Below are 446418 nucleotides of genomic sequence, written 5' to 3' on the forward strand. Positions count from 1 at the left end.
ACTTCGCCCTGGGAGGGCTTTTCCTTGGCAGTGTCGGGAATGATGATGCCGCCAGCGGTCTTCTCTTCTGCGTCGATGCGCTTGACCACGACGCGGTCGTGAAGCGGACGGAATTTCATGCAGTCCTCCTAAGCAATTGCACGAGTTGAGGATTTTTAGATGGTTAGCAGTCGTTGCCCGCGAGTGCTAGCACGAGCGAGGCAGAAATAGGACGGGAATTTTGCGGGGGCAAGGGCTTCTAGCAGAAAAATTAGCACCCGGAAGCGCGGACTGCCAGAATCTCTTTTCCATCGTTAACGGCGCGCCGGGCCCGTATTAGCACGGAGCCGCGTCTGCTGCTAACGCATTGAATTTCAACAGCTTGTTAAACTTTTGGGCTTGAGATGAATTGTCAGTTTGCGTCACATTTCTCTCATGTGAGCGCATCAGTACCGGGTGGCTCGTCAAGCACACACCGACCAGGCCGCCCCCTTCAATGCGCTCCTGCAAAGGAGGTTGGCATGGGACTGCGGAGTGGGGGCGTTTCCGAGGATTTCCGGAAACAGATGCTGGGTTACGGGCTGACGACGGCGCAAATTCTCTATCGGATGCCGGATCATCCCTCGCTGCTCCAGACTTACGTCTGGCAGAACTACGACATGTTTCCGAAATTTCCGGCGCTGAAGGATTTCCTCGCCTTCTGGCAGGAAAAGCTCGACGGGCCCTTGTTCTCGGTGACGGTGGCGCATTCCAAGCTGATCAAGCCGGCCGAGCTGCGCGCCGTAGATGGCGTGTTCCGGCTGCATTGAGGAGAGATCAGACGCCGCCGTTGCAATAGCTTTTCCACATCGCGCGATAGGCCTCGTCCACCGCTCGCGCGTATGAGGCAGGATTGCCGGCGGCAGCAGCGTCGATCTGTCCGGGCAGTTCGCGGCGCAGCTTGTCGAGGTCGCCGATCTGCGCCGCACCGCTAGCTGCGATTTCGATATAGGCCTCATTGCCATCCGCGACCCAGTTCGGCAGGCCAAGCGCGGTGAGGATGGCGCCGCCGGCACGGCTGGGCAGACTGGTCCCGAGCTTCGCCACCACTGGCACCCCCATCTGCAAGGCTTCCAGTGTGCTGACGCCGCCATTCTGTGGGAAGGTGTCGAGCGCAATGTCGACGCGATTGAACGATGCCAGATGTTCGCTTCGCAAGGTGGCTCCGAGCAGATCGACGCGTTCGGCCGGCAATCGGCAAGCCGCAAACCGCGCCAGCAGATTGTCGCGGACCAGTTGATCGTCCAGCGCAACATCCTTGATCAGAAGTCGCGAACCCGGCACCCGCTCGAGAATCCTGGACCAGACTTCCACCGCCTCGTCCGAAATCTTGCTGATGCGGTTGAAGACACCGAATGTGACGAAGCCGTTCGAGAGCGCCGGCGCCTCCGCCCGAGCAATCCCAGCCGGCAGTGGCGCCAGCGTCACGAAGCACGGCAGGTCGACAACGGTCTCCGCAAACAGATGCCGAACCGCGAAAGGAATCGCGACGGGGTCCGAGAACAGATAATCGATCGTTGGCAGCCCCGTGCCAGTGCCGTGGCCCCAACCATGCACCTGGATCGGTGCCGGCTTGCGCGCGAACACGCCGAGCCGGTTTCCTCTGGTATGGCCGGACAGATCGATCAGGATATCGACGCCATCGGCGCGGATCTGAGCGGCGAGGCGATCGTCGGTCCATTGCGAGGCGTCGCGCCAGCGATCGGCGAACCCTTGAAATTCGCCGGTCGTCGCATCCACTTTTGACGAACAAGAGTAGCACACGATCTCGAACTGCGCCCGGTCATGGTGTTGCAGGACTGGCTTGAAAACGAACGCGGCCGAATGCGCGTTAAAATCCGACGAGACATAGCCAAGCACCAGACGGCGATCCAGATCGCGGCCATTGTCATGCGGTCCCGCCGCTTCTGAAGCGATTTTCGCGCCGATCTGCTCCCACCATACTCGCCGCGCTTGCTGATGCTGCTCGACGCTGGCGTTCGGCACAAAATCGAGCGTGAATATCTTGTTGGAGATCGCGCTCTGGAGGTCAGGCTGGATGTCAAGGGCTCTGTCGAAACTGGCGAGGGCTTCCTCGACCCGGCCTAGCCCGGCGAGACAAAGGCCGAGCACCGAGTGAGCTTGAATGGAATTGGGAGCGATCGCGAGGGCCTTCTCGCAATCGTGCGATGCCTGGGCAATTTGCTGGATCTGGAGCAGGACACCGGCCCGCGCGAGCCACCCATTCGCGTCGTCGGGTGCCAGCGCGATTGCCCGATCGCCGTCTGCCAGGGCTTCGTCAAATCGCTGAAGTTCTCGCAACGCGATGGCGCGGTTCGCGAGCGCTGAGGCATAGTCAGGCTTGATCGACAGCGCGCGGTTCAGGCTTGCGACGGCCTCGTCATAGTTGCGCTGACGGCAGAGCGCCCAACCCCGACCGTTGTGGGCTTCGGCAAGGTTGGCGTTAATCGCGAGCGCCTTGTCGTAGCTCTCGAGCGCTTCTTGGACGAGATCAAGGGCCACGCTCGCGTTGCCGAGATTGGACAGGGCCAGGGCGTAGTTGGGTCGCAAGGCGAGGGCCTTTCGATAGCTCTCGCGTGCCTCATCGTGACGTCGTAGCCCGTTTCGCGCGACGCCTAGGCTCATATGAGCTTCGGCAGATCGCGGATCCACGGCAACCGCTCGGTTCAGCAGAATTTCGGCTTGCTGGTAGTTTTTGGCATCGGACTCCAAAGTGCCGAGCATATGCAGCGCGATGAATTGGTTGGGTGCGAGCTGCAGGAGTTGGCGATAGGCAGTCTGGGCCTCGGGGAGAAGCCCCATCTTGTGCAGCTGGAGTGCGTGCCCGAGCAATGGCAACACTTCGGCCTTCTGCCGTTTCTGAAGCCGGGCATTTTGAAATGCACGCTGACCTACGCTATTGCCCATGAATCAATTCCCCCAGAATCTCCCGGCGAGATTAATTCAGCGTGAGAACGAATACGAGACGATGGCCGCTCGCCACGACAGCTTGGGACAAGCTACGACCGATTGGGTCGTCGAGTGACTGGCCTTAAGCCCGGCAATTGCTGCTTGGTCCAAGACTGGATAATCTGCCTTCGGGTTGTACCCGTCCGGCGGGGCGCGGCTCAGATCAGGGAGGCAGACAATGGCCAAGCAAAAGGCATCAAAACCCGCAACGAAGACCGCGGTGAAGAAGCGGAGCGGCGCCAAGGCGGCGGCGCGATCCTCGGCACGCAAGGCGGTGAAGGCGAAGGCCCGCACTGCCGCACCCAAGAAGCTCGCACGTGCTAAGCAGCGCATCGCGATCAGCCATCACCGGGAGGAAGACTTCAAAGCCGACGGCCTGCGCGCCTACGCAAAATACCGCGACCTTGGCATCGCAGAGGCGACCCACGGCCTCGCGCAAGCGCATGTGATCCGCCTGCAAGGCCCCTGCAATCCGGCCGAGGTGTCGAAGCTGCACTATCACGACGTCGACTTCCAGATGGTCTACGTGCTCAAGGGCTGGGTGAAGACCTACATGGACGGCCAGGGCGAGACCTTGATGAAGGAAGGCAGTGCCTGGACCCAGCCGCCGAAGATCAAGCACATGATTCTGGATTATTCGGACGACGTGGAATTGCTTGAGGTGATCCTGCCGGCGGAGTTCAAGACGGTGGAGTTGAAGGCGTAGGCGCTATCAGGAACAGCGCACAACTCTCTCCACTCGTCATTGCGAGGAGCTCTTGCGACGAAGCAATCCAGACTATCTCCGCGGACACATTTCTGGATTGCTTCGCTTCGCTCGCAATGACGGGCAGAGAGCCTACGCCAGCACCCCCACAACCGCTCCCATCAGGCACGTCGTCAGCGTGCCCGACACGACCGACTTCAATCCGAGCGCGTTGATCTCCTCACGTCGCTCCGGCGCCATGACGCCGAGGCCGCCGATCATGATGCCGAGGCTGGCAAAATTGGCGAAGCCGCACATCGCGTAGAGCATGATCAGGCGCGAGCGCGGATCGAGCGTATCGGGTGGCAGCTTCGAGAAGTCGACATAGGCGATCAGCTCGTTGAGCACGGTTTTGGTGCCCATCAGGCTGCCGGCGGTGACCGCCTGGTCCCATGGCAGCCCCATCAGCCAGCATACCGGCGCCATCACCAGACCCAGCAGCCGTTGCAGCGAGATTGGGGCGCCGCCGATATCAGGCAGCAGGCTGAGGATTGCGTTGACGAGATAGACCAGCGCCACCAGCACCAGCAGCATCGCAACGATGTTGATCAGCAGCTCGATCCCCGCACTCGTCCCTTTCACGATCGCGTCCATCGTGCCGGAGACCTCCATCTCGGGATTTTCCAGCGCGCCGCCGGTGCGCCTGTCTGAGGTCTCGGGCACCATGATCAGGCTGACGAGGATCGCGGCCGGGGCGCCCAGCACGGAGGCGATGACGAAATGCGCGGCCGCATCGGGGATGAGGGGAGCAAGGAGCATCGCATAGAGCACCAGCACCGTGCCGGCGATACCGGCCATGCCGCCCGTCATCACCAGGAACAATTCGCTGCGCGTCATCTGCTTCAGATACGGCCGCACGAACAGCGGCGCCTCGACCATGCCGAGGAAGATGTTGGCGGCGGTGGACAGCCCGACCGCGCCGCCGACCCCTAAGGTGCGCTCCAGCAGCCAGGCCATGCCCCGCACGATCGGCGGCAGCACCCGCCAATAGAACAGCAGCGTCGTCAGCACGCTCATCACCAGCACGATCGGGAGCGCCTGGAACGCCAGGATGAAATCGGCACCCGGCACCTTCACGTCAAAGGGCAGGGGGCCACCACCGACATAGCCGAACACGAACGAGGAGCCGGCGCGCGAGGCCGCGGAGATCGCACCGACCGCGTCGTTGATGGCGCCGAAGGCGCGCGCGACGATCGGCAGCTTCAGGAGGACGATGGCGGTCGCGAAAGTGGTGACGAGGCCGATCGCCGCCTGTCGCAGCGAGACGGCGCGCCGATTCTCCGCCAACGCGAAGGCGATCAGCAGCAATGCGAAAATGCCGAGTGCCGATTGCAAGCGCAGCATGATGTCCCCAAAGCCCCAATGATTATGGCCGCGCCTGCGGTGCAAAGGCAATGCCGGCACATGCGGGAGGCGTCCCGCTGTTGACAAGCCGGTCCGCCTCAGTCACGCGAGGCACGTCGAGAACCAGGGGGCGGACGGTCCGAGGGTGACCCAAGAGACGATCCAAGAGGCGATGCCAGAGCAGCCAATAGCCGGAAATCCTCCGGTCAGTGCCCGCGAGCTCCTCGCCCACCGCGCCTTCCTGTTCTTCTTGGTCTCGCGCAGCCTGTCGCGCTTTTCCAGCCAGATTGCGGCGGTCGCGATCGGCTGGCAGATCTACGATCTCACCGGCTCGGCCTTCGATCTCGGCATGGTCGGCCTCGTCCAGTTCCTGCCGACCGCGCTGCTCGTGTTCGTCGCTGGACACGCCGCCGACCGCTACGAGCGCAAGCGCGTCGTCCAGCTCTGCCAGCTCGTGGAAGCGGCGACCGCGCTCTATCTTGCCCTTATCACCTATCTTGGCGCCGTCGGCGAGGTGCAGATCTTCGTCGCGACCTTCGTGCTCGGCATCGCCGGCGCCTTCGAGAGCCCGACCACGGCGGCGCTGCTGCCGCTGATCGCACCGCAAGGTTCGCTCCAGCGCGCCACCGCGGTCTCCAGCGGCGCGGCGCAGGTTGCGACCATCACGGGGCCGGCGCTCGGCGGATTCGCCTATGCGGTCGCGCCGCATCTGGCCTATGCCGTGATGGTGCTGTTCTGGGTTTTGGGGATGATTTTGACCGGCTTCATCCGCCCGCGCCCGCAAGCGATCGCAAAGGAGGGGACGAACTCGGACAACATCTTTGCCGGTGTTCGCTTCATCCGTGGCAATCCGGCGATCCTCGGCACCATCTCGCTCGATCTGTTCGCGGTGCTGTTCGGCGGCGTCACCGCGCTGTTGCCGATCTATGCCCGCGACATCCTCCAGACCGGCCCGGTCGGGCTCGGCGTGCTGCGTGCGGCACCTGCGGTTGGCGCGCTCTTGATGACCATGGTGCTGGCGCGTCACGCCATTTCGCGGCATGTGGGCCTGCGCATGTTTCAGGCCGTGATCGTGTTCGGTGTCGCCACGATCGTGTTCGCGCTGTCGTCCTGGATGTGGCTGTCGGTGCTCGCGCTCGCCGTCTTGGGCGCGGCCGACACGATCAGCGTCGTGATCCGCTTCTCGCTGGTGCAGCTGTCGACGCCCGACGAGATGCGCGGCCGGGTCGGCGCGGTGAACTTCCTGTTCATCAACGCCTCGAACCAACTCGGCCAGTTCGAGAGCGGGCTCACCGCCGCCCTGTTCGGCGCCATGCCCGCCGCCGTGCTCGGCGGCGTCTGCACGGTCGCAGTGGCGCTCTTGTGGATGAAGCTGTTCCCCAGCCTGCGTCGGGTGGAGAGTTTGGAGTAGGGGGGCTCCGCTCTCTCCACGTCATTGCGAGGAGCCCTTGCGACGAAGCAATCCAGAATCTCACCGCGGGGGCAGTCTGGATTGCTTCGCTGCGCTCGCAATGACGATAGTGGAGGCGCCGCGTTCTTTAATTACCCCCGCCCGACGAACGGCATCTTGGTCGCCATCACCGTCATGGTCAGCACGTTGGCGTCGAGCGGCAGGCTTGCCATGTAGGCGACGGCATCGCCGACCGCTTTCGCATCCATGCGCGGCTCGTGCTTGGTGGTGCCGTCGGGCTGGAGCACGCCGGGGCCGTTGACCATGCGGTCGGTCATCGGCGTCGCCGCGTTGCCGATATCGACCTGGCCGACCGCGATGTCATACATGCGGCCGTCGAGATTGGACGCCTTGGTGAGGCCCGTGATGGCGTGCTTGGTCGAGGTGTAGGCGGCCGAGAACGGTCGCGGCGCGTGCGCCGAGATCGAGCCGTTATTGATGATGCGGCCGCCGCGCGGGGTCTGGTCCTTCATGATGCGGAAGGCGTGCTGCGTGCACAGGAACGGGCCGGTGAGGTTGGTGTTCACCACCGCCTGCCACTGCTCGAGGCTGAGATCCTCGAAGTTCACGGCCGGCGCGCCCATGCCGGCATTGTTGAAGAGCACGTCGAGGCGGCCATAGGTGGCCTTCACCTTGTCGAACAGCGCGGCGATCGAATCCGGCTTGGTCATGTCGGCGGTGACGCACAGGCTCTTTCCCGCGGGGCCGAGCTTCGCGGTCTCCTCGAGCATGTCGAGCCGGCGCCCTGTGAGCACCACGGTGAAGCCGGCGTTCATCAGCGCCAGCGACGCCGCACGTCCGACACCGGTGCCGGCGCCCGTCACCACTGCGATCTTCTTTGTTTCACTCATTGTTTCCTGCCTTTTCTTTCGCTGTCAGGTTTTGGGTTCTTTTTCGTTCTTGTAGGGCGGGCGCGGAATGTTCTGATGCGCGGCGCGCAGCGCCGCCGACCAGCGCGAGCGCAGATCGTGGAAATAGGGCTCGCCCGCCTCGATGCGGTGATTGAGATCGGCTTCGCAGGCGTCGTTGCGCACCACCAGCACGTCGATCGGCAGGCCGACGCCGAGATTGGAGCGCATGGTGGAGTCCATCGAGATCAGGCCGGTCTTCAGCGCCTCGTAGAGCTCGACGTCGTAATGCATGGCGCGGTCGAGCACCGGCTTACCGTATTTGTGCTCGCCGATCTGCAAGTACGGCGTGTCGGTGGTGCACTCGATGAAATTGCCGGCGGTGTAGATCATGAACAGGCGCATCCGGGAGCCCTTGATCTGGCCGCCGAACAGGAAGGAGACGTCGAACGAGACATCCTCGGATTTCAGCGCCGGTCCTTCGGTCGCGTGCACCGCCCGGATCGCCCGGCCGATGCGCTGGGCCGCCTGGAACATGGTCGGCGCGTTCATCAAGGTCTCGACCTCGCCCGTGTCGGGATCCTCCAGGCCTTCGGTCAGCGTCGACAGCACCGACTGGCTGATGGCGAGGTTGCCGGCGCTGGCGATCGCCATGATGCGTTCGCCGGGCTTGGAGAAGATGTGCAGCTTGCGGAAGGTCGAGACGTTGTCGAGGCCGGCATTGGTGCGGGTATCGGCGATCATCACCAGACCGTCCCGAACCAGGATTCCGCAACAATAGGTCATTTCCAGTCCCCGAACGCGTTTGCGCGGAATTACTAGCCAATTTCGGGGGCCGCTCCAACCCCCGATTCCCCAGGGACACGTCATTCCGGGGCACGCCCAGCGCGAACCCGGAATCCATTTATCCACTAGCTCTGTGGCCCGATGGATTCTCAGGTGCGCAATTGCGTACCGTAGCTCGCGACGTTGTCGCGCCCCGGAATGACAGCTAACTCTGCCACTGTGATTGCGATTGCCCGCCGCGGCCGGCCTGCTCGACCTTGACCGCCACCGTCAGCGTCTCCGTGCCACCGCCATAGCGGGTGCCGCGCACGGGGGCTGCGCCGAGATAGTCGAGCCCGATCGCGACGCGGACATGGGCGTCGGTGGCGCAGATGCTGTTGGCGGGATCGAAGCCAACCCAGCCGAGATCGGGCACGTAGGCCTCCGCCCAGGCGTGGCCGGCCTCCTGGTGCACGGTGCCGTCGGAGCGCAGGAAGTGTCCGGAGACGAAACGCGCCGGTACGCCGCCGCTGCGCGCGCAGGCGATGAAGATATGCGCGTAGTCCTGGCACACGCCGCGCTTGAGCGCGAAGGCTTCGGCCGCCGAGGTGCCGCTGTTGGTCGGGTCCTCGTCGAAGGTCATGTGATCACTGATTTGCGTCATCAAGGTGTGCAGGAAGCCGAGCGTGTCGCTCTCGGCCTCGCTGCGCAACTGGCGCGCAACCGCCATCATCGCCGGATTGACGGTGGTGAGGTCGGTCGCGCGCAGAAACATGCCGGCCGGAAAGCGCTCGTCCGTGCCGCGCAGCACGCCGCCGGTGTCGTGGGTCTCGATCAGGCCCTCGGCGGTGATTTTGATGTCACTGAGGGGTCCGCAGGACAGCACATGGGTGACGTTGCCGAACGCGTCCTCGTGGGTGTCGAGCTTGGTGTCGGTCGAGACGTCGATCTGCCATTCCGCCACATATTGCCCGTCATGGCTGCCGGGCGTCATGCGCAGGATCTGGATCACGCTGCTGGCCGGCGGCTCGTAGCGATAGGTCGTGGTGTGCTGGATTCGCAGGCGCATGGTGGACCGTGTCGTTAGTGGTTTGGGCCCGACTGCCGCCGCAAAGAAGCTCGTCATGCCCGGGCTTGTCCCGGGCATCCACGTTCTTCTTCGTCGCGCGAAAGCAAGAACGTGGATGGCCGGGACGTCTAGCGCGAAGACGCGCTTCGCGCTGTTGCCCGGCCATGACGTTATCCCATTTCGTCAGTCGGCGGACATCAGATCAAATACTGCTTCGTGATGATTTCGCCCAGCCTGGAATTGTCCGCGATGAATTCCTGAATGAATTCATGCACGCCGTGCTGGAAAATGTCGTTCATGTTGCTGTGTTCCAGCCGGTTGCGGATGCCGCGGGCGTGGCGCTGTGCCGGGCCCTGGCGGCCATAGGCGACGCCGATCTGGTCGAGGTTGCGCACGAGATTGCCGTAGCAGCTTGCCAGCGAGCGCGGCAGCGTGTCGTTGAGGATGAGCAGGTCTGCAATCAGCCAGGGTTTCAGCGTCTCGCGGTAGACCCAATGATAGGCCGTCAGCGCCGAGACCGAGCGCAGGATCGAGCTCCACTGATAGAAGTCGAGGGGACCGCCGACATGCTCCTCCTCGGGCAACAGCACGTGATACTTCACATCGAGGATGCGCGCGGTGTTGTCGGCGCGTTCGAGATGCACGCCCATCCGCGAGAACCAGTAGGCATCGTTGCGGAGCATGGTCCGATAGGCCGAGCCATCGAAGCGCAGCGAGGTCTCCTGCACGAAGCGCAGGAATTTGGCGAGGTCCTCGCGCGTCGAGGTGCCCTTGCTCCAGACCGCCTGAAGCTCGATCCAGGCCGAGTTGATGGTGTCCCACATCTCGCTGGTCAGCGCCGTGCGCACCGAGCGCGAGTTCAGCCGCGCCGCCTCGATGCAGTTCCGGATCGAGGACGGGTTGTCCGCCGAGAACGAGAGATAGTCGACGACGTTGTACTCGTTGGCTTCCTCATATTGCTGATAGAAGCTGGCGGCGACGCCTGCGGTGAGCAGCGCAGAATCCCATTCATTGGTCTTGCCGATATAGGCGGCGGGAAGCGCAGTGACGCGCAAGGTCGCATCGATGGTGCGCGCGAGATACTCGGCCCGTTCGACGTAGCGGGCGAGCCAGTAGAGGTTTTCGGCGGTACGCGACAGCATCTCTCTACTCGTCCAAAATCCAGGTGTCTTTGGTGCCGCCGCCCTGGCTCGAATTCACCACCAGGGAGCCTTCCTTCAGTGCGACGCGTGTCAGCCCGCCCGGCACGATCGTGGTGCGCTTGCTGCCGGTGAGCACGAACGGCCGCAGATCGACATGGCGTGGGGCGAGGCCTGACGCCGTGCAGGTCGGGCAGGTCGAGAGCGCCAGCGTCGGCTGCGCGATAAAGCCTTCCGGCTCGCGCTTGAGCTTCTCGCGGAAGGCTTCGATCGTGGCCTTGGTCGCGGCGGGGCCGATCAGCATGCCGTAGCCGCCGGAGCCATGGACTTCCTTGACGACGAGCTCGCCGAGATTGTCCAGCACATAGGCGAGATCCTTCGGCTCGCGGCAGCGCCAGGTCGGCACGTTCTTCAGGATAGGCTCCTCGCCGAGATAGAACTTTACGATATCGGGCATGTAGGAGTAGATCGCCTTGTCGTCGGCGATGCCGGTACCGACCGCATTGGCGAGCGTGATGTTGCCGGCCGCATAGGCCGACATCAGGCCGGGCACGCCGAGCACGGAATCGGGGCGGAAGGTGAGGGGATCGAGGAAGTCGTCATCGACGCGGCGATAGATTACGTCGACCCGCTTCAATCCTTCCGTGGTCCGCATGAACACTTCGTTGTTCTTGACGATGAGGTCGCGCCCCTCGACCAGCTCGATACCGAGCTTGTCGGCCAGGAACGAGTGCTCGTAATAGGCCGAGTTGTAGACGCCGGGCGTGAGCAGCGCGACTGTTGGCTCGCCCGAGGCGCTCTGCGGCGCGACCGAGCGCAGCGCGGCGAGCAGCTCGTCCGGATAGCGTTCGACCGGCGCCACCTTGTGGCGGGCGAACAGATCCGGAAACAGCCGCATCATGATCTCGCGGTTTTCGAGCATGTAGGACACGCCCGAGGGCGTCCGCGCATTGTCCTCCAGCACGATGAAATCCTCGGCGTCGACCCGGACGATGTCGATGCCGGCGATGTGCACGTAGACGTCGTGCGGCACCTGCTGGCCGTTCATCTCGGGACGGAACACCGGGTTCTGGAAGATCAGATCGTCGGCACGATCTCGGCGCGAAGAATGTCGCGGCCGTGATAGATGTCGCGCAGAAACATGTCGAGCGCGCGCACGCGCTGCTTCAGGCCCTTCTCCAGCAGCGCCCATTCCTTGCCGGACATGATCCGCGGGATCACGTCGAACGGGATGAGACGCTCGGTCGCCTCGGCTTCGCCATAGACCGCAAAGGTGATGCCGATGCGGCGGAACAGGAGCTCCGCCTCCTGGCGGCGATATTCGAGCGCCTCGGGAGGCGTCTCCTTGAGCCAGCGCGCCAGCTCCTGATAGGCAGGGCGAAGGTCCCCGCCGGGAATATTCATTTCATCAAACGCGATTGCCATAGATCCCGATTTGTTTCCGTGGCCATGCGGCAAGAGTGCATGACTTTCATGTGGTAGCAAGGGGCGGGCCAGCGCGATAAGCATGGAGGATGGGCATTTGCCGGGGATGCCCGGCGGCTTGCCTGAAAAAATGGCTGAGGACTGCTTATTTCGGCAGCAAAACCGCGTGACTTGAACGCGTTACCTCGGCAAAGTCGGCGCCACAGGTGAGGGACAGTTTTATGAGCGAGATCGTCACGGCGGGCATTCTGGTCATTGGGGACGAAATCCTGTCCGGCCGGACCAAGGACAAGAACATCGGCTTCATCGCCGAATATCTGACCAATATCGGCATCGACCTGAAGGAAGTGCGGATCGTCTCCGACGAGGAGGACGACATCATCGCCGCGTTGAATGCACTGCGGCAACGCTACACCTATGTCTTCACCACTGGCGGCATCGGCCCGACCCATGACGACATCACTGCCGACAGCGTCGCCAAGGCCTTTGGCGTCGGCATCGACCATCACCCGGAGGTGGTCGCCCGCTTCCGCGAGCGATGGAGCGAGCAGGATCTCAACGAGGCCCGCTTGCGCATGGCCCGCATCCCTGATGGTGCCGAGCTGATCCAGAGCGCCACCATCCTCGCCCCCGGCTTCAAGATCGGCAATGTCATCGTGATGGCCGGCGTGCCCTCGATCATGCAGGCGATGATGGACATCGTCTCGCCCAAGCTGAAATCCGGCGTGCGCATGCTTTCCGAATCGGTCCGCGCCAATGCGCGGGAGGGCGACATCGGCAGTCCGCTGCGGGCCATTGCCGCCGCTCACCCCGACACCATCATCGGCAGCTATCCCTTCATGGACGAAGAGCAGAGGCCCAACACCAATCTCGTGGTGCGCTCGCGCGATGCGGAGAAGCTCGCGGCGGCGATGGCGGCGGTGAAGGAAATGCTGGCGGGATTGAACATCACTCGCTAAAGCGCCCAGCTTACTGGACGCTTTACGAAGCAGGAGACGACAATGGTTGGTGAAGCACCGGAACTGAGCGCGCAGGAGCGGGCGGGCAAGGCCTTCCCGGTCTCGTGGGACCAGTTCCACCGCGATTGCCGGGCGCTGACCTGGCGGCTGAACGAGGTCGGCCCGTTCCATGCGGTGATCGCGATCACCCGCGGCGGCCTGGTGCCGGCCGCGATCGTGGCGCGCGAGCTTGGCGTGCGCGTCATCGATACGGTCTGCATCGCCAGCTACGATCACAACAAGCAGGGCGAGCTCCAGGTCCTCAAGGGTATTTCCGAGGCGGCGATGAAGCTCGGCGGCGGCACCGGCAAAGGGCTGTTGATCGTCGACGACCTCGTCGACACCGGCAAGACCGGCAAGCTGGTGCGCGAGATGCTGCCCGATGCGCACTTCGCCACGGTTTACGCCAAGCCGATGGGCCGTCCGCTGGTCGATACCTTCATCACGGAGGTGTCGCAGGACACCTGGATCTTCTTCCCCTGGGACACCGCGCTGTCCTATCACCCGCCGCTGCGAGATGGGGCGGCGTGAGTTTTCTCCACCTCGCCCCGCTTGCGGGAGAGGTCGCGCCGAAGGCGCGGGTGAGGGGGACCCTCCGCGAGTCCTACTGTCACCGAATTTGCGGAAGCAGCCCCTCACCCCGACCCTCTCAGCGCGAGCGAAGCTCGTCGCGGCCCCGTAAGAACGGGGAGAGGGAGTGGACCCGCACTATGCCCCTGCAAAACCGCGTCACGCCGACAGGCGACATCATCGCCACCCCGCATCGCGGCCTGTTCACCGGCAACCGCGGCATCATCCATGATCCCGCGACTAAGACGCTGCTGAAGAAGCGCTGGTCGTCGCCGGCCTGGCTCACCTGCACTTGCGAATTCCGCGGCCGGCGCCGCGAGGTGATGGCACAGCGCAGCTGGACCGAGCTGTTCTTCCTGGACGAGGCCACTGCGCTCGCCGCCGGCCATCGCCCCTGCTTCTATTGCCGCCGCGACGATGCCAATCGCTTCCGAGCCGCATGGAGAAGGGCAATCGCGTGCACGGCGTCCGTATGCACGACATCGACACGGTGCTGCATCACGAGCGGCTCGATCACGGCAGGAAGCGGCTGCACGCACTGCTGGTGCCGCTGGACCAGCTTCCCGAAGGTGCGATGGTTCAGCAAGGCGAAGAGAGTTTTCTGGTGACGCAGGGCAGGGCCCTGTTGTGGTCGCCGGCGGGCTATAGCGCGGTCGAGCGTCAGCTTGGCGAGGCAGCGTTGCTGACGCCGCCCTCAACGCTGCGCACATTGAACGCCGGCTACGCGCCAGTGTTGCATCCGACGGCGCTGCCTTAGCGCAGCGCCCGGCCTTGCCACTACCCGAGTTTCTCGCGCGCCAGCGCAGCACCGGCTCCGAGTGCCATCAGTTTGGCTTCCGCGATCTCCCGCCGCATCGGCGCCATGCCACAATTGGTGGTGGCGATAATGTTGCTCTTGGGGACGAATTTCGATACCGCCTCGATCACCTTCACGACGTCCTCGGCGGTCTCCACCGTGTCGCTGGCGACGTCGATCACGCCGGCCTGCACGATCTTGGTCTTGAGCAGCGCCAGCAGGTCGAGCGGCACCTTCGAATTGCGACACTCGATCGCGACCTGCTGGATCGGGCTGGCGTCGATCGCCGGGAAGATCTGCTCATACTGCCGCCATTGGCTGCCGAGCGTCTCCTTCCAGTCGGTGTTGGCCTTGATGCCGTAGCCGTAGCAGATGTGCACGGCGGTGGCGCAGGAGAGGCCCTGCGCCGCGCGCTCCAGCGCCTTGATGCCCCAGTCGTTGACCTCGTCCATATAGACGTTGAAGGCGGGCTCGTCGAACTGCACGAGATCGACGCCGTCGGCCTGTAGCGCCTTGGCCTCCTCGTTTAGCAGCTCGGCGAAGGCGAACGCCATCTTGACGCGGTCGCCGTAATAGCGGTCCGCAATCGTGTCGATGATGGTCATCGGCCCGGGCAGGGTGAATTTCAGCTTCTTCTTCGTGTGCGAGCGCGCAACGCGCGCCTCGTCGGCATGAACGCGGCCCTTGAGCCGGAGCGGGGCGACCACCTGCGGCACCATCGCCTTGTAGCGGTCCTTGCGGATACCCATCTCGACCTTGTGGGCGAAGTCGATGCCTTCGAACTTCTCCAGGAAGCCGTGCACGAAATGCTGGCGGGCCTGCTCGCCCTCGGTGACGATGTCGATGCCAGCGTCCTCCTGGATCTTCAGCCAGATCAGTGTCGCGTCGCGCTTGGCGCGCAAGAGCTCTTCGCCCTGCGACTTCCAGGGCGCCCAGAGCATGTTGGGCTCGGCGAGCCATTCCGGCTTCGGCAAGGAGCCGGCGATCGTGGTTGGAAACAGCATGGCGGCCTCCCGGCGGGTTGTGTTGCGCCCCTTCCTGCCATGTCTTAACGTCGAGGTACAGAACGACAAAAGTCGTCAAACCCGCGACGCCGGACCGGAAACGCCATGATCGAATTCTTCTTCGACTGTTCCAGCCCCTGGACCTATCTCGCCTTCCACAACATCCAGCCGCTGGCGAAAGAGCTCGGCGCGGAGATCATCTGGCGGCCGATCCTGGTGGGCGGCATCTTCAACACCGTCAACCCGAGTGTCTATGCGCAGCGTGAGAAGCCGGTGCCGCTGAAGGCGCGCTACATGAAAAAGGACCTCGCCGACTGGGCCCGCTCGGCAGGTCTTTCGATCAAGATGCCGCCGACGGTGTTTCCGGTGAACAGCGTCAAGGCGATGCGCGGCTGCGTCTGGCTCGCCAACGACATGGTGCCGTTCGCCACCGCCGTGTTCGAGGCCTATTGGGGCGAGGACAAGGACATCTCGCAGGACGCGGTGCTGGCCGAGATCTGCAAGAAGGTGGGTATCGACGAACAGAAATTCTTCGCCGGCATCGCAGAGCAGGGCATCAAGGACCAGCTCAAGGCGAATACGGAGGAGGTCGTCGCGCGTGGCGGTTTCGGCTCGCCGACCATCTTCGTCGGCAAGACCGACATGTATTTCGGCAACGACCGTCTGCCGCTGATCCGCGAGGCGCTGCAGCGTCAAAGGGCGAGTGCGGCCTGATGGTGCGCGCTGTCATTTGCCGCGAACTTGGGCCGCCCGAGACGTTGCGGCTGGAGGAGTTTCCTTCGCCGCCGCTTGGGCACGGCGAGGTGCGCGTCGCGATCCGCGCTGCCGGTCTGAACTTTCCCGACGTGCTGATGGCGGCGGGCGAATATCAGCTCAAGCCGGAGCTGCCGTTCACGCCCGGCATGGAAGCTGCCGGGGATGTCATCGAAGTGGGGGCGGAGGCGAGGGGCGTTGCCGTCGGGGACAAGGTCATCGTGAAGATGCGCCACGGCGCCTTCACGGATGAGGCGGTGGTGACGCCGTCGCAGCTCACCCCCAAGCCGTCCACGTTCGACTATGCGGAGGCTGCGACCTATCTCGCCGGCCACGGCACGGCCTATCATGCACTGATCGATCGCGGCCGGGTCGCGCCGGGCGAGGTGCTGCTGGTGCACGGCGCCGGCGGTGGCGTCGGCCTTGCCGCCGTCGAGATCGGCAAGATGCTGGGCGCGACCGTGATCGCGACCGCCTCCAGCGACGAGAAGCTTGCGATCGCAAAGGCGCGCGGCGCCGATCATCTCGTCCGCTATGATCGCGAGCCGTTTCGCGATGCCGTCAAGCGCATCACCGACGATCGCGGCGCGGATGTCGTGTTCGATCCCGTCGGCGGCCAGGTTTTCGAGGATTCGATGCGCTGCATCGCCTGGGGCGCGCGGCTTCTGGTGATCGGCTTCACCGGCGGCATCGGTTCGGCAAAGACCAATCTGCTGCTGATCAAGGGCGCCAGCGTGTTAGGGGTGCGCGCCGGCGAGGCGGTTCGAAGGAACCCCGCACTCGGCGAAGTGCGCCTGAAGGCGCTGCTGCAATGGGCGGAGGAAGGCAAGCTGCGCCCGAACGTCTCGCACCGCCTGCCGCTGGAAGACTATGCGAAGGCGATGCGGCTCTTGATCGAGCGCAAGGCGATCGGGCGCGTCGCGCTGGTGATGAACTGACGGTGTTGATGGTGGGCACGGCGCAAGAGCGGCTTTGCCCACCCTACGAGAGCCTCACTTGTACTCCCGCTCGGTCCACCACGGGAAATAGTCCGGCATATCGCTGGACACCTTGTTCTTGAACTGGGCCGGACGCTTCTCCAGGAACGACACCACGCCTTCCTTCACGTCCTCCGAGCGGCCGCGGGCATAGATGCCGCGGCTGTCGACCCTATGGGCCTCCATCGGATCGTCTGCGCCCATCATGCGCCACATCATCTGGCGGATCAGGGCGATCGAGACCGGCGCGGTTTTGGCGGCAAATTCCTTGGCAAGTGCGCGTGCGGTTGGCAGGAGATCATCCGGGGCGACGACCTTGCTGACGAGACGGCCGGCGAGCGCCTCTTGCGCCGGGAAGACGCGGCCCGAATAGCACCATTCCAGCGCCTGCGAGATGCCGACGATGCGCGGCAGGAACCAGCTCGAGGCGGCCTCCGGCACGATGCCGCGCTGGGAGAACACGAATCCGAAGCGCGCGGCATCCGAGGCGATGCGGATGTCCATCGCCAGCTGCATGGTGACGCCAATGCCGACCGCGGGGCCGTTCACGGCGGCAATCACCGGCTTCAGGCATTTGAAGATGCGTAGCGTGACCTGGCCGCCGCCGTCGCGCACCTGCGGATCGCTGTAATCGACCTTGCCGTCGGCGAAGCGCTTCACCGGCCCGCGGCGCGCGTCGCGGTCGAAGGTGTCAGCGCCGGACGAAAGATCGGCGCCCGCGCAAAAGCCGCGGCCCGCGCCGGTGACGATGATGGCGCGGACATTGTCGTCCTTGTCGGCGGCGTCGAACGCGTCGATCAGCTCTGCTTGCATCTGCGCGTTGAAGGCGTTGAGCTTGTCGGGCCGGTTCAGCGTAATGGTGAGGATCTGCTCGGCGACCTCGTATTTGATCGTCTCATACGCCATGGTGGTTTCCTTCCGTTGTTCTTTTCGCTGCGCAGATGGCAGAGGGCTTGAGTTTCTTACCCTCCCCTGGAGGGGGAGGGTCGATCGCGCGTAGCGCGAGCGGGGTGGGGTGATCTCTCCTCTCGGGCACTGCCGGACGCAGAGAGACCGTCACCCCACCCCGTCTCACATGTCGCTTCGCTCAATGTGAGCCGACCCTCCCCCTCCAGGGGAGGGTAAGCAAGAGAGGCTCCGCATGCTGCCCGTCCCAAGTCATTCGGGCTTGCGCCTAATGGGCGCGCTTCCCGGGATGAGAAGAGCGTCTTACCGCCCCGGCGGTTTCGGCCAGGGCCGCTGCGGGCCGCGCAGACCTTCGAAGGCCTTGGCCATGCCGAGCACGCCAATATCGTCGAAGCGGCGGCCGACGATCTGCACGCCGATGGGAAAACCCTTGGCATTGAAGCCGCCGTTGACGGAGATCGCAGGGTTCTCCGACATATTCCACGGCACGGTATAGGCGATGTGCTCGAACGGCTTCATGGGATCGTTGGTCGGCGAGGCCCATTCCACCGGATAGTTCACGTTCGGGGCGGTCGGCGAGATCACATAATCGAGCTCGCAGAACAGTTTTCCTGCGGCCGCGCGGATCGCCATGGTCTGGTTGAAGCCGCGGATGACGTCGACGCCCGACAGCTTGGCGCCGGACTCGCCCCACTTGAAGATGTAGGGCAGCACCTTGGCCTGCTCGGCCGGCGTCAGCTTGGCCAGATCGTCCCACATCCGCGCGCGCCAGAAATTGTCGAGGCCGTCGAGCATCTCGCGGGTGAGGATGCCGTCGACCTCGGTGACGACGGCGCCGGCGGATTCGAACGCCTTGGCCGCTTTCACGGCGACCTCGCGCACCGGCTTGTCCAGCGGCATGCCGACACCGGGATCGAGCATCAAGCCGATGCGCAGTTTGCGCGGAGACTTCTCCAGCCCCTTCCAGTTGAGCGGCTCGGCCGGCAGGCTCATGCCGTCGCGCCGGTCGGGCTTTGCAATCGCGCTCATCATCAGCGCGCAATCATCGACCGTGCGGGTCATCGGTCCGGCAACGCGGCCGACATAGGTGGGGTCGATCGGCACGCGGCCGAAGCTCGGCTTCAGCCCGACAAGGCCACACCAGCCCGCGGGCAGGCGCACCGAGCCGCCGATATCGGTGCCGAGATGCAAGGGACCATAGCCGGCCGCCGCGGCAGCACCGGCGCCCGCGCTCGAGCCGCCGGGGTTCTTGGAGAGGTCCCAGGGATTGCGCGCGAGCGCGTGGAAGCTGGAGAGACCGGAGGACAGCATGCCGTAATCGGGCATGGTGGTCTTGGCGAAGATGATCGCACCGGCCTCGCGCAGCCGCGCGGCGGGAGGCGCGTCCTTCTCGGCCGGCACCAGCTTGACGCTGGCAGCGCCCAGCGGCACCGGCACGCCCTTGGTCGCGATATTGTCCTTCACCGTGACAGGCACGCCGTCGAGCGCGCCGGACGGCTCGCCGCCGGTCCAGCGCGCGGTCGAGGCCTTCGCGGCCTCGCGCGCGGCCTCGGGGTCGAATGCATAGAGCGCTTTCAGATGCGGTTCCCACGCCGCGACGTGCGCAAGCACGTCCTCCAGCACCTCGCTTGGCGAGAACTGCTTGGCGCGATAGCCCGCGATCAGATCGACCGCGGACAGATCATGCAGCGAGGTGACCGTCTCTTCGGCGCTCTTTTTATGCATGGCTACCCACCGGCATGCGGGTCTCGATGATGCGGGCGAACATGCTGGCGCCGATCGGCAGGATCTTGTCGTCGAGCACGAAGCCGGGATCGTGCACGGGCACCGAGCCGTCGTGGCCAACCCAGAAATAGGCGCCGGGAATGGTCTGCAGCATGTCGGCAAAATCCTCGCTGCCCATCTTCGGCTGGGCGCGGGTGATCACGTTGGCGGGATCGACCACCGTGCGCGCGACCTCCTCGACCACCTTGGACTGCTCGACCTGGTTGATCAGGACGCCAAAAGTGTCGCGGATGTCGGCTTCGATCGTGCACTGGAACGCAGCTGCGATGCCGGCACAGATCGTGCGGATGCGCTCGCTGATCAGGGCGCGAACTTCATCCGAGAAGGTGCGGATGGTGCCGCAGAGATGCGCTTCGCCGGGGATGACGTTGTAGGCGGAGCCGGCATGGATCTGGGTGATCGAAATGACGGCGGACTGCAGCGGCTCGACGTTGCGGCTGACGATGGTCTGGATCGCCTGCGCCAGCGTGGTCGCGATGATCACCGCGTCCTTGGAGCGCTCGGGCATCGCGCCATGCGCGCCGTAGCCGGTGATGCGGAGGTCGAAGAAGTCGGCGCTGGCCATCGCCGGGCCCGGCAGGATCGCGATCTCGCCATGGTTGAGATCGGGCGCGTTGTGTAGGCCGTAGAGCTCGTCGCAGGGGAATTTCTCGAACAGGCCGTCCTTGATCATCGCGCGGGCGCCGCCGAGGCCTTCCTCGGCCGGCTGGAAGATCAGGTGCACGGTGCCGTCGAAATTCCTGGTCTCGGCGAGGTACCGCGCGGTGCCGAGCAGCATGGTGGTGTGGCCGTCATGACCGCAGCCGTGGAAGCGGCCGGGAATCTTCGAGCTCCATTTCAGATTGGTGTTCTCCTCCATCGGCAGCGCGTCCATGTCGGCGCGCAGGCCGATGCGCTTGCCGCTCGTCCCCTTGCCCTTGATGACGCCGATCACGCCGGTGCCGCCGAGACCGCGATGCACCTCGATGCCCCAGCTCTTCAGCTTGTCGGCGACGATGCCGGAGGTGCGCACTTCCTCGAACCCGATCTCGGGATGGGCGTGGAGGTCGCGCCTGATAGCAGTGAGTTCGTCGGCATAGCCGTCGATGCGGTCGATCGTGGGCATGTGTCCTGTCCGGTTAGCGTGATGGGGGATGGAAGGCGGGGCCGTTCGGCTTGATGCGGATGCCCGGCCGCAGGCGCGTCCACGGCAGGGAGGCGGTGTCGGCCGGCATCGCGCCGGGCGCGGCGCAGATCAGCAGCTTTTCCGCGATCGGCTCGAAATCGGCGCGGAAGTGCACCGAGCTCTTGTTGACCAGGATCTTCTGCGCGGTCGGCTCGATGCCGACATAGCGGTACATCGCCTGGTCGGCGAGTTGCGCCTTGTGCGAGGAGACGACGACGCGGACGTCACCGATGCGCAAGGCTGCGGAGGGGCCCATCTCCATCTCGCGGCCGCCATAATAAGGACCGGGCGCGATGAAGCGGCCGTCGGAGAGCTTTTCGACGACGAAGGTCTCGCGATAGGGCTCGTCGCCGGGGATGCCGGATTTGCCGCCGAGCGACAGCGTCACGGTAGCGCCGACGCCGGCTGCATGCGCGGCCCTGGCCGAGACCGGATCGTAGATCGCCCCCGTCGCGGCACTCGCGTTGTTGCGCACCAGCGCGCGCAGCATGCCTGTCGTGTCGGAATCCCCGCCGGCGCCCGGATTGTCCTGGGTGTCGGCGATGATGATCGGCTTGCTCGCGCTCCTGGAAAGCTCCATCGCGTGGCGCACGCATTCGTCGGGTGACCAGATCTTGCCGTCGAAATCGTCCTCGTGGCTTTCGATCAGCTTGAGAAGCGCATCCGCCGCGCGATCGGCGTCGGCTGGCGTCTTGCCATAGGCAAACACGCTCGGTCCGCAATCGCGGAAATCGGCTGCGGGGAAGCCCGGCGCGAAGGACAGCGTCGGAACCGCATCGCTTTCCAGCGCGGCGAGCTTTTCGTAGATGCCTTGGGTGGGCTGGTCGTTGGTGCACTGCCAGCTGATCGGGATCAGGAACGGCAATTGCCGGAACGCCTTTGCGAAGCGCTGCTTCGACTTCAGCAGCAGCGCGAGATGCCTTGAGCAGGCGCGCCCGGTCGCGGCCATGTCGACGTGGGGATAGGTGCGGTAGGCGATCAGCGCGTCGGCATGCTCGATCATCTCGGGCGTGACATTGGCGTGGAGGTCGAGGCTCGCGACCAGCGGAACATCCTTGCCGATGACGCGGCGCACGCGCGCCAAAATCTCGCCTTCGCCGTCGTCGAGGTGCTCGGTCACCATCGCCCCGTGCAGGTCGAGATAAACGGCATCGAGCGGACCGGCGGCTGCGATGCCGTCGACCATCACCTTCACGATGCGCTCGAAAGCATCCTTGGTGACATGCGCCGACGGGCTCGCACCGCAGGCGATCGTTGGAATGAGTTCCCAATCGTTCACTTCAGCGCTATCGACGAAGCCGGCGAGACCGACATTGATGCGCCGCATCACCTTCAGCACGTCGGCGCCTTGCGTCATCGCCGGCCAGCCGCCGCCGTGCTGGAAGTCCGCGAACGTCGCCTTCGTCGGAGCGAAGGTGTTGGTCTCGTGCAGGAAGCCGCCGACGGCGATACGTGTCATCAATTCCAGTCCAGTCGATCAGGAGTGCGCGACGTTAGCCTTGGCTTTGCGAGGAGAGCAAGGCGGGAAGCAATCGCGCCGTGCATAGGGTCAAGACGTTTTGGGAATGCTACTACGCTGTCATTCCGGGGCGCGCCACTTGGCGCGAGCCCGGAATCCATTGCGCTGCGGAGTCTGCCGTTGGATCGGATTCCGGGCTCATCGCTTCGCGATGCCCCGGAATGACAGCGGGCAGACTACACGGTGGCCGCCACACCCTCTGCCACCGGCCGGAAGTTCGCAAAGTCCCAGTCGCGCCCCGGAGCCGCATCCAGCAGCGCCTTGGTGTAGGCCTCCTTCGGATGCGTCAGCACTTCGGCGGCGGGGCCCTGTTCGACGACGCGGCCGTGCTGCATCACCACGACCTCGTCGCAGATTTGCGCGGCGACGCGCAAATCATGGGTGATGAACAGGATGGCAATGCCGAGCCGCTTCTGGATCTCGTCGAGCAGTTCCAGCACCTGCGCCTGCACGGAGACGTCGAGGGCGGAGACCGCCTCGTCCGCGACCAGCACGTCCGGATCGAGCGCGAGCGCACGGGCAATGGCGATGCGCTGGCGCTGGCCGCCGGAGAACTGGTGCGGATAGCGCGACACCGCATCGGCGGGCAGGCCGACCAGCTCGAGCAGCTCGCGCGCTCGCTTCATGGCATCGGCGTGTGCGACACCGTAATTGATCGGGCCTTCCGCGATGCTCTCGCCGACGGTGACGCGCGGATTGAGCGAGCGATAGGGATCCTGGAACACGATCTGGATCTTCTGCCGGTGCGGCTGGAGCAGGCGGCGCGAGATGTCGGCGATCTCGCGGCCGGCGAGGCGCACGCCGCCGGAGGTCGGATCGATCAGGCGGACGATGCAGCGCGCGACCGTCGACTTGCCCGAGCCGCTCTCGCCGACGATGCCGAGCGTGCGGCCCTTGCGCAGCGTCAGCGTCACCTTGTCGGCGGCGACGACCTCGCGGCCTTTGCCGAAGAAGGCGCGCTCCTTGTAGACCTTGCTGAGGTCGTTGGCCTCCAGCACCACCGGCTCACGGGTCTCCTCGCGGGGCGACCGCGGCACCAGGCTCGGCACCGAGGCGAGCAGGTTCCGGGTGTACTCCATGGTTGGATTGCGCAGCACGGTCTCGAGCGGACCGGTCTCGACCAGGCGGCCCTGCCGCATCACCGCGACGCGGTCGGCGATCTCCGCGACCACGCCCATGTCGTGAGTGATGAACAGCACCGCCGTGCCGTGATCGCGCTGGAGATCGCGGATCAGGGTCAAAATCTGCTTCTGCGTGGTGACGTCGAGCGCGGTGGTCGGCTCGTCCGCGATCAGGAGCTTTGGTTCGAGCACCAGGGCCATCGCTATCATGATGCGCTGGCGCTGGCCGCCGGAGAGGCGGTGCGGGTAGGAGGCGAAGATGCGCTCGACCTGCGGCAGGCGCACCTGCTCCATCATATCGAGGATGCGCTTCTTCCGTGTTTTGGCGTCGAGATTGGTATGGGCGCGCAGGACTTCGTCGATCTGGCGGCCGACCGGCACGACCGGATTGAGCGCGGTCATCGGCTCCTGGAAGATCATCGCCATCTGCGTGGCGCGGAGCTGGCGCAGGCGGCGGTCGGTCGCGGTGAGCAGCTCCTCGCCGACCAGCTTGACGCTGCCGCCGGTCGGCACCAGCGTGCCCTTGGGCAACAGGCCCATCGTGGTGAGGGAGGTCACCGACTTGCCCGAGCCGCTTTCGCCGACGAGGCACAGCGTCTCGCGCTCGCGCACCTGGATCGAGATGCCGTCAATGATCTTCGGCCCGCCCGGCTTCTTGCCGACGGAGACGACGAGGTTGTTGATGTCGAGGATGGTGTTGGTCATGCAGGGGCTTTCGTCATTCCGTGGCGCGCGCAGCGCGAACTACGGTGCGCAATTGCGCACCTGAAATCCATCGGGCGTCAGTCCAAGCGGTGAAATGGATTCCGGGCTCGCGCCAAAAGGCGCGCCCCGGAATGACCGTGGTACTCGCATCACTTCCCCTCCCGCTGCTTCATGCGCGGATCGAGGGCGTCGCGGGCGGCATCGCCGATCAAATTGATGCTGAGGATGGCGATCGAGAGCAGCAGGCCCGGCCAGAAGATCAGCGACGGCTTGAGCTGGAAGTACTGGCGGCCCTCGGCCATGATGTTGCCCCAGGTCGGCGTCTCCGGCGAGATGCCGGCGCCGAGGAAGGAGAGAATGGCCTCGGTCAGGATCGCGGAGGCGCAGACATAGGTGCCCTGGACGATCAGCGGCGCGATCGTGTTCGGCATCAGGTGCCGCCACATGATCTTCGGCAGGCTGGAGCCGACCGAGATCGCAGCCTCGACGTAAGGCTCCTCGCGCGCCGACAGCACCACCGAGCGCACCAGGCGTGCCACGCGCGGGATCTCCGGAATGGTAATCGCGATCAGCACGGTCCAGAGGCTCGCACCGGAAAGCGACACCACGGCGATCGCGAGCAGGATGCTCGGCATCGCCATCAGGCCGTCCATGATCCGCATCATCACGGCATCGACCAGCTTGAAGAAGCCGGAGACGAGACCGATGGCAAGGCCAATGGCGACGGAGAGAATCGCCGAACCGATGCCGATCAGGAGCGAGATGCGGCCGCCATAGATGACACGCGACAAGAGATCGCGTCCGTAGGCGTCGGTGCCGAGCAGGAACTGCGCCGACGACGGCTTGAGCCGCTGCGACGGCGCGAGCTGGATCGGATCATGCGGCGCGATCAGCGGCGCCACGATCGAGATCACCACGACCAGCGCGAGGCAGACCGTGGCCGTCGCGATGATCGGCGTCGAGGTGAGGAATCCGAACCGCGGCCGCAGCGGCGACGTGATCGGAATGGACGACTGGGGGAGGCTATCGACCGACATTCTTGTTCTTACCCTTGCCTCAGTACCGGATCCGGGGATCGAGCAGCGTATAGGCGACGTCGATCAGGAGATTGACGACGACATAGATCAGCGACGTCAGCAGGATCATCGCCTGGATCACCGGATAGTCGCGCGCCAGCACCGCGTCCACGGTGAGGCGGCCGATGCCGGGAATGTTGAACACGCTCTCGGTGACGACGACGCCGGAGATCAGCAGCGCAAATCCGGTGCCGATGACGGTGATCACGGGCACCGCCGCGTTGCGCAGCGCATGCCGCATCATCACGGCGACCTCGTTGATGCCCTTAGCGCGTGCGGTGCGGACGTAATCTTCGCCGAGCACGTCGAGCATCGCCGCGCGCGTCATGCGCGCGATCAGCGCGATGTAGATGAAGGAGAGCGCGCAGGTCGGCAGGATGATGCGCTCGAAGAACGGGCCGAAACCATTCGAGATGCTCTTGAAGCCCTGCACCGGCACCCAGCGCAAATCGATCGCGAAGATTTCGATCAGGACATAGCCGACCACGAACACCGGCACGGAGAAGCCGAGCACCGACAGGCCCATCACGAAGCGGTCGATCCAGGTCCCGTGCTTCCACGCCGCGATCACGCCGAGCGGGACGGCGACGATGACGGCGAGGATGATCGTCGACAGCGCAATCGAGATCGACGGCTCGAACGCGCTGGCCGATCATCTTCATCACCGGCAGGTTGGAGATCAGCGAGGTCCCGAGGTCGCCGTGCAGCAGCTTGTTCACCCAGGTGACGAACTGCACGATCAGCGGCTCGTTGAGGCCGAGCGAGGTGCGGATGCGCTCCAGCCGTTCCGGCGTCGCATTGTCGCCGGCGAGAATGGCGGCGGGATCGCCGGGGGTGAGGCGAAGCAGCAGGAAGACGAACAGCGCGACGACGCCCATCACGGGCACGGCGGCGAAGATTCGGCGAACGAGATATCCGAGCAAGTTGGATCCGTCAGATTAGAGTCAAATCGTGGCAGGGTCTTTGACAAGCCTGCCATCAACCTAACATTTCAGCAATTCCCGTGCCATCCGGGCCACAGGTTTTGCAGTGCGGCCAGTCGTTTCGAGCGCCCCTTTCACCTCAGGCGTCATTCCTGGTTCGGTCCTTTGGACCGCCCCGGAATGACGGGCTCAAAAATCACTCCAGCGTTGCCAGCAGCCCCGCCATCAGCCGGCCGCGTTCGGCCAGGCTTTCGACCTCGATATACTCTTCGAGCGTGTGGCCGTTGCCACCACGCACGCCTAGGCCGTCGAGAGTCGGGATCCCCATTGCGCCGGTGAAGTTGCCGTCGGAGCCGCCGCCGGCACTCGCATGCGGCAGTTCGGCGCCGAGCGACTTGGCGATGCCGCGGGCCTTTTCATATAACGCCATGGTGCCGGCGTCCGGTTCCCACACCGGGCGCGTCACGCCGCGGGTGACCTTGAAGGTGACATCATTGGTTGTGCCTGACAGCGCCAGCATCCTCTCGACGCCGCGATCGAGATCGGCCTGGCGCTTGGCCATCGACAGCGCCTCGCCTGTGGTGGTCGTGGCGACGCAATTGACCCATTGTCCGCCATGCACGACGCCGACCGAGAAGGTGCAGTCCTCCGTGGTCATCGCGTCGATCGCGAGGATCTGCCGGGCCATCTCGCGGATCGCCGAGCGTCCCGCCGACAGCGTCGCGCCGGCGTGGCTCGGCCGTCCCGTCGCCTCGAGATTGAAACGCGCGATTGCGTAACGTCCGGTGGTGACGCCATTGTCGGCGCGGCCGGGCTCGGGCACCAGTACGTATTTGTTGCGCGCGGCCTCCGCCTCGATGATGTCGCGGGTCGAGGGCGTGCCGACTTCCTCGTCGGGCGTGAACAGCACCGTGATCGGCAGCGGCGTTGTGAAGGCGGCGCGCGCCAGCTGCCGGATCGCTTCCAGCGAGAGGTAGTTGCCGCCCTTCATGTCGTAGATGCCGGGGCCGTAGCACTTGTTGCCCTCGCGCCGCCATTTCAGCTTCTCGATGGTGCCGACCGGATGGACGGTGTCCATGTGCCCGGCGATCAGGATGCCGGGCTCGCCCTGCTTCGGATGGGGAAAGCGCGCGCGGATCACGTCGCCAAAGCCCTGGCGGCCGGCGATGCGTTCGATGGTCGCACCCATGATCGCCATATCCCGCGCTGCGAAATCGAGCATGCGATTCACGGCGCCCGCGTCCCAGGTCGGACTCTCGCATTCCACCCAGCCGCGCAGGCCCTGGAGCATCGCCTCGGAATCGAAGGGAAGATTGGCTGGATTCATCTCAATGTCTCTCAAGCTTCGAAAGATGGAACGCGCATTGCATCGGCGCGGGGCGGGACAGGCAGAGAGTGTTGTAGAGCCAAACCGATCCTTGTGGAGCCCGTGCACACGCCGCAAGGGCTTGCAGCGAAACCGGATTGACGCGCTCGGCACGGTCTGCAAGTCTCGAAAAGATAAAGGCATTGCATGAGGTTAGTTCGCCCAAAGAACGAACCGGATGCTCAACCAATAATCTGCCTTTGAACAGTTTCACGTCAGGAGAAACTTTCCATGTTCAACTTCATGCGCCGGGGGTCTCGCGCGTTTGCCTCCAAACTTGCGCTGTCGGTCGTCGCGCTGTCCACGGCGATGGCCTCGCCGGTGTTTGCCGCCGGCAAGACCATCACGGCGGTGATGCATTCGGATCTGCGTATCATCGACCCGATCTTCACCACGGCCTACATCACGCGTGACCATGGCTACATCGTCTACGACACGCTGGTGGCCACCGATTCGAACTTCAAGATCCAGCCGCAGATGGCGGACTGGAAGATCTCCGACGACAAGCTCACCTACACCTTCACGCTGCGCGACGGCCTGAAGTGGCATGACGGTGCGCCGGTTACGGCGGAGGATTGCGTCGCCTCGCTGAAGCGTTGGGCCGCGGTCGACGGCATGGGCCAGAAGCTCATGGACTTCACCGCGAGCATCGAGGCGACGGACGCCAAGACCATCACGTTGAAGCTGAAGGAGCCCTACGGCCTCGTGCTCGATTCGATCGGCAAGCCGTCCTCGCGCGTCGCCTTCATGATGCCGAAGCGCCTCGCCGAAACGCCGCCGGACAAGCAGATCCCCGAGCAGATCGGCTCGGGTCCCTTCAAGTTCGTGCAGTCGGAATTCCAGCCGGGCGTGAAGGCGGTCTACGTCAAGAACACCGATTACGTGCCGCGCAAGGAGCCGGCGAGCTGGACCTCCGGCGGCAAGGTGGTGAAGGTCGACCGTGTCGAATGGATCACCATGCCGGACTCGCAGACCGCGGTGAACGCGTTGCAGTCGGGCGACATCGATTTCATGGAAAATCTGCCCTACGACATGCTGCCGATACTGGAGGCGAACAAGGAGCTCACGCTCGAGGTCTCGAACAAGTTCGGCTTTCAGACGCTCGGCCGGATGAACTTCCTTCATCCGCCGTTCGATAACGTGAAGGTGCGCCGGGCTGCTTTGCTGGCGATAAACCAGAAGGACGTGCTCGACGCGCTGGTCGGAAACCCGAAGTACCAGAAGATCTGTGGCGCTTTCTTCGTGTGCGATACGCCGCTCGCGACCGAGGTCGGCGGCGAAACCCTGGTGAAGGGCAATGGCATGGCGGAAGCCAAGAAGGCGCTCGCCGAGTCCGGCTATGACGGTACCCCGGTCGTGATCATGGCCCCTGGCGATGTCACGACGCTGAAGGCGCAGCCGATCGTTGCGGCCCAGCTGCTGCGCGAGGCCGGCTTCAAGGTCGACCTGCAAGCGACCGACTGGCAGACCGTGGTGAGCCGTCGCGCCAGCCAGAAGCCGCCGAAGGAGGGCGGCTGGAACATGTTCTTCACCAACTGGGTCGCGGCCGACGTCTCCAACCCGATCGCCAATCTCTCGATCGGCGGCCAGGGCAAGAAGGGCGGCTGGTTCGGCTGGGCGGAAGACGCCAAGATCGAGCAGCTCAAGGACGCCTTCGTCCGCGCGTCCTCGATCGACGAGCAGAAGAAGATCGCCGCCGACATCCAGAAGGAAGCCTATGAGCAGGTGATCTACATTCCGCTGGGGCAGTATCTGCTGCCGAGCGGCTGGCGCAAATCGCTGAGCGGCGTGCTCGACGGCCCCGCGACGCCGCTGTTCTGGAACATTGACAAGTCGGAGTAGGGGCAGGCCAGACCACGCGCCTTTCCTCCCCTTCACCACGCGGCGCCGCTGTCATCAGCGGCGCCGTTGCCTTTTGTCGACCTTGCGTTGGCTGAGAGTCCGGAGCTTTTTAACCGTTCCAGTTTTCAATTGTTGCTATTTGTTTCTGTCCTGAAATAGATGTGTCGTCCTCGCGCATCGCTTTTCCTTCTTTCATTTGATTCCCGTGCCGCTCGATTTTGCATTCCAGGCGATGGCCGAACGGTCCGATCGTGCGCCGGCGCGATGGCGCCGGCCTTTCCTGCACTGGCTGGACGCGGTCGAGACAGGCTGGGCCGTGCCGCTTCTCATCGCCTGCTTTGTCGCGATCTGGACGCTTTATCTCGTCATCGCGTACGCCGGCGGCGGCCTGCATCCCGATACGCTCGAAGCGTGGACCCTGGGTCGGCATTTCGCCTGGGGTTATCACAAGCATCCGCCATTGACCGGCTGGGTTGCCGCTAGCTGGACCTTCGTCTTCCCGCTCAGCGACTGGTCGCTGCAATTGATGGCGATGGCCAACGCCGGGCTTGCGCTGTATTTCGTGGACCTCATCGCGCGGCAATTCGTAAGCGGGCACAAGCGCGTCCTGGTGCTGCTGCTCCTGATGCTGACGCCGGCCTATCAATTCCATGCCCAGCGCTTCAATGCCAATGCCGTGCTGCTCGCGGTCTGGCCGCTGGCGACCTGGTGCTTCCTGCGCGCGTTCGAGACGCGCTCCGCGTCGTGGGCGGTCGCGGTGGGGTGCACGACGGCGCTAGCAATGCTCGGCAAATATTATTCGATCTTTCTCGTCGCGAGCTTCGCGTTTGCCGCGCTGGCGCACCCGGCGCGGCGCGCCTATTTCACCTCCGCTTCGCCCTGGATCTCGGCGGTGGTCGGGCTCGCGGCGCTGTCGCCGCACGTCGTGTGGCTCGCGGCCACGGGGGCGTCGACTTTCACCTATGCGCTGGCCCATGCCAACGGCAATGCCTTAAGCTCGCTCGGCGAGGCCAGGAATTTCCTGCTCGGGCTGGCGGCGGCCATGAGCGTGTCGGCCGTGCTATGGGTCTTGATCGCGGGCACGCGGCTGAAGCAATTTCCGGCCGACTTCGCTGCAATGAGCCCGGGTCTGCGGCTCCTGTTCTACGTTGCCATGGGCACGATCACGTTGCCGGTGCTGACATCGCTCGTGATGGGCACTGATCTGCCGTCGCTGTGGGCATTGCAGGGGCTGTTCCTGTTCGCCGTCCTCGTGGTTTGCGGCGCGCGCTATCCGATCGAGCGCTTCTACACCGTCAACCTCACCGTGACCGTGGCTGGCGTCGCGCTCGTTGCGGTCATGGTCGTAGCGCCGATCCATGCCGTCTATCGCAACGATCACGGTTATGAAGAAGGCCGGAATTTCTATGCGCAGGTGGCCGGCGAATTGACGCGCGAATGGCGCGAGTTGGCCGGCACGCCGCTCAGCGCAGTGAGCGGTGATGATTCGCTGGCCTTCGCGACGGCGTTCTACAGCCCCGACCATCCGCATTGTGCACGGCCGTTCGAGCATCAAAACTCCTGGAGCTGGCCGCGCAAGGCGACGCTGGACCGCGGCTGGGCCGCGCTCTGTTTTCGTGGCCAGGACTATTGTGGCAGGTGGATGGAATGGGTGTCCTCGAAAGCCGGACACGTCGTCAGGCGCGAGTTCACCGTGCAGGCAACTCTGTGGGGGCGGCCCGGCCTGTCGCGGCAGGTGGTCGTGCTGATGGTGCCGCCGCGAGGAAGCGGGGCGGCGCCCGAGAGCGCTGCTGAGGATTTCAGCGCCAGCAGGCGGGCGGCCGAATAGATTTCGTGATCAGCAATGGGTGTCGCGTACCTGCTCGAGCCCCTCGCTCGCCAAAGGCGTCGTGAACGTGGTCTGCTCAGCGTCCGGCTCCGAACGCTCCTGTTTCTGCCGTTTCGCCTCGCGGTTTTCGCGGTGTTCCAGTTCCATTAACGTGGCCTCTCGAATTGCTGCAGGACAACATCGAGAGGAACGGGAAGTTCCTCACGCGATGGGACGATGATGCGGCTTGAACAGCCGTCCCTTTTCCACCGCCAGCACGATTCGCGAGCGCTGCGAGCGTCGACAGGAAGAAGCCGACCGAGAACGGCAGCAGCGTGCCGTCGAAGCTTCGCCCGATCAGGGAGTCATGCATGCAAGCGAGGTACTTTTTGCGCCGTGGGGAATGACCAACGATTGACCTTCAATTGCTTTCGCGAAGGCAATCGCAAGAGCTGCAACGGCTGCACCAGCGAAGATGTCCACAAAGTAGTGTCCACCCCACAAGGGCGTTGCTGCCAGCATTGCAACGCACATCATTAAAGCCCATGGACGCATCCACCACACGCCCCACCACGCCCACAGCGCGAGCAGAGCCGCAGCAGCATGGAAGCTGGGAAAGGTCACGATGCCGCCGATCTGCGAGATGTTCAGAACCTGTAGGCTGCTGCTTCTCACCACGGGCAGGCGATCGAGCTGGATGAGATAGCCGCTAGCCTTGAAGGTCGCGAACTCGGTTGGCAAATTGTATTGCTGATAGGTGCCGATGGCCGGTATCAGCGCAGAAATCAAAGCCACCGCACAAAGGGTGAGCAACGTCGCCATCGTGAACTGTTGCAATCGAACGTGGTTGTTCGTCAGTCCGAGAACGATGGGAACCGCGATCGGCGGCAAACCGATTGCACCATAGGACAAGCATGCATACGGCAGCAGCGCAGGCCAGGCTGTCATGAGCCGGTAATAGACAGTCCAATCCAGTCCGAAGAATTTGTCCCAGGAGTTGAGCATGGCATCCTGCAATGGCAAATTTGCAGATGCTGCGACGTAGGTCAGGACGGCCCCGAGCATGGACACAAGGCCTAACTGGGCGATGGAAATAAGAACGTACGCAATGCGCACGGCGCGTACTCGCGACAACAAGACGTGACCCGCCGCCGTGAGGCCTGCAACCGTCGCCATGCCTCCCAACAACTCGCCTTCGAGGGCCATCGAGAGTTTCAGCAAGGCAAGGGACACACCGACGAATAGTGCCAGAATTGTAATAGTGATCCAGTTCAGCAGGTAGAGACCACAGGCTTCCACTGCTTCTGAACTCGTTTGCGCTCCGGCGGATTGGGCGGCACTGTTTCTCACGTAAGCACGAACGGTCATGCGCCGCCATTTCCTGCATTTTCCGGGAAATATATGGCAACACAACCTTTAATATATCAACAACCTGCCGGCGTCGTTAGGCGATGGAACAACCCTCATTCCTAATCAAATCTCTACGAGAGCAGGATCCATTCCGGCAAAATTGAAATAAAGACATCGCATAATCTCAAGATTAGAGATGTCTGCACGAGCGACGACTTCTACTAGGAAGGCGTCAGGGTGCTCTTGTGGCACCGACCGTTACGTTAAAGTGTAGAGCGGCGATCGATAGAGGGCGCTCAGCAGAGCGCGCCCGACCCGAACGTCCAAGCGAGCTTCCTCACGCGATGGGGCGATGATGCGGCTTGAACAGCCGCCCTTTCTCCACCACGAGCACGATCGCGAGCGCTGCGAGCGTCGACAGGAAGAAGCCGATCGAGAACGGCAGCAGCGTGCCGTCGAAGCTTTGGCCGATCGCCATGCCGACCACGATTCCGATCAATGTCGTGATCGAGCCATAGAGCGAGGAGGCGGTGCCGGCGATGTGGCCCTGCGGCTCCATCGCGAGCGCTGTGAAATTGGCGACCATCATGCCGAACGAGAACATCATCAGGGCGGAGAGCACCATGAACAAGGATAGCGGCAGCACGCCGAGGCTTTCGGTCAGCAGCATCACGCCGGCCACTGCGGTGTACAGCGTCAGTGCCCCGTGCGAGATCACGCGCATGCCGAGCCGGCCGACCAGCCTCGCGTTGAGGAAGCCGGCGATGGCGGTGCCGGCCGCGATCGCCGCGAAGGCGAGCGGGAAATAACGGCCGAGGTGATAGATGCCGGTGAAGACCTGCTGGGCGCAGAAGACGTAGGCAAACAATGCGCCGATGACGCTGCCGGCGGCCGTGGCGTAGCCGATGGTCTGGCGATGGGTCACGGTCTGCCGGAAGGCCGAGAGCACGTCGGCGGGTGCCAGCGACCTGCGCTCGGACTCGGGAAGGGTTTCGGGCAGCCGCAGCACGCACCATGCGAGCGCGAGCAGGCCGTACAGCATCAGCACCACGAAGATGCCGCGCCATGCCGTCACCAGCAGCACCGCCTGTCCGAACGAGGGAGCGATCACGGGCACCGCGATGAACACCATCATCGCGAGCGACATCACGCTCGCCATGCGGCGGCCGACATAGCAGTCGCGCACGATCGAGGTCGCGATCACGCGCGTCGCCGAAGTGCCGAGCCCTTGCAGTGCGCGCGCCAGCAGCAGCGTCTCGAACGAGGGCGCGGCGACCGCCAGCACGCTCGCCACCGCATAGACCGCCATGCCGCCGAGCAGCACCGGGCGGCGGCCGAAGCGGTCCGACAACGGGCCCATGACGAACTGGCCGGCGCCGAAGCCGACCAGGAAGATCGACAGCACCAGTTGAAGATGGTTGGCGACGGGAATCTCGAAGGCGGTGCCGATGTTGGGCAGGGCTGGCAGCATCATGTCCATCGCAAGCGGATTCAGCGCCATGATGGACGCGATCACGATGACGAATTCGGGAAAACCCATGGGACGGTGTCCGGAGGACACCCAATCGTCGGCATTGACGTCGGACAAGGAAGCTCACCTCTGAAATTGAGGGCGTTATCCATTCCGATGCTGCGTTGCACAACCCCCGTTTCGGGATGGCTGTCAGGCAGGGCCGGCGAGGACAAGAATTGGTGAGGAGCCGCCTTTCCTTGCCTGCCGGACTCTCCAGATCGCGCAACCCCCGGTGGCCGGAAACCACTGATTTACCATCCCTTCCTAAAGATCGGCATCCGGCGCGGCCCCGCCCGTCGGGCAGGATGAAACCGAAACGCATTCTGCCCACAGTGCGGCCGAGATGAGGAGGCGCCGCAGCGGCGCCCAGAGAAACAAGCCAAACAAAGGTATCCGCCTGTGTCCGAGATGTCCGGTGCAGCACGATGGTTGGAGCCCGCAGCCGACGCGGCTGCGAGGCGGAACGTCTGGCTTGCCTGCCTGATCGCGCTGACTGCGCTGCTGGTGCTCGGCAATCTCGCCAACGACGCCAGGCTCGATGTGAAATATGGCTGGGACGTCCGAGTCAATTGCGCGGCGGTCGATGCGCATGCCGACGGGCTCGATCCCTACTTCGTCAAGAACCTGAAGGGCACCAAGCTCTCTTATCCCTATCTGCCGGTGACGCTGGACGTCTTCCGCCCCCTGTGTGCGGGCGGCTTTCTGGTCGATCATTACAGAAGCATCTTTATCGTCCTCGCCGTGCTCTGCGGCCTCCTCTTGCCCGGGCTCGGCCGAACGGGCACGAGCGCGCGCGATGCTGCGCTCAGGGTGCTGTGCGCGCTCGGCGCGTTCGTCGGTTTCGAGTGGGTGCAGGCGTCGGGGAATTTCGCAATTCTAAGCGGCCTGCTGACCGCGATCGCACTGTCGCTCCTGCTTCGCCTGCCTCCCTCTGGAGAAGACACGACCTTTTCCTTGCGCCTTGCCGGCGCTGCACTGCTCGGCCTCGTGACCTCGTTCAAGCTGGTGTTCTGTCCCGTGCTGGCTGCGCTCTATTTCCTGCCGCTGCCGCGCAGTCGCAAGCTGGCGCTGATCGCGATGGCGGCGTTCGGCTTCGCATTGCCGGTCCTGATGTCGAGGCTGCTGTATCCCGATCTGTTCGCGAGCTGGCTGCTTGCGATTGCGGGTCAGATCCCGAACCAGCATGCCGTCGATCTCGTGGAGATCAATCCGTCGCTGCTGCTGCTGGCGCGGGACCTGATGGACCATGCCGGCCTCGGTGACAGCAAGCCGGTGATGTTCGCGACCTATGCGCTCGCAGCACTCGCGCTCGTGCTGGTGCCGTTCGCCCTGTCCGTCCTGCGCGTGGCCGCGAGCCAGCCGGCGCGGGAAGGGGGATCGCTTCTGACGCGGCTGGATCGCTGGCTGATGGACCATCCCCGCACGGCCATGCGCGTCACGGTGCTTGCCATGTTCGCGCTCTGATCTCAGCTCGCCACGCCTCAAGGAATATGCCTTCTTCGAGCTCGCGCTCTATGCCGCCATCCTCATCGTCGATCTTCCGGCCATGGCGCTCGCCGGATGTCTCTCGGTCGGTCTGCTCATTCCGGCACTGATCTCGCTTCTGGAGCAGCATTCGAGGGCAGCTTCATTCTCCTCACGGTCGCGCTGATGTGCTTCTGGATCCTGCTGCTCGACTTCCGTGCCGAGCCGAAACGCCTCGAGGCGCGAACAGTGGATTCACGTTGAAGGGCTCACGATCGCGCTGAATAGCTTCTGCGCGAATCCGGGGATCCGACCTCGATCTCGTATTCATGCATTGTCGGAACTGGATCGGGCCCAAAGGTCGGCCGTCGATCTCGACCAAGACTGCTGCGGTTGAGCAGATAAACGGCGCCTAAGCAAAGTGCGCAAGATCAACCCCGCGGTATCCGCGTTAACGATCTCGCGGATGCTGGTCGCGTTCCGAACGCCGCCAAGACCGCAATTAGTCGTCGAAGCGGGGGCGCGGAGAGAATTTTGCCAAAGGCGCAAAGGATCGCGCCCGTTTCGACAGAGGTTGTGCTGATCAAATCTACACGCGCTCGTTGTCAAACTATTAAAGGTTGTATTGCCATACATGTCTCCGGAATTGCTGGGAATGACAAATGGCGGTTCAGGCATGCTCGGTCGGCGGTCTTCCTCGTTCGACAGGTACTCTATCAACCCCAGGGGCAAGAGCGGAACTCGCGGTTTGCCTTAATCTTTTTCAGCTCAACTGGGTTCTCATCGCGGCCACGCTGGCCGTCTTCATCGTTGGGATGCGTCTAGCCGGTTTTCAATTGCGGGTAAGCAGCTATCTGCTCTATTTCGGAATTGCCGGTGTGTACGGAGTGGTCGGTTATCTAAATCTGAAATCAAAACTCAGACGGAGCCCCCGCGTCTACACCGTCCTGTTCTTCATTGCTCAAATCCTTCTTCAGCTTCTTCTTCTGGTGTCGATCGGCTATCTCGCGGCGACAGCCAACTTTCCAATGCAGGACACGAATTTGCTGGCCATGGATCGGGCGCTAGGCCTGGATTTTCGCGCTTATCTGGCGTTGGTCAACCGGCCCGGTCTGATCGATGCTCTTGCAGTGACCTACGACTTCCATTCAAATGCAACTGGTTCTGATCGTGGTTGTCGTTCCACTGCTCGGTCACTACAGGCGCGCTGCGGAGTTCTCGCTCGGATTTGGCCTGACGTTGGCTATCACGACCCTCATCTCCACGCTGTTCCCAGCGACCGGCGTCTATGAAACCGTAGGACTGCACTCAGCGGACCATCCCAATTTCGAACCCTCCGTCTACAACGCGACGCTGCGCGAGCTCCCCCTGGTGCGCGACGGCACAGTGAGGCTGCTCGATGCGTTTCAACTGGGGCCGCTTCTGACTTTTCCAAGCTTTCACGCGGTCTCGGCAGTCTTGTACATGTGGGCGCTCTGGCCGATCCGCTGGGTCCGGGGCATCGGCCTGCTCTGGAACGCGGTCATGCTGGCCGCGACCCCGATCGGGGGAGGACATTATTTTGTCGACGTGTTCGCCGGGGTGGCCGTCGCCATCGCATCGATCTGGGTCATCAAACGCATCGGCGCACGTCTTGCGCCCGAGCAGGATCGGGAGAGATCCGTCTCGCAGCTTTCTACCGTCAAGCCATTGGCGATGGTCGTGCCCGACGGAGATCTGAGCCCGCAATCGTCGTAGTGCTGCGTTGGAAAGATGGTTCGGCTTGAAGGCGCGCATGAGCGGGCGTTGGCCAAGCTGAAATCCATCTGGTTGCTGCCTTCATTTTTATGCGGCGTTAATTGCCGCCGCGTAGAAATGAATGTCCTGATCGTGCCGCTTCTGCCGCTCGACGGCAGGCTACTACCGGGCTTTGCAGCCGGTGCAGAGATGATCAGCATGACATTTGCCGCAGGTTAACTTGGACAGTTGACTTCGTATGCGGTGATCGCCGGCGATGGAAGGAGAGCTCGGATGCCGAAGCCTGGATCCCACAACCTCGCTCTGAAGTTTCAGCAGGTTGTTGATTCTTCGCCAGCGGCCGCAGCCCTGCTTTGCCAAGGTCAGTGTTATGATTTTCGGACGCTGAATGCGTTGGCGAACCGTTTCGCCCGGTGGCTTGCAGCACAAGGGGTGACCCAGGGCAACATCGTATGCCTCGAGCTGCCGAAGCTGGTCGAAACTTATGCGCTGGCGGTGGCCTGTCTGAAGATCGGCGCACCCTATAGCTTCCTCGATCCGGCGGCGCCAATCGACCGGGCACGGTTGATGATCAACCGGTGCCAACCCATGATCATCATCAGCTCGCGTGATGGTGCGGGAAATCGCGTCGTCCTCGCCAGCGACGCTGATCGCCAAAATCTCCTGGAGGCAATCGAGGCGTTCGATGACGCCAACTTGCGGGAAACCGAGCAGATCACCGGAGCCGATCCCGCCTATGTCATGTTCACGTCCGGATCGACCGGAGAGCCCAAGGGCGCGGTGATCCCCCATCAAGGCGTACTTCATCTGGTCGAATGGGCGGCCAACGATCTGGGCATCGGTCCTGGGGATCGCCTGACCAACGTCAATCCGATTTTCTTCGACAATTCGGTGTTCGATATCTATGCGTCGCTGCTCAATGGTGCCTCGGTGGTTGCGCTCGACGCTCTGAAAGGACGCCCACCAGCCGAACTGATCGCCGAAATCACGGCAAGCGAGTGCACGTTCTTCTTCGCCGTGCCGACACTCTTCATGTTCCTTGATTCCATGAACTTGCTGCGGCCCGACAAGCTGCCAAGCGTGCGCCGGTTCATGTTCGGCGGTGAGGGCTTTCCGCTCGCCAGGCTTCGCCGTTTTCACGAGACCTTTTCGGGAAGAGCGGAGCTCATCAACTGCTACGGTCCGACCGAGGCGAGTTGCATTTGCAGCAGCCTGGTGATCACCGGCTCGACGCTGGAGACCGCCGAAGGCTTCGTTTCGCTCGGGCGGCTCAATCCCGGATTCAGTCACCGGGTTCTGAACGAAGATCTGCAACCTGTCGCAATCGGCGACGTCGGCGAGTTGTGGCTCGGCGGACCATGTGTCGGGCTTGGCTATCTCAACAATCCCGAAGAGACGACACGGCGGTTCCGCCAGGATCCGCTCGTCAAAGGCTACCGATCTACGCTTTATCGCACCGGCGACCTCGTGGTGCAGGATCCGCGCACCGGTCAGTTTCGATTTCGCGGCAGGGCCGACAATCAGGTCAAGCTGCGCGGATATCGCGTCGAGCTCGAGGAGATCGACCACGCCTTAGAGTCGATGCCGGGCGTGGTGCGTGCGCTGGCCGTCGTGATTCATGACGCCAACGGCTCGAGCCGCCTGCTCGCGGCATACGCGGGCAGCAGACTTGAAGACGCCGATTTGCTGGCGCACTGCAATAGGCATCTTCCAGCCTACATGGTGCCAGGCCGGTTCGTGTGGCTGGACAACATCCCCACGAACGCTAACGGCAAGGCAGACCGGCGCGCGGTTGCGGCCTTGGTCGAACAATCCCAGACAATGGCCCGCTCCCCTCGGTCCGCGGGTAAGCCTGCGGCGGCCTAGACGCATTAAATCGTTGATCGGACGACGCGGATGATAAAGACCGACAGTGGCGCTTCGCTCGGTATGACGCAGGGATACACGACCGCCGTCGATCGTCATCTTGCTTTGCTGTACGCGCCGTCCGCGAAGAGCGCATGGCGGCTCATTCCGCAGATTGATAAGCATCCAGGGCTGGTCGCCTACGTGCAGGGCTTACGAGGGCGCCTCGTTCTGCTTGCCGTCGTTGCAGCACTTGCCGCGCCAGCCGGCCTGTTCGGGATCGACCTTACGGTGGCGCCGCTGGCGATGGTCTGCGGTTACGCGCAAAAGCTTCGCCGCTATCTCATTCCATTGGCGACGCTGCTGGTGCTCTGCCGGAACGGCTTCTGGATCGACCGCGATCTTGTGCAGCGTGTCGCAGAGCAGGAAGGGCTTGGCGATCACGTCACCGTGTCGCTGTTGTGCCTCGCGTCACTGGTGCTGGTTATCATCCTGTGCTCTTGCCTGCTGCTGTTTTGGCAGAGAGTTGTCGCCATTCAGCTGTTTCGCCGTTCAACGCTGTGCCTGATCTCGGGCTTCATTGGCCTCGTGGTCGTGGCGGAGTCCTCCATGATCGCAGGCATGCCGCGGATCCTGCTCTGGTCGTTCCTCATGGCCTTGCATCCGTATCTCTGGTTTCTGGCGTATGCCCTTGCCGATGCAGCCGCGCCGGGTCGGGCGCCGTTCTGGCATATCTCGGCGTCTTCCATCCGTTTTGGGGATCGACTCTCACGCCGTTCGGCAAGGGTCTATCTTATCTCGCAAAATTCGAAGCGAAGACATCCGAGGAACTCGCCGTAACCCAGCTCAAGGGGCTGAAGCTCGCGGTTTGGACGCTGCTGCTCGCCGTCTGCTTGAATGGTCTGCGGACGCTGGTCCATGGCCAGCTCGGGCTGCCATCGTTCGACGAGACGTTCCTTGCACATGTCGGCGGGTCGAGACTATCCGCGATATCTCTGCTGGGCAAGCCTCGTGACATACTTCTTCGAGGACGTGCTCGTGATGACGACGTGGGGAGGGGCCATCATCGCTTGCGCGCGGATGGCGGGCTTTCGCCTGTTGCGCAACACCTACCGGCCGCTAGAGGCGACGACGCTCGTCGAGTTCTGGAACAGGTACTATTTCTATTACAAGGAATTGCTGGTCGATCATTTCTTCTATCCGGTTTTTCTGCGGTACTTTCGCACGAACCGAAAGCTGCGGATGTTCTTTGCGACCTTCATGGCGGCATGTCTGGGCAACCTGCTGTTTCATTTCATACGGGATATCAGGTTCGTCGTGGAGCTCGGCTGGTGGAAGGCCCTGACCGGCGAAGCGTCACATGCGTTTTATACCCTTCTTCTCGCCGTGGGCGTCGGTGTGTCGCAGATGCAAACCCAGGGACGCGCGCGAGCCGACCACGGACGGTCAGCCCGCGCATTGGGAATGATTTGGGTCATCCTCTTCTTCTGTCTGCTGCATGTCTTCGACGCTCCACTCGACCGTGTCCACACGATCTGGCAGCGCGCTGATTTTCTCGCATACCTCTTGGGAGTTGACACATGGATCTGAACGTCCGCTCGAAAATGCGCGACTATGTCGTCCAGCGGCTCAGCCTGCGCGGAGATCATTCTCCGGTCGAGGACGATGAGCTCTTGTTCACCAGCGGCCGGCTCGATTCGCTGGATGCGGTCGAAATCATCATGTCGCTTGAGATGGACTACGGGATCGATTTTGCGCGGATCAATTTCGATCTGACGCAGCTGGATTCGATCAACGCCATCTGCGATCTGGTGGATGCGGTCAACGCGTGACCAGTCCAAATGGCTCTTTAGCCATTCGTCCGTGTGAGATGTCACGGACGCTTCGCACGATCTTCTCATTTGGTGCGGGCGGCCGGACTCGAACCGGCACAGGCCTTGCGGCCCCACGGATTTTCATACCACTTCGGCTTTCGCCGCCGCCCTTTCGGCGTTCGTGGTCTGGACTATCCCTTCACCCTGGCGCTTGTCCGCTGTAGGTGCTGCCCGTCTAGTCTCTACACCTTCCCCCTGGCGGGGGCTTGGCTCGGGATTGCCAGTGAAGGTTTCCCCGACTTTGAGCAGTTCTGCTCCTGAAGTTTCCTCCAGGGCACTCAATGGCTTAAGTCCGATGCGTCTACCAATTCCGCCACGCCCGCATCGGCCCATCTATACGGCGCAATTGCCCGACGGGCAAAGAGAATACAGCGGCCGATTCCGCGCACGATTTGAGCCGCTTACCTCAGGGGCTCCAGCTCGGATTCGGTCACGTCCTCGGCCCTCTGGCATTGCTGCTTTGTTGGCTCTATAGGCGGTTCTTCCTTCAGCAAGGCGGGCGCGCAAGGCAAAGCCTCAATCCGGACATTTGTTGTTGCTTTAGGCATTCTCAATCCACGGGGACTATTCATCCGGCATGGCTGCTTCGTTTTCCTCTTCCCTGCGCTCCTGCAGCGGGCTTCTCGTGCTGCTCGCGGCGGGCGTCGCGCTGTCCGGTTGTGCCGGCATGAGTGAGACGGTCGCGCCGGCCTTCGCCGATCCCGGCAAATACGAATTGTATGACTGCAAGCAGCTCGAGACCGAGCGCAAGGCGCTCGCCAATCGCACTGCCGATTTGCAGAAGCTGATGGACAAGGCCCAGACCGGCGCTGGTGGCGCGGTGGTGTCCGAGCTTGCCTATCGGAACGACTACATCGCGGTGCGGGGCCAGGCGCAACTTGCCGATGAGGCCTGGCGCCGCAACAGGTGCCGGGAGACACCGCCCGAGCCGACACCGCCCGCCGCGCCGCCGTCATCCGCGGCCGCTGCCAAGCCGGCGTCGAAATCCGGAAAAGCGATCCGCTGAGGCACTGGCGGCGCCTCGCATCAGGGCCGCCAATTGTAGATCCAGTCCTGTCGCGCCAGCATGCGGTCCGGGCCGAGCGCGCGGATCGCAAGATCGCGCGCAATCGCGAGCGGCCCGCTGAAATGATAGATGCGGCCCTGCTGCCGCGCCGTCCGCTGCACCCGCCGCACGCGTGCCTGGCGCGCGCGGCCATATTGCGTCAGCGCAGCCGTGATGCCCGCGGTACTCTCGGCCGCCTCGACGCTCAGATGCCGGGCGAGCACGGCGGCATCCTCGATCGCCATACCGGCGCCTTGGGCTGCGAACGGCAGCATCGCATGCACGGCATCGCCGAGCAGCCCGACCGGGCCTTTGCTCCAGGGGCAGCCGTCAGGCACCCCGAACAGCGCCCATTTCCGCCAGGCGTCGACCGGGGCGAGCATCATCCGCGCCGACGGCGGCCAGCGCGGCGCGGCGAAAGCCTCCATCACCTCGTGGGGATCGCCGGGCGTACTCCAGCCCGGCCTGTTCCAGGTGCCCGGCAACACCGCGACCACGTTGATCTGGCGTCCGCCCGCGATCGGATAGGCCACGAGATGGGCGTTCGGGCCCATCCAGAGCTGCACCCGGCGCGCGGTGTAGTCCTTCGGCAGTTGCGTCGCATCGAGCGTGCCGCGCCAGGCGATCAGGCCGGAAAAGCGCGGCTGCACTTCGGGAAACAGGTGCTGGCGGACCGTCGACCAGATGCCGTCGGCGCCGATCAATGCGCTGGCGAGATCGCTGCGGCGGATCGTGCCGCTGCGATGGACCACCGTCAGCCCCTTGGCGTGAGGTGCGACGTCCTCGAAGGTCGCGCCCAGCTTCAGGTCGATGTCAGGATGGTCTGCGACAGCGCTCGCCAGCGCCGATTGCAGATCGGCGCGGTGCACCACCCAATAGGGGGCGCCGGCGCGCGCAGAAGCTGCCTCGCCGAGCGGCATGCGCAGCAGCTCGCCGCCGGCCCGCGCGCTCATGATCGAGACCGCTTCCGGGGTCACGGCGCGCAGCTTGAGGCGTTCGGTGAGGCCGAGCTCGACCAGCACGCGGCTGGCATTGGGGGAGAGTTGCAGGCCGGCGCCGACTTCCTCGAGGCGCTCGGCCTTTTCCAGCACGACGATGCGGAAGCCGCGGGCCGCGAGCGCAAGCGCGGCCGTCAGTCCACCGATGCCGGCACCGGCAATGACAATCGTTCGGGAGAGCGCCACCCCTGACCGATGGGACCGGTCAGGCCACCTTGTCCTTCAGCACGCATTCCGGCGGACGGGCTTCGCCCGCCTTCAGGTCGGCCGCGAAGCGGTACAGCGTCGAGCAGTAGGGGCAGATGATCTCGTTGTCGTTGCCGAGGTCGAGGAAGACGTGCGGATGATCGAACGGAGGGTTGGCGCCCACGCACATGAACTCTTGCGAGCCGATCTCGATGACGGGAACACCGGCATCGTTATGGAAGTGCGGGACGACATGGTCGGACATCGTAGTTCATCCTGGAGTGGCAATGGCGACAGGTACAATCGAAAACTGACGCGGCATCTTTAAGGCGCCGGGACCATACTGGTGGGTTCAGATGATTGCTAGTCCAGCGGAACCAAAAGGTTCGCAATTGCCCCATGCTCATTTGCTCATGCAAATTCGACACAATCTTGAGGCCTGAGAGAAGCCCTTCTTTCGTCGGTGGCGTTGTGTCGCAATTTTGGCATACTATGTCTGTCGACGAGCATAATTGCGACGAAAGACGAATCGTCAGGCGTCAGCGATTTTAGGACCGTCCAGGCTTTCCGTATGAAATGGCTGCGAATCAGCACAGCGTTGACCGGTGTCGCGGCATGCAGCTTCATGCTCGCGCAGGTAGCACCGCAGGCCCGCGAGGCCGGCGCGGTCCTTGCCGCCCAGGACGATCCCGCCGTGCTCTCCGAGCTCAAGCTCGATGCGCTGCTGCGGCAGAACGAGCGCCTGGTTCAGGACAACATCGAGGCTGCGCTCGCCGCGGGCGATGCCGATCTCGCCGACAGTTTCGTCGCGCTCGCGCGTGACCGCAACATTGCGCTGCCGGACGACCTCCTGAGCCGCGTCAACGATGCGGTCAAAGCCGAGAATTCCACCTCCCATTTTGCCAAACGATTTGCCACCGGTCTCGTCACCGGCAATGCCGACGACGTCGCGAGCCTGTCGGGAACGGTGGCCGGCGATCTCTTCGTGATCGGCGACATCAGGGACGTCGTCCGGGAAGGCAAGCACCTCGCCATGGGCGAGGACACCGACCGGCTCGTGCTGGGGCTCGCGGCGGCTGGCCTTGCGGTGACGGCGGCAACCTACGTCTCCGTCGGTGGTGCCGCGCCGGTGCGCGCCGGGCTGACGCTGGTGAAGGACGCGCGCAAGGTGGGGCGGCTCGGTGAGGGGCTTGCCGCATGGGCCGGCCGGTCGGCGCGCGAGATCGTCGACACGCCGATGCTTCAGAACGCGGTCGCCAAGGGCTCGGTGCTGCGGCCGGGGGCGACCATGAGCGCGATCAAGGCCGCGTTCCGAGCCGAAAAGGCCGGCGCGCTGGTTCGGCTCGGCAAGGACGTGACGCGCGTCGCCGAAAAGACCGGCACGCGCGGGGCGATGGACACGTTGCGGATCGCCGACGGCCCGAAGGATGTTGCGCGCGCGGCGCGGCTTGCGGAAGCGCAGGGCGGCAAGACCCGCGCCATCATGAAACTGCTTGGCCGCGGTGCGCTGCTCCTCATCGGCGGTGCGTTCGATCTGACGCTCTGGCTGTTCGGCGCGGCACTGACGCTGTTTGGGCTGTTGTCCTCGATCAAGGCGACCACGGAGCGCCTGACCCAGGCTTGGTGCGATCGCAAGCGCGCGCGGCGGCTCCGCCGGGCGCAGATGGCCGCCGAGGCCGCTCTGGCGGATGCAGCCCTCAGGGCCTAAAGCGCGATGAGATTGAGGTAATTCGTAGCCGCGCTTGAGGCTATTGTTTGAGCATGATCTCCGCGCAAACGCGTTCCGCGTTTGCGGAGCGGAAAAACCGCTGCACACTTGTCCGGATCGTGCTCTAAGATCGAGTTTTCCCCCTCCAGACCTGCGGAACTGATGATGCCGAGCTTCCACAACGGCGCCGTTGAAATTGCCTATCTCGACGAAGGCGAGGGCGACCCGATCATTCTCCTGCACGGCTTTGCCTCGAGCAAGAACGTGAACTGGGTCTATCCGACCTGGGTCTCGGAACTGCGCAAGAACGGCCGCCGTGTGGTCGCGCTGGACAATCGCGGCCACGGCGAGAGTGCGAAGCTCTACGAGCCTGCGCAGTACTCGATCCCGGTCATGGCCGGCGACGTGCTGGCGTTGATGGATCATCTCGCCATCCCGCAGGCCGACATCATGGGCTATTCGATGGGCGGACGGATGGCGGCGTGGCTCGCGCTCAACGAGCCGCAGCGCCTGCGCTCGGCGATCCTCGGCGGCATCGGCATCGGCGGCCTGATCGAGGGCACCGGCCCCGGCGAGAACGTCGCGAAGGCGCTGGAGGCACCCTCGCTCGACGACGTCACCGATCCCGTGGGTCGCACCTTCCGCGCCTTTGCCGATCAGACCCGCTCGGACCGCCGTGCGCTCGCCGCCTGCCTGCGCGGCACGCGGGAGCTCATGACGAGAGCGCAAGCCGCGCGCATCGAGGTGTCCGTGCTGATTGCGGTCGGCACCGCCGACGACGTCGCGGGCTCTGCCGGCGCACTCGGCGCGATCATTCCGGGCGCGCAAGTGCTCGACATCCCGGGCCGCGATCACATGCGGGCGGTCGGCGACAAGGTCTACAAGACCGGCGTGCTCGATTTCCTCTCACGCCGCAGCTGAGGTCTCGTCCGCCGGCGCCTCGTCGCCGAACGCGCGAAACAGCGCCGTCAGCACCACGAAGGTCGCAATCCACACCATCCGCGCGCCATAACGGTCGTGCGGACCGGAGATCACGCCGCAGATGAAGGCGTTGCCGAGCAGCGCCAGTGTCACGGTCGCTGCCAGCAGCGTCAGATCGTTCGAGCCGGCGCCTCATGAGCGCATGCACGAGCAGCCCGACCAGCGCCGCCATCGAGGCCAGTGCGACGGGGATATGCAGCCAGTTGACGTCGTCGAAATTGACGGCCCAGTGCTGCTGCCGCGCCGCGCGCATCGGCGCGACTTGCGCGGGTATGTAGCGCTCGATGATGCCGTAGGTGTGCGGAATCCAGCCGTTGGTGCCTTCGCCGGTTGCGACATGCAGCAATTGTTGCCCCATCGCCCGCAGCGCCGCGCCGGCCTGCCAGGCTGGATAGTCCGCGAGCGAATGCACGACGATGTAGCCCATCTCCTCATTCAGGCCTTCGAACCGGCCGAGCGTGTTGAACATGCTCTTGCCCCACAGAAACTCGTCGGCGGTCGCCGGCAGCTCGTTGCGATAGGGGCAGAGCTTGTAGCGTTCGCGCGGGCAATGATCGTTGAGATAGCGCGCAACGATGCCGTCCTGCATCATGCGGCCGAAGGCGACGCCATAGCCGCCGGGCGTCCAGGCCCATTTGCCCGACAGCGCATAATTCGCCGACATCAGCATCAGGCCGCCCGCGACGATGGTAAGGCTCGCCAGCGCCAATCCCGCAAGTGGAAGGCGGGGTCTGAGGAGCGGCCGCGCCATCCAGCCGGCGACGCACAGACCGAGCAGCACGCCGAGCGTTGCGCTGTGGGTCGCTGCGGCAAAGGCGGTGAAGACGAACAGCGCGATTTTTTCGAGCACCGAAGTGCGGTGTGCTCCGATGACCAGCAGGAACAGCGACAGCACCGACAGCCCTGCAAAGATGTCGGTGAGCAGCATGCTCGCCAGCCAGGGCAGGGCGGTCGACAGGATCAGGAGCAGGCTGATCGCGACGAAGCGGAAGGTCTGCATCAGCCCGAGCACGCGCAAGCTGAGCTGCAACAGCCACAGCGTCGCCAGCGACTGGACCGCGACGTTGATCCAGAAACCAAAACTCTCGCCATAGTGCAGATAGAGGCCGAATACGGTGGAGCGGCTCGGAACGAGATAGCCCTCGTACCAGCGCGCCAGATAGCCGCCGGTATCCCATTGAAACAACGGATAGCCGTTCCAAAACGCCGGCGCGATCATCAGCAGGGGCAGGGCCATTGCGGCCAGCCGCAGCCATAACGAGCCCGCGGCGCGCGCGCGCAATTGGTCGGTGGTGATGCTCAAAACTGTTCCGTCCTCGGGTCGACCATGCCCGCAATAACGGTTGGGGGAGAATTCACCAATAGTTTGATGCGGCCCGGCTTGAATTTGGCAAAACTCTGACCACTTTGAGCCAACCTTGCCGCCTGGGGGCGTCAGAAGAAAGTCTTGTGTTTCAATGTCTTGGCGCGCTTTCGCAAGGCAAGGCACTGTTCACTCTCAGGCAAGCCGGTCAGGACTTTGTCGCCTACACTGTGCTATAGAGCCAACAAAACCAGCCCATTCGAAAGAGCAATTCCCATGGCAGTGCATCAGGTCAATCCGGGAGGAAAGCTCGCATCGCTCGATCCGATCTGGGACCGGATCCGGAGCGAGGCGGAGGACATCGTCCATCGCGAGCCCGAGCTTGCGACCTTCATCTATTCGACGGTGCTGCATCACAGCCGTCTCGAAAATTCCGTGATTCACCGTCTCGCCGACCGGCTCGATCACTCCGCGCTGTCGGGCGATCTCGTGCGCCAGACCTATGACGAGGCGCTGCGCGACGATCCCGATCTCGGCAACGCCTTTCGCGCCGATCTCGTCGCCGTCTACGACCGCGATCCCGCGACCTCGCGCTTCATCGATCCCTTGCTCTACTTCAAGGGCTTTCATGCGATCCAGACCCATCGCCTGGCACACTGGCTCTATCTGAAGGGCCGCAAGGATTTCGCGTACTACCTCCAGAGCCGTTCGTCCGCGGTGTTCCAGACCGACATCAACCCCGCCGCGCGCATCGGCCGCGGCATCTTCCTCGACCACGCCACCGGCTTCGTCTGCGGTGAGACGGCGGTGATCGAGGACGACGTCTCGATCCTGCACGGCGTCACGCTCGGCGGCACCGGCAAGGAGAACGAGGACCGTCATCCGAAGATCCGCCATGGCGTGCTGATCGGTGCCGGCGCAAAGATCCTCGGCAACATCGAGATCGGCCATTGCGCGCGCATTGCCGCCGGCTCGGTCGTGGTCAAGCCGGTGCCGCACAACGTCACGGTTGCGGGCGTGCCCGCCAAGATCGTCGGCGAAGCCGGCTGCGCCGAGCCGTCGCGCACCATGGATCAGATGATCAACGCGATGGGACTTTGATCTCCGTTTGATTGGAACGGGGCCGGATTTTCCGGCCCTTTCCGTCCCGAAATTCTTTGGCAATTCATGCTGGCGGTTCGTCGCGTCTCGTCGTAAACCCCGCCAACCAGATTTCGATTGGAGACTTGCCGTGGACGTCAAGGAAGTGAGAAAGCTCGACGCGTATCTGAAGCGCGTATTCGGCAATCCCAAGATTCGCGTCGTGCCGCGGCCGAAGAAGGACGATTCCGCCGAGGTCTATATCGGCGAGGAGTTCATCGGCGTGCTCTTCGTCGACGACGAGGACGACGACCGCTCGTTCCAGTTCCAGATGGCGATCCTCGAGGACGATCTCGTCGATCAGGAGTAGGCGTAGCGCCTCGGAGTCACGCATCCACCGCGGCGAGCATCTCGGGGATCGTGACAAACTTCTCCCGGGGCTTGCCGAGCGCGGCTCCCCGGCGTTTCTCGGCCGCGTCGATCGTGCCCCAATCCGGATAGCTCACGATGCGTGCGACGCGGCCGGTCAGGCGCGCAAGCAGTGCGTCAGGCGTATCCGAGCGCGGCCGTCGATGGGCGATATCCGCCAGGACGGCCTCTGCGGTGGCAATCCCGCAGCCGCGATTGGTGCCGATCGTCCCGTTCGGCCCGCGCTTACTCCATCCGCAGACATAGAGGCCCTCGATCACCGAACCGTCGACTGCGACACGTCCGCCGACGTTCGCATGCACGCCGCGATGCGCGTCATAGGGAACCCCGGCCACAGGCGTGGTCTTCCGGCCGACGCTGCTGAACGAGAGGCCGCATGCGATGTCCTCGATAGCGCCCGATCCTTGCTTGAACGCGATGGCCTCCAGGCGGCCTCGTCCTCGGAGCGCGACGGGAGACAGACCAAATCGAAAAACGCAGCGCCGCGGCTTCGTCACGGCCGCCCGTGAGAACGCGCGCAGCAACGTCAATTTCTCGGTCAGCTCCGGATCGTCGGGACGCCGCGGCTCGAATTCATCGGAGGTGACGTTGCGCATGTCGACGCATGTGTCGCATGTGCCGAGTTCGAGAAAGTCACGTAATTCCTTCGCGGTGAACCTGGCCTGCGCCGGTCCGCCGCGGCCGACGACGTGGATTTCGCGGATCCGGCTTTCTGCCAGGACGTCGAGCGCGTGGCGCGCGATGTCGGTCCGGCGCAGCTCGTCCGCGGTCTTGGCGAGGATGCGCGCCACGTCGAGAGCGACGTTGCCATGGCCGATGACGATCGCGGTCTCATGATGAAGATCGAGCCGCAGATCCGCAAACTGCGGATGCCCGTTGTACCACGCGACGAAATCGCCCGCCGTGTGGCTGCCCGGCAGTGCTTCGCCGGGGATGTCGAGCGCCCGGCTCAGGTCCGCGCCTGTCGCGAGCACAACGGCGTCATAGGCCTCGCGCAGCTCGTCGATCGTGAGGTCGTCTCCGATCGTGACGCCGCCGATGAAGCGAAACCCGGGCATGGCGGCGATCCGGTCGAAGGCCGTTGTGACCTGCTTGAGCTTCGGATGGTCGGGGGCAACGCCGAACCGTACCAGGCCGTACGGCACGGGGAGCCGTTCGAACATGTCGACAGTCACGGGCGCGCCCGAGCGCAACAGGGCCTCGGTGGTGTAGAAGCCGCTCGGTCCGCTGCCGACGACGGCGATGCGAACTTCGTTTGCAGCGGACCCGTCATCGGCCCAGCGCCTGCCTGCGTTCATCGGCCCCCGGCAGAGCCGGCAGGCGCGCACTGATGACGGGAGTTTCAGTCGCGCGCTTGCGGTTGACGTCGATCCAGTACTTCTTGTCCGCGGCGAGGCGATAGTCGGGCTCGATCGCGCCGACCGGGCATGCCGGCGCGCAGCCACCGCAATCGATGCAGTTTTCCGGATCGATGTAGGTCATGGTATCGTCGACGTGGAAGCACTCCACGGGACAGACGGTAACGCATTCGGTGTATCGGCAGCCGCGGCAATTGTCGGTGACCACATATGTCATCGTCAGGCCCCGCTGACCTGAACGAGGATGTCCGAGAATGTCGGGGCACGGCCGAGGTCGGCGAAGGCGGGAGGCGTCAGCACGTGAACCGTCGCGCCCTTGCGATTGGACCGCTGCCAGTAGCCGGACGGCGCCACCACCACACCCGGCATGACGTCGGCCGAAACGGTCGCGAAGGCCTCGAACGCGCCACGGTCGTTGAACACGCGAATGGGCGCGCCCGCGACGATGCCACGCTGTGCCGCATCGTCCGGATTGAGGAGTACCGCCTGTTCCTCACCCGCTTGCGCGGTCTGCGCCGGCAGGTTGCCGTAGTTCGAATTCAGGAAGGCGTGGCTCTTCGGCGAGATCAGGCTGAGCGGATAGCGCGTTGCGAGCATGGGCGCCGTGCGCGGGTTCTCGTTCGGCGGGATGTAGTGGGGCAGGGGATCGACCGGCGCGGCGTCCTGATCGCCATTGTAGCCCTGACGGAACAGCGGCACCACGAAGTTGCCGCCGCCGGCGATGGTCGAGCTGAACTCGCACTTCCCCGATGCGGTCGGAAAATTGCCCTCGCGGTGCGGCGCCCAGTCGGCCGGCGCGGGCATGTCGAGGCGGGCATAGCCCTTGGACTTGACGTCATCGAGCGTGATCCCGGCGAGCACCGGACTGCTCCAGTCGAGGGAGGCTTCGATGATCTCGTCGTCGCTCCGGAAGAAGGCCGGATCGGTGATGCCCATCGCGCGCGCGAGCCGGCGGAACAGCTCGGTGTTGGACACGGCTTCGCAGAGCGGCTCGATCGCCTGGTTGTTGTAGGACAGATAGAGGTGCCCCCAGGAGAACATGATGTCCTTCTGCTCGAGCTGCGTGGTCGCGGGCAAAACGATGTCGGCGTATTTGGCGGTGTCGGTCAGGAAGTGCTCGCTGACGACGGTGAAGAGATCCTCGCGCTCTAATCCCTTTTCGAGCTTGCTCTGTTCGGTCACCATCGCCATTGGATTGGCGTTGTAGACGAACAGCGCCTTGATCGGCGGATCGAAGCCGAGCTCGCCCGTCAGCGCAGCTCCAAGGCGCCAGGAATTGAGCACGCGCATCTTCGCCGGCTGGAGATCGGGACGCATCAGCACGTCCCATCTGACCGGGAACGCCCAGATCGGGAGCTGGAGCAGCCCACCGCCGACATGCTTCCAGGCGCCGATCAGCCCCGGAAGACAGGCGATCGCGCGCACGGTCTGACCGCCGCCGGCATGCCGCTCGACCGCGACGCCAATGCGCACGACGGCCGGTGGTGTCGTCGCATATTCCCGCGCCAGCTTGACGATGTCGTCGACGGGAATGCCGGTTTCCTGCGAGGCGAATTCAGGTGTGTAGCTGGACGCCCGCTCGGCCAGCTCGTCGTAGCCCACGGTGTATTTGTCGACATAGTCGCGATCGATCAGATTCTCCTTGATGATGACGTGGATCATCGCGAGCGCCAGCGCAGCATCGGTGCCGGGACGGATCGGAATATGCCAGTCGGCGAGGCGGGCGGTGCGGGTGCGGACGGGATCGATCACCACGAGTTTGGCACCGGCCTTCTTCGCCTGCTCGATGAACGGCCAGTGATGCGAGTTCGTGCTCAGTGTGTTGCAGGCCCACAGGATGATGTACTTCGAGTGCACGAAGCTTTCGGGATCGACGCCCGGCGTGTGCCCGATCGTCATCATGTACGCGGTGCAAGAGGCGGAATCGCAGAAGGTGCGCTCCAGAACCGTCGCGCCGAGCTTGTTGAAGAGGGGATCGCCGACGTTCAGCCCGTTGATGATGCCCTGCGTGCCCAGATAGCTGTAGGGCAGGATCGCCTGCGCACCATGCTCGGCAATGACGGATGTCCAGCGCGAGGCGATGGTCGCGAGCGCTTCCTCCCAGGAGATTCGCTGGAACTGCTTGCTGCCCTTCGGGCCGACGCGCTTGAGCGGATACAGGACGCGCTTGTCGCTGTAGACGCGCTCCTCATAGTTGTTGACCTTCACGCAGAGCCGCCCGCGCGTGAAGGGGTGATCGGGATTGCCCCGGACGGCGATGGCCTTGCCATCCTCGACCGTGGTCAGGATGGAGCAGGTGTCCGGGCAGTCGTGGGGGCACGCGCCTATTACCGTGGTCCGGGCCATGGGTCTCTCCGCTTCCCGATTCAAGTCGGTCAAGGATGCGGCCGGCGGGCGCGGCCTGGCTTTTCAAAATGTGCGGTCTTGTTGTCCCGGACTGCTCTCGGCCCGTGGACGGCCGGCCGGATGTCTGGCATGCTAATTGCTGGACCCGGCAATACCTTTCTACCCACACATCGCGTGATCTGGCGGAGATTTCCGATGGGTATGCTTGGCAATTCTGTCGATAAATATGTGACCGGCAGAATGCTTCAGACGTCCAATGACCGGCGGTGGGGACACCTCTTGGCCGAGCGATGGAGCCATGAGCCAGGCGATCTTCCCCCGCAATTGCCGCGCGACACCGAGATCGCAATCCTGCCGCGAGGCAGCTCGGTCGTGGATCGCGAAGGCGCCGGCATGCGGCAGCGCACTTTCGGCCGAAAGGGCACCGTCTGGCTCTGCCCGGCCGGCATCCGCGAAGATTTCATCCGTGTTGAGAACCAGATGCAGGAATGCCTGCATCTCTTTCTCCCCGGCAAGCCGTTCGACGACACCATGCTCCGGGATCTGGACATCGATCCCTCGGGTATCTCGATCCGCTACGAGACCATCGATCAGGACATGTTCATCGAGCACGTTGCTGACCGGATCCTGAAGGAGCTCGAACAGGAGACCTCCACCGGCCGGCTCCTGATCGAAAGTCTCGGGCGCGCGTTGTCAGCCCATCTCGTGCATACCTACTCGGCAACTGCAGTCCGGCTCCGGCAAATCAACGCCGGTCAGCGGCCACTCGACGCCAAGCGGCTGTCGCGTGTGACGGAGTTCATCGAGGCGTCCGTCGAACGCGAGTTCACGGTCAAGGATTTGGCATCGGTGGCGTGCATGAGCCCGGCGCATTTCTCCCGCAGCTTCAAGGCGGCGACAGGTAGCGCGCCGCATGAATATGTCAGCCGGCAGCGTCTCGATCTGGCCAAGCGGCTGCTGTCCACCAGCGATCGCCCGCTGGTCGACATCGCCTATGCCGCGGGATTTTCATCGCAGGCCAATTTCAACCGCGCCTTCCGCAAGGCGGTCGGGACGACGCCGAGCCTGTATCGGGCGCAGAAGGGGCGCGACTGAGGCTTCCGTCAGGGGAGGCAGATCTCGCCGTCGCTAGAGCTATGCCTTGTCGAAAATGCGGAGCCGCGCAGTCGCCTCCGCGACCGTCACCTCATGCACATCAAGAGCTCCTCGCGTGATCGGCCCTGGAAGCGGATCAGAGTGATCCGGCCGGTCTCCTCAAACCCCAACCACTCGCGCCTAAGCAATTGGGTACCCGGAGATGTGTGGCCGCCACCATTCAATCGGTGACCCATCATGGCATCATGCCCCTGTTTTGCCCGACGGGTCAAGTGAGATTCGCAAAATACGAAATCGTGCCAATGCTTGGCTACTGTGCATGGGGTTGTTTTCGCAGTTTTTGTTTTGGAGGCTCAGCCGCACGGCCGCGCTCACCCCTTCGGCCCGCGCAGTTGCGCGGTCAACTTCTCCATCGCCTCTGCCACGTCACGCCACTGCGACAGCCAGCTCCGCGGAAAGCGGAAGGTGAGGTCGGCGCCGCCGACGCGGCGTTCGGAGAGGCACATGCCGGGCGTGGCCGCATCGCGGGTGCAGCGCGCCGTCAGCGCGGGGCTTGCGGCGGAATAGAGGTCCTCGCTGCCGTAAGGGGTGTCAGCGCGGAACATCCGCATCGTCAGACCCTCTTCGGGCATCGTCGCGGCCTGGTCGAGATAGCGCGGATAGATCGTGGCTGTTCGCTGCTCGGGCGCGAGCGCATCGTGATGGGCCGCGATCGACAGGAAGATGCGGTCGATCGATTGCACCGTCGCCTCCACCGTGTCGGCGGTGACGTGCTTCGGTGCGCCGGGCGGTTCCAACGAGGGATAGAGGAAGTCGAGATCGATGCGCTCCTGCGGCCCGGTGTGGCGCTGGATCTTCATGCGGATCGCCGAGGTCGGCAGGTTGAACAGCGTGTCGCCGACGCTCACCGGCAGCTTGTCCGGGGCGTTCGCACCGCGCGTGCCCCAGGTCGGCCACAGCAAATAGGCGACCAGCGCCACCGCGCATGCCGCAGCCGCGCCGCTGAGCACGATCGGGACGACGTGCGCGCGGGTGGGCGTGCGGGGAGAGCGAGAAGAGGCTGCCGAAAACAACGTCATGAATTGCGCAGGGTAAGCCGAAGTCGGCCGCTGGCCGACGAATCAGCGGCGAATATGCCATGTGGCGGCGATTTCGCGCAGCGTCCCCGGCTGCGGGAAAGGGGGAGAGCCCTGCGCCGGACGGCGGGCGGCGTTAACCTTCTCTTAAGGATAATGTAGCGTTAACCAGCACTATTTGTCACAGGAAGACGCTGGCGTTGCGTAAGGGCGGACCGTTCCGATGACACCTGAAGCTCTCAATACCTTCTTCTCGATCTGCATCGGTTTCGCGCTCGCGGGCGCGCTCGTGAACGGATACCAGGCGGTCGCGCAGCGTCCTGCCGGCTTCGGCCTGTTGCAGGATGGCGTGGCGCCGAAGACCTTCGCGGCGGTGCCGTTCCTGGTCTTCGCGGCGCCCTTCATCATCATGCGCAACACGCTGCGCGGCATGCGCGTGGAAAGCCGCCGCGCCGAATTCGTGATGATGGCCACCCTCATCGCCGGCTTCTGGAGCATGATGAGCGGCACCTTCTTCCTGATGACGCTGCGCGCGGCCGGCGTGCTGGGCTGACGCCTCCGACTTTCCCTGCGTTCCCTGGGACGCCCTGCGTTTCCAGGCTGCTGTCGCGGCCCTTTGCGTCAAGGCCGCCGTTTCGCTATGCCAGGATCATCCTGACAGGAGACCTCCATGGCGATCTACGAGCTCGACGGGCAGGCGCCCGACCTTCCCGCCGACGGCAATTATTTCATCGCGGAGACCGCCACCGTGATCGGCCGGGTGCGTCTGAAGCCGGGCGCGAGCGTCTGGTTCGGCGCGGTGCTGCGCGGCGACAATGAGTGGATCGAGATCGGCGAGGGCGCCAACGTCCAGGACGGCTCGACCTGCCACACCGATCTCGGCTTTCCGCTTGTCATCGGCAGGAACTGCACGGTCGGCCACAATGTCATCCTGCACGGCTGCACCATCGAGGAGGGCGCGCTCGTCGGCATGGGCGCGATCGTGATGAACGGCGCGAAGATCGGCCGCAACAGCATCGTCGGCGCCGGCTCCGTCATCACCGAGGGCAAGGAGTTCCCCGAGCGCTCGCTGATCGTCGGCTCGCCGGCGCGCGTGATCCGCACGCTCGATGACGCCCAGGTCCAGAAGATGGGAAGTGCCGCCAGGTTCTACGTGGCCAACGGTCCGCGGTTCAAGAAGGGCTTGAAGCGGATCGGCTGAGATGCCCGCCGGCTGTGCCTGGCCCCACGGCAATGGTTCCGTACCGTAAAAATACAGGCGGGTCGTTTAATCCTCCGCTAAGGCCTGTTTACAGTCGCTAGTTTGCGAGGAAAGCCGCGACGAGATTGAGGAGGCCGGCAAAGCAGGCGTCTGTCTTTTCGTAGCGAGTTGCGATGCGGCGGAATGCCTTGAGCTGGCAGAAGAAGTTCTCGACCAGGTGGCGCCATTTGTACATTTCGGCGTCGTGCGGGATGCGCCCGGCGCGGTCGGCCTTGGACGGGATGACCGCTGCGGCGCCGCGTTGGTTCAGATTGGCGCGCAGCCAGTTATTATCGAAGGCCTTGTCGCCGATCAGCGCTTCAAAATCGAGGCCAGTGATCAAAGGCTCGACGCCAATGCTGTCGTGACGCTGGCCGGGCAGCAGGGTGAAGCGAATGAGATTGCCGAGTGCGTCGACCAGAGCCATGATTTTGGTAGTCAGGCCACCACGCGAGCGGCCTATGGCCTGATTTTGAGTCCCTTTTGCCCGGTGCCATGTTGGTGGACCCGGACGAGTGTGCCGTCGATCAGGACATATTCGAAATCGGGATCGTCACAGAGAGCTTTGAAGACCCGCTCCCAGACCCCCTTCTGCGCCCAGCGCCAGAAGCGCGTATACACTGTGAACCACTTGCCGAACGCTTCCGGCAGATCTCGCCACGGCGAGCCCGTGCGCGCAATCCAAAGAACTGCTTCGATAAAGAGCCGGTTGTTACGCCCGGTGCCGCCGGGATCACCGGCTTTGCCAGACAATTCCGGCGCAATCCGCTCCCACTGCGCATCGCTCAACATCAATCGAATCAAGGCTGATCTCCAATTTTCAGCCTTGAATCAATTTTCTACTGATTTGGGAATCCTGTCTGTAAACAGGCCTTAGCGCGATCACGCTTATCGTTGAGCGTTTTCAACCAGGAGGAGCGGCGCCATGGACGCGACGGCGCTGGGATCCGGCTTCGGAGCCGGAACCAAATTTCTGAAGAAAGTCGTTCGTTTTGTTCGCGGCGCCAACACGCTGACGGTCGCGGAGAAGGTTTACAGCATCGCCGGCTTCCTGGCGATCGTCACCACCTTCCTGCTCGTGATGTCGATCCAGTCGGTGCGCTTGCAGACGACCTATCGTCACATGCATGCGTCCTCGGCCGCGGCAGCGATCAACGTCGGTCGCATCAATGCGCTGATCTATGCGATCGTCATGGAGTCGCGCGGCATCTACATGACGGCCGATCACGGCAAGATGAAGCAGTTCGCGGACGGCCTCTTGCGGCGCAACCATGAGCTTGCCGAGGCCGTGAAGAGCATGGAGAAGGACGTCGGCGACGACGATGCCGAATTGTTCGCGAGCTTCCGGCAGCGGATCACGCAGTTCATCGACTTCCGTCAGGAGCTGGTGCGGCGCGGAGTGGAGATCAGCTCGGCCGCGGCGCGCGAATGGGGCGACAACGACGCCAACCGGACAGTGCGCAGTAAGCTCAACAGCGATATCGAGGCGCTCGAGCGCATCTACCATCAGCGCGCCCGCGAGGCGGACGACCTCGCCAACGAGAACCGCTATGCGGCCGCCTATCTGTTCGCGCTCGGGCTGGCGGCGCTCATTCTCAGCGGGACTGAACGTGATCGTCATGCGCAGTTCGATCGTCGGCGCGCTGGCCGAGATCACGCAGGCGACCGACCAGATCGCGCAGGGCGACGTCAAGAGCGAAGTGCCGCATCTGCGCCGTCACGACGAGATCGGGCACCTTGCGCGCGCAGTGCAGAATTTCCGCGACGCGGTGGCGCGCATCTTCGAGCTCGAGGAGCTCGAGCTCGGCACCGCCCAGGCGCGCGACGCGGCCATGACCGAGCGCGACAAGTTCAACGACAAGTACCAGGCCAAGAAGTGGCAGCTCTCCGCCGCGATCAACAGTATGCCGCAGGGCCTGATCATGCTGGACGGCAAGGCCAACGTGGTGGCGATGAACGCCAACTACCGGCGGATCTACAATCTGCCTGAGACGATCCAGCCCGGATCGACGCTCGAGGAAATCCTCCAGCACCGAGTCAAGAGCGGACTGTTCAGCGGCGACGTCACGAAATATGTCGGGGCGGTGCGCGACCGGATCGCCAGGCGGGAGCCGACGGCCTACGAGATCTCCCTCAACGACGGCCGCATCATCAAGATCTACGAGCGGCCGATGGACGGCGGCGGTTGGGTGTCGGTGCAGGAGGACGTCACCGAGCAGCGCCAGCGCCAGCGTATCCTGGAGCGGATGGAGCGCTTCCTCGCGACCATCATCGAGAACGTGGCCGAGGGCATCATCGCCAAGGATGCGCGCAATCTGCGCTACGTCTTCGTCAACAAAGCCGCCGAGAAGATGATCGGCATGTCGCGCGGCGAGATCATCGGCAAGACGGCGCGGGAATTGTTCTCAGTGGAGGCGGCCGAACTGATCGAGCGGCGCGACCAGCAGCTGCTGGCGCAGAAGCAGCAGCTCGAGCCGATCGTCGATACCATCGACAATCCCGCGCGCGGCCGCCGTGTGATCTCCGCCCGCCGCGTTCAGATCGGCGGCGCCGACGAAGAGTCCCACATGTTCGTGACCATGGTCGAAGACCGGACCGAGAGCATGGTGGCGGCCGCATAGTGACCGGCTCGCGCCATCCAGAGGGGGCGTCAGCGTCCCTCGGATCCGCGCGCTTCGGTCGCGCCCGCCACCTTCTCGTGGCCGGCGGCCCATAGCGCATGCTCGTCGCTGCCGTCCGAATAGGGATTGGCTTCGGCGGGGATGCTTTCGCGCGCGGCGCGCTCGCCTTCAGCAAAAGGATCGCGATCGGTCATCGTGATTTGGCCTCCTCGCCTTCAAGCTGACGTGACGGCATTTGTTCCGGAACAGGTATTCGCCGCAGCGGTTGACCGGCAAAGGGAGAATTTCCGATGTCTGCCAGATCGTCCGCAACCAAGACCATGATGGTGATCCTCGCACTCGCGGCGATGCCGGCCACCTCGTTCGCGCAGGCAACCGGCGGCTCTGCCGGATCAACCGGAGGCTCTGCGGGTTCGACCGGAAGCTCTGCGGGACCGACAGGGGGCGTCGCCAACTCGCCTGCTCCGCCGCCCGGGACCAACAGCCTGGGGACGGCTCGATCATCCGGCCCGGGCTCCGGAGCCACCATCGGCACCGGTTCGGGCGCCGCGGACGCCACCGTCAATGCCGAGAACCGGCTGCTCGACAAGAAGATGAAGAGCATCTGCCGCGGCTGCTGATGCTCGCGCGGAATTGAGACAGCGTGGCTGTCAGGAATGCCCAAGTGACATTAGCTTGGTCCTGCTTTGAAGCGTGGAGCGTGTCCACGCGAAGGATCGAGTGATGTTACGCAAGATGATCATGACGACGCTGGCCGTCGCGGCGGTCGGGCTGTCGGCGCCGCAAGTGGCCCAGGCGCGCGGTTTCGGCCACGGTGGCTGGGGCGGTGGCGGATGGAGCCATGGCGGGCACGGCCATTGGCATGGCGGCGGCTTCTGGCCGGGCGTTGCGATCGGCGCGGGCCTTGCCGGCGCCGGCTACTACGGCGCTTATTATGGTTATGGCTATCCCTTTTACGGCAGCCCCTATTATTATGGCGCCGGCTACGACGACGGTTATGGCGGCTGCTACGTCGTTCGGAAGCGGATCATGACGCCAGCTGGATGGCGATACCGCCGCGTGGATGTCTGCGAATAGCATCCTTGGCGAATAGCTGGGCCCATCAAAGAACAAGGCCGTTGACGCAGTATACCGTCAACGACCTTGCCAGCCCCGGACATTGAAATCGGCTCACGCCATCCGGTAATGGCGAGCATGGCGCGGAATCATACGGGAGAATGTGATCCAGTTCACAAGTGGCGAAAATAAAGTTCCAATCGCGCTGGGGGATCGGCTCAGCCGCGCGAACGCTTGCGCGCGCTGGCGTGGACGCGTTGCCGCGCCGGTTTCCTGCGGGTAACCGAGGGTGTTTCAGCCTCGGTGGCCCGGGCGCTGGCAAAAGACTGCCGCAAGCCATCGACGAACTCGTTCAGCGTCGCGACCTGCTCGGACAGGCGCTTGGTGTCGGCCTGCTGCGCCGCCATCAGCCGCTTCATGGTCTGGAGCTGGTCCTGCACGACCTGGAGCTGGTCGATCAATTCCTGCTGAGTCGCCTCCAGCCCCTTGGTCTTCTCGACCAGCTGCTCGGACACCTGTGCCGTGCGGGCCTGGAGCAGCCGCGATGCCACCACCCGATCGGTTTCCGGTGCCGCGCCGGTATAGGCGCGCCAGACCGCAATCGAGGTCACGCCGGCGATGAGCAGGAGAAGGGCGGCGGCGGTCAGCGCGATCGGTTGGCCACCGAGGCGAAGCAGGGGGTTGGACGGTGTGTCCTGTGCGAGATCGATCATCGCGAACAAAGCCCAAACTGAAACTTGGTGCGTGGCGAAGGCCGGCAACCAGAGGTCGCCGGGGCGTCCCGAAAGCCTTACGTTTCGGCAAGGAATGGGACCGAAAAGAGGCTAAGGACAAAAAAACCAGCAATCAGGGGACCTTAGGGCCTCCGAAGGCCTCTCAGGGGCACGGATCAGGGCTGAAACGGCGAAAACGTCCCGGAATAGGTCTTCGACCGAGGCCTCGCATAGGGGCCGAGCCGGGACGTCGTCAGTCCCAGCCGCACCACTGATTCCGCCAGCGTCACGGCGGCGGCGACGCCGTCGACGACGGGCAGGCCGTGCGTGGCGGCGAGCTCGCTGGCGAGATCGGCCATGCCGGCGCAGCCGAGCACGATCGCCTCCGCGCGGTCGTCGCGGATCGCGGCCGAGATCTCGGCGGAGATCTTGCCGATGGCATCGGCGTTGCGCTCCTCCAGTGCGAGCACGGGGACCTCGGCGGCGCGGACGCCGGCGCAGCGCTCGGCGAGGCCGTATTTCCGCAAGTTGTGTTCGATCGGCACGATGGAGACACCGAGGGTCGTCACCACGGCAAAACGCGCCGCGATCAGGCTCGCCATGTGGAAGCCGGCTTCGCCGATGCCGACCACCGGTGCCTTGGCGGCGGCACGCGCTGCGTCGAGGCCGGTGTCGTCGAAGCAGGCGATGATGTGCGCATCCGCGCCGTCGCGATCAGCCTCGCGGATGCAGCCGAGCACGCCGGGCACGGCGAAGGCCTCGTCGTAAAAACCCTCGATCGAGACCGGGCCCATCGCCGGCTGGCGCGCATCGATCGCGGTGCCGGGCAGGGCGATGCTGCGCGCCGCAGCGGCGATCTTCGCCGTCATCGTCACAGTGGTATTGGGATTGACGACGTGAAGGCGCATCGGATCAGACAAGTCCCTTGCCGGCGTCCGAGCCCTTGGCCGCCTGCCGCTTGTTGAGCATGTGGATGGTGCCGAGCGCAAGCGTGATCACCGCGAACGATACCGCTGAGATCACCGTGCCGAGCGCATGAATGTCCGGTTTCGTCACTGTGGTGGTGAGGCCCTGTAGATCCAGCGGCAGTGTGTTCACCGGACCGATGGCCTGGCTGGAGCGGGCGAGCTCGTCCCAGGACAGCGTGAAGCCGAACAGGCCGATGCCGATCACCGACGGCAGGATGATCGGCAGCACGACATGACGGAACGTCTGCCACGGCGTCGCGCCGAGATCGCGCGCGGCTTCCTCGAGGCGCGGATCGAAGCGGTTGAAGATCGCGAACATGATGAGCAAGCCGAACGGCAGCGTCCAGGTCAGGTGCGCACCTAAGCCCGAAGTGAGCAGGCCCATCGAGGTCTCGAAGTTCTCGTTCCAATGCGCCTTGATCAGGTCGTCGATGATGCGGAATTCAAGCGAGATGCCGAGCGAGGTGATGATCGAAGGCACGATCAGGCTCGCGATCGCCGAGTAGAACAGGATGCTCTGCGCCCTGAACTTCCTGCGGAAAGCCATGCCGGCCGCGACCGACAACACGACGGTGACGGCCATCACCACGCCGCCGAGCAGCAGCGAGCGGCGGAAAGCGGCGCCGAGATCGACGATGCCGGTGCCCTCGAACAACTTGGCCAGCCAGAAGGTCGAGACCCCGTTCATCGGGAAGGTGAGGCCGCCCTGCGGTCCCTGGAACGACAGCACGTAGATCGCGATCATCGGGCCGTAGAGGAAGAGCACATAGGCTGCGAAGAAGATTGCGAGCACGTAGAAAGAGCGCGGGCGTCCTTCCTTCATCACAGCTCCTTCCGGATGTCGACGATGCGCGACATCATGGTGATGATCAGGAAGGTGATCGCGAGCAGGATCACGGCGTTGGCGGCGGCGGCGGGGAATTGCAGCGCGTTCGAGCCGGGTCTCGATGATCTTGCCGGCGGCGGCGATCTGCTGGCCGCCCATCACGCCGATGGTGATGAAGTCGCCCATCACGATGGTGATGACGAAGATCGAACCGATCACGATGCCGGGTTTTGCCAGCGGGATGATCACGTTGACGAGTGTCTGGAAGCCGCTCGCGCCGGCGTCATAGGCGGCCTCGATCAGCGACTTGTCGATGCGCACCATCGAATTGAAGATCGGCACCACCATGAAAAAGGTGAAGAGGTGGACCAGCGCCAGCACCACGGAGAATTCGGAGAACAGCAGCCATTCCAGCGGCTGGTTGATCAGGCCCGTCTTGATCAAGCCTGAGTTCACCAGGCCGTTGCGTCCCAGCAGTGGAATCCAGGCGATCATGCGGATCACGTTGGAGGTCCAGAACGGGATCGTGCACAGCAGCGACAATCCCATCTGCCAGGTCTTTGATTTCACGTGGAAGGCGAGGAAGTAGGCGACCCAGAAACCGATGAAGAGCGTGATGGCCCAGACCATGAAGCAGAGCTTCAGCGTCTTCACATAGGTCTTGCCGATGGTGCAGAGATCGGGGAGCTGCGCGACGCAGCCTTCGAACGTATCGGTGTAGCCGCGGCCGGAGAAGGCCGGCAGCAGTTGGTATTCGTTGTAATCCCAGAACGAGACGATGACGACGAACACCAGCGGAATCAGGAAGAAGGCGAGAAACACCAGCATCATCGGCCCGGCCTGCAGCCAGGAGATGAAGGACGGCGACAGGCGCGTCGCTTTCGCGGCGCGCGCTGTGCCCGACCCCGGGATCAAACCCGGGGATGCCTGTTGCAGGACTTCTTCCGACATATCCATTACGCCGCGATGAACTCATTCCACTTGCGGACCATGTAGTCGTTCTCGTCCATCACGGCGTTCCAGCAGGCGACGCCGCCCATGCGGTCCTCATAGGAGCCGCCGTCGCGCACGGCGCCGGCCTTCTCGAGCAACGAACCGTCGGGCGCCTTGATGTCCTTCTCGGCCGGCTTGCCTTCCATCCAGTACGCCCACTCGTAGGGCTCCATGTGCGCCTTCGCGGTGGAGAGCACGGCCGAGTAATAGCCCTGGCGGTTGAGATAGGCGCCGGCATAGCCGGACAGGAACCAGTTCACGAACTCATAGGCCCAGTCGAGCTTGGGACCCGAGACGCCCTTGGAGACGCAGAAGCCCGAGGCCCAGGAGCGGTAGCCTTCCTTGAGCGGCTGGAAAGTGCAGGCAATCCCCATGGAGCGCACCTTGGTCACCGCCGGCGACCACATCGACTGGATCACGGTTTCCCCTGAAGCCATCAGGTTGACGCTCTCGTTGAAGTCTTTCCAGAAGGCGCGGAATTGGCCGGCCTTCTTGGCTTCGGTCATCACCTTCATGGTGAGGTCGATCTCTTCCTTGGTCATGTTGCCCTTGTCGGCATATTTGTACTTGCCGGAGGCCTCCACGACCATCGCGGCATCCATGATGCCGATCGAGGGGATGTTGAGGATCGAAGCCTTGCCCTTGAATTCGGGATTGAGCAGCTCGGACCACGAGCTGATCGGCCGCTTGATCAGGTCGGGACGGATGCCGAGCGTGTCGGCGTTGTAGACGGTCGGGATCAGCGTCACGAATTCGGTCGCCGACGTCGCAAACTTCTTGGAGTCCTTGCCTTCGAGATAGAGCACCTTCCAGGGCGCGGTGCCCTGGCCTCCGATCTTCTTGCCGCCGGGCGTCTCGCCCTTGGTGAAGACGGGCGTGATGTTGTCGAATTCCTTGATCTTCTTGGCGTCGAGGGCAAGGATGTTGCCCGACGGCACGATCTTCTTCAGCGAGAAATATTCGGTGTCCAGCACGTCGAAGGAGTTCGGCTGGGTCATCACGCGCTTGGTGACGTCGTCGGTGGTTGCGGTGATGTATTCGATCTTGATGCCGGTATCCTTCAGGCACTGTTTGGAGATGTCATCGCCCTCGTTCACGGCAGTGCCGAGATAGCGCAGCACCTTCGCATCAGCCGATTTCACATAGGGAAAGCCGGTAATGGCGCCGGAGCCGGCGGCAAGGCCGGCGAGACCCGCGGTGCCCTTGAGCAGCGTGCGGCGGCTGACGCCCTTTGTCCTGGTGGTCTCGGTCATATCAGTCACTCCTCTGTTGCGCATTCCAGTGATCGATCGGCGCTATTGCAGGCGTTGCGCCTTGGCGGGATCCCAGGTGGCCAGCACGCGATCGCCCGGACGGAACGGGTGGACGTCGAAGCTGGCTTCGGGAATGTGGGAGAACAGGGCGGTGCCGTCGTCGAGCGTGAGCGAGACGGCGACGTAGGAGCCCTGGTACTCGGTCTGGGTCAGCAGCGCCGGCGCGCCGAAGGCGCCGTCGGTGAACGGGACGATGCCGAGTTGATCGGCGCGCACGGCGATGAGGTTGCCGGCGTCGCTGAGCACGTTGTGGCCGCCGATGAAGCGCGCCACGAATTCGGTGCGGGGATGGTGGAAGATGTCGCGCGCCGTGCCCTGCTGCTCGATCCGGCCGTGGTTCATCACCACGATGTGGTCGGCGAGCGCCATTGCCTCTTCCTGGCCATGGGTGACCTGGATGAAGCTGATGCCGAGCTCGCGCTGCAGCCGCTTCAGTTCGCCCCGCATCTTCACCCGCAGGAAGGGATCGAGCGCTGAGAGCGGTTCGTCAAGCAGCAGGATCTGCGGCTCGGTGATCAGCGCGCGGGCAAGCGCGACGCGCTGCTGCTGGCCGCCGGAGAGTTGCGCGGGCAGGCGCCCCGCATAGGGGCTCATCGCCACCAGTTCGAGCAATTCGCCGGCGCGCATGTGGCGTGTCGGCTTGTCGATGCCGCGCATCTTCAGTGCGAAAGCGACGTTGTCGATGACGCTGAGATGCGGAAACAGCGCATAGGACTGAAACATCATCGCCGTGCCGCGCTTGGCGGGCTCGAGGTCGGTGACGTTCTGCGCGCCTAGGATGATATCGCCCTCGCTGACCGCCTCATGACCCGCGATCATGCGCAATGTCGAAGTCTTGCCGCAGCCGGAGGGGCCGAGCAGGCAGCAATAGGTGCCGGCCGGGATCTTCAGGTTGACATTGTCGACCGCCAGCGTCGTGTCGTAGCGCTTGGTGACGGCAACCAGTTCGAGAGCGGCGGGAGTGGCCATGGCGTGTCCGACAGGAGGGCGATGCTTCCGCCTCTCTCCGCAAGGTCCGTGCCAACGGCTCTCGGCCGGTCAATTTTTCAAAACTGTGCAGCGGAGTCAGATCGTTAGATCGAATCTGGCGCATCCAGGCTGCCTGCCGCATGCGCAGCCATCTGCACACAAAACGGGCGAAGATTGTATAAAGTTTCGCCTGTGATTGGATACAGCTCGTCGACTAACATTCGCAGCCGAACGTTGTCGATCGAGCCTTACAACCATGGCCGCCAAGACCCGCCCGAAATCCGACGCGCCGGACGCGAGCGATCGCGTCAGCCGTATCCGGGAGGGCGTGACCGCGGCCATCCTCGAGCACCGCCTGTTGCCCGGCACGAAGCTCGGCGAGGACGAGATCGGCGACATCTACGGCGCCAGCCGAACGTTGGTCCGCACCGCGCTCCAGCAGCTCGCGCATGAGGGCATCGTCAATATCGAGAAGAACCGCGGCGCCTTCGTCGCGCGCCCGACACCCGCCGATGCCCGCGAAGTGTTCGAGGCGCGCCGCCTGATCGAGCCCACCATCGTCGATCACGCCATCGATGCGGCATCGCCGGCCTGGCTCGATCGCCTCCAGCGCCATCTCGCTGAAGAGCGCGAGGCCGAGCTGCGTGGCGATGCGCGCGCCTCGGTCCGCCTCTCCGGCGAGTTTCACCGCCTCGTCGCCGAGATGAGTGGCCACAGCATCTATCTCGGCTTCCTGAAGGAGCTGATCGCGCGCTCCTCGCTCATCATCCTGCTCTACCGCCGCCATGACACGCCGGCCTGCGGCACCGATCACCACGCTGGCATCGTCGCCGCGATCCGCAAGCGCGACAGAGAGGCGGCGCGCGCGCAGATGCTGTCGCATCTGACCGAGATCGAGGCCGAGCTGTTCTTGAAGGATCCCGCCGCCGACGAACTTCGGCTGGTCGATGTGCTCGGCGCCTGACCGGCACGGATCGCAAAGCCTGTAGGAGAAGTTGCGGCCGGACCAGCCGGACCGAATCAGCGGCTGAGCTCGCTCTCGGCGGCAAGCTGCCCGTCAGGCGTGATCTCGTATTCGCCGTCGTGCTTGGTCATCCATCCTGACCTGACCATCTCTCGTGCAAGCTGTATCGAGCAGATCGGATGATTGCCTCCTGGGTAATACAGCCTGTCATTCCGGACGAGCAGATGTCCGTACAATTGAGCCTGACGTAACGCCCTGCGCATTCCGGGTGATGGATTTTTCATGTCGTTTCAAGCGCGAGCGCGATGAAGGTTCCTAATGATCGCGGTGTCTCAATGCGATTTCCGCTCGCCGGCCGCCGAGGAACCCTGTTCCTGCCGCCTCGTTTTTTCTTTCGAGGAGTACACTGTCATGAATGTACGGGACGAGCACACCCGATCGCTCTGGATGGATGTTTCGGTTGCCGACGCGCCGGCGCTATCCGGTACGGTGGGCACGGATGTCGTCGTTGTCGGTTCTGGAATTGCCGGGCTGTCGGTCGCCTATGAGCTTGCCAGCCATGGACGCTCGGTCGTGGTGCTGGATCGCGGCGGTATCGGCAGCGGGATGACGGCGCGCACCACCGCTCATCTGGCGACGGCGCTCGACGACGGCTACGACGAGTTGGTGAGGGTGCGCGGCCCTGACCGTGCGCGGCACTACTATCAGAGCGTCGCTGCCGCGATCGATCGCGCCGAGGTCATCCAGCTTGCCGAGCATATCGATTGCGATTTTCAACGCGTCGACGGCTACTGGGTGCTGGCGCCCGAAACGCCCGCATCCGAGCTTGACGAGGAATTGGTTTGCTGTCGCAAGCTCGGAATTCCGGTCGAAAACCGCCTCGAGCCAACCCCGTTCCATGCCGAGGGCCAGGTGCGTTCGCTGCGCTTTGCCCGGCAGGCGCGCCTGCACCCGACCAAATACCTCGCGGGCCTGGCGAGCGCACTCGAGCGCCGCGGGGGCGGCTCTATGCCGACACCTGTGTTGAGAGCATCCGTCAGCAGCATGGCGACATGGTCGTGACGACCACCTCAGGCCACGAGGTCCACGCCGCCGACGTAGTGGTCGCGACGAACTCGCCCGTCAATCTGCAGGTGGCGATCCACACCAAACAGGCGCCTTATCGCACCTATGCGCTCGCCGCGAAGATTGCGGCCGGCGCGCTGGAGGATGCGCTCTATTGGGATACGCTCGATCCCTATCATTATGTCCGACTCCAGCCGTTCTCTGCCGACGAGGATATCGTGATCATCGGCGGGGAAGATCATAAATCGGGCGAAGCGAACGACGGCGTACAGCGCCTTGACGCGCTCGAGCGCTGGGCACGCGATCGCTTGACGGGTTTGCGCGAGGTTACTCATCGCTGGTCCGGCCAGGTGCTGGAGCCGGTCGATTTCACCGGCTTCATTGGCCGCAGCCCCGGCGAGGAGCATCTCTTCATCGTCAGCGGCGATTCCGGGCAGGGGATCACGAACGGGCTCGTCGCCGGCCTGTTGGTGAGGGATCTGATCACGACGGGCGCGAGCCCTTGGGAAGAGGTCTACGCTCCGTCACGGAAGATTCAGAAGAACATCGGCGAGTTCATCAGCGAGAACATCACGCCGCTGAAGAATTTTGCGGAATATCTTGCGGCGAGCGAGATGGCGAGCGTCGAACGGCTGCGGCCGGGCGAGGGGCGCCTGGTCCGCAGCGGCCTGAAGAAGATTGCCGCATGCCGGGATCGCAACGGACGTCTGCATCTGCACTCGGCAAGCTGTACCCATCTCGGCTGCGTCGTGCACTGGAATGCGCTGGAGCAGTGCTGGGATTGTCCGTGTCACGGCTCACAATTCGCGCCCGACGGCACCGCACTCAATGGCCCCGCTGTGTCGCCGCTCGCGAGCGCGGAGAAGCCGGCCAATCTTGAAGCCGCGGAGTGAGCGGCAATCCCTCAAAAAGCTGCGGGCAGGCCTTTAAGAACCCCGCCGCTGAGCCGTGGCTCGCGGATGCGCTGAGTCCGTGCGAGCGCTGAGCGCCGCGATGCGACCGCTCAAATGTATTTCTACTTCTGACGGTCGGGAACCGGTTCTTTGCGCCGCGAATCAGAGGGAGTCGCATCCGGCGGAGGGCTTGTCGCAATCTCCGGCCTGTCATCGCGCGCGTGACTTCTAAGTGTCTCCAGAACCAGAAAGAATTTCTCGGCTAGCATGAACCAAGCTCGTTTGACGGGTTCATCTCTGTTTCGGAAACTCCGAGACCTCATCAATACGATCACTTACTGTACGCGGCGCCAACTTAATTCGTCACGGCGAGCCGAATTGTGACAGTCCTCGTCGATATTTGCGCTCGGAATGTCGCATGTGGACGATGATGCGTTGCGACGTAACCTGACTGTTCCTCGCGGGGCTTGCCGGCTATATGCTCGCGCTCTGTCATCGAACTGTCATGTACCCCAAAATGCTGAAGTCAGACTCAACACCGGCCCGCAAGACTCCGGGCGCGCCAGATGGGAATCCTGCTCCGAAGGACAACAAGAGAACGCAAGTCGTCGCCGGCTTCCTCAGGCAGATTGAACCCGCCGGGCCAGGCGCAGAACCTCGGATCGAGGACGCCGTGAGTGATCAGACGTCATGGCAAGAGACGACGCCTGATCCGAAACCAGTTCCGTCAAGCGTTGGCGCGCGTCCGGCCGGTGAAATCGAACTCAAGCTTCTCGTCGATGCCGATCGCATGGCGCATTTCAACGCTGCGCCGGTCATCACGGCGAACGCGCGCAATAAGGGCACGCGTAAGCATCTCAAGTCCGTCTGATCATGACACGCCCGAGCGCACGCTTCGGCGTGGCGGCCTGAGCTTGCGCGTACGCCAGAGCGGCGCGCGCTTCGTGCAGACCGTGAAGACCGACGCCGCGGACGATCCGCTGCGCCGCGGCGAGTGGGAGGCGAGCGTGCCCTCGCTTGCGCCCGATCTCGCTCTGGCGATGCCTTTCATTCCGGAGAAGCTTCGCTGCCACCTCGAAGCACGGCCGCTCGAAGCCGTCTTCACCGCCGACGTCCATCGTCATGCACGGATGCTCGATCTGCCGTCCGGCACGGTCGAAGTCGCCTTCGACCAGGGCGAGCTGACGGCCGGCGACGGTTCGCTGCCGGTGAGCGAGATCGAGCTGGAGCTCAAGAGCGGCAGCGCAAGCGCAATCTATGAGGTCGCGCTGCGGCTTGCGGAATACGGGGCGGTGAAGCCGTCCATCCGCACCAAGTCGGCGCGTGGCTTCGACCTTGCCGCCGGCAAGCCGCCCTCGGCACGGCGCCCGCGAAAACTTCACCTCGATCCGTCGGTGACCCTTGACGAGGCCTTCGCGACGATCCTGCGCTCCTGCTTCCATCATCTGCTTCAGTCGCTGCCCGCCGCCGAGGACGGCCGCAATCCGGAAGGCGTCCATCAGCTTCGCGTTGCGCTGCGCCGGTTGCGATCGGCGCTGGACCTGATGCGATCGGTCGGCGCGCTCAGCAATCTCGATGCGCTGCGCTCGGAGGCGCGCTGGCTGGCGCAAGATCTCTCCGCCGCGCGTGACTGGGATGTGTTCCAGCTCGAGACATTGCCGACAATCGCAAAAGCCTGTCCTTCGATCGCCGGCTTCGACGCGCTCGGCCGGGCCGCGGCCGAGCGTCAGACTGACGCCTATCGCAAGGCGCATGATGCGCTCGCCGACCGCCGCTGTGCCGTGTTCCTGATCGGCCTCGGCGGCTGGATCGAAACACGGGGCTGGCGCAACGACGTCGCCGCCGAAGATCTCGGCCAACTCGCCGAGCCCGCCGTCAACTTCGCGCAGCGCATCTTGTCGGAGCAGTACGCCAAGGTGCTCAAGCGCGGCCGCCGCTTCAAGTCGCTCACGATCGAACAGCTGCACCGGGTGCGGCTCGCGACGAAGCGGCTGCGCTATCTCAGCGAGTTCCTGCTGCCGCTGTTTGCCGATCGGAAGTCTGCGAGAAAATTTGCCCGCAGGCTCGCCGGTTTGCAGGAGGAGCTCGGCGCCTTCAACGATATGGCAGTGACGGCATCGTTGCTGGATCGGCTCGATGCCGAGCCCGACAGCGCCATCGCCACGGCGGCGATCGCCGGTTGGCAGGCGTGCGCGTCGGTTGGCGTGCAGCCCGCCTTGCAAAGCGCGTGGCGCGATTTCACGGCCGCGCGGGTGCCGTGGTCTCGCCGGACCGCACAGGACTGATCGCGCCTTCGCAAAAAGTTGCGGCCAGGCTTTGGGGGAAGCCTGGCCGCGCGCGAACCGGTCTGGGACGGGGAGGGGTGGGGATGTGACCGGGTCGCGTAACTCGTTGTCTCGTTCCTAATCTCGCGCGCTGGCGGTGGAGACCGCCGGCTTGGTATCGCCGAGCGAGACCCAGACGTTGGGATCGCTCTGCGACTGGCGCTTGACGAAGCGGTATCCTGTCTCCGTCCAGGCAACGACGCTCTCGTTCTGATTGTCGAGAACGAACTCGCCCTTGTCGGTCTTCACCGTCAGCACCGCGTGGCCTTCGCCCTTCTTGTCGCGCACGACCGTGATGAGCAGGGCCTCGCGCGGCCATCCGGCATCGATCAGCATCTTGCGCTTCAACAGCACGTAGTCTTCACAGTCGCCGTAACCGTCCGTCGGCAGCGACCACTTCTCGATCACGCCCCAGTGCTCCTGGTCGGTCAAAGGCTTCACGGTCTCGTTGACCCAGCGATTGACCTTGACGAGGTCGCGCCATGCAGCCTGCGACATCACGATGTCGCGTGCCTGCGTCGGCCCGCCCTGGCACTGAGCGGCGTTGTCCGCACAGAACTCGACCCAGCCGATCGGCGCACGCGTGGTGTCGCCGAGGCTCGCGTAGAGCAGACGGCCTTCGCCGGCCTGCGCTGTCGCGCTGATCCCGAAGAGCATGGCGGCCAGCGCCAGCCCTTTCCCCTGTCCCCTAAAGTCAAACATTGCGGCCCCCGTTTCTTGTTGGGACCACATTTCGCACGGAGCTTTTGAGTTGCCGCTAAGTCAGCCAAGTCAAGTCTAGACGAATGCAGGTAAAAGGCGCGGCGAATTCGATCTATACTTGAATCGAATTCTCGTAAAATTTGAAATGACTGCAATTGATTCAAATTTTATCTATTAACGCGCAAACGCTGCCGGAGCCGTTGTTTGCGCGCACGTGCACCCCTCGCGTTAACTCGCGTAGAGCGGGTCGCAACGCACGAAAAAGGCGGCGTCCGCATCGCGGAGGCCGCCTTCGAGGCTGGAAATGCAGTGGTTTTGACGCCGTTGCGCTTTACCGCGCGGTAACGCTCTCTTCGAGTGTCTCGGCCGGCTGCTCGTGCATGAACTCGAGGGCGAAGCCGTCTTCGAGGTTTCGGACCACGCGGCCCTGGACCCGGCCGAGCAGAACCGTCGATTTCAGCGGCGGGCGGTTCTCCGCGGCAATCGCGGCGCCCGACAGCGACAGGTCGATGATGCGGCAGGTCATCTTGGTGCCGTCCTCGAGCGTCAGCACCGCGATCGGGTTGCGCGGTACGATACGGTCGTGACGGCGGTCCTCCGGCAGGTTGAGGATGTCGCGGTTGGCGAGCCAGGTCAGCTGTGCCGCGAGCTTGTCGCGCTTCCTCGGCGTTGCCCCGATCGTCATGGCAAAGCCATTGTCTATGATCCGGGTGATCTTGCCCTCGACCCGGCCGATATGGTCGAGATAGGCGACGACGCGGTCGCCGACATTGCCGATGCCGGGGGCCAGCAGCGCGAGGCCGCCCGGCGACATGTTGATCACCTGGCAGGGGAATTCACGGCGGTCCGGCAGCATGTAACGGCCGAGCAGGTGCACTTTCACCCGCTGGAAACGCCGACGCTCCTCGGCGGCCGGAAGAAATTTTCTGTTCGCTAACGCCATTTCCAACACCCGACCCCCCGCCGGGCGGAGTCCGGCACGACCCTAAGGTGCATAGGGTTAATGCCGCGTTAGGATCGGTAGCGCCGGTAACGGACAGACACAATGCGCTCGAAAAACCACATCGAGGGCGGGCAGGCGAGGCCCCCCGGGCGGGACCGGTCAAGCCGTTCGCAGGCGCCGCCGATATAGAAGACCCAGCAGCGCCAGCAGCACTACCGCCGAGAGCCCGAGCGACCAGTGAATGCCGATCGCGGCGCCTGATAGCCCGACGGTGATGCCGCTGAAGGCCCGCATGCCGAGTCCGGCCATGTTGTAGAGTCCGACGACGCGGCCGCGGATGTCGGATGGTGCATTCAGCTGCACCAGCGCCTGCGCCATGGTGTTGAACGACAGCTCGAAGAAGCCCGCGCAGAACAAGAGCACGATCGCGACCGGATAGATCCGCACGGAGGCGAAGCCGAAGAGCGCCACGCTCCAGAGCATCGCCAGCATGATTGCGGTGCGCGGCGTGCCCTTGAGACGTCCCCAGGATTCCAGCGCGATGCCGGCGAGCAGGGCACCGGCCGCATCAGCCGCGAGGAGCACGCTGTAGGAGACGCCGGGATCGCCATGGCCGAGATCGCCGGCAAAGCCCGGCATCTGGGCGTGATAGGCGTTGCCGATCATGAAAGAGGTGAGGCCGGCGAGCCACGTCATCGCTAACAGCACCGGCTGCGTGCCGATGGCGCGCATCGTCAGCACGATGTCGGCAAGGCCGCGCACCGCGAAACGCCCGACGGCGACGCTCTTGTCGCGCAGCGGCGCCCAAAACAGCCACAGCAGCATCGGCAGATAGAACAGCGTGTTGAAGATGATGCCGTGCGAAGTGCCGAGCGTGAGCATGATGATTCCGCCGACGGCGGGGCCGACCAGGATGCCGAGATAGCGCGCCATCGCATTCAGCCGCACCGCGCTCGGAAGATCGGCAGGGCCGACGAGGTCGTAGAGCAGCAGCTGATTCGGCGTTTGCCACAACACGCCGGCGCAGCCGTGGATCACCAGCAGCAGCATCGCGTGCCACATCTGGATCGTATCGGTGAGGAAGAAGAAGCCCCATCCGGCCGAGGCGACGATAAACAGCACCATGCCGCACTGGATGATGCGGCGCGGATCGAACCGGTCGGCGAGCCCGCCGACCGCAACCGAGAACAAGAGGAATGGCAGCCAGTGCGACAGCACGGCAAAGCCCGCCAGCGCCGGCGAATGGAATTTCTGGAACACCACCCAATAGCTGATCACGTGCTCGATGTTGTCGGCCATCATCGCCAGCACGTAAGCTGTGAACTGGAGGCGGTAGGGCACCGACTTCATGGCCGCGAACGAGCCGGACGCGACCATGGGATTTTGAGGGAGGGGGTTCAAGCGAGCACCAAGGTAGGACTTGGGCCGCCTTACACGTTCGGCATCAATGGCTCAAGACACTTGGGTGTGTGAGTCATGAGCCCGTAGCCCGGCTATGACCCTGCTGCTAATCCAGCCGTTTCACGTAGACCGCATAAGGCACGCCAGAGATATCCGGCGCCTCGTGCACCTTCGCGAATCCCATCCGCAGATACATCGGCAGCGCAACCGTCATGATCGTCGTCGTATGCAGCGCGATGACCGGCGACTGGTCGCGCTCGGCGCGGCGAACGCATTCTTCCGTCAGTTGCCGGCCAATACCCTTGCCGCGCGCCGAGGGATCGACCACCAGCATGCGGATGATCGGCCAGGCCGGATCGAAGAACGCGGCCTTTGGCTGCCGTAGACCGATATAAGCCACGGCGCCGACGATCTCGCCACCGTCTTCAGCGACGACGATCTCGCCTGTCCTGGAAAGCTCCGTGATCTTGGCGACATTGGCAGTAAACGTCGGCCAATCGGAATAGTCCTGCTCGAATTGCGCGAAGGCAGCGAGAGCGACGCGCCTGACCGCGTCCGCATCCGCTGGCTGATAGTCACGTAGCATCGGCGGTTATCCTTCGTAGCCCGGATGGAGCGGACGCGTAATCCGGGGCCGCCGGTCCCGCATTCCGCTTTGCTCCATGCGGGCTACGAGACTGCCCGCTTGGCACCAGCCTGCATCTCACATACGCTTCGCTTCAGCCCGCACCAATCAATCATAACAGACGGGCATCGAGGAAACAGCCATGGAATCCATCCGCGTCTGCACCCATGCAGGGCCGGGCAGCGAGCCCGTCATCCGCACCGTGCCATGGCCGAAGGTCGGCCGTAAGGCCGCGCTGATCAAGGTCGGCGCCTGCGGGGTCTGTGGTACCGATTTGCATATTCTCAAAGGACATTGGCCGAAGCCGCTGCCCTGGCCGTTCACGCTCGGCCACGAGCTCGGCGGCATCATCGTCGAATGCGGCGACGAGTTCACTGAGGACTTCATGAGCAAGCCGCTTGCAGTCGGCTCGAAGGTGATGATCCCGCCGCTGATGCCTTGCGGACGCTGCTATTACTGCATCCACTATCCGCAGACAGCCAACAAGTGCCTGACGCCGGTCTATTACGGCCGCTATCTCGGTTTCGACAAGGCACCTCACATGTGGGGCGGCTGGGCCGAATATGTCTATGTCGATCTCGACATGCTGCCGGGCACCAAGATCTACAAGCTGCCCGACAACATGTCGCTGCGGCTGGGTGCGCTGTCCGAGCCGCTGACGTCCTGCATCCGCGCCTTCAACCGCGCCAGCCGCGCCGGCGGTTTCAGCTGGGGCGACACGGTGGTGATCCAGGGCTCGGGGCCGATCGGCATTCTGGCGGTCGCGGCCGCGCAGGAGATGGGGGCAGGGCGGGTGATCTGCGTCGGTGCGCCGGAGGAGCCGCGGCTTCGCCTCGCGCGCGAGTTCGGCGCGGAGGCGACTGTCAACATCGAGGAGATCAAATCGCCGCAGGAGCGCATTGCCCGGGTGCGCGAGATCGTCGGCGGCTTCGGTGCCGATCTGGTGATGGATTGTTCGGGACACCCTTCAGCCGGCCCTGAAGGCATCGAGATGCTGCGCGACGGCGGCACCTATGTCGAGATGGGCCAGTTCACCGACGCTGGCTCGATCGAGACCTCCTGGCACCGCATCTGCACCAAGGACCTCAACGTGCTCGGCTCCTGGGGTTTTACCGGCAACGATCTGCCGCTCGGCGTCGACATGCTTTACCGCACGCGCGACAAGTATCCGTGGCTGAATATGCAGACCATCTATCCGTTCACCGAAGCGGGCGTCGCGCAGGCGGTCAAGGACGCGATGGCGATGAAGACGGTGAAGTCGACCATCGTGCCGTGGCCGGAGCTGGTCGAGTAGGTCATGTCCTCCGCCCCCCACGATCTCGCTGCGTTTCTGGTCGAGGCCAGGCGGCGGACCTATGCCGGGCTGGACGACGACGCGACAGTTGCCGTCCCGCTGCTCGCGGGCTCCAAACAGCTCGAGCACCGCGCGCCGCCTTATCCTCGCCTTTCCGCTGTTGCGCGAGCTTTCGTCGAACTGGATCGAGTATGGCCTCGGCAGCAACACGCTGGCGCTGGCAAGGCCGGCCGGACCGCGGCAGATGCGCCGACGCCGACGGGGAGCGCTTCGCTGCAACTGGCCTTCAAGGTGTCGGCAAGTGAAGTCGATGCATGCGCCGACGAACTCGTGCGGCAGGGCGTGGCGCTGTTGTCGCCGCCGACGAACCAGGCGTTCGGTCATCGCACGCCGTTCTTCCGCGACCCCGACGGAAATCTGCTGGAGGTCTATGCGGAGATCTGAACAGCCCAAAAAGTTCCATCGGGAATCCGCGAACTCTTCACGCCGCGGTGAAACTTCGGCCCAAGTTCCGGATTTCAGTTCACGGGAGAGGTGCCGTGAAGCGAATTCTGAAACCCGTCACTTACGTCCTGGCCGCCGTCTACTTCCTGGTGGACGCGATTTTCATGGCCGTGGCGCGGCCCATCGCGCTCTGGCTTGGGCGGCACTTCCAATTCGAGCGATTGCGGGCCTGGATCAGGTCGCTGCCGCCTTATCCTTCGCTGGCCTTGTTTTCCGTGCCAGTCATCATTCTGGAGCCGATCAAGCCCCTGGCCGCCTACCTTGCCGCAACTGGCCAGGTCCTCAGCGGCGCGGCCACGTTCATCGTCGGCGAGCTGCTCAAGCTCGTGCTGGTCGAGCGCCTGTTTCACCTCACGCGGGACAAGCTGATGCGGATTCCGGCATTCGCCTGGACGTACGGGAAGTTCGCCGAAGTGAAGGCGTGGCTGCAGGCAACCGAAGCCTGGCGCGCCATCCGCGCCCTGAGCTTTGCAGCGAGAGACACTGTTGCGAAGCTGGTCGGGAGCTTCAGCAAGCTGGCGACCTCCAGGGATTAAATCCGAGCCAGGCGCCCCTTCGAACGACAGGAAAATCGTCGGTATCGTCGTGCTTGGGCACGCACTAGCCGCGGCCGAGCTCACTCTCCTTCACCTCTGTCGCACTCACCACCTTCGTGCCTTCCAGCTCGCGCACGATTCGTTCGTCGGGGCCGACAATTCCAAGATCGAACTCGCGATCCGGCGTGACCAGGATCATGCGCTGGCCGATGATCACGACCACCGTCATGTCGTTGGTTTCGCCTTCGACCGCCCATGCATGGATGTCTCCGGCATAGGGCTCCTTGCGCCAGGCGTTGGGCGAGCCTGGGTCGCATCGGATTTCGACGCCGTCCTCCGACGTCGTCACGACGAGCTTCGAGCGGCTCGGCTTCCAGCACTCGTCGAGGAGATCATTGACGAGCCACAGGCAGGCGAAGTCCTCGCATTCGGTGGGCCGCGCAGCGTAGATCGCGCAGCCGCGGCCGGGCTGACAATGCGAGCACCAGGCATTAACCGGCTTGGCCAGTGCCTCGATGGCCATCACCTTGCAGCAAAGCGTGCAATCGCCGCAGCTGCGTTTGGCGGAGGACGTCACGCGGTCATTCCCTTGGGATCCGGTTGTGATTCAGGTTAATCGAGGTGGCCGCAAAAATCCGCTGCAACCTTCAGGCGCGGCTCTCTGCGTGAAGCCATGCATCACAGGCATGGTGATTTCTGAGCGCTTGGCGTAAAGAGCGCCCAGATCAAATCCAGCGTGCGGTCGGGCCGTTTGCCGCGCATGCAGCTCAGGTCCGCCGGTCGACCGTTTGCGCGCCTGAATCAACCAAGGTTCTCCATCTCGTGTCTTTTCCGGCCCTGACCCCGCCGCTCGCCCGAGCTTTGGCCGAGCGGAACTATGATTCCCCGACTCCCGTTCAGCTCGCCGTGCTCACGGACGAAGCCTCTGATCGCGACCTCCTGGTTTCAGCCCAGACCGGCTCCGGCAAGACCCTGGCTTATGGCCTTGCCATGGCCAAGGGGTTGCTGGGCGAGGCCGAGGGGTTCGACGAGGCCGGCGCGCCGCTCGCCCTGATCGTGGCGCCGACCCGCGAGCTCGCCCTGCAGGTTCAGCGCGAGCTGGCCTGGCTGTATGGGCATGCCGGCGGGCGCGTCGTCTCCTGTGTCGGCGGCATGGATCCGCGGCGCGAGCAGCGCGAGCTGGCGGCCGGCGCGCACATCGTCGTCGGTACGCCCGGCCGGCTGTGCGATCATTTGCGCCGCGGCCGTCTCGACATCTCCGAATTGAAGGCGGTCGTGCTCGACGAGGCCGACGAGATGCTCAATCTCGGCTTTCGCGAGGATATGGAATTCATCCTCGAGACCACGCCTGAGGCGCGCCGCACCCTGCTATTCTCGGCGACGTTTCCGCGCGGCATCGTCGCGCTTGCCAGGCAATATCAGCGCGACGCGTTCCGGATCGAGGTCGCGGGCGACGAAGGCGGCCACGCCGATATCGAGTATCGCGCGATCCGGATCGCGTCTGCCGACGTCGAGCACGCGGTCGTCAATGTGCTGCGCTTCTACGAGGCGCCCAGCGCGCTGGTGTTCTGCAGCACGCGCGATGCCGTCAGGCATTTGCAGGCAGCGCTGCTGGAGCGCGGCTTCTCCGTGGTCGCTCTGTCAGGCGAATTGACGCAGAACGAACGCACCATGGCGCTGCAGTCGCTCCGGGACGGACGCTCCCGCGTCTGCGTCGCGACCGACGTCGCCGCCCGCGGCATCGATTTGCCGAGCCTCGACCTCGTCATCCATGCCGATCTGCCCAATGACGCCGAGGTCATGCAGCATCGCTCCGGCCGCACCGGCCGCGCCGGACGAAAGGGCACGAGCGTCCTGTTGGTGCCGCCGGCACGACGCCGGCGCGCGGAATTGCTGCTCAATCTCTCGGGCATCGAGGCGGCCTGGGGCACGGCGCCGCAGGCGGAGGACATCCGCAAGCTCGATCACGCGCGCATGAAAGACGTGCTGTTCACCGAGGACACCACCGCCAACGATCTGGTGCTGGCGCAGGCATTGCTGGCCGAGCGCTCGCCCGAAGATATCGCCGCTGCGCTCGCGCGGCTCTATCGGGCCCGGCTGCCGTCGCCCGAGGACATCATCGATCCCGGCGAGCGCAGCGGCAGGCCGCGCGATCGCGGTCGTGACAGGTTTGAAGGCGAAGGCGGCGGCGATCGTCCCGGCAAGCCGCGATCGAAATCCGGGAAGTCATCGTCGAAACACGGCATGGCGGAGGCCAGCGTCTGGTTCCGCGCCGCCATCGGCCGGCGTAAGAATGCGGAGGCGCGCTGGCTGCTGCCGATGATCTGCCGCCGCGGCGGCATCGACAAGCGCGACATCGGCGCCATCAAGATCATGGATACCACCACCGAGTTCGAGATCTCCGAGCGGGTCGCGGATTCCTTCGCCGCGAAGATCAAGCGCCCGGACAAGGAAGACAGCATCCGCATCGAGCCGATGGCGGACGCACTGCCGCGGCAGGCGGCTTCGGAGCAGCGGTCATATGCGCCTCGGCGTGAGGCCGCTGACGATGATCACCGTGAGCGTCAGAGCGATCGCGCGCGCGAGGCAGGTGCATTCAAGCCGCGCAGCAAGTCTCACGGCGAGCGTGGCCCGAAATTCGGCGAGGCTCCTTCCTTCGGGAAGAAAAAGAAGCATAAGAACAAGCAGGGCTACGCGGAGCCTTCGGTCACGCCGTGGCCGGTGAAGGCCGCGCCGGGAAAGAAGGCGAAGAAGAAACGGCGAGGCTGAGCGTCCGCCGTTCAGCTCAGACGGCAATGATGCCGCCGGATTGCACCGGCGACATCATCCGAAGAGAGAGGCGTGAGTTCAGCGGCCACCGCCACCGCCACCACCTCCGCCGCCACCGCCGCCGGCATCACGCATCGCGGAGCTGTAGCGAGGATCGGTCTGCTTCATGTAAGTCGGCGAGGTGTCGCGATGGCTGACCGTGCGTCGTCCGCCCTGGCTCGGCATCTCGATCAGGCCGCTGCAGCCCTCGAAGAAGGCGAACTCGCATCCGTAGGTCCGGTACTGCGCGGCGTTGGCACTGGTCGCGGTGAATGCGGTCGCCGCAACGAAGGCAATCAAAGCAACTTTCGGCAACGTGAGTCTCATGGACATTCTCCAGTCTCGGTTCGGCGAGACCGGAACGGCCCGCACGGTTCTTCGACGGAGGCTGGCTGAACCCGGTTCGAACTGGTGGCTTCACGCCCGCGTGAGCCGCGGCCGGGAAGGGGTCTCACGTCGCAGCGAGATCGCGCAGCATGTAGGTCGCGCCTTCACCGTAACATGCGAGCTTTGTGCGCAACTCCGCATCCGTCGTGACCGGCCGAAAGCCGAAACGTTCCCATAGCGGCCGCGTGGCATAGACCGAGACCAGCGCGAGAGCCGCAATGCCCATTGAGCGTGCGAGTTGCTCGATCGCCGCGATATAGTCGCGCGCGACACCACCACGGGCATCGGGCAGCACGGCGACGTCGTGCACGTAAGTCCGCATCGTCGGGCAACCTTGCGAGGAAGCCGTCGAGCGGCGGGATCTGATGCTGCTTCCAGGGATGGGCGAGCCCGTAGCCGACGATCCCATCGTCCGCCGCGAGCACGCGGCAGCCATCGGGACAAAGCCGCATCTTCTCCGCGAACACATCAGGGCGCTCGGAAAGATCAGGATGGATGCGCGCCGCGATCGCGCTGATGGCAGCAAGGTCGGCCGTGCGCGCGGGACGCCAATGCGGCTTGCTTATGTCGATCCGTTCCAATTTATTCCGCCGCTAAGAGTGAGATCAATCCAGCTTCGGATATTCGAGCTGCATCGCCACGAAGTCGGCCGTGCGCGATCCGTAGCGCGCCTCGATCGCACGCAGCGTTTCATCCAGCGCCTGTGCCGGCGGGGAGGTGCCGGCTCCCGGCAGCGCCTGCTGCGCAGGCCAATCGTCCGCGATCCGGTCCGGCAGGATGCCGAGGCCTCCGCGGCTCGTGCGCGCCTGCGCCGTGGCGGCGAAGGTGAGGGCGCGCGAGCGATAGGTCCGCGACCATGCATCGGCGATCAGTGCGAGCGAGACCTCGTCGACATCAGGCCTCAATGCGATTCCGAGTTGCTCGCGGTTCCAGAAGGCGAGCGTGTTCGCGATCGCCGTCAGCGCGAAGGAGCGCGTGAAGCGGAACGCGTCGCTGCGGTGGCGCGCATCCCACGCCGCAAGGCCGATGTCGCGGGCGACCGCCTCGGCCTTGGCCCGTCCGGCGATGGCCTCGATCAGGGTGAGGGCCATCGGCATGGATGCGCTGATTCCGGTGGTCGTCGCGACGCCCTGGTCGACGACCAGTCTGCGGTCCGCCGTATAGCGGATCGTCGAGTGCTTCTGTAGATCGCGCACGGAATACCAATGCGTCGTGGCCCGCTTGCCGTCGAGCAGCCCGGTGTTGGCAACGACCGTAGCGCCGACGCAGACGCCGATGACGATCGCGCCCTTGCCGGCCTGGCTCCTGATCCACTGCAGGGCGACTGCGTCGTCGTCGCGGCTCATCGCGGGCACGATGACGTAGTCGGCGCCGTCGGGGTGCGCGGCGTCGAACTCGGCGATGGTCGCATGCGGCTGTACCCTCAGTGCGGGATAGAGCGTGACGGGTCCCGGCTGCGTCGCCAGGGTGAGGACGTCGGCGACGTCAGCCCGCGCGAGGATGCCGTAGGGCATCAGATAGTCGGTGGTCTCGCTCATGTCGTTGATGCCGACGATGGCGATCAGGGGGCGCTTTCGTTTCGGCGGTTTCAGCGCGGCCAGCGTCGCCTCGGTTTCGTCTCTGGAGATCGCGGGCGCGGTTCCCGATGCCGGCGCGCCCGGCAGCAGGAGCAGCCAGGTTCCGCCGATCGCCACCAGCAATGCCATGCCGCCGAGGGCGGTCCACCCCAGAATGCGCCAGCTCATGATGTCACCCGCTCGTCGTCTCACGCGGCGCGGAAGCTATCCGGTCGCAACGATTTCAGGAATGACGCAAATCCGGCAAAATCGGTCATGGCGCGCGACGATCCATCGCACGATCACCGCCTGCGCGCAGGAGCTTTCGAAATCTACCGCAGCCCCTCATACACCATCAGCCCGCGTGCGATCTGCAATTTGCGGATCGCGCGCGGCAGCAGTTTTTCCGGCTGATGCAAATAGCGCCAGGAGGTGAGGGTGAAAGGGCCGAGCGCGCCGCATTCGTCGCCGAACGGTGCGAGCACGCCGGTCACGCTGACGGGCGTATGCGGACGGGCATTGAAGGGGAGCAGCAGCAGCTCGAGATGCGCCTTGCTGCCGTTCTCGCGTGCGGCCGTGACGCCGGCGATCGCACCCAACGTCTCGTCGGCGACGATCGTGGTGATCTCCTCGATCTCGCCGCGGCTGGCTTGTGTGAACAGCGCCGTAAAGCTCCGGTCCTTGAGATCGCCTCCGGCGAGCGCGCAGACGCGCGTGCCGGCGACGCGGAACGGGAAGCCGAGGTGCTGCTCGCAGGAGAGCACGAAGATGTCGCCGAGCAGGTCACGGACGGCGGCCGGATCGATGTCGGCCCTGTCGGGGGCCCGCGCCATGCCGCGCTTGTCGTCCCAATACGCGAAGAACTCGCGGCTCGACGGATGTTTCATGACTGAACGCTTACCCCGGGGCGCATCCTCACGGCACAAACCTGTCCCGCTTCAGTGCACCCGCGATCCCTTTCGTTGTTGTGCAGGAGGAGATCTGCAGCGTCCATGCCGCGAGGGTGTTTTAGGCCCCATCTAGGCCGCCTTTGCGCTGTTAACGTTAAATTAACTATGCGCTTTGCGCCGGCGGCCCGCCTGCTATGGTGATCGCGGTCGCAAGTCTCGCCGGTTTTTCCAGGTTCTCGGCGAGGCCTGTACTTTGGGCGTCAAACAGTTTGGTCACGGGACCGCGGGGAGGGGTGGGGATACACCTTATTCCCAGGGGTACCGGAAGTCCGACACGGACAGGCAGGGCTTTCCCAGGGCCCTGCCTTTTCCTTTTGTGCACTTGCGCAACGCCGGCAAAGGCGACTATCTCCAAGTGGATCGCTCCGATCGCGCCTGAAAGCGAAGCTGCCTTGGATTCCCCGCAAAATTCTCCGCCGCAGGATTCTCCGGATCTGCCGGCCGTCCAGGAGGCCCCGCGCGAGCCGATCCTGACGCTGCCCGTGGCGCTGACCGCCTATATCGCCCTGCTGGCGCTGATCCATCTGCGGGTGCTGCTGCCGCCGGAGATCGAGAACTGGACCATCGACGTCTTCGGCTTCATCCCGAAGCGCTACGATTCCTCGCTGCTCAATTTGCAGATCCCGGGCGGGGCGGGTGCGAAGGTCTGGACCTTCGTCACCTATTCGCTGTTGCACGCCAACCTGACTCATCTCGGCTTCAACGTGCTGTGGCTGCCGCCGTTCGGCAGCGCGCTGGCGCGGCGCTTCGGCGCCATCGAGATCTTCGTGTTCATGGCGGTGACGGCGGCGGCCGGCGCGCTCGCCCATCTCGTCACCCATGAGCATGCGGTGGCGCCGATGATCGGCGCCTCGGCCTCGGTGTCGGGGGCGATGGCGGCGGCGATCCGCTTCGCGTTCGCCCGCGGCAGCTTCCTGTCGTTCAGCCGTTCGGACGCCGATACCGCCGCAAAGGTTCCGGCGCTGCCGCTGTCGCGCGCGCTGCGCGACGGACGGGTGGTCGGCTTCCTCAGTGTTTGGTTCGGCCTCAACATCATCTTCGGTGTCGCCGCGATCGGCGTCGATGCCGAAACCACGAGCGTGGCCTGGCAAGCGCATATCGGCGGCTTCTTCGCAGGGCTCCTGCTGTTCGCGCTGTTCGATCCAGTGCCGCGCGTGCGAAGCGATGCCGCGGATGCGTCATCACAGGACGTTTCAGACCGAATTTGAAGCGGCGCTTGCGGCGCGGCCCGAATTCATCCATCATTCCCGAGAAGAATGTTCCGAAAGCGAAGCAATGCTTCGCAAAGCGCACGAGCGTGAACCGGCGCTGAAACTGTTAGTTGAAGACTCGCGAACAAGTTCCGAACCACCAAATGGCGGACGGCTCCGATTCAGGGAGGCGACAATGACGGTACGTTCCATTCTCAACACCAAGGGCCATCAGATCATGAGCGTCGAGCCCGACGTCAAGCTGTCGGCCGCGATCAAGCTGCTCGTTGAGAAGAAGATCGGTGCGGTGCTGGTGATGAACCAGAGCCGGCTCGAAGGCATCCTGTCCGAGCGCGACATCGTGCGCGTGCTCGGTGAGCGCGGCGCCGGCGTCCTGGAGGAGCCGGTCGCAGAGGTCATGACCCGCAAGGTCGTCACCTGCAAGGAGACCGATACGGTCGCCGAGCTCATGGAGATGATGACGACAGGCAAGTTCCGCCATCTGCCCGTGATCGAGAATGGCAAGGTGGTTGGCCTGATCTCGATCGGCGACATCGTCAAGCGCCGCGTCCAGGAATACGAGGCCGAGCAGGAAGCCCTGCGCGACTATATCAAGACCGCCTGAGCGGACTTCACTCGTGTACTGTCGGCGCTGCGCCTTCAGGCGGCGGCGCCAGCACGTGGATCGCTTCCTGAATCGAGTCCAACGCGCGCTCAGCGGCGCGCACGCCGTGCGCGATCAGATCCTCGGCGCGGTGGAAGTCGAACCAGCCGAATTGGCCGACCCGTGGCGTGATCAGCATGTCGGGCGGATCGCCGGCGAGACGGGCGCGGGTGATGCGGTCCTGCATGATGTTGAACGCATCCACCATCACCGAGGAGATGCCGGGGCGTCCGCCACCGCCAAAGAACTCGCGCTTCATGGTCTTCTCGGGCGAGAACAGCCGGGGGAAGCGCCGTTTGGTCGTCGTCTCCTCGGCCACCGGCGCCACCGGAGTGGGCATCGCGCCGTGCGAATAGATCGTCGTGGAATGGGTGAAGATGTCGCTGGAAAGATTTGCGGCGATGACGATTTCGGCGCCGAGCGCGCGGGCGGCCGAGACCGGCACCGGATTGACCAGCGCGCCGTCGACCAGCCAGCGGTCGCCGATCAGCACGGGCGAGAAGATGCCCGGCAGCGCATAGGAGGCGCGCATCGCATCGACCACGCGGCCGCGCGTCAGCCAGATCTCGTGGCCGGTGCGCACCTCGGTCGCCACGCTGGCGAATTTGGCTGAGAGGTCCTCGATCAGGGTCTGGCCGACGGCTTCCTCGAGCCGGGTCGCCAGCTTCTCGCCACCGATCAGGCCGGAGCCATTGAGGCGGATGTCGAGATAGCCGAGGATGTTGCGCATGCCCTGCAGGCTGCGCCCCATTCTTCCAGCGTATCGAGCTGGCCGGCAGCATAGGCGCCGCCGACCACGGCGCCGATCGAGGTGCCGACCACGACGTCAGGCACGATGCCATTGGCGAGCAGGGTCCTGATGATGCCGATATGGGCGAAGCCGCGCGCCGCGCCGCCCCCGAGGGCAAGGCCGATGACCGGCCGGCGGATGCTGCCCAAGCCAACTTTCTCGCCAACTTTCTCGCCGTTTGAGCCGTTCGCGCCCCGACCCTTCAAGATGTCCAGCACTGAAAAACTCCCCTACGCCGGGGCCAGGCCCGTATCACCAGACTAGGCGCCACACTGGCGCTCCGCCAGAACCGCGGCGAAGCATGGTTTATGCCGCTTTGGGAAGCGCACAGGGCAGGAGTATGGCGATGGACGGTTGCTTCGGGACTAATCACGCAGGCGTCAACCGGGTTCCAATGACCGTATTCGATCGGGTTCCTGAGGCTTGAATTTGCCGCGTTTTCGGTGAAAAGCAGGGGCATGACTCGCGGGGGTGACGGCATCATCGGATGGCGGCGCAGCGTTCGGCTGCTGCCGGCGCTGATCCTTGCCGCGTGCCTCGTGTCCCTCGGCCCGGTTTTCCTTGGCCAAAACGCCGCGCAGGCGCAGCTTTCTCCGATCGGCCGCCGCCGGTGCCCCCTGCATCGGTGCCGGATCCCGGCGGCGCCATCAATCTGGCACCGCCATCCGGGCCGGGCGCCGGCGCCCGAGCCTGCCGCCGACCCTGGCGCAGCCGGTTACGCCCAGCATGCCGCCGCCCGCGGTCACCACCGTGCCGCCGGCCGCGCCGCTCAACGCGGCGGCGCCCGGTCAGGGCGTGCTGTCGCTGACCGCGAAATACGGCAAGGATTCTCCCGCGATCACCAGCGGCTTGGTCTGGCGCGTATTCGCCGATCGTCCCGACGAGAACGGCACCTTCAAGCTGATCCGCGAGGAGCGCAACGCCACGCCCAACATCGTGCTGCCGCCGGGCACTTACGTCGTGCACGTCGCCTTCGGGCTCGTCAGTGCAGTGCGTACCGTCAGCCTGAAGGCCGAGACCGACCGCGAATCCTTTGTGCTGCCGGCCGGCGGCCTGCGCATCGAAGGCCGGGTCGGCACCAGCCGCATCCCGCAGAACCAGATCTCGTTCGCGATCTACAAGGGCAGCCAGTTCGAATCCGGCGAGCGCGCCTCCCTGGTGCCGAACGTCGCCGCCGGCGACGTCGTGCTGATACCGGAGGGCACCTACTACATCGTCTCCAACTATGGCGATGCCAATTCGGTGGTGCGCTCGGACATCCGCGTCCAGGCCGGCAAACTCACCGACGTCACCATCACCCACCGCGCTGCCGTCATCACGCTCAAGCTCGTCAGCGACAGGGGCGGAGAGGCGCTCGCCAACACCGCCTGGTCGGTGCTGACCCCGGGCGGCGACGTCATCAAGGAATCGATCGGCGCCTTTCCGCGCGTCGTGCTCTCTGAAGGCGAATACCGCGCCATCGCCAAGAACGAGGGCAAGGTCTACGAGCGCGGCTTCAACGTCGTGAACGGCGTCGACGGCGAAGTCGAGGTCGTCGCGCGGTGATGCCTCGGCGGCGATGCCGCCCGGTGGTGGTCTGGTCCGGATGCTGGGCTTCGTGCCTCGGGATCCTCCGCTTCTCACATGGCGCACAAGCACACCATCTCCTGTTACCTCTGCGACAGCGCCCAAGCCGCGTCTCAAGGCGCGAAGAAACCCGCCATCGGCGCCTTATCCCGGAAAACCACGTGAGTTCACCACGCCGGTGGACGATGCCCGATTCCGATCATCAATTTTATTCTCTTTCCATCCCGCTGGGTTATATGTCGCATCGGTCCAGGTGAGCCGGATGCGCAGACCATCGACGGCTGCGCCAGCGGCAATGAGCAGGGGGCCCAGCCGGTCGGGATGTTCGAAGTGGTCCTAACGAGGCGCAAGCGGTTTGGCTGGCGATGGCAGGTGTGCGACCAGTCCGGCAAGATATTTGCGGACGGGTTCGAGCGCACGCGCCCGTCCGCCAAATATCACGGCGAGCGCGCGCTGTTCTTCCTGCTGTCGCAGGCCCATCTGAACGACCGCTCCGCCGCCTCGAGCGAGGATTAGCGGCGGGTGAGCCGCTTGCTCTGAATTCGTAGCGCGGATTACGCTGCGCTCCATTCGGGCTACAAGACCTTGCGTTGCCTGTCGGGCGAGGATACGCGGGTGTGTCTGCGATGAAGATGTGCGTTAGACGAGCGACGTTGCCATCCACATATTCCGTCATTGCGAGGAGCTCGCGACAAAATTGCAAAGCAATTTTGCGCTGATGCGACGAAGCAATCCGGACTTGCCTCCTCGGAGGGATTCTGGATTGCTTCGCTGCGCTCGCAATGACGACGTTGATGCAGCTGTGCGCGCCAACACCACGTCTCGTGCCCCGGACGCAGCGCTTCTTCAGCGGTGGGCTGCAGAGCCGGGGCCTATGCATCAGCGAATGCTTGGCTTGCTGGGTCCCGGCTCTGCGCAGCAACGCTCGCGCGTTGCAGTGCGTCCGGGACACGAGAGAGTCTCTCGCTATCGCCACACACTCCGTCATTGCGAGGAGCCCTTGCGACGAAGCAATCCAGACTGCCTCCGCGGAAAGATTCTGGATTGCTTCGCTGCGCTCGCAATGACGACGTTGATGCAGTTGCGCCGACGCCGTTGCCAACTCACAGCACGCTTCGAAAACACAACCGTCATAGTCTCTAACGCCGACTAACCAACATCTGACTTAAAACTGTCATAATCACCGAACGGGCCCTGCGCCTGTGCGCTCTTTACACGCCGTTAAGCGCAGCTGCATTGGATGCGCCGGGATAGTGCGTTGGGGACTGCCATGAGTGCCGCGAAGAAAGTGTCGGGAAAACCGGCCGCCGAAATGTTCGATGACATCCCGGTGCTTCAACGCAAATGGCGTGCCGCGTTGAAGCCGGGCGAACGGCTGCCGCGCTATGAGGACGTGATGCTCGGCAGCCTCGGACGGCTCGCCGATCACATCGCGCTGCTCAGGGGTGACGGCGCGCTCGAACTGTCGCGCAGCGGACGTTATGTGCAGAAATGGCTCGGCGAGGAGCGCTGGGACATTGCCGTCGCAGAGCTGTCGCCCGATTGCGCCACGGCGCTGACGGAAGCGGCGGCGATCGCGCTCGCAACGGGGCAGCCGCATCACGCCAGCGCGCATTGCGTGCGCGACGGCATGGTCAGGACCTACGACGTGCTGGCGCTGCCGACCGCCTCGCGCTGGGGCGCGACGCTGGTCGGCGCCTACATCAACGAGCGCGGCACGCAATATAATCTTCTGGATGCGATTTTCTCCGCGACCGACGACGCCGTGGTGTCGCTGGCAACGCTGCGCGACGCAAGCAGCAAGCCGTTCGATCTCCAGATCGTGCACCACAACAAGAGCGCAGGCGCGCTGCTGAAGGCCGCGACCGGGAGCCTGCTGTGGCGGAGGGTCGGTGAGGGGAGCACGCTGCTGGCCGCACCCGAGATCATGGATTTCCTGCTCAAGGCCGTCTCGGGCGGCCGCGGCGAGCAGCTCGAGATCGAGTGCGACGGACAACACCTCCGCCTCGGCGCCACCGCCTTCGCCGACGTGGTCTCGCTCACGATCTCCGACGTCACCGCGTTGAAGCGGCGTGACGCCTCGTTCCGCCTGCTGTTCGACAATAACCCGATGCCGATGTGGGTGTTCGATGCCGAGACCAAGCAGTTCCTCAGCGTCAACGACGCCGCGGTCCAGCATTACGGTTACAGCCGCGCCACCTTCCTGCGCATGAAGCTGCACGAGATCTGGCCCGAGGACGAGTGGGAGAGCCACGCCGAGGCGCTCGAACGCGTCGGCGATGCCTATCATTCCTCGCGCAACTGGCGGCACTTACGCGCCGACGGCAGCGAAATCGAGGTGCTCACCTTCGGCCGCCGCGTCGCCTTCGACGATCGCGACGGTTATCTGGTCGCGGTGGTCGACATCACCGAGCGACGCAAGGCCGAGGCGCGGATCGCCCACATGGCCCATCATGACGGGCTCACCGACCTGACGAACCGCGAATATTTCCAGCAGCGGCTGAAGCAGGCGCTCGAGCAGGCCGGCGGAAAGCGGGTCGGCGTGCTCTACATCGATCTCGACCTGTTCAAGAACATCAACGATTCCTTCGGGCATCCGGCGGGCGACCGCCTGCTCAAGCAAGTCGCCGAACGCCTGACCACCGCCGTTCGCGGTGCCAATCTCGCGGCCCGGCTCGGCGGCGACGAGTTCGCCGTTATCCTGGCGGCCGACGTCTCGCCGAACGAGGCCAGCGCTTGCGCGACTTTGCTGATCGACATGTTGAAGGCGCGCTATGAGATCGACGGCCAGGAGATGGTGATCGGCGCAAGCATCGGCATCGCGCTGTCACCGGGTGACGGCACGACGTCCGAGGAGTTGATGCGCAACGCCGACATGGCGCTGTACCGGGCCAAGTCCGACGGCGGCGGTGTGCACCATTTCTTCGAGCGCGAGATGGACCTCCAGGCGCAGAGGCGCCGCGACATGGAGCTCGACCTGCGCCGCGCCTTTGCCAATGGCGAGTTCGAGCTGCACTACCAACCGCTGGTGTCGATCGCCTCCGACCGCATCTCCGGATTCGAATCGCTCTTGCGCTGGCGGCACCCGGACAAGGGCATGATCTCGCCCGCCGAGTTCATTCCGGTCGCCGAGGACATCGGTCTGATCTCGCAGCTCGGCGAATGGGTGCTGCGCGAGGCCTGCGCCGAGGCCGTGAAATGGCCTGTCGACATCAAGGTCGCGGTCAATCTGTCGCCGGCGCAATTCCGCAGCCGCAACCTGCTTCAGGTCGTGATATCGGCCCTGGCGCAGTCCGGCCTGTCGCCGAGGCGGCTCGAGCTCGAGATCACCGAGTCGATCTTCCTGGCGGAGACCGAATCCAATCTCGCCACGCTGCATCAGTTGCGCGAACTCGGCGTCGGCATCTCCATGGATGATTTCGGCACCGGCTATTCCAGCCTGAGCTACTTGCGCAGCTTCCCCTTTGACAAGATCAAGATCGACCGTTCCTTCGTCAAGGATCTGGCGCAGCGGCCCGATTGCAGCGCGATCGTGCGCGCGATCTCCGGTCTCGGCCGCAGCCTCAACATCACCACCACGGCGGAAGGCGTCGAGACCGAGGATCAGCTCGACTGGCTGCGCGCCGAAGGCTGCAACGAGGTGCAAGGCTTCCTGTTCAGCGCGGCGCGGCCCGCCGCCGAGATCGGAAAGCTGCTCGCCGATTTCGGCCAGCGCGCCTCACGGGCGGCGTAGCGGAGGCGGGTAGCAATCGTAGACCAGTGCTTTGAACGCCGGCGTGATGCGGCCGCGCTCACTCTGAGTCTGTTGCATCATGAGGTAGACCATGTCGAGCTTGGGATCGACGCCGAAATAGGTGCCGCTGCCGCTGTCCCATTTCAACTCGCCGATCGAGCCAGGCGGCGGCGGTTTCGCGTTGCCGGGATCGGTGCGCACCGCAAGGCCGTAGCCATAGCCAAAACCGTCGCCGGGGAAATAGAAATAGTCGCGTCCAACGCCGGATCCGGGTCCGATGTGATCGGTGGTCATGGCCTTGAACGCAGCAGGGCTCAGATAACGCTTGCCCGCGAACTCGCCGCCGTTGAGCAGCATCTGCGCGAAGCGCTGATAATCGGTGATGGTCGAGAGCAGCCCGCCGCCGCCCGACTGCCATTCGGGATGGTCGAGGCGCTCGCGTTCGGCGGCGAGCAGGATGAAATCGTTCGGCAATGGCCGCGCCATCCGCGCCAGCTCGTCCTCCGTCGCCAGCGCGAATTTGGTGCTGCTCATGCCGAGCGGATCCAAGATGCGTGCTTTCAGGAATTGGTACAGCGTCTGGCCCGAGATGATCTCGATGATGCTGCCGAGCACGTCGGTGGAATGACCGTAGCGCCACAACGTTCCCGGCTGCCGCGCCAGCGGCAATTTCGCGATACGATCGGCGAATTCCCTGTTGTTGAATTGACCCTCGAAAATATCGGCAGCCTTGTAGGCCTGCTCGACCCATTTGCCGCCGATGTAATCGTAGCTGATGCCCGAGGTGTGCCGCAGCAGATCCTCGATGCTGACGGGACGGACCGGCGGCACGAGATCGAGCTCCAGCTTGCCGTCCGGCTTAGTGATCTCGAGGCCTACCTTGGTGTCGGCAAAGAGCGGGACGTATTTCGACACGGGGTCAGCAAGTGCGAGCTTGCCCTCGTCGATCAGCATCATCGCGCCGAGGCACGTGATCGGCTTGGTCATCGAGTGGATGGCGAAGATCGTGTCCGGCGTCATGGCAAGGCCGGTCGTGACGTCGCGCACGCCGAACGTCTTGAGGTAGACCGGCTTGCCGTGCTGCTGGACCAGGATGACGGCGCCCGGCAGGCGGCCGCTCGTCACCTCGTTGTCGAAGAATGCCGTGATGCGGTCGAGGCCATCGGGCGTTGGAGCGGGAATGTCGGCGGAGCGGCCTCGCGCCATGGTGCTGGCCAGCAGCGTAGCCCCGACCAGAAATTCACGGCGTCTCATCCGGGCTTCCTCCCTGGGCGGGATGAAAGCCGGAAGACGCTGAAGGCGTCAACAAAACATCGCTTAAAAACGCGTCACGATTTCCGAAAGGAACGGTCGCGGACGGTCTTCGCTCGGCTTGGTCGGCGTACCGATGTGGACGAAGCCGGCGAGCTTTTCGTCCGGCTTGAGGCCGAGGCCGTCAAGCACGTCGCGATCGAAGGCGAACCAGCCGGTCAGCCAGCAGGCGCCGTAGCCGAGGGCGGTGGCGGCCGTGACGATGTTCATGGCGCTGGCGCCGGCCGACAATTCCTGCTCGAAGGCCGGCACCTTCGGATGCGGCTTGGTGAAGCTGACGATGCCGATCACGAGCGGCGCGTCGGTGAGGCGCTTGCGCTCGGTCTCGACGTCGGCGGCAGGCGCGCCTGGGTTCTTCCGGGCGAAGACTTTTGCGATCACCTCGCCGGCGCGCTGGCGGGCATCGCCCTCGAAAATGATGAAGCGCCAGGGCGTCAGCTTGCCATGGTCCGGCACGCGCGCACCGATGGTGAGGATGGTCTCGAGCTCGGCTGCGGAGGGGCCGGGTCCGGTCATCTCGCGCGGCTTGACCGAGCGGCGGGTTTTCAGGAGTTCGATGGCATCTGGCACTGCGATATCCTCTTCAACTGGTCGGCGGACGTACAGACCCGAGATAGGTATGCACGCCCGCATCCGGAAGCGAATTTAGATCGATTTCAGGGCTCAGACGGCGCCACGCGCCCGCTGCACGTCCGGCGGGGTCGCCTCGTCGAGGAGGGCGGCGATCGCCTCCTGCGTCGTCATCACCTTCTGGCCGTCGCTGCCGAGCCGGCGGACCGAGACCGAATGCGTCTCGGCTTCCTTCTTGCCGACCACGAGCAGAGCCGGGATCTTGGCCAGCGAGTGCTCGCGGACCTTGTAGTTGATCTTTTCGTTCCGCAGGTCGATCTCGACCCGAAGGCCTGCGCGCCGCGCCTGCTCGACGACCTGCTTGGCGTATTCGTCGGCCTCCGAGGTGATGGTGGTGACCACCACCTGCACCGGCGAGAGCCAGAGCGGGAAGTTGCCGGCATAGTGCTCGATCAGGATGCCGATATAGCGCTCCATCGAGCCACAGATCGCGCGGTGCACCATCACCGGCGGTTTCTTGCCGCCGTCATGGTCGATGTAGAACGCGCCGAAACGCTCCGGCAGGTTGAAGTCGACCTGCGTGGTGCCGCACTGCCAGTCGCGGCCGATGGCGTCGCGCAGCACATATTCGAACTTCGGGCCGTAGAAGGCGCCTTCGCCCGGATTGATCTCGGTCTTGATGTGATTGTTCTGCGACTGGATCTCGCGCAGCACAGTCGCCATCACCCGCTCGGCATGATCCCACATCGCATCGGTGCCGACGCGTTTCTCCGGCCGGGTCGACAGCTTGACGGTAAGATCGCCGGTGAAGCCGAAATCGGCGTAAGTCGACAGGATCAGGTCGTTGATCTTCAGGCATTCCTCGGCGAGCTGGTCCTCGGTGCAGAAGATGTGCGCGTCGTCCTGGGTGAAGCCGCGCACGCGCATCAACCCGTGCATGGCGCCCGACGGCTCATAGCGATGCACCACGCCGAACTCGGCGAGGCGCAATGGCAGGTCGCGATAGCTCTTCAGGCCGTGCTTGAAGATCTGTACGTGACCGGGGCAATTCATGGGCTTGAGCGCAAACCAGCGCTTGTCCTCGGCCTCGTCACCGGCGGACTGCGCCGCGAACATGTTTTCGCGATACCAGCCCCAATGGCCCGAGGTCTCCCACAGCACCTTGTCGAGGATCTGCGGCGCGTTGACCTCGCTGTAGTCGCCGGTCAGGCGGCGCCGCATATAGGCAATCAGCTGCTGGAAGATGGTCCAACCCTTCGGATGCCAGAACACGACACCCGGACCTTCCTCCTGGAAATGGAAGAGGTCGAGCTCGCGTCCGAGCTTGCGGTGGTCGCGCTTCTCGGCTTCCTCGATCTGCTTGAGGTAGGCGTCGAGGTCCTCCTGCTTGGCGAAGGCGGTGCCGTAGATGCGGGTCAGCATCGGGTTGTTGCTGTCGCCGCGCCAATAGGCGCCGGCCACCTTCATCAGCTTGAAGGCATTGCCGACCTTGCCGGTCGAGGTCATGTGCGGGCCGCGGCAGAGATCGAACCAGTCGCCCTGGTAGTAGATCTTGATCGGCTCGTTGCCGGGAATGGCGTCGACCAACTCGACCTTGAAGGCTTCGCCCTTGTCGCGGAACACCTGTTTGGTCTTCTCGCGATCCCAAACCTCTTTGGTGAAAGGTTTGTCGCGCGCGATGATCTCGCGCATCTTTTTCTCGATCGCGGCAAAATCTTCCGGGGTGAACGGCTCGTTGCGGAAGAAGTCGTAGTAGAAGCCGTTCTCGATCACCGGGCCGATGGTGACCTGGGTGCCCGGCCACAGCGATTGCACGGCTTCGGCCAGCACGTGCGCGCAGTCGTGGCGGATCAGCTCGAGCGCGCGGGGATCCTCGCGGTTGACGAGCTCGATCTTCGCGTCGGCCTCGATCGGGTCATTGAGATCGGCAAGCGCGCCGTCGAGCGCCATCGCGACCGTGCGTTTGGCGAGCGACGGCGAGATGCCCTTGGCGATATCGAGGCCGGTGATGCCCTTGTCGAACTGGCGCTGGGCGCCGTCTGGGAAGGTGAGGGTGACCTTGGGGGCGGGAGACACGGGCTTCAGATTGGAGAGGCTGTACTGGAATCCGGATTCGGATTTTGGCTGGTCGGTCATGCTTTTCTCCTGAGGCTCACTCCTGCGAACGAGCGCAGGTAAGCGGGAACGAGCGATATATCAGGCGATTCGGCCTGCGCAATCCGGCAATTCCAAGAAAGTGGCGCGCAAAAGCTGGGACGGTGCACCAACTATTTCAGAGCGCGCCCTTTAATCGACCGCAGCTCTGCTCTACATGCACTTGCATGGAAAGATCGCCTGCTGCCCGCCGCTTCGCGCCAACCGCCCTGATGCTCGGCAATATCGTCACCGGCTGCTCGGTGCTGGCGCCGGCGGGTATGTTGCCGGAATTGGCAACCGGGCTCGACGTCAGCATCCATGCGGCCGGGCTCCTGATCACCTTTGGCGCGATCACGCTGTGCATCGGCTCGCCGCTGACGGCCTGGCTCACCAGCCGCATCGAACGGCGGACGCTGCTCACGATCACGCTGGCCGTGCTCGCCGTCGGCAATCTCGCCTCGGCATTTGTGCCCGACTATGCGAGCCTCCTTGCCATCCGTCTGGTGATGCTCGCGGTCGGCGGGCTCTATACGCCGCAGGCCGCCGGCACCGCGGCGCTGATCGTGCCGGCGGAACGGCGCGGCAGCACCATCGCCTACATCTTCCTCGGCTGGTCGCTCGCTGCCGCCGTCGGCCTGCCGCTGATCACCTTCATCGCCAGCCGCTATGGCTGGCGCGCTGCCTATGGCGAGATCGGCGCGCTCGGCTGCATCAGCTTCCTGTTGCTGCCTGCTGCGCCTGCCGGCAGGCCTGAAGGGCGCGCCAGTGGATATCAGGACCTGGGCCGAGGTCGGCCGCAGCAAGACAATTCTGCTCCTGCTTGCGGTCACCATGCTGCAAATGTCCGGGCAGTTCGTGGTGTTCACCTTCATGGGCCCGCTGCTCAACAAGCTCACCGGCGCCGGACCCGATGCCATCGGCATGGTGTTCGCGCTCTACGGCGTCTGCGGCTTCCTCGGCGTCGCCATCGCGACCCGCATCGTCGACACCTCGGGCCCTTATCGCACCTCGGTGCTGTTCACCTGCCTGCTGCTTGCGGGCATCACCGGCTGGGCGCTTGGCGCCGGCACGTTCGCATTGATGGCGGGCGCGGTCGCGGTCTGGGGCCTTGGCTTTGCCTCGACCAATTCGATGCAGCAGGTCCGGCTGGTCGCGGCCGCGCCGTCGCTGGCATCGGCGACCGTCGCGCTCAACACGTCCGTGCTCTATATCGGTCAGGCGGTTGGCTCGGCCATCGGCGGATTGCTGTTCGCCCGCGAGCTCCTGCACACGCTCGGCTTCGTCGCGGTCGGTTTCGTCGTGTTGGCGCTGCTCCTGGTGCTGTTGACCCGCCCCAGGTCGGCTGCCGCCGTGATGGCCTGAATCCCGCGGCTTCCGTGCGCAAGATGCTTGGCAAACCGCGCGGGAGAGCGCTAGAACGCCCATCATGGGGACCAGAGAGAGTTGACTGAGATGAGGATGATTTTGGCGGTTGCCGCGGTGCTCTATCAGCCTCCGCGTTCGCGCAAGCCGACAAGCCACCGATGGTGGGGGACAAGCCGCTGGTGCAGGTCAAGCCCAAAGCGACGAAGGAGGCGGCGGCAAAGCCCGCCGCGGCGGCGAAGGGCAAGCCGCAATCGATCGCGGCGCGGCTCCAGGCCTGCCTCGAAATCGATGACGGCACCAAGGACCGTCTCAACTGCTACGACGCCGTGATCCCGCCGGCGCCGAAGCCGAAGCCGGCGAAGGCCAAGGGTTACGCAGACTGCCGTTTCTTCAAGGAAGAGGACGAGCGGCTGGCCTGCTTCAACGGCTTTGCCGAGAGCATTCCGAAGCTGCCGAAAACCTAAGCGATAGACCGGGCCCTCAGCGCGCCACGGTCACGTCCGTTTAACGGCTCGATGCGGATGGATTGGTGGAGGCGACGCGCATCAGCGCAAGCGCGGGCGTCGCCGACATCTTCACCAGGACGTCCTTGAGCGGATCCCGCGTCCAGGCCCTCGTCACGTAATCGCGATGAGTGATGCCCTCGCCAGTCTCGACGAACACCACGCTGCCGGGCCGCAATGGCCCGTCCATGTCTTCCGAGACGCTGATGCCCTTCTGCCTCAGCATGCTCATCAGCTCGCGGTCGCGCCGCGCGGTGTAGCGGGTGTAGGCACTGACGAAGAAGCCGGAACGGTGGCTCTCGATCCAGGACGCGAACTTGTCCATTTCGCCATAGACCGCGTCGAGCAGCACGACGCCGCGGACGCGGTCGCTGATGCCGCCGACCTCCAGGCTCCAGGCCGTCGGCAGGAAGCCGCCGCTGTAGCCGACGATCACGATCGGCATGTTGGCGAAGGCCCGCGCGCTGTTGGGATCGCCGGTCAGGCGGGCGAGGTGGTTGGCCGATTCCTCCATGAAGCGCTTGAGGCCGCCCGCCTGCCAGAACTTGCCGGCGCTGGAATCGGCGGCATCAACCGCCATCTGCGGCGCAAGCAGGATGGCGTTGGCGCCGGAATCGGTGATCTGTTTCGGTACCAGCTGGCGGTCGCGCACGTCACGCTCGAGCGTGGCGCCATTGCCATGGAAGAACACCACGATCACACCCGGCTTGCGGACGTCGAAATGCTCGGGGACGTGCACCAGCACGCGGCTGTCGCTGTAGGTTTCGTCCTGCCAGTAGACGCGCCCCGAATAGCTGCGGTGGCCGCGGCGGTCGCCTTTGGAGATGTTGAGGAAGGGCGCGTCGGAGGCGGGGTTGTTGCCGAAATAGGGAAAGGCCGACGACTTCATGCTGACGAGCGTCGTCAGATCCTCGCGGGGCGGACGCTTGTAGGGGATCTGCGGTTCGAGCGAAGCGACCTTGTAGGGCGCCTGCTCAGGTTGCGGCTGCTGGACGGCGCGCTTGGGCGAGAAGTCCGACATCTGCCGTTGCAGGAAACTCTCGCTCGCCGACGGGAAGCGCTCCGTGAACTGCGGGGCAGGGAAGCGATCCTCGAACGTGTCGCCGCTTGCCACCTGCGTATTTGTCTTGGCGACCACCTGCACGTTGGCCTGCGAGTTCGCCGCGAGCGCCGCCGGATTGGGCGCCTTGCCGCATTGAACCAGCGTCAGCGACATCGGTACCAAGGCTGAGATCAGGCCGACCCGGAGCACGCGACCGCGCGCGCCGGACATCGTCCGGTCTGCACGAGTGTCAGCTCTCAATTTCGGAACGGCCCCGACCATCCACCCATGACCCCAAGTCACGTCCATCAAGTCACGTCCACCGGCAATCTTGAAACAATTGAGCCGACTGGCGTTTAGGCCACGTTAAGCGTCCGGTGAAACTTCCCCACATCCGGAACGCTCAAAGGGACCATGCAATCGTGTCGTGATTGTGGGGGATGAGAACGGGATTGTCCGGGGTTTGCGCTGGTTTATTGCCCAGAACCATGCATAAGCGGTGTCAAGATACCCCGGTTCGCCTGCCTCATTTAACCCTTGTTAACCCTGCTTGAATTGACTGACCAATCTGCACGATGCTCCCCATGGGGCGAGACGCCTGAGGCTTGAGGACCCGATGACAGCATCAGATGCGGGTACCGCGCCCTGGACTGGCCGGCTGACCGGAGGCGGGTCGGGTATCTCCGTCCTGGTCGCAACCGCCATTGTCGTTGCCGACATGATCGGGGTTGGCGTCTTCACCAGCCTCGGCTTCCAGGTCAAGGACATCCCGTCCGGCTTCTCGATCCTGCTGCTCTGGACGATCGGCGGCATCGTCGCGCTGTGCGGGGTGTTCTCCTACAGCGAATTGGGCGCGATGTTTCCGCGCTCGAGCGGCGAGTACAATTTCCTCGGCCGCGCCTATCATCCCGCCTTCGGCTTTCTCGCCGGCTGGGTCTCGGCGACGGTGGGATTTGCAGCGCCGGTCGCGCTCGCCGCAATGGCGTTCGGCGAATATGCCAAATCGGTCGTGCCCGAGCTGCCGCCGATCCCGCTTGCCATCGGCGTGGTGTGGCTGGTTTCGCTCGTGCAACTGACCGGCGTCAGGCACTCCTCGACCTTCCAGTTGATCTCGACGATTCTGAAGGTCGTGTTGATCGTCGCCTTCCTGGTGGCCGGCTTCGTCATCGGCGTGCCACAGCAGATCACCTTCATGCCGCAGCCGGGCGATCTCGCCCACATCGTCAGCGCGCCGTTCGCGATCGGGCTCGTCTTCGTGATGTACTCGTTCTCGGGCTGGAATGCCGCGACCTACATCATCGGCGAGATGAACACGCCGCAGCGAAGCCTGCCGCGCGCGTTGCTCGCGGGCACGCTGATCGTGCTCGTGCTCTACGTCGCGCTGAACGCGGTGTTCCTCTACTCGACGCCGGTCAACGCGCTGGCCGGCCAGCTCGACGTCGCCAGCGTCGCCGGCAGCGCCATCTTCGGCGGCCTCGGTGGCCGGATCGTCGGCGCGATGATCTGTGTCGGTCTGATCTCCTCGATCAGCGCGATGATGTGGATCGGCCCGCGCGTGATGATGACGATGGGCGAGGACATTCCGGCGCTGCGCGTGTTCTCGCAGAGGTCGGCGAACGGTGCGCCGGCCTATGCCATCCTGTTCCAGCTCGCTGTCGCCAATCTGCTGCTGTTCACGCGCAGCTTCGAGGCGGTGCTCGACTTCATCCAGTTCGCGCTGCTGTTCTGCTCCTTCTTCACCGTCGCCGGCGTGATCAAGCTTCGCATCACCGATCCCGATTTGCCGCGGCCCTTTCGCGCCTGGGGATACCCGTTCACGCCACTGGTTTTCCTGCTCGTGACCGCGTTCATGATGTACTACCTGTTGACCGAGCGGCCGGTGCAGTCGCTGTCGGGGATGCTCGTCATGCTCTCGGGCCTGCTGATTTATGTTGCTTTCCGCAGGCGGCCGGTCGCCGCTGGCAATTCATCACATCGCGAATAGACATGCTTCGATCCGTGAAAATTGCAGCCATCGCTCTTGCCTTGCTGGCTGCGGCCGTCTCGTCCGCACGTGCCGCCGAGGTCACCTTCGACGACACCGCGCGCTTCCTTGCAGGCATGCAGCCTTCGGCGGACTCGCCGCTGGTGCCGCTCACGAAGGATCCGGGCTGGCAGCGTCATGCGAAATTCTTCGACGGCGCCTTCGCCCAGCTCGAGCAGCGGCAGCTCTCCAAGATTCGCACATGGGCTGATGTCAATCTCGCCGCGCCCCGCCCAACCATGTTCTACATGTTCAGTGGCCCGGATTTCCTCTACGCCAACGCCTTCTATGCCAAGGCCAGTACCTACGTGCTCGGCGCGCTCGAACCGGTGGGGGCGGTGCCCGACCTGACGCGGCTGCCGCGCAGTTCGGTCGGCGCTGCGCTCTACAACGTCGAGCGCTCGCTCGGCTCGATCCTGAGCTTTTCGTTCTTCATCACCAAGCAGATGAAGGTCGACCTGCACGCCAATCAGGTCAACGGCACGCTGCCGATCCTCTATGTCTTCCTAGCGCGCTCCGGCAAGACCATCCGCAACGTCGAGATGATCGCGCTCGACGATAAGGGCGGGGTGCATACGGCCGGCGACAATCCGGGACCGAACGCGACGCGCGGCGTCCGCATCACCTTCGCCGGCAGCGATGGGGAAGCGCGCACGCTGTATTATTTCTCGACTGATCTTTCCAATTCGGGTGCACGCGCGACCGGCTTCCTGAAATTCTGCGAGACGCTCGGCCCCGGCAACAGCCTGCTCAAGAGCGCATCCTATCTGCTGCATTCCGGCAATTTCACCGTCGTGCGCGATTGGCTCCTCGCCAACAGTGCCACCATCATCCAGGACGATTCCGGCATTCCGCTCGCGAACTACAGCGCGCGGCAATGGCGGTTCTTCCCGTTCGGCCGTTATCTCGGTCCGATCGATGAATTCGCAGGCCGCTACCAGGAGCGCTACGCCGAACTGTTCACGCGCGCCCAACCGATCGATTTCGGCATGGGCTATCGCTGGCGGACGCACGAGTCGAACCTGCTGCTGTCGGTGAAGGTGCCAGGCAGCGAGACCACGCCGGCGGAGACCACTTCGTCCGCCGAGCCGGCGCCAAAGCCGCCACGGCCGAAGCGGCTACGTCCGCCGGAGTCGATCCCGCCGCAGTCCGGACGCTTTTTCTGGTTCCGCTAGCTACCAGTGCACGGTCTGGCTCGGCACGATGAACGCCGTCGTGCTTGGCGGCGTTGCGAGGCTCGTCGCCAGGTACCAGCCGGAGCCGAGCACGAGCGCCAGCAGGGCGACGATTGCGAGCAGATCCATGGTTCTGGAGTCGTGGTGCCGCCTGGAGCCAGGACTTGGCTTAAGCCTGAACGGAAAATGAGGGCTGATTTTCCAGCGCATTGTTGTTTCCTCCCCTATGGGAGCATCACATCAACGCGAGCTGAGAGTTCCGGTTCCAGTCAAGACAGCGATGCGCAAAGCACCGCAGCAGCTTAGGACGCGTTGACCCCGCGCCAACGGCCGTAGCGCCAGGGCAGGTACCAGCGCGCGCCTTGCGGTGCGGTGAGCGGTACGTTGTCGATACCTGAGGTGCCGAAGGGATTGCAGCGCAATAGGCGCGCAAGCGTCATCCAGCCGCCGGCCCAGAGTCCGAACCGTTCGATCGCTTCGTCACCATAGACGGAGCAGGTCGGCAGGTGCCGGCAATTGTAACCGACCAGCGGCGAGAGCGTATGGCGGTAGAGCCAGATCAGAGCGCGGCCGAATCTGCGCGGGAGCCGGAGCGCGCCCGCGACGGGATTGGAACAGTGCTCGCAGGCTGAATGCTTCATGTGCGCTTTGCTGCAATGTTAAGCGACGGATTGCTCGGTTCCAACGCAGGGAACAGTAAGCTGTTGTTTGCGCGCCATATTTTGCCTGCTTTCTGGGAGCAGTGCAGCAAGTATCTGTGGACGAGCTGTATTCGCCCGGATACCATTTTTATGACGCCCGTGTGTAGAAACATACGCCTGTATGATGGACTCAGAGGGCGCTACCGGGGATTGTTTGGGGACCTTTGGGGCTTGGGGAAGGAACCAGATTGAAACTTCTGAACTCCCTTAATCTTCGCGGCTGGTTGCTAGTGGGAACCGCCGTCTGTGGAGTCGCGTTGGCTGGCGCCGTCGCGACATTCGGGTCGTCAGCGCGAGCCGGTGCTGCGCTCGAAGAGCGCAAGCTGCCGATGAAGTTCAGCTGGGTGGCCTGTGAGCCGAACTGCCGCGGCTGGGTCAGCGCAGTCGGCATCATCACCGCCGATACGCCAAAGGATTTCGAGGAATTTTCTCGTGGACGCCAGCTCGGCGGCGCCACCGTGGTGCTCGATTCCAGCGGCGGTTCGGTCAACGATGCGATCACGCTCGGCCGGCGCTTCCGTAATCTCGGACTTCTGACCACGGTCGGCATCAGCCTTCAGAACCGCGGCGGGCAAGGCGCCCGTCCGGCGGTCGCGTCCGGGGCCTATTGCGAATCCATGTGCGTGTTCCTGCTGCTGGCCGGCAAGAAGCGCTACGTGCCGGAAGCCGCCCATGTCCGCGTTCATCAGATCTGGATGGGCGATCGCGCCGACGATGCGAAGGCCGCCAGCTACAGCGCGCAGGACCTGATGATCGTGGAACGCGACATCGGCCGGCTGGCCAAATACACCTTCGACATGGGCGGCGCCGGCGATCTGCTGTCGCTCGCGCTCAGCGTGCCGCCGTGGGAAGATTTGCACGAGCTCGACGCCGGTGAGCTTAAGCTCACCAATCTCGTGACGACGGACCTCGTGGCCGACGTGCTACCGCATGTGGACATCTCTGCACCGGCGATGGCGGAGCTTGCACCGAAGACGCAGGCCAGGTTTGGCACGGAACCGCAGCAGCCTGCCAAGTCGACCAAGACCGCGGAAGCCTTGGCGCCGACCGCCGGCGGCGTGGCCACACCAGCCGCGGCGGCGACGCAGAAGTAAGCGACATATTTTGATGGGTTATTCCGGGGCGCGCGTCAGCGCGAACCCGGAAGCTCGATCGGCAATCTCTGGATCTCGGGTTCGATGCGGAAGCTGTCGTCGGGCCGGACAATAGCCCGGACCCGGTGGCATTGTCCCGGGATGACGGAGAGGGTTCAGCCCTGCGCCGCTGCCGGCTGCTTCGCCTTGGCCTCGATCTGGCCGATGGCATCGACCACCGCATCGAAGGTCAGGAGCGTCGAGGCATGCCGCGCCTTGTAGTCGCGGACCGGCTCGAGGAACTTGATCTCTTCCCATTTGCCTTGAGGAGGCGCACCGTTCTCCTTCAGCATCTTGCGAACGGTTTCGCGTAACTCACGGAGTTCGCTCGCAGTCGAGCCGACCACGTGACTTGCCATGATGGATGAAGAGGCTTGTCCGAGGGCACAGGCCTTCACGTCATGGGCGAAGTCCGTGACAGTATCCCCGTTCATCTTGAGGTCGACCTTCACGGTCGAGCCACACAGCTTGGAGTGGGCAGTGGCGGAGGCATCGGGGTCCGACAGCCGCCCGAGGCGCGGAATATTCCCGGCCAGTTCGATGATCCGCTTGTTGTAGATGTCGTTCAGCATGTGATGGAGTCCAACACTTCCGCACCGGATCGGCCTTGGCGCGCGCCGTCCACGGTCCTATATAGGGGCGGAACCGGCGGAAAAATAGTCCAGCGGGGTGGCCCAGACCATGCGGCCGACGTTGGTGGAGAGGATCTTTTCCACCAGGTTCAATTATTCTGTTCAGGCGTCCGGCGGCTTGCCGCCCCGTCTGCCGGTGACACTCCGGCCGCAAGGCCGTCGAACGGAGTCGATATGGACGCCACGATCAAATCCATCCGCCCCAACAAGCCTTCCGATCGGCAGCCCGAGAGCCGCCCTGCCGAGCTTGATCCTGCCGAATTCCTCGCGGTCGCCGTCCGCGCCGACCAGCCGCGCCCGGCGCGCGCCGAGGCGGAAGCGGCGGTGAAGACGCTGCTCGCCTATATCGGCGAGAACACTGAGCGCGAAGGCCTGCTCGACACCCCGCGCCGCGTGGTCGAGGCCTTCGACGAGCTCTATCAGGGCTATCACCAGTGCCCGGCCGAGGTGCTCGACCGCACCTTTGGCGAGACGGCGGGCTATGATGATTTCGTCCTGGTCCGCGACATCGAATTCACCTCGCAATGCGAGCATCACATGATGCCGTTCTATGGCAAGGCGCACATCGCCTATACGCCGGTGGAACGCGTGGTCGGCCTGTCCAAGCTCGCGCGCCTGACTGATATCTTCGCCCGCCGGCTCCAGACCCAGGAGCATCTGACGGCCCAGATCGCGGCCGCCATCGACGAGATTCTCAAGCCGCGCGGCGTTGCGGTGCTGATCGAGGCCGAGCATACCTGTATGTCGGTGCGCGGCGTCGCCAAGCATGGTGCTTCCACCTTCACCAGCCGCTTCACCGGCATGTTCCGCGACAATCCCGCGGAGCAGGCCCGTTTCCTGTCCCTGGTGCGAGGCACGACGCGCTGACCTCGCAAGGCCTTATTTTTTTGAGCATGATCTTTTCGGAAAACCGCTTCACACTTTTCCGGATCATGCTCGAGCGAGGGTCCCGTGTCCGCTCACTCCCATGAGATCGAGGAAGGTCTCGCCTTCCTGCCCAAGTTCGACGCGAGCGGTCTCGTGACCTGCGTCGCGACCGATGTTGCCACGGGCGATGTGCTCATGGTCGCGCACATGAATGAGGAGGCGCTGCGCAAGACGATCGCGACCGGCGAGGCTTGGTACTTCAGCCGCTCGCGCAATGCCTTGTGGCGAAAAGGTGAGACATCGGGTCAGACCCAGCGCGTTGTCGAGATGCGCACCGATTGCGACCAGGACGCGATTTGGATCCGCGTCGAGCAGATCGGCGCGGCGTGCCACACCGGGCGCAGGTCCTGCTTCTATCGCAAGGTGGAGGGAGAGGACGGCGGCGCCAAGCTCGTCTTCGTCGATGCGGAGCGGCTGTTCGATCCGGACGCGGTCTATAAGAAATAGCAAGCTGTCATTCCGGGGCGCGCGTAGCGCGAGCCCGGAATCCATCGTACGGCATAACGCGCGGTGGAATCGATTCCGGGCTCGCACCTGCGGTGCGCTCCGGAATGACTCGGGGAAGGGGCGACCCCAGAATTAACCCGGCATTAACCATACCTGTCCCACGGTGAGACGACAGGGCGCCGAATTGCCGGCGTCGCTCAACGCCGCGCGGGGCGGGCACTTCATCATGTCGGTCGACAATTTCAGTGCGACGCAGACGGCCGGTCTCGATCCGTCGCGGGCGCGCGTTGCCGGCGCGATCAAGCAGGCCTCCAATATCTCCGGCGTCAGCTTCCAGTACATGTTGACCACTGCCAAGATGGAATCGGATTTCGATCCGACGGCCGGCGCCACCACCTCGTCCGCGCACGGGCTCTACCAATTCATCGACCAGACCTGGCTTGGCACCGTGAAGGAGGCCGGCACCCAACTAGGCTATGGCAGCTATGCCGACGCCATCACCAGGACCTCGTCGGGCACCTACACCGTCGATGATCCCGTGATGAAGCGGTCGATCATGAAGCTGCGCGACGATCCGGACGCTGCTTCCGGCATGGCCGCGGCGCTGACGCAGTCGAACAGCTTCAAGCTCACCGGCTTGCTCGGGCGCAGGCCGAGCGACAGCGAACTCTACATGGCCCATTTCATGGGCGTCGGCGGCGCCGCGAAACTGATCGCCAATGCCGAGGACAATCCGCAAGCGGTCGGCGCCCGGCTGTTTCCCAATGCGGCCGCCGCCAACCGCTCGATTTTCTACGCCAAAGACGGCCGCGCCCGCAGCGTCTCCGAAGTCTATTCGGTGCTCGACGCGCGCTATGCCAGCGCGGCCAATTCGAAAGTGACCCGCAGCGCGATTGCGATGTATGGCGATACGCCCTCGACAACGCAGGTCGCGAGCGCGAATGGCGTGCAGCCCGCTGCGCCGGTCATCGACAACGCCGCTTATCTCCAGACCTTCCCGAATACTCGCGCCGTGACGCCCGTCAGTGCGACGTCGCCAACGACGCTCGCGGACAATGCGCCGAGCACGCCGGTGTTTCGTTCGATCTATCAGCCCGGCGACGTCACGCAGCCGGTCTCGACCACCGTGCAGAAATTGTGGGGCAACAACGCCTCACTCACCTCGGTCGCATCCGCGATGCCGGACGTGCGGCCGCCGCAGCCGCTCGATCTCTTCAGCGATCGCAGCGGCACCTTCTCGAGCTAACTCACTGATCGAAGAATAAATCGCTCGCGTCCCGGACGCGCCGCGCTGCGTCCGTGCACGAAATCCAGATCTTTGTGCGCAACTGCGTCAACACCGTCATTGCGAGCGCAGCGAAGCAATCCAGAATCTCACCGTGGATACATTTCTGGATTGCTTCGCTGCGCTCGCAATGACGGAGCGTGGGCGAGGGCTAGCGCTCTCTCGCGTCCCGGACGCCGCGGCCTTTGTTCCCTTAACAAAACGTCAATAAAACCAGCCAGTTATGGTGAACGCTTTGTTAAGCGTCGTGGTTTATTTTGTGTTGCAGGTGACAAGCCGTCACCATTTTTCGTTTTCGTTGCGTAAGCCGGAAGCACCATGATTGTTCGGCAGTTCATTAATTGGATCAGGACGGCGTCCGCCGGCGAGCGGGCCGAGGCGACGCGGGCGTTGGCCCGGGCCTGGCTGATCTCGGACCTTTCTCATGACGATCGCGTCGCCGCCGAAGGCGCGCTCTTGATGTTGCTCGACGATCCCTCGCCGCTGGTGCGGCAGGCGATGGCCGAGGCCTTTGCGCGCAGCACCGAGGCGCCGGCCGCGATCGTGCGGGCGCTGTCGGCGGATCAGCCGACGGTTGCGCTGTCCGTGCTCGAACATTCTCCGCTGCTGATCGATGCCGATCTCGTCGACATCGTCGCCACCGGCAATGACGAGGTGCAATGCGCGGTCGCCCGCCGTATCGCGCTGCCGGTCTCGGTCTGCGCCGCCATCGCCGAGGTCGGCTGCGCGGCTGCGGCGCTGGAGCTGATCGAAAATCCCCATGCCGAGCTCGCGCCGTTCTCCTGGAATCGCATCGTCGAGCGCCACGGCCATCTCGCCGCGATCCGCGAGGCGATGCTGGTGCTGGAGGATCTGCCGGCCGCAACGCGCGCGGCGCTGGTGACCAAGCTTTCCGAGACCCTTGCGCAGTTCGTCGTGGCCCGGAACTGGCTGAGTGCCGACCGTGCCGAGCGCATCACGATCGAGGCGCGCGATCGCTCCACCATGAACATCGCGGCGCGCTCGCGTGGCGAGGACATGCAGGGCCTGGTGCGGCACCTGCGCATCACCGGCCAGCTCACCGCGGGTCTGATTCTGCGGGCGCTGCTGTCGAGCAATCTCGACCTGTTCGATGCGGCGCTCGCTGAACTCGCCGATCTGCCGTTGGCGCGCGTCTCGGCGCTGCTGCACGACCGTGGCGGCAACAGCCTGCACGCGCTGCTCCGCCGCGCGGGGCTGCCCGAGGCGACATTCGCGGCATTCCAGGTCGCGCTCGATGCCTGCCACGAGCAGGGCTTCGTCGACAGTGATGATGGTGCGGCGCGGCTGCGCCGGCGCATGGTCGAGCGCGTGCTCACTCATTGCGAGACGGACCGCGGCGCCACCGAACCGCTGATGGTCCTGCTCCGCCGCTTCGCCACCGAGTCCGCGCGCGAAGAGGCACGACTGTTCTGCGACGAGCTCGTCGCGGATGATATGATCGATCCGGTGTACGACGATCTGATCGCGGCGTAACGAGACGCCGTAGGGTGGGCAAAGGCGCACAGCGCCGTGCCCACCATTTATCTGCGCAGTTGATGTTAGATTGGTGGGCACGCTCCGCTTTGCCCACCCTACGATTCTGATCGTGTCGATAGAGCGGAGTCGAAGCCCCAAACTCCGTCATTGCGAGACGAAGGAGCTGAGCCCTTACTCCGTCGGCGCGATGCTTGGCGCCAGGATCACCTCGAGGTGCTCGGGGCGGTCGCGGTTGACGTGGGCGAGATATTCGTCGGCGACCTTGCGCAGGCGCCGGCTGAGCTCGGCGGAGACGCTGATGCTGTCGAGCCTGGTGTTCTCGTGCAGGATGGCGAGGATCGCGTTGATGTGGTGCGTGAACAGCTCGGCCGGCACCTTCGAAAGATCCGGCGCATGCTCGATGACGCGGCACAGGCTCTCGGCGATTCCCGCTGCCGAAGGAAAGCCGAACGTCGCCGCATCGCCCTTGATGTCGTGCGCGGCGTGGAACAGCTCGTCGCGCAGCTTCTTGGTGAAGCCATCCCGCTGCACGGCGGTCCAGGCGGCGGACAGTCTCTGGACCTCGATCGTCATCCAGTTCCTGAATTCGCCGGACAGGCCCGCCAGCGCCTGCTCGGCGCGGGCGACCGGATCGTCCATGTCCTTTTCTTCGACCCGGCGCAGCACCTTTCGCAAGGGATTGGGCTGCCTGATGACGTGATGCGTGGCGAAGGCCGTGACCTCGATGTCCTTTGCGCTGTTCTTCGCCATGATGCCTGCCTCGTGTGCGCTAGATGGAGGAGCGGGCCTTGTCGAGCAACGAGGGCTGCTGGAGCACCTCGTGCTTTTCGCCGACGCGGCGTTCCGGGCCCATATAGGCGGAGTTGGTGTTGCGGCGCCGGTCCGGGCCGAAGTAGGTCTTGGTCTTGATGAAGGGGCGGGGATTGGCGACCACGTTGAGGATGCGCTGATAGAGCCCCTTGGCCGAGATCGGCTTGGCCAGGAATTCGGTGACGCCGGCATCGCGCGCGACCGTGACGCGACGCTTCTCGGAATGGCCGGTCAGCATGATGATCGGCGCGTAGGGATTACCCTTCGAACTCCGGCTGGCGGATCATCTGCGCGAGCTCGAGCCCGTCGAAGATCGGCATCGCCCAGTCGGTGATGACGATGTCGGGCACGTAATGGCTGTACATTTCCAGCGCCGTGGCGCCGTCCTCGGCCTCGTAGACTTCGCGTGCGCCGAACGAATGCAGCAGCGTCCGCAGGATGCGGCGCATGTGCGGATTGTCGTCGCAGACGAGGAAGCGCAGCTTGTTGAAGTCGATACGGAACATGACGCCCGGGCCAAAGCGGTCAACCTTCGTTAACCATATCGTGGCGGGGGTTAATGAAGGGTTGCGATCGGCTCTCCGGACGGGGCTGGCCGGCGCGGCTCAGTAGCCGAACTGTTCGCGCAGAATCCGCTCTTCCAGGCTGTGACCGGGGTCGAACAGCATCCGCATCGAGATGGTCTTGTCGGAGAGGACCTCGACCCGGAGGACGTCGCGCACCTCGTCGTGGTCGGCGACCGCCGCGACGGGCGCTTGTCGCCCTCGAGCACCTCGATCACGACATAGGCGGTGTTGGGCAGCAGCGCGCCGCGCCAGCGGCGCGGGCGGAAGGCGCTGATCGGCGTCAGCGCCAGCATCGCGGCGTTGATCGGCAGGATCGGCCCCTGGGCGGACAGGTTGTAGGCCGTCGATCCCGCCGGCGTCGCCACCAAGATGCCGTCAGCGATCAGCTCGGACATGCGCTCACGCTCGTCGATCAGGATCCTTAAGCGTGCCGCCTGATAGGTCTGCCGGAACAGGGCGACCTCGTTGATGGCGTGATGCAGGTGGACGCGGTCGTTGACGTCGGTCGCGCGCATCAGGAGCGGATTGATCTCGGATTCATGCGCCGCCTCGAGCCGCCTGCGCAGATCGTGCGTCGAGTATTCGTTCATCAGGAAGCCGACCGTGCCGCGGTGCATGCCGTAGATCGGCTTTCCCGTGTGCATGTTCTGGTGCAGAGTCTGGAGCATCAAGCCGTCGCCGCCGAGCGCGACGACGACATCGGCTTCCCTGGGGTCGCAATTGCCATAGTCCCGGGTGAGCTGGGCGAAGGCGGACTGCGCCTCGCTGCTCGGGCTGGCGACGAAGGCGATCCGGTCGTATCGCGAGGTCTTGGTCATGGCTTCCCGGGCAGGTGCCGCTGGCTCGAGTAAGTTCCGCCCGGCTCGTCTATACGACCTGGGCCTCGATTGTCGAGGAGGACCGCCTTTCAAGGCAAACGGGCGACCGCCGGGTTCAGGACAAAACAGGGTCGTTTCAAGCCCGGTCGGCCTCCTCCAGCTGCCGCCGGACCGATGGTCCCCCAAACCGACGCAATTTTGCGCTAGCCTTTCGGCACGCACCGGCTTTCAGAGCCGGGCACGGAGAACGATCATGGTTTTGAGTTTGCCGGTGCTCCGCCACGCGATGCTGGTGCTGGCGGTTTCGGCTTTCGGGTTCGCGGGATTGGCGCGCGCGGATGATCCGCCGCAGCCCCGCTCCGAGGCGGCGTCGCCAGCCGGACAGAAGGGCGGGCGTGGCGGTGGCGCGCAAAGCACTGCGCCGGCTTCGCCGTCGGCGGCCGAGTTGCACCGCCTGCCGCCGGATTCGACCACGAGGCAGACGCTCGAACTGCCTGGCCGGACGCTCAACTTCGCCGCGACCGCCGGCTCGATCCGGGTGTTCGACGGCAAAGGCGAGCCGCTGGCCGACATCGCTTATACGTCCTACGAGCTTGATGGTGCCGACCGCGCGACGCGCCCCGTGACCTTCCTGTTCAACGGCGGGCCCGGCGCGTCTTCGGCGTGGCTTCAGTTCGGCGCCGCGGGGCCGTGGCGGCTGCCGCTCGACGGCGAAGCCCTGTCGCCGTCGGCCTCGCCCGAGGTGAAGCCGAACGCGGAGACCTGGCTCGACTTCACCGATCTCGTCTTCATCGACCCTATCAGCACCGGCTACAGCCGCTTCGTTGTGAGCGGCGAGGACGCGCGCAAGTCGTTCTATTCAGTCGACGGCGACGTCAATTCGATCGCGCTCGTGATCCGTCGCTGGCTGGAGAAGCACGACCGGCTGACCTCGCCGAAATACGTCGCGGGCGAGAGCTATGGCGGCATTCGCGGACCGAAGGTGGTGCGCCAGTTGCAGCTCCAGCATGGCGTCGGCGTCAGGGGATTGATCCTGGTCTCGCCGCTGTTCGACTTCCGCGAGTTCGCCGGCACGAGCCTGCTGCAATATGTCGCGACACTGCCGAGCTATGTCGCGGTCGCGCGCGAGGCCAAGGGACCGGTCACGCGCGCCGATCTCGCCGACGTCGAGGCTTATGCGCGCGGCGAATTCCTGGCCGATCTCGTCAAGGGCGAGGCGGACAGGGAGGCGACCAACCGGCTCGCCGACAAGGTCGCCGAGCTCACCGGTATCGACCAGGCGGTGAGCCGCAGGCTCGCCGGCCGGTTCGACGTCGGTGAATTCCGCCGCGAGTTCGATCGCAAGAACGGCAAGGTGACGGGACGCTACGACGGCTCCGTGCGCGGCTTCGATCCCTATCCGGATTCCGGCAGCTCGCGCTTTGGCGACCCCTCCGGCGATGCACTGCAGGCGCCGCTCACGAGTGCCGCGGTCGAACGTGCTGACACGCAAGCTCAACTGGCGGCCGGACGGGTCCTACGAAGTCCTGAACGGCAGCGTCGAGGGGCACTGGGATTTCGGCCGCGGCCTCAACCCGCCGCAATCAGTGTCGGAGCTGCGCCAGATTCTCGCCACCGACGCGAAGCTGAACGTGTTAGTCGCGCACGGCCTGTTCGATCTCGCCACGCCCTATTTCGGATCGAAGCGAGTGCTCGACCAGTTGCCGGCCTTCGTCACGCAACGCGTGAAATTCGTCGTCTATCCCGGCGGCCACATGTTCTATTCGCGCGACGGTTCGCGGCAGTCGATGCGGAGTGAGGTCGAGACGTTGATCAGGGAATAGAGCATGATCCGGAAAAGTGCGTAGCGGTTTTCCGATAGGATCATGCTCCGACTGAAATAGGCCGGCGCTTGCGCGGCTGATATCGACGGCCGATCTCGCGGGCGACGACTTTTTCCGGCTTGACGTTGGCGCCGGCGATCCAGATGTCGCTCACCTTGCCGCGCTTGTCGCGGACGCGGCGGACAGGCTCGCCATGGCTGGAGTAACCGGCGGCCCAGGCGAGCTTGCCGGTGTCGCGGCCGGCGACCTCGATCTCGGCGGCATCCATGAATGGGTTATTGAACTGCGGATTGGCGACGAGCACGCGGTTGCCCGCGGGCACGAGATCAGTGGCTCCCCAGATCGTCCACCAGCGGCCGGTCCAGTCGCGCACGCGCCGGTCCGGCGCGCCGCGCGTCTTGAACACGCGCAGGATCTGCAGCGCGCCGTCCATCCAGAACGGCGCGGCGCCGTCGATGGAGTTGCTGAGGATGCTGATCGCGAGCTCGCAATCAGGAATGGAGCAGGTCCGGGAGATGTAGCCCTGGAAACCGCCACCATGGCCGAACCAGTCCCAGCCGTCGGTTTTGCCGGCGTTGACGCCGAGCCCGTAATAGCCCTCGAAGCTCTGCGGGATGCGCCAATGGTGTCGCGTCATCTCGCGGCGGCTCGCGACCGAGAGCACGCTCTTTTTCGCATTGGGTGCGAGCTGCGCGAAGAAGCGGGCGGTGTCGCCGGCAGTCGCGACGAAGCCTGCGGCGGAGGCCATCGCGTGCGCGGGATTGTCGCCGGGGATCACGCAGCGCTCGCCGAACGGCACTTTTCGCGTGTGGCCGCACGCGAATGGCTTGCCTTTGGCAAGGGGGGCATTCGGTTCGGTCTCACGTAAGCCGGCCGGCTCGACGATCTCGCGCTTGATCCAGGCTGGGTAAGGCTCCTTCGTCACGGCCTCGATGACGAGACCGAGCAGGCCAAAACCATGGTTGGAATATTTGAAGCGCGTGCCGGGTTCGACCGCGGTCGGCAGCTTCGATTCCGCGAGCAGCTCGTTCGCGTTGAGATAGGGGCGGGTGTCGATGAACTGGCCGGAATCGGCGCCGTCGCGCGTCAGCCCCGCGCTGTGCGAGAGCAGTTGCGCGATCGTCGTCTCGGCGACGCGCGGATGCAGGCCGCCGACATATTGGCCCACGGGATCGTCGAGCCGGAGCTTGCGCTGCTCGCGCAGCTTCATGATGCCGGCTGAGGTGAAGCTCTTCGAGTGCGAGGCGATGCGGAAGCGATGGCGCGGGGTGAGCTTGTCGCCGGTGTCGAGATTGGCAAGGCCGAATGCGTGCTCGGCGACGACCTCGCCGCGATGGGCGAACGCGACGATGACGCCGGGCTGTTGGACGGTCCTCAGCTGGAATTCGATCCAGGAGCTAATGTAATCGATCGCGGATCGCAGCCACGGGTCCATTGCGCACCAATTTGCGAGGGAAAGATTTGGTGCGGGAAGCTAGCCGAGAAAGTAGAACGGGCACAACCCCAAGGTTGTGCCCGTTCAATTCATTCAAAGATGCGAGGTCTCAGTAGACCGACGGCTCAGTAGACCAGCGTCGCGCCGGTCGGCTTATCGAGCGCGGACGCGAGCGAGCGATATTCGGAGCTGTCGGTGCCGGCGAGCGAGGCGATCTTGTTGAGGTGATACTGCGCCTGTTCGCGGTTGCCCTGCTCGAGCTGCCAGAGGCCGTAATACTGCCAGGTGCGGACGTGGTTCGGATCATCCTTCAGCGCCAGCTCGTAATAGGCCTTCGACGACTGGTAATCGCCGAAGCTTGCGATAGGAGTAGCCGATTAGGTTTGCGACATCGGCGACGTCGTCGCGCTTGAGCGATTTCAGCTGGTCGATCGCACCCGTGTAGTCGTGGCGGTCGTAGATCGCAGTATAGGCGGTGCGATAGGCCGCCAGGAATTTGGGATCGCTGACGGAAGAGCTCTTCTTCTTGCCCTTTTTGGACGAGCTGTCCGACTTCGGCGGCGAGGAGGGCTCGTCGCTGCCCGCGGCGTAGGCGCTGGACAGCACCGGCGCAGCCGCCAGCGTCATGGCGACAAGTCCCGGCACAACAAGCATTGAGAGTTTGCGCATCTAAGTTCTCCGGTATGGAACGTGGCGATCCTACACGATTGCCCGAAGACCGGAACACCCATGGGGCGAAAACATTCCCGCTTCGCACGATCTATTCGTCCTGCCGCAGATGACAAACTTGTCATCGAGATGAACGGAAGCCTGCAGCGGCCTTCAGACCGGGTTCAGTGCGCGGCCCCTAGGCTCCCACCTACGATCGAAGAGGTGACGAGAGGGCGCCGCCTCAAGATCCTTCCAAGAGGAGACCACCATGTTGAAGACCATTTCCGCAGCCTTGCTCGCCGCTTCCGTGATCGCAGCCCCGGCCTTCGCCGCTGAGGCCGGCAAGACCACCACGACCGCGCCGGTGATCAAGGCGGATCAGAGTCAGACCAAGGCAGCGAACACTGCCGTCAAACCGGATGCGGGCGTCAAGGCCGACACGAAGGCTTCCGACGTCAAGGCGGACGCCAAGGTGGACACCAAGTCGAAGGCGATGAACGCCAACGCTGCCGTCACCCCCGCCGAGCACAAGTCCGTGCGCAAGCATCGCCATCACCACAAGCAGGTCACGGCCAAGGAGTCGCTGAAGGCGCAGCCGGACGTGACCAAGCCGGCGACATCGGACAAGCGCAACTGACGACTGATCTCCCGCGCGGCGGCATCCCTGGCATTGCCCCGCCGCCGCGTGCGGAATTCAGGCCCGGTCCGTTCGCCGTGCCTCGTGCGAAAGCTCGAGGTGTCGGCGGCGGGCCGGTGCGTCGTTGCGCCGCTGCAGGCGAGCTCCCTTCATGCAGGGTTGGGATCGTGCGGGCTTGGGTTCGTAGAAGCTTGGGGCTAGAACATCTCCGAATCTGATCGAGCGGAGAGCGGGGCCTGTGGGGCGATTGGCGAGATGTGCGGTGATCTTGGCGTTGCCGTTGGCGCTTGCGGCATGTTTCGGCAGCGACGGTGACCGTCCAACACTGTTGGGTGGGACCCAGGCCGGAGGGCCGCAGCCGTTTCCCGACAATTTCCGCGGCAACACGCTGGCCTTGATGCGCAGCTATCTGAACAATCCGGTCGGAGTGCGCGACGCCAGCATGGCTGATCCGGTGCAGCGCGAGGTTGGTGGGCGCCAATTCTATGTGAGCTGCCTGCACTTCACCCCGCGCGAGACTGATGGCAGCTATAAGGGCATGCGCGAACGCGCCGTGATTTTCGTCAACGGGCGGAGCGACCGCGTCGTCGATCGGACGAGCGAGCTCTGTGCCGGTGCGGTTTACGCACCCTTTCCGGAACTGGAAAAGATGACGCGGTAGCGCAAAGCCCGCCTTCATCGCCTCGTGATAGGACAGTCCGCGCCGGAGCCGCTGGATCACGTTTTGGCGAGCTTTGAACGGGGCGGTTTCGTCTCGCGACAAACCCTCACGGCAGGCCCTGCGCAGGCGACGAGAGCAGCCAGCGCAAGGCGACGTGACGGAACAAAATCGCGCTGTTGCCACCCGTCACAGTAACGAACGATCAACGTTCCGGCATCGTCGCGAAGCAACCAAATTCACGCCACGTTGTTTGCTGAGGGTCGAATTTGAAAGCACGGGGATGATCATGAAGAGGTTTTTGCTCGGAGCAGTCGCGCTGCTGGCGCTGGCCGCGCCGGCCGCTGCTGCCGATATGCAGCCGCGTACCTACACCAAGGCGCCGGCCTATACGCCGCCGCAGGTGATCTACAATTGGACCGGTTTCTACATCGGTGGCCATGTCGGCGGCGCCTTCGCTGGCGACAACAGCTTCCAGTCGAGCGACGCCCGCTTCCTCGGCGGCGTGCAGGGTGGCTTCGACTACCAGTTCGCGCCCAATTGGGTGGTGGGTATCGAGGCCCAGTATTCCTGGCTGCCGACCAACAACAACGGCGTCACGTTCCCGCTGGGCACGCAGGTGACGTCCAACACCGACCAGCTCGGGTCGGTGACCGGTCGCATTGGCTACACCTGGGGACCGACGCTGCTCTACGCCAAGGGCGGTTATGCCTGGCGCAATAACGGTCTTGGCGTGAACATCGCCGGGGTGCCGCAGACCTTCACCACCACCGGCAACAGCAAGGACGGCTACACCGTCGGCGCCGGCCTCGAATACATGTTCGCGCCGAGCTGGTCGGCCAAGGCCGAGTACCAGTATTACAACTTTGGCAGCACCACCTTCACCTCCGGCCCGGCCGACATCGTCGGCGTTCGTGGCCGGGAGGACGAACATACCGTCAAGGTCGGTGTGAACTACCGGTTCGGCTGGGGCGGGCCGGCGGCCGCGCGCTACTGACCTACCGCCCACGACCAGGATCTGACAAAGGCCGGCTCCCGCCGGCCTTTCGTTTGTCAGGATCCTGATTGCCGGCCTTCCGTTTGCTTTGCGTGAACCATCTGGCGCGTCATTTGCTTGCAAACAGTGCGGGCGCGCCTTCTCACGCGCGTCATGGGGCCGGGGTAAAGCAAAAATAATTTTTGCGATTTACGGAACTCGCGCTCCTCAACGCGTTATATGAGAATTATCGGGCTGGTGGGACGACGGACATGCGTATCTTTGTGTCGGCAGTGGTGCTCTCGTGCTTCACCTGCCTGCCGTGCTCTGCACAGACAATCCTCAAATCCGAACCTCTGATGCTGGCGCCCTATGAGGTCGCCTTCGTCAAGGACGCTTCCTGTCCGTCGGGCAAGGTGCTGAAGGTCACCGGCGCGATCCGGGGGCTGCATCGCCGGAAGGCCTGCGTGGCCCTGGCGGGCGAGCAGGCATCTCTCGCGACCGCGACCCCCTGACTCAAGATAACAGCTCGAGCTCCATCCTCGACTGCTGGTCGGCCTCGGCCTTGTTCTTGGCGGGGTCCTCGCCCTGGGCTGCCTGGCAGGGCGCAATCTCGTAGTCGTTGTCGAGCACCCGGCGCGGTCCCCGCTGCTTGTCGTCCGCGATCACGTCGACGACGAGGCCACTTCGCTGCGCGAGCTTCCAGACGTCGGACTCACTCGGGTAGGCCTTGCTGATCTGGGCCTCGTTGCAGAACAGGGCGTAGGGCATTCTTCCCACTCCAGGAAAGCCCGTTAACGACTTTGCGGGTGAGGGGTTCCGGCCGGCGGCCGATCACGGCGCCGTGATCAGGGGCGGTAGGGCCCTGAGTCCTTAATCAGTTCCTGAATCCCAAAAAGAATCCCTGGGACTCTCCGGCCGGAATCAGCGGATGTTTTCGGCCATGACGAGCGACCTGAAAACCTCCTGCGGGCACATGCTCCTGCCCCTGACGCTGGCGCTGTTTGGCGCCTGCGCGGCCAATCTCTGGCTGGTGTGGTCCTGGCTGTAGCCCCCGACTGGAGAGCCGGCCCTACTTTTCGGCCGGTGGACCGGGGGAGGGATCGCGGATGGCGGCGCGCAATTTGGTCAGGGTGGCCGCGCAATACTCCTCGCGCTCGCGCTCGAACCGCTCCTGATGCTTGCGGAAATTGGCAATCCGGGCCTGCATCTCGCTGCGGAAATCGCCGCTTGCCCGCGCCGGCGGGAGCTTGACGGGCTGAGGCTGCGGAGGGGGCTGGGGTGGCTCGATCTCGGCCGTGACGGCCTCGACGGCGACGATCTCGACGGTCGCCGCCGGCGAATCCGACGGCGCGCCCGGCTGAAGGACGTCATCCCTCTTGCCGGTCACCGATTGAACGAAGGCCAGTGTCTGCGCGATCAGTGCGTCGCGTTCCCTGATCCACTTCATGATCCACCTCAGCCGCACCCCCATTCCAACAAAGCGGTCGCGCCGAATCAAGGGTCCGTTTGTAAAGGGGATTGCATATTTTTCCCGATCGCCCGACAGTGGTCGAATGAATGCCGAAGACAAACGGATGGACGAAGCGGAGGGCTTGAGGCTCGTCCGCGCGTTCCTGTCGCTGCCGCCCGACAAGCGGGCGGAGGTGATCGCGTTCGTCGAGGAATTGGCGCGTGCCCACGGCCGGCCCGAAAAGGGCAAGGAGATATCGCCGCAGTGATGGCTAGCGCTGGCGCGGATTGACGTTGGGCTCGAACGGCGCGCCGACCACTCGAACCGGTGTCTTCTGAGCGCTGACGTCGGTCGCCATCCGCTGGGCCACCTGCTTTGCCGGATCAGGTGACGGCGCCGGTTCGAACAGCGCAACTGTGCCGGCCACGGCGCCACAGCACAGCGTCACCGTTGCCAGCAAAAACATGTTTCGGTTTTCTTCCCTGATCCGCATGGATCGAGAACCAACGACGCACGGCTTTGGTTCCTGTCCGGCCCTATCGGACCGGCCATCTCCGAAACGATTGGATCGGATGGCACGCGGCGATGACGGGCGCGGCGGATCGCCTGTACACTGGGCTCGCGACTTGATTTGAGCCTAGTCCGATGATCTCCAATCGTCCTCCCGTGCTCGCCCAGGAACGTTTCATCGCCGACCGCGAGAATTTCGCCGGCCTCGATCTCGCCACCTCGGTGTCGGGCCTCGGCTCGGAGGACCCCGCGACCGCCGCGATCCGGGAGACGCTTGCTGCACTGCTGCAACGGCTCGGCGCGCGCTCGCTGCTCGATGCGCCCTGCGGCGATGCCGGATGGATCGGCCGCCTGAAGCTCGATGTCGATTACACCGGCATCGACATCGTGCCGTCGCTGATCGAGGCCAACCGCCGGCGTGTGGCAGGCGGTGGGTCGTCGGGCCGGTTTCTCGTTGCCGACATCACGCGCGATGCACTGCCGCGTGCGGATGTCATTCTCTGCCGGGACTGTCTGGTGCATCTGAGCTTTGCGAATATCGATCGCGCCCTCGCGCGATTCCGGGAGAGCGGCGCGCGCTTCCTGCTGGCCACCACCTTTCCGGAATGGGATGCAAATCGCGATTGCGAGGACGGCGACTGGCGGGCGCTGAACATGGAGAAGCCGCCGTTCGACTGGCCGGCGCCGCACGCGCTGATCAACGAGCGTTGCGAGGAGGGCGGTGGCGGCTGGCGCGACAAGAGCCTCGGGCTCTGGCGGCTGGAGGATGTCCGATGATCGATGCCAGATGCAGTTGCGGTGCTGTTTCACTTTCGCTCCCGGGACCGACCAGGCTGGTCGCGGCCTGTCATTGCATCGACTGCCAGCGGCGAACCGGAGCGCCGTTCGGCGTCGGTGCGTTCTACCCTGTCGAAGACGTCACGATCTCCGGCGCGCCGAAGCAGTACGCTCGCGCCGCCGCAAGCGGCGGCGAGGTCCGCTTCTTTTTCTGCGCCGACTGCGGCTCGACGGTCTGCTGGAAGGCTGACAATCTGCCTGACATGATCGGCGTTGCCGTCGGCGCCATCGCGGATCCGGATTTTCCGGCGCCCGTCAGATCGGTGTTCGAGCAATCGAAACATGCCTGGGTCGAGATCGGTGGCGCCGGCGTCGCGCACTTCGAACAGGGCAGTGCGCGCAAGAGTTCAAGCTGAGGCACAGGCAGGTGCCGGCGCGGCCGGTGTTCGGTCAAGGACGCTGCCGATGACTTGCGTTGGACGACGCTCCTGACGTCTGTATCGGTTCACCGGGAGCACGGTCCAGTGGCGGGTGAGGCCTGGCGAGTCCTACCGTTCCGGGAGGTGCGTCGTTGCTGGCGGTACGGGTATTGACGCGCTCTAACGTGACTGTCGATGCAACCACAATGGCGATGGCCAAGGCGACAGCGGATAGGGCTAAGGCTACCCGATCATTCGGGTCCATCGCTAGACCTCCGCGAGACGGCTCTATAGCTCAAGGATAACGGCAAACCGATGGTTTAGTTCTTGCGGTGGTCGCCGATGAATAAGGAGCCGTGGCAATTGACAGGCTTCGATCCGCGGTCGCGGAGGGCGGTGGAAGCTTTGCCGCCCGGGTCGATTGCAGGTTCGACATAGCACGTCAGGCCACGACGCGGTGTCGGCTAAACCAATGGTGCCGGCTGAGGGGATTGAACCCCCGACCTTCGGTTTACAAAACCGCTGCTCTACCGCTGAGCTAAGCCGGCGACGCCTGAGAAAGCGGGCAGGGCCGGCACATGCCGGGGCCGTCCACCCGGCCGTCCACCCTTGCGCGCCGCAATATCAGACTTGGTCGGAAAGTGCCAGAACCGCGATCGTCGTCGCAAGACATGAATCAGGCGGCCTTGCGGGCCGCCTGATGGGTCGCGTTCAATGTGAGCCGCTTACTGGCAGATGTGCCGGCGGCCGTCGTCGCCCTTGAACCAGGTGCCGGGCGTGCAGACGAAGCCGTTACGCTGGGCATAGGTGCGGGTGTCCCAGCCGCGATTGTCCCACGAACGATCGTAGGCGTAGGAATTGTCCCAGGCGCGGAACGGAGCGGTTGCGATCGCGCCCGCGGTGCCGATCGCAGCACCGGCTACGCCCGCCGCGACATCGGTCGGCCAGAAGCCGGTGCGGCTCCTGTTCCAATCGTTATTCCAGTCGCCGCTGTTGGTCTGCCGATAGGACATGCGGCGATGGCGATAACCCCTGTCGGTGTACGGGTTTCCCGGTCCGAGGTTCTGGCAGTTGGCATTCGGGAACTGGGCCGAGCAGCGGGCAGGATTGTTGACCACCGCCTGTGCCATCGCGGGGCCCGCGAGAGTGGTGGTCGCGATCGCGACGGCGCCGAGGAGTTTGATGTTCATGATTGTTGGCTCCCGTTGTGGTTGAACGGGGGCTAAATGCCGAGCGCGCCGGACGTTCCGGTGAAACCGGTCGATTTTCGCAGCTGGACGGTCAAACGGATGTGAGCATACGGGTGGTTCCGGTCGGTGCGCTCGATGCCGTTAACGCTTCGCTAGTGCGCTTTGCAGCATTTGAGCAGCGCGCAATCCTTGCACATTAGGCTTACCGGAAATTGGTGAGCGGGCCTTAACCCTCTCTGCGTCGCTATCGGATAGGTTGTCGCCGGATAACCGGGGGCCTCTCATGCGCGCTGCGGCGCTCGCTGCCTTTTTGATCGGACTGCCTGCGACGGCGCTTGCCGACGGCGGCTTCGATATCGTCGTTCCCGGCCGTCCCGGCGTGCCGATCATCATCAACAACATCGACGCGTCCTATAGCGTCGTCGAGGGCGTCTGGGGCCTCGGCAAGAACCAGCAGGTGCAGCCGACGATCTATGGCGGGCGCTATATCGCCGAGCGGCAGCCCGACGACGTCGGCCACTATTATCCGACGCTGGGCCTGCGGCCCGGCTACGGCCGGCTCGAGGTCGAGCCGCCCGCGAACCGCAAATTGCCGAAGCCAGCCGAGAGCTACCACCAGAGCTGGGGCGCGTCGTCCGCGCCGCTGCCGCCGCAGATGGACGTGCCCGTCGATCCGCCGCCGGTGATCCTCGCGCCCGAGATCAACGACCATCCTCGGCGCCCTCGGCCACGGCCGCATACAGAGATCCCCGGCAAGCCGCCGGGTTAGCAAACGTGAAAAGCCACAAAACGGAAATCAACAGGAGAGAGTAATGCGTCAGATGATTTCGGGACTGGTCGCGGCGGCTGCCGTGATGTTCGTCGCTACCGCGCCCGCCGCGGCCTGCGGCTTCACCACGTGCGCGCCGGTTGCGCCGGTCTATTCCGGCTGCAACACCGGCTGCGGCGGCTATGGCTATGGCTATGGAGCATATGAGCGCCTCGCCGAGCCGACCACGCAGTATTATTACGTCAACCAGGGTCCGACCTACACCGGGCCGGGCGCCTTCGCGCCGTATCCGACCTATCGTGAAGACGCGGTCGTCGTGCCCGCCAATTATGGCTATGGTTACGGCTATCGTGCCGCTTATCGCTATCACCGCCCGTACTATCGTCCGTATCGCTACGGCTATGGCCCTCGCTACGGCTATCTGCCGCGCGTGCACTACGGCTACGGTCCGCGCTACGGCTACGCTCATCGCCACGCACCGTATTACGGCGGCCATCGCGTGCTGCGCCGCTATTACTGATCTCTGATCGGTTCAGCCGACGAGGCGCCCGTTCGCGTGATGCGGACGGGCGTTCTGCTTTTTTGGTGTGAACGTAGTGGCGATCGGCGCTTTTGGCCGTCAGCCCGCCTGCTACGGCGTGGCAGCCTTCGCTCGCTTCGCATAATGAAGTTCTAGGTTGGCTTGCCCAGCCGAAGTTCGCGAAGCGAGCGAAGGCTGGTGGGGGAGGCAGGACTCGAACCTGCGAAGCCATGAGGCGGCTGATTTACAGTCAGCTCCCTTTGCCACTCGGGACACTCCCCCGCTCGACGGCAGCACAATCGGGCCGGACCTTGCCGGCGGACCGAAGACGGCCATGGAACGTGAAGGCCGCGACAACCCGGATCGGGGCGCGACCGGGCGCGTTTATGGGCGAAGCAGTGGGGCAAAGTCAACCGAGGCGAACAGCTAAAATCGCCCCTGAAGGCACCGAAATTGCCATATTCGGGGACCCGTGACACAAGCGAGCCCATGAAGGATCGAAAATTCGGCCCCAAGGGGGCTCGCGGCGGGGCTAAGCCCTTCAACAGGCCCGGGAAATCGGCCGGCCGCCCGGCCTGGCGCGACCGCGATTCGCACCCCGACGGGCCGGTCATCCTCTATGGCTGGCACACCGTCACGATGGCGCTCGCCAACCCGCAGCGGCGGATCCGCAAGCTGACGCTGACCGAGAACGCCGCAAGGCGGCTCGCGGACGAAAACATCGCAACCCGCATCGCGCCAGAGATCGTCCGGCCCCAGGAGATCGACCGTCTGCTGTCGCCAGACGCCGTGCATCAGGGCCTCCTCGCGGAAGCCGATCCGCTGCCTTCGCCTGATATCGAGACCTTGAAGCAGGAAGGCATGGTGCTAGTGCTCGACCAGATCACCGATCCACACAATGTCGGCGCGATCTTACGCTCCGCCGCGGCCTTTGCGGTGAAGGCGATCGTCACCACCGCGCGTCACAGTCCGGAAGCCACCGGCGTGCTCGCGAAGGCAGCCTCCGGTGCGCTCGAGCTCGTGCCGCTCATCACCGTACAAAACCTCGCCCGCGCGCTCACCGCGCTGAACGAGCGCGGCTTTCAGACCGTCGGGCTCGACAGCGAGGGCAGCGAAGATCTCAGCGACGTCGCGCTGCGTGAGCCGCTGGCGCTGGTGTTAGGGGCCGAAGGCAAGGGCCTCAGGCAGCTGACCCGCGAGACCTGTAGCGTGGTGGCGCGGCTCGACATGCCCGGCGAGATCAAGAGCCTCAACGTCTCCAATGCCGCCGTGCTCTCGCTCTATGTCGGCGCAAGCAGGCTCGGGCTGATGAAGCAGGGCGCGAGGTCGTAGACGACTGAAGGCAGACTTTACGCGATCATCTCTCGCACCATCGGCACGACCTTGCGCCCGTAAAGCTCGATGCTGCGCATCAGCTTCTCGTGCGGCAATGGCCCCGCCGAATACTTCAGCTGGAAACGCGAGATGCCAAGCGCCTTTGCAGTCTTGGCGATCTTGCGCGCAACGTTCTCGGGCGAGCCGACATAGAGCGAGCCGTGCTCGGCTTCGCTGACGAACTCGTCGCGGCCCATCGGCGGCCAGCCGCGTTCCTTGCCGATGCGATCGCGCATGGCCTTGTAATCGGGCCACAACTCTTCACGCGCCTGTTCGTCGGTCTCGGCGACATAGCCGGGGAATGCACACCGATCGGCTGTGCCGGGCGGCCGAACTCCCTAGACGCGCGGTGATAGAGCTCGACGTAGGGCGCAAAGCGCGCGGGATCGCCGCCGATGATCGCGAGCATCAGGGGCAGGTCGTAATGCGCGGCGCGCACCACCGATTGCGGGCTGCCGCCGACGCCGATCCAGGTTTTCAGCGTGCCGTTCTCGACCGGCGGATAGACCAACTGATCCCGTAGCGGCGGACGCAGCTTACCTTCCCAGGTCACCGGCTGCTGCGACAAGAGCGCGGCGAACAGGTCGAGCTTCTCCTCGAACAGCTCTTCGTATTTGCGCAGGTCGAAGCCGAACAGCGGGAAGGATTCGGTGAACGAGCCGCGGCCGAGGATCACCTCGGCGCGCCCGTTCGAGAGCGCATCCACCGTCGCAAAGCGCTGGAACACGCGGATCGGATCGTCCGAGCTCAGTACCGTCACCGCAGAGCCGAGATGGATGCGCTTGGTGCGCGATGCGATGGCCGCGAGCACGGTCTCGGGGGAGGAGATCGCAAAATCGGCGCGATGGTGTTCGCCGAGGCCGATGAAGTCGAGACCGAGCTCGTCGGCCAGCACGGCTTCATCGACAATGTTGCGGATCACCTGCGCATGCGAAAGCATCGCGCCGGCGGCGTCCTTGGTGACGTCGCCGAAGGTATCCAGTCCAAATTCGAGCGGTGCGGTCATCGATGAGGTCTCTGCGGGCGCAACAGGCGCCTGTCATTGAGGGAGGGATCGTTTGCGGTGGAGCTAGGCCGCTAATGCCAGCGCAACAATGCTGCTTCGAGAAACGCACCGTTTCCTTTTTGGAGGGTGTTAGGTGCGTGTTCAGTCGGCCTCGGCGAACATCCCGACCAGCGTCTCGCGTAGCCAGCGTTGCGCCGGCACGGTGTCGTTGCGCTGGTGCCAGAACAGGCTGACGATGCGCGGCGGCGCGCGAAGCGGAAGCGGCGTGGCGTGCAGGAACGGTGCGTGCCGGGATTGCGAGCGCAGGTCGCTCGGCAGCACGGCAATCAGGTCGGACTGCCGGACGACCTCGTAGGCGGCACTGTAGTGATTGACGGTTGCGACCAGGTTGCGCGATAGGCCACGCGAGGCCAGGAAGAGATCGTAGGACGGCAAGGTCTTGCCGGCGAGACTCGACATCGACGTGCCCCGCGTTGAGGAAGGTCCGCGTGCTCAGCCGTTTCTGGGCCGCGAGCGGATGGCCGCGCCGCATGAAGCAGGCATAGTCGACCGTCCAAAGCGAGCGCGAGCGGATGGCGGCCGGCTGCCGCGCTTCGTCGACATAGACGCTGAGCACGCAATCGACCCTGTTGTCCTCGAGCTGGTCGGCGATCTCGACGACAGTATTGGGCACGGTATGGACGCGCGATTTCGGCGCAACCTTGCCGAGATGGCCGAGCAGGTTCGGCATCACCAGCGAGGAGATGTAGTCCGACATCGACAGGCTGAATTCGGTCTGTGTACGTGCAGGATCGAACACCTGCTCGTCGAGCGCACCGCGCACGCTTTCCAGGGCCTCGCCGATCGGCTCCCACAGCACCACGGCGCGCTGGGTCGGGCGGATGCCGGTGCCGGCTCGCACGAACAGGGGATCGCCGAGCGCGTCGCGCAGCCGCGCGAGCGCGTTGCTGACCGCGGGCTGGGTCATCCGCAACGCATTTGCAGCGCGCGTGACGCTGCCCTCGGTCATCAGCGCCTCGAAGACTTTCAGGAGGTTGAGGTCGAGCGCGCGGAACGACACGAACATTCACCGCAGTGATATATCAAATCATAATTATAAATTATGACGATAATGTCACTTTGTCTATGGTCCCCTCCCGAGCGGCGCGCCGGGCCCGTGACAATCGAGGGGGACTTTCATGTCGATGATATCGGCGCGCATCGAGCGCCTTCCATTCGCGCGCTTCCACACGCATCTGCTGTTGATGGGCGGGCTCGGCTACATGTTCGATGCGATGGACGCGGCCGTGCTCGCGTTCATCCTGCCGGTGCTGCGCACCGCCTGGAATTTGTCGAGCGTCGAGATCGGCGTGCTCGGCAGCAGCACCTATATCGGCTTCCTGTTCGGCGCGTTGCTGGCGGGCACGCTGGGCGACCTGATAGGCCGCCGGGCGGTGATGATGTCGGCGCTGGCGCTCTATTGCGCGGCATCGATCGTGAGCGCGGCGGTCGACACATGGCCATCCTTCTTCGCCGCCCGCGTCGTCGCCGGCATGGGCACCGGTGCCGAGAGCGCGATCATCGCGCCCTATCTCGCCGAGTTCGTCGCGCGGCGCTTCCGCGGCAGCTTCACCGGCGCGCTGGCCGGCTTCTTCTCCTTCGGTTTCGTCGCGGCGGCCTTGCTCGGCTACTTCATCGTTCCCGCCTATGAGAACGGCTGGCGCATCGTGCTGGTGATCACCGCCGTGCCGGTCGTCATGCTGTTGTGGTGGCGCAGGGCGCTGCCGGAATCGCCACGCTGGCTGGAAAGCCGGGGCAGGAGCAAGGAAGCCGAAGCCGTGCTGGACAGGATCGAAGCCGGCTTCGCCCGTGAGGGTCACGCGCTGTCGCAGCCGGTTGTCGATGCGGTCAGTCCGCCCGTCGCCGGGGGAACGCTGCTGGCCAATTTCGCCGCGCTGCTCGCCGGCCGCCAGGCGCGCATCACCATCATGACCTGGATCATGTGGCTGGCGATCACCTTCAGCTATTATTCCTTCTTCGTCTGGATTCCCGGCCTTCTGGTCCAGAACGGCATGAGCATCACCAAGAGCTTCGCCTATTCGATCGCGATCTATTGCGCGCAGATACCCGGCTATTTCAGCGCCGCCTGGTTCAACGAGCGCGTTGGCCGGCAGGCGACGATCGCGTCCTACATGGTGCTCGGCGGCGCCAGCGCGCTCGGACTCGCGTTCGCGCACAGCGACCAGCAGATCATGCTCGCGGGCATCTGCCTGTCGTTCTTCATGAACGGCACCTATGCGGGCGTCTATGCCTATACGGCGGAAGTGTTTCCGACGCCGGTCAGGACCACAGGCGCCGGCCTCGCCTCCGCGATCGGCCGCATTGGCGCGATCGTCTCGCCGATCCTGGTCGGCTATCTCTATCCCAATTTCGGCTTTGCCGGCGTGTTCGGCATCACCACCAGCGTTCTGCTGATCGGCGCGCTGACCGTCGTCCTGATGGGCGTGCGGACGCGGGGCCGCTCGTTGGAAGAGATTGCGGCGGGTGAAGTCGCATGAGGAAGGCGAGACGCCAGGCCGATCCGCTGCTCTGCAATGTGGCGGCCGCGCAGGGCAGGGTGGAGCAGCCGAATGCCCTGTTCTCGGCGCTGGACGACGCGTTGAAATCGTCGATTGGGCACAAGCTGTTCACGATCCTGACCTATGACGGCGACAGCGGCGAAGCAGCGCGGGTCTATTCCAATCTCCCCGGCCCGTATCCGACCGGTGAACGCAAGCGCCTGGCGCCGGGCCCGTGGACCGAGGCCGTTCTCGATCGCGGCGAGGCCTATATCGGCCGCACGCAGGATGATTTGCGCAACGTCTTTCCCGACCACGAGCTGATCGCGTCGCTCGGCTGCGAGAGCGTGCTCAACATGCCCGTGCGCTGGCGCGGGCGCACGCTCGGCTCGCTCAACCTGCTGCACGAGGAAGCCTGGTACGGCGCGGACGACATCGCGGCGTGCCTTCCCTTTGCCCAGCTCGCGCTGCCCGCGCTGCTCATACAGTCCTGACCAGACAGGAAACGACCATGCCCAGCACCCTCTTCAAGAATGCCGCACTGCTTGATCCACTCCAGCCGGACCTGTTGGAGGGACATCACGTGCTGGTCGAGGACAATCTGATCAAGGAGGTCTCCGACCGGCCGCTCCAGGCCTCGGCCGATCGGACGATCGACCTGAAGGGCAAGACGTTGATGCCCGGCCTGATCGACCTGCACGTTCATGCGGTAGCGGTCGAGCTCAACTTGGCGCAGCAGGTGCACATGCCGAACGTGCTGGTGACGCTGCGTTCGACGCTACTGCTGCGGGGCATGCTCCGGCGGGGCTTCACCACCGTCCGCGACGCCGGCGGCGCCGGCCATGCGCTGAAACAGGCGATCGAGACCGGCCTGACCGACGGCCCGCGGCTGTTCGTCTCCGGCCGCGCGCTGAGCCAGACCGGCGGCCACGGCGACATGCGGGCGCGCTCGGACTACCTCGCCAGCGACGCGCCGTGTCCCTGCTGCGTACGTGTCGGCGCGCTGGCACGCGTTGCCGACGGCGTCGACGGCGTGCGCAAGGCGGCGCGCGAGGAGCTGCAGATGGGAGCCGACCAGATCAAGATCATGGCGTCGGGCGGCGTCGCCTCGCCAACCGATCCGGTCGGCGCCTTCGGTTACTCCGAGGACGAGATCCGCGCCATCGTCGAGGAGGCGCGCGGGCGCCAGACCTATGTGCTGGCCCATGCCTACACCGCTGCTGCCATCGCGCGCGCCGTTCGCTGCGGCGTGCGCACGATCGAACATGGCAATCTGGTCGATGCTCCGACCGCGCGCTTGATGGCCGAGAAGGGCGCCTATGTGGTGCCGACGCTCGTCACCTATGAGGCGCTGGCGAACGAGGGCGCCCAATACGGTTTGCCGCCCGAGAGCGTGGCCAAGATCGCCGATGTTCGCGACGCCGGTCTGCGTTCGCTCGCGGTCTACCGCGATGCCGGCGTGAAGATGGGGTTCGGCAGCGAACTTGCTGGGACCGTCCCAGCGTCTCCAGAGCGACGAATTCCGCATCCGCGCCGAGATACTCGGGCCGCGCGCCACCATCGCCAGCGCGACCTTGATCGGCGCCGAGGTGCTCGGCATGGAGGGCAAGCTCGGCCGGATCGTGCCCGAGGCCATCGCGGACCTGCTGGTGGTCGACGGCAATCCGCTGCGCGACGTTTCCTGCCTGCTCGGCCAGGGCGAGTACATTCCGATGGTGATGAAGGCGGGCAAGGTCCAGTTCGACAGGCTGAACGCGTAACCACTACCGCCACATCCCGCGCATCCTCGCCCCGATATCGATCTTCGGGCCCTGCGCCGCGGTGCGGGCCGCGCCGGCAGCGGCCTTCGGCCAGGCGGTGCGCTCGAACAGATAGACCAGCTGCTCCGGGATGAAGCGGGTGCGCGAGGCGTAGACGTGGCGGTCACCCTTGGCGGCCTGGCCGTGGACGAAGAAGCGCTGAGGAACGACGAGGTGGAGATCGTCCTTGGCGCGCGTCATCGCGACATAGAGCAGGCGGCGCTCCTCCTCGAGCTCGGCGCTGGTGCCGGCGCCGAGGTCGGACGGCATGCAGCCATCGACGACGTTGAGCACGAACACCGACTTCCATTCCTGGCCCTTGGCGGAATGGATGGTGGAGAGGATCAGGTAGTCCTCGTCGCGCAAGGGCGGACCGGATTTGTCGCTGGTCGCATCCGGGGGATCGAGCGTGAGCTCGGTCAAAAATTTCTCGCGCGAGGCATAGCCGCTCGCGATCTGCTCGAGCTGCATCAAATCGGCGCGCCGCGTCTCGGCGTCCTCGTGGATGCGGTCGAGATGCGGCTCGTACCACAGCCGCACGCGTTCGAGATCAACAGGCCATTCCGAGTAGCGCAAATTCTGGGTCGTGCGGACGAAGTCGGTCCAATCAACGCCGGCGCGAGCTGGCGCCGGGAGCAGGCCGAGCGCGGCGAGCGGATCGGTGCTTTCCGCCATCTGGTCGAGCACGCGCTGCGCGGTGGCGGGTCCGATGCCCGGCAACAGATGGAGGATGCGGAAACCCGCGACGCGGTCGCGCGGATTTTCCGCGAAGCGCAAGAGGGCCAGCACGTCCTTGACGTGAGCTGCGTCGAGGAATTTCAGCCCGCCGAACTTGACGAAGGGGATGTTGCGGCGGGTCAGCTCGATCTCCAGCGGGCCGGAATGCGAGGAAGTTCGGAACAGCACCGCCTGGTGCTTCAAGAGCGCGCCTTGCTCGCGATTGGCGAGCACCTGTTCGACGATGTAGCGGGCTTGGTCGGCCTCGTCGTGCACGGTGACGAGCTGCGGCTTGTGCGACGAGGTGCGGTCGGTCCAGAGGTTCTTGGTGAAGCGCTCACGCGCAAGGCCGATGACGCCGTTGGCTGCCGCCAGCACCGCTTGGGTCGAGCGGTAGTTGCGGTCGAGCGTGATCATCTCGGCGCGGGGCGAGAAGCTCTGCGGAAAATCCAGGATGTTGCGCACGGTGGCGGCGCGGAACGAATAGATCGACTGCGCGTCGTCGCCGACCACGGTGAGCCCGCGGCCATCAGGTTTCAGCGCCAGCAGGATCGAGGATTGCAGGCGGTTGGTGTCCTGGTATTCGTCGACCAGCACGTGATCGAAGCGGCCGCCGATCTCTTCCGCGATCAGCGCATCGCTCATCATCTGCGACCAGTAGAGGAGAAGATCGTCGTAATCGAGCACGTGCTGGGCCTGCTTGGCCTCGACATAAGCCGCGAACAGGCCTTTCAGCTCGGCGGCCCAACCGGCGCACCAGGGATAGTGCACCCCTAACACCTTCTCGATCTCCATCTCGGCATTGACGCAGCGCGAGTAGATCGACAGGCACGTGCCCTTGGCGGGGAAGCGGCTCTCGGTCTTCGACAACCCGCGCTCGTGCCGGACCAGGTTCATCAGGTCGGCGGAGTCCTCGCGGTCGTGGATGGTGAAGGCGGGATCGACGCCGATGCGCTCTGCATATTCGCGCAAGAGCCGCGCGCCGATGCCGTGGAAGGTGCCGGCCCAGGTGAGCGCATCGCGCATGATCGCGGCGTTGTTCTCGCCCAGCACTTTTCGGGCGATGCGTTCCACGCGGCCGGCCATCTCGGCCGCGGCGCGGCGGGAGAACGTCATCAACAGGATGCGGCGCGGATCGGCGCCGGCGACGATCAGATGCGCGACGCGGTGGGCGAGCGTGTTGGTCTTGCCGGAGCCGGCGCCGGCAATGACGAGCAGCGGGGCGCCCACGGTCGCGCCTTCGGCCACGCCATACTCGACGGCGCGGCGCTGCTCCGCATTGAGCGTGTCCAGATATGTCGCCACGAATCGCCCCGGTGAAAGGGGGAGAGTCGGCGATCCCGTCGCGAATCGCAATGCAGCTGGACGAAACCGGGTTTAGGATTTAGGGGGAAAGACGGCCCGAAGTTCCAGCCCGAGAAACGCGTCCCTGGCATGACCGAGCTCAAGCCCGACCAGTTCGAGATGCGGCGGCTGGAATCGCTCAGCAACACCATTTTTGGTGTCGCCATGACGCTGCTCGCCTACGACCTGCCCAAGGCCGCGGTGTTCACCAGTGCGCCCGGCTGGAGCGATCTTGCCCATGTCTATTCCGGCAAGCTCGCCGGCTTTGCGCTCAGCTTCATCATCGCCGGCGTGTTCTGGATCAGCCATCACCGGCGCCTGGCGCGCCAGCCGGTCGGCAGCCGCGGCGCGGTGATCCTGAATTTGTTCTTCCTGCTCTCGATCGTGCTGCTGCCGGTGACCAACGGTCTCTACACCAATTATGGCATGAGCAACGCGGTGGCGGTGCGCTACGGCCTGCACCTGACCGCGATCGCCGGCCTCAATGCCTGGCTGTGGTGGACCATCCTCGGCGGCTGGCGTCACGAGATCATGGCCTCGATGTTTCCGCTGCTCGTGTTCATTCCGGGCACGATCGTTGCCGCGTTCGCGCCGCATGTCGCGCCCTTCGTGTGGTTCATCGCCTTTGGCGGGCTCGTGATCCAGCGCTTCACCATCGCGCGAGCCGCGCCGGACGCGTAAGGCAGCACTCACCCCGATGTCGCGCCGAACCCGTCGGCCGGCACGTAAAGCTTGACCGGACGGATTTCGTAGACTGCCGTCGGGTTGACCGCACGCAGCTTCCGCGCCGCCGCGATCGCCTCATCCTCGCTGGCGCATTCCATCAGGTGAAAGCCCAGAAGCTGCTCCTTGGTCTCGGCAAATGGGCCGTCCAGCACCATGCCCGCGCCGGGGCCCCGCAAGGTGCGGGCCTTTCGGGTCTCGTCCAGACGGGCTGCCGGCCCAAACTGTCCGCTCGCCCTCAGGGGCGCCTGAACCTCGATGACTTTGGCGACGACCGCGGCGTCCTCCTCGGGCGTCCAGGACAAGACCTCGTCTTCCACGTGATAGGCCAGGATGGCGTACAGCATCGTCACCTCTTTTTCTACGCAAGCCCCAAGGACGTAGCACGGCAGCCCGTGCCGACAATCCCGAAGCAAAATATTGCGCGGCCGGCAAGCGACGAAACCGTCCTGAAACCCGATTGCGGCCGTGCCGTGTGAACGCCGCCGGAAGCGGTTGCGACTGATGACCACAAACAACAAGGTTATTGCTGGAGGCGGCTATGTCGGGTCACACCATCAAGATCATCTGCGACGCGCGTCGGGCGGGGCAATCGGAGCCGGCCGATCTGCACGACCAGGCCGGCCATCACCGCTATTACGGCAGCTCGGCCGAGAACGGCGGCGAGCGGATCGTGGAGAGCCGGCGCGGCAAACGCCCGCGTGCGTTCAACATCTGCGGCTTCTAAAGCCGTTGATGAGACCGTGGTTCAACATGGCCGTGCTGCAAATATCGATTGCGGCGATGCCGTTCCTGCTCTCGCTGGCGAGCCGGACCGGCAAGGCGATCGCGCCGTGCTTGCTTGCGAGCATCTTCACTGTGCTCCTCGGCGAGGAACCTCATCGCGCGGTCATGGCCTGGTGCGTCGGCATGCTGATCGCCGCCGTCGCCCTGCGCGAGCGGCTTCGCGCGAGCTGAGCCGGTGGGCGGTCTCGACCCTCGATTAGACAAATCGCAAAAGAAAAGGCGCGGCGGAGAGTGCCCCGTCGCGCCCGATTTCTTGCTCGCTGGTCCAGGGCTGAGAGCGCCCCGATGCCAAGCTTTGTCTAGAGCTTAGCGGGCGATCCCAGCGAGGTGACAGCGCTTGAGATAAGACACTGGATCACCTCCTTTCGTTGGTTTCGGGAGATTCCAATATAGGTTGTAAGGCCGCAGCTGTTAAGGGCAGGCCGATCGGCCGGAACCGAGGCCTGTTCGTAAGGCCGGCAAGCTGCGAAAAGTCACCGTCGCGGCAGTTGAGACCGCCGTCCGGCCGTGTTAGGGAGCCCTCGACGCGGGTGTAGCTCAATGGTAGAGCAGCAGCCTTCCAAGCTGAATACGAGGGTTCGATTCCCTTCACCCGCTCCAATGTTCTCAACAGCTTAGACGTTTCATTCCGACACGTCGCGCTTTGTCGACGACCATCGGCATTCGTCCCTGGGCCTTCGGCATGACGGCCACACATGTGGTCAAAGAAAACTATCGCTGTGGTCTGAGCAGGGGGCGCCACTGCCGGCATGTTCGATGACGTGGACGTGGCTCAGGCTCTTCGGTGGTTGAGGTATTGAAGAGCGAGCTTGATGAAATTGTGCACCACCATCGACGTCTCGTCCTCCCTGAACACCAGATACACATCGGCCATGGGCGGCGAGGGCCTGATCGGGCGGAAGACGATGTCGGTCGTTGTGAACCGCGCAATCGACCGCGGCACGAGTGCCACGCCAAAACCTGCGGCAATCAGACTTGGGATCGACTGGGCGTCGACGACTTGCTGGGAAACCTTTGGTAGAAAGCCGGCGTCGACACAGCACTTCTGCACGTAGCGGGCGAAATCGGAGCTGTCCGGATCCAGGACGACGTGATCCTCGGAGGCGAGATCACCGAGGGCGATGCGCTTGCGTTGCGCCAGCCGATGGCTGCGGGGCACGGCCAGAACGACCTCTTCGCGCCACGCCAGCTTGCTGGTCAGGTCGCGTTCGGCGGGAATGCCGCGAATGAGACAGATGTTGGTGGTACGGCCAAGGAGCGCGGCGATCTGCAGCGCCGGCGCCTGCTCATGCACGGTCATCTTGACCAATGGTGCGACCTTCCGGTAGGCCGCGAGCAGCTCGGCGAGACGCCCGCGCAAGATCGAGCCGGTCGCCCCGACATCCAGCGTTCCGACCAAGCCGGCGCCTATCGACCGGACCTCGTCTTCGGTGGCTTTGACCTGCTGCAGGATCGCGCGCCCCCGCACCAGCATGGCTTCTCCGGCCTGCGTCAACTCAACCCTGCGGCTGGTCCTGTAGAGGAGCTGGGTCCCGAGTTCGGCCTCGAGCGCCTGGACATGTTGGCTGAGCGGCGGCTGCGAGAGGTTCAGCCGTCGGGCGGCGAGGGTAAAGCTCCGCTCTTCGGCAACCGCGATGAAGTACCGGAGCTGGCGCAGATCCATAGCGAAAACCTATCAATCGTGTCGTTCTATATATTGGACTTGGCAACGAGGCTGGTCAACGAATGACCGGCGGAGACCTCTCGCGTGCTGCCGCGACCGAATGGCTCCATCCGCGGCGACTTCACGTCGCCGCCAACGATAAGTGTGGCGAAGGCTAAAGGCCGATCAAGCCAGACAAATGAAAGCCCAGCGAGCGAGGAAAGCCATGCCCAAGATTTTCAAGTCACTCTTCTTCCAGGTGGTCGTCGCACTTCTGGCCGGTATCGCTCTCGGCATGGCCTATCCGGATACTGCATTGCAGATGAAGCCCCTGGGCGACGGCTTCATCAAGCTGATCAAGATGCTGGTGCCGGTCATCGTGTTCTGCGTCGTGGTGCAGGGAATATCGGCGGCCGGCGACCTTTCAAAGGTTGGAAGGGTCGGCATTCGCTCGCTGCTCTATTTCGAGATCGTCACCACCATCGCCCTGATGTTCGGCATTGCGCTTGCTTATTATTTCCAGCCCGGCGCCGGAATGAACATCGATCCGAGGACGCTGGACGCCAAGGCGCTCAGCGGATTCAGCCAGACCGCGGCTCAGGTCGCCGGCGGCGGCGTCTCCGAATTCCTGATGAAACTCATCCCCTCGACCATCGTCGGTGCCTTCAGCTCCGGCGATGTTCTGCAGGTCCTGATCGTCTCGATCATGTTTGGCTGCGCCATGTCGTTGTGCGGCGAGCGCGCGAGGCCGGTGGTCGATTTCGTCGAGCGGGTGAACGAGATCATCTTCAAGATGATGAACTTCGTCGTCCGGCTCGCCCCGCTCGGCGTCTTCGGTGCGATCGCCTTCACTGTCGGCAAGTATGGCATCGGTTCGCTCAAGCAGCTCGGGGGACTCGTTGCCCTGTTCTATCTGGCAGTGTTCTTCTTCGTGGTCCTCGTGCTCGGCGCGATCATGCGCCTTTCGGGCTTCAGCCTGTTCAAGCTGCTCGTCTATCTGCGTGAAGAGCTGATGATCGTTCTCGGCACGGCCGCAGGCGACAGCGTGCTTCCGCAGACCATGCGTAAGCTCGAACAGCTCGGGATCAAGCGGTCGACGGTCGGTTTGGTCATCCCGACGGGGTACTCATTCAATCTGGATGCCTTCTCGATCTACTTGACCTTGGCGGCGGTCTTCATTGCCCAGGCGACGAACACACCGCTTGCCACGGGCGACCTCCTGGCGATCCTCGGCGTCGCGCTGCTCACTTCCAAGGGAGCTCATGGCGTCCCGGGCTCGGCCATTGTCGTTCTCGCGGCGACGCTGGCTGCCATTCCGGCCATCCCGGCGATCGGGCTGGTGCTGATCCTGTCGGTGGATTGGTTCATCGGCATCGCCCGCGCGCTCGGCAATTATGTCGGAAACTGCGTTGCAACGGTCGTCGTCGCCTCGTCGGGAGGGAGACCTCGATCGCGCGAAGGCGCATCGCATCCTCGATGGTGAGATCGTTCCTTCCAGCGAGGACGTGCAGATCGATCCGGCCGGCGCGAACGCTCCCGTCGCGGGTCTGCAGACGCTTTGAGCGCAGAGGCATTGGTTGACGATGGCGATACTCTCGATTGAGCCGTTGACGAGGCAAGCGTTCGCTCCGTTCGGAGATGTCGTCGAAACGGAAGGGTTGACGGCCCTGTCGATCAACCAGGGCTATGCCGAGCGCTACAACGAACTCGCCAATATCGATGTCGGCGCGGAAGGCGGACAAATCAACATCAGCTGGTTTGTCGCCTCTGCGCGGCCCGCGCCGATCGCCATTCGCATGATGGAGCGCCATCCACTTGGAAGCCAGCTGTTCATGCCCTTGAACGGAGGGGACTGGCTGGTCGTCGTCTGCACGGACCCGCACACACAATCGAGCTATCGGGCCTTCGCTGCCAATGGCAACCAAGGCGTGAACTATGCCCGAAACTGCTGGCACCACCCGCTTCTGGTTCTCAAGGAGCCAAGCTCGTTCCTCGTCGTCGATCGAAAGGGTGGTGGTGACAATCTCGAAGAATATTGGCTGGACGAGACGATGCAACTCGATCTCAGGACAGCCGCAAGCTGACCCGCTAACGTCCACGAGGCTTGATGATGTCATCGCAAACCTATCACATCCCCCAAGGGGGCCTTCCGCCCCAGACGGATCTTCTGAGTGGCCGGGCAGTCTTTACGAACGCCTACGCCGTCATCCCCAACGGCGTGCAGCGCGATATCGTCGTCAGCCACCTGCCGCACTGGGACGACACGCGCGTCTGGGTGCTGGCGCGACCGCTGTCCGGATTTGCCGAGACGTTCTCCCATTATCTCATGGAGGTCGCGCCGGGTGGAGGAAGTGAAGTTCCCGAGCCGGACAAAGACGCCGAGGGCGCGTTGTTCGTCGTGGGCGGCCAGTTGGTCCTCACATTGGCGGACAGGGAGCGCGAGCTCAGGCCCGGCGGCTTCGCCTATCTGCCACCCGGCTGCGCCTGGAGCATTCGCAACCGGGGGCAGAGCCCGGCACAGCTTCACTGGATCCGCAAGCTGTATCAGCGCGTGCCCGGATTGGCCGAGCCCGAGGCGATCGTGACCCATGCAGAACTCGGTTGAACCGGTAGCGATGCCGAGCACCGAGGGAAGGTGGGCAACCACGCGCTTCATCGATCCGTCCGACATGCGGCATGACATGCACATCAATATCGTCACGTTCGAGCCGGGTGCGACGATCCCCTTTGCAGAGACGCACGTCATGGAGCACGGATTATATGTCCTCGAGGGCAAGGCCGTGTACCGTCTTAACCGGGACTGGGTCGAGGTCGAGGCCGGAGACTATATGTGGCTGCGCGCCTTCTGCCCGCAGGCCTGCTACGCCGGCGGCCCCGGTCGGTTTCGCTATCTGCTTTACAAGGACGTCAACCGCCACATGAATCTGCGGCAGGGAGCTCCGCTGATCTAACTTCGAGTAGCGTTGGCTTCGGGTAGCGCCCGACAAATCCGGCCCGGACGGCCGGCTTCCACGCGGCGCGGCTGCCGACATGGAGGCGCGCCCGCACGATCGATCCGCCCAGGAACCATCACCGCAAGCACGAGTTGGCCGGTCGGGCAGGACGAAAGTCACACGAGGCCGACCGTGCAAGACGACGTGCGCGTGCGCTCCACGGCTCAGATCGCGGGTCATCCAATTCACCCAATGCTGGTGCCGATCCCGATCGTGTGCTTCATTGGGGCGCTGTTCACTGATATCGCCTATGTCGCGAGCGCCGAGATCATGTGGGCGGATTTTCCGCCTGGCTCCTGCTCGTCGGCGTCATCTTCGGCGTGCTCGCGGCCATCGCAGGCCTGACCGATTTCCTCGGCAACCGCCTGGTGCGGACGCAAGCGCCGGCCTGGCCGCATCTGATTGGCAACGCCGTGGCACTGGTCCTTGCGATCTTCAATACGATCGATTCACATGCGCGATGCCTGGACCTCGGTGTGGCCAACCGGGCTCGTGCTTTCGGCGCTGACCGTGCTGATCCTGCCCGTCACCGGCTGGCTCGGCTGGGCCATGGTCTATCGCCACGGTGTGGGAGTTGCGCGATGAAGTTCTCGATTGTCCGCGCGCTGTTGTGCACTTCGTTGCTGTGTCTGGCCGGCTGCAATGACGGCAGCGGCGATCCGAAGGCGCAAATCGGCGCCAATCCGACGCTGCCGGAGATCCAGCAATATCTGCTGCCGCCGGTCCACATCGCCCGCATTGTCGGCTGGAAGAAGGACGAGACGCCGACCGTTGCGCAGGGCTTGCAGGCCAAGGCGTTTGCGACCGGCTTGCAGCATCCGCGGTTCCTCTACGTGCTGCCCAACGGCGACGTGCTGGTGGCGGAATCCAAGGCGCCGAAGGGGGCCGCGATCAAGCGGCCCAAGGAGATCGTCATGGGATATATCGAGTCCTGGGCGACATCGGGCGGCGGCGATACCGGGCCGGGTAACCGCATCACGCTGCTGCGTGACAGCAACGGCGACGGCGTGCCTGACACGCAAAGTGTCTTCCTCGAGCATCTCAACTCGCCGTTCGGCGTCGCGCTGGTCGGCAACGATCTCTATGTCGCCAACACCGACGCGATCGTGAAATATCCCTACACCGAGGGCGATACCAAGATCACCGCGCCCGGCACGGTGCTGACGCCGCTGCCGGGCGGGCCGATCAATCATCATTGGACCAAGAGCCTGGTCGCGAGCCCCGACGGCTCAAGAACTCTATGCCGGCGTCGGCTCAAACAGCAACATCACCGAAAACGGCATGGAGGCCGAGCACAATCGTGCCGCGATCCTCGAAGTCGACCGTGCCAGCGGCCGCTGGCGCATCTTCGCAAACGGCCTGCGCAATCCGAACGGCCTCAGCTTCGAGCCGCAGACCGGTGCGCTGTGGACGGTGGTGAACGAGCGCGACGAGATCGGTCCCGATCTCGTGCCCGACTACATGACGTCGGTGAAGGACGGCGGCTTCTACGGCTGGCCTTACAGCTATTGGGGCCAGCACGTCGATCCCCGCGTCAAGCCGGAGCAGCCGGACCTCGTCGCCAAGGCGATCGTGCCGGACTACGCGCTGAGCTCGCATGTCGCCCCACTCGGGATGGCTTTCAACACCAGCACGAGTCTGCCGGCTGCCTATCGCAACGGCGCCTTCATCGGTGAGCACGGCAGTTGGAACCGGCAGGTGCTGAACGGCTACAAGGTCGTGTTCGTGCCGTTTGCGGACGGCAAGCCGAGCGGGCCGGCGCAGGACGTCGTGACCGGCTTCCTCAACAGCGACGATCAGGCGCGCGGACGTCCCGTCGGCGTCGCCATCGACAAGACCGGCGCGCTGCTGGTGGCCGACGACAGCGGCAACACGGTGTGGCGGGTGACGGCGGTGCGTCCGCAGCTGACGCAACGTTAAGCGCGCCGGCGCGTTATCGGGCGGACGGTCTCTGAACGCCAAGCCAGGAGTTGGACCATGGGCCTTGCTCAATATGCCATCGTGCCGGTGCAGGACGAATGGGGCGTGCTGCACGACGGCGACGTCAAGAGCAGATACGCCACCAAGGAAGCCGCGTTCGAATCGGCGGTTGCCGCGGCATCCCTGGCCCTTCGCGAGGGACATGAAGTCCATGTCAGCGTCCCTGGCCGCGAAGCCGGCGAGACTGCACTCGGTGTCTAGAGCGCCGCGACGCGGATAGCATTCGAGAGGAGGAGGCCAAGATGACCAAGCCTCGCGAGCAGAATGGCGTCGAGCCGCCGCTGTCCGAAGACGATATCCAGCGCGATCAGCTCGGCCCACGCGGCGTGCCCGGCGCGCCCGACCCGGCCAGGATGACGCCGCAACGCGACAAGAAGACGCCGAAGCATATCGAGCCCGGCCATACCGCGTGACGCGGCTCTGCGGCGGCTCATGATCTGACGATCAAACCGCCCGCGCCGCGCGGCAATCCCAACCGCAACCTCGGCACAGGCGTTGAAATCGAGACGGTCGGCTTCGATGCCGTCGGGCGTGCCGGCCGCCGGTCCCCGAGCATAGCCGCTGCCCGGGCGTTCGCCCGGCATAACATCATGTTAGGTTTATCGCATAACTGGGTAATTGTGTTAGCCCGGCGAAAGCCTATTGTCGCCCCCAATCAGACACCGACCGGCAGTGACAAGCGCTCGCGAAACTCCGCAGAGCGCCCGGAGATTGCTGCCCAATTTTCCAACGAAGCCCGCCAACGGGCCGTCAGCAAACCAGATTGGGAGGATTTTGAGATGGTCACGACGCGCGCGATCCATGACATGACTCAGTCCAGGAAGGCCGCCGCAAGCGGCTGGATCGGGTCGGCTCTCGAATATTATGACTTCTTCATCTACGCGACAGCCGCCTCGCTGATCTTCCCGCAGATTTTCTTCCCGTCGGATAATCCCACAGTCGCAATCGTCGCATCGCTTGCGACTTATGGCGTCGGCTACGTGGCCCGTCCGATCGGTGCCTTCGTCCTCGGACATTGGGGCGACACGCATGGCCGCAAGACCGTTCTCATCCTTTGCATGTTCCTGATGGGCCTCTCGACGATGGCGGTAGGTATCCTGCCGACGTATCAGCAGGCCGGCATCATGGCGCCGATCCTGCTCGTCATCCTGCGACTTGTGCAGGGATTTGCAGTGGCCGGTGAAATCTCCGGCGCGAGCTCGATGATTCTGGAGCACGCGCCGTTCGGTCGGCGCGGCTTTTATGCAAGCTTCGCGCTCCAGGGCGTGCAGGCCGGACAAATTCTCGCGGCAGCCGTCTTCCTGCCGCTGGCGGCCTATATGCCGACCGACGCCTTCAACAGCTGGGGCTGGCGGATTCCGTTCCTGCTCAGCTTCTTCGTCATCGTCGCCGGCTACATCATTCGCCGCGAAGTCGACGAAACGCCCGCTTTTGCCCGAGAGGACGAGCGGGGAGAAACGCCACGGGCTCCGATCGTCCAGGCCATCAAGCTGAGCTGGCCCGACATGCTGCGGGTCATCTGCATGGCGCTCATGAATGTCATTCCGGTCGTTGCGACTATCTTTGGAGCGGCCTACGCGGTCCAGTCGGCCTATGGCATCGGCTTTGCCAAGGACGTCTATCTGTGGATCCCGGTGCTCGGAAACATGCTGGCCGTGTTCGTCATTCCCTTCGTCGGCCATCTCTCCGACAAGGTCGGCCGCAAGCCCCCGATCATCGTGGGCGCGCTGCTCTCCGGCCTGCTCGCCTTCGGCTATCTCTATGCCATCAGCATCAGGAACGTGCCGCTCGCGATCCTCCTGTCGCTCCTGATGTGGGGCGTGGTCTATCAGGGCTACAACGCGATCTTCCCGAGCTTTTACCCGGAGCTCTTTCCGACGCGTACCCGTGTGTCGGCGATGGCGATCTCGCAGAACATCGGCACGACCATCACGGCATTGCTTCCCGCCCTGTTTGCGACCGTGGCTCCTCCCGGCTCGACCAACATTCCCTTGACGGTTGGGGCGATCGCCTTCGGCATCACTGTCATCGCGGCACTGGCGGCCGTCACGGCGCGCGAAACCTATCGGGTCAGCATCGACGATCTCGGTAATCCCCAGGCCGTTCCGATGGCGCGGGCCGACTATGAGCGGCAACGTGCGGCGGCAGCGGGCGGTGCCACCGCGATTCCGACCTGATCCGGACAGAACAAGGCCCTGCCGCTGCAATTGACGAAGGTTGCGGCGGCAGGGCTTCACGCATAGCGTGACTAACTACTCGAACTTTGTGCGCGCGAGCGCTGGAATCATGAGGTTGTTGGATGAACCCCGCTGTCGTTGCTGTCGCAATCACCGGCTCCGTTCCGCGCAAGAAGGACAATCCGGCGGTCCCGATCCGGCCGTCCGAGCAGATCGAATCGACGCAACAAGCCTTCGAGGCCGGCGCCACGCTTGCGCATATCCATGTTCGAAACGATGACGAGACGCCGTCCTCCGACCCCGAGCGATTTGCCCTGGTGCAGGAGGGGATCAGGAAGCATTGTCCGGGCATGATCGTCCAGTTCTCGACCGGCGGGCGGGGCCGCGATCCCTCGGCGCGCGGCTCAGCGCTTTATCTCAAGCCCGACATGGCCTCGCTCTCCACCGGATCAGTGAACTTTCCGACGATAGTTTACGAGAACAGCGCCGCGCTGGTCGAAACGCTCGCCACCAGCATGAAGGCGAATGGCATTTTGCCGGAAATCGAGATCTTCGATTTGTCGCATCTGCATGGCGCCCGCCGCCTGATCGAGGCGGGCCTGATCGACCAGCGTCCGCACGTGCAGTTCGTCATGGGCGTCAAGAACGCAATGCCGGCGGACGAACATGTCCTCGACATCCTGTTGGGAGAGCTCAGGCGGCTGATCCCGAAAGCAACCTGGACCGCAGCCGGAATCGGGCGCCATCAAGCCGAGGTCATGGGCTGGGCGCTCGCGCGGGGCGCCGACGCGGTTCGCACCGGGCTCGAGGACAATATCAGGATCGACAAGACGCGCCTGGCCGCCAGCAACGCAGAGCTGGTGGCCATCGCGGCCGAGGCTGTCGCACGGCACGGCCGGCGCGTCGCGACCGCGACTGAGGCGCGATCCTTGCTCGGGATCGCAGGGTAGGGGCGACCATCCACCGGTCGACATGCTCGCGGCTGCCTCCTGCCATTCGGCGGCCGGCGTTCCCGTGCGCCGAGTCTCCCGGTATGACGGGGGCACAGGCGCGATCTGCGCCTGCCGGGCAGGCGACGGTTGGAATGCGGTTCTTGAAATCTGACAGCAGGCTCATCGGGGTCCTGCTGGTGCTCGCGATCACGCAGCTGGTCGGATGGGGCACGATCGGGCTTCCCGCCATTATCGGGCGCGACCTTGCGGCGGATCTCGGCATGAGCCTGCCGGCGGTGTTCGCGGGAACATCCGTTCTCTATGTCTCGATGGGACTGTGCGCTCCCTGGCTCGCCAAGTCTTTTGCGCGGCATGGCGCGCGGACGGTCATGATGATCGGCACGGTCGTCACTGTGCCGGGCTTCGTGCTGCTGTCGCTGGCGCGCGAGCCGATGCTCTATTTCGCGGCCTGGATCGTGGTCGGCATCGCCGGCAGCGCCACCTTGTCGACCGGCGCCTATATCATGCTGAACGAGGTTGCCGGGCGGCAAGCCAAGAGCGCGATCGGCGCGCTCATGCTGGTGACGGGATTGTCCAACAGCATCTTCTGGCCGGCCACGTCGTTCCTGAGCGGCCACCTCGGCTGGCGCGGAACATGCCTCGTCTATGCCGCCACGTTGATCCTCGTTTCGCTTCCACTCTATGCGTTCGCGGCTCCGCGCCGGAAAGGCGCGGAAGGCGATGGCGGTGCGCCGGCCAAGCCTGAGGATGCGCCGCCAATTGCGCGGAGCACGTTCCGTCTCGTCGCTGCCGCGATCACCCTCAATGCCTTCGTCAATTTCGGCCTTTCCGCCATTCTCATCGAGCTGCTCCGGGCGGAGGGACTGGCGCCGGCCCAGGCCATCGCCTTCGGCTCGATGCTCGGTGTGATCCAGGTCAGCGCGCGCGGGCTGGATTTCCTCGGGGGCGGGCGATGGGACGGCATCACGACCGGCCTCGTCGCAGGCACGGCCTTGCCGGTGGCGATGCTGCTGCTGATGATGAGCGAGGGCACGACCTGGGCAGTCGCGGTCTTCATCCTGCTCTATGGCGCCGGCAGCGGCGCAATGGCGGTGGCGCGCGCGACCATCCCGCTGGTGTTCTACGACCAGGCCGCGTTCGCCAAGGCCATGTCGATGATCGCGCTGCCGCTCAATCTCGCATCCGCAATCTCGCCGCCGCTCCTCGTCGGCTTGCTCACGGAGTTCGGCAGCCGCGGCGCCCTCGGTCTCACCTTCGTCTGCTCCTGTGCGACCGTGCTGATCCTGGTCCTGCTCGGCCGCCGCCGGCCGCGAACTGTCGCCGCAGCCCTGACCTAAAACACAATATTCATGGCGCGGAATTCGACGTCCAGCCGCTCCTGCTGCCGGGCGGGGATGGCCGTATGCCGCCAATGCAGTGCTCGACGCCCGAAAATGGTGTATCCGCAAGGAGCGCGGCCAGAGCTTCGAGCCGCCGCGCCAAGATTCCAGTTCCCGGAGGAAATCGATATGTCGGCCTTGCCGCTTTCAGGCATCAAGATCCTTGACCTCACCCGCGTGCTCGCCGGGCCCTTGTCGGCCCAGATGCTGGGGGACCTGGGTGCCGAGGTCATCAAGATCGAGCGGCCGGGCACCGGCGACGACGCGCGCGCCTTCGGCCCGCCTTACCTCGCCGATCCCGAAGGCAAGGCGAACAACAACAACTCGTTCTACCTCTGCGCCAACCGCAACAAGAAGTCGGTCACGGTCAACATCGCCAAGCCGGAGGGGCAGGCGATCATCCGCGAGCTCGCCAAGGACGTCGACGTCTTCATGGAGAACTACAAGGTCGGCGATCTCAAGCGCTACGGCCTCGACTATAAATCGATCAAGGCGATCAATCCCGGCATCATCTATTGCTCGGTGACCGGCTTCGGCCAGACCGGCCCATACGCGCCGCGCGCCGGCTATGACGCGATCCTGCAGGCGATGGGCGGCCTGATGAGCGTCACCGGCCATATCGACGGCGAGCCGGGCGAGGGCCCGATGAAGGTCGGCCCCTCGATCGTCGACTACATGACCGGCATGAATTCATCGATCGGGATCTTCTCGGCGCTCTACCATCGCGACGCCAATGGCGGGGCGGGACAGCACATCGACGTCTGCCTGTTCGATACCGTGATTGCCTCGCTCAGCCACTGGCTCCAGATCTACCTCGTCAACGGCAGGACACCGCCGCGCCGCGGCACCTGGGGCAATGGCGGCATGCCGGCCGGCGTGTTCCGCTGCACCGACGGCGAGCTGATGCTGGTGGTCGGCAATGACGGCCAGTTCCAGCGCACCTGCGCCGTGCTCGGCGAGCCCGAGCTCGCCAGCGACAAGCGCTTCATCAAGAACAACGACCGCGTCGTGCACGGCAAGGAGATCATGGCGATCTTCGCCGGTCTGTTCCTGAAGAAGCCGGTGGCCTATTGGCTGGAAAAGCTCGAGGAGGCCGGCGTGCCCTCAGGGCCGATCAACAATTTCGAGCAGGTGTTTTCCGATCCGCACGTCCAGTCGCGCGGCATGCGGGTGAAGGTCAACCATCCCTTCGAGCCCGATCTGTCGCTGGTCCGCAACGCGCTCGACTTTGTCCGAGACCCCGATCAAGGACTACCGCGCGCCGCCGCTTCTGGGCGAGCACACCCAGGAGGTCCTCACCGGCAAGCTCGGCTATGATGCCGGCAAGATCGAGACGCTGAAGCAGCAGGGCATCATTTAGCGCGCTTACCCTCCGGGGGTGCGGCGGTCGCGACCGCGGATGAGGCCCGTGCGATGCTCAGGCTTGCCTGAAGCTTGCCCGCAATCCCCAGATAATCCCGGTCCGTAGTCGCACAGGCTTTCGCTGCGCGCCCGATTCTGATCCGATCTCTCCACTTGAGCGGGAGGGAAGCGAATGTCCTACACGATCGGGTTCCAGGCCAAGAACCAGAAGGGAATTCTGGCGACCGAGGCGGCGACCGCAAATCAGGCCGTCGCCATCATTGCCGCGCTGCGGCAAAGTTCCGATGAGATCAAGTTCATCCGTTCGCCCCAGGAAGGCGAGATGGGCATCGAGATGCTGCTGCTGCTCGCCAAGGAAGAGGCCGAGGAGATGCCGCAGCGGGTCTAGAGTCCGCCGCCACACTTCGATCGAAAGCGAACCATGCCGGCTGCAACATGATGTAGCACGGCGCCGTCTCGCTCGAACCGAAGGTGGCCGCCGATGAAACGCGAAGCGCTCCGCGTCGAACCGATCTCGACGTTTCTCGACCGCTGGAAGGCGCCGACCTCGCCGGTGACGCGCGCCGGCAACATGATCTTCGTCGCCGGCCTGCCGCCGTTCGATCCGGTGACGGGCGAGATCGCCTCCGCGCCGATCGAGCGGCAGAGCGAGCTCGTGATGGAGCAGATGAAGCTGTGCCTTCAGACGGCCGGGGCCTCCCTCGACAACGTCATGAAGTGCAACGTCTACTGCACATCGACGAAGCATTTCGCCGCCTTCAACACCGTCTATGCGCGCTACTTCCCGCTCGATCCGTCGGCGCGGATCTTCGTCTGCACGCCGGAATGGTTCGGTCCCTTCGACGTCGAGATCGACTGCATCGCGATGATGTGAGGGGCGATCCTTTCGCTTCTCCCCGCAAGCGGTAGGGCTATCGCATATGGCGTGAATAATGCTTCGGCATCGGCAGTGGGCTCCCTCTCCCGCTTGCGGGGGAGGGCGGGGGTGGGGGTGCCTCCGCGTCGGGATTGTCGAGAATTGCGGAGGCGATCCCAGTGCGGTGAGAGCCCTCACCCGCCGCGCTCGGGACGATGCTTCGCATCGCCCGGGACGCGTCGGCCTCTCCCGCAAGCGGGAGAGGCGGAGCAAACTCGCGGGTGGTCCCCGCGAAATGCATATGCGATAGCCCTACCGCAAACGGGGCGAGGGAGCGCAGCGTCGGTGTGGCTACCTTTTCGACTAACGCGCCGCCACCTTTGACGACACTTTCGCTTCGGCCTTACCCACCGTCAGTGCCATCGTCGCGACGCTGACGACGCGCGCGACCACGTCCTCGACGTCGTCGAGATCGCATTTGCCTTCCGACAGCTTCGTCAGCCGCTCGCTCTCGCGGATGGTGTGGTGCGCCATCGCGAGCGCGAAGTTCAGGCCCCAGTAGATCTCGACGTCGCTGCGCTCGGGCAGGGATCTGCGCATCGCGCCGACGAATTTGCGCAAATGGTCGATCTCGCGGTTCTTGATACGGCGGATCGGCGGCACGGATTCGATCGAGGCGCGGATCATGAAGCGCGCCGCGGTGGAGCGCTGATTCTCGGGGCCGAGGCAGCCGCGCAAGGTGGGGCCGACGAGCGCGCGCAAAATCACCTCGATCGGCGCGCGCCCGCCGCCTTGTTCCTCTGCCGCCTTCAGTTCGCGCAAGCGCTCGCGATTGGTCGCGATCGAGCGCGTGACGAACAATTCGGCGATCAATTCATCCTTCGAGCCGAAATGATAGTTCACCGCGGCGAGATTGACATTGGCCTCCGCAACGATGTCGCGCAGCGTCACGTCGCCGAAGCCTCGATCGGCGTAGAGCCGTTCGGCGGCGGCGAGAATGGCAGACCTCGTATGATCGCTGGCCATGAGTGCCCTGGATGGGGGGAGTTGCAATTCAAACAGTTGTATGAAACTATCGTTTGAAGGCCGGAAATGTCAATCCGCAATCGGAACTCGTTCGCAACTTGCCATTCTGTCCCGAAGCGGCCGCAACGCACGCGCATTCGCGCTTGCGGGTCGCACGCGGCGGCGGGACAGTCCGGCGCAAGAGATTGTTCAAAGAGCAAGACGAGGAGCGTCCCATGGATTTCGATCTGTCGCCCAAGCAGAAGGAATGGCTCGACCGCGTGCAGTCCTTCATGGCCAAGCACGTGCGCCCGGCGGTGCCGATCTACGACCAGCAGGACAAGAGCGGCGACCGCTGGAAGGTGATCCCGGTCCTGGAAGACCTCAAGAAGAAGGCCAAGGCCGAGGGCCTCTGGAACATGTTCCTGCCGCCGTCGGAGCACGAGGATGACGAATTCCGCGGCGCGGGACTGACCAATCTCGAATACGCGCTGCTCTCGGAAGAGATGGGCCGCATCACCTGGGCCTCGGAGGTGTTCAACTGTTCCGCGCCCGACACCGGCAACATGGAAGTGTTCATCCGTTACGGCTCCAAGGAGCAGAAGCGCAAATGGCTGCGCCCGCTGATGGACGGCGAGATCCGCTCCGCCTTCCTGATGACGGAACCGGCGGTGGCCTCGTCCGACGCCACCAACATCGAGACCCGCATCGAGAAGGACGGCGATCACTACGTCATCAACGGCTGCAAATGGTGGTCGTCCGGCGTCGGCGATCCCCGCTGCAAGATCGCGATCCTGATGGGCAAGACCGATTTCAAGGCGGCCAAGCACCAGCAGCAGTCGCAGATCCTGGTTCCGCTCGACACCCCCGGCATCAAGGTCGAGAAGATGTTGCCCGTGTTCGGTTTTGACGACGCGCCGCACGGCCACGCCCAGGTGCTGCTCGAGAACGTGCGGGTGCCAAAGGAGAACATCCTGCTCGGCGAAGGCCGCGGGTTCGAGATCGCGCAGGGCCGTCTCGGCCCGGGCCGCATTCATCACTGCATGCGCACCATCGGCAAAGCCGAGGAGGCGCTGGAGAAGATGGTGAAGCGGCTCGCCTCGCGCACTGCTTTCGGCAAGAGGATCGTCGAGCACTCGGTGTGGGAGCAGCGCATTGGCGAGGCCCGTACCAACATCGAGATGACGCGTCTCCTGTGCCTCAAGGCGGCGGACATGATGGACAAGGTCGGCAACAAGACCGCGCAGGCCGAGATTGCGATGATCAAGGTCGCAGCCCCCAACATGGCGCTGAAGATCATCGACGAGGCGATCCAGGCCTTTGGCGGCGGCGGCGTCTCGGATGAAGCCGGCCTTGCCAAGGACTACGCCCACATCCGCACGCTGCGGCTCGCCGACGGTCCGGACGAGGTGCACAATCGCGCCATTGCCAGACTTGAACTTCGGAAGTATGCAAACTCTCCAAGTCACTGAACAAGTCATCGAGAGGGAGAGCCGGACGGCGCTTCCGACTTGAAGACACGACAGGGCATGATCCGCGTCGGATGACCGCTTGACGCAAGTGCGCCAGTGGTTACCGATTAGGATCATGCTCGACCTGAAAAGGTCAGGACTGAAGAGGGAGCGTCATCGTGGCTGACGGCGTCAGGAAAGACGAGGAGTTTTCGGGCACCAAGCCGGTCGAGGAGCGGCATCGTTTCGACGAACTGCGGCTCGAGGCCTGGATGCGCGACAACGTCGAAGGCTATGAGGGCCCGCTGGTCGTCCTCCAGTTCAAGGGCGGCCAGTCCAACCCGACCTATCGGCTCGACACGCCGAACCGTTCCTATGTGATGCGCCGAAAGCCGTTCGGCAAATTGCTGCCTTCGGCGCACGCCGTCGATCGCGAATACCGCGTGATTGCAGCCCTTGGAAAACAGGGCTTTCCGGTCGCGCGCGCCTACGCGCTGTGCCAGGACGATAGCGTCATTGGCGCTGCCTTCTACATCATGTCGATGGAGGAGGGCCGGGTGTTCTGGGATCCGACGCTGCCGAGCCAGGATGCCGATGCGCGGCGCAAGATCTTCACCAGCAAGATCGAGACGCTGGCGCAACTCCACATGTTCGATCCCGTTGCGATCGGACTTGGCGACTTCGGCAAGCCCGGCAACTACTTTGCCCGCCAGATCGACCGCTGGACCAAGCAGTACCGCGCCTCCGAGACCCAGCACATTCCGGAGTTCGAGAAGGTCGCCGAATGGCTGCCCAAGACCGTGCCGGAGCAGGCGCGCGTCTCCATCGTCCATGGCGACTATCGTCTCGACAACATGATTTTCCATGCGACGGAACCGCGTGTGCAAGCGGTGCTTGACTGGGAGCTGTCGACGCTCGGCGATCCCATGGCCGACTTCACCTATCTGTTGATGCAGTGGATCATGCCGGGCTTGCACGGCGTCGATCTCAAGGCGCTCAACATCCCGAGCCTGGAAGAGGCCGCGCAGATCTACTGCAACGTCACCAAGATGAACGTGCCGGACCTCAACTGGTATTTCTCCTACAATCTGTTCCGCCTCGCCGGCATCACGCAGGGTATCGCGGGACGCATCCGCGACGGCACCGCCGCCAACGCCAAGGCGCTCGAATCCGCCAAGCGCACCGTGCCGCTGTCGAAGGCATCGTGGGAATACGCACAGAAGGCGGGCGCGGTTTAGGAAGAGCGAAGGCGCGGCCGGTGGCCGCGCTTTTTTGCTTTTGTGATTCGCCGCCCCCCACAAACTCGGTGTCATTGCCCGCGAAAGCGGGCAATCCAGTATTCCAGAGGCAGCAGTGCTTGAGCCGAGAAGCCGCAGCGTACTGGATGCCCCGCTTTCGCGGAGCATGACAGCCGTGATGAGGCGAGCTCGTGCCACTCGTCATTGCGAGCGAAGCGAAGCAATCCAGAGTATCTCCGCAGTAACAGTCTGGATTGCTTCGTCGCAAGAGCTCCTCGCAATGACGAGGAGGTGGGCATCGAGCCCCCTCACTTGCAGCTCCTGTAGGGTGGGCAAAAGCGCGTAGCGCTGTGCCCACCATCTTTCCCCGATCGTGGCGAAAGCGGTGGGCACGCTTCGTTTTGCCCACCCTGTTTCCACAAACTCGGTGTCATTGCCCGCGAAAGCGGGCAATCCAGTATTCCAGAAGCGGCAGTGCTTGAGCCGAGAGGCCGCAGCGTACTGGATGCCCCGGTCAAGCCGGGGCATGACACCGGGTGATGAGGCGAGCTCGTTCCACCGTCATTGCGAGCCACCGTGTCCGCGCGAGTTCTGTGCGTCAAGTTCAGCAAAATTGATCATGGGGTCCGGCCGAGCCATCCCCTCGGAGCCGCCGTCGCTCGCTTGCCCAAAGCGCAGCGTGGCGAGCGACGGCGGCGGAGAGGGGTGGCGTCCATCCCCTTGGTGGGCCTGAGCATCGTCAGGCCGCCTGGCGTAGCGCCTCCTTCTTGTGGTCCTTGAGCAGGTCCATGTTCAGATAGCGATGATCCTCGAGCCAGGCTTCGTGGCGCTCGACGGTCAGCGCCCGCACCAGCCGTAGGCAGCTCTCGGCATTGGGGAAGATTCGCACCACGTAAGTGCGCCGCCGGATCTCCTCGTTGAGCCGTTCGAGCATGTTGGTCGACTTCATGTGCTTGCGGTGCGCCAGTGGCAGGCGGAAGTAGATCAGCGTCTCCTCGATGCTCTCCTCCACCCAGCCGGTGAGCTTCGGATACTTGCCGCTCCATTTGCCAAGCCATTGGGCCAGATCACGCCGGACTTCAGCGAGGTCGCGCCGGTCGTACATCCAGCGCAGCTCCAGCAGGCAATCGTCGTCGACCTTGCGCGGCACATAGTCGAGCGCATTGCGCAGGAAGTGCACATAACAGCGCTGCCAGAACACGCCAGTGAGGACTTCGGGGATCGCCTTCTTCAGGCCCGGATGGTCGTCGGAGATGACGAACTCGACGCCGTGCAGGCCGCGGGCCTTCAGTCCTTCCAAAAACTCCTTCCAGCTCGACCGGCTCTCCCGGTTGGCGAGCTCGACCGCCAGCACCTGGCGCCGGCCCTCCGAGTCGACGCCGATCGCGATCAGCACCGCCTGGCTGGCAATGATGCCGTCCTCGCGGATCCGCTCGTAGCGGGCGTCCAGGATCAGATAGGGGAACGGCTCCTTCAGCTTGCGTTCGCAGAACGCTTTCAGCGACGCATCCAGCCGCTTGTTGATCGCGCTGATCGCCGAGGCCGAGAAGGCATGGCCGACCAGTTCCTCGGTGACCTGCTTCACCTTCCGGGTCGAGACGCCCTGCACGTACATCTCGGCCAACGCCGCCACCAGCGCCTTCTCCGAGCGCTGATAGCGCTCGAACAGCTCGGTCGAGAACCGCCCCTGGCGGTCCTGCGGCACCTTCAACTCGATCTTGCCGACCCGGGTGATCAGCGAGCGCGTGTAGTAGCCGGAGCGGTAGCCAAGCCGGGCTTCGGAGCGCTCGCCTTTCTCCGCACCCAGCGTCTCCGTCATCTCGGCTTCGAGCATGTCCTGCACGGCGGCCTGGATCAGCGGCTTGAGGAACTCCTTGTCCGACGCCAAAAGCTGTTTGACGGCAGAGACATCCGTCCTAATCTTCGTCACGGTCATGGTGGTCCTTGCTCCTCTACGAGCGGTGATTTTCGCAACCACCGGACTTACCATGACCGCTTCAGCCGCTCAGCTTTTGCAGAACCTCCCGCACACTACCTCCGCGCGGAGCGCGGCCCGATGACAGGCTCCGCGCCAGACTATTTCTGCAGTGGCAGTCTGGATTGCTTCGTCGCAAGAGCTCCTCGCAATGACGAGGAGGTGGGCTAACCCCTCACACAATGCGCGATCAGCCTCTCGACAAACCCCGCGCACTTCTCCAGCTCGGCCATCTCGACGAACTCGTCCGGCGTATGCGCCTGTGCGATCGATCCCGGGCCGATCACCACCGAGGGGATGTCGGCCATGCTGGCGAACAGGCTCGCCTCGGTGCCGAAGGCGACCTTGGCGTGGTCGTTGCGCCCGGCGAGGCTCTTGGCCAGCGTGACGATGGCGGCGTCGGCGGCCGTGTCGAGCGCGGGATAGTCGAGGATCTCCTCGAAGTCGATGCCGCAATCCGCATTCTTTGCCTTCATCGCCGGTTCGAGCTCGGCCTTGGCCCAGGCGACGATCGCATCAGTGACCTCTCGCGACTCGGTGATGCCGATGCCGCGACATTCGAACTCGACCGTACAGGCATCAGGCACGATGTTGAGCGCGGCGCCGCCATGCACGATGCTGGTGAGCAGCGTCGAGTGCGGAACGTCGTAGAGGCTGTCCGTTGATCGCGCGGCGGCGAGCTTCACCGCGCGGCGGCGGATCTCGGTGATCAGCTCGGCCGCATATTCGATCGCGTTGACCCCGTCGGGCGCGATCGAGGAGTGGCGGGCGAGGCCGCGAAACGTGGCGCGGACACCGTGCTTGCCCTTGTGGCCGATGATGACCTTCATCTCGGTCGGCTCGCCGATGAAGGCGCCGAGCGGCTTGACCTTCGTCTTGGCGATTTCGCGCAGCATCGGCCGCACGCCGACGCAGCCGATCTCCTCGTCATAGGAGATTGCGAGATGAATTCGGCGTCTTGAGCTTCGCCTCCACCATCTCGGGCACCATCGCGAGGCAGACCGCGACAAAGCCCTTCATGTCGGTGGTGCCGCGGCCGTAGAGCTTGTCGCCACGCTCGACGAGCTTGAACGGATCGTGGCTCCAGTCCTGGCCGACGACGGGCACGACGTCGGTGTGGCCCGATAGCACCAGGCCCGGGCGGTCCTCGGGTCCAATGGTGACCCACAGCGAGGCCTTCTTGCCGGTCTCATCGATGATGCGCTCACCCTTGATGCCGAACGCGGCGAGATAGCTTTCGATATGGGCGATCAGGGGCAGGTTGGTGCGGTCGCTGACGGTGTCGAAAGCAACGAGGTCGGCGAGCAGCTTGCGGATACGGTCGGGTCTTGAGCTCTGCATTTTCAGGATCTTGGTAGGAGATTGCGGAAACCGAGGCGGCTTGCATGAACCATACCAACGTGGTGGCCGGTCGCGCAAATCAACACAGATCCGTAGCCCGGATGGAGCGCAGCGTAATCCGGGACCGCTGTGTCCGCACGGATGGAATCCCGGATTGCGCTGCGCTCCATCCGGGCTACAAGACCTTGCGTTGCCCGTCGGGCAAAACACGCAAACCATGGGTCAATGCGCGGCGGCAAAATATTCCGCTTTACCGAAATTCGGAAATGACGTATGTGTCGCGCAACCCGGCCCAAGGAAGAGGGGCGTATCGCGATCGTCACGAACGCGGTCGGGCGGCGGTGGACGTGGACCATACCGGCGCGAAAGGCTTCGCAGGGCGGGCAACCGTGAGCGAAAGCGTCACGCCAACGACAGGTGCGGTTCGCGTACGGCCAAATCGTGTGGTCCTGGCGCCCGGGGTCTGAGCGCCAAGTCTGGCGGTGATGTCGCGGCCCGACCGGGTCCGCAGCATCAGCCATCCGCAAGGCGACGGGGGCAATAGTGCATCGCTCCCCGGGGAGAGCACGACATAAGCCGTTCCAACCACTGCGCAGGGAAGGCCGGGATGCTTCCGGTTGCCCTGTTTCCCGCTATGCATTGAAGCACACGCAATCTGCTCTCGGCATGGCGGTCCATAGGAGCCAACCGGCTCCCGGTCTTCCCTGCGCCCTCTTTCAATGAGGGTGAGGCATCGAAGCAAAGCTCGGGCGAACAAGCCGCGAGGATGCGAGGGTGTGTCTGCAAATGAAGATTCAAGCTGTAGAAGCGACGCCTACGCCGCTTGCTCCGTCATTGCGAGCGCAGCGAAGCAATCCAGAAATCTATCCGCGGAAAGACTCTGGATTGCTTCGCTGCGCTCGCAATGACGATGTTGGAGCAGTTGTGCGCCAAACCTCGCTCTCGTGCCTGGACGCAGTGCAGCGTCACTACGCGCTGCGTCGCGTCCGGGGCACGAGACCCTGCTAAACCGGCTTGCCCGTATACGGCATCGATGCCGTGAGACCGCCGTCGACCGGGAACGCCTGGCCGTTCACATACGAGGCCTCGTCGCTGGCCAAAAACAGTCCCATCGCTGCGAGCTCATGCGGCTGGCCGGGGCGCTTGAGTGGGTTGAGCTGGCCGATCTTGTCTTGGGTGCCGCGCTCCTTGGCGCGGTCGAAGATCGGTTTGGTCATGCCGGTTTCGATCAGGCCCGGGCACACCGCGTTGATGCGCACGCCAGTGCCGGTGAGCGAATAGGCCGTGGTCTGCACCAGGCTGATCACGCCGGCCTTGCTCGCCGCATAGGGATGGCCGCTGGCGCCGGCCTTGAGACCTGCGACGGACGCCGTCAGCACGATCGCGCCGGACTGCTGCTTGACCATGTGCGGCATGGCGTATTTCACCGCGAGGAACGGCCCGATCAAATTGACGCGCAAAATCTCCTGCCAGTGCTCCACCGTCTGCTCGGCGAGCGGAATGAGCCCGCCGGAGACGCCGGCATTGGCCCAGATCACGTCGAGCCGGCCATGCGTCTTCACCGCCTTGTCGATGACAGCGATCACGTCCTTCTCGGAGCCCGCGTCCGCCACCATGGCTTCCGCGACACCGCCGGCCGCCCTGATCTCTTCGACGGTCTCCTTCACCGCCTCGGTGCGATCGACGGCAATGAGCTTTGCGCCTTCCCTGGTGAACAGCAGCGCTGCGGCGCGGCCGATGCCGCTGCCGGCGCCGGTGATGATGACGGATTTGCCTTGCAGGCGGCCCATGCGCTTCTCCCTTTGGTTCGCATCGCGGCCCTTGCCGCGCGACGGAATTTCAAACAAGATTTCAAACGGTAAAGTGTCTTGAGACACGTTCGCTACTGACGTACAGCGACATCACACGGGATGGAAGGGTTTCGATGGCAGGCGCAGACAAGCCGAATGTGGTCATGACACGATGGTGGTGGGTCCGGCACGCGCCAGTGCGCAATGACGGCGGCAACATCTACGGACAATCCGACATCGCCTGCGACACCAGCGACACCTATGTGTTCAACGCTGTTGCCAAGGTGCTGCCACGCAAGGCGGTCTGGTATTCGAGCAATCTGAGGCGCACACATCAGACGGCCGAAGCGATCTGGGCGGCCGGCTTTCCGCGGCCTGCGGCGATGAAATGGGAAGCGGATCTCGCCGAGCAGAATCTCGGCCGCTGGCAGGGTATGAACCGCGCCGAGTTCATCGCGAGCCGCCCCGTCGGCACCAGCTGGTTCGCCGACATCAACGAGCCCGCGCCCGGCGGCGAAAGCTTCATGGACCTCTACAACCGCACGCGCCGCACCATCGAACGGATCAATGTGGAAGCGGCCGGGCAGGACATCATCGCGGTCGCGCATGGCGGCACCATCAAGGCGGCAGTCGGCCTCGCGCTCGGTGACTTGCCGGAGCAGGGGCTCGCATTCGACATCGACAATGTGTCGGTGACGCGGCTCGATCATTTCGCAAGCCGGGAGCGCACGGTCTGGCGGTTGCCGATGGTGAACCAGCAGCCGTGGATCGCCGACGCTGCGCACGCAGCGATGCACCAGCCTGCGGGACCGGAAGTCAAGAAGCTTGCTTGAGCCATTGTCCGGCCGCGCGCCTGCGGCGCAAGGTTCAAGCCAATTGATCATACTCTGGGAGATGAAACATGACCTTGTTCGACATGAAGGGGAAAGTTGCCGTCATCACCGGCTCGACGCGCGGCATCGGGCTCGCGATCGCCGAGCGCATGGCCGAGCACGGCGCCAAGGTGGTGATCTCCTCGCGCAAGGCCGACGTCTGCGAGCAGGTTGCGAAGGGCATCAACGACAGATTCGGCAAGGGCACCGCGGTCGCGATCGCCGCGAACATCTCGTCGAAAGAGAATCTGCAAAACCTCGTCGACGAGAGCAACCGCGCCTTCGGCAAGATCGACGTGCTGGTCTGCAACGCCGCGTCGAACCCGTATTACGGCCCGCTCGCCGGCATCTCCGACGATCAGTTCAGAAAAATCCTCGACAACAACATCGTCGCCAACAATTGGCTGATCTCGATGGTGGTGCCGCAGATGATCGAGCGCAAGGACGGCTCGATCATCATCGTCTCGTCGATCGGCGGCCTCAAGGGCTCGACCATCCTCGGTGCGTACGCGATCTCGAAAGCCGCCGACATGCAGCTCGCGCGCAACCTCGCCTGCGAATACGGCAAGGACAATATCCGCGTGAACTGCATCGCGCCCGGCCTGATCAAGACCGACTTTGCCAAGGCGCTGTGGGACAATCCGGAGAACCTGAAGGCCTCAACCTCGCGCTCGCCGCTCTTGCGCATCGGCATCCCCGACGAGATCGCGGGCGCGGCGGTGTTCCTGGGTTCGAAGGCCGGTGACTTCATGACCGGCCAGACCATGGTGATCGACGGCGGCGCGACGATCAGTTGAGCGCTGGCGATTAGCTGACGCGCAGCTCGGGGAAGGGGCAAATGCGTGCCCCACCATCGGTGTCATCGCCCGCGAAAGCGGGCGATCCAGTATTCCAGAGGCCTTCGTCGAAGAGCCCGCTCTCACCACATCCGCCGCGGAGTACTGGATGCCCCGCCTTCGCGGGGCATGACAGTGAGTGTGGGGAGGCTGCGTCGGCACCCGCGATACTAAGCTTCGCCTCACTCCACCGCCGCGTAAACCAGATCCCGCACCAGCGTGCGCGTGTAGTCGCGCTGGCCCGGGCCCTGGCTCATGAACACCGCGAACAGATCCTCCTTCGGATCGATCCAGAAGAACGTGCCGGCAATGCCGCTCCAGAAATACTGGCCGACGCTGCCGGGGAAGGGCGCGATACCCGGCTCGCGCCGCACAGCAAAGCCGAGGCCAAAACCGTGGCCGGGCGACAGCAGCGTGCCATTTGTGACAACGTGCGGCCCGAGATGATCGGACGCCATCAGCTCCAGCGTCTTGCGGCCGATGATCCTGTTGCCGCCGAGCGTGCCGCCATTGCGCAGCATCAGGCAAAAGCGGGCATAATCCATCGTGGTCGAGACCAGCCCGCCGCCGCCGGATTCCATCACCGGCCGTTCCAGCATGTTGAAGAGCGCGACCTTGTCGCCGGTCCAGGGATCGGCCGCGAACGGTTCGGCGAGCCGGCCGGCATTGGCCTCGGCTGTTGCAAAACCGGTCTCGGCCATCTGCAACGGCGCGAGGATGCGCTCGGCGAGGAACGCGCCGAGCGGCTTGCCGCTGACGACCTCGATGATGCGGCCGAGGATGTCGGTGGAGCGGCTGTAGTTAAACTCGTCGCCGGGATGGCAGACCAGCGGGAAGCTCGCCACCAGCGCGGCGTGCTCAGCATTGGTGATCTTGCGGCTGCGGACGCGGGACTCCTGATAGAGCTTGTGCACGGGGCCGTCGCCCTGGTGCTCGTAGGTCAGGCCCGAGGTGTGACGGAGTAGGTCCTGCACCGTCATTGGCCGCTTGGGCGGAACCAGGTCCAGCTTGCCGCCAGTGACCACGCCGACCTTTTGCTCGGCAAACTCCGGAATGAACTTGGCGACCGCGTCGCTGAGAAGGAGATGGCCGTCTTCGACCAGCGCCATGATGCCGACCGAGACAATGGGCTTGGTCATCGAGAAGATCCGGAAGATCGAATCGCGCGTCATCGGCGCGGCTCCCGTCGGGCTCTGCCGTCCCAGTGCCTCGAACCAGCCGATTTGGCCGCGGCGGGCGACCAGCACGGTGACGCCGGGAACAGTGCCCTTGTCGATCTCGCGCTCGAAGGCGTCCGACATGGCCTGGAGGCGGGGACGCGACAGCCCGAGCGTCTCGGGGCGGGCTTCCGGCAAAGGCGGGGTCTGCGGCGCGATCGTGGCCTGTGGGGCGGCTGTAGCGGTCGCTGTGGCGGTCATGGGCACTCCCGGTTGCTCTTGATTATCGGGAACGGACTGTGGCGCAAAAACCCCGGTACAAACAAGCGAAGCTGGCGCGGTTCACCCTTGCAAACCGGCCGTCCCCTGTGCTTGAAAGCGGCCCTGATCCTAAGGCGACGCAGGGTCTGTAGGAGTGTAGCTCAATTGGTAGAGCACCGGTCTCCAAAACCGGGGGTCGCAGGTTCGAGCCCTGCCACTCCTGCCAGCAAAATCAATCACTTAGATCAGATGCTGACGGGATAGGGACGCGAGGGTCCCTGTTTGCGAATCACGATAGGCGAGTGGCCTTGCGCCAACGCTAGCGCGCCGGGGTCCGTTCGGCTTGAGCGGGGACTTGGCTGCGATCGACGTCGCGGATCGGAACGCGGCGCAGCAGCGAGACGATGGTGCCGCCGAGCTCGAAATAGGTGCGCAGCCGCAGTGCGCGGGAAGATCCCTTGAGCTCCGCATTCAGGCTGACCGGCACCTGCACGTAGGTGAGGCCGAGCTGGAGCAGCGAGATCAGTGCACAGATCTGATAGCCGTAGCCGTCGGCCTTGACTGCGATCTGGCGCAGCCATTTGACGGGGTAGACGATCATGCTGTGGTAGTCGGACAGCCAGAAGCCGAACAAGCAGTTCAGGATGAACCGCAGCGAATGCGACTGGATCGAGCGGTTGACGGAGCGGTCTGACTGGTTGTCGCGATAGGTGATGACAATGTCGGCGGCGCCCGCCGCCTTGAACATCCTGGCGATGCCCTCGTTTTGAAAGGCGTGATCGCCGGGAATGAGGGTGATGGCATCGAATTTCGCGCGCGAGAGGGCGTATTCGAAGCCGGCACCCACGCCCCGCCGTTCGGGGTTGTGATGCACGATGATGCGCGGCTCGCCGGCCGCGAACTCGTCCATGATCGTGCCGGTGGCGTCGGTGCTACCGTCGTCGATCAGGAAGATCTCGAAATCGTCAAGCAGATCGCGGGCGAGTGGGAGCACGCCGTCGATGGTGTCGGCGATCTTGTCCTGCTCGTTCAGCGCAGGGATGACGATCGTAAGCCTTTTTGCCGCTCTGGAAGGTGTCATCGCATGCTGCCGTTGCCGGCCACCCTATACCGTTGGGACCCCCGATTCACGCTAGGTGATCTCTGCCGGGAGAACAAGACGGACCCCGCCATTCAAGCCGGCACAAGTGAAACGAAGCCCGTGATGTGTGTGTTCCGTGCAACTAATCGGAAAAATCGTAAAGGCCGGTATCGCCGATGCCGAAGGTTTGGCGTAGCCGTCCGATGCGGCCCGCCATGTTCCGGCCTGCCGCGGTCGGCGCAAAGTGAGCGCCGGTCTGTTCGACCAAGTCGCCGTCCATCAGGGTCCGGATGCGTCCCTCGAACAGATCTGGAACCTGCCGTTCGAGGATTTCGACAAGCGGAGCGCTGCCCTCAGGCCGGTCGACGAGACCGAGCAGGATGTCGAGCGAAACCGATTTGAACACTGCCCCAAAGGCGAACACATAGGCCATGACGCAAAACCCGAAAATCGAGGCGGCGTCCCAGTACTGGAATTGCGGGACGACGAGCATACCGAGCATCACGCCGAAGCCATGCGAGACGACCGCGGCGATCGCGAGCAGCATCACGGATGAAAGCGACCATGCGAAAGCGCGCGCCATGAGCTGCAGGGCAGGCGACAGCACGGCGAAGGCGAGGACGGCGATCAGTCCGACAACATAGGACATCGTGCCGCTCACCCAAGGCCCGTCGACAGACGAACCAGTTTGACGAGATGCGCGACCGCCACCCCCTTGGATGTCGGCGCCAGCCTGCCGTCTGCCGTCGTCACCAGCCTCGAACCGATCAGGAGTTTCAGGCGATTATGCGTGAAGGTGCCGAGATCGCCGCCCTGCATGTAGGCTGCGGCCCATTGCTCCAGCGTGAGAGGACGTCCAGTCTTGACCAGTGCCGTGAGCAACGTCAGCGTAAAGCCCCATGCCAGCAGGCTGAACAGGACGTAGCAAAGCATCATCGCCGTCGCCAACAGGAAGAGACCGCTGAGCACCTCGTCGAAATGGCGTTGACCGGGAAGCACGATGCAGGCGAGCACGTAAAGGACGATGACGCTGACGCAGCCCAGCCGAAAGCGGCGACCGGATCCGCCTGTGGCAGCGATGCGCGCATAGCCCAGCAGTAGAAGTGGGAAGGCGATGCTGAGACAGATCGCAGCGGCTTGCGCCGGGCCCGGTAGCATGTTCATTGCGGAAATCGCCTCGGATGCCTCGGTGCTGCCCGACCAGTCGGGTGTCTATAGGAGGTGGCATTTTAGGGGTCAATGACCAATCGGGAGCCCGTCATCCGCCGCTCGATCGCTCGAAAGTTGATGCAGGGCCTACCCGCTGACCGGCCGATTCCAGATCGTCTCCGCAAGCGCGATGTCGGTGACGGAATCCTCGCCGGGAGCCAACGGCTTTCCCTGTCCGACGATAGCGGCGGCGAAAGCGTCGGCCTGACGCCGAAACGCCCAGCTCCCTTCGCGCGGCAGCCGCGTGCGTTGTCCGCCCTGGTCGAGGATGACCTCCGCCTCCTGCTCGGCAAAAGGTGGAGGCAGTTCGATCGTCAGTGTGCCGCGCTCGAAATCGATCGTCAGTCCCTCGCGCCAGGCGCCTTTGGACCCGTTCACGAGCTGCAGGGCGCAGGCGACGCCGTCGAAGTCTAGCGTCAGGGTCGCAGCGCCAGAAGTTTCGACGGCGCTTTCGGCGACTGTCGGCGATGATCCGAGCATGTAGCGAGCAAGATTAATGATATGGCTGAACACGTTCAGAAAATTGTCGTAGCCGGGGCGCAATGCCTGCGGCATCCAGTCGGGGCCATCCTGCCAGAGTTCGAGTCCGTCCGGCCGGGCCTCTCCGGTCATGACGAAATTGTCGTGCGACCGCCCGGTGTTTCCGCCGAAGCACCAGCCTTTTGCCCCGACGACGCGTCCGAGCGAGCCGTCAGCGCGGATGCGCGCCAGCTCGACCAGCGCGCGCGCCACGCCGGCGTCGTGACGTTTCATGTAGCCGACGCTGTAGACGCGGCGCTGTCGCTGCGCGGCTTCGACTAGCGACGCTGCCTGAACCGTCGTATAGGCCATCGGCTTCTCCGACAGCACGTGCCGGCCGCTGTTCAGCGCGTCCATCACGATCGGGCCGGTGGCACGACGTTTCGTCACGACGACGACGGCAGAGACCTCGCTGTCCGCGAGCAACTCCCGGTGCGTGCCGTAAATTCGCGCGACGCCGAATTTCTGCGCCGCTGCGGCCGCCAGATCAGGCCGGAGATCGGCAATCGCGACGACGCGGCAGGCGGGGTTGGCAGCGAAATTGGCGAGGTGGCACATCTGGCCGACCATGCCCGTTCCGATGATGCCAATCCCTGGCTTCATTTGCTACGATCCCTCGAAGCGCTTTCGGACGACGAGGAAGTGCGCCGGCTGACCCCAGGTGTTGATGAACGCCGGGTCTGATTGGGTGAGGGCGGTGACCGCGGACGCATCCCGTCGCCCGATCGCGGCAAAGATACGATGGAAACTGTCGAGCGTCGCAATGATGGCTTCGATGTCGGCAGCATCGTCGGCGAGAATGTCCGTTGTCTGTATCGTCTCGCGCAACCAAGCGAGGCTGGAGATCACCCGGGGCAGGCTGGCGCCGAAGGGATCGTCGATCATCCCGTCGACATCGCGAACCAGCGCTTCGATCGATGCCGAGATCGCGTCGACGGCTTCGATGTTGCCGACCAGATAGAGCTTCCGTCCGCCGAGGAAGCTCAGACGGCTGCGGCCGAGATGGCGCGCTGCGCGCCGCAGCTTCTCGTCGTCGGACAAGACCTTCTTGTGCCAGTAGACGTCAAGGCTGTCGCGATAGGCCGGCCATGCCGAATGGATGTCGAAGCCCTGCTCATGCGCCGCCGTGCATAAGGCTCTAGCGTCGAGGAAGTACCGGTGTCGGACGAAGGGATTTTCGAGCACGTCCATCAGCCAGGAGTCGAAGCTGCGGGTGTGCGGAATGCTGTTCCATTTCGCGTCGAACAGCGTCTTCGCGGTCTCCAGCGCAGGGCGACCCGTCAATGCCTTGCCGGCCGCATGGATCGCCTTGAGCGCGAGCTCGAAGAAGCCGCCGTAACGTTCGTAGTAGGAAACGACGGCGTGACCGTCGGGATTGAGCAGCCGGTGGAAGATGCGTAGCCAATTTTCGGTCGGCTGCACCGTGTAGATGAATCCTTCGGCATCGATGATGTCGAAGCGACGATCGCTGCGAAATCCCTCGACATCGGACGCTACGAGTTCACGCAGGCGGTCCGCCCGGCTGAATTGCGCGAAATATGCCTGAATTTTTTCGTGGGCGAGACGGTTTGGCTCGGCGAGCGTCATGTTCGCGCCCCAGCCGGCAAACACCAGGGCATTCTCGCCGGAATCAGGACCGAATTCGAGCACCTCGGCACCGCGGAACAGCCGCGGCGACAGCGCCAATTTGTCCGAAAACAGTTCGCGCCGCTGACCGGCATAGGCCCCAAGCTCAGCGGACGATTTGAAATTCCCGAACGTCGGCAGAACGCTCTGGCGTTCGTAGTAGTTGAAGAGCTTGTCCTCAGCCATGCGGCGACCCTGCAACCGCCTCGAGGCGATCGAGCTCGCTCCAGATGTCGGAGGGCGCGAAGATCGAAACGATGTGCAGCGGGCGCTTCACATTCTCGCGCAGCCGGCTGCTGACCTTGGCTTCGTTCTCCTGGTTCACGGCGAGAAGGCAGACAAGCGGATCCGGCTTTCCGGTGAGGTCCTCAGGCGAACGGATCGGAATGCCGGTGCCAGGCAGGAACAGGCCCTGGCGCTCTTTCTGATCGTCGACCGAGAGATCGACGAGATCCGTCAGCTCGTGGGCATTGGTGAAGGTGCAGGCGCGACAGCCTGCGCCATAGATGGCGATCTCGGCACCATTGGCACGGGCCTTGGCGAGGATCGGACGAAGCCGTGCGCCATATTCTCGCGCGCGCTGACCGAATTTTTCGCCGACGCCAGATGGCGCAGGAGGCACTGTCACGTCGCGCGCGGCTCGGCGGGCTGCGATCGCGAGGCTGCCGCCGCTGAAATTGTATTTCTTCACGGACAGCGCCTCGAAGCCGTGGCGTGCCAGTAGGGCGAGCAGGGTCGGTTCGGTGAAATAGCTGACGTGCTCCTCCCAGAGGACGGAGAGGTCGCCCGCCGTCGAGCCGGGGGCGAAATCGGGCACGTCGATGAACAGCAGGCCATCGTCGCGCAGCGCGATCTTCACGCAGTCGAAGAAGTTCTCGAAGTCGACGATGTGCTCCAGCACCTGGCGCGAGACCACCAGATCAAACTTGCCGGCCTGCGCGACCGCATCGTGGCACAGTGCCGGGCTGATCATGTCGGCATAAACCTTGATGCCGCGCTCGCGGGCGATCTTGCCCGATACGGGGTTGGGCTCGACGCCCACCAGGACTTTCGCGCCGCGCTCGCGCAGCTTGTCCATGAACAGGCCGTCGTTGCATCCGATCTCGAACACCGATTGAGGGCTCGAGAACTTCGCGATGGTATCGAGCTCGTCCACCTGGTGCGGTTCCGGCTTCCAGCTGCTGAAATTGTAATTGAACTGGCGATACAGGATATCGGGATCGATCGGCTTGACGATCTGCGGCAGGCCGCAATCGCCGCAGGCCAGCACCTCGAACGGATACCGTTCCTCCTGCTCGTTTCGGCTATGGCGCAGCCGATGCGCGATCGGCATCTGTCCGAGATCGATGACCGATCGCAGGTTGGTCGAATGGCAGAGGCGGCAATGGTCGGTCACTGATTATTCTCGCATTTGGGCAGGTCTGACGAGGCGACCTTCAATGAAACCGGCGCGGTCGGCAACGAGACGGTCTCGGATACATCCAATCCGATGTGAGCGGAGCAGTCCTCCGGCCGATGCGTCCTCAAGCAAAGCAGGTAGCAGTCGTCGATAGGTCTTGCAAGACGTGCCGCTGGCCGTCGATCGGAGGCGGACACGGCTGCTGATGGGCGGTCTCAAAGACTGTGGCCGCGGCCGCGGTCAATGCCGCCGCTCATAGAGTGTCAAATTACCCCTGGTCTCAACGGCCACGAAATCTCGCTTGATCCGCTTCATGACCTCTTGGACATAGGGATACTCCGGCCTGCGCTCCACCATGCTATCATAAAATAGCCGGTCCGCCGGGGTCATCGAGCGATCTAGGAATCGCGCGTCAAAGGACACCAAGAATGGCATGAAATAGGCCAGCGGCGCCCGATGGGCCTGCGCCAGATAGGCCCAATCCCTGAGGGCGATAATCAGGACCCTCTCGTCTGGCCTAGTCTTGTCCTGGATGAACTTGGTTTCGGTCTCGGTGATCTGGTCAAAGTCCTCCTGCCACGTGACTGGTGGGCTCGAGACGAATGGCCACCTCAGAAGGCTGGGATAAGTTGCATACGATCTTAGGCCGTAGAGGTGCGGATTATTCTTGTCTTGCACGAACAGCAGCGCAAGAATAGTGGCAACGGCCGCTGTAGCGCCGGCGGCTCTTCGGAACGACGGTCGCCACCCGGCTGAAAATTGACGGATCCACCACGCGGTCACGATGACCAGCGGCAACGCATTCTGGTGCCAGACTGCATCCAGCGTTCGATTGACCCATTTGATCATCAGCGCGATGCCAATCATCGACAACGTCAGCAGAAGTCCCGTCACGAACCGGTCCCGCGCGGAATCATAGGGCCGTGACAGCCGGATTGAGGCCCAGCCGACGGTGATGCATCCGACGATCTGGAGTGGCAGATTGTAGATGATGCCCCAGCCGAAGTCCCATTTGATGGGCGTGCTTCCCCATCCCGTCCCGTAGAGTATGATTGGGCGGAAGCATTCGATCAGAAAGTCCAGGGAGAAGGCTCTCGAACCGAACAGCATCAGGCACATCAAGATTGCGGCGGCAATCGACGTGACCGCGAACACAAGTGCATTGCGATAGCTCGGAAAACCTCCGGCGATCGCGGCGACAAAGGTACCTGTCACGAGGAAGAACAGTCCGATCTCCGTCTGCCAGAGCAGCGAGAGGGCGCACATGATGGCCGATACGATCAGCCATGTGAGGCGCCCGGGAGCGGTACAGTGCAGGCTGATCGCGAATGCAAAGACGATCAATAGAGGAAATCGCGTCGGGTAGGCAGACGGCGAGTAGAACTGATTGGCGGTGGAGAAAGCCAGCACGGCGAGAGCCGTGATGATAGCGGACGCGGCGAGTTTCGACCGGATCAAGTAGTTCAGAAGAAAGTAGGCCTGGATATACGTCGCAAGCGTGATCGCGATGTTCAATCCGGCCGCTCGCATGGCGGCCGATTTCCAGCCATCTCCCATGATGAGATGAAAGAACCAGCCAAGCGCCGGACCATAATGTGAGTGGTAGTCCAATCCCGGAACGAGACCGGGCGCGTAGCCATAGAGTGCCGGCCCGATGAAGTAACTGACCTTATGCGATTCGTCTCGCACGGCCGCCGTTACGCCTTCAAGGTCGGAGGGGATCAGCAGCAGGGCAAGGAATACGATCACGAGCAGATCGGCCGCCCGCACGCTGAACCGGGTGTCGGTCGAGGGTTTTGCAGCAGGAAAGTAATTGTTGGCGCCTCGATTGAGGCTGACGGTGATGGCCGCGGCCGCCAGCAAGGCGATCGCGATCCCGGACCTGCCCGTATCGTTGGCGGCGTGGAGTGCAAGGTAGACGAGGCTCGCCGTGATGGTGCTCAGTGTGAGCGAGCCCGATGATTGATGCGTCGCATACAATGCAGCTGCGGCCGCAATCGGCCCGGACAGGAAGAGCGAGCCGTAGAACGCCTTCTTGCAGAAGTCGCAATTCTTATCTGCCAAGGCCATATCGAAGCCTTCGACGAAATTCGATTGAAACGACGGAAGGTGATTTTTCAACAGCAGCAGCACCACGTAGGCGACGGCGCATCCCAGCAGGGCGGCCACAACTGCTCTGGCGGCGATCGAGTATTCCCTTGTGTATTGCACTAGGAGGTCTCGAGGCCCGCAACGATCGAAGTGCAGGAGGAAGCTGCGAAGACAGCAGAAAATCTAGCTCGCTCTGAAATCACGTACAGTCCCCAATTGCCTCAACGCAAGCATTCGCACTGGGCTTCTACCACCACAGCGTTCGTTGAACAATCCCACGAAGCCGATGGTTGCTTGCCGGGCATGATATGTCCGTCATCCGGGATGACGTCGGCGGGAACCGTCAATCGCCGGAGGCGTGCTTGCTCATTGACCAGCCGGAAGTCCGGTGAGGTGGTGCGTGTGTCTAGCGACCTCCGGAGGCGGCACCATCACAAGCGGGGGAGGGCAGCGCCAGCAACCAGGCCGACGCGCGGACGCCAGGCCGGTTGCAAGGCGGCCGATACTCGGCTCTCGCCAGAGGGGCCGGCGCTCCGTCCTTTAGCTGCATGAGTTCACCGCGCCCTTCCGTGGCCGAGGGGTTATTTCGAAGGATCGTTGTCAGAAGCTCGACGAAGCCAATGTCATCGGGCCGAGGAATTCCCGGCGCGGCGCGATAACGCCAAGTCTCGCGGCGGGGCGGGCAAGGAAAGGTCTCGAGGTAGGAAACCGGGCAGTGGCCGTTCACAACGAAATGAGGATCGGTAAAATCCCCACAGTAATCCGTATAGATAAACGACCGCTCGCGATTTTCGTCACGCAAGATCGTCTGGGCCACGTTCATGTCGTTGCCGCCAAGGCATCGTGAGCGGAACGAGAAGACGTGCGAATCCTCGAATTGGAGCTTCACGACCTTTGGCTCGGGATCCGCGAGCAAGGCCGCTCGAACTTGCCGCAGCATGTCGCCACTGAGCAACCCGTCGTAGAGCAGCCATTTGGAATCGTGAGCTAACGACAATGCGAAGATTGCGATCAAGCCCCCCGCGACCGCTGCGCGTGCGCGCAATCCCGGAATCGCCTGTACGATGGTCGCGATCAGGATCAAGACGCCAAACTGCGAGGGAAAGAGCAGCCTCGACTCCCCCCGCGTCACGTCGCCATAAGTTCCGGTCAGTGCGTAGGGCAACGCGCCAATGAGGGTCATCGCGGCTCCCAACGTCAGCAGCAGCAGTGTCGCATTCCTGGTCGAGCGGCTCTTCAGCACCCAGGGCGTCGACAATGCGCTCGAAGAGGACAGAGCAAACCCGGTGATCGCGGCCAATGTCAGTACCGCGGAAATGGGACGCCCCAGCAGCGCGAACCCGTGAGAGTAGGCGTAGCTCAGGCCGCTCGGGAAGGCCATGAGGTGGGCATAGAGCGCATTGCCTATGATCGTGAAATCGTTCGCGAAACTATATTGTCCGGCGTAGTGACCACTCTTCCCCAGAATTGTCAATCGCAGAACGATCAAGGCTGCAACGGCCAGCCAGAACGGTGCAAGACGCGCGAGCTTCTGCCTCCAATGCCCGGGGCTAGACCAGGCAAGCACGACGCGGAGCGGTTCGAGGGCGATCAGAGTCTCGAGCGACAACGAGAAAAGCAGACTAAATGGCGCGGCCCATCGAAGCGCGCGCACCTTCGAATAGGTCAGCTCATAAGACAGCAGATAGAAGAGCAGGAAGAAATCATAGATCGCATTTTGAGTCAGGCGAATGACATAGAATGGGCTGAGCAAGAACAGGGCGGTAACGAGTGCCGCGATCAGTCTTGTGAGAGATGACCGCGAGAGGACCGAATAGAGCAATACGCCGTTCACAAGATGGCAACCGAGGCCGGCGAAGCGTGCGGCAACGTCGGGAGTATCGTTCAGCAGCCAGACGAACAGCGTCATCGGAATCGCAAAGCCGGCATGTGCCGACTCCCACAGCACGCGAGCGACGCCGGTCGGACCTTGAGTCCAGTAGACGTAGTACACGGTCCAGTCGTCGCCGAAGACTTCACGCGCGAACAGCGCGGGCACGCTCGCAACAAAGGCGAGGGCCAGAGCCACGTAGACATATCCAATGCCCGATCGCGCCTGTTCTCGGAGAGCTGCTGGTTTTAGACCTGCAGTCATGCGACAATCATCGAGCCCGGCGGAGTTGGCCATGGTCCTAAGCTTTGGCTCGCTTGTTCAGATATTCCGCGGCGAGCGTGCCTAGTGATGTGACATAGTCCTGAACCGCGGCGGCGTCGCTGCCGTCGGGCGCCCAGTCGGGAAAAGCGGTGCGTGAGGGATCGAACGGGCCGGCCGTGGTTTCGTGAAACACCAGCCACTCCGAGGTGATCAGGATCGAGTGGAAGACCTTCTCGGGCATCCGGTAATAGCACAGGGCGCCACGGCCGTAGGGCGCCATCTCGAGCACGTCGCGAATGTGGCCGTCATCCTCGAAGATCACGACCAGGGCGGTGCCCTCGATCAAATGAAACGATTCAGGTTTGCCAAAGTGCTTGTGGGGCCGGACATAGGCTTCGCGATGATGCACGATCAGCATCTCGTGCAGGCCGGACGAGGGATCCGGATGCGTGCATAGCCGGCTGCGCAGCCGCGGATTGTCGGCGGCGATGCATTTCAGCTCCGCGATCGTGGCGTCATCCGCCGTGACGATGGCGTCGTCCGAATAATACACTTCCGGGTTTTGCGCGCGCAGCGAGGTCAGCCGGCGCGGGCCAGCCGTCTCATTCGAAGAAGATGAAGCCATGGTCGCCCCGGTACCCGCATTTATCGTAGATCCAGGCCCAAGTTTCCGGACCGTGGAAGCTCAGGCAGGTGAGCTGCCAGTAGAGGAGGTTCGCCTTCTCGCGCTCGTTGCGGAATGATTCCACCATCAGATATTTCGAGGCGCCGCGCCCGACGCGCTCGATTTCCGACACCGCGCGGAACACGTCCTCGAGCGGCAAATTGTGGAGCACACCGAGCGACACCACGAGATCGAAGCTGTGATCGGGGTAGGGCAGCTCGACGGCGCTGCCCACCGTCAGGTGCGGCCGCACCTCCTCCTTGGCGTTGGCGATGCCATAGTCGGAGACGTCGATGCCGGCGATCTTGAGGTCGGGCACGAGCTGGGTGAACTCGTAGAGCAGGTAGCCCTTGCCGCAGCCGACATCGAGCACGCTCATGCCGGGTTTGATGCCGTAGCGATCGATCAGGGTCTGGGCGAGCGGGCGCCACCGTCCGTCGTAGCGATAGCCGCCATAGCCATAGCGGCGGTCGCCGTCCCAGTAATCGCGGCCCCACTGCCGCGCCACGGTCGCGGATTCCGCCTTGTCATGCTCGACGACCCGCTGAACGTAGTTCCGCTTGGTCGACGCATGCATCGGCTGGAGCAGGTTGATCTCGGTCATGATCGTTCAATCGGTCCGTGCCATCGTCACAGGATGGTCGCGAATTTGTTGACGAGGAGGATGTCCTCGACGGCCTGGATGTCGTCCCGTGAGGAAAGCGCAATCTCCTCGACGGCCGCGTGCAGATCGCAGCCCTCGCGCAGCACGCGGTCGTAGATCTCCCGCCGCCGTGCCTCTTCGGGCGGCAGCATGAAGATGCTGTAGAGGATCAGGCCGCGCAGCCGCGGCAGCTCGTCCAGGATGTCCTCGAGCACCATGTAGCTGCCGGGCATGGTGTGCTCGGCGGCGCTGAGCAGATATTGCAGGTTCTTGCGCCGCGCATAGTCGCGGATCACGATGTTCTGCACATGCTGCGGGGTGCGACTGCCGTTCAGCGGCCGCGCGCCGATATAGCCGCGATGGCCGGCTCGCTCAGCCATGGAAGCCTCCCGGCAGCTTGTATTGCATGCCCACCCGCGTCGCCGGGCGCAGCAGGATCGGCTCGAAGAACTCGCCGAAGCGCTTGTCCGCATAGGGCGACATGATGCTCTTGAATCGGCAGTTCATGCTCCAGCGCGTGCCGGGTTCCTCGTTGACGCGATTGCCGTGCATCAGCGTCTGGTTGAACAGCATCACGTGGCCATAGGGGATCTCGATGAAGGTCGCGTGCGGCTTGATCGTCTTGTACAGCTCTTCGGCGCTGCGCAGGCTGGCCATCCGGTCCTGCATGTCGCCATTCAGGGACGGCGGCAGCAGATACATCGATTTGGTCCGGTGCACGTCGACCAGCGGCACCCACACCACGACCTCGAACGGCGAGTCGCCCGACCAGACGTCGGAATGGGTGGCGAGTAGCGAGGAATCGTCGCCGGGCAGCTGGATGCTGAGATTGACGCGGCGCTGCATGCAGAGCTCGTTGCCGACGATGGTCTCGATCGTCGAGCGCGCCAGACGGAAATAGGTCGGTCGGAACCAGGGCTCGGCGTTGAGGCCATTGAAGACGTGCAGCCGCAGGCCATTGAGATCGTCCACGCTCACGCGCGTGTGGATCGTGTCCAGCATCGCGTAGGGATCGTTGCTGTGCGGCAGCTTCAGATAGTCCGCCGCGAGCTCGGCGGCGCGGCGCTGAATCCGGTCGAGCCCGGCGCGATCATCGGCCGGCGTGGTGACGAAGCCGTCGTCAATGAAACGCTGGGCCAGCGCCTGCTCGTCGGCCTGAAGGAAAGCCGTGTCGGTCATGCAAAATACTCCCGGGCAGTCGCGCAAATATAGCTGATGTCGGCGGCCGAGAGGAACTGGTTGATCGGGAAGGTGAGGATCTGATCCGCCTGCCGTTCCGTCACCGGAAAGGCGCCGCGTCCGTGGCCGAGATGCGCCGCCGCCGGCTGGAGGTGGATCGGTATCGGATAGTGAATCGCGGTCTCGATGCCCTTGTCGGCCAGATATTTCTGGAAGTCGTTGCGTCGGTCGGTCTGCACGACGAAAGTATGGAAGGTGTTGAACTCGATGTTCCGGCAGGGCGGAATGAACAAGGGCAGGCCTGCGAGTTCGGCGCGGTATTGCGCAGCGTTGCGCCGCCGGCGTTCGATCACGGAGGGAAGGTGGCGCAGGCGGATTCGCAGCACCTCGGCCTGAAGCGTGTCGAGCCGTGACACGATGCCCCATTCCTGGACGTCGCTGCGGTTGATCAGGCCGTGATTGCGCAGGCGCCGAAGCCTCGCGGCGAGCTCGGCGTCGGCGGTAACGATGAAGCCGGCGTCGCCCGCAGCATTGAGATTCTTCAGCGGATGCGCGGAGAAGCAGCCGAACGTTCCGATGGTGCCGCTCATTCGTCCGTCATAGGTCGAGCCGACGGCCTGCGCGCTGTCCTCGATCACGGCGAGAGCGTGCTTGGCGGCGATCGCCATCAGCGGGGTCATGTCGGCCATGCGCCCGGTCAGGTGCACCGGCATGATCGCCTTGGTCCGCGAGGTGACGGCGGCTTCGACCGCGGCCGGATCGATGTTCTGGTCCGGCAGCACGTCGGCAAAGACCGGCGTGGCGCCGACCGCGATGATTGCGGCGGTCGATGCCACGAACGAATTCGGAGGGGTGATGACCTCGTCGCCCGGACCGATGTTGAGCGCCCTCATGGCGAGGATCAGCGCGTTGGTGCCGGAATTCAGCGTCACGACATGCGGCGAGCCGAGATAGGCGGACAATTCCTCCTCGAGCTTTGCGACCGCCGTCCCGCCGATGAAATCGCCGCGCTGGAATACGCCCTCAACCGCCTGCATGATCTCGCCGCGCTCTTCCTCGAATTGCGCGGGAAGATTGACGTAACCGATGCGACGGCGGCCGGTGTCAGCGTCCATGGCAGAACTTCCGAACGGTCTCGGTGACCCGATCCTGCTGCGCGCGCGTCAGGTGCTGGTCCACGGGGAAGCTGATGACTTCCTTCGCATGGCGGTCGGTGACCGGGAAGGTCCCCGGTGCGTAGCCGAGATGCTTGAGGCCTTCCTGCTGATACAGCGGGATCGGATAGTGGATCTTGGCCTCGATGCCGTTGTCCAGGCAATGCTTGTAAAGCTCGTCGCGGCGCTCGGCGAACACCATGTAGAGATGGTAGACGTGCTTCACGTTGGGCCGGCGCGGCGGGATGCGCAGGCCGGAAAGGCCGGCAAGGCCCGCGTCGTAATAGGCCGCGTTCTCGATCCGGCGCCGCGTGATCTCGCTGGTCTGGCCAATCAGCCAGTTGCCGACCACCGCCTGCAGCGAATCAAGCCGCGAGTTGCATCCGAGGATCGCGATCTCGTCGCGGTTCTTCATGCCGTGGTTGCGGATGAGGCGGAGCCGCTCGTTCATCCCGTCGTCATTGGTGACGACGACGCCGGCATCGCCCCAGACGTTGAGGTTCTTGAGGGGATGCAGCGAGAAGCCGGCCGCGATGCCATGGGTGCCGGAGCGCTTCCCGGCGAACTCGGACAGGATGCCCTGGCAGGCATCTTCGACGACCGGGATGTTGTGGCGCTGGGCGATCGGCATAAGCTTGCCCATGTCGGTGACCTCACCGGTCAGCTGAACCGGCATGATCGCCTTGGTCTTCGGGGTGATCGCGGCTTCGACCTGGTCGACATTCATGCAGAAGGAATCGTCGCAGTCGACAAGCACCGGCGTCGCGCCGGTTTCAGCGATTGCGCCGACGGTCGCAATGAACGTATTGGCGGCGGTGATGACCTCGTCGCCATGGCCGATGCCGAGCGCCTTGAGCGGCAGCTTGAGCGCGTCGGTGCCTGATCCGACGCCAATGGCGTGACGGACGCCGATCAATTCGGCAAAGCGCCGCTCGAATTCGGCGACCGGCTTGCCAAGGGTGAAATCACCGGTCGCCACCAGGCGGCCGATCTCGGCCAGGATCGGAGCGGGGTCGGCGAATTGCTCGAGCAGATAGGAATATCGAACGTCGTACATGTGACCCGTCAGGTGGAATGAAGTTGAGGAGAGGAGGTGGGCGAGGCGGCAAGTGTGCGCTCGATCGAGGTCGCGATGGCGCCAGCGGAAAGGCCGTGCTTCTTCAGCAGCGAGTCCTGCGAGCCGTAATTGTGCATGAAGCGGTCCGGCAGCGACAGCCGCAGCATCGCGGGCAGGCCGGAGCCGAGCTTGTCGATCAGCGCCTCCGCAACCGCGCTGCCGAGGCCGCCGGAGGGGACGTGCTCCTCCAGCGTCGCGACGAGCTTGGTGCCGCGGATCGCTTGCAGCAGTGCCGCGATGTCGAGCGGCTTCACCGTATGCATGTGCAGGATGCCAGCCCGAATGCCTTGTGCGGCCAGCAGGTCGGCTGCGGCCAACGCTCGCTGCAGCATGATGCCTGTGGTCACCATGAGAACGTCGCCCGGCGGCCGGATCAGGATTGCCTTGCCGATCTCAAAGCCGTGCTCCGCCTTCGAGACGACGGCGTCGCCGCCCTTTCCGAGCCGGATGTAGATCGGCCCGGTCCAGCCAAGCGTTTGTTCCATCATGCGCGCCGCTTCGTCGGCATCGCACGGGCAGACCACCGTCATGTTCGGCAGCGCCCGCATGATGGCGACGTCCTCGATCGCCTGGTGGGTCGGGCCGAGCGGCGCGTAGACGAGCCCGCCGCCATTGGCGATCAGCCGCACCGGCAGATTGTGCAGGCAGAGGTCGACGGCCACCTGCTCGTAGCAGCGGCGGGTGAGGAAAGTCGCGATGGTGTTGACGTAGGGCACGAAGCCCTCCATCGCGAGACCGGCCGACATGCCGATGATGTGCGCTTCCGAAATGCCCTCGATCAGATGGCGCTTGGGAAACTCCTTGCTCATCGCGCGCAAGGTGCCCGCGCCCGGATCGGAGCCGATGTAAAGCACCCGCTCGTCGCGCGTGGCGAGCTTGTGGACCATGTTCATGGTTGTGTTGCGCATGGGGAGCCGATCAAAAATCGCCGACGGCGACGCGGATGGCGTCGAGCTCGCTGTCGGTCAGCTTGTTCTTGTGATGCCAATCGGCGTTGGATTCCGCCGCAGGCAGACCCTTGCCCTTGACGGTATGGCAGATGATGGCGGTGGGTTTCCCCGGAACGGCCGGAATCTGCTTCAGGACCGTGCGCAGTGTGCCGACGTCGTGGCCGTTGAGCTCCTGCACGGCGAAGCCGAAGCTGCGCCATTTGTCTGCGAGCGGCTCCAGCGGCAGGACGTAGTCGGTGGGTCCATAACTCTGGAGCTTGTTGTAGTCGATCAGCGCGACCAGATTGTCGAGGCCGTGCTTGGCCGCGCCCATGGCGGCTTCCCACACCGATCCCTCGTTGATCTCGCCGTCGCCGAGCAGGACGAAGGTGCGGTAGGTGCGCTCGCGCATGCGTGCGGCGAGCGCGAGGCCGACACCGATCGACAGGCCATGCCCAAGCGCGCCGGTCGAGGCCTCGACTCCCGGCACCATGCCGTATTCGGGATGTCCGCCCAGGATGCTGTCGGGACCGCAGAAGCCTTCCAGCTCCGACAGCGGGAAGAAACCGCGATCGGCCAAGAGCGCATAGAGCGCCAGACAACCGTGGCCCTTGCTCAGGATCGCGCGGTCGCGATTGGGATCGCGTGGGTCCTTCGGATCGATCCGCAGCACGTCGTCGTAGAGCACGCGGACCATCTCGATCAGCGACAGGGCAGGACCGACATGTCCGCGTCCCGCCGAGCGGACAGAACCGAGGACCAGGCGGCGCAGATAAAGGCTGCGCTCATCCAGCGGGCAGGTGAGGGCGGCTTCAGCGTGTGGTGAGATCTGGATCACGTTGGCAAATCGTTTGATGGAGCCGGCGGGCTTTGTCGAGCTGACCGGCGAGGCGGACTGTCAAATCGCCACCTTGCATGGCCAGGGCGCGCCGGGAGCGGCTTTCCGGCAAATAGGCATTCAGGACAATCAGGCACCAAATCGCCCCGAACACAGGATACAGGACGTCACGGCGGATCGCAAACGCGTCATCCCCAGCCTCGAAGGCGCGCGAGAGTCGTTCGATCAATCGGTTTGCGCTGGCCCCGGGCAGATCGCTGCCGGGGTGAATCGCGGTGTCGGACACGAGCTTGACCGGATCGTCCCAGCCGAAATATTCGAAGTCGATGAATCGCAGCCTGCCGTCTTCGGCGCGCAGCGCATTGTGCAGTCCGAAATCCGACGGGCTCAATGCGCGATGGGCCGGCGCCAGGTCCGCTGCGGGATCCCGGCCAATTTCCGCATAGCGTCGACGGAGTTGCCGGATCGCGCTGGCGGTGCTGGGAACCAGGCTCCCGTCCACGAACGCGCGCAGCTCCGGATGATCCTGCGATGCGCGCCTCAACCCGTCGAGGCGTTGCTCGTACTGGGCGATAGCTGCCTCGGGCGAAAAGATGCTGGCTGACGCGTTGCGCAAACTCTGCGCGCCCTCCGCGTTGCGCAGCTTTTGCAGCTCGATCAGGAAATCGGCCAGCTGGTCGGCATCGTCATCTTGGGGGCGCAGGCTCGCCGCATCGCCGTCGAACCATTGATACAGCGCGCAGAACGCATCCGCATCCCTCGCGATCGGCCGCGGTGTCGACGTGATGCTGTGGCGCGACAGAAACGAGAGCGCATCATATTCCTGTCCCAGGCGATCACGCCCGTCGGATGGATAATGCTTGAGGGCGAGGGGCGGTCCGTTCGCCATCTCCAGCCGAAACACTCGGTTGTTGCCGCTGGACCGCGCCGGTTGGGCGGCTGCGACGCGCGCCCCGGCCAAGCGGCTGCCGATCGAGATTGCATCCTGCGCGCTGATGTCCGGCTCACTCATTCCGCGAACACTCCGCGGTGGATATCGGCCCAGGTCGCGACCGGCTCGCAATGGACGGGGTGAGGAGCCCTCGACTGCGTGAACAGGATCGACCGCGTCGCCTTCGGAAAATGCGGCTGCTCGAAAACATCGACGAGATCGTCAATGAAGATATCGAGCTGCAGGCTCGCGAGCCGCTCGACCTTGGCCGCCAGCGTATCCTCGAAATAGATATTGCCCGTCGCCAGCGCCGCATCGGCGGCGTCGATCAGGCCCGCGCCCCTCAACCAGCCGCGCGCGGCGTCGCGCAAATCGACGCGGTCAGGATCCTGATGGCCGAACCGCGTCTTGTGGCTGACGATATAGACGCTCGCGCCGGCCTTGCGGCACGCCGCGAGGAACTCGCGGACTCCAGGATAGATCTCGGCGCCGCCAATTCCCTTGCCATAGACGAAGCCTTGCAGACCTTGCCAGGCAAGCTCGCCGCCCGCGCGGGACCGCAGATAATCCCGCACCTCGGTCTTCAGTCCCTCCCAGCCCTCAGGCACGAGCCCGCGCTGACGCGCGACGAGGGCAAAGACCTTGTCGTAGCAGATGATGGTGTTGTCGAAATCGATGCCGATCCGCACGCCGCTCACTTCAGGCTGATGTTCTGCATCATCTTGATGTTGAAGTATCGGGGATCGTTGAGCGAGTTCGGCAGCCGGCCGGCCTTGAAGGCGTCCACGAGGCCGGACACGGCCTGCTCGATCGTGTGCGTCGGCGCAAATCCGAGCTCGCGGCGGATCTTCTCCGAGGAGACGTGGTAGGAGCGAAGATCGTCGGTCGGCTCGACGGCGACGTCGACATTATTTCCGACCACCGATTTGACGATGTCGGCGATCTTCATCAGCGAGTGGTTCTCGTAGCCGATGTTGTAGGTCTTGCCGTCGATCTTCGCGTCATCCTGCTGCAGCAGGAACAGATAGGCCGCGGACATGTCCTCGATGTGCAGATTGGGCCGCTTCTGCGTTCCGCCGAACACGCGGATGCGGCCGGTGTTGACCGCCAGGTTGGTCAGGATGTTGACGACGACGTCGAGGCGCTGCCGCGGTGCGTAGCCGCAGACGGTGGCTGGGCGAACCGTGCAGGTGACGAAGCCGGACGCGGCCTCGTCGGCAAGATCGGTCTCGCACATCGCCTTGAACTTCGAGTAGTCCGTGAGCGGCTCGCAGGACAGCTCCTCGGTCACCTCGGCCTCGTCCTTGATGCCATAGACGCTCGAGGAGGAGGCATAGATGAAGCGCTTGATGCCGGCCTTCTTCGCAGCGCGCACCATCGGACGGAAGCAGTCGTAGTTGATGGACTTGCCGAGCGCCGGATCCAACTCGAACGAGGGGTCGTTGGAGATGCAGGCGAGGTGGATCACCGCGTTGTTGCCGCGCAGGGCCTCGTTGATCGCGGCCTCATCGCGGATGTCGCCCTTGATCAGGCGCAGGTTCGGATTGTCGCGAACGGCGCTGAAGACGTCGTCACCGTACATGAAGAGGTCGAGCACCGTGACCTTGTGGCCCGCCGCCAGCAACTGGGGAACCAGCACGCTGCCGACATAGCCGGCGCCACCGGTGACCATCACATTCCATTTCTGACCAATCACTGTCGCTCTCCAGAATTTTTCTTTTGCGCTATTTCAACAACGCGGTGACGAATTTGACCAGCGGCGCCTTTTCGACGGAGTTGCGGTGGCCGACGATGCCAACCTTGATCGCGCCTGCCGCGTTGCCGATGAAGGCGACGTCCTCGATATTGCCGCCGGCTGCCACCAGCGGCGCCGTAATCGTCAGGAAGGCGTCGCCGGCACCGACCGTGTCGACGACGGTCTTGGTGAAGGCGGGTACGCGCGCAACGCCAGTCTTCGACGAGAAGGGGTAGCAGCCGAAGGAGCCGTGCGTGATGATCATGTTGTGGCAATCGATCTTGCCGTGCAGGCCGCCCTGGATCACCGACGCGATGTCGTTGAACTTGTCGGTGGCCGCCAGACGCGCTTCTGGCGCGTCGATGCAGACGTAGTCGGCGCGCGGATACTTCGTGATCAGATTGTAGCCGTGATTTCCGCTGTTGCTCTGTGCGTTGACCGCAAGGAACTTGGAGTTCGCGATCAGCGTGTCGATGGTGCTGGATGCGATCATGCCGTGACCGAAATCGGTGACGATGACCACGTCAGCGCCGCGCACGCGCTCGGCGGTGATACGGTCGATCTCCCTGCGCTCGGACTCGTCGAGCGGCGTGTCGTCCATGGTGTAGACTTCGAAAAGCTTGTGCAGATAGCCCAACTCGACGTACCGCAATTTGCGGGTCGTCGGGCGGCCCTGAATGCGGATCGGCGTGAGCGTGACGTTCGGGCGGACATGCGCGCGGATGAACTCTTCGGGGTAGTCGTTGCCACCCAGCGTCGTGACGATCTCCACCGACTTGCAGAAGCTCGCCACGTGATTGGCCGCGGCAATGACGCCGCCGGCAAATTGCTCGCCATTCTTGAACTGGGTCGCGACGATGTTTTCCTTCGAAGCCTTTCCGAGCGCCGTGACGTATTGGTATTCGTCGATGATGGTATCGCCGACCAGCACGACGTGCATGTCCTGGATCTTGTCGATCAGCTTCAGCAGGCGTTCGGCGCCGCCGCTTTCGCGCACCTTCTGGAGGTAGTCGCGCAGAGGGGGATCGTAGATGTCGAAGTAGCGGTTCATCAGCGACGACGAGCTGAAGGTCACGTCGCGCGTGAAGACGATGCGGCCGCCGTGACGTTCGACGGCCTCACGCTCGGTGGCGATCTTGCCGGTTACGTCATCCTCCGGATTTTCGTAGTCCGAGCCCTTCACGTAGATGTCCGGGCGCACGGTATCGAGGACCGGCTCGGCGCTGGATGTCTGATTGATGCCGACCCAGTCGACCGTGCCGAGCGCGGCCAGCATCTCGGCGCGCATGCTCTCCGGAAAGATCGGCCGTCCGGGGCCTTTGTTCACAAATCGGTCGGCTGTGACGGTCACGATGACCACGTCGGCCTCGTTGCGCGCCGCCAGGATGTGCCGGACGTGGCCGAGATGCACGAGGTCGAACACGCCGTGGCAGAGCGCAACGCTCCGGCCCTCGGCTTGCGCCGCCCGCGCGATCTCGCCCAGTTGCTCGATCGTCTTGATCTTCTGGTGTGGTGCCGGATGGACGGCCGGCTTGTCAGTCGAAGCATTAGCCATGTGAATTACCCAAGGCGCGGGTCGGTCTGGCCGGCCCGGAAATAATCGGTTGGCGGCAGGGGCGTCGGGGTGGAATGAGCTTGCTCAACGGCCTGCCTTCGGCGGCATCCCGGACGCCGCATCGCTGTCGTCACCAAGATATTTGAACCAGTCCTTGGTGGCGTCGGCGATCTTATCCACCGTCCACAGCGGCGCATCCTTGTACTGGTCCATCGACTTCAGCATCGTCGCGACGCCGTCCTCGAACTTCACCTTCGGTGCCCATTTCAGCACCCGCTTGATCTTGGTGATGTCGGCGTAGGTGCAATCGGGCTCGCCGGGACGTTTGGGAATGTGGACCTTGTCACCACCGAGAAGCTCCACCAGCCGGTTGACGCTGTAGGTGTTGTCCGAGCCGACGTTGAAGATCTCGTGCGAGACATCGGAGCGCGCGGCGGTCACGAAGGCATCGGCGACGTCGCTGACGAAGGTGAAGTCGCGCGTCTGCTCGCCGTCGCCAACCACAGTGAAGGGTTTGCCCGCGAGCTTCTGCGCCATGAACACGCCGAACACGGCACCGTAGGTGCCCGTGGTGCGATGGCGCGGCCCGTACACGTTGAACAGGCGCAGCGCCACGGCCGGCAACTTGTAGACCTGGGCCCAGTGCATGACGCATTGCTCGCCGATATTCTTGGTGAGAGCGTAAGGATACATCGGCCGGATCTCGGCGGTCTCAGGCGTCGGATAGACGTCGGGAATGCCGTAGCAGGACGACGACGCCGCGTAGACGAAGCGGCTGACGCCTGCGTGCCGCGCGGCTTCGAGAACGTTGACCGTGCCGTCGACATTTGCGCGGTGATACGGGATCGGCGATTCGATCGATGGGACGATGTCAGCCAGCGCCGCGAGGTGGAAGACCCAATCGATACCGTGGAAATACGGTCTGATCGAATCGGCCTCGGTGACATCTGCGCGCACGACCTTGAGCCGGTCCGATTTGGCGCGCGACGCAAGATTTTCGGGACGTCCGATGACGAAATTGTCGAGCGCGATCACCTCGTGGCCGTCATCGAGGAGGCGATCGACGAGGTGACTGCCGATGAAACCGGCGCCGCCAGTAACGATGCACTTCATAGGGAACATCCGTAGTGCGAATGCCCTGCGGGCGCCGCCAATGTTGAGTGAAACCCGAAAGGCCGACTACCAGTCGCTCGCCGCTTTTGCAAGCATTATACCTTTGCAATCCCTGGTGATAGCCGGTATCAGGGCCTCATGTTGCAGTCGAGCCGCCAGCCCATGCCTGCCGAGTCCGTCGATCCCGATCACAAGGCGTTCCTCGCCGATTACATGGGGCGCCTGCATCGCGCGACCGCCGTCGATGACGCTATTTTTGCAAGGATCTCCGCCACCCGCGCGACCTGGTTGCGCGCGCGTGAGCAGGGCGGTCGCGTCATCTTCATCGGTAATGGTGGTTCCGCCGGCATTGCCTCGCATCTGGCGATCGATCTGGCGAAGAATGCATCGGTGCCTGCACTTTGCTTCAGCGATGCAAGCATGATGTCGTGCCTCGCCAACGACTACGGATTTGAAGACTGGATCGCGCATGCAGTGCGGCTGAGCGCCCGCGCCGGCGACTGTCTCGTCGCGATCAGCTCGTCGGGGCGCTCGAAGAACATCCTCAATGCGGTTGCGCAGGCGCGGACAATGAAGCTCGATGTCATCACGCTGTCGGGCATGAATGCGGACAATCCGCTGCGCAACCTCGGCGACGTCAATTTCTGGGTGGACAGCCGCAGCTACAACATTGTCGAGACTGCGCACCAGTTCTGGATGATGGCCGCGATCGACCTCGTCATCGGTCGCGCGGAATATCCGGCATCCTGAGGCGAGCCCCCGATGCAGTCGCGGTTCAAGCAGGCGGCCCTGTTTTCGGTGAAGCTGCTGCTGTCGGTCGCGGTGCTGGTCTACATCGCGCGCGGTCTCGACCTGCGTCAGTTGCGCGACCATCTCGTCTCCGTCGATCCCGTCTTGTTCGTCCTCGCCCTGGCGCTGATCTTCTTTCAGACCTTCGTGCTCAACGGCCGGTGGGAGCTGATCATGCGCGCGCTCGGCGTGTCGCTGGACTGGCTCGCCGGTTGGCGGATTCTCATGATCAGCCTCTGGTTCAATCAGGTGCTGCCCTCGTCGGTCGGCGGCGATGCGGTACGGATGTGGCTGCTGCGGCAGCGCAGCGTGCAGTGGCCGGAGGCGGTCAAGGGCGTTGCGGCGGACCGTTTCACGGCGTTGATCGGGCTGATCGTGCTGATGGTGGCCGGACTGCCGTTCCTGGTGTCGCGCGTGTCCAATCAGGCCGCGATCCTGGCCATCGGCGGGCTGACGCTGGCGGGAGTCGCCGGCACCATGGTCCTGTTGACGCTCGATCGTTTGCCGAAACGCATCATCGCGCTTCCCGCGATCGCAAGCTTCGTCCGGTTCGGAACGCTCGTCAGGTTTCTTCTCCTGCAATCCGAGCGCCGTGGTTTGCTGTTCGGATCGGCGCTCCTCATCCATCTGGTGACGGCGGCGGCCTGCTACGCCTTGGCGCGTGGCGTCGGAGCGCAGCTCTCCGTGCTCGACGCGGGCATCCTGATTCCGCCGGTGGTGCTGTTGACGGCCGTTCCGATCTCGATCAGCGGCTGGGGCGTTCGCGAAGGGGCGATGGTCGCCTGCCTCGGGCTGGCGGGCGTGCCGTCCGAGGAAGCGCTGTCGGTCTCGCTCCTGCTGGGTGCCATCAGCGTGATCATCGGGCTCGTCGGCGGCGTGATCTGGCTGGCGAGTCCGGAGCGCGGCTCGTATTCGGCGGACAAGGCCGCCAAGGCGGCGGAGGGGACGCCCAGCTTCGCGCTAGGGCAGGGCAAGGAAGTCTCGAGCCACCCATGACCCGCTTGAGCCCGTTGCCGATCTGGTCTTCACAGGGTGAGAGTGCCTCACTCGCTCGCGAATCTCATTTTTCGGTCCCATGATGAAAAACCTGTTCTACGTCCGCCATACTTGCCGCCTCTGTCATTCGGACAAGCAGGAGCTGGTCGTCCCGATGGCAGGCATGCCCATTGGCACGCCGAACTTCCAGGTGCCGAACGCCAGCGTCGACGATCCCGTCTTCCGGGCCGCGGTACCGATGGCGCTGCATCTGTGCAGGGATTGCGGCCACCTCCAGATTCTCCATGTCGGCAATCCGGAGATCCAGTACCGCAACTACGTCTACACCACCTCGCTGTCGCTCGGCCTGCGGGAGCATTTCGCAGGCTATGCCAACGATGTCGTCAGCCGCTTCGGCGTCGCGCCGGGTTCACTCGTCGTCGAACTCGGCAGCAACGACGGGTCGCTGCTCGGCTTCTTCAAGGAGCGTGGCATGCGTGTGCTGGGCGTTGATCCCGCCGTCGAGATTGCGCGGCGCGCGACCGAGGCCGGCATCGAAACCATCGGCGATTTCTTCACTGACGCCGTCGGGCACCGCATCCTGAAGAGCCATGGCGCGGCGAGCGTCGTGATCGCCAACAACATGATCGCCAATGTCGACAATCTCGATCCGCTGGTGATCGGGGTTCGCGACGTGCTCGCGCCGGACGGATTGTTCGTCTTCGAAACGCAATATGGCGTCGACGTCACCGAGAAGAACCTGCTCGACACCGTCTATCATGAGCATCTGTCGTATTTTAACATCAAGCCGCTGACGCGCTTCTTCGCCCGGCTCGGCATGGAAGTGATCGACGTCCAGCACATCTGGACCAAGGGCGGCTCGATCCGGGTGACGGTGCAGCGCGCCGGCGGTGCCAAGAAGCCGTCGGCGGAGGTCGCGCGGTTCATCGCCGAGGAAGATCGGCTCGGCGTCGATCAGCCGGCCTACTACGCGCCCTATGTAGAGAATCGCGGCCATCTGCGACGAGCTGGTTGCGATGGCTGATGCCGCCCATGCGCGCGGTCAGCTGGTCGCCGGCTACGGCGTTTCGGTTGGCACCACGACGCTGCTGCCGCAGTTCGGCCTGGAGAACAAGATCGATTTCCTGGTGGACGACGATCCCAAGAAGGGGAACGTGATGGCCGGACCGGGTTACGACATCCCGATCCTGCCGCCTGCGGCGCTGTATGAGCGCAAGCCGGCGTTCGTCGTCGTCTTCGCCTGGCGTTACGTCGACCCGATCCGGTCCAAGCATGCCCGTTATTTCGCCGAGGGCGGAAAATTCGTGGTGCCGCTGCCGGGGATTTCCATGGTCGACCGGGCCGACTGATCCGGCGAGGCCGGTCAGGGGCCGCTTGGAGGCGAGTGCCTCCCTAGCGTCGCGGCTACCGGCTCGAAGCCTGGATTTCGGCTCGCAGGGAGGGGTGGATAAGTCCTTGATCCACCTTGGGCTCTACACGGCTGCCCGGGACGCTGGCTCGCCGCGCGAGCCATCCCAATATCTTGACCTTTGGCCCCATCCGCAGTATCTACCCCGCACTCGCAGCCGGCCCGTTAGACGCGGATTTCCGGCGCGGCTTTGAAATCCCCGAACAATCGAGCCCGGTTTCCGGCTCATCCTTCAGACGAGGGCTGGGCCAAAGGCGGCTGTTCGGATCCCTTCGAAATCAGTAGCCGTCTTGCGACGGACGTTGGACATCAAACGATGGCAGTCAGCCCGTTCAAGTTCTTGCAGGAAGTGCGCTCGGAGACCGCCAAGGTCACCTGGCCGACCCGTCGTGAGACCACCATCACCACCATCATGGTGTTCGTCATGGTCGCCGTGGCCTCGATCTTCTTCTTCGCCTCCGACCAGATCATCCGTTACCTCATCACTTTCCTTCTGGGCATTCACTGATGGCAACAGCAACCGCTCAAGTGTCTGACAAGCGCTGGTACATCGTCCACGCCTATTCGAACTTCGAGAAGAAGGTCGCCGAATCGATCCGCGAGCAGGCCAAGCAACGCGGGCTCGAGGAGCTGTTCGAGCTGGTGCTGGTGCCGACCGAGAAGGTCACGGAAGTGCGCCGCGGCCGCAAGATCGACGCCGAGCGCAAGTTTTTCCCCGGCTATGTGCTGGTGAAGATGAAGCTGACCGACGAGGCGTTCCATCTGATCAAGAACACGCCGAAAGTGACGGGCTTCCTCGGCGCTGAAAACAAGCCGATGCCGATCTCGGAAGCCGAGGCCATGCGCATCCTGCACCAGGTGCAGGAGGGCGTGGAACGGCCGAAGGCGTCGGTCTCGTTCGAGATCGGCGAGAACGTGCGCGTGGCCGACGGCCCATTCGCCTCGTTCTCGGGTGTTGTCGAGGAAATCGACGAGGCGCGCTCGCGCGTGAAGGTCGCGGTGTCGATCTTCGGCCGCGCCACGCCGGTCGAACTGGAATTCGGTCAGGTCGAGAAGGTCTGACCGAGTACGCGCGAGACTTCGGTCTTGCGCAGCAAGAGGCCGTGGGAGGGAGAGGGCGGTTGCCAGCCGCATCCGACCCAGACCACGAACCTGAAACCGCCGGCCATGCCGGCACAACAGGAGTGATACATGGCAAAGAAAGTGACCGGATACCTGAAGCTTCAGGTCCCGGCCGGTGCGGCGAATCCCTCGCCCCCGATCGGTCCCGCGCTCGGTCAGCGCGGTCTCAACATCATGGAGTTCTGCAAGGCGTTCAACGCCCAGACCCAGAAGGAAGAGAAGAACACTCCGATTCCCGTGGTGATCACGATCTACGCCGATCGTTCGTTCACCTTCGAGATGAAGACCCCCCCGATGTCGTTCTTCCTCAAGCAGGCTGCCAAGATCCAGTCCGGCTCGAAGGCGCCGGGCCGTGACAAGGCCGGCAAGGTGACCAAGGCGCAGGTGCGCGAGATCGCCGAGAAGAAGATGAAGGACTTGAATTGCGACAGCATCGAATCGGCCATGAAGATGGTCGAGGGCTCCGCCCGTTCGATGGGTCTGGAAGTTGCGGGGTAAGCGGTCATGGCAATCGGAAAGCGTTTGAACAAAGCCCGCGAAGGCATTGACCGCGAAAAGCTTTACCCGCTCGCGGACGCCATCAAGATGGTTAAGGAGCGCGCGAAAGCGAAGTTCGACGAGACCATCGAGGTCGCGATCAATCTCGGCGTCGATCCGCGTCACGCCGACCAGATGGTCCGCGGCGTCGTGACCCTGCCGAATGGCACCGGCCGTACGCTCCGCGTCGGCGTGTTCGCCCGTGGCGCCAAGGCCGATGAGGCCAAGGCTGCGGGTGCCGACGTCGTCGGTGCCGAGGATCTGGTCGAGAAGGTGCAGAACGGCTCGATCGATTTCGACCGCTGCATCGCCACCCCCGACATGATGCCGCTGGTCGGCCGGTTGGGTAAGGTGCTCGGCCCGCGCGGCCTGATGCCGAACCCGAAGATCGGCACCGTGACCATGGATGTCACCGGCGCGGTGAAGGGTGCCAAGGGCGGCTCGGTCGAGTTCCGCGTCGAGAAGGCCGGCATCCTGCAGGCCGGCGTCGGCAAGGCCTCGTTCTCCGAGGAGAAGCTGGTCGAGAACATCAAGGCCCTGGCAGACGCCGTCTCCAAGGCCAAGCCGGCCGGCTCCAAGGGCACCTACATCCAGCGCGTGGCGGTGTCCTCGACGATGGGCCCCGGCGTGAAGGTCGAGCCGGGCACCATCCTCGGCTAAGGTTTGCAAATTGCATGAGGCGAGGGGCGGAATTGGGCAACCGATTCCGCCCCTCGTCGTTTGTGACCGCGTTCACCGGAAACAAGAACAATGGCTGACAAGGTCCTGATCTACTCCCGCTTTCCCAAGACGATGATGGTGCGATTCGCCGAACGGTTCGAGTTGCTCGACACCGGTGGCAAACCCGCGCGTGAGGTGTTTTCGGCGGATGAACTCGGCGGCATCCGCGCGATGCTCACCTCAGGCGGCACGCCGCTGGGGCCCGACGCGATGGACCTGTTTCCGAAGCTTGGCGCCATCGTCTGCTACGGCACCGGCTATGACGGCGTCGACTTGAAGGCGGCCGCCTTACGCAACATCGCGGTCGGCCACAGTCCGGGTGCCAACGCGGCCTCGGTGGCCGACATCGCGATGACCCTGATGCTGGCGACGACGCGGCGGATCCTGGTTGCCGACCAATATGTCCGCAGCGGCGATTGGGCGGCGTCAAAACCCTCGCCGATGATGCGGCCACAGGCGGGCATGCCCGGCCGCCGGATCGGTATCTACGGCATGGGTGAGATCGGCCGCAAGATTGCGGCGCGCTGCGCGGCGTTCGAAAGCGAGATCGGCTATTTCAGCCGCACCAGATACGATCTGCCTTATCAATATTTCCCGACGCTGGAAGCGCTCGCCGACTGGTGCAGCGTGCTGATGATCGCGGTTCGGGCAGGGGCCGAGACCCAGCACGTCGTCAACGCCGATATCCTCAGGCGTCTCGGCGCGGACGGCTATGTCGTCAACATCTCCCGCGGCTCGGTCGTCGACGAGAAGGCCCTGGTCGCCGCGCTTACCGACAAGACCATCGCCGGCGCCGGCCTCGACGTCTACGATAGAGAACCGCACGCGCCCGACGCGCTGACCGCGCTCCCCAATGTGGTGCTCGCCCCGCATATCGGCGGCCACACCCTCGAATCGCACGTCGCCATGCAAAATTGCGTCCTGGCGAACCTCACCGCATTCTTCGGGGGCAAGCCGCTGCCTTACGCGGTCAAATCGGCCTGAATCGGCCCTTGTTGGCCCGCCTTAGGCCCGGCCGGCAACGGATTGGAACTGGTGTGAATTTTGCTCTTGGCAAGCCGGCTCCGAGCGGTTAAAGAACGGCTTCCGGACGTGCCGGCCTCGGCTGGCGCGTTCGTGCACGCATTCCGAAAACCGATGCAGCAGGAGATCATTCCTTTCCAGGACGTCCGCAAGGATTTGCCCGGAAAAGGAAGGAAACCTCGTCACTTGGTGGAATGCGGGCAGAGGTCGGGCGGTTCGCCGGCTGACCTTGTCCTGTCCAAGACTGCAGGCGCCCGCGGGGAATTTCGATTTCTCAACGGCTTAATCGCATGGCCTGCATAGACGGGTGAAGACCGGATTTCACTTCGCACCCAGCTTCAAGGGCTGGCTTCGCGAAACGGGTCTGGTTCGGACCTCGACACGCCGTGGGCCTTATGGGCTCCCGGAGGGCAGGCTTGAATTGTCGTCTTGCCCGGCGTGTCCGATGGGTTTTGGCCCGGAGGTTCAGGTTTGGGCGGGGCGATGGGTGCAACCCGGCGGTCCCGCTTCTCGCGATGGCCGCCAACCGGAGAGAGCTTGCTGTGGAACGAGCGGCAAAAAAGGAAGCGGTCGAACAGCTCAACGAGGTCTTCAAGACCACGGGCGTCGCGATCGTTGCTCAATATTCCGGCCTCACCGTTGCCCAGATGCAGAAGCTGCGCATGCAGATGAAGCAGGCTGGCGCCTCGGTGAAGGTCTCGAAGAACCGTCTCGCCAAAATTGCTCTTGAAGGCACTGACGTCGTTGCCATTGGCCCCATGCTGAAGGGGCCGACCGTGATCGCGACTTCCAACGATCCGGTAGCGGCGCCGAAGGTCGCCATCGAATTCGCCAAGGCGAACGAAAAGTTCGTCATCGTCGGCGGCTCGATGGGCAAGACCGTCCTGAATGTCGACGGGGTGAAGGCGCTTGCCTCACTGCCGTCGCTTGACGAACTGCGCGGCAAGATCGTCGGCCTCATCGTGGCCCCGGCGACCAAGCTCGCTCAGCTCGCCAACGCGCCCGCGGGCAAGCTCGCGCGCGTCATCCAGGCTCATGCCTCAAAGGGCGAAGCGGCCTGATGCCCTTCGCAAAACTCAAACCCGAACCAGACTTACACGTAAGGAAACTGAACAATGGCTGACTTGCAGAAGATCGTTGACGACCTCTCGAGCCTCACCGTGCTCGAAGCTGCCGAACTCGCGAAGCTCCTCGAAGAGAAGTGGGGCGTTTCGGCTGCCGCGGCTGTCGCCGTGGCCGGCCCGGCTGCTGGCGGCGGCGCTGCCGCTCCGGCTGAAGAGAAGACCGAGTTCACGGTCGTTCTCGCCAGCGCCGGCGACAAGAAGATCGAGGTCATCAAGGAGGTCCGCGCCATCACCGGTCTCGGCCTGAAGGAAGCAAAGGACCTCGTCGAGGGTGCTCCGAAGCCGCTGAAGGAAGGCGTGAACAAGGAAGAAGCCGAGAAGATCAAGGCGCAGATCGAGAAGGCTGGCGCCAAGGTCGAGCTCAAGTAAGCGGAAGCTTACTGGCGAGGTCCCGGGCGAGCATCGGCGCGACCCGGGATCTTGGTCCGCCCCTCATCGAAGGGGTGGGCCGGATGCAAAAGGCGTGCGACGGAACGTCCCGACGCAGGCCGAACACGAAAAAGTGTGGGGATTTGAGGGTTTACCCCTCGAATCTCCATTATTGTCGCCCCATATCGGGTCGGCAGCACGAAAGCGCGGTGGGCAGGGAGGCCGGATTTCCCTGTAAGCCGTTGGGAGAGCAGGCTATTTCGGGCTTTTGCAGTCCGTGAAGACGATCGTTGTGACGGGCGGGCGCGCTTCTGCGCCCCGCGCGTCGTTTTGCGTTTTGAAGGTCTGAAGAACAGATCAGGACATTCCCGCCTGAAACTGAGCTTCCGGCCCCCAAGACGGGTTCGAAAAATTCAACCCGGGGAGCGGTGGCAGCCGCGTTCCGGACGGCGCGCCCAGAGCGGGCGACGAAATGAGAGGCCACGATGGCGCAGCAGACATTCACCGGTCGCAAACGCGTTCGCAAGTTTTTCGGACACATCAAGGAAGTCGCCGAGATGCCGAACCTCATCGAGGTTCAGAAGGCGTCCTATGACCAGTTCCTGATGGTCGACGAGCCCCAGGGTGGCCGTCTCGACGAGGGTCTGCAGGCGGTGTTCCGCTCGGTGTTTCCGATCTCCGACTTCTCGGGCACCTCGATGCTGGAATTCGTCCGCTACGAGTTCGAGCAGCCGAAATACGACGTCGACGAGTGCCGCCAGCGCGGCATGACCTTCGCGGCTCCCCTCAAGGTGACGCTGCGCCTCATCGTGTTCGATATCGACGAGGAAACCGGCGCGAAGTCGGTGAAGGACATCAAGGAGCAGGACGTCTACATGGGCGACATCCCGCTCATGACGATGAACGGCACCTTCATCGTCAACGGCACCGAGCGCGTCATCGTCTCGCAGATGCACCGTTCGCCCGGCGTGTTCTTCGATCACGACAAGGGCAAGACCCATTCCTCGGGCAAGCTGCTGTTCGCCGCTCGCGTGATCCCGTATCGCGGCTCCTGGCTCGACATCGAGTTCGACGCCAAGGACATCGTCTATGCGCGTATCGACCGTCGCCGCAAGATTCCGGTGACGTCGCTGATGTTCGCGCTCGGCCTCGACGGCGAGGCGATCCTGTCCACGTTCTATAAGAGGATCCTCTACAAGCGGACCAAGGAAGGCTGGCGCGTTCCGTTCGACGCCAACCGCTTCCGCGGCTATTCGACCGTCAACGATTTGATCGACGCCGATACCGGCAAGGTGGTGCTCGAGGCCGGCAAGAAGCTCACCGTCCGTGCCGCCCGCCAGCTCCAGGAGAAGGGGCTGAAGGCGCTGCGCATGGCCGATGAGGAGCTGGTCGGCAACTACGTCGCCGAGGACCTCGTCAACCCGAAGACGGGCGAGATCCATGCTGAAGCCGGTGAGGAAATCACCGACAAGCTGATGAAGGCGCTCAACGAGCAGGGCTACAAGGAGCTGCCGCTGCTCGACATCGACCACGTCAATGTCGGCCCCTACATCCGCAACACGCTCTCAGCCGACAAGAACATGACGCGTGAGGACGCGCTGTTCGACATCTACCGCGTCATGCGTCCGGGCGAGCCGCCGACGCTGGAATCGGCGCAGGCCATGTTCCAGTCGCTGTTCTTCGACGCCGAGCGCTACGACCTCTCCGCGGTCGGCCGCGTCAAGATGAACATGCGCCTCGACCTCGATGCGCCCGATACCCAGCGCACGCTGCGCAAGGAAGACATCCTCTCCGTCATCAAGACGCTGGTGGACCTGCGCGACGGCAAGGGCGAGATCGACGACATCGACCATCTCGGCAACCGCCGTGTGCGTTCGGTCGGCGAGCTCATGGAGAACCAGTACCGCATTGGCCTCCTGCGCATGGAGCGTGCGATCAAGGAGCGCATGTCCTCGGTCGACATCGACACGGTGATGCCGCAGGACCTGATCAACGCCAAGCCGGCGGCTGCCGCCGTGCGCGAGTTCTTCGGCTCCTCGCAGCTCTCGCAGTTCATGGACCAGACCAACCCGCTCAGCGAGATCACCCACAAGCGGCGCCTCTCGGCGCTCGGACCGGGCGGTCTGACCCGCGAGCGCGCCGGCTTCGAAGTGCGCGACGTGCATCCGACGCATTACGGCCGCATCTGCCCGATCGAGACGCCGGAAGGTCCGAACATCGGCCTGATCAACTCGCTCGCGACCTTCGCGCGCGTGAACAAGTACGGCTTCGTCGAGACGCCGTACCGCAAGGTCAAGGACGGCCGCGTCACCGACGAGGTCGTGTACCTCTCGGCGATGGAGGAGGGCCGCTACACGGTCGCGCAGGCCAACGTGCCGCTCGACCCGAAGGGCCGCTTCACCGAAGACCTCGTGGTCTGCCGTCACGCCGGCGAAGTCTTGCCGGTTACGCCGGACAAGGTCGACTACATGGACGTGTCGCCGAAGCAGCTCGTTTCGGTGGCCGCGGCGCTGATCCCGTTCCTCGAGAACGACGACGCCAACCGCGCGCTGATGGGCTCGAACATGCAGCGCCAGGCGGTGCCGCTGGTTCGCGCCGAGGCGCCGTTCGTCGGCACCGGCATGGAAGGCGTGGTCGCGCGTGACTCGGGTGCTGCGATCGCGGCGCGCCGTTCCGGCGTGATCGACCAGATCGACGCGACCCGCGTCGTCATCCGCGCCACCGAAGATCTCGATCCGACCAAGTCGGGCGTCGATATCTACCGGCTGATGAAGTACCAGCGTTCCAACCAGTCGACCTGCATCAACCAGCGTCCGCTGGTGAAGGTCGGCGACATCGTCAAGAAGGGCGACATCATCGCCGACGGTCCCTCGACCGATCTCGGCGAGCTCGCGCTCGGCCGCAACGTGCTGGTCGCGTTCATGCCGTGGAACGGCTACAACTTCGAAGACTCGATCCTGCTCTCCGAGCGGATCGTGAAGGAAGACGTCTTCACCTCGATCCACATCGAGGAGTTCGAGGTGATGGCCCGCGACACCAAGCTCGGACCCGAGGAAATCACCCGCGACATTCCGAACGTCTCGGAAGAAGCGCTGAAGAACCTCGACGAAGCCGGTATCGTCTACATCGGTGCGGAAGTGCGCGCCGGCAACATCCTGGTCGGCAAGATCACGCCGAAGGGCGAAAGCCCGATGACGCCGGAAGAGAAGCTCCTGCGCGCCATCTTCGGCGAGAAGGCCTCCGACGTTCGCGACACTTCGCTGCGCGTTCCTCCGGGCGTACAGGGCACCATCGTCGAAGTGCGCGTGTTCAACCGTCACGGCGTCGACAAGGACGAGCGTGCGCTGGCGATCGAGCGGGAAGAGATCGAGCGTCTGGCCAAGGACCGCGACGACGAGCAGGCGATCCTCGACCGCAACGTCTACAACCGTCTTGCCGAGCTGCTCGAGGGACGGCAGGGCATTGCCGGTCCGAAGGGCTTCAAGAAGGACACCAAGATCACCCGTGCGGTGCTCGAGGAGTACCCGAAGTCGCAGTGGTGGCTGTTCGCCTCGCCCAACAACAAGCTGATGGCCGAGATCGAGGCCATGCGGAAGCAGTACGACGAGTCGAAGAAGGGGCTGGAACAGCGCTTCCTCGACAAGGTCGAGAAGCTTCAGCGCGGTGACGAATTGCCGCCCGGCGTGATGAAGATGGTCAAGGTCTTCGTCGCGGTGAAGCGCAAGATCCAGCCCGGCGACAAGATGGCCGGCCGCCACGGCAACAAGGGTGTGGTGTCGAAGATCGTGCCGATCGAGGACATGCCGTTCCTCGAAGACGGCACGCATGCCGACATCGTGCTCAATCCGCTGGGCGTGCCCTCGCGCATGAACGTCGGACAGATCCTCGAGACCCATCTCGGCTGGGCCTGCGCCGGCCTTGGCAAGCGTATCGGCCAGACGGTCGATGCTTACCTGTCGAAGCAGGACATCAAGCCGCTGAAGGAAACCTTGAAGAAGGTCTACGGCGAGGACGAGACGATCAAGTCGCTCAACGACAACGAACTGATCGAGCTCGGCCACAACTTGAGCCGCGGCGTGCCGATCGCGACGCCGGTGTTCGACGGCGCCAAGGAAGCCGACATCGAGGAGATGCTGAAGCTCGCCGGTCTCGACGCTTCGGGTCAGTCGACCGTCTATGACGGCCGCACCGGCGATCCGTTCGATCGCAAGGTGACGGTGGGCTACATCTACATGCTCAAGCTGCACCATCTCGTCGACGACAAGATCCACGCGCGTTCGATCGGTCCGTACTCGCTCGTCACCCAGCAGCCGCTGGGCGGCAAGGCGCAGTTCGGCGGCCAGCGCTTCGGCGAAATGGAGGTGTGGGCGCTCGAGGCTTACGGCGCGGCGTACACGCTCCAGGAGATGCTGACGGTGAAGTCGGACGACGTCGCCGGCCGCACCAAGGTGTACGAGGCAATCGTGCGCGGCGACGACACGTTCGAGGCCGGTATTCCGGAATCCTTCAACGTGCTGGTCAAGGAAATGCGCTCGCTCGGCCTCAACGTCGACCTGCACAACTCCAAGATGGGACCGGCGCCGACGTCGGAAGCGGCCGAGTAATTCGACCTGTCATGCCCGGCCTTCGCGGCCGGGCGTTGGCGCCCCGCCTGAGGCCTTGAGGGGCAGGGCGCCCCGCTAAGTGATTTTCGAATTTGCGGCCGGAGGCGACCGGCACGCGAGGAGAAGACGATGAACCAAGAAATTATGAATCTCTTCAATCCGACGACGCCGGCTCAGGTCTTCGACCAGATCCGGATCTCGATCGCGTCTCCAGAAAAGATTCTGTCCTGGTCCTACGGCGAGATCAAGAAGCCGGAGACCATCAACTACCGTACCTTCAAGCCGGAGCGCGACGGCCTGTTCTGCGCCCGCATCTTCGGGCCGATCAAGGACTACGAGTGCTTGTGCGGCAAGTACAAGCGCATGAAGTACAAGGGCATCATCTGCGAGAAGTGCTCGGTCGAGGTCACGCTGTCGCGCGTCCGGCGCGAGCGCATGGGCCACATCGAGCTCGCAGCCCCCGTCGCCCACATCTGGTTCCTGAAGTCGCTGCCCTCGCGCATCGGCCTCCTGCTGGACATGACGCTGAAGGATCTCGAGCGGATCCTCTATTTCGAATACTACGTCGTGCTGGAGCCGGGCCTCACCGCGCTGAAGGACCGTCAGCTCCTGTCGGAAGACGAGTATCTGAAGGCGCAGGACGAGTACGGCCAGGATTCCTTCACCGCCATGATCGGCGCGGAAGCGATCCGCGAGCTGCTCAAGGGCATGGACCTCGAGAAGCTCGAGGCCTCCTTGCGCGTCGAGATGCAGGAGACCGACTCCGACATCAAGCACAAGAAGCTCGCCAAGCGCCTGAAGATCGTGGAAGCGTTCCGCCACTCCGGCAACAAGCCGGAATGGATGATCATGACCGTGGTCCCGGTGATCCCGCCGGACCTGCGTCCGCTGGTGCCGCTGGACGGCGGCCGCTTCGCGACCTCGGACCTCAACGACCTCTACCGCCGCGTCATCAACCGCAACAATCGCTTGAAGCGGCTGATGGAGCTGCGCGCGCCCGACATCATCATCCGCAACGAGAAGCGCATGCTTCAGGAAGCGGTCGATGCGCTGTTCGACAACGGCCGCCGCGGCCGCGTCATCACCGGCGCCAACAAGCGCCCGCTGAAGTCGCTCGCCGACATGCTCAAGGGCAAGCAGGGTCGCTTCCGTCAGAACCTGCTCGGCAAGCGCGTCGACTATTCGGGCCGTTCGGTGATCGTGGTCGGTCCCGAGCTGCGCCTGCATCAATGCGGCCTGCCGAAGAAGATGGCGCTCGAGCTGTTCAAGCCGTTCATCTACTCGCGGCTTGACGCCAAGGGCCTGTCCACCACCGTGAAGCAGGCCAAGAAGCTGGTCGAGAAGGAGCGGCCCGAGGTCTGGGACATCCTGGACGAGGTCATCCGCGAGCATCCGGTGCTGCTCAACCGCGCACCGACGCTGCACCGCCTCGGCATCCAGGCGTTCGAGCCTGTGTTGATCGAGGGCAAGGCGATCCAGCTGCACCCGCTGGTCTGCTCCGCGTTCAACGCCGACTTCGACGGCGACCAGATGGCCGTGCACGTTCCGCTGTCACTCGAAGCGCAGCTGGAAGCGCGCGTCCTGATGATGTCGACCAACAACATCCTGCATCCGGCGAACGGTCAGCCGATCATCGTGCCGTCGCAGGACATCGTGCTCGGTCTCTACTACGTCTCGATCATGCGCGAAGGCCTGCCCGGCGAGGGCAAGGTGTTCGGTGACATGGCCGAGCTCGAGCACGCCCTGCATGCGAAGGTCATCCACCTCCACACCAAGATCAAGTACCGGTGGGAAGGCATGGACGAGACCGGCAAGGTCTCCAAGCGCTGGATCGAGACCACCGCCGGCCGCGTCATGCTCGGCAATCTGCTGCCGAAGAACCCGCGCATCTCGTACGAGATCATCAACAAGCTGATGACCAAGCGCGAGATCTCGGGCGTGATCGACCAGGTCTACCGTCACTGCGGCCAGAAGGAGACGGTGATCTTCTGCGACCGCATCATGGCGCTCGGCTTCTACAACGCGTTCAAGGCCGGCATCTCGTTCGGCAAGGACGACATGGTCGTGCCGCACGGCAAGTGGAAGATCGTCGATACCACCCGTACGTTGGCGAAGGATTTCGAGCAGCAGTACAACAACGGCCTGATCACCCATGGCGAGAAGTACAACAAGGTCGTCGACGCCTGGTCGAAGGCCACGGAAGAAATCGCCAAGGCGATGATGAAGGAGATCTCCGCCACCAAGAAGACGGCGAGCGGGGCCGATGCCGACATCAACTCGATCTACATGATGGCTCACTCCGGTGCCCGCGGTTCGCCGGCCCAGATGCGCCAGCTCGCCGGCATGCGCGGCCTGATGGCCAAGCCGTCGGGTGAGATCATCGAGACGCCGATCATCTCGAACTTCAAGGAAGGCCTCTCGGTGCTCGAGTACTTCAACTCGACCCACGGCGCCCGCAAGGGCCTCGCGGACACCGCGTTGAAGACTGCGAACTCGGGCTACCTGACCCGTCGTCTCGTCGACGTGGCGCAGGACTGCATCATCACGCAGAGTGACTGCGGCACCAAGCTCGGCATCAAGATGCGCGCCATCGTCGACGCCGGCACCGTGGTGGCTTCGCTCGGCTCGCGCATCCTCGGACGCACGGCCTGCGAAGACATCCGTGACAGCTCGGGCAAGGTGATCATCAAGCGCAACACGCTGATGGAAGAGAGCCATCTGGACGCCATCCAGCAGGGTGGTGTGCAGGAGGTGAAGATCCGCTCGGCGCTGACTTGCGAGCTCGTCAACGGCATCTGCGGCAAGTGCTACGGCCGCGACCTCGCCCGCGGCACGCCGGTCAACCACGGTGAAGCCGTCGGCGTCATCGCGGCGCAGTCGATCGGTGAGCCGGGCACCCAGCTGACCATGCGCACCTTCCACATCGGCGGTGCGGCGCAGCTCAACGAGCAGTCCTTCGTCGAAGCCAACTTCGACGGCAAGATCGTGATCAGGAACAAGGCCATCGCCCGCAACAGCGAAGGTCATCTGATCGCGATGGTGCGCAACATGGTGGTGGCGATCGTCGATGCCGACGGCACCGAGCGTGCGACGCACCGTGTCCAGTACGGCTCGCGCCTGCACGTGGACGAAGGCGACATGGTCAAGCGCGGCCAGCGCGTCGTCGAGTGGGATCCCTATACCCGTCCGCTCCTCACCGAAGTCGAAGGTACGATCGGCTTCGAGGATCTGGTCGAGGGGCAATCGATCTCGGAAACGCTCGACGAGGCCACCGGTATCGCCAAGCGCGTGGTTATCGACTGGCGCTCGACCCGCGGCGGCTCGGACCTGCGTCCGGCCATCGTGGTCAAGGGCAAGGACGGCAAGGTGCTCAAGCTCCCCCGTGGCGGCGATGCCCGCTACATGCTGTCGGTCGACGCCATTCTCTCGGTCGACGTCGGAGCCAAGGTCAATCCGGGCGACATCCTCGCCCGTGTCTCGACCGAAAGCGCCAAGACGCGTGACATCACCGGCGGTCTGCCGCGGGTGGCGGAACTGTTCGAGGCACGGCGTCCGAAGGATGCGGCGATCATCGCCGAAATCGCGGGCACCATCCGGTTCGGACGCGACTACAAGAACAAGCGTCGCATCTCGATCGAGCCGATGGACAAGACCGAGGAGCCGCGCGAGTACCTGATCCCGAAGGGCAAGCACATCCACCTTCAGGACGGCGACGTCGTGGAAAAGGGCGACTTCATCGTGGAAGGCAACCCGGCGCCGCACGACATTCTTGCGGTGAAGGGCATCGAGGAGCTTGCGGCTTACCTGGTCAACGAAATCCAGGAGGTCTACCGGCTCCAGGGCGTGCTCATCAACGACAAGCACATCGAGGTGATTGTCCGTCAGATGCTCCAGAAGGTGGAAGTCACCGACCAGGGCGACACGGACATGATCTCCGGCGAGCAGGTCGACAAGATCGAGTTCGAACGCGCTGAACGAGAAGGCCAAGGAAGAGGGCAAGAAGCCCGCCACGGGGACGCCGGTTCTGCTCGGCATCACCAAGGCGAGCCTTCAGACCCGCTCGTTCTTCTCGGCGGCCTCGTTCCAGGAGACCACCCGCGTCCTCACGGAAGCGGCGGTCAACGGCAAGATCGATCCGCTCGAAGGCCTCAAGGAGAACGTCATCGTCGGCCGGCTGATCCCGGCGGGCACCGGCGCCTCCATGGCCAAGATCCGCGAAGTCGCCATGAAGCGCGAACAAGCTGATCCTGGACGAGCGCGAGAAGCAGGCGGCCGTCGTGTCGCCCGCGCCGGAAGCGGAGCCGATGGCGCTGCCGCCGGCGGAATGATGGTTCATCCGTAAGAATACCGAGGACAATGAAAAGGCCGGCTTTTGCCGGCCTTTTTGCTGCTTTCTGTGTTTGCTGCTATGCGGGATCAGCCTTTGTTCATCTTTCCTTCAGCCGCAAAAGCGCTTCTGCTAGGAGAGCTTAGACCGGTGGTCCCGTGACGGGGGCAGGGCCGGAGACCACGGAACTCACATGCTTGATCTCGCAATCGTAGGCGGCGGCCCCGGCGGGCTGATGAGCGCCTGGTATCTTAAGCGCAAGCTCGGCGACCTCTGCCGCGTCACCATCTTCGAGGCGTCCGACCGGCTCGGCGGCAAGATCGTCACGCGCAAATTCGATTCCGCGCCCGCGATGTACGAGGCTGGCGTTGCCGAGATCTACGACTACTCGATGACCGGGCCCGATCCGCTGCGCGAGCTGATCCAGCATTTCGGGCTTCAGACCATTCCGATGGATGCCGAGCAGGTGCAGTTCGGCGGCGAGCTCCTCAACGACGTCGCTGGCATGCGCCGCAAATACGGCGCCAAGACCGCGGCCGCGATCGAGGCGTTCCGCAAGCGCTGCACCGAGGTGATGTCGCCGATCGAGTATTACGAAGGCGTCGGCGCGCACGACAACGAGAACCCCTGGGCCTACAAGACCGCCGAGCAGGTGCTCGATGAGGAGGTCGAGGACGAGACGGCAAAGCGTTTCTTCAAGGTCATGGCGCGCTCGGACATCGCGACCGAGAGCCACAACACCAACGGCCTCAATGCGCTCAAGAACTATCTGATGGACGTCGACGGCTATATCGGCCTCTATTCCATCCAGAACGGCAACGAGCAGCTGATCGAGTGCCTGCAGTCAGAGGTCAATGCCGACATCCAGCTCAATCACCGGGTGCTTGCCGTCGGCAAGGCGCCGACTGGCCGTTATCAGCTCAAGATGATGAACGGCAAGGGGCCGGAGACGCGCGACTTCGATCTCGTGCTGATGTGCCTGCCGCATTCCTGGCTCGCGACCGTCGGCTGGGAAGGGGAGCAGCTGCGCAAGTCGATGGTCAAGCACGTCTCATACTTCGACCGCCCGGCGCACTACCTGCGCGTCTCGATCCTGTTCGACACGCCGTTCTGGGGCGAGAAGATTCCCGGCGCCTGGTTCATGTCGGAGGCCTTCGGGGGCTGCTGCGTCTACAACGAGGGCGCGCGCCACGACGTCGGCAAGCACGGCGTCTTGAACTGGCTCATTCCCGGCTCCGACGCGCTGGCCTTCGCCAATCTGTCGGACCAGGAGCTGATCGATGCGGCGCTAAAATCGCTGCCGGCATCGCTCGGCGATGCGCGTTTGCATTTTGTGGAAGGCAAGATCCACCGCTGGCTGTCGTCGGTGAACGCGCTGCCGGGCGGTCTGCCGGTGCGCGACGTCATGACCAATCACCGGCCCGAGCCGAAGCAGCATCCCGGCATCGTGGTCGTCGGCGACTACCTATTCGACTCGACGCTGAATGGTCTGCTCGACTCCTCGGACGCGGCGACTGACATCATCCTGACCGAGATGATGCGCCTGCGGCGCGAGCGCGCGCAGGAGGACAAGCCGCTCTCCGACAAGATCGACCGCGATTATTTCGAGAACTATCGCGGCCTTGGTCCCTATGACGAGGCGTGGCGCCACTTCACCGATCCCGATTATCTCACGAGGCTGATCGGCATCGTCTGGGGCGAGGCGAAGGGCGCCAAGCTGCTGGTCGCGGGCTCTGCCAGCGGCGAGCTGGTCGGTGCGCTGCGCGATCGCGGCATCGATGCATGGGGAATCGAGAACAACCGCGCCATCCACGCCAAAACGCCGAAGGCGCTGAAGAAGTACAACAAGCTCGGCTCGATCACCGACATGCCGTTCAAGGACGATGCGTTCGACTTCGTGTTCGAGACCAGCCTCTGCCACGTTTCACCGAAGCAGGTGGTCCGCGCGATCCGCGAGCTGAATCGTGTGGTCAAGACCGGCCTCGTGTTCGGCTCGATCACGTCGGACATGGCGCCGGCACTGATCGACCGCTACGACCTGCTGCGCGGGGTCAAGAAGCTCGGCACCTGGTGGGAATGGTCCGAACTGTTCTTCGGCAACGGCTTCGATCTGTCGATGCACCGCAAGGACTGCACCGATGCGCTCTGGGAGGCGACGCTCGCCGCGAGCAAGGGGCCGGGCCAGTGGTACGCCGACGCTGACAGCTTGCGCTATTCCTTCTTCGACAAGGTCGAGGACGAGGACGACGACTAGCCCAAGACGTCGGGCGCCTTCGCCAATTGCTTTGCCGAATTCAACTTGATGGCATAGAATCGGTGCAATAGCGGCAGCCGCTATTCCTGCTTTCTCTGCGGTCATGCCGGCCGTCAGCATCGGTTGGTTTCATGGCGTCCAAGCCCCTCTCGCCCGACAAACAGAAGCTCGCCGCGGAAGAGGCGGCCGAGCTCGACGACAAGCTCGCCGCCACCGCGAAGCCGGAACTCGAAGACGAGGAGGACAACCAGGGCGAGGACGAGCTGGAGCTCGATGACGAGGATGAGGACGAGGACCTCGTCGTCTTTACCGCGCGCGAGGCCGCCGGCGCGCTCGCCACCATCGTCGGGTTCGTCAGGCCCTATCTGACCAACTACAAGCGGATGTTGTCATTCGTTGCGTTCGGCGTCTGCGTCGAGACGCTGTTCAACGTCATCATGCCGCTCAGCCTGAAGTACCTGATCGACGACGCGCTCGGCGAGGAGGACTTCCAGGCTCTTTACAAGATCCTCGGCGTGCTCGCGGCCGCCGGCATCTTCACCTCGATCGTGGCGGTCTGGTACGAGCGCTGGGACGCGCGGCTCGCTGCCTGCATCATTTCCGACGTGCGCAAACGCCTGTTCGAGCATGTCCAGGATCTGCCGGCGGCCTATTTCGGCCGCACCAAGCGCGGCGAGATCCTGTCGCGCTTTTCCGTCGATCTTTCGGCCTTCGAAGGCTCGGTCAAGAGCTTTGCCAACAGCGCAGCGCTGCCGTTTCTGGAACTGATCGCCGGCATCATCCTGATGGTGTTCCTGAACTGGCAGCTCGCGGTGGTCGCGCTGCTGGTGTTCCCGATCACGCTGATCGGCCCACGCATCCTCACCCCGAAGGCGGTGCAGGCCAATTACGAGCAGAAGCTCAACGAGAGCGCGCTGCTCGGCATGGTGCAGGAGAACGTGGCGGCCCAGGCCGTGATCAAGGCGTTCAGCCTGCAGCGCAAGATGTTCGGCTTCTTCACCTTCCGCAACGACGAGACGCGCAACAAGATCGCCTCGGCCGCGTTCCTGTCGACCATGGTGGAGCGGACGGTCACCATCTCGGTGCTGCTCCTGCACCTGGTCGTGCTCGCGATCGGTGCATATCTGGCAACCAAGGGCCAGATCACCATCGGCACCTTCGTCACCTTCGAGAGCGCGTTCTGGGAGGTTTCCTACAATATCGCCCATGTGATGCATTTCATCCCGGTGTCGATCTCCTCGGCCGCTGCGATCCGGCACATCCAGGAGCTGCTCGACGAGCCGACGCGCGGTGCCGATCGCCCCGGCGCGCCCGACCTGCCGCGCATCACCAACGACATCACCTTCGACCGCGTGACGTTCCAATACGAAGGTAGCCAGACGCCGGTGCTGGACAATCTCAGCCTCAAGCTCAAGGCCGGCAAGCGCATCGCCATCGTGGGACCGTCAGGCTCCGGCAAGAGCACGCTGCTCAATCTGATCCTGCGGCTCTACGTGCCCGACGAAGGTCGCGTCACCATCGATGGTGTCGACGTCCGCAAGGTGACGCTGGATTCGCTGCGCCGGAGCATGGCGGTGGTGTTCCAGGAGAACATGCTGTTCAACATGTCGATCCGCGAGAACATCCGGCTCGGCAAGGAGGGCGCGACCGACGAAGAGGTGGAGGAGGCGGCCAAGAAGGCCGAGATCCACCGCTACATCATGGGTCTGCCGCAGCGATACGACACGCCGGTCGGCGAGCGCGGCGAAACGCTCTCAGGCGGCCAGCGCCAGCGCATCGCGATCGCGCGCGCAATCATCCGTAACCCGTCCGTGCTGCTGCTGGACGAAGCCACCTCGGCGCTCGACCAGACCACGGAAGCCGCGATCAACCGCACGCTGCTGAAGGTCGCCAAGGGCCGCACCATGATCTGGTCGACCCACCGCCTGGCCTCGGTGGTCGAGATGGACGAGATCATCGTGATTTCAGGTGGCAAGGCGATCGAGCGCGGCTCCCATGCGGAGCTGCTCGCCAGGAACGGCACCTATCGCAAGCTGTGGAACGATCAGATTTACCAGCCCCATGGCGCGGCGGCTCACGCCGACGACGACAGCGACGATGATGACGAGGATGAAGACCTCGAGGATGATGAGGACGACGGGGAGGAGTGACCGAGGGCGTTCGGCTGCGCACAGAACGCCGTGTCCGATCCATGTCTCGTCGCCCAAGTATGCGCGGCCCAGCACCGACTCAGTGATTCCCTGACGCAAGGCGTTCGGCCGACGCCAAGCCGCGGACTTTTTCGATATTTGGCTTGGGCGCATCGGCCCGTCACGGGTCGACCAGTACTGCCGAAATCCCCGCGAGACCCGGCATCGCGGCACGCCAGGGAAGCTGGAAAACCGCCGCCAGCCAGCGGATTTGTGCATGGGCAGGAAAAAGCGCTCAGTTTTGATAATAAAACTACATTTCACCCGGGTGTAATTGCCTTCGGATCTGGCAAACCAAGCGCTTCATTCCCATGTCAGGCAGGCGCGGGGAGGCGGCCAAGAGGCTATTTTTGCAGGCGCTGAAGCGCTTTGTGACTGTCGTTTCACCTTGACTTGACCGATTCTCACTTATAGAAAGCGCCTCACTTAACGACAGGCGGTGAGCATCGCCAGCGTCGGAACGGGCCACCCGTTTGATCCCCAAGGACTAGATCCACAAGGGTCGTAAAGGCGGGCACCAACCTCGACGAATGCCGCTCAAACGCTGTCGATCATAGCTAGGCAATGCCAGTGCGATTTTAGTTCTCTTGAGCACGTTCTCATGAGATCGAACTCGGATGCATGACCTCAGTGCGCGGGCCGCGGCATTGTGCTGATCGGTCTAACTACTGCGGTCCTCTGTGGCGTCGAAGCGCTTTCCGCTCGTTGATGGAGCGGTTGGCGCAATTTCGCTTTGCGCGGATTGATCTGCGCAGGGCGGCCCCGTCGGGCGGGTGGCTCGAAAGAATTTGCGGTCCCGGCAACGGGCCGCGCCAAGACAGCGGGCCCGGAAGGGGCCGCGGCAGAACAAAAGGGTAAGGCCAGGATGCCGACGATCAACCAGCTGATCGCTCAACCGCGGGAAGTGCAGAAGTCGCGCAAGAAGGTGCCGGCGCTGCAGCAGTCGCCGCAGAAGCGTGGTGTTTGCACTCGCGTCTACACCACGACCCCGAAGAAGCCGAACTCGGCGCTTCGTAAGGTCGCCAAGGTGCGCTTGACCAACGGCTTCGAGGTGATCGGCTACATCCCCGGCGAGGGTCATAACCTCCAGGAGCACTCGGTGGTCATGATCCGTGGCGGCCGCGTCAAGGACTTGCCCGGCGTGCGCTACCACATCCTCCGCGGCGTTCTGGATACCCAGGGCGTCAAGAACCGTAAGCAGCGTCGTTCGAAGTACGGCGCGAAGCGTCCGAAGTAAGCGGGAACCAGCTCAATGTCTCGTCGCCACTCAGCGGAAAAGCGCGAAGTTCTTCCCGATCCGAAGTTCGGGAACATCATCGTCACGAAGTTCATGAACTCGGTGATGTACGCCGGCAAGAAGTCGGTCGCGGAAGGTATCGTCTACGGTGCGTTCGGCATCATCGAATCCAAGACCAAGCAGAACCCGCTTGGCGTGTTCGAGCAGGCGCTCGAGAACGTCATGCCGACGATCGAGGTTCGCTCCCGCCGCGTCGGCGGCGCGACCTACCAGGTTCCGGTCGAGGTTCGCTCGACCCGCCGTCAGGCGCTGGGCATCCGCTGGCTGATCTCGGCCGCGCGCGAGCGCAACGAGAAGACCATGACCGAGCGGCTCTCGGCTGAGCTGCTGGATGCGTCGAACAACCGTGGGAACGCCGTCAAGAAGCGTGAAGACGTGCACCGGATGGCGGAAGCCAACCGCGCCTTCTCGCACTATCGCTGGTAACGGCGAAACAAACGGACTCGCAAGGAACACCCCATGCCCCGCCAACATGCCATCGAGGACTACCGTAACTTCGGTATCATGGCGCATATCGACGCCGGCAAGACGACGACGACCGAGCGCATCCTCTACTACACCGGCAAGAGCCACAAGATCGGCGAGGTGCACGAAGGTGCCGCGACGATGGACTGGATGGAGCAGGAGCAGGAGCGTGGCATCACGATCACCTCGGCTGCGACCACCGCCTTCTGGGCCGGCAAGCGCCTGAACATCATCGACACTCCCGGCCACGTCGACTTCACCATCGAAGTCGAGCGTTCGCTGCGCGTGCTCGACGGCGCCGTCTGCGTGCTCGAACTCGAACCAGGGCGTCGAGCCCCAGACCGAGACCGTCTGGCGCCAGGGTGACAAGTACAAGGTTCCGCGCATCGTCTTCGCCAACAAGATGGACAAGATCGGTGCGGACTTCTTCAAGTGCCTGTCCGACATCGTTGACCGTCTGGGCGCCAAGCCCGTCGCGATCCAGCTTCCGATCGGTGCCGAGAACAACTTCAAGGGTCTCGTCGATCTCGTGAAGATGAAGGGCGTCGTCTGGAACGATGAAGCGCTCGGCGCGAAGTTCGACTATGTCGACATTCCGGAAGACCTGGTCGACCAGGCCAAGGAATACCGCGAGAAGATGGTGGAAGCCGCCGTCGAGCTCGACGATGACGCCATGGCCGCCTATCTCGACGGCAAGGAGCCGGACGAGGCGACCCTCAAGCGCCTGATCCGCAAGGCGGTGCTGACCGGTGCGTTCTATCCCGTGCTGTGCGGTTCGGCCTTCAAGAACAAGGGCGTGCAGCCGCTGCTCGACGCCGTCGTCGACTATCTGCCGTCGCCGCTCGATGTGCCCGCGATCAAGGGCACCGACGACAAGGGTAACGAAGTCGTGCGCAAGGCGGACGACAAAGAGCCGCTGGCGCTGCTCGCGTTCAAGATCATGGACGATCCGTTCGTCGGCACCATCACCTTCTGCCGCATTTACTCCGGCGTTCTGCAGAGCGGCACCGGCGTCGTGAACTCGACCCGCGAGAAGAAGGAGCGCATCGGGCGCATGCTGCTGATGCATGCGAACAACCGCGAAGACATCAAGGAAGCCTATGCCGGCGACATCGTCGCGCTGGCCGGCCTGAAGGAAGCGCGCACCGGCGACACGCTGTGCGATCCCGACAAGCAGGTGATCCTGGAGAAGATGGAATTCCCCGAGCCGGTCATCGAGATCGCGATCGAGCCGAAGTCCAAGGCCGACCAGGAGAAGCTGGGCGTGGCGCTGGCCAAGCTCGCTGCGGAGGATCCGTCCTTCCGCGTGTCGACCGACCACGAGTTCGGCCAGACCATCCTCAAGGGCATGGGCGAACTCCATCTCGACATCAAGGTCGACATCCTCAAGCGCACCTACAAGGTCGACGCCAACATCGGTGCGCCGCAGGTGGCCTTCCGTGAGCGCGTCACCAAGCGCGTGGAGCACAGCTACACGCACAAGAAGCAGACCGGCGGTACCGGCCAGTTCGCGGCGGTGTCGTTCATCGTCGAGCCGAACGAAGCCGGCAAGGGCTACGAGTTCGAATCGAAGATCGTCGGCGGCGCGGTGCCGAAGGAATACATCCCCGGCGTCGAGAAGGGCCTCGAGAGCGTGCTGTCGTCCGGCGTGGTCGCGGGCTTCCCCGTGGTCGACGTCAAGGTGCAGCTCGTCGACGGTAAGTATCACGACGTCGACTCGTCGGCGCTCGCCTTCGAAATCGCCTCGCGCGCCTGCTTCCGCGAAGCGCTCCAGATGGGCAAGTCCGTCCTGCTCGAGCCGATCATGAAGGTCGAAGTGGTGACCCCGGAAGACTACACCGGCTCGGTCATCGGCGACCTGAACTCCCGGCGCGGTCAGATCCAGGGTCAGGACATGCGCGGCAACGCCAACGTCATCAACGCGATGGTGCCGCTCATGAACATGTTCGGTTACGTGAACAATCTGCGCTCGATGAGCCAGGGTCGCGCGACCTTCACCATGCAGTTCGATCACTACGCAGAAGCGCCGGCCAACGTGTCGGCAGAAGTCCAGAAGAAGTTTGCCTGATTGTCGTCGGTCTCAAGCTGACGATTGAACGGAGAGTCAAATGGCCAAAGCAAAGTTTGAACGTACCAAGCCGCACTGCAACATCGGCACCATCGGTCACGTGGACCATGGCAAGACGTCGCTGACCGCGGCGATCACCAAGATCCTCGCCGAGACCGGCGGCGCGACGTTCACCGCGTACGATCAGATCGACAAGGCGCCGGAAGAGAAGGCTCGCGGCATCACCATCTCGACCGCCCACGTCGAGTACGAGACCACGAACCGCCACTACGCCCACGTCGACTGCCCCGGCCACGCCGACTACGTCAAGAACATGATCACCGGCGCCGCGCAGATGGACGGTGCGATCCTGGTCGTGTCGGCCGCTGACGGCCCGATGCCGCAGACCCGCGAGCACATCCTGCTCGCCCGCCAGGTCGGCGTGCCCGCGCTGGTCGTGTTCCTCAACAAGTGCGACATGGTCGACGATCCGGAGCTGCTCGAGCTCGTCGAGCTCGAAGTCCGCGAGCTGCTCTCGAAGTACGAATTCCCCGGCGACAAGATCCCGATCATCAAGGGTTCGGCGCTCGCCGCTCTCGAAGATTTCGGACAAGAAGCTCGGCCACGACGCCATCCTCGAGCTGATGCGCAACGTCGACGAGTACATCCCGCAGCCGGAGCGTCCGATCGACCAGCCGTTCCTGATGCCGGTTGAAGACGTGTTCTCGATCTCGGGCCGCGGCACCGTCGTGACCGGCCGTGTCGAGCGCGGCGTCGTCAAGGTCGGCGAGGAAATCGAGATCGTCGGTCTGCGTGCGACCCAGAAGACCACCGTCACCGGCGTCGAAATGTTCCGCAAGCTGCTCGATCAGGGCCAGGCCGGCGACAACATCGGCGCGCTGCTCCGCGGTACCAAGCGTGAGGACGTCGAGCGCGGTCAGGTTCTGGCCAAGCCGGGTTCGGTCAAGCCGCACACCAAGTTCAAGGCCGAGGCCTACATCCTCACCAAGGAAGAGGGCGGTCGCCACACCCCGTTCTTCACCAACTACCGTCCGCAGTTCTACTTCCGCACCACCGACGTGACCGGTGTCGTGCACCTGCCGGAAGGCACCGAGATGGTGATGCCGGGCGACAACATCGCGATGGAAGTGCACCTGATCGTGCCGATCGCGATGGAAGAGAAGCTCCGCTTCGCGATCCGCGAAGGCGGCCGCACCGTCGGCGCCGGCGTCGTCGCCTCGATCATCGAGTAACAAGCGAATAGGGAATGGTGAGTGGCGAATAGGGATTTCTATTCGCTACTCGCTACTCGCCACTCACTAAAGAAAGCACGGCAATGAACGGCCAAAATATTCGTATCCGTCTCAAGGCGTTCGACCATCGTATCCTCGATACGTCGACCCGTGAGATCGTGAACACGGCGAAGCGCACCGGCGCGCAGGTCCGCGGACCCATTCCGCTGCCCACCCGCATCGAGAAGTTCACCGTCAACCGTTCGCCCCACGTCGACAAGAAGAGCCGCGAACAGTTCGAGATGCGCACTCACAAGCGCCTGCTCGACATCGTCGATCCGACCCCGCAGACCGTCGATGCTTTGATGAAGCTCGATCTGGCTGCCGGTGTCGACGTCGAGATCAAGCTCTGAGCAAGACCCCGAAAAGTGGGCAACGGTTTTCGGACCGGGTCTTGCTCACAACGAAGATTAGCTAGTCCGCAAGGACAGAAAGAACAGGAAGCAAGCCGATGCGCTCCGGAGTGATCGCACAAAAGGTCGGGATGACGCGGGTCTTCACGGAGGCCGGCGAACATATCCCCGTGACCGTGCTGAAGCTCGGCAATTGCCAGGTCGTAGGCCACCGCACCGAAGAGAAGAACGGTTACGTCGCGCTCCAGCTCGGTTCTGGCAGCCGCAAGACCGTTTACATGCCCAAGGCCGAGCGCGGTCAGTTCGCCGTCGCCAAGGTCGAGCCGAAGCGTCGGGTCGAGGAATTCCGCGTCACCGCGGATGCCATGATCCCGGTCGGCGCCGAGATCCAGGCCGATCACTTCGTCGTCGGCCAGTTCGTCGACGTCACCGGCACCTCGGTCGGTAAGGGCTTTGCGGGCGGTATGAAGCGCTGGAACTTCGGCGGTCTGCGCGCCACGCACGGTGTGTCGATCTCGCACCGCTCGATCGGTTCGACCGGTGGCCGTCAGGACCCCGGCAAGACCTGGAAGAACAAGAAGATGCCCGGCCACATGGGTGTCGATCGCATCACCACGCTCAATCTTCGTGTCGTCCAGACCGATGTCGAGCGCGGCCTGATCCTCGTCGAAGGCGCCGTTCCCGGCTCCAAGGGCGGCTGGATCCGCGTGCGCGACGCCGTCAAGAAGCCGCTGCCGAAGGAAGCTCCGAAGCCCGGCAAGTTCAAGGTTGCTGGCGACGCGGAAGCCGCTCCGGCTGCGCAGGAGGCGTGAGATGGAATTGAAGGTCACCACCCTCGAAGGTAAGGAAGCCGGCTCGGTCCAGCTGTCCGACGCCATTTTCGGCCTCGAACCGCGCGAGGACATCATCGCGCGCTGCGTCCAATGGCAGCTCAACAAGCGCCAGGCCGGCACGCATAAGGCCAAGGGCCGCGCCGAGATCTGGCGCACCGGCAAGAAGATGTACAAGCAGAAGGGCACCGGCGGTGCTCGTCACGGCTCGGCCCGCGTGCCGCAGTTTCGTGGCGGTGGCCGTGCCTTCGGTCCGGTGGTGCGCTCGCACGCCACCGACCTGCCGAAGAAGGTCCGCGCGCTCGCGCTGAAGCATGCGCTCTCGGCCAAGGCCAAGGACGGCGATCTCGTCGTGATCGAGAAGGCCGCGCTGGAAACCGCCAAGACCAAGGCGCTGCTCGGTCACTTCTCGGGCCTGGGGCTCACCAACGCGCTGATCATCGATGGCGCCGAGCTCAATAACGGCTTTGCCGCGGCGGCCCGCAACATCCCGAACATGGACGTGCTGCCGATCCAAGGCATCAACGTCTATGACATCCTGCGCCGTCAGAAGCTCGTTCTGACCAAGGCCGCCATCGATGCGCTGGAGGCGCGCTTCAAATGACGAAGAACATCGAGCCTCGCCACTACGACGTGATCCTGTCGCCGGTTGTGACCGAAAAGGCGACGATCGCCTCGGAGCACAACAAGGTGCTGTTCAAGGTGGCCGCAAAGGCGACCAAGCCGCAGATCAAGGAAGCGATCGAGAAGCTGTTCGACGTCAAGGTCAAGAGCGTCAACACGCTGGTCCGCAAGGGCAAGGTCAAGGCCTTCCGCGGTAATCTCGGTTCGCAGTCGAACACCAAGCGCGCGATCGTGACCCTCGAAGAGGGCCACCGGATCGACGTCACCACCGGTCTGTAAGGTCGTACGACGATGGCACTGAAGACATTCAATCCCACGACGCCGGGCCAGCGCCAGCTGGTCATGGTCGATCGTTCGGCCCTGTACAAGGGCAAGCCGCTGAAGGCGCTCACCGAGGGCAAGAAGTCCTCGGGCGGCCGCAACAACACCGGCCGCATCACCGTGCGCTTCCGCGGCGGCGGTCACAAGCAGACGCTGCGCACCGTCGACTTCAAGCGCGAGAAGGTCGACGTCCCCGCGACCGTCGAGCGGCTGGAGTATGATCCGAACCGCACTGGCTTCATCGCCCTGATCAAGTATCAGGACGGCGAGCAGGCCTACATCCTGGCGCCGCAGCGCCTGGCCGTGGGTGACACCATCATCGCCGGCAACTATGTCGACGTGAAGCCGGGTAACGTCATGCCGCTCGGCAACATGCCGGTCGGCACGATCATCCACAACATCGAGGTCAAGATTGGGAAGGGCGGCCAGCTCGCCCGTTCCGCGGGCACCTACGCCCAGCTCGTTGGTCGTGACCAGGACTACGTCATCATCCGCCTGAACTCGGGCGAGCAGCGCCTGGTGCACGGCCGTTGCCGCGGCACGATCGGCGCGGTGTCGAACCCGGATCACATGAACACCTCGATCGGCAAGGCCGGTCGCAAGCGTTGGATGGGCCGTCGCCCGCACAACCGCGGTGTTGCGATGAACCCGATCGACCATCCGCACGGCGGTGGTGAAGGCCGTACCTCGGGCGGTCGCCACCCGGTCACGCCGTGGGGCAAGCCGACCAAGGGCAAGAAGACCCGCACCAACAAGTCGACCAACAAATTCATTCTCCTAAGCCGCCACAAGCGGAAGAAGTAAGGAACGCCGGACATGGTTCGTTCAGTCTGGAAAGGCCCGTTCGTCGAGGGTTCTCTGCTCAAGAAGGCAGATGCCGCGCGCGCGTCCGGCCGTCACGACGTCATCAAGATCTGGAGCCGTCGCTCGACGATCCTGCCGCAGTTCGTCGGCCTGACCTTCGGCGTCTACAACGGTCAGAAGCACGTGCCGGTGGCCGTCAACGAGGAAATGGTCGGTCACAAGTTCGGCGAGTTCTCGCCGACCCGGACCTTCCATGGCCACTCCGGCGACAAGAAAGCCAAGAAGGCTTGAGGATTAAACGATGAGCAAACCTAAGCGCGAACGGAGCCTCGCCGACAATGAGGCCAAGGCGGTCGCCCGGATGCTGCGGGTGAGCCCGCAGAAGCTCAACCTGGTCGCCCAGCTCATTCGCGGCCGGAAGGCGTCTGCCGCGCTCGCCGACCTGCAGTTTTCGCGCAAGCGGATCGCGGTCGACGTGAAGAAGTGCCTGGAATCGGCTATCGCCAATGCCGAGAACAACCACGATCTCGACGTCGACGATCTCGTCGTGGCGCAGGCCTTCGTCGGCAACGGCCTCGTGATGAAGCGCTTCGCCGCCCGCGGCCGTGGCCGCTCGGGCCGTGTCTACAAACCATTTTCGCAGCTGACGATCATCGTTCGTCAGGTCGAAGCCGAAACAGCCGCTTAAGGGCGCAGGAGAACACGATGGGTCAAAAGATCAATCCGATCGGTCTGCGTCTCGGCATCAACCGGACCTGGGATTCTCGCTGGTTCGCCGGCAAGCAGGAATACGGCAAGTTGCTGCACGAGGACGTCAAGATCCGCGAGATCCTGCACAAGGAGCTCAAGCAGGCGGCCGTCGCCCGCATCGTGATCGAACGTCCGCACAAGAAGTGCCGCGTCACCATCCACTCGGCCCGTCCGGGTGTGGTGATCGGCAAGAAGGGCGCCGACATCGACAAGCTGCGCAAGAAGGTCGCGGACATCACCTCGTCCGACGTCGTCATCAACATCGTCGAGATCCGCAAGCCTGAGCTCGATGCGACGCTGGTGGCCGAGTCGATCGCGCAGCAGCTTGAGCGCCGCGTGGCGTTCCGCCGTGCCATGAAGCGCGCCGTGCAGTCGGCGATGCGTCTCGGCGCGGAAGGCATCCGCATCAACTGCTCGGGACGCCTGGGCGGCGCGGAAATCGCGCGCATGGAGTGGTACCGCGAAGGTCGCGTGCCGCTGCACACGCTGCGCGCCGACATTGATTACGGCGTTGCGACCGCGTTCACGACCTTCGGCACCTGCGGCGTCAAGGTCTGGATCTTCAAGGGTGAGATCCTCGAGCACGATCCGATGGCCCAGGACAAGAGAATGGCCGAGGGCGAGACGGGCGGCAGTGGTGATCGTGGTGGCCGTCAGCGCCGCGATACGGCTGCAGCCTGATCTGCACCAAGAATTTGAGGGCTTAAAGCCATGATGCAACCTAAGAAAACGAAGTTCCGGAAGGCGCACAAGGGCCGCATCCACGGCGTTGCGTCTTCGGGCGCGACGTTGGCGTTCGGCCAGTTCGGCCTGAAGGCGACCGAACCTGAGCGCGTCACCGCGCGCCAGATCGAAGCCGCCCGCCGCGCGCTGACCCGCCACATGAAGCGCGCCGGCCGCGTCTGGATCCGCGTGTTCCCCGACGTTCCGGTGTCGAAGAAGCCGGCCGAAGTCCGCATGGGCTCCGGCAAGGGCTCGCCGGAACTGTGGGTCGCGCGCGTCAAGCCGGGCCGGGTGCTGTTCGAGATCGACGGCGTCAACACCCAGATCGCGCGTGAGGCGTTGACCCTGGCGGCCGCCAAGCTGCCGATCAAGACGCGCTTCGTCGAGCGCATTGCGGAGTAATGGCCATGGCCCAGATGAAGATCGAAGACATCCGCGCGATGAGCCCCGACCAGCAGGATGACGCCATCCTGAACCTGAAGAAGGAGCGCTTCAACCTGCGCTTCCAGCGCGCCACCGGGCAGCTCGAGAACACCTCGCGCCTGCGCGAGGCTCGCCGTGACATCGCCCGGATCAAGACCGTCGCCGCGCAGACGCGCGCCAAGAAGAAGTAAGAGGCTTACGAAGATGCCGAAACGTACTTTGCAGGGCGTGGTCGTCAGCGACAAGCAAGCCAAGACCATCGTGGTGCGCGTCGATCGCCGTTTCACGCACCCGATCTACAAGAAGACGATCCGCCGTTCGAAGAATTATCACGCGCACGACGAGAGCAACCAGTTCAAGCCGGGCGACGTGGTGTGGATCGAGGAATCGAAGCCGATTTCGAAGTTGAAGCGCTGGGTCGTGATCCGGGGCGAGCACAAGAAAAGCGCCTGATCTGTTGGCTTTAGCCGACTGATTTCAGGGAAATGTTGAGCGCCGGCTGGGCTGGCGCAAAGAGAAAGAGGACGAGGTGCATCAATGATTCAGATGCAGACCAACCTCGACGTGGCCGACAATTCTGGCGCACGCCGTGTCATGTGTATCAAGGTGCTGGGAGGCTCCAAGCGCCGCTACGCGACGATCGGCGACATCATCGTCGTCTCGATCAAGGAAGCTATCCCGCGTGGCAAGGTGAAGAAGGGCGACGTGATGAAGGCCGTCGTGGTGCGCGTTCGCAAGGACATCCGCCGCGCCGACGGTTCGGTCATCCGCTTCGACCGCAACGCCGCCGTCCTGATCAACAACCAGGCCGAGCCGGTCGGCACCCGTATCTTCGGGCCCGTGCCGCGCGAACTGCGCGCCAAGAACCACATGAAGATCATTTCGCTCGCGCCGGAGGTGCTGTGATGGCTGCGAAGATCCGCAAGGGCGACAAGGTCGTCGTGCTGACCGGTCGCGACAAGGGCCGCACCGGCGAGGTGTTCGAGGTGCGTCCCGACGCCGGCACCGCGCTCGTGCGCGGCATCAACATGGTCAAGCGTCACCAGAAGCAGACGCAGGCCCAGGAGGGCGGCATCATCTCGAAAGAGGCGCCGATCCAACTGTCCAACATCGCGTATGTCGGCAAGGACGGAAAGCCGACCCGCATCGGATTCGAGATTCTGGCGGACGGCAAGAAGGTCCGCATCGCCAAGAGCTCGGGAGCTGAGATCGATGGCTGAGGCCGCTTACACGCCGCGCCTGCGCGCGGAATATGATGCGAAGATCCGCACGGCTCTGACCGAGAAGTTCGGTTACGAGAACGTCATGCAGGTTCCGCGTCTGGACAAGGTCGTCCTGAACATGGGCGTTGGCGATTCCGTCAACGACCGCAAGAAGGCCGAGACCGCCGCTGCCGAATTGACCCAGATCGCCGGCCAGAAGGCGATCGTGACCTATTCGCGCATCGCGATCGCGACCTTCAAGCTGCGTGAGAACCAGCCGATCGGCTGCAAGGTCACGCTGCGTAAGGCGCGCATGTACGAGTTCATCGATCGCCTGGTGACGGTCGCGCTGCCGCGCGTCCGCGACTTCCGCGGCCTGAACCCGAAGAGCTTCGACGGCCGCGGCAACTACTCGCTCGGCATCAAGGAGCACATCATTTTCCCGAGATCGACTTCGACAAGGTCACGGAAGCCCGCGGTATGGACATCACCGTCTGCACCACGGCCAAGACCGACGAAGAGGCGAGGGCCTTGTTGACCGCTTTCAATTTCCCGTTCCGGCAGTGAGACGCTGACCTAAAGCCTCTCAAACGCGGATACCCAGGAGCCAAGCATGGCAAAGAAGAGTTCAGTCGAGAAGAACAACCGGCGCAAGCGGATGGTGAAGAACGCCGCCGCCAAGCGCGAGCGGTTGAAGGCGATCATCGCCGATAAGAAGCTGCCGATGGAAGAGCGCTTCGCTGCGACGTTGAAGCTGGCGGAAATGCCGCGCAACTCGTCGGCGACCCGCATCCGTATGCGTTGCGAGCTGTCGGGCCGCCCGCGCTCGAACTATCGCAAGAACAAGCTGTCCCGTATCGCGCTGCGCGACCTTGGCTCCAGGGGCATGGTCCCGGGCCTCGTGAAGTCGAGCTGGTAAGGAGGGTCGTTTAGATGTCTACGCACGATCCAATCAGCGATCTGATCACCCGCATCCGCAACGCGCAGATGCGCTCCAAGACCAAGGTCTCCACGCCCGGCTCGAAGATGCGCGAGAACGTGCTCGAGGTCCTGAAGTCCGAGGGCTACATCCGCGGTTACGCCACGCTCGAGCATCCCTCGGGCCGCAGCGAGATCGAGATCGAGCTGAAGTATTTCGACGGCGAGCCCGTCATCCGCGAGATCGAACGTGTTTCCAAGCCCGGGCGTCGCGTCTACGCCTCGGTGAAGGCTCTGCCGCGGGTCAACAACGGGCTCGGCATTTCGGTGTTGTCGACGCCGAAGGGGATCATGGCCGACCACAGCGCGCGCGACGCGAATGTGGGCGGTGAAGTCCTCTTCACGGTGTTCTGAGAAGGATTTTTCATCCATGTCACGTGTTGGCAAAAGGCCTGTGGCGGTTCCGTCGGGTGTTACCGCGACCGTTGATGGGCAGACCGTCAAGATGAAGGGGCCGAAGGGCCAGCTTCAGTTCGTCGTCCATGACGACGTCGAGGTGGAGCTCGAGAGCGGCCAGATCAAGGTCAAGCCGCGGGCAGAGACCAATCGCGCGCGGGCCCTGTACGGCACCGCTCGCGCCCAGGTCGCTAATCTGGTCGAAGGTGTCACCAAGGGCTTCGAGAAGAAGCTCGAGATCACCGGCGTCGGTTACCGCGCTGCGATGCAGGGCAAGAACCTCCAGCTGGCGCTCGGCTACAGCCATGACGTGATCTATCCGATCCCGGAAGGCATCACGATCGCCGTGCCGAAGCCCACCGAAATCACCGTGTCGGGCAGCGACATCCAGCGCGTCGGCCAGGTTGCGGCCGAGATCCGCGCCTATCGCCCGCCGGAGCCCTATAAGGGCAAGGGCGTGAAGTATGTTGGCGAATTCATCTTCCGCAAGGAAGGCAAGAAGAAGTAACGGAGCCGGTCATGTCGAAAGCCAAGGTTACGAATGCCCGGCGCAAGCGGAGTGTGCGGCTGAAGCTGCGCCGCTCCGGTGGCGGCCGTCCGCGCCTGTCGGTGTTCCGCTCGTCCAAGCACATCTACGCCCAGGTCATCGACGACCTCAAGGGCGAGACGCTGGCCTCTGCCTCCTCGCTCGAGAAGTCGATGCGCGACGGCGGCAAGACCGGCGCCGACATCGATGCGGCGAAGGCAGTCGGCAAGCTGCTCGCCGAGCGCGCGGTGGAGAAGGGCGTCAAGGAAGTCGTGTTCGATCGCGGCGGCTATCTCTATCACGGGCGCGTCAAGGCTCTTGCCGACGCGGCGCGTGAGAGCGGGCTGAGCTTCTAACAGAATTTGAGGATTGAGGCGTAAGCCTCTGAAGGATTGGAAAAACCATGGCAGCTGAACGCGAACAACGTGGTGGACGCGATCAACGCGGCGGCGGACGTGAACGCAGGGAGCGCGAAGAGCGCGACAGCGAGTTCGTCGACAAGCTCGTCCACATCAACCGCGTGGCCAAGGTCGTCAAGGGCGGCAAGCGCTTCGGATTCGCTGCGCTGGTCGTGATCGGCGATCAGAAGGGCCGCGCCGGCTTCGGTCACGGCAAGGCACGCGAAGTGCCTGAGGCGATCCGCAAGGCGACCGAATCCGCCAAGCGCAACCTGACCCGCGTGTCGCTGCGCGAGGGCCGCACGCTCCATCACGACATCGCCGGCCGTCATGGCGCGGGCCGTGTCTACCTGCGTGCCGCCCCGGCCGGTACCGGCATCATCGCCGGCGGCCCGATGCGCGCCGTGTTCGAGACGCTCGGCGTCCAGGACGTGGTGGCGAAGTCGATCGGCTCGTCGAATCCGTACAACATGGTTCGCGCCACCTTCGACGCGCTGAAGCATCAGGATTCGCCGCGCTCGGTCGCTGCCCGCCGCAACATCAAGGTGTCCACCCTCCAGTCCCGTCGTATCGGCGGCGACGCCGAGGCGGCTGCCGACTAACGGAAGCTTTTCGGAGTAGACTCCCATGGCCAAGGCCGCAAAGACGATCAAGCTCGAGCAGACTGGCAGCGCGATCCGCCGCCATCACTCGCAGCGCTCGACGCTGATCGGGCTTAAGCTCAACAAGATCGGCCGCACCAGCGAACTGCCGGATACCCCGGCGGTCCGCGGCATGATCGAGAAGGTTCACCATCTCGTCCGTATCGTCGACGAGAAGTAAGAAACGGCGCAGGATCCCGAAAAGCGGGCACCCGGTTTTCGGTGAAGATCGTGCGCAAGACACAAGGAGAAGGGCGATGAAGCTCAGCGATATCGCCGACAACGCCGGCTCGCGCAAGAAGCGTATGCGCGTCGGCCGCGGCATCGGTTCGGGCAAGGGCAAGCAGTCCGGCCGCGGCGGCAAGGGCCAGACCGCGCGTTCGGGCGTGCGCATCAAGGGTTTCGAAGGCGGCCAGATGCCGATGCATCGCCGTCTGCCCAAGCGCGGCTTCAACAACATCTTCCGCGTCGAGTTCGCCGAGATCAATCTCGACCGGCTCCAGGAAGCGGTCGATGCCAAGAAGATCGACGCCGGCAGCGTCGTGAACGTCGAGGCCCTGGTGAAGGGTGGCGTGCTGCGCCGCGCCAAGGCCGGCCTGCGCCTGCTCGGGCGCGGCGAGCTCAAGTCCAAGCTCAACATTGAAGTGCACGGCGCCTCCAAGACCGCGATCGCGGCGGTCGAGAAGGCCGGCGGTTCGGTGAAGATCCTCGCCCCGGCCAAGGAAGAAGGCGAGGCGGCGTAACAACTGCGTCATTGGCCCGCGCCTCGCGGGCCTTTACGCATGCGGGACGATGGACTTATCGAAGCCGAGCCCCAGATAATGTCCGGCGTCCGCTAAAGTAGCCCGGCCGCGGGCATGACGGCGCAACAGGCGGCGGAGAAAGTCCAAGATGGTCTCTGCAGCGGAACAACTGGCAGCCAATCTCAATTTCGGTGCGTTTGCCAAGGCCGACGAACTGAAGAAGCGCATCTGGTTCACCCTGGGTGCGCTGCTCGTTTATCGGCTGGGCACCTACATCCCGCTGCCCGGCATCGATCCCAACATCTGGGAACAGGTGTTCCGGTCCCAGGCGGGCGGCATCCTCGGCATGTTCAACATGTTCGCCGGCGGCGGCATCCACCGCATGGCGATCTTCGCGTTGAACATCATGCCGTACATCTCGGCCTCGATCATCATCCAGCTCCTGACCACCGTCTCGCCGCAGCTCGAGGCGCTGAAGAAGGAAGGCGAGGCCGGCCGCAAGACGCTGAACCAGTATACGCGTTATCTCACCGTTATCCTGGCCGCGTTCCAGTCCTACGGGATCGCGGTGGGCCTCGAGGGCGCCGGCAACGTCGTTAGTGATCCCGGCATGTTCTTCCGCCTGTCGACGGCGATCACGCTGACCGGCGGCACCATGTTCCTGATGTGGCTGGGCGAGCAGATCACCTCGCGCGGCATCGGCAACGGCATCTCGCTGATCATTCTGGCCGGCATCGTCGCCGAGCTGCCCGCCGCGCTCGCCAACATGCTCGAGCTCGGCCGTCAGGGCGCGATGTCGACCGGTCTGATCCTGGTCGTGATCATCATGGCAGTCGCCGTGATCGCCTTCATCGTGTTCATGGAGCGCGCGCAGCGCCGCCTGCTGATCCAGTATCCGAAGCGCCAGGTCGGCAACAAGATGTTCGAGGGCCAGTCCTCGCATCTGCCGCTCAAGCTCAACACCTCGGGCGTGATCCCGCCGATCTTTGCATCCTCACTGCTGCTGCTGCCGACCACCGTTGCGAACTTCAACGCGGGCAGCGGGCCGGAATGGTTCCAGTGGATCACCACCCAGCTCGGCCACGGCCGTCCGCTGTTCCTGATCATGTATCTGGCGCTGATCGTGTTCTTCGCCTTCTTCTACACCGCGATCGTATTCAACCCGACCGAGACCGCGGACAATCTGAAGAAGCATGGCGGCTTCATTCCGGGCATTCGCCCCGGCGAGCGCACCGCCGAATACATCGACTACGTGCTGTCGCGCATCACCGTGTTAGGTGCGATTTATCTGGCGATCGTCTGCTTGATCCCGGAGATCCTGATCTCCTACGCCTCGGTGCCGTTCTACTTCGGCGGCACCTCGCTGCTGATCGTCGTCAGCGTCACCATGGACACAGTGGCGCAGGTGCAGGGCTATCTGCTGGCGCATCAGTACGAAGGCCTGATCCGCAAGTCGAAACTGCGCGGACGCCGCCGCTAAGCGCGGCGTCCCCTGAAGGCGGCGCGATTGCGCCGCCGATTCGCCGTGCGAGCAACGCGCGGCGCCTGCACGGCACCAGCCAGCCATCGGCCGCATCGGCAGAGCTGCTCTCACTGCAGCGCAATCACAGATTTCAAAGCCCTTCTTGGCGTCAGCCCATCCGCTCCCCTATGATATGGGTGGCGGTGCATCGCCGATTATGGTTTGCACTGTTCTTGATCTTCAAACACAGGTGCGCGACGTATCGCTCACCAATCCGGGGGGCGTACGCCGATGAGAATTATACTTCTGGGACCGCCGGGGTCGGGCAAGGGGACCCAGGCGCAGCTCTTGGTGCAGCGCTATGGCATCGTCCAGCTCTCGACCGGCGAGATGTTGCGCGCGGCCGTTGCGGCCGGAACGCCGGTCGGGCTGAAGGCCAAGGAGATCATGGCCGGCGGCGGCCTCGTGCCCGACGAGATCGTGGTCGGAATCATCTCCGACCGAATCGATCAGCCGGACGCCAAGAACGGTTTCATCCTCGATGGTTTCCCGCGCACCGTGCCGCAGGCTGAGGCGCTGGACGAGCTGCTCAAGCACAAGCATCTCAAGCTTGATGCGGTGATCGAGCTGCGCGTGAATGAAAGCGCGCTGCTGAATCGCGTCGAGACCCGCGTCGCCCAGATGCGCGCGCGGGGGAGGAGGTCCGGGTCGACGACACCCCGGAGGTCCTGACCAAGCGCCTCGCCAGCTACCGTAGCCAGACGGAACCGCTGATTCACTACTATTCCGAGCGGCGGAAGCTCTCGACCATCGACGGCATGATGGCCATCGACGAGGTCACCCGTGCCATCCACCGCCTGCTCCTGGCGCTTGGGGCGGTCGAGCCCAAGACCCATGCCAGAAGTGCGGCCAAGACGGCCCCGGCCAAGAAGGCCAAGGCGGGGAAGAAGGCGGCCGTAAAACCGGCAAAAACGACCAAAAAGGCTGCCAAATCCGCTAAAAAGGCCGCCAAGAAAGCCGTGAAGGGCACAGGGAAGGCGACCAAGAAGACGGCAAAGAAGGGAGCCAAAAAGACCGCCAAGAAGGCTGTCAAAAAGGGTGCCAAAAAGGCCGCAAAAAAGGTCACGAAAAAGCGAGCCAAACGCTAGCAGCGGTTGACGAAAGCCCCTGGAATCCCTTAATAAGCCCCGCATCCAAGTCGGATAGTTTCAGACGATGCCGGGCCCCAGGAAGACCGGGGGTGGGCGTCGTGTTCGCGTTTGTGAACACCTGCCCGAGAAAGCAAGCACTTAAAGCCCGATCCTGACGAGGATCGGCGACAGGAGAGAAGGCCGTGGCCCGTATTGCCGGCGTGAACATTCCCACCAACAAGCGCGTGCTGATCGCGCTCCAGTACATCCATGGCATCGGCCCGAAGATCGCCGGTGACATCATGGAGAAGGTGAAGATCCCCGAGGATCGTCGCGTCAATCAGCTTAGCGACGCCGAAGTGCTCCAGATCCGCGAAGTGATCGACCGCGACTATCTCGTCGAGGGCGATCTGCGTCGTGAGGTCGGTATCAACATCAAGCGTCTGATGGACCTCGGCTGCTATCGCGGCCTGCGTCATCGTCGCGGTCTGCCGGTGCGCGGTCAGCGCACCCACACCAACGCGCGCACGCGCAAGGGCCCGGCCAAGGCCATCGCCGGCAAGAAGAAGTAAGTTTTCGAACTCAGTCGCGGCGTGCGGCGAACAGGGGATGACCCGTTCGCCGCGCGCCTTTCGTTCCACAGGTGTAGCCGCTGGCATTACGGCGGCGTTTGAGATCTCCAGGAAAGGTACTCAATGGGCAAGGAAGCCACCCGCGTTCGTCGTCGTGAGCGCAAGAACATCGCCTCCGGCGTCGCGCACGTGAACTCGTCGTTCAACAACACGACCATCACCATCACCGACGCGCAGGGCAACACCATTGCCTGGTCCTCCGCCGGCACGATGGGCTTCAAGGGCTCGCGCAAGTCGACCCCGTACGCCGCGCAGGTTGCCGCGGAAGACGTCTCGAAGAAGGCGCAGGAGCACGGCATGCGCACGCTGGAAGTCGAGGTCGCCGGTCCTGGTTCGGGCCGTGAGTCGGCGCTCCGCGCGCTCCAGGCCGCAGGCTTCACCGTCACCTCGATCCGCGACGTGACCACGATCCCGCACAACGGTTGCCGTCCCCGCAAGCGTCGGCGCGTTTGATACGAGGTTGCGGGCGCATTGGCGCCCGCAATGACTTTTCTAAGAAGCCGCGGGAATGCTCTGCGGCCTTTCTCCAACGCCAGTATTTGAACTGTCAAATTGACTGGCCTGTATGGGTGAAACAGTGACGATCCAGAAAAATTGGCAAGAACTGATTCGGCCGAACAAGCTCCAGGTGTCCCCCGGCAGCGATCCCTCGCGTTTCGCGACCATCGTCGCCGAGCCGCTCGAGCGCGGCTTCGGCCAGACCCTCGGCAACGCGCTGCGCCGCATCCTGCTCTCCTCGCTCCAGGGCGCGGCGGTGCAGTCGGTGCACATCGATGGCGTGCTGCACGAGTTCTCCTCGATCGCGGGCGTCCGTGAGGACGTCACCGACATCGTGCTCAACATCAAGGACATCTCGATCAAGATGCAGGGCGAAGGCCCCAAGCGCATGGTCGTGAAGAAGCAGGGCCCGGGCGTCGTCACCGCTGGCGACATCCAGACCGTCGGCGACGTCACCGTGCTCAACCCGGACCTGCAGATCTGCACCCTCGACGAGGGCGCGGAGATCCGCATGGAGTTCACGGTCTCGACCGGCAAGGGCTACGTGCCCGCCGAGCGCAACCGTCCCGAGGACGCGCCGATCGGCCTGATCCCGGTCGACAGCCTCTACTCCCCGGTCCGCAAGGTCTCCTACAAGGTCGAGAACACCCGCGAGGGCCAGATCCTCGACTACAACAAGCTGACCATGACGATCGAGACCAACGGCGCGATCTCGCCGGATGACTCGGTGGCCTACGCCGCGCGCATCCTGCAGGATCAGCTCAACGTGTTCGTCAATTTCGAAGAGCCGCGCAAGGAAGTCGCCCAGGAGATCATCCCGGACCTCGCCTTCAACCCGGCCTTCCTCAAGAAGGTGGACGAGCTCGAGCTGTCGGTGCGTTCGGCCAACTGCCTGAAGAACGACAACATCGTCTACATCGGCGATCTCGTGCAGAAGTCGGAAGCCGAAATGCTCCGCACCCCGAACTTCGGCCGCAAGTCGCTGAACGAGATCAAGGAAGTGCTGGCCCAGATGGGTCTGCACCTCGGCATGGAAGTGCCGGGCTGGCCGCCGGAGAACATCGACGAGCTCGCCAAGCGCTTCGAGGATCACTACTGATCGACTTCACCGTGACGGCCGGGCTCTCCGGCCGTCATTTTCATGGGCGAACGCAGGAAGCCCACCTGAGCAACTGGTCCGACGAACCGTCGCGGCAGTTCATACGTAAGGAATAAACACATGCGTCACGGCAAGGTTCATCGGAAGCTCAACCGCACGGCCGAGCATCGCAAGGCGATGTTCGCCAACATGGCCGCCGCGCTGATCAAGCACGAGCAGATCGTCACCACGCTGCCCAAGGCCAAGGAGCTTCGCCCGATCGTCGAGAAGCTCGTCACCCTCGGCAAGAAGGGCGGCCTGTCGCTGCGCCGCCAGGCGATCGCGGAGCTGCGCGACGTCGACATGGTCAAGAAGCTCTTTGACACGCTCGCGACCCGCTACAAGGACCGCCAGGGCGGCTACACCCGCATCATCAAGGCCGGCTTCCGCTACGGCGACAACGCCGCGATGGCCGTGATCGAGTTCGTCGATCGCGACGTCGACGCCAAGGGCCAGGATTCGGGTCCGGTGCAGGAGAAGGAAGCCGAGGCGGCGTAAGCCGGATCGGCAGATACGGATTGAAAACGGCGCCCTTCTGGGCGCCGTTTTTGTTTCGAGGAATAGGGCGCGTCGGAAGGACTATTCCTCCTTGATCCCCGCCTTTTGCGCGATGTCCTTCATTTCGGCGGTCTCCTTGCCGATGGCGCTCGTCCAGTCACTGTATCGCTTGAAACCGGGCTCAAAGCCGACCGCGGCGAAGCGTTCGGCCACGGATGGGCTGTTGATCGTCTCCTCCAGAGCCGACGTCAGCTTGTCACGAACGGCCGGCGGCAGGCCTTTGGGGGCGACCACGGCGCCCCAGGAGGCGAAGTCGATGTTGCCATAGCCGAGTTCGGCGAGTGTCGGCACGTCAGGCAGGAAGGGCGTCCGCTTGCCTGAGAACACAGCGAGCACCTTGACGGTGCCGGCCTCGATCTGCGGCTTCACGGCGATCACTGTGTCGACGTGGTACTGGATGTGCTTGCCAATAAGGTCGTTCATCGCCGGCGCGCTGCCCTTGTAGGGCAGGTGGACCATCTTGATTCCGGCGGCCGATTTGAACAGCTCACCGGCGAAATGCGAGACGGTCGCCACGCCGAACGACGCCAGCGACAGCTTGTCGGGATTGGCCTTCGCCTCCGTGACGAGCGCAGCCACGTCCTTGATCGGGTTGTCCTTGTAGGTGACCAGCGCCAGCGTGATCTTGCCGACCTGGCCGAGCGGCTCGAAATCCTTGGCCGCGTCGTAAGGTACGCTTTCCTTGACGGCCGCCGGCAGCGTGAAGCTCGAATTCGAACTGAAGAACAGGGTGTATCCGTCAGGCGCCGAGCGCGCGACTTCCTTGGCCGCGATTGTGGTGCCGCCGCCGGGGCGGTTCATGATGATCACGGGCTTGCCGAGACGCGTCTCCAGTTCGCCGCCGATGATGCGCGCGACCACGTCGGAGGCGCCGCCGGGCGGGAAGGGCACGATCAATTGCAACGGTTTTTCCGGATAGACCGCTTGGGCCGGTGCGAGCGAATTGCCGCTGATCAGACCCAGCAACCCGAGCGCAACAGTGAGGGCCGTTCTTTTCATCGCAAGGTCCTTCCGTGTTCACATGAGCAAAAGAGCTCGGTCAGGCTTAGCAATAATCGTTCCAGCCGCGACAGGAGCATACGAGGCGCCATGTCGCTGCCGGAACAGCTCGTGATCGTCACTGATTGGTGAGCGCCAATTGCGGCCCAATCCGCCACGTCCGATATCCCCGTCATCGTTCTGATGGAGATACTACATGAACATCGACCTTTCGGGAAAAACTGCATTGGTGACCGGCTCGACCGCCGGCATCGGCCACGCCATCGCCAAGGGCCTCGCCGCTTCGGGCGCCAGCGTCGTGATCAACGGTCGCGGCCGGGACAAGGTCGATGCGGCCGTCCGTAAGCTGGAAGGGACCGGCGCCAAGGTCCGCGGCATCGCCGCCGACGTCTCGACGGCGGAAGGCTGCAAGGCGCTGGTGGCGACGTTGCCGGAGGTCGACATCCTCATCAACAACGCCGGCATCTTCGAGCCGAAGGAGTTTTTCGAGATTCCCGACGAGGACTGGAGCCGGTTCTTCGAGGTCAATGTGATGAGCGGCGTGCGGCTGTCGCGGGCCTACATGAAGGGCATGCTCAAGCGCAACTGGGGCCGCATCGTCTTCATCTCCTCGGAGTCCGGACTGAACATTCCCGTCGAGATGATCCACTACGGCATGACCAAGACGGCCCAGCTCTCGGTCGCGCGGGGGCTTGCGCAGCTCACCCGCGGCACCGGCGTCACCGTCAATTCCGTGCTGCCGGGCCCGACCATGTCCGAAGGCGTCGAGACCTTCGTGAAGGATCTCGCGAAACAAAACGGACAGTCGGTGGATGAGGCCGCGGCCAATTTCGTCAAGCAGCATCGCCCGAGCTCGCTGATCCAGCGTTTTGCGAGCGTGGACGAGATCGCGAACATGGTGGTGTACGTCGCCTCGAAGGAAGCCTCCGCCACCAACGGTGCGGCGCTGCGCGCGGAAGGTGGTATCATCAATACCATCGCGTGAGGCAGTGCATGACAGCCTATGTGATTTCCGAAGTCGAGATGCGCGATCCCGATGGATTTGAAGCCTATCGTACGCTCGCCGCGAAAACGATCGCGCAATACGGCGGGCGTTATCTCGTCCGCGGCGGCAAGACGGAGCTCGCCGAAGGCAATCTTCCGCCGAAGGCCATCGTCATCGTCGAATTCGCCTCGATGGCGAGGCTGAAGGAATGGTACGCCTCGCCGGAATATGCCGAAGCACTGAAGCTGCGGCAGACGGCGCTGGAGCGGCGGTTGATGTTCGTGGAGGGGGCGAGGGAAACGTAGGGTGGGTTAGCCGAAGGCGTAACCCACCGCTGGTGTTTCCGCAGAGATAGAAGAGGTGGGGTGGGTTACGCCCTGCGAACCGCGCTTCGCGCAGTCGCAGGGCTAACCCACCCTACGCACCGACATTGTAGCTGCTACCACCCCTCCAGCACGATCTTGCCGCGCGACTTGCCGCTCTCGAGCAATGCATGCGCGCGCTTGAGGTTGGCCGCGTTGATCGTGCCAAAGGTCTGGTCGAGCGTGGTGCGCAACACGCCCTTGTCGATGAGGTCGGCGACGTCATTGAGCAGATGATGCTGCGCGATCATGTCGGGCGTCTGGAACGAGGAGCGCGTGAACATCAATTCCCAGTGCACCGAGATCGCCTTGCCCTTGAATGTGCTCATGGCGAATTCCGGCGGATCGTCGATCAGGCCGAACTTGCCCTGCGGTGCCATGAACTCCGCGATCGCCTTGTAGTGCTGGTCGGTGAAGGTGAGGCTCGCGACCAGCGCGACCGGCGGCAGCTTCAATTTCTCGATCTGCTCTTTCATCGGCTTACCGTGGTCGATCACCGCATGCGCGCCGAGATCAAGGCACCATTTTTTCGATTCCGGCCGCGTCGCGGTCGCGAGCACCGTCAGCCCGGTGAGACGACGCGCGAGCTGGATCAGGATCGAGCCGACGCCGCCGGCGCCGCCGATGATCAGCAGCGTGCGCGGATCGACGCTCTTGCCGGGGACCGCGCCCAGCCGGTCGAACAGCAGCTCCCAGGCGGTGATGGAGGTGAGGGGAAGGGCGGCCGCTTGCGCGAACGACAGGCGCTTCGGCTTGTTGCCGACGATGCGCTCGTCGACCAGGTGGTATTCCGAGTTGGTGCCCTGGCGCAGGATCGAGCCTGCGTAAAACACCTCATCGCCCGGCTTGAACAGCGTGACGTCGGGGCCGACGGCATCGACCACGCCGGCCGCGTCATAGCCGAGGATCTTCATCTCGCCCTCGGGCGGGGCGGCGCGCTTGCGCACCTTGTAATCGACCGGATTGGCCGAGATCGCTTTCACGGCGACGCGGATGTCGCGCCCTCCGGGCTCGGGTTTTGCGGTCTCGAAATCGATCAGTGAATCCGCGTCCTCGATCGGAAGCGATTTCTTGTAGCCGACGGCCTTCATGGCTTGTCTCCATCAGATGGCTTTGTTCGCCCGCCATCCTAACTGTCGCTCTGGCCCCGATTTGGCAAGTACTGTAAATTCGGGGATATAGTCCCTGTTTGGATACTATTGGAAAAACACGCATGAAACGGCGCAATTTTGCCCGGCGCCCGGGCTGCTCGGTCGAGGCGACGCTGGACCTGATCGACGGCAAATGGAAGGGCGTGATCCTCTACCACCTCCAGAGCGGCACCCAGCGCTTCGGCGAATTGCGCCGCCGGATGCCGGGCATCACCCAGCGCATGCTGACCAAACAACTTCGCGCGCTGGAGGAGGACAAGCTCGTCATCCGCAAGGTCTATGCCGAGGTGCCGCCGCGCGTTGAGTATTGCCTCTCCGAGCTCGGCGAGAGCCTCAAGCCCGTGATCGATATCCTGAAGGCCTGGGGCGAAAGCCACCAACAGCGGCTGTCCTGCGCGCCCGCGCCGGTGGTCGTGAGGAAGCCGAAACGGGCGGCGTAACTGATTGAAAGCCGCTGTCGTTCTTCACCTCTCCTCAGCGGGGAGAGGTCGAATTGCATCTGGCGATGCGCAAGCATCGTCCAGTGCAATTCGGGTGAGGAACGCGCATTCTCGATCGAGCGTAACGCCTCACCCGCGCCGGAGCCTGTCATCGGGCGCGCCTTTGGCGCGACCCGTTGGGCGCGACCTCTCCCAATGGGAGAGGTGTAGAGCCTAGAACGCGAACTGCGTGCGCATCGCGACGGCGTCGAACTTCGAGCCGACATCGGCGGTCGAGATCGGCGAGGCCTGCCGCGATACCGTTCCGTGCAGATAGTCGAGCATGAAGCGGACGTTGCCGTTGACGTACCAGTTCAGCGCGAGCGTATAGACGGTCTGCCGGCCGCCGGCGATGCCGGTCGCTGCTCCCAACTGATTGTTGAGATCGATCGTCGAGAAGCGTCCCGCGATCTCCCATGCGCCCCAGCCGCCACCGTCGAGCGAGAACGGATGCGCCGGCTTGACGCCGCTATAGGCGGCGTTCGCCGCATTGTAGGTCCGGCCTTCGCCCGTCAGCACGTAGCCCGCCTGGGCGTAGCCGCCCTGGAATTTCAGGCTCGGTGCGCCGACCAGCGGCACACCGGTATTGGCCGTGCGATCGACATTGTACCAGAAGTACTCGCCTTGGACGATGAACGGTCCGTAGGTCGCCGCCGCCTCGACGCTGTAGACCTGCGCGCCCGAGGCATTGGCGATGGCGCCGGTGGAAATCAGCGTGGTCGGGTCGAGACGCAATTCCGGGCGATCGCTGAGCGTGACCGTCTGCGTGTTGGCGATCAGGTTGCGCGGCGGCTGGATCAGCCATTGCGCGTCGGCGCCGATATGCACCGAATAGTCCTTGCCGCTGATCGGATTGCCGGCCACGCGCGCCACGGCGCCATATTGCTCGCTGGTGCCGGCGGGCGCCGCACTCGAGGCGGAGTGGATCGCTCCGGTCGACGGTCCCGTGACATAGCCGCCGATCCAGAGCTGGTCGTTGAACCAGCGCGCACCGGCCGCGGAGCGGAAATCGCCGGCGGCGATGTTGGTTGCGATCACGCCGGGCGAGGCGCGCTCCATGAACATGATGTCGTTGGAGCTCGTGGCCTCGTCCATGGTGTAGGGCAGGTCCATGATGCCGGCCTCGATCGCCATCCGTCCGCCGAACGGTTTTAAGCCGGTATAGCTGAGATAGGCATTCTCGACGCCGGAGACGCCACCGCCCGGAAGGGATCCCGGCGCGGTGCCGCCAAATCCATCGGATGAGCCGCCGAAGTCGTAGACCAGCGCGAAGTTCCAGTCGTTGAAGAACTTGCCGGTGACGCCGATGCGCGCGCGGCGAACGTTCTGGCCGCTGTCGAGCTTCTGCGGCACGGTCGCCGCGGTGTCGGGACGATAGTCATAGCCGCCGACATCCCAATGCAGACGGCTGGTGATGGCGATGCAGTTCGCCTGGTCGGCGGTGCAGATGGTTGGCCGGTTGTTCGGCATCGTCACGACGACGCCGGAGGCCGGCGTCGGTCCCTTGACCGGGATCGCCGCATTGGCGTTGGCAACCGCGGCCTTTGCCTCCGAGCGCGCCTCGGCCTTGGCTTCAGCCTTCGCTTCGGCTCTGGCTTTCGCCGTGGCCGCCGTATTCGCCGCGGTCTGGCTCTGGAGCTTGTCGAGCTTCTGCTCCAGCATCTTCAATTGCTGCTTCAGCAGCGCGATCTCCTGCTCGCTGCTGCTTGCCGATTGGGCCTGGGCCTGCGAGGCCGCCAGCGCGCCGGCGAGACCGATCGCCGTGGCTGCAATTCTTGTCCTGCTCACGTCATGACTCCATCGTTTGACGAACTTCCCCAAGTCGCAACGGGAGAGCCTAGGTGTGATCGATGACTGCCCCGCGACGCTGCGCCCGGTTGCGCGGTTCCCACTGATGCCAATTCGCCGCAACCGAATCCGCTCGACACCACAATGCTGGATGACGCGCATCATGCCAATCCACCGCTCCGGCAAATTGCCAATTCGCACGCTGTGCTTGCATCTCGGACACACGGGAAAGGGGCTGAATATTGCCGCCTGGCGCCCTTCTATTGGCGGGCGAACGCGCCTATATTCCGGCGTCTTTTCCAAGAGGTAGGAATGTTTCGATCGACCTGGACCGCCGTTGCCACGGCCTTGTGCATAGCGTTCTCAGCCCACTTCAATCCGACTGCTGCGCAGGACCGCCGGGTCCCGTCGTCGCCGGCCGAGTTGCGGCTGTCCTATGCACCGATCGTGCAGCGTGTGCAGCCGGCCGTCGTCAACGTCTATGCCGCCAAGGTGGTGCAGAACCGTAATCCGCTGCTCGACGATCCCATTTTCCGCCGCTTCTTCGGCGTGCCGGGCCAGCAGCCCGAGCAGATGCAGCGTTCGCTCGGCTCCGGCGTCATCATCGATGCCTCCGGCCTCGTCGTCACCAACGTCCATGTGATCGAGGGCGCGGACCAGGTGAAAGTGTCATTGTCGGACAAGCGCGAGTTCGAGGCCGAGATCCTGCTGAAGGATTCCCGCACCGATCTCGCCGTGCTCCGCCTGAAGGACACCAAGGAGAAATTCCCGACCCTCGACTTCACCAATTCCGACGAATTGCTGGTCGGTGACGTCGTGCTCGCGATCGGCAATCCCTTCGGCGTCGGCCAGACCGTGACCCACGGCATCATCTCGGCGCTGGCGCGGACGCAGGTCGGCATCACCGACTACCAGTTCTTCATCCAGACCGATGCGGCGATCAATCCCGGCAATTCCGGCGGCGCCTTGGTCGACATGAGCGGCAGGCTCGCCGGCATCAATACCGCGATCTATTCGCGCTCCGGCGGCTCGCAAGGAATTGGCTTTGCCATTCCCGCCAACATGGTGCGCGTCGTGGTCGCTTCCGCCAAGAGCGGCGGCAAAGCGGTGAAGCGGCCGTGGTTGGGGGCGAGGTTGCAGGCGGTGACGCCCGAGATCGCCGAGAAGTCTCGGCCTGCGCTCGCCGACCGGTGCGCTGGTCGCAAGCGTGGTGCCGAACGGCCCCGCGGCGAAGGCCGGCCTGAAATCCTCCGACCTCATCACCGGGATCGACGGCCAGACCGTGGATGATCCCAACGCCTTCGATTACCGCTTCGCGACCCGTCCGCTCGGCGGCACCGCGCAGATCGACGTGCAGCGCGGCAGCAAGCCGGTCAAGCTGACGGTGGCGCTGGAGACCGCGCCCGATGCCGGCCGCAACGAGCTCGTCGTCACCGCGCGCTCGCCGTTCCAGGGCGCGAAGGTCTCGACCATCACGCCGGCCGTCGCCGACGAGCTGCATCTGGATGCCGATACCGACGGCGTCGTGATCACCGATATCGGTGGCGATACCGCGGCCGCAAGTGTCGGCTTCCAGAAAGGCGACGTCATCCTGGCGGTCAACAATCAGAAGATCAGCAAGACCGGCGACCTCGAGAAGGCCGCGGGTGAACGGCCCCGGATCTGGCGCATCACGCTGGTGCGCGGCGGCCAGCAGATCAACGTCACGCTGGGCGGATGAGTTCGAAGCGACCACAGGAGACGCCAACCCTCTTCGCCGCGGCGGGGCTCGATCACGACGCCCCGCATCCGCTGCCGGACCGGCTGCGCCCGCGCGCCTTGTCGGAGGTCGTAGGCCAGGACCACATCCTCGGTCCCGACGGTGCGCTGACGCGCATGCTGGAGACGCGTACCCTCGGCTCGCTCATCTTCTGGGGCCCGCCCGGCACCGGCAAGACCACGGTGGCGCGGCTGTTGGCGGATGCGACCGATCTGCATTTCGAGCAGATTTCTGCGGTGTTCTCCGGCGTCGCCGATTTGAAGAAGGCGTTCGATGCCGCGCGGGCCCGCCGCGAGATGGGTAAGGGCACGCTGCTGTTCGTCGATGAGGTGCATCGCTTCAATCGCGCCCAGCAGGATTCGTTCTCTGCCCGTGATGGAAGACGGCACGGTGGTCATGGTCGGCGCCACCACCGAGAATCCGTCGTTCGAGCTCAATGCGGCGCTTCTGTCGCGCGCGCGGGTGCTGGTGTTTCGCTCGCTCGACGCGGCCGCGATCGAAAAGCTGTTCGCGCATGCCGAGGAGGTCGAGGGTCGCAAGCTGCCGCTCGATGCCGAGGCGCGCGCGATGCTGGTGCGCATGGCCGACGGCGACGGCCGCGCCTCGCTGACGCTCGCCGAGGAAGTCTGGCGCGCCGCGCGCAAGGACGAAATCTTCAACGCCGCGCAGTTGCAGGAGATTTTGCAACGCCGCGCCCCGATCTACGACAAGTCGGCCGACGGCCATTACAACCTGATCTCGGCGCTGCATAAATCGGTGCGCGGCTCCGATCCCGATGCCGCGCTGTATTACCTCGCGCGCATGCTCGATGCCGGCGAGGATCCGTTGTTCCTGGCCCGCCGCGTCGTGCGCATGGCGGTGGAGGACATCGGACTTGCCGATCCGCAGGCGCTCGTCATCGCCAACGCCGCCAAGGATGCTTTCGACTTTCTGGGCACCCAGAGGGCGAGCTCGCGATCGCGCAGGCCGTGGTCTATCTCGCCACCGCGCCGAAATCGAACGCGGTCTATACCGCCTTCGGCACGGCGATGCAGGTGGCCAAACAGGCCGGCTCGCTGCTGCCGCCCAAGCACATCCTGAATTCCCCGACCAAGCTGATGAAGTCCGAAGGCTACGGCTCCGGCTACGAATACGACCACGACGCGCCGGATGCCTTTTCAGGCCAGGACTATTTCCCGGAAGCCCTCGGCCGCCAGACCTTTTACGACCCGCCCGAGCGCGGTTTCGAGCGCGAGATCAGGAAGCGGCTGGATTACTGGGCCAAGCTGCGGAAGGAGCGGGGCGGCTGAGGCCAAATCGCCATTTCGTCGTGACGAAACGGCACTTTTGGGCTAGGCAGGCAGCCATGAGCCGCCGCATCAAGAGAATGAACCCAAAGCCCCGTTCGCGTGACGAGCGCGATGACGCGCGTCCATTGAAGGCGCGCAGCGCGCAGAAGGCGGGGCCGCGGCCGGGCGGCAAGCCAGGTAGCAAGACAGGTAGCAAGCCGCCGCGCTTTGCGGGCGAGCGCGCCGAGCGGCGTGCGCCCAAGGCCGCCATGGAAAAGCCTGCGCGGGAAAAGCCCGTTGAGGCATTGCTGCCGACCAAGGTGCAGACCGTCACCGTGACGGCGGACGAGAACAACATGCGCGTCGATCGCTTCCTCGAAGCGCGCTTTCCTGGCCTCTCATTCTCCCACATCCAGCGCGTCGTGCGCAAAGGCGAGCTGCGCGTCGACGGCAAGCGCGTCGACAGCAAGGACCGCCTGGAGGCGGGGCAAAGCGTCCGCATTCCGCCGCTGAAGCTCGACACGCCGAAGACGTCCGGCCCGCTGTCGGAAGCCGCGCAGAAAACGCTTGCCGCGCTGAAGGAGATGACCATCTGGGAAGACGACGACGTGCTCGTCCTCAACAAGCCCGCCGGCCTTGCCGTGCAGGGCGGCTCGGGCATGACGCGCCACATCGACCAGATGCTGGAGGTGATGCGCGATTCCAAGGGCCAGAAGCCGCGCCTCGTGCACCGTATCGACAGGGAGACGTCGGGCTGTCTCCTGATCGCCAAGACACGCTTTGCCGCCTCGCATTTGACCGGCGCGTTCCGCTCGCGCTCGGCGCGAAAGGTCTACTGGGCATTGGTGCCGGGCCTGCCGAAACCGAAGCAGGGCCGCATCTCGACCTTCCTCGCGAAGGAGGAGGGCGAGGACGACACCATCATGCGCATCGCCCAGCATGGCGACGAGGGCGCCAGCCACGCGGTGACGTACTATGCGATGGTCGAGACCGCCGGCAACAAGCTGACCTGGGTGTCGCTGAAGCCCGTGACGGGCCGCACCCATCAGCTGCGCGCCCACATGGCCCATATCGGCCATCCCATCATCGGCGATCCCAAATATTTCAACATCGAGAACTGGGAGCTGCCGGGCGGCCTGCAAAACCGGCTGCATCTGCTCGCGCGCCGCATCGTCATCCCGCATCCACGCGGCGGCGTGATCGACGCCACCGCGCCGCTGCCGCCGCATATGCAGCAATCGTGGAATCTGCTCGGGCTCGATGCAAGCCGGTTTGATCCGATCGAGAACGCGCCGGAGGAGTAGGGCTCGGCGCCGCAGCCAGCCAAAGCCCGGCGAACAGGGCCGCAATGCCCGCAAGTTCCCTTATGCCTGCCACTCGCTTTATCGGCCGCCGCTCTTATCTTGAAAGCTTAGCATTCAGCGACCGGGACCGAAGACTCAACATGCGCGAATTGTTTGAAGAAGCTGCGGGGCAACCCCCGCCGGATCCGCGCGAATCGGCGCGCGCCTCCACGCGCACGCCCCCGCGCAAGCGATTCTACAAGGAGGCCGGCGCAGTCGAGGTCGAGGGCGACTTCGCCATCGCCCTCGACGGCAAGCCGATCCGCACCCCCTCCGGCCGCCAGGTGGTGATCCCCTCGCGCGCACTCGCCGATGCAGTTGCTGCAGAATGGGCGGCGCAGGGCGAGACGATCGATCCCGTGACCATGCCGCTGACGCGGATCGCCAACAGCGTAGTCGAGGGCGTCGTCGACCACGTCGAACTCGTCAGCGACGATCTCGCAAAGTATTTCGAGACCGACCTGTTGTTCTATCGCGCCGGCCACCCCGAAGGGCTGGTCGCCCGCGAGGCCGCACAGTGGGACCCCGTGCTGTTCTGGGCCGCGGAGACGCTGGGCGCGCATTTCATCCTGTCCGAGGGCATCATGCATGTGAAGCAGCTGGACGAGGCGGTCAGGGCCGCGCGCGCCGCCCTCCCTGGAGATGCCTGGTCGGTCGCCGCGCTCCATGTGGTGACCACCCTGACCGGCTCGGCGCTGCTCGCGCTGGCGCTGGCCCATGGCGTGCGCGATGCTGGCCAGGTCTGGGCCGCCGCCCATGTCGATGAGGACTGGAACATCGACCAATGGGGCGTGGACGAGGAAGCGGCCGCTCGCCGGGCCACGCGCCTCCGGGATTTCGAGGCCGCCGTGACGGTTTTGGCGGCGGTAAAGCCGCAAACGGCCAAAGGTCCTTAACGAGAGGTTTACGACGGCGGCCTTAGGGTGGCGCTAGCATTCCCTGGGCCCTCCGAGATGCCGACGCCGATAAGCTCGATCCTTCCGGTCAGTGCTGCCAGCTCTGTGGCTGATGCGACGACGCCCGATCTCGTGTTGCAGGCCGGCAGCGTCGTCGACGCCAAAGTGGTCAGCGTGCTCGCCGACAATATGGTGCGGATCGCGATCGCGAACCTCTCGATGGACGTGATGTCGGAAGTGGCGCTGACACCGGGCAGAATCTCCAGCTCGCGGTGTCGCAGAACGACGGCACCATCCGGCTCGCCGTCGTCGGCGGGACAGGCGGGGCGGCGTCCGATCAGATTACGCTGGCGCCGGCTGCGGCCTCGCTGGTGGAGAGCCCGCCGCTCGCGCCGTCCTCGAGCGCGGCGCGCAATACGCTGACCCCGCTGGAGCAAGTCGCCGTCACCGTGGCGTCCGCCGAGGCCGTGACTAGGCAAGGCAGCCAGGCGCCGCTGTTCGCCAATCTCGCCGCGGTCGTCACCGGCAGCGATTTGCCAGCGGGACTGAAGCAGGCCGTGCTGGACGTGCTGGCGCAGCAGACGCCGCTCAACGCCCGGCTCGATGGTGGCGATATCGAGACTGCCTTCCAAAAGTCCGGCCTGTTCCTCGAGGCCTCGCTGGCTGCCGGCGCGATGCCGTCGTCCGGCGCAATGCCCGATCTGAAGGCGGCGCTGCTCGTGCTGCGCCAGACGCTGGCCACGCTCGAAACCACCGCGCCCCAGACGCAAGGCGCCGCCATGCCTGCCAGCGTCGCGGGCGCGCCGCAGCTGGCCGCTGCGTTGGCTCGGCCAGCAGCCGAGGCCGCGCAGGCCGCATTGTCGTCAATGGCCCCCGACATCGCCCAACCGGCGCAACAGCCGCGCAATGCCAATTTCTCGGCCGCGGTGCTCGCCGACATGGCTGCCGGCGCGCCACAAATGGCGATGCCGCGGACCATGACCGCCGGCCTTGCCGCCAGCCTCTTGCAGGAGATGACGCAAAACCTGCCGCGGATCATCGGCAACGTGCCCGGCTCCAACAAGGCCGTGCCCGATGGCCACATCTTCGAGGCGGCCACCCACGCGACCACACCGCCGCCATTCCGTGGCGCATTGCCGGCGCCCCAATCCATCGCTTCGCCATCGCTCGCGCCCGATACGCCGCTGGCCGCCACCGTGCACCGCCTGCTCGACGACACCGATGCCGCGATCGCGCGGCAGACCTTGCTCCAGGTCGCCTCGCTCCCCGATCGCGCTGATGCCAGCGGCCACCGCATCGACCCGGCCGTGCCGCAATGGAATTTCGAGATTCCCTTCGCAACCCCACAGGGCACCGCGATGGCGCAGTTCGAGATCTCGCGCGATGGCGGCAACGAATCCGCCGATCCCGCCACGCGCGCCTGGCGCGCGCGCTTCACGCTGAATGTCGAGCCGGCCGGCCCGGTGCATGCGCTGGTCACGCTGAGCGGCGACAAGACCTTCGTGCGGATGTGGGCGGAGCGGCCGGCGACCGCGCAGCAGCTCCGCGCCGGCGTCGGTGAGCTCAGCCAGGCATTGTCCAGAGCTGAGCTCAAGCCCGGTGATATCGTGGTGCGCGACGGCACCCCGCCGCAGGCCACACAGGCTCGCGCCGGCCATTTCCTGGATCGCGCCACATGAGCGATCCATCCAAGCTCGCGATTGCCCTGCATTACGAGAAGGGCACCAACGCCCCGGTCGTCATCGCCAAGGGCAAGGGCACGATCGGTGAAAAGATCGTCGAGATCGCCAAGGCCCATGACATTCCGATCGAGGAGAACGAGGTTTTGGCCGGCGCACTCTCCAAGGTCGAGCTCGGCGAGGAGATCCCGCCGGATCTCTACAAGGCCGTCGCCGAAGTGCTGGTGTTCGTGCTGCGGCTGTCCGGCCGGGGGCGGTAAACACTACCTGTCATCGTTTCACCAGATATTGGCGGCATTGTCGCGGCCACTCTCATCATCATCGGATACCAATCTTGCTGACCCGTCGTTCCACCCTTGGCCTGCTTGCCGCAGCCGTCACCCTGCCGTCACGCGCACTCGCTCATGTCGCCCCGCCGCGCAACGAAATCCGCGACAGCTTGGCCAAACGCTTCACCGATCTCGGCACATCAGGCACCTTCGTCGGCTACAAGGTCGAGGACTATCTGATCGTCGCCAGCGACAAGGAGCGCTCGGGCGAGGGGAAGCTGCCGGCCTCGACCTTCAAGATTCCAAACTCGTTGATTGCGCTCGAGACCGGCGTTGTCGCTGCCCCCGACAAGGACGTATTTCCCTGGGACGGCGTGAAGCGGCCGATCGAGGCTTGGAACAAGGATCACACACTACGCAGTGCGATCGCGGTCAGCGCGGTGCCGGTCTATCAGGAGATCGCGCGCCGCATCGGCCAGGAGCGCATGCAGAAATATGTCGACGAGTTCGACTACGGCAACCGTGACATCGGCGGCGGCATCGATCAATTCTGGCTCACCGGGAATTTGCGCATCGATCCGGTCGAGCAGGTCGACTTCGTCGACCGGCTGCGCCGCCGTGCTTTGCCGATCAGCAAGCGGAGCCAGGATCTCGTCTGCGACATCCTGCCGGTGACCAAGGTCGGCGATAGCATGATCCGCGCCAAGTCGGGCCTCTTGGGCGCCGAACGCGGCGAGCCCTCACTCGGCTGGATGGTCGGCTGGGCCGAGAAGGGCGGGGCCCACACCGTGTTCGCACTCAACATGGACTGCCGCGAGCCGCGTCTCATCAGTGAGCGCATGCCGCTGACGCAAGCCTGCCTTGCCGAGATTGGCGCGATCTAGCGCTACCGCGCTGGCGCCGCTCAACTAGCATCCTCCCGCCAAGGAAAAACCGGGAGGATAACAATGAACTCAACGCCGCTCTGGCTGTCGTCGCTCACGCTTGCGGCAGCTGCCGGCTGGCTCGGCGCCACGATGTTCGCCGGCCCCGCCACCAGCAAGGAGCCACGCTTTCCGCAGCTCACCATGGATCAGCTGGACGCCAGGCAAAAGCCGCTCGGCGAACAGATCATGAAGGTGTCGAGCGTCGGCATCGGCGGGCCCTACAATCCGATGATCCGCAGTCCCGTGCTCGGCCAGCGCCTGTTCGACCTGTTCCACTACCTGCGCTGGGAGACCTCGGTCCCGGTCAAGCTCAACGAGTTCGCGATCCTGATCATCGGGCGGCAGTGGCGCTCGCAGGTGGAATGGTACGCACACGCGCCGCTGGCGGCGAAGGCGGGCCTGTCGGCCGACATCATCGCAGAGCTGAAGGCCAACAAGCGGCCCTCGAAGATGGCCGATGACGAGGCGGTGGTCTACGATTTCGTCACCGAGCTCACCACCACCAAGAAGGTCACCGACGAGACTTACGCGCGCGCGAAGAAGGTGTTTAACGACCAGCAGATCGTCGACCTCACCGCAGTCGCCGGCAATTACGTGATGGTCGCCATGCTGCTGGCGATGGCCGAAGAGACGGTGCCGCCGGGGAAGGAGGAGCCGTTCAAGCGGGGTGAGCCGTAGGACTCGTTATTGCAAGGAGCCGGCGACAAACTGCGCTACTGTAGGGTGGGCAAAGGCGCGCAGCGCCGTGCCCACCTTCTCTCCGTGTCATGATCTGTGATTGGTGGGCACGCTCCGCTTTGCCCACCCTTGTATTAGCCTGATCGGTTATATTGAACCGTTCCGTGAGGAATGGCCCAGCCCGGGTAGCCGCCCGAGCTGGGTCGCCGTTCGATCGGATCGGTACCCACCGAAGCCTTGAGGGCTGTCTGACGTAGCGAGATCGCGATCGGCACTTCATCGGGACCCGAATGGTCGAACGAACTTAAGGTTCGCATAACAAGGGAGGGATCGACGAAGATGGCCAAGCATAGCACGATCTGTGCCGGGATCGATACCGGCAAACGGAAGCTCGATGTGGCGATCGAGGGCCGCGGCGAGCAGTTGCAGGTGAAGAACACGGCGGAAGGCCATGAGGCTTTGCTGACGTGGCTGCGACAGCAGCGCGTCAAACGCATCGGCATCGAGGCGAGTGGCGGTTACGAACAGCCTGTCGTCGCCGAACTGCGACGCAAGGGGTTTGTGGTTGTGGTGTTTCAGCCGGCTCAGGTCCGGGGCTATGCCAAATTCCACTTGCAGCGAGCCAAGAACGATAAGATCGATGCCGCCCTTATCGCAGCTTGCACCGCAGCGGTGCGGAAGATCCATGCCGCTCCCGATCCTCGGTTGCTGCCATTCGCCGAGCAACTGACCATGATCGATCAGATCGGCGAGGATATTGCGCGCCTCAAGAACAGGATCGAGAGCTGCCGTAATGTGGCGATTAACCAGCTCTGGCAGGAGGATATCGCTCGTCTGGAGCAACGTGAGAGGGCCGCACTCAAGGCTCTGGTCGCCTCGCTCCGCGAGCATCCCGACCTTGCCAAGAGGCTTGCGCTGATCAACAGCGTCGACGGCATCGGGCTGCCGACCGCCGTTGCCATCCTGGTGCGTCTGCCAGAGATCGGCCGGATCACGCGGGAGCAAGCTGTCGCTCTCGCCGGGCTGGCGCCCTATGACAACGACAGCGGCGACCAGGTCGGGGTGCGGCATATCGAGGGCGGACGCAAGCGGCTGCGTCGCGCCCTTTATACGGCTTCACTGGCTGCATCGTTTCGATGGAACCCGCAGCTCATCCAGCTCTACCAGAGGCTGACCGCAGCCGGAAAGGAACACAAGCGCGCGCTCGTTGCCTGCGCCAGGAAGATGCTGATCTTCGCCAACACGGTGGTGGCCCGCGGTACGCCGTGGTGCGGCGAACCGCCGGTAGGATCACTTTCTGCTTCTTAGTTCGACCGGGACGCGCTTCTTCGTCCCGACCTACGGCCCCTCATGACGTCGCGCGCAGCGTCCGTCAAGGATGGCCGTCGCTCGCTCGAACCTCACATGGTCTGTTGCCAGGCCACGCCTTGACGGACGCGAGCACGGCGTCATCATGGCAGGCGCAGACGAGCCATTCTAATGGTTGCTACGAGAGCTGGGGCGGAGCAAACAGTCTCAACCCAGCTTGAACAGCACCTGCAAAAACTCCTCCACGGCCTTGCGCGCTTCAGCGGCTGTCTTCGGATTGCCGCCGACATGCGGATTGAGCTCGACACAGCCGTCCTTGTAGGAGAAGGGCGCGTTGGTATCGCCGTTCATCAGCACGCCGCCGTCACCTTCCTTGATGCGGCAGTTGCGCACGGTTTGCGCGTTCGCGGACACGGCGACGGTGTTGAGGCCGAGCAGGCCGCTATCGAATCCGTGCGCGCTATCAGGATATTCGGTCAGCGACACGTCGCGCCCGGCCGCTTTGAGCCGTTCGACAAAGGCCTTGCAGCTCTTCACGGGATTGTAGTCGTCGGGTGCGCCGTGGAAGATGCGGATCGGGCGCGCGGCGACCTCGGCATCGCTCTGATACGTCGTCGAACAGTCCGGATAGAACGGGATGTAAGCCGCGAACTGGATACCGGACTTGTTCCAGAGCTTGTGGAAGCGCTCGAGGCTCGCATACAGCGTCGCCTGTCCGCCGCGTGAAAAGCCCATCAGCACGATGCGATCAGGGTCGACGCGGGGATGCTTCGCCAGGATCTCCAGCGAGCGGTAGATGTCGACGATCAGATTGAGCCGGCCGAGCAAGGCCTGGTTCGGCCCGACCACCGTGAGGCCGCGCCCCGTAAAACCGTCGATCACGAAGGTGGAGACGCCCATGGCATTGAGCGTGTGCACCCAGGCTTCCGTGGTGGCGCCGACACCGCTGGAGCCGTGCATCAGCACCACCACGGGAAGCTTGCCGGTACCCTGGGCCACGCGGAGTTCGCCCGCGACCGTCACCGGCTTGCCGGCCGCCGCATCGCCGCTGAGGAATTGCTGGTCGGAGAGGGTGAGCGAGGAGATCGGATAGATCTCGGCGCGCGTGGCGACTTCCTTAGGGAGGGATTGTGCGTTGGCGCCAATGCCGACGAACAGAGTTGAAATGCAAAGCGCCATAGCGACGCGGAATGCCGTCGGCATCGGGTCCCCCCTTGTGATTTTGATCGAGTAGAACAACAGGCCCGCGCGCTGTCAATTTGGCGTGCGGCAGCTCTCAGGCGGGATCGGCCGTTTTCTTCGCCGTCAGCGCCTGGTCGATCGCAAAGCCGCCGATCTCGCTCATCGCCTGCGAGATCACGTCGCCGCGTCTGGCAAAGCCGTTCGAGAGATAATCGAACTGCGTCCGCGCCAGCCGCAGCACCTCGATCGGCACGGACCACGGTCTCGTTGAAACTGTCGACAGAGGCGCGCAGCGTGTCGAGCTCCGTGCTGAGCTTGCCGATATGGCTCTCGGCATCTTGCATCAGGCCAAGCAGCTTGCCGCGCTCGGCATTGAAGGCGGCTCGCTCGGCTGCGGCCTCCGCGGTGACCTCGGCGAGCTGTGCCCGCAGCGCTGCGATCTGGCTCACCATGGCATCGCGAGCAAGCTCCGCGGCCTCGCGCAGCTCGGTGTTGCGCTTTCGACCTGCTGCTCGTGATAGAGCCGCTCGGCCGACATCGCCCGCTGCGCCAGCGATACGATCAGGCTTGCGGCACGCAGCAGCATCTCGCCGTTCCGCCCCGACACCATGCTGGCCATCCGCCGCAGGAAGTCGATGGTCTCCGACGATGAGTTCGGCGGCAGGGGGACGACCGTCGCGGACATCTCAGTGATGCTTGCGTGATGCTCGAGCCAAGGCGTAATGACCGCCGCCGTACCGACTGGGCTCACGCAACATTCGGCGCCTGATCGTGAGCTTGAAGCAAGCCTGAATCGGCTGGCCTGGTCAACCGGGCCGGACCACCAAATTTGCAGGCCGCGCGCGGGTCAGGCGTCCTTCTGCCGGCCGATCCGCCCCAGATGGGTGAAGCCGAACCCCGCGGAATATTTCAGGCCATAGCCGAGCGCCCGGTCGATGCCGATATGGGCGAGCCAGATCAAGGCGATGGACAGGGTCAAAGGCGAGGCGAGGCCGAAGCCAAGTGTCAGCAGCGACACCGGCGCCATGTAGCTGTGGGCGGCATTGTAGGCCAGTGCGCCGAATTTGGCGTCGGAGAGGTATGCCAGGAAGCTCAGGTCGGGGACGAGGAAGAGCAGGGCAAACACTAGCCAGGAGCCGTCCCACGCCCAGTAGAGCATCACCATGCCAGCGAACAGGGTGAGGCCCTCCAGCCGCAGCAGGATGTTGACACCGCCCGTCGCCGCACCAGTCTCGGCCGTTCCTTCGTCCATGCTCGCCTCCCAGGCAAAACTTTGTAATCCCTCACGCTTTCAGCCCGGACAGGGCAGCCCTGCGAGGTCGAAAGGCGCTTTCCGGCCCGCAAAATGCCGTGTTAGAACCCCGCATCACTTAAGAACTGGCGGGAGCAAATGAAACACATCCTGGACGCCCTTGAAGATCGTCGTGCCGGTGCCAAGCTCGGCGGCGGGGAGAAGCGCATCGAGGCGCAGCACGCCCGCGGCAAGCTGACGGCGCGCGAGCGCATCGAGCTTCTGCTCGACAAGGGATCGTTCGAGGAATTCGACATGTTCGTCGAGCATCGCTCCACCGAGTTCGGCATGGAGAAGACCAAGGTGCCGGGCGATGGCGTCGTCACCGGTTGGGGCACCGTCAACGGCCGCAAGACCTTCGTCTTCGCCAAGGATTTTACGGTGTTCGGCGGTTCTCTCTCGGAAACGCACGCGCTGAAAATCACAAAGCTCCAGGACATGGCGATGAAGGCGCGGGCGCCCATCATCGGTCTCTATGATGCCGGCGGCGCCCGCATCCAGGAGGGCGTCGCGGCGCTCGCCGGCTATTCCTACGTGTTCCGCCGTAACGTGCTCGCCTCGGGCGTGATCCCGCAGATCTCCGTCATCATGGGCCCCTGCGCCGGCGGCGACGTCTATTCGCCGGCGATGACCGACTTCATTTTCATGGTGAAGAACACCAGTTACATGTTCGTCACCGGCCCCGACGTGGTGAAGACCGTCACCAACGAGGTCGTCACCGCCGAAGAGCTCGGCGGTGCCTCGGTGCACGCCACGCGCTCCTCGATCGCCGATGGCGCCTTCGAGAACGACGTCGAGACGCTGCTGCAGATGCGCCGTCTGATCGACTTCCTGCCGTCCAATAACACCGACGGCGTGCCGGAATGGCCGAGCTTCGACGACATCGCCCGCGTCGACATGTCGTTGGACACGCTGGTCCCCGACAATCCGAACAAGCCCTACGACATGAAGGAATTGATCCTGAAGGTCGTGGACGAGGGCGATTTCTTCGAGATCGCGGAAGCCTTTGCCAAGAACATCGTCACGGGCTTTGGCCGCATCGCCGGCCGCACCGTCGGCTTCGTCGCCAACCAGCCAATGGTGCTGGCCGGCGTGCTCGACAGCGATGCGTCACGCAAGGCGGCGCGCTTCGTTCGTTTTTGTGATGCCTTCAACATCCCGATCGTCACCTTCGTCGACGTGCCGGGCTTCCTGCCGGGAACCGCGCAGGAATACGGCGGCCTGATCAAGCATGGCGCGAAGCTCTTGTTCGCGTACTCGCAATGCACGGTGCCGCTGGTGACCATCATCACCCGCAAGGCCTATGGCGGCGCCTTTGACGTCATGGCCTCCAAGGAGATTGGCGCCGACATGAACTACGCCTGGCCGACCGCCCAGATCGCGGTGATGGGCGCCAAGGGCGCGGTCGAGATCATCTTCCGCTCCGACATCGGCGACCCCGACAAGATCGCGGCGCGAACGAAGGAATACGAAGACCGATTCCTGTCGCCCTTCATCGCCGCCGAGCGCGGCTACATCGACGACGTCATCATGCCGCACTCGACAAGGAAGCGCATCGCCCGCGCACTGGCGATGCTGAAGGACAAGAAGACGGAAATGCCGGCGAAGAAGCACGACAATTTGCCGTTGTGAGAAAGATGTAGCCCGGATGAGCGTAGCGACATCCGGGTTCTTCCTCAGGTCCCGCATGTCGCTTCGCTCATGCGGGCTACCAATTTCTTCTGAATTCGCATGACCGAAGACGATCCGACCGACGAGATTTCCGATATTGAGGCACGGATCGAAGCGCTCGCCGAGATCGCCGAGCGCTGCCGGAAGTACATCCTGGCCTCCAAGATCGCGATCGGCGGCGGTGCAGCGCTGCTCTTGATCACGATCTTCGGCCTGTTCGGGGCAGGTCAGACCGCCGCGCTCGGGTCGATCGCGCTGGTGCTGGGCGGGATCGTGTCGCTCGGCTCGAACATCAGCACGTTGCGGCAGACGGACGAGGCCATCAGTGTTGCGGAGGCGCGTCGTTCGGCGCTGATTGGCAGCATCGACCTGCGCGTCGTCGCCGATGCGCCGATGAAGCTGGTGTGACGCGCCGCGTCTACGGGTGCGTAGGGTGGGTTAGCCCTGCAGATGCGCAAAGCGCATCTGCGCGGCGTAACCCACCTCTTTTCTCTCCGCGGCGACAGAATTGGTGGGTTACGCCCAGCGGACTGCGCTTCGCGCAGCCGCAAGGCTAACCCACCCTACGAGATCCCGCGCGCCTTATCCGCCGAAGCAAAATGCGCCATCTGGTCCGCACGGGCCTTTGCAAAGGCCGGGCGGGCCGTGGCGCGGGCGAGGTAAGCGCGACAGGCCGGGTGGTTCGCAAGTCCCTCGAAGCGGTCGACGGGGCGCAGCACGTCCGACATCAGGATGTCGGCGACGGAGAAGGACCCCGCCAACCATTCGCGGCGGGCCAGCACCATTTCGAGATGCTTGAGGCGGACCCCAAGGAACCCGTCCAGGAATTTCCATGCCGGCGTGTCGTCCGCATTGCCCATGAACTTCAGCATCGCCCAGGGCAGGCTCGCCATCTCCACCGAATTGAGCGCGGCGAACACCCATTTCGTCGCCTCGACGCGGCCGCGCGGATCTGACGGCATCAACTTGTCGCTGCGTTCGCCGAGATGCAGCAGGATCGCGCCGCTCTCGAAGATCGAGAGGTCGCCGTCGGTCAGCCACGGCACCTGGCCGAAGGGCTGGTGCGCGAGATGCGTGGGGCCGCGGTCGTCGAATGGCACGCTCGCGACGCGATAGGGCAAGGCGGCTTCTTCGAGCGCCCAGCGCACACGGAGGTCGCGCACGAAACCTCTGGGCATCTCGGGAACCCAATCGAAGGTGGTCAGGGTGAGGTCGGCCATGTGGTGTCTCCGTGTCCTGGTTCAGATCAAGGACGCGCGGAGGGCGCACGTTCCGACACCGCTGCCAACTGTTTTTGTCGCCGGCGGATGAAGCGGCTAGTCTCGCCCCAAACAATGGGAGGAAACCCGATGCCATCAGCCTTCTTCGTCGTCCGTGCCACCGTCTCCGACGGCAGCAAGCGCGCCGCCTTCGACAGATGGTACGAGACGGAACATCTGCCCGATGCGGTGAAGGCGTTCGGCGTAGCCAAGGCCTGGCGGTTCTGGAGCCTGGACGATCCCTCGCTGCACCAGGCCATGTATCAGTTCGATGACGAGACGAAGCTAGCAGCGATGCTGAGGGGTGATGCGCTCAAGCGCCTGACCGCCGACTTCAACCGCGACTGGCCCGATGTGTCGCGCACGCGCGAGACACATCGCTGGCGCAGGAGTTCGCGACGTAGCGCGGAGGGCTACGAATTCTCCAATTAATCTGAACACCTGATTCAGCTTTGGTTCATGTCGTGACCACGACACTTCTTCTGCATCACAGGCACGATGATCAAGAGGAAGAAGCCATGGAGCGCCGGAACTTTTTGAAACTTGCATTGGGGGTGACGGCGGGAGCCGCCGCCTTCGCTGCGACCGCGCAGGCCGCGCCGCTGTCACCGCAACCGGTCGCTGATCCCACCCGCATGCCGCAGGGCAGTTCCGATGCTCATCCCGCAGTCACCACCAGCGAGGAAGCCGCGCTGGCGAAGCCTGAGCAGGTGCACTGGCGTGGGCGCGGCCGGCATTGGGGCTGGCGCCGCCGACACTGGGGTTGGCGTCGCCGGCGCTGGCATCGCCGTCATTACTGGTAAGCTCGCGTCGCGAATTGGACGAGGATCGCCGCCGGCGGTCCCCGTTTCGATTCTGGAGCCGCTCCGATTCCACGGCGGACGCAAGTCGGCAGCGGTGCCCAAACGAAAATGGCCGCGCAGGCTGATCCCGCGCGGCCATTTTGCAATACGAAAGGATCAGAATGGACGGCAGCGGCCGGCGTACCAGCGGAAGCCGTAGGGGCACACGCGCGCGCGGGGCACCACGACGACCGGCGCCGGCGCGACTACGACGGGGCCGGGACGCACCACGACCGGGCCGCGCATCGGACGGCAGCCGCCATAGGGGCCGCGGTACCAGCCCGGGCCGCAGCCGCCGGCGGCGCTGGCCGCCTCGCTGAAACCGACGACTGCGCTGGCGAGCATGACGGCGGCAAACAGATATTTCATTTGATCTTCCTTCTGGTCCTTGGGGCAGGCTTAGGGGGATGGCGCTTGCGGCGCACAATGAATCAAAAGACACCATTCGACACGCTAAACCTATGCGTGCCGACACGTCGCGATCCAAACCTGCCAATCATGACCTGAATGCGGCATGAACGTTCCTCCGCATACGGCTTCAGGCGACAACGATGGCGCTAGATGCTTTGTTTGACGCGTTTTCTTTACGCGAGCCGGTGTCCACTTCGCTCGAAAACGCTCTAGCGGCCAAGAAAGCCCAGCACCAGCTCCCGATACTTCTCCGGCGCCTCCAGGAAGACGAGGTGACCGGTGTCCGGGATCACCTCGGCCCGCGCATTCGGCATCTGCGCGGCGAACGCTTTGGCGAGCTTGGCGTTCTGTCCCATCTTGGCGCGCAGCGCCTCCGGCGCGTTCGGCCGTCCCGGTGCGTTGTGATCGTCGGCACCCATCACGAACAGCGTGGGCAGCGTGATGAGCGGGATCTCTTGCGCGACCGGCTCGCGATAGATCATCTGGCCGGAGCTGACGAAGGCGCGCAGCCAGCGCGGATAATCGGGGCTGCCCTTGATGTTGAAACGGGCATCGATGAACGGCGTGATCGCCTCCGGCGGCAGCTTGATCGCATAATTGGTCTGGAGTTGCTTGCGATAGCCGTCCGCCGTGAGCTTGTCCTCGGTCTCGATCATCTTCTCGGTTGGCGTCGGCGGCACGTAGAGGCGATAGTCCTCGAGCCCGATCGGCGCGGTCAGCACCAGATGGGCGATACGGTCCGGATAGGCGCGGGCGATGCGTACACCGAGCATGCCGCCGAGGGAGTGGGCGACGATGTCGGCCTTGTCGATCTTGAGGTGATCGAGCAGCGCAATCGTGTTGCGCGCCAGCGTGTTCGAAGTGAAGCTCGCCGGCCGGCTTGGAGGATTTGCCGAAGCCGATCTGGTCCGGCACCACGACGCGAAAGCCGGCCTCGCTCAGCATCGTGATCACGGGGGCCCAGTAGCTCGACGGGAAATTGCGCCCGTGCAGCAGCACCACGGTGCGGCCGTTCGGCTGTGCGGGCGCCACGTCCATATAGGCCATGCTGAGCTGCTCGCCGTCATTGACGAGTGGCAAGAGGTGCACGGGATAGGGATAGGCAAAGCCTTCGAGCGCGATGCCATAGGGCTCGCGCGGCGCGGTGTCGGCGGCGCGGGATGCAAGCGGGATGCTGAAGAGGGCGGCAGCGAGTGCGGCCGAGAAGATGCGGTTCATTGAGGTCTCCGGTGTGCCCGGGCAAAAGCGCGAAGCGCGTCTTCGCGACCTTGTCCCGGGCATCCACGTGCCAGCCGCAATAAAGACGTGGCTTGCCGGGTCAAGCCCGGCCATGACGAGAGGGGAGTTCACACGGGAATGTGTGCCGTCACGCAGCTTGCGTGATCAGTCCTTCCCATTCCCGAACAGCGCGGCGAACTGCTTCTCGCCGGTGCGGGTGAAATTCACGACGCGGCTGCCGGGCGTGGCGTCGCGTGCGGCCCATTTGAGTTCGGTGAAGCGCTGCATCATGGCGGCCCCCAGCGTGCCGGCGAGATGATGCCGCCGCTCGCTCCAGTCGAGACAGGCCTTGCACACCGGGCGGCGCGGATGGGTGAGCATGTCGGGCGAGATCTGCAAATGCTTGGCGAGGAAGCGCTCGCCCTCGGCCGTCAGCTCGATCTCCTGCTTCCTCTGCCTGACCAGATGTCGCGCGCGCATGGTGTCGAGCATCTGCACGCCGAGATCACCGGCGAGATGATCATAGCAGATCCGCGCACGCCGCAACGCCGGATCCTTCGGTCCGGTGCGCACGCGCATGTGGCCGGTCCGCGCGGCAAGCCCCGCGAGGCCCTCGAGCACGCCGGCGACGTCGTCGTCGGTGAGGCGGTAGTAGCGGTGGCGGCCCTGCTTCTCCGGCTCGACGAGGCCGCCGGCCTCGAGCTTCGACAGGTGCGAGCTCGCGGTCTGCGGCGTGATGCCGGCCTCCTGCGCCAATTCGCTCGCGGTCAGCGCGCGGCCGTTCATCAGCGCGGTCAGCATGTTGGCGCGAGCGGGATCGCCGACCAGCGAAGCGACCATGGCGATGTCAGGACCTGATTTCATGCTTCGATGGTAGCCGAAGCATCGCCGTCGGGCAAGGGCGTAGTCTCTCACGGCATCGTCATTGCGAGCGCAGCGAAGCAATCCAGAGATGTTTCCGCGGAGGGATTCCTGGATTGCTTCGCTGCGCTCGCAATGACGATGTGGAAACAGAGGAGCCCAATCATGTCCGTCACCGTCTTCATCCGCTACCAGCTCGATCCGTTCAAGCGCGCGCAGTTCGAGGAATACTCGAAACGCTGGCTCACCATCATCCCGAAATGCGGCGGCGATCTGATCGGCTATTTCATGCCGCATGAGGGCACCAACAACATCGCCTTCGCGCTGATCACCTTCGAGAGCCTGGCCGCCTATGAAGCCTATCGTGCGCGGCTGCGGCAGGACGCCGAAGGCATGGCGAACTTCCATTTCGCCGAGGAGAACAAGTTCATCCTCGCGGAGGAGCGCACCTTCCTACGCAAAGTGGTATTGTAGGCCACAACATCGTTAGCAGGAGACGCCCATGATCGCCGTGATCTTCGAAGTCTGGCCGAAGCCGGAACACCGTCAGGACTATTTCGACCTCGCTGCCGACCTGAAGCCGATCCTGCAAACCATCGACGGTTTCATCTCGGTCGAGCGTTTCGAGAGCCTCACCGAGAAGGGCAAGATCCTGTCGGTATCGTTCTGGCGGGACGAGGCGGCCGTCGAGGCCTGGCGCAACACGATGGAGCATCGCCGCACCCAGGCCAAGGGCAGGGCGAAGATATTCGCCGACTATCATTTGCGCATCGCCAGCGTCATCCGTGACTACGGCATGAACGATCGGGAGCAGGCGCCGAAGGACAGCCGCGCGGTGCACGACGCGCACTAGCGCTGCTCGGGCGCGCTACTAGCGCTGCCCTGAATGCGCGCCTATGTCTTCGCGGCCAATAAGGGAGAGAAACATGCACGTGACAACCGCTGACAAGCGCGCAACCTTCAAGAAGATGCACGAGAGCGGCTGCTTCATCCTGCCCAATCCGGTCGATGTCGGCAGCGCCAAAGCATTGCAGCATCTCGGCTTCAAGGCGATTGCGTCATCGAGCGCGGGCTTTGCCTGGACCATCGGCAAGGCCGACAACCACGTCAGCGTCGAGGACGTCTGTCAGCATCTGGCAGCATTGAGCTCCGCCGTCGATATCCCCGTCAACGCGGATTTCGAGGGCGGCTTTGCCGTGGAGCCGGACAAGGTCGCCGACAATGTCGAGCGCTGCGTGCGCACCGGCGTTGCCGGCCTGTCGATCGAGGATTCCACCGGCGACAAGGCCAAGCCGCTCTACGACCGCGCGCTCGCGGTCGAGCGGATCAAGGCCTCGCGCAAGGCGATCGGCGACAGCGGCACGCTGCTGGTCGGCCGCTGCGAGGCGTATTTGTGGGGCGTGACCGACCTCAAGCTGGTCATCGACCGGCTCACCGCTTATGCGGACGCCGGCGCCGACTGCCTCTATGCGCCGGGCCTGAAGAGCCGCGAGGACATTGCGGCGGTGGTTAAGGCGGTGCATCCAAAACCGTTCAATCTCCTGATCGGCGGCGCCGGCTTGTCGTTGCAGGAGGCTGCCGATCTCGGCGTGCGCCGCATCAGCGTCGGCGGCTCGCTCGCCCGCGCCGCCTGGGGCGGTTTCATGCGCGCGGCGAAGGAAATGGCGGAGCAGGGAACCTTCACCGAGCTCGGCAACGGCTATTCCGGCGGCGAGCTCAACAAGATGTTCAGCTGACCCATTAACGAAAAGCGGCGGCATCTCAGGTCCCGCCGCTCTCGCATCCTCTTGGTGTCATGCCCGCCTGGTACGCAATTGCGCACGGGGGCAGGGTATCCATTACGCCGCGGCTTCTCGATTCAGCCACGACTGTCTCGGAGTACTGGGTCGCCCGGTCAAGCTGGGCGACGGCAGCTATCGTGTTACTCTACTTCGCGCCATCAGACGGCGTCTGCGTATCCGGGGCCGGCTTGCTTGGTGCCGCACCCGTGGTCACGCCCGGCCCGGTGTTGTTGCGCGGCGTTACGTCGCGCATACCGGGAGGCGAGGCCGGATTGGTCGGCTGCGTCTGCGCGGTCTGCGAGGCCGGTGTGTTGCTGGCCTGGTTGGTCGTGCTGGTATTGTTCAGACCGTAGAACACGGCACCCAGCACCAGCGCAATCGCAACGGCGAACAGCGCAACTTTGCCGCTGGAGGCGGGGCCTTCGCCAAGCTCGGGATCGGCCTGAAGGTCGGCGTCCCGGCGCGCCGCGCGAAGATACTCATCGTCGGCGAGGTTCGGGCGGTACGGATCGTTGGGAAAACGGTCGTCAGCCATCGATAGGTCTCCTCGGGTTATTGCCGCGGGACAACCCGTGGATGCGAGATTCTGTTCCCGGCGCTTTATGCTTTCGTCGCATGTTGCTCCCGCCTCGGGAATCAGGAACCTGTTCAGAGAACCGTGGACTAAGTTCCATGGTGGACCGGGGAACAAATCCATGTGGAGCCTGCCGCCGACCGATAGCGTGCTGCATCTTCTGGCGTTCGTCGCCTTGACGGCGGAGGGCATGACGGCCGCACTGGCCGCCGGTCGGCGCAGCATGGACTATGTCGGCGTTTGTCTTCTCGCCTGCGTGACCGCGCTTGGCGGCGGCACGCTGCGCGACCTGTTTCTCGGTCACTATCCGCTGGTGTGGGTCGCCAACCCGATCTACCTCGCGCTGCCGGGCGGGGCAGCGCTGCTGACGATCCTGATCGCGCGGCTGGTGCATCGACTGCACCTCGCCTTCATCGTGCTCGATGCCATCGGCCTCGTCGTCTTCACCATGATCGGCTGCAACGTCGGCTGGCAGATGGATGCCTCGCTTCCGATCGTGATCGTCTCGGGCATGGTGACGGGCTGCGCCGGCGGCGTGTTGCGCGACGTGCTCTGCAACGACGTGCCGCTCTTGTTCCGATCCGAGCTCTACGCCAGCGTCTCGGTCGTGACCGGGTTGTTCTACGCCACCGCCTTCGGTCTCAATCTCAATGCCGAGCTCTGGACGATCTTGACCTTCGTGCTCGGCCTCAGCTTCCGTCTGCTCGCGGTCCGCTACCGATGGGAGATGCCGAAATTCGTGTTCACGGGAGACGAAAAGAAATAGCGCGCAATCTTCGCCTCGCCTCGCTTGCGGGGAGAGGCCGACGCGCGAAGCGTGGCGGGTGAGAGGGAGTCTCGGCGAGTCGAGCTGGTCGGCATACGCACAGCTCCATCCACGTCGTCATTGCGAGCCAACGGGTCCGCGCGAAGCGCGGCCCGATGACAGGCTCCGCGAAGCAATCCGAGAATCCCTCGGCGGTGGCAGTCTGGATTGCTTCGTCGCAAGAGCTCCTCGCAATGACGGTGAGGATGCGACGGTGACCTACTCCTCCTCTTTCCTCGCCTTCGCCACCTGCGATGGCGTCACCAGCGGGCCCGCATTGCCCCAGGAATTGCGCATGTAGTTCGTCACCGCGGCGATCTCGTCGTTGGACAATTGCTTGGCATAGGCCGGCATCTCGCCGGTGTTGGGCGCGCGCGGCGTCGTCACGGTGTGGGCGCCGTCGAGGATGATGCGCAATGTAGAGGACGGATTGATCGATTGCAGCAGCGCGTTGCCGGGCAGCGGCGGATAGATCCGCGGGCTGCCCGTGCCGTCGGCCTCATGGCAGGCGACGCAGAGCTTTGCGTAGACCGCCTGACCGGCCTTCATCTCGGCATCGTCAGGGGGCGTCACGATGGTCTCGCGCCGCGCCGGCGGCAGGCTCTTCAGATAGACCGCGATTGCTTGCACATCGGCATCGCTCATCTTCGAGGTCGAGTTGACGACCACCTCCGCCATCGGCCCGCCGGCATGGCTTTTGGTGTTGCGGCCGCTTTGCAGATATTCGGTGATATCGTCGGCGCTCCACGACTTCAGCCCGGTGCGGGCGGCGCCGTCGAGCCTTGGTGCATACCAGCCGCCGATCTCGCTGCCGGACAGCGCCTGCGCCTGCTTGTCCGCGCCAAAATAGTTCTTCGGCGTATGGCAGGCGCCGCAATGACCGAGACCGGTGACGAGATAGCCGCCTCTGTTCCACGCGGCGGTTTGGCTCTGGTCCGGTTCGAACAGGCCGGGCTTGAAGTACAGATAGTTCCAGACCCGCATCAGGCCGCGATAGCCGAACGGCCAGCGCAGCTCCGCCGGCTTGTTGCGGTTGGCTACGGGCGCCAGCGTTCCCAGATAGGCCCGGATCGCCAGCGTGTCGTCCTTCGTCATCCGCGTGAAATAGGGATAGGGAAACGCCGGGTAGTAGTTCGAACCATCAGGCGCGACGCCATAGCGCACGGCGCGCGTGAAGTCGGCATCGGTCCAGGCGCCGATCCCGGTGTCGCGGTCTGGCGTCAGGTTCGGTGCATAGATCGCACCGAAGGGCGTGTCGATGCGCTTTCCGCCCGCAAACGGCTTGGCCGGATCGGCGGTGTGGCAGCCCGCGCAGCCACCGGCCTCGACCAGCGTCTTGCCGTAAGCGATCAGCTCCGGCGAGGGCTCGGCGGCGCGGGCTGCGCTTCTAACTGCACTGCACAACACCAAACCCACGAGAGCCAAGCCAAACAGAATCGTCCGCATCGAAAGCCTCTCCTGCGACCAATCGCCCGCATCCGGCAGACGGGGCATCAATTCATTTCGCGACGGCGGGGGTATGGTGACACAAATTGAAAATGCCCAGCGTGTTTCAGGCCACGAAATTGCGATTTTTACCCGGCGCTGCCTTTGGTCCAGATTTGTGATGCGGAGCGTGAAATTTCCGACATAAAGTGGCGGAGGTGGTCGGCGCGCCCTAGCTAAAAACGACGGGCAGGCAACGGCTTAAGTGGCCAAACGCCAAGAAGGGTGGAAGAGGACAGCATGGGCATCAACCAGGGTCCGATCAGTCTCGATCAGAAATATACCCAGCAAACTGGACACGTCTTCACCACCGGCATTCAGGCGCTGGTGCGCCTGCCCATGGCCCAGATTCGGCGCGATCGCGCCAATGGCCTCAACACCGCGGGCTTCATCTCCGGCTATCGCGGCTCGCCGCTCGGCGGCTATGACCAGCAGCTCTTCGCGGCGCGAAAACACCTCGAACAGTACAACGTCAAGTTCCAGCCCGGCGTGAACGAGGACCTCGCGGCGACTGCCGTGTGGGGCTCGCAGCAGCTCAACCTCTCGCCCGGCGCCAAATATGATGGCGTCGTCGGCATCTGGTACGGCAAGGGTCCCGGCGTCGACCGCTGTGGCGACGTCTTCCGCCACGGCAATGCCGCCGGCTCGGCCAAGAATGGCGGCGTCTTGTGTCTTGCCGGCGACGACCACGGTGCAAAATCCTCCACCGTCCCGCATCAGTCCGACCATGCCTTCATCTCGGCGCTGATGCCGTCTGTCTACCCCTCGAGCATTCACGAGATGATCGAGATGGGTCTGCTCGGCATCGCGATGTCGCGCTACTCGGGTTGCTGGGTCGGCATGAAGGTGATCACGGAGACGGTGGAGACCACCGCCGAGATCGACCTCACCGACGAGATGAAGCCCTTCATCATCCCCTCCGATTTCGAGCTGCCGCCCGGCGGCCTCGATCTGCGCTGGCCCGACGACCGTTTCGAGCAGGACCGGCGCCTGCAGGACTACAAGGGCTTTGCCGCGATCGCCTTTGCGCGCGCCAACAGGGTCAACCGCATCACCATGGATTCGCCGAACGCCCGCTTCGGCATCATGGCGTCGGGCAAGAGTTATGAGGACGTCCGCCAGGCGCTGCGCGAGCTTGGGATCACCGAGGAGGTCGCCGCCAAGATCGGCATGCGCCTCTACAAGATCGGCATGCCCTGGCCGCTGGAGCCGGAAGGCGTGCGCCAGTTCGCCATCGGGCTCGAAGAGATCTTCATCGTCGAGGAACGGCGCGAGATCGTCGAGAACCAGGTCAAGCAGGAGCTGTTCAACTGGCGGGACGATGTTCGCCCGCGCATCGTCGGCAAGATGGACGAGCACGACAAGCGCTTTCTGACCTTCGCCGCCGAGCTCAGCGTCGCCTCGCTTGCGACCTCGCTCACCGAGCGGCTGCTTCGACTTAATCTCAACCCTGAAATTGCGGAAATGCTCCGCGTCAAGGCCGACTGGTTCAACGGCCGCCAGGCCACGCAGATGCAGGCGGTCGCGCCTGTCTCCCGCACCCCGTATTTCTGCTCCGGCTGTCCCCACAACACCTCGACCAAGGTGCCCGAAGGCAGCCGTGCGCTCGCCGGCATCGGCTGTCACTTCATGGCGCTGTGGATGGACCGCTCGACCGAGACGTTCACGCATATGGGCGGCGAGGGCGTGCCGTGGGTCGGCATCGCGCCTTTCACCAACGAGAACCACATCTTCGCGAATCTCGGTGACGGCACCTATTTCCATTCGGGCATTCTCGCCATCCGCCAGGCGATCGCCTCCAAGGCCAACATCACCTACAAGATCCTCTACAACGACGCCGTCGCCATGACCGGCGGTCAGCGCCATGACGGCGATCTCTCGCCGCAGAAGATCATGGCGCAGCTTTATGCCGAGGGCATCAGCGAGATTTACCTCGTCTCCGAGAATCCCGACGCTTACCCGGCCGACACCATCGCGCCCGGCGTGAAGAAGTATCACCGCGACGAGCTCGACAACGTCATGAAGATGTGCCGCGAATACAAAGGCACGTCTGCGATCGTGTTCGTGCAGACCTGCGCGGCCGAGAAGCGTCGCCGCCGCAAGCGCGGCCTGATGGAAGATCCGGCGCGCCGGGTCATGATCAACCCGGCGGTCTGCGAAGGCTGCGGCGACTGCTCGGTGCAGTCGAACTGCATCTCGGTCGAGCCGCTGGAGACCGAGTTCGGACGCAAGCGCGCCATCAACCAGTCGTCCTGCAACAAGGACTATTCCTGCCTGAAGGGCTTCTGCCCGTCCTTCGTCACGATCGACGGCGGTGCGCCGCGCCATCGCGCGCCGGCGGAGCTCAGCGAGATCGGCGAGCTGCCGGAGCCGGCCTCGCGCCCGGCCCTCGACAAGCCCTACAACATCGCGGTCGGCGGTGTCGGCGGCACCGGTGTACTGACCATCGGCGCGCTGCTCGGCATGGCCGCTCATATCGAGGGCAAGGCCTCGATGATCCTCGACATGTCGGGCCTGGCGCAGAAGGGCGGGGCGGTGCTCAGCCATGTGCGGCTATCAGATCATCCGGCCGAGGTAACCTGCTCGCGCATCGTCACCGGCACGGCCGATCTCGTGCTCGCCGCGGATGAGGTGGTCGCGGTTGCCAAGGATACGATCTCACTCTGTGACTCCAGCCGCACGCACGGCATCATCAACAGCCACGTCATCCCCACCGCCGACTTCATCCTCAACCGCGATTTCAACTTCCAGACCCGCAAGCTGAACGCGGTGCTGGAGACGGCGCTGCACAAGGACTCCGTATTCTTCGATTTCACCAGACCTGCCGAGCAGCTCCTCGGCGATGCCATCGCCACCAACATGATGATGATGGGCTATGCCTATCAGAAGGGACTGTTCCCGCTGTCGGCTGAAGCGATCGAGCAGGCCATCGAGGTCAACGGCGTCTCGATCAAGATGAACAAGGAGGCCTTCCGCCTCGGACGCCTTGCGGTCGCCGACCCCAAGCGCCTTGCCGAACATGCTGAAGGGGACGAACGAGGTCGTTGCGCCCAAGACGCTGGAGGCGATGACGCTGGACGAGGTCATCGAGCATCGCGCCAAGCATCTCACCGCCTACCAGAACAACCGTCTCGCCAAGCGTTATCGCAAGCTGGTCGACCAGGTTCGCGAAGCCGCGGTGAAGGGCGGCTATGGCGATGCGCTGCCGCGCGCGGTCGCGGTGAACTACGCCAGGCTCCTGGCCTACAAGGACGAATACGAAGTCGCACGCCTCTACACCAATGGCGCCTTCGAGCGGCAGCTCCGCGACCAGTTCGAGGGCGACTTCAAGTTCAACTTTAATCTGGCACCGCCGATCCTCAGCAGCGGCGTCAACGCGCTGGGCCGTCCGAAGAAGCGCGCCTTCGGCCCATGGATGCTGAACATCTTCCGCGTGCTGGCAAAATTCAAATTCCTGCGCGGCACCCCGTTCGACATCTTCGGCCGCAGCGCCGACCGCAAGCTCGAGCGTGACCTGATCGCCGGCTACGAGAAGGATGTCTCAACCGTGCTCGGCCTGCTATCGCCGGTCACGCACGACACCGCTGTCGAACTGCTCTCGCTGCCCGACCGCATCCGCGGCTACGGCCCGGTGAAGGAGAAGGCGGTGAATGATGCCAAGGCCCGCTATGCCCAGCTCGCCGCGGATTTGGCGAACCCGCCGCCAGCGCCAAGGCAGATCGCAGCGGAGTAGGGCGGTCTCGTAGGGTGGGCAAAGGCGCGATGCGCCGTGCCCACCATCTCTCCGAGTTATCTAAGACGTGGGCACGCTTCGCTTTGCCCACCCTACGATTTCTGCGGAGTAGCCCCGTAGCCCGGATGGAGCGCAGCGCAATCCGGGACAAGCGCATCCGCGGGTGAAGATCCCCGAATTGCGCTTCGCTCCATCCGGGCTACAAGTCCCCTGCGTTTTTCCGTTTGAAATCAACGCCGCTCTACTGTGCATGGGGTTGTTTTCGGTAAAAAAGAAATACACTTGCGCCGTCGGGCAAAACATCTTTATACTTTTGCTCCGCGCTGGTGACGCGATGTCGTTTGTGCCAGCCTGAACGGGGACTGAGGTGCGGTATGGATTGGGCTCGTCGCATTGTGACACGCTTGCCGCTTGAAGAACTCTGGACGAACGCAGGCCTATTGGATTCACAGCCCGCTGAAAGCGCTGGTGCGGCCAAGATCGAGCACCTCTTGCAGAATGGTGCGAGCTTCGTGGTTGCTGATGTTGGCAAGCCGTTGCGGTGGATCTCGACTGGCGATCGTTTTTCGTTCTGGAAGAGCGAGGTGAAAGCTCGCCTGGTGGCTCCGGAGGCCGCTCGTTTTGCTATCGACGAGTACCCCAATGGTTACTGCTACGTGGCGACCGTGTGGAATGGCGCATCGCCAGACCCAGTCATTGTTCTGGAGATGCATCACTGACGGATGCTGAAGAGGATGACGGATCAACGGGGCCACTTGCGCCAACCCGCTGCCTCTCGTCCGACGGAATATTTCCGCGCTTGCCAATCAAGCCCCCGCGGTTCAGAAAAAAGAGCCAAGAAGAAACGCGAGCGGAGACCTGAAGTTTGACCATCAAGGGCAAGGCCTACATTGCCGGGATCTATGAGCACCCGACCCGGCATGCGCCGGACAAATCCACCGCGCAGCTCCACGCCGAGGTCGCCAAGGGCGCGATCGAGGATGCCGGGCTCTCCAAGGACGACGTCGACGGCTATTTCTGCGCGGGCGATGCGCCCGGCGGCGCCTGGCCGATGGTCGATTATCTCGGCCTGAACACCAAGAAGCTTCGTCACGTCGATTCCACCGAGACCGGCGGCTGTTCCTACATCATCCATCTCGGCCATGCGGCTGAGGCGATCGCCGCGGGCAAGTGCTCGATCGCGCTGATCACGCTCGCCGGCAAGCCGCGCACCGGCGTGATGCCGCCGCGCGCGGCCGGCGCCGAGGTCGATTTCGAATCCGCTTACGGCGCGACCACGCACAATGCCTATGGCATGTGTGCCATGCGCCACATGCACGACTATGGCACCACCAGCGAGCAGCTGGCCTGGATCAAAGTCGCGGCCTCGCACCACGCGCAATACAATCCGCATGCGATGCTCAAGGACGTCGTCACCGTCGAGGATGTCCTGAACTCGCCGATGATCTCCGATCCCCTGCACCGCATGGATTGCTGCGTCGTCTCCGACGGCGGCGGCGCGCTGATCGTGACGACGCCGGAGATTGCGAAGAGCCTGGAGAAGCCGCTTGTGCGCCTGATCGGCCATGGCGAAGCCATGAAGGGCCCGCGTGGCGGCAAGGATCTCGACCTCACTTACTCCGCGGGGATCTGGTCCGGTCCGCGCGCGTTCGCGGAGGCCGGCATCACGCCGAAGGATATCAAATACGCGTCGATCTATGACAGCTTCACCATCACGGTGCTGATGCAGCTCGAGGACCTCGGCTTCTGCAAGAAGGGCGAGGGCGGCAAGTTCGTTGCCGACGGCAATCTGATCTCGGGCGTCGGCAAGCTGCCGTTCAACACCGATGGCGGCGGCCTTTGCAGCAACCATCCCGTCAACCGCGGCGGCATGACCAAGATCATCGAGGCCGTCAGGCAGTTGCGCGGCGAGGCGCATCCGAAGGTGCAGGTCAAGAATTGCGATCTCGCCATCGCCCACGGCACCGGCGGCCTTTTGGGTGTTCGCCACGCCGCCTCGACCGCCATTCTGGAGCGCGTGTGATGGTAGATGCAAAAAAATATCCGGCCCCGGTGACGAACCCGGAGACCGCGGCGTTCTGGAACGCAGCCAAGGAAGGCAAGTTCATGATCAAGCGCTGCACGGCGTGCGGCGAAGCGCATTACTTCCCGCGCTCGATCTGCCCGTTCTGCTATTCCGACAAGACGGTGTGGGAGGAAGCATCGGGCGAGGGTACGATCTACACCTACAGCCTGATGCGGAAGTCGCCGACCGGTCCTTACGCGATCGGCTACGTCACGCTGAAGGAGGGGCCGTCGGTGCAGACCAATTTCGTCGACTGCGATCTCGAGAGGCTGAAGATCGGCCAGAAGGTGAAGGTGGTGTTCAAGCCGACCGACGGCGCACCGCTGCCGTTCTTCACGGTGGCCTGACGCGAAGCGAGATGTAACCCTCTCCCCTTGTGGGAGAGGGTGGCAGCCGAAGGCTGCCGGGTGAGGGGTCTCTCTCCACACGAGAAGTGTTACTGCAGAGCCAACCCCTCACCCGAGTGAGTTTGTTGCAAGAGCGGTGCGGCCCTCTCCCACAAGGGGAGAGGGCACATTAACGAGCGCCGCTGCTCGCGGAGATACTGGGAGGAAGGCAAACAACATGTCCGCCAGATACGAAGAGCTCAAAGGGCTGAAAAACATCGGCCAGAAATACGCCTACACCGATCGCGAGGTGATGCTCTACGCCTATGGCATCGGCCTTGGCGCCGATCCCATGGACGAGAAGGAGCTCGCCTTCGTCAACGAGGGCACGCTGACGCCGCGGCCGCTGAAGGTGGTGCCGACATTCGCGTCCGTCGCAGCATGGGGCTCGGGTCCCGGCGAAATGAACCTAAACCGCGTGATGGTGGTCGACGGCGAGCGCGACATCACCTTCCACCAGCCGCTGCCGGTCGCCGCGCACATCACGGCCGATTCCTCCGTGCTCGAGGTCTACGACAAGGGCAAGGACAAGGGCGTCGTGATCAGCCACCAGACCGTGCTGAAGAACGAGAAGGGCGAGAAGCTGGCTACTCTGGTGGCCTCGCGCTTCGCCCGCGGCGATGGCGGCTTTGGCGGGCCGAACCTGACGCAGCCCGACCCGCACAGGATTCCGTCGCGCAGCCCCGACAAGACCATCGACATCACCACGCGTCCCGACCAGGCGCTGGTGTATCGCCTCTGCGGCGACCGCAACCCGCTGCACTCGGATCCCGAGTTCGCCAAGAAGGCCGGCTTCCCGCGCCCGATCCTGCACGGCATGTGCACCTACGGCATCACCTGCCGCGGCGTGCTGCAGACCTATGCCGATTACGACGCTTCCGCCTTCCGCCAGCACGTTGCGCGGTTCTCTTCGCCGGTCTATCCCGGCGAGACCGTGACCATGGACCTCTGGAAGGATGGCAATGTGATCTCGTTCGAAGCCAAGGTGAAGTCGCGCGGTGTCACCGTGATCAAGAACGGCAAGACGGTGCTGGGTTAGCAACACGGTACGGCCGCCGTCTCCCTCGCCCCGCTCTTGCGGGAGAGGGCGGGGTGAGGGGCTCTCACCACGAGAAGGGACGGTATCGAGACCGTACCCCCTCACCCGGATCGCAAGGGCGATCCGACCTCTCCCCGCAAGCGGGGCGAGGTGGAAGAAAAAGCAAACAGGGAGACGCCACCATGGGACTACTCGACGGCAAGGTTGCGCTGATCACCGGCGCGGGCGGGGGGCTCGGTGAGGCCTATGCAAAGCTGTTCGCGCGGGAAGGGGCTTCGGTCGTCGTCAACGACCTCGGCGGCCGCCGCGACGGCTCCGGGGCCGACAAGTCCATGGCGCAGCAAGTGGTGGACGCGATCAAGGCGGAAGGCGGCAAGGCGGTCGCCAACGGCGCCGACATCTCCACCATGGAGGGCGGTCAGTCGGTGTTCGACGACGCCATCAAGCACTTTGGCCGCGCCGACATCCTCGTCAACAACGCCGGCATCCTGCGCGACCAGACCTTTCACAAGGCGTCTGAAGCCGACTGGGACAAGGTCATCAAGGTGCATCTGAAGGGCACTTTCTGTTGCACCATGCCGGTGTTTCGCTGGATGCGGGAAAACGGCGGCGGCGTCATCGTCAACACCTCCTCGACCTCGGGCCTGATCGGCAATTTCGGCCAGACCAATTACGGCGCGGCCAAGGGCGGCATCTGGGGCCTGTCCAACGTGCTGGCGATCGAGGGCCGCAAGTACAACATCCGGATCTGGACGCTGGCCCCGGGCGCGCTGACCCGCATGACCGCAGACCTGCCCCGCTATAAGGAGAACCCCTCGGCGGCGCTGGGGCCGGACGGCATCGCGCCGGCCGTGCTATACATGGTCAGCGATTTGTCGGGCGACCAGACCGGCAAGGTGCTGGGCGTGTCCGGGCCCCGCGGCGTGCGCGAAATGCGGATGATGGAAATGGAAGGCTGGAAACCGCCGCACTCGGGCTGGAAGGCCCGGGACATCGTCGATCACGCCAAGGAGATCTTCTTCTCCGAGGAGCAGATCAAGATGGGCGCGCGGCGGTTTTAGCCATCGACAGAGAGAAACAAGGAAGACGATGAAACTCACCGCCGACGCCAAGGGCACCTTCGCAATCGCGCCGACGCCGTTCCACGACGACGGCCGGATCGACGAGCGCTCGATCGACCGCCTGACAGATTTCTACGAGGAGGTCGGCTGCGACGGCGTCACGGTGCTGGGCATCCTCGGCGAGGCGCCGAAGCTCGATGCCGCCGAGGCCGAGCAGGTCGCGGTGCGCTTCGTCAAGCGCGCCAAAAAGATGCAGGTGATCGTCGGCGTCTCCGCGCCGGGTTTTGCCACCATGCGCTCGCTGGCGAAGGCCTCGATGGATGCAGGCGCGGCCGGCGTGATGATCGCGCCGCCGCCGAGCTTGCGCACCGACGACCAGATCGTCGGCTATTTCAAGCAGGCAGCCGAAGCGATCGGCCCGGATGTGCCCTGGGTGCTCCAGGACTATCCGCTGACCCTCTCGGTGGTGTTCACCCCCGCCGTGATCCGCAAGATCGTCACGGACAATGCGAACTGCGTGATGCTCAAGCACGAGGACTGGCCGGGGTTGGAAAAGATCTCGACCCTGCGCAATTTCCAGAAGGACGGCTCGCTCCGTCCGCTCTCGATCCTCTGCGGCAATGGCGGGCTCTTTTTGGATTTCGAGATGGAGCGCGGCGCCGACGGCGCCATGACCGGCTACGCTTTCCCCGAGCTCCTGATCGACGTCGTGAACCTCTCCAAGGCCGGCAAGCGCGACGCCGCGCATGATTTGTTCGACGCGCATCTGCCGCTGATCCGCTACGAGCAGCAGCCCGGCGCCGGCCTTGCCGTGCGCAAATACGTATTGCAGAAGCGCGGCATCATCGCCTCCAGCGCGCAGCGCAAGCCCGGCGCGACCATCACCCCGACGGCGAAGGCGGAGGTCGATTATCTCCTCTCGCGCGTCGCCCGGGTCGACAAGCGCGCCAATCTCGGCCCGCAATCCAGCGCCGCAGGCTAATCGAATGGCAGAGACATCAGCATCACGCCCGGCTTCGACCATCCTCCTGCTGCGCGACGGCGCGGGTGTCGACGGCAAGAGCCGCGACGAGATCGAAGTCTTCATGATGGTCCGCCATCATCAGATCGAGTTCAACTCGGGCGCGCTGGTGTTTCCCGGCGGCAGCGTCGATGCCGGCGACAAGGAGATCGTCGCCCGCTCCAACCTTTACTCGGGCGGCGAGGGCCTCAGCGAAGCGGACCGCGGTTTTCGGATCGCCGCGATCCGCGAGACTTTTGAAGAGAGCGGCATCCTGTTGGCGCGATCGAAGGAGACGGGCGCGCCGGTCGACGCCAAGCGTGCCGGCGAGATCGCCGACGCGCATCGCGTCGCGCTCAACGAGCACAAGGTCAGCTTCATGAGCATTTTGGCCGATAACGGCCTCCAGCTCGCGCTCGACACGCTCGTGCCGTATGCGCACTGGATTACGCCGGAGGGCATGCCGAAGCGCTTCGACACCTGGTTCTTTCTTGCGGCAGCGCCGCCCGATCAGCTCGGCGCCCATGATGGTCGCGAGTTCGACGGATTCGATCTGGGTCTCGCCGCGCGAGGCGGTGGAGGGCGGGGAGATCGGCCGCTTCAAGCTGCCGTTCCCGACCACGCGCAATCTGATCCGACTTGCCAAGCAGCCAAACGTGAGTGCCGCACTAGAGCACGCCCGCGGGATGTCGATCGTCACGGTCATGCCTGTGATGACCAAGACCGAAACCGGCCGCCAGCTCCGCATTCCCCGCGAGGCCGGCTACGACGGCGAGGTGTTCGAGGTCGGGGCGCTCGGCTAGGATAGTTCGACACCAAACGAAGTATCGGCGGCTGCGGACGCGCTAGGTTCCGTTCATCGCGAATGGACGGGACGCAACGCATGGACGACCGGCAGGGTACCAACATCGCCGTCGAGCTGGCGCTGCTGGTCGCGCTCGCAACGCTCTGGGGCGGCTCCTACACCTTCATCAAGCTCGGCGTCGCCACCATCCCGGCGATCACGCTGATTGCGGCGCGCACCACCATTGCCGGCCTGCTGCTGCTCATCGTCATGCGGGCGCGCGGCATCGGGATGCCAACGGATGCGGCAACCTGGCAGCGCTTCGCGTTTCAGGCGGTGCTCAACAGCGTGATCCCCTGGACGCTGATCGCCTGGGGCGAGCGCCATGTCGGTGCCGCGCTCGCGACCATCCTCAACTCGGCCGGGCCGATCTTCACCTTCGTGCTCACGGCGCTGATCACCCGCCACGAGGCGACGCCGCCGCGAAAGCTGTTCGGCGTGATCGCCGGCATGGTCGGCATCCTGCTGATCGTCGGCGTCGATGCCTTCCATGGCATCGGTAGCGGCCTGCTGGCGGAGGCGGCGATCGTGGCCGCCACCATCTGCTATGCCTGCGCCGCGATCTTCGGCCGCAGTTTCAAGGGGCTCGATCCCATGGCGCCCGCCGCCGGCTCGCTGCTGGCGGGCGCAGCGGTGCTGATCCCGGCCTTGCTCGTCATCGAGCAGCCCTGGACGCTGTCACCCTCGCTTGCGTCCGTGTTGGCTCTGCTGGCGCTCGCGGTGTTCTCGACCGCAGCAGCGTTTGCGATCTACTTCCGCTTGATCCAGACCCTAGGCTCGGTCGGCACCACCGCGCAGGCCTACCTGCGCGTCCCGATCGGGGTTGCCATCAGCGTCGCCTTCCTCGGTGAGATCTTGAGCCGGACCGCCTGGATCGGGCTGGCCTGCGTCGTCCTCGGCGTTGCCGCCATGACGATCCCGGCCCGGCGGCGGACAAGCGTCACAGGCTCATAGTCCGAAACGGAGGAGGGGCGGCAGGCCCGATATTAAGGATATTCGGCGGCCAGAGGCATGTTCCCCCGGGGGCGCAATACGTCGTATATTGGACCTCCATTAGCCCGGTCCCCCAAACACCAATGTCCGCCGAATTGACGCCGACCCCTGAGAAAAAGCGAACTTTTTCGCTCTCCATCGGCCAGCTCACCTTCGGCAGCTTCCTGTTGGTGCTGGCGGTGATCATCGTCACCTCGACCGCGAGCGTGATCGCGATCCGGCATATCGACACCACGTTCGCTGAGCTGCAACGGCTCCAGAGCGTCGGGGACCTCGCCGAGGACATCGACCGCCGCATGAACGAATTGCGCCTTGCCGCGCGCGACTTCGTCACCGATCCCGGCGCCGGCATCCAGTTCCAGCAGGTGGGCGAGGCGGCCTCCGCCTTAAGCGATATCCTGAAGAAGACCCGCATCGAGCTCGCGCCCGAGCAGCAGGACATGATCGACGGGGTCACGGAGCGGCTGGCGACCTACCGGACCGGCCTGGAGCGGATCTCGACCCTGATCGACCGCCGCGCCCAGCTGCTCGCCGGCCTGCCGCCGCTGCGTGACCGGTTCGACGCGGCCGTCGCCGGCACTTCGGACCGCGAGCTGGCCTCCCGCCTGTCCGAGGCGCAGAGCCGCATCGCGCTCGGACTGCTGGCGCGCAACCCGTCCGCGGCCGAGCAGGCCGCGGAGGGAATGCGGGCGATGGACATCGCCGATGGCAAGCTGAGGTCGGCCGTCAACGATTACGCCGAGGCGATCATGGCGGTCGCCGTCCGCGAGCGGCAGATCGCCGACATCGACCGCGAGGTGCTGGGCACCGAGGGCCGGCTGATCGGCCGCGTCACCGAATTGCTGCGCGAGGTCAGCGCCCGGCGCGGCCACGTGCTGTCGCGCGATTTTGCCCGCACGCTGACCGAGGCGCGGTGGCAGAGCATCGTGCTCGGTACGGTCGGCGTGCTGATCGGCATCGGCGCCGCGCTGTTCGTGGTGCGCAGGACGGTCCGTCCGCTCGCCCAGATCGCGCGCTCCATTCGCGCGCTTGCGGCGGGCCAGAAAGACACGTCGATCCCGTCCGCCGACGTCGACAACGAGATCGGTGACATCGCACGGGCAGCCGAGGTGTTCCGCCGCGCGCTCGAGGAGGCCGACACCGCGCGCGAAGCGGCGGTGCGCGCGCTCACCGAGCAGCGCCTCGCCGAGGAGAGCTATCGCAAACTGTTCGAAGGCTCGGTCGATGGCATCTACGTGACGACACCGGCCGGCGATCTCCTCAACGCCAATCCGGCACTGGCGCGGATGATGGGCTACGACAGCCCGCAGCACCTTATCGACAGCATCAACGACATCGCCCATACGATCTACGTCCATCCCGAGGCGCGCGCCGAATACCAACGGCTGATGGCGCGCGACGGCATGGTGCGCGAGTTCGAATATCAGGTGCGCCAGCGCAGCGGCAACATACTGTGGCTCTCCGACAGCGCCACCGGCGTGCGGGACGAGCAGGGCAACATCGTCCGCTACGAGGGCACGCTGCGCGATATCACTGACCAGAAGCGGGCCGAAGACGCCATCGCCGAAGGCCGGCGCCTGCTCCAGCAGGTCATCGACACCGTGCCCGCGGTGATCAATGTCAAGGACCGCGACCTGCGCTACGTGCTGATGAACCGCTACATGGCCGGCATCTTCGGCATCGAGCCGGGCGACGCACTCGGCCGCACCACGGCCGACCTGATGTCGCGCTACGGCGCTGCCAAGTCCGACGAGAGCGACAAGCGCGTGCTCAAGTTCCGCAAGGGACTCGGCTTCTATGAGGAGGAGTACAAGGACGCCTCCGGCAACATGCGGCAATGGCTGGTCAACAAGCTGCCGCTGCTCGACGCCGAAGGCGAGATCGAGCGCATCGTCACCGTCGCGCTCGACATCGGCGAGCGCAAGCGCGGCGAGCAGGAGATGCGGAAAGCCAAGGAAGCCGCCGAGACTGCGCTGCGCAATCTGCGCGAGACCCAGGCCTCGCTGATCGAGGCGGAGAAGCTCGCCGCGCTCGGGCGCCTGGTCGCCGGCGTCGCGCACGAGGTCAACAATCCGGTCGGCATCAGCCTCACGGTCGCTTCCGCGCTGGAGCGCAAGACCGCGATGTTCACGGCTGAGGTCGAGCGCGGCGAGCTCCGCCGCTCCACGCTCAACGACTTCCTCAACACCAGCCGCGATGCTTCCTCGCAGCTGGTCTCCAACCTCAACCGCGCCGCCGAGCTGATCCAGTCGTTCAAGCAGGTCGCGGCCGACCGCAACTATTCGGACCAGCGCAGCTTCGACCTCGGCGACCTCACCGAGCAGGTGGTGATGAGCCTGCGACCCGGCCTGCGCAAGCACAATCTGACGCTCAACGTCGAGTGTCAGCCGGACCTCACCATGAACAGCTATCCCGGCCCGTACGGCCAGGTGCTGACCAATCTGTTTCTCAATTCGGTGGCGCATGCGTTCCCGGACGGCCGGCCGGGGACCATCGACATCCAGGTGCGCGAGTCCGGCAAGGACAATGTCGAGATCCTCTTCTCCGACAATGGCTGCGGCATGTCGCTCGACGTCCGCCGCCGTGCCTTCGATCCGTTCTTCACGACGCGGCGCGACCAGGGCGGCACCGGCCTCGGCCTGCACATCGTTTACAGCATCGTCACCAATCGGCTCGGCGGCCGGCTCGATCTCGATTCCGAGCCGGGCGGCGGCACGCGCATCCAGATGATCCTGCCGCGCATAGCGCCGCTCGAACAGGCGGCGGAATGACCAGGCCGCGGACTCATTAGCGCGCGGCGCTTCGGCGATCGTTACCCGCGAACGAGAGCCGCGCCCAGGATGAGACACCAAGCGCCCAAAATGCGTGTCAACGTGATCGGATGGTGCGGCAGGCTGAACATGCCGATGTGATCGAACGCCAACGAACCGAGCAACTGACCCACGACGATCAACGTCAACACCGTCGCCACGCCGAGGCGCGGCACCATGAGGATGCTGGTCGCGATGAAGATCGCGCCGAAGATTCCCCGGTCCATGCGATCAAAGGGGCTCGTCCGGCCAGGGCGGCAGCGGGTATCGGCTCGCGCACGGCGACCAGAACCAGCAGCAACGCGATTGTCCCGCCAAGATAACTCACGAACGCCGCCCACCGCGCGGATTGCATGGCGTTGCCAAGACTGGCGTTCAGCACCTGCTGAAAGGCGAGGCTCAGGCCTGCGGACAGGACCACGAAAGGTGCCAAGAGGTTCATGCGCGGCTCGCAGTGGCATGGAGAGGTGGAGCCAGCTTAGCGCCCGAGGCCAATTCACGTCTGGAACGAAATCGACCGTCTCAATCCGCGAACGCTGAACGGTAGGCGGCAGGCGTTGCGCCGTAAGCGCGTCGAAACAGGCGACCCAGGTGGCTCTGGTCGCAGAACGAGCCGGCATAAGCCACGTCGGCGACGGTGTCGCCGCGCTTCAAACGCGAGCGTGCCGATGCCAGTCGCAGCGCAAGACGATAGGCGGCGGGGGTCATTCCAACCTCTCGCTTGAACAGCCGAATGAAGCCGTCTGTCGATCGACCCTGCCGTGCCGCGATCGTGCGGATGGCGAGATCGTCGCACGAAACCAGCTCCGTCAGCGCGGCACATCGGGCCGGCCGCGTGAGACGTCTCGGGCACGGATCGTGCGAGCCGATCGCGTCGAGCATCTCGTCCGGCAAGGTTGCCCGCGAGTTGCGGATGCAGAGCGGCCCAGAGATCCCTCTCACCGCCGCATGATCGCTCGATAGATAGAGATGGCTGACGATCGAGCCGGCGCCGCCGTGCGAGGCGTGCGGTACGCCCGCCGGGATGACGACGATATCGCCCGCGATGGCGCGGAACTCCCCGACCGTGGTCACGTATATGCGCCACCCTTCGCTGACGGCGGCAACCTGGACATCCGGATGTACGTGACCGGCGAGCGCGACTGCCTGTGCCGCCGCGAGGTGGCCGAGCTCGATCGCCGCGTCACGTGCCCATGGGCGATATGTCCACGATCCAGGCATCCCTGCTGCATACGATCTATTGCTCAGGATGTCAGGGGGGGTGCTGTGGACTAGTTTGGGCCGTGACTTATGGCGGCACGCCCTAATCGACGTCGGCGAGCCTGTGCAGCGTCGCGCCGAAGATCTGGCTCGCCTTGCCGACCAGCGCCGTGCCAGTCATCTCCCCGCGCGTCTCCGTGAAGGTGCCGCTGACGCCGATGCCGACCGGGGCGGGGCCGCCGAACAGCGGATTGTCGTTGCCGCGCGGCGAGGTGTGGCGCTGCACCAGGACCTCACCTTTGAAAGTGTTGTTGTCCTTCACCGTGTAGCTGCCGGTGTAATAAAGGTAGGCGTCGCCGCCAAGAATCTTGCCGTCGCGGAAGAGAATGACGCCACTGCCCTTGCCGACTCGACCGTCGAGCAGGGTCACGTGAATCGAATAGAGGCCGTTCTTCATAACGTCCCGCAGGTCGGCCGCCATCGCCCAATGGCGTAACCGGTAGAGCAGTTATGCCAAAGCGCGTCCGCCGGCGCAACGCGTCACTTTTGCCGGTTGGCGGGAGCCTGCCGTCGCAAGCCGTAGTTGTCCCGGCTTGTGCGTGACGCCGTCATGACGGTTTGATGATGAGGCGAGGCCGAACGTTGCGAATCGGAGTTGGCCCGCGAAATGCATAACCATTGTTGCACTGGCCGCGGAGTGCTGGAGCAAGACGAACGTGAGCAACTGGATCGATTCCGGCGGCGATGAGCCGCGTCTGTACGGTGCGCGTCCCACGAATTGCAAAAGCGAACGACGGCGGATCGGCAGCGCGACACGCTGGCGAGGTGTGACAAGGCTGGCGTGCGCCTTGGGCCTGATTGCGCTCGCGGCTCCCTTCGGGCACGCGCGTGACCGTGGCCAGTTCGTCAACACCAATGCGGATTTGAAGGCCTGGTTCGACGGCCTTCGTAGCGGCAAGGGGCCTTGCTGCTCCGACGCCGACGGCTCGGCGCTCTCGGACTCCGACTGGGACAGCAAGGACGGGCACTATCGTGTCCGCGTCCCGCGCTATGGCTCCGCCATCGACGGCCAGCCGCAGGAACTCGTCTGGGTGGACGTGCCCGAGGAAGCCGTGATCTCGGAGCCGAACCGAGTCGGACGGACCATGGTCTGGCCGATCTACGGCTACATGGGCGTCACCATCCGCTGCTTTATGCCCGGCAGCATGACGTAGACACACCGGGCAGCGCTTCGCTCGGAAGGCCGATGCCTGATGCCGCTCGCGTCGCGTCAGGTATACTTCTTGTCGCGCTCGAGCAGCTCGATGGAGATGCCTTCGGGGCCGCGGATGAAACAGATGCGTACGCCGGGCCTGATCGTCGTCGGCTCGCGCGTAAAGGTGACGCCCTTGGCCTTGATCTCGGCGGCGACGGCGTCGATGTCTTTTACCGTCAGACCAAAATGATCGAGGCCCTGATGCGGATGCAGAGGCGGCGGGCTGACGGCGGCGTCGCCCTCGAGCGGCGCGATGAAGACCCTGGCGCCGCCAAGGTTCACGTCGATCCGTCCGGGCGCGCGCACGATCTCGCCACCGAGGATGTCCCGCAGCCAGGCCGCCGTAGCCTCCGGATCGGGGCTGCGCAGATGGACGTGATCCCAAGTGACGACTGGCATTTCATTCTCTCCCAACGCGGTCTTTCGATGTTGCGCCGCATGTTTAACGGCCCCAGCCGGCGATCGCCACCGTCTTTGCTGATTCGCAACGGGCCGGGAACCTTAGTTCGTGTTCCCGATTAAGTGAAACGGTGGCTTAGTCCGTCGTAGGACGTGCTTCAGCCGCTGTCGGTGATGAAAACCATGAACGTTAGGCTTGACCGGTTCGGGTTGGGGCGTTTCGCCGGGACTGGCGAACGATTGGCGCGGGCCGTGACGGTTGCGAGCGTCTCGTTTGGCCGAAGCCTGCTGTGGCTGCTGGCAGCGATCATTGTGGGCTGCGGAATTTGGATGCTACTGCCTCTCTCCAAAGGCAATAGCGCGCAACCGGTGACGACCGGCCTGGCAGCCGTCGAGACGGCTCCTTCAGGCGATGCGGCAGCCGCGGGCTCGCCGGCTTCCGCAGCTCAGGCGCCGGCAATGGCAGAACTCGGTCGTCTCAGGATTTCATCGCAGACCTGGCGCCGCGGCGGCCTCGGCTCGAAGGCGCTGGTGACGTTCACGTTGCGAAACGACAATGACTATGCCGTAAAGGACGTCGAGATCGTCTGCGCGTTCGCGCGGCGCGACGGCAGTCATCTCACTGATCGCAGTCGTGTGCTGGCGGACCCTGTCAGCATGAAGAGCCGCAAGACCTATGCGCATATTCCCATCGGCTTCGTCAATGTGAATGCCGACCAGGCGAAGTGTTCGCTGGTTGCAGCACGCCGCGCCTAAAGGAGGCATTTTTCCGGATAGCGGAAAAGTTACCATCCGCAGGTCTTGGCCAAAATACTTGGCGTTGCCATTTGAACCGAACGGGCTGGGCCAGGAACCAACTAGAGAATCGCCTGTTAAGGCGAAGAGCCCACGCGGGGATGCGGGGGGCGGAGCGCGGCCAATGCCCATCTTTCGGTATTTCATCTTTGTCGGTGGAGCTTTGCTCACACTGTTGTTTGCGGCGGATTTCATGCTGCCGGCAGCACCCGTGGCGCAAGCTGTTGCGACCGCGAGCAACGACCAGCCGCTGATCCGAATCCGGTCCGATCGCCATTTGCCTGAACGTGTCGTGCTCGACACCAGCCAGCCGACGATCGCCGCGCCTGCGATAAAGACCGCCGCCGCCGTTGCGCCTCAGCCGCCAGTGCAGGCTGGCATGTCGCCCGCATTGGCCGAGATGTCGGCCAAGGTGCGGGTCCGCGAGACGTTCGCCCAATTCACGCCCGGCCCGAAGGCCGATACCGCCGCCGCAGCCCGGAAGACCGAGGCCCAGGTTCAGGCTGCTGCGGCTTCTCCGGCCCAGGCTCAGCCCAAGCGCAAGGTCGTCAGGACGCATCGGGCGCCGCAACAGGGACGGCCGATGATGGTAGCCCAGCAGCCGCATTTCGGCCTTTTCAACACGACCTGGTGAGAGCACACCTTCGACTCGTCTCGAACGGAGGCGGGTGGGGCTTTTTATTGGTCGGCCTCTCTGCTAATTCGAACCCATCCGAACGCCGTCCGCTGTGCGGGCTCGCCAGCAGCGGTCAGGCGCGTCTCGGTTGCGGCCCACTACTGGGCCAGGGCGCTCGTAGCTCAGCTGGATAGAGCATCGGATTTCGATTCCGAGGGTCGGAGGTTCGAATCCTTCCGAGCGCGCCACGCCTCCCTGCGTTCTAGATCTGTTCTGTATCAGCACTGATGCCGGTCACCATCGCGTGGGCTTGCGGCGTCAGCCTGCCGACACTCGGATTTGCCGGCCACGAGCCAGCGTGTCCGAGGGCGCCTCGTGGAAGGTCGCGCGGTATGCTGCGGCGAACTCACCGAGATGATGGAAACCCTGGGCGCGCGCGCATGTAGCGACGGTGGCGCCGCCGCCCTTGAGCAGGCGAGCGCGGGTTGCCCACAGTCTTTTGAGGCGAATGTACTGGTGCAGGCTCATGCCGCGCACCTTGCTGACCGCGCCGCCGAGCGTCCGGATCGAGACGCCAAACTCGCTGGCGAGATCGGCCGTATAGATCGGAGCGGTCGGATAGGCTGCGACGTAATCGTCGATCTGCTGAACGAGTTTGATCGACCGCTCGCTGCGAACGGAGGTGCTCCGATCTGACAGGGGATCGATCCGAAACAGATCATCGAGCGCGAGCAGCAGGCCTTCCTGGAGATGGGCGGCTACCTCGGTGGTCTCGAACAGGAGCGGCTGCACCGATGCGGTTCGCAGAATGTCGAGCAGGAGCTGACGTGCGTGGAGCAGGGCCGGCCGGTTCGCGACATGGGCCCGCAAATCGTCGGCACGATCGAACCAGCCCCGGTCTCGCAAGGTAGGCGAGAGGATGATCATCGCGTGATGATTGGTCTGGGGTTCGACGTAGTGACATTCATCGTTGCCGCGCAGTGCAACGAAGAAGCGGGCGTCGAGATCCACACCCCTGAAGTTGGCCTGAAGGTCGTCGGTCATCGCCAGGATCACCTTCCCGCCCGGCATCCGATAGGCGGTGTCGAGGATGCGCGCGAACGACCTCATCACGACGATGCGGCATGCCGGCAGGGAGACGACGGCGCGGGCCGCCGCGAAGTTCGCAACGTCGAGCGGAATGCTCCTCGCGTCCTCCATCGACTCGATCGGCCGAAACGCATCGACGTCGGCAAAGCCGATCAGTTGGAGCGCGGAGGACGGGACGAGGGCGTCGAACAACATGCGTCTGGGCGGCTGCTGCAATGTGACACGCAAATGGATGTCGGTGCATCGCCATCAATGGCGAAACATCATGCTTCAGTAAATCGGATTTCGTGCCGTAGTATTGCGGACCTCATGCCATGAGGCACGGCAGATCAATGTCGCCGTCAACCTTCTCTGCTTATCGGTTGGCCGGAGGCGAGGTCGATGAAATGCAGGCGCGTGCACGCGGGACAGGCAAAGGACGCAAAGCTCCGCCCCTCCTGTCTTTGTCCCTTCTCCAAATGCGTCTGCACATTCATGCCCGTCTGGGGGCATCGGAAAACGATCAAATCGGCCATCTCCGTACAATGACGAAGTGACGGATTTCATCTTTGATCTAGATCAGTTTTGGAATTGCTCCAGGCTAGCCGCGCAGGTGGTCGGAGCAAGCAGTTCACGGTCTCGCAAAAGCGAAGGGGCCCCAAGGGCCCCTTCGGTATCACCAGCGGCGATAGCCGTAGCCATAATAGCGTGGGCCGTAGTAGCGCGGCGCATAATACCGGGGGCCGTAGTACGGCCGCGGTCCGTAATACCCATAATAATTCGGACGCCACCAGCAACGTCCCCAGGCGTTGCAGACCATGCGGACCTGCTCGACGCCGGAGACCTCTGGCGTTGCAGGTGCGGGCGCGATGGGCATGGCGGACGCCGCCGGCGATACCGCGAGGGCACCGAACAGGGATGCGGCGACGAGGCCAATCTTGAGCTTCATGATGTCTTCCTCCGCTGACGCAATGCAGGATATCGATGATGTTCTGATCAAATTGTGGCGGAACCGAAATGTAATGCTGATGAACAAATCTTCAGCGAGCCCGCCGCAGGCGTGACCTTAATGCGCCAGACTATTCCAGGTTCGAGCGTCTGACCAATGTTGCGCTGGCGCCGGCAGGTGCCGCACGACATGCCGCCATCCTTGATCCTGCGCAATTCGCCGGCGCGGCTTCGTCCCTAGTCTTGCCGCATGGCCAGCCTTTCGAGGAATTCGAAGAGCAGGCCCACGGGTTGCTTGGAGCTATGCAATGGACAAGATGAGACTGGACAAGGGTGACTGGCTGGTCGTGTGCGACGGGCGCAAGGCGCTCATTCTGGAAAATCTCGGCGACGAGATGTTTCCGAACCTTCACACCAGGGAAGTGCATGAGCAGCCCAACCCATCGACAGGCGCGCAAGGGACCGATGCGCCGGGTCGATTGCATGGAGCGGCCGGCGGGGCGCGCAGCTCCGTCGAACAAACCGATTGGCACGATGAGGCCGAGCGCGCGTTCCTGCGGGGCCTGGCCGGCCGTCTCGATGCCGCCGTCAGTGCGGGAGAGACCTCGGCCCTGACCATGGTGGCCTCACCGCGTGCGCTGGGCATGATCCGCGCCGATTATTCCGATGTCGTGCGCAGGGTGCTTCAGGGCGAGGTCGGCAAGGACCTCGTCAAGCTGCCGGTCTACGAGATCGAGAAGCAATTGCTGCGGTCGGGCGCCGCGAGATAGGGGCGCCCGCGGGGAAGGACGCGCGGCGCCTCGGTAGCAGGGGTGCCGGCGGCCGTCCTGGCCGATATAGGCGGCCGCGCCCCGGTAGCAGTGGTTGGTCGACGGGCCGTCGTAATAGGCGAAGGTGCCGGGGGTGATGCCAGGCCCGTAATTGTGCAGATAGCTGATCGGATAGGGCAGCGGGTTGGCGTAGGAGCGGGGGTACCGGTGATGTCCCCGTGCCTCCGCGAGGCCAGGGGCTAGGATTGCAGCCGACAGGGCAGCAACTGCGGCTACAAGCTTCAACTTGCTCATCTCGATTCTCCGGAACCTGCGCGAATAGGTCGGCCATTTATAGCAATTTCGGGTGCCCAGGACATCGGTCCGGAGGCGCGGAATCACGCCCAAACCGGCAGATTTCCGGGTGGGTGTGACAGAATTGCCGGACATGCGGTCGAAAGCTGCCCATTTTTGGCCTTTTCGGGATGCTTAACGAATTCCCCACACAAGTATGACCAAAGACTATTCGATTAAGAATCCTGTCGTCGGCCTTTGGGGGCTCCTTCCAGGCCGGTCCATTCCTGAAGGCTTTCGCCGTCACGTCGCCATGCGCATCCCGCTTCTGAGCCTGCTGTCGCTTTGCCTCGCCGCCGCTACGCCGGCGCGCGCCGAGCTGCACATCACCCGCGACCACGGCGGCTATGTCGAGGAGTACAAGGCCAAGTACAAGCGCGTGCGCGAGAAGGGCGAGCGCGTCATCATCGACGGCATCTGCAATTCGGCCTGCACGCTCGTGCTCGGCATCGTGCCGATGAACAAGATCTGCGTGACGCCGCGCGCCAGCCTCGGCTTCCACCAGGCCTACTACGACAAGGCCTTCACCTTCGGCATCAAGGTCACCAGTGCCGAGGGCACCTCCGATCTGATGTCCTACTACCCCGACAAGGTGAAGGACTGGATCCGCCGCAATGGCGGGCTCACCACCGACATGAAGAAGATCAAGAACGGGGTCGAGCTCTGGAAAATCATCGATCCCTGTCCGGAAGAATGGTGAGCGGCTGAGCCGCGGCTCCCGCTGCCCGTCGCAGCGCAGCATCGCTCGTCCGGAAATTCGTATTGCCGCATGGGGCCCCATCGGGCAATGAGGGCGGCAATGAACCACAATCCGGAAGCTCTGACCGGCCGCGCGGCGCCGATCCTGTTCGTCCTGCTCTGGAGCACCGGATTCATCGGCACGAAATACGTCGTCAACAATGCCGATCCCTTGACCTATCTCGCCATCCGCATGGCGATCGTGGTCGGCCTGATGGCGATCATCGCAGGCATCGCGCGGCCGAAATGGCCTGATGGCACCGGCATTGCGCACAGCGCGGTCGCCGGCATTCTGGTCCACGGTTTCTATCTCGGCGGCACCGCGATCGCGATCGCGCATTCGATTCCGGCCGGCCTTTCCGCGCTGATTCCGGGCCTGCAGCCGATCCTGACCTCGACCATCGCCAATCGCTGGCTCGGCGAGAAGGTGACGCAGCTGCAATGGGCCGGCCTCGTGCTCGGCCTTGGCGGGGTCGTGCTGATCCTGCACAACCGCCCGATGACCGGCGAAGCCGGGCTCGGCTGGCTCGCCTCGGTGGTCTCGCTGATCAGCATCACGCTCGGCACGCTCTATCAGCGCCGCTACTGCAATCACATCGACTGGCGCGCCGGCAATCTCGTGCAATACGTGTCCGTCACCATCTTCTTCGCGATCGGCGCCTTTCTGTTCGAAGACCGTGTGGTGCACTGGACGCGGGAATTCGTGCTCGCGCTCGCTTGGCTGGCCGTGGCGCTCTCGATCGGATCGATCGGGCTGTTGTACTGGCTGATCCGCCACGCCGCGGCAACCTCGGTCGCGAGCCTGTTCTATCTGGTGCCGGCCGTGACGGCGCTGATGGCCTATCTGCTGTTCGGAGAAAACCTGGACGCAGTTGCCATTGCCGGCATGGCGCTCTGCGCCGCAGCGGTCTTTGTGGTCAATCGACGCTCTTAGCGGATTCCAGCGCGCACAGCCCTGACGTGTGTTGACCGTTTTCGTGCTAGGGTGGGGCGGCGCGCAGCCAAACGGCGAGGGTAGGCCGTCGCCGGAGCTGTCTCCGGGCGCGCCCGCACCCGGAGATCTGCTCTGAGTGCGATCAGCGCTTGGCCTTCTTGGCCTTCTTCTTCGACTTGGACGCTTTCTTGGAGGCCTTTTTCGCGGCTTTCTTGGACGATTTCTTTGCGGCCTTCTTCGTGGTCTTCTTCGCAGCCTTCTTGGCTTTCTTCTTCGCAGCCTTCTTCGGCGCTACTTTCTTCGCGACCTTCTTGGCGGCTTTCTTCACCTGCTTGACGGCGGTGACCGCGGCGTCCTTGGTCGCTTCCACGGCGGTGGTGATCGTGCCCATCGCCTGCTCTGTGATCGGCTTCTCGTCGTCCATGTCGTCCCCCATTGTTTGAACGAAGCGATGACGATAGCGGGTTTCAAAATTGTGTCAAAGCAACGCTCAACCTTTGCGGATCTTTGCGTAGGCGGCGAGCGCCCGCATCCCCTGGCATGATCGACGATCAGCTGCGGGCATGATGCCCGCGCTCGCAAGCTCGATCGGGTTGCCCGCCACGGAGGGTGGATCAGCTTCGCCGGTCTGTCCTTCAGCTCCGGCACCCAGCGCTCGGCTTTCGATGGCATCGCTTGCGATCTTCGGCGCAGGACGCAGCTCCTTCGATGCGGGCAGGACGCGCCAGGCGCCAGGGCGGGCCGCTGGTCAGGGGTGTCCTCGTTTACGATTTGGAAAGCATGGCGCGGGCCACGGTGCGAACGGTCGTTAATGGGGCCGTAAGCCGATTGCACGAATATGCAAGAATTACGGGGGTCATTCCATCCATGTCCAACCTTCTCTCGGCGAAGTTCCTGCCGCAGTTCAAGCTCGGCACCAAGGCCGTCCTGTGCGCGGTACTGCTGATCGCCATGAATACGGCGCTCGTGGTCGGCGCCGGCTATTGGTCGCTGACGTCCGCCTTCAATGATCGTGCGCTGCGCGACATCGAGGTCAATCTGCGCACGCTGGCTTTGGCCTTTGCCGAGACCGTTCCCGACGTCAAGATCATGATCCGGGATGGCGCCGTCCAGCGCGCCGAGATTCCCAAAATGCCCGACCTCAGGGATCACGCCATCGTCGATCGCGCGGTGTCCTATGTCGGCGGCAATGCGACCCTGTTCGTGTTCGACGAGGCGAGCGGGCAATTCGTGCGACGCTCGACCAACGTGAAGAAGGAAAATGGCGACCGCGCCGTCGGCACCCAGCTTGCCGCCGATCATCCGGGGCAGGCGCCGCTGCGTCGTGGCGAGGCCTATAAGGGACCGGCCACGCTGTTCGGCAAGACGTTCATGACCGCCTATTTCCCGATTCTGGACGCGACCGGCAAGGTCGCCGGCATCCTCTATGTCGGCATTCCGATGGCCCAGTTCGAGAGCATGCTGTCCCAGGCGATCGAGAGCATGGCCGCCGCCGCGGGTCTCGCCGCGCTCCTGGTCCTGATCCTCACCTTGGTGATCGTCCGCCGGGTCACGAAACCGCTCACCTCGGTCACGCGCTCCCTCACGGCGCTTGCCAACGGCCAGAGCGACGTTGCGATCGAGTGCGAGGACCGCGCCGACGAGATCGGCGAAATCGCCCTCACGGTCGCGGTGTTCAAGAGCAATTCGCTGGAGCGGGCGCGCCTGCGCAGCGAGCAGGCGGCGGCCACAGCTGCGGCTGCCGAGCAGCGCAAATCCGACCTGCGCAACTTCGTCGAGGAGTTCCGCGGCAGCGTCGGCGGTATCCTCGACAAGGTGCTGACATCGTCGGGTGAGTTCGAGCGCGTGGCGCGGCAGCTCACCGACGTCGCGCGTTCCACCGCCGATCTGTCGGCGCGGTCCGCCGGAGCCTCCGAAAACGCCTCCGAGCACGTGCGTTCGGCGGCATCAGCCTCCGACGAGCTGTCTCAATCGATCTCCGAGATCACGCGCCGGGTGCAGGAATCCAACGAGATCTCCGCCGAGGCGGTGCGGCAGGCCGAGGCGACCGATCAGCGCATCGCGCAGCTCTCGGAAGCCGGCGCGCGCATCGGCGACGTCGTCAAGCTGATCACCTCGATCGCCGAGCAGACCAACCTGTTGGCGCTGAATGCCACCATCGAGGCCGCGCGCGCGGGCGATGCCGGCCGTGGCTTCGCGGTGGTGGCCCAGGAGGTCAAGACGCTCGCCGGCCAGACCGCCAAGGCGACCGACGAGATCTCGAACCAGATCGAGAGCATGCAGCTCGCGACCGAGGAATCGGTCGCTGCCATCAAGGCGATCAGCCAGACCATCGAGCGCATCAGCGGCATCGCCGGCTCGATCTCGGCTGCGGTCGAGCAGCAGAAGAGCGCGACCCACAACATCGTGGCCAGCGTTCGCGCGGCGGTGTCGGGCACGGCTGATGTCGCCGTCAATGTCCGTCACGCCGCCAAGGGTGCGAGCGAGACCGGCGAGACCTCGAGCCGGATGTTTGCCTCCGCCCAGGCGCTGTCGGGCGAGAGCCTGCATCTGAAGGCCGAGGTCGACGGCTTCCTCGACCGCGTCCGCGCAGCGTGATCCAACGCAGCCGTTCCGGGGCGGTGCGCTAGCACCGAACCCCGGTGCGCAATTGCGCACCTGAGGTCTGGTCCTCGGACCATCCCGGGATGACGTTTTGCAGTCGCTATCGGCGACCGCCGAAAGTCACTTCGGCTGCGGCACGATGCGGATGTAGGGCTTCGGCTCCTTCCAGCCCTGCGGGTAGATCGTCTTGGCCTCGTCATTGGAGACCGAGCCCGCGATGATGACGTCCTCGCCCTGGGTCCAATCGGCCGGCGTCGCGACGCGATGCTTGGCGGTGAGCTGGAGCGAGTCGATGGCGCGCAGGATCTCCTGGAAGTTCCGCCCCGTGGTCATCGGATAGACCAGCACCAGCTTGATCTTCTTGTCCGGCCCGATGACGAAGACGTTGCGGACGGTCTGATTGTCGGCCGGCGTGCGGGTGAGGGGATCGCCCGAGGTCGAGGCCGGCAGCATCTCGTAGAGCTTGGAGACGTTGAAATCGGTGTCGCCGATCATCGGATAGTTCGGCGCAGCGCCTTGCGTCTCCTTGATGTCCTCCGACCATTTGGAATGGCGGTCGACCGGATCGACCGAGAGGCCCATCAGCTTGACGCCGCGCTTGTCGAACTCCGGCTTCAACTTGGCGAGAGCGCCGAGCTCGGTCGTACAAACCGGCGTGAAGTCCTTCGGATGCGAGAACAGCAGGGCCCAGCTGTTGCCGATCCAGTCGTGGAACTTGATCTTCCCTTCGGTGGTCTCGGCTTCGAAGTCGGGTGCGGTGGCGCCGATCGGAAGTGTCATGGTTCTACCTCATCTCGTTGAATTTACTTTAGAATTCATCTTTTGCCGTCGTCGTCAGTATAGAATGCTGGAGAGGTCAAGTGAACCGGCTCAAGTAAAATGTGAATTCCTTCTTTGAAGAGCCGATTTTCTAGCACCTTTCTGTTACAGCGGCGCCTGCGGCGAAACATCTCCATCCGGGATCACACGGTCGCGATTGCCCCGATAATGCCTTTTATGACTTTCATCACGCTCGCCCGGCGCTTCCTAGAACCAGAATGGTCCTAACAGCGACCAATTGGCAACCATCTAGAAAAGTCGCGATCCCCGTATCGAATCGTTAACCACCCCTTTACGTCGGCATGAAAATGCTGGCCGATCAGAAGAAATCTGGAAGTGAACTATGTCTGCCGCTGCGCCTAAGCCTACCGACTCGTCGTCCCTCGAACCGTCCTGCCGCGATACCGCGGCCCATGCACTGAGCATCGTGCGCGACGGCGTGATCACGGGGGAAGGCCCGACCACCAAGGGAAGGGTGCATTTCTCCCGTTCGCTCGATGCCGATGACACCGCCTGGTGCGTGCGCATCCTGACCGCCACCGCCGTCAACGACCAGCCGATCAGCCGCACCGAGGCCGAAGTGCTGTTCGAGATCAACGAGGCCGCGACCGAGCGCACCGACGGTGGCCGGTTCGATGACCTGCTCGCCAAGGCGGTCGCCCATTATGCCGCCAGCGCCTCGGGTCTGAAGGTGCCGCCGCGCAGCGTTGCGCTGTCGGCCGACACCGAGATCGAGAGCTGGGCGCCGTCCTATGCCTCCAAGGTCAACAGCGAGATGCTGGAGTGGATCGCCGGCCAGATGCGCGGCAAGCGCCAGAACAACCGTCGCCTGATGGCGATGGTGGCGACCTTCCTGGGCGCCACCGCGCTGCCTCTGGCGGGCCAATTGCCGAACGTGTTCGACATCGGCATGTAAGATTTGGGCATGTAGATTTACGCGTCTCAATCGAGGACGCGATGAAGCGGCGGGGTTACTTCCCCGCCGTTTTTTGTTTGCCACCCTCTACCTCGAGCCCGAGCGTGCGGCCGGAGAAGCCGGCTGCATCGAAATAGCGCTGGCTGCCGACGCGCTGGAAGTTCAGCACGGTCATCAGGCCACCTTCGGCCGGTTTGGACTTCAGCGTGCCGGCATAGGCCTTCGGCACCGTGCCGTTGGGCATGGCCTCCGACATCACGCGGCCGACGAGATCGCCATTCTGCGCGCTGCGCAGGTCCATGAGCCGGGCCGCGGTCATGCCGACGTCGGCATTGCTGACCGGGATCTCGTCGACATAGCCGGCTTTGAAGTCCGGACCGATGGCGGCCATGAAGTTCATGGTGTCGCCGCGGCTGAAGCTGCCATGCATGCCCTGGCCCTGGCGCAGCACGGTATCGGCGATCTGGACCGAGCAGTTGGTCGGCGCCTCGCCGCAATCGCTGGCATAGGAGCGGAAGTTGACGACGATCGACGGCGTCGGCGTCGCCGACTTGCCGCGCAGATTGATGCTCGACAGCGGCAGGGTGCCGGGGAAGCGGCCGAGCGCGTCCTCGACGAACAGGCCGGAGACGTAGTCCTGCTCGAGCAGCGCCTTGATCGTCTTCGCCGCCAGCTTCTTGTCCTTGCTCGGCAGATAGATCAGGTCGGAGCCGCCATTGGTGGCGACGACGAGATCCGGCTTGGTCGGTTCCTTGCCGAGCACGCCGTTGCCGGCCTTGGGATGCTTGTTGCCCTCGATCTTCGCATTCTTGTCGTTGGGGTCGAACAGCGGCAGGTCGAGCGCTTTCGCAAGGTCGAGCGCCAGGAAGCCCATCGGCAAAAAGTCCTTCGGCGTGTCGTCATAGCTGACCTTGGCCGAGGGGCTGGTCTTGCTCTCCTTGGAGATCGTCGAGAAGCCGTGGTCGGCGGAAACGATGATGTTGGTCGAGGCGGCAAGCCCGAGCTCGTCGAGCGCCTTGCGGAGCTGGGCGAGGTTGGTGTCGGCGTTCTTGATGCCGGCCATCGAGGTGGGGCCGTTGATGCCGGGCTTGATCTGGTTGAGGCTGTCGCCGGTATTGTGCTGGCTGCCGTCGGGGTCGCGCGACCAGAACACGAGCACGAATGGCTTGTTGCGCGCCTTGAACATCGGCAGCACCACCTTGGTGGCGACATCGGCGAAATAGGCCTGCTGCGCGACGTTGGCGACCGTGGTGCCAGGGGTTTTGGCATCGCCCGCCTTGGAATTGTCACCGCGCGGCGGCGTGGCGGTGGGCAGGCCGGCCTTGGTCAGCGCGTCCTTCACCTCGTCCGAGAGCGCCACGCCGTTCTTGCCGCCGGTGGCGTCGTCGAACACGATCGAATGCAGACCGGCCTTCTCGGGCTTGTCGGTGTGATCGAACTGGTAGGTCGGACCATGTTTGCCCAGCGCGGCAGTGCTGAACCCCTTGTCCCGGGCCATCTTCAGGATGGTCTCTTCGTTCAGATAGTTGCCCTTGAAATGCTCGTCGATATCGCCGAGCACGGCGTCGTTCTCGATGAAGGGGACCACCGTGTCGCCGGCGGGGCCGGAGGTGTAGCTGGTCCAGATCGTGTTGGAGAACACGCCGGTATCGCCGAGATAGTGTCCGGTCGACATCGCCGAGCCGTTGGCCATGGTGAAGGTCGGGAAGAGCGAATGCGGGTTCTTGAAGTTGACGCCCTTGTCGCGGACCTCGGCCATCGCAGGCGCCGTCTCCGGTGTGACCTTCAGCGCGCGAAGACCGTCCGGAATGAACAGGATCAGGTTGCGTGGCGTGTTGTTCTGGGCGGAGGCAAGTCCGGTGGACAGGACTGTCAGCCCGGCGGACAGCAACACCAGTGAACGACGCATCGAATCTCTCCCTGCGGTGAGGCGGCTTGGCCGCTGGCCGCGGCCCCGGATTCGTTTAGTTTCACTGCATGACCGTTTTGTTACAAGAGCGGAGAAGCGTGGAAAGAAGGGCGTGTCCCGGACGCGCTGCAACGCCTTTGGCGTTGCGGCGCTGAGCCGGGACCCAGGCGGTGCATTTCGCCGTTGCGTGGCCCCGGCTCTGCAGCGCACCGCTGAAGAAGCGTTGCGCTGCGTCCGGGGCACGAGACCGCAGTTTGGTGCACAGCTGCTTCAACATCGTCATTGCGAGCGCAGCGAAGCAATCCAGAATCCCTCGGCGGAGGCAGTCTGGATTGCTTCGTCGCAAGAGCTCCTCGCAATGACGGAGTTTGAGGCGGCATGGTCGCTCATCAATCCCATTTCAATCGCAGACGCGCCTTCTCATCCTCGCGGCTTGTTCGCCCGAGCTTTGCTTCGATGCCTTGCCCTCAATGAAAGAGGGCGCAGGGAAGACCGGGAGCCGGTTGGCTCCTATGGACCGCCATGCCGAGAGCAGATTGCGTGTGCGTCAATGCATAGCGGGAAACAGGGCAACCGGAGACATCCCGGCCTTCCCTGCGCAGTGGTTGGAACGGCTTATGTCGCGCTCTCCCCGGGGAGCGATGCACTATTGCCCCCGTCGCCTTGCGGATCGCTGATGCGCGGACCCGGTCGGGCCGCCACATCACCGCCAGACTTGGCGCACAGACCCCGGGCGCCAGGACCACACGATTTTGCCGTACGCGAACCGCACCGTCGTTGGCGTGACGCTTTCGCTCACGGTTGCCCGCCCTGCGAAGCCTTTCGCGCCGGTGTGGTCCACGTCCACCGCCGCCCGGCCCGCGTTCGTGACGATCGCGATACGCCCCTCTTCCTTGGGCCGGGTTGCGCGACACATACGCCGTTTCCGAAGTTCGGTAAAGCGGAATATTTTGAACTGCGCGCGTTGACCCACGGCTCGCGTGTTTTGCCCGACAGGCAACGCGACATCTTGTAGCCCGGATGGAGCGCAGCGTAATCCGGAATTCCATCAGTGCGGGCACAGCGGTCCCGGATTGCGCTGCGCTCCATCCGGGCTACGACCATTATCGCGCAGCCGGCGGCAACGGCGCTTCTTCAGCTCACAATACGTAAGTCGCAAAAGAACGACCCGCCGCTCGATGAAGGCGGCGGGTCGTGCAAATGAAGCCCGGTCGCTACCAGCGATAGCCGCCGGTCAGCGTGCCGTTGTTGTTGCCGTCAGGGCCGACATCGCCCTGCGTCGAGCTCGGGGTCGGATGGCGAGTGCGGTAGTATGCGCCATACGGTCCGGCGACGTCAGGATAGTACGCGCCCGGCTGAACCGGTTCGTAGGCGGGCGCGTCCCAACCCACGCGCGGTCCGTTCCAATCGTAGTAGCCCTGCGCCGACGCGGCTGTAGCGCCTGCGACGAGCGATGCCGTGACCAGGCAGAGGAGTTTTGACTTGTTCTGCATTCGAGTGCTCCTTGCTTGTGTCGGGGGCCAACGGGTGCAATGCGGGAGCGTTCCGGACTTATTGGTCGGGAGCGATCAACTCCGATCAACTGGTTATGAATCGCGCGCTGCGGAACGAAGTGGCGCAAAACGGGACGGGAATCGGGCGTTCTGCCGCACCATGTTCCCCGTTAATCCCGTGTCTTAACCAATAATTAATTATACGTTTGCGGGCGGGCGAGAGCCCGGCCTAGCCTGCAGTGGGGAGCCGCTACCTGCGAAGCCAAACGAGTTGGTGCGTATCATGATGTCGAGATCACAAGGGGCGCTATTTGCCTCGCTCAGCGCAGCCGCGCTGCTCCTTAGCCCCAACGACAGTTTTGCCAGACCCGGCGGCGCCGCGCCGCATGGTGTCACCGCCGCTCCGTCAGGCGCAATGGCGCGTGCGCCGATCGGACCGGGAGCCCGGTTCCACCGCCGCAGCAATCCCTGGGTCTACTGGCCGGGCGGGGGCGGGTTCTTCTACGACGGCGCGACGTACAGCCAGCCTTTCGGCGAGGCGGCGCAGCCGCTCTCCAATGACGTGCGCTACACCTATACGTACTGACGTTCCCTGGGATTGGGCGCATCGCTTCCCGCCGAATGTCGTGCCTTCCGACCGGCCCTATGTGCCGAGCTGCCCGACGGAGCAGGTGACGGTGCCCGGGCGCGGCGGCGGCGAGCACACCGTCAACATCATGCGCTGTTACTGAGCTAGCCCAGTTCGAAGCTGGTCACGCCGAAGACGCGGTCGATGCGCAGCGGCGGGATCGGCCCGGTGTACATCCGCGCCGTCTCGAACACCGGCCTGAGCCCGAGATCGCCCGCGAGCGCGATGGCCTCGCGATTGACGGCGGGGACATCGAGGAAGACTTCGCCGCCGTCTGCGCTCGCCAGCAAAGCTTGCACGATCGCTTCCGCCGCCGCCCGATCGTCGGCGACGAGCGGGCCGATCTTGTGACCCGTCCGGCACGGCCGGATCACGCCCCAGGCGGCGAGTTTGCCATCGCGCAGCAGCGCGCGGCCGACATGGCCCGATGTGTTGATCCAGGCGCGCAGGAAGGCACTGCGCGGGGCAGGGAAGACGGTGGCGTCATCGGCTTCAACAAGCGCAAACGGGATCTTGTCGAGGGCGACGACTTCGGCAGGTGGTTTCGGTGGTGCGGTCACGATGCCGCCATAGCGGATATTGGCGTAGGCGAGCTGGAAGCCCGATTTCCTGTAATTGTCCTGCTGTGCGACCACGCCATCGAGCCCGATTACGCGGGCGCCCGCATGCGCGATCGCCGCGTTCCAGATGCGCAGGCCGTGGCCGCTGCCGCGAAAGTCTGCACGCACGATGTAGAAGCCCAGGAAGGCGAAGCGGTCATCGTAATTGACGCAGGAGACGGTCGCGACCGGCTCGCCGTCGATCTCGCCGACTAAGAAACCTTGCGCGTCAGGGATCGCGAAGCAGGCAGCATCGGCCAGGCCCGGATTCCAACCCTCCGCCGCGGCCCAGTCGATGGCGACGGCGATCTCCTCGGGCCGCAAATTGCGGATCTGCAAATCGCTCATGACGGATGCTCTCGACGGTGGACCTGACAGCGGGTCCGGCGGTAGAAGGCCTCATGATAGGCTGGGCCTGTGGCTCGCCTCAACGATATCACAGAGGATGAATCGCTCATGGCGGAGAAGGTTGCACTCGTCACTGCGGGCGGCAGCGGCATGGGGGCAGGGGCCGCGCGGCGGCTGGCAGCGGACGGGTTTCGCGTCGCGATCCTGTCGTCCTCCGGCAAAGGCGAGGCTCTGGCTGCCGAGCTCGGCGGCTTCGGCGTCACCGGTTCGAACAAATCCAATGACGATCTGAAGCGTCTCGTCGACGGTGCGCTGGCCAAGTGGGGACGCATCGACGTGCTCGTCAACAGCGCCGGCCACGGGCCGCGCGCGCCGATCACTGAGATCACCGACGAGCAATGGCATGCCGGCCTCGATACGTATCTGCTCAACGTGATCCGTCCCACCCGGCTGGTGACGCCGGTGATGCAGGCGCAGAAGGGTGGCGCCATCATCAACATCTCGACCGCCTGGGCGTTCGAGCCGAGCGCGATGTTTCCGACCTCGGCGGTGTTCCGGGCGGGCCTTGCCGCCTTCACGAAAATCTTCACCGACACCTACGCTGCGGACAATGTCCGCATGAACAACGTGCTGCCGGGCTGGATCGACAGCCTGCCGCAGCTAGACGCGCGCCGCGACAACGTGCCGATGAAGCGCTATGGCAAGGTCGAGGAAATCGCCGCGACGGTCTCGTTCCTGGCCTCCGACGGCGCTGCCTACATCACCGGCCAGAACATCCGCGTCGACGGCGGGCTGACGCGCTCGGTTTGAGCGGCGCCTCAATGTGAGGCGACGAGCCGTGCCAGTTCCGGCAGGATCTTGTAGCGCGCGATCTCATGCGGATATTCGCCGCGATTGACCAGCAGGACGATGCCGAGCCGCCGCGCCGGCACGAGGCCGATATAGCCGGAGGCGTTGTTGAGGCCGCCCGGCTTGTCCACGACGGTGACGTCGGGCAAGCGTACGGTCTCCCAGGCCATGCCCTGTCCGAACTTCTCGTCGACCCGGAAGGACTCATGCTGCGTCATCCGCAACGCCTCGCGCAGATGCGGATCGACCGAGCGGCCATCGACGCAGGCAGCAACGAAGCTCGCGAGATCCCGCACCGAAGAGAACATCTGGCCGGTGCCGGAAAAGTCAAAATAGCTCTGCTGGTTGCCGATCGGGCCGATCTCCTTGCCCTGGTCCGAATAGCCCTGGACCACGCGCCGCAGCCACGCCTCGTCCATGACGGCGCGGTTGTCTTCGCCGCGGTCGGGGACGCAGGTCGCGGTCATGGCGAGCGGCCTAAGGATGCGCTGTTCGAACAGGGTCGCGATCGGAGCGTCGTAGCGGCGCTCGAGCACGAGCTGAAGCAGCACGTAGCCGGCATGGGTGTAGATGCGCTGCCGGCTGGGTGCGACGCCGGGCGGCGGCGCGAAGGTGTTCAGCATGGTGATGAACTGGTCGCTCGTAAACTGCTCGTCAGGCCAGGGCGGATGATCGGTCGGCAGCAACAGCCCCGAGGTGTGCGTGGCGAGCTCACCGACGGTGACGCGGCGGATGTAGTCGCCGTCCAGCTCCGGCAGGTATTTCGGCAGGTGGTCGTCGAGCTGCAGCTCGCCGCGCAGCGCGCCGAGCGCCACGAGGGTCGCCTCGAAAGGTTTGCGCAAGGAGGCGAGATTGAACAGCGTGTCCGGCGTCACCGGCCGTTTGGCGGCATCATCCGCAAAACCGTAGGTGAAGAACTCGACATGGCGGCCGGCATAAAGCGCGGCGGCAAGGCCGCCCGCATGGTCCGGCGTCGCGGTCGGAGCCAGCTCGTTCGCGACGATGTCGCGCATCTGCGCGATCATGTCGGAATCCGCCAAGGCGCGGCCTGACCAGGCAAGGGCGAGTGGAACGAGCGCTGCCCGGGAGAGCGCCCGCCGGGTGAGGTGTGATGAGGTGACAACAGACGGCATGGCTATGACGCAAGATGTGATGTGCCCCGAGCCCCTCTTATCGTGAACGAGCGCGCGCCCCAATTCACGATTGCGCGTTGTGGGTTCCACCTCGCGTTGCCTTCGACAAAAATCACTTAGCCTATGAGCTAACAATGATTGACGCCGGATGGTGGCAGCCCTATAGTTAGCTTCATGGCTAACCAATTGTTCCGGCTCGACCAGGTTTTTTCCGCGCTCGCCGATCCCACGCGGCGGGCGATCGTGATGCGGCTTTGCGCGGGCGAGGCGTCGGTCGGCGAGCTCGCCGATCCCTTCGACATGGCGCTGCCGAGCTTCATGAAACACATCCATGTGCTGGAGACGAGCGGGCTCGTGCTGTCGGAGAAATCCGGCCGCGTGCGCACCTGCCGTCTCAGCCCGAATGCGCTTCTCAGCGCGGAAGACTGGTTCCAGCAGCAGCGTGCGATCTGGGAGGCGCGGCTCGATCGGTTCGAAGCCTACGTGATGAAGCTCAAGAAAGAGAAGGAGAGGGCGGCCGCCAAGCGTCCGTCCCGAACAACCAAACGGAAAGGTTCCGAGTGATGACGAATTCTGCCAATGCTGCCTTGTCGCAATGGTCCCTCGACCGCGAGATCGTGATGTCGCGCGTGATCGACGCGCCGCGCGATCTCGTGTTCGAGGCCTGGTCCGACCCGAAGCATTTGCCGCAATGGTTCGGTCCGAAAGGGTTCAAGGTCGAAACCTTCGAGATCGACGTGCGCGTCGGCGGCGTCTGGCGCTTCAACATGATCGGCCCCGACGGCACGGTCTACCCGAACCGCATGCGCTTCCGCCGCATCGAGCGGCCGTCTCTGATGGAAATGGATCACGGCGTCGACCAGGACGAGGATCCCGGCATGTTCCGCTTCACCGTCACCTTTGCCGAGCAGAGCAACGGCAAGACTGTGCTGATGATGCGGCAACTGGCCTCGAGCACCGAGCAGCGCGATGGCATGATCGGATTCGGCGCCGTCGAATACGGTTACCAGACGCTGGACAAGCTGGCGGCGTATGTGGCGGGGATGAAGCGGTGAGATCGCGTTTGCAAAGATTTCTCGCGGCCACTTGAACGCGTTCTGAGTTCATCCCTCAGGCGTTCGAAAAAAAACGAATGCGGCTCCGGCGGAGAGCACTCGCCGAGGCCGCACTCATGCGCCGCATGGTCGTATTTCGAAAGAGCCTGATCGTTGCTCCCGCTAACGACGCGGTGTGCCGCCGGACGATGGGGTCGTCTCGTTGCGCATGCCTTTAGGACTGGAGGCGCCTTGTCCGCCACGCTTCACATGCGTGATACCGCGGAACACCGGATCGTGCGCCCGCCCGGTAGGAACGATAGTTGCCCTCCGGCTTTGGCAGTGATGACGCACATTATCTTCAGCGATTACCGCAACCCCGCCGCCGAGCAGGCCTTCGAGATCGCCTGGGACTTTCTCGCGCGCATGGACGCCATCCGCGACGAATTCGAGGCCTGCGTATTCCTGGCGCAGCGCATCGCCGTGATGGTGGAGGAGGGGCAGACCAACCGGATCCGCATGGCCAATCGCGCGATCTCCGAATATCAGCACCACGTCGACGAACGCGACGATTTCATCCGCAGCGGCGGCCGCCGTGCCGGAGGGCGCTGAGCGCCGCATCGATCGTCATTCGCCCTTGAGGCCGGCGTCGCGGATCAGCTTGGTCCATTTCTGCGTTTCGTTGTCGATGAATTGGCCGAACTCCGCCGCGGTGCCGCGCCGCACTTCGAGGCCCTGCGCGGTCAGCTTGTCCTTGATTGCGGGTTCGGCGAGTGCGCGCATCACCTCGGCCTGGAGCTTGTCGACAATCATGCGTGGTGTCGTCGATGGCGCCATGAAGCCGTACCAGCCGGCGGCGGCCACGTTGGGACAACCCTGCTCGCGCAAGGTCGGCGCCTGCGGGTAGAGCGCGCTGCGCTCGGGCGAGGCGACGCCGAGCACGATGAACTTGCCGCTCTGGATGTAGGGCAGGGCAGTCGGCAGCGCGGTCAGCGTGGCGTCGACGCGGCCGGCGAGCAGCTCAGTGTAGGAAGCGGCGTCGCCGCGGAACGGGATGTTGAGGCCCTTGACGCCAGCATCCCGGAATAGGAGCTCGCCGGCAAGGTGCGGCTGCGAGCCGGCGCCGGGCGAAGCGAAGGTGAGGCCGTCGGGCTTCGATTTGCCATAGGCGACCATTTCGGGGAGCGTCTTGAACGGCGCGTCCGCGCTGATGATCAAGAACAGCGGCGCGATCACCGCCATCGCCACGGGTTGCAGATCCTTTCGCTCGTAGGTCAGCTTGCCGAACAGCGCTTCGGCGGTGGCATAGGGGGCTGCGACATAGAGCAGGGTGTAACCGTCGCCCGGCGCATGCGCGACCATATCGTTGGCGATGCGTGTGCCGGCGCCCGGCTTGTTCTCGACGATGAACTGCTGATGCAGGCTGCGGCCGAACTCCTCCGCCAGGAGACGCAGCGAGATGTCGTTGGAGCCGCCGGGTCCATAGGGTGAGATCAGCCGCACCAGGCGTGACGGCCAGGCCTCCTCAGCGCGTGCGGAAAATGGCGGGCTCGACAGGGATGCGGCAAGGGCGCCCAGCAATGTTCGGCGTGTGATGGTCATGATGGCCTCCCGGACGTGGGGCGCCAGCTTGCTTGTTCATGTCCTGGCGCCCTTCTTGTTTTGCTTGCGTGTCGCGGCTGGCGGCTCCGCCGCCTTGACGATAGCGCGGATGCTGTCGGCGAGCGCGGCAATGCGCGGTCCGATCTCGCCCTCCAGCTGGCCCGGCTGGAGCCGGAACGCGGGGATGCCGCAATTGATCGAGAACGACTGCTTCGCTTCGCGCGCGTGAAACAGCGGCGCGGCGACCGCGTGGATCGAGGCGATGTACTCGCCCCAGCAGGTGCAGAAGCCGCGGCTTGCGCATTGCGCGATTCCGGCCCGGTATTTGTCGCGGAAGGCGGGCCACAGCGCGGCGTCTTCGGCTGCGATCTGCCGTTCGAGCCGGTCTGCATCCGCCGGCGGCAAGGTTGCCGCCGCGGCGCGGCCCATCGCGGTCATCGCGACGGGAATGGGCATGCCGATGTCGGGGACGTGCGGGCCGACGTCGCCGGAGCGCGCGGTCTCGACATAGATCATCGAGGTCGCATCGAGCAGGCCGATCGACACCGTGCCGCGGACACTCTGCGCGAGCTCCTGCATCATGGGCCGCGCCACCTGGCGAAACTGCATGTCGGCGAGCAGCGGATGCGCCATGCGCAGCGCCCGCGCACCGACGCGATATTTCGCGCGCTCGGCGTCGTAGCGGAGATAGCCGAGCTCGGCCAGCGTGTGCGTCAACCGCGCCACCGTCGGCCGCGGAATCCCGGTCAGCGTCGACAGCTCCATGTTGCCGAGCAGCGTCGTCCCGGCCTTGAAGGCCTCGAGCACCACGAGGCCTTTCGCCAGCGTCGTCGCGAACGCGGCGTCATCGGTGCTCGAAGCCAGCACCGCGGCGGCGGTCGAGGAGGCGAGGGACGGTTTGGAGACGGCTTGGGCCATTCGGGTTTCATGAACCCGAAGAGGCCTGTTGTCCAATAAATTTGAGAGAATGTGCGGGAATCGTCCACTATGCGGACGCCATGACCCAGGCCGAAGATGCGCGGAAAGCAACCCGCGCACACAGATTTTTGTCGTGATTCCCTGGTGTCTCGTGACAAGATTATTACGAACACATGTCAGGTCGATTACAGCGGAGCGATTCATGTTGCAGTGGCAGGCACGGTCAAATCCCCTCGCGTGGTGGTGGGGGTCCCTGACGCTGGTCAGCGCTGCCAACATCCTCGTCTGGTTCATGCTGTACCGCGAGTTCTATCCGACCGTTGCGGGCAGCGTCAGTGGCGGCTCGGATATCGGCCTGATGTTCCTGCTGTGCGCGGCCTATGTGTTCGGCTGCGCCTTCCGCTCGGTGCTGCCGCGCGCCGATGTGCAGCGCATCTGCCTGTTCGATACCTGGCTGTCGAGCGTGTTCGTCGGCCGTACGGTCGCGACCGTGGCCGAAGTCTGCTTTGCCGCGCAATGGGCGATCATCCTGCACCAGCTCGGGAACATGACCGGTGCGGAGACCGCGGTGAACATCGCGCTCGTGATCGTGCCGATCATCATCATCGCGGAGTGCTTCTCCTGGTACGCAGTGGTGACCACCAACTTCCTCTACAATGCGATCGAGAACTCGCTGTGGGCGGTGACCTTCTTCCTCGCCGGCATTGCGCTGTGCCGGCTGATGCCGGAATTCCAGGGGCCGGTGCGCTGGGCGCTGATCGCGGGAATCGTCGGCATCGCCTGCTTCCTCGCCTTCCTCGTCACCGTCGACGTGCCGATGTATCTCAGCCGCTGGCGGGCAGGGCACGCCGAGGGCGGCAGGTTCTTGGGCTTCCTCGAAGGCCTGCACGACGTCGCGAACGCGCTGGGTCGTGACCCACGACATCGCTCACTGGAAGGGCGAGCTGACCTGGATGTTCCTGTATTTCAGCGCCGCGGTGTGGTCGAGCCTCGCGCTCTGCGCGCTCTACGCCATGGAAGGCTATCTCACGCGCTATCTCGCCTGACGGTTACTTGCCGACCAGGCCGCACTTGCTGCGGTCGAGCGGACGGAAGGCCTGGTCCGGCGGGATCGTTGCGACCAGCTTGACGAAATCCCAGGGACCCCTCGATTCCTCCGACGTCTTGACCTGCACCAGATAGAGGTCGTGCACCATGCGCTGGTCCTCGCGGATACGGCCGTTGGGGGTGTAGGCATCCGACACCGGTGTCGCCTTCATCTTGGCCATCACGGTGGCGCTGTCGTCCGAGCTGGTGTCTTTCACGGCTTGCAGATAGTGGCGTACGGCAGAATAGACGCCGGCCTGGATCTGCGAGGGCATTGCTTTCCTGCGCGCATAGAACGCATCGGAGAACTTCCGGGCGGCGGGCGAGACGTCCTCGAAGAAGGAGGTGACGATGAGATCGCCGCGTGTGGCCTTCAGCCCGACCGCCTCGATGTCGACGTTCTGAAACGACATCGGCACGATCTTCATGCCTTGGCTGGCGAGCCCGAATTCCTCGGCCTGCTTGATCGCGGTGGCGTTGTCGCCGGCGACGTTGATCGCGAAAATCTTGGCGCCCGACGACTGCGCCTGCAGCAGGAACGAGCTGTAGTCGGGCGTGCCGAGCTGCGCCTTGACGCTGCCGGCGACCTTGCCGCCAAGCGCAGCAATGCGCTCGCGCGCGGTTGCCTCGATCGAATGGCCAAAAGCGTAGTCGCCGGTGATGAAGAACCACGGCTCCTTGCTGGTCTGCATGATACCGGAGACGACCGCGGTCGCCGTGGAATAGGCGTCCTGGGTCCATTGCACGCTGGTCGGCGCGCAGGCTTCATCGGTCAGCTGGTTGGCGCCGGCGCCGGAGACGAGAAAGATCTTGCCGTTGCCGCGCACCAGCTCCTGCACTGCGAGTGCGGCGCCGGAGCTGCCACCGTCGGCGATCGCCTGCACGCCGTCGCTGAACCACTTTCGCGCGAGAGAGGCGGCGAGGTCCGGCTTGTTCTGGTGATCGGCCTGCAAGATCTCGATCGGTTTGCCGTTGATCTTGCCACCGAACTCCTCCGCGGCCATCCGTGCCGCCTCGACCGAGCCGGGACCCATGGCGGTTGCGAAGACGCCGTTCATGTCGGTGAGGACGCCGATGCGGATCGCATCGCCTTTGATCTCGGCGTGCGCGGTGGCGCCTGCAAGCGCCAGCGCGGACAGCAGGATGGCGGTGGACGTCGTGCGGATTGTGGTCATGGCGTTTCCTGATTTTATCGTTGATCGATGGTGCTGGCGGTCAGGCCGGTTCGGCGATGACCGTGTTGCGCAAGATTCCGATGCCGGAGATCTCGACCTCGACGGTGTCGCCGGGGCGCATCCACAGTGGCGGCGTGCGCTTGGCGCCGACGCCACCGGGCGTGCCCGTGACGATGACGTCGCCGGGCACGAGTGGGCAGATCGTCGAGATGTAGGCGATCAGCTCGGGGATGGCGGTGATCAGAAGATCGGTGGTGGTGTCCTGCACGACATTACCGTTCAGCCGCGTCTGCAAGGAGAGCTTTGACGGATCGGGGATCTCGTCCGCAGTCACCAGCCAAGGCCCAAAACTGCCGCTCTCGGCAAAGGTCTTGCCAGAAAGGAACTGGCTGGTGTGGCGCTGCCAGTCGCGCACGCTGCCTTCGTTGTAGCAGGAATAGCCCGCGATATGGTCGAGCGCGCTGCTCGCCCGGATGTGGCGGCCTTTTTTGCCGATGACGAGCGCGAGCTCACCTTCATAGTCGAAATCGTCGCTGACCTTCGGCTTCACAATGGGCTGGAGATGGCCGACCTGGCTGCAGGGAAATCGGACGAACAGCGCCGGCTTCTCGGTGACGGTGCGGCCGGTCTCGGCGACGTGGTCACGATAGTTCAGGCCGACGCAGATGATCTTGCCGGGATCGGGGATGACGGGTGCGAAGGTGATCTTGTCGAGCGCGTGATCCGGCGCAGCGGAGGCGGCGAGATTCGTGGCCTCCGCGACGTGGCCCGTTTCGAGCAACCGGCGCAGCGTGGTGCAGCCGTCGCCGGCCATGCGCGCACCGAGATCGACGACGCCGCCGTCCTTGACGGCGCCGAAGGAGGCGCGACCGTCGGCGAAAAATGAAAGCAGCTTCATGAAGTGTCCTTGAAGAGTTCGGTCAGGCCGCGGACGGCACGTGGGTTGGAGGCGTGATGGCGGCGACAAGTCGGTTGAGCTCGGCATCGTTGCGGGCGGTGCCGCGCACATAACGGTCGGGCCGAACGAGCGCGGCCGTGATGCCGTGCTCGCGAAGCCATGGTCCGATGTCCTCGGCATCGTCGCTGGACAGGATTTTGATCCCCGCCTGTGAAGGATTGAGAGATGACGACAACGTGGCCGCGCTCGCGACGAGGAGCACATGGCTGTAGCCGACCTGGTCGTCGCTGCGGCCGCCGTCGCGCAAGGTGAACTGCGGCGCGAGATGTCCGGCGAGAGGCAGGTCGCCGAGCGCAAGGCCGGGGCCGAGCAGGGGCTTCTTCACCTCCAGCCTGACCGGCGCATTCTCGCGCGCTTTGCCTGCGGCAAGGCCGGCTTCGATCGCCTTGGTGTTGATGACCCCGCCGAGGCGAATGGCGAGCTCAATGAACTCGCGCACATGCGGCTGGCGTTCGCTCTGATAGGTGTCGAGGAGGTCAGCTGCAGCGCCGCCGCGGATGATCGCGCTGAGCTTCCAGGCAAGGTTTGCAGCATCGCGGATTCCGGCGCACATGCCCTGGCCCAGGAAAGGTGGTGTCTGGTGCGCGGAATCGCCGGCGAGCAACAGTCGAGCACTGCGCCATCGTTGCGCGATGACAGAATGAAACGTGTAGACCGCGGCGCGCTCGATTTCGGCATCATCCGGCGTGATCCAGCGCGACAGCAGCTTCCAGACCTTGGCAGGTTGCGCCACCTCCTGGGAGTCCTCATCGGCAAGAACCGTGATCTCCCAGCGCCGCCGTGTGCCGGTGCCGCGCACGTAAGTTGCGGGCCGCCGCGGATCGCAATGCTGGAGGCTGTAGTCGCCGAGGTCGTCGCGCTCGCGCTTGAGCAGGACGTCGACCACCAGCCAGCGCTCGTGGAAGCCGAGGTCGTCCAGCCCCGAGCCGACGAAGCGTCGCACCAAGGAGCGGGCGCCGTCGCAGCCGATCACGTAGCCGGCGCGGACCTTGCTGAGCCTCCCGTTGGAGAGGTCCTCGTAACGGATGCGCACGCCATGCTGATCCTGGTCCAGTGCGAATACATCGCAACGATTGCGCAAGGTTACGTGCGGCCATCGCGCGAGGCCGCCGATCAGCGCGTCCTCCAGATCGGGCTGATGGAAGCGATAGCTCAGATTCCAGCCCATCGGGGTGAGCGTCTGCGGCCGCGACCAGTCCAGCAGCATGCGGCCATCGGCGTCGAGGAAGAGCATCCCGGGGCTGAGGATGGTTTGCGGCAGGATGGCGTCGGTAAGGCCAATGGTCTGGAACACGCGCATGCATTCGTCGTCGAAATGCACCGCGCGCGGCAAATGATAAGTCCGCGCCTCGCGCTCAAGCACCAGCGTGCGCACGCCGCACAGGCCGAGCAGGTTGGCGAGCGTGGCGCCGACCGGACCACGGCCGACGATGACGACGTCAAATTCTTCGGGCGCGGAGTTATTTTGCATGGGGCGATCTTCGTCCTCAGGCGGTTGACCGCTTCAACGCCGTCGCGCCGAGTGTCCGTCCAGCGGACACACACACACACGCTCGGGCCCCCGACATGTGGCTGGGTGAGCCGCGCGGGGCCCTTGCAACAGGCGGCAATCACGTATATGTACAGATGAACATATATGAGGGCGACATGGCGAAGGCCAGGAAGAAGACCGCTGCGCTGTCCCGCCCGCGGGGGCGGCGGAGCAGGGATATGCCGGATGGCCGCCAAGCGCTCTTGGCCGCGGCCACACGGGCTTTTGCCTGTCACGGTTTCGATGGCGCCGATCTGCGCAGCGTCGCTGCGGCTGCCAATGTCAGTGCCAACCTGGTTCGCGTTCACTTCGGCAACAAGGCCGCGCTCTGGGAGGCTTGCCTTGATCAAGTCGTGGCGATCGGACTGCCCGCCATGGCCGGGGTCCGGCAGATTGCTTCTGATTCCACGCGCTCGCTGGGTGAACGGCTTTGCGGGGTAATCCGTGAGATCGCCGCCTTCTATGCGGCGCATCCAGACGTCAGGGATTTCGTCGTCCGGCATGCCACAGAAGTGCCGGAGCGGGCCATGCTGGTGTCGGATCGACTTCTACATCCGGCCTATGCGACGGTTCGTGAGCTTTTTTCCGCCGGCATTGAAGCAGGTATCATTCGCAGTCGTCATCCGGCGTTGTTTTTTGCTCTTCTCAATGCTGCGCTGAACCAGCCGCCTGCTTTTCCGATGCTGATCAATCGGATTGCGCCCGAGATCGACCCGGAAGCCTCTCGCGATCTGCTGACCGAGACGACCATCGCGACGTTTCTTCATCTTCCGCAATGACGCTGGATGACATCGCCAGCCTCGCCAAATGTCCAACCTGAGAGTGAGAGTCCCCCATGCAATTTCGTCTTGTTCTTGCTTTGCTGAGTGCAACGATCACACCGGCCCTTGCCCAGTCCGGACCGAGCGAGGCCGTCCAGCGGCAAGCCTGCATGGGGGACGCCCTTCGGCTTTGCGCCGCCTATGTTCCCGACCGCGCCCAGATCAGGGATTGCATGGCTGCTCAGCGAGATCAGCTCAGCGCGCAATGCCGCGCCGTGTTTAATGCATCCGCTGAGGCTTCGGCTCCGCAACGGCATGTCGGATCCCGGCCGCGTTAGGATTCGACCGGGATGGCCGCCGCCGCTTCGCGCAAGGGCGCAACAAACCTCGCGATGGCTTCGTCGAGTGAAAGCGCTGACCGGATCCAGATGATCGAGATGCAGCCGAACACGATCTCGCCGCGGACGATCGGCACCGCAATCGAGGCGGTCTTGGGGTTGAACTCGCCCTCACTACGAACGGCATAGCCGCGCTTTGCAGTCTGCGCGATCATGCGGGTGAAGCGACACTCATCGAGGAACGGGCGGTCGTCGGCTTCGTCGATGCGGCGGAGATGACTGACGATCAGATCGCGCTCGCGTGCGGGGCAGGCGGCGAGATAGGCGCGGCCGGCGGAGGTGCGCAGCATCGGCAGGCGCTTGCCGATCATGCCGCGGTCGATCGAGAGGGGACTGCGCGAATGGGTCGTTTCCTGCACCACCATCGCGGCGTTCTCGTAGGTGGAGAGATCGACCGGCCAGACCAGGGTCTTGCTGAGTTCGGCGAGATAAGGCGCTGCCGCCTGGCAGATCACCACGCCGGGATCATAGCCGTCACCGAGGCTCAGCGCCCGCCGGGTCACACGAAAACGGTCGTCGCTGGCGCTGCGCGCGACATAGCCGAGTTCCTCCAGCGTTTCGAGCAGGCGATAGACGGTGGGCCGGGGTAGGTCGAGCGCGCGCGCAACGTCGCCGGCGCGGATGCCGCCGGAGCGGTTGACCTCTTGCAGCACGTCCAGCCCGCGCTTGAAGGCACGAACGCCTTCCGACTGACGGGGCTGGCCGTTCCGCGTCCGCTCCTTGGACACTTCGTATTTCCTCCCTTGTGGCGCACGGTCGCGCGATTATCGTCGTTGCGAACGCAAAGCGATTGCGGGACTTCACCGTAGGATCGCACGCGGCCGGTATCAAGTTCGCCGCACTGCGGCACATGCGATACCTTCGGGAGGACGTCGATGGAAATCACCGCGCTCGGCTATATCGGGATCAATTCGTCCAGCTCGACTCGTGGAGCCGGATGGCGACCACGCTGCTCGGCATGCAGCAGGTCGACCGCGGCGGCAAGATACGCGCCTTCCGCATGGACGACCGCAAGCAGCGCCTGATCGTCGATGGCGGCAGCGATGCGGGGTTCGCGGTGATGGGATGGGAGGTCCCGTCGACCGCCGAGCTGGACCAATTGGCCGGACGACTGGAAAGCCACAGCGTCAAGGTGGTCCGCGGTTCGCGCGCGCTTGCGGATGAACGTCATGTCACCGAGCTGATCACGTTCGCCGATCCCGCCGGCAACCGGTTGGAGGCGTTCTACAAGCCGGAGCTTGCGACCGAACCGTTTAGGCCCAGCCGACCGATCTCGGGTTTCCGCACCGGCGCGCTCGGCATGGGACACGTCGTGCTGAATGTCGAGGACGTCGAAGCGCTGTTGCCGTTCTATCGCGACGTGCTCGGCTTCCATGTCTCGGACTTCGGCCTCAAACCCTACGGGCTCTATTTCTTCCACGTCAACGGCCGCCACCACTCCTTTGCGATGGTCGGCTCCGGGCGCAAGGCGCTGCACCATTTCATGGTCGAGCTCGGCAGTCTCGACGATGTCGGACAAGGCTATGACCTCGCGCAGATGGACGATGGCCGCGTTGCCTATACGCTGGGACGGCACACCAACGATCACATGACCTCGTTCTACGTGAACACCCCGTCCGGCTTCTTCATCGAGTATGGCTGGGGCGGGCGCGTGATCGATCCCGCGACTTGGCAACCGCACGAGACCTTCGACGGCCCGTCGCTGTGGGGTCACGAGCGGCTCCATATGCCTGAAGAGCAGCGCAAGCGACTGCGCGATATGCGAACTCGATGCTGCGGCGCGCGGCGTGCGCGTCGCCGACCCGCGCGTGCCGCCGCTCAACTGCGCGTGGCTGGATTCGGTGATCGCACGCGAATGATCCGCGGCCACGCAGCAATCTAACATCCAAGGAAACCAAAGATGATCAAGACCCTCGTGAGGGCCGGCCTTGTGCTGCTCGCGCTCAGCACTTCTGCCTCGGCCGAACCGATGAAGGTCACGCTGCTCGGCACCGGCGTGCCGACGCCGCGACCGACCAGCTTCAGCGCGTCGACGCTGGTGGAGGCAGGGAACGAAAAACTGCTGTTCGATCTCGGCCGCGGCTCGACCATGCAGCTCTACAAGCTGAAGATTCCGCTCGGCGCGATCACCGCGAACTTCATCACCCATCTGCATTCCGACCACCTCGTCGGCCTTCCCGACATGTGGTTGACCGGCTGGCTCGCCACGCCCTGGGCGTCCCCGCAAAGGACCGATGAAGCTCTACGGGCCCAAGGGCACCGTCGCGATGACGGAGAACCTGACGAAGGCATTCGCCGACGACATCCGCATTCGCATCGATGACGAGCACCTCGATCCCGTGGCGGTCACATTTGCCGCAAAGGACATCGAGGCCGGGGTCATCTACGACAACAACGGCGTCAAGGTCACCGCGATCGAGGTCAATCACGGCGAGAAGATCAAGCCATCGTTCGGCTATGTCGTCGAATACGGCGGCCACAAGATCGTGCTGTCGGGCGATACGAAATATGACGAGCGCATCGCGACGGCGGCCGAGGGCGCCGACCTCCTGATCCACGAGGTCGCGGTGATTGAGCCGGAGGTGCTGTTCAAGAATCCCGTCTATAAAGACATCCAGGCGCACCACACCGCGCCCGAAGAGGCCGGCCGCATCTTCGCATCGGCCAAGCCGAAGCTTGCCGTCTACTCCCATATCGTGTTCGGCACAGTAAAGCCGGTGCCCGAAATCCCGGAGGAGACGCTGATCCTGCGCACCCGCACGGCTTACAAGGGGCCATTGCTCGTCGGCCGTGACATGATGTCGTTCAGGATTGGCGACCGAGTTGAAGCCTATGGGCCGGATGGCGCGAAACTCGATCCGTAACGGGTAGGGCGCTCAGGCCTCACCGAGATCGACCTCCGTCAAGAGTCCCTGGCGCAATGCCAGCCGCACCAGCTCGATGTCGGAGCCGACGCCGAGCTTGTCCTTGATCAGCGAGTGCAGGTTTGCCACCGTCTTCGGGCTGACATGCAGGGTCTCGGCGATCTCCTCCGTCGTGTTCTCGGCGAGCAGCAGCCGCAGCACCTCGAATTCGCGCGGTGTGAGCACGTCGGCGGCCGAACTCTCGCCGCTGATACGGCTGAGAGCAAGTTCGTGGTCGATGTCGGGGCTGATCGCGATCTTGCCGGCGAGCACGTCCTTCACCGCGCGCACCAGCGTCTCGGGCGGATTGGTCTTGGTGACGTAACCCCTCGCACCGGCGCGGATCGCCTGCACGGCAAAGCCGGCATTCTCGTGCATGGTGAAAACCAGGATCCGTGCGCCCTTGTCCCATTGCCTGATCCGCCTGACGGCCTCGATGCCGCCGATGCCGGGCATGCTGAGGTCCATGATGACGAGGTCGGGCGCCTCGGATTTGTACAGGCGGTAGGCTTCCGCGCCGTCGGCCGCCTCGGCGACGACGCGCAAGCCCGGCTGCTTCTGGAGCACGGAGCGATAGCCCTCGCGGACGACGGAATGGTCGTCGACCAGCAGGATGGTCGCGTCAGCCGCGCTCATGCCGCGTGCTCCAGTGCCTGCCGATCGGCGGCCGCGAGCGGAATGACCACGCGCAATGCCGAGCCATGGGGACCGGTTTCGAAGCTCAGCCGGCCGCGAAGCGCGGCGACGCGCTCGCGCATGCCGAGCAGGCCCATGCCCGATTTGACGGCCGCCTCGTTCGGCCGGCCGTCGTTCTCGATCGCGAGCGCGATCTCACTTTCGGCCATCGTCAGATGCAGGCTGACCTTCGTTGCGCCGGCGTGCTTGGCCGCGTTGGTGAGCGCCTCCTGCACGATGCGATAGAGGTTGGCGCTGACGGAGGCGGGCACGCTCTCGAAGCCGCCCTCGAAGGAAATATCGAACCGGGTCTGGCCGCGGCTGCGGCCGTTCCATCCCGAGACCAGGCCTTCGAGGCTCGCGACGAGGCCGAGCTCGTCGACATCGGGCGGCCGCAACCGGAACAACGCGCCACGCAGCGTCTCCATCATGCCGGTCGCGGTCCGGGCGATGCTGTCGCACTCTCCCAGCAAATCGGGGCAGTCCTGCGCCGCAGTCTGGCGGGCGGACGCGGCAAGCGCGCGGATTGCGGCTAGCGACTGGCCGAACTCGTCATGCAGCTCGCGCGCGAGATGGCGCCGCTCCTCGTCCTGGAGCGCGATCAGCTTCCGCGTCAGCTCGCTGCGCTCGGCGAGCGCGATCTCGAGGCTTTCGGCGAGATGGTTGAAGACGTCGCGGATGGCGGAGAGCTCGGCGAGGTCGAACGGCGGCAGCCGTGTGGTGAGGTCGCCAGCGGCAATCCGCTCGAGGCCGTTGCCGATCATGCGGGTGGGACGCAGGGCGCGGGCGAGTGCGGCATAGACCAGCGCGCAGAGCAGCGGCAGCGCGATCGCAAGCGCGATCATCAGGCGGCCGGCCTCGTGCCAGGCCCCTGCCGTCTGCACCGCCGGGTCGACCGAGACCACGGTCTCGCCAAGCTTCGTTCCGCGCACGATCACGGGCCGCGCCGCCTCGCGGCCGGGGTCGAACAGGCTGCGATAGAAGGCGGCGAAGGCTTGCGGCGGCGGGCTCGCCGGAGCAGGCGCGCCACTACAGAAGCGCTGAAGCATCTCGCCGCTCGCGCTGCGGAATCCAAGACACAGGCCGGGCGTCATCACATGGGCCGAAACCGGGTCAAGGTTCGGAAAGTCGGAGCGCGGGCTGGCCACCCACTGGATCTTGCCCTGTTGCAGCTCCAATGTCTTGGCCACGATGGCGGCGATACCGTCGATGCGCGCATGTGCGGCGCTGTCGGCGGTAACAAGGAAATAGGCGGAGATCGCGGCGAAGCAGGCGGCCGATACGGCGGCCACGCGCAACGTCAGACGGACCTTGAGATCGAACCTCGGGCGATTCCACATCGGCGGGTACCTGGTGCGAACGGGTTTGTCGCTCCCGCATTAAACGGCAGAACGCAAGCGGCGGGAAGCGTTCCCGCTCTGCCGCAGTGCAACGTCGTGAAATTTTCCCGGCGCTCGTCGGGACGGCCGCGGCTGCATTGTCTCAGGTGACCCGGCCAGATTTGCCCGGCCGCTCCATCCCACGAGGCCCGTTCATGCACTGCTCCCGGTTGTTTCTCTCTGCTTTTCTCCTCTTCGTCCTTTCTTCGCGGGCCGATGCCGAGCCTGCCATTGGCGTTGCCATGGACGATTTCAGCTATACCGACACGTCGGCCGAGCCGGCCAACCAGACCGCCGCCCACGAGCGGCGGCTCTCGGCCTTCATGGCCGCGCTCAGACGGGATATCGGCGCGGACCGGCGCTATCGGCTGGTGCCCTCTGCCCAGGACGGAGCAGCGTTCAAGGTCATCGGCGGCATCCAGAAGACCAGCACGCTGGTGCAATGGGCCAAGGTCGCTGTCATCGACGTCGGCGCCAAGATGCTGGTGATGGACAAGCTCTACACCTTCCGCGGCGACAATGATGAATCATGGGAGCGCGCCGAAATTTTTGTCTCGCGCGAGGTCATGGCTGCGCTCGCAACACCTGCGCCGGTCGCGCTGGCGGTGTTCGAGTTCGAGCTCGAGGACACGACCGCAGCCTCGGTGGGCGCGTCAGCCGCGTCGGACGCCTCGTACCTGGCCGAGGTCAGCAGCGGTGTGCGCGATATGCTCGGCCAATCCGGCCGCTATCGCATCGTCGATGTCGGCCGCAAAGCGGCGAAGGCGCGCGCCTTGCGAGATTGCGGCGGCTGCGAGGCGGCGATCGCGCAAAAGCTCGGCGCGGATCAGTCGCTGGTCGGCGTGGTGCGGCGTGTCAGCCGCACCGAATACACGCTCGGCTTCCAGGTTCGCGACGCCAGGACCGGCGCGGTGCTAGCGCGCGGTGACAGCGGCTTGCGCCTCGGCGCGGACTATTCCTGGAAGCGCGGCGCCGTGCGGCTGGTCAGCGACCGGCTGATCGAGAGCCAGCAGGCCACCGACGCACCTAAAGCGCGATGAGATGAGGACGAATCGTCATCGCGCTTTAGGCTATTGTTTGAGCATGATCTTGTCGGAAAACCGCTGCACACTTTTCCGGATCATGCTCTAGAAGGTAAGCTGCACCTTCATCGACTGTGCGCGGTCGCTGGCGAGCTCGAAGGCGGCGACCGCGTTCTCGAACGGCATGGTGGCCGTGATCAGCGGCTTGACGTCGATCAGGCCTTCGCCCATCAGCCGCACCGCGAGCTCGAACTCGGAATCGAAGCGGAAGGTGCCGCGAAGCTGCAATTCCTTGGCGACGATGCTGTTGATCGGCAGCGTCATCTCACCGCCGAGTCCGAGTTGCACCAGCGTTGCGCCCGGCCGCAAAACGTCGAGCGCGGTGCGGAGTGCAGCCTGGTTGCCTGAGGCTTCGAACAGCGTGTCGAACACGCCCTTGCGGGCGCGCCACGGATCAAGCGCTGTTGCGTTGGTCGCGACATTGATGGCGTGGGTCGCGCCGAGTTTTTTCGCGACCGCGAGCGGCGCTTCGGACACATCCGTTACCACGATCTCGGATGCACCGCCGAAGCGCGATACCAAAATCATCAGCGCGCCGATCGGGCCGCAGCCGGTGATCAGCACGCGCTTGCCGAGCAGGGGGCCGGCCTGCTTGCCGGCATGCAGGCACACGGCGAGCGGTTCGGCGACCGCGGCTTCCGCCAGCGATAGCTTGTCTGCGATCGGCACGGCCTGCATCGCATCGACCGTGATGAATTCGCGAAAGCCGCCTTGCACATGGGGAAAGCGCATCGCGCTGCCGAGGAAGCGCATGTCGAGGCACTGGTTGCGCATGCCTTCTTGGCAATGCAGGCACTGGCCGCACGGCTTGCTCGGATTGACCGCGACGCGCGAGCCCGGCTTGACGCTGGTGACGCCGTCACCGACGGACGCGACCACGCCGGCGATCTCATGCCCCAGCGCCATCGGCTGCTGGATGCGGACCACGCCGAAGCCGCCGTGATGGTAGTAGTGCAGATCGGAGCCGCAGATGCCGCCATTGGCGATCTTGACGCGGACCTCGCCCGGGCCGGGCTCCGCATCCGGATAGTGATCGATCCGCAGGTCTTTCGGGGCGTGAATGACAACGGCGCGCATGGGCTTCTTCCTTCGGCGGTTCGCAGGTCACATCGCGGCGATCATGCCGCCATCGACATAGATGATCTGGCCATTGACGTAAGTCGAAGCGTCGGAAGCCAGGAAGATCGCGGCGCCGACCAGCTCATCCGGCTTGCCCCAGCGTTTCGAGGGGATGCGGCCCATCAGCCAATTGTTGAAATCGGTGTTGTTGACCAGCGCCTCGTTCATGTCGGTCAGCATGTAGCCGGGGCCGATCGCATTGGCCTGAATGCCGTGCTGGGCCCATTCCACTGCCATCGAGCGGGTCAGATTCTTGATGCCGCCCTTGGCGGCGGTGTAGGGCGCGATGGTCGGGCGCGCGAGCTCGCTGCCGAGCGAGCCGATATTGATGATCTTGCCGTGCTTGCGCGGGATCATGCGCTTGGCCGCCTCGCGGCCGATCACGAAGGCGCTGGTGAGGTTGGTCTCGATCACCTTGCGCCATTCGTCGGTGGTGAATTCGACCAGCGGCTTGCGGTGCTGGATGCCGGCATTGTTGACGACGATGTCGACGGCGAGGCCTTGTCTGTCGAAATCGTTGAAGGCGGCGACGATCGCGGGCTCGTCGGTGACGTTGAACGCGGCGCCTTCGGCCTGGTGACCGGCATTGCGAAACTCGGCGACGGCCTGCTCGACGCGCTTGGGATCGACGCCGTTGATGATGATCTTGGCGCCGGCTTTGGCCATGCCTTCGGCAATGGCGCGGCCGAGGCCGCGGGAGGAGCCCGTCACCAGCGCGGTGCGGCCGGAAAGGTCGAAGAGGGCGGTGCTCATCTTAGGAATCCTTAGGCGTTGGAGCGGCGCACGGTCAGATCGGAGCGGTCGAATACGGCGGGCAGAAGATCGACGCCGAGGCCGGGGCCCTCCATGGGATAGACAAAACCGTCCTTGATCGTGGGCATGGTGGTGACGAGCTCATTGTACCAGCCCTTGTAGAAGGCGCGCACCGATTCCTGGATCAGCGTGTTGGGCTGGCTGAACGACATGTGGATGGCGGCGACGAAGCCGATCGGGCCGATGCAGTCATGCGGTGCAAAGGGCCGGTGATAGGTCTCGGCCATCGCGGCGATCTTGCGACCTTCGGTGAGGCCGCCGGTCCAGCACAAATCCGCCATCACCACGTGCATGGCGTCGCGGTCGAGCATATCCTTGTAGGGAAAGCGTGAGCCCAGCGTCTCGCTGGCGCAGACCCAGACATCGGTCGAGCGCGCATATTCTGTCAGCGCCTGCGGCGAGTTCATGCGGATCGGGTCCTCGTACCAGGTCGGCTTATAGGGCTCGAGCGCGCGCGCGATCTGCTTGGCTGTCGGCAGATTCCAAAGCGAGTGGAGCTCGACCATGATCTCCATCTTGTCGCCGACGGCTTTGCGGATCTTCTCGAACGGTTCGATCGCCTGCTTCATCTGCGCGGCGGTGATGTAGAGGCCCTTGTTCTCCTGGGCCGCCGGATCGAACGGCCAGATCTTCATCGCGGAGATGCCGCTTTCCAGAAGGCTCTCTGCGAGAGCGTCGGCGCGATGCATGAAGCCGTCGAGATCCTCGTAAGGCCCCTTGGAGGCGCCGAGATTCCAGTTCGCGACCGGGCTGATATTGGTCGAGCGGACATATTGCGTGCCGGCGCAGGTGTTGTAGATGCGCTGCTTGTCGCGGCAGAGACCGCCGAGCATCTGGTGCACCGGCTGGCCGCAGACCTTGCCGAAAAGGTCCCACAGCGCGATGTCGATCGCAGACGCTGCGCGATATTCGACGCCGGTGGATGACTGCGCCATCGGCAGGTTCAGCATGTCGCGGTGGATGGCTTCGATGTGCAGGGGATTGCGGCCGAGCAGCCGGCCGGCAAAGGTGTCGTGGATCTGCGCCTCGACTGCGCCCGCGCCGTAGAAGGTCTCGCCGAGCCCGATCACGCCGGTATCGGTGTGGATGCGCACCCAGATGACGTTGGAGAACTCCTCGGTGCGCAGGGTCTCGATCGACGTGATCTTCACGGCAACAATCCTCCCGTCGGGCCCATAGCGCCCGTTTTGTTTGTCATTTCTGCGCCGCCGTTGCCGGCGGGGCCGGTGCCAGTTTTACGCCGGCTTGTAATATATCACAACATGTTTTAAGGATATCACAAACAAGGCGCCGCCTCGCAATGAGAGCGCAGGCTGACGGGAGGACGACATGGCACGGCGCAAGCGCGCGCTCGAGGTGGTGAGAAACGACGATGACGGCGAGGGCAGGCCCTCCCGGCGCAATCGCCTCAACTTCTTCGAGCTGGCCTATCAGAAGATCGAAGAACTCCTTGTTCACTGCGAGCTCAAGCCCGGCCAGTTCATGACCATGCTGGAATTGCAGCAGATCACCGGCTTCGGCCGCACGCCGGTGCATCATGCTGTCAATCGTCTCTCCGCCGACACGCTCATCATCATCCGTCCGCGGCACGGGCTCCACATCGCGCCGATTGATCTGGCGCGTGAGCGCATGCTGCTGGGCTTGCGCCGCGACATGGAGCGCTTCGTGATCCGCCTTGCGGCCGATCGCGCCAGCCTGTCGCATCGCAATCAGGCGCTGCACATCGAGCGTCTGCTGCGCGAGCGCCGCGCCAGCCTGACCCTCGACGAATTCAACAGCATCGATCGCCGCATCAACGCGCTGGTGCTGGAAGCCGCCGGCGAGCCTTTCCTCGCCCACACGCTGCGGCCCCTGCACACCCTGTATCGCCGCATCGGCTTCATCCACCATCGTTTCATGCCGGGACAGACCGAGCTGTCGGGCACGATCGATTGCCATCTCGCCATTCTCGCTGCGGTCGCCAATCGCCGCGTCGAGGATGCCGTGAAGGCGAGCGATGCACTGATCGACTACATGGACGCGATATTCACCGGCATGGAGGCGGGCATCGATCCGCGCCTGCTCGATTGCAGCATCGAGCCGCTGCTCGGCACGTAGAGAGTTTTGAAGAGAGGACCAAGCATGTCAACGATGGCGATGCCACATCCGACCGCGAGCGAAGCCGCGGTCCGCTACCTCATCACGAACTACAGTCCCAAAGGCAACAAGGTCGGCTGGCTGATGATGGCCTCGATCCTGGTCGAAGCCTGGGATCTCTATTCGATCGCCTTCGTGCTGATCTTCATCAAGGAGCAATACAATCCCGATCCGCTGATGCTGGGCCTTGCCGCGGCCGGCACGCAAGGAGGAGCCCTGATCGGCGCGCTGCTCGGCGGCTGGCTGTCCGACAAGATCGGCCGCCGCGTCATGTTCCTGGTGACGATGGTGATGTTCATCGTGCTGGCGCTGGCGCAGGCCTTCGTGCCCAACGTTACCTGGCTCGTGGTGATCCGCTTCCTGCTCGGCATTCCGCTCGGCTCGGACATCTCGACCGGCTACACCTACATCATGGAATCCATGGCCAAGGGTGAGCGCGAGGTCATGGGCAACCGCTGGCAGTTCATGTTCGCGGTCGGCGAGGTGATGACCATCGGCGTCATCGTGATCTTCCTGCTGACCGACATGAACCACGAGATGCTGTGGCGCGTGACGCTCGGCCTCGGCGCGGTGCCGGCGCTGATCATCCTGATCATGCGCCACGACGTGCCGGAGACGGCGGTGTGGCTGGTGCAGAAGGGGCGCTACCGCGAGGCCAAGCAGGTCGCGCGCGAGATGTTCAGCGACAATCTCGACATGCTGCCGGACCGGGACGTCGAGATGCCGAAGGTCTCGACCCGCGCGTTCCTCGCCGATCTCAAGAAGGATCCGATCCGCTGGCGTGCCACGCTGTATGGCTGGATCGCATGTTTCGCGCAGGCGAGCGAGTTCTCGACCTTTGCGTTCTACCTACCGGTGCTGTTTGCAATGGTCGGCGTGTCGTCGATCCTCGGCAACAATCTGGTGACGATGGCGCTGTTTGCCTTCGCAGCCCTGTCGGGGTGGGTCGGGCCACTGCTGACGCCGAAGATCGGCCATCGCGGCATCGCGATGGCGGGCTTCTCCATCGTGCTGGTGTCACTGCTGGTCGCTGCGTTTGCGCTCTACACGGACAACAAGATGCTGCTGCCGTTCGCCGCGGCCGGCATGCTCTGGGGCCACTATTGGGACGCGTCGAACTGCATGACGATTCCGACGATGGTCGCGCGGCCGCGATACCGCGGCACAGCCAGCGGCTTCGCCTACATGTTCGTGAAGCTGCCGTCCTTCCTGGCGATCTTCCTGTTCCCGACGCTGTTCGCGGCGATCGGACAAGCCAACGCCACCCTGTTCGTGGCGATCTTCCCGGTGATCGGATTGCTCGCTGCAACCGTCATCCTGCCGGAGGTCTACGGCTACGAGAACGACTGACGAAGCGCGACCTGGTCGCGGCGTCATCGCCGCGATCGGGGCCTATTTCGGGATGTCGCGCGCCGGCGGCTACGGGCTCAAGAAGACCGGGTCGATCCCGACTCCATGGCCGAGCAGGCCGATCGCCTGAAGCTGGGCGGAGTGGAGGTCGATTTCCACGATGGCGAACAGGGTAAACAACACCACTGCGGAGAAGACCAGCAGCGGATGGGCCGTCTCGGCCCGGCTCTCGTCGCCGCGAATCGGGCGACGCAGGGAGGAACTCTGCGGCAATGCTTTCGATCGAATCTGCATGATGAACCTTCCTTGCCGCGCCATATCCATCTGATCTGCGCGACAATGGAATTCTAGCCACGGCGTCGCCGCCGGCATTGATGCACCGCAAATAGCTCGCACTCGATTTCGAAAGCTGGGTTCGGTATCCCTTACCAGATTGCCGCCGCCAACGCCGCGATCAGTGCGGGTGGCGTCACCAGCAGGCCGAGCTTGAGGAACAGCCAGGCGCCGACCTCGATCTTCTCGCGCCGGAGCGCGACCAGCCAGAGGATGGTGGCGAGCGAGCCGGTCACCGACAGATTGGGGCCGAGGTCGACGCCGATCAGGATGGCGCTGACAACAGGCACGGGCAGATGATCGCTGGCGGCGACCGAGCCGGCGACAAGGCCGACCGGAAGGTTGTTGGCGATGTTGTCGGCGAGCGCGGTGGCAATGCCGACGCTCCAGGCGGCCTGCGGGACGGATTGTGCCACCGCTTGGTGCAGCAGCCCGCTGAGCTGCGCGATCACGCCGGTCTTCACCAGCGCCTCGACCATGACAAAGAGCCCGCCGACCAGCGGCAGCACGCTCCAGGACACGCCGCGCAGCACGGGCATAGGCGATTGACGGTTGATCAGCAGCACGGCGGCCGCCGTCGCGGTCCCGCAGACGAACGTCGGCAAGCCCAATTGCAGATCGAGTGCAGAGGCCCAGATCAGCACGATGCCGATGGCGCCGATGCCATAGGCGGTCAAACGGCCGCCGCGTCCGAGCTTCGGGTGAGGGACACTCTTTTCGATCGTTTCATCCTTCAGCTCGCGGTGCAGCGCAAGGCGCAAGGCGACATAGGTGAGCCCGATCGAGGCAAGTGACGGCAGCGCGAACTGACGCAGCCACGTTCCGAGATGCGGCATGTGCTTGCCGAAGACCACGAGATTGGCTGGATTGGAGATCGGCAGCACGAAGCTCGCGGCATTGGCGATGAAGGCGCAGACGAACAGATAGGGCAGCGGCTTGGCGCCGGCCGCGCGGGTGGCGGCGTAGACGGCGGGCGTGAGCACGATCGCGGTGGCGTCGTTCGAAAGCAGCACCGTCACCAGCGTGCCGACGAGGTAGATCAGCAGGAACAGCCGCTGCGGGGAGCCGCGTGCATGCTCGACCGCAAAGGCGGCCAGATCGTCGAACAGGCCTTCGAGGCGGGCGAGTTCGGCGATCAGCATCATGCCGATCAGGAAGAGATAGACGTCGACACCCTTCTCGATACCGGTGAGCGCATCCTGCCAAGGCAGGAAGCCGAGCAGCACCAGTGCAACGGCGCCGATCAGGGCCCAGATCGCCTCCGGCAGGCGAAAGGGCCGGATGATGACGCCTGCGGTCGCGGCGGCGATGGTGCTCCAGGCCCAGATGGCGTCAGACGGCACGGTCAGTCCTCAAGGTGAACCAGATCTATTCGGCAGCGATACCTGATGCGGACGCCGCTGTCTTCCCCCGCAGGCACAGATCGCCATCTGCGCCTTGCCGCGTCTCCGGTAGAGCGAAGAAGCAGACCACGGCCCCGATCGCCGCCACGATGCCGAGCGAGAAGAACGCTGCGCTGTAACCGACGCCGACCACGACCAGGCCGGCAAGCGTCGTCGATAGCGCCGCGCCGATGCTCTGGGCGGTGATGACCGCGCCCTGCGCGACGTTGAAGCGGCCGGTGTTGCGCATGAGGTCGGCTACGATGACGGGAAAGATTGCGCCGAAAATGCCGGCTCCGACGCCGTCCAGAAGCTGCACGCCGACCAGCCAGAATGGATTGTCCGAGAGCGTATAGAGGACACCGCGGATCGGCAGGATCAACAGCGCGGCAAGGAAGAAGCGCTTGTGGCCCCAGCGGTCGGCCTTGGCGCCCACCAGCATCGCGAACGGCACCATCACGACTTGCGCGGCGACGATGCAGGCCGACATCAGGCTGGTGCCGATGTTCTTGTCCTGCAGCGCGAGCTTCTGCCCGACCAGCGGCAGCATGGCCGCGTTGGAGAGGTGAAACAGGATCACGCAAATTGCGAAGATGAGCAGGGGGCGGCAGGTCAGGAGCACGCTGAAGCCCGAGGGCTGTTCGGGCACCGTGCTGGCGTCGCTGTCGTGCAGACCGCGAGCGAGATCATGGTCGATGGCCCGTTCGGGGATTGCGACAATGCTGGCGAGGCTCGCAATCGCCATGGCGCCGAGCAGGTAGAACACGACGGTCGGGCCGAACCAATAGGCGAAGAGGCCTGCCAGACCCGCCGCGACAGCGTTGCCGGCATGGTTGAAGGTCTCGTTGCGTCCGATCCTGCGGGTAAAGGCGGAATGGCCGAAGATGCCGAGCGAGACGGCCGCGATTGCGGGCGGGAAGATGCCAGCGGCGGCCTGGGCGATCCCCTGCGAGATCGCGACCGGCCCGAAGTTCGGAAACAACGGCAGCGATAGCGAGGCAAGCGCCACCAAAATGGCGGCGACCACCATCGCGAGCCGCTTCGCCCGCGTGGCGTCGACCAGCGCGCCGGCCGGCGTCTGCGCCGCGATGCCGGCGATCGTCGCGATCGACATCACGAGGCCGATGCGCGCCTCATCCCAGCGCTGCTCGGTGAGCAGATAGACCGCGAGATAGGGCCCGAGCCCATCGCGGACATCTGCGAGGAAGAAGTTGGCCGCATCCAGCGCGCGGCCGGCGCGCCTCGTCTGATCGGAGTTTGCGCTCGACATCGGGTGTCTCGGTCGAGGCTCAAAGTGGCCCCGGCAGCAACCATCGTGATGTCGGCCTGGTTCCGCGGATCACGTCGGGCTCCTCAAGACTTGACCGCGAGCAGCACCGCGCCGCCGCCGATCTTGGCGAAGATCGCGGTCAGCGCCGCAAAGCAGGCGGAGAGGATCGCCCAGGTCTGCCGGGCGGAGAGGAGGGCGGGTTTCATGGGGAATACCTGGTGCGCTACGTTTCGATCGTCGTTAGGCGAATAACTGCAGCCTAACACTCAGCCGTCGTCCCGGCGAAGGCCGGGACCCATAACCACAGGCAGGTGTTTTGCGAAGGAGACATCGTGTGTGCCACAAGAAGATTCCGCGGTATGGGTCCCGGCCTTCGCCGGGACGACAGCGTGTGTTGTGGTCTCCATTCACCTTACCACCGAAAGCTTCTCCGTGATCGCCTTGCGCAAGATGCGCGAGAGCGATTCCACCGAATAGGGCTTCTGGATCAGCTCGAAACCGCGATGCGCATTCTCGGCGAGCACGTTGCTGTAGCCAGAGGTGAGCACGACGGGCAGGCCCGGATAGCGCTCGCGGATGATGCTGGCGAGCTCGACGCCGTTCATGCCGGGCATGATGACGTCGGAGAAGACGAGGTCGACGGCGAATTCGTTCTCGCCAAGGATCGCGAGCGCCGCATCGGCGCTGGCGACGCGGCGGACGACATAGCCGAGATCCTCCAGCAGCTCGGTGGAGAAGCGGCCGACCTCGTCATTGTCCTCAACCACGAGCACGCGGTAGCCGCGCCCGGTGGCCGCGGCCTCATGGGTCAGTGCCGCGGCTTCCTTGTCCGTCGCAGGGCTTTGCGCCCGCGGCAGATAGATGGTGAAGGTCGCGCCTTTGCCTTGCCTGCTCGTCACCGCAATGTCGCCCTCGGACTGTTTTGCGAAGCCGAAGGCCTGGCTGAGGCCGAGCCCGGTGCCCTTGCCGACCTCCTTGGTGGTGAAGAAGGGCTCGAAGATCAGGTCGAGATGCTCCGGCGCGATGCCGCAGCCGGTGTCGGTGACTGAGATGGCGACATAGTCGCCGCCGCGCGCCGATTGTGCGCGCAGGCTCGGAATCCCAAAGACCTTGCGGACGGCGATGGTGAGGCCGCCTTCGCCGTTCATGGCGTCACGGGCGTTGACGGCGAGATTGATCAGCGCGCTCTCGAACTGGGCGATGTCGGCCACAGTGAAGCAGCCGGGATCCTCGACCTCGACCGCGATCTCGATGCTGCCTCCGACCAGCGGGCGGATCAGTTGCGCGACGCCCTCGACCTGGCTGCCGACATTGAAGATCTGCGGCTTGAGCGGCTGCCGCCGCGCGAACGCCAGCAGCTGTGCAGTCAGCGTGGAGGCCCGCTCGACCGTCTCGGAGATGGCATCGACATAGCGGCGGCGGCGCTCCTCCGGCAGCTCGCGGCGGCGCAGGAAGTCGGTCGCCGAACGGATGATGGTGAGGAGATTGTTGAAGTCGTGCGCGACGCCGCCGGTGAGCTGGCCGATCGCCTCCATCTTCTGCGACTGCCGCAGCGCTTCCTCGCCGCGCCGGCGCTCGGTGATGTCGACGGCCTCGGGCACGGCGCCGGTGATGTTGCCGTGGCGGTCGAGCACGGGGCGCATGCCGAAGTCGAAATCGCGCTCGCCGATGGGAAGGCGCAGCCGCATCTCGAGCCGCACGGCTTCGCCCTTGAGCACGGTATCGAAGGCGTCGCGCACCAGCGCGCCCATGCCCTCCGTCGCGCTGAACCAGGGCGTCTCCCACAACGGCTTTCCGATGACGTCCGAGGAATTCGCCTTGATGCCGTCAAGCGCAGTCTTGTTGGCGTAAAGCAACTCGCCCCTGAGATTGACGAGGCCCTGATACTGGTTGCTGGTCTCCAGGATCGCACGCAGCCGCGCCTCGTTGGATTCGAGCTCGGCGGTGCGCTGGGCGATGCGCTCTTCCAGAGTCTCATTGAGCTGCCGGAGCTCGATCTCGGCCTGCTTGGCCGCGGTGATGTCGTGGGCGACGCCGATGAAGCCGATATGCTTGCCGGTCGGGTCCCAGCGCGGCTGCGATTCCGAGCGCAGCCAGCGCCATTCCCCTTGGCATTCTTGTAGCGTGCTTCCAGCACGAACGGTTTTAGCGACGCTTCGCCCTGGACGGATTGCTGGAGCACATGCGGCAGGTCGTCCGGATGCAACACCTTGCGCCAGTCGAAGTCGATGGCCTGATCATAGGGCAGGCCGACGAAATCGACATAGGCCTGGTTGGCGAAGGAGCGCTTGCGGTCGAGCTTGGTCACCCAGATCGGCACCGGCGCGCTGTCGGCGATCAGCCGGAAGCGTTCCTCGCTCTCGCGCAGCGTCTCGCGCGCGAGCGCCTGGGCGGTGATGTCGATGTGGGCGCCGACGAGGCGGATGGCGCGGCCGTCCTTGTCGCGCTCGATCTTGGCAACGACCCGAATCCAGCGGGTCTCGCCGTCATTGGGGCGGATGATGCGGTATTCGGCGGTGTAGTCTTCGCTCGTTCCGGCGAGAGCCTCGAAGAAATGTTTGACGGTCGCGTCGCGATCCTCGGGATGGATGCGGTTGACCCAGTCCTCGTGCGTCTCGTCCGCGGCCTCCGGGGGCAACCCATGGATCATCAGATATTCGGGCGAGCGACGGTTCTTGAAGCCCTCACGGAAGTCGACCTCGACGCCGCCGACCTTGCCGATACGCTGGATGCGCGCGAGCTCGGCCTCGCGCTCCTGAAGCGCGCGATAGGCGTTGTCACGCTCGCGCGCGACGTCTTCGAGGTGCTGGCGCAGCCTTTCGGCAGCGATTGTCTCGGGCAAGGGTTTGTTCAAGGCATGGGCCGTTGTCATGCGGGTGCGCACGTGCCGGACCGATATTCACACAGACGGAGCGTGATGGCCATCACTTAGAAGGGAATATGCAGGGAAGGGCGCGGATTCCGGCGGGTATGAACGAATGCCTCCACCGGCTATTTGTTCCTGACGTTGGAACGATGCGCCCTCTGCGCGCGTATCTGCGAGGCGCGACAACTCTGATTCCACAAGACTCCCTTTGCGAAGAGGCTAAATCTTGAAGCTCTTTGTCTGCCAGGCCTGCGGCAACGTCCTCTATTTCGAGAACCGCGCCTGCGAACGCTGCGGTCACCGCGTGGCCTTCCTGCCGGAGAAGGAGACGATGTCGGCCGTCGAGCCCGACGGCGAGGCCTGGAAGACGCTGACCGACGCGCGCGAAATCCGCATGCTGTGCCGCAATGCCGAATACGATTCCTGCAACTGGCTGACGGATACGGTCGACGGCACGGGCTATTGCCGCGCCTGTCGTCACAACGGCATCGTGCCGGATCTGTCGGATCCGGCGCAGCTCGCCGGCTGGCGCGGGCTGGAGGTGGCAAAGCACCGCCTGTTTTATTCCCTGATCCGTTGGAAGCTGCCGCTCCAGACCCGGCAGGACAACCCTAAGCATGGGCTGATCTTCAATTTCCTCGCCGACGATCCGCACAGCGGGGAGAAGGTCATGACCGGTCATGACAACGGCCTGATCACGATCGCTCTCACCGAGGCCGACGACATCGAGCGCGAGCGGCGCAGGCTCGAGATGGGCGAGCCCTACCGGACGCTGCTCGGGCATTTCCGCCACGAGGTCGGACACTATTTCTGGGACGTGCTGGTGCGGGACGGCGGCAAGCTCGACCAATGCCGCGCCATGTTCGGCGACGATTCGGCCGATTACGGCCAGGCCTTGCAGCGCCATTATGCCGAAGGCGCGCCGCCGGACTGGCAGCAGAACTACGTCTCGGCCTACGCGACGACGCATCCGTGGGAAGACTTCGCCGAGACCTGGGCGCACTATCTCCACATCGTCAACACGCTGGAGATGGCCGCCGAGTTCGGCATGGAGGTACGCCCCAAGGTCGACCGCGACGGGGAGCTGACGACGCGCATTCGTTTCAACCCCTACGAGGCCCGGGATGTGGAGGCGCTGGTCAGCGCATGGCTGCCCTTTACCTTCGCCATGAACAGCGTCAACCGCGCCATGGGCCTGCGCGACCTCTATCCTTTCATCCTGTCGCCCGCAGTGATCGCCAAACTGGGCTTTGTTCACAGCCTCGTGCGGGACGTAGCCAAGGCCGGGAAGCCGTAGGCGGTGCCAGGGCCCGCAGGCCCCGCTCCGCAAGCCCGTTCCGGTCTTGCGCTGGTACGCCAGAGGGGAGGGATTTAGACCGTTGCCTCCGGCCCATTTTGATGTACCACGGGGGCCACACGGCCCGTTTCCCATAGGCCCCAACGGCCAGGAAAGGGTCCCCGCCCAAGGTCGAGACTCAAGAAAAGCATGTTCAAACGCATTCTGATCGCCAATCGCGGCGAAATCGCCTGCCGGGTCATCAAGACTGCCCGCCGGATGGGAGTTCAGACGGTTGCGGTCTATTCCGAGGCCGACCGCGATGCCCTCCATGTCGAGATGGCCGACGAGGCGGTGCTGATCGGCCCGCCCGCTGCGGCCGAGAGCTATCTGGTGATCGAGAAGATCGTGGACGCCTGCCGCAAGACCGGCGCCGAGGCCGTGCATCCCGGCTACGGCTTCCTGTCCGAGCGCGAGGCGTTTCCGCGCGCGCTGGAGGCGGCCGGCCTCGTCTTCATTGGCCCGAACCCGGGCGCGATCGCAGCGATGGGCGACAAGATCGAATCCAAGAAGGCGGCCGCCAAGGCCAAGGTCTCGACCGTGCCGGGCTATCTCGGCGTCATCGAGGACGACAAGCACGCGGTGCGGATCGCCGACGAGATCGGCTACCCCGTGATGATCAAGGCCTCCGCCGGCGGCGGCGGCAAGGGCATGCGCATCGCGCACTCCAAGGCCGAGGTCGCCGAAGGCTTCAACCTCGCCAAGGCCGAGGCCAAGGCCTCGTTCGGCGACGACCGCGTCTTCGTCGAAAAATTCATCGTCGATCCCCGCCACATCGAGATTCAGGTGCTGGGCGACAAGCACGGCAACGTGATCCATCTCGGCGAGCGCGAATGCTCGATCCAGCGGCGCAACCAGAAGGTCATCGAGGAGGCGCCGTCGCCGCTGCTCGACGAGGAAACCCGCCGCAAGATGGGCGAGCAGGCCGTCGCGCTGGCCAAGGCCGTGAACTACGATTCCGCCGGCACCGTCGAGTTCGTCGCAGGGCAGGACAAGAGCTTCTACTTCCTGGAGATGAACACCCGCCTCCAGGTCGAGCATCCCGTCACCGAGCTCGTCACCGGCATCGATCTCGTCGAGCAGATGATCCGCGTTGCCGCCGGCGAGAAGCTCGCGATCGCGCAGAGGGACGTCACGCTCACCGGCTGGGCGGTGGAATCGCGCCTCTATGCCGAAGATCCGTTCCGCAACTTCCTCCCCTCGATCGGACGCCTGGTGAAATACCGTCCGCCGGCGGAAGCCAGCAAGGATGGCATCACCGTGCGGAACGACACCGGCGTGCAGGAGGGCGGCGAGATCTCGATCCATTATGATCCGATGATTGCGAAGCTGGTCACGCATGCGCCTTCGCGCGCCGCCGCGATCGAGGCGCAGGCCACCGCGCTGGACTCGTTCTATGTCGACGGCATCCGTCACAACATCCCGTTCCTGTCCGCGCTGATGCATCATCCGCGCTGGCGCGAAGGCCGGCTCTCGACCGGCTTCATCGCTGAGGAATTCCCGAAGGGCTTTGCGGTGCGCGTGCCCGAAGGCGAGGTCGCGCGGCGGATCGCTGCGGTCGGCGCCGCCATCGATCATGTGCTTGGCGAGCGCAAGCGGCAGATCTCGGGCCAGTTCAGGCGGCCGCATCGTACAGCGCGAGCGTCGTCGCGCGGTCTGGCTCGATCACCAGGAGATCCTGCTCGAGGTCGGACGCGAGAGCGAGGCGATCGCGGTGCGCTTCATCGATGCCGAGGGCAAGGCCGGCAATGCGCATCTGTTGCAGTCACCGTGGAAGCCCGGCGATCCGGTCTGGCAGGGCACCATCGACGGCCAGTTCATCGCGGTGCAGGCGCGGCCGATTGCCAATGGCATCCGCCTCGCGCATCAGGGCGTCGAGGTGCCGGTCTATGTCTGGACCGAGGCGGAAGCGGCCTCGGCACGCTTGATGCCGGTGACGACGGCCTCCGATACCGGCAAGAAGCTGCTCTGTCCGATGCCGGGCCTCGTGGTCTCGATCGCCGTGAACGAAGGGCAGGAGGTCAAGGCCGGCGAGACGCTCGCTGTGGTCGAAGCCATGAAGATGCAGAACGTGCTGCGCGCCGAGCAGGACGGCACCGTGAAGAAGATCCACGCCAGCGCCGGCGCGACGCTCGCGGTGGACGCGCTGATCTTGGAGTTTGCGTAAGACTGGTCTCGGCTATTGCCCAATGTCGTCCTGGACAAGTGAGCGGAGCGAACGCCGATCCAGGACCCATTACCCCAGGGAGCAGTTGTTGACGGAGATCGTAGCCATCACCTGCAGCGACAATGTACAGTTGGGGTAATGGGTCCTGGCTTTCGCCAGGACGACGATAGAGTGTGTTCGCATCGACCGAGACAGCACCATGGCCTTTCGTTCCCGCCGCGAGAAACTGCGATCGATCCTGTCGGGCGGGACTTGCGTCCGTCCCGGCTCGGTCTACGACGCCATCTCGATCCGCATTGCCGAGGACCTCGGCTTTCCGCTCGGCATGTTCGGCGGTTCGGTGGCCTCGCTCGCCGTGCTCGGCGATCCCGACGTCACGCTGATCACCCTCACCGAGCTTGCCGAGCAGATACGGCGGATGTCGCGCGCCTCCGCGCTCCCCGTCCTCGTCGATGCCGATCACGGCTATGGCAATGCTCTGAACGTGCGCCGAACGGTGCAGGAGCTGGAGACAGCGGGGGCTGCCGGGCTCACCATCGAGGACACGCTGCTGCCGGCGGCGTTCGCCGAGGCGAAGACGCAGCTGATCCCGCTCGAGGAAGGCGTCGGCAAGATGAAGGCGGCGCTCGATGGCCGCAGCGATCCCTCGCTCGTGATCATGGGCCGCACTGGAGCTGCCTCGATCACTTCGATCGAAGATGCGATCCGGCGCGCCGTGGCCTATGAGGCCGCCGGTGTGGACGCGCTGTTCTTCACCGGGATCAAGTCGCGCGCGGAGCTTGCGGCCATCGCATCCGCCACGCACCTGCCGCTCGTGCTCGGCGGCGCGCCGGAGGAATTGAACGCGACCGACTATCTCGAGAGCCAACGCGTGCGCATCGCCCTCCAGGGGCATGCCCCGATCGCGGCCGCAACGCAGGCCGTGTACGAGGTTCAGAAAGCGTTGCGTGACGGCACAGCGCCGAAAGCGCTGAAGGGATTGCCCGCAGCGGAACTGACCAACCGCGTCATGCGCGAGGCCGACGTGAGGGCGCGCAGCGCCAACTTTCTTGGGCTGAAAAAATGAGCAGGGCGATCCTCCAGGTCATGATCCGCGGTCGCGTCCAGGGCGTTGGCTACCGCGCCTGGGTCGAGTACCAAGCGACCACCAGCGGTCTCGAAGGGTGGGTCCGTAACCGCCGCGACGGCAGCGTCGAGGCACTGTTCGCGGGCGCGCCCAAGCACGTCGCCGACATGGTGGCACTGTGCCGCCACGGCCCGCCGTCCTCACGCGTCGACAGCGTCACCAGCGAGACCGCCGGTGCGGATGAACTAAACCTGCGCCGGGCAGGGGAGGCGTTTTCGGTGTTGCCGACGGTGTGAACGCTCGCAACAGGTCGTCATGCCCGGGCTAGGACGTGGACTCATTAACGCGAAGCCATAGCCTGATCGAGGCGAGCTGAACGAAAGCAAGATAGTTCGCTGCCAGCTTGTCATAGCGAGTTGCCACGCGACGGCACTGTTTGATCCTGTTGAAGAACCGCTCGACCTGGTTGCGAGCGCGATAGAGATACGGGCTGAAGCAGATCGGATCGCTGCGATTGCTCTTTGGCGGGATGTTGGCCCACGCTCTTCTTCATCGCAAGTTCTCTGATCCAGTCGGCGTCATAGCCACGGTCGGCGAGTAACATTGCCCCGGATTTCAGACGAGACAGCAGTTTTCCGGCTAGTCGAACGTCGTGCGCCTCACCGGGGCTCAGCGCCAGCCGTACCGGCAGACCATTGCTATCGACCACCGCATGAATTTTGCTCGTCAAGCCGCCGCGTGACCTTCCCATCGATTGGCGCTGGTTTCTCGTAACGCAGGCTCCATGCTGGTGCACGCGGACAATAGAGGTGTCGATCATCTGGACAGCGGCATCATGAGCAGTGGCAAGTGCGTCTATGATGCGGCCCCAGACACCAGCCCGCCGCCAACGGACGAAACGGTTATAGCAGGTCGTGTAAGGGCCAAAATGATCCGGCAGATCGCGCCAAGGTGCCCCGGATCGCAGGACCCAGAAGATGCCGTTTAAAACGCGTCGGTCGTTTACCCGAGGAACGCCACGAGGCTTGTTTGGCAGCATCGGCTTGATGGCAAGCCATTCATAGTCGGCGAGTTCGTAGCGCATGATTCGTCCCCCCAGTTTGGGAGTTTGAATCATGGGGGGCGGTCCAAGCGCAACGCTTCTGGCCTGGCTCGGCGCTCTCTGGGCAAAGCTTCAGCTAACCGACAGCCCTCGTTGAGTTCGTCGAAAATGATTCAAAGCGGACGTTAGTCGGACCGTGCGGCCGACTCGTCAATTTTCATGATCGGCTGCCTGCCTTGACCTGCTGGCCGACTAGGTCACGCACGATTCAAATTTTGTTTTTTGACCTTGAGGCAGGCAAATCTCCGCCCACTTGGTCGTTGTCACGGTGCGCGGCGATGAACATGGCGACGGCCGACCGGCAATAGGATTCGATTTCGTTGTCGTCCTCTGCTTTCGCCTGATCGAAGCGTGCGATCATCAGGAGATCGGATCCTTTGAAAAGCGCGGCGAACAAGCGGGCGGACCGGAGAGGATCGGGCACGTTCAGAACCGCCTTCGCGTGCAACTGACGCAACAGGGCCTCGATTTCGGCGATGACATGGGCGGGGCCGGCTTCGAAATGGAGCTTGCTTAACGCGTTTTGACTCGTCTTGTCGGCCATGACCATGGCTTCGAGGCTGCGGACGTCTGATCTCAACAGCGTGCGAAGCAGTGATGATCCCACCGCCACGAGCTGATCTTCGACCGAACCGTCGACGCCTTCAAGAAGGGCCTGTGGTGCAAACAACTGATGGCAGCCGGCCGCCATGGCCGCGCCGAACAGCGCCTCCTTGTTCTCGAAGTGCCTGTAGATGCTGAGCTTGGATATCTTCGCTCGCTGGGCGACCTTGTCCAATGTCGTCGCTTGAAAACCCAACTCCACAAAGAGCTCGCGCGCGGCGTCGATGATGGTTTGGCCAAGCGCCTCGTTGGCGGGCCGGCCGCGCCGGCCCTGGCTGTTTTCGGTCACGGCAATTCCAGTACTTGACAGTATCCTAATTCTTGAATTACGATACCATGAAGTATCTGAAATGTGCAAGCCAGGGGGTAGGGTGACTCCTTCGATGGAACGACGAGCCCTGCCGAAGTTGGCTGCGCTTTCCGCCATCGGCCTCGCCCGCGCTCAGGCCACCGCCAAGCCCAACTCGTCTCCCTCCATCCACAACACGGAGCCCATCACCATGGATGACGTCATCATCATCGGCGGCAGCTTTGCCGGTCTCGCCGGCGCCTTGCAGCTCGGCCGCGCCCGCCGCAAGGTCACCGTTCTCGACACCGGTCTGCCACGCAACCGCTTCGCCGGCCACTCGCATGGACTGCTCGGCCACGATCACAAGCCGCCGCTGGACATCCTGGCGGAGGCGCGGCGGCAGTTGGCGCGTTATCCCGCGATCAAGCTTGTCAGTGCCCGGGCCGACAGCGTCTCCGGCGCCATCGACAATTTCTCTGTCCTTACTGGCGATGGTGAAAGCCTTGCGGCGCGTCGTCTGATCCTGAGCTATGGCGTCGCCGACCAGATGCCTGATGTTCCGGGCTACGCCGAAAGCTGGGGCACGTCCATCGTGCCATGCCCCTATTGCGACGGCTTTGAAGTCGCCGGCCAGCATTCGGGGCCTCGTCTGGTCCAGCCCGCAGTCGCACAATCAGGTCAGGCTGTTCCACGATTGGACTGACAAGTTGACGCTCTTCGCCGATGGTCACGACATTCCGCCCGATATCCAGGCCGATCTGGCGCGCCGCAACATACCTCTCGTCGATGGCCGGATCGTCGAGATCGCCCATCACCAGGGCCATATCGCCACCGTCAATCTCGATACCGGCCGCAATGTCGCGGTCGACATCCTGTTCGCCAATCCGCGCAACAAGCCGTCCGCAAGCCTGCATGAAGCACTGGGCCTTGCCACCGTGGCTACGCCCGCCGGCATCGTCCTCAAGGTCGACGAACGCCGTCAAACCAGCACGCCTGGCATCTACGCCGCCGGCGACCTCACCACGCCCTTCTTGCCCTCGGTCACCCAGGCATCATCGCAGGGCGCGATGGCGGGTATCTTCGCCCAGCAGTCGATGGTGGTTTGAGAGCGCAGATTCCCTTCTCCGGTTGCCGCGTGCCACCGAATTGGAGTTGAGGAAGAGAACGATGTCGAAAGAACCAATGAACAGCTTCGCCGGAAAATGGGCTCTGATCACCGGGGCGTCGAGTGGCCTCGGCCTCGACTTCGCAGATCTCCTGGCTGCGCAGAAAGTCAATCTCGTATTGGCGGCCCGAAGGCGGGAGTCGATGGAAAAGCTTGCCGCCGATCTCCGCCGCAAATACGGGGTGGACGTGCTGGTCGAGGCGATCGATCTTGCCGCGCCGGGCGCCGCCAGCCACTTGAAAAGCAGTCTCGATGCGAGGTCGGTGACGATCGACATCTTGCTGAACAATGCCGGATACGGCTTGCACGGCGCTTTGTTGGACACGCCGATCGAGCGCACGACAGACATGATCCAGCTCAACATCACGACGCTCACAGAGCTGACCTACCTGTTCGGCCGTGACATGGCCGCGCGGCGCTCTGGACATATCCTTCTCGTCGCCAGTCTCATGGCCTTCCAAGCCGTTCCCAGCTACGCGGCCTATGCGGCGACCAAGGCATATGTACTCGCCCTTGGCGAGGCCCTGCACGACGAACTCCGCTCGCATGGTGTGGTTGTTACCACTCTCTGCCCGGGGCACACCGCGACGGGCTTCGATGCGGCAGCCGGCGCAGCCACAACGGCCTTGCTGCGCCTCCTCACCATGAAGCCTCGTCCGGTCGCCGCGAGCGGTGTTCGGGCGCTTATGGAAGGAAAAGCCATGGTGATCGCCGGCCTCGCGAACAAGATGGCAGCCTTTTCAAATCGTCTGACGCCGTGATCAATGCAAAGGGCCACTTTGAAAAGAATAGTGGACGGTTAACTGCAGGGGCGCTGGCGTGCGGAGCTCATCGAACAAGCGGGGGCTCTGAAGGCTGACGATGTACACGGAGCTTCGATCCGGATCTGGTCGTTCCTCTCAAGGATCAGCGGAGAATGGATCGCTTCATCCCGTTCGCCCTCGCTGCTCGCTGGAGACGATGCGCGCTTTGGCATCGGACAGTTTAGAGAACAAGGATATGTCATGGCACAGCACAATGCCGATCGAGCCGCCGGCTGGAATGACCAAAGCGGGGAGCGCTGGGTCGCCCACCAGGCCCGGCTCGACGCCATAGCGGCCGTGTTCGGTCAGGCCGCGATCGAAGCCGCCGCGCCCGCGACGGGCGAGCGCGTGCTGGACGTCGGCTGCGGCGCGGGCGCGTCGAGTTCTGGCTCTGGCCGCCCGCGTCGGCGCGGGGGGCCAAGTGCTGGGCGTGGACATATCCGAACCGCTGATCGCCCGAGCGCGCGCGCTCGCGCCACAGGATACGCCAACCCTGTTCCGCGTCGCCGACGCCAGCAGCGCCGAGCTGCCCGAGGGGGCGTTCGACATCCTGTTCTCGCGTTTCGGGGTGATGTTCTTCGACGATCCGACAGGCGCGTTCGCCCATATGCGCCGCGCGCTCAAGCCGGGCGGGCGGGTCGCTTTCGTCTGCTGGCGTGGCGCGGCCGAGAACGATTGGATGCGCCTGCCGATGGGCGCGATTAAGGGCATCGTCCCGGCGACCGCGCCGCCCGATCCCGAAACGCCCGGCCCGTTCTCGTTCGGCGACCGGGGGCGGGTGGCGCGCATCCTGACGGGGGCCGGCTTCAACGATATCGCTATCGCGCCCTTCGATGCTTCCGTCCCGTTTGGCGAGGGCGCGACGCGGGACGCGGCGATCGACGACGCGGTGAAGATGACGTTCGAGGTCGGCCCGCTGTCGCGCGCGCTTGTTGATCAGCCCGACGACATCCGCGCCCGCGCCTCGGCCGCGGTTCGTGCCGCCTTCGCGGACTGCCCCGGCGAGCGGTCGGTGATGATCGACGGCGCGACGTGGATCGTCACCGCGCGCAATCCCGCGCAAGCTGATAGCGATTAGCAGGGGGAGACGCCCCTCGCTGGCCTTTATGGCCGCTGCGCTGGCCGGGTGCAAGGATACCGTGGCGCAAAAAGCCGAACCGCCGCGGCCGGTTGTGGTTGCGACCGCGCATTTTGACGCCGAGACCCCGGAGCGGAGCACAGCTGCTTAATGAGTACACAGCCTAGTCCCGGGCATCCACGTTCTTCGTGCGACGGGGCTAGACGTGGATGGCCGGGACAAGCCCGGCCATGACGGCGAGGAGGCTTCGGTGCCTCAAGCTCTCGAACAGAACAATCACCGCGGCAGCTTGGCAATCGCCTCGCTCAGCTCGTGGATCTCATAGGGCTTGCGCAGGATCGGGAAATCGCCGCGCACGCCGGCGGCGACCTCGCTATAGCCGGTGGCGAGCAGGATCGGCAGGCCGGGGCGGATCTGGCGCAGATGCTGGGCGAGGCCGAGCCCGTCCATCTTGCCGGGCATGACGATGTCCGAGAAGACGAAGTCGACGCCGTTCGTCTCGATCTCGCGCAACGCGGCTTCGGCATCCGCGACCCTGCGCACGCTGTAGCCGAGCTGTTCCAGCAGGCCGACGCTGACGGATGCGACCTCGGGATTGTCCTCGACCAGCAGCACCGTGCCGCTGCCGCGGAACGGTGATGCTCCCGCCGTCTGACGCGATGGCGCGTCGTCTGCGCGCGGCAGGAGGATGGTGAAGGTGGTCCCTTTGCCGAGCTCGCTTGCGACTTTGATCGTTCCCCCGCCTGATGAGCAAAGCCGTGCACCTGGGAGAGGCCAAGGCCAGTGCCTTTTCCGATCGGCTTGGTCGTGAAGAACGGCTCGAAGATCTTGTCGAGGACGTCATCGGGAATGCCAAGCCCGGTATCGGTGACGTTGATCGCGACGAACCTGCCGGCGAAGGGGTCCTCATGCAGCACGACGTTGTGCGCACCGATCGTCACCGTGCCCCCGTCGGGCAGCGCATCGCGGGCATTGATGACGAGGTTGAGCAGCGCGGTCTCGAGTTCGGAGACGTCGGTCTTGATCGGCCAGAGATCGGGGCTGATGTCGAAGGCGAGGCGCACCGAGCTGCCGACGCCGGCATCGAGCACCTCGCGGATCGCGGCGATACGCTCGGCGAAGTCGATCGCCTGCGGATTGACGCTCTGCCGCCGCGCGAAGGTGAGCAGCTGGTTGGTCAGCGCCGCGCCGCGCTTGGCGGCGGTCTCGATGGCCGAGATCGCGCGCTGAAGCTTTGCCTCGTCCTTGGCCCCTCTCTTCAGCATATGGAGGCTGCCGCTGATGATCATCAGGAGATTGTTGAAGTCGTGGGCGACCCCGCCGGTGAGCTGGCCGAGCGCATCGAACTTCTGGGATTCGGCGAGCTGCTTCTGCATCGCCTCGAGCTTGATCTGCGTATTGCGGCGTTCGGTGATGTCGCGCGTGATCTTGGCGAAGCCGACCAGCTCGCCGTCCTCGTAGATCGGATCGATCACGACGCTGGCCCAGAAGAACGTGCCGTCCTTGCGGACGCGCCAGCCTTCCTCCTCGAAGCGACCCTTTTCCCGCGCGAGGCCCAGAGCGCGCGCGGGCTTGCCGTTGGCACGGTCGGTCTCGGTGTAGAAGCGGGAAAAATGCTGGCCGAGGATCTCTTCGGGCGCGTAGCCCTTGATGCGCTCGCCGCCGATGTTCCAGCTCGTGATGATCCCGGCGGGATCGAGCATATAGAGGGCGTAGTCCGCAACGCCTTCGACCAACAGCCGGAAACTGCGTTCGCTCTCGAACAAGTCTCTCTGTTGATTAGACTTTTTTACCATTCCGGACCCCGCCTCGACGGGGACAAACGCTGGGGGCGCCGGATTGGTTCCTGGGATCTGGGACATTTTTAGGCAAACATCAGGGGGCCGTATGCAGATCGGCCACCCCCATGAGACGCTGCGCAGCGCGTTCGAGGCGATCCTGTGAGCGCTCGCGGTCTCAAGCCGGTACGCTCCGGAAGGTCGCGGCCACCGCGCGCAGCGCCGCCAGCTTGGCGGGATCGCTGACCTTCGAATGCAGCATCACCTTCGAGCTGCCGAGTTTCGGCAGCTTGTGCGCCGGCCCGATGTCGACCAATCCGGGAGGTGCGATCCGCCGCGCCAGCGGCGCGATGGCAAGTCCGGCAAGCGCAGCTGCGACCACCGCCGTGACGCCGCCGCCGACAAAGCGTTCGCGCCAGGCGATGCCGGCTTTGTCCAGCGCACGCACGGCGATGGCGCGGACGCCGCAGGGCGGGGAGAGCGTTGCGAGCGGCAGCGGCTCGCCCTTCGGCAGCGTGAGGCGGCGCGCGGCGAACCAGCCGAACTCGTCCTCGGTCAGCTTTTCGCCGCCGCGGCGGCTGCCTTCCTGGCGGACGATCACGGCATCGAGTTCTCCCGCGTCGTAAGCATCCTGCATTTCGCGCGAGAAGCCGATGGTGACGGCGAGGGTGAGATTAGCAGACATCGCATGCAGCCGTTCGAGCAGCGGCACCAGCTCAGGGCCCGCCGCGTGGTCGGAGATGCCGAGCGAAAGCGACTGCGCGACCGATGCCTCGCCCGAGAGCGCGCGGTCATGCGCTGCGATCAGCGCGCGGGCGCGATCGAGGAACGCGGCGCCGTCGGCGGTGAGCCGGACCGCGCGCGGTGAACGCTCGACAAGACGTTTTGCCAGCAATGTCTCCAGCCGTTGCAGCTTGAGGCTGACCGCAGCCTGGGTCGTGCCGAGCACTTCGGCGGCACGGGTAAAGCTCTGGAGGTCGGCAACCAGCAGGAAGGCCTGGACGGTCGCGATGTCGAGTGTGGATGCCATTATCAATCTTTATCACTGGTATCAATAGAGATAAGATATCAAAATGACGAGGGGAGGTCTAGCTTCCGGACCGACGCCGCGCAAATCGCGCGACATTTTGGGGAGAACCATCATGCCTCTGATCACCGTATCCTACACCACGTCCCGTCAGTCGCCGTCGCTGAAGGCCGACATCGCGAACGCCGTGTCCGAGCTCACCGCAAAGATCCTGCACAAAGATCCCGAGGTGACCGCCATCATCGTGAAATCGGTCGATGCAAGCGACTGGTTCGCCGGCGGCAAGTCGCTCGCCGAGCAGAAGCTTGCGAGCTACTGGATCGACATCCACGTCAGCGAAGGCACCAACACCAAGGACGAGAAGGCGGCCTATCTCGCTGCCATGTTCAAGCGCATGGCCGAGCTTTTGGGCCCGCTGCATCCCGAGACCTATCTGCACGTCGACGAGGTCAAGGGCGATGCTTATGGCTTTGGCGGCCTGACTCAGGAGCGGCGCTACATCGCCGGCAAGCTCGCGGTTTCGCTCAAGGCGGCGTGAGACAGGAAGCCGCGGGTGATGATCTCACCCGCGGCCTGAATTTCAGCTCGCGGCGCGGAACTGAACCTCTGAATTGTTCAGGAAGCACGTCTTGTCGAACAGTTTCAGGTCCAGCGGATTCGGCAGCCTGACATCGCTGAGATCGGGGCAGCGCTTGACTGAGGGATCATAGGATCGATCGATCTGTGCGATGAAGACGACGATCAATCCCCCGTCGCGTGCGAACGATTTCAGCGCGCGCACCTGAACGGAGAGGTCGGGGTTGTCCCGCCTCTGGTCGAGCAGTTGCAGATAGTCGATCACCACGACTGTGCCGCGGGGAGCTGCGGCCATTTGCTTCACGACGTAGTCGGCGCTGATGGCGTCCGAGCAATCGATTTCGAACAGTTTGTCGAACTGCACGGGGTCCACGCCGATCGCGCGGAGGCGGTCCAGAACGTCTTTCTCGGTATATTCGAGCGAGAAGAACGCAGCGCGATGGCCCGACCGCATGGCTACGACGGCAAGCTCGAGGCTCATCAGTGTCTTACCTTGCCCGGGGCGCGCGCCGACCAGCACGAGGTCGCCCGGCCGGAATTGCGGAAACAGCCTGTTGGCCGGCGTCACCGCGGCAGCTTTCGCCGCCAGCATGCTCCAGGCGGAAAAGCCTTCCGCTGCAGCAACGCGATCAAGCGCGGCGTGGAGCGGAATGCCTTCCTCGTGCGACAGGCGTCTTGCGTTTCGCTTCAGACGATAGATGGGTGCAGACAACTTCATCGAGAGAACCTCCCATTGCGAGCAGAAAGCGCAATCCCTCCTTATGCCTGGCGCTCGAACAGTCGGTCCGATGATCAAATCGCCCGGCATGACGTCTGCTTTCCCGGCGGAGGGGGGAGGCGTGGGCGGCACCGGAAATAAACATAGCCGATTCCGCGGCGAGCGGAGAACACGCGCGATCGGCCTCGAACAAAAATGTTAGACCGCCGCTTCCGGCAGCAGCGCGCGGGTCGGCCCGAACAGCTCCTCGAACGCCTGCCGGAGCGCGATATCGACATCGGCCATGGTCACGAGCTGGCCGAGATCGACCAGCGAGGTGACACCGTAGCGGGGATCGGCGACGCCGCAGGGCACGATGCCGTCGAAGTGCGACAGCTCCGGCTCGACGTTGATTGCAATGCCATGGAATGACACCCAGCGCTTCAGCCGGACGCCGATCGCCGCAATCTTGTCCTCGTGCTCCGGCCCCTTGTCGGGCCGCTTCACCCAGACGCCGACCCGGTCCTCGCGCCGCTCGCCGCGGACGTTGAAGGCGGCGAGCGTGCGCAGAATCAGCTCCTCCAGGCTCGCGACATAGGCCCGGACGTCCGGTCGGCGGCGCTTGAGATCGAGCATGACATAGGCCACCCGCTGGCCGGGGCCGTGGTAGGTGAGCTGGCCGCCGCGTCCGGTCGCAAAGGTCGGGAATCGGGGATCGAGCAGGTCGGATTCCTTGCCCGAGGTGCCGGAGGTGTAGAGCGGGGGATGTTCGAGCAGCCAGACCAGCTCGGGAGCCTCGCCCGCGGCGATCGCCGCGACGCGGGCCTCCATGGCGGCCACCGCGTCCGGATAGGGCACCGGAGCGTCCGAGATGAGCCACGCGACGGGCTCGCCGCTGGCGGCGGAAAATGACGTCAAATCCAGCTCTTGACGCTGGTTTTGGCGGGGGCTTTCAGGCGAATTAACCATTGGCTAACCATAACGTGGTGATCATCACGGGAGCAAATACCAAGTCCTTTGGTTCGAAGTCCCAAGTTGCGGCGGTCCTGACAGTGCCCACACTCGATAAAGTCACCGTGGATCTCATGGTCGTCCTCGGCACGACTACCATGCCGATTTATCAGGTATTACGCCTTTCGCGCGGCGCCATCATCGAGCTGGACGCAACCGAGGCCGACGAGGTCAAGGTCTTGGCCAACAATTTGCCGGTCGCCTCCGGCGTCGTGCTGGTCGACCGCAACCGGATCGCGGTCGAGGTCAAGCAGATGCTGCCGCGCACGCCGGGGACGCGGTAGCGCCCTGGGCGCCCGATAGGCCGATCCCAGGGGAAGGGGCCGGAAACTTTCCTGCCAAGCTTGTGGAATTCGGGGCCCTTGCAGGCTTGTATCCCCCTGATGGATTTGTTAGATCGGCGGCCGCTGATCCGGCCAGCCTAACGACCTCAGGCCGGCATCTCCTAGCGCTCGTGGCGGAACTGGTAGACGCGCTGCCTTGAGGTGGCAGTGGGTAACACCGTGGGGGTTCGAGTCCCTCCGAGCGCACCAAGCGCGTAAGTCATTGAAATATATGATAGTTTCTTTTTGAAACTACTTGAGGAGCAGTTATTCGCCGTCGTAACCCACTGGAAAGTGGTGCGCCGCCCTAGAGAGATAACCGCACGCAGCCCGAAGGCCGCATCTTTTTCGCGCTAAGGTGTCCGGCCCTCTAGTTGCGGTCAGCCAGCTAAATCCTTCACAATTGTCTGGCCCATTTCATCACTGTTCTGACGAATACTGGGATTCTAGTGCGCTCCATGCCGCGTCGTCCGGCCAAGATCACTCAAGGTGAAATTGCTCGCGTGATCCGCGCCGCCAAGGAAGCTGGCGCAGCGGAGATGGTGATCGACAGTGAGGGGCAAATCCGCATTTCGCTATCATTGAACGGAGTGGCTTCGCCTCCATCACAGGAGTGCGACGACGGTCAAGCCTGGACGCCGTCCGTGCTCGCAAGAAAGAAACGGTGGTCATCTCGAGATGCCACGTCCTGGCGGGATATTCCAAAACAGCTACTCAGAGGCTGAGCCGCCAACCGCTTGAGTGAGATGCAATGGGTTCGGGCCACTGATCGGAATTGCTATGGAATACCGGGGTCGAGAGGATTTGTTGGCCACCGATAAGCTAACACGCGAAAGCGTATCACGTTGTGAGGCATGAAAGAGGAGTAACTCGTCGGTCGAGCAGTTGGTAGAGGATGAGAAGCCAGAATGCCTGTGGGCGGAAAGACATCCAGCCGATCGGCGCAGCAAGCTTGCGCTCTGGATTGTCCTTGTTCATTGCCTTCTGATGAAATCGGTTTTGGTGCGGACACCCTTGCTGTAGACGCGAACGTCTGGTCGACCATCCAACAACGCTTTGGATTTCCTTGGGCAAAACCTATAGTATCGCCTTATGAGAATGGCCGCTAAGCTCGAATTCGATGCCGGCACCAAGACATTTGCCTCGGGCCTCCTGGCTGATTTGATAGACGCGCTGCGCCGCAGCCGTAAGGGCGATCTGGTGGCCTTGATCAGCGGCGATTCAAGCATCGGCCCCGACCTTGAGGCATGGTGTCGCTTCACCCGTAACAGTTTGGTTGACGTGGCCGTTGAACAAGGTCGCACCCGCTGGGTAGTTCGGTACGGAGAGGCTCCTGAAAGCGTCGAAGATCGGCCAGTCGGCTCTCGTCTATGGCTTTATACGAACTTCGACTGCAACCTAAGCTGCGATTATTGCTGCGTGCGCTCCTCACCCAAAGCTCCGCGGCGGGCTCTTGGTATCGAGCGCGTGCGACGTATCGCTGTCGAGGCGGCCGAGCTCAGTGTGGGGGAAATCTTTGTGACCGGCGGCGAGCCATTCATGTTGCCAGATATCGGCGAGATCCTTGCCGCATGCGCAGCGGCGGCGCCGACCACGGTCCTCACCAACGGCATGCTGTTTGCCGGACGTCGGCTCGCAACGCTGCGCTCATTGCCGCGTGAGCGCGTAACATTTCAGATCAGCCTGGATAGTCCGACGCCGGAGCGCCACGACGGCCACCGTGGAAAGGGAACCTGGGCACGCGCCTGGAGAGGAGTTGAGCTGGCGCGCGCCGAAGGATTCCGGGTGCGATTGGCGGCGACGGTATCAAGTGACGCGGAAGCCGAGGAATTCCGCAGCTTCCTGGATGCTCGTCACGTCAGCGAGGAGAACCGGGTGATCCGGCGAATTGTCCTGCGAGGCTCCGCCACACAGGGCATTGCGTTGGCTAGGGCGGATCTAATTCCTGAGGTAACGATTACCGCCGAAGGCGTGTTTTGGCATCCGGTCGGAGCAGAGGATAATGACCTGCTGGTCAGCCACGACATCTTTCCGCTCGCCGAATCCTTTGCAGCCGTGCGCCGTGCCTTTGATCGCGAAAATGAGCATCAGCGCCGGTTGGCAATGATCTTCAATTGCGCCTGATAGGGGCGGAGCTCTCTATCGCTAAGCCGAGGGGCGCGTTAAGAAGCCTTGTTGCGCCGATGCTTCCCGCAATTCGGCGTAGGCTGCAAGCTGCGGCGCTATCCACTGGCGCAGCCCTTCGGCCTCGAGCACAGCACGATGCGTCGGGTTGTCGTAGCTCATGGCGAATAGTGCTTTGGCAAAGTGCTGCTCCAACGCGGGGTCCAGATCGGATCGGGCAGTGAACATGCAGTGATTATATGGCGGCGAGGTCCAGATTTCGGTCAGCGCACCCCCGGCACCAGACGCTCCGTTCGCACCGCGTTCCAGAATGGGCTGCCGATTGCGCCGGCATCGGCGCGGCCGTCGAGCACCGCGCGAACGACGTCGGACTCGCTCGTCCCGGTGTCACCGTGCTTACCGAGGTCCGTGTTGAAGCGCAGCGTTCGGTAGTCTTCCCCTCAATCAGTCCCTCGCGCTCTAGAAAATAAACCGGGAGGATTGCCGCATGGCCGCTGTCGCGGCTGCCGAGCGCCAGGGTCCGGTTCTTGAGATCGCCAAGCGTAGCGACCGGCCCACCGGTGACCGCAACGATCTTGGTCATCCAGCCGACGTCGGTGTCGCGCATCGCGATCGGGCGGCAGCGCTTGTCGCTCCAGGCATCGGCCTGGATATAGGCGAGGTTCGTGTTCCATGCGATGTCGATCCGCGGCAGCCGCTCGCCCGGCAAAGCCAGCAGCGCTGCGACCTGGGCCTCGTAGCTCTGAAACAATACGACCTCGACGGCGAGATGCGCCTCCTCGTGAAAGTAGCGTCGCATGCCCTCCCAGATACTGACCACCTTCGGATCGTATGCGACGGCACCTACCCAGATCGTCTGGCTCATGATTACTCCTCGCCTGTCACGCCTGATTTCAAATGCGATCAATCGCGATCTGAGCGCGGCCAGCAGGGCAACCCTGCCGCGCTCAGAACAGCGGTATTCCCAACACGGCCTTGCCGATGAATTCACGCAGAACATCGCCCGTCGGCGCCATGACCGCGCCTGCATGGGCATCGCGGAACAATCGCTCGATGGCCAGATGCTTGGAAAACGCAGCACCTCCGCACACCCGCATCGCCGCCGAAGTGACGCCGATAGCAACATCACCCGCCGACACTTTGCACTCGAGCACGCGCAGCATGGTGGTATCTCGGGGGCGCTCGAGGTGACCGACGAGATCGTCGACGCGCGCGGCGAGCCCATCAGTGTCGATTTGCATTGTCGCAAGTTGCGCGCGAAGCGTCGGCAGGCTCTCGCCGAGGGTCTGGCCCAGATGCTCGAAGCGAGCGCTCTTGAGGTGAGCTGTGGTCCCCGCCACGGCGGCCCGGCAAAGGCCTAGCGCGACCGCCGATGTCCCGAGGTTGAACAGCGGAAGCACGATTTCCAGCATCGCCTTGAAGCCCGCTCCGTCGTCGGTCAGCTGAAGACTCGATCCGACCTCGGCGTCCTCAAGGATCATCGGCGCGGAAGCGTTGGCGCGCATCCCGAGACCATCCCAAGGGCCGGCGACCGACAGTCCAGGCGCACCAGCGGCGAAAAGGTAAAGGGTTGAATCGGTCGGACTCTTCCCTTCAGGAGCCAGCGCCGAGACAACATAGCTTTGCGCGTGACCGGCGCTCGTCACCCACGATTTCTTGGCCGTGATGCGCACATTAGTGCCACTACGGATCGCTCGCGACACAGGCGCCCAGAAGTGGCTGCGCGATCCGGCTTCGCTGAATGCCAGCGTGGTGAGGTGCTGACCGGCTGCAATATCTTTCAACGTCTGCACGACGGCTGCACCGGGACGGGCCGCGGCGATCGTCGCGGTGGCGCACATGTGCATCAAATAGACCATCGCGGCCGACGCGTCCGCTTCCGCAAGCGTCGCAATGATGGCAGCGAGGGTCCTTGGTCCGAGAGCCGAGCCGCCGACTTCGGTGGGCAGCATCATCCCCAGCAGTCCGGCCGAGCCGAGCGCCGCGACTGCCTCCGACGAAAATCGAGAATCCTTGTCGTTTTGCCGTGCCGCCGGCGCCAGTATGCGGTCGGCGATCTCCCTGGCCTGCGAAACTGCAGTCTCGTGGTCCATAACAGCCCTCCGTCGTGCTCGGTCGATTGAACTAGGTGCAGGCGGCTGTATTGCACTGCAGCGGATGTTGTCGGGTCTGAACGCCCAGTGTGCGGCACAACCGCTTCCGTATACTCGCTGTTGGTTTCTCCACGCCAAACTACCCCCAAATTAATACGCCGCTCAAAGCGATCTGGTTACGTCACCCGGAGGATATTTTTTTAGACGTCGGTCGCACCTTTTGCTTGTTCCGGCTGCGGCCGGCGGAGACAATCATCGCAGCAGGGGGGCTGGCGCTGGTCCGCTGTCGCGAAAAGCGCTGCGAGCGACCGGCGATTGCGTAAGGAGGTTTGCCTGGCGTGGCGGCCATTGATCGCGATCGCGGCCGATCGCCCGCGGCTCCGGCTCCTGCTATGAGCGTTGCGGCGATCGGGATCATCTGTAAGGCGCCGCAGCCGGGCCGCGCAAAGACCAGGCTTGCGACGGCTATTGGCGCGGTAGCCGCCTCGGAGCTCTCGGCCTGCTTTCTGCGTGACGTCGCCGACGCCATCGAGACGGTCCCGGAGAGCCTCGGCAGGCGCGGCTATGGTGTCTATGCGCCCGCGGGGGTCGAGCACATCATGCGGGAGCTGCTTCCCGCAACGTTCGGGCTTCTGCTGCAAGTCGGTGACGATCTCGGAGATGTGCTGTTCGGTGCCGCGCGCGACCTCCTCGACGGACACGACTGCGTTTTGCTCGTCAATGGCGACAGCCCAACCCTTCCTGCCCGTTTCCTGGTCCGGGCTATCGAAGCTCTTCGCGAGCCCGGCGACAGAATGGTGCTCGGGCCAGCAAGCGATGGCGGTTATTACCTCATTGGGTTAAAGCGCCCACATCGGCAGCTATTCACGCGCATCGCATGGGGGACGGAGACCGTAGCTCGCAGCACATGCGATCGCGCCGCCGAGATCGGACTTGCCACGATACTGCTGCCGGAATGGTACGATATCGACGACATTGAAGGGCTAACTTGGCTTAAGGACGAATTGGCCGGCAATTCGGCGCGCTTTCGCGGTGGTGGTCTGGCGCGGGCGAGCCGAGTTTTTCTCAAGGCTGCGCAGCGGATAGACCCATGAAGCCAATTGCGGGCACCATTGTGAGTGAATTCGGCGGACTGGCGCGCTCGGTCACCACAATGCCTCCGCTTCATCGGCTGGCCGGTATTGGCGTTGTCCTGCTTGGTCTCACTCTGGTGACCCCCTTTGCCTTCGAGGCAGCCGGTGATAATGCCTTCATTGCTCTGACCATTCTTGCAGGTCTGCTGACGATCTTAGCGACAAGTATGGCCGAACAGGCTCCACCCGATCGCGCGCTATGGCTCATTTTTGGCTTGGCGATCGTTCTGAGAGCCTATGTGCTGGCGTTCGATCCCCTTCTGTCCAATGACATCTATCGCTATGTCTGGGATGGCAGGGTTCAGGCCGCAGGTATCAATCCGTACCGCTATTTCCCGGCTCATGAGGCATTGGCATCTCTGCGCGACGGGGCGATCTTGCCGCACATCAACCGGGCCGACTCTGCCGTCACCATCTATCCTCCCGTGGCGCAGTTTTTCTTCCTCGTTGTCACGCGGATTGGTGAAAGCGTGACGACGATGCGCCTCGCACTGTTGGGGTGCGAGGCCGTCACCGTCACGATGATCATGCTGGCTGCTGCGGCGCATGCACCGCCCGGTGACGCGCGTGATCGCCTATCTCTGGCATCCGCTGCCGCTGTGGGAGATCGCCAACAGCGGCCACGTCGACGCGCTCATGGTCGCGCTGGTGCTGCTGGGCCTATGGGTTGCCCTGACCGGCTCCGCTCTGCGCGGGGCCGCCGTGATCGCGTTATCGACGCTGGTGAAACCGTATGCGGCGCCGGTGCTCGCCGGGATCTGGCGGCCGTGGGACCCTGAAATGCCGCTCGTTGTGATCGCTGTCATCGCGCTTTGTTACCTTCCTTATCTGTCGGTCGGCTGGGGCGTTCTCGGGTTCCTGACCAAGGGCTATTTCAACCAAGAGGGGATCGTTGCCGGCAACGATATCTGGCTGTTGTCGCTCTGGCGGCTTGTGTTCGGCGAGCATGAGCGCGACGTTGCCGTCTACGTGGCACTGGCCGGGCTGGTCCTCATGCTCAAGGGGCTCATGGTTGCCCGCAGCTCTGATCACAGCATCGCGTCGCGTGTTGCCGACATTAACATGCTGTTGCTTCTTGCTTTCCTGTTGTGGTCGCCGAACTACCCCTGGTATTTTCTGATTGTTGCGCCGTTTGCCGCCTTGTGCGGCTCCGCGCCCACCTGGGTCGTTTCGATCGGAGCGCTGCTGCTGTCCGAACAACTCGACTGGGACTTCTACATTCCAAGGGTGGTAAGCAAATCAATCCTGTTTGGAGGTCTTTTGCTGGCTTGGGCCTTCGTCGTCTGGAGGACCCGCATGCCGCGGACCATAGAGGCAAGGCTGTTGCAATGAGCCTTTCCCGCGAAGCGCAAAACCCTCACGCGCCGTTCGACCCGCGCCGCTACCACGAGTTGGTCGCGGGCGAGCGCACCGAGGTCGCCCAGCGCCCGCCAGTCTGCCTTTATCTGGAGGTAACCAACCGCTGCAATCTTTTGTGCACCACTTGCCCGCGCACCTACGAGCAGCTCGAGCCGCCGGCGGACATGAGCTGGGACTTGTTCGTATCGATTGTCGATCAGGTCCCCGGTCTTGCGCGGGCGGTTCTGCACGGCGTCGGCGAGCCGATGCTGGTCGCTGATCTGCCCCGCATGGTCGGATACCTGAAGGATCGTGGCGTTTATGTCGTCTTCAACACAAATGGAACGGTTCTCAGTGAGCGCAACGGCCGTGCGCTGATCGACGCCTGCCTTGATGAACTGCGCGTCTCTCTGACGCGTCAAATCGCGAGAGCTTCAAGGCGATCCGCGGCAGAGATTATTTCGGCCGCATCATCCGCAACGTGCGAGCATTTCGCGAACTACAGGAGCGGGAGGGCCACTCTAAGCCGCTGGTATCCTTCTGGCTGACCGGTCTGAGAGAGACTGTCGAGCAGCTTCCGGCCTTTGTGCAAATTGCGGCGGAGATCAGCGTCAAGGAAGTCTATCTGCAACGGCTCGTATTCTTCGATGAATTCGCCATTGGCAAGGCGCGGCCGGATCAGGCGCTGTTCGAGCGCCTGACGGAGGAGGAAGCGGCGTACCTGAAGCAGGCTGAGGAGCTCGCGCGCTCCCTTGGCATGACCTTCAGCGCATCGGGCGCAACGAGCGAGCCCAGCTTAAGCCTCAAGGGTGGCGGAGACCTTTCGCCATGGTCGCTCTGCCGGCGGCCATGGTCGCTGATGTACTTTACGGCCAATGGCCGTGCGCTGCCATGCTGTATCGCGCCGTTCTCGCAGCATGGCTATGACAACTACACCCTCGGTCATGCCCGGCAGCAGGCCCTGCGGGACATCTGGAATGGGCCCGCCTACCGGGACTTTCGGGCAGCGCTCTTGTCAGACGAGCCACCCAAGTGCTGCGCCAATTGCGGCCTGCGCTGGAGCCTGTGAGCCAGGTGATCAAGGAGAGCGAACAGAGCGAGCGCCGGCCGGTGGTTTCGGCGATCATTCCCTGCATTGATGAGGAAGCGGCCATCGGCTGGGTCGTGACGGCGGTGCTCGGCCAGAATGTAAGCGAGGTCATCGTGGTCGACGGGGTCTCGCGAGATCGTACGGTCGAGCGCGCTGAGGCCGCCGGAGCGCGCGTAATTGTCGAGCCGCGACGCGGCTACGGGCGCGCGATCCAGGCTGGCATCGCCGCTGTGCGTGATAACGCCGACATTCTGGTTTTCCTCGACGGCGACGGCAGCGATCCTGCGGAATTCATTCCTGATCTGGTGTCGCCGATCATTGCTGGGCAAGCCGACTTCGTACTCGGCTCGCGTGTTCGCGGCCCACGTGAGCCCGGCAGCCTGGCACCACAGCAGGTCATCGCTGCCCACGTCGGCAGGCTTCTGCCGCGCTTCGTCTATGGCGCAAACTTCACGGATCTGTCGCCGTTTCGCGCTATCCGGCGGGATGCGCTCATACGTCTCAATATGAAGGAAGAGACATTTGGCTGGAATCTGGAGATGTTGATGCGGGTCGCCGCGGCGCGTGTACCGATGCTTGAGATCGCTGTCGGACAGCGGCGCCGAATTCGGCGGAGTGTCGAAGGTCTCCGGCAATCTCATCGCCGGCATCAAGGCAGCCTGGTCGATTTCGGCGACGTTTGTTCGTCTCGCGTTCGAGCTGCGAGACCACGGCAAGAGGAGCTAGTCAGCGCGTGCCGGCACGATCTTCGCAGGCAACGATATCCCGGGGAGACTTTCGATTTTCCTTATTCGGCGGGGAGAAGACAGCGAGGTATCCGCCATCGCCTGCGAGCTGATATGTGGCGATCTCGCGATAACCGACGGCGCTCGCTTCGCAACGCAACTGCTCAATTGGCGTGCCATGTTCGGAGGTCGGACGCTCAAGGTCGACAATTCCGATCCGCGCGCCCGGTTTCAAGGCAGGCGCGAGATTATAGAGAAAGGCATAGGGTTGGGCGATCTCGTGATACATGTGCACGAGGATGGCGGCATCCAGCGAGGAGGCGGGCAGGCGTGGGTCGTGCGGTTCGCCCAGCGCTAATGTGACGTTTGTCAGTCGAAGACGTTCGATGCGCCTGGCGAGCTCGATGAGGTAATCTCGGGTGACGTCCTCAGCAATGACTGAGCCTTTGGAGGCGAGGAGGGGCGAGAGCCGAACCGTGTGGTAGCCACGGCCGGCGCCGATATCACCGACCGTCATGCCGGGCTTCAACACAAGACGCCGAGCAATCTCGCCGGTCTCATCCAGGGAGTCACGGTGCCTCTCGTCGGAGCGGCCTGGGCTGACAATCGGCGCAACCGGGCGCTGGGGCGAGGGGAACTCCGATGCCGAGACGCCTGATGGGGCCAGATAACCGATATCGGCCGCGTACGCGCAAGTTGGGCCCAGCACCGCAAGAAGCGAGGCTGCGCGAAATAGAGCGATCAAATGCCCGCCAAGCATCTCGTGCGGCCGGTCGGCTCTTGTGAGTTCACGAGGTTGGCTCAACGTCGTCACTCTCTCACTCAAACGATCGCAACTAGCCCGCCATGTGGAAAAACCCGCCGATTAATCCCTTCCCGTCGCGCACCGCAGGGATTTGGCGGCGCAACCAGGCATCAAGGCCAAGACTGCGGCCGGCGCCATCGAGTGTGAGCAGGAACATCAGCATGGCCAAAAACATGTACGTCCACGGCCACTCGGACGAATTGCCATACAGGCCGAGCCAGAGCTGCAGCACATAGGCGATGGCCAGCACGCCCAGCAATCGCACCGCAAGCCCGAGCATCATCGACCCAGCGAATGCCAGCTCGGCAACAAAGACGATTGGCCCAAAGATGGTCATGTTCGGGAGCACGACATCCTTCATGAAGCTGCGGTGAAACTCGAACGCCGCGTTGGTCGATTCCTGTTCGGTCCAGTATTGCAGACCGCCCGACAGAGGTAGCGGCAGCTTCCATAACATGCCCTGAAACCACATACAGCCGACCAGCACCCGAACCAGCCAGATTCCGAGATGTCGGCCGGTACGTTGCTCCGAATCCTCCTGCCAATTCCGCAAGGCCAATGCAATGCTGGCGAACAGCAGCGCCCAGAACAGCGCCAGGATCAGATAGCGCCAGTTTCCGAGACTGAGATAGTCGCCCGTCATCGCACTCAGGAAATGACCGATATCGATGAAGGGATTTGTGGGCATAGGCGCATGCTCCGGAGCAGTGCACAGTAACTCCACAGTATCCGCGTCCGCAACTCCATCTCGGCGTGCGCGGGTTCACTTCGCTGCGCTCTGTCGGTCGGGGCAACTGGCTGTAGCCAGCGCCTGAAACGCCTCATCCGCGAAGCTGAGACCAAGGGTGGCGATCCGCGTGGTCAGCTTCCAGCCGGAGATCAAGGCGCATATGAGGTCCGGCGTACTCCTGATAGTGGGCACGATAGCGGACCGCGCCAGAGGTCCGAGTTGGGGCCAGGTCCAGGTGCGGACGTCGCATCAGTGGCGTTTCGCGACGCCATCTGGATTGTCGGCGCGATGCTCTAGGCGTACCCTGAGTGCTCGTTCAAGGGGACGATGACATGCGATCATCCGGGCAGATCGCTATCGAAGCGAAGCCTGAGGCTCTTTCCATCAACCCAACTCAGAGCGCCGTCATCGTTGTCGATATGCAGAATGACTTCGGCTCTGAGGGCGGGATGTTCGCGCTTGCGGGCATCGACATTTCCGGCATCCGGAACGCCATTGCGCCCACAGCTCGCGTCTTGGCTGCAGCGCGGCATGCCGGCATCAGCATTATTTACTTGAAAATGGGTTTCCGACCGGATCTTTCGCGATCAGCCACTATTTTGTGATGGACTGGGCCGCGGTGTGGCCCGCCACGCCAAGGTGACTGAAGCATCGATCGCACTCATCTACACCACCGTGTTGAATATCGCCGTTCTCGCGCTAGCAACTGCGCTTGTCTGGAGATTTCTAAGGACCGGCGTCCGGCAATGCTGCGCATGATGAACGAGCCAAGCCATCGGGCTACTTAGGGAGTGTGAGGCATGATGGATGGCATGATGAACATGATGGGTGGCATGGGTTGGGAGATGGCTCTGATCGGAGTACTCATCCTCATCCTTCTCATTCTCGGCATTGCGGCGCTCGTTAAATACCTCTCGGGACCGTAAGCAGTGCCACCGGGCGCAGATGGAGATCGAAAGCCAGCCTGCTACTGGCAGGATATCGGGCTCACAAACCCGTGAACCGCAGCGCCGGTTGATGTTGCGGCTCCTGCCAATGGCCTAGCTATTCTCGACGCTGGTCGTTATCTTAGTCGCATGTCGGAGAAGCTTGGCCGCGTCATGAGACTGGCGCTTGCCCTCACGTTCATCGTGGGGCTGGTTCCGCATGGCATACGTGCTGCGCATGCTGACGTGAGCATGGTCATGGCTGCCGCGACCGACATGCCGATGAAAGGCAAATGTCACGGCTGCGGCGACGATCAGAAGGCCATGACGGCCGCGGCATGCTCCGCCTTTTGCGGAAGTTTCGTGGCCTTGCCCGTCTTTGGACCGCTGTTTGAGCTGTCCTCGGTCGAGACGGCGCGAGATTGCTTCAGCCCAATTCTTGCGGGGCATACGATCCCGCCTGACCCGTATCCTCCCAGACCTGCCGTCCTGAACTAAAGGCGCATCGCTGGTCGCGATGTGACCTTTGGCGCGCAACGATGCCCACCGCATCGACAGCGCATCGTGATGACGCACGTGGGCTCTTGGCCACGGGCAGCGGATCAACGTCCAGGATCGGCATTCATGCACTCCAATTTGCGTCCGGCGATCGATCGTCGCGCAGTGCTGCTAAGTGGCACCGCAATTGCGGCCTCCGCCCTGTTGCCGCGAATAGCACGAGCCGCACCGGCAGAACCCAAGTTCATTGAGCTCTCCGCGGCGCCCGGTCGCGTGTCCCTCGTTGGCTCGCCTGACACGGAAACAAATGTCTGGTGTTACGGGAATCGCATCCCTGGTCCCGACATCCGGCTCCGCCAAGGCGAGCCCGTTCGGTTGGTGGTGCGAAACCAGTTACCGGAAGATACGACCGTCCACTGGCACGGCATACGTCTGCCGAATGCCATGGACGGCGTTCCTGGCCTCACGCAGCCGCCGATCGAGCCTGGCGAAGCCTTCACCTACGAATTCACGCCGCCCGACGCCGGCACGTTCTGGTACCATCCGCATGCCGACAGTCTGCAGCAACTGGGGCGCGGCCTAGCCGGAGCTCTGATCGTTGAAGAGCCGGAACCCGTACCGGTCGACCGCGACGTTGTCTGGGTGTTGAGCGACTGGCGGCTCAAATCCGACGCGCAAATCGCGTCGGGATTCGGCAACGGCATGGAAGCCGCCATGTCCGGCCGCGTCGGCAACACCGTCACGGTGAACGGTGTGGTGTCCGAAGAGGAGTCAGTACGGGCAGGGGAGCGCATTCGCCTGCGTCTCATCAACACCTCGCTCGCTCGCATCATGTCCCTGCGCTTCGAGGGCCATCGTCCGACAATCGTCGCGATCGACGGCCAGCCCTGCGAACCGCATGAGCCCGACAATGGGCGCCTGCTTCTTGCTCCCGCAATGCGCGTCGACCTCATCCTCGATATGCAGGGTGAACCGGGACGGCGATACCGCGTGATGGACGACTTCTACGACAACCTGTCTTATTGGCTCACTCAACTCGCCTACAAAGATGAGCCGCCGCTCCGCGCGCATCCACTCGATTCACCGCTCCGTTTGCCGCGCAATCCGTTGCCAGAGCCGGACCTGACCAACGCCGAACTGCGCGAACTCCGGCTGCAGGGCGGCATGATGGGTGGCGGAGGCATGATGGGGATGGGCGGAATGATGGGCATGGGCAACCAAGCCAGCTGGGCCATCAACGGTCATTCCATGACGGGCGACGGTCACGCTGGGATGCCGCCGCTGCTTACGCTGCGGCGCGGACGAAGCTGCGTGCTGTCGATGCGCAACGAGACCGCCTGGTGGCATCCTATGCATCTCCACGGCCACAGCTTCCGCGTCCTGAGCCGCAACGGTGCACCGGTGCCGTACCGGCAATGGGCCGATACCGTTCTCGTGCGACCGAAAGAGACGATCGAGATCGCTTTTGTCGCCGACAATCCCGGCGACTGGATGCTGCATTGCCATGTCACCGACCACCAGGTGTCGGGAATGATGACGGTGCTGCGCGTTGCATGAGCAACCCGATCTTTGCAAAGGAGAAACGACATGAATAGACGGACATTCTGCCTTGGCACTGCGCTAACGACGCTCGTGCTGCCGCTGCCAGTGTTTGCCGCTCCGACCCAGGCGACCTTGTACAAGAATCCGCAATGCAGCTGCTGCGAGGACTATGCCGCGTATCTTCGGCAGAGCGGCTTTGCCGTTGACGTGAAGCCCACCAATGATCTCGCCGAGATCAGCCAAGACGCTGGCGTGCCGACGAAATATCAGGGCTGTCACACGATGTTCGTTGGCAACTACGTGGTCGATGGGCATGTCCCTGTGGAGGTGGTCCGTAAGCTTCTGTCCGAGCGGCCGCCGATTGCGGGGATCACCCTTCCCGGGATGCCGACCGGCTCCCCCGGCATGACCGGCCCCAAGACGCAGAAATTCGTCATCTACGCCGTGACCAAGGATGGCAAGGCACCGACCGTCTACGCCACCGTGTAGCCAGTCGGTAGCGGGCGAGGTCGGCCCGCATCGCCCCACAAGCACGTTGGCCAACGATCGTCCCCAAACGGCTTGTGGATGCGATCCTGCCATCGATCGGAAAGGTTGAGCAGCAATGATGCTTGTCCCCTGTATCGGCCGGATTCAGTCCGCGATCGCTGTCGCAATCGCACTCGCAGCGGCCACTCAATTGGCCGTTGCTCAGGAGCCAGCGAAAAAGGTGGTCCTGCATAACAGCCCAAGACCTGTCGCCGCTGTTCAGTTCAGTGATGAGGAAGGCCGACCGCGAAGTCTGGCTGACTTCAAAGGAAAGGTCGTGGTCCTCAATATCTGGGCCACCTGGTGCGTGCCCTGCCGAAAGGAAATGCCCGCGCTCGATCGGCTGCAAGCGGCCTTGGGCGGCGCCGAGCTCGAAGTTGTACCTCTCTCGGTGGATCGCGGCGGGCACGAAGCCGTCCGCAAGTTCTACTCCGAGGTCACCATTCGCAACCTTGCCGTTTACACCGACCCCTCCGGGCAGGCGTTGCGTGCTGTAGGCGCGATCGGCTTGCCGACGACGCTCATTATCGATCGCGCTGGCCAGGAAGTCGGGCGCGCGCTTGGCCCGGCCGAGTCGGATTCCCCAGAAATCGCCGACACGCTCCGAGCCGTCATGACCAATACCGGCGATCGCTTCGCTCAGCGGCAAGACCCTGATCGATTGCACGCGTCGCTCGGCCTGCTCCGGCGTGTGTTCGACTGGCTGATGTCGCCCATTAACGAAGTGATCCTCGATAGAGAAACAGCTGATGACTCCTCAGACGAAAATAAGAGCAGATGATATCTCTGCGGTACGCGCGTGGCGGCCCTGGCGTTATCTTGGGGAGCGGCGCGCACTGGTTATCCTCGCGGTTATCGCCGTGATCGCCGGCACCGCGTTCGGATGGAACTGGCTCGTGGCTGCCGGTATTGCGCCCGTCCTGCTGAGCGTACTGCCATGCTTGGTGATGTGCGGGCTCGGTCTGTGCATGAACCGCCTGATCGGCCGCTCTTGCGGAACCTCCACATCACAAAGCGCAGCGAATGTCGGCTGGCAGGCAACGAATTCTCCGGTCCTTGACCAGGCAACGGCAGATGTCGCTCAGGGTCGGGGTCCAGACCGAAATCCTGGGGACGCCGCCGAAAGAACGCGCGGCGAGCCTGCGGAAATCGGAAACCGACGAAAGGAGACCGAACATGCAATCAACCGCTAGAACTCTGCTTGTATTCGCCGCGTTCTCGGTCGCCGCGGTGACCATGGCTCCGGCTCTCTATGCCGACGATCACGCCTCGTCCAGCTCCACGACGATGGTCGGAATGATGGGTCGGGGGAGCGGAATGATGGAACGGATAGGGATGATGAACCATTGCGGCGCGATGATGGGCAGAGATGACAGCAGTGGCCGACCCAACGACCAGTGGCGCGCTCCTCGATCGCCGGATGCCAAGGCCAAACAGTAGCCGTCGATGAAGACACGAACCAGACGCCTGACCATCATAGCTCTTGTTGCGGCCGCCGGCGCGATCGCGCTGGCTGAGGTATGGTTTGTGGCGACTCCGTATCCGAAGGTCGTCACGTCTGGCACGGCAGCGATTGGCGGGCCGTTCACGCTGGTAACGACCGACGGCAAGACAGTGAGCGATGAGACTTACCGCGGCAAGTGGCTTCTGATCTACTTCGGCTACACCTTCTGCCCGGATGCGTGTCCGACCGCGCTCACCAACATGAGCACGGCCTTGGAAAAGCTTGGCCCAAATGCCAGCGAGCTCCAACCGCTCTTTGTCACGGTCGACCCCCAGCGCGACACCCCTGTCGTCATGACTGATTACCTGAAGTCATTTGATCATCGCATTGTCGGCCTGACTGGAAGCCAGGCGCAGATCGACGGCGTGCTGAGGGTATATCGCGTGTACGCCGAAGCGCAGAAATCCGAAGCCGAAAAGACCGATTATCCCGTCTCGCACAGCGCGTACCTCTATTTGATGGATCCACAGGGACGGTTCGCGAATGTGATCCAGAGTAGCGAAGGTGGAGATGAGATCGCCGCTTGGCTGAGCAAGCAAATGGTCCACAAGAACGGATAGCACGACTGATGAAACAACCAATCAAGCTGATCTTGAGCATCGCATTCGTTTTGGCAGCCAGCGTTCAGGTTAACGCGCAAATGTCAGGTTCGAGCTCAATCGTAGTCGAGCGACCTTGGGCGCGAGCGACGCCCGGTGGAGCCAAGACCGGCGCAACATACCTTACATTGATCAATAACGGCGAATCTCCAGACCAGTTGTTGGGGGCGACGACGCCCGTCGCGGACAAAGTTCAATTTCACAGCACCACAGAAGAGAATGGCATGTCCCGTATGCGCGAAATGCCCGTCGTCGATCTGGTACCTCATGCAAAGACCACATTCGATCCGGGCGGCATGCACATTATGCTCGTCGACTTGAAGCAGCCGCTCAAAGAAGGTCAGACTTTCTCTCTAAGTTTGACGTTTGCCAAGGCGGGCAAAGTCGACGTCACGGTTCCGGTTGCGAAGGTCGGCGCCATGCGGCCCAGTGACATGGCTCCCATGATGCATCATCACCACGACACGATGAAAGAATGAGGTTGGTTGAGCTTGAGCCTGATGATGCGGCCTCCAGCGAACTGGCAATCTGTCGCCCGGTGAACCACAAGGCACCATCTGGCCCGGTCGTGATGCCAAGTGGTCCCGTCGATCCAGGGATTGCGAATTCGGTCAGCTTTAGGTTTTCGACGGTGGCGGTCGTCGGAATGCGCCCGATCTTCTTCGCCGTGAACTCGGTGAGCCACAGCGCGCCGTCAGGCCCCGTCGTGATGGAATGCAAAACGCCGCCGCCCTTGATCGGGAATTCGGTGATGCTGCCATCGATGGTTATTCGCCCGATCTTGCCCGCTGCCTCGGTGAACCAGAGCGCACCGTCTGGCCCAGTGGTGATTGCGGACGGACGGCTGGCGGGAGCCAGCATGAATTCAGTGAAGGTCTGGGCAGCAGCAGGCATAATTCCCACGGCCGCACCCAATCCGAGCGCAATTGCCAGCAACAATGAAGCGACCGCAAATCTCATGGCCTTCTCCACGTAGGGTGGGCCTTGCGCCGAAGCACGATCTCACGAACTCCGAAACTTAAGTCTAGCAGTCTTTCGGACGCCGTATCGCGTTACTTGCTGGCGCCCCGGAGAAGGGCGGAGCCGATGGCGCAAAGGCGACGCTTGCTGTCGTCGCCGCTACTCGCCCGGCGCGGTTAACGGGAGCGCTTACCGCGGCGAGAAGGCCGGCGCACATGCCTCAAAAGAAGTTGACCTGGAGCTGAATTAGAACGTCTCAAATTGCACCGATCCGAAACCGGCGGTACGACCGTCCTCGGACCCAACCTTCAATTTGGCATCCCCGGTGAGCATGCTATCTTTACCGCCGCGTCTCGCAGTGCTTGCCACGCTGGTCGCTCTGGTATTCTGCGGCGCAGCGAGGGCCGAGACGAGCGATGTCGAAACCACGTGGCGACTGCTGGATTACATTGCGGTGGATTACGCCGGCGCCGTATCACATGGCTCGGTCTTAAGCCCTTCCGAATATGCCGAGCAGAATGAGTTCGCGGCGACCGTTGCCGCAAAGATCGCTGCACTCCCACCTAAGCCGGAACGGCAAGCGCTTGCGATGGAAGCTGCCCGCCTGCAGGGCGCCATCGCAGACAAGTCTGACGCCGAGCAAGTAGCAGCTATAGCGCATGGCCTGGCGGCTGCGTTGCTGGCGACCTACCCCGTGCCGCTGGCGCCGAACAAGGTTCCGGACTTCGCACGCGGCGCGACGTTATTCGGTCAGAACTGCGCCGCCTGCCATGGAGACGCGGGCGACGGCCATGGACCAGATGCCGTCAAGCTTGATACGCCGCCCATAGCGTTCACGGACGCCGAGCGTGCTCGCCAGCGCAGCGTGTTTGCCCTCTATCAGGTGATCACCCAGGGACTTGATGGTACGGCGATGCCGAGCTTCGACAGCCTTCCGACCGATGACCGTTGGGCGCTGGCCCTCTACGCCAGTCATTTCGCCTTCCACGATGCCGCTGCGGCTGAAGGCGAGCGGCTGTGGAAGCAGGACGCCTCGCTTCATAGGCTCGTTCCCGATCTGAAGACGCTCGTCGGGACGACGCCCGCAGCGCTCGCGAGCAAGATCGGACAGGACAAGGCCGACGCTCTCATGGCTTATTTGCGTCGTCATCCAGAAACCGTCACGCAGCAGCAGACCGGATCCCTGTCGCTGGTGCGCGGCCGCTTGACCGCGAGCCTTGCCGCCTATCGTGCGGGGGACCGCCAGCATGCGGGCGAACTGGCTTTGTCTGCCTATCTCGATGGGTTTGAGCCGGTCGAACCGGCGCTGGGGGCGCGCAATCGTGCGCTTCTGGAGCGGATCGAGGGCGCGATGGGCGACTACCGTGCCGCCATCCAGAGCGGAGAAAATGCCGATGCGCTCGCCGATCGCGTACAGGTCCTCGACGATCTTTTTGATGATGCAGAGGCGTCGCTTTCCCCAATGCGGCAAGCGGCCTCTCAACGTTTCTCGGAGCGGCAACGATCCTGCTGCGCGAAGGACTGGAAGCGCTGCTGATCGTCGTTGCGATGATCGCCTTCCTCCGCAAGGCTGAGCGGATGGAGGTCATGCCCTACGTCCATGCGGGTTGGGTGGGCGCGCTCGTCGCCGGCTTCGCAACCTGGGTCATCGCGACCTGGGTGATCGGAATCAGCGGCGCGAGCCGGGAGCTGACGGAGGGATCGGGTCGGTGATCGCCGCCGTTGTCCTGCTCTCGGTTGGCATCTGGATGCACGGCAAGGCGCACGCCGATCAATGGCAGCGCTACATTCGCGAAAAGATGGCGAAGGCATTGTCCGGTGGTTCGGCCTGGTTTCTGTTCGGGCTCGCTTTCATCGTGGTTTACCGCGAGGTATTCGAGACGATCCTCTTCTACGCGGCGCTGTGGAGCCAGGGAAACGGCGGTACGATCCTTGCCGGCGCGCTGAGCGCGTGCGCGGCGCTGGCATTCATCGCGTGGGCGATGCTGCGCTATAGCCGCCGGCTGCCAATCGGCAAGTTCTTCACCTACAGTTCGTGGCTCATGGCGATTCTGACGGTCGTGCTGGCGGGCAAGGGCATCGCGGCCCTGCAAGAGGCCGGCATCGTTAGCATCGCGCCGTTACGCTTGGTGCCACGCATCTCGTTGGTTGGTCTGTTCCCAACCACGCAAACGGTCGCGGCCCAGCTACTCATGATTGCGGCTCTGGCGATAGGCTTCGGCCTCAATCGTCGAAAGGTCGCATAGGATGAGGCCTGGCGGTGGCAGTGACCAGGATGACGAAGTCGGTCAGCGCTGGAGCAACTGACCGGCGAACGCAAAGAGTTGCTCGGCCACGGGGACTGGGAACGGAGCTCTGACCGCGCAGCCGCAGGCTCCGATCATACGGCTTCTCCGCAGACGCCCACACAACGCCGCGCCAGCCCCGCCAGTTTGACGGCGGTTATTGGCCGAAATCTCAGTGGCGGGTGGCGTGAACACGTGGCTTCGCCGTGGCATCTGTCCAAATAACGGGCAGAGTCCAGCGATGCGTCGGCGGGTCGATGGCGAGGCGTGGCATCCGGAAACCCCGACCTAGTTCAGAGCTTTGGAGCTGTGCCTGAAAAGCGCCTATAGGCCCGAAATGCACTTACGCGTTTGCCCATTTCGATAAGCCATTGAAATCACAGCAAATGCGGCCGCCCTCCGACGCAGATCGCGCAACTGCCAAGGGCGCTCCGGCGGAGCGCCCCATCTTGTGCAGAACGGCGAAGACTAGGCGACCCTTGGGACAGGCAGCTCGGTGACTCCCGGCAACACCGTCTTGATGCGGATGTTGCGGAATTGCACCTTCGATCCATCGTGATGGTTTTGTAGCGCGATGTGGCCGCGAAGAGACCGGGACGTGGGATCCGTGAAGTCGTTCACGAGCACATCGTTAAGCGTCACTTTGATGCGGTTTCCGACCGCCTCAATCAGGAACCTGTTCCATTGCCACGGGCCTTTCGCAACATCGCTGCGGGTCGCGGCACTGATGTTGTAAATGGCGCCCGTGCTTCGCAGCGGATCGCTCTCCATATTCTTTTCGGAGTTGTATCCACGGGGATCGATTTGGATCTCGTAGCTTTGGTCGATTGCGGCCGTCCAATCGTTCGGATTCGAACTGTTCAGGTTGGGCACGCGGATGAAAACGCCGGAGTTGTCCGTGCGGTTGGCGTATTGCCATTCCAGCTCGAGCACGAAGTCGGAGAAGCTCTCGCGCGTGTACCAGAGCAATCCGGGCCCGCCGACGGACTCGAGAATGTCGAACACCTGCAGGAAGCTTCCGGACCCCGACATCTGCCAGTCTGCCAAGCTTCCTGCGTAGAGCGGCTTGAAACGCGCCAAAGGCGTCGGCGTCGATGCCGCAACGACGGCGGCGCTCGTCCGACGCGCGAGCGTAAGGCCGGTCAAAGACGGATTCGCCGAGCCGACGGTGGGGAACACAGCAGGGCCAGCAACATAGGCGTTGGCGATGTGATGGAATCGTCCGTTGGAGTCGGTGATCGATGTGGCCGGATCCTCGCCCATCCACAACGTGCCCGCTTCGTGATGCGTATTGCCCAACTTGTCCTTGGTGGCACCAAACGGATCGGCGGGTGGGATGCTTTGCCAGCCGCCATTGTACAGGTACTGAACGTCGCCGGCGTTCTTGCCGAGGCGTCCGGCCAGGCTGACCGCTGCGCTGGCGAGTTTGCTCCAGGCCGCGTAGTCGTTTGGCGTCGGCGTGAAATTGACCCACGCGCGCGCGCTCATGCCGTCGTTTTGAAGCGGATCGGCCGCATTGGTGAGGTTCACGAAGCTCGTGACGCCGCCCGGGCCTGCGCTCTTGTCGCCGTCCATTTCACCGAGACCGCGGAAAACGATCGCCACCCAATCCGGGTCCTCGTTCGAAAGCAGGTTCCGCAACAGGTCGATGTCGGGCACCATAGTCCACATCGTTGCTTCCGGGTTCTGTCCTTTCTCGGCCGATGCGAGCACCTGGAAATGATAGCGGCGTTTGCTGCCGTCCGGATTCGTGATCTCGCCGCGCACGATGGCTCCGCCCTGCTCAAGTGTGGTGACCGCTCCGAGCCCGAGCGCGCTGCGCTTGACGCGCACGGTCAGATTCGTGCGCAGATGCGCCATAAAGTTGGCGCCCATGCTGTACGCACCACGATTGATCGGGAACGACTCGATCGCCAGCCGTGTCGACTCGATCGTCCCCGCCGCCAGAATGACCTGGCAATCGGGACTGAGGTTTGTCGGAACGGAGAGCGATCGAAACTGACCATTGTAGGTGAGATCGATGCCCGTGACCTTGCCCCCGCTGTTCTGTAGCCGGATCACGTGGCAGCGCGGAACGAGGAAGAATCGCCGCCGCGAATTATCGTTCAACGTCCAACGTTTCGCGATATCGTCGCGGATGCTCTCCAGCAGCATGGGTCCGCTGCTGAATTTGTCGAAGGAAAAGAGGCCGGGCCCCGGTGAGCCTGCCTGCACCGCGATCGGGGCCTCTTCGACGACATCGACGGTCACATTGGGAATGTTCGCGCCGCCCGCCACGCTTTGGAGCGCTGCATTGACCGCCGCATTGAGCGGACCCGAGAGGTAGTCCGCCTTGTCCTGAACGCCAATTTCGAACTCGACGTCCGGGTAGTTCGCTGTCAGAAAATCGCGCGCGCCTTTGGGCCACGCAGCCAGATCAGCCGGCGTGAGCCGCGGCGACCAGCCTCCCCAGAACAGCGATCGGCCTCCCGGGCAGTAGGCTAGCCCGGTGAACGGCTCGTTGCTGTGCCAAGGAATGCCCCAGACGCCATTGCGCCCACCCGGATCTTGATCGTTACGTGTGACCAGCGCGGTATCCGGCGCATTCAGCCCGAGATGCGGCATGTTCTGCACGTGCGTTGAAGCAAAATAGCCTCCCGCGTCGAGCAGGAGCACCCGGAGGTTCTGGTCGGCGCTGCCGCGATAGATCTTGTCGGCGACATAGGCGCCGAACATGCCTGCGCCGATGACCACTACATCAAACGGCTTGCCGCCGTTGCTCACGGCTTCGTCATAGGTGCTGCACACGTATCGGCCGAGCAGATCCCGCGTGAACTCGGTGTCTTGAATATCGACCGGAATGGAAGGGTCTTGCCGCAGAAAGGTGAGCATGGAGAGTTCCTTTCGAAGCGTTGAGATCGCCGCGGTGCGCGAGACGGTTTGGTCCGGCCGTGTCGCTTTCGATCGTTAGGCCGCGCCTCCGCAGCAAGGCGGAGGAGGCGCCTCAGGGGTCAAGCGAGACACGCGACGAAGACCTGCCACACGCTTGGAGCGCGATCTGGAGAAATGATACGACAAATTGCCGGCACGATTGGTGAGCCGGTTCACACATGAGTGCGATTTCAGCTCCGTGACCTCGCGGGTGATCTCGCAGGGCTGATAGACTTCGCGGCGGTTGCAGTGAGCTGCTCCACAGAAGCAGACCTAAGCGCCAGAACGACAGAAATGCTGCCAGTCGCCTGCGGGTGAAACTGCGACTTGGCCGGGAGGGCCGCTTGGGCGCATAGCGGCCTTGTGAGTGAGCCCCGGTCAACCAAGAGCCAGACCGAAATGCGTTGCCGCTCGATCGCATCGTCAGCGCGAGCGAAAGAGACACTCAGCGCCTGCGCTGGCTGCACGCCGGAGCCGAGCAGCGCGATGTGGTCAGCTTCCGAAGCTATGACACAGTCGACATTCAGAGCTTCGCCTGCAGTCTATCCGCGACGCGGCGGGCGATCTCTGCCGGCGCGTCATCCGGGATCGGGAAGACTGAACTGACGTTGATCTCGCCGAGCACGTAACTGTCGCTCCCGTCGGAGCAAGGCGGGCCCAGCATGAAGTCTGCATCCCAGATCATCGGGAGATCGCTCCTCGGGATGTCCAGCAAGGAAGTCAGCTGCGGCGTCCACTCGTCTTCCATCAACCGGCGCAGGCCCTGGAAGCGCGGGTCGGCCTTGTTGGCATAGAGCCGCGGTCCGGCTTTCGCGCGCGCGGTCGGTTCGTCAACCAGGGCCTTGACCTTATGATAGCCGAAGCCGGCGCAGCGATCGCCTGCCATATAACAGCGGACCACCCCTTCGCTCAGGCGTGGCTGGAACGGCTGATCGATCACAGAACCGTCTTCGAAATACTCGATGCACCGCTTAAGAAACTCGTCCAATGCGATGTCCTCCGATCCTTCCTTGGTGGCATCAAGCACGCGTACCATCAGCCCGTTCGGGTGGACTTGCCAGCGCCTCGACTTTCCAGACACCCTGGCCGCCATTACCGCGGTTGCGCTTGATCACGCGCGGACCTGCGGCGAGTCGCAAGGGCAATTCCACACTCATCTGCTCGAGCGTTCGATAGAGGGCCGTGTCACAGCCCCAGCTCATAATGCGGGTGCGATGGAGCACCTCTTTGGTGCCCATTTTGAGGATGACATCGGGATGGGCGCTCACCCAGACGCCGCGCGCCGCGACCTCGCGCAGCAGCGCGTCAAGATTGGCGCGGTTGCGCCCCTCGTGAATCGGATTGACCCAGACGAGCACGCCATCGAACGTGGCGAGCTGTGTTCGGACGGCGTTGAGGACATCGTCCTCATAGACCACCGGTTCCGCATCAACGCCGACATCGGCGAGCGCCGCGAATACGGCACTGAACCGGCTGGTCTCTGGTGAGGCGCCGCGGCGCGCTGCTTCATCTCCGCGCCACAGGATAGCGATGCGGCCGAGGCGAGCTGTGGGTTCAAGCATGGAAAGCGGCTCCTGATTCATTGATCCATATGATTGTGTGTTGGTTCTGCACAGGACAAGGGCCAGGCCAGCGCGACGCTAGACGACTAGGACCGCGCCCGAAGCCAACAGCAGCACCAATACAATCTTGCGGAATGCGGCCTCGCTGACGCGGCCGAACAACTTGAGACCAAGCCAAGTGCCGGCGAGCAGGGCCGGCAATCCGATCAGAAAGAGCTTGATCGTCTCCGCGCTCAACGCGCCTTTGGCGCCGATCCAAAGCGCACTCACCAGGAACGTCGCCACCGCAACGGGTTGAAAAACCGCACGCTGCACATCCTTGGGCCACCCGCGCAGTCCGCACCAGATCGTGATGAGGATTCCGGCGAGCCCAGTGATGCCGCCCAGGGCGCCGTTGAGGAATCCGACAACGGCATCGACTGCGGCGCCCTGTGATTTCAGGGGCTCGATCGTAGGACGAAACAGTGCATAGAGGCTGTAGAGGACGAGAAACACGCCGACACCCGCGCGAACGTGGCCAGGATCGGCCCAGGTCAATATTGTTACCCCAACCGGTACGCCGAGTGCCGCGCCAAGCATGAACGGCCAGAGCCGTCTCCAGTCCAGAGCACCACGCAATTTCCATACGGAGTAACCCTGCACGATCAGCCCAAAGGCGATGATCAAGCTGGCGGTCTGCAAGGGAGTAAGGATGTAGAGCCAGATCGAGGCGGCTATCAGACCGAATGCAAATCCGGACATGCCGGCAACGAGCGCACCGGCGAACGTCGCAACAATGAAAAGCGGAAGTTCAAAAGACATCCCATCCATGTGTCCGCTCCAAAACAAAGCGAACAGCTCTTGCATGGGATGACCCACTTGATGGGGAGGCTGCTACATCCCCAGAGGCACACTAGTCCGAACGCCGAGAAAGCTCAATTGACGTTGTATGCGGTGAGCGACTTTTTTGTCTGAAGGGTCAATTGCTTGATCTACCTACAAGATAGCACCAGAGTCCACGTCTCGACATATCCCCTCAGGGGGGATAGGATATGGCATGGCGAAAGAACACGTTCACGAAAGTCATCCGGAGATCGTCAAGCGGCTGAAGCGCGCCGAGGGGCACCTCCACAGGGTCATCGAGATGTTCAGCGAGGGGCGCGGCTGTCTCGATCTCGCTCAGCAGCTTCATGCGGTCGAGAAGGCCATCGGCGAGGCGAAGAGGGCGCTCATCCACGATCACGTGGACAATTGCCTCGACGCGGCAGCGAACGGGGGCTCGTCGAAATCCACGAAGACCGTGCTCGCCGAATTCAAGGCGATCTCGCGTTACCTCTGAGCGGCGGCGCACTGCGCCGGTATTGAAGAGAAACGTATGTCCTTCCGACCGATTATCCTGGTCGCGGTGTTCGCAGCGGGCGTCGCATCTGCCCTTTGGGCACCAGGCATGCCGGCCCTGCGGAAAGCCGTGGGAGTTGCCGCCGAGCAGCCGCGGCAGGAGGCCAAAACACCCGAGGCCGAACGTCGGCCTGTCGTCCGGATGGACGACGAGCGAATTGCTCTCGCCAAAATCGAGCAGGTGCAGGTGGGACCGGGCAGCATCGCCAGGCGACTTTTGGTGCCCGGAACCGTTGCTCCAGACGCGGACCGGGTTGCGCACGTCTCGGTGAAGCTGTCCGGCACAGTTGCCGAGCTTCGCAAGAACATCGGCGATGTCGTCGCAAAGGGCGAAATTTTGGCTTCGCTTGAGAGCCGCGAAGTTGCGGACGCCAAGAGCGAATATCTGGCCGCTCGACTTGCGAACGAACTGCAACAAGATCTCGCAGGACGAGACAAGCTCCTGTGGGAAGGCCGCGCAGCGCCGGAGCTACAATATATTCGTTCCCGCAATGCGGCAGCGCAGACGGCCATGCGCCTGGACATCGCCCGCCAAAAGCTGCTGGCATTGGGCGTGCAGGAAAATGAAATCGCCGGTCTACCGCAGGCGCCAGAGATCTCGCTGCGGAGCCAAAACGTTCGCGCGCCGATCTCGGGCCGGGTTGCCGCACGCAGAGTCGAACTCGGAACGGCAGTCGGCCGCGACAATCTTGAAACCGAGCTCTTTGTCATCGTCGATCTGAGCCGCGTATGGGTGGAACTGGCTGTCTCGTCCAGCGACCTGCCATTGGTGAAAGAGGGCCAAACTGTCCGGATCACGGGGCGGGGAATGCCGGAAACCGCTTTTGGCAAAATCGTGTTCGTGTCGCCGCTGCTTGAAAAGGAGACCCGCAGCGCGCGCGTCGTCGCAGCGCTGGACAATCCGGACGGCCGCTGGCGGCCAGGGTCCTTCGTTACTGCGGCGATTGCACTGAATGAGCACCGGGCAGATGTCGTGGTGCCGATCGGCGCGCTTCAGACCGTGGATGGACGGAGGGTGGTCTTCATTCGCAGCAAGGATGGGTTCGAAGTGCGCGGCGTGATGCCCGGCGAGCGCGACGGTGAGGTCATTGAGATCGCCTCTGGTCTTGCTGCTGGTGAGACCATCGCCGTGTCGAACACGTTCTCGCTGAAGGCAGAGCTGTCCAAGCCCCGCGACGAGGACTGAGCAATGATCGCCTGGATTGTCGACTTCTCAGTTCGTCGGCGCTGGCTCGTGGTGCTGGTGACGCTGGTTACCGCCGGCGCCGGCTTTTGGTCGATGACGAAATTACCGATCGATGCTGTTCCCGACGTCACGAACGTCCAGGTGCAGGTCAACGCGACCGCCCCCGCATTGACGCCAGCCGAAATCGAGAAGCAGGTGACAGTCGCGCTGGAGACGGCGCTGGCGGGTACGCCCGGCCTGGAATCGACGCGATCCTTTTCGCGCAATGGTTTTGCGCAGATCACGGCCGTATTCGCTGATCGCACCGACATCTACTTCGCGCGTCAACAGGTTTCCGAACGGCTGAACGAAGCGAAAGGCAATCTTCCTCCCGCTGTCGACGTTCGCATGGGGCCGATCTCCACCGGCCTCGGTGAGATCTATTGGTGGGCGGTCGAATACGCCAAGCCGGGCGAGATGGCGCCGGTCGAGGACGGCAAGCCGGGTTGGCAGAGCGATGGCAGCTATCTCACGCCCGAAGGCGAGCGGTTGACCGATGACTTTCAGCGTACTGTCTATCTCCGGACCGTGCAGGACTGGATCATCCGACCGCAAATGAAGACGGTGCCCGGTGTGGCCGGAGCGGATGCGATCGGCGGGTTCCTTAAACAGTTTCAGGTGCACCCCGATCCGCTCAGGCTGAACGCCTATGGGCTATCGTTCAGCCAGCTGATCGCCGCGATCGAGGCCAACAATGTCAGCCGCGGCGCCAACTTCATCGAGCAGAACGGCGAAGGCGTCGTAGTCCGCGCCAGCGGCCGGGTCGAGAACCTCGAGGACATCAGGCAGATTGTCGTGACGACGCGGGGAGGAATTCCCGTGCGCATCCAGGACGTCGCCGATGTCGAGATCGGGCGCGAGCTGCGGACCGGCAGTGCCAGCGTCGATGGGCAAGAAGTCGTGCTCGGAACCGCTCTTATGCTGATCGGCGGCAATAGCCGCACGGTGGCAGCCGCTGCCGACGCCAAGATCAAGCAGATTAGCCGCACGCTGCCGCCGGGCATCAAGGCGCGGACCGTGCTTAATCGCACGCAGTTGGTTGACGCCACCATTCGAACTGTTGCAACCAACCTCGCCGAAGGTGCGCTGCTGGTGATCGCAGTGCTCTTCCTGATGCTCGGCAATTTCCGTGCGGCGCTGATTACCGCTGGCGTCATCCCAGTCGCGATGCTGTTGACGGTAACTGGCATGCTGGGGACCAAGCTCAGCGCGAACCTGATGAGCCTTGGCGCGCTCGATTTCGGCCTGATCGTCGATGGTGCCGTCATCATCACGGAGAACAGCCTGCGCCACCTGGCAGAACGCCAGCGCGAGCTCGGCCGGACCCTTCGGCCTGCCGAGCGGCTGAACACCGTGACGGTATCAGCGATCGAGATGATCAGACCCACGGTCTACGGCCAGCTCATCATCATCCTGGTCTATGTGCCGCTACTGACCTTCACCGGCGTCGAAGGCAAGACGTTCGAGCCGATGGCGTTGACTGTGATGATCGCGCTTGTTGCGGCCTTCGTTCTGTCACTGACCTTCGTGCCTGCGGCGATTGCGATCGCGATGACCAAGCCGGTGCGCGAACAGGAAAACGCAATTGTCCATTGGCTTAAGCAACTCTATGCGCCAGTCCTGGCGAGGGCAGTGGTGTCTCCGAGGCCGATCATGGCCACGGCGGTGGTTCTCTTCGTCGGTGCGGTGATCCTCTTTGGTGGACTTGGTCAAGAGTTCACGCCGACGCTTGACGAAAAGAACATCGTCATGGAGGTCAAACGCGTGCCCAGCACGGCGCTGTCGCAGGCTCAAGCGATGCAGCTCCTGATCGAGCGGACGATCAGCAAATTTCCGCAGGTCTCCTTCGTGTTCTCGCGCACAGGAACGCCCGATCTCGCCGCCGATCCGATGCCCCCGAGCGCCTCCGACACCTACATCATCGTCAAGCCGCAGAGCGAATGGCCGGATCCGTCACTGTCGAAGGACGACCTGATAAGGCAGATCGAGGCAGAAGCTACCAAGTTGCCGGGCAACAAGGTCGGCTTCTCCCAACCCATCGAAATGCGGTTCAACGAGCTGATCGCGGGTGTCCGGGAAGATCTTGCCGTCAAGGTGTTCGGCGACGATTTCAGCGAAATGCAGCGGACCGCGCAGGAGATCGCCAATGTGCTGCGTCGCATCGAGGGCGCCGAAAGTGTCAAGGTCGAGGAAACGACTGGCCTTCCATTCCTTGAAATCCGCATCGACAAGGCGGAGATCGCCCGCCGCGGCCTTAACCTCGCAACCATCCAGGACTTGATCGAGACGGCCGTTGGAGGCCGGGTGGCCGGGCTTGTCTTCGAAGGCGACCGCCGCTTCCAGATTGTGGTTCGGCTCGACGACAAGCTGCGTTCCGACATTACCGCTCTGGAGGCGCTTCCAGTGCCGTTACCGCACGCCGATCCGAATACGCCGGCCCCCTCCGTTCCGCTGCGCACACTGGCATCCTTCGAGCAGACCGAGGGGCCCAACCAGATCAGCCGCGAAAACGGCAAGCGTCGGGTGGTGACGACGGCCGAGGTTCGCGGCCGGGACATCGGTTCGCTCGTCGCCGAAGCACAGGCCAAGGTCGCAGAACAGGTCAAGCTTCCCCCTGGGACTTATCTGGCCTGGGGAGGACAGTTCGAGAACTTCTCCGTCGCGCGGCAGCGGCTGATGGTCGTGGTGCCCGGCTGCTTCCTTCTCATCTTCCTGTTGCTATTCGGCGCCTTGGGTTCCGCGCGCGATGCGCTTCTGGTCTTCAGCGCCGTTCCGCTCGCTCTGACCGGCGGTATTGTCACGCTATGGCTGCGTGGCATGCCGTTCTCGATCTCGGCTGCGGTTGGCTTCATCGCGTTGTCGGGTGTCGCCGTCCTGAACGGGCTCGTGATGTTGAGCCAGATCCGCAAGCTGGTTGAGGACGGTGCCGAACTTCGGTCAGCGATCGAAGAGGGGGCGTTAATACGTTTCCGACCGGTGATCATGACTGCATTGGTCGCTTCGCTCGGCTTCGTCCCCATGGCGCTCGCCACCGGAACGGGCGCCGAGGTGCAGCGGCCGCTGGCCACCGTGGTGATCGGTGGATTGCTCACGGCGACGCTGTTGACGCTCATCGTTCTGCCGGCGCTCTATGCCTATTTCGCGCGACGGCCATTGCGATTGAAGAGATCCGATCAGTTCCTCTCGCGACGCGCAGCCGAATAGACCAGAGGGCCTATCGTGCTTTCAGTCCTTGCCAACCGAACCTATCGCGATGACAACGGCAATACTACTGTCCTGCAGTCTCGCTCCCGGATATGCGGAGGAGTCCGGGTTATCCAAGACATATAAGTAGGAGCAATCGGTTCCGGTGCAGCCAGATCGCACGCCACAACAATCGGACCAATCTCGCGACCAAGAGCGAGCGCGCGGTGAGAGTGTTCAGATCGAGCGTGACTGGAAGGCTCAGGAAAATGCCAACCGAAGTGCTGGCGATGGATCTGCTGGCAAGACCGACGAGGATGGTCAAACAGTAGGTCGTGATTGGCGAGCGCATCCTGAGCGTGACGAGAAGCACTGAAATCAGGCTGGCTGTGAGAGCGAAACGTGATTGGCCCGCATGTTGCCGCTGCAGAGAGCTGTGAGTGGGGGCCCGATCAAGCTGAAGTGAACAAACCGGCAAGTTGGCGAGCCTCGCTTCCGCTGGTTCCTAATTGACAAGCAATTCCGCTTTGGCAAGGTCGCCGCTATGGGGACGGCGATCTCCCCATGAGGCGACATGCCCAAGCATCGCGTCCGGATTCCTGAGAAGGACGCTGCATGTCAACCGTCAACGACGGGTTTTCGCCAGACCGTTCGGCGCCTTTGCTGGGCGTGAGAAACCTGACCAAGCGCTATGGAAGCGATGGCACCGCGATCGACGGTGTGACGTTCTCTGCTGTCGCGGGCGAAATCCTCGGCATCATCGGTCCAAATGGCGCCGGCAAGACGACGTTGCTGGAAGCCGTTGCCGGACTTCTCCCGGTGAATTCGGGCGACGTCTTTTGGCGCGGAGAGCCGTTGCACGCAAGCCGCCGGCGGAACGTCCTGTTCTACCTGCCTGATGGCGTCCGTCCGTACCAGGACCAATCGGCCCTGCAGGTCGTGTGGTTTGTCGGCAGCGTCTTTCGACGGTCAGAAGCAGACATCAAGTCGACCATCGAAGCGCTCGGGTTACAGCCGGTGCTTCGAAAGCGCGTGCACGCCCTGTCAAAAGGTTATGCCCGACGCCTGATGCTGACCATCGGGCTGCTTGCGCCGCATGAGCTGTTGCTGATGGACGAACCATTTGACGGATTTGATCTGCGGCAGACGCGGGACGTCATGGGCTTGTTGCGTCGCCAGACGGCGCGCGGACGCACCCTGATCCTCTCAATTCATCAGTTGCGGGATGCCGAACGGGTCTGCGACCGCTTCATCCTGCTCTCGGCAGGGCAGGTGCGCGGATCTGGAGGACTTGCTCAATTGCGTGCGCAGACTGGACTGCCGAACGGCTCGCTAGAGGATATCTTCCTTGCACTCACGTGAGGCATACGTGCGGCCGACCGCACCGATCGTTCCGCTGCTCGCAAAGGAGCTCCGCGAGGTCACGGCCGGGCGGGCACTTTGGACCATGTTGCTGCTGGTCTGTCCGCTCGTCGGATACTCCTTCGTCCAGGCAGTCTCGCTCTACAGCGAGTTCAAGCGCCGCGGCCCTCCAGTCGCCAGTCCTGGCGAGGAGCCTGTCTCCCCTCGATGGAATCCTCGTTCCGACATTCGGCTCATTCTATGTGGCTGTGACGTTGCTATTCCCTTTCGTGGCGATCCGCGTGCTGGGCCAGGAGAAGGAAAGTGGCGCTTTGCGCCTGCTGGTCCAATTGCCATACCGACCCTCGACGCTGATCGCTGCAAAATTCTGCGCCGTGCTGGCAGCCTGGTTCATGGTGAGCATTCCTGCGCTTTCCGCGCTGGCCGTGTGGGCTGTGTTGGGTGGCCATCTGGCTGCGCCCGAGACGCTGAATCTTATATTGGGTCATTTGCTCTACGGTCTGCTGGCCGGCGCCATTGGGCTGCTCGCCGCGGTTATCGCCGACAATTCGGCTACTGCAGCCATCATCGCGCTCGCCGTCACGATAGGATCATGGGTGCTGGATTTCACGCTCGCGGGCCGCTCTGGTCTGTCGGCCTGGCTTGTGCAATTGTCGCTAACCCAAACGCTGCGTCCCTTTGAGCAGGGGCTTCTTTCGGCCGGCCTCGTGCTAGGCATAGCGGCCGTCATTGGCGGGCTCGCTGCGCTGACAGTTGTCTGGCTCCCTCCCGGTACACCGGTGCGGACGAAAGTCATCCGCTCTGTGTCTTGTGTGCTCGTCGTTGCCGTTGCGCTCACCGTTGCGGCGCAGATCAGGGCGTCCGTGGATCGCAGCGAGGATCGTCGCAACTCGTTTACTTCTGCAGATGAAAGTTTGCTCGCATCGCTTCGGCGTCCCTTACTCATCAAGGTCAATCTCGCGGCGGAAGACCCCCGCTACGTCGATCTCCGGCGGAACGTTCTCGCGAAGCTGGAGCGCGTCCTGCCTGATGTCACCGTCGTTCTCGCGAGCGAGCGGTCGAACGTTCCCAATCGATCAGACGCCTATGGCCAGATCGAATATGTCTACGGTGATCGAACCGACGTAAGCCGCTCCACCAGTCCGCGGGAGATACTGCCGCTACTATATGCGCTCGCGGGCGCGCAGCCGCCGGCGCCTAGCGTTGGCGAAGAGTACCCCGGTTATCCCCTGGTCGTCAGCGCAGACGCGGTGCTGCTGTGGTTCTTCGGCGGATTGCCGCTCCTGATCGTGCTCGCGTGGCGATGGATTCGCCGGCCCCCTCCAGACAAAGGTCCTCTCGTTCATCCAGGAGTTAAGCCATGAGATCCTGCAAGAAACTCGGAATGATCATCCTCGCGGCAATCGGCTTTGCGGTGCCGGCATTGCCCTGTTTAGCCGCGGAGCCAATCAAGATTGACCTCTCGAATGAAACCGTCGGTGGGGAACCAAAGTCGCTGGTGCCAGTGGTGGGCTTCTGGAGGATCGAGCAGGACGGCGGCAAGAAGGTGCTCACTGTCGATGGCCGGCAGTGGAAGGAGGGGCAATCGTCGGCAGGTATCGCCGACAAGGCTCGGGCTCTCTACGGTGAACGCTACGCTGAGTTTCTCGATCGCGTGCAGGCCTACGCCTACTATCCCTACGCGGTCGCGCCAAAAATCGAAAATTTCAGCGATGGCGAGATTTCGGTGCGCTTTGAAGGGTTGTCCGGTCGCATCGACCAGGGCGCCGGCATCCTATTCAATCTCAAGCCAAACGGGGACTACCTGACAGTCCGCGCGAACTGTCTGGAGAATAACATCGTGCTGTGGAAGTTCGAGAACGGCAAGCGCTCTTCCGTCAAATGGGTTCGCAATACGCCGACCGCGACACGGCAGTGGCATGACCTCAAGGTCCGCGTCAAAGGCACGAAGGTGGAAGGCTATCTCGATGGCAAGCTCTATCTGGAGCACACGCTGACCCAACCGGTCTCGGGCCGGATCGGGCTCTGGTCGAAGGCCGATAGCCACATGTATTTCGCGGACTACACAGTAGCCGCCGGCGGCAACTGAAAGGATGACAACGGGGAGATTCGTCAGAAAAGGAGATGGACGATGAACAGGAAATGGGTTCTGGCAGGCAGCGGCGCGCTGTTGCTGGGCCTCGTGGGTGTCGCCATGGTTACCGCCGAACCGGAGGGCAGGGGTGCGATCTTCATCGCGGGAGACAAGCCGGTCAGCGAGGATCAGATCCGTCAAAAGCTGCAGTCGGACGGCTGGTCGAATGTCCAGATCGTGCGCAACGGATGGTACTTCGAGGCGATTGGCTCGAAAGACGGCAAACCGCGAATGTTGCCGTCAATTCGCAGAACGGCCGACTACGTACCGGCGATGACGACGACGAGGATTGAGTAGATAGCTCCCGTCGGGAGTGAATGGAATCGGGGCGGGCTGGTTTCGCGTGCGACCCCTCCGCGCGACGTTGAGGCGTTGCGTCCGCAGCTCCCCTGCGGGCGATTCCGCTGCTTCGAAATGAATGTTTATCGGCATTGACAAGTTGTCGCAGCCGGCTCTATTTCTTGGGTATGGGGAAGCGATCTCCCCATGAGGCGACATGCCCAAGAATCGCGTCCGATTTCTCCAAGGGCGCATCATGTCTGCCGTTATCCCAATCACATCCAACAAATTCCCAGATCTTACTAGCGCGCTGCCGCCGGTTGGCACTTTGTGCGCCCGGATGCCACCCAGGCCATGCGTCGGGAGGTTGCCATGACCTATGTCGTGAAGCCGTTGTCCTGCGACCCGAGCCGCATCCGTGGGATGTCGGAGCGGATGATTATCAGCCACTACGAGAACAACTATGGTGGCGCGGTCAAACGGTTGAATCTGATCGACGAAAAGCTTGCCGAGCTCGACTATGCGAACGCGCCAGGCTTCCTGATCAATGGGTTGAAGCGCGAGCAGCTTATCGCGACCAACTCGATGATCCTCCATGAAGTGTTCTTTGCCGGGCTTGGCGACGAGAGCGAACCCGACGCGAGCCTGAAGGAAACGCTGGCGCGTGACTTCGGCTCGTACGAGCGGTGGCGCGCCGAATTCATCGCCATGGGCAAGGCGCTCGGCGGCGGCTCCGGCTGGGTGCTGCTGACCTGGTCGCCGCGCGATCGCAAGCTCGTGAATCAGTGGGCCGCGGATCACTGCCATACGCTGGCCGGTGGCACGCCGATACTCGCGCTCGATATGTACGAACACTCGTACCACATCGACTACGGTGCCAAGGCTGCGAACTACGTGGACGTGTTCATGTCGGCGATTAATTGGCCGGCCGTGCAACGTGCTATTGACGGGATACAGAAATGAGGCACGGCCTACGATACGTTCGGTGGATTCTCTGTTCGGCCGCGCTGGCTTTCATAGCTGACGCTCACGCCGAAGATCAGTTCAGGATGCTCGGCGGGAAGCAAATCCGCGCTCGCGTTGTCGGTCAGGACATCACGGATGGATCCCACTGGTCCATGTATCTCCGGCCGGATGGCGCTCTCGTCGGTCCAGAATCGGGAAGTTCTTGGACCGGGACCTGGAAAATTCGAGATGACAAGCTGTGCACGACGATGCCAAGCAGCCCGTCGCCGGTGTGCAATGAAGTCTGGATGTCAGGGACGCACATCAGGATGCGCGCCAACAAGGATGAGGAGACATTCGACGCAAGGGTTATGGCGCACCAAGCCAAGCAATGAACAGTGCGGACTCGCGATGCTCTGAAGCTGGCCAAGGGTCTTCGAGCTGCCTTAAACAAATCGGCCAGCACCAAGAAGTCGCAGAACTGATCGATCCCATCGGCCAGACGGTTGGCCCACGTGATCGTGCCCTCAGGAAAGGAAGATCGAATGCGAAATGCGGCTCTTATGTTGTCTGTACTCACTGGTCTCTTTGCAATGAACGCTACCGCGCAGGCTCAAACGTCCTGCAAGGTATGCGCGGAGCAGCAAAAGGCGTGCATGAAGAACTACGCCGGACCTGCCTGCAAGACCGAGTACCAAATGTGTCTCAAAGCCTGCAAGAAGTGAAAGAGGTTAGGTTGGTCAAGCTAGGAATAAAGCGCTTCATCGCGGTACTTGCCGGCATCGGGAGCCTCGTTGCTCTCGATGCCGGATTTGTTGCCGCGGAAAATCTCAAGAAATTATCTGGGGCGCAAATACGAGCAAAGTTGTCGGGCAAGGAAGTGACCGACGAGGTCCATTATCGTGATGTCTATGAACACGACGGGACCCTCCGAAGCTATTCGATGGGCAGCAAGAAGCGCGGCAAGTGGACCATTCAAGGGGATGACCTTTGCATCGATCTTCCGGAGCCCGACGGCGGCTGTTTCGAGGTGACCGCGGCGGGAAAGAACGTCGTCCTGACGCCGAAAGGACTTGGCTCGCCGTCGGACGGGATAGTCCAGGCGATCTCCGATCCAAAGTAGGAGGCCAAAGATGTCATCGCAGATCATCGAAGGAGTGTCTCAACCGAAGACGGAGTTCTCGAATCCTGTCATTCGCTGGATCGACTATCGGCTTCCGATTTTCACGTTCCTGGATCACGAGCTGAACTCGTATCCAACGCCACGAAACCTGAATTACCTCTGGAATTTTGGGTCGCTGGCAGGCATCACGCTCCTGATCATGATTGCGACCGGCATTGTGCTTGCGATGCACTATGTCCCGACGGGAGGCGGCGCGTTCCGGTCCGTCGAGCACATTATGCGTGACGTGAACTACGGCTGGCTCTTGCGATATATCCACACCACCGGCGCTTCGATGTTCTTTGCCGTGGTCTACATCCACATCTTTCGCGGGCTCTACTACGGATCCTACAAGGAGCCACGAGAGCTGCTTTGGTGCCTAGGAGTTCCTCATCCTGTTGTTGATGATGGCAACTGCGTTCTTTGGGTACACCTTGCCGTGGGGGCAGATGAGCTTTTGGGGCGCGACCGTCATCACGAATTTGTTCTCAGCCATTCCCGTGGTTGGCGACAGTATCGTCACCTGGTTGTGGGGCGGTTTCACGGTAGGAGATCCGACGCTCAACCGGTTCTACTCTCTGCACTATCTCTTGCCTTCTGTGATCGTCGCAGTTGCCGGACTTCATCTTATCGCACTGCACCGATTCGGCTCGAACAATCCGACGGGGATCGATACGAAGGAGCCGGGCGATACAATCCCATTCCATCCCTATTATACGGTGAAGGATCTGCTCGGGCTCATGGTCCTTTTCCTGGTGTTTGCGTGGTTCGCGTTCTACGAACCGAATGCTCTTCTCAACTCCGATAACTACATTCCTGCGAATCCCGGGGTTACACCGCCGCACATCGTGCCCGAGTGGTACCTGCTGCCGTTCTACGCAATTCTGCGATCGATCCCGAACAAGCTCGTCGGCGTTATCGCCATGCTGACATCGATCCTTGTCCTGTTCGCGTTGCCATGGCTGGACACCAGTCCGGTTCGCTCAGGGCGATTCAGGCCCATGTTCAAGGTGTTCTATTGGTTTCTGGTCGCCGATTGCGTGTTGCTCACTTATGCCGGCGGGGAGCCGCCTGAGGGCACATGGCTGATCATGAGCCGGATCGGAGCCGCGTACTATTTCGCGCACTTCTTCCTCGTTCTGCCTCTTGTAGCGAGAATTGAAAGCCCACATCCGCTCCCGAACAGCATCAGCCAAGGAGTGTTAGCAGCGCCTGGTTCAGACAGGCCCTAACAGACTCTTCGTTGTCACCGATAACCAATCTTTCGAAGGACTTTGAAATGACAGCAACCACTATCCCCGAGCGTAGCCGTATGGCCGAGCTTGCACTCTACTTCTTGCGTCTCGGCTTTCTCGGCTTCGGCGGTCCGGTTGCGCTCGTGGGCCAGATGGAACGCGAACTGGTCAACGACAAGAAGTGGCTCAGCAAGGAGCAGATGCGCGAGTCCATTGCCATCTGCCAATCGCTCCCGGGTCCGCTGGCGATCCAGGTCGGCGTCTACATCGCCTGGCTCCGTTGCGGCTTCTGGGGAGCCTGGCTTGGCGGATGGTGCTTCATCCTGCCCAATTTTGTTATCGTCGCGGCGTTAGGAGCGCTCTACGTCCATCTCGGCGATCTTCAGCCGGTCACTGCCATCTTCTACGGCGTGAGCCCGGCCGTGATCGCGCTCATCCTGCATTCCTGCTACCGCCTGGCGAAACTCGGCATGGAAGACTGGCTGCAATGGGCGATCGCGGCTGTCTGTTTCGTAGTGACGATCATTCTGCAGGCCGAGGTCGCGCTGTTGTTCATCGGCGCAGGTAGTGTCGGCATCGTCTATTATGGCAGCCTGTTCAAACGTACGCCCGCTGTGTTGCCGGTGGTCGTGGTGCCGGCGGCCGCTCCGATGGCACCAGTTGCGACAGGCTCGACGCTCGGCAAGCTCATGCTGTTCTTCTTGAAGGCCGGCTCCCTGACCTTCGGCAGTGGGCTCGTCATCGTGCCATTCCTAGAACAAGGGCTTGTGCAGCAATATGGCTGGCTCGACGAACGCCAATTCCTGATCGCGGTCGCGATCGGCATGATCAGTCCGGGACCGGTCGTGATCACGGCGACCTTCGTCGGTTATCTTGTGGCGGGATTTTGGGGCTCGCTCGTGTCCACGGTGGGCATTTTCCTGCCGTCCTTCCTGTTGGTTCTCATCGTGGCACCGATCCTGGCACGGCATCGAGGAAACGCCAATGTCCAGGGCTTTGTGAAGGGCGCTTACGCGGCAGCGATAGGCACCATCCTGGGTGCTTGTGTCCTACTCGGAAAGATTGCGATCGGCGATTGGCTGACAGCGGCAATCGGCATCGTATCCCTTGCCGTGCTGTTCCGCTGGAAGATCAACAATCCGACGCTGATCGCGGCAACCGCGGTGGTTGGGCTTATCGCTCATCCGCTGCTGCAGCCCGCATGGGTGATGGTGAAATAGCAGCTTAGCCAAAAAGGCAGGGGATCCGTTGCTTAGTCCAGGAGCATCTTATGGCAACGCAAATTGTAATGGATCACACCGGCCACTCCCGCCACGAATTCGACGCCGGCGATGCTGAAGCGCTGGCCAAGGCGGAGAGGCGTTTCCGGGCATTGATCGGTGAAGGGTTTACAGCCGCGGTGCGGACCGCGGAAGGCGAGTCGTGTCGAGTTTTTGCGTTTGACCCGACCGCGAAAGAAACGCTGTTCTTCCGGCGGCTCAGGGGTGGATAAGAAGGGCGGTTGCCGTGTCTCTGATCAGCAGATGTGGACCTCAGATTTCGCGACTTCGTGCGCTGCGGCAGATGTATCATAACTATGTCAGCGAAAATTCACCTGAAGCGAAGGGACGGACGCTTCTGCGCCAGTGGCTAACGCCAGTTCAGAGAAGGCAGTTTGAGGAGCAGGGTTACTTCGATGTCGTCGGGTGCGCGACTCGAAGGCGGTACCGAGTGCAATACGGGTCTATTGCCAACGTGCAGGAAATGGATTTCGAAGGGCAATCCGGAGCCATCTTGTGCTTTGCTCCCGAGGGTTATCTCGTCCCGGGCGACGTCATGCTTGCTCAGAAGATTGCCTTGGAGACGGATGAACTTGCAGCGCTAGCCGTGGCGCATCGAGTGGCGCCGGTAGTGAGGCGCGTCGGTCTGGCGCAGTCGTGGGCCTGATGGCCCCGTGCAGTCGGACTTATCTGGCAGGTCAGCGAAAAGCTCTCCTTTGACCTCGCGTATCGCCACGCGGTCACCACCCGCCATTCCGTCGACGAGATACGAACCGGCCTGACGTTTGCTGTGCCCCTTCGTTTCGAGGGCGCTTACAGTCGGTAATCTTCTAAAAAGAGCGTACAGCGGCCAGCCGCCAATCCTTGTTTACATTACGGAAACAGGCGAGCCGCCGGGAAGAATGTGTGCACCAGCATCAAAACAGCGAGGATACCAATAGCGTAGCCTAGCCACCGGTTCAGGGCTTCGGGCGGCTCTTGTGGAGGCTCTGTTTTCCTGGAAGGCATGCGGTCACTCAGCCCCGCTACCGGTTCTTGGTAACCCCCAGAAGGGTCGATATCTCCCTGAATTCGCTCTCCGCACCCTGAAAAAGATGTACAACAGATAGCCATCTAGCAGGATGGTAACCACCATAACGGTGTATGCCCACGGGCTGTCCATCAGCTTCAACTCGATCAATACTCGGGAAAGTCCAAAGCCGACGACCCATGCGTCAAAACTCATGCATATCCGACGAAATGCCTCGGGGTCGAGCCGACGGATAGCGAAAGCGCCGAGCGGTATGCCAAAAAGGGCACAGGGAACGAACACCAGTAAAAGACTTCCGCTTTCGGCGATAAACAGACCAAGCTTGTAATACACGAGCGCGGTCACGCTCAACTCCGCAACGCGAACCAATGCAAGACCGGCCCGGAATTCGTCTTTGACCAGGCCTTGATTATTGAACAGGATCGCCAGCGGAGGGCCAGAGATGGTCGTGACCGAGTACAGGATACCCAGGGTCGTCCCAAAGGGGAGTCCGACTAGCCACCGTGACTGTATCGGCCGGCGCCAACCGGCTGCCTGGACCAGGATGAGGGGCAAGATCACCGCGTAAGTGGCGAGTTTGATCCAGCCAGATTCGAGCGAGGCAAGAGCAAGGGCGCCGATTCCAATGCCGGGTAGCAGCCCGATGAGAATCGGCAGCACCCTCTTCCATACAGCTGGAACACCTTTCAAGTTGATGAAGAGAACGTACAAGTTGACGAAGACTTCGATCACTACGATCGCTGGGTTCAGGATCCGGTTCGTGTAGAAAACGAGCGCGAGCGGTACCGTAAGTGACGAAAACCCATAGCCAAGCGCGCCATTTACAAAGGCCGCAAAAAAAGCGATCCCGACAAGAACAATCATCGCGGTGTCGAAGGATGGCATTCTAGGTGTTCCAAGCGGAAGCGGTGGGCACTTGAGTACCAGTATAGCGCAACTCAAGAGATCGCGTTGCAGAAAAGAAGCGTGCGTGGAGTTGCACGCTGGATCAGCTCTCGACTTAAAGCTGAACAGGACATTGTTCGCCGCGCGTGGGTTGGACAAAGCCGGTGAGAAGGTGGCCACTTCGGTCAGAGAGACGAATTCCTCCGATTATTTGCACTCACCGCCTAAGGCCTGTTTACAGACAGGATTCCCAAATCAGTAGAAAATTGATTCAAGGCTGAAAATTGGAGATCAGCCTTGATTCGATTGATGTTGAGCGATGCGCAGTGGGAGCGGATTGCGCCGGAATTGTCTGGCAAAGCCGGTGATCCCGGCGGCACCGGGCGTAACAACCGGCTCTTTATCGAAGCAGTTCTTTGGATTGCGCGCACGGGCTCGCCGTGGCGAGATCTGCCGGAAGCGTTCGGCAAGTGGTTCACAGTGTATACGCGCTTCTGGCGCTGGGCGCAGAAGGGGGTCTGGGAGCGGGTCTTCAAAGCTCTCTGTGACGATCCCGATTTCGAATATGTCCTGATCGACGGCACACTCGTCCGGGTCCACCAACATGGCACCGGGGCAAAAGGGGACTCAAAATCAGGCCATAGGCCGCTCGCGTGGTGGCCTGACTACCAAAATCATGGCTCTGGTCGACGCACTCGGCAATCTCATTCGCTTCACCCTGCTGCCCGGCCAGCGTCACGACAGCATTGGCGTCGAGCCTTTGATCACTGGCCTCGATTTTGAAGCGCTGATCGGCGACAAGGCCTTCGATAATAACTGGCTGCGCGCCAATCTGAACCAACGCGGCGCCGCAGCGGTCATCCCGTCCAAGGCCGACCGCGCCGGGCGCATCCCGCACGACGCCGAAATGTACAAATGGCGCCACCTGGTCGAGAACTTCTTCTGCCAGCTCAAGGCATTCCGCCGCATCGCAACTCGCTACGAAAAGACAGACGCCTGCTTTGCCGGCCTCCTCAATCTCGTCGCGGCTTTCCTCGCAAACTAGCGACTGTAAACAGGCCTTAGAGCGTAGCTTGGGGAGGAGCTGAAACTGAAATTCGACGAGTCGCGTCACTGCTCACTAAGCTTTGTGATGGTCATGGCTCCATTCCTATCAGAGGCGGAAAAGATGACTTCATCTCCCAGTCGCACCGCATCAAACAGGAGTGGATCCTGCACTTTGAACTCTTCGGCCGCACCGTAAGAGATCGCCCCGGCTGCACCTGTTTGCATTTCGCGAACTGAAACAATGCCAGCTATCCCGTCTACCTTTACGACGACGCCCCTAACGGTTCGGTCGGCAAAGGCCTGGGAGCTGATTGTGATGATGAGCGTGGCGACTGCCAAGGTGACCCGTGCTGCTCTCAATGTAGTCTCCGTGACTAGAGAAATGAATCGTCTCGTAACTCACGCTGGCGAGATGCCAGCAGCTGGCGTTGGGAGTGGAAGGAGTTGAGGGCTTTCCGTCCATGCGCAATAGCCTGTGGAGCGAGCCGTGCGCAGAGCTTGGACGGGTAGGGCCGTCTAATGGGGAGACTGCGTCCCCGTGAGCCAACTGGATCGGATTGTAAAGGTTCCTGCGGCTAGGATGGGGCGGAACTAACCGAGATCCATTGTCTTTACATTTTGCGTGAGATGGGCCGCTGATCTTCGCAATGCAGTCTAACGCTGACCGACAGAATCGAATGGCGAGTATAGAGGATGGTAGAGGTAAGCGGCCGCACCTGGGTCCAGAAGGCTACGTTCGCACCCGGTGACAACCTCTCGCATTGAGCCGTGAGTGCGCTCGGATGGCGAAGAATGGACAACAACAGAGCTTAAGACGGGAGCTCGGGCCGATAACGGCAACCCTCTTCACCGCCGGCATGATGGTTGGCATCGGTATCTTTGCCGCGATCGGTGCTGCCACGGCAGCCGCAGGGAGCGGCATCCCGATTGCCATACTCCTCGGTGGCAGCGTTGCCCTTGCCACCGGTATCAGCGCCACACAATTGGGTGTGAACAATCCGACTGAAGGGGGCGCTTTCACATGGGCGCGCGATGTCCACCAGCCTACGCTTGGCTTCATCGCAGGCTGCGGGTATCTCGGGAAGAACCTCATCTCGATGAGTGTGATCGCGCTTGCCTTCGCCACCTACCTGGGACAGGTCATTCCGGGGATTCCTGTTCACTTCGTCGCGGCTGCTGGGGTGGTGGCCATCACCATTCTGAACCTGTTTGGAATCCAGCTGACGTCGCGGGTGCTCATCAGCCTTCTGCTCTTGGTCATCGCTGTGCTCTCGATCTACGGGGCATTCTCGCTACACGCGATCGAGCAGGGCCATTTTGTACCAGTCTTAGGTGCTAATGGGCTTATGGGCGTCGCCAGTGGCGCAGCTATCTTTTTTTGGACTTGGGATGGCTTTATGCGGATGGCCATCATGGCCGGGGAGGTCAAGGAACCGCGTCGCACCATTCCTGTCGCCATCATTGGAGGTGTAACAATCGCGGCAGTCATGTTTGTCGGCGCGGCCGCGATCACTCTCGGCGTGCTCGGGCAGACGAGGTCGGCGCGCAGGATACCCCTCTGCTTGGTGCCGCCTTGAAGGCAATCGGCCCGTGGGGCAAATGGGTCATCCTGGCAGGCGCGATCGTCGCTGCGCTTGCGGAGATCCTGGGCGATATGCTGAGTGCTTCGCGTGTCGTTCTGCCGATGGCCGAGGCCCATGAGCTTCCCAGCTGGTTGGGAAAAATTCATCAACGATCACGGACGCCTCGTCGTGCAGTCATCGGCCTTGGCCTGCTCAGTGCAAGCGCCGCTCTCATCTTTGATCTTCGGCCACTCATCGAAGTTGGTGGCTCCTTTATGCTCGTCTGGTATTTCATCACGCACTATGCTGCGCTGAATTCGCCGGTCCGGAAGCGCCACTATCCGGCGATCTTTTCCTGGTACGGGATCATGGGTTGCATCGGATTGACCATCGCAATGCCTCGCGTCGCGGTCCTCGTTGCAGTAGGAACGCTGACCATATTAACGCTGGCCCGTCTGGTCCTGCATCGCATGCACCCGCAATGGCGGTCTGCCTGACGCGTCGTCGGCTGGGACGCAAGGTGCTTACGCCAGTTGGCGCAGGGCTCGCGCGGCCGTCGTGTACCTGAGCAGCGGACCTTCCTCCGGATCATCACCTTGGAAATGAATTGCTGCGCCAGCCGGGATTCTGCGTGGCTTTCCGTAGTGCTTCACGGAAGCGGTCTCGACCACTTGTAAACGGGAGTCCTCTGCGAACGCGGTCAGAGCAGCGAGTTCGGCAGTGCTCGCGCCGCCGGAGCGCCAGGACGCCTCGAACACTCCCGATCGCCATTTTCCGGTTCCATCAATGCCTTGTCCAACATCATAATTTCGGCGTGAGGCCAGGAAGCCCCGATATCTGGCGGCGTTCCGATCGTATATTCGAGCTTGATCTACAGCCAGCCTCGCCTCCATCTCCATGGGAAGACTGTCGAGCGCCGACCAGTCGCCGCGAACGCAAATGATGTGCGAGCCGCCATAGACCCGAAGTCCATGATTATTGGTAACCGACCGTTGCGTGCCGTGATAGGCGATCGACCGGTCGCCGATCATCGTGCAACCGACGCTTCGGGTTACGACTTGACGCAGGTTGACCTCGAGCGACAGGCCGTGAGATGCCAGTTTATCTGTCGGGAATTTCTCCAGGTAAGCTTCCAGTTCATCAATGTTCGTGATGACCGTCTGTCCATGACCTCCGTCGCCCAGCGGCTCCTTCACGCGAACCGGCCCCAGCGCCAATAGCCGCTTAGCTGCCAATCTAGCCTCGTCAGCGCCAAATGCGGTGTAGCCCGGCAGAACCGCATCACGGACACCGTCTCCGAAGGCAAATGACCAGCCGCGCGGCCGGGCCGCGTGCTTTGCGACAAGGGGATGCGTGATGGCCTTCGTCTTGACGAAGGGATATGGCACCACGGCGCCGTAGAGCTGATGCGGAGACTGAATTCCGAGATCCCGCGCCTCCTCGACTATGAGCGTGTCGCTGGGAACGAAGAAAAGACCAGCGGCCACATGCGTCTTCGGGCCGTATTCGCCTACAAATCGACAGCCTTTAAGGCGCGCGATGCTCTCAGCCACCACGGAAAGCGTGACCTTCTCGTGGGTGTACATCGGCGCGCCCAGACGAGGGAAGAGGCAGGCGACCGCGCGGATTCCGTGCTGTTCGCGCGCAATCTCACGAACCGCGGATGGCCGCGTTTGGCGCGATCGATGCTGAAGCAGATGAGGGAATGTGGGTCGGTCCATGCGCAACCACCTCGACAACCGAGTATTGGCCAGTGCTTGGACGGAACCGTCTGACGGGGAGACTGCACATCCCCATTCAGATAACGTAGATCACTGCAAGATGTGCCAAGGGTAAAAGGTAATATGCTCACTGTCAGCGCGCTGAAGCGCTTGCATATCGTGGTCTCGTTCGAACTCGCGGATGGAGAATGTATTGCGCTGCAGGGCCCGTCGGGCGTCGGCAAGAGTTTGCTGCTCCGCGCCATTGCCGATCTCGATCCGAATGAGGGCTCCGTCGAGCTGGACGGGGTGTCGCGGGAAACGATGCCGGCCCCTGTTTGGCGCAGGCAGGTGACCTATGTAGCTGCCGAACCTGGCTGGTGGGCTGACACGGTGCAGGAGCACTTTACCGACTGGGATCTGGCCACTCCGTTGGTGGATCAGTTGGGACTGCCAGCGAGTTGCGGAACCTGGCCGATCCGGAGACTTTCTACCGGCGAAAAGCAGCGCCTTGGCCTCGTACGGGCTCTGTTGCTGCATTCGCGGGTGCTTCTGTTGGACGAGCCCACGTCGGCGCTTGACGCGGCATCGACCGCATCCGTGGAAGCCCTGGTTGCCGAGCGTGTCTCGGCCGGAACAAGCGTCCTATGGAGCACTCACAACAGTGGCCAGGCTCGTCGCGTCGGATCTCGTCTGTTCGTGATGGCGAGCGGCGGCCACCTCGAGGAGCACTCGCTTTGAATTACATCCAGCTGGCTTACAGCGACCTCATATTGCCTGCGCTTCTTGTTGTCATGAATGGCGCGCTCTCGCTCGCGCTGCACCTGAAGCTTGAACGACAGCTTGCCCTTGCGAGCATGCGAATGGTGATCCAGCTCGTACTCGTTGGATATGTGCTGACGTTTCTGTTTGCCGCGGTCTCTCCGTTCTGGACGGCACTCGCCGCCTTCATCATGGTCTTGTTCGCATCGCGAGAAATCGTCGCCCGTCAGAAGCGACGGCTGGAGGGTCTTTGGACCTACGGCTTGGGGGCAGGCTGCACCTTGCTGGCCGCCGGTACCGTCACGACGTTTTCGCTGCTCTCGCAGCTCCGTCCCGAGCCCTGGTATCATCCGCGCTACGCGCTGCCGCTGTTGGGAATGATCCTGGGCAACACCATGACTGGAGTGAGCCTGGGTCTGGATGTGCTCGTCAATGGCGTGGTGCGCGAACGTGCTGCGGTGGAATCCTGCCTCGCGTTGGGAGGTACCCGCTATCAGGCGCTCCTCCCGGTGATCCGCGATGCACTGCGAAGCGGATTCATGCCGACCATCAACGGCATGGCTGCAATTGGCCTGGTCTCTCTACCAGGGATGATGACCGGCCAGATCCTCGCGGGCGTCGAGCCCGTCGATGCCGTCAAATACCAGCTACTGATCATGTTTCTGATTGCAGGCGGAACGGGTTTGGGCACGCTTGCGGCAGTCATCGGCGGCGGACGTTTGCTAACTGATCATCGACACCGATTGCGCCTGGATCGGATCGCCTCCGAAAAGTGAAGCAGTCATCGTAGATCGAGGAGATCACGCAACACGTTCGGTATGGATTGTTCGCGCTCGAAGAGATCGATGATGTCATCGGCGGGGACTCGACCGGTCTCCAGCCTTGCGCGAAAATGATCGAGCGGCTGGCAATCGAAACCCCAATGGCTCAGCGCACTCGGCGCCTTTGACAGGACTTCATGAGCGCGATCGCGGGCGCCTTCTGCATGGAGGCCAAATCGGGCAACCTGTCCCATGTCGTAGATCCGGCTTTGCTCGGTCGCGCGTCCCAACAATCTTTCGTCGAGGATCAGTGCGAGCCACAGCAGAAAATAGGCTTGATAGTCGACAAGGTACGGAGTCATTTCGAGCGGTTTGAATTCAAGGCGCAGGTGTTCCTTTGGGTGGATGGAAATCGCCGGCGCAATGGTGCTGCGGTGGTAGGTGCGTACGGATTTTCCAATGGAGCCGCGAATGCGCCAAAGATCCCCGCGATATAACGGCGAGGCAACCGTGAGGGCGGTGAGGGCAGGGGCGTAATAATTCACCTTGCCATGGAGTTCGTGCAGGTCCAGTTGTGCCGCCACGTCTGGCGGAACGCTGACATTCATGTCCGGGCCGTAAGTTGTCATCGCCTCCATGGCCCATTGCCAATGGTCGTAACGGCGCTTGTTCTGCGGACCCTCGAAATGGTCCTCGATCGGATGAAAGGAGAGCGTTGCGGCGCGGTATCCGCGCTCCGACAAAGATCGTTGCATCCGGCCGTGAAGCGTGGCGAAGGTGGCCATGCACTCCTCAACTGAGTTGTATATCGGAGTCCGAATCTCGACGCCCTTTGGCAATAAAGCGGTCGGCTTCAAATCCGGGCCGGGAAGCTGATAGCCTTCGACAACGAACGGCATCCTCTTGCGGTGAAGCGGGATGAGGTCCAAGCCCTCTTGATCGAAATCGCTGACGTCAATCGCTTCCAGAGCGAGATTGAGCTCCTCGAATCGAAGTTCGGGATGCCACAGAGGACGGCACGAATCGGCTTCGACCAGCAGAAACTCTGCTTCCAAGCCGAAACGAAATCCTGAACCATGGCCGATCATGTGCTCATCAATTCCACGAGGCGCGACATCCCTCATCCGCGAGACGTTGCCCTATGCGCGGTTTGACAACGGCGACCTGAGGTCAGCTTCCCACTCGCAGAGATCAACTCGTTGTGAAGAGGTCGCGGTTTGGCTAAGACGCATTGCTATGCACAACGATGGTGTTTCGAGTGTGCGTAGCGGGAGCCAACCAGGCAAATGTTTATCGAAGCTCTGTGTTCATGCCTTCTTTTTCGGCCGAGTTGCGGGCCCCGAGACTTCGCCGTGGCGATCGCGCAGCTGCCGCGGTCCGGCACGAAAGACGAATTGCTTGATCGGTACGGCATCCGCGCTCGTCGATCAAGGAGAAGGTCCTGCAGCTCATATCTAGCCCGTAGAGGTTGATGCAACGGATTGTTGCTGTGTGTTAAGCGCGCGCTTGAAGGTTTTTGCCAATTCCTCAGCATTGCCGATGCCCCAGTAGTGCAGGAAAATGATGCGTGGGTCCTCAAAGAACATGTGATTGTGGACGGCTACCACTTCGATCGTTCCTGCTTGCAATTCGCGGATAACCGAGTGCACTTCGTTTTCCAGCATCGCAACATCGCCGCATATTGCCGCGCGCTCGTTCGTGCCTTGAAAGGCGGCCCATGTGTTGTAGCCCATTGCGGCGTCAATATTGAGGTTACCGCAGCGCTTGCAGATGAGTGGCACCGTTGGCCGCCCTAACACGAATTTGAATACGCCATCTTTGCTCTCGCCCTTATGCTCGACAATTGTTTCAAGTCGCTGTACGTCCAGAGTGCTGTCGACTTTCTCAACGGCGGAGTCGACAGGGTGCCCCTGACGCACGGTCTTAATTGCTTCGAGAATCTTGTGCGCGCCTGTCGCTAACGCAGTGTCATCGGCCGTGCCCTCGATGTGCATAAACATCACGCGCGGCTCCTCGCGCACGAAGTGATTATGCAAGGCCGTCACGTACAGGTCCGCTTGGATAGCCGCGGCCATTGCGTCCTTGATTTCATCTTCAAGCACGACAATGTCACCCATCAACGTGGTGTGATGTGGTCCTTGCCGAAAGGCGACCCACGATGTGAGTCCCATGAACGGAATGACCTCAAAGCCGTCGAGGGTCACTCTCACTTCGTTGCGCGGGATCGATAACTTGAGCACGTCACCCGTCGTTTGTCCCTTCAGTCCCGTTATGGATTCAATGGCCTGGGTATTAAGCATGTTGCTCTCCTTGCTTCCTTGTCAGTACCTCCTCTCGTTTGGCGCGCCGCATGATGAGTCGAGCGCCGACCGAACGCGGAGGCCACAAGGCTCTCACTCTTCCTCGGCGAGCATCCTCGAATGCGCACGAGATTACGTCTTCGCCGCGAAGCGCTCGCACCAACCGTTGGGGCTAATTCCACCCTCAACCAACTGGCACTGGTTCGGAGCCTGGAAGAACTGGCACAATTGACAACGCTGATTGCCGTTCGCCTTATCCTGATATTTGGCCTCCGATTTGCTGATCTTTTGCTGTGCTTGCGCACTGAAGAAGGCGCTGCCCGTCAACAGAGCGGCGCAACCGATCGTGCTCATCAGGTCTCGGCGCGATGGCATCGCAGCCTTGTTTGGTTGGGCCGCCCGCCGCTGCGTCGGAAGCTGTTGCAGTAGGACGGTCATTGAAGGACCGCACTCGCGTGACGAGTTCTTTGTCATCCCGCTCTCCTCAAGCTGGGTGGTTGTGCGGCGCGCCCCAACGGACGGCCGCTGTGCGGACCGCAGTCGCGCCTGCATCGTGAATAGGGAGGGGTAGAGAATTGTGTTTCGTCCATGCGCAATCGCCTCGGAAGCGAGCCGTGCGCAGAGCTTGGACGGCAATCCGTCTAACGGGGAGCCTGCGTCCCCCTAGGGTGGAGCAAACGACATCGGCCCCGAAAGGTTCCTATGGCGTAATGCAAGGTTCTCTCAGGCATTCGAAGGCCCCATCAGGTAGGGTGCTCGCCGTCGGCGTACTTGGCAATTTGGCAGGCCATATGAGGGAGCAAGAAGCGTAGATCGGATCAGCCCGAACGGCACGTCTTCGTGCCTTCTTTTCGGCGGTCTCACGACGCTAAGCTTCGACCGTCGGCTTCCCAGATCGCTATGGAGTTCGAGGCGATGCACTGTCCTGACCAAAAGCGACGTTCGCTTCTCCTGACGGCTCTCGCCACCGGAGCGTGCTTGGCAACCAAATCCGTTGGGCCGGCGCCTCGACGCTTAGCCGCGCTTCCGCTGACGATCGCCGACGGCGCGCTTATAGTGGCTGGAGCTTTCGTCGGAAAGGTCGGTGCGCAGCCAGGAGGATGAACGGGCACCTTAATGAGGGCTTTGCAGGAGGAAGCCCAAGCCCGAGCTCGACAGGATTAGCCCTTTGCCGCGACATTGAAGCTTCGAGCGGTGACCTAACGCCAGGAACGAACCCATACGAGGGTGGTTGATGCCTAGACCATGTGCCTCATGAAGCTCAACCTTTTGGACGGTAGCCGGAGCGGCACGCTGACCGAAACGCCGGCCGGAGTCATCCTCTTGGCGATAGTCGTCGCGCTGGCAGTCGTGTGCTTCACGACGCGAGCCGCCAGATGAGGGCACAGTTCAGGTTCTCGCCTCTTTACTGCTGGCGATCGCTCCGATCGCTCCGATCGCGCCCGCAACCGCGAAGGGATGCATCAAGGCCGCGATCGTGGGAGGCGTTGCCGTGGACTGCCGGATGAAAGCCGATTTCACCCGCAAAGCTGCGGCCTGATCGTGACCGCAACGCCGGCCCGCGGTCTTTCGGTGCGAGCCTCAATGCTGCTTGCGATAGTCCGATCTTTCCATTCACTGGCGCGAGGGCTGCTTAGCAGGCGGGCCGCTCTTATTGCCCGGCAGTCCCTTAATGTTCGACGGGTCCTGCATCCGAACCGTCGGGTTCTCCTGGTTCGTCGTCGAGCTAGAACCAACGGTCTCTCCAGGCTTGACGGCAGGACCGCTCTTGTTTCCCGGTTGACCCGGTATTCCTGCGCCGGAGCTCTGTGCGCTCGGAGCACCGGAGACGTCGGGTTTGGTCGTTTGCGCCAACACCGCTGAAGACAGAACCGTCAGCAGAAGGGCGACGGCACTTATAAGCAACTTCATGGCGCTTACTCCTTACGAAAGGATTGTGTCAGAGCGAACGTGCGCCTGCTCAGCGCGTTCCGACCCCGGGTGAATTTAAAGAGCCGCGCATCCGCGAGTGACGCCAGCGCCTCGGCAGAATGGGAGTATTGTCCTAATCGAACGGACAGTGCACTGATATTGTTGTAAGTTCCTTCGAGTTTCAACTTCGGAACTGACGTTTTGGAGGAGATTATCGCGCCTAATTTCCTGAGGGCGGACGGCCACATTCAGCTTCGCGTCGAACTCCATTGCGCCGACGAAAAAACGGCAAGTGAACGAGCCAAGCAGCTCGCTGATGATCATGACGTCGACCTTTGGGAAGGCGCACGCCTGATCCGCACGCGCATCCAACGAATGCACATTGGCGTCATCCGGCGGCCGCCTGGCGTCCCGTCCGTTCGGATGCGATAGGGCGCGGCGCCAGCGCCCGTTGTCCGGTCGGGCGGGCCACGCCCTATCCAGATTCGCCCTTCACCTAGTCGTGAGTTGGGTCCGCTGTCTGCGCGGGTCTACATCAAGGGTGGGTTGATCGAGACGGTCTCTCGCACCACGAGCGCTACAGGAGCAGGCCGACAGTGCCAGTGCCCGACGGGGCCAGCGCCAACAGTGCCAGCGTCCTTGCGGCCAGAGAAAGCGAGCATCAACCTCCGCGCCCCACGCGGCGCAAGCGCTTGCGTCCGCGACTCGGGCGCGGTCGGTTGATAGGCCATTTTCGTCTGATGATCCTGTAACCCTTCGCGAGCCTCTTGCGCGGTGGTGCGACGCGATGGCGCTTGAGCCGCGTGCACCATGCCAATGTGAGCTTATCATGAGCGAAAGCATCTCATCGGTATTGCTCGATGCGCACCGCGCAAGGAGGCAGGGTCTCAACGCTATCGCGCAGCGACAACGCGCGCGGCTCGGCGAGGCCGTCGCCTTCGCTCGCGCCAACTCGCCTTATTATCGCGAGCTCTATCAGGGTCTACCGGAGCGGATTGAGAGTTCGTCTGTGCTGCCGGTGACCAATAAGCAAGAGCTGATGCGTTATTTTGACGACTGGGTCACCGACCGCGAGGTTAGTTTCGCGGCAGTGCGAGCGTTCGTCGATAACCCTGAGCTGATCGGGCAACGCCTCCTTGGCAAATATTCGGTGGCAACCACCTCGGGCACTACCGGGACACCTGGAATATTCCTGTTGGACAAGCACAATTGGACGGTCACACTCGCTTTTTCGCTGCGCATGATGATCGGCGCGCTTGGCGCCAGCGACATGTTTCGTCTCCTCGTTCGCGGCGGTGGCGCGGCGTCGGTGCTGGCGATGGGGGGCCATTACATCGGCGCAACCAGCTTTGCTGCGATCCGCACAAAATGGCCGGCCCGACGATTCCGGGCGCTCCCGGCACAGGCGCCGTTGCAGAATCTGGTCGCCGAACTCAATCGGCTCTGCCCGGCTCTGCTCATCGGATACGCCAGCGTCATGGCACTCTTGGCCGCCGAGCAGGATGCCGGTCGCCTGCATATTCGGCCGGCGCTGGTTCTTCCGACTTCGGAAGGGCTTTCGTCGGACGGATACGACCGGATCGCAAGGGCATTCCACGCCAAGGTCCGGACTATTTACGTCGCGACGGAATGCCTGTTCATGGCGATCGGCTGTGAACACGGTTGGCATCACGTCAACAGCGATTGGGCGATCCTCGAACCCGTCGATGCGAGCTATCGGCCGGTGCCGCCCGGTGAGGAGTCGCATACGGTCCTCGTGAGTAACCTCGCCAATCGCGTGCAGCCGATCCTCCGCTACGATCTCGGCGACCGGATCCTGCAACGACCTGATCCCTGTCCTTGCGGCAACCCGCTTCCGGCGATCCGCGTGCGGGGCCGCGCTGCCGATATCCTCACGTTTCCAACCGAACGCGGCGAGAAAGTCACAGCGCCATCGCTCGCGCTTGAGATAGATCATGTACCCGGCGTGGAGTTGCTTCAGATCGTGCAGACTGCGCCAACACAATTGCGCGTTCGGCTCCATCCCGCAGCCGACGCTGACCCAAACCGGGTTTGGCGGGCGGTGCATTCCGAATTGACCAAGCTATTGAACGAGCATGGGCTTGGTCAGGTGTCTGTTGAGTTGGCCCCCGAACCACCAGTCGCATCTTCCGCCGGAAAATACCGCACCGTCATCCCACTGGTTCTGAGCGCTTGAAAGTCGTGAGCGTGGGCGGATCGCGCTGCTGCTGCTGCCCTACATCCGCAGGTTTCCATTGAACGCGAAGCAACGAGCTGCCCGCTGTAGGTGAACGGTTGGCGATGGCCTTGTCAGGGTAGGCTGGCGTGAACGGGGAATTACGGCGCGCTGGCACCCGGCTTGAAAAGCACCTGTAGGCCCGAACTGCACCTAATCTTTTGCCCCTCTAGGCAAGACAGCTTCGCGCGTTCAAGCGAACGAGCTCGCCGCCAATGGCACGCCGACTTCAAGCCGCATCTTGATTTCGGTTCGGGCCGTAGTCTTCCGGTTTTGACACAAATTAACCTGGTGTGGTGAAAGCTAGATACACTTCTCTTGGTTGCGAAGACGAGTTTGCGATTGCGATGAAGCTGATTTCGGCTAGCAGCAATGCTGCCGGAATGCTCAGTGCCTCACACGCAGACTTCATGACAATGCTGGGCGGGCCGCGTCGATTGGCCTGCCTTTGCTGAGGCAGGCGCAGCGACCAAAGCCCATTGGAGATCCAGTCGTGGTCCGCTTGCATGTCGAACGCTTCATTCGTAGCCGAACTGTCCGACGATCCCTGGCGCTCGGCATCATCACTCTGAGCGGATGGGCCCTGTTGCCGTATGTGACCTACAGAATTGCTCCGTCCGCCTTTGTCAACGCCGAGCTCATGCGCGTGACTGCACCGATCGCGGGTCAGCTCGCGCCTGATCTTCCACGCAAAGGTGAATATTTCCAGCGCAACCGGGTGGTGTCGCTGGTCGAGGCGCGTTCGCCGGATCGCCGGCACCTCATGGACCTCGATCAGCAGCTTGCCGTGTCTAGCAAGCGCGCAGAGCTCGCAGGTCGGCAACTCGAGGAGATCGCCGAGCTCGATCGCAAGCTCCGCGAGCGCAGCGAGGACTATCGTTTGGGAGCGGTCGCACGCCTCAGCCACGAGATCGGAGAAACGGAGGCTGAAAGAGGTGGCTGTCTCGCCGAGGCGCGGCAGCGGAACGATGTCGCGGGCCGGATGGAGAAGCTCGTCAAGCTCGGCATCAGTTCACAGATCCGTTCTTCCGAGGCCCAGGCTTCCCAGGAGGCAACCGCAACGCGGTGCCAGATGGCCGATGAACGCCTGCAGCGCTTCAAGACCGAGTTGGCGGCGGCCGAGAAGGGCATCTATCTTCGTGGCGATGCCAATGACGTGCCCTATTCTCAGCAACAGCGCGAGCGGCTTGTTCTCCGTCGCCAGGAGCTCGAGACGGACCTGTTGCAAAACAGCTCACGTTCCGCGCAGCTGGCCGCGGAAATTGCAGAGGAGCGCGCTCGACTTGATCGCCTTCAACACTACGATCTGTCGTTGCCTGCAGCCCATGTGGTCTGGTCGGTCGCGGCCAGCCCGGGCTCGATGGTCACGGAAGGGCAATCGGTCTTTGATTTTGCAGATTGCGAACGCCGATTTATCGTTGTTGAACTGCCAGAGCGCGATTTCGAGAAGATCAAGCCTGGAGATGCGGCGACTGTCCGCCTGATCGGGAGTTCGAGAGTGGAAGACCGGCCAGATCCGGCAAGTTCGCGGCTCGGCGGCGTACGCCGATGATCGACTGCTCGCGGCTCGGGTGCCGCGACCTGATCCGGGCAACATTACTGTTGAGATCTCGTTGCCGCCTAACGAGACGGCGGCCGACCACAACGGCTCCTGCGACATCGGACGGCTGGCCGAAGTGCGCTTCGAGCGCAGCTCCGACGGCCTGCTTCGATTGGTCAGCTCGAAGCTGAAATGGCTGACCGCTCGGTTGGACCTCGACCAGTCGTCCCTGTGAGCGAGAAATTCCGTGCAGGTCATGACTTTGTCTTTCGCTCAGCTGTTCGCGCCGATGCTGGGCGTCTTTGCGGCGATGTACCTGTTGGCGCCGACCTTTGCAGTCGCGCGCCTTTGGGCGCGTGTCGCGATTTTCATCGCGGTTTGGCTTGTCGTTGCCCGCTATCTCGAATGGCGGATCTTCACCACAGTGCTGCCGGCAAGCGGGACCTGGTATCAGGTCGGCTGGATCTGGCTCTGTCTCTTCGTTGAGCTCCTGACTTTCACGGATCAGTTCATTCTCTATCTGACCTTCCTTCGCAGGACCGATCGCCGCAGCGAGGCAGATCAGCACGAACGTCGGCTTCGCGGCCTGCCGGAGGATGAGCTGGCCTCGGTCGACGTCTTCATTCCGACCTATGACGAGCCGTTCGAGGTGCTGGAAAAGACGATCACGGGCGCACTATGTCTGGACTATCCAAACTTCCAGGTCTGGGTCCTGGATGATGGTCGCAGGCCCTGGCTCAAGGAACTCTGCGAGCGCAAGGGTGCCGGGTATCTCACTCGTTCCGACAATGTGAATGCGAAAGCTGGCAATATCAATCATGCGCTGACGATGACGCATGGCGAGTTCTTCGCGATCTTCGACGCGGACTTCGTGCCGCAGCGCAATTTCCTGATGCGCACAATAGGCTTCTTCGCCGATCCAAAGATCGGAATCGTTCAGATCCCGCACGCCTTCTACAATGAGGACCCGATGCAGGCGAATCTCGGCCTGCACAGGGGACTGCCGGACGAACAACGGTTCTTCTTCGATTCCATCATGCCCGCGCGCGACGGCTGGGATGGTGCGTTTTGTTGTGGATCCAACTCCGTCACGCGTCGTGCAGCACTCCGCGCGGTAGGCGATTCCTTGCCGACCCAGTCCATTACGGAAGACATCCTGCTGACGCTGGTCCTGCTGCGCAAAGGATACGTCACCCGTTATCTTTGCGAACCGCTGGCAATTGGATTGGCACCGGAAAGCCTTGGCGCCTTTTTTGTGCAACGGCAACGCTGGGCGCGTGGTGCGATTCAGACCCTGTATCTCGCCGCCGGCCCGCTCGGCCCCGGGCTGAGCTTGATGCATCGGCTCCTCTTCTTTCCGACGCATTGGCTCTCACTGGGCTTGCGGGCGCTCATGGTCGTGCTGGTTCCGATCGTGTTCATGTGGACCGGCCTCGCGCCTGTGGTCGACGTCACCCCTGAGTCGGTCTTCTATTACTTGTTCCCGGCGATCCTGGCGCTCAACGGCGGTATCTCCTGGTTCGCGCCGCACGCGCATTTTCCACTCGCTGCTCAGGTGTCGGCGACCATCCAGAGCTTCAAGATTTTACCGACGGTGCTCGGCACTCTCGTCAGGCCGAAGGGGCATGCGTTCAGGGTGACGCCCAAGGGAGCCGCCGCGCGGTGCGCAAGCTATGCCGCGGAGATATTCTGGCCGTCGGCGGCCCTGATGGCGTTGACGGTTGTCGGCCTCGTTCTGAACACCATCCCGGAATGGCGGATCATCGATCATCCGGCCGCTTTGCCGATGGTCGCCTTCTGGTCGGTCGTGAACATCGTCGTGCTGTTCTTCGTCTGCATGACCTCGCTACAGGCGCGGATGGGGCGTTCCGAGGAACGCTTCGATGTCGACGAATCAGTCTTGATCCATACTGAGACCGGTGAGCTGCTTTCCGGGCGCATGAGCAACATCTCTCTTTCCGGCGCCGGCGTCCTGCTCGATTCCGGCATCGACTGTCCTCGTAGCGGAGAACCGCTGCGCGTACACATCATGCAGGTGGGCTGGGTCGACGCGATGATCGCGCAGCAAAGGGGTCAGCTCGTTGGGGTGCAGTTCAAATTGCCGCAGTCGCTCGAACGAGACCTGTTGATCCGCAAGCTCTTTACCGTCGCCCGCTTGAAGGAGAACAGTGTTATCGCATGGTCGGTGAACAGGACGATGCTCAAGAGCATCTGGTCAATGGCCGCGCCGTTGCCTCAGCTTGAGACAAGTGGCGCGAAACCCGCGGCGCCTTCGCCGGCTGAGCGTCTGCCGGCCGAGAGCCTGGTCATCCGGCCTCAACCGCGGATCGGCGATTTGGCACATCTCGCCGGAGCTCGAAGCCTGCATCCGACGAGTTTCACCAGAACCTTTCCTTAGCCGGGTCGGCGGCTCGGTACTCCAAGCCATCGGCTGAGCTGATGTTGTTGATCCCTGTGCTCATCGACCTCCGCGAGCTGTCGATCGCACAAACCGGCTCTCGATGCGGTCAGCCAACTTCCATGTTCTGCCACAAACCTCAACCGGAAATGGGCAAGCCTGTCATAGCCCGAATCGTCCTGGGGTCTCAGGGTAGAGGAAACATCTCTTGTCCGATCATCGCAGCGATTTTCGCCAAGGGCGTTTGACGTTCTGGGCATCCGTATTTGTGGCGGTCGCCTGCGTGGCGATTGTCGCAGTCAGCGGCTGGCGGGAGTGGTCCTCTCGGCAGGCGACGTTGAAGAGCTCCGAGACCGACATGGCCAATCTGGCCCGATCGCTGACGCAGCACGCGGACGACACCTTCGAGCTCACGGACACCGTTCTGAACGTGCTGGTTGGCCAGCTCGAACTGGAGGGAACTGGCCCTGCGGCAATTGCCAAGATTTCAGACCTTCCTTTCCCGGCGCAAGGCCGCGAATCGAATTCGGGCGGTGTTCATCTATGACGAGACCGGACGCTGGCTCGCTACCAGCGAGTCCGTTGACTTCGCCAGCCTCAACAACAGCGACCGCGACTATTTCCAGCATCATCGTGCCGTGGCTGACCGGGGAACCTTCATTGGACATCCGGTGAGGAGTCGATCAGGCGGGCAATGGATCATCACCGCGTCGAGACGCTTCAATCATCCTGACGGCAGTTTTGCCGGCGTCGCCCTCACGACAATCAACGTTGACTACTTTCTTCAGTTTTATAGCGGGTTCGATGTTGGCCAGAATGGTTCAGTTGCGTTGGCGGCCGCAGACGGCATTGTCCTCGCACGTAGCCCGGACAACGGATACACAGGCCGCGATCTGTCTGGCGCCCCGCTTTTTAGGAGCCTCCGCGAGCGGCCGGTTGCGGGCGCCTACTACTTCACGTCGCCTCTCGACGGGGTTCGGCGTCTGAGCTTTTATCAACGGAGCAGTCGCTATCCTGTTCTCGTGGTTGCCACGGAATCCGAAGACGACGTCTTGGCCCCCTGGCGCAGAGCCGCTCTGGGGCGCATGGCTGCAGTGCTGGGACTGGCAGGAGGGCTGGCGGTTGCGGGACTCTTGCTGGTGCATCAGCTGCACCAGCGGCAAAAGATGGCCGCAGCTCTGGTCGCCAAGGAGGCGGATTTTCGCCTCCTTGCAGAGCAGTCGGGCGATATGGTGATGCGCATCGCGATCGATAGGCAGATCCTCTATGCGTCGCCGTCCAGCGCCCAGGTTCTTGGCTGGGCTCCGAACGAGTTGGTGAATACGTCAGCTCTCGCCGGGATAAATCCCGCGGACCTGGCACGGGTTGAGCAAACGATCTCCGCGTTGATGAACGGCGAGGCCGAAGAGGCGAGAATTGCATATCGCACCCGTCATCGCGAAAAGATCGAGGTCTGGATCGAAACTGCGCTGCGCGTCACCAGGAGCGCGCAGAGCGGGGACATCAACGGCGTGGTGGCGATCTCGCGCGACATGACCGAACATAAGGATCTCGAGGATAAGCTGTCGGCTCTCGCGATTTCGGATGGCCTGACGTCATTGGCAAACCGCAGGCACTTCGACGAGCGGCTGGCGGCGGAATGGGATCGGGCCAGACGCGAAGGAGCGCCTTTATCGCTGTTGCTGATCGACGTCGATCATTTCAAGAGCTTCAACGATCAGTACGGGCATCAGGCCGGCGACGCGTGTCTTCGCTCAATCGCCAGGGTCCTGGCGGAGCAGGCCAGACGCCCGGCAGACGTGGCGGCCCGGTATGGTGGTGAGGAATTCGCCTTGCTGTTACCGAATACTGATGCAGGAGGGTGCAAGCAGGTCGGCGAGCAAATTCGGCAAGCGATCCAGGAACTCGGCATCCTGCACGCGTTCAACCCGCCGTCCAAGCAAGTCACGGTGAGTATTGGCGGCGCAACGCATGTGGCGCTGACCGACAAGGCGGATTGCGCGTCATTGATAGCGGCTGCGGATAAGGCGCTCTATGCCGCCAAGGAGAGTGGGCGCAACGGCCTTGTGATGTCAGGGCAAATCATCGCGTGGCCTGGCTCGATACGGGCTTGAAGGGAGAGCAATCAGACCAGCGCCATCGCTGCACCCGCAGCGGCGCTGAACGCGACGACGATGAGCGGAGGAGCGCGCCAGGCGACCAGCAGGACAAAGCCGACGAGCGCGATGCCGAAGTCCCGTGGCGAATGCACGGTCGCGGTCCAGACCGGATCGTAGAGTGCTGCCCCCAAGACGCCGACGACCGCGGCGTTGACACCCCGCATCATGGCCTGGGCGCCGGCGCGCTTGCGGAACGAATCCCAGAATGGCAAGGCTCCGAGCAGCACCAGCATCCCCGGCAGGAAGATGCCGACGAGGCCGAGCGCCGCGCCCGCGAGCCCATGCGGCTCGGCAGAAACCACCGTGCCCAGATAGCCCGCGAAGGTGAAGAGCGGGCCGGGGACGGCCTGGGCGGCACCATAGCCGGCGAGGAATGCGTCGTCGCTCAACCAGCCCGGCGCGACGAATGCTTCGCGCAGCAGCGGGAGCACGACATGGCCGCCGCCGAAGACGAGCGCGCCCGAACGATAGAAGGCATCGAACAGGGCGATGCCCGATGATCCCGTTAGGCCGCGCAGCGCGGGAAGCCCCACCAGCAGAACGATGAACATCCCGAGCGTGATCAGGCCCACGGTCCGCGATACTGGCATCTCGACATGTCCGGACGGGGCCGGCGCCTCGCTGCGGCACAGCCACAGTCCGATCAGCCCGCCGAGGACGATCGCTCCGATCTGCGCGACCGACGACGTGCTGAAGAGGATGATGAGCGCCGCCACCACCGCGATCGAGGCGCGCTCGCGGTCGGGACAGAGGTTGCGCGCCATGCCCCAGACCGCCTGCGCCACGATGGCGACGGCCGTCAACTTCAATCCGTGCAGCAGGCCGCCGCCAAGCGGTCCGCTCAACACGCCGGCGCCGTAGGCGAACAGGATGAGCGCCGCGGCGGAAGGCAGCGTGAAGCCGGTCCAGGCGGCGAGCGCCCCGAGATATCCGGCCCGCATCAGGCCGATCGAGAAGCCGACTTGGCTGCTGGCCGGGCCCGGCAGGAATTGGCACAGCCCGACCAGATCGGCGTAGGCGTGCTCGTCGATCCACTTCCGTCGTACGACGAACTCGTCGCGGAAGTAGCCGATGTGCGCGATCGGACCGCCGAAGCAGGTCAGTCCGAGCTTCAGGAAGATCCGCAGGACCTCCAGCGGCGAGCCGGCGCTGGATCGGACTCCGGTAGAGGCATCGGTTGATGAATTCAGATTGGTCACGGACGTTTGATCCGATTCCGGCTGCACACTTATCGGCTTTCGATAATTGATATCGGTCGGATCAGCCAGTCCTAATCCTTCATGGCCTCGCCTGTGAATTCGAGGAGGCGCGTGGCGGCCTCGAGAAGGCTTTGAAGGACTACGAACAGAAGAACGAGAAGGCTTGGCGCTGATCAGTGCGGCGCCGTGCGGCCCTGTTCACGGGAGTGCATTGCCGTCGCTGAATTCGCCGCGAAGATGCCCGACTGACGGCGTGGCCGAGCGCCTGATGGTGGAGGACATGAGGGACAGTGCGTCGGAGATTGCCGAGATCAGGGATGGCGTTCACCTCTGCATCGACATGCAGAACATTTTCGCCCCTGGCGGGCTCTGGGCGACACCCTGGATGGAGCGCGTCCTGCCGACGATCGCCTCGATTGCGGCGCGCCATCCGGCCAGAACGATCTTCACGCGCTTCATCACGCCGCAGGATCCGGAAGACCGTCCGGGCCAGTGGCAGAGCTATTTCCAGCGTTGGCACCAGGCGACGCGAAAACATCTTCCGCCATCCGGTCTCGAACTCGTGCCGGCCTTGGCCGGGTTCGTTCCGCCGGCTGCCGTCATCGACAAGCCGGCCTATTCCGCGTTCAGCAATCCGGGTCTTGCAAGCCTGCTGATCGGAAAGAACGTCGGCACGGTGGTGATCACCGGGGCCGAGACGGATGTCTGCGTGCTGTCGACGGTTCTGAGCGCCGTCGATCTCGGCTTCAGGGTCGTCATCGTCGAGGACGCGCTGTGCAGCTCGTCCGACGTCGGGCACGACGCGCTCATGACGATGTACCGCACCCGCTTTCACGGCCAGGTCGACCTCGTCACCGCGGAGGAGCTGGCGGAGTTCTGGCGGGAGTAGATTCGCCAGGCATTCCGACGAAGTGCGGCGGCCGATTCACATAGCCTAATGCACGGGTCATCCGGAGCGGCCAGACTATGCCGGCTGGAAAGGGGGCTGCGATGACGATGGATCGCATTGAACAAGCCTTTGTCGCGACCGCGATTACGGGTTTCCTGGTGATGATGGGAGCGATCATCTGGATGATGATGGGCTAACGGCCGGGAAGGGTCCTGTCTTGCGCGTCGCGCTACCTTACGCCGGAGCTATCCTGTGCCTGGCGGTGACCGCCTGGATCGCCTTCGCGCATTTGTTCTGATCGTTGTCGGCTGCGATCTTCCGAGGCAGCGGTCTTGTCCGGATGCTGCCTGTCCCGGCGGGGCGGCTTGCGGCGCTTTTGCTCCAGCTCCTCGCGCAGGCGCTGAGCGCTCACGAGATGATCGCTGCTGCGCAGCAGTGCCAGGGCCTCGCGCACCAGCTCCTGCGAATGGCTCAGGAGTTGCTTGTCGACGGCGGGATCAGGTGCATAGATCATTGAACGTCGCTCTCTGTTGCGAGGAGTGGTTAGGAAGACGCGCCGCGCTGCGCGTCATGCACGCCGGTCGCCGACGAGCCCAGCCAGATTCCGTGCCATGGCCACGATATCGATCGGCTTCTCCCAGAGCGGCACGTCCTGGAATTCCGGCTCGATGCTGATTTTCTCGTACCCCGTCGTGAACACGAAGGGCACATCGCGCGCCCTGAGCTCCCTGGCAATCGGAAAGATCATCTGGATCCGGATGTTTACGTCGAGCACCGCGGCATCCAGAACGCCGCCATTGTGCAGCATCGCGACTGCATCCTCGATGTGACCGACGGGACCGGCAATCTCTGCGCCGAGCTTGCGCAGGGCATTGCCGATGTCGTCGGCGAGAAAATATTCGTCCTCGACCACCAGAATGCGGCGCCCCGTCAGCGGCGTACCTGCAAGAGACGACGCGGGCGAAACTGACATGATCCCCTCCCGGGAGCCCATCGATACGATTGGAACATAAGGCGGAGGACCGCCTTGGTCCAAACGACGCAATCCGAGGCGGGTTCCATGAGCAACCGCGACATCATCGTCATCGGGGGCTCGGCCGGCGCCACCCAGCCCTTGAAGCAGATTCTGGGCCGCCTGCCGGCAGACTTGCCGGCCGCGATCTTTGTCGTCCTGCACATTCCTGCGCAGGGCATCGGGATCCTATCCACGGTCGCCAACAATGCCGGCCCGCTTCCGGTGCGGCAGGCCAAAAACGGCATGAAGATCGAGCCCGGCCAGATTTATCTCGCCGCGCCCGACCACCACCTGCTGCTGTCCGGGGATCACATTTTCCTTGGGCGGGGGCCGCGCGAGAACCTGGTGCGGCCGGCGATCGATGCCCTGTTCCGCTCCGCCGCCCTCTATCACGGTCCGCGCGTGATCGGCGTGCTCCTGAGCGGCCTCTTGTCGGACGGCGCCGCCGGCCTCAACGCCATCAAGCGCTGCGGCGGGATGACGGTGGTGCAGGACCCCATGGACGCAATTTCCGATGAAATGCCGCGGCGCGCCATGGAGGCGACCACCATCGATCTCTGCGTTCCCGGCGCAACCATGGGCGACGTTCTCTCCGAGTTGGTCAAGGAGCAGGCCGGAGTCCCGCTGCCGATCCCGCCCGAGATCAGGCTCGAGGTCGAGATTGCGGCCGGTGAGCGGATCGGCAGCGACAATCTCGTGTCGGTTGCCGATCCCGTTGCCCTCACATGCCCGGCCTGCGGGGGAGTGCTTTCCGAGGTCAAGGAAGGTCGCCCAATGCGTTTCCGCTGCCAGGTTGGTCACGCCTTCACCGCGGATGTTCTCGCCAAGGAGCAGGAAGGGCGGGTCGATGAAGCCTTGCGGGTTGCGCTCCGCATCATCGAGGAACGGGCGGAACTGGTGCACCGCATGGCCGCCGACGGCCGGCGCAGCGACCGGCCTGCGGTCGCCGAGATGTACGAAGCCAGGGCGGCCGAATACCGCGAATATGCCGATATGATCCGGCGCGTCGTGCTAAAATCGCTCGATCCTCCGGTTCATAAGCGGGAGGCTTGAGGGCTCTGCCATGGCCAACTCCCTTGCCGAATGGACCGAGCAGCTCCGTACCGAGCAGCGCCTGCTGGTGAAGGCCGATCGGGACATCGAGCAGGGCTCGCAGCGCATCCGCGATCAGGAAGATCGCGTGCGTGAGCTGATGGCGGAAGGCCACGATACGCGGCAGGCAGAACGGCTGGTTGACCTGCTCAAGGAGACCCTGGCCGAATGGGAGCGCCACCGCGTCTTGATCGAGCAGCGCGTTACTTACCTCCGGCAGCAGGTCGAGGCGGGTTAGCCGGCGGGTGGCTGATTGCCGGTCTCCTGAATTCTGCACTGAGCTCGAACATGTAGTCGAGCTGTCGCTCCACGCGGCGGCGCCAGCGGTCGTTCTCGGCGAGCAGGCGGCGTGTGGTCGCGGCGGCGCGCTCGGCGCGCCCGATCAGGGTCGCGAGTTCCTCGGAGATTTGCATCGCGCGTTCCTGCGCTACCCGCCGAGTATGGACCTTCCGGCCGGGGCTGACAACGCTCGGGCCAGGAATTGAAAAGGGGCTTCGGGACATTTTTGCCTTTGATCTGTTGGGGTAATATCGATTTCTGCTATTTGCAGGAGCCGGGCGCCCATTGGTCCCGGTCAGCGAAAGAGAGCTACCAGAGCCATGAAGGAAGTCGGCGACCGACCAGTCGATGGAGAGCGCCAGATCAAGGCCCCGCTGATCATCGGCGTCGGCGCCTCACCCGGCGCCCTGGACAGCATCGAGCGCTTCTTTGGCAAGCTGATCATCGGCGCAGATCAGGCGATCGTGCTGGCACTTCAGCATCACGAGTCGTTCGACGAGCCACGGCTGCGCCGGATCGTGCAGGGATCCAACGGCGCCAAGGTTGCCGACATCCGTGACGGTCATGCGATCGAGGGCGGCACGATCTATCTGTGCCCGCTGGCGATGATCACCACGATTTAGGGCGATCGGTTCGCGATCCGCAAAGCCGAGCAGGCGCCCGGCGAGCGCGCCACGATCGACAGCTTCCTGGTGTCGCTGGCCGAAGAACGTGCCGAGCAATCCATCGGCGTCATCCTCGCCGGCACCGGCGGAGACGGCACGCTCGGCGCCGCGACGTTGAAGGACCACGGTGGTCTCGCCATCGCAGAGAAAGCCGCGGGCCCGAACACGGCCGAGCACCTGCTCGACGGCAACACGCCTGCCGCGATTGCCGACTATGTACTGCCGCCGGAGGAGATCCCCGAGCACATCCAGGTCTACGCCCGTCATCTGAGGCGCCTGGATGAGAAGCAGGGCTTCGACGAGGTGCTGGCCGCGGCCGCGACCTCGCTGTCGCGCATCGCCGACATCCTGCGCAACAAGACCGGCAATGATTTCCACGGTTACAAGCAGAACACCTTCCTGCGCCGCGTGCAGCGCCGCATGCAGGTGGTCCAGATCGACGGTATTCCGGCCTATGTCGATTTGCTGCGCAACGACAAGGATGAGGCGCAGCACCTCTTCAACGACCTCCTGATCGGCGTCACTGAGTTCTTCCGCGACAAGCGCGAATTCGAGGTGCTGGAGACCCAGATCATTCCGAAGATATTCGAGGGCAAGGGCGCGGGTCAGCAGGTTCGGGTCTGGGTGCTCGGCTGCGCCACCGGCGAGGAGGCTTACTCGATCGGCATTCTCCTACGCGAATACATGGCGCGGATGGATTCGGTGCCGCAGGTGCAGATCTTCGCCACCGACATTGACGGCCGCGCGCTGGCGGCCGCGCGCGTCGGCCGTTATCGCACCAGCATCGAGGCCGACATGACCAGCGAGCGCCTGGCGCGCTGGTTCGTGCGCGAGGGCGACACCTATTGCGTGGTCAAGGAGCTGCGCGAGATGTGCATCTTCTCGCAGCACAACGTCATCAAGGACGCGCCGTTCTCCAAGCTCGACCTCGTCTCCTGCCGGAACCTTCTCGATCTATCTCAATGCCGAATTGCAGAACCGCGTGATCCCGCTCTTTCATTTCGCGCTGCTGCCGGACCGCTTTCTCTTCCTCGGCAATTCCGAGAACGTGACGCGGCATCCGAAACTGTTTGCGCCGATCGATCGCCGCGCCCGCATCTTCAAGAAGCTGGAGACCGGAACGCGGCTGCCGCCGGAATTTCCGATCACGACCGCGGCGGGCAGGGCGCCGGTCGAAGTGCCGCCGGTGCGCTCCTTCGGCCCCGACGTAGGCCTGGAGCGCCGCGCCCAGCGCATCGCGGAGCGCTATGCGCCGGCCTACGTCATCACCGATGACAATTTCCAGATCCTGCACTTCTCCGGTCGCACCGGCCGCTACATCGAGCCGACGGCGGGCACCGCCACGCTCGACCTGCTCCAGCTCGTGCACCGCGATCTCCGCCTGGAACTCCGCACCGCGCTGAGCCGTGCGGCGGAGACCAACGAGCCTGCCCATGCCGAGCAAGTGCAGCTCGGCGTGAACGGCCACCGTGTCCTGGTCGACGTCACCGTCGAGCCGATCCAGGAGGGCGGCGGCGGCCACCGTAATTTCGTCGTTCTGTTCAAGGACGGCCCCATCCGCGCGATCGAGACCAACCAGAGCAATCCCAACGCCCTCGTGCGCACCGAGCATGTTGAGAGGCTCGAAAGCGAGCTGCGCGCGACGCGGGAGCGCCTGCAGGCGACCATCGAGGAGCTCGAAAGCACCAACGAGGAGCTGAAGTCCTCGAACGAGGAATACCAGTCGCTCAACGAGGAGCTTCAGTCCGCGAACGAGGAGCTCGAAACCTCGCGCGAGGAATTGCAGTCGGTCAACGAGGAACTGACCACCGTCAATGGCGAGCTGGCGCATCGCGTTCAGGAGTTGACCCGCGCCACCAGCGACCTCAAGAATTTCCTCGAGAGCACGCAGATTGCGACCGTATTCCTCGACAACGATTTGCGCGTGATGAATTTCACGCCGGCGATCACGCAGGTTCTGCATCTGGTCGAGACCGATACGGGCCGCCCGATCGCCCACATCAAGGCGCGCATCCCGATCGAGGAGCTCTACGACGACATTCGCCGCGTGCTGCGGACGCTGGCGAGCGTAGAGCGCGAGCTGAGCGCGCCCGACAGCGGCACACGCTACATCGTCCGCATCCTGCCCTATCGCAGCATCGACAATTTCATCGCAGGCGTCGTCATCACCTTCATCGACGTCACCGCGATCACCCGGGCCGAGGAGCGGCAGCGCCTGCTGCTGGCCGAGCTTCAGCATCGCGTCCGCAACACGCTCGGCGTGGTGCGCTCGATCGCCCGTCGCTCGGCGGAGTCGAGCTCCACCGTCGAGGACTACGCCTCGCATCTCGACGGCCGGCTGAACGCCTTCGCCCGCACCCAGGCGCTGGTGACCCGCGATCCCGAAGGCGGCGTCGACCTCGAATTTCTCGTGGTGGAGGAGCTCCTCGCTTATAACGCCCGCGAAGGCGAGCAGATGCGGGTGTCCGGTCCCAAGGTGCGCTTCCAGCCCAAGGCCGCGGAGACTTTCGCGCTCGCGCTCCACGAGCTTGCGACGAATGCGCTGAAATATGGCGCGTTGAGCCAGCCGACAGGCCGTATCGAGGTCTCATGGCGCGTCGATGAAAGCACCGAACCCAAGCGGCTGGTGTTCGAATGGCGGGAGCGGGGTGGGCCGCAAGTGGTGCCGCCGCCGCGAAAAGGTTTTGGCACCGAGCTTCTCGAGCGCACGCTGGCCTTCGAGTTCAAGGGCCAGACCACGATGGCATTCAATCCCGGGGGGCTGCAATGCACGATCATCATTCCCTTGAGCAAGCGCACTTTCCACACGCCGTCATTGGCTGACTGATGTCCTTGTCGATCGCCGATCGCAGCCTGTTGGAGCCGGCCGCTCGCCGGCTGAACGCGTTGAGGCCGTTGTCGGCAGAGGCACGCGCCGCGCTTGACTATGCGATGCTCGAAGGGTTGCAGCGCGCCGGCTCCAGCGAGGACCTGATCTCGGAAGGGGATCCCGTCGACAGCGTCCGGGTCGTGCTGTCGGGCTGGCTCTGCCGCTATAAGACGCTCGAGGACGGAAGACGCCAGATCGTCAACTTCATCTTCCCGGGCGAGAGCTGCGACGCGCATGCGTATCTGCTCGCGGTCATGGACCATTCCATCGCGACGCTGACGCCGGTGGTCTACGCTGAAATCAAGCGCGCGCGTTTCGAGAGCCTGATCGCGGGCGACCGGTCGCTTGCGGAAGCATTCTGGTGCGAGACACTCGTCAACAACGCGATCCAGCGCGAATGGGCCATCAATCTCGGCCGCCGCGTCGCGCTGGAGCGCGTCGCGCATCTGTTCTGCGAGATCTTCGAGCGGCTTCGTCCTGTCGGCATGATCGAGGGCAATTCCTGCATCATGCCGGTGACGCAGATGGATCTCGCCGATGCCACCGGCCTGTCCGTGGTTCATCTCAATCGAACCGTGCAGGAGCTGCGCGCGTCCGGCCTGATCGTGCTGCGCGAGCGGACGCTCACCATCAACGATCTCGCCGCGCTCAAGGACGCGGCCCTGTTCTCGCCGAGCTATCTGCACCTGTATCGGCGTGGATGACCAGAGATTGGCGTCAGGTGCTGCTTCGGGTGCCGGCGGCAGCGGCGCTGGTGAGGTGGGATGGGAGGCGAGGGCTCGCTACGTTGTCCGCCGGGGCGAGCATCGCCCCTCATTGTCCTGACGTGCCTTGATCTCGGAGCGGACGCTTGCGCTTTCGTAGATCGACAGTCGAAGCTTCTCGCGCACATCGTCGAACTGCGTCCGAAGAAGGTGGCGCTGCTTTCGAATTTCGCCGTTTTCTTCGAGTGCCAGTTGAGCGCGTGCGAACAGGGTGTCTGTCATTTCTGGATCATGATCGATCCCTCCGCTTTCGACCACCAACCAGGTTAATCTTCGTTTTAATCTTCGCTTTGTCTCCGGGGAAAAGCTCGTAGCTCTTCCCACCAGAGCGTACCGGCAGCATATGTAAGTCGTACTGACCAAGACCGGCACGTCTCTCTGGCGGTGCGCTTGTGTTGAGGGCGGCTGGAAACGCGTCAACTTTCCATGTCAGCGACGCAACCGCTCCCGATCGGGCACGTTGGTCTCCCACTGCAGTGAAGAGCAGTGACGAGAACGCAATGGCGCGCTCCGCCCAGAAACAAGGAGAACGCCTGATGTCGATGCGGCATCGATTCAAGCATACGGATCCTCTGGAAATCCGGTTGGCGGCCGAGGCGGAGCGGCTGCGCGAAGAGGCCAAATCGCTTCCGCCCGGCGCTGCACGCGACGAGATGTTGCGCAAGGCGCGGCAGGCGGAAACAGGGTCTCAGATGAGTGAGTGGCTGAGGTCGCCGGGCCTGCAGCCGCCGGACTAATGCAGCCGCGGTTGGAGCGTGCAGCATCAGCATTTCGGTTCCGGCGCAATCGAAAGGGCGCTGGCAACCCGCTGCGCATCCTGGCGGCGCGTAAAATCACGCACTTAACTTATTGAAATGCCGGAACCGGCTGATGCGGCGGAATCTACAATCTGCCGGTTGGGCCGCCCTCAGCCGGCAATTTCCATCCATCCGAATTGCTCGTGAAAATACGATGACCGCCAAACGTAACCGCAGGAAACAGACCCAATCGCTCCAGCAGCGGTTGACGACATTCGCCGAAAACGCCCGCGAGCGCGCGCGCAGCCTGCCGCCGGGCAAGGAACGCGAGATGCTGCTGCAGCGCGCCAAGCAGAACGAAGTGACCTCGAACTTGACCGACTGGCTGAGCGCACCCGTCTACCCACGACGAGGACAATGAAGATGGGAAGCATGAAGCACTATCGCGCGTTCCAGATCGAGCCGGACGGGCGTGTGTTCGGATGCGTCAATCTCGTCTGCGACAATGACGAGCAGGCCAAGCGCGAAGCCGCCGCGCTCGTGCTGCTGCATCGCATCGAGCTGTGGCGGCTCGACCAGCGCATCGCGCGCTTCGATCTGCCCCAGGAGATGGTGCGCCAGTAGAGCTATGGGAACCGCGCGGAGTGCCCCGGGTTGGTCGGACGGTACCGACTTCGCCAGGAGCCAGCATGATGGACGCCGACATTCGCAAGGGGATGCCGCCCGTCAGGCTGTCGCGCGAGGAGTTCGAGCGGCGTTACCGGAGCCAGTTCGTCGATCCCGCCTTTGCCCCGCTGCAACGCGAGCTCGATGCCGTCGTCGGTGCCGCCTGGGACGCCTACAGCCATTCGCGCAAGGCGCCGCTGACGCGCAAGGCGGGCGCGGGCTTCGCCGATCCCGATTACGACATCGCCGTCGATTGGCTGGAGGCGCGCGCCGCCGTGCTTGCGGCGCAGCGTCGGCATGACGATGCCGCCGAGACGCCGCGGATCCTGATCATCAACGGCTCGGCCCGCAGCGAGCACACCTGTCCTGGTGAGATGTCCAAGACCTGGCGCCTGGTCAAGCTGGCCGAGCCGGTCTTCATCGAGATGGGATTTGCCGTCGACATTCTCGATCTGTCACGGCTCGCCTCGGAATTCGGCAAGAATATCCATCCCTGCAAATCCTGCGTTGCGACCGCGATGCCGCTCTGTCACTGGCCGTGCAGCTGCTATCCGAACTATTCGCTGGGGCAGACCGGCGATTGGATGAACGAGATCTACCCGCTCTGGGTCGCTGCACACGGCATCCTGATCGTGGCGCCGGTGAACTGGTATCACGTGCCGGCCGGGCTCAAGGCGATGATGGACCGCATGGTCTGCGCCGACGGCGGCAATCCCGATCCGAGCTCGACCCACGGCAAGAAGGCCGCCGAAGCCAAGGCGATGGAGCTGAAGGGCTGGTCTTATCCGCGTCATCTCGCCGGCCGTCATTTCGGCATCGTCGTTCACGGCGATGCGGTTGGCGCCGAGGACGTCCGCCGCGCCTTGTCCGACTGGCTGACAGACATGCAGCTGACCTCGGCGGGCCGCTTCGCCGAGCTCGACGGCTATGTCGGCTACATGGAGCCATACGCCACCTCGCACCGCGAGCTCGATGAAGACGACGAATTCCAGCAGCAGGTGCAGAATGCAGCGCGCGCGCTCGGCAACGCGGTCCGGCTGGCGCGGGGCGGGCGGCTCGAGGAGCCCGGTGCCGGTCTTGCGGACCCAAACCCCAAATGACACAGCGCGGCGACCGGAACCTGGAACGAAGCGCGTTGCCCCGCTTTGGTCGAGCGGAGTGGGGCGCGCGATTGGAGAGAACGGATGGCTCAGTCCGAAGACATGACGCGCTGCATCGGGCTCTGCATGAGCTGCTACCAGATTTGCCTCGGCACCGCGATGAACCACTGCCTCGAGACCGCCGGCAAGCACGTCGAGCCGAAGCACTTCCGCCTGATGATGGCCTGCGCCGAGATGTGCCGGACGGCCGCGCATTTCATGCTGATCAACACGCCGCATCACAAGCACACCTGCGGCGAATGCGCCGAAATCTGCGCCGAATGCGCCGAGGATTGCGAGCGGATCGGCGGCATGGACGAATGCGTCGCGATGTGCCGCTCGTGCGCCCAATCCTGCCGCGCGATGGCGGCCTGAAAGGACAAAGCCCATGCTGGAAGAGAAACTCAAGGAAGCCATCATCGGCGAGCTGCAAAGACAAGCCGCCGACCGGCCCCAAGCGCTCAAGGTTCAAGGCTCGGACGATGTGAAACGCTCGGACGAGCTGACCGTCAACGGCAAGGTCGACCTTGGCGCCCTGGTCATGGTGATCGCGGGATCAGTGGCCGGCGGCCCTTAGCTCGGTCGTCGACCGGCCGTTTAGCCGTATTCCTCCCCGATACCGTATTCCCGGTAGATCTCCAGCGGATCGAGGTCGGGAAACAGGCGGCATTTGGCCTGGGCCAGGTGCAAACTCACCGCCGCCGGCTCCTTGCCGTTCGAGAGCATCTTGCGGATGTCGTCCATATGCGCGTTCGGCCGGTGCTTTGGCTCGAGCTGCTCCAGCGCGACCAGCGCGGTCGCAAGCGCCTCGGTCAGAACCCAATCGTCGTGGCCCGTGATTCCCTTCTTCGGCATCGGCAGACCCCACATGTGGCGGCGGTCGATAGTCTATCGCGACTTTCGCCAAATCGCCATTGAGCCGTTGCGGGCAAGCGGCGCGGGAATGGGGCGACGGCGTGCTCCGGCTTGCAATATGGCCGCGTGTGGCTAAAAGGCGGCGAGTTGCGGGGCGAAAGTATCTTTGTTGAAACAAACTTGGCGTAGACGGGCCTGCACGGCATCCAGGCCGGCTGCTCCGGTCTGGCCCCTGATCCCGTAGGCGCGACGATCCGGTTGCGCTACCCCTTCAAGGCTCGAGCCAGCATGGTTTTTCTTAGCTTCGTCTACCGCTTCATCACCAATTTCGCGTTCATGGCGGTGGTCTATTTCAGCCTGAACTTCATGGAGAAGTACCCGAACCGGGCGATCCTGGCGATCCTGGTGCTGGTCTATGCCGCCATGCGCGCAGCCTCGACGCTGCGCGCGTTCTATTTCTTCCAGAAGATCGAGAAGCTGGAGGCCGAGACGCGGCGGCTTCAGGCCCCGATCAATGATGGTTCGGGCGGAACCTCGGCGCGCAAGCAGGTCGTCGCCGACGTTGCGCGGCTGCGGCGCGACGGCGAGCTCAAGTCCTATATGGACCTGTTCTTCCTGGCGCTGATCGTGCTGCTCTGCGTCGCCGCGATCATGCGGCAGTAGGGCTTTAAGCGCGCTTCTTCAGGCTGGCGACCCCGGTCGGACGCGGCGCGGCGGGCTTGGGCGCCGGGCTGCTGGCCTGCGCAGCGTGCTTCGGTGTGCCATGCGCGGCATGTGCCGTCCGCCGTCCCGGCGATTTGGCTGCCTTGCCCTTGGCCGCATGAGGCCTCTCGGCTGCCATGGCCAGCCGCGTCGCGGCGCGCCGTGAGGCGGTCGTCGACAGCAGCACCTCGACCGAGCCCTCGGGAATCGCAAACAGGTCGCGGTCCGGCACGGGCAGGGTGGCCGCGACATTCGCCAGCGCCATGGTCCGGCGCGGCAGCAGCGGCTGATGCTCGGTCTGCGCATTGAGGTCGGCAACAGCGGGCGCCGGCAGCGTCCCGGCCTGCGCGAACACGAAATTCGGCACGCGCGGCCAGCGCGCGATCGGCGTCGTCTCGGTCGGAGGATGCAGCAGCCATTCCACTGGCGTCGTCGGTGTGGCCGGCCGGTCGGCGGTCGCAGGCACCACATGGACGATGCGATAGCCGCGCGCCTTGAGGTCGCGGATGATCTTCGGCAGCGCCGCCACCGTGCGGGCCTGGATGTCGTGCAGCAGCAGGATGCCCTTGCCCTTGGCCTCCAGCCGCTGGATCGCGAGCTGATAGACCCGGTCGGACGAGACATGGCGCCAATCGTCGGCGGGGAAATCGGCGCTCCAGACCTGGATGCCGCGCGAGATCAGATGGTTCTCGACGCCTTCGGCGCGCATCAGGCCGGGAATGCGGAAGAATGGCGCGAGCTTGGACGGATCGGTCATCGCGGCCGAGGTCCATTCGATGCCGCCGTTGATCTCGGCCTCGGCCTTCTCGATCGGCATCCGGTCGAACGTCAGCGGATGGTCCATGCTATGGGTGCCGACGGTGTGGCCCGCCGCCACCAGCTTGCGCACCCCTTCCGGATTGGCCTTGGCCTGGTTGCCGATGATGAAGAAGGTCGCCTTGATGCACTCGCCGGCGAGGATCTGGAGCACCTGGTTGGAATATTTCGGCAGCGGACCGTCGTCGAAGGTCAGGACCACTTCATGGTCCTTCAGCGGCAGCGTCTCGCGATATTGCATGGTGCCGATCAGCGGATGCTCGCGCGGATCGACCACGAGGGTGCGGGAGGTCCCGAGCGCGTCCGGATGGCCGGGACAGTCGGCTGCGAGCGCCGCCGGCGAAGCGGTGGTCAGCAATCCCAACAACAGGCCAAGGGCGCTCCACGATCGCGTCCGCGAAACAACGCTACTTCCGATCATGAACCTTCGTCTGCCCCCATATGCGATGGCCGCCTTAATAGGTCGGAGACGTCTGGAAACCGGTTCAGGCGCAAAGAACCCTTTCCCATGACAGGTCCCCCGACCATTTGCATGGGCTAGCATGAACAGAGTGTTAACAGGGCCTAAATCACCCCATTTTGCGCCGGCGTGACATTCCGGCATCAATGCGCGTCGGCATGCTTCTGCGCGGGGCCGGCCGGCGCGATGTGAACCACCCGATAGCCATTCTCCCTCAGATACCGCAGGAAGGCCGGCATGATCGCGGCTGTGCGCGCCTTGGGGTCGTGGAAGAGGATGATGCCCTTGCCGCTGGCGGCAAGGCGCTCGGTGACGAGCTTCAATTCCTGCTCCGGCGTCATCTCGTTCCAGTCGCTGGCCCAGAGGTCAGCCCCGAACACGACGATGCCGCGCGCCTGGAGCAGGTCGAGCTGTCCCGGTGTTGCCTCGAAATAGGGGAAGCGGAAGAACGGCGTCGAGGGCGTCGTGGTCGACACCCCGTGCAGCGCCATCTCGTCGGCCGCGATGCCGCGGTCGATCTCGCTCTTCGCCTTGTCGAGCGGAAGCCGCGCCATGAACGGGTGCGAGAAGGTGTGATGGCCGATGGTGTGGCCCTCGCTGGCGATGCGCTTGACCATGTCTGGATGCTGGGAGGCGTGCAGGCCGATCAGGAAGAAGGTCGCACGCACGCATTCCTGCGCCAGCGCCGCCAGCACCTTCGAGGTGGTCGGCGGATGTGGGCCGTCATCGAAGGTCAGCACGACCTCGCGATCGGCGAGCGGCAGCGTCTGCGGAAAGCTCTTCAGGCCGACGCGCGGGGTAGTCTTGGCGTCGACGCTCAGAACGCGCGAAGTGCCGAGCGCGTCCTTGCGCGGGCACTCGGCGGCTTCCGGCGAGGTCGCGCCGACGAGGCCGGCCAGCACCGCGCCCAGCGCCATCGAGGTCCATTCCGGCCGATGCATCTTTGTCATTGCGCTCGAAGTTCGCTTGTGGGTATTGCCTGAGCCGTCAGCCCAGACCATCTGATCCAACCTGTCAAACGGCGAGGCGCGCCATGGATGAACAAATGGACGTTGCCCCTCCCGCTGCGGATTCGGTACTCGAGCACGTGCCGATGCGCAATGAAGACGGCGAAATTCGGCACGAATTCGTCGAGGAGATCGCGCATGCGATCGAGGCCGCAGACTCCGCACAGCTGCGCGCGATCGTCGCCGAGCTGCATGAGGCCGACCTCGGCGACCTGATCGGTGCATTGCAGCCCGACGACCGCGTCCGCCTGGTCGAGCTGACCGGGCGCGACTTCGACTTCTCCGCGCTGAACGAGGTCGACGAGGCCGTGCGCGAGGAGATCCTCGAGGAACTGCCGCCGGAGACGGTCGCAGAAGGTGTCCGCGAGCTCGAATCCGACGACGCGGTTGAGCTGCTGGAGACCCTCGACGCCGAGGATCAGGAGGAAATTCTCGAGAAGCTGCCGCTGCGCGAGCGCGTCGCGCTCGAGCGCAGCCTGCTCTATCCGGAAAATTCCGCCGGCCGCCGGATGCAGACAGAGTTCATCGCGGTGCCCCAGGACTTCACCGTGGGCCAGGCGATCGACTACATGCGCGAGACGCCGGACCTGCCCGACCGCTTCTACGAGATCTACGTCGTCGACAAGGACCAGCACTGGCAGGGCGCGGTGCCGCTCGACGTGCTGCTGCGCGCACGCCGCCCGGTGCCGCTCACCGAGCTGACCGACGAGGACCGCCGCCGCGTTTCCGTCCTGGAGGACCAGGAGGAGGTGGCGCGCATGTTCGGCAAGTACAATCTCGTCGCAGCGCCCGTGCTCGACACCCAGGACCGCCTGGTCGGCGTCATCACCGTCGACGACGTCGTCGACGTCATCGAGGAGGAGGCTGACGAGGACCTCAAGGCGCTCGGCGGCGTCACCAGCGACGAAGAGCTGTCGGACACGTTTCTCACCATCGCCCGCGGCCGCTTCAACTGGCTGCTCGTCAACCTTGCCACTGCGTTCCTGGCGTCCTCCGTGCTCGGCCTGTTCGAAGGCCAGCTCGAGAAGATGGTCGCGCTCGCCGTGCTGGCACCGATTGTGGCGAGCCAGGGCGGCAATGCCGCGACCCAGACCATGACGGTGGCGGTGCGGGCGCTCGCGACCCGCGAGCTCGGCTCCTTCAACGCCTGGCGCGTCGTGATCCGCGAGAGCTTGGTTGGCCTCGTCAACGGTCTCGCCTTCGCCGTGATCACGGGGATCGCGGCCGTGGCCTGGTTCAAGATCCCGGGCCTCGGCATCGTCATCGGGCTTGCCATCATCTGCAATCTCGTCGCCGGCGCGCTTGGCGGCATCCTGATCCCGATGGCGCTCGACCGTGTCAGGGCAGACCCGGCGGTGGCGTCCGGCACCTTCGTCACCACCGTGACCGACGTCGTCGGCTTCTTCTCCTTCCTCGGTATTGCGACGCTCTGGTTCGGGTTGAAGTAGGAGGTAGTTTGAGGCGCCGCGCTCTCTCCCGTCATTGCGAGCGCAGCGAAGCAATCCAGAAACCCTCCGCGGTGGCAGTCTGGATTGCTTCGTCGCAAGAGCTCCTCGCAATGACGGGGTGGGCACGGGGGCTCCTCACTCCCTGTCCCGGGCGCGCCGCGTCCGGGGCACGAGACCTCGGTATCTTTAATCCGAACTTAAGCGACCTGCCGCATCATCGTCCGTGCTTGGGGGAATGAGCATGCGGTTGCGGCTGAAGGCGGACGGGCGGATCGTCGAATTGCGGGACGGGCAGGAATTTCCGGTCCGGCCGGCGGCCAATGCCGCGTCGGGCGACACCGGCCCGCTCGCGGTGCGCGATTTGCGCCGCCGCGCCCGTCTCACCCAGATGGAGTTCGCCGCCAAGCTCGGCGTCCCCGTCGAGACCATCCGCAATTGGGAGCAGGGCAAGCGCGCCCCGCGGGGACCGGCCCGCGCGCTGCTCGCCGTGATCGCGCATGCACCGGATACGGTGTTCCAGGCGCTCGCCAAGGTCTGACGACCAAGATCTGACGGCCAAGGCCTGGCGCCAAGAGCTCGACGCGAACCTCACGTTAGCATTGCCCTGAATATCCGGCCGAACTGCCGCGGGCTTGCGTTGGCAGTGACATGGGCCGGGTCCATAATGACGCCTGGATGATTTGGGGCTGCCGCAACAGAGAGGATTCCTCATGCTGTTCGTCGAGGCCAATGGTGCAAGGATCCCGGCGATCGGGCTCGGCACCTGGGAATTGGATGGCCGGCCGGCCGCGCGCGTGGTCGAGCAGGCGCTGCGGCTCGGCTATCGCCACATCGACACCGCGCAGGTCTATGACAACGAGCGCGAGGTTGGCGACGGCTTGCGGTCCTCGGGCGTGCGCCGCGACGACATCTTCCTCACCACGAAAGTCTGGACCAACCATTTCGCGCCCCACGATCTCGAGCGCTCGGTCAAGGAGAGCCTCGCCCGCCTGCGGCTTCCCTCCGTCGACCTGTTGCTGCTGCACTGGCCGAATTCGCACGTGCCGCTGGCGGAGACGCTTGGAGCGCTGTCGCATGCGAAGACGATGGGCCTGACCCGCCATATCGGCGTTTCCAATTTCACGGTGGCGCTGATCGAGCAGGCGGTGGCGTTATCGCCCGAGCCGCTCGCCTGCAACCAGGTCGAATATCACCCTTATCTCGACCAGGCGAAGGTGAGGGCGGCTTGCGACCAGCATGGTCTTGCCCTCGTCGCCTACAGTCCCATCGCCAAGGGTCGCATCAAGACCGACCAGACGCTCGCGGAGATCGGCCGCGCCCATCGCAAGACGCCGGCACAGGTGTGCCTGCGCTGGTTGGTGCAGCAGAATGTCGCTGCGATCCCGCGCACCTCGCGCGTCGAGCGCCTGTCGGAAAACATCGAGATCTTCGATTTCGAGCTGTCGGAGGACGAGATGAGCCGGATCGCCGCGCTGGCCCATCCCAAGGGCCGCCTGACCGATTTCGGCTTCGCGCCGAAATGGGATTGAGGGGGGCCTGGGGTATGCTAGGACCGCGACGGCAACCCAAGATCAGTCGATGGAACTGCGGAAGATCATACGGACGGAGGTCGCGGCGTCGGCGATCGCGCATCTGACGCTGGTGGCGCTGATCATCCTGATCAGCGAGGTCCATCCGTTCCATGCCGCGGCGCCCGAGACTGTTTCGGTCGACATCGTCACGCCGGAGCAGGTGAAGGAAGAGATCAAGGAGCAGGAGACGAAAGAGGCGGCCACGGAGAAGCCGCCGGAGCCGACGCCCGACCTGAAACTGCCGAAGCTGGATTTCACCGACAAGTCGGATGCGGCGGCCAAGCAGCAGGCCGCGCCATCGCCATCACCGCAAGCTTCGCCCGAGCCGCAACGCTCCCCGCAACAGCAGCCTTCGCCTTCACCGAAGCCGCGCGAGGCCAACGCACAGCCGCAACAGCCTCCGCCGCAAGCCCAGCCTCAACCGATGCCGCAATCGCTGCCACAGGCGATGCAGCAGCCCCAGGCCGCGCCGCCGCCGGCCTATCAGGCGCCGGAGCCTGACGTCACCGTCAAATACGGCGTCATGCTGGGCCTGCCGCCTGAATTGCCGACGGAGCTGCCGAAGGATACCCCCAAAGACGACGGCGGCGACGCCAAGGATTCGATCGCCGCCAAGCTGCCACCGGAGGTCATCGCCGAGCTACGTCGGCACCTGAAAAGCTGCGCCAAGCTGCCGGCCGGGGTCGCGCCGACCGACAACATCCACATCAAGCTGCGTACGGTGCTCGCCGCCGACGGCACACTGGCGCGCGAGCCGATCCTGATGGCGGCCCCGCCATCCGCGAAGGGCGTCGCCCTGGTGAAGTCCGCAATGAGCGCGCTCCAGAACTGCCAGCCCTACAAGATGCTGCCGGCCGCCTTGTACGGGGAATGGAAGGTGTTGGATTTGCCGTTCAGCCCAAAGGACTTCGGGTCGTAGCGTGTGGTCGTGTAGCCCGGACGGAGCGCCCGGCATCTCGCATCGTCCCGGATTACGCTGGCGCTCCATCCGGGATGCGGGATTTTGCTGTGTCGCCCCTCAGTCAATCCCAGCTCGCAAAAATATTCCGCTTTACCGAAATTCGGAATTGGCGTATGTGTCGCTCATCCCGGCTCACCCTTGAGGGGCGATCATATGTCGTGATGATCGCAGAGCCGGGGAGCGGTGGACGCGGCAGCGTCGGGCGCAAGAGGCTAGGGGCAGGGCGGATTGCTCTCCGTGAGCCCTAGGCTTCGCGCGGACGAACGACGCTGTCAGGTTCGTCGCGCCAGCATTTCGATGGCAACGTGCACAACGCCGTCGAACCCTGTGGCGCAGGCGAACCGCGCGTACGGCAAAACCGTGTGGTCCTTTCCGCCAGCGAAATTTTCGTTCGTCAAAGAACGGATAAAACGCTTATATATCAAAGTCTTCGGCTATATTCGCGGCCAAAGAAAAGGCCCGGCCGTTTCCGGTCGGGCCCTTTTAGGCCCCAGTCTCATTGATTGGCGCTAGGCCGGGCCGCCCAAAGCCCGCCGGCCGCGCCCCTTGCCCTTGCCACGGCGGCGGGCTGGAACGTAGGCGTCTACCTCGCGCTGCCAGCGGGCAATCTCGGACGAGAGCCAGAGCCGCCGGTTCTTGGAGACGAACGTCCCCTTGGGAAACGTGCCCTCCTTCATCATGCGGAACAACGTGGCCCGCCCGATCGGAATGAGCCGCAAAATCTCCTGCTCGGTCAGCATGGGCTGGGGGCGCGCCCCATCATCCAGTGCGTCGTCTACCGCCTCGGCTTCACGTCGGTTTGCTGCGATCATCACAAACTCCATCTCGACTGCGGGGGCGGCCATCACCGCAACGATCGCGGCGACGAACGCCCCGCTCATGGTCGAGCGGCGATCCGATCTTTCATGGTTTCCTCTCCTTGATCCGGGCCGCAGGTATCGGTCGCGACCCCAACCGCTCGATGGTCTTGCTCCACGCCTCGCGGCTGGCCCGCTGATCCGCCCGCGCATCTGCCATCGACCGATCCTTGCCCGTGCCAGGTCGGGGCGGATTGATGCCGCCGAGAGAGGCGAACATCTGCGCGAGTTCGGTCGGGGACTTGTCCTTGAAGGCGCCCGCCGGTCTCTCGCGCGCATTTCGCAGAACGAGGTCTCGATAGGAGCGCGCCAACTCCAGCATGGTTAGGCTGAAAAGCTCGAAGGTGCGCTCATCATCGACCCAGCGCTGGCCGGTGAACTGCTCGATGTGCCAGAGCGCCTTCGCCATGCTATCGGCGATGTCGAAAACGTCCTGACCCCAATGCTCGATCAGATAGTCCTGCCGGTCTAGCGAACGCTCCATCCGCACCTCGACCTCGGCGGCGAGTGATCGGCCCGAACGTCGGGCAGCATCCTCCATGCGATCCCGCAGTTCCTCGGTCGTTCGCATGTTGAGCGGATGCCGCTTGCCCATCGCTTTCTTCGGCTTGCCAGAACTAACGACGGTGCGCGGCATGGGCGGCTCCTTAATCTGCGCCATCTATGACGCATTTTCCTTGACCGTCAATGGGAGTTGTGGCCGATTATGCCTGATCTTGATTTGCGTAATAGATGGCGCATGCAGAGAACAGTCATGGCGAATGTAATCCGGACGGCCGCGACCGAAGGAAAAGCGGTCTTGACGATCACGGTCCCCGAAGCTGGCCGAATGGTCGGACTCACGAGAAATGCGGCCTATGCCGCCGCCCAGCGCGGCGAAATTCCAACCTTGCGTTTCGGTGGCTTGCTGCGCGTGCCCATCGCCGCGTGGTTGCGCAAGATCGAGGAGCCCGAGACGCCTCGCATCAAAGGACGCGCACGCGCCAACCCGAAAGGGCCCGGCGTCCGCCGGGCCAAATAAGAAGCACGGAGATCGCGGCCTAAGAAACGCCGCCCTCCCTCACGGAGCGACGGCGTTTCCAACACCTGACCGACCGGACGAGAGAGGTCGGGCATCGCAAGTAGCCCTCGCGTTTTAGTCCGGTCGCCTCCGCCTCGCAAGGGCAAGGAGAGCGCCATGACCGGCATCCACGATATCTGGATTGAGACCGCCCGCGCCGTGCGCACCGCGTCGGTCTTGTGGGAGCGCGGGATCATCAAGAGCCTGAAAGGCCGCAGCGGTCAGCTTGCGGGGCCGTGCCCGAACTGCGGCGGCCGAGATCGCTTCGGCGTCGATCTCAGGCGCGGCCTGTTCAATTGCCGTGGCTGCGGAGTCGGCGGTGGTGATGCAATCGCGCTCGTCCAGTTTCTCGACGGCTGCGGTTTCCTGCGCGCTGTCGAGACGCTGGCCGGGCCGCCGCCCGATGGCCGCACCGAGACCGATGACGAGCGCCGCGCCCGCGAGCAGCAGGCCCTTGAGAGGCGCGAACGGCTAGAGCGTGAGCGGGTCGAGCGCGAGGCCCGCGAGGCGGAAGAACTGCGCCAGCAACATGAGAAGGCGCGGTGGCTGTGGGCACAGCGCCAGCCGATCGGCGGCACTATCGCAGAGCGCTATCTGCGCGAGGTTCGCGGCATCATCTGCCCTCTGCCGCCGACGCTCGCGTTCCTGCCGCCGCGCAAGCCCGAGCACCACCCCGCGATGATCGCGGCGTTCGCGCTGCCCGACGAGGTCGAGCCCGGGCTGCTCGGCGAGCCGCGCGGCGTCGCGTCGGTGCATCTCACTCTGTTGAAACCGGACGGCACCGGCAAGGCAGACGTGGATAAGCCGAAGAAGGTCGTCGCCAGCCCCGGCAACTTGCCGATCGTGCTCGCGCCGCCGAACGAACTTCTCGGCGTCGCGATCACCGAGGGCATCGAGGACGGGCTGACCGCGCATCAGGCAACCGGTCTCGGCGCGTGGGCCGCAGGCAACGCGACCTTCATGCCGAAGCTGGTCGAAACGGTCCCAAACTACATCGAGGCGGTGACCGTCTATGCACACGCCGACAAGGCCGGTCGGGACGGCGCGCTCGGCCTAGCGGCTCGGCTCGATCAGCGCAGTATCGAGGTACGCGTGGAGGGCCTGCCGTGAAAGTCGATATTAACGACACGCAGCGCACCGAAGGAACCAACGCCGTTCGCGCCCGAAGCGATAGCGCTAAACGATACCGGCCTGCGTCCCTGATCCTGTCGAGCGCGGAGTTCGTCGCGGGCTTCATGCCGCCGGACTACGTGATCGAGGGGGTCCTACAGCGTCGCTTCATCTACAGCGTGACCGGCAGGACCGGCGCGGGCAAGACGGCAATCATGCTGCGGCTCGCGGCCCATGTCGCGCTCGGCAAGCCGATCACCGATCGCACCGTCGAGCAGGGGCGCGTGCTCTATCTCGCAGGCGAGAACGCCGACGATGTGCGCATGCGCTGGATCCCAATGGCGCAGCAGATGGGCTTCGACATCGATCAGGCCGAGGTGTTCTTCATCGCGGGCACGTTCAAGATATCCGAGATGCTCGCGCGCGTGCACGCCGAGATCGAGCGGATCGGCGAGTTCAGCCTCATCATCGTCGATACCAGCGCCGCCTATTTCGAGGGCGATGACGAGAACGACAACAAGCAGCACGGCGACCATGCGCGCCGCCTGCGCAGTCTCACCGGCATGCCGGGCCATCCATGCGTGATTGCGGCTTGCCACCCCGCCAAGAATGCTAACGATGACCATCTCACCCCACGCGGCGGCGGTGCCTTCCTGGCCGAGGTTGACGGAAACCTCACCGCCTGCGTCAACGCAGGCACCGTCGAACTCTCGACGCAAGGCAAGTTCCGTGGCCCGGATTTCGTGCCGATGCACTTCCAGCTTCGCGCGGTGACGCACGAACGGCTCAAGGACAGCAAGGAGCGACTGATCCCGACCGTCGTCGCCTCGCCGTTATCCGAGGAAGCGCGGGAGGAAATTGCACGGGCCGCGCATCGCCACGAGGACGAACTGCTCGTCGCGCTGCTCGATCCGCAGAACCGGAAGGCATCTCAGGTCGATCTGGCGCGCCGGCTCGGCTGGAAAATGCGCAACGGCGAGCCGTACCATGTGCTGGTCGCCCGGATCATCAGGGCGCTGACGAGAGACAAGCTGCTCGCGAACAAGCGCGGGGAAATCACCCTAACCAAAGAGGGGAAAAGGCGGCTGAACAGCTTGTTCAGAAGAAGGGCGCGGAACTCTACCCGCTCAACACCTGAACAGGTCGAACAGCTTGCATGAGGCTTTTGAGCAAATGCCTGCAATTGAAGCACAAGAGTAAGCCTGAACATGTTCAGCCAGTTGTTCAGAACTGTTCAGAAAGGGATATCGGGAGGGTCTGAACAAACACCACCCACTCTTAGGGTGGGTGTTGTTCAGAACCCGACCCCTTCGACCAGCTTCCGTCTCGCCGGGGCGTGAAGCCGCGAGGGCCGCCATGACTATCAGGCTCGATGTCGCCGAACTCACGTTAGCCGAGTTGGCCGATCTGCGCGATCAACTGCGTGCCAAGCCGGGTGAAAGGTCGGTTGAAACGAAATTGGCTATCAAGCAGCGCGGTAGCCTGATCAGGGAATTTGCGGCTCGGTACTATCCCAACCTCACCCGAAATCAGCAGGCCGAGGCGATCCATGCTGAGTTGCGCCGCTACGCTGGCAGCACGTGGCTGCGCACCCGGGCCGATCTCGAATGCCGCCATCGCGACGATCGCCGCCGCTTGATTTGGGAAATTTTGAAATTGCGCGGCGGCCACGTGCCGGCGGTGAGGACGATCAACGATATCCTCGGCCGGCGCGGCTAAGCACTGCGCTCGCTCAGGCTTTCCGGCGCTCGATCTCTTGCGACATAGAAGTATGTTTATCTTTGCTAGCGCTTGCAATGATAGGCGCGATCTCCTCTCGCCAAAAAATGCCGCCTTGGCCTCCTTGCAGCGAGCTTGCCGATTTCGCTGCAAACAGAACGTGCTCTGATCGTCCAGCGGCACTCAACGAGGCACGTCATGACGCACAATTCCTTCCGAAACGAAGCAGGCTTCCCCTTGGCCCCTGCCGGATCGACTGCGACTAGCGTCGCTACCGGTCCCGCGCCCGGATTGATGGTCCCTCGCATCGGCGACGAAGCCGATCTGCTGCCCCAGTCAGCCGCCGAGCGATTACGCGATTTGCGGAGGCAAAGCGATGACCATCATGCCCTCATCTGGGCCGCCGTTGAGGATACGCAGACCTTGCGTATCGAAATCGAAGGCCATCGTGCCCGGCTGCGCCAATTGCGCGAGCCGCGAGGTTCAGGCGGGTTCAACCTTGCCGAGGATGATTTGCGTGTCATCGAGGAGCAGCGGCGCTTGGATTTGAAATTGGCCGAACTAAAGCGGCGTGACGAATTGAGCAAGGAGCGCGGTGGACGATCAAGCACCTTGAAGGCGCTGATCAGGGATGCCGAGGACTGGATTAGGAAAATCCCTGCCGGTACTGCCATCGCGATGCACGCGTCCGTCGACCCGGAATTGAAGAGGGGCGAGGACCTGCTAACTGGGATCGAACGGTGTCGTCGTCGCGATCGCGAGTTGCGGGCCGATCTATCTCGCGCCCGCGCGGCGCCCTGGCCGTCGCCCATCGCGAAGAAGAAAATGCGCGATCGGATCGAGCAGTTGGCTGAGAGCGGCGCGCCCCGGGCTGATTGCGCGATCGACCATAGTGAGCCGATTTCGTTTCCGACCCAAACCCATCAAGTCAGAATTTTCAATGCCGATCCGAGCGCCGTCGGGTTCGTCGAGTTACCCGACGTGCTCGGCCTGTTCGCGTGGCTGCATCGGGACGCGCTGATTGCGGCACTGGACCGCGCGATCGACGAGGTAGCCGACGACGAGAACGCGTTAGACGCTGAGCAGCGCCAGCAAGCCGGGGCTCAGATTTTGGACGATCTCCTAGCCGTTCAACGACAAGAGGCCGAGTTGGTTTGGAAAGCGCAAGCCGGCGGAGCGACGATCATGCACCGGCCGGATATAGATCCGCGTGCGCTGTTGGGGGTCGAATTGATCCCGGCTGCGCCGCGCCCGCCCCGCGAGGGAGAAGGTGAGGCCGGCCTCATTCGCCACGTCGGCGCGTAGGCATTCCACGGATGCGCCGCCGATGAACTCCTGGCATGGGCGGCGGCGGCGCAGCGGCGGCGGACGGCTCCTGTTTCCCGTCCGCCGCTTGGCGCCGATTTCCCGGGGCCGTAAACGGGTTTTCGCGCGTTTACGCAAGCGGCCCGGCCTCCGGTAGCCCGGGGCCGGCGGACTCACCAGCGGCGCTCTAAACCCAAATCGGCGGGGGTCACCGTCAAGTCCATGAGGCTCTCGACCCGCGCCCCATGAGCGGCGCGCTCGTTCTTCCGCAGCACCGCCGCGCGTTCCTCGGCATAGACCCCTCTGAGCCGCGCCAAGAACTTGGAGCGATCGGGCCGCGAAAGCCGCTGCCACGCCATCCATACTTCATCCAGGGTCATCGCAACGCTTATCTCATGGTTTTGGCGATACTACGCCTCGGAGCAAAATCGAAAAAGGCCGCAGCCAGATATGCCGATGGCGGGCGGTCCCGCGTACCCGCGAAGGTCGATCCGCCCCAAAGTACCTTTCAAAAGCGGGCCAAGCCCCAGCGCTAGGGCCTCGGTCGCATCGATCTTGTGGAGATCATCCTGCCGGGCACGCATATCCGGCTCCGAGCACTAGAAAAATTCGCAACCCTTTGTAGCATGCCCTCCAGTGCCGGGGGGCTCCATGAAACTGACCAAGCTCAAGTTAGAGAATTTCCGCTGTTTCAAAGACGAAGTTTGCATCGATTTCGACGACATCACTGCAATTGTGGGTCGAAATGACGTTGGGAAATCCACGATCATGGATGGTCTGGCGATCTTTTTCGAGGACGCCAAGCCTGACAAAGATGATGCTTGCCTTTCCGGTGACCGCAAGGCGGTGCGGATAACATGCGAGTTTGACGACGTTCCAGAAAAGATCATCTTAGATGCAGACTACGAAACCAGTCTGGAAACTGAGTATCTGCTCAACGAGCGGGCGCGGCTCGAGATCCGCAAAACCTTTGACGGCTCGCTCGCGACCCCCAAGCTTATCTCTGTGGAAGCTATCGCTCGCCATCCCACTGCCGAGGGAGTAAGCAACCTACTGGAATTGAAGAAAGCCGACCTTCTCGCGCGCGCCACTAAGCTGGGTATTGATCTCACAAACGTGAACAAGCAGGCCAACGCGCCGATCCGTGCGGCGATCTGGCAAAGCGCGGGAGAACTCGCCCTAGCAGAGGTGCTTGTATCCTTGGAGAAAGAGGGCGGAAAGCAGGTTTGGTCCGCTCTCGCACCCTACCTTCCAGCGTTCGCGCTGTTCAAATCTGACAGAGCGAGCACCGATCAAGACGCCGAGGCGCAGGACCCACTAAAGGCGGCCATTCGCGACGCGCTAAAGGCTGTCGAGCAGGATTTGGCCAAAGTCCAAGCCCATGTCGAGGCGGAAGTCCGAAGGATCGCGGAGGCGACCGTCCAGAAGATCAAGGAGATGGACGCATCCGTCGCAGAAAGCCTCAATCCCGTTGTGACGACCAAGAAGTGGGACAGCCTATTCCAAACGAGCATTACAGGAGACGAGGGTATTCCGCTCAATAAGAGAGGAAGCGGGATCAAGCGCCTAGTGCTCCTGAATTTCTTCCGGGCGAAGGCCGAGAAGGCTGCGATCGAGAGCCAGAAGGGCTCAGTGATCTACGCGATTGAAGAACCCGAGACGAGCCAGCACCCGCGCAACCAGCGCATGTTGATGTCTGCGCTCTCCGACCTGTCTGCCACGGCGGGGCGCCAGGTTGTCGTGACCACACACACTCCGATGCTTGCCCGGGGGCTGCCCGACGCCTCGCTACGCTTCATTGAGGCCCAGAACGGCGCTCGGACCATTATGACCGGTGGGCCCGACACAAACGCCCGGATCGCACAATCGCTGGGCGTCTTGCCGGATCATTCCGTCAAGCTGTTCGTGGGCGTTGAAGGAAAGCACGACATCTCTTTCCTCAAGGGCATGAGCAAAGTGCTCAGGGCCGACGGAGTGGATGTTCCGGATATTGATGCGCTTGAGATTTCCGGTGAACTCATCTTCTTCCCGTTTGGGGGCAACAATCTCGCGCTTTGGACGTCTCGACTTCACCCCCTGAACAGGCCCGAGTTCCACATCTATGACCGCGACAACCCACCGCCGCAGCCCGGGAAGTACGATGAATTTGCTGCTCAGGTGAACGCGCGCGACGGATGTTCGGCTGTCATGACCAGTAAGCGCGAAATGGAGAACTTCCTCCATCCAGACGCCATTCTAGAAGCCTACCAACACCAAAACATAGTCGTCACCTTCGGCGCGCCGTTCGCCGACTTTGACGACGTCCCCACGCTTGTTGCGCAGGCAGTACACACTGCTACGGCAGGTACACCTTGGCCCGTCAATGATCTAAAGAAATGCAACAAAAAAACCGGACAGGCAAAGACGCTGCTCAACACAGCGGCTGTTGCCGAGATGACCCGCGCCCGTCTCGCTCAGTGTGATCCGGCAGATGAGGTGATCGGTTGGCTCAGAGACATCGGACAACGAGTGACGCAGGCGCAATAGGAGGAGACACTCGGCCGGCCCCACCGCCCAATCTCAAGCATTCGCGCACTTCTTATTCGGCCGGTTCGTCCAGCATCTCGGCAGCACTCGCGGCGCCGGCCCTCTCCTGATTGAGCGCAAACAGCCGCGCGAGTGCATCCTCTTCTGAGATATCCGCTGGCCAACCGTATGCTGCGGCCACAGCGGCGTCGAGATCGGCATGAGCATTAGCGAGCCAGGTCGGCCGCTCGTTGTACAGGTTGGTTAGCGTCCGCTTTTTCAATATTTTCGCGGCTGCATCATCGATCGGAACTAGCCGGTCCGGAAAGCCGGGAACAACCTCCGGCTCCCGACGGGTGAGATCAGGCGGATTAAGCCATTTTTCGCGCAAGTCGTTCAGTGCAATTGCCGCTTTACCAATGCGATCAGCCCACGGATCATCTGCGTATGCTGCTGGACTAATATTCGGAGAAAGCCCTTCTGGAAACGGGAAGGTTTCGAACCCAGTGCTCGGAGTGTACTGGGGATCGTTGCCCACGCCATGCATTCCCCCGAGCCGCAGCGACCATGCCTCGTGAAACCGACTGAGCAAAATGCCAAAACACACATCATCTTCGCGCGCGATTATGTTAATTCGACTATCGGGCAGCACTTGCGGCGCAATCCACGAGAACGATCGATGCTTTGCGACGCGGGGCGTAGCAATTACGCGTGACAGAGCGCTGCAAGCGGCGCGAAGGTCCGCTCCTGACCTGCCCAACCGCCACCAATTCTCTCGGCGGCTTCGATCGTTGTTATTGTCGCGTAGTGGCTTGACCGTCTTTCGAACGTATTCGAAGGGTGCTTCAGTAAAGCGCGGCGGTCTCTTTGGTCATGTCCGCAAAGTCGATGATCCATCGATCCGATGGCCGCCGCGTCATATCCTGGCCGTTCAACCAAGGCCGAACTACGTCGCCATTTGGTCGTCCGTTTGGGTTGGTTGGAAGCAACAGCCACTTTCTTGCGAGTTCGCCTTCAATTTCGAAGGGGCCGACCTTGACCGGCCCCTGAAAGCAAACATGAAAGTTTTCCGGTAATCCGGCCGCCTTGGTCAGATCAGTTCCGCCGCTCGTCAAATCCGAGAAAATTCGAATGCCCGGCTTGCCATTCAACACGACAGGTCGACCAAGGTCATTTCCTGCAAACGCGACCAGTGAAACCCGAACATCGGCGCCATCAACGACCCATGGTTCATCGGACCACGCATCGAAGATCTTTCCCTCCGAAACGATCTTGTCGAGGACTGTCCTGTTTGACCCGCGCCGGATCGTTTGTGTCGATACCAAACCCGCCGAATGCAATTTCTTTTCAACGATGCCTGTCCAAGCTTTCTCAAACCAGTAGGTGACCAAATCCACGCCGGCCGGCAGCCTACCCGCAAATCGCTGTCTCAGCGTAGTCACGTAGTCGCGCCCAAGGGTGCTCAGCATTGACTTGTCACCCAAGAACGGAGGATTGCCAATCACAACGTCGGCGTCAGGCCATTGAGCTTCCGAACCATCGGCATTCAACAGCGCGTCGCGACATTCGATGTTGTCTAGCGGCTTGAGAATTGGCCTGTCCGAGACGCCGAAACCGTTGCGGCGCATCCATTGAATTTCGCCGATCCAAACCGAGACGCGGGCGAGTTCCGCAGCGTAATGGTTGATTTCTATCCCTTTGACCGCCGCAGGGCCCACCTGCGAGAATTCTCGCTGCAAGCCCATCGCTTCTGCCTCGATGCTGATCCGGTGTTCGATGTCTTTCAGCGCCAGTAGGGCGAGATAGAGAAAATTGCCGGAGCCGCACGCCGGATCGAGCACACGGAACGCCCGAAGCTTGTTCAAAAAAGAGCGGTAGTCGGCGACGGCTTGATCATGGGCTTTCGTGCGTGCACCTGCCGACTTCGCGGAGTGCGATTTCTCGATTGAACCTGCTATTTTCTCCTTTGCTGTTTCCCATTCGGCGAGCAACGGGCGCACAATCACGGGATCGACGATCATCATGATCTTTTCCCGATCCGTGTAGTGCGCACCCAATTGGGAGCGCTTGTCCGGATCAAGACCGCGTTCAAACAGGGTGCCGAGAATGGATGGGTCGATCTCAGCCCAATCTAAGTTCGCCGCTACAAGCGTTAGCGCGATGTCGTCATGATCCAGTGGCAGCGCCGTGTCATCATTGAACAGGCCACCATTGAACCATGCGACGTGCTCAAAGCCGACCCGCCCTCCGGACTGCATCGCTTTGAAAAGATCGCTCGCAAGCGATTGGAATTCTTCTGGTCGCGAGGATGCATGTTCCAGCATCCGCTTGAACATCTTGTTGGGCAGAAGATCGACGTCTTCGGCGAACATGCAGAAGACCAGCCGGTTGATGAAATGGGCAACCGTTTCGGCCGCGTGACCTCGGTCGCGCAGACGCAGAGCGAGTTTGGCGAATTCGGCGGCGGCTTCCTCGGTGAGAACCTGGCGTGTCTTGCCCGGTTTGAGCTTCTCCGGGATCAGAGAACACCCATTTCAGCTTTTGCCGTACATTGGCGTCGCGCAGATCGTCGAGGCCGAATTCGTGGACCGCCGAAACGCTGTTGGTCCAGTTTGTATGGATTTCAAACCGATCCATATCGCAGACGACCAGTAGCGGCGGATTTTCCAGCGCTAGGGCATACTGTTGCAGTTGCGCAAAGGCCGCCTTGAGGTCCTTCCGCTTGCCCTTGTACTCCCAGCCGAAATGGTCGCGCTTCCAGACGTCGGCCCAACCCTCGCCACCGGTCGTCTTGGTCGCGCCGCGCTCAAAGGCGTACCACTCGCCCGTCGGATCGACATCGGTCGGTGCCGGCTCGTCGAGCATTCGGCACAGGTCGATGAAATGGGAGTGTGCCGCCGCCCGCTCTTTCAGTTCGACGTTCTTCCACTTTCGGATAAAATCATCGGGCGTCACGTCGGTTGGCCCCCCGGCTTACCTGACAGCAGTATCGCAATAGTTGCATCAACACGGACGGGATAGATCGGGTCAACCCCTCCGTTAGTTCCCCACAGAGCATTTCCAGCGGGCGAGCGGTCGGCCTGCCGAATTCCGGCTCAAAGGCTACAGAGTTGCATCGCTGGAACTGACCCGAAGCGCCTCCGGCAAGTCCACCTCGTTCGGGACCCACCCGATTTCGCCGGTCGGCCATTTTGCCCATCGCCATCCTGTGTAGGGACTCACCAGCCAAGCGCCGGGACGACAGTCCCGCAAGCCGTTGGCGTGCACCGTTTACATCGATCATTGCCTTTGATCCACGCGGCCGGTTCTCGTGCAAATGAGAAAGCTCGAACAGGACCGTTGGAATGGGCACCTCATCTATCGGCGGCAGGGCTCTCTTTTGGCCGAGCCGTGCCGCCCGTCCATCCACTCCACATAGGGGAGAACGTCTTCTGACACTTGCGACCACGGCTCACCCGCCGAGGTGACGTCACCCGAATTCCCGGTGCCAGATGGCTTCTTTGGCGGCAAGGGTTGCTCCCCCAGTTCACGCATGGAAGCTCTCTTTTTGAACGTAGATTTCAGGTGCGTCTATCCCGGCAGAACACGGAAATTGGTTTTCGGTCGCTATGCCGCGATAGCGCCTATCATCGCGGGCTGCATTCATCGGTTTGGTCGGTCGCGGCGGCCGCTGCCGATGTATATGATCCGGCTGACCGAGACCCGTGAGATCATGCCGTACCCGTCGGGGCATCCAGAGGAGGAGCATTGATGTCAAATCGTTGGGGAGCCGTGCTTCGAGGTCACGAATTTGACCTACAGGATTGGCGGGACATGCTCAAGCCGCCCTTTGATCCATGGGTCGAGGAGCACGGGTCTGACACTATCCTGCGATCCAACTCGCTCGACGATCTTACATCGGCAGATGAGGTGCGTGATCGGGTTATTGCTCATATTGAGCGATTGAACGGGGCGATGTTCGTCATGATGCAAGGCGAGTCGCTCCAATTCGGCGGCGTTGTTGAATTTGCATGTGATGGCAAGATGCATCGAACCATGTTCGCCGATGCTGCGTGTTTCGCGCGATCGAGAATACACGCGGCGGCTGTCGTGATTGGCCCGGACGGTAAGCCGAAGCTTGATCCGCTGCCCACGCGGAGCCAAGTCCAGAGATGGGCGGCAATCGCGGATAACGATGATCTCTTAGAAGATGCCTTGATTTACTTTGGCCGAGTGTCGGCGCCTGATCAGCCGCATCCGCCGACATTTTGGTTCGACATCTACAAGGCGCTGGAGTGCTTGATCGAGCGGTTCGGAGAAAACAAGAAGCGCGAGGACACATTCTTCGCGCTCGATTGGGTCCCTGCCGAGGTTGAACGGCTCAAACAGACAGCGAATTGGGCGAGGCACGCGAGACGCAAATTCAAAAAGCCGTCACCAGCAACGACTGAGCAGGAAGCCAAGGAGTTGATGGCTCGCCTGTTCCGGAAGGCATTTGAAAAAGCGGCAGCGCCGTGAGGGGCCGCCCCCGACGGGGGCGCGCCGCATCGCTTTGGCAGAGCCCGACCCGAAAGGTCAGGCGACGAGCCGCAGCCCGGTTTCCGCTTGGGTCACCGGCCCGGCAATGATCCGCCGAAGCTCGGCTGCTATGCCATCCAGCACCGCGCGCTTTTCCTTCATCCGCTTGGAGTGGTTGTAGACCTTGCCGGTGACGGTCGGCACGATCGTGTCGCCCTTCTTGGTCACCGCATGATCGAGACACTTTGCAATCCACGCATCGTCAAAGCCGAGGTCGCCGGCCAAGGTCGCCGCCGTCCGGCGCAGGTCGTGCGGCGTGAACCGCTTCAAGCCCAAGAGATCGCAGAGGCCGGGCGTCTTGGTCTTGCCCTTGCACTTCTCGTTCATGGTGCCGCGCAGCGCGTCGGCCATGGCCTTCCGGTTGAGTGGCTGGCCGGGATAGACCGGGCTTTCAAACACGAACTGTTGGTCCTCGCGCGCCAGCGCTTCCTTGATGATCTCGATCGCGAGAGTCGATAGCGGCTGCTGGATCACCCGCCGCTTCTTGACCCGCTTCAACGGAACATCGAAACGCGGGTTGTCGCCGTCGAGATCGAACAATTCGTCGCGGCGTGCGCCCAATAGCTCGCCCGAACGCAGCATGGTGACCAACTCGAATTTGAGCGCGAGCCGGGTGCGCCGATCCCATGGAAGGTCGTTGTGGTCGAGGCCGTGCCAGAAAATCCTGATCTCGTCCTCGGTCAGCACGCGGGTGCGCGGGTGCTCGGGGTCGAGCGGTTCCAGATCACTGCTGGGGTTGGCGGTGATGTACTCGCGCCGCAATGCCCATCGGAACATGCCCGAAGCCGCCTTCCTCATGTGGCGGGCGTTGCTGACCGAGGGCTTGCCGCCGTGCCGACCCGCCACGATGTCGTCCGACAGCGCCTGAATATCGCCTCGGGTGACGTCGCCCGCGAACTTCTTGCCCAGCTTCGGGCCGATGAAGCGGCGCAGATGGCTCGCGGTGTTTTCCCAGCTTTCGAGCCGGGGCCGCATTTCGCCGTCCGGCTTGCGAACAAGAAACTTCATCCACTCGATCCGCTCCTCGATGATCTCGGCCACGGTCTTGCCCTGCTTCGCCTGCCGCGCCTTCTGCTGCCGCAAGGTGTCGGCGATGTTCTCGCCGTTGCCGATCCGGGTGCGCAGGGCATAGACCTCGGTGCGGGCATGCTCGACCGTGAAGGTCTTGGAATTGTAGACGCCCAGCCATTTGGACCGCTGCTTGCCCGTGGCCGGATCGGTGAACTTGAAATTGAAGGTGGCGACGGCCGGCGGGATGATGCTGACATAGAGGCCCGGGCATTTGCGGTCGTAGATTTTGACCCGCTTCGTGACCCGCTTCTCGCACAGGCGGTCGGTCAGGACGACGCCGCCCTTGCGCGGGCGCTCGGTGGTCGTGGTAGTATTCATGTGGTTTCAGGCTCCTAGAGGTTTGAGACCAATAGGGCCGGGCCTTGGGCTGTCGGGTCTGGTTGCGATCCCTGTCCGATGGCTTAGGGCCGGGCCCTAGATTTGGCGAAACCCGCCGAAGCGCCCCGCAACAGGCTATTCGAAAAACGCTTGTTTCAAAGGGTTTTTGTAGTCTTAGCCGGTCTCACCGGATACCAAAATATAGACGTGTGGTCCTGGCCGTCGTTGCTACGGTCAAGCCCTGGCGGATGCGGCATTGGCGTCAACCGGCGCGGGTGCCGGCGACTTTCGCTGGAGTGAGGGAGGCCAGAAGGAATTCGGCTCCCAGGAGAGCGCGGCATAAGCCGTCAAACCACCGCGCAGGGAAGGCCGTGCGTTGGGCTTCACCTGTATGCTGCTGTGCGGTCTTCTCTGCGTGTGCTTTTCGCGCAGCGGACCGCGGGTGCCGCCGGCACCCGGCCTTCCCTGGTGTGCCCGGCATGGGCTTCGACTTGGAGGTGAAAGTCCTTCCGTGAGCTGATCACAGCGAGCGAAGTGAACCGCAGAGTGTCGGACCGCGAGGCCGGCGTGAAGGAAGCGGGGAGCGAAGCTGCGGGCCGACGAACAGAAATCGGATATGAGGCGGAGCCGAGCAGGGCGAGCGGGCCAGGAGCCGCAAAGCCGTTGTGATCAAGGCAGGCGACGTAGATCCGGCGGTCGTGCAGCGAAGGTCGAAGGTCTTACCCGGGGAGATCTCGCTTGCACCTGAAAGGGTGACGAGGGTTGCAAGGCCTTCGGAGCGAGAAGTCAGCAGAGGCCGTAGTAGCGGCTTAAAGCCGTGAAGGGCCGAACGATGGGAAGGGCGAAACGCCCACAAACCTCGGGGGAATTATGCCACAGAAGCCGGAAGCCCCGGACGCACGATCGACCGCTGCGGTGAAGCCGCAGCGGCCGGCCGGGCGCGTGGAAGCGCCCCTGACTGGAAGTGGAGACGAGCGCCCAGGAAGCAGCGATCTGATGGAGAAGGTGTGTGAACGCCAGAACCTTCAGGCCGCACTGAAGCGTGTTCGGCAGAATGCGGGCAGTCCCGGCATCGACGGGATGACGGTGGAGGAGCTACCTAACCATCTGCGCGTGCACTGGCCGCTCCTGCGCGAGAAATTGCTCGCGGGGCAGTACCAGCCGCAGCCAGTGAAGCGGGTGGCGATCCCGAAGCCCGGCGGGGGCGAGCGCGAGCTCGGCATCCCCACCGTGCTCGACCGGTTCATCCAGCAGGCCCTGCTGCAGGTTCTGCACCCGCAGTTCGACCCAACCTTCTCGGATGCAAGCTATGGCTTCCGGCCCGGACGGAGTGCGCACGACGCGGTGCGTCGCGCGCAAGCCTATGTGCAGGAAGGCCGCAGCTTCGTGGTGGATATCGACCTGGAGAAGTTCTTCGACCGGGTCAACCACGACATCCTGATGGGAAGGCTGGCCAAACGGATCGCGGACCGTCGGGTGCTGCGGCTGATCCGCCGCTACCTCAATGCGGGCGTGCTCGCAGACGGGGTGGTGATCGAGCGGGGTGAGGGGACGCCGCAAGGCGGTCCGCTGTCTCCGCTATTGGCCAACGTGCTGTTGGACGAAATCGACAAGGAGCTGGAGCGGCGCGGGCATGCCTTCGTCCGCTACGCCGACGATCTGAACGTCTACGTTCGGACGCAGCGTTCGGGCGAGCGGGTGATGACCTCACTGCGCAAGCTGTTCGGGAAGCTGAAGCTCCGCGTCAACGAAACCAAGAGCAAGGTACGACGCGCCACGGCATCGAAGTTCCTCGGCTTCTCCTTTTGGGTGGCTGCGGGACGGACGATCAGGCGGCGCGTCGCACCACAGGCCATCGAACGCATGAAAGAGCGCGTGCGCGACATGACCCGGCGCAGTGCCGGACGCAGTCTCGCACAAATGTGCAAGCCGCTCGGCAAGTATCTGACAGGGTGGAAGGGGTACTTCCGCCTTGCAGAGACGCCCGGCGTCTTTGCCGACATCGACGGGTGGATCCGGCATCGTCTGCGGGCGGTTCAGCTCAAGCACTGGAAGAACGGGCATGTCGTCTACCGCGAATTGATCGCGCGCGGCGTACATCCCGACGAAGCCAGGCGAGTGGCCATCAACAGACGGCGCTGGTGGCGCACCTCGAAGGTGGCGCTCAACAAAGCGTTGCCAAATGAACGCTTCAGACGGCTGGGAGTCCCCTCCCTCGCAAGCTAACCTCAACCCATCGAACCGCCCGGTGCGGACCCGCATGCCGGGTGGTGTGGCAGGGGACGTGGAGCCAAACTCCACGCCTCTATGCCGATCGCCCTCTTGGCTTTAGAGGGTGGAGTGACGAAGCAAAGCTCGGGCGAAACGCGCCGCGAGAAGGCGGACGTGTGTCTGCGACCAACCACGCGCGCTGTCATCGCCCGCGAAGGCGGGCGATCCAGTACTCCGAGGCGGCAGTGATTGAACCGAGTGGCCGCGGCGTGCTGGATTCCCCGCCTTCGCGCAGGGCTGTCCGGGAATGATTCACTGTGTCGCGGAGCATGCCCGGGTTTTCCCGGCTTGAAGCAGGTACTTTCTGGTTGTCGAGACTCAGAAAGGGGCCGGGCATGCGGTTTAGCGATAGCATTTTTGGAAGGCTGCTTGAACCGATCAATCGGCGGCAGTTTCAGACGACTGTGGATCGTTTGGATGGCGATGCCTACGACAAGACGTTCGACAGCTGGGATCATCTTGTCGCATTGATATTCTCCCAGCTCAGTGGCGTCGACAGCTTGCGTGCCCTTGAGGCGATCTGGAACGCCAATTCGCATCATCACTACCATCTTGGTGTCGGCAAATTGGCGCGCTCGACGCTTGCGGATGCCAATGCCCGACGGCCGGTCAGTATCTTCGCAGAAGTCTTTGAGCGATTGTCTGGGCATGCCGACCGAGCGCTGAAGCGGGAGGGTGCCGAGATGCTGCGGCTGATCGATGCCGACGCCGGTGCCGCTGGATCTAACTCAGCACCTGGGCCGGTTGGAACGGACGTACCCGTGGTCTCAAGCTTCACGTGGTTTACGATCCCGGCTCGGATCATCCGCGCCGTCTGGCGATCACGCCGTCGACGGTCAATGACGTCACACCAGCCCAGCAATTCCCGATCGAGGCCGGCGCCACCTATGTGTTCGACAAGGCCTATTGCAGTTATGCCTGGTGGACACGGCTTCACGACGCGGGCGCCTGCTTCGTCACCCGCCAGAAGAAGAATCTGCGCTTCAGAGCTACACGCTGGCGGAAGCTGCGGAAACAAAAGGGGAAGGGCTTTAAAATCATCGACGATGCTGAGGTAAAGCTCCTCAGCAGCTCCAAACTTGCTGTTCCGATGCGCCGCATACGCCTCAAACGCGATGACGGTACAAAACTGACCCTCATCACCAACGATCTGAAGCGTTCGGCCATCGAAATCGCTGCGCTTTACAAAACACGCTGGCAGATCGAGCTGTTGTTCCGCTGGATCAAGCAGCACCTCAAGCTTCGCAAATTTCTCGGCCGCTCCGAGAACGCGGTCCGTCTGCAAATCCTCGCCGCCATGATCGCCTATCTGCTGCTGCGGATCGCCGCACGCGAAAGTCGTCTAATCATGCCGGCTATCCGCTTCGCAGGTCTTGTCGCCGCGTCGCTGTTCGCACGAAAACCAATCGCCGACATCGACCGACCTCCCAAGGTGAACCCATCCGCTGCCCGCGACAGAAGCTCCCCCGACCAGATCAGCTTCTGTTATGCATAGAATTCCCCGGACAGCCCTGCGCCTTCGCGGGGAATGACAGTGGCATTTGGAGGACGACGGCAGTGCCCCTTGCTCCGTCATTGCGAGGAGCCCTTGCGACGAAGCAATCCAGAAGTCTTGCCGCGGAAAGCGCTTCTTCTCCTCGCCATCAGCCACCACCTCCGGCGCCATCGCCGCCCAGGCGCTGGACGCGAACTGCCGTCGCCAGGTCACGACCACCACGGCCGCCGTGGTCACGAACAGCAGCCAGGGACTGACGAACCAGCCGAGATAGCCGAGCGCGAAGAAGAAGGCGCGTTGGCCGCGGTTGAAATGGCGGCCGGCGGATTCGAACAGGCGCGAGGTGCGGATGACATGGGCTTCCGCCTCCGCCGTGTCGCGCTGGGAGGCCGGCGGCATGCCGCCGAACAGGATCGCGACGTAGTTGAACAGGCGATAGGCCCAGGCGAACTTGAAGAAGGCGTAGACGCAGATCAGCACGAGGCCGACGCATTTCAGCTCCCACAGTGCGGGCGAGGGGCTGAGGTCGATCGGGAGCTTGCTCAGGATGGCGATGGCATCGTTGGTGGCGTGCAGCAGCGCCAGCGCGCCGCCGAGCGCGAACAGGCTGGTGGAGGCGAAGAAGGCGGTGCCGTTCTGGAGCGAGGCCATGATCTGCATGTCGACCATGCGCGTGTCGCGGTCGAGCAGCTGGCGGACCCAGACCTCGCGATAGCGGTTCATGCGCGCCGACAGGCTGTCGCGGCCATAGGCCGAATGCTCCAGCGTCAGCGCGTAGGCCAGCCATTCGATGATGAAGAAGCCGACGGCGGTGATGTCGACCCAGTGCCTGCTCATGTCCGTCTCCTCGCGGGCGGCAACGATTGCCACGCATGGCGAGGCGCGGCAACGATTGATTGGCGGCAGGCGATGGCGTTGAAAGCAGCTCGCTTCTGGACGTCTCGGGAAGGATTGATGACATGGCTGCGCTGAAACTCGCGATCGGCAACAAGAACTACTCGTCATGGTCGATGCGGCCCTGGCTCGCACTGCGCGCCAACGACATCCCGTTCGTGGAGACGCTCATCCCGCTCTACACCGACAATCCCGCCGACAAGGAGCAGATCCTGTCCTTCAGCCGCGCCGGCAAGGTGCCGGTGCTGGTCGATGGCGACATCACGGTGTGGGATTCGCTCAGCATCATCGAATACATCGCCGAGCGCTACCCGGAGAAAAAGCTGTGGCCCGATGATGTCGCCGCGCGCGCTTATGCCCGTTCGGTGTGCGCCGAGATGCATTCCGGCTTCATGGCCTTGCGCAACGAATGCGGCATGAACCTGCATCGTCCCGTGCGTCCCGTGACGCTGTCGGCGGACGCCAAGGCCAATATCGCGCGCGTGCAGGAGATCTGGCGCGAGTGCCGCACGCGTTACGGCGCCAAGGGACCGTTCCTGTTCGGCCGCTTCGGTGCGGCGGATGCGATGTACGCACCGGTCGTGCACCGCTTCCGCACCTATGCGATCGAGGTCACGCCCGAGACCAAGACCTACATGGACACGATGCTGGCGCTCCCGGCGTTCCAGGAATGGACCCGGGACGGGCTCGCCGAAACGCTTCGCATCGAGAAGTTCGAGGACGCCTGATCGCTGGTCTGGCGGCTTCGCTCATCGGCCCGCGGGCCGGTGGCGGTCAGGCCGCAATGGACCCGCGGCCATGGCGCAAGGGGGAGCTGCGACACCAACCGCGACACGCCGCGTGAACGGGCGGCTCCCAAGGTGTCATCGGGCCTGCAGTTTGTCCCGCTATCGTTATGAAATAGCGGCAGAATTTGCGCGATTGCCATGCCGGTTTGCGCTGGCCAAACCGGCGGGGCTCGTGCTATACGACGGCCCGGGTTTCCGGCCGGCCATCGCAGTGGGACACTGGGCGAGGCAGGCGCTGTTTGAGTAATGGAGAGGGTGTTGAAGCACAAATTCCCCGTGGGAACGCGCGTCTTGTTCACGGCCAGCAACGTCGCGCGACCGGCTGCCAGCGGCGCGTATGAGGTCATCCGTCTGCTGCCGACCGAAGGTGACGACTGCCAGTACCGGATCAAGAGCTCGACCGAAGCCTTCGAGCGCGTCGCCAAGGAAAGCCAGCTCGCGCTCTCCTGAAGGCCCGACGCTACCTGCGCATAGGCGCCTCCCGGGAAGTTGTGTCCTGTCGCCGTCAAAAGGCCCGCTTCACCTTCCCAAGGTAGGCGGGGGCAGTTGCCGACTCGCGGTGCTCGCTTTGACCATCCGCTCTTTGCTCGCGTGAGGGGACGTCGCGCATGAACTGGGCATGGGCCACTTCGCTCGACCAAATCTGGCACTCGCCGGCCTTCCCGATGTGGATGACGCTGGTGGCTGCTGGATTCTTCGGGCTGATCCTCCTCATCACCCTGCAGCGCGCCGACCGGTCGGTCGCCAATGGCGCGCTGACCGTGATTACGCTGCTATCCATCGCGATCGCCGGAGCGGCCACCATGCGCGTCTATGGTCCTGAGGGGCAGGCCACCCCGGTCGAGGCGCGCGCGCAAGGAACGGTGACGGCGAGCTTGCCGGCGCTGTCCTGTCTCGACGATCTCGCCGGCGATGCCGTGGCCGTTGGTTGCGAGAAGGCGCTGTTCGGCGCGCCTGACGCGGCCGCTGCGGCCGTCTCCTACACCGCCGCCAGGATCGACCGGCTGACCGCGCTCGGCGACGCCGCCACGGCCGAGAGGAGCCTGACCCTGGACATGAAGGTGCTGCGCAAATCGCTGGAGCGTGATCGCTACGGCCTCGTTGCGCATGTGCTGGTCGCGCGCGACGGCTGCACGCAGTTCGATTGCGCGGCGTTCCGCTCGCTGACCGACCAGCAGCAGGTCGCTGCCAACATGAATTCCCATCTCTACGATACGCTGGTCGCGCGCTATGCGCCGACCTGGAACGCGCCCGCAACGGCGCCGGGGCTGCCGGCCAGCGCTGCGCTTGCCGGGTTGCCGCCGTCGATGCCGACGGGCAAGCCGACCAATGCCGAGTTCCCGAGCGCCTCATCGACGCCGCCGGTCAGCATCATGAATCCGGAGCCCACAGCGACGACGCGCCCGGCGGCACCCGCTGCAAACACGGCAGCAGCGCCCGCGCCGCGCGCGCCGGCCGCGACCTCGGCGCAGGCCGCAGTTCCCGCGGCGCCCGCCGCCAAGAAGCCGCCGGCGCCGAAGGCTGCGCGTGCCCCAGCTGCCGCGCCGGTTCCGCTTGCGCCGCCGCCCGCCGCGGCGGCTGCGCCCGCGGCTGCGGATAACGAGTAGATCGGCATTCCAAATGCGCTGCTGCCCGGCTAATGCTGGGGCATGCCGCTACATCTGATCAAGCTCGCCGTCGGCTGCGACTCCGTCAAGGAATTGAAGGAGTGGGTCGCCGAACGGATGCAGACCGCCAAGAAGAAGGGTCTGCCGCAACGTCACATCCACATCACCCGCATGGTGCCCAAGCGCGACGCCGAGATCCTGGCGGGCGGCTCGCTCTATTGGGTGATCAAGGGCGAGATCGCTGCGCGGGAGAAGATCATCGGCATCGAGCCGTTCCGTGACAAGGACGGCATCGGGCGCTGCCGGATCGTGATGCAGCCGAAGGTGATCTCGGTGTCGCCGCGGCCGATGCGGCCGTTCCAGGGCTGGCGCTATCTCACCGATGATTCCGTGCCCGCCGATCTCGGCAAGTCCGCCGCTGGCTCGATCGCGGCGATGCCGGAGCCGATGCGGCGCGAGCTGCGCGATCTCGGCCTGCTCTAAACCGCGATATTGTCGATCAGCCGGGTCGTGCCGAGCCGGGCTGCGACCAGGATCCGCAAGGGCCCGTTCTTGCGCGAGGTGACCGGTGCCAGCGTCGCGGCATGGCGGGCTTCGAAATAGTCGAGCGCGAAACCGGCCGCCTTGATCATCTCGGCGCCGCCCGCCATCGCGGGCGAGATGGCATCGCCGGCCTTGATCCGCCGCGCGCTCTCCTTCATGGCGCGATAGAGGACGGTCGCGGTCTGCCGCTCCTCGGCTGAGAGATAGACGTTGCGCGAGGACATCGCGAGCCCGTCGCGCTCGCGCACGGTGCGGGAGCCGATGACCTTGACGCCGAGGTCGAGATCCCGTGCCATCTGCGTCACCACCCGCAACTGCTGAAAATCCTTCTCGCCGAAGATCGCGACATCCGGCCGGCACTGCGTGAACAGCTTGCCGACGACGGTGGCGACGCCCCCGAAGAAGTGCGGCCGAAAGCGGTCCTCGAGCCCGACCAGCGCCGGCCCCTCCGGCACGATGCGGGTGGCGAAGCCTTCCGGATACATGGCCTCGACGCCGGGGTGCCAGACCACATCGACATCCTCGGCCGCGAGCTTGGCGATGTCGGCCTTCCAGGTTCGCGGATAAGCGCCAAAGTCCTCGGTCGGAGCGAACTGAGTCGGATTAACGAAGATCGACACCACGACGCGGCTTGCGCGCCGCCTGGCGAGGCGAACCAGCGACACGTGCCCGTCATGGAGTGCCCCCATGGTCGGGACCAGCGCGATCGTGGCCTTTCGCTTGCGAAGATTGTCGATGGCGCGTCGCAGGGTGGGGACCGTGCGGGCGATCAAGGGGCTTGGTGACATCAGGAACTCGACGGGGTTGGGAATCAGTGCGGGTGAGGGCTGGCGTCCGGCTGGCTAACCTTAACAAGCGGCGATCGTGGACACCATCCATCCGGACGCGGCACAGCATCCCGCGCAAGGCCGCGCAGGATGTCGCGACATTGCGAGCTGCATCACAGACGAAAGATGACGCTGCGATTCATGATGAAGAACGGCGCGCTGCGATTTGCATGACCTGTCACGCATTTCACTTGACCGCAAACGCGGTCAACTCGAAGATATTCGTTAGGGGTGTTGAGGATCGCTATGCTTGTGCAGGCTAGCCAAGGCCAATCCGGCTCGGCGCATGTCGTCGTGCTCGGCAACGAGAAGGGCGGCTCCGGCAAATCGACCACCGCCCTGCACATCGCGGTTGCGCTTCTGAAGGCCGGCCAACGCGTCGCCACCATCGACCTCGACTGCCGACAGCAGAGCTTTACCCGCTACATCAGCAACCGCTCCGCCTGGGCGCGCCGCACCAAGCTCGACCTCGAGCTGCCGGTGCATCGCTGCATCAAGCTCGGCGAGACCATGCAGATCGCCGAGAACGAGAATTCCGAGTTCCAGCAATTCATGGAGGCGGTCTCGGCGGTCGAAAGCAATTTCGACTTCATCGTCATCGATACGCCCGGCACCGACAGCTACCTGATGCGGCTCGCGCATTCGATGGCAGACACGCTGGTGACGCCGATCAACGACAGCTTCCTCGACTTCGATGTGCTGGGCACCGTCGATCCCGCCAGCTACGCGGTCACCGGAGAGAGCCACTACGCCGAGATGGTGCGCGATGTCAGGCGCAAGCGTCGCCAGCTCGACGGCGCGACCACCGACTGGATCGTCGTGCGCAACCGCCTGTCGATGCTCGGCTCCCGCAACAAGCAGCTTGTCGCCGAGGGGTTGAAGGATTTGTCGCTGCGGCTCGGCTTCCGCTATGTCGACGGCTTCGCCGAACGCGTTGTCTGATCGCGAATTCTTCCGCGCGGACTGACCGCTCTCGACGAGATCGACGAGGCGACACTGGGCATGCGGCCCAATCTCGGCCATCTCACCGCGCGGGAGGAGGTGACGAGCCTGCTCCGCCAGCTCAAGCTGCCGCTCGACGAGCGCGGACGCCGCCGCGCCGCCAACCGCGCCGAGTGGTTCAGCCAGGTCGACAAGCCGCTCGAGGTCCACGACATTCTCGGTGCCTAAGGCAGCGGTATATAGCTACTTCCAGTCGATCCCCGCGGCCGCTTGTCGCGGGAACTCAACCCGCGTTCCGCCGTTTTCATCCTGCACTTACCTGTGAAATCGAACCCAATCGCCACTGGTTGCGTCGGATAGTGGCCTGCACCTTAAGTGGCCGTATGAGGACAGGGTGCCCAACAAACGTGTGCGACGCACAATGAAAGGGCTGCCGGTTCACAATATTTAGCCTTCCTGTCACGCTGCTGTGACATATATTAGGGAATAGGCGACAAGGGGACGAAGAGCCCCGGAAGAACACGATTTTCAACAGGGATCAGGCCGCAAGAGCCTGGGGCTGAGGACGAAAATGAAGCGTGGAATTGCCGTTCTAGTTTCAGTCAGTGCCCTCTGCGGCATCGCCTATTTCACGGCGAGCAAGTGGGCCATTAAGCACGAGACCATCACCTTCTACGACACTTCGCGCGACAATCGCCCGGTGCCGGTCGACATCGCGGTGCGCCGCGACAAGGAAATGCAGGCCAATGCCGGCATGATCACGTTGCCGGTCGCCGTGATCAATCACGGCAATACCGTCAAGAACACCGAGTACGGCTTCCTCGCCAACATCTTCGCTGCGCGCGGCTATATGGTCGTCAGCCCGCAGCATGATTTGCCGACCGATCCTCCGATGGTGACCAAGCCGGGCGAACTCTATGTCGGCCGCCTGCCGCAGATCCTGCGCGGCGTCGCCAACATTCATCTCGCCATGCAGGAGATGAAGAAGGTCCAGCCGAATGCCGACTACGATAAGGTAACCATGGTCGGTCATTCCATGGGCGGCGACATCTCGATGTATTTCGCCAAGCAGTATCCGGATGAGGTCAAGAAGGTTGTCACCCTCGACAATCTGCGGGTTCCCTTCGTCACCGCCGGCAAGTTCAAGATCCTGTCGTTCCGCTCCACCGATCCGCAGTTCAAGACCGATGCGGGCGTGATCCCCACGGACGAGGAGTGCGAGAAGGCGGGCATTCAGGTCGTGAAGACCGAATTCCAGCATAATGACATGCGGGACACCGGTCCGGACGTCGCCAAGAACTCGATCCAGGGCATGCTCGACAAGTTCCTGAGCGCGACCGACAGCGAGATTGCGCCAGTCGACACGCAGTCGTCCCCGCCCAAGATCCTCGAGCCCGGTCCGGTCGCATTGATGGCGCCAGCCAAGAGCTGACGCCTCCCTCATCATCGGCACCGATTGCAAAGCCTCCGCCGGCGCAAGCCCACGGAGGCTTTGCACATTGACCGGGCTCTGCGCGCGCACCACATTAATCGCCCACGCATGGTTGAGCAGCGATGTCGGGCGAACCCATCAGGCCGCGCGGTGATGCCGTCTCGACGAAGGCCGGCGGCGCGGTGCCGCAGGCCGGGACGTCGACCTCGGCGGACATTGCCGCCTTCGTCACCAAGGCGCGCGCGCTGTCGCCGCATGCGCCCGGCGCGCAGGGGCGGCTGATCTTCGCGCTGGATGCGACGATGAGCCGGCAGCCGACCTGGGACATGGCCTGCGCGCTCCAGGCCGACATGTTTCGCGAGACCGCGGCGCTCGGCAGTCTCGACATCCGGCTCGTCGACTATCGCGGCTTCAACGAATGCCGCGCGACGGCATGGATCTCCGACAGCGCCAGGCTTGCGACGCTGATGAGCAAGATCGATTGCCGCGGCGGCGACACCCAGATCGGCAAGGTGCTGAGCGAGGCCCGGCGCCAGGCGGTCGCCTCCGGCGTGCGGGCCGTCGTCTTCGTCGGCGATGCCATGGAGGAGAAGGCCGACGAACTCTGCGCCAAGGCCGGCGAGCTCGGCATGCTCAAGGTGCCCGTGTTCGTGTTTCAGGAAGGCCATGACGCGGTGGCCGAGCGGACCTTTCGCGAGATCGCGCGCCTGACCGGCGGTGCCTGGTGCCGGTTCGATCCCGGCGCAGCGGCGCAGTTGCGCGAACTGTTGCGGGCAGCGGCGGCTTACGCTGCCGGCGGCCGCGAAGCGCTGCTACAACTGGCGAAGAGCGCGAGCGGCGCAGCAAAGCTGATCGGTCAGATGAAGTAACGCTTCAAGCAGGCTGCGACCCGCTGCGGCCGTGGACGCGATGCATTTTGCCGGGAGGGCGACGATATTATTCCGGCCATGACCCTGATTGCCGGCGCTGTCGCTGTTATCACGCTCTATCTGCTGCTCCAGACGTTCCGCTCTGCCAATCCGGCGGCGTTGGCGCGCGCCATCAAGTTCGGTGGCGGCGTGGTGGCGCTGGCGGCCGCAGCGTTCACGGGTCTGCGGGGCGAATTGGTCGTCGCGATTCCGCTCGGAATCTTCGGCGCCGGGCTGCTCGGCTGGACACCCCTGGCCAACGCCGGCTTCGGCAATGTCGGAGGGCTGTTCGGCGGCGGCGCGACGCGCCCGTCCGGACAGGCCTCGCGGGTGCGCTCGCAATTCCTGGACATGCGGCTTGACCACGACACCGGCCAGTTGACAGGCCAGATCGTTGCCGGACCTCATGCGGGGCGCGACCTCGACGAGTTTGATCTCGCCGGCCTGCTGGCGATGGTGCCGGCGTTCGACGCCGAGAGTGTGGCCTTACTTGAAAGCTATCTGGACCGCCGGTTTCCCGCTTGGCGTCAGGACGCGCAGCGCGATGCGGCAGGGCGGCAGCGCCGCACGGCGACGAGCGGCAAAATGACGACGGAGGAAGCCTATCAGATCCTTGGCTTGCAGCCGGGCGCGGGGCGCGACGACATCAGCAGGGCTCACAAGTCCCTGATGAAGAAACTCCATCCCGACCAGGGGGGCTCGACGTATCCCGCTGCCCGTGTAAACGAGGCCAAGGATACTCTGCTTCGTACGCATAACGGCTAACTCCGGCACCACGCCACAAACGCCCGTACCGCGTGAGCTCCGCTTGCTCCGTTTGCCGTCGCCCGATGCCCGCCATTATCGGCGTGGTCGATCCCTTGAGGAAAATCTTAACCGTAAATCCTTGACGAGAGGTTGTCGCGGAACTGGCTTCTGCTCACCGCACGTCCGAAAACAAAATGCCCGCGCAAGAGCGCGGGCATTTGTTCGGAAGAGGTAGAGGAGATCAGTTGCGCACGGTGATGCAGGAGATCTCGGCGCGCTTCAGGGTACGGCAGACGGCTTCGGCCTGGTCGCGCTCGAGCCCGGCGAAGCGGGCACGGTAGAGCTTGCGATTGTCCTTCGCGACGACCGGTTCGGTGAACGGATCGGCCTTGCTGAGCAGGCCGCGGGCCGAGCTGCGGGCGGCGTCGATGCGGTGCTGGGCTTCGGTCTCGCTCTCGAGCGCGCCGACCTGGACGATCCAGCCGCTGTGGGTGACGACCGGCTTGGTGGTGGCGCTCATCTGGATCGGCTGCGGCGCCGGGTCGGCGGAAGCAAGCTTCGGAGCGGCCGGTGCGGGCGCGGCGGCGGTTGCGGCCGGCAGCACCCCGAGGATGCCGTTGCCGGTGCCGAAGCCCGCCGGCTGCCGCGGCAGCTCGGTGCGGGCGATCTCGGCCTTCGGCGCCTCCGGTTGGGTCGCGACCTCGGGCTTGTTGATGAGATCGGCCCGGGCGACGACGGCGCCGGAGGTCTCCGCGACGTCGGACCGGGACGGAATGGTGTTGGTGACCGGCGGCGATACCTGGGCCGGGGCGGCGGAGGCGACCTTCACGGCGCCGGCCTTGACCTGCACCGTCTTGACCCGGACCGGCTTCATCGGCTCGGACGAGCCGGGGATGATGGACAGCGGCTGGCTCGAGATCACGCCGTTGGTGAGCGGCGCCGGCTCGATCTTGGATTCAGTCGGCCTGGCTTCGGGCTTCGGCTGAGACGGCGGCATCGCGGCAGTTGCAGCGGCCAGCGTCGACAGACGCGCGGCGAGGCGGGACGGGGCGGCCTCGGGAGCAGGGGCGGCCGCGGCCTGAACCTGCGCCACGGGGCGTGCCGGGCTATCGGATGCGTCGGCGACGTCGGCAGCGCCGTTACGCTCGGTGACGGCAACGACGGTGTGCGTGGTCGCGCCCTTCTCGAGATTCTCCGCGAGCAGGTTGCGCATGATGGCATCGCGCGAGCCGCCGCTGCGGCCGCCGAGCACAACGCCGATCAGGTGGCGATTGCCGCGGCGCATCGAGCTGACGAGATTGAAGCCGGAGGCGCGGGTGTAGCCGGTCTTGATGCCGTCCACGCCCTCGACATTGCCGAGCAGGTGATTGTGGTTCCGGATCGACTGTCCGCGCCAGTTGAACGAGGCGGTCGCGAAGTAGCGGTAGTAGCGCGGAAGCGCTCCTGGATGGCGCGGCCGAGCGTGGCCTGGTCGCGTGCCGTCGTTACCTGCTCGTCGTTCGGCAGGCCCGAGGCGTTGCGGTAGACCGTCTTGGACATGCCGAGCGAGCGTGCCTTGCGCGTCATCATCTGCGCGAAATCGTCCTCGTCGCCACCGATCGCTTCCGCGATCACCACGGCGGCGTCATTGGCGGAGCGCGTCACTAGGCCCTTGATCGCGTCCTCGACGCGGATGGTCTGGCCGGGGCGGAGGTTGAGCTTGGTCGGATCCTGGTCGGCGGCATGCTGGGACACCGGCATCTCGGTGTCGAGCTTCAGCTTGCCGGACTCGAGGCGCTCGAACAGCAAATAGAGCGTCATGATCTTGGTGAGCGAGGCGGGGTGACGCAGTCCGTCGGGGCTGGTCGACTGCAGCACCGCGCCGGAATTGCCGTCGACGATGATGGACGCGAATTTCGGGCTGGAGCTCTCGGACACATCGCGCTGCACCCGGTGGTGCGCGTAATGGCGCCGGTGGCGCCGCGCTTCGGCAGCATCGGTGGTGAAGATGACTGCGGTGGTGACCGTAAGCAGCCGAAAACGCCAACCCGCGCCAAGCGCGAGGAAGACAAGTTGTTACGAAGCATGGAACCCCGTCCCCGTTTCCGACTTGATCACCGGCTCGTGAGGCGAAATTGTGCCCAATGGACCCGGGATCATTACCTGCTCAGGCTGTCCCTCCGCTGGTGTTCGCCGCGGGAGACGTTGGGCCTGAGCCGCTGTTCTGGCTAAGGTGATGTTCTCAAACGGCTTTTGACCGCCTGCGGAAGTGAACACGTCCAGGGAATCAGGGTAGGGGGCCGCGGTTTCCAAAAGCTTAAGGAACCCTTGCGGGAAACCCCGGGAATCTCAGCGATTTGGATCTAGTTTTGTGCGTCGCACAAGATTCTTGACTTTTTTGTGCGTTGCACTAATTGTGGGCAGAGTCAGGGAGCCGGGGCTTCCCGACGAGAGCCAGGGAAAAGGATTCCGACATGTTCAAGGTTGAAGACTTTCAGAACTACGGGAAAGAGCAGTTCGAGCAGTGCGTCGCCTCCGCGACCTCGGTGCAGCACGGCCTCCAGGCGATCGCGAGCGCCTATGGCGACTACACCAAGAAGTCGTTCGAAGACACCAAGTCCTTCGTCGAGAAGCTCTCCGGCGTGAAGTCGCTGGACAAGGCCATGGAAGCGCAGACCGATTTCGCCCGTTCCGCCTACGAGACCTTCGTTGCTGAATTGCAGAAGATCGCCGGCCTCTACAGCGACCTCGCCAAGCAGGCGTTCAAGCCGGTCGAGACCATCGTGTCGAAGTTCACCCCGGCTGCGAACTAACGCTTTCTGGAAGTCCTGGAATGAAAAAAGCCCGGCTGATCAGCCGGGCTTTTTGTTTGCGCGCGATCAATCCGTCAGAGTGCCGCACTTGCACCGCATCGATTATGACGCTTGCCGACTTGCGGTTGTCGCACAGCTGGAGACGTCGACCGCGACACGGTCCGATCTCGCGCCATGCACTCAAGCCCTTGGTAAATTGGACCGTAGAAAACCGGAGATGTGCCGTGCGCGAAAGGTCGCAGCCGCATGGGACGGTCGGGTTCCTGGTCAACACGTTCCAAATGGGCGCGACGGAAAATTTTGTCAAACCGGTCCGGATTGACTAACCTTGGTGAGGATCACCGGGCCGGGAATCGGGACCGCCGCGGCAGCATCGGCCGGACCGTTGCATGCTTGCGGCGAGCCGAGGGCAGGGCCATATCGCCGTCGACCGATCCGGTTTGGACCGGAGCGGTCGGAGGCGACGATTCAGAAAGGCGGCGCGCCTGTGCGAGGCTCCGAAGTGCTGAGCTGTGCCGCAGACCGTCATTCGCTTCCGTGGGGAATTTGAACGCCTGTGCCATGCCGCAACTGACTTCCAGACTCGACCTGTCCGCGGTCACCGCCGCCTGCGCTCCCCGGATGAGCAACGATGAGAACCGTTCGGGCGGCCCTTCCGGGCCGAACACATCGGTCATCACCAAGGTCAAGCCAAAGACCAAACGGCCGAACCTGTATCGTGTGCTGATCCTGAACGACGACTACACGCCGATGGAATTCGTCGTTCACGTGCTGGAGAAGTTCTTCCAGAAGGACGTCGAGGCGGCGACCAAGATCATGCTGCACGTCCATCATCACGGCATCGGGGAGTGCGGCGTGTTCACCTACGAGATCGCGGAGACCAAGGTGACGCAGGTGATGGATTTCGCCCGCAAGCACCAGCATCCGCTGCAATGCGTGATGGAAAAGAAGTAAGACGCCTCACGGCGCGTTGAAGCCAGCTCCCTTGTAGTGGCGGTGTGATCGTCGCCTGAGGTCTGCGCGCGACATCCGTTGCAGCCGGCAGCAACAGAATTTTGTGCCGGCGCCGATCCCGCCCAAATCGGAACGGGTTTTGCATCGAGAATACGGTAATCGAGAATACCGCAGGTGTGCAGCCGCCAGAGTCGCGGAACCGGTCTTTTGCCGCGATCTTGTATAACTATATGTGACAAAGGTTGTTGTTGCCTGACCGGGCGATGACGATCATGATGGTGGGGGCCATAGAGGACGCGAATGCCGACTTTTTCCCAAAGCCTTGAACAATCCCTGCATCGTGCGCTGGCGATCGCAAACGAGCGTCATCACCAATACGCGACGCTCGAGCATCTTTTGCTCTCTTTGATCGATGACTCCGATGCAGCCGCCGTCATGCGCGCCTGTAGTGTCGATCTCGACAAGCTCCGCACGAGCCTCGTCAACTATCTTGAAACCGAATTCGAGAATCTGGTGACGGATGGCGCCGACGACGCCAAGCCGACCGCCGGCTTCCAGCGCGTGATCCAGCGCGCGGTGATCCACGTGCAGTCGTCCGGTCGCGAAGAGGTGACCGGCGCCAACGTGCTGATCGCGATCTTCGCGGAGCGCGAGAGCCATGCTGCGTATTTCCTGCAGGAGCAGGACATGACGCGCTATGACGCAGTCAACTACATCAGCCACGGCATCGCCAAGCGGCCGGGCGTCTCCGAGGCGCGCCCCGTGCGCGGCGTCGACGAGGAGACCGAGACCAAGGGCAACGAGGACGCCAAGAAGAAGGGCGAGGCGCTCGAGACCTATTGCGTCAACCTCAACAAGAAGGCGCGCGACGGCAAGATCGATCCGGTGATCGGGCGCAATTCCGAGATCAACCGCGCGATCCAGGTGCTGTGCCGCCGGCAGAAGAACAACCCGCTGTTCGTCGGCGAAGCCGGCGTCGGCAAGACCGCGATCGCGGAGGGGCTCGCCAAGCGCATCGTCGACAGCGAGGTGCCGGAGGTGCTGGCGGCTGCGACGGTGTTCTCGCTCGACATGGGCACGCTGCTCGCCGGCACGCGCTATCGCGGCGACTTCGAAGAGCGTCTGAAGCAGGTGCTGAAGGAGCTCGAGGCGCATCCCAACGCCATCCTGTTCATCGACGAGATCCACACCGTGATCGGTGCGGGCGCGACGTCGGGCGGGGCGATGGACGCCTCGAACCTGCTCAAGCCGGCGCTGGCCTCGGGCACGATCCGCTGCATGGGCTCGACGACGTACAAGGAATATCGCCAGCACTTCGAGAAGGACCGCGCGCTGGTGCGGCGCTTCCAGAAGATCGACATCAACGAGCCGACGGTCGAGGACGCCATCGCGATCCTCAAGGGTCTCAAGCCGTATTTCGAGGACTATCACCGGCTGAAATACACCAACGAGGCGATCGAGGCCGCCGTCCAGCTCTCCTCGCGCTACATCCACGACCGCAAGCTGCCGGACAAGGCGATCGACGTGATCGACGAGTCGGGTGCGGCGCAGATGCTGGTCTCCGAGAACAAGCGCAAGAAGACCATCGGCATCAAGGAGATCGAGACCACGATCGCCTCGATGGCGCGGATTCCGCCGAAGAGCGTGTCGAAGGACGATGCCGAGGTGCTCAAGCATCTCGAGCAGACCTTGAAGCGCACCGTTTTCGGCCAGGACAAGGCGATCGAATCGCTCGCCGCCTCGATCAAGCTGGCACGCGCGGGCCTGCGCGAGCCGGAGAAGCCGATCGGCTGCTACCTGTTCTCCGGACCCACCGGCGTCGGCAAGACCGAGGTCGCCAAGCAACTCGCGGCCGCGCTGGGCGTCGAGCTCCTGCGCTTCGACATGTCCGAATATATGGAGCGGCACACCGTGTCGCGCCTGATCGGCGCGCCTCCCGGCTATGTCGGCTTCGACCAGGGCGGCCTGCTCACCGATGGCGTCGACCAGCATCCGCATTGCGTGGTACTGCTCGACGAAATCGAGAAGGCGCATCCAGACCTCTACAACGTGTTGCTCCAGATCATGGATCACGGCCGGCTCACCGACCACAACGGCAAGCAGGTTAACTTCCGCAACGTAATCCTGATCATGACCACCAATGCGGGCGCAGCGGATCTCGCCAAGCAGGCGTTCGGCTTCACCCGCTCCAAGCGCGAAGGCGACGACCACGAGGCGATCAACCGGCAGTTCGCGCCGGAATTCCGCAATCGCCTCGATGCCATCGTCTCGTTCGGCCATCTCAGCGTCGAGGTGATTGGCACGGTCGTGGAGAAGTTCGTGCTTCAGCTCGAGGCGCAGCTCGGCGACCGCGACGTCACAATCGAGCTGTCCGAGGAGGCCAAGGCCTGGCTGATCCAGCACGGCTATGACGAGCAGATGGGCGCACGTCCCATGGCCCGCGTGATCCAGGAGCACATCAAGAAGCCGCTGGCGGACGAGGTGCTGTTCGGCAAGCTCAAGGGCGGCGGCCATGTTCGCGTGGTTCTCGTCAAGGACGAGGGCGACGAGACCAAGGAGAAGATCGGCTTCGAGTTCGTCGAGGGCCCGGTCACGCCGAAGCAGGAGAAGCTGCCCGGCGCCCGCAAGCGTCCGCCAGGCAAGTCCAAGCCGGGCGGTCCCGGCGGCTCCAAGGGGCCGACTTCGAAAGGACCGCTGGTCAAGGTCTGACTTGCGCGCGATGAGTTGAAAAGGCCGGCTGAAAAGCCGGCCTTTTGTTGCTCGCATCACTGTAGCGGCTTCATTCCCCCGCAGGCGCTGGTCGTCCTGCACACGAACATGCTCGGCGCCGCGCGCGCCCACGGGCGACAGCCGCAGCAGGCTCAGCACCGCGCCGCAGAGTGCAAAGCCGACACCGGCGAGTAGGGCCAATCGGGTTCCGTCGATCGGATAGCGGCCGAGCAACAGCGCCACCAGCGCCGCGCCGGTGGTCTGGCCGAGCAGGCGCGCCGTGCCCAGCATGCCGCTGGCGCCGCCGGCGCGCTCGCGCGGGGCGGCCGCGATCATGGTGCGGTTGTTGGGGGTCTGGAACAGGCCGAAGCCGGCGCCGGCCAGTGCCATGCGCCAGATCACGTCGAACGGCGTCGGGCTAGCGGGCAGGAAGGCGAGCGCACCGAGGCCACAGGCGAACAGCGTGAGCCCGATGCCGCCGAGCAGGCCGGCCGGATAATGCTCGACCAGGCGGCCGGCGAGGGGCGCCGCGAAAGCCACCGCGATCGGCCAGGGTGTGATCAAGAGGCCCATATGCACGGCGGAATAGCCGAAGCGGCTCTGGAGATAGAAGGGGATGGCGACGAAGGCCAGCATCTGCCCGCAGAACGATGCGATCGAGGTCGCAATCGACAGCGCGAACACGGGGATGCGTAACAGGTCGACCGGCAAGAGCGGCGAGGTCATGTGGGTCTCGCGATAGATCAGCAGCGCGCCGGCGACGATGGCGATGGCGAACTGCACGAGGCAGGTGATCGCGGCCTCCCCGTGACCGACGCTGTCGACGGCGGCGATGCCGACGCCGAACGTGATTGCCGACAGCCCCGCACTCTGCCAATCGAAGGAACGGCTCGCTTGTTTGGTGTGCGGCAGGCTGCGCAAGCCGATCAGCAATGTCACCGCACCGAGCGGGACGTTGATGGCGAACAGCCAGGGCCAGCTTCCGACCGCGAGGATGCCGGCGGCGAGCGTCGGTCCGACCGCGGCCGAGAACGCGACCACGAGCGCGTTGAGCCCGATGCCGCGGCCGAGCTGGCTGCGCGGATAGGTGAAGCGCACCAGCGCCGCGTTGACGCTCATGATGCCGGCCGCGCCAAAGCCCTGGATGATGCGCGCGATCGTCAACAGCGGCAGCGTATGTGCCAGCGCGCACAACGCGGACGCGAGCGTGAACAGCGCGAGCCCGACCAGATAGACGCGGCGATAGCCGACGATCTCGCCGAGCGAAGCCAGCGGCAGCAGCGAGATCGTGATCGCGAGCTGGTAGCCGTTGACGATCCAGATCGAGAAGGCCGGGCTCGCATCAAGGTCGGCCGCAATCGTCGGCAGCGCCACGTTGGCGATGGCGCTGTCGACCACCGCCATGATGATGCCGAGCGCAATGGTCAGCACCGCCTGGTTGCGTTGTGGCTGCGGCAAGCCGTCGGCATGCTCGATCGGGGCGGACGACATGATGGAGGCGCGGTTGATTCGAGCCGTAATTCATCTCCGAATAGGAAATTGCCCGATCGACAGCAACCCGTCAGGACCCGGACAGTTCCCCTGCCGGAGCAGGGCTTCCGCCATGAAAGGACAGGGGTCGGAACGCGCTTTCACGAGCGCTCAACAGCGCGCAGTCATGGCAATTGACCGGCTTCTACACTGCCGGCGGATTGCGGTCGGTGAACGTCGTGCGCTGGTGCCAATAGGGATAGGGCAGCGTCACCTTGCTCGCGGCATCGAGCTTTGCGACATGGTCCTTGGTCAGCGACCAGCCGACCGCGCCGAGATTTTCGCGCAGCTGCGTCTCATTGCGCGCGCCGATGATCAGGGTCGCGACGGTCGGACGCTGCAGCAGCCAGTTGAGCGCGATCTGCGAGACGCTCTTGCCCGTCTCCTTCGCGACCTCGTCGATGGCATCGACGACACGATAGACATGTTCGTCCGGCACGGGCGGGCCAAAATCGGCGGTCTGGGGCAGGCGGCTGACTTCCGGCTTGGGCTGACCCCGGCGGATCTTGCCGGTGAGGCGGCCCCATCCGAGTGGCGACCAGACCACGGCACCTAAGCCCTGGTCGAGACTGAGCGGCATCAGCTCCCACTCGTAGTCGCGACCGATCAACGAATAATAGGTCTGGTTGGCGACGTAGCGCGGGAAGCCATGCTTGTCGGCGACGGCGAGCGACTTCATCAGGTGCCAGCCCGAAAAATTCGAGACGCCGACGTAGCGGATCTTGCCGGCACGCACGAGCACGTCGAGGGTCGCGAGCACCTCTTCAGGTGGGGTGAAGGCGTCGAAGCCGTGGAGCTGGAACAGGTCGATGTAGTCGGTGCCGAGCCGGCTCAGCGAACCGTCGATCGCGGCGAGCAGATGCTGGCGTGATGATCCGATGTCGTTGGCCCCATCGCCGAAGCGGAAGCTTGCCTTGGTCGAGATCAGGACCTTGTCGCGGCGTCCCTTGATGGCTTCGCCGAGAACGCGCTCGGATTCGCCGAGCGAATAGACATTCGCGGTATCGAACATCGACACGCCGGCATCGAGGCAGATATCGAGAAGCCGCCGCGCTTCGGTCGCGTCCGTCGTGCCCCAGGCGGCGAGGCGGCCGACGCCGCCAAAGGTACCGGTCCCAAGACTCAAGGCAGGCACCATGAGGCCTGACCGGCCCAAGCGTCGGTATTCCATCGATATGCTCCTCGGCTGGTCGCTGATTGATCACTGCGGCTTGGTGGCGAGGATAGTGCAAGCAGGCGCAGCGTCCTATCACGCGCTCACATACCGGCCTTGCTTGGGAATGGCCTAGTCGTGCAGGCGCATGTCGTCGAACGCTGCATCGGCAATGCGCGAGCCGGGCGTCTTCACCAAAGATTGAGCTTCGAGCCTTGTTGCGGGCGAGGGAAAGCACGCAGGTTCACTGTCGCGCGGTTGCCGCGGTAGCAGCGTCAGGCTCCAGCCCACCAGGACCAGCACTGCGAGCCGGATCGCGATCACACCCAGCAACAGCTCCGTTCCGCTTATGGTGGCGTGAGTCCTCATGCGTGCCAGCTTGATGCAGGTCACCAGGCAAGACAATTTGGAATTGGCGAGCATTACCTTCGTTGGAAGCGAAGGCTCGAGGTGATAGCTGATTGCAAGGGACGTCAGTGCCGCAACTGGCTCTGCCGAAAGTCGCGCGGTGACATCCCGAAATGCTCGCGGAAGACGCGGCCGAAATGCGAGAGGTCGTTGAAACCCCAGGCGAAGGCGATCTCGCTGATGTGGCGATGGGCGAGCACGGGTGAGGCGAGGTCGCGCCGGCATTGGGCGAGACGTTCGGCAAGCACGTGGCGCTGGAACGAGATGTCCTCGTCGGCGAGGAGATCGTTGACATAGCGCGGCGAGATGCCGAGCGCGGCCGCGGTCTCCGCGAGCGAGAGATCGGGATCGGCGAGATGCGCGCGGATGTGCGCTTTCAGCCGGTAGAGCAGGGCGGAGCGATGGGTCGAGGATGGCAGCGACGTCTTGCCGAGCCGTTCGCCCAGCGCCATCGCAAGGAGATCGACCGCCTGCTCCGACAGCGCGACCGCGTTGTCCGGAGCCAGCCGGTCCGCGCTCTGGCAGAGCCTGACAATAAAATCATAGGCGAGCCGCTCGAGCGGCACATCGGCGCCGAACGCGATCGCGGTCAGCGCCTCGGTACCGCCGAGCCGGCGCTGCAGCATCTCACGCGGCACCTTGAAGATGGTCTGCGTGAAGCTGTCGTTGAACTTCAGCTCATAGGGCCGCGTGGTGTCATACAGGGCGAACTCGCCGGGATGGATCACGGTCTCGCGGCCATCCTGCACCACGCCGCCGTCGCCGCGATTGCCGAGCGCGACCAGGACGAAATCCTGATCGGAGCGCGCGATGCGCGAGGGTGTGCGGAATACGTGCTGGCGATCGGAGCAGACCTCGGAGCACACCGCCCTGCCGAGCGAAGCCTGCGTGACCGACCCGTGAAAAGCGCTGCCGAGGTCCGACTTGCAGTCGAGCCCGACGAAGACGTCGCAGACGATGTCCTGCCAGAGAGCAAGCCGCCGGTAGCCGGGGCTGCCATCCGTCGTGAACTGGACTGGCATCTGAGGAGCCTCCCTTTCACATCCTGCAAAATCGCCTGTTGGCGGATCCAGCCTGCCCGGAGGCAAATCCCATACCCGGTCGGTGGCCGCGTCCAGTCGAGTTTTTGTTCCGCCGTGGTCGAGCGCCCCGCCGCCCGGCTTGGCTCAATAGACTGCATCGGACGTGGCTTCCGATCAACCGGCATGGAGGCGGGAATGGGCATCGAACATCCGAAATACAAAGTGGCGGTGGTGCAGGCGGCGCCGGCCTGGCTCGACCTCGACGCCTCGATCGACAAGACGGTCGCACTGATCAGGGAGGCCGCGGAGAAGGGCGCCAAGCTGATCGCCTTTCCCGAGGCGTTCATCCCCGGTTACCCCTGGCATATCTGGATGGACTCGCCGGCCTGGGCGATCGGCCGCGGATTCGTGCAGCGCTATTTCGACAATTCATTGTCCTATGACAGCCAGCAGGCTGAAAAGCTGCGCGAGGCCGTGCGCAGGGCAAAGCTCACCGCCGTGATCGGTCTCTCCGAACGCGACGGCGGCAGCCTCTATCTGGCGCAATGGCTGATCGGACCCGACGGCGAAACCATCGCAAAGCGCCGCAAGCTGCGGCCGACCCATGCCGAGCGCACCGTCTATGGCGAAGGAGATGGCAGCGACCTCGCCGTGCATGCCAGAGCCGACATCGGCCGTCTCGGCGCGCTGTGCTGCTGGGAGCATCTCCAGCCGCTGTCGAAATACGCGATGTACGCGCAGAACGAACAGGTGCACGTCGCGGCCTGGCCGAGCTTCTCGCTCTACGATCCCTTTGCGCCGGCGCTCGGGGCCGAGGTGAACAATGCGGCTTCGCGCGTCTACGCGGTGGAAGGCTCCTGCTTCGTGCTCGCACCTTGTGCGACGGTGTCGCAAGGAATGATCGACGAACTGTGCGACCGGCCCGACAAGCATGCCCTGCTGCATGCCGGCGGCGGTTTTGCCGCGATCTACGGCCCCGACGGCAGCCAGATCGGCGAGAAGCTGGCGCCGGACCAGGAGGGCCTCCTGATTGCCGAGATCGACCTCGGCGCCATCGGCATCGCCAAGAACGCCGCCGATCCCGCCGGGCACTATTCGCGGCCCGACGTGACGCGGCTCCTGCTCAACAACAAGCCGTACAAGCGGGTCGAGCAATTTGCGCTGCCGGTTGACACCGTCGAGCCCAAGGACATCGCCGCGGCGGCGAGCTGATCGTCGGCGTCGAGGAGAGGGCACGATCATGGAATCCGCAATTCCTCTGCATCTCGAGGCCCCGCGCACGCGCCACAAGCGCGTGCCGGACGACTATCAGCCGCCATATCCTTCGTTCGTGGCGCGCTACAAGCCTGCCGTCGGCTGCGTCGTGATGGCCTATTTCGGCGTGCAATATCGCGGTGAGGCGCCGGCGGCGACGGACGCGTTGAAAGAAATCGCAGGGCTCTTCGCTGCGGAGAACGGTCCGTCACATTGGGACCGCGCGCATTATGTCGATCGGTCTGGTCATGAGAACGTTGTCTCGGTCGCCTATTGGGACGATGTCGCGCGTTTCGATGCCTGGTTCGCACCGGCGCGCGAGGCCTGGACCGGAAAACAGCGGGACGGCATCGGCACCTTCATCGAGGTGCTGCGACCCGCTGTGGCGCGGCACGAGACGCTGTTCTCCTCGCCGGACCGGCCCGAAGGGGTTGCCGCAATCGCCGGCGGCATGAGCGGCGAGGTGCAGGAGCACGCCTATTGGGGCGGCATGCGCGACCGTATCCCGCTGTCTCAGACCGACGCCATGGCGCCCGGCGGCGCACCGGAGCTGATCCGCGACGGCGCGCGGCTGCGCGTCGTGGCGCACGACAATCTGTGCCTGATCCGCTCCGGGCAGGACTGGAGCGATACCGAAGCGTCCGAGCGCAAGCTCTATCTCGACGATGTCGAGCCGGTGCTGCGCGAGGGCATGGATTTCCTGCGCGACGACGGCCTCGGCATCGGCTGCTACGCCAACCGCTACATGCGCGTGCTCGCGGCTGACGGAAGCGTCAGCGAAAAGTCCTATGGCCAGAGCTGGTGGAAGAGTCTCGCTGCGCTCGAACGCTGGGCAGAGTCGCACCCGACCCACGTCAAGATCTTCGGTGCGGCGATGAAATATCTGTCGACGCTCGGGCCGTCAGCCAAGCTGCGGCTCTATCACGAGGTGACGGTGGCCGCTGCCGACGAACAGTTCTTCGAATACCTGAACTGTCATCCAAAGACGGGCATGCTGGCAGCGGTGGAGACTGTCGGCGCCTGATAGGCTAGGTCACGCAATGGCCGAGCAGCTCGGGATGCGCGGCGCAGATGTGATGTGCGCCGGCCTCCTTTAGCTCGGCCTCGCTGCCATAGCCGTAGAGCACGCCGATGGCGGTCATGCCGTTGGTGCGGGCACCGACCACGTCATGACTGCGATCGCCGATCATGATGGCGCGCTGCGGATCGACCCTGGCCTCATCGAGCGCGTAGCGGAGCAGGTCGCGCTTGTCGACGCGGGTGCCGTCGAGCTCGGAGCCGAACACGCGCTCGAAATACGGTTTCAGGCCGAAATGATCGACGATGCGCGTGGCATAGACGGCGGGCTTGCTGGTCGCCACGAACATGCGCTGACTTGTCGCTGCGAGCGTCGACAATGTGTCCGTAATTCCGCTGTAAGCCTCGTTCTCGAACAGCCCGATGTCGCTGAAGCGCTCGCGATAGAGCAGGAGCGCGCGGTCAGCGAGTTCATCGGTCCCGGTGAGCCTCTTGAGGCTGGCATGCAGCGGAGGGCCGATGCACCAGGTCAGTTCGTCCTCGCTCGGCACCGAAACGCCGAGCCGTTCCAGCGCGTACTGGATCGAGCGGGTGATCCCGGGCTTCGGGTTGGTCAGCGTGCCGTCGAGATCAAAAAAGATTGTCACCATCGGAGCGGGACCTGCGTTGATACTGCCGCTCGTTGCTAGTTGGCTGGGGTTCCAAGTCAAGGTCCGATTTGTCCGATAACGTCAATGCCATGCGAATAGCTCGGGTTATCGCTGTCCTGTGCCAGGCCCTCGTACTGTCGCCGGCGCTGGCGGAGGAGGCGCCTCCGCCCGTCGTGCCTCCGAATGCCGAGGAACCCGCAAAGCCGGCGGAGAAACCGAAGGACGCCCGCGAGAGCGACACGCGGGAATCGCTCTGCCTGATCATCGAGGCGGCGGCGCGCGAGGCCAATCTGCCGCTCGAATTCTTCGCCCGGGTGATCTGGCAGGAGAGCCGCTTCCAGTCCGACGCGGTCGGACCGCTGACCCGCAACGGCGAGCACGCACAAGGGATCGCGCAGTTCATGCCGGGCACGGCAAGCGAGCGCGGGCTGCTCAATCCGTTCAATCCGGTGCAGGCATTGCCGAAGTCGGCGGAGTTCTTGAACGAGCTGCGCAACCAGTTCGGTAATCTCGGCCTCGCGGCGGCCGCCTACAATGCCGGCCCGCGGCGGGTGCAGGAATGGCTCGCGGGCACGGGACCGATGCCGGAGCAGACCCGCAACTACGTCTTCGCCATCACCGGCACGAGCGTCGATGCCTGGGCCAAGGCAGGCAGCACCGGCAAGGGACCGCCGAGTTCACCGCCGACGAGCTGCGGTGATCTGATGGCGCTGCTCAAGCGCGCGCCAAATCCGTTCGTCGCCGAGCTCGAGCAGCATGTCGAGCTTGCGGCGGCAAAGGTCTGGGGCGTGCAGCTTGCCGCCGGCTTCGACCGCAACAGGGCGCTGGCGATGTATTCCCGGGCCGTCACGAAACTGAGCGCCGTGATCGGCGAGCGTGATCCGAGCCTGCTGAGCTCGGTGATGCGCAGCCGCGGCACGCGCGCTTTCTATCAGGTGCGCATCGGTGCCGACACGCGCGCCGAGGCGGACGATCTGTGCAATCGTATCCGCAAAGCGGGCGGTGCGTGCTTCGTGCTGAAGAACAGGGGTGTGAGCGGGTAGGCCCCTCGTCATTCCGGGGCGCGCCTCTTGGCGCGAGCCCGGAATCCATCGGGCCGCAGAGATCGTGGTGAAATGGATTCCGGGCTCGCGACTTTGTCGCGCCCCGGAATGACGTCGGCGGGTGCCCCGCGCCACGTGCGCATGCCAGCCCCGCCGCGGGCTTTCTTGACGTGCGTCGCCGTATCGCCCGTTATGAGGCACGATTCCTCTCCTCGACCAAACCTCCCGTGGCGCTTCCTCCGCTCGATTCACCTCAATGGCAAAGCTCCTGGCGCGCCTTTGCGTGGGGGCTGCGCTCGATCACGCAGACGATCCTCACCATCGTGCTGTTCGTGACCTATCTCGGCATCGGCGCGCTCGCCCACGACACCCATTTCAGCCTGCTCTGGGCGCTCGCCTCGACGTTGTTCGTCTGGGCGGGTCCTGCGCAGATCATCCTGATTACCACGCTTGGCTCGGGTGCCACCATCATCCAGTCGGCGATCGCGGTCACCGTCAGCGCCATCCGCCTGTTTCCGATGGTGGTCTCGGTGTTGCCGTTGATGCGCACGCCGACGACGAAACGGCGCGAGCTGATCTTCACCGCGCATCTCACCGCCGTCACGCTCTGGGTCGAATGCCACCGCTTCCTGCCGCTTGTGCCGCGCGAGCGGCGCATCGCCTTCGTCCACGGGCTCGGCTGTGGCCTGGTCTCGGTGTGCCTCACCGCCAACACGGTTGGCTATTTCCTCGCCGCCAACCTGACGCAGACGCTTGGCGCCGCGATCCTGCTGCTGACGCCGCTGTCGTTCCTGTTCTCGACTGCGCGCAACAGCCGCGAGGTCGCCGATGTGGTCGCACTCGTGCTGGGCATATTGCTCTATCCGCTGGCCGTGAAGATGAACTCGGGCCTTGATATCCTGGTCAGCGGCCTCATGGCTGGCACGATCGCCTATGGCGTGCATTGGCGGCGGGAGGTGCGCGCATGAGCTTGGCGCAGCTCATCGGCGACTGGCACGCGCTGGCCGTGCTGTTCGTCGCCGGCGTGGTTCCCAATCAGATATGGCGCATGCTGGGCCTGTGGTTCGGCGGCGGCATCGACGAAGGCTCCGAGCTGCTGGTCTGGGTGCGGGCGGTCGCGACCGCGATCCTGGCCGGTGTCATCGCCCAGATCGTGGTCGAGCCGCCAGGGGCGCTTGCCAGCGTGCCGGATATCTTGCGCTATGGCGCGGTGGGGGCCGGGCTCGTCGTCTTCCTGCTGACCCGCCGCTCGATCTTTGCGGGCGTCGTCACGGGCGAAGTCTTCATGCTGGCCGGAAAGTGGTGGTTGGGCTAAAACCGCCGGCGAACAGCAAGGAACAGGAAATATGGTTCGCGAACAGGAGCTCCGCGAGGGCGAGGTCGCCATCGAACTGCCGCCCGCAGAGGATGCCGGCCTCGTCTTCATCGGCCGCATCCGCACCCCCTGGACGTCGCGGCTGGAGACGCCGCGGCAGGGGCGTCACGACGGCCCGGTGTGCCGGCTCGAAATATTCGAGCCGTTCGTGCCGGCCATCAAGGGCGTCGATTTCTACAGCAACCTCGAAGTGCTCTACTGGCTCGACAGGTCGCGGCGCGACATCATCCTGCAGAGCCCAAAGAACAACGAGAAGACCCGCGGCACGTTTTCGCTACGCTCACCGGTGCGGCCCAATCCGATCGGCACCTCGATCGTGAAGCTGGTCGGCATCGAGGGCAATGCGATCCTGGTGCGCGGACTTGACTGCCTCGACAACACGCCGCTGATCGACATCAAGCCGGACCGTTGCGAGTTCACGCCACTGGCGGCGCCGCAGAAGGGCGATTTCGAGACGGAGTGAGGTCTCTGCTCCGTCATTGCGAGGAGCCTCGCGACGAAGCAATCCAGACCGTCGCCGCGGAAGCAGTCTGGATTGCTTCGCTTCGCTCGCAATGACGAGGAGGAGCCATCGTAGCCCGCATGGAGCGAAGCGGAATGCGGGGACAGTCCCGGATTGTGCTTCGCTCCATCCGGGCTACGGGGCGCGCCCCGGAATGACGAGCGGAGAGATCTACCCCGCCTTCAACGCCGCGATCAGCTTGGCCGCGTGCTCTTCCAGCACCTTGGCGTCTTCCTTGCGGCTCGCGGGCGGCAGCATGGCGACACCGTCGCGGCGCGGCATCACGTGCATGTGGAGATGAAACACCACCTGTCCGCCGGCGGGCTCGTTGAACTGCTGCACGGTGATTCCGTCGGCTTCGAACGCCTTCATCGCTGCCGCCGCGATCTTGTGCGCGCCGCGGGCGACATGGGCGAAGTCGTCCGGTCTGATGTCGAGGATGTTGCGGGCAGCGGCCTTCGGGATCACCAGCGTGTGGCCAGGCACGCGCGGCATGATGTCGAGAAAGGCGAAGACGTGTTCGTCCTCGTACACCTTGTAGGAGGGCAGCTCGCCGCGCAGGATCTTTGCGAAGATGTTGTTGGTGTCGTAGGCGGTCATGCTAGCTCCTCGGCGGCTCCTCGAGATTTTGCGCTTACTGTCACCAGCAACGGCGAGGCGTCAAGGCGCCTCGTCGGCGCCTTTGCGGAACGGGCCGAGCTCGGCGAGCTCGCGTCCGGCTTCCGCAACATAGGCGCGCTCGCGCTTGAGATAGTCGTCGATGGCGCGCCGCAGGCCCGGATCGGCGATGAAGTGGGC

The 446418-nt window shown here is 63.6% G+C and carries 399 protein-coding genes, 6 tRNA genes and 64 pseudogenes (2 of these 469 cut by a window edge); 282 read left to right on the top strand and 187 right to left on the bottom strand.

The window, feature by feature from the left end:
- On the bottom strand, positions 1 to 119 hold the 5' portion of the coding sequence (locus ACSKB8_RS25845) for a co-chaperone GroES (protein WP_091888887.1). 196 nt of this gene lie to the left of the window's left edge; 119 of the gene's 315 nt are visible here — the first part of the coding sequence; it begins with the start codon at positions 117 to 119; its stop codon lies off the left edge, out of view.
- A 381-nt stretch (positions 120 to 500) separates the two neighbouring features.
- Between ACSKB8_RS25845 and ACSKB8_RS25850 the strand changes: the two genes are divergently transcribed.
- Entirely contained in the window at positions 501 to 788 is a 288-nt protein-coding gene (locus ACSKB8_RS25850; RefSeq protein WP_091888885.1) for an usg protein, read from the top strand.
- A 7-nt stretch (positions 789 to 795) separates the two neighbouring features.
- Here the strand turns inward: ACSKB8_RS25850 and ACSKB8_RS25855 are convergent, their stop codons facing one another.
- A complete protein-coding gene (locus tag ACSKB8_RS25855; protein WP_438107285.1) occupies positions 796 to 2925 on the bottom strand; it encodes an O-linked N-acetylglucosamine transferase family protein in 2130 nt (709 codons plus the stop codon).
- A gap of 220 nt (positions 2926 to 3145) precedes the next feature.
- On the opposite strand from ACSKB8_RS25855, the gene ACSKB8_RS25860 reads away from it, so the two are divergent.
- On the top strand, positions 3146 to 3673 hold the full coding sequence (locus ACSKB8_RS25860) for a cupin domain-containing protein (RefSeq protein WP_438107287.1): 528 nt from the start codon (positions 3146 to 3148) through the stop codon (positions 3671 to 3673).
- A gap of 132 nt (positions 3674 to 3805) precedes the next feature.
- Here the strand turns inward: ACSKB8_RS25860 and ACSKB8_RS25865 are convergent, their stop codons facing one another.
- Entirely contained in the window at positions 3806 to 5056 is a 1251-nt protein-coding gene (locus tag ACSKB8_RS25865) for a NupC/NupG family nucleoside CNT transporter (protein ID WP_438107289.1), read from the bottom strand.
- Between the two features lie 172 nt (positions 5057 to 5228).
- On the opposite strand from ACSKB8_RS25865, the gene ACSKB8_RS25870 reads away from it, so the two are divergent.
- Positions 5229 to 6467, top strand: coding sequence for an MFS transporter (locus ACSKB8_RS25870; protein ID WP_438107291.1), 1239 nt, complete (start codon positions 5229 to 5231; stop codon positions 6465 to 6467).
- 131 nt (positions 6468 to 6598) lie between these two features.
- Here the strand turns inward: ACSKB8_RS25870 and ACSKB8_RS25875 are convergent, their stop codons facing one another.
- The 5 genes and pseudogenes from ACSKB8_RS25875 to ACSKB8_RS25895 form a co-directional block, all read right to left on the bottom strand.
- Positions 6599 to 7357 (bottom strand): SDR family oxidoreductase, encoded by a 759-nt coding sequence (locus ACSKB8_RS25875; RefSeq protein ID WP_091888875.1) that lies wholly within the window; start codon positions 7355 to 7357, stop codon positions 6599 to 6601.
- A gap of 24 nt (positions 7358 to 7381) precedes the next feature.
- A complete protein-coding gene (locus tag ACSKB8_RS25880; protein WP_128932974.1) occupies positions 7382 to 8140 on the bottom strand; it encodes a proteasome-type protease in 759 nt (252 codons plus the stop codon).
- A gap of 205 nt (positions 8141 to 8345) precedes the next feature.
- Positions 8346 to 9188 carry a transglutaminase family protein gene (locus ACSKB8_RS25885; protein ID WP_370985493.1) on the bottom strand — a complete coding sequence of 281 codons (843 nt, stop codon included), beginning with the start codon at positions 9186 to 9188 and terminating at the stop codon, positions 8346 to 8348.
- A 197-nt stretch (positions 9189 to 9385) separates the two neighbouring features.
- A complete protein-coding gene (locus tag ACSKB8_RS25890) occupies positions 9386 to 10330 on the bottom strand; it encodes an alpha-E domain-containing protein (RefSeq protein WP_370985494.1) in 945 nt (314 codons plus the stop codon).
- Between the two features lie 4 nt (positions 10331 to 10334).
- A pseudogene (locus ACSKB8_RS25895) lies at positions 10335 to 11752 on the bottom strand (circularly permuted type 2 ATP-grasp protein).
- Between the two features lie 221 nt (positions 11753 to 11973).
- On the opposite strand from ACSKB8_RS25895, the gene ACSKB8_RS25900 reads away from it, so the two are divergent.
- The 3 genes and pseudogenes from ACSKB8_RS25900 to ACSKB8_RS25910 all read left to right on the top strand — a co-directional run bounded on the left by ACSKB8_RS25900 (position 11974) and on the right by ACSKB8_RS25910 (position 14077).
- Entirely contained in the window at positions 11974 to 12711 is a 738-nt protein-coding gene (locus tag ACSKB8_RS25900) for a competence/damage-inducible protein A (protein ID WP_128932977.1), read from the top strand.
- A 42-nt stretch (positions 12712 to 12753) separates the two neighbouring features.
- Entirely contained in the window at positions 12754 to 13281 is a 528-nt protein-coding gene (gpt, locus tag ACSKB8_RS25905) for a xanthine phosphoribosyltransferase (protein ID WP_438107294.1), read from the top strand.
- A gap of 179 nt (positions 13282 to 13460) precedes the next feature.
- Positions 13461 to 14077: pseudogene (locus tag ACSKB8_RS25910) on the top strand (hypothetical protein).
- A 20-nt stretch (positions 14078 to 14097) separates the two neighbouring features.
- Here ACSKB8_RS25910 and ACSKB8_RS25915 read toward each other — a convergent pair.
- The gene (locus ACSKB8_RS25915) at positions 14098 to 15120 is read right to left on the bottom strand and encodes a methionine synthase (RefSeq protein WP_438107296.1); all 1023 of its coding nucleotides are present in this window, start codon (positions 15118 to 15120) and stop codon (positions 14098 to 14100) included.
- Positions 15121 to 15225: 105 nt separating this feature from the next.
- Between ACSKB8_RS25915 and ACSKB8_RS25920 the strand changes: the two genes are divergently transcribed.
- On the top strand, positions 15226 to 15834 hold the full coding sequence (locus ACSKB8_RS25920) for a 2-hydroxychromene-2-carboxylate isomerase (RefSeq protein ID WP_438107298.1): 609 nt from the start codon (positions 15226 to 15228) through the stop codon (positions 15832 to 15834).
- Entirely contained in the window at positions 15834 to 16811 is a 978-nt protein-coding gene (locus ACSKB8_RS25925) for an NADPH:quinone oxidoreductase family protein (protein ID WP_438107299.1), read from the top strand. The genes ACSKB8_RS25920 and ACSKB8_RS25925 overlap by 1 nt, the downstream gene beginning before the upstream one ends.
- 54 nt (positions 16812 to 16865) lie before the next feature.
- Here ACSKB8_RS25925 and ACSKB8_RS25930 read toward each other — a convergent pair whose 3' ends face one another.
- The 8 genes and pseudogenes from ACSKB8_RS25930 to ACSKB8_RS25965 all read right to left on the bottom strand — a co-directional run bounded on the left by ACSKB8_RS25930 (position 16866) and on the right by ACSKB8_RS25965 (position 27377).
- Positions 16866 to 17756, bottom strand: a complete 891-nt coding sequence (locus ACSKB8_RS25930; protein ID WP_438107301.1) for a crotonase/enoyl-CoA hydratase family protein — start codon at positions 17754 to 17756, stop codon at positions 16866 to 16868.
- Positions 17757 to 18059: 303 nt separating this feature from the next.
- A complete protein-coding gene (locus ACSKB8_RS25935; RefSeq protein WP_438107303.1) occupies positions 18060 to 19481 on the bottom strand; it encodes an amidase in 1422 nt (473 codons plus the stop codon).
- Complete coding sequence (locus ACSKB8_RS25940; RefSeq protein ID WP_438107305.1) at positions 19474 to 20646, bottom strand: M20 aminoacylase family protein; 1173 nt, start codon at positions 20644 to 20646, stop codon at positions 19474 to 19476. The genes ACSKB8_RS25935 and ACSKB8_RS25940 overlap by 8 nt, the downstream gene beginning before the upstream one ends.
- A 13-nt stretch (positions 20647 to 20659) precedes the next feature.
- Positions 20660 to 22165 (bottom strand): M81 family metallopeptidase, encoded by a 1506-nt coding sequence (locus tag ACSKB8_RS25945; RefSeq protein WP_438107307.1) that lies wholly within the window; start codon positions 22163 to 22165, stop codon positions 20660 to 20662.
- A gap of 236 nt (positions 22166 to 22401) precedes the next feature.
- Positions 22402 to 24051 (bottom strand): ABC transporter ATP-binding protein, encoded by a 1650-nt coding sequence (locus tag ACSKB8_RS25950; RefSeq protein ID WP_438107309.1) that lies wholly within the window; start codon positions 24049 to 24051, stop codon positions 22402 to 22404.
- A 149-nt stretch (positions 24052 to 24200) separates the two neighbouring features.
- Complete coding sequence (locus ACSKB8_RS25955) at positions 24201 to 25088, bottom strand: ABC transporter permease (RefSeq protein WP_091888843.1); 888 nt, start codon at positions 25086 to 25088, stop codon at positions 24201 to 24203.
- 19 nt (positions 25089 to 25107) lie between these two features.
- A pseudogene (locus ACSKB8_RS25960) lies at positions 25108 to 26050 on the bottom strand (ABC transporter permease).
- A 196-nt stretch (positions 26051 to 26246) separates the two neighbouring features.
- Positions 26247 to 27377 (bottom strand): M20/M25/M40 family metallo-hydrolase, encoded by a 1131-nt coding sequence (locus ACSKB8_RS25965; protein ID WP_438107311.1) that lies wholly within the window; start codon positions 27375 to 27377, stop codon positions 26247 to 26249.
- A 270-nt stretch (positions 27378 to 27647) separates the two neighbouring features.
- On the opposite strand from ACSKB8_RS25965, the gene ACSKB8_RS25970 reads away from it, so the two are divergent.
- Positions 27648 to 29258, top strand: coding sequence for an ABC transporter substrate-binding protein (locus tag ACSKB8_RS25970; RefSeq protein ID WP_438107313.1), 1611 nt, complete (start codon positions 27648 to 27650; stop codon positions 29256 to 29258).
- 232 nt (positions 29259 to 29490) lie between these two features.
- Entirely contained in the window at positions 29491 to 31086 is a 1596-nt protein-coding gene (locus ACSKB8_RS25975) for a glycosyltransferase family 39 protein (protein ID WP_438110676.1), read from the top strand.
- A gap of 9 nt (positions 31087 to 31095) precedes the next feature.
- On the opposite strand, the gene ACSKB8_RS25980 is transcribed toward ACSKB8_RS25975, so the two are convergent.
- The 4 genes and pseudogenes from ACSKB8_RS25980 to ACSKB8_RS25995 form a co-directional block, all read right to left on the bottom strand.
- Positions 31096 to 31233 (bottom strand): hypothetical protein, encoded by a 138-nt coding sequence (locus tag ACSKB8_RS25980; protein WP_438107314.1) that lies wholly within the window; start codon positions 31231 to 31233, stop codon positions 31096 to 31098.
- A gap of 54 nt (positions 31234 to 31287) precedes the next feature.
- Positions 31288 to 31423: pseudogene (locus ACSKB8_RS25985) on the bottom strand (MFS transporter); the annotation flags it as partial.
- Positions 31423 to 32433, bottom strand: coding sequence for a phosphatase PAP2 family protein (locus ACSKB8_RS25990; RefSeq protein WP_438107316.1), 1011 nt, complete (start codon positions 32431 to 32433; stop codon positions 31423 to 31425). The gene ACSKB8_RS25990 and the pseudogene ACSKB8_RS25985, both read right to left, overlap by 1 nt.
- Positions 32434 to 32752: 319 nt before the next feature.
- On the bottom strand, positions 32753 to 34003 hold the full coding sequence (locus tag ACSKB8_RS25995) for a multidrug effflux MFS transporter (protein ID WP_438107317.1): 1251 nt from the start codon (positions 34001 to 34003) through the stop codon (positions 32753 to 32755).
- A 324-nt stretch (positions 34004 to 34327) separates the two neighbouring features.
- Here ACSKB8_RS25995 and ACSKB8_RS26000 point away from each other — a divergent pair, with 324 nt between their 5' ends.
- The 10 genes from ACSKB8_RS26000 (at position 34328) to ACSKB8_RS26045 (ending at position 41854) form a co-directional block, all read left to right on the top strand.
- The gene (locus ACSKB8_RS26000) at positions 34328 to 35392 is read left to right on the top strand and encodes a hypothetical protein (protein WP_438107319.1); all 1065 of its coding nucleotides are present in this window, start codon (positions 34328 to 34330) and stop codon (positions 35390 to 35392) included.
- Positions 35373 to 35579, top strand: a complete 207-nt coding sequence (locus tag ACSKB8_RS26005) for a hypothetical protein (RefSeq protein ID WP_438107321.1) — start codon at positions 35373 to 35375, stop codon at positions 35577 to 35579. Before ACSKB8_RS26000 ends, ACSKB8_RS26005 begins: the two co-directional genes overlap by 20 nt.
- Before the next feature lie 475 nt (positions 35580 to 36054).
- Positions 36055 to 36684, top strand: a complete 630-nt coding sequence (locus ACSKB8_RS26010; protein ID WP_438110915.1) for a hypothetical protein — start codon at positions 36055 to 36057, stop codon at positions 36682 to 36684.
- Entirely contained in the window at positions 36578 to 37129 is a 552-nt protein-coding gene (locus ACSKB8_RS26015) for a phosphatase PAP2 family protein (protein WP_438110677.1), read from the top strand. The genes ACSKB8_RS26010 and ACSKB8_RS26015 overlap by 107 nt, the downstream gene beginning before the upstream one ends.
- Positions 37130 to 37177: 48 nt before the next feature.
- Positions 37178 to 37348 (top strand): hypothetical protein, encoded by a 171-nt coding sequence (locus ACSKB8_RS26020; protein WP_438107323.1) that lies wholly within the window; start codon positions 37178 to 37180, stop codon positions 37346 to 37348.
- A 54-nt stretch (positions 37349 to 37402) separates the two neighbouring features.
- Positions 37403 to 38995, top strand: a complete 1593-nt coding sequence (locus tag ACSKB8_RS26025; RefSeq protein ID WP_438107324.1) for an amino acid adenylation domain-containing protein — start codon at positions 37403 to 37405, stop codon at positions 38993 to 38995.
- Positions 38996 to 39025: 30 nt separating this feature from the next.
- The gene (locus ACSKB8_RS26030) at positions 39026 to 39814 is read left to right on the top strand and encodes a hypothetical protein (protein ID WP_438107326.1); all 789 of its coding nucleotides are present in this window, start codon (positions 39026 to 39028) and stop codon (positions 39812 to 39814) included.
- A 171-nt stretch (positions 39815 to 39985) separates the two neighbouring features.
- A complete protein-coding gene (locus ACSKB8_RS26035) occupies positions 39986 to 40564 on the top strand; it encodes a hypothetical protein (protein WP_438107328.1) in 579 nt (192 codons plus the stop codon).
- Positions 40555 to 40806 (top strand): acyl carrier protein, encoded by a 252-nt coding sequence (locus tag ACSKB8_RS26040; protein WP_249756658.1) that lies wholly within the window; start codon positions 40555 to 40557, stop codon positions 40804 to 40806. The genes ACSKB8_RS26035 and ACSKB8_RS26040 overlap by 10 nt, the downstream gene beginning before the upstream one ends.
- 619 nt (positions 40807 to 41425) lie before the next feature.
- The gene (locus tag ACSKB8_RS26045; protein ID WP_438107330.1) at positions 41426 to 41854 is read left to right on the top strand and encodes a twin-arginine translocation pathway signal; all 429 of its coding nucleotides are present in this window, start codon (positions 41426 to 41428) and stop codon (positions 41852 to 41854) included.
- 20 nt (positions 41855 to 41874) lie between these two features.
- Here the strand turns inward: ACSKB8_RS26045 and ACSKB8_RS26050 are convergent, their stop codons facing one another.
- Positions 41875 to 43077, bottom strand: coding sequence for an FAD-dependent monooxygenase (locus ACSKB8_RS26050; RefSeq protein WP_438107332.1), 1203 nt, complete (start codon positions 43075 to 43077; stop codon positions 41875 to 41877).
- A gap of 19 nt (positions 43078 to 43096) precedes the next feature.
- Complete coding sequence (locus tag ACSKB8_RS26055; protein ID WP_007602543.1) at positions 43097 to 43342, bottom strand: zinc-finger domain-containing protein; 246 nt, start codon at positions 43340 to 43342, stop codon at positions 43097 to 43099.
- Between the two features lie 306 nt (positions 43343 to 43648).
- On the opposite strand from ACSKB8_RS26055, the gene ACSKB8_RS26060 reads away from it, so the two are divergent.
- Positions 43649 to 44785: a hypothetical protein gene (locus ACSKB8_RS26060; RefSeq protein WP_438107335.1), complete on the top strand. Its 1137-nt coding sequence runs from the start codon at positions 43649 to 43651 to the stop codon at positions 44783 to 44785.
- Between the two features lie 165 nt (positions 44786 to 44950).
- Positions 44951 to 45706: an alpha/beta fold hydrolase gene (locus tag ACSKB8_RS26065; RefSeq protein ID WP_091889523.1), complete on the top strand. Its 756-nt coding sequence runs from the start codon at positions 44951 to 44953 to the stop codon at positions 45704 to 45706.
- On the opposite strand, the pseudogene ACSKB8_RS26070 reads toward ACSKB8_RS26065, so the two are convergent.
- A pseudogene (locus tag ACSKB8_RS26070) lies at positions 45692 to 47069 on the bottom strand (hypothetical protein). The gene ACSKB8_RS26065 and the pseudogene ACSKB8_RS26070 sit on opposite strands and share 15 nt — an antisense overlap.
- Positions 47070 to 47345: 276 nt before the next feature.
- Between ACSKB8_RS26070 and cysE the strand changes: the two are divergent.
- Together cysE and ACSKB8_RS26080 are read left to right on the top strand one after the other, a co-directional pair.
- Positions 47346 to 48170 (top strand): serine O-acetyltransferase, encoded by an 825-nt coding sequence (cysE, locus tag ACSKB8_RS26075; protein ID WP_091889465.1) that lies wholly within the window; start codon positions 47346 to 47348, stop codon positions 48168 to 48170.
- Between the two features lie 130 nt (positions 48171 to 48300).
- The gene (locus tag ACSKB8_RS26080; RefSeq protein ID WP_007602550.1) at positions 48301 to 48519 is read left to right on the top strand and encodes a DUF3126 family protein; all 219 of its coding nucleotides are present in this window, start codon (positions 48301 to 48303) and stop codon (positions 48517 to 48519) included.
- Between the two features lie 16 nt (positions 48520 to 48535).
- Here the strand turns inward: ACSKB8_RS26080 and ACSKB8_RS26085 are convergent, their stop codons facing one another.
- Genes ACSKB8_RS26085 through ACSKB8_RS26095 form a run of 3 tightly spaced genes read right to left on the bottom strand, consistent with a single transcriptional unit; the run spans position 48536 to position 52282 of the window.
- Positions 48536 to 49906, bottom strand: a complete 1371-nt coding sequence (locus ACSKB8_RS26085) for an FAD-dependent oxidoreductase (RefSeq protein ID WP_438107338.1) — start codon at positions 49904 to 49906, stop codon at positions 48536 to 48538.
- Positions 49848 to 50153 (bottom strand): ferredoxin family protein, encoded by a 306-nt coding sequence (locus ACSKB8_RS26090; RefSeq protein WP_091889461.1) that lies wholly within the window; start codon positions 50151 to 50153, stop codon positions 49848 to 49850. The genes ACSKB8_RS26085 and ACSKB8_RS26090 overlap by 59 nt, the downstream gene beginning before the upstream one ends.
- 2 nt (positions 50154 to 50155) lie before the next feature.
- Complete coding sequence (locus ACSKB8_RS26095) at positions 50156 to 52282, bottom strand: molybdopterin-containing oxidoreductase family protein (protein ID WP_438107340.1); 2127 nt, start codon at positions 52280 to 52282, stop codon at positions 50156 to 50158.
- Positions 52283 to 52561: 279 nt separating this feature from the next.
- Between ACSKB8_RS26095 and ACSKB8_RS26100 the strand changes: the two genes are divergently transcribed.
- Positions 52562 to 53377, top strand: a complete 816-nt coding sequence (locus ACSKB8_RS26100; RefSeq protein ID WP_438107342.1) for a helix-turn-helix domain-containing protein — start codon at positions 52562 to 52564, stop codon at positions 53375 to 53377.
- Positions 53378 to 53748: 371 nt separating this feature from the next.
- Here the strand turns inward: ACSKB8_RS26100 and ACSKB8_RS26105 are convergent, their stop codons facing one another.
- Positions 53749 to 54456: a hypothetical protein gene (locus ACSKB8_RS26105; protein ID WP_438107344.1), complete on the bottom strand. Its 708-nt coding sequence runs from the start codon at positions 54454 to 54456 to the stop codon at positions 53749 to 53751.
- A gap of 220 nt (positions 54457 to 54676) precedes the next feature.
- Here ACSKB8_RS26105 and ACSKB8_RS26110 point away from each other — a divergent pair, with 220 nt between their 5' ends.
- Positions 54677 to 55006 (top strand): DUF6949 family protein, encoded by a 330-nt coding sequence (locus tag ACSKB8_RS26110; RefSeq protein ID WP_091889455.1) that lies wholly within the window; start codon positions 54677 to 54679, stop codon positions 55004 to 55006.
- Between the two features lie 117 nt (positions 55007 to 55123).
- Complete coding sequence (locus ACSKB8_RS26115) at positions 55124 to 55654, top strand: gamma carbonic anhydrase family protein (protein ID WP_438107346.1); 531 nt, start codon at positions 55124 to 55126, stop codon at positions 55652 to 55654.
- A 97-nt stretch (positions 55655 to 55751) separates the two neighbouring features.
- Here the strand turns inward: ACSKB8_RS26115 and ACSKB8_RS26120 are convergent.
- Both ACSKB8_RS26120 and ACSKB8_RS26125 read right to left on the bottom strand, forming a co-directional pair.
- Positions 55752 to 56497: pseudogene (locus ACSKB8_RS26120) on the bottom strand (IS5 family transposase).
- Positions 56498 to 56597: 100 nt separating this feature from the next.
- Positions 56598 to 57314: a hypothetical protein gene (locus ACSKB8_RS26125; RefSeq protein ID WP_438107348.1), complete on the bottom strand. Its 717-nt coding sequence runs from the start codon at positions 57312 to 57314 to the stop codon at positions 56598 to 56600.
- Between ACSKB8_RS26125 and ACSKB8_RS26130 the strand changes: the two genes are divergently transcribed.
- Positions 57313 to 58314 carry a PAS-domain containing protein gene (locus ACSKB8_RS26130; RefSeq protein WP_438107350.1) on the top strand — a complete coding sequence of 334 codons (1002 nt, stop codon included), beginning with the start codon at positions 57313 to 57315 and terminating at the stop codon, positions 58312 to 58314. The genes ACSKB8_RS26125 and ACSKB8_RS26130 overlap by 2 nt on opposite strands.
- 29 nt (positions 58315 to 58343) lie before the next feature.
- On the opposite strand, the gene ACSKB8_RS26135 is transcribed toward ACSKB8_RS26130, so the two are convergent.
- Positions 58344 to 58508, bottom strand: coding sequence for a hypothetical protein (locus tag ACSKB8_RS26135; RefSeq protein ID WP_370985528.1), 165 nt, complete (start codon positions 58506 to 58508; stop codon positions 58344 to 58346).
- Between the two features lie 96 nt (positions 58509 to 58604).
- On the opposite strand from ACSKB8_RS26135, the gene ACSKB8_RS26140 reads away from it, so the two are divergent.
- The gene (locus ACSKB8_RS26140; protein WP_438107352.1) at positions 58605 to 58934 is read left to right on the top strand and encodes a hypothetical protein; all 330 of its coding nucleotides are present in this window, start codon (positions 58605 to 58607) and stop codon (positions 58932 to 58934) included.
- Positions 58935 to 59037: 103 nt separating this feature from the next.
- On the top strand, positions 59038 to 59391 hold the full coding sequence (locus tag ACSKB8_RS26145; protein WP_438107354.1) for a hypothetical protein: 354 nt from the start codon (positions 59038 to 59040) through the stop codon (positions 59389 to 59391).
- A gap of 197 nt (positions 59392 to 59588) precedes the next feature.
- On the opposite strand, the gene ACSKB8_RS26150 is transcribed toward ACSKB8_RS26145, so the two are convergent.
- The 6 genes and pseudogenes from ACSKB8_RS26150 to ACSKB8_RS26175 all read right to left on the bottom strand — a co-directional run bounded on the left by ACSKB8_RS26150 (position 59589) and on the right by ACSKB8_RS26175 (position 65152).
- On the bottom strand, positions 59589 to 60083 hold the full coding sequence (locus tag ACSKB8_RS26150) for a hypothetical protein (RefSeq protein WP_438107356.1): 495 nt from the start codon (positions 60081 to 60083) through the stop codon (positions 59589 to 59591).
- Between the two features lie 176 nt (positions 60084 to 60259).
- Positions 60260 to 60991: an aspartate/glutamate racemase family protein gene (locus tag ACSKB8_RS26155; RefSeq protein ID WP_438110679.1), complete on the bottom strand. Its 732-nt coding sequence runs from the start codon at positions 60989 to 60991 to the stop codon at positions 60260 to 60262.
- Positions 60992 to 60995: 4 nt separating this feature from the next.
- Complete coding sequence (locus ACSKB8_RS26160) at positions 60996 to 61874, bottom strand: ABC transporter permease (protein WP_438107358.1); 879 nt, start codon at positions 61872 to 61874, stop codon at positions 60996 to 60998.
- Positions 61874 to 62834: pseudogene (locus ACSKB8_RS26165) on the bottom strand (ABC transporter permease). Before ACSKB8_RS26165 ends, ACSKB8_RS26160 begins: the two are co-directional and overlap by 1 nt.
- A complete protein-coding gene (locus ACSKB8_RS26170) occupies positions 62834 to 64123 on the bottom strand; it encodes an ABC transporter substrate-binding protein (RefSeq protein ID WP_164939483.1) in 1290 nt (429 codons plus the stop codon). Before ACSKB8_RS26170 ends, ACSKB8_RS26165 begins: the two are co-directional and overlap by 1 nt.
- Positions 64124 to 64165: 42 nt before the next feature.
- The gene (locus ACSKB8_RS26175) at positions 64166 to 65152 is read right to left on the bottom strand and encodes an ABC transporter ATP-binding protein (protein WP_438107360.1); all 987 of its coding nucleotides are present in this window, start codon (positions 65150 to 65152) and stop codon (positions 64166 to 64168) included.
- A gap of 256 nt (positions 65153 to 65408) precedes the next feature.
- Here ACSKB8_RS26175 and ACSKB8_RS26180 point away from each other — a divergent pair, with 256 nt between their 5' ends.
- The 3 genes and pseudogenes from ACSKB8_RS26180 (at position 65409) to ACSKB8_RS26190 (ending at position 70359) form a co-directional block, all read left to right on the top strand.
- Positions 65409 to 66116 (top strand): GntR family transcriptional regulator, encoded by a 708-nt coding sequence (locus ACSKB8_RS26180; RefSeq protein ID WP_128933009.1) that lies wholly within the window; start codon positions 65409 to 65411, stop codon positions 66114 to 66116.
- Positions 66117 to 66527: 411 nt separating this feature from the next.
- Positions 66528 to 68074, top strand: a pseudogene (locus ACSKB8_RS26185) (FAD-dependent oxidoreductase).
- A gap of 517 nt (positions 68075 to 68591) precedes the next feature.
- Positions 68592 to 70359, top strand: a pseudogene (locus ACSKB8_RS26190) (CYTH and CHAD domain-containing protein).
- Positions 70360 to 70476: 117 nt separating this feature from the next.
- Here ACSKB8_RS26190 and ACSKB8_RS26195 read toward each other — a convergent pair.
- From ACSKB8_RS26195 to ACSKB8_RS26210, 4 genes are all read right to left on the bottom strand, one after another.
- Positions 70477 to 71100 (bottom strand): transglutaminase-like cysteine peptidase, encoded by a 624-nt coding sequence (locus tag ACSKB8_RS26195; RefSeq protein ID WP_164934798.1) that lies wholly within the window; start codon positions 71098 to 71100, stop codon positions 70477 to 70479.
- A 331-nt stretch (positions 71101 to 71431) separates the two neighbouring features.
- Positions 71432 to 72043, bottom strand: coding sequence for a PilZ domain-containing protein (locus ACSKB8_RS26200; RefSeq protein ID WP_091889429.1), 612 nt, complete (start codon positions 72041 to 72043; stop codon positions 71432 to 71434).
- Positions 72044 to 72202: 159 nt separating this feature from the next.
- Positions 72203 to 73420, bottom strand: a complete 1218-nt coding sequence (locus ACSKB8_RS26205) for an MFS transporter (RefSeq protein WP_438107363.1) — start codon at positions 73418 to 73420, stop codon at positions 72203 to 72205.
- A gap of 130 nt (positions 73421 to 73550) precedes the next feature.
- Positions 73551 to 74030: a GNAT family N-acetyltransferase gene (locus ACSKB8_RS26210; protein ID WP_438107365.1), complete on the bottom strand. Its 480-nt coding sequence runs from the start codon at positions 74028 to 74030 to the stop codon at positions 73551 to 73553.
- Positions 74031 to 74211: 181 nt separating this feature from the next.
- On the opposite strand from ACSKB8_RS26210, the gene ACSKB8_RS26215 reads away from it, so the two are divergent.
- From ACSKB8_RS26215 to ACSKB8_RS26225, 3 genes and pseudogenes are all read left to right on the top strand, one after another.
- The gene (locus ACSKB8_RS26215; RefSeq protein ID WP_438107367.1) at positions 74212 to 75363 is read left to right on the top strand and encodes a zinc-binding dehydrogenase; all 1152 of its coding nucleotides are present in this window, start codon (positions 74212 to 74214) and stop codon (positions 75361 to 75363) included.
- A 142-nt stretch (positions 75364 to 75505) separates the two neighbouring features.
- Positions 75506 to 75807 (top strand): annotated as a pseudogene (locus ACSKB8_RS26220) (VOC family protein); the annotation flags it as partial.
- A gap of 95 nt (positions 75808 to 75902) precedes the next feature.
- Positions 75903 to 76403, top strand: coding sequence for a hypothetical protein (locus ACSKB8_RS26225; RefSeq protein WP_438107368.1), 501 nt, complete (start codon positions 75903 to 75905; stop codon positions 76401 to 76403).
- 64 nt (positions 76404 to 76467) lie between these two features.
- Here the strand turns inward: ACSKB8_RS26225 and ACSKB8_RS26230 are convergent, their stop codons facing one another.
- Positions 76468 to 76980 (bottom strand): hypothetical protein, encoded by a 513-nt coding sequence (locus ACSKB8_RS26230; RefSeq protein WP_438107370.1) that lies wholly within the window; start codon positions 76978 to 76980, stop codon positions 76468 to 76470.
- A 245-nt stretch (positions 76981 to 77225) separates the two neighbouring features.
- Here ACSKB8_RS26230 and ACSKB8_RS26235 point away from each other — a divergent pair, with 245 nt between their 5' ends.
- Positions 77226 to 79172, top strand: a complete 1947-nt coding sequence (locus tag ACSKB8_RS26235; protein ID WP_438107372.1) for a DEAD/DEAH box helicase — start codon at positions 77226 to 77228, stop codon at positions 79170 to 79172.
- A 78-nt stretch (positions 79173 to 79250) separates the two neighbouring features.
- On the opposite strand, the gene ACSKB8_RS26240 is transcribed toward ACSKB8_RS26235, so the two are convergent.
- The 4 genes and pseudogenes from ACSKB8_RS26240 to ACSKB8_RS26255 all read right to left on the bottom strand — a co-directional run bounded on the left by ACSKB8_RS26240 (position 79251) and on the right by ACSKB8_RS26255 (position 82041).
- A complete protein-coding gene (locus tag ACSKB8_RS26240; protein WP_438107373.1) occupies positions 79251 to 79538 on the bottom strand; it encodes a hypothetical protein in 288 nt (95 codons plus the stop codon).
- A gap of 124 nt (positions 79539 to 79662) precedes the next feature.
- Positions 79663 to 80164: pseudogene (locus ACSKB8_RS26245) on the bottom strand (GNAT family N-acetyltransferase).
- 39 nt (positions 80165 to 80203) lie between these two features.
- The gene (locus tag ACSKB8_RS26250) at positions 80204 to 81343 is read right to left on the bottom strand and encodes a DJ-1/PfpI family protein (RefSeq protein ID WP_438107374.1); all 1140 of its coding nucleotides are present in this window, start codon (positions 81341 to 81343) and stop codon (positions 80204 to 80206) included.
- 143 nt (positions 81344 to 81486) lie between these two features.
- Positions 81487 to 82041: a PAS domain-containing protein gene (locus tag ACSKB8_RS26255; RefSeq protein ID WP_438107376.1), complete on the bottom strand. Its 555-nt coding sequence runs from the start codon at positions 82039 to 82041 to the stop codon at positions 81487 to 81489.
- 455 nt (positions 82042 to 82496) lie between these two features.
- Between ACSKB8_RS26255 and ACSKB8_RS26260 the strand changes: the two genes are divergently transcribed.
- The gene (locus ACSKB8_RS26260; RefSeq protein WP_438107378.1) at positions 82497 to 83312 is read left to right on the top strand and encodes a rhomboid family intramembrane serine protease; all 816 of its coding nucleotides are present in this window, start codon (positions 82497 to 82499) and stop codon (positions 83310 to 83312) included.
- 178 nt (positions 83313 to 83490) lie between these two features.
- Entirely contained in the window at positions 83491 to 83919 is a 429-nt protein-coding gene (locus ACSKB8_RS26265) for a CBS domain-containing protein (protein ID WP_438107380.1), read from the top strand.
- Between the two features lie 7 nt (positions 83920 to 83926).
- Here the strand turns inward: ACSKB8_RS26265 and ACSKB8_RS26270 are convergent.
- Positions 83927 to 84966: pseudogene (locus ACSKB8_RS26270) on the bottom strand (patatin-like phospholipase family protein).
- Positions 84967 to 85206: 240 nt separating this feature from the next.
- Here ACSKB8_RS26270 and ACSKB8_RS26275 point away from each other — a divergent pair.
- The 3 genes and pseudogenes from ACSKB8_RS26275 (at position 85207) to ACSKB8_RS26285 (ending at position 90047) form a co-directional block, all read left to right on the top strand.
- A pseudogene (locus ACSKB8_RS26275) lies at positions 85207 to 86293 on the top strand (hypothetical protein).
- Between the two features lie 342 nt (positions 86294 to 86635).
- A complete protein-coding gene (locus ACSKB8_RS26280) occupies positions 86636 to 86830 on the top strand; it encodes a hypothetical protein (RefSeq protein ID WP_130221158.1) in 195 nt (64 codons plus the stop codon).
- A gap of 754 nt (positions 86831 to 87584) precedes the next feature.
- A complete protein-coding gene (locus ACSKB8_RS26285) occupies positions 87585 to 90047 on the top strand; it encodes a putative bifunctional diguanylate cyclase/phosphodiesterase (protein WP_438107382.1) in 2463 nt (820 codons plus the stop codon).
- Here ACSKB8_RS26285 and ACSKB8_RS26290 read toward each other — a convergent pair.
- From ACSKB8_RS26290 to thrS, 3 genes are all read right to left on the bottom strand, one after another.
- Positions 90033 to 91301: a serine hydrolase domain-containing protein gene (locus ACSKB8_RS26290; RefSeq protein WP_438107384.1), complete on the bottom strand. Its 1269-nt coding sequence runs from the start codon at positions 91299 to 91301 to the stop codon at positions 90033 to 90035. The two genes, ACSKB8_RS26285 and ACSKB8_RS26290, sit on opposite strands and share 15 nt — an antisense overlap.
- Before the next feature lie 63 nt (positions 91302 to 91364).
- Positions 91365 to 91928 carry a nitroreductase family protein gene (locus ACSKB8_RS26295; protein ID WP_438107386.1) on the bottom strand — a complete coding sequence of 188 codons (564 nt, stop codon included), beginning with the start codon at positions 91926 to 91928 and terminating at the stop codon, positions 91365 to 91367.
- A gap of 93 nt (positions 91929 to 92021) precedes the next feature.
- Positions 92022 to 94064, bottom strand: coding sequence for a threonine--tRNA ligase (gene thrS, locus ACSKB8_RS26300; RefSeq protein ID WP_438107388.1), 2043 nt, complete (start codon positions 94062 to 94064; stop codon positions 92022 to 92024).
- 185 nt (positions 94065 to 94249) lie between these two features.
- On the opposite strand from thrS, the pseudogene ACSKB8_RS26305 reads away from it, so the two are divergent.
- Together ACSKB8_RS26305 and ACSKB8_RS26310 are read left to right on the top strand one after the other, a co-directional pair.
- Positions 94250 to 95426: pseudogene (locus ACSKB8_RS26305) on the top strand (MFS transporter).
- 90 nt (positions 95427 to 95516) lie between these two features.
- Positions 95517 to 95893, top strand: a pseudogene (locus tag ACSKB8_RS26310) (hypothetical protein).
- 40 nt (positions 95894 to 95933) lie between these two features.
- On the opposite strand, the gene ACSKB8_RS26315 reads toward ACSKB8_RS26310, so the two are convergent.
- Complete coding sequence (locus tag ACSKB8_RS26315; RefSeq protein WP_438110681.1) at positions 95934 to 97256, bottom strand: alpha/beta hydrolase; 1323 nt, start codon at positions 97254 to 97256, stop codon at positions 95934 to 95936.
- Positions 97257 to 97590: 334 nt separating this feature from the next.
- Between ACSKB8_RS26315 and ACSKB8_RS26320 the strand changes: the two genes are divergently transcribed.
- Both ACSKB8_RS26320 and ACSKB8_RS26325 read left to right on the top strand, forming a co-directional pair.
- Complete coding sequence (locus ACSKB8_RS26320; RefSeq protein WP_438107390.1) at positions 97591 to 98958, top strand: APC family permease; 1368 nt, start codon at positions 97591 to 97593, stop codon at positions 98956 to 98958.
- Between the two features lie 2 nt (positions 98959 to 98960).
- Entirely contained in the window at positions 98961 to 100172 is a 1212-nt protein-coding gene (locus ACSKB8_RS26325) for a hypothetical protein (protein WP_438107392.1), read from the top strand.
- On the opposite strand, the gene ACSKB8_RS26330 is transcribed toward ACSKB8_RS26325, so the two are convergent.
- Entirely contained in the window at positions 100173 to 100382 is a 210-nt protein-coding gene (locus ACSKB8_RS26330) for a hypothetical protein (protein WP_438107393.1), read from the bottom strand.
- Between the two features lie 92 nt (positions 100383 to 100474).
- Positions 100475 to 100813 (bottom strand): membrane protein insertion efficiency factor YidD, encoded by a 339-nt coding sequence (gene yidD, locus ACSKB8_RS26335; protein ID WP_091889374.1) that lies wholly within the window; start codon positions 100811 to 100813, stop codon positions 100475 to 100477.
- 248 nt (positions 100814 to 101061) lie between these two features.
- Here yidD and ACSKB8_RS26340 point away from each other — a divergent pair, with 248 nt between their 5' ends.
- Positions 101062 to 101967 (top strand): hypothetical protein, encoded by a 906-nt coding sequence (locus ACSKB8_RS26340; RefSeq protein WP_438107395.1) that lies wholly within the window; start codon positions 101062 to 101064, stop codon positions 101965 to 101967.
- 155 nt (positions 101968 to 102122) lie between these two features.
- Here the strand turns inward: ACSKB8_RS26340 and ACSKB8_RS26345 are convergent, their stop codons facing one another.
- Positions 102123 to 102578, bottom strand: coding sequence for an iron-sulfur cluster assembly scaffold protein (locus ACSKB8_RS26345; RefSeq protein ID WP_091889370.1), 456 nt, complete (start codon positions 102576 to 102578; stop codon positions 102123 to 102125).
- 234 nt (positions 102579 to 102812) lie between these two features.
- Here ACSKB8_RS26345 and folE point away from each other — a divergent pair, with 234 nt between their 5' ends.
- The 4 genes from folE (at position 102813) to ACSKB8_RS26365 (ending at position 106791) form a co-directional block, all read left to right on the top strand.
- A complete protein-coding gene (gene folE, locus ACSKB8_RS26350) occupies positions 102813 to 103505 on the top strand; it encodes a GTP cyclohydrolase I FolE (protein WP_091889368.1) in 693 nt (230 codons plus the stop codon).
- Between the two features lie 84 nt (positions 103506 to 103589).
- Positions 103590 to 104012 carry a phosphoribosyl-AMP cyclohydrolase gene (hisI, locus tag ACSKB8_RS26355; RefSeq protein ID WP_370985564.1) on the top strand — a complete coding sequence of 141 codons (423 nt, stop codon included), beginning with the start codon at positions 103590 to 103592 and terminating at the stop codon, positions 104010 to 104012.
- Positions 104013 to 104196: 184 nt separating this feature from the next.
- A complete protein-coding gene (locus ACSKB8_RS26360; protein ID WP_438110683.1) occupies positions 104197 to 105258 on the top strand; it encodes a lytic transglycosylase domain-containing protein in 1062 nt (353 codons plus the stop codon).
- 357 nt (positions 105259 to 105615) lie between these two features.
- Entirely contained in the window at positions 105616 to 106791 is a 1176-nt protein-coding gene (locus ACSKB8_RS26365; RefSeq protein ID WP_438107398.1) for a DUF2336 domain-containing protein, read from the top strand.
- A 174-nt stretch (positions 106792 to 106965) separates the two neighbouring features.
- Here the strand turns inward: ACSKB8_RS26365 and ACSKB8_RS26370 are convergent, their stop codons facing one another.
- The 3 genes and pseudogenes from ACSKB8_RS26370 to ACSKB8_RS26380 all read right to left on the bottom strand — a co-directional run bounded on the left by ACSKB8_RS26370 (position 106966) and on the right by ACSKB8_RS26380 (position 108988).
- Positions 106966 to 107544 carry an Hpt domain-containing protein gene (locus ACSKB8_RS26370; protein WP_438107400.1) on the bottom strand — a complete coding sequence of 193 codons (579 nt, stop codon included), beginning with the start codon at positions 107542 to 107544 and terminating at the stop codon, positions 106966 to 106968.
- A 19-nt stretch (positions 107545 to 107563) separates the two neighbouring features.
- Positions 107564 to 108110 (bottom strand): annotated as a pseudogene (locus tag ACSKB8_RS26375) (response regulator).
- A gap of 99 nt (positions 108111 to 108209) precedes the next feature.
- Positions 108210 to 108988, bottom strand: a pseudogene (locus ACSKB8_RS26380) (NAD kinase).
- 253 nt (positions 108989 to 109241) lie between these two features.
- On the opposite strand from ACSKB8_RS26380, the pseudogene ACSKB8_RS26385 reads away from it, so the two are divergent.
- Positions 109242 to 110811 (top strand): annotated as a pseudogene (locus ACSKB8_RS26385) (S10 family peptidase).
- 40 nt (positions 110812 to 110851) lie between these two features.
- Here the strand turns inward: ACSKB8_RS26385 and ACSKB8_RS26390 are convergent.
- Both ACSKB8_RS26390 and ACSKB8_RS26395 read right to left on the bottom strand, forming a co-directional pair.
- Positions 110852 to 112246 carry a serine hydrolase domain-containing protein gene (locus ACSKB8_RS26390; RefSeq protein WP_438107401.1) on the bottom strand — a complete coding sequence of 465 codons (1395 nt, stop codon included), beginning with the start codon at positions 112244 to 112246 and terminating at the stop codon, positions 110852 to 110854.
- A 125-nt stretch (positions 112247 to 112371) separates the two neighbouring features.
- Positions 112372 to 112915: pseudogene (locus ACSKB8_RS26395) on the bottom strand (tetratricopeptide repeat protein).
- 250 nt (positions 112916 to 113165) lie between these two features.
- On the opposite strand from ACSKB8_RS26395, the gene ACSKB8_RS26400 reads away from it, so the two are divergent.
- The 4 genes from ACSKB8_RS26400 to ACSKB8_RS26415 all read left to right on the top strand — a co-directional run bounded on the left by ACSKB8_RS26400 (position 113166) and on the right by ACSKB8_RS26415 (position 115683).
- Positions 113166 to 113534 carry a His-rich protein BRANT gene (locus ACSKB8_RS26400; RefSeq protein ID WP_370985571.1) on the top strand — a complete coding sequence of 123 codons (369 nt, stop codon included), beginning with the start codon at positions 113166 to 113168 and terminating at the stop codon, positions 113532 to 113534.
- 238 nt (positions 113535 to 113772) lie between these two features.
- A complete protein-coding gene (locus ACSKB8_RS26405) occupies positions 113773 to 114195 on the top strand; it encodes a hypothetical protein (protein ID WP_438107404.1) in 423 nt (140 codons plus the stop codon).
- Between the two features lie 286 nt (positions 114196 to 114481).
- Positions 114482 to 115189 carry an outer membrane protein gene (locus ACSKB8_RS26410; protein ID WP_370985572.1) on the top strand — a complete coding sequence of 236 codons (708 nt, stop codon included), beginning with the start codon at positions 114482 to 114484 and terminating at the stop codon, positions 115187 to 115189.
- A 251-nt stretch (positions 115190 to 115440) separates the two neighbouring features.
- Entirely contained in the window at positions 115441 to 115683 is a 243-nt protein-coding gene (locus tag ACSKB8_RS26415; RefSeq protein ID WP_027560017.1) for a DUF6719 family protein, read from the top strand.
- Between the two features lies 1 nt (position 115684).
- On the opposite strand, the gene ACSKB8_RS26420 is transcribed toward ACSKB8_RS26415, so the two are convergent.
- Positions 115685 to 115939, bottom strand: coding sequence for a hypothetical protein (locus ACSKB8_RS26420; RefSeq protein WP_438107406.1), 255 nt, complete (start codon positions 115937 to 115939; stop codon positions 115685 to 115687).
- A gap of 301 nt (positions 115940 to 116240) precedes the next feature.
- A complete protein-coding gene (locus tag ACSKB8_RS26425) occupies positions 116241 to 116618 on the bottom strand; it encodes a hypothetical protein (protein WP_438107408.1) in 378 nt (125 codons plus the stop codon).
- On the opposite strand from ACSKB8_RS26425, the gene ACSKB8_RS26430 reads away from it, so the two are divergent.
- The gene (locus tag ACSKB8_RS26430) at positions 116617 to 116889 is read left to right on the top strand and encodes a hypothetical protein (RefSeq protein WP_438107410.1); all 273 of its coding nucleotides are present in this window, start codon (positions 116617 to 116619) and stop codon (positions 116887 to 116889) included. The two genes, ACSKB8_RS26425 and ACSKB8_RS26430, sit on opposite strands and share 2 nt — an antisense overlap.
- A gap of 3 nt (positions 116890 to 116892) precedes the next feature.
- On the opposite strand, the gene ACSKB8_RS26435 is transcribed toward ACSKB8_RS26430, so the two are convergent.
- Positions 116893 to 117087: a hypothetical protein gene (locus ACSKB8_RS26435; protein WP_438107412.1), complete on the bottom strand. Its 195-nt coding sequence runs from the start codon at positions 117085 to 117087 to the stop codon at positions 116893 to 116895.
- A 179-nt stretch (positions 117088 to 117266) separates the two neighbouring features.
- On the opposite strand from ACSKB8_RS26435, the gene ACSKB8_RS26440 reads away from it, so the two are divergent.
- Together ACSKB8_RS26440 and ACSKB8_RS26445 are read left to right on the top strand one after the other, a co-directional pair.
- Positions 117267 to 117908: a class I SAM-dependent methyltransferase gene (locus tag ACSKB8_RS26440; protein WP_438107414.1), complete on the top strand. Its 642-nt coding sequence runs from the start codon at positions 117267 to 117269 to the stop codon at positions 117906 to 117908.
- Positions 117905 to 118324 carry a GFA family protein gene (locus ACSKB8_RS26445; protein WP_438107416.1) on the top strand — a complete coding sequence of 140 codons (420 nt, stop codon included), beginning with the start codon at positions 117905 to 117907 and terminating at the stop codon, positions 118322 to 118324. Before ACSKB8_RS26440 ends, ACSKB8_RS26445 begins: the two co-directional genes overlap by 4 nt.
- 476 nt (positions 118325 to 118800) lie before the next feature.
- Here ACSKB8_RS26445 and ACSKB8_RS26450 read toward each other — a convergent pair.
- Positions 118801 to 118875 (bottom strand) — tRNA-Thr (locus tag ACSKB8_RS26450).
- Between the two features lie 177 nt (positions 118876 to 119052).
- Complete coding sequence (locus ACSKB8_RS26455) at positions 119053 to 119517, bottom strand: hypothetical protein (protein ID WP_128933053.1); 465 nt, start codon at positions 119515 to 119517, stop codon at positions 119053 to 119055.
- 283 nt (positions 119518 to 119800) lie between these two features.
- Between ACSKB8_RS26455 and ACSKB8_RS26460 the strand changes: the two genes are divergently transcribed.
- The gene (locus ACSKB8_RS26460; RefSeq protein ID WP_438107418.1) at positions 119801 to 120286 is read left to right on the top strand and encodes a hypothetical protein; all 486 of its coding nucleotides are present in this window, start codon (positions 119801 to 119803) and stop codon (positions 120284 to 120286) included.
- 43 nt (positions 120287 to 120329) lie between these two features.
- Complete coding sequence (locus ACSKB8_RS26465; RefSeq protein WP_438107420.1) at positions 120330 to 120806, top strand: hypothetical protein; 477 nt, start codon at positions 120330 to 120332, stop codon at positions 120804 to 120806.
- Between the two features lie 196 nt (positions 120807 to 121002).
- Here the strand turns inward: ACSKB8_RS26465 and ACSKB8_RS26470 are convergent.
- Positions 121003 to 121088 (bottom strand) — tRNA-Tyr (locus tag ACSKB8_RS26470).
- A 207-nt stretch (positions 121089 to 121295) separates the two neighbouring features.
- Between ACSKB8_RS26470 and rlmB the strand changes: the two genes are divergently transcribed.
- Entirely contained in the window at positions 121296 to 122138 is an 843-nt protein-coding gene (rlmB, locus tag ACSKB8_RS26475) for a 23S rRNA (guanosine(2251)-2'-O)-methyltransferase RlmB (protein WP_165405178.1), read from the top strand.
- A gap of 17 nt (positions 122139 to 122155) precedes the next feature.
- Here the strand turns inward: rlmB and ACSKB8_RS26480 are convergent.
- The 3 genes and pseudogenes from ACSKB8_RS26480 to ACSKB8_RS26490 form a co-directional block, all read right to left on the bottom strand.
- Positions 122156 to 123186, bottom strand: a pseudogene (locus ACSKB8_RS26480) (LLM class flavin-dependent oxidoreductase).
- Between the two features lie 141 nt (positions 123187 to 123327).
- Positions 123328 to 123645 carry a LysR substrate-binding domain-containing protein gene (locus tag ACSKB8_RS26485; RefSeq protein WP_438107422.1) on the bottom strand — a complete coding sequence of 106 codons (318 nt, stop codon included), beginning with the start codon at positions 123643 to 123645 and terminating at the stop codon, positions 123328 to 123330.
- A gap of 73 nt (positions 123646 to 123718) precedes the next feature.
- Positions 123719 to 124252: pseudogene (locus ACSKB8_RS26490) on the bottom strand (LysR family transcriptional regulator); the annotation flags it as partial.
- Positions 124253 to 124364: 112 nt separating this feature from the next.
- On the opposite strand from ACSKB8_RS26490, the gene ACSKB8_RS26495 reads away from it, so the two are divergent.
- The 3 genes and pseudogenes from ACSKB8_RS26495 (at position 124365) to ACSKB8_RS26505 (ending at position 127483) form a co-directional block, all read left to right on the top strand.
- Entirely contained in the window at positions 124365 to 125723 is a 1359-nt protein-coding gene (locus ACSKB8_RS26495; RefSeq protein WP_091889325.1) for an MFS transporter, read from the top strand.
- Complete coding sequence (locus ACSKB8_RS26500; protein ID WP_438107424.1) at positions 125720 to 126217, top strand: GAF domain-containing protein; 498 nt, start codon at positions 125720 to 125722, stop codon at positions 126215 to 126217. Before ACSKB8_RS26495 ends, ACSKB8_RS26500 begins: the two co-directional genes overlap by 4 nt.
- A gap of 17 nt (positions 126218 to 126234) precedes the next feature.
- Positions 126235 to 127483 (top strand): annotated as a pseudogene (locus ACSKB8_RS26505) (amidohydrolase family protein).
- 3 nt (positions 127484 to 127486) lie between these two features.
- Here the strand turns inward: ACSKB8_RS26505 and ACSKB8_RS26510 are convergent.
- Complete coding sequence (locus ACSKB8_RS26510) at positions 127487 to 129544, bottom strand: ATP-dependent helicase (protein ID WP_438107425.1); 2058 nt, start codon at positions 129542 to 129544, stop codon at positions 127487 to 127489.
- A 129-nt stretch (positions 129545 to 129673) separates the two neighbouring features.
- On the opposite strand from ACSKB8_RS26510, the gene ACSKB8_RS26515 reads away from it, so the two are divergent.
- The gene (locus ACSKB8_RS26515) at positions 129674 to 130264 is read left to right on the top strand and encodes a TMEM175 family protein (protein WP_438107427.1); all 591 of its coding nucleotides are present in this window, start codon (positions 129674 to 129676) and stop codon (positions 130262 to 130264) included.
- A gap of 8 nt (positions 130265 to 130272) precedes the next feature.
- On the opposite strand, the gene ACSKB8_RS26520 is transcribed toward ACSKB8_RS26515, so the two are convergent.
- Positions 130273 to 130653: a YciI family protein gene (locus ACSKB8_RS26520; RefSeq protein ID WP_438107428.1), complete on the bottom strand. Its 381-nt coding sequence runs from the start codon at positions 130651 to 130653 to the stop codon at positions 130273 to 130275.
- A 194-nt stretch (positions 130654 to 130847) separates the two neighbouring features.
- Here ACSKB8_RS26520 and ACSKB8_RS26525 point away from each other — a divergent pair, with 194 nt between their 5' ends.
- The 3 genes from ACSKB8_RS26525 to ACSKB8_RS26535 all read left to right on the top strand — a co-directional run bounded on the left by ACSKB8_RS26525 (position 130848) and on the right by ACSKB8_RS26535 (position 131692).
- Positions 130848 to 131033 carry a hypothetical protein gene (locus tag ACSKB8_RS26525; RefSeq protein WP_438107430.1) on the top strand — a complete coding sequence of 62 codons (186 nt, stop codon included), beginning with the start codon at positions 130848 to 130850 and terminating at the stop codon, positions 131031 to 131033.
- A 26-nt stretch (positions 131034 to 131059) separates the two neighbouring features.
- On the top strand, positions 131060 to 131263 hold the full coding sequence (locus tag ACSKB8_RS26530; protein ID WP_438110684.1) for a hypothetical protein: 204 nt from the start codon (positions 131060 to 131062) through the stop codon (positions 131261 to 131263).
- 355 nt (positions 131264 to 131618) lie between these two features.
- A tRNA-Gly gene (locus ACSKB8_RS26535) sits at positions 131619 to 131692 on the top strand.
- A gap of 172 nt (positions 131693 to 131864) precedes the next feature.
- Here ACSKB8_RS26535 and ACSKB8_RS26540 read toward each other — a convergent pair.
- Positions 131865 to 132755, bottom strand: coding sequence for a LysR substrate-binding domain-containing protein (locus ACSKB8_RS26540; protein ID WP_438107432.1), 891 nt, complete (start codon positions 132753 to 132755; stop codon positions 131865 to 131867).
- Between the two features lie 205 nt (positions 132756 to 132960).
- Between ACSKB8_RS26540 and dctA the strand changes: the two genes are divergently transcribed.
- From dctA to ACSKB8_RS26605, 13 genes and pseudogenes are all read left to right on the top strand, one after another.
- Positions 132961 to 134217, top strand: a complete 1257-nt coding sequence (gene dctA, locus ACSKB8_RS26545; RefSeq protein ID WP_438107434.1) for a C4-dicarboxylate transporter DctA — start codon at positions 132961 to 132963, stop codon at positions 134215 to 134217.
- Positions 134218 to 134317: 100 nt separating this feature from the next.
- Positions 134318 to 134818, top strand: a complete 501-nt coding sequence (locus tag ACSKB8_RS26550) for an ureidoglycolate lyase (RefSeq protein WP_438107435.1) — start codon at positions 134318 to 134320, stop codon at positions 134816 to 134818.
- A gap of 26 nt (positions 134819 to 134844) precedes the next feature.
- Positions 134845 to 135685: pseudogene (locus tag ACSKB8_RS26555) on the top strand (bifunctional allantoicase/(S)-ureidoglycine aminohydrolase).
- A 174-nt stretch (positions 135686 to 135859) separates the two neighbouring features.
- Positions 135860 to 136312, top strand: a pseudogene (locus ACSKB8_RS26560) (DUF2231 domain-containing protein).
- A pseudogene (locus tag ACSKB8_RS26565) lies at positions 136309 to 137647 on the top strand (PQQ-dependent sugar dehydrogenase). The pseudogenes ACSKB8_RS26560 and ACSKB8_RS26565 overlap by 4 nt, the downstream one beginning before the upstream one ends.
- 57 nt (positions 137648 to 137704) lie before the next feature.
- Positions 137705 to 137908 carry a hypothetical protein gene (locus tag ACSKB8_RS26570; RefSeq protein ID WP_091889217.1) on the top strand — a complete coding sequence of 68 codons (204 nt, stop codon included), beginning with the start codon at positions 137705 to 137707 and terminating at the stop codon, positions 137906 to 137908.
- A 41-nt stretch (positions 137909 to 137949) separates the two neighbouring features.
- Complete coding sequence (locus ACSKB8_RS26575; protein ID WP_164934807.1) at positions 137950 to 138120, top strand: hypothetical protein; 171 nt, start codon at positions 137950 to 137952, stop codon at positions 138118 to 138120.
- Positions 138121 to 138486: 366 nt separating this feature from the next.
- Positions 138487 to 139884, top strand: a complete 1398-nt coding sequence (locus ACSKB8_RS26580; protein ID WP_438107437.1) for an MFS transporter — start codon at positions 138487 to 138489, stop codon at positions 139882 to 139884.
- Between the two features lie 122 nt (positions 139885 to 140006).
- Entirely contained in the window at positions 140007 to 140834 is an 828-nt protein-coding gene (locus tag ACSKB8_RS26585) for a 3-keto-5-aminohexanoate cleavage protein (RefSeq protein WP_438107438.1), read from the top strand.
- Positions 140835 to 140968: 134 nt separating this feature from the next.
- Positions 140969 to 142174, top strand: a complete 1206-nt coding sequence (locus tag ACSKB8_RS26590) for an MFS transporter (protein ID WP_438107440.1) — start codon at positions 140969 to 140971, stop codon at positions 142172 to 142174.
- Between the two features lie 171 nt (positions 142175 to 142345).
- A pseudogene (locus tag ACSKB8_RS26595) lies at positions 142346 to 143576 on the top strand (CaiB/BaiF CoA transferase family protein).
- A 174-nt stretch (positions 143577 to 143750) separates the two neighbouring features.
- Positions 143751 to 143966, top strand: coding sequence for a hypothetical protein (locus tag ACSKB8_RS26600; protein WP_091889205.1), 216 nt, complete (start codon positions 143751 to 143753; stop codon positions 143964 to 143966).
- Positions 143967 to 144059: 93 nt separating this feature from the next.
- Positions 144060 to 144452 (top strand): RidA family protein, encoded by a 393-nt coding sequence (locus ACSKB8_RS26605; RefSeq protein WP_438107442.1) that lies wholly within the window; start codon positions 144060 to 144062, stop codon positions 144450 to 144452.
- Positions 144453 to 144797: 345 nt separating this feature from the next.
- Here ACSKB8_RS26605 and ACSKB8_RS26610 read toward each other — a convergent pair whose 3' ends face one another.
- A complete protein-coding gene (locus tag ACSKB8_RS26610; RefSeq protein WP_438107444.1) occupies positions 144798 to 145460 on the bottom strand; it encodes a TetR/AcrR family transcriptional regulator in 663 nt (220 codons plus the stop codon).
- Positions 145461 to 145675: 215 nt separating this feature from the next.
- Here ACSKB8_RS26610 and ACSKB8_RS26615 point away from each other — a divergent pair, with 215 nt between their 5' ends.
- Complete coding sequence (locus ACSKB8_RS26615; protein WP_438107446.1) at positions 145676 to 146911, top strand: acyl-CoA dehydrogenase family protein; 1236 nt, start codon at positions 145676 to 145678, stop codon at positions 146909 to 146911.
- Between the two features lie 158 nt (positions 146912 to 147069).
- Positions 147070 to 148128: a phosphotransferase family protein gene (locus ACSKB8_RS26620; protein ID WP_438107448.1), complete on the top strand. Its 1059-nt coding sequence runs from the start codon at positions 147070 to 147072 to the stop codon at positions 148126 to 148128.
- A 739-nt stretch (positions 148129 to 148867) separates the two neighbouring features.
- Here ACSKB8_RS26620 and ACSKB8_RS26625 read toward each other — a convergent pair.
- Positions 148868 to 150064: an IS256 family transposase gene (locus ACSKB8_RS26625; RefSeq protein ID WP_438107450.1), complete on the bottom strand. Its 1197-nt coding sequence runs from the start codon at positions 150062 to 150064 to the stop codon at positions 148868 to 148870.
- Positions 150065 to 150270: 206 nt separating this feature from the next.
- Positions 150271 to 151444 (bottom strand): annotated as a pseudogene (gene argE / locus ACSKB8_RS26630) (acetylornithine deacetylase).
- 44 nt (positions 151445 to 151488) lie between these two features.
- On the opposite strand from argE, the gene ACSKB8_RS26635 reads away from it, so the two are divergent.
- A complete protein-coding gene (locus ACSKB8_RS26635; RefSeq protein WP_438107452.1) occupies positions 151489 to 151911 on the top strand; it encodes a hypothetical protein in 423 nt (140 codons plus the stop codon).
- Positions 151912 to 152448: 537 nt separating this feature from the next.
- Here the strand turns inward: ACSKB8_RS26635 and ACSKB8_RS26640 are convergent.
- Positions 152449 to 153234: an SDR family NAD(P)-dependent oxidoreductase gene (locus ACSKB8_RS26640; RefSeq protein WP_438107454.1), complete on the bottom strand. Its 786-nt coding sequence runs from the start codon at positions 153232 to 153234 to the stop codon at positions 152449 to 152451.
- Between the two features lie 134 nt (positions 153235 to 153368).
- On the opposite strand from ACSKB8_RS26640, the gene ACSKB8_RS26645 reads away from it, so the two are divergent.
- Together ACSKB8_RS26645 and ACSKB8_RS26650 are read left to right on the top strand one after the other, a co-directional pair.
- On the top strand, positions 153369 to 154067 hold the full coding sequence (locus tag ACSKB8_RS26645) for a histidine phosphatase family protein (RefSeq protein WP_438107456.1): 699 nt from the start codon (positions 153369 to 153371) through the stop codon (positions 154065 to 154067).
- Between the two features lie 68 nt (positions 154068 to 154135).
- On the top strand, positions 154136 to 154903 hold the full coding sequence (locus tag ACSKB8_RS26650) for an SDR family NAD(P)-dependent oxidoreductase (RefSeq protein ID WP_091894773.1): 768 nt from the start codon (positions 154136 to 154138) through the stop codon (positions 154901 to 154903).
- 221 nt (positions 154904 to 155124) lie between these two features.
- Here ACSKB8_RS26650 and ACSKB8_RS26655 read toward each other — a convergent pair whose 3' ends face one another.
- Positions 155125 to 156360 carry a serine hydrolase domain-containing protein gene (locus tag ACSKB8_RS26655; RefSeq protein WP_438107458.1) on the bottom strand — a complete coding sequence of 412 codons (1236 nt, stop codon included), beginning with the start codon at positions 156358 to 156360 and terminating at the stop codon, positions 155125 to 155127.
- 150 nt (positions 156361 to 156510) lie between these two features.
- On the opposite strand from ACSKB8_RS26655, the gene ACSKB8_RS26660 reads away from it, so the two are divergent.
- Positions 156511 to 156586, top strand: a tRNA-Trp gene (locus tag ACSKB8_RS26660).
- 93 nt (positions 156587 to 156679) lie between these two features.
- Here the strand turns inward: ACSKB8_RS26660 and ACSKB8_RS26665 are convergent.
- The 21 genes from ACSKB8_RS26665 to ACSKB8_RS26765 all read right to left on the bottom strand — a co-directional run bounded on the left by ACSKB8_RS26665 (position 156680) and on the right by ACSKB8_RS26765 (position 178277).
- A complete protein-coding gene (locus ACSKB8_RS26665; protein WP_438107459.1) occupies positions 156680 to 157441 on the bottom strand; it encodes a glycosyltransferase family 2 protein in 762 nt (253 codons plus the stop codon).
- 142 nt (positions 157442 to 157583) lie between these two features.
- Positions 157584 to 158090, bottom strand: a complete 507-nt coding sequence (locus ACSKB8_RS26670; RefSeq protein WP_438107461.1) for a hypothetical protein — start codon at positions 158088 to 158090, stop codon at positions 157584 to 157586.
- A gap of 8 nt (positions 158091 to 158098) precedes the next feature.
- Positions 158099 to 158605 carry a hypothetical protein gene (locus tag ACSKB8_RS26675; RefSeq protein ID WP_370985612.1) on the bottom strand — a complete coding sequence of 169 codons (507 nt, stop codon included), beginning with the start codon at positions 158603 to 158605 and terminating at the stop codon, positions 158099 to 158101.
- Between the two features lie 132 nt (positions 158606 to 158737).
- The gene (locus tag ACSKB8_RS26680) at positions 158738 to 159772 is read right to left on the bottom strand and encodes a Gfo/Idh/MocA family protein (RefSeq protein WP_438107463.1); all 1035 of its coding nucleotides are present in this window, start codon (positions 159770 to 159772) and stop codon (positions 158738 to 158740) included.
- Positions 159773 to 159775: 3 nt separating this feature from the next.
- Positions 159776 to 160981 carry a class I SAM-dependent methyltransferase gene (locus ACSKB8_RS26685; protein ID WP_438107465.1) on the bottom strand — a complete coding sequence of 402 codons (1206 nt, stop codon included), beginning with the start codon at positions 160979 to 160981 and terminating at the stop codon, positions 159776 to 159778.
- Entirely contained in the window at positions 160974 to 162191 is a 1218-nt protein-coding gene (locus ACSKB8_RS26690) for a class I SAM-dependent methyltransferase (protein WP_438107467.1), read from the bottom strand. Before ACSKB8_RS26690 ends, ACSKB8_RS26685 begins: the two co-directional genes overlap by 8 nt.
- 243 nt (positions 162192 to 162434) lie before the next feature.
- Positions 162435 to 164363 carry a hypothetical protein gene (locus ACSKB8_RS26695; RefSeq protein ID WP_438107469.1) on the bottom strand — a complete coding sequence of 643 codons (1929 nt, stop codon included), beginning with the start codon at positions 164361 to 164363 and terminating at the stop codon, positions 162435 to 162437.
- Positions 164364 to 164691: 328 nt separating this feature from the next.
- Entirely contained in the window at positions 164692 to 166452 is a 1761-nt protein-coding gene (locus ACSKB8_RS26700) for a hypothetical protein (RefSeq protein ID WP_438107471.1), read from the bottom strand.
- A gap of 4 nt (positions 166453 to 166456) precedes the next feature.
- Positions 166457 to 167044, bottom strand: coding sequence for a WbuC family cupin fold metalloprotein (locus ACSKB8_RS26705; RefSeq protein ID WP_438107472.1), 588 nt, complete (start codon positions 167042 to 167044; stop codon positions 166457 to 166459).
- Positions 167022 to 167687, bottom strand: a complete 666-nt coding sequence (locus ACSKB8_RS26710) for a class I SAM-dependent methyltransferase (protein ID WP_438107474.1) — start codon at positions 167685 to 167687, stop codon at positions 167022 to 167024. The genes ACSKB8_RS26705 and ACSKB8_RS26710 overlap by 23 nt, the downstream gene beginning before the upstream one ends.
- A gap of 26 nt (positions 167688 to 167713) precedes the next feature.
- A complete protein-coding gene (locus ACSKB8_RS26715; RefSeq protein WP_438107476.1) occupies positions 167714 to 168106 on the bottom strand; it encodes an LIC12192 family sporadic carbohydrate cluster protein in 393 nt (130 codons plus the stop codon).
- On the bottom strand, positions 168099 to 168905 hold the full coding sequence (locus ACSKB8_RS26720) for a sporadic carbohydrate cluster 2OG-Fe(II) oxygenase (protein WP_438107478.1): 807 nt from the start codon (positions 168903 to 168905) through the stop codon (positions 168099 to 168101). The genes ACSKB8_RS26715 and ACSKB8_RS26720 overlap by 8 nt, the downstream gene beginning before the upstream one ends.
- Positions 168902 to 170020: a DegT/DnrJ/EryC1/StrS family aminotransferase gene (locus tag ACSKB8_RS26725; RefSeq protein WP_438107479.1), complete on the bottom strand. Its 1119-nt coding sequence runs from the start codon at positions 170018 to 170020 to the stop codon at positions 168902 to 168904. Before ACSKB8_RS26725 ends, ACSKB8_RS26720 begins: the two co-directional genes overlap by 4 nt.
- Positions 170010 to 171116 carry a DegT/DnrJ/EryC1/StrS family aminotransferase gene (locus ACSKB8_RS26730; protein ID WP_438107481.1) on the bottom strand — a complete coding sequence of 369 codons (1107 nt, stop codon included), beginning with the start codon at positions 171114 to 171116 and terminating at the stop codon, positions 170010 to 170012. The genes ACSKB8_RS26725 and ACSKB8_RS26730 overlap by 11 nt, the downstream gene beginning before the upstream one ends.
- Before the next feature lie 8 nt (positions 171117 to 171124).
- Positions 171125 to 172084 carry a transketolase family protein gene (locus tag ACSKB8_RS26735; protein ID WP_438107483.1) on the bottom strand — a complete coding sequence of 320 codons (960 nt, stop codon included), beginning with the start codon at positions 172082 to 172084 and terminating at the stop codon, positions 171125 to 171127.
- Between the two features lie 10 nt (positions 172085 to 172094).
- Entirely contained in the window at positions 172095 to 172943 is an 849-nt protein-coding gene (locus tag ACSKB8_RS26740; protein ID WP_438107485.1) for a transketolase, read from the bottom strand.
- Entirely contained in the window at positions 172918 to 173955 is a 1038-nt protein-coding gene (locus tag ACSKB8_RS26745; RefSeq protein WP_438107487.1) for a phosphotransferase family protein, read from the bottom strand. Before ACSKB8_RS26745 ends, ACSKB8_RS26740 begins: the two co-directional genes overlap by 26 nt.
- Positions 173952 to 174563, bottom strand: a complete 612-nt coding sequence (locus ACSKB8_RS26750) for a hypothetical protein (RefSeq protein ID WP_438107489.1) — start codon at positions 174561 to 174563, stop codon at positions 173952 to 173954. The genes ACSKB8_RS26745 and ACSKB8_RS26750 overlap by 4 nt, the downstream gene beginning before the upstream one ends.
- A gap of 5 nt (positions 174564 to 174568) precedes the next feature.
- Positions 174569 to 175570 (bottom strand): NAD-dependent epimerase/dehydratase family protein, encoded by a 1002-nt coding sequence (locus ACSKB8_RS26755; protein ID WP_370985629.1) that lies wholly within the window; start codon positions 175568 to 175570, stop codon positions 174569 to 174571.
- 28 nt (positions 175571 to 175598) lie between these two features.
- Positions 175599 to 177164 carry a PfkB family carbohydrate kinase gene (locus ACSKB8_RS26760; RefSeq protein ID WP_438107491.1) on the bottom strand — a complete coding sequence of 522 codons (1566 nt, stop codon included), beginning with the start codon at positions 177162 to 177164 and terminating at the stop codon, positions 175599 to 175601.
- A gap of 84 nt (positions 177165 to 177248) precedes the next feature.
- Positions 177249 to 178277 (bottom strand): SDR family oxidoreductase, encoded by a 1029-nt coding sequence (locus ACSKB8_RS26765; RefSeq protein WP_438107493.1) that lies wholly within the window; start codon positions 178275 to 178277, stop codon positions 177249 to 177251.
- A gap of 162 nt (positions 178278 to 178439) precedes the next feature.
- On the opposite strand from ACSKB8_RS26765, the gene ACSKB8_RS26770 reads away from it, so the two are divergent.
- From ACSKB8_RS26770 to rplQ, 45 genes and pseudogenes are all read left to right on the top strand, one after another.
- A complete protein-coding gene (locus ACSKB8_RS26770) occupies positions 178440 to 179027 on the top strand; it encodes an SIS domain-containing protein (RefSeq protein WP_438107494.1) in 588 nt (195 codons plus the stop codon).
- A gap of 12 nt (positions 179028 to 179039) precedes the next feature.
- Positions 179040 to 180062, top strand: a complete 1023-nt coding sequence (locus ACSKB8_RS26775) for a lysylphosphatidylglycerol synthase transmembrane domain-containing protein (protein ID WP_438107496.1) — start codon at positions 179040 to 179042, stop codon at positions 180060 to 180062.
- A gap of 163 nt (positions 180063 to 180225) precedes the next feature.
- Positions 180226 to 181411, top strand: a pseudogene (locus tag ACSKB8_RS26780) (methyltransferase domain-containing protein).
- A 375-nt stretch (positions 181412 to 181786) separates the two neighbouring features.
- Positions 181787 to 181978, top strand: a complete 192-nt coding sequence (gene secE, locus ACSKB8_RS26785) for a preprotein translocase subunit SecE (protein WP_091894769.1) — start codon at positions 181787 to 181789, stop codon at positions 181976 to 181978.
- Positions 181978 to 182532: a transcription termination/antitermination protein NusG gene (gene nusG, locus ACSKB8_RS26790; protein WP_018647229.1), complete on the top strand. Its 555-nt coding sequence runs from the start codon at positions 181978 to 181980 to the stop codon at positions 182530 to 182532. The genes secE and nusG overlap by 1 nt, the downstream gene beginning before the upstream one ends.
- Positions 182533 to 182661: 129 nt before the next feature.
- On the top strand, positions 182662 to 183090 hold the full coding sequence (gene rplK, locus ACSKB8_RS26795; RefSeq protein WP_006611824.1) for a 50S ribosomal protein L11: 429 nt from the start codon (positions 182662 to 182664) through the stop codon (positions 183088 to 183090).
- 6 nt (positions 183091 to 183096) lie between these two features.
- Positions 183097 to 183789, top strand: a complete 693-nt coding sequence (gene rplA / locus ACSKB8_RS26800) for a 50S ribosomal protein L1 (protein WP_018647230.1) — start codon at positions 183097 to 183099, stop codon at positions 183787 to 183789.
- A gap of 90 nt (positions 183790 to 183879) precedes the next feature.
- Complete coding sequence (locus ACSKB8_RS26805; RefSeq protein ID WP_438107500.1) at positions 183880 to 184833, top strand: 2-hydroxyacid dehydrogenase; 954 nt, start codon at positions 183880 to 183882, stop codon at positions 184831 to 184833.
- Positions 184834 to 185414: 581 nt separating this feature from the next.
- The gene (gene rplJ, locus ACSKB8_RS26810) at positions 185415 to 185933 is read left to right on the top strand and encodes a 50S ribosomal protein L10 (protein WP_438107501.1); all 519 of its coding nucleotides are present in this window, start codon (positions 185415 to 185417) and stop codon (positions 185931 to 185933) included.
- Between the two features lie 54 nt (positions 185934 to 185987).
- Positions 185988 to 186365: a 50S ribosomal protein L7/L12 gene (gene rplL / locus ACSKB8_RS26815; RefSeq protein ID WP_091894765.1), complete on the top strand. Its 378-nt coding sequence runs from the start codon at positions 185988 to 185990 to the stop codon at positions 186363 to 186365.
- 485 nt (positions 186366 to 186850) lie between these two features.
- Positions 186851 to 190969: a DNA-directed RNA polymerase subunit beta gene (rpoB, locus tag ACSKB8_RS26820; protein WP_438107503.1), complete on the top strand. Its 4119-nt coding sequence runs from the start codon at positions 186851 to 186853 to the stop codon at positions 190967 to 190969.
- Positions 190970 to 191098: 129 nt separating this feature from the next.
- Positions 191099 to 195297, top strand: a pseudogene (rpoC, locus tag ACSKB8_RS26825) (DNA-directed RNA polymerase subunit beta').
- A gap of 192 nt (positions 195298 to 195489) precedes the next feature.
- On the top strand, positions 195490 to 197550 hold the full coding sequence (locus tag ACSKB8_RS26830) for an FAD-dependent oxidoreductase (RefSeq protein WP_438107505.1): 2061 nt from the start codon (positions 195490 to 195492) through the stop codon (positions 197548 to 197550).
- 131 nt (positions 197551 to 197681) lie between these two features.
- Entirely contained in the window at positions 197682 to 199700 is a 2019-nt protein-coding gene (locus ACSKB8_RS26835; RefSeq protein WP_438107507.1) for an ABC transporter ATP-binding protein, read from the top strand.
- Between the two features lie 904 nt (positions 199701 to 200604).
- Complete coding sequence (rpsL, locus tag ACSKB8_RS26840) at positions 200605 to 200976, top strand: 30S ribosomal protein S12 (protein ID WP_007603006.1); 372 nt, start codon at positions 200605 to 200607, stop codon at positions 200974 to 200976.
- A 15-nt stretch (positions 200977 to 200991) separates the two neighbouring features.
- On the top strand, positions 200992 to 201462 hold the full coding sequence (rpsG, locus tag ACSKB8_RS26845; protein WP_008136420.1) for a 30S ribosomal protein S7: 471 nt from the start codon (positions 200992 to 200994) through the stop codon (positions 201460 to 201462).
- Between the two features lie 33 nt (positions 201463 to 201495).
- Positions 201496 to 203569 (top strand): annotated as a pseudogene (gene fusA / locus ACSKB8_RS26850) (elongation factor G).
- Positions 203570 to 203609: 40 nt separating this feature from the next.
- Positions 203610 to 204801: pseudogene (gene tuf / locus ACSKB8_RS26855) on the top strand (elongation factor Tu).
- Positions 204802 to 204884: 83 nt separating this feature from the next.
- A complete protein-coding gene (gene rpsJ / locus ACSKB8_RS26860) occupies positions 204885 to 205193 on the top strand; it encodes a 30S ribosomal protein S10 (protein WP_002712302.1) in 309 nt (102 codons plus the stop codon).
- A 98-nt stretch (positions 205194 to 205291) separates the two neighbouring features.
- On the top strand, positions 205292 to 206005 hold the full coding sequence (gene rplC / locus ACSKB8_RS26865) for a 50S ribosomal protein L3 (protein ID WP_025036993.1): 714 nt from the start codon (positions 205292 to 205294) through the stop codon (positions 206003 to 206005).
- 1 nt (position 206006) lies between these two features.
- Positions 206007 to 206627 (top strand): 50S ribosomal protein L4, encoded by a 621-nt coding sequence (gene rplD, locus ACSKB8_RS26870; protein ID WP_091894751.1) that lies wholly within the window; start codon positions 206007 to 206009, stop codon positions 206625 to 206627.
- Positions 206624 to 206926, top strand: a complete 303-nt coding sequence (locus tag ACSKB8_RS26875; protein WP_018647244.1) for a 50S ribosomal protein L23 — start codon at positions 206624 to 206626, stop codon at positions 206924 to 206926. The genes rplD and ACSKB8_RS26875 overlap by 4 nt, the downstream gene beginning before the upstream one ends.
- 12 nt (positions 206927 to 206938) lie before the next feature.
- Entirely contained in the window at positions 206939 to 207772 is an 834-nt protein-coding gene (gene rplB / locus ACSKB8_RS26880; RefSeq protein ID WP_060736369.1) for a 50S ribosomal protein L2, read from the top strand.
- 12 nt (positions 207773 to 207784) lie between these two features.
- Positions 207785 to 208063, top strand: a complete 279-nt coding sequence (gene rpsS, locus ACSKB8_RS26885; protein WP_008136357.1) for a 30S ribosomal protein S19 — start codon at positions 207785 to 207787, stop codon at positions 208061 to 208063.
- 10 nt (positions 208064 to 208073) lie between these two features.
- Positions 208074 to 208460 (top strand): 50S ribosomal protein L22, encoded by a 387-nt coding sequence (gene rplV / locus ACSKB8_RS26890; RefSeq protein WP_438107512.1) that lies wholly within the window; start codon positions 208074 to 208076, stop codon positions 208458 to 208460.
- 17 nt (positions 208461 to 208477) lie between these two features.
- Positions 208478 to 209203: a 30S ribosomal protein S3 gene (gene rpsC / locus ACSKB8_RS26895; RefSeq protein WP_014494500.1), complete on the top strand. Its 726-nt coding sequence runs from the start codon at positions 208478 to 208480 to the stop codon at positions 209201 to 209203.
- Positions 209204 to 209233: 30 nt separating this feature from the next.
- Positions 209234 to 209647, top strand: a complete 414-nt coding sequence (rplP, locus tag ACSKB8_RS26900; protein ID WP_035709578.1) for a 50S ribosomal protein L16 — start codon at positions 209234 to 209236, stop codon at positions 209645 to 209647.
- 5 nt (positions 209648 to 209652) lie between these two features.
- Entirely contained in the window at positions 209653 to 209859 is a 207-nt protein-coding gene (gene rpmC, locus ACSKB8_RS26905; RefSeq protein WP_011088144.1) for a 50S ribosomal protein L29, read from the top strand.
- Positions 209860 to 209872: 13 nt separating this feature from the next.
- Positions 209873 to 210121, top strand: a complete 249-nt coding sequence (gene rpsQ, locus ACSKB8_RS26910) for a 30S ribosomal protein S17 (RefSeq protein ID WP_008549247.1) — start codon at positions 209873 to 209875, stop codon at positions 210119 to 210121.
- Positions 210122 to 210205: 84 nt separating this feature from the next.
- Positions 210206 to 210574: a 50S ribosomal protein L14 gene (gene rplN / locus ACSKB8_RS26915; RefSeq protein ID WP_008549246.1), complete on the top strand. Its 369-nt coding sequence runs from the start codon at positions 210206 to 210208 to the stop codon at positions 210572 to 210574.
- Complete coding sequence (gene rplX / locus ACSKB8_RS26920) at positions 210574 to 210888, top strand: 50S ribosomal protein L24 (RefSeq protein ID WP_438107516.1); 315 nt, start codon at positions 210574 to 210576, stop codon at positions 210886 to 210888. The genes rplN and rplX overlap by 1 nt, the downstream gene beginning before the upstream one ends.
- Positions 210881 to 211437 (top strand): annotated as a pseudogene (gene rplE / locus ACSKB8_RS26925) (50S ribosomal protein L5). Before rplX ends, rplE begins: the two are co-directional and overlap by 8 nt.
- Positions 211438 to 211483: 46 nt before the next feature.
- Positions 211484 to 211789 carry a 30S ribosomal protein S14 gene (gene rpsN, locus ACSKB8_RS26930; protein WP_091894744.1) on the top strand — a complete coding sequence of 102 codons (306 nt, stop codon included), beginning with the start codon at positions 211484 to 211486 and terminating at the stop codon, positions 211787 to 211789.
- Between the two features lie 14 nt (positions 211790 to 211803).
- Positions 211804 to 212202, top strand: coding sequence for a 30S ribosomal protein S8 (rpsH, locus tag ACSKB8_RS26935; RefSeq protein WP_008549240.1), 399 nt, complete (start codon positions 211804 to 211806; stop codon positions 212200 to 212202).
- Between the two features lie 16 nt (positions 212203 to 212218).
- Entirely contained in the window at positions 212219 to 212752 is a 534-nt protein-coding gene (gene rplF, locus ACSKB8_RS26940) for a 50S ribosomal protein L6 (protein ID WP_438107518.1), read from the top strand.
- 11 nt (positions 212753 to 212763) lie between these two features.
- Positions 212764 to 213126 (top strand): 50S ribosomal protein L18, encoded by a 363-nt coding sequence (gene rplR, locus ACSKB8_RS26945; protein ID WP_080137236.1) that lies wholly within the window; start codon positions 212764 to 212766, stop codon positions 213124 to 213126.
- A 47-nt stretch (positions 213127 to 213173) separates the two neighbouring features.
- Positions 213174 to 213770: a 30S ribosomal protein S5 gene (gene rpsE / locus ACSKB8_RS26950; protein WP_014494507.1), complete on the top strand. Its 597-nt coding sequence runs from the start codon at positions 213174 to 213176 to the stop codon at positions 213768 to 213770.
- A gap of 25 nt (positions 213771 to 213795) precedes the next feature.
- Positions 213796 to 213990 carry a 50S ribosomal protein L30 gene (gene rpmD, locus ACSKB8_RS26955; protein ID WP_011088137.1) on the top strand — a complete coding sequence of 65 codons (195 nt, stop codon included), beginning with the start codon at positions 213796 to 213798 and terminating at the stop codon, positions 213988 to 213990.
- A 76-nt stretch (positions 213991 to 214066) separates the two neighbouring features.
- Complete coding sequence (gene rplO / locus ACSKB8_RS26960) at positions 214067 to 214552, top strand: 50S ribosomal protein L15 (RefSeq protein ID WP_008549236.1); 486 nt, start codon at positions 214067 to 214069, stop codon at positions 214550 to 214552.
- A 148-nt stretch (positions 214553 to 214700) separates the two neighbouring features.
- Entirely contained in the window at positions 214701 to 216032 is a 1332-nt protein-coding gene (secY, locus tag ACSKB8_RS26965; RefSeq protein WP_091894740.1) for a preprotein translocase subunit SecY, read from the top strand.
- Between the two features lie 273 nt (positions 216033 to 216305).
- A pseudogene (locus tag ACSKB8_RS26970) lies at positions 216306 to 217162 on the top strand (adenylate kinase).
- A gap of 185 nt (positions 217163 to 217347) precedes the next feature.
- Positions 217348 to 217716 (top strand): 30S ribosomal protein S13, encoded by a 369-nt coding sequence (gene rpsM, locus ACSKB8_RS26975; RefSeq protein WP_027574068.1) that lies wholly within the window; start codon positions 217348 to 217350, stop codon positions 217714 to 217716.
- Positions 217717 to 217839: 123 nt separating this feature from the next.
- Positions 217840 to 218229: a 30S ribosomal protein S11 gene (gene rpsK, locus ACSKB8_RS26980; RefSeq protein ID WP_007603045.1), complete on the top strand. Its 390-nt coding sequence runs from the start codon at positions 217840 to 217842 to the stop codon at positions 218227 to 218229.
- 112 nt (positions 218230 to 218341) lie between these two features.
- A complete protein-coding gene (locus tag ACSKB8_RS26985) occupies positions 218342 to 219373 on the top strand; it encodes a DNA-directed RNA polymerase subunit alpha (RefSeq protein ID WP_438107523.1) in 1032 nt (343 codons plus the stop codon).
- Positions 219374 to 219493: 120 nt separating this feature from the next.
- A complete protein-coding gene (gene rplQ / locus ACSKB8_RS26990) occupies positions 219494 to 219910 on the top strand; it encodes a 50S ribosomal protein L17 (protein WP_080137232.1) in 417 nt (138 codons plus the stop codon).
- A gap of 81 nt (positions 219911 to 219991) precedes the next feature.
- Here rplQ and ACSKB8_RS26995 read toward each other — a convergent pair whose 3' ends face one another.
- A complete protein-coding gene (locus ACSKB8_RS26995) occupies positions 219992 to 220969 on the bottom strand; it encodes a Bug family tripartite tricarboxylate transporter substrate binding protein (RefSeq protein WP_438107525.1) in 978 nt (325 codons plus the stop codon).
- Positions 220970 to 221165: 196 nt separating this feature from the next.
- Here ACSKB8_RS26995 and ACSKB8_RS27000 point away from each other — a divergent pair, with 196 nt between their 5' ends.
- A complete protein-coding gene (locus ACSKB8_RS27000; RefSeq protein ID WP_438107527.1) occupies positions 221166 to 221954 on the top strand; it encodes an SDR family NAD(P)-dependent oxidoreductase in 789 nt (262 codons plus the stop codon).
- 8 nt (positions 221955 to 221962) lie between these two features.
- Positions 221963 to 222259, top strand: coding sequence for a DUF1330 domain-containing protein (locus ACSKB8_RS27005; RefSeq protein ID WP_438107529.1), 297 nt, complete (start codon positions 221963 to 221965; stop codon positions 222257 to 222259).
- 134 nt (positions 222260 to 222393) lie between these two features.
- Here the strand turns inward: ACSKB8_RS27005 and ACSKB8_RS27010 are convergent, their stop codons facing one another.
- Positions 222394 to 223407, bottom strand: a complete 1014-nt coding sequence (locus ACSKB8_RS27010; RefSeq protein ID WP_438107531.1) for a zinc-binding alcohol dehydrogenase family protein — start codon at positions 223405 to 223407, stop codon at positions 222394 to 222396.
- A 122-nt stretch (positions 223408 to 223529) separates the two neighbouring features.
- Here ACSKB8_RS27010 and ACSKB8_RS27015 point away from each other — a divergent pair, with 122 nt between their 5' ends.
- A complete protein-coding gene (locus ACSKB8_RS27015; RefSeq protein WP_438107533.1) occupies positions 223530 to 223907 on the top strand; it encodes a winged helix-turn-helix transcriptional regulator in 378 nt (125 codons plus the stop codon).
- Between the two features lie 213 nt (positions 223908 to 224120).
- Here the strand turns inward: ACSKB8_RS27015 and ACSKB8_RS27020 are convergent, their stop codons facing one another.
- Positions 224121 to 225734, bottom strand: a complete 1614-nt coding sequence (locus ACSKB8_RS27020; RefSeq protein WP_438107535.1) for an OprO/OprP family phosphate-selective porin — start codon at positions 225732 to 225734, stop codon at positions 224121 to 224123.
- Between the two features lie 312 nt (positions 225735 to 226046).
- On the opposite strand from ACSKB8_RS27020, the pseudogene ACSKB8_RS27025 reads away from it, so the two are divergent.
- From ACSKB8_RS27025 to ACSKB8_RS27065, 9 genes and pseudogenes are all read left to right on the top strand, one after another.
- Positions 226047 to 227454 (top strand): annotated as a pseudogene (locus ACSKB8_RS27025) (DegQ family serine endoprotease).
- Positions 227451 to 228782 (top strand): annotated as a pseudogene (locus tag ACSKB8_RS27030) (replication-associated recombination protein A). The pseudogenes ACSKB8_RS27025 and ACSKB8_RS27030 overlap by 4 nt, the downstream one beginning before the upstream one ends.
- A 56-nt stretch (positions 228783 to 228838) precedes the next feature.
- Complete coding sequence (locus ACSKB8_RS27035; protein WP_438107537.1) at positions 228839 to 230065, top strand: RluA family pseudouridine synthase; 1227 nt, start codon at positions 228839 to 228841, stop codon at positions 230063 to 230065.
- A gap of 140 nt (positions 230066 to 230205) precedes the next feature.
- Positions 230206 to 231000: an ATP12 family chaperone protein gene (locus ACSKB8_RS27040; protein ID WP_438107539.1), complete on the top strand. Its 795-nt coding sequence runs from the start codon at positions 230206 to 230208 to the stop codon at positions 230998 to 231000.
- A gap of 57 nt (positions 231001 to 231057) precedes the next feature.
- A pseudogene (locus ACSKB8_RS27045) lies at positions 231058 to 232679 on the top strand (flagellar hook-length control protein FliK).
- Positions 232676 to 232939 (top strand): EscU/YscU/HrcU family type III secretion system export apparatus switch protein, encoded by a 264-nt coding sequence (locus ACSKB8_RS27050; protein WP_370985655.1) that lies wholly within the window; start codon positions 232676 to 232678, stop codon positions 232937 to 232939. Before ACSKB8_RS27045 ends, ACSKB8_RS27050 begins: the two are co-directional and overlap by 4 nt.
- Positions 232940 to 233013: 74 nt before the next feature.
- Positions 233014 to 233832 (top strand): class D beta-lactamase, encoded by an 819-nt coding sequence (gene blaOXA / locus ACSKB8_RS27055; RefSeq protein WP_438107541.1) that lies wholly within the window; start codon positions 233014 to 233016, stop codon positions 233830 to 233832.
- Positions 233833 to 233895: 63 nt separating this feature from the next.
- Positions 233896 to 234552, top strand: a complete 657-nt coding sequence (locus ACSKB8_RS27060; RefSeq protein ID WP_438107543.1) for a carboxymuconolactone decarboxylase family protein — start codon at positions 233896 to 233898, stop codon at positions 234550 to 234552.
- 339 nt (positions 234553 to 234891) lie between these two features.
- On the top strand, positions 234892 to 235860 hold the full coding sequence (locus ACSKB8_RS27065; protein ID WP_438107545.1) for an IS110 family transposase: 969 nt from the start codon (positions 234892 to 234894) through the stop codon (positions 235858 to 235860).
- A gap of 207 nt (positions 235861 to 236067) precedes the next feature.
- Here the strand turns inward: ACSKB8_RS27065 and ACSKB8_RS27070 are convergent, their stop codons facing one another.
- The 3 genes and pseudogenes from ACSKB8_RS27070 to ACSKB8_RS27080 all read right to left on the bottom strand — a co-directional run bounded on the left by ACSKB8_RS27070 (position 236068) and on the right by ACSKB8_RS27080 (position 238294).
- Entirely contained in the window at positions 236068 to 237063 is a 996-nt protein-coding gene (locus tag ACSKB8_RS27070; protein ID WP_438107547.1) for a dienelactone hydrolase family protein, read from the bottom strand.
- A gap of 73 nt (positions 237064 to 237136) precedes the next feature.
- Positions 237137 to 237727: pseudogene (locus ACSKB8_RS27075) on the bottom strand (hypothetical protein).
- Positions 237728 to 237889: 162 nt separating this feature from the next.
- A complete protein-coding gene (locus ACSKB8_RS27080) occupies positions 237890 to 238294 on the bottom strand; it encodes a DUF4260 domain-containing protein (RefSeq protein ID WP_438107549.1) in 405 nt (134 codons plus the stop codon).
- 138 nt (positions 238295 to 238432) lie between these two features.
- On the opposite strand from ACSKB8_RS27080, the gene ACSKB8_RS27085 reads away from it, so the two are divergent.
- Both ACSKB8_RS27085 and ACSKB8_RS27090 read left to right on the top strand, forming a co-directional pair.
- Complete coding sequence (locus tag ACSKB8_RS27085; RefSeq protein WP_370985659.1) at positions 238433 to 239965, top strand: acyl-CoA carboxylase subunit beta; 1533 nt, start codon at positions 238433 to 238435, stop codon at positions 239963 to 239965.
- A gap of 99 nt (positions 239966 to 240064) precedes the next feature.
- The gene (locus ACSKB8_RS27090) at positions 240065 to 240412 is read left to right on the top strand and encodes a hypothetical protein (RefSeq protein ID WP_438107551.1); all 348 of its coding nucleotides are present in this window, start codon (positions 240065 to 240067) and stop codon (positions 240410 to 240412) included.
- A 155-nt stretch (positions 240413 to 240567) separates the two neighbouring features.
- On the opposite strand, the gene ACSKB8_RS27095 is transcribed toward ACSKB8_RS27090, so the two are convergent.
- Positions 240568 to 241224 carry a glutathione S-transferase family protein gene (locus ACSKB8_RS27095; RefSeq protein ID WP_438107552.1) on the bottom strand — a complete coding sequence of 219 codons (657 nt, stop codon included), beginning with the start codon at positions 241222 to 241224 and terminating at the stop codon, positions 240568 to 240570.
- Between the two features lie 129 nt (positions 241225 to 241353).
- On the opposite strand from ACSKB8_RS27095, the pseudogene ACSKB8_RS27100 reads away from it, so the two are divergent.
- Both ACSKB8_RS27100 and ACSKB8_RS27105 read left to right on the top strand, forming a co-directional pair.
- Positions 241354 to 241667, top strand: a pseudogene (locus ACSKB8_RS27100) (hypothetical protein).
- Positions 241668 to 241781: 114 nt separating this feature from the next.
- Complete coding sequence (locus tag ACSKB8_RS27105) at positions 241782 to 242066, top strand: twin-arginine translocation signal domain-containing protein (RefSeq protein ID WP_438107554.1); 285 nt, start codon at positions 241782 to 241784, stop codon at positions 242064 to 242066.
- A 156-nt stretch (positions 242067 to 242222) separates the two neighbouring features.
- On the opposite strand, the gene ACSKB8_RS27110 is transcribed toward ACSKB8_RS27105, so the two are convergent.
- The 3 genes and pseudogenes from ACSKB8_RS27110 to ACSKB8_RS27120 all read right to left on the bottom strand — a co-directional run bounded on the left by ACSKB8_RS27110 (position 242223) and on the right by ACSKB8_RS27120 (position 244598).
- Complete coding sequence (locus ACSKB8_RS27110; protein WP_091894698.1) at positions 242223 to 242474, bottom strand: GCG_CRPN prefix-to-repeats domain-containing protein; 252 nt, start codon at positions 242472 to 242474, stop codon at positions 242223 to 242225.
- Between the two features lie 251 nt (positions 242475 to 242725).
- A pseudogene (locus tag ACSKB8_RS27115) lies at positions 242726 to 243734 on the bottom strand (alpha/beta fold hydrolase).
- Positions 243735 to 243899: 165 nt separating this feature from the next.
- Positions 243900 to 244598 (bottom strand): ArsR/SmtB family transcription factor, encoded by a 699-nt coding sequence (locus ACSKB8_RS27120; RefSeq protein WP_438107556.1) that lies wholly within the window; start codon positions 244596 to 244598, stop codon positions 243900 to 243902.
- 162 nt (positions 244599 to 244760) lie between these two features.
- On the opposite strand from ACSKB8_RS27120, the gene ACSKB8_RS27125 reads away from it, so the two are divergent.
- From ACSKB8_RS27125 to ACSKB8_RS27135, 3 genes are all read left to right on the top strand, one after another.
- Positions 244761 to 245069: an NIPSNAP family protein gene (locus ACSKB8_RS27125; protein WP_028154914.1), complete on the top strand. Its 309-nt coding sequence runs from the start codon at positions 244761 to 244763 to the stop codon at positions 245067 to 245069.
- Positions 245070 to 245097: 28 nt separating this feature from the next.
- Positions 245098 to 245448 (top strand): antibiotic biosynthesis monooxygenase family protein, encoded by a 351-nt coding sequence (locus ACSKB8_RS27130; protein ID WP_091894692.1) that lies wholly within the window; start codon positions 245098 to 245100, stop codon positions 245446 to 245448.
- Positions 245449 to 245521: 73 nt separating this feature from the next.
- On the top strand, positions 245522 to 246331 hold the full coding sequence (locus ACSKB8_RS27135) for an isocitrate lyase/PEP mutase family protein (RefSeq protein ID WP_091894690.1): 810 nt from the start codon (positions 245522 to 245524) through the stop codon (positions 246329 to 246331).
- A 190-nt stretch (positions 246332 to 246521) separates the two neighbouring features.
- Here ACSKB8_RS27135 and ACSKB8_RS27140 read toward each other — a convergent pair whose 3' ends face one another.
- Positions 246522 to 246911, bottom strand: a complete 390-nt coding sequence (locus ACSKB8_RS27140; RefSeq protein WP_370985666.1) for a hypothetical protein — start codon at positions 246909 to 246911, stop codon at positions 246522 to 246524.
- Between the two features lie 160 nt (positions 246912 to 247071).
- Between ACSKB8_RS27140 and ACSKB8_RS27145 the strand changes: the two genes are divergently transcribed.
- Positions 247072 to 247716, top strand: coding sequence for a trimeric intracellular cation channel family protein (locus ACSKB8_RS27145; RefSeq protein WP_091894686.1), 645 nt, complete (start codon positions 247072 to 247074; stop codon positions 247714 to 247716).
- 258 nt (positions 247717 to 247974) lie between these two features.
- Here the strand turns inward: ACSKB8_RS27145 and ACSKB8_RS27150 are convergent, their stop codons facing one another.
- Positions 247975 to 249201, bottom strand: coding sequence for a c-type cytochrome (locus tag ACSKB8_RS27150; RefSeq protein ID WP_438107560.1), 1227 nt, complete (start codon positions 249199 to 249201; stop codon positions 247975 to 247977).
- A 279-nt stretch (positions 249202 to 249480) separates the two neighbouring features.
- Between ACSKB8_RS27150 and ACSKB8_RS27155 the strand changes: the two are divergent.
- From ACSKB8_RS27155 to ACSKB8_RS27200, 10 genes and pseudogenes are all read left to right on the top strand, one after another.
- Positions 249481 to 252973: pseudogene (locus tag ACSKB8_RS27155) on the top strand (indolepyruvate ferredoxin oxidoreductase family protein).
- A 395-nt stretch (positions 252974 to 253368) separates the two neighbouring features.
- Positions 253369 to 253692 (top strand): hypothetical protein, encoded by a 324-nt coding sequence (locus ACSKB8_RS27160; protein ID WP_438110686.1) that lies wholly within the window; start codon positions 253369 to 253371, stop codon positions 253690 to 253692.
- Positions 253693 to 253838: 146 nt separating this feature from the next.
- The gene (locus tag ACSKB8_RS27165; protein WP_438107562.1) at positions 253839 to 254996 is read left to right on the top strand and encodes a thiolase domain-containing protein; all 1158 of its coding nucleotides are present in this window, start codon (positions 253839 to 253841) and stop codon (positions 254994 to 254996) included.
- Positions 254996 to 255385 carry a Zn-ribbon domain-containing OB-fold protein gene (locus ACSKB8_RS27170; protein ID WP_438107564.1) on the top strand — a complete coding sequence of 130 codons (390 nt, stop codon included), beginning with the start codon at positions 254996 to 254998 and terminating at the stop codon, positions 255383 to 255385. The genes ACSKB8_RS27165 and ACSKB8_RS27170 overlap by 1 nt, the downstream gene beginning before the upstream one ends.
- 217 nt (positions 255386 to 255602) lie before the next feature.
- Positions 255603 to 256463, top strand: a complete 861-nt coding sequence (locus ACSKB8_RS27175; protein WP_438107566.1) for a MaoC/PaaZ C-terminal domain-containing protein — start codon at positions 255603 to 255605, stop codon at positions 256461 to 256463.
- Positions 256464 to 256645: 182 nt separating this feature from the next.
- Positions 256646 to 257524, top strand: a complete 879-nt coding sequence (locus tag ACSKB8_RS27180; RefSeq protein WP_438107568.1) for an SDR family oxidoreductase — start codon at positions 256646 to 256648, stop codon at positions 257522 to 257524.
- 28 nt (positions 257525 to 257552) lie between these two features.
- A complete protein-coding gene (locus ACSKB8_RS27185) occupies positions 257553 to 258506 on the top strand; it encodes a dihydrodipicolinate synthase family protein (RefSeq protein WP_438107570.1) in 954 nt (317 codons plus the stop codon).
- Between the two features lie 4 nt (positions 258507 to 258510).
- Positions 258511 to 259327 (top strand): annotated as a pseudogene (locus ACSKB8_RS27190) (NUDIX hydrolase).
- An 80-nt stretch (positions 259328 to 259407) separates the two neighbouring features.
- Positions 259408 to 260322 (top strand): DMT family transporter, encoded by a 915-nt coding sequence (locus ACSKB8_RS27195; RefSeq protein WP_438107572.1) that lies wholly within the window; start codon positions 259408 to 259410, stop codon positions 260320 to 260322.
- A 122-nt stretch (positions 260323 to 260444) separates the two neighbouring features.
- Complete coding sequence (locus ACSKB8_RS27200; protein WP_438107574.1) at positions 260445 to 263132, top strand: PAS domain S-box protein; 2688 nt, start codon at positions 260445 to 260447, stop codon at positions 263130 to 263132.
- Positions 263133 to 263173: 41 nt separating this feature from the next.
- Here the strand turns inward: ACSKB8_RS27200 and ACSKB8_RS27205 are convergent.
- From ACSKB8_RS27205 to ACSKB8_RS27215, 3 genes and pseudogenes are all read right to left on the bottom strand, one after another.
- Positions 263174 to 263613: pseudogene (locus tag ACSKB8_RS27205) on the bottom strand (DMT family transporter).
- An 80-nt stretch (positions 263614 to 263693) separates the two neighbouring features.
- Complete coding sequence (locus ACSKB8_RS27210; RefSeq protein WP_438107576.1) at positions 263694 to 264392, bottom strand: helix-turn-helix domain-containing protein; 699 nt, start codon at positions 264390 to 264392, stop codon at positions 263694 to 263696.
- Between the two features lie 82 nt (positions 264393 to 264474).
- Entirely contained in the window at positions 264475 to 264828 is a 354-nt protein-coding gene (locus tag ACSKB8_RS27215; RefSeq protein ID WP_176945705.1) for a GrlR family regulatory protein, read from the bottom strand.
- 259 nt (positions 264829 to 265087) lie between these two features.
- Here ACSKB8_RS27215 and ACSKB8_RS27220 point away from each other — a divergent pair, with 259 nt between their 5' ends.
- Complete coding sequence (locus ACSKB8_RS27220; protein ID WP_438107577.1) at positions 265088 to 265585, top strand: hypothetical protein; 498 nt, start codon at positions 265088 to 265090, stop codon at positions 265583 to 265585.
- 56 nt (positions 265586 to 265641) lie between these two features.
- Here ACSKB8_RS27220 and ACSKB8_RS27225 read toward each other — a convergent pair whose 3' ends face one another.
- The gene (locus ACSKB8_RS27225; protein ID WP_438107579.1) at positions 265642 to 266025 is read right to left on the bottom strand and encodes a VOC family protein; all 384 of its coding nucleotides are present in this window, start codon (positions 266023 to 266025) and stop codon (positions 265642 to 265644) included.
- Between the two features lie 183 nt (positions 266026 to 266208).
- On the opposite strand from ACSKB8_RS27225, the gene ACSKB8_RS27230 reads away from it, so the two are divergent.
- The 3 genes from ACSKB8_RS27230 to ACSKB8_RS27240 all read left to right on the top strand — a co-directional run bounded on the left by ACSKB8_RS27230 (position 266209) and on the right by ACSKB8_RS27240 (position 267684).
- Positions 266209 to 266781, top strand: a complete 573-nt coding sequence (locus ACSKB8_RS27230; protein WP_438110688.1) for a hypothetical protein — start codon at positions 266209 to 266211, stop codon at positions 266779 to 266781.
- A 163-nt stretch (positions 266782 to 266944) separates the two neighbouring features.
- Positions 266945 to 267454: a hypothetical protein gene (locus ACSKB8_RS27235; protein WP_438107581.1), complete on the top strand. Its 510-nt coding sequence runs from the start codon at positions 266945 to 266947 to the stop codon at positions 267452 to 267454.
- A gap of 153 nt (positions 267455 to 267607) precedes the next feature.
- Positions 267608 to 267684, top strand: a tRNA-Arg gene (locus ACSKB8_RS27240).
- 70 nt (positions 267685 to 267754) lie between these two features.
- On the opposite strand, the gene ACSKB8_RS27245 is transcribed toward ACSKB8_RS27240, so the two are convergent.
- Complete coding sequence (locus tag ACSKB8_RS27245; RefSeq protein WP_438107582.1) at positions 267755 to 268720, bottom strand: helix-turn-helix domain-containing protein; 966 nt, start codon at positions 268718 to 268720, stop codon at positions 267755 to 267757.
- 460 nt (positions 268721 to 269180) lie between these two features.
- Positions 269181 to 269453, bottom strand: a complete 273-nt coding sequence (locus ACSKB8_RS27250) for a hypothetical protein (RefSeq protein ID WP_091889772.1) — start codon at positions 269451 to 269453, stop codon at positions 269181 to 269183.
- A gap of 307 nt (positions 269454 to 269760) precedes the next feature.
- Here ACSKB8_RS27250 and ACSKB8_RS27255 point away from each other — a divergent pair, with 307 nt between their 5' ends.
- A complete protein-coding gene (locus ACSKB8_RS27255) occupies positions 269761 to 270222 on the top strand; it encodes a host attachment protein (protein ID WP_438107584.1) in 462 nt (153 codons plus the stop codon).
- A 33-nt stretch (positions 270223 to 270255) separates the two neighbouring features.
- Here ACSKB8_RS27255 and ACSKB8_RS27260 read toward each other — a convergent pair.
- Positions 270256 to 270516, bottom strand: a pseudogene (locus ACSKB8_RS27260) (hypothetical protein); the annotation flags it as partial.
- A gap of 292 nt (positions 270517 to 270808) precedes the next feature.
- Here ACSKB8_RS27260 and ACSKB8_RS27265 point away from each other — a divergent pair.
- Both ACSKB8_RS27265 and ACSKB8_RS27270 read left to right on the top strand, forming a co-directional pair.
- Positions 270809 to 271255: a hypothetical protein gene (locus ACSKB8_RS27265; RefSeq protein ID WP_091889766.1), complete on the top strand. Its 447-nt coding sequence runs from the start codon at positions 270809 to 270811 to the stop codon at positions 271253 to 271255.
- A 99-nt stretch (positions 271256 to 271354) separates the two neighbouring features.
- A complete protein-coding gene (locus ACSKB8_RS27270; RefSeq protein WP_438107586.1) occupies positions 271355 to 272227 on the top strand; it encodes a DMT family transporter in 873 nt (290 codons plus the stop codon).
- Between the two features lie 142 nt (positions 272228 to 272369).
- Here ACSKB8_RS27270 and ACSKB8_RS27275 read toward each other — a convergent pair whose 3' ends face one another.
- Positions 272370 to 272651 (bottom strand): histone, encoded by a 282-nt coding sequence (locus ACSKB8_RS27275; protein ID WP_438107587.1) that lies wholly within the window; start codon positions 272649 to 272651, stop codon positions 272370 to 272372.
- Positions 272652 to 273094: 443 nt separating this feature from the next.
- Here ACSKB8_RS27275 and ACSKB8_RS27280 point away from each other — a divergent pair, with 443 nt between their 5' ends.
- Complete coding sequence (locus tag ACSKB8_RS27280) at positions 273095 to 274825, top strand: methyl-accepting chemotaxis protein (RefSeq protein ID WP_438107589.1); 1731 nt, start codon at positions 273095 to 273097, stop codon at positions 274823 to 274825.
- A 126-nt stretch (positions 274826 to 274951) separates the two neighbouring features.
- Here ACSKB8_RS27280 and ACSKB8_RS27285 read toward each other — a convergent pair whose 3' ends face one another.
- The gene (locus ACSKB8_RS27285) at positions 274952 to 275611 is read right to left on the bottom strand and encodes a peroxiredoxin (RefSeq protein WP_130218030.1); all 660 of its coding nucleotides are present in this window, start codon (positions 275609 to 275611) and stop codon (positions 274952 to 274954) included.
- A gap of 382 nt (positions 275612 to 275993) precedes the next feature.
- Between ACSKB8_RS27285 and ACSKB8_RS27290 the strand changes: the two genes are divergently transcribed.
- Positions 275994 to 276566 (top strand): hypothetical protein, encoded by a 573-nt coding sequence (locus ACSKB8_RS27290; RefSeq protein WP_438107590.1) that lies wholly within the window; start codon positions 275994 to 275996, stop codon positions 276564 to 276566.
- 55 nt (positions 276567 to 276621) lie between these two features.
- Here the strand turns inward: ACSKB8_RS27290 and ACSKB8_RS27295 are convergent, their stop codons facing one another.
- Together ACSKB8_RS27295 and ACSKB8_RS27300 are read right to left on the bottom strand one after the other, a co-directional pair.
- Positions 276622 to 278475, bottom strand: coding sequence for an alkaline phosphatase family protein (locus ACSKB8_RS27295; protein WP_438107592.1), 1854 nt, complete (start codon positions 278473 to 278475; stop codon positions 276622 to 276624).
- Positions 278476 to 279689: 1214 nt separating this feature from the next.
- On the bottom strand, positions 279690 to 279968 hold the full coding sequence (locus tag ACSKB8_RS27300; protein WP_438107594.1) for a hypothetical protein: 279 nt from the start codon (positions 279966 to 279968) through the stop codon (positions 279690 to 279692).
- Positions 279969 to 280251: 283 nt separating this feature from the next.
- Here ACSKB8_RS27300 and ACSKB8_RS27305 point away from each other — a divergent pair.
- Positions 280252 to 280699: pseudogene (locus ACSKB8_RS27305) on the top strand (hypothetical protein).
- A 1-nt stretch (position 280700) separates the two neighbouring features.
- On the opposite strand, the gene ACSKB8_RS27310 reads toward ACSKB8_RS27305, so the two are convergent.
- A complete protein-coding gene (locus ACSKB8_RS27310; protein WP_438107595.1) occupies positions 280701 to 281543 on the bottom strand; it encodes a GNAT family N-acetyltransferase in 843 nt (280 codons plus the stop codon).
- A gap of 108 nt (positions 281544 to 281651) precedes the next feature.
- On the opposite strand from ACSKB8_RS27310, the gene ACSKB8_RS27315 reads away from it, so the two are divergent.
- Positions 281652 to 282353 (top strand): SDR family oxidoreductase, encoded by a 702-nt coding sequence (locus ACSKB8_RS27315; protein WP_438107597.1) that lies wholly within the window; start codon positions 281652 to 281654, stop codon positions 282351 to 282353.
- Between the two features lie 8 nt (positions 282354 to 282361).
- Here ACSKB8_RS27315 and ACSKB8_RS27320 read toward each other — a convergent pair whose 3' ends face one another.
- Positions 282362 to 283417, bottom strand: a complete 1056-nt coding sequence (locus tag ACSKB8_RS27320; protein WP_438107599.1) for a serine hydrolase — start codon at positions 283415 to 283417, stop codon at positions 282362 to 282364.
- Positions 283418 to 283699: 282 nt separating this feature from the next.
- On the opposite strand from ACSKB8_RS27320, the gene ACSKB8_RS27325 reads away from it, so the two are divergent.
- From ACSKB8_RS27325 to ACSKB8_RS27335, 3 genes are all read left to right on the top strand, one after another.
- Positions 283700 to 284089 carry an ArsR/SmtB family transcription factor gene (locus ACSKB8_RS27325; protein ID WP_438107601.1) on the top strand — a complete coding sequence of 130 codons (390 nt, stop codon included), beginning with the start codon at positions 283700 to 283702 and terminating at the stop codon, positions 284087 to 284089.
- The gene (locus tag ACSKB8_RS27330; protein WP_176945700.1) at positions 284089 to 284580 is read left to right on the top strand and encodes an SRPBCC family protein; all 492 of its coding nucleotides are present in this window, start codon (positions 284089 to 284091) and stop codon (positions 284578 to 284580) included. The genes ACSKB8_RS27325 and ACSKB8_RS27330 overlap by 1 nt, the downstream gene beginning before the upstream one ends.
- 324 nt (positions 284581 to 284904) lie before the next feature.
- Positions 284905 to 285171 carry a hypothetical protein gene (locus ACSKB8_RS27335; RefSeq protein WP_438110690.1) on the top strand — a complete coding sequence of 89 codons (267 nt, stop codon included), beginning with the start codon at positions 284905 to 284907 and terminating at the stop codon, positions 285169 to 285171.
- Positions 285172 to 285186: 15 nt separating this feature from the next.
- Here ACSKB8_RS27335 and ACSKB8_RS27340 read toward each other — a convergent pair whose 3' ends face one another.
- Positions 285187 to 286161, bottom strand: a complete 975-nt coding sequence (locus ACSKB8_RS27340; RefSeq protein WP_438107603.1) for a Bug family tripartite tricarboxylate transporter substrate binding protein — start codon at positions 286159 to 286161, stop codon at positions 285187 to 285189.
- A gap of 36 nt (positions 286162 to 286197) precedes the next feature.
- The gene (locus tag ACSKB8_RS27345; protein WP_438107605.1) at positions 286198 to 287079 is read right to left on the bottom strand and encodes an IclR family transcriptional regulator; all 882 of its coding nucleotides are present in this window, start codon (positions 287077 to 287079) and stop codon (positions 286198 to 286200) included.
- Between the two features lie 202 nt (positions 287080 to 287281).
- On the opposite strand from ACSKB8_RS27345, the pseudogene ACSKB8_RS27350 reads away from it, so the two are divergent.
- Positions 287282 to 288125: pseudogene (locus tag ACSKB8_RS27350) on the top strand (hypothetical protein).
- Between the two features lie 3 nt (positions 288126 to 288128).
- On the opposite strand, the gene ACSKB8_RS27355 reads toward ACSKB8_RS27350, so the two are convergent.
- Genes ACSKB8_RS27355 through ACSKB8_RS27365 form a run of 3 tightly spaced genes read right to left on the bottom strand, consistent with a single transcriptional unit; the run spans position 288129 to position 291769 of the window.
- Entirely contained in the window at positions 288129 to 289340 is a 1212-nt protein-coding gene (locus tag ACSKB8_RS27355) for an ABC transporter substrate-binding protein (protein ID WP_438107606.1), read from the bottom strand.
- Between the two features lie 40 nt (positions 289341 to 289380).
- Complete coding sequence (locus ACSKB8_RS27360) at positions 289381 to 290238, bottom strand: fumarylacetoacetate hydrolase family protein (RefSeq protein ID WP_438107608.1); 858 nt, start codon at positions 290236 to 290238, stop codon at positions 289381 to 289383.
- Between the two features lie 22 nt (positions 290239 to 290260).
- Positions 290261 to 291769 (bottom strand): bifunctional 3-(3-hydroxy-phenyl)propionate/3-hydroxycinnamic acid hydroxylase, encoded by a 1509-nt coding sequence (locus ACSKB8_RS27365; RefSeq protein WP_438107610.1) that lies wholly within the window; start codon positions 291767 to 291769, stop codon positions 290261 to 290263.
- Between the two features lie 176 nt (positions 291770 to 291945).
- Here ACSKB8_RS27365 and ACSKB8_RS27370 point away from each other — a divergent pair, with 176 nt between their 5' ends.
- The gene (locus ACSKB8_RS27370; protein WP_438107612.1) at positions 291946 to 292608 is read left to right on the top strand and encodes a TetR/AcrR family transcriptional regulator; all 663 of its coding nucleotides are present in this window, start codon (positions 291946 to 291948) and stop codon (positions 292606 to 292608) included.
- 316 nt (positions 292609 to 292924) lie between these two features.
- On the opposite strand, the gene ACSKB8_RS27375 is transcribed toward ACSKB8_RS27370, so the two are convergent.
- Positions 292925 to 293716: a DNA-binding transcriptional regulator gene (locus ACSKB8_RS27375; protein WP_438107614.1), complete on the bottom strand. Its 792-nt coding sequence runs from the start codon at positions 293714 to 293716 to the stop codon at positions 292925 to 292927.
- A 147-nt stretch (positions 293717 to 293863) separates the two neighbouring features.
- On the opposite strand from ACSKB8_RS27375, the pseudogene ACSKB8_RS27380 reads away from it, so the two are divergent.
- The 3 genes and pseudogenes from ACSKB8_RS27380 to ACSKB8_RS27390 all read left to right on the top strand — a co-directional run bounded on the left by ACSKB8_RS27380 (position 293864) and on the right by ACSKB8_RS27390 (position 295852).
- Positions 293864 to 294847 (top strand): annotated as a pseudogene (locus ACSKB8_RS27380) (VOC family protein).
- Positions 294848 to 294888: 41 nt separating this feature from the next.
- A complete protein-coding gene (locus ACSKB8_RS27385; protein WP_438107616.1) occupies positions 294889 to 295311 on the top strand; it encodes an MBL fold metallo-hydrolase in 423 nt (140 codons plus the stop codon).
- Positions 295223 to 295852: an MBL fold metallo-hydrolase gene (locus tag ACSKB8_RS27390; RefSeq protein ID WP_438107618.1), complete on the top strand. Its 630-nt coding sequence runs from the start codon at positions 295223 to 295225 to the stop codon at positions 295850 to 295852. Before ACSKB8_RS27385 ends, ACSKB8_RS27390 begins: the two co-directional genes overlap by 89 nt.
- A gap of 12 nt (positions 295853 to 295864) precedes the next feature.
- Here ACSKB8_RS27390 and ACSKB8_RS27395 read toward each other — a convergent pair whose 3' ends face one another.
- Both ACSKB8_RS27395 and ACSKB8_RS27400 read right to left on the bottom strand, forming a co-directional pair.
- On the bottom strand, positions 295865 to 296527 hold the full coding sequence (locus ACSKB8_RS27395) for a response regulator (RefSeq protein WP_091889722.1): 663 nt from the start codon (positions 296525 to 296527) through the stop codon (positions 295865 to 295867).
- A complete protein-coding gene (locus tag ACSKB8_RS27400; protein ID WP_438107620.1) occupies positions 296524 to 297906 on the bottom strand; it encodes a histidine kinase in 1383 nt (460 codons plus the stop codon). Before ACSKB8_RS27400 ends, ACSKB8_RS27395 begins: the two co-directional genes overlap by 4 nt.
- A gap of 194 nt (positions 297907 to 298100) precedes the next feature.
- Here ACSKB8_RS27400 and ACSKB8_RS27405 point away from each other — a divergent pair, with 194 nt between their 5' ends.
- Positions 298101 to 298985: a DUF2380 domain-containing protein gene (locus ACSKB8_RS27405; RefSeq protein ID WP_438107622.1), complete on the top strand. Its 885-nt coding sequence runs from the start codon at positions 298101 to 298103 to the stop codon at positions 298983 to 298985.
- Positions 298986 to 299072: 87 nt separating this feature from the next.
- On the opposite strand, the gene ACSKB8_RS27410 is transcribed toward ACSKB8_RS27405, so the two are convergent.
- The 3 genes from ACSKB8_RS27410 to ACSKB8_RS27420 are packed head-to-tail and all read right to left on the bottom strand — an operon-like array spanning position 299073 to position 302110.
- The gene (locus ACSKB8_RS27410; RefSeq protein WP_438107624.1) at positions 299073 to 300104 is read right to left on the bottom strand and encodes an L-idonate 5-dehydrogenase; all 1032 of its coding nucleotides are present in this window, start codon (positions 300102 to 300104) and stop codon (positions 299073 to 299075) included.
- A gap of 27 nt (positions 300105 to 300131) precedes the next feature.
- Positions 300132 to 300899, bottom strand: coding sequence for an SDR family oxidoreductase (locus ACSKB8_RS27415; RefSeq protein ID WP_438107626.1), 768 nt, complete (start codon positions 300897 to 300899; stop codon positions 300132 to 300134).
- An 11-nt stretch (positions 300900 to 300910) separates the two neighbouring features.
- Entirely contained in the window at positions 300911 to 302110 is a 1200-nt protein-coding gene (locus ACSKB8_RS27420) for a mandelate racemase/muconate lactonizing enzyme family protein (protein ID WP_438107628.1), read from the bottom strand.
- A 178-nt stretch (positions 302111 to 302288) separates the two neighbouring features.
- Here ACSKB8_RS27420 and ACSKB8_RS27425 point away from each other — a divergent pair, with 178 nt between their 5' ends.
- On the top strand, positions 302289 to 303056 hold the full coding sequence (locus ACSKB8_RS27425; RefSeq protein ID WP_438107630.1) for a GntR family transcriptional regulator: 768 nt from the start codon (positions 302289 to 302291) through the stop codon (positions 303054 to 303056).
- Between the two features lie 24 nt (positions 303057 to 303080).
- Complete coding sequence (locus ACSKB8_RS27430; protein ID WP_438107632.1) at positions 303081 to 304445, top strand: MFS transporter; 1365 nt, start codon at positions 303081 to 303083, stop codon at positions 304443 to 304445.
- Between the two features lie 69 nt (positions 304446 to 304514).
- Here ACSKB8_RS27430 and ACSKB8_RS27435 read toward each other — a convergent pair whose 3' ends face one another.
- From ACSKB8_RS27435 to ACSKB8_RS27455, 5 genes and pseudogenes are all read right to left on the bottom strand, one after another.
- The gene (locus ACSKB8_RS27435) at positions 304515 to 304739 is read right to left on the bottom strand and encodes a hypothetical protein (protein ID WP_164939115.1); all 225 of its coding nucleotides are present in this window, start codon (positions 304737 to 304739) and stop codon (positions 304515 to 304517) included.
- A 131-nt stretch (positions 304740 to 304870) separates the two neighbouring features.
- Positions 304871 to 306121, bottom strand: coding sequence for an arsenic transporter (locus ACSKB8_RS27440; protein WP_438107634.1), 1251 nt, complete (start codon positions 306119 to 306121; stop codon positions 304871 to 304873).
- Positions 306122 to 306146: 25 nt separating this feature from the next.
- Positions 306147 to 307430, bottom strand: coding sequence for an MFS transporter (locus ACSKB8_RS27445; RefSeq protein WP_438107636.1), 1284 nt, complete (start codon positions 307428 to 307430; stop codon positions 306147 to 306149).
- 83 nt (positions 307431 to 307513) lie between these two features.
- Complete coding sequence (locus ACSKB8_RS27450; protein WP_438107638.1) at positions 307514 to 307636, bottom strand: hypothetical protein; 123 nt, start codon at positions 307634 to 307636, stop codon at positions 307514 to 307516.
- A 201-nt stretch (positions 307637 to 307837) separates the two neighbouring features.
- Positions 307838 to 310314 (bottom strand): annotated as a pseudogene (locus ACSKB8_RS27455) (PAS domain S-box protein).
- A gap of 208 nt (positions 310315 to 310522) precedes the next feature.
- On the opposite strand from ACSKB8_RS27455, the gene ACSKB8_RS27460 reads away from it, so the two are divergent.
- From ACSKB8_RS27460 to ACSKB8_RS27475, 4 genes and pseudogenes are all read left to right on the top strand, one after another.
- Positions 310523 to 311593: a zinc-binding metallopeptidase family protein gene (locus ACSKB8_RS27460; RefSeq protein WP_438107639.1), complete on the top strand. Its 1071-nt coding sequence runs from the start codon at positions 310523 to 310525 to the stop codon at positions 311591 to 311593.
- Positions 311594 to 311782: 189 nt separating this feature from the next.
- Positions 311783 to 313799 (top strand): annotated as a pseudogene (locus ACSKB8_RS27465) (acetyl-CoA carboxylase biotin carboxylase subunit).
- A 199-nt stretch (positions 313800 to 313998) separates the two neighbouring features.
- On the top strand, positions 313999 to 314865 hold the full coding sequence (locus tag ACSKB8_RS27470) for an isocitrate lyase/PEP mutase family protein (protein WP_438107641.1): 867 nt from the start codon (positions 313999 to 314001) through the stop codon (positions 314863 to 314865).
- Positions 314862 to 315161, top strand: a complete 300-nt coding sequence (locus ACSKB8_RS27475; protein WP_091889695.1) for an acylphosphatase — start codon at positions 314862 to 314864, stop codon at positions 315159 to 315161. The genes ACSKB8_RS27470 and ACSKB8_RS27475 overlap by 4 nt, the downstream gene beginning before the upstream one ends.
- Positions 315162 to 315189: 28 nt before the next feature.
- On the opposite strand, the gene ACSKB8_RS27480 is transcribed toward ACSKB8_RS27475, so the two are convergent.
- Positions 315190 to 315949, bottom strand: a protein-coding gene (locus tag ACSKB8_RS27480; RefSeq protein WP_438107643.1) for an IS5 family transposase whose coding sequence is annotated in 2 segments (ribosomal slippage) — positions 315190 to 315409 and positions 315408 to 315949 — 762 coding nt in all. Because the reading frame shifts where the segments join, the coding sequence is not laid out codon by codon here.
- A gap of 226 nt (positions 315950 to 316175) precedes the next feature.
- Positions 316176 to 316859, bottom strand: coding sequence for a TetR/AcrR family transcriptional regulator (locus tag ACSKB8_RS27485; protein ID WP_271591156.1), 684 nt, complete (start codon positions 316857 to 316859; stop codon positions 316176 to 316178).
- 211 nt (positions 316860 to 317070) lie between these two features.
- Here ACSKB8_RS27485 and ACSKB8_RS27490 point away from each other — a divergent pair.
- The 4 genes and pseudogenes from ACSKB8_RS27490 to ACSKB8_RS27505 form a co-directional block, all read left to right on the top strand.
- Positions 317071 to 317965 (top strand): annotated as a pseudogene (locus ACSKB8_RS27490) (NAD(P)/FAD-dependent oxidoreductase).
- A 61-nt stretch (positions 317966 to 318026) separates the two neighbouring features.
- The gene (locus ACSKB8_RS27495; protein ID WP_438107645.1) at positions 318027 to 318785 is read left to right on the top strand and encodes an SDR family NAD(P)-dependent oxidoreductase; all 759 of its coding nucleotides are present in this window, start codon (positions 318027 to 318029) and stop codon (positions 318783 to 318785) included.
- Positions 318786 to 319028: 243 nt separating this feature from the next.
- Positions 319029 to 319905, top strand: a pseudogene (locus ACSKB8_RS27500) (class I SAM-dependent methyltransferase).
- 28 nt (positions 319906 to 319933) lie between these two features.
- A pseudogene (locus ACSKB8_RS27505) lies at positions 319934 to 320044 on the top strand (efflux RND transporter periplasmic adaptor subunit); the annotation flags it as partial.
- Positions 320045 to 320181: 137 nt separating this feature from the next.
- Here ACSKB8_RS27505 and ACSKB8_RS27510 read toward each other — a convergent pair.
- Positions 320182 to 321701 (bottom strand): annotated as a pseudogene (locus ACSKB8_RS27510) (ATP-binding protein).
- Positions 321702 to 321861: 160 nt separating this feature from the next.
- The gene (locus ACSKB8_RS27515; protein WP_438107647.1) at positions 321862 to 322713 is read right to left on the bottom strand and encodes a LysR family transcriptional regulator; all 852 of its coding nucleotides are present in this window, start codon (positions 322711 to 322713) and stop codon (positions 321862 to 321864) included.
- A 112-nt stretch (positions 322714 to 322825) separates the two neighbouring features.
- Between ACSKB8_RS27515 and ACSKB8_RS27520 the strand changes: the two genes are divergently transcribed.
- Positions 322826 to 323248: a tautomerase family protein gene (locus ACSKB8_RS27520; protein WP_370985735.1), complete on the top strand. Its 423-nt coding sequence runs from the start codon at positions 322826 to 322828 to the stop codon at positions 323246 to 323248.
- Positions 323249 to 323290: 42 nt separating this feature from the next.
- Here the strand turns inward: ACSKB8_RS27520 and ACSKB8_RS27525 are convergent, their stop codons facing one another.
- Both ACSKB8_RS27525 and lipB read right to left on the bottom strand, forming a co-directional pair.
- The gene (locus tag ACSKB8_RS27525) at positions 323291 to 324004 is read right to left on the bottom strand and encodes a DNA helicase (protein ID WP_370985736.1); all 714 of its coding nucleotides are present in this window, start codon (positions 324002 to 324004) and stop codon (positions 323291 to 323293) included.
- A gap of 198 nt (positions 324005 to 324202) precedes the next feature.
- The gene (gene lipB, locus ACSKB8_RS27530) at positions 324203 to 324952 is read right to left on the bottom strand and encodes a lipoyl(octanoyl) transferase LipB (protein ID WP_370985737.1); all 750 of its coding nucleotides are present in this window, start codon (positions 324950 to 324952) and stop codon (positions 324203 to 324205) included.
- An 83-nt stretch (positions 324953 to 325035) separates the two neighbouring features.
- On the opposite strand from lipB, the gene ACSKB8_RS27535 reads away from it, so the two are divergent.
- Both ACSKB8_RS27535 and ACSKB8_RS27540 read left to right on the top strand, forming a co-directional pair.
- The gene (locus ACSKB8_RS27535; RefSeq protein ID WP_438110692.1) at positions 325036 to 325278 is read left to right on the top strand and encodes a FliM/FliN family flagellar motor switch protein; all 243 of its coding nucleotides are present in this window, start codon (positions 325036 to 325038) and stop codon (positions 325276 to 325278) included.
- A gap of 164 nt (positions 325279 to 325442) precedes the next feature.
- Positions 325443 to 325527 (top strand) — tRNA-Leu (locus ACSKB8_RS27540).
- Positions 325528 to 326157: 630 nt separating this feature from the next.
- On the opposite strand, the gene ACSKB8_RS27545 is transcribed toward ACSKB8_RS27540, so the two are convergent.
- Complete coding sequence (locus ACSKB8_RS27545; protein WP_438107649.1) at positions 326158 to 326295, bottom strand: hypothetical protein; 138 nt, start codon at positions 326293 to 326295, stop codon at positions 326158 to 326160.
- A 120-nt stretch (positions 326296 to 326415) separates the two neighbouring features.
- Here ACSKB8_RS27545 and ACSKB8_RS27550 point away from each other — a divergent pair, with 120 nt between their 5' ends.
- Positions 326416 to 327441 (top strand): Rv1681 family radical SAM protein, encoded by a 1026-nt coding sequence (locus ACSKB8_RS27550; protein ID WP_438107651.1) that lies wholly within the window; start codon positions 326416 to 326418, stop codon positions 327439 to 327441.
- Positions 327442 to 327462: 21 nt separating this feature from the next.
- On the opposite strand, the gene ACSKB8_RS27555 is transcribed toward ACSKB8_RS27550, so the two are convergent.
- The 3 genes from ACSKB8_RS27555 to ACSKB8_RS27565 all read right to left on the bottom strand — a co-directional run bounded on the left by ACSKB8_RS27555 (position 327463) and on the right by ACSKB8_RS27565 (position 329534).
- Positions 327463 to 327669 (bottom strand): hypothetical protein, encoded by a 207-nt coding sequence (locus tag ACSKB8_RS27555; protein WP_438107653.1) that lies wholly within the window; start codon positions 327667 to 327669, stop codon positions 327463 to 327465.
- 7 nt (positions 327670 to 327676) lie between these two features.
- On the bottom strand, positions 327677 to 328306 hold the full coding sequence (locus ACSKB8_RS27560; protein ID WP_438107655.1) for a PhnD/SsuA/transferrin family substrate-binding protein: 630 nt from the start codon (positions 328304 to 328306) through the stop codon (positions 327677 to 327679).
- 82 nt (positions 328307 to 328388) lie between these two features.
- Positions 328389 to 329534, bottom strand: a complete 1146-nt coding sequence (locus ACSKB8_RS27565) for an acyl-CoA dehydrogenase family protein (RefSeq protein WP_438110694.1) — start codon at positions 329532 to 329534, stop codon at positions 328389 to 328391.
- Between the two features lie 392 nt (positions 329535 to 329926).
- Here ACSKB8_RS27565 and ACSKB8_RS27570 point away from each other — a divergent pair, with 392 nt between their 5' ends.
- The 6 genes and pseudogenes from ACSKB8_RS27570 to ACSKB8_RS27595 form a co-directional block, all read left to right on the top strand.
- A complete protein-coding gene (locus ACSKB8_RS27570; RefSeq protein WP_128955626.1) occupies positions 329927 to 330628 on the top strand; it encodes a TIGR04282 family arsenosugar biosynthesis glycosyltransferase in 702 nt (233 codons plus the stop codon).
- Positions 330625 to 331446, top strand: coding sequence for a hypothetical protein (locus tag ACSKB8_RS27575; protein WP_438107657.1), 822 nt, complete (start codon positions 330625 to 330627; stop codon positions 331444 to 331446). The genes ACSKB8_RS27570 and ACSKB8_RS27575 overlap by 4 nt, the downstream gene beginning before the upstream one ends.
- A 1-nt stretch (position 331447) precedes the next feature.
- Positions 331448 to 331999 (top strand): hypothetical protein, encoded by a 552-nt coding sequence (locus tag ACSKB8_RS27580; protein ID WP_438107658.1) that lies wholly within the window; start codon positions 331448 to 331450, stop codon positions 331997 to 331999.
- Positions 331996 to 332553: a radical SAM protein gene (locus ACSKB8_RS27585; protein WP_438107659.1), complete on the top strand. Its 558-nt coding sequence runs from the start codon at positions 331996 to 331998 to the stop codon at positions 332551 to 332553. The genes ACSKB8_RS27580 and ACSKB8_RS27585 overlap by 4 nt, the downstream gene beginning before the upstream one ends.
- Positions 332487 to 333074, top strand: a complete 588-nt coding sequence (locus ACSKB8_RS27590; protein WP_438107661.1) for an SPASM domain-containing protein — start codon at positions 332487 to 332489, stop codon at positions 333072 to 333074. The genes ACSKB8_RS27585 and ACSKB8_RS27590 overlap by 67 nt, the downstream gene beginning before the upstream one ends.
- A gap of 104 nt (positions 333075 to 333178) precedes the next feature.
- Positions 333179 to 333532 (top strand): annotated as a pseudogene (locus ACSKB8_RS27595) (glycosyltransferase family 2 protein); the annotation flags it as partial.
- 289 nt (positions 333533 to 333821) lie between these two features.
- On the opposite strand, the gene ACSKB8_RS27600 reads toward ACSKB8_RS27595, so the two are convergent.
- Complete coding sequence (locus ACSKB8_RS27600) at positions 333822 to 334580, bottom strand: class I SAM-dependent methyltransferase (RefSeq protein WP_438110696.1); 759 nt, start codon at positions 334578 to 334580, stop codon at positions 333822 to 333824.
- Between the two features lie 76 nt (positions 334581 to 334656).
- Positions 334657 to 335268: a DoxX family protein gene (locus ACSKB8_RS27605; protein WP_438107663.1), complete on the bottom strand. Its 612-nt coding sequence runs from the start codon at positions 335266 to 335268 to the stop codon at positions 334657 to 334659.
- Positions 335269 to 335687: 419 nt separating this feature from the next.
- Between ACSKB8_RS27605 and ACSKB8_RS27610 the strand changes: the two genes are divergently transcribed.
- The 9 genes from ACSKB8_RS27610 (at position 335688) to ACSKB8_RS27650 (ending at position 341431) form a co-directional block, all read left to right on the top strand.
- Positions 335688 to 335960 (top strand): isochorismatase family protein, encoded by a 273-nt coding sequence (locus tag ACSKB8_RS27610; protein WP_438107664.1) that lies wholly within the window; start codon positions 335688 to 335690, stop codon positions 335958 to 335960.
- A 195-nt stretch (positions 335961 to 336155) separates the two neighbouring features.
- A complete protein-coding gene (locus ACSKB8_RS27615; RefSeq protein WP_438107666.1) occupies positions 336156 to 336281 on the top strand; it encodes a hypothetical protein in 126 nt (41 codons plus the stop codon).
- 150 nt (positions 336282 to 336431) lie between these two features.
- Positions 336432 to 336779, top strand: a complete 348-nt coding sequence (locus ACSKB8_RS27620; protein ID WP_438107667.1) for a hypothetical protein — start codon at positions 336432 to 336434, stop codon at positions 336777 to 336779.
- A 126-nt stretch (positions 336780 to 336905) separates the two neighbouring features.
- Entirely contained in the window at positions 336906 to 338336 is a 1431-nt protein-coding gene (locus ACSKB8_RS27625; RefSeq protein WP_438107669.1) for a multicopper oxidase family protein, read from the top strand.
- 30 nt (positions 338337 to 338366) lie between these two features.
- Complete coding sequence (locus tag ACSKB8_RS27630; RefSeq protein ID WP_438107671.1) at positions 338367 to 338810, top strand: DUF411 domain-containing protein; 444 nt, start codon at positions 338367 to 338369, stop codon at positions 338808 to 338810.
- A 115-nt stretch (positions 338811 to 338925) separates the two neighbouring features.
- Entirely contained in the window at positions 338926 to 339630 is a 705-nt protein-coding gene (locus ACSKB8_RS27635; RefSeq protein WP_438107673.1) for a TlpA family protein disulfide reductase, read from the top strand.
- A 293-nt stretch (positions 339631 to 339923) separates the two neighbouring features.
- The gene (locus tag ACSKB8_RS27640) at positions 339924 to 340289 is read left to right on the top strand and encodes a hypothetical protein (protein ID WP_438107675.1); all 366 of its coding nucleotides are present in this window, start codon (positions 339924 to 339926) and stop codon (positions 340287 to 340289) included.
- A gap of 6 nt (positions 340290 to 340295) precedes the next feature.
- Positions 340296 to 340913 carry an SCO family protein gene (locus ACSKB8_RS27645; protein WP_438107677.1) on the top strand — a complete coding sequence of 206 codons (618 nt, stop codon included), beginning with the start codon at positions 340296 to 340298 and terminating at the stop codon, positions 340911 to 340913.
- Between the two features lie 8 nt (positions 340914 to 340921).
- Positions 340922 to 341431 (top strand): copper chaperone PCu(A)C, encoded by a 510-nt coding sequence (locus ACSKB8_RS27650; RefSeq protein ID WP_438107678.1) that lies wholly within the window; start codon positions 340922 to 340924, stop codon positions 341429 to 341431.
- Here ACSKB8_RS27650 and ACSKB8_RS27655 read toward each other — a convergent pair.
- On the bottom strand, positions 341343 to 341912 hold the full coding sequence (locus tag ACSKB8_RS27655; RefSeq protein WP_438107679.1) for a Vgb family protein: 570 nt from the start codon (positions 341910 to 341912) through the stop codon (positions 341343 to 341345). The two genes, ACSKB8_RS27650 and ACSKB8_RS27655, sit on opposite strands and share 89 nt — an antisense overlap.
- Positions 341913 to 342270: 358 nt before the next feature.
- On the opposite strand from ACSKB8_RS27655, the gene ACSKB8_RS27660 reads away from it, so the two are divergent.
- From ACSKB8_RS27660 to ACSKB8_RS27670, 3 genes are read left to right on the top strand one after another with little or no spacing between them, the layout of a single operon-like run.
- Positions 342271 to 343449 (top strand): c-type cytochrome, encoded by a 1179-nt coding sequence (locus ACSKB8_RS27660; RefSeq protein ID WP_438107680.1) that lies wholly within the window; start codon positions 342271 to 342273, stop codon positions 343447 to 343449.
- Entirely contained in the window at positions 343449 to 343625 is a 177-nt protein-coding gene (locus ACSKB8_RS27665; protein WP_438110698.1) for a hypothetical protein, read from the top strand. The genes ACSKB8_RS27660 and ACSKB8_RS27665 overlap by 1 nt, the downstream gene beginning before the upstream one ends.
- The gene (locus tag ACSKB8_RS27670; RefSeq protein ID WP_438107681.1) at positions 343622 to 344158 is read left to right on the top strand and encodes an FTR1 family iron permease; all 537 of its coding nucleotides are present in this window, start codon (positions 343622 to 343624) and stop codon (positions 344156 to 344158) included. Before ACSKB8_RS27665 ends, ACSKB8_RS27670 begins: the two co-directional genes overlap by 4 nt.
- Before the next feature lie 507 nt (positions 344159 to 344665).
- Here the strand turns inward: ACSKB8_RS27670 and ACSKB8_RS27675 are convergent.
- The 3 genes and pseudogenes from ACSKB8_RS27675 to ACSKB8_RS27685 all read right to left on the bottom strand — a co-directional run bounded on the left by ACSKB8_RS27675 (position 344666) and on the right by ACSKB8_RS27685 (position 349515).
- On the bottom strand, positions 344666 to 347068 hold the full coding sequence (locus tag ACSKB8_RS27675) for a family 16 glycoside hydrolase (protein WP_438107682.1): 2403 nt from the start codon (positions 347066 to 347068) through the stop codon (positions 344666 to 344668).
- 562 nt (positions 347069 to 347630) lie between these two features.
- A pseudogene (locus ACSKB8_RS27680) lies at positions 347631 to 348669 on the bottom strand (Cj0069 family protein).
- Positions 348670 to 348747: 78 nt separating this feature from the next.
- Positions 348748 to 349515, bottom strand: a complete 768-nt coding sequence (locus tag ACSKB8_RS27685) for a sulfite exporter TauE/SafE family protein (RefSeq protein ID WP_438107683.1) — start codon at positions 349513 to 349515, stop codon at positions 348748 to 348750.
- 190 nt (positions 349516 to 349705) lie between these two features.
- On the opposite strand from ACSKB8_RS27685, the gene ACSKB8_RS27690 reads away from it, so the two are divergent.
- The 8 genes from ACSKB8_RS27690 to ACSKB8_RS27725 all read left to right on the top strand — a co-directional run bounded on the left by ACSKB8_RS27690 (position 349706) and on the right by ACSKB8_RS27725 (position 359192).
- Entirely contained in the window at positions 349706 to 349987 is a 282-nt protein-coding gene (locus ACSKB8_RS27690; protein ID WP_438107684.1) for a metal-sensing transcriptional repressor, read from the top strand.
- Between the two features lie 36 nt (positions 349988 to 350023).
- On the top strand, positions 350024 to 351232 hold the full coding sequence (locus ACSKB8_RS27695) for an efflux RND transporter periplasmic adaptor subunit (RefSeq protein WP_438107685.1): 1209 nt from the start codon (positions 350024 to 350026) through the stop codon (positions 351230 to 351232).
- Positions 351233 to 351235: 3 nt separating this feature from the next.
- On the top strand, positions 351236 to 354475 hold the full coding sequence (locus tag ACSKB8_RS27700) for an efflux RND transporter permease subunit (protein WP_438107686.1): 3240 nt from the start codon (positions 351236 to 351238) through the stop codon (positions 354473 to 354475).
- A 594-nt stretch (positions 354476 to 355069) separates the two neighbouring features.
- The gene (locus ACSKB8_RS27705; RefSeq protein ID WP_438107687.1) at positions 355070 to 355816 is read left to right on the top strand and encodes an ABC transporter ATP-binding protein; all 747 of its coding nucleotides are present in this window, start codon (positions 355070 to 355072) and stop codon (positions 355814 to 355816) included.
- Between the two features lie 242 nt (positions 355817 to 356058).
- Positions 356059 to 357180, top strand: a complete 1122-nt coding sequence (locus ACSKB8_RS27710; RefSeq protein WP_438107688.1) for an ABC transporter permease — start codon at positions 356059 to 356061, stop codon at positions 357178 to 357180.
- Complete coding sequence (locus ACSKB8_RS27715; protein WP_249756454.1) at positions 357177 to 357905, top strand: hypothetical protein; 729 nt, start codon at positions 357177 to 357179, stop codon at positions 357903 to 357905. Before ACSKB8_RS27710 ends, ACSKB8_RS27715 begins: the two co-directional genes overlap by 4 nt.
- Positions 357906 to 357947: 42 nt before the next feature.
- Positions 357948 to 358247, top strand: a complete 300-nt coding sequence (locus tag ACSKB8_RS27720) for a hypothetical protein (RefSeq protein ID WP_438107689.1) — start codon at positions 357948 to 357950, stop codon at positions 358245 to 358247.
- A 354-nt stretch (positions 358248 to 358601) separates the two neighbouring features.
- On the top strand, positions 358602 to 359192 hold the full coding sequence (locus tag ACSKB8_RS27725; RefSeq protein WP_438107690.1) for a superoxide dismutase: 591 nt from the start codon (positions 358602 to 358604) through the stop codon (positions 359190 to 359192).
- Positions 359193 to 359200: 8 nt separating this feature from the next.
- Here ACSKB8_RS27725 and ACSKB8_RS27730 read toward each other — a convergent pair whose 3' ends face one another.
- The gene (locus tag ACSKB8_RS27730) at positions 359201 to 359341 is read right to left on the bottom strand and encodes a hypothetical protein (RefSeq protein WP_438107691.1); all 141 of its coding nucleotides are present in this window, start codon (positions 359339 to 359341) and stop codon (positions 359201 to 359203) included.
- A 224-nt stretch (positions 359342 to 359565) separates the two neighbouring features.
- Here ACSKB8_RS27730 and ACSKB8_RS27735 point away from each other — a divergent pair, with 224 nt between their 5' ends.
- From ACSKB8_RS27735 to ACSKB8_RS27755, 5 genes and pseudogenes are all read left to right on the top strand, one after another.
- Entirely contained in the window at positions 359566 to 360297 is a 732-nt protein-coding gene (locus ACSKB8_RS27735; RefSeq protein ID WP_438107692.1) for a hypothetical protein, read from the top strand.
- Positions 360298 to 360307: 10 nt separating this feature from the next.
- A pseudogene (locus ACSKB8_RS27740) lies at positions 360308 to 361553 on the top strand (cytochrome b); the annotation flags it as partial.
- 62 nt (positions 361554 to 361615) lie between these two features.
- Entirely contained in the window at positions 361616 to 362791 is a 1176-nt protein-coding gene (chrA, locus tag ACSKB8_RS27745; RefSeq protein ID WP_438107693.1) for a chromate efflux transporter, read from the top strand.
- A gap of 50 nt (positions 362792 to 362841) precedes the next feature.
- Positions 362842 to 363063, top strand: coding sequence for a hypothetical protein (locus tag ACSKB8_RS27750; RefSeq protein WP_438107694.1), 222 nt, complete (start codon positions 362842 to 362844; stop codon positions 363061 to 363063).
- Between the two features lie 71 nt (positions 363064 to 363134).
- On the top strand, positions 363135 to 363497 hold the full coding sequence (locus tag ACSKB8_RS27755; RefSeq protein WP_244551177.1) for a hypothetical protein: 363 nt from the start codon (positions 363135 to 363137) through the stop codon (positions 363495 to 363497).
- 345 nt (positions 363498 to 363842) lie between these two features.
- Here ACSKB8_RS27755 and ACSKB8_RS27760 read toward each other — a convergent pair whose 3' ends face one another.
- Complete coding sequence (locus ACSKB8_RS27760; RefSeq protein WP_438107695.1) at positions 363843 to 364745, bottom strand: sulfite exporter TauE/SafE family protein; 903 nt, start codon at positions 364743 to 364745, stop codon at positions 363843 to 363845.
- Positions 364746 to 365054: 309 nt separating this feature from the next.
- On the opposite strand from ACSKB8_RS27760, the pseudogene ACSKB8_RS27765 reads away from it, so the two are divergent.
- Positions 365055 to 365790: pseudogene (locus ACSKB8_RS27765) on the top strand (IS5 family transposase).
- Between the two features lie 65 nt (positions 365791 to 365855).
- Here ACSKB8_RS27765 and ACSKB8_RS27770 read toward each other — a convergent pair.
- Positions 365856 to 366131, bottom strand: coding sequence for a copper-binding protein (locus tag ACSKB8_RS27770; RefSeq protein WP_438107696.1), 276 nt, complete (start codon positions 366129 to 366131; stop codon positions 365856 to 365858).
- A gap of 443 nt (positions 366132 to 366574) precedes the next feature.
- On the opposite strand from ACSKB8_RS27770, the gene ACSKB8_RS27775 reads away from it, so the two are divergent.
- Together ACSKB8_RS27775 and ACSKB8_RS27780 are read left to right on the top strand one after the other, a co-directional pair.
- Positions 366575 to 367369: an APC family permease gene (locus tag ACSKB8_RS27775; RefSeq protein ID WP_438107697.1), complete on the top strand. Its 795-nt coding sequence runs from the start codon at positions 366575 to 366577 to the stop codon at positions 367367 to 367369.
- Complete coding sequence (locus tag ACSKB8_RS27780; protein WP_438107698.1) at positions 367366 to 367851, top strand: amino acid permease; 486 nt, start codon at positions 367366 to 367368, stop codon at positions 367849 to 367851. The genes ACSKB8_RS27775 and ACSKB8_RS27780 overlap by 4 nt, the downstream gene beginning before the upstream one ends.
- A 27-nt stretch (positions 367852 to 367878) precedes the next feature.
- Here ACSKB8_RS27780 and ACSKB8_RS27785 read toward each other — a convergent pair whose 3' ends face one another.
- Positions 367879 to 368940, bottom strand: a complete 1062-nt coding sequence (locus ACSKB8_RS27785) for a DUF3182 family protein (protein ID WP_438107699.1) — start codon at positions 368938 to 368940, stop codon at positions 367879 to 367881.
- Between the two features lie 258 nt (positions 368941 to 369198).
- On the opposite strand from ACSKB8_RS27785, the gene ACSKB8_RS27790 reads away from it, so the two are divergent.
- Entirely contained in the window at positions 369199 to 369795 is a 597-nt protein-coding gene (locus tag ACSKB8_RS27790) for an ABC transporter ATP-binding protein (protein ID WP_438107700.1), read from the top strand.
- The gene (locus tag ACSKB8_RS27795) at positions 369792 to 370592 is read left to right on the top strand and encodes an ABC transporter permease (protein ID WP_438107701.1); all 801 of its coding nucleotides are present in this window, start codon (positions 369792 to 369794) and stop codon (positions 370590 to 370592) included. Before ACSKB8_RS27790 ends, ACSKB8_RS27795 begins: the two co-directional genes overlap by 4 nt.
- A gap of 5 nt (positions 370593 to 370597) precedes the next feature.
- Here ACSKB8_RS27795 and ACSKB8_RS27800 read toward each other — a convergent pair whose 3' ends face one another.
- The 3 genes from ACSKB8_RS27800 to ACSKB8_RS27810 form a co-directional block, all read right to left on the bottom strand.
- Entirely contained in the window at positions 370598 to 371665 is a 1068-nt protein-coding gene (locus ACSKB8_RS27800) for a glutamate-cysteine ligase family protein (protein ID WP_438107702.1), read from the bottom strand.
- A 366-nt stretch (positions 371666 to 372031) separates the two neighbouring features.
- On the bottom strand, positions 372032 to 372877 hold the full coding sequence (locus ACSKB8_RS27805; RefSeq protein ID WP_438107703.1) for a DUF1259 domain-containing protein: 846 nt from the start codon (positions 372875 to 372877) through the stop codon (positions 372032 to 372034).
- 132 nt (positions 372878 to 373009) lie between these two features.
- Positions 373010 to 373351, bottom strand: a complete 342-nt coding sequence (locus ACSKB8_RS27810) for a high-potential iron-sulfur protein (protein WP_438107704.1) — start codon at positions 373349 to 373351, stop codon at positions 373010 to 373012.
- Between the two features lie 522 nt (positions 373352 to 373873).
- On the opposite strand from ACSKB8_RS27810, the pseudogene ACSKB8_RS27815 reads away from it, so the two are divergent.
- Positions 373874 to 373981, top strand: a pseudogene (locus ACSKB8_RS27815) (2Fe-2S ferredoxin); the annotation flags it as partial.
- A 510-nt stretch (positions 373982 to 374491) separates the two neighbouring features.
- Here ACSKB8_RS27815 and ACSKB8_RS27820 read toward each other — a convergent pair.
- Entirely contained in the window at positions 374492 to 374788 is a 297-nt protein-coding gene (locus ACSKB8_RS27820) for a hypothetical protein (RefSeq protein WP_128943328.1), read from the bottom strand.
- A 201-nt stretch (positions 374789 to 374989) separates the two neighbouring features.
- On the opposite strand from ACSKB8_RS27820, the gene ACSKB8_RS27825 reads away from it, so the two are divergent.
- The 6 genes and pseudogenes from ACSKB8_RS27825 to ACSKB8_RS27850 all read left to right on the top strand — a co-directional run bounded on the left by ACSKB8_RS27825 (position 374990) and on the right by ACSKB8_RS27850 (position 383076).
- Positions 374990 to 375220, top strand: coding sequence for a hypothetical protein (locus ACSKB8_RS27825; protein WP_438107705.1), 231 nt, complete (start codon positions 374990 to 374992; stop codon positions 375218 to 375220).
- Between the two features lie 397 nt (positions 375221 to 375617).
- A complete protein-coding gene (locus ACSKB8_RS27830) occupies positions 375618 to 376985 on the top strand; it encodes a phenylacetate--CoA ligase family protein (RefSeq protein WP_438107706.1) in 1368 nt (455 codons plus the stop codon).
- Between the two features lie 760 nt (positions 376986 to 377745).
- Entirely contained in the window at positions 377746 to 378576 is an 831-nt protein-coding gene (locus tag ACSKB8_RS27835) for an HlyD family efflux transporter periplasmic adaptor subunit (protein ID WP_438107707.1), read from the top strand.
- Between the two features lie 61 nt (positions 378577 to 378637).
- On the top strand, positions 378638 to 378799 hold the full coding sequence (locus ACSKB8_RS27840; protein ID WP_438107708.1) for a hypothetical protein: 162 nt from the start codon (positions 378638 to 378640) through the stop codon (positions 378797 to 378799).
- Between the two features lie 414 nt (positions 378800 to 379213).
- Positions 379214 to 380962: a glycosyltransferase family 2 protein gene (locus tag ACSKB8_RS27845; RefSeq protein WP_438107709.1), complete on the top strand. Its 1749-nt coding sequence runs from the start codon at positions 379214 to 379216 to the stop codon at positions 380960 to 380962.
- Positions 380963 to 381170: 208 nt separating this feature from the next.
- A pseudogene (locus ACSKB8_RS27850) lies at positions 381171 to 383076 on the top strand (sensor domain-containing diguanylate cyclase).
- Positions 383077 to 383087: 11 nt separating this feature from the next.
- Here ACSKB8_RS27850 and chrA (ACSKB8_RS27855) read toward each other — a convergent pair.
- Positions 383088 to 384320 (bottom strand): chromate efflux transporter, encoded by a 1233-nt coding sequence (chrA, locus tag ACSKB8_RS27855; protein WP_438107710.1) that lies wholly within the window; start codon positions 384318 to 384320, stop codon positions 383088 to 383090.
- A 280-nt stretch (positions 384321 to 384600) separates the two neighbouring features.
- Here chrA (ACSKB8_RS27855) and ACSKB8_RS27860 point away from each other — a divergent pair, with 280 nt between their 5' ends.
- Positions 384601 to 385209: a cysteine hydrolase family protein gene (locus tag ACSKB8_RS27860; RefSeq protein ID WP_438110700.1), complete on the top strand. Its 609-nt coding sequence runs from the start codon at positions 384601 to 384603 to the stop codon at positions 385207 to 385209.
- Positions 385210 to 385438: 229 nt separating this feature from the next.
- Here ACSKB8_RS27860 and ACSKB8_RS27865 read toward each other — a convergent pair whose 3' ends face one another.
- Together ACSKB8_RS27865 and ACSKB8_RS27870 are read right to left on the bottom strand one after the other, a co-directional pair.
- Positions 385439 to 385723, bottom strand: a complete 285-nt coding sequence (locus ACSKB8_RS27865; RefSeq protein WP_438107711.1) for a hypothetical protein — start codon at positions 385721 to 385723, stop codon at positions 385439 to 385441.
- A 54-nt stretch (positions 385724 to 385777) separates the two neighbouring features.
- Complete coding sequence (locus tag ACSKB8_RS27870) at positions 385778 to 386182, bottom strand: response regulator (RefSeq protein WP_438107712.1); 405 nt, start codon at positions 386180 to 386182, stop codon at positions 385778 to 385780.
- An 87-nt stretch (positions 386183 to 386269) separates the two neighbouring features.
- Here ACSKB8_RS27870 and ACSKB8_RS27875 point away from each other — a divergent pair, with 87 nt between their 5' ends.
- Together ACSKB8_RS27875 and ACSKB8_RS27880 are read left to right on the top strand one after the other, a co-directional pair.
- The gene (locus ACSKB8_RS27875) at positions 386270 to 387277 is read left to right on the top strand and encodes a chemotaxis protein CheB (RefSeq protein WP_438107713.1); all 1008 of its coding nucleotides are present in this window, start codon (positions 386270 to 386272) and stop codon (positions 387275 to 387277) included.
- 10 nt (positions 387278 to 387287) lie between these two features.
- Complete coding sequence (locus tag ACSKB8_RS27880) at positions 387288 to 387554, top strand: hypothetical protein (RefSeq protein WP_438107714.1); 267 nt, start codon at positions 387288 to 387290, stop codon at positions 387552 to 387554.
- Here the strand turns inward: ACSKB8_RS27880 and ACSKB8_RS27885 are convergent.
- Positions 387520 to 387729 (bottom strand): hypothetical protein, encoded by a 210-nt coding sequence (locus tag ACSKB8_RS27885; RefSeq protein WP_370985798.1) that lies wholly within the window; start codon positions 387727 to 387729, stop codon positions 387520 to 387522. The genes ACSKB8_RS27880 and ACSKB8_RS27885 overlap by 35 nt on opposite strands.
- A gap of 186 nt (positions 387730 to 387915) precedes the next feature.
- Between ACSKB8_RS27885 and ACSKB8_RS27890 the strand changes: the two are divergent.
- Both ACSKB8_RS27890 and ACSKB8_RS27895 read left to right on the top strand, forming a co-directional pair.
- A pseudogene (locus tag ACSKB8_RS27890) lies at positions 387916 to 391087 on the top strand (CheR family methyltransferase).
- Positions 391087 to 391833, top strand: a complete 747-nt coding sequence (locus tag ACSKB8_RS27895) for a Crp/Fnr family transcriptional regulator (protein ID WP_438107715.1) — start codon at positions 391087 to 391089, stop codon at positions 391831 to 391833. Before ACSKB8_RS27890 ends, ACSKB8_RS27895 begins: the two are co-directional and overlap by 1 nt.
- 78 nt (positions 391834 to 391911) lie before the next feature.
- Here ACSKB8_RS27895 and ACSKB8_RS27900 read toward each other — a convergent pair whose 3' ends face one another.
- On the bottom strand, positions 391912 to 392115 hold the full coding sequence (locus tag ACSKB8_RS27900) for a hypothetical protein (protein ID WP_438107716.1): 204 nt from the start codon (positions 392113 to 392115) through the stop codon (positions 391912 to 391914).
- Between the two features lie 314 nt (positions 392116 to 392429).
- Between ACSKB8_RS27900 and ACSKB8_RS27905 the strand changes: the two genes are divergently transcribed.
- From ACSKB8_RS27905 to ACSKB8_RS27930, 6 genes are all read left to right on the top strand, one after another.
- Positions 392430 to 392630, top strand: coding sequence for a hypothetical protein (locus tag ACSKB8_RS27905; RefSeq protein WP_370986049.1), 201 nt, complete (start codon positions 392430 to 392432; stop codon positions 392628 to 392630).
- A 214-nt stretch (positions 392631 to 392844) separates the two neighbouring features.
- Positions 392845 to 393051 carry a hypothetical protein gene (locus ACSKB8_RS27910; protein ID WP_438107717.1) on the top strand — a complete coding sequence of 69 codons (207 nt, stop codon included), beginning with the start codon at positions 392845 to 392847 and terminating at the stop codon, positions 393049 to 393051.
- 2 nt (positions 393052 to 393053) lie between these two features.
- On the top strand, positions 393054 to 393254 hold the full coding sequence (locus ACSKB8_RS27915) for a hypothetical protein (protein WP_438107718.1): 201 nt from the start codon (positions 393054 to 393056) through the stop codon (positions 393252 to 393254).
- A gap of 65 nt (positions 393255 to 393319) precedes the next feature.
- Positions 393320 to 394396 carry a flavodoxin family protein gene (locus ACSKB8_RS27920; protein ID WP_438107719.1) on the top strand — a complete coding sequence of 359 codons (1077 nt, stop codon included), beginning with the start codon at positions 393320 to 393322 and terminating at the stop codon, positions 394394 to 394396.
- Positions 394397 to 394480: 84 nt separating this feature from the next.
- Positions 394481 to 394810, top strand: coding sequence for a four-helix bundle copper-binding protein (locus ACSKB8_RS27925; protein ID WP_438107720.1), 330 nt, complete (start codon positions 394481 to 394483; stop codon positions 394808 to 394810).
- 13 nt (positions 394811 to 394823) lie between these two features.
- Positions 394824 to 395012: a hypothetical protein gene (locus ACSKB8_RS27930; RefSeq protein WP_438107721.1), complete on the top strand. Its 189-nt coding sequence runs from the start codon at positions 394824 to 394826 to the stop codon at positions 395010 to 395012.
- Positions 395013 to 395032: 20 nt separating this feature from the next.
- Here the strand turns inward: ACSKB8_RS27930 and ACSKB8_RS27935 are convergent, their stop codons facing one another.
- Positions 395033 to 395290 carry a hypothetical protein gene (locus ACSKB8_RS27935; protein ID WP_212092892.1) on the bottom strand — a complete coding sequence of 86 codons (258 nt, stop codon included), beginning with the start codon at positions 395288 to 395290 and terminating at the stop codon, positions 395033 to 395035.
- 288 nt (positions 395291 to 395578) lie between these two features.
- Between ACSKB8_RS27935 and ACSKB8_RS27940 the strand changes: the two genes are divergently transcribed.
- Complete coding sequence (locus ACSKB8_RS27940; protein ID WP_091889588.1) at positions 395579 to 395953, top strand: hypothetical protein; 375 nt, start codon at positions 395579 to 395581, stop codon at positions 395951 to 395953.
- A gap of 4 nt (positions 395954 to 395957) precedes the next feature.
- Here ACSKB8_RS27940 and ACSKB8_RS27945 read toward each other — a convergent pair whose 3' ends face one another.
- Positions 395958 to 397229 (bottom strand): polysaccharide deacetylase family protein, encoded by a 1272-nt coding sequence (locus ACSKB8_RS27945; RefSeq protein ID WP_438107722.1) that lies wholly within the window; start codon positions 397227 to 397229, stop codon positions 395958 to 395960.
- Positions 397230 to 397411: 182 nt separating this feature from the next.
- Positions 397412 to 398185 (bottom strand): polysaccharide deacetylase family protein, encoded by a 774-nt coding sequence (locus ACSKB8_RS27950; protein WP_438110702.1) that lies wholly within the window; start codon positions 398183 to 398185, stop codon positions 397412 to 397414.
- 116 nt (positions 398186 to 398301) lie between these two features.
- Here ACSKB8_RS27950 and mgtE point away from each other — a divergent pair, with 116 nt between their 5' ends.
- The 4 genes from mgtE (at position 398302) to ACSKB8_RS27970 (ending at position 402213) form a co-directional block, all read left to right on the top strand.
- Positions 398302 to 399723, top strand: a complete 1422-nt coding sequence (gene mgtE, locus ACSKB8_RS27955) for a magnesium transporter (RefSeq protein ID WP_091889584.1) — start codon at positions 398302 to 398304, stop codon at positions 399721 to 399723.
- A gap of 235 nt (positions 399724 to 399958) precedes the next feature.
- Entirely contained in the window at positions 399959 to 400261 is a 303-nt protein-coding gene (locus tag ACSKB8_RS27960; protein ID WP_091889582.1) for a helix-turn-helix domain-containing protein, read from the top strand.
- Between the two features lie 172 nt (positions 400262 to 400433).
- Positions 400434 to 401252, top strand: a complete 819-nt coding sequence (locus tag ACSKB8_RS27965; RefSeq protein WP_128933273.1) for an aldo/keto reductase — start codon at positions 400434 to 400436, stop codon at positions 401250 to 401252.
- A gap of 49 nt (positions 401253 to 401301) precedes the next feature.
- Positions 401302 to 402213 (top strand): hypothetical protein, encoded by a 912-nt coding sequence (locus tag ACSKB8_RS27970; protein WP_438107723.1) that lies wholly within the window; start codon positions 401302 to 401304, stop codon positions 402211 to 402213.
- Between the two features lie 551 nt (positions 402214 to 402764).
- Here ACSKB8_RS27970 and ACSKB8_RS27975 read toward each other — a convergent pair.
- Positions 402765 to 403136 (bottom strand): helix-turn-helix transcriptional regulator, encoded by a 372-nt coding sequence (locus ACSKB8_RS27975; protein ID WP_438107724.1) that lies wholly within the window; start codon positions 403134 to 403136, stop codon positions 402765 to 402767.
- A 22-nt stretch (positions 403137 to 403158) separates the two neighbouring features.
- A complete protein-coding gene (locus ACSKB8_RS27980) occupies positions 403159 to 403749 on the bottom strand; it encodes a TraY domain-containing protein (protein WP_438107725.1) in 591 nt (196 codons plus the stop codon).
- 162 nt (positions 403750 to 403911) lie between these two features.
- Between ACSKB8_RS27980 and ACSKB8_RS27985 the strand changes: the two genes are divergently transcribed.
- The 5 genes from ACSKB8_RS27985 to ACSKB8_RS28005 all read left to right on the top strand — a co-directional run bounded on the left by ACSKB8_RS27985 (position 403912) and on the right by ACSKB8_RS28005 (position 408306).
- Entirely contained in the window at positions 403912 to 404133 is a 222-nt protein-coding gene (locus ACSKB8_RS27985) for a helix-turn-helix domain-containing protein (protein ID WP_438107726.1), read from the top strand.
- Between the two features lie 156 nt (positions 404134 to 404289).
- Complete coding sequence (locus tag ACSKB8_RS27990; RefSeq protein WP_438107727.1) at positions 404290 to 405282, top strand: DUF7146 domain-containing protein; 993 nt, start codon at positions 404290 to 404292, stop codon at positions 405280 to 405282.
- A complete protein-coding gene (locus ACSKB8_RS27995) occupies positions 405279 to 406442 on the top strand; it encodes an AAA family ATPase (protein WP_438107728.1) in 1164 nt (387 codons plus the stop codon). Before ACSKB8_RS27990 ends, ACSKB8_RS27995 begins: the two co-directional genes overlap by 4 nt.
- Before the next feature lie 196 nt (positions 406443 to 406638).
- The gene (locus ACSKB8_RS28000) at positions 406639 to 407001 is read left to right on the top strand and encodes a hypothetical protein (RefSeq protein ID WP_438107729.1); all 363 of its coding nucleotides are present in this window, start codon (positions 406639 to 406641) and stop codon (positions 406999 to 407001) included.
- Between the two features lie 198 nt (positions 407002 to 407199).
- Complete coding sequence (locus ACSKB8_RS28005; protein ID WP_438107730.1) at positions 407200 to 408306, top strand: hypothetical protein; 1107 nt, start codon at positions 407200 to 407202, stop codon at positions 408304 to 408306.
- A gap of 173 nt (positions 408307 to 408479) precedes the next feature.
- On the opposite strand, the gene ACSKB8_RS28010 is transcribed toward ACSKB8_RS28005, so the two are convergent.
- Positions 408480 to 408686 (bottom strand): hypothetical protein, encoded by a 207-nt coding sequence (locus ACSKB8_RS28010; RefSeq protein WP_438107731.1) that lies wholly within the window; start codon positions 408684 to 408686, stop codon positions 408480 to 408482.
- A gap of 271 nt (positions 408687 to 408957) precedes the next feature.
- On the opposite strand from ACSKB8_RS28010, the gene ACSKB8_RS28015 reads away from it, so the two are divergent.
- Complete coding sequence (locus ACSKB8_RS28015) at positions 408958 to 410832, top strand: ATP-binding protein (protein WP_438107732.1); 1875 nt, start codon at positions 408958 to 408960, stop codon at positions 410830 to 410832.
- A 52-nt stretch (positions 410833 to 410884) separates the two neighbouring features.
- Here the strand turns inward: ACSKB8_RS28015 and ACSKB8_RS28020 are convergent, their stop codons facing one another.
- From ACSKB8_RS28020 to ACSKB8_RS28030, 3 genes are all read right to left on the bottom strand, one after another.
- Positions 410885 to 411463, bottom strand: coding sequence for a hypothetical protein (locus ACSKB8_RS28020; RefSeq protein WP_438107733.1), 579 nt, complete (start codon positions 411461 to 411463; stop codon positions 410885 to 410887).
- Positions 411464 to 411656: 193 nt separating this feature from the next.
- A complete protein-coding gene (locus ACSKB8_RS28025; RefSeq protein WP_438110704.1) occupies positions 411657 to 413159 on the bottom strand; it encodes a class I SAM-dependent DNA methyltransferase in 1503 nt (500 codons plus the stop codon).
- Entirely contained in the window at positions 413041 to 413766 is a 726-nt protein-coding gene (locus ACSKB8_RS28030) for a type IIL restriction-modification enzyme MmeI (protein ID WP_438107734.1), read from the bottom strand. Before ACSKB8_RS28030 ends, ACSKB8_RS28025 begins: the two co-directional genes overlap by 119 nt.
- A gap of 858 nt (positions 413767 to 414624) precedes the next feature.
- Between ACSKB8_RS28030 and ACSKB8_RS28035 the strand changes: the two genes are divergently transcribed.
- Positions 414625 to 415308, top strand: coding sequence for a hypothetical protein (locus ACSKB8_RS28035; RefSeq protein ID WP_438107735.1), 684 nt, complete (start codon positions 414625 to 414627; stop codon positions 415306 to 415308).
- A 57-nt stretch (positions 415309 to 415365) separates the two neighbouring features.
- Here ACSKB8_RS28035 and ACSKB8_RS28040 read toward each other — a convergent pair whose 3' ends face one another.
- Positions 415366 to 416757 (bottom strand): tyrosine-type recombinase/integrase, encoded by a 1392-nt coding sequence (locus tag ACSKB8_RS28040; RefSeq protein ID WP_438107736.1) that lies wholly within the window; start codon positions 416755 to 416757, stop codon positions 415366 to 415368.
- 996 nt (positions 416758 to 417753) lie between these two features.
- Here ACSKB8_RS28040 and ltrA point away from each other — a divergent pair.
- Together ltrA and ACSKB8_RS28050 are read left to right on the top strand one after the other, a co-directional pair.
- Entirely contained in the window at positions 417754 to 418983 is a 1230-nt protein-coding gene (gene ltrA / locus ACSKB8_RS28045) for a group II intron reverse transcriptase/maturase (RefSeq protein WP_438107737.1), read from the top strand.
- 380 nt (positions 418984 to 419363) lie between these two features.
- Positions 419364 to 420523 (top strand): annotated as a pseudogene (locus ACSKB8_RS28050) (IS4 family transposase).
- 129 nt (positions 420524 to 420652) lie between these two features.
- On the opposite strand, the pseudogene ACSKB8_RS28055 reads toward ACSKB8_RS28050, so the two are convergent.
- Positions 420653 to 421360, bottom strand: a pseudogene (locus ACSKB8_RS28055) (DUF599 domain-containing protein); the annotation flags it as partial.
- Between the two features lie 122 nt (positions 421361 to 421482).
- On the opposite strand from ACSKB8_RS28055, the gene ACSKB8_RS28060 reads away from it, so the two are divergent.
- The 4 genes from ACSKB8_RS28060 (at position 421483) to ACSKB8_RS28075 (ending at position 424295) form a co-directional block, all read left to right on the top strand.
- On the top strand, positions 421483 to 422145 hold the full coding sequence (locus ACSKB8_RS28060; RefSeq protein ID WP_370985809.1) for a glutathione S-transferase family protein: 663 nt from the start codon (positions 421483 to 421485) through the stop codon (positions 422143 to 422145).
- Positions 422146 to 422451: 306 nt separating this feature from the next.
- A complete protein-coding gene (locus ACSKB8_RS28065; RefSeq protein WP_085969273.1) occupies positions 422452 to 422655 on the top strand; it encodes a hypothetical protein in 204 nt (67 codons plus the stop codon).
- Positions 422656 to 422813: 158 nt separating this feature from the next.
- The gene (locus ACSKB8_RS28070) at positions 422814 to 423812 is read left to right on the top strand and encodes a hypothetical protein (protein WP_438107738.1); all 999 of its coding nucleotides are present in this window, start codon (positions 422814 to 422816) and stop codon (positions 423810 to 423812) included.
- Between the two features lie 42 nt (positions 423813 to 423854).
- The gene (locus tag ACSKB8_RS28075) at positions 423855 to 424295 is read left to right on the top strand and encodes a DUF1489 family protein (protein ID WP_091889570.1); all 441 of its coding nucleotides are present in this window, start codon (positions 423855 to 423857) and stop codon (positions 424293 to 424295) included.
- Here ACSKB8_RS28075 and panC read toward each other — a convergent pair.
- Positions 424292 to 425143 carry a pantoate--beta-alanine ligase gene (gene panC, locus ACSKB8_RS28080; protein ID WP_438107739.1) on the bottom strand — a complete coding sequence of 284 codons (852 nt, stop codon included), beginning with the start codon at positions 425141 to 425143 and terminating at the stop codon, positions 424292 to 424294. The two genes, ACSKB8_RS28075 and panC, sit on opposite strands and share 4 nt — an antisense overlap.
- Positions 425144 to 425428: 285 nt before the next feature.
- On the opposite strand from panC, the pseudogene ACSKB8_RS28085 reads away from it, so the two are divergent.
- The 4 genes and pseudogenes from ACSKB8_RS28085 (at position 425429) to ACSKB8_RS28100 (ending at position 429229) form a co-directional block, all read left to right on the top strand.
- A pseudogene (locus ACSKB8_RS28085) lies at positions 425429 to 426352 on the top strand (division plane positioning ATPase MipZ).
- Positions 426353 to 426695: 343 nt separating this feature from the next.
- The gene (locus ACSKB8_RS28090; RefSeq protein WP_128941297.1) at positions 426696 to 427556 is read left to right on the top strand and encodes an alpha/beta fold hydrolase; all 861 of its coding nucleotides are present in this window, start codon (positions 426696 to 426698) and stop codon (positions 427554 to 427556) included.
- Positions 427557 to 427678: 122 nt separating this feature from the next.
- Positions 427679 to 428425: a VWA domain-containing protein gene (locus tag ACSKB8_RS28095; protein WP_438107740.1), complete on the top strand. Its 747-nt coding sequence runs from the start codon at positions 427679 to 427681 to the stop codon at positions 428423 to 428425.
- A gap of 78 nt (positions 428426 to 428503) precedes the next feature.
- Positions 428504 to 429229, top strand: coding sequence for a DnaJ domain-containing protein (locus tag ACSKB8_RS28100; protein ID WP_438107741.1), 726 nt, complete (start codon positions 428504 to 428506; stop codon positions 429227 to 429229).
- Between the two features lie 223 nt (positions 429230 to 429452).
- On the opposite strand, the pseudogene ACSKB8_RS28105 reads toward ACSKB8_RS28100, so the two are convergent.
- Positions 429453 to 431277, bottom strand: a pseudogene (locus tag ACSKB8_RS28105) (serine hydrolase).
- Between the two features lie 387 nt (positions 431278 to 431664).
- Here ACSKB8_RS28105 and ACSKB8_RS28110 point away from each other — a divergent pair.
- The 3 genes from ACSKB8_RS28110 to clpA all read left to right on the top strand — a co-directional run bounded on the left by ACSKB8_RS28110 (position 431665) and on the right by clpA (position 435666).
- Complete coding sequence (locus ACSKB8_RS28110) at positions 431665 to 432003, top strand: phasin family protein (protein WP_438107742.1); 339 nt, start codon at positions 431665 to 431667, stop codon at positions 432001 to 432003.
- Between the two features lie 621 nt (positions 432004 to 432624).
- Positions 432625 to 432957, top strand: a complete 333-nt coding sequence (gene clpS, locus ACSKB8_RS28115) for an ATP-dependent Clp protease adapter ClpS (RefSeq protein ID WP_164934959.1) — start codon at positions 432625 to 432627, stop codon at positions 432955 to 432957.
- Positions 432958 to 433257: 300 nt separating this feature from the next.
- Positions 433258 to 435666: an ATP-dependent Clp protease ATP-binding subunit ClpA gene (gene clpA / locus ACSKB8_RS28120; RefSeq protein WP_438107743.1), complete on the top strand. Its 2409-nt coding sequence runs from the start codon at positions 433258 to 433260 to the stop codon at positions 435664 to 435666.
- 312 nt (positions 435667 to 435978) lie between these two features.
- Here clpA and ACSKB8_RS28125 read toward each other — a convergent pair.
- From ACSKB8_RS28125 to ACSKB8_RS28140, 4 genes and pseudogenes are all read right to left on the bottom strand, one after another.
- Positions 435979 to 437157: pseudogene (locus ACSKB8_RS28125) on the bottom strand (MFS transporter); the annotation flags it as partial.
- Between the two features lie 184 nt (positions 437158 to 437341).
- On the bottom strand, positions 437342 to 438367 hold the full coding sequence (locus ACSKB8_RS28130; protein ID WP_438107744.1) for an aldo/keto reductase: 1026 nt from the start codon (positions 438365 to 438367) through the stop codon (positions 437342 to 437344).
- A 114-nt stretch (positions 438368 to 438481) separates the two neighbouring features.
- Positions 438482 to 438772, bottom strand: coding sequence for a hypothetical protein (locus ACSKB8_RS28135; RefSeq protein ID WP_438107745.1), 291 nt, complete (start codon positions 438770 to 438772; stop codon positions 438482 to 438484).
- 50 nt (positions 438773 to 438822) lie between these two features.
- Entirely contained in the window at positions 438823 to 439779 is a 957-nt protein-coding gene (locus tag ACSKB8_RS28140; protein ID WP_438107746.1) for a helix-turn-helix domain-containing protein, read from the bottom strand.
- Between the two features lie 195 nt (positions 439780 to 439974).
- Here ACSKB8_RS28140 and ACSKB8_RS28145 point away from each other — a divergent pair, with 195 nt between their 5' ends.
- Together ACSKB8_RS28145 and ACSKB8_RS28150 are read left to right on the top strand one after the other, a co-directional pair.
- Positions 439975 to 440991: a carbon-nitrogen hydrolase family protein gene (locus tag ACSKB8_RS28145; RefSeq protein WP_438107747.1), complete on the top strand. Its 1017-nt coding sequence runs from the start codon at positions 439975 to 439977 to the stop codon at positions 440989 to 440991.
- Between the two features lie 28 nt (positions 440992 to 441019).
- Positions 441020 to 442057, top strand: a complete 1038-nt coding sequence (locus tag ACSKB8_RS28150; protein WP_438107748.1) for a phenylacetaldoxime dehydratase family protein — start codon at positions 441020 to 441022, stop codon at positions 442055 to 442057.
- A gap of 4 nt (positions 442058 to 442061) precedes the next feature.
- Here ACSKB8_RS28150 and ACSKB8_RS28155 read toward each other — a convergent pair whose 3' ends face one another.
- Complete coding sequence (locus ACSKB8_RS28155) at positions 442062 to 442700, bottom strand: HAD family hydrolase (RefSeq protein WP_438107749.1); 639 nt, start codon at positions 442698 to 442700, stop codon at positions 442062 to 442064.
- Between the two features lie 89 nt (positions 442701 to 442789).
- Here ACSKB8_RS28155 and ACSKB8_RS28160 point away from each other — a divergent pair, with 89 nt between their 5' ends.
- The 4 genes from ACSKB8_RS28160 to tsaA all read left to right on the top strand — a co-directional run bounded on the left by ACSKB8_RS28160 (position 442790) and on the right by tsaA (position 445581).
- Positions 442790 to 443743 carry a transglycosylase SLT domain-containing protein gene (locus ACSKB8_RS28160; RefSeq protein WP_438107750.1) on the top strand — a complete coding sequence of 318 codons (954 nt, stop codon included), beginning with the start codon at positions 442790 to 442792 and terminating at the stop codon, positions 443741 to 443743.
- A gap of 227 nt (positions 443744 to 443970) precedes the next feature.
- Complete coding sequence (locus ACSKB8_RS28165) at positions 443971 to 444711, top strand: AzlC family ABC transporter permease (protein WP_438107751.1); 741 nt, start codon at positions 443971 to 443973, stop codon at positions 444709 to 444711.
- Positions 444708 to 445058 carry an AzlD domain-containing protein gene (locus ACSKB8_RS28170; protein ID WP_438107752.1) on the top strand — a complete coding sequence of 117 codons (351 nt, stop codon included), beginning with the start codon at positions 444708 to 444710 and terminating at the stop codon, positions 445056 to 445058. Before ACSKB8_RS28165 ends, ACSKB8_RS28170 begins: the two co-directional genes overlap by 4 nt.
- A 31-nt stretch (positions 445059 to 445089) precedes the next feature.
- Positions 445090 to 445581: a tRNA (N6-threonylcarbamoyladenosine(37)-N6)-methyltransferase TrmO gene (tsaA, locus tag ACSKB8_RS28175; RefSeq protein WP_438107753.1), complete on the top strand. Its 492-nt coding sequence runs from the start codon at positions 445090 to 445092 to the stop codon at positions 445579 to 445581.
- A 210-nt stretch (positions 445582 to 445791) separates the two neighbouring features.
- Here tsaA and ACSKB8_RS28180 read toward each other — a convergent pair whose 3' ends face one another.
- Positions 445792 to 446220 carry an HIT family protein gene (locus tag ACSKB8_RS28180; protein WP_438107754.1) on the bottom strand — a complete coding sequence of 143 codons (429 nt, stop codon included), beginning with the start codon at positions 446218 to 446220 and terminating at the stop codon, positions 445792 to 445794.
- Between the two features lie 60 nt (positions 446221 to 446280).
- Positions 446281 to 446418 carry the 3' portion of a GNAT family N-acetyltransferase gene (locus ACSKB8_RS28185; RefSeq protein WP_438107755.1) on the bottom strand. It continues 1104 nt past the right edge of the window, so only the last 138 of its 1242 coding nucleotides appear in the window; the start codon falls outside the window, past its right edge; the stop codon is at positions 446281 to 446283.

The organism is Bradyrhizobium sp. BR 1432 (assembly GCF_051547705.1).
Taxonomy (GTDB): Bacteria; Pseudomonadota; Alphaproteobacteria; order Rhizobiales; family Xanthobacteraceae; genus Bradyrhizobium; species Bradyrhizobium zhanjiangense.

Bases quoted from the DNA above. Each gene is read 5' to 3' on its own strand.
- ACSKB8_RS25850 (WP_091888885.1), top strand. From the start codon at position 501: ATGGGACTGCGGAGTGGGGGCGTTTCCGAGGATTTCCGGAAACAGATG.
- ACSKB8_RS25855 (WP_438107285.1), bottom strand. From the start codon at position 2,925: ATGGGCAATAGCGTAGGTCAGCGTGCATTTCAAAATGCCCGGCTTCAG.
- ACSKB8_RS25860 (WP_438107287.1), top strand. From the start codon at position 3,146: ATGGCCAAGCAAAAGGCATCAAAACCCGCAACGAAGACCGCGGTGAAG.
- ACSKB8_RS25865 (WP_438107289.1), bottom strand. From the start codon at position 5,056: ATGCTGCGCTTGCAATCGGCACTCGGCATTTTCGCATTGCTGCTGATC.
- ACSKB8_RS25870 (WP_438107291.1), top strand. From the start codon at position 5,229: ATGCCAGAGCAGCCAATAGCCGGAAATCCTCCGGTCAGTGCCCGCGAG.
- ACSKB8_RS25875 (WP_091888875.1), bottom strand. From the start codon at position 7,357: ATGAGTGAAACAAAGAAGATCGCAGTGGTGACGGGCGCCGGCACCGGT.
- ACSKB8_RS25880 (WP_128932974.1), bottom strand. From the start codon at position 8,140: ATGACCTATTGTTGCGGAATCCTGGTTCGGGACGGTCTGGTGATGATC.
- ACSKB8_RS25885 (WP_370985493.1), bottom strand. From the start codon at position 9,188: ATGCGCCTGCGAATCCAGCACACCACGACCTATCGCTACGAGCCGCCG.
- ACSKB8_RS25890 (WP_370985494.1), bottom strand. From the start codon at position 10,330: ATGCTGTCGCGTACCGCCGAAAACCTCTACTGGCTCGCCCGCTACGTC.
- ACSKB8_RS25900 (WP_128932977.1), top strand. From the start codon at position 11,974: ATGAGCGAGATCGTCACGGCGGGCATTCTGGTCATTGGGGACGAAATC.
- gpt (WP_438107294.1), top strand. From the start codon at position 12,754: ATGGTTGGTGAAGCACCGGAACTGAGCGCGCAGGAGCGGGCGGGCAAG.
- ACSKB8_RS25915 (WP_438107296.1), bottom strand. From the start codon at position 15,120: ATGCTGTTTCCAACCACGATCGCCGGCTCCTTGCCGAAGCCGGAATGG.
- ACSKB8_RS25920 (WP_438107298.1), top strand. From the start codon at position 15,226: ATGATCGAATTCTTCTTCGACTGTTCCAGCCCCTGGACCTATCTCGCC.
- ACSKB8_RS25925 (WP_438107299.1), top strand. From the start codon at position 15,834: ATGGTGCGCGCTGTCATTTGCCGCGAACTTGGGCCGCCCGAGACGTTG.
- ACSKB8_RS25930 (WP_438107301.1), bottom strand. From the start codon at position 17,756: ATGGCGTATGAGACGATCAAATACGAGGTCGCCGAGCAGATCCTCACC.
- ACSKB8_RS25935 (WP_438107303.1), bottom strand. From the start codon at position 19,481: ATGCATAAAAAGAGCGCCGAAGAGACGGTCACCTCGCTGCATGATCTG.
- ACSKB8_RS25940 (WP_438107305.1), bottom strand. From the start codon at position 20,646: ATGCCCACGATCGACCGCATCGACGGCTATGCCGACGAACTCACTGCT.
- ACSKB8_RS25945 (WP_438107307.1), bottom strand. From the start codon at position 22,165: ATGACACGTATCGCCGTCGGCGGCTTCCTGCACGAGACCAACACCTTC.
- ACSKB8_RS25950 (WP_438107309.1), bottom strand. From the start codon at position 24,051: ATGACCAACACCATCCTCGACATCAACAACCTCGTCGTCTCCGTCGGC.
- ACSKB8_RS25955 (WP_091888843.1), bottom strand. From the start codon at position 25,088: ATGTCGGTCGATAGCCTCCCCCAGTCGTCCATTCCGATCACGTCGCCG.
- ACSKB8_RS25965 (WP_438107311.1), bottom strand. From the start codon at position 27,377: ATGAATCCAGCCAATCTTCCCTTCGATTCCGAGGCGATGCTCCAGGGC.
- ACSKB8_RS25970 (WP_438107313.1), top strand. From the start codon at position 27,648: ATGTTCAACTTCATGCGCCGGGGGTCTCGCGCGTTTGCCTCCAAACTT.
- ACSKB8_RS25975 (WP_438110676.1), top strand. From the start codon at position 29,491: ATGGCCGAACGGTCCGATCGTGCGCCGGCGCGATGGCGCCGGCCTTTC.
- ACSKB8_RS25980 (WP_438107314.1), bottom strand. From the start codon at position 31,233: ATGGAACTGGAACACCGCGAAAACCGCGAGGCGAAACGGCAGAAACAG.
- ACSKB8_RS25990 (WP_438107316.1), bottom strand. From the start codon at position 32,433: ATGACCGTTCGTGCTTACGTGAGAAACAGTGCCGCCCAATCCGCCGGA.
- ACSKB8_RS26010 (WP_438110915.1), top strand. From the start codon at position 36,055: ATGGCGGTTCAGGCATGCTCGGTCGGCGGTCTTCCTCGTTCGACAGGT.
- ACSKB8_RS26025 (WP_438107324.1), top strand. From the start codon at position 37,403: ATGCCGAAGCCTGGATCCCACAACCTCGCTCTGAAGTTTCAGCAGGTT.
- ACSKB8_RS26030 (WP_438107326.1), top strand. From the start codon at position 39,026: ATGATAAAGACCGACAGTGGCGCTTCGCTCGGTATGACGCAGGGATAC.
- ACSKB8_RS26040 (WP_249756658.1), top strand. From the start codon at position 40,555: ATGGATCTGAACGTCCGCTCGAAAATGCGCGACTATGTCGTCCAGCGG.
- ACSKB8_RS26045 (WP_438107330.1), top strand. From the start codon at position 41,426: ATGGCTGCTTCGTTTTCCTCTTCCCTGCGCTCCTGCAGCGGGCTTCTC.
- ACSKB8_RS26055 (WP_007602543.1), bottom strand. From the start codon at position 43,342: ATGTCCGACCATGTCGTCCCGCACTTCCATAACGATGCCGGTGTTCCC.
- ACSKB8_RS26060 (WP_438107335.1), top strand. From the start codon at position 43,649: ATGAAATGGCTGCGAATCAGCACAGCGTTGACCGGTGTCGCGGCATGC.
- ACSKB8_RS26065 (WP_091889523.1), top strand. From the start codon at position 44,951: ATGCCGAGCTTCCACAACGGCGCCGTTGAAATTGCCTATCTCGACGAA.
- cysE (WP_091889465.1), top strand. From the start codon at position 47,346: ATGGCAGTGCATCAGGTCAATCCGGGAGGAAAGCTCGCATCGCTCGAT.
- ACSKB8_RS26090 (WP_091889461.1), bottom strand. From the start codon at position 50,153: ATGACATATGTGGTCACCGACAATTGCCGCGGCTGCCGATACACCGAA.
- ACSKB8_RS26095 (WP_438107340.1), bottom strand. From the start codon at position 52,282: ATGGCCCGGACCACGGTAATAGGCGCGTGCCCCCACGACTGCCCGGAC.
- ACSKB8_RS26105 (WP_438107344.1), bottom strand. From the start codon at position 54,456: ATGACGTTGTTTTCGGCAGCCTCTTCTCGCTCTCCCCGCACGCCCACC.
- ACSKB8_RS26110 (WP_091889455.1), top strand. From the start codon at position 54,677: ATGACACCTGAAGCTCTCAATACCTTCTTCTCGATCTGCATCGGTTTC.
- ACSKB8_RS26115 (WP_438107346.1), top strand. From the start codon at position 55,124: ATGGCGATCTACGAGCTCGACGGGCAGGCGCCCGACCTTCCCGCCGAC.
- ACSKB8_RS26130 (WP_438107350.1), top strand. From the start codon at position 57,313: ATGCGCAGTTCGATCGTCGGCGCGCTGGCCGAGATCACGCAGGCGACC.
- ACSKB8_RS26125 (WP_438107348.1), bottom strand. From the start codon at position 57,314: ATGACGATCACGTTCAGTCCCGCTGAGAATGAGCGCCGCCAGCCCGAG.
- ACSKB8_RS26135 (WP_370985528.1), bottom strand. From the start codon at position 58,508: ATGACCGATCGCGATCCTTTTGCTGAAGGCGAGCGCGCCGCGCGCGAA.
- ACSKB8_RS26140 (WP_438107352.1), top strand. From the start codon at position 58,605: ATGTCTGCCAGATCGTCCGCAACCAAGACCATGATGGTGATCCTCGCA.
- ACSKB8_RS26145 (WP_438107354.1), top strand. From the start codon at position 59,038: ATGTTACGCAAGATGATCATGACGACGCTGGCCGTCGCGGCGGTCGGG.
- ACSKB8_RS26150 (WP_438107356.1), bottom strand. From the start codon at position 60,083: ATGATCGATCTCGCACAGGACACACCGTCCAACCCCCTGCTTCGCCTC.
- ACSKB8_RS26155 (WP_438110679.1), bottom strand. From the start codon at position 60,991: ATGCGCCTTCACGTCGTCAATCCCAATACCACTGTGACGATGACGGCG.
- ACSKB8_RS26160 (WP_438107358.1), bottom strand. From the start codon at position 61,874: ATGAAGGAAGGACGCCCGCGCTCTTTCTACGTGCTCGCAATCTTCTTC.
- ACSKB8_RS26170 (WP_164939483.1), bottom strand. From the start codon at position 64,123: ATGACCGAGACCACCAGGACAAAGGGCGTCAGCCGCCGCACGCTGCTC.
- ACSKB8_RS26175 (WP_438107360.1), bottom strand. From the start codon at position 65,152: ATGGCCACTCCCGCCGCTCTCGAACTGGTTGCCGTCACCAAGCGCTAC.
- ACSKB8_RS26180 (WP_128933009.1), top strand. From the start codon at position 65,409: ATGGCCGCCAAGACCCGCCCGAAATCCGACGCGCCGGACGCGAGCGAT.
- ACSKB8_RS26195 (WP_164934798.1), bottom strand. From the start codon at position 71,100: ATGTTTGACTTTAGGGGACAGGGGAAAGGGCTGGCGCTGGCCGCCATG.
- ACSKB8_RS26200 (WP_091889429.1), bottom strand. From the start codon at position 72,043: ATGGCGTTAGCGAACAGAAAATTTCTTCCGGCCGCCGAGGAGCGTCGG.
- ACSKB8_RS26205 (WP_438107363.1), bottom strand. From the start codon at position 73,420: ATGGTCGCGTCCGGCTCGTTCGCGGCCATGAAGTCGGTGCCCTACCGC.
- ACSKB8_RS26210 (WP_438107365.1), bottom strand. From the start codon at position 74,030: ATGCTACGTGACTATCAGCCAGCGGATGCGGACGCGGTCAGGCGCGTC.
- ACSKB8_RS26215 (WP_438107367.1), top strand. From the start codon at position 74,212: ATGGAATCCATCCGCGTCTGCACCCATGCAGGGCCGGGCAGCGAGCCC.
- ACSKB8_RS26240 (WP_438107373.1), bottom strand. From the start codon at position 79,538: ATGAGACTCACGTTGCCGAAAGTTGCTTTGATTGCCTTCGTTGCGGCG.
- ACSKB8_RS26250 (WP_438107374.1), bottom strand. From the start codon at position 81,343: ATGAGCTGGCGCATTCTGGGGTGGACCGCCCTCGGCGGCATGGCATTG.
- ACSKB8_RS26255 (WP_438107376.1), bottom strand. From the start codon at position 82,041: ATGAAACATCCGTCGAGCCGCGAGTTCTTCGCGTATTGGGACGACAAG.
- ACSKB8_RS26265 (WP_438107380.1), top strand. From the start codon at position 83,491: ATGACGGTACGTTCCATTCTCAACACCAAGGGCCATCAGATCATGAGC.
- ACSKB8_RS26280 (WP_130221158.1), top strand. From the start codon at position 86,636: ATGTTCGAAGTGGTCCTAACGAGGCGCAAGCGGTTTGGCTGGCGATGG.
- ACSKB8_RS26285 (WP_438107382.1), top strand. From the start codon at position 87,585: ATGAGTGCCGCGAAGAAAGTGTCGGGAAAACCGGCCGCCGAAATGTTC.
- ACSKB8_RS26290 (WP_438107384.1), bottom strand. From the start codon at position 91,301: ATGAGACGCCGTGAATTTCTGGTCGGGGCTACGCTGCTGGCCAGCACC.
- thrS (WP_438107388.1), bottom strand. From the start codon at position 94,064: ATGACCGACCAGCCAAAATCCGAATCCGGATTCCAGTACAGCCTCTCC.
- ACSKB8_RS26315 (WP_438110681.1), bottom strand. From the start codon at position 97,256: ATGGTCGGGGCCGTTCCGAAATTGAGAGCTGACACTCGTGCAGACCGG.
- ACSKB8_RS26320 (WP_438107390.1), top strand. From the start codon at position 97,591: ATGACAGCATCAGATGCGGGTACCGCGCCCTGGACTGGCCGGCTGACC.
- ACSKB8_RS26325 (WP_438107392.1), top strand. From the start codon at position 98,961: ATGCTTCGATCCGTGAAAATTGCAGCCATCGCTCTTGCCTTGCTGGCT.
- ACSKB8_RS26330 (WP_438107393.1), bottom strand. From the start codon at position 100,382: ATGCGCTGGAAAATCAGCCCTCATTTTCCGTTCAGGCTTAAGCCAAGT.
- yidD (WP_091889374.1), bottom strand. From the start codon at position 100,813: ATGAAGCATTCAGCCTGCGAGCACTGTTCCAATCCCGTCGCGGGCGCG.
- ACSKB8_RS26345 (WP_091889370.1), bottom strand. From the start codon at position 102,578: ATGCTGAACGACATCTACAACAAGCGGATCATCGAACTGGCCGGGAAT.
- folE (WP_091889368.1), top strand. From the start codon at position 102,813: ATGGACGCCACGATCAAATCCATCCGCCCCAACAAGCCTTCCGATCGG.
- ACSKB8_RS26365 (WP_438107398.1), top strand. From the start codon at position 105,616: ATGATTGTTCGGCAGTTCATTAATTGGATCAGGACGGCGTCCGCCGGC.
- ACSKB8_RS26370 (WP_438107400.1), bottom strand. From the start codon at position 107,544: ATGGCGAAGAACAGCGCAAAGGACATCGAGGTCACGGCCTTCGCCACG.
- ACSKB8_RS26390 (WP_438107401.1), bottom strand. From the start codon at position 112,246: ATGGACCCGTGGCTGCGATCCGCGATCGATTACATTAGCTCCTGGATC.
- ACSKB8_RS26400 (WP_370985571.1), top strand. From the start codon at position 113,166: ATGTTGAAGACCATTTCCGCAGCCTTGCTCGCCGCTTCCGTGATCGCA.
- ACSKB8_RS26410 (WP_370985572.1), top strand. From the start codon at position 114,482: ATGAAGAGGTTTTTGCTCGGAGCAGTCGCGCTGCTGGCGCTGGCCGCG.
- ACSKB8_RS26415 (WP_027560017.1), top strand. From the start codon at position 115,441: ATGCGTATCTTTGTGTCGGCAGTGGTGCTCTCGTGCTTCACCTGCCTG.
- ACSKB8_RS26420 (WP_438107406.1), bottom strand. From the start codon at position 115,939: ATGCCCTACGCCCTGTTCTGCAACGAGGCCCAGATCAGCAAGGCCTAC.
- ACSKB8_RS26430 (WP_438107410.1), top strand. From the start codon at position 116,617: ATGATCCACCTCAGCCGCACCCCCATTCCAACAAAGCGGTCGCGCCGA.
- ACSKB8_RS26425 (WP_438107408.1), bottom strand. From the start codon at position 116,618: ATGAAGTGGATCAGGGAACGCGACGCACTGATCGCGCAGACACTGGCC.
- ACSKB8_RS26435 (WP_438107412.1), bottom strand. From the start codon at position 117,087: ATGTTTTTGCTGGCAACGGTGACGCTGTGCTGTGGCGCCGTGGCCGGC.
- ACSKB8_RS26440 (WP_438107414.1), top strand. From the start codon at position 117,267: ATGATCTCCAATCGTCCTCCCGTGCTCGCCCAGGAACGTTTCATCGCC.
- ACSKB8_RS26445 (WP_438107416.1), top strand. From the start codon at position 117,905: ATGATCGATGCCAGATGCAGTTGCGGTGCTGTTTCACTTTCGCTCCCG.
- ACSKB8_RS26455 (WP_128933053.1), bottom strand. From the start codon at position 119,517: ATGAACATCAAACTCCTCGGCGCCGTCGCGATCGCGACCACCACTCTC.
- ACSKB8_RS26460 (WP_438107418.1), top strand. From the start codon at position 119,801: ATGCGCGCTGCGGCGCTCGCTGCCTTTTTGATCGGACTGCCTGCGACG.
- ACSKB8_RS26465 (WP_438107420.1), top strand. From the start codon at position 120,330: ATGCGTCAGATGATTTCGGGACTGGTCGCGGCGGCTGCCGTGATGTTC.
- rlmB (WP_165405178.1), top strand. From the start codon at position 121,296: ATGAAGGATCGAAAATTCGGCCCCAAGGGGGCTCGCGGCGGGGCTAAG.
- ACSKB8_RS26485 (WP_438107422.1), bottom strand. From the start codon at position 123,645: ATGTCGAGTCTCGCCGGCAAGACCTTGCCGTCCTACGATCTCTTCCTG.
- ACSKB8_RS26495 (WP_091889325.1), top strand. From the start codon at position 124,365: ATGTCGATGATATCGGCGCGCATCGAGCGCCTTCCATTCGCGCGCTTC.
- ACSKB8_RS26500 (WP_438107424.1), top strand. From the start codon at position 125,720: ATGAGGAAGGCGAGACGCCAGGCCGATCCGCTGCTCTGCAATGTGGCG.
- ACSKB8_RS26515 (WP_438107427.1), top strand. From the start codon at position 129,674: ATGACCGAGCTCAAGCCCGACCAGTTCGAGATGCGGCGGCTGGAATCG.
- ACSKB8_RS26520 (WP_438107428.1), bottom strand. From the start codon at position 130,653: ATGCTGTACGCCATCCTGGCCTATCACGTGGAAGACGAGGTCTTGTCC.
- ACSKB8_RS26525 (WP_438107430.1), top strand. From the start codon at position 130,848: ATGTCGGGTCACACCATCAAGATCATCTGCGACGCGCGTCGGGCGGGG.
- ACSKB8_RS26530 (WP_438110684.1), top strand. From the start codon at position 131,060: ATGGCCGTGCTGCAAATATCGATTGCGGCGATGCCGTTCCTGCTCTCG.
- ACSKB8_RS26540 (WP_438107432.1), bottom strand. From the start codon at position 132,755: ATGGATCTGCGCCAGCTCCGGTACTTCATCGCGGTTGCCGAAGAGCGG.
- dctA (WP_438107434.1), top strand. From the start codon at position 132,961: ATGCCCAAGATTTTCAAGTCACTCTTCTTCCAGGTGGTCGTCGCACTT.
- ACSKB8_RS26550 (WP_438107435.1), top strand. From the start codon at position 134,318: ATGGCGATACTCTCGATTGAGCCGTTGACGAGGCAAGCGTTCGCTCCG.
- ACSKB8_RS26570 (WP_091889217.1), top strand. From the start codon at position 137,705: ATGGGCCTTGCTCAATATGCCATCGTGCCGGTGCAGGACGAATGGGGC.
- ACSKB8_RS26575 (WP_164934807.1), top strand. From the start codon at position 137,950: ATGACCAAGCCTCGCGAGCAGAATGGCGTCGAGCCGCCGCTGTCCGAA.
- ACSKB8_RS26580 (WP_438107437.1), top strand. From the start codon at position 138,487: ATGGTCACGACGCGCGCGATCCATGACATGACTCAGTCCAGGAAGGCC.
- ACSKB8_RS26585 (WP_438107438.1), top strand. From the start codon at position 140,007: ATGAACCCCGCTGTCGTTGCTGTCGCAATCACCGGCTCCGTTCCGCGC.
- ACSKB8_RS26590 (WP_438107440.1), top strand. From the start codon at position 140,969: ATGCGGTTCTTGAAATCTGACAGCAGGCTCATCGGGGTCCTGCTGGTG.
- ACSKB8_RS26600 (WP_091889205.1), top strand. From the start codon at position 143,751: ATGTCCTACACGATCGGGTTCCAGGCCAAGAACCAGAAGGGAATTCTG.
- ACSKB8_RS26605 (WP_438107442.1), top strand. From the start codon at position 144,060: ATGAAACGCGAAGCGCTCCGCGTCGAACCGATCTCGACGTTTCTCGAC.
- ACSKB8_RS26610 (WP_438107444.1), bottom strand. From the start codon at position 145,460: ATGGCCAGCGATCATACGAGGTCTGCCATTCTCGCCGCCGCCGAACGG.
- ACSKB8_RS26615 (WP_438107446.1), top strand. From the start codon at position 145,676: ATGGATTTCGATCTGTCGCCCAAGCAGAAGGAATGGCTCGACCGCGTG.
- ACSKB8_RS26625 (WP_438107450.1), bottom strand. From the start codon at position 150,064: ATGACCGTGACGAAGATTAGGACGGATGTCTCTGCCGTCAAACAGCTT.
- ACSKB8_RS26635 (WP_438107452.1), top strand. From the start codon at position 151,489: ATGAACCATACCAACGTGGTGGCCGGTCGCGCAAATCAACACAGATCC.
- ACSKB8_RS26640 (WP_438107454.1), bottom strand. From the start codon at position 153,234: ATGGGCCGCCTGCAAGGCAAATCCGTCATCATCACCGGCGCCGGCAGC.
- ACSKB8_RS26645 (WP_438107456.1), top strand. From the start codon at position 153,369: ATGGCAGGCGCAGACAAGCCGAATGTGGTCATGACACGATGGTGGTGG.
- ACSKB8_RS26650 (WP_091894773.1), top strand. From the start codon at position 154,136: ATGACCTTGTTCGACATGAAGGGGAAAGTTGCCGTCATCACCGGCTCG.
- ACSKB8_RS26655 (WP_438107458.1), bottom strand. From the start codon at position 156,360: ATGACCGCCACAGCGACCGCTACAGCCGCCCCACAGGCCACGATCGCG.
- ACSKB8_RS26665 (WP_438107459.1), bottom strand. From the start codon at position 157,441: ATGACACCTTCCAGAGCGGCAAAAAGGCTTACGATCGTCATCCCTGCG.
- ACSKB8_RS26670 (WP_438107461.1), bottom strand. From the start codon at position 158,090: ATGTCCTATGTTGTCGGACTGATCGCCGTCCTCGCCTTCGCCGTGCTG.
- ACSKB8_RS26675 (WP_370985612.1), bottom strand. From the start codon at position 158,605: ATGAACATGCTACCGGGCCCGGCGCAAGCCGCTGCGATCTGTCTCAGC.
- ACSKB8_RS26680 (WP_438107463.1), bottom strand. From the start codon at position 159,772: ATGAAGCCAGGGATTGGCATCATCGGAACGGGCATGGTCGGCCAGATG.
- ACSKB8_RS26685 (WP_438107465.1), bottom strand. From the start codon at position 160,981: ATGGCTGAGGACAAGCTCTTCAACTACTACGAACGCCAGAGCGTTCTG.
- ACSKB8_RS26700 (WP_438107471.1), bottom strand. From the start codon at position 166,452: ATGGCCAACTCCGCCGGGCTCGATGATTGTCGCATGACTGCAGGTCTA.
- ACSKB8_RS26705 (WP_438107472.1), bottom strand. From the start codon at position 167,044: ATGGCTTCATCTTCTTCGAATGAGACGGCTGGCCCGCGCCGGCTGACC.
- ACSKB8_RS26710 (WP_438107474.1), bottom strand. From the start codon at position 167,687: ATGACCGAGATCAACCTGCTCCAGCCGATGCATGCGTCGACCAAGCGG.
- ACSKB8_RS26715 (WP_438107476.1), bottom strand. From the start codon at position 168,106: ATGGCTGAGCGAGCCGGCCATCGCGGCTATATCGGCGCGCGGCCGCTG.
- ACSKB8_RS26720 (WP_438107478.1), bottom strand. From the start codon at position 168,905: ATGACCGACACGGCTTTCCTTCAGGCCGACGAGCAGGCGCTGGCCCAG.
- ACSKB8_RS26725 (WP_438107479.1), bottom strand. From the start codon at position 170,020: ATGGACGCTGACACCGGCCGCCGTCGCATCGGTTACGTCAATCTTCCC.
- ACSKB8_RS26730 (WP_438107481.1), bottom strand. From the start codon at position 171,116: ATGTACGACGTTCGATATTCCTATCTGCTCGAGCAATTCGCCGACCCC.
- ACSKB8_RS26735 (WP_438107483.1), bottom strand. From the start codon at position 172,084: ATGCGCAACACAACCATGAACATGGTCCACAAGCTCGCCACGCGCGAC.
- ACSKB8_RS26745 (WP_438107487.1), bottom strand. From the start codon at position 173,955: ATGAGTGAGCCGGACATCAGCGCGCAGGATGCAATCTCGATCGGCAGC.
- ACSKB8_RS26760 (WP_438107491.1), bottom strand. From the start codon at position 177,164: ATGGCTAATGCTTCGACTGACAAGCCGGCCGTCCATCCGGCACCACAC.
- ACSKB8_RS26765 (WP_438107493.1), bottom strand. From the start codon at position 178,277: ATGAAGTGCATCGTTACTGGCGGCGCCGGTTTCATCGGCAGTCACCTC.
- ACSKB8_RS26770 (WP_438107494.1), top strand. From the start codon at position 178,440: ATGCCTGCCGAGTCCGTCGATCCCGATCACAAGGCGTTCCTCGCCGAT.
- ACSKB8_RS26775 (WP_438107496.1), top strand. From the start codon at position 179,040: ATGCAGTCGCGGTTCAAGCAGGCGGCCCTGTTTTCGGTGAAGCTGCTG.
- secE (WP_091894769.1), top strand. From the start codon at position 181,787: ATGGCAGTCAGCCCGTTCAAGTTCTTGCAGGAAGTGCGCTCGGAGACC.
- nusG (WP_018647229.1), top strand. From the start codon at position 181,978: ATGGCAACAGCAACCGCTCAAGTGTCTGACAAGCGCTGGTACATCGTC.
- rplK (WP_006611824.1), top strand. From the start codon at position 182,662: ATGGCAAAGAAAGTGACCGGATACCTGAAGCTTCAGGTCCCGGCCGGT.
- rplA (WP_018647230.1), top strand. From the start codon at position 183,097: ATGGCAATCGGAAAGCGTTTGAACAAAGCCCGCGAAGGCATTGACCGC.
- ACSKB8_RS26805 (WP_438107500.1), top strand. From the start codon at position 183,880: ATGGCTGACAAGGTCCTGATCTACTCCCGCTTTCCCAAGACGATGATG.
- rplL (WP_091894765.1), top strand. From the start codon at position 185,988: ATGGCTGACTTGCAGAAGATCGTTGACGACCTCTCGAGCCTCACCGTG.
- rpoB (WP_438107503.1), top strand. From the start codon at position 186,851: ATGGCGCAGCAGACATTCACCGGTCGCAAACGCGTTCGCAAGTTTTTC.
- ACSKB8_RS26830 (WP_438107505.1), top strand. From the start codon at position 195,490: ATGCTTGATCTCGCAATCGTAGGCGGCGGCCCCGGCGGGCTGATGAGC.
- ACSKB8_RS26835 (WP_438107507.1), top strand. From the start codon at position 197,682: ATGGCGTCCAAGCCCCTCTCGCCCGACAAACAGAAGCTCGCCGCGGAA.
- rpsL (WP_007603006.1), top strand. From the start codon at position 200,605: ATGCCGACGATCAACCAGCTGATCGCTCAACCGCGGGAAGTGCAGAAG.
- rpsG (WP_008136420.1), top strand. From the start codon at position 200,992: ATGTCTCGTCGCCACTCAGCGGAAAAGCGCGAAGTTCTTCCCGATCCG.
- rpsJ (WP_002712302.1), top strand. From the start codon at position 204,885: ATGAACGGCCAAAATATTCGTATCCGTCTCAAGGCGTTCGACCATCGT.
- rplC (WP_025036993.1), top strand. From the start codon at position 205,292: ATGCGCTCCGGAGTGATCGCACAAAAGGTCGGGATGACGCGGGTCTTC.
- rplD (WP_091894751.1), top strand. From the start codon at position 206,007: ATGGAATTGAAGGTCACCACCCTCGAAGGTAAGGAAGCCGGCTCGGTC.
- ACSKB8_RS26875 (WP_018647244.1), top strand. From the start codon at position 206,624: ATGACGAAGAACATCGAGCCTCGCCACTACGACGTGATCCTGTCGCCG.
- rplB (WP_060736369.1), top strand. From the start codon at position 206,939: ATGGCACTGAAGACATTCAATCCCACGACGCCGGGCCAGCGCCAGCTG.
- rpsS (WP_008136357.1), top strand. From the start codon at position 207,785: ATGGTTCGTTCAGTCTGGAAAGGCCCGTTCGTCGAGGGTTCTCTGCTC.
- rplV (WP_438107512.1), top strand. From the start codon at position 208,074: ATGAGCAAACCTAAGCGCGAACGGAGCCTCGCCGACAATGAGGCCAAG.
- rpsC (WP_014494500.1), top strand. From the start codon at position 208,478: ATGGGTCAAAAGATCAATCCGATCGGTCTGCGTCTCGGCATCAACCGG.
- rplP (WP_035709578.1), top strand. From the start codon at position 209,234: ATGATGCAACCTAAGAAAACGAAGTTCCGGAAGGCGCACAAGGGCCGC.
- rpmC (WP_011088144.1), top strand. From the start codon at position 209,653: ATGGCCCAGATGAAGATCGAAGACATCCGCGCGATGAGCCCCGACCAG.
- rpsQ (WP_008549247.1), top strand. From the start codon at position 209,873: ATGCCGAAACGTACTTTGCAGGGCGTGGTCGTCAGCGACAAGCAAGCC.
- rplN (WP_008549246.1), top strand. From the start codon at position 210,206: ATGATTCAGATGCAGACCAACCTCGACGTGGCCGACAATTCTGGCGCA.
- rplX (WP_438107516.1), top strand. From the start codon at position 210,574: ATGGCTGCGAAGATCCGCAAGGGCGACAAGGTCGTCGTGCTGACCGGT.
- rpsN (WP_091894744.1), top strand. From the start codon at position 211,484: ATGGCAAAGAAGAGTTCAGTCGAGAAGAACAACCGGCGCAAGCGGATG.
- rpsH (WP_008549240.1), top strand. From the start codon at position 211,804: ATGTCTACGCACGATCCAATCAGCGATCTGATCACCCGCATCCGCAAC.
- rplF (WP_438107518.1), top strand. From the start codon at position 212,219: ATGTCACGTGTTGGCAAAAGGCCTGTGGCGGTTCCGTCGGGTGTTACC.
- rplR (WP_080137236.1), top strand. From the start codon at position 212,764: ATGTCGAAAGCCAAGGTTACGAATGCCCGGCGCAAGCGGAGTGTGCGG.
- rpsE (WP_014494507.1), top strand. From the start codon at position 213,174: ATGGCAGCTGAACGCGAACAACGTGGTGGACGCGATCAACGCGGCGGC.
- rpmD (WP_011088137.1), top strand. From the start codon at position 213,796: ATGGCCAAGGCCGCAAAGACGATCAAGCTCGAGCAGACTGGCAGCGCG.
- rplO (WP_008549236.1), top strand. From the start codon at position 214,067: ATGAAGCTCAGCGATATCGCCGACAACGCCGGCTCGCGCAAGAAGCGT.
- secY (WP_091894740.1), top strand. From the start codon at position 214,701: ATGGTCTCTGCAGCGGAACAACTGGCAGCCAATCTCAATTTCGGTGCG.
- rpsK (WP_007603045.1), top strand. From the start codon at position 217,840: ATGGGCAAGGAAGCCACCCGCGTTCGTCGTCGTGAGCGCAAGAACATC.
- ACSKB8_RS26985 (WP_438107523.1), top strand. From the start codon at position 218,342: ATGGGTGAAACAGTGACGATCCAGAAAAATTGGCAAGAACTGATTCGG.
- rplQ (WP_080137232.1), top strand. From the start codon at position 219,494: ATGCGTCACGGCAAGGTTCATCGGAAGCTCAACCGCACGGCCGAGCAT.
- ACSKB8_RS26995 (WP_438107525.1), bottom strand. From the start codon at position 220,969: ATGAAAAGAACGGCCCTCACTGTTGCGCTCGGGTTGCTGGGTCTGATC.
- ACSKB8_RS27000 (WP_438107527.1), top strand. From the start codon at position 221,166: ATGAACATCGACCTTTCGGGAAAAACTGCATTGGTGACCGGCTCGACC.
- ACSKB8_RS27005 (WP_438107529.1), top strand. From the start codon at position 221,963: ATGACAGCCTATGTGATTTCCGAAGTCGAGATGCGCGATCCCGATGGA.
- ACSKB8_RS27010 (WP_438107531.1), bottom strand. From the start codon at position 223,407: ATGAAGGCCGTCGGCTACAAGAAATCGCTTCCGATCGAGGACGCGGAT.
- ACSKB8_RS27015 (WP_438107533.1), top strand. From the start codon at position 223,530: ATGAAACGGCGCAATTTTGCCCGGCGCCCGGGCTGCTCGGTCGAGGCG.
- ACSKB8_RS27035 (WP_438107537.1), top strand. From the start codon at position 228,839: ATGAGCCGCCGCATCAAGAGAATGAACCCAAAGCCCCGTTCGCGTGAC.
- ACSKB8_RS27040 (WP_438107539.1), top strand. From the start codon at position 230,206: ATGCGCGAATTGTTTGAAGAAGCTGCGGGGCAACCCCCGCCGGATCCG.
- ACSKB8_RS27050 (WP_370985655.1), top strand. From the start codon at position 232,676: ATGAGCGATCCATCCAAGCTCGCGATTGCCCTGCATTACGAGAAGGGC.
- ACSKB8_RS27060 (WP_438107543.1), top strand. From the start codon at position 233,896: ATGAACTCAACGCCGCTCTGGCTGTCGTCGCTCACGCTTGCGGCAGCT.
- ACSKB8_RS27065 (WP_438107545.1), top strand. From the start codon at position 234,892: ATGGCCAAGCATAGCACGATCTGTGCCGGGATCGATACCGGCAAACGG.
- ACSKB8_RS27070 (WP_438107547.1), bottom strand. From the start codon at position 237,063: ATGCCGACGGCATTCCGCGTCGCTATGGCGCTTTGCATTTCAACTCTG.
- ACSKB8_RS27080 (WP_438107549.1), bottom strand. From the start codon at position 238,294: ATGGACGAAGGAACGGCCGAGACTGGTGCGGCGACGGGCGGTGTCAAC.
- ACSKB8_RS27085 (WP_370985659.1), top strand. From the start codon at position 238,433: ATGAAACACATCCTGGACGCCCTTGAAGATCGTCGTGCCGGTGCCAAG.
- ACSKB8_RS27090 (WP_438107551.1), top strand. From the start codon at position 240,065: ATGACCGAAGACGATCCGACCGACGAGATTTCCGATATTGAGGCACGG.
- ACSKB8_RS27095 (WP_438107552.1), bottom strand. From the start codon at position 241,224: ATGGCCGACCTCACCCTGACCACCTTCGATTGGGTTCCCGAGATGCCC.
- ACSKB8_RS27105 (WP_438107554.1), top strand. From the start codon at position 241,782: ATGGAGCGCCGGAACTTTTTGAAACTTGCATTGGGGGTGACGGCGGGA.
- ACSKB8_RS27110 (WP_091894698.1), bottom strand. From the start codon at position 242,474: ATGAAATATCTGTTTGCCGCCGTCATGCTCGCCAGCGCAGTCGTCGGT.
- ACSKB8_RS27120 (WP_438107556.1), bottom strand. From the start codon at position 244,598: ATGAAATCAGGTCCTGACATCGCCATGGTCGCTTCGCTGGTCGGCGAT.
- ACSKB8_RS27125 (WP_028154914.1), top strand. From the start codon at position 244,761: ATGTCCGTCACCGTCTTCATCCGCTACCAGCTCGATCCGTTCAAGCGC.
- ACSKB8_RS27130 (WP_091894692.1), top strand. From the start codon at position 245,098: ATGATCGCCGTGATCTTCGAAGTCTGGCCGAAGCCGGAACACCGTCAG.
- ACSKB8_RS27135 (WP_091894690.1), top strand. From the start codon at position 245,522: ATGCACGTGACAACCGCTGACAAGCGCGCAACCTTCAAGAAGATGCAC.
- ACSKB8_RS27140 (WP_370985666.1), bottom strand. From the start codon at position 246,911: ATGGCTGACGACCGTTTTCCCAACGATCCGTACCGCCCGAACCTCGCC.
- ACSKB8_RS27145 (WP_091894686.1), top strand. From the start codon at position 247,072: ATGTGGAGCCTGCCGCCGACCGATAGCGTGCTGCATCTTCTGGCGTTC.
- ACSKB8_RS27150 (WP_438107560.1), bottom strand. From the start codon at position 249,201: ATGCGGACGATTCTGTTTGGCTTGGCTCTCGTGGGTTTGGTGTTGTGC.
- ACSKB8_RS27170 (WP_438107564.1), top strand. From the start codon at position 254,996: ATGGTAGATGCAAAAAAATATCCGGCCCCGGTGACGAACCCGGAGACC.
- ACSKB8_RS27175 (WP_438107566.1), top strand. From the start codon at position 255,603: ATGTCCGCCAGATACGAAGAGCTCAAAGGGCTGAAAAACATCGGCCAG.
- ACSKB8_RS27180 (WP_438107568.1), top strand. From the start codon at position 256,646: ATGGGACTACTCGACGGCAAGGTTGCGCTGATCACCGGCGCGGGCGGG.
- ACSKB8_RS27185 (WP_438107570.1), top strand. From the start codon at position 257,553: ATGAAACTCACCGCCGACGCCAAGGGCACCTTCGCAATCGCGCCGACG.
- ACSKB8_RS27195 (WP_438107572.1), top strand. From the start codon at position 259,408: ATGGACGACCGGCAGGGTACCAACATCGCCGTCGAGCTGGCGCTGCTG.
- ACSKB8_RS27200 (WP_438107574.1), top strand. From the start codon at position 260,445: ATGTCCGCCGAATTGACGCCGACCCCTGAGAAAAAGCGAACTTTTTCG.
- ACSKB8_RS27210 (WP_438107576.1), bottom strand. From the start codon at position 264,392: ATGCCTGGATCGTGGACATATCGCCCATGGGCACGTGACGCGGCGATC.
- ACSKB8_RS27215 (WP_176945705.1), bottom strand. From the start codon at position 264,828: ATGAAGAACGGCCTCTATTCGATTCACGTGACCCTGCTCGACGGTCGA.
- ACSKB8_RS27225 (WP_438107579.1), bottom strand. From the start codon at position 266,025: ATGCCAGTCGTCACTTGGGATCACGTCCATCTGCGCAGCCCCGATCCG.
- ACSKB8_RS27230 (WP_438110688.1), top strand. From the start codon at position 266,209: ATGAACGTTAGGCTTGACCGGTTCGGGTTGGGGCGTTTCGCCGGGACT.
- ACSKB8_RS27235 (WP_438107581.1), top strand. From the start codon at position 266,945: ATGCCCATCTTTCGGTATTTCATCTTTGTCGGTGGAGCTTTGCTCACA.
- ACSKB8_RS27245 (WP_438107582.1), bottom strand. From the start codon at position 268,720: ATGTTGTTCGACGCCCTCGTCCCGTCCTCCGCGCTCCAACTGATCGGC.
- ACSKB8_RS27250 (WP_091889772.1), bottom strand. From the start codon at position 269,453: ATGAAGCTCAAGATTGGCCTCGTCGCCGCATCCCTGTTCGGTGCCCTC.
- ACSKB8_RS27255 (WP_438107584.1), top strand. From the start codon at position 269,761: ATGGACAAGATGAGACTGGACAAGGGTGACTGGCTGGTCGTGTGCGAC.
- ACSKB8_RS27265 (WP_091889766.1), top strand. From the start codon at position 270,809: ATGCGCATCCCGCTTCTGAGCCTGCTGTCGCTTTGCCTCGCCGCCGCT.
- ACSKB8_RS27270 (WP_438107586.1), top strand. From the start codon at position 271,355: ATGAACCACAATCCGGAAGCTCTGACCGGCCGCGCGGCGCCGATCCTG.
- ACSKB8_RS27275 (WP_438107587.1), bottom strand. From the start codon at position 272,651: ATGGACGACGAGAAGCCGATCACAGAGCAGGCGATGGGCACGATCACC.
- ACSKB8_RS27280 (WP_438107589.1), top strand. From the start codon at position 273,095: ATGTCCAACCTTCTCTCGGCGAAGTTCCTGCCGCAGTTCAAGCTCGGC.
- ACSKB8_RS27285 (WP_130218030.1), bottom strand. From the start codon at position 275,611: ATGACACTTCCGATCGGCGCCACCGCACCCGACTTCGAAGCCGAGACC.
- ACSKB8_RS27290 (WP_438107590.1), top strand. From the start codon at position 275,994: ATGTCTGCCGCTGCGCCTAAGCCTACCGACTCGTCGTCCCTCGAACCG.
- ACSKB8_RS27295 (WP_438107592.1), bottom strand. From the start codon at position 278,475: ATGCGTCGTTCACTGGTGTTGCTGTCCGCCGGGCTGACAGTCCTGTCC.
- ACSKB8_RS27300 (WP_438107594.1), bottom strand. From the start codon at position 279,968: ATGCAGAACAAGTCAAAACTCCTCTGCCTGGTCACGGCATCGCTCGTC.
- ACSKB8_RS27310 (WP_438107595.1), bottom strand. From the start codon at position 281,543: ATGAGCGATTTGCAGATCCGCAATTTGCGGCCCGAGGAGATCGCCGTC.
- ACSKB8_RS27315 (WP_438107597.1), top strand. From the start codon at position 281,652: ATGGCGGAGAAGGTTGCACTCGTCACTGCGGGCGGCAGCGGCATGGGG.
- ACSKB8_RS27320 (WP_438107599.1), bottom strand. From the start codon at position 283,417: ATGATCGCGCAGATGCGCGACATCGTCGCGAACGAGCTGGCTCCGACC.
- ACSKB8_RS27325 (WP_438107601.1), top strand. From the start codon at position 283,700: ATGGCTAACCAATTGTTCCGGCTCGACCAGGTTTTTTCCGCGCTCGCC.
- ACSKB8_RS27330 (WP_176945700.1), top strand. From the start codon at position 284,089: ATGACGAATTCTGCCAATGCTGCCTTGTCGCAATGGTCCCTCGACCGC.
- ACSKB8_RS27335 (WP_438110690.1), top strand. From the start codon at position 284,905: ATGACGCACATTATCTTCAGCGATTACCGCAACCCCGCCGCCGAGCAG.
- ACSKB8_RS27340 (WP_438107603.1), bottom strand. From the start codon at position 286,161: ATGACCATCACACGCCGAACATTGCTGGGCGCCCTTGCCGCATCCCTG.
- ACSKB8_RS27345 (WP_438107605.1), bottom strand. From the start codon at position 287,079: ATGGCCCAAGCCGTCTCCAAACCGTCCCTCGCCTCCTCGACCGCCGCC.
- ACSKB8_RS27355 (WP_438107606.1), bottom strand. From the start codon at position 289,340: ATGACCACAATCCGCACGACGTCCACCGCCATCCTGCTGTCCGCGCTG.
- ACSKB8_RS27360 (WP_438107608.1), bottom strand. From the start codon at position 290,238: ATGAAGCTGCTTTCATTTTTCGCCGACGGTCGCGCCTCCTTCGGCGCC.
- ACSKB8_RS27365 (WP_438107610.1), bottom strand. From the start codon at position 291,769: ATGCAAAATAACTCCGCGCCCGAAGAATTTGACGTCGTCATCGTCGGC.
- ACSKB8_RS27370 (WP_438107612.1), top strand. From the start codon at position 291,946: ATGGCGAAGGCCAGGAAGAAGACCGCTGCGCTGTCCCGCCCGCGGGGG.
- ACSKB8_RS27385 (WP_438107616.1), top strand. From the start codon at position 294,889: ATGATCAAGACCCTCGTGAGGGCCGGCCTTGTGCTGCTCGCGCTCAGC.
- ACSKB8_RS27390 (WP_438107618.1), top strand. From the start codon at position 295,223: ATGAAGCTCTACGGGCCCAAGGGCACCGTCGCGATGACGGAGAACCTG.
- ACSKB8_RS27395 (WP_091889722.1), bottom strand. From the start codon at position 296,527: ATGAGCGCGGCTGACGCGACCATCCTGCTGGTCGACGACCATTCCGTC.
- ACSKB8_RS27400 (WP_438107620.1), bottom strand. From the start codon at position 297,906: ATGTGGAATCGCCCGAGGTTCGATCTCAAGGTCCGTCTGACGTTGCGC.
- ACSKB8_RS27405 (WP_438107622.1), top strand. From the start codon at position 298,101: ATGCACTGCTCCCGGTTGTTTCTCTCTGCTTTTCTCCTCTTCGTCCTT.
- ACSKB8_RS27410 (WP_438107624.1), bottom strand. From the start codon at position 300,104: ATGCGCGCCGTTGTCATTCACGCCCCGAAAGACCTGCGGATCGATCAC.
- ACSKB8_RS27415 (WP_438107626.1), bottom strand. From the start codon at position 300,899: ATGAGCACCGCCCTCTTCGACCTTTCCGGCCGCACCGCGCTGGTGACG.
- ACSKB8_RS27425 (WP_438107630.1), top strand. From the start codon at position 302,289: ATGGCACGGCGCAAGCGCGCGCTCGAGGTGGTGAGAAACGACGATGAC.
- ACSKB8_RS27430 (WP_438107632.1), top strand. From the start codon at position 303,081: ATGTCAACGATGGCGATGCCACATCCGACCGCGAGCGAAGCCGCGGTC.
- ACSKB8_RS27435 (WP_164939115.1), bottom strand. From the start codon at position 304,739: ATGCAGATTCGATCGAAAGCATTGCCGCAGAGTTCCTCCCTGCGTCGC.
- ACSKB8_RS27445 (WP_438107636.1), bottom strand. From the start codon at position 307,430: ATGTCGAGCGCAAACTCCGATCAGACGAGGCGCGCCGGCCGCGCGCTG.
- ACSKB8_RS27450 (WP_438107638.1), bottom strand. From the start codon at position 307,636: ATGAAACCCGCCCTCCTCTCCGCCCGGCAGACCTGGGCGATCCTCTCC.
- ACSKB8_RS27470 (WP_438107641.1), top strand. From the start codon at position 313,999: ATGGCCTTTCGTTCCCGCCGCGAGAAACTGCGATCGATCCTGTCGGGC.
- ACSKB8_RS27475 (WP_091889695.1), top strand. From the start codon at position 314,862: ATGAGCAGGGCGATCCTCCAGGTCATGATCCGCGGTCGCGTCCAGGGC.
- ACSKB8_RS27495 (WP_438107645.1), top strand. From the start codon at position 318,027: ATGTCGAAAGAACCAATGAACAGCTTCGCCGGAAAATGGGCTCTGATC.
- ACSKB8_RS27515 (WP_438107647.1), bottom strand. From the start codon at position 322,713: ATGGCATCCACACTCGACATCGCGACCGTCCAGGCCTTCCTGCTGGTT.
- ACSKB8_RS27520 (WP_370985735.1), top strand. From the start codon at position 322,826: ATGCCTCTGATCACCGTATCCTACACCACGTCCCGTCAGTCGCCGTCG.
- ACSKB8_RS27525 (WP_370985736.1), bottom strand. From the start codon at position 324,004: ATGAAGTTGTCTGCACCCATCTATCGTCTGAAGCGAAACGCAAGACGC.
- lipB (WP_370985737.1), bottom strand. From the start codon at position 324,952: ATGGTTAATTCGCCTGAAAGCCCCCGCCAAAACCAGCGTCAAGAGCTG.
- ACSKB8_RS27545 (WP_438107649.1), bottom strand. From the start codon at position 326,295: ATGAACAAGGACAATCCAGAGCGCAAGCTTGCTGCGCCGATCGGCTGG.
- ACSKB8_RS27550 (WP_438107651.1), top strand. From the start codon at position 326,416: ATGGCCGCTAAGCTCGAATTCGATGCCGGCACCAAGACATTTGCCTCG.
- ACSKB8_RS27555 (WP_438107653.1), bottom strand. From the start codon at position 327,669: ATGTTCACTGCCCGATCCGATCTGGACCCCGCGTTGGAGCAGCACTTT.
- ACSKB8_RS27560 (WP_438107655.1), bottom strand. From the start codon at position 328,306: ATGAGCCAGACGATCTGGGTAGGTGCCGTCGCATACGATCCGAAGGTG.
- ACSKB8_RS27565 (WP_438110694.1), bottom strand. From the start codon at position 329,534: ATGGACCACGAGACTGCAGTTTCGCAGGCCAGGGAGATCGCCGACCGC.
- ACSKB8_RS27570 (WP_128955626.1), top strand. From the start codon at position 329,927: ATGAGCGTTGCGGCGATCGGGATCATCTGTAAGGCGCCGCAGCCGGGC.
- ACSKB8_RS27575 (WP_438107657.1), top strand. From the start codon at position 330,625: ATGAAGCCAATTGCGGGCACCATTGTGAGTGAATTCGGCGGACTGGCG.
- ACSKB8_RS27580 (WP_438107658.1), top strand. From the start codon at position 331,448: ATGCCGCTCGTTGTGATCGCTGTCATCGCGCTTTGTTACCTTCCTTAT.
- ACSKB8_RS27585 (WP_438107659.1), top strand. From the start codon at position 331,996: ATGAGCCTTTCCCGCGAAGCGCAAAACCCTCACGCGCCGTTCGACCCG.
- ACSKB8_RS27600 (WP_438110696.1), bottom strand. From the start codon at position 334,580: ATGCTTGGCGGGCATTTGATCGCTCTATTTCGCGCAGCCTCGCTTCTT.
- ACSKB8_RS27605 (WP_438107663.1), bottom strand. From the start codon at position 335,268: ATGACGGGCGACTATCTCAGTCTCGGAAACTGGCGCTATCTGATCCTG.
- ACSKB8_RS27610 (WP_438107664.1), top strand. From the start codon at position 335,688: ATGCGATCATCCGGGCAGATCGCTATCGAAGCGAAGCCTGAGGCTCTT.
- ACSKB8_RS27615 (WP_438107666.1), top strand. From the start codon at position 336,156: ATGATGGATGGCATGATGAACATGATGGGTGGCATGGGTTGGGAGATG.
- ACSKB8_RS27620 (WP_438107667.1), top strand. From the start codon at position 336,432: ATGTCGGAGAAGCTTGGCCGCGTCATGAGACTGGCGCTTGCCCTCACG.
- ACSKB8_RS27625 (WP_438107669.1), top strand. From the start codon at position 336,906: ATGCACTCCAATTTGCGTCCGGCGATCGATCGTCGCGCAGTGCTGCTA.
- ACSKB8_RS27630 (WP_438107671.1), top strand. From the start codon at position 338,367: ATGAATAGACGGACATTCTGCCTTGGCACTGCGCTAACGACGCTCGTG.
- ACSKB8_RS27635 (WP_438107673.1), top strand. From the start codon at position 338,926: ATGATGCTTGTCCCCTGTATCGGCCGGATTCAGTCCGCGATCGCTGTC.
- ACSKB8_RS27640 (WP_438107675.1), top strand. From the start codon at position 339,924: ATGTCGCTCAGGGTCGGGGTCCAGACCGAAATCCTGGGGACGCCGCCG.
- ACSKB8_RS27645 (WP_438107677.1), top strand. From the start codon at position 340,296: ATGAAGACACGAACCAGACGCCTGACCATCATAGCTCTTGTTGCGGCC.
- ACSKB8_RS27650 (WP_438107678.1), top strand. From the start codon at position 340,922: ATGAAACAACCAATCAAGCTGATCTTGAGCATCGCATTCGTTTTGGCA.
- ACSKB8_RS27655 (WP_438107679.1), bottom strand. From the start codon at position 341,912: ATGAGATTTGCGGTCGCTTCATTGTTGCTGGCAATTGCGCTCGGATTG.
- ACSKB8_RS27675 (WP_438107682.1), bottom strand. From the start codon at position 347,068: ATGCTCACCTTTCTGCGGCAAGACCCTTCCATTCCGGTCGATATTCAA.
- ACSKB8_RS27685 (WP_438107683.1), bottom strand. From the start codon at position 349,515: ATGCAAGAGCTGTTCGCTTTGTTTTGGAGCGGACACATGGATGGGATG.
- ACSKB8_RS27690 (WP_438107684.1), top strand. From the start codon at position 349,706: ATGGCGAAAGAACACGTTCACGAAAGTCATCCGGAGATCGTCAAGCGG.
- ACSKB8_RS27695 (WP_438107685.1), top strand. From the start codon at position 350,024: ATGTCCTTCCGACCGATTATCCTGGTCGCGGTGTTCGCAGCGGGCGTC.
- ACSKB8_RS27700 (WP_438107686.1), top strand. From the start codon at position 351,236: ATGATCGCCTGGATTGTCGACTTCTCAGTTCGTCGGCGCTGGCTCGTG.
- ACSKB8_RS27705 (WP_438107687.1), top strand. From the start codon at position 355,070: ATGTCAACCGTCAACGACGGGTTTTCGCCAGACCGTTCGGCGCCTTTG.
- ACSKB8_RS27715 (WP_249756454.1), top strand. From the start codon at position 357,177: ATGAGATCCTGCAAGAAACTCGGAATGATCATCCTCGCGGCAATCGGC.
- ACSKB8_RS27720 (WP_438107689.1), top strand. From the start codon at position 357,948: ATGAACAGGAAATGGGTTCTGGCAGGCAGCGGCGCGCTGTTGCTGGGC.
- ACSKB8_RS27725 (WP_438107690.1), top strand. From the start codon at position 358,602: ATGACCTATGTCGTGAAGCCGTTGTCCTGCGACCCGAGCCGCATCCGT.
- ACSKB8_RS27735 (WP_438107692.1), top strand. From the start codon at position 359,566: ATGAACAGTGCGGACTCGCGATGCTCTGAAGCTGGCCAAGGGTCTTCG.
- chrA (WP_438107693.1), top strand. From the start codon at position 361,616: ATGACAGCAACCACTATCCCCGAGCGTAGCCGTATGGCCGAGCTTGCA.
- ACSKB8_RS27750 (WP_438107694.1), top strand. From the start codon at position 362,842: ATGGCAACGCAAATTGTAATGGATCACACCGGCCACTCCCGCCACGAA.
- ACSKB8_RS27755 (WP_244551177.1), top strand. From the start codon at position 363,135: ATGTATCATAACTATGTCAGCGAAAATTCACCTGAAGCGAAGGGACGG.
- ACSKB8_RS27760 (WP_438107695.1), bottom strand. From the start codon at position 364,745: ATGCCATCCTTCGACACCGCGATGATTGTTCTTGTCGGGATCGCTTTT.
- ACSKB8_RS27775 (WP_438107697.1), top strand. From the start codon at position 366,575: ATGGCGAAGAATGGACAACAACAGAGCTTAAGACGGGAGCTCGGGCCG.
- ACSKB8_RS27785 (WP_438107699.1), bottom strand. From the start codon at position 368,940: ATGTACACCCACGAGAAGGTCACGCTTTCCGTGGTGGCTGAGAGCATC.
- ACSKB8_RS27790 (WP_438107700.1), top strand. From the start codon at position 369,199: ATGCTCACTGTCAGCGCGCTGAAGCGCTTGCATATCGTGGTCTCGTTC.
- ACSKB8_RS27800 (WP_438107702.1), bottom strand. From the start codon at position 371,665: ATGATCGGCCATGGTTCAGGATTTCGTTTCGGCTTGGAAGCAGAGTTT.
- ACSKB8_RS27805 (WP_438107703.1), bottom strand. From the start codon at position 372,877: ATGCTTAATACCCAGGCCATTGAATCCATAACGGGACTGAAGGGACAA.
- ACSKB8_RS27810 (WP_438107704.1), bottom strand. From the start codon at position 373,351: ATGACAAAGAACTCGTCACGCGAGTGCGGTCCTTCAATGACCGTCCTA.
- ACSKB8_RS27820 (WP_128943328.1), bottom strand. From the start codon at position 374,788: ATGAAGTTGCTTATAAGTGCCGTCGCCCTTCTGCTGACGGTTCTGTCT.
- ACSKB8_RS27830 (WP_438107706.1), top strand. From the start codon at position 375,618: ATGAGCGAAAGCATCTCATCGGTATTGCTCGATGCGCACCGCGCAAGG.
- ACSKB8_RS27860 (WP_438110700.1), top strand. From the start codon at position 384,601: ATGAGGGACAGTGCGTCGGAGATTGCCGAGATCAGGGATGGCGTTCAC.
- ACSKB8_RS27865 (WP_438107711.1), bottom strand. From the start codon at position 385,723: ATGATCTATGCACCTGATCCCGCCGTCGACAAGCAACTCCTGAGCCAT.
- ACSKB8_RS27870 (WP_438107712.1), bottom strand. From the start codon at position 386,182: ATGTCAGTTTCGCCCGCGTCGTCTCTTGCAGGTACGCCGCTGACGGGG.
- ACSKB8_RS27875 (WP_438107713.1), top strand. From the start codon at position 386,270: ATGAGCAACCGCGACATCATCGTCATCGGGGGCTCGGCCGGCGCCACC.
- ACSKB8_RS27880 (WP_438107714.1), top strand. From the start codon at position 387,288: ATGGCCAACTCCCTTGCCGAATGGACCGAGCAGCTCCGTACCGAGCAG.
- ACSKB8_RS27885 (WP_370985798.1), bottom strand. From the start codon at position 387,729: ATGCAAATCTCCGAGGAACTCGCGACCCTGATCGGGCGCGCCGAGCGC.
- ACSKB8_RS27895 (WP_438107715.1), top strand. From the start codon at position 391,087: ATGTCCTTGTCGATCGCCGATCGCAGCCTGTTGGAGCCGGCCGCTCGC.
- ACSKB8_RS27900 (WP_438107716.1), bottom strand. From the start codon at position 392,115: ATGACAGACACCCTGTTCGCACGCGCTCAACTGGCACTCGAAGAAAAC.
- ACSKB8_RS27905 (WP_370986049.1), top strand. From the start codon at position 392,430: ATGTCGATGCGGCATCGATTCAAGCATACGGATCCTCTGGAAATCCGG.
- ACSKB8_RS27910 (WP_438107717.1), top strand. From the start codon at position 392,845: ATGACCGCCAAACGTAACCGCAGGAAACAGACCCAATCGCTCCAGCAG.
- ACSKB8_RS27915 (WP_438107718.1), top strand. From the start codon at position 393,054: ATGGGAAGCATGAAGCACTATCGCGCGTTCCAGATCGAGCCGGACGGG.
- ACSKB8_RS27920 (WP_438107719.1), top strand. From the start codon at position 393,320: ATGATGGACGCCGACATTCGCAAGGGGATGCCGCCCGTCAGGCTGTCG.
- ACSKB8_RS27925 (WP_438107720.1), top strand. From the start codon at position 394,481: ATGGCTCAGTCCGAAGACATGACGCGCTGCATCGGGCTCTGCATGAGC.
- ACSKB8_RS27930 (WP_438107721.1), top strand. From the start codon at position 394,824: ATGCTGGAAGAGAAACTCAAGGAAGCCATCATCGGCGAGCTGCAAAGA.
- ACSKB8_RS27935 (WP_212092892.1), bottom strand. From the start codon at position 395,290: ATGCCGAAGAAGGGAATCACGGGCCACGACGATTGGGTTCTGACCGAG.
- ACSKB8_RS27940 (WP_091889588.1), top strand. From the start codon at position 395,579: ATGGTTTTTCTTAGCTTCGTCTACCGCTTCATCACCAATTTCGCGTTC.
- ACSKB8_RS27945 (WP_438107722.1), bottom strand. From the start codon at position 397,229: ATGATCGGAAGTAGCGTTGTTTCGCGGACGCGATCGTGGAGCGCCCTT.
- ACSKB8_RS27950 (WP_438110702.1), bottom strand. From the start codon at position 398,185: ATGGCGCTGGGCGCGGTGCTGGCCGGCCTCGTCGGCGCGACCTCGCCG.
- mgtE (WP_091889584.1), top strand. From the start codon at position 398,302: ATGGATGAACAAATGGACGTTGCCCCTCCCGCTGCGGATTCGGTACTC.
- ACSKB8_RS27960 (WP_091889582.1), top strand. From the start codon at position 399,959: ATGAGCATGCGGTTGCGGCTGAAGGCGGACGGGCGGATCGTCGAATTG.
- ACSKB8_RS27965 (WP_128933273.1), top strand. From the start codon at position 400,434: ATGCTGTTCGTCGAGGCCAATGGTGCAAGGATCCCGGCGATCGGGCTC.
- ACSKB8_RS27970 (WP_438107723.1), top strand. From the start codon at position 401,302: ATGGAACTGCGGAAGATCATACGGACGGAGGTCGCGGCGTCGGCGATC.
- ACSKB8_RS27975 (WP_438107724.1), bottom strand. From the start codon at position 403,136: ATGAGCGGGGCGTTCGTCGCCGCGATCGTTGCGGTGATGGCCGCCCCC.
- ACSKB8_RS27980 (WP_438107725.1), bottom strand. From the start codon at position 403,749: ATGCCGCGCACCGTCGTTAGTTCTGGCAAGCCGAAGAAAGCGATGGGC.
- ACSKB8_RS27990 (WP_438107727.1), top strand. From the start codon at position 404,290: ATGACCGGCATCCACGATATCTGGATTGAGACCGCCCGCGCCGTGCGC.
- ACSKB8_RS28000 (WP_438107729.1), top strand. From the start codon at position 406,639: ATGACTATCAGGCTCGATGTCGCCGAACTCACGTTAGCCGAGTTGGCC.
- ACSKB8_RS28005 (WP_438107730.1), top strand. From the start codon at position 407,200: ATGACGCACAATTCCTTCCGAAACGAAGCAGGCTTCCCCTTGGCCCCT.
- ACSKB8_RS28010 (WP_438107731.1), bottom strand. From the start codon at position 408,686: ATGACCCTGGATGAAGTATGGATGGCGTGGCAGCGGCTTTCGCGGCCC.
- ACSKB8_RS28015 (WP_438107732.1), top strand. From the start codon at position 408,958: ATGAAACTGACCAAGCTCAAGTTAGAGAATTTCCGCTGTTTCAAAGAC.
- ACSKB8_RS28035 (WP_438107735.1), top strand. From the start codon at position 414,625: ATGCTCAAGCCGCCCTTTGATCCATGGGTCGAGGAGCACGGGTCTGAC.
- ACSKB8_RS28040 (WP_438107736.1), bottom strand. From the start codon at position 416,757: ATGAATACTACCACGACCACCGAGCGCCCGCGCAAGGGCGGCGTCGTC.
- ltrA (WP_438107737.1), top strand. From the start codon at position 417,754: ATGGAGAAGGTGTGTGAACGCCAGAACCTTCAGGCCGCACTGAAGCGT.
- ACSKB8_RS28060 (WP_370985809.1), top strand. From the start codon at position 421,483: ATGGCTGCGCTGAAACTCGCGATCGGCAACAAGAACTACTCGTCATGG.
- ACSKB8_RS28065 (WP_085969273.1), top strand. From the start codon at position 422,452: ATGGAGAGGGTGTTGAAGCACAAATTCCCCGTGGGAACGCGCGTCTTG.
- ACSKB8_RS28070 (WP_438107738.1), top strand. From the start codon at position 422,814: ATGAACTGGGCATGGGCCACTTCGCTCGACCAAATCTGGCACTCGCCG.
- ACSKB8_RS28075 (WP_091889570.1), top strand. From the start codon at position 423,855: ATGCCGCTACATCTGATCAAGCTCGCCGTCGGCTGCGACTCCGTCAAG.
- panC (WP_438107739.1), bottom strand. From the start codon at position 425,143: ATGTCACCAAGCCCCTTGATCGCCCGCACGGTCCCCACCCTGCGACGC.
- ACSKB8_RS28090 (WP_128941297.1), top strand. From the start codon at position 426,696: ATGAAGCGTGGAATTGCCGTTCTAGTTTCAGTCAGTGCCCTCTGCGGC.
- ACSKB8_RS28095 (WP_438107740.1), top strand. From the start codon at position 427,679: ATGTCGGGCGAACCCATCAGGCCGCGCGGTGATGCCGTCTCGACGAAG.
- ACSKB8_RS28100 (WP_438107741.1), top strand. From the start codon at position 428,504: ATGACCCTGATTGCCGGCGCTGTCGCTGTTATCACGCTCTATCTGCTG.
- ACSKB8_RS28110 (WP_438107742.1), top strand. From the start codon at position 431,665: ATGTTCAAGGTTGAAGACTTTCAGAACTACGGGAAAGAGCAGTTCGAG.
- clpS (WP_164934959.1), top strand. From the start codon at position 432,625: ATGAGCAACGATGAGAACCGTTCGGGCGGCCCTTCCGGGCCGAACACA.
- clpA (WP_438107743.1), top strand. From the start codon at position 433,258: ATGCCGACTTTTTCCCAAAGCCTTGAACAATCCCTGCATCGTGCGCTG.
- ACSKB8_RS28130 (WP_438107744.1), bottom strand. From the start codon at position 438,367: ATGGAATACCGACGCTTGGGCCGGTCAGGCCTCATGGTGCCTGCCTTG.
- ACSKB8_RS28135 (WP_438107745.1), bottom strand. From the start codon at position 438,772: ATGCTCGCCAATTCCAAATTGTCTTGCCTGGTGACCTGCATCAAGCTG.
- ACSKB8_RS28140 (WP_438107746.1), bottom strand. From the start codon at position 439,779: ATGCCAGTCCAGTTCACGACGGATGGCAGCCCCGGCTACCGGCGGCTT.
- ACSKB8_RS28145 (WP_438107747.1), top strand. From the start codon at position 439,975: ATGGGCATCGAACATCCGAAATACAAAGTGGCGGTGGTGCAGGCGGCG.
- ACSKB8_RS28150 (WP_438107748.1), top strand. From the start codon at position 441,020: ATGGAATCCGCAATTCCTCTGCATCTCGAGGCCCCGCGCACGCGCCAC.
- ACSKB8_RS28155 (WP_438107749.1), bottom strand. From the start codon at position 442,700: ATGGTGACAATCTTTTTTGATCTCGACGGCACGCTGACCAACCCGAAG.
- ACSKB8_RS28160 (WP_438107750.1), top strand. From the start codon at position 442,790: ATGCGAATAGCTCGGGTTATCGCTGTCCTGTGCCAGGCCCTCGTACTG.
- ACSKB8_RS28170 (WP_438107752.1), top strand. From the start codon at position 444,708: ATGAGCTTGGCGCAGCTCATCGGCGACTGGCACGCGCTGGCCGTGCTG.
- tsaA (WP_438107753.1), top strand. From the start codon at position 445,090: ATGGTTCGCGAACAGGAGCTCCGCGAGGGCGAGGTCGCCATCGAACTG.
- ACSKB8_RS28180 (WP_438107754.1), bottom strand. From the start codon at position 446,220: ATGACCGCCTACGACACCAACAACATCTTCGCAAAGATCCTGCGCGGC.